Below are 461,373 nucleotides of genomic sequence, written 5' to 3' on the forward strand. Positions count from 1 at the left end.
AGGGGAAGGGCGGGCGGCCTCGGCTGCGGTCAACGCTCGGCGACGGCGGGGGCCGCCGGGTTGGGGAGGGTGACCCCTTCGAGCAGGGTCTTATCATACGGCAGGGCCAGCACGAAGTTGACGAGGTCCCAGACCTCATCGGCCTCGAGGGTCGGGTAGTGGGCGGGCATCTTCGCCCCCGTGATCCCCTTGGCGATCCGCCAGTAGAGGTCGATCGGCCGACGCCCCCCCTTGTACACGCCCACCCTCAGGTTGGCCGCCCGGATCGGGTCGCCCCAGTCATCGAGCGAGTTCTTCCAGAGCTCCCGGGTCTTCTCCGGATACTTCTCCAGGCGCTCGAGGCGGGTGCTGGGGTTCCCGGAGAAGTAGACGTCGTTGAACACGTCCTGCGAGACGAGGCTGGCGCCGTCGCCGTTGGCCTTGATCCCGTGGCAGCCGATGCAGTCGACCGAGTTCATGTTCTTCGACTTGTAGCCGAGGAAGAGGTTCCGACCCCGGAGGATGCTCTCCTTGGTCGCGGGCGTCCTGGGCACGGGCGGGTTGAAGACCTCGGCCTCGACGCTCGTCCACTTCTCGAAGACGGCGTTGGCCACGCCGTTGACGACCTCGTCGTTGAGCGCCTCGGGATCGTTCTCGTCGGAGACGGTGGCCTCCTCGATCAGGGCGAGCTCGGTCTCCCCCCGATAGCTGAGGAACATCACGTAGTCGACGACTTGGTCGACCTCGGCGGGGGTCATCAGGGCTTCGAACGCGGGCATCGACGTGCCGTGGAGGCCGTCGCTGATCGTCCGCCTGAGATCCTCTCGCGTCGGCTTGGCGCCGTTGGGCGTGGAGGTGAACTTGTACTTGCCGGGGCGATAGTCTCTCGGCCTCGGATAGAGGAAGTCGGCCGTCGGCCCGTTCCCGGCACCCGAGACCCCGTGGCAATGCAGGCAGTGCAGGCGATAGAGGGCATATCCCCCCTTCTGCGCCTCGGTGACGGCCGGCTCGCCGGGGGCCGGGGACGCTTGCACCATGATCCGCTCGCGCTTCGCGTCGGCACCTTCGCCGGTCCGCTTGAAGTTCGCCAGCCGGATGCCGCCGCCGGGCAAATTCGTGCCGGGCGGGACGTGGATCTCGCGGGGGTTTGGGCCGTAGAGGCGGGTCAGCCCTTTGCGGACGAGCTCTTGCAGCTTCGTCTTGCCGGCGAGGTTGGCCTTGGTCTTGTCGGCCGGTTCCTTGGTGAGCGCCTCGGCCTCTTCGTATCGCAAGGGTCCGGAGTTGTAGGAGTCGGTGCAGCCGGCCAGGACCATCGGGGCGACGGCGACGAGCAGAACGAGGCCAAACCGCGAAGTCACGCGCCTATCCTCCCATACGGGCAATATTCCAAGCCCGCCACGACCCCGGGACCGGCGGGCCCTCGGCACGGAGACGTCTCGATTCGGATGATTCGTAGGTGCCGGTTGTACATGGACAGCCGGCGGCATCCCATCGTACGGCGGGAAGCGAATACTTTAAGACAAACCGAGGGTTCTGTTCGTAAACCCGGCCCTCAGTTCATCTCAAGCAAAATGGCAGCTTAAGGCCACGGGCCTATGGTAGCCGCCAGGATGGAGGGGGACAAGATTCTATGCGATTTCGTTCTTTTCGGTTTTTACGAAAATTTCAGCAATTTCAAAAGTTTCAAAAACTTTGGAGAGACTTCAATCCGGGCCCATCTCCGGCCGATTTCTGATCCTGTGAAAACGAAGTCGAAACCGCGGACCCCACCCCCGGCCTCCAAGAAGTCCCGGCCTCGATTCGGCTACGACCACCGTTGGTGGGGCGAAGTCGTCGAGACCGAGAAGGAGCGCGTCTCTTACTGGGAAGCGACGCGCAGGCCCTTGCCGTGCCTGGCCTTCGTGGCCTTCCCGCTTTTCCTCTATGAGTTCGGCATCATCTACCTGGGCGGGGCGTCCTCCGAGGCCTATCGGACCGGGGCGGACGCCTGGATGCGGCAGGTCCTGGGGACGATCGGGCTCCGCGATCATTGGTTCCTGCCCCTCATACTGCTGGTCTCGCTCCTGATCTGGCACGCGGTCGACCAACGCGCATGGCGTTTCTCACCGGCAGCCCTCGTGGGAATGGTCGTCGAGAGCCTCGTGCTGGCCGTCGCCTTGATCGGACTGAGCCGCGTGGTCGACCTCGGGTTCACCCAGATGGACGCGATCTCGGCCGCGAGGCGGCCCCTGGCCGTCGAGTCCCCTCCCTCTGCGCATCCGTTGATACCCCTGATCGGGTTCCTCGGGGCGGGGGTCTACGAGGAGGCGCTCTTCCGCCTGGCCCTGGTCCCCTTGCTGTTCGGGTTCGCGAGGCTCTTGCAGGTCCCGGGGGTCCTGGCCAGCACGTTCGCGATGACCGTCTCGGCTTTATTGTTCTCGCTGGCGCACCACGCGGGGACGCCCGGTGAGGCGTTTACCTGGTTCGCGTTCATCTTCCGGTGGTTCGCCGGGGTCTACTTCGCCTGGGTCTTCGCGGCGAGGGGGTTCGCTATCGCGGTCGGCACGCATTGTGCTTACGATGTCATCGTGGGTTGGCTGGGATGGCACTTCTGATCCGACCGGATCACTCTCCGAACTCGCAACTCGTGGGACAACACGCTTGCGGATCATCCATCTGTCTGACATCCATGTCTGGCGCTACGAATTCAACCCGATCCACCTCCTGAACAAGCGGGCGGTCGGGGTCTTCTCGTTGTTAGCAGGCCGGGCCCGCAGGTTCCGGCTCGAGCGGATCGAGGAAGTCGTGGCGAAGGTCCAGAGCCGCGCGGCCGATCACATCCTGATCACCGGCGACCTGACGACCACCGCGCTCTCGGCCGAGTTCCGCGACGCCAGGGACGCCCTTTCCGAGCTTCTCGTCGACCCGACGAGGGTCACCGTGATCCCCGGGAACCACGACCGCTACACGACGGGCTCCGTCCGCTACCAGAACTTCGAGGCCTGGTTCGGCGCCTTCGCGCCCGACGTCACCTATCCGTGGCTCCGTCACCTCGACTCCGAGACGGCGATCCTCGGGCTCGATCCGACACGGTCGCACCTCTCTGCGCGTGGCCTCCTCCCCGCGATGCAGCTTGCCCAGGCGCGAGAAATGATGCGCGATCACCCCAAGCGGCTGATCGTCGCCTGCCATTATCCGGTCGAGGCCCCTCCGCTCTACGCCGAGGAACTGGCCCCGAAACGGATGAAGAACGCGCTCGAGGTCGGCGAGTGGCTCTCCGGGATCGGCCAGCATCTTTATTGCTGCGGCCACGTCCACGCGGCCTGGGGCTTTGTGCCGAGGGGCGTGCCGAACCAACTCTGCCTGAACTCGGGCGCCCCTCTCCTCCGCGATCCGACCGGAATGCGTCCCCCCGGCTTCCTCGAGATCGAACTGCAGGACGACGACGTGACGGTTACCCATCACGCCTGGACCGGGACCGAGTGGAGCGAACGGCCCTTTTACTCCGCGCCGAGCTTCTACGCCGCCGGCAGCCCCGCGACCTCGCACGCGACCTGAGTGCGGCGCCGCGGGGTGTGGACCTCATCGTCAGACGGTGGCCCAGGCGCAGTACTGAGGCGGACTCGTGAGCTGACTCTTGGCCTGCACGGCGGCATCCCTGAGGCGAGCCTCGAGGGTCCGGGTGTCGATCTCGCCCGGGGCGAGAGAGCCGAGATGCTCGAGTCGCGACATGACGCTCTCGAAGGTGTAGCTCACCCAGGCATAGAGATGAGAGTCGGGACCTCCGCCGACGAGCGACTCGCAGAAGATCGACGGCCGGGGAAGTCCCGCGTCCTGGAAGTGCTCGAGCAGTCGTCCGCCGGCATCACCGTTAGGAGCCGCGGATCGGAAGGCCTCCTGGATCAAGGCCCCGACCCGATCCCACTCGGCGACGACCGGCCTCGAGCGCGTGATCGGCTGACCGTCGAAGCAGAGCTCGTGCAGCGCGAGCACGCCGCCGTGCCGCAGATGACCCGAGGCCGAACGGATGAATGCGACGGGGTCGGGCTGGTGGATCAGGACGTATCGACCGATGACGAGGTCGAAAGGATCGGGATCGATGAACGACTCGACCGCGACGTCGTCGAAATCGACGTGGTGCAACCTCATGGACCGGCAGCGCTCTCGGGCGATCGCGATGGCCTGCGGGCTCCGGTCGATCCCGACCACCAGCCCGGACGGCCCGACGATTTCCGCCGCGAGCATCGACACGTCCCCCGCGCCGCATCCGAGGTCGAGGACCCGCATCCCCGGCTTCAGCCCCGCGCGGCGGAGCAGCCGCTCGGTGATCGGCCTCAGGATGCTCGCCTGGAGCATCAGGCGGCGGATCTCTCGATCCGAATGCCCGAGGATGTATTCCGTCACCGTCGCCTGTTGAGCCATCGTCGTCCCCCCTCCGGGATCGGTCGGGGCCACCGTTTGATTCGCCACCCCCCGCGGCGTATCGTGCGTAGGAGGCCGAGCCGCCCCACGAGGCCCCGAGGTTCCTGCGAGGAAGATTCGCAGAATCCTTCATGAGTTCCGCGATGGCACGCCGGTGATCATGCCCGGCCGACATCATCGCATGCGAGGACGCGAGTTCGTGAAGAGTCGAATCATGTCCCGTCGAAAACCTGAAGACATCGGCGATCGTTGCGCGGGAGACCTGGCATCTCGCGACGCGATCCGAGCCGAATCATCGAGAATGGGGAGGGTGCGGATGACCCGGACGCGAACGACCGCCCTCGCGGCGACCTTGCTGGCCCTCGGCCTGCTGCCCGGCCTCGCCAGGGCGGACTACGACATCAAGGACAACGACACCGTCGTCTTCTTCGGCGACAGCATCACGGCGGCGAGGACTTATGGCAAGATCATCGAGAACTACACCCTTCTGAGGTTCCCCGATCGCAAGGTCAGGTTCATCAACTCGGGCTGGGGGGGCGACACGGCCGAGCGCGGGCTCAAGCGGCTCGAGGCCGACGTCTTCGCCCACGGGGCCACCGTCCTGATCGTCGCGTTCGGCATCAACGACATCGGCTGGGGCACGAAGGCCGACGCGGAGCACGAGGCGCTCTTCCTGGACTCCACGCGGAGCATCATCGAGGCCTGCAAGGCCCGCGGCGTCCGCGTCTACATCTGCTCGGCCGCCGTCACCGCGACCGACCCCGATCAGTCGGAGAAGGGCTTCCTTCAGCTCATGTGCGACAAGGCGATGGCCATGTCGCGCGAGATGGGCGAGCGCTCCATCGACGTCCAACGCACCATGCGCAACATCCAGCGGCAGGTTCGCTCCGTCGCCGATCAGACCCGCGAGGTCAAGGACAAGCCCTCGCTTCATATGCATGACGGGGTCCACCTCAACGACCTCGGCCAGCTCGCGATGGCGTTCGCGATCCTCAAGGGGCTCGGAGCCCCCGCCGACGTCTCCTCGGTGACTGTCGACGCGACCAGGCAAGAAGTCGTCGCCTCGCAGGGCTGCCGCGTCTCGAACGTGAAGAGCGGGGCCCGCATCCTCGAATTCGACCGCCTGGATGAAGGCCTCCCGATCAACTTCGGCACCTTCGGCGCCCTGCAATTCCGGTTCATCCCCGTGCCCGAGCAGCTCAACCGCTATATGCTGACCGTGCATGGCCTTCCCGAAGGTCGCTACGAGATCAAGGTCGATGACCGCCCCCTCGGCACCTATCCGACCGATCAGCTCGAGGCGGGCGTCAACATCGCCTCGGCCACGGCCGACGGCTGGGAGCCCGGCGGTCCCTGGGACGCCCAGGCCTCGCTCCTGATCCGCCTCACCGACTCCCGCAGCGAGATCGCCCAGGCCCGCCTGATGACCGGCCGCTACTTGCCCTCGTATCCGGAACGCGAAGCCATCCGGAAGCAATACGACGACGCCGACGCCCGCATCGTGACCCTTCAGCGCACCCTGACCCGCCCCCGCCCCTTCCACTTCTCGATCCGCCCCGCAGACCCCAAGGCCAAGAATTGATTTCAGCTTACTTTCATATAATTTGATTCAAAACATGATGACTCTTATTTGAGGAGATCCCACGGAATGTCCGAGCGGCGAATCAAGATCGGCGGCTATTACCGTCACTTCAAGGGGGGCCTCTACCGCGTCCACATGCTCGCGATCGACTCGGAGGCCTCCAAGGAGGGCCGCGAAGAGAAGGTCGTCGTCTACGAGTGCCTCCCCGACCGGGGCTACTTCGTCCGCCCCTACAGCATGTTCATGGAGACCGTCGAGCGCGACGGCAAGACCATGCCTCGCTTCGCCGAGATCGAGGATCAGGATACGCTCGATCGAAGCGCGAAAGCCTGAGTCGATCGTGCGATGGCTCGGATGCCGGTCTCGAATCGCCAAGGGTATTCAACAGGGAGCGCCCTGTCTGTGAGCAGCAGACAGGGCGTTTGCGATACACTGGGCCATCTGCAAGTCGATGGCCATGACGCATCGTGAGCGTGAGGCCGAAGGCCGAGCACCGGCACGGCGATATGTGCCTGGCTTCACCTCTCATGACCGGCATCCTTCCGCCTTGCGTCGCTGACAACACCGACCAGCGTCATTGCCTCAGCCGCTTCTTCTTCATCGCTCGGTGTGCCGCCATCGCTTGGGATCGACGCCACAGGCCATGAAACGAATCGTTCTTCGACCTTCCCCGGCATCGCTTCTCATGATCGCCTCAACAAGGACTCCCACGCCTCAAGACCGCCGAGTTCGAGCGCCACGCCTTGGCCCGACTTAACGTCATCCTCATGCGAAATTCCTGAACCTCTTGTCTTATAAATTTCAACACATCCGAGAACGCTACAACTAACATTTGTCGACCCGTCTGCGGTCACTTGCCGCGAGGACCGCGGAATCGAACGCGCAAACTAATCTTTTGCAAAAGGTATTGACGAAACAGCAAAACTTGAAGGAAAATCCCACCCTCCTAACGGAGTCGTTGAGACATTTGACTCGTGCCTAAGGATGGGAGCGATCGATGCAAGTGATCCCACCACCTCGCCTACTCCTCTTATCGGTCGTTTTAGTTGCTGTACAAGGATTGAACGCAAGGGTTTACGCCGATCCACTTCCTGCCTATACGATCCAAGATCTCGGTGATGCCAATCTGGTGAACGGGCAATTCGTCGACCGGCTCATGATCGGGAACGACTACTTAGCTCGATTCGACGCATCAGGGAACGTGACACGTTATGTTGATAGGTTCAGTACGTTGCCGGACAGTTCAAATCCTGGAAACGCCATCAATTACACCGAGACGTATTTCTCGAGAAACAATAGTACGGGCGCGACGTGGCCGGACCAACAAACACAAATGAGTTCGGCTTATGTCACGATTGACGGGCAGCGGACCTTCATCGGCCACGACCTCAGCCCCTTCGGCGTCAATCAGCAGGGGACGGTCGTGGGGGCCACCGGCCAACCTACCGGATTCTCGACTCCGGGGTTCTCGCCGCAGGCCTTTGTTTATACGGCGTCTCAAGGGCTGCAAACGCTGGGGACGTTGGGAGGCGCATCGAGTTACGCCTATGCAATCAGCGACTCCAATCAGATCGTCGGATCGTCGGAGATCGCTTCCGTGTCTTCGAATGGTCTCCCGAACCGGGCCGCGTTCCTGATGGTCGATGGGGTGATGACGAACCTGAACACCCTCATCCCCTTGCCATCCGGCTGGAACCTGCTTTCCGCCAGCGACATCAACAGCAAGGGGCAGATCTTGGGGGAAGGAATCAACCCCTCGGGCCGGACCGATTACTTCCTCTTGACGCCCCTCAATACCCCCGAGCCGACGGCCCTCTTCGGCTTTGCGATCCCTTTCGCCTACGCGGCGATGCGCTGCCGACGTCGACTGGCACCGAAGAACTGAGACCGTTGAATCTGAAGAGCCACGCTCATCCCGGTGAGCGAACGCTTTGACTTCGAGGTCCCGGAAAGCTTCAGGAGGGGCGGACGTTTTAAAGGCGTCCGCCCCTTTCTTTTTCCCACGTTTCGATTAGCCTCAGTCGCCCAGGGCGCTTCGATTACGAACGACCTTTGGGGTGATTGGAAGGCCCCGAAAGCGTTTTTGGGACCGCTCCTTGGAGAAATTAGGGGCCACGACTTCTCCCTGAAAATAAGTTCGAGGGAGGTCGTAGGGGCCATCCCGGCCGACGGGATACCGCGAGACGTTCCCCAAACCTGGCATTGGTGGAATCACCGTAAAACATATGCCGTGCGTGCATGGCCGGAATATTTCTTGAACCCGCGAACCTGCGGCCAGAGGCGTCTGTCTGCCTTGACGTCCGGGTAGTGTAGCGGTAGCACGCTTGACACCGTGGACCAAATCCTTGCTCAGTCTGAGCCGACGGTTGATCGTTACCTCTCAAAAAGGAGAAGGCCAGGTTCGACTCCTGGTCCGGACGATCGTCGAGCCGAATCCGTACGGTTATCACTGAAAATGAACTTCCGTCCGGAGATTCCTTGCTCGGCGAAACACGGGTGGACCGCTTGGTGCGGAATGTCGATGTCGCCGATTTGCTCGGGAACGAGCCGATGGATGTCTATTCTCGTAGGTTCGATCCCTATTCCACCCACTGGGCCTCTGAATGTTCATTTTTTAAGAATGCTCACTCGAGGCATCACCCTCCTGATTCATGGGACGACTCCTATCAGAGGAGGGGGTCGGCCCGCATTGGGAGACTCTCGTGACCAGTAATTTGCTCAGTCCTGAGCCGAATGGGCACGATTATCTCGTCGCCGCGAAATCCTCGAGGATTCGCTCGCCTCCGGATGATTGAGGCGCAAGGCGCACGAGGTCCGTGCTCGCGGAGGGTACGCCCATGTCCGCTTACTCCAAGAACTACGGAACCCGACAGACCCCGCAGACCTCGCCGATCCCCGGCAAGGCGATGGTCGAGAACCACTCCGGCGGATACTCGTTCGCCGTCGATAAGTGGGCACGGCTACGGCGGTTCCTCGTGCTGGGGGCCGAGGGGGGCTCATACTACTGCGGGGAGAAGGAACTCGTCCTCGAGAACTGCGAGGCCGTCCGTGAGTGCATCGCCGAGGACGCCGCGCGCACCGTCCGCGAGATCGTCGAGATCAGCGACGGCGGCCGCGCCCCGAATTATGATCCGGCGATCTTTGCGCTGGCGATGGTGGCGGGGCTCGGGCATACCGACCTCGCGATGGAGGCCTTGCCCAGCGTCTGCCGGATCGGCACGCACCTCTTCGCGTTCGCCGAGGCCGTGCGCAAGTTCCGAGGGTGGGGCCGTCGGCTCGCCCGGGGCGTCGCGGCCTGGTACGAGGCGAAGTCGGCCGAGGACCTGGCGTTCCAGGTGGCGAAGTACCGGCAGCGCAACGGAATCTCGCAGCGCGACATGATCCGGTTCGCGCACCCGAAGTCGGACGACCTCGCCAAGCAGGCCGTCCTGCGTTGGGCCGCGACCGGGATGAGCGGCCTCGGCGAACGCGAGGTCAAGCGGCTCGATGCGGCTACACGCGAGTTGAAACGAGTGGATCGCTACCCGGACCTCCGCGAGCATCTGCCCCGGTTCCTCGCCGCCTTTGAGGAGGCGAAGGTCGCCGATCGCGGCCAGCTTATCCGGCTCATTCGCGAGGAGAACCTGCCGCGCGAGTGCGTCCCGACGGAGCACCTAAACTCGCCCGAGGTCTGGGAGGTCCTGCTCGAGACGATGCCGCTGACGGCGATGATCCGCAACCTCGGCAAGATGACCAGCGTGGGCCTCTTGCAGCCGCTCTCCGACGCGGCCAAAGTCGTGGCCGATCGTCTCGGCCAGGGCGAGTCCTTGCGGAAGTCGCGCGTCCATCCGTTGGCGATCCTGATCGCGGCGACGACGTACGCCTCGGGACGGGGGTTCAAGGGGCAACTCGCCTGGAGCCCGGTCTCCATCATCAACGACGCCCTCGACGCGGCGTTCTACGCGGCATTCGGTAACGTCGAGCCGGCGAACCGGCGGACGATGATCGCACTCGACGTCTCTGGTTCGATGTCGGCCGGCTCGATCGCCGGGACGATGCTGACTCCGCGCGAGGCCTCGGCGGCCTTCGCGCTGATCGCGGCGAAGACGGAGCCGGACTTCCAGATCGTCGCCTTCGCACACGAGTTGATCCCGCTCGATATCTCGAGGTGCTCGAGGCTCGCGGACGTGGTCAAGCTCACCGAGTCGTTGCCGTTCGGCGGGACCGACTGCGCCTTGCCCATGCTGATGGCGATCGAGAAGACGATGAACGTTGATACCTTCATCACCCTGACGGATAGCGAGTCGTGGGCGGGCAAGATACACGCGTCCCAGGCGCTCGTCCGGTACCGGCAGAAGTCGGGCCTTCCCGCCAGGGCGGTCTGCGTCGGCATGGTGGCGAATGATTACACCGTGCTCGACCCCAAAGATCCGGGCTCGCTCAACGTCGTCGGCTTCGACGCCGCCGCGCCGCAGCTCATCGCCGGCTATTCCGCCGGTCGGCTCTGATCCGGGATCGGCCCCTCGCCGGGCCCCTCAAGGCTCGGCGTTCGGGTCGATCCTCCGAACCCGCCCGTGCAAGGGGATGACGGTGCGCACGAAGGTCCCCTTGCCCTTGCTCGATTCGACGGTCAGGATCCCGCCGACGAGGCTGACCCGTTCGCGCATCCCGAGCAGGCCGAGTCCCCGACGGTCGTGGCTGGCTATGACCCGGTCGTTGGGGATGTCCCAGCTCCACGTCGCGATTGCCCCGGCCTCCAACGCCGTGTCGAGCCGGCCCAGGGCGTCGCTGAGCCTGTCTTCCGAATCCTCGAAGGACTTCGGTTCCTGAGCGTCTGGATGGCCGCCGAGGCAAACTTCGTCAGGTTTTTCAGCAGGGTGGCGTCGCGGCCGAGGAATCTGCCGCAAGGGCAGAGGTCTTCCGGCATGAGGCCTCCCAGGTAGGGGGCAAGCCTCCTGGCGACGCCTCGGCAACGGAACCCTTCCCGCCCCTCCTCGGATTCCTCGAGGCTGATGCCCGCCGAGCCGGCCCCGCAGAGTCCAATCGCCGCTTCTGCGAGCCTCTGAAGGATCGCGTCGCGCGAGCTGGCCATGACCTCGGCGAGCGAGATGAGCGCCCGGCTCTCGGCCTCGAAATCCGGGGGCCGGCTCGGCCGACGCTCCAACTCATCAGTGGTGATGATGGCGTCGATCGAAGACGATGGTTTATTTATGTCTTAAATGCCGATATCTTGGAGCATCAGGCGATCCTTGCACGCCGGGGAATACTGTCGGGAAAGGCTGATGATTCGCACGGGAGTCTCTCTAAACTAACGACATCCCGACTCGATTTCTAACGACGTCCCGACTCGATTGGAATTCCGATGGCTCGATCCGTGTCGAGGAGTTTCGCCGAGTCACCATGCACAAGGCGAATCGGCCAACGGCGACCCGACCAGGATGGCGCGGGCGATGGTCGAGTCCGTCGACCGGCACCCGGCGCCGAGGCGACTCGTCCTGGGCTCGGATATTTACGATCCATTAATTTCCACATATCATGAAAGAGCAAGGCCACTTGAGGCACAAAAAGACCTCGCCTTCTCGACGGATTCTTGAGGCCTGATCCGACGCAACTCACGATAGGCCAGGCCGCGCCATCCAGGTTGAGGGAGAATCGCCATGCCACGTCCCCGAATGACCGTCCGTCGTTGGATGTTCCTGGTCGCGGCTGCCGCCATCCTGCTGGAGGTGGCTCAACGTGCTTACCCAACGTGGGCGCTCTCGATCAAGGACGGCTCCATCGCCACGACCGTGGTCATGTGGTCGGATGGCTCGCGCTCGTCGTACTCCACCTCGACCACCAATCCGAGTCCCATCCCGGTCGCCCTGCGTCGCACCCGGTTGGCGAACGCCCTCGATTGGTCGGATGGCTCCGTCTCCTGGTATTTCAAGGCGTTCTGGGCCTGGGCCCAATCGAACGCCTGAGCCGGATTGAGGATCGGAGACCGTACGAAGTCGGATCAGGTTTCAAGGGTGCGGCGGGTTCGCGATGGGACTTCGAACCAGAGGGCTACGGCTCGCTCCTTCGCCCTGGCCTTGAGGGCGTCGATGAGCTTGCGGATGGTGGCGTCGGTCTCGCCTCGAATCTCGAGCGGGTCGCGTCCGTCTCGCAAGGATTGGAGCTGCGCGGCGAATTTGGCGGACCACGCCTGGCAACGTTCGACGAGCCAGGCGCGATCCTCGGGGGCGAGGGGCGTGTGCGGGGCGGAGATGAGGCGCGAGCAGCCCTGCTGGAGTTGCTCGATGCGGAGGATCAAACCGGCGCGGTCCTCGGGGCGGCGGCGGAACCAGTCCTCGGCCGAGTTGGCGAGCTGGTTGAGGTAGAGGTCGGGGCGATCGAGCTCGGCGAGGGCATCGGCCTTGTTCCAGCCCCAGGGAGGCGGCTCGGACTCGCGGCCGAACTGCTGGAAGACGAGCAGGGATACTGCGACCAGGGCCGCGGCCGCCGGCAGGAAATAGGCGGGGCGCCGCCACCAGGGGCGGTCGAGAATGATGAGGCCGGAGTCGGGGTCGTCTTCCTCGATCTCGAGCATGTCGCTCTGGCTGCGGAAGAGGGCGTCGACGCGGGACTTGCCCCGGCGCGTCAACGAGTCTCCCAGAGGGGTGGGCTCGGCGAGGCCGTCCCAGTACGAGCCGCCGGAGAGTAGGACCTCGTCCTGGAGCTCGAAGAGGAGACGGGGGCGTTGCAGGAACCGGCCGAGGGCCTGGTGAGGTAGGGCGGAGAGCCCCTGCTCGAGGACCTCGCCGCGTCGATGACCCAAAACATGATCGAGCGAGTCGGTGTCCGGGTCGAGATCGGGGTGGATGGCGGAAAGCTCGGCGACGAGTTCGGCCAGGTCGAGGCCGACGACGTAGCGGTCGAGCCAGGGGGCCAGCTCGGCGGGGTCGTCGGGGATCTCCGAGACGTGTGCGTTCATGCCAGGGCCGCTTCCACGCACGACTTGATCAGCTTCTTGGCCTGATGCTGGAGCTTCTGGGCCTTGTTCGGGGTCATCGAGCCGGCCCGGCAGATCTCGTCGTAGTCGAGGCCGCTCAGGCGGGCCCGGAAGACGCTGGCGACTTCCGGGGGCAGGCGATCGACGCAACGCGAGAGGATCTCCCGGCGCTCGCGTTCCAGCAGGTATTCCTCGGAGGAGACCGACTTGCGGTCGGCGATCGGCTCGTCGTCGACGAGGCGCTCGGGCTTCTTGCGGCGGTGCCGGTCGAGGATCAGGTTGCGGGCGATCTCGAAGATCCATGCCCGGAAATCCTTGCCGTCGAACCTGGTCGGCAACGCCTTCCAGGCCCTCAGCCAGACCTCCTGGTGGACGTCGTCGAGGTCGTGCTTCTCGACCCGGGAGGCGAGGAAGGCGAGGAGCCGGCTCGAATGACGATGGTAGAGCTGGTCATACGCGAACCTGGCCCTGGACATGGCGTCGCGAGACTCCTCGCGCAACGCGATCGTCGCCGCAAGCCGGGCGTCGTCGGGCTCGAATTCCTTCGTCGTCGTCACCATGCCTCGATTATCGAAGGGCGACTTCCCGGGATCAAGCCATCGTCCCCGGCGCGGGGGCTCCATCGGCAAGGAGGTGGCGGCCATCGGCGTCTCCGAAGGAACGACTGTGAGCCATACGCTCGACAGCCTGGAGAACGCCCAAGCCACCAGTTTCTTCCGGGGCGCCTGGCCTACGGAACAGGCCGGCGCATGAAAAGCCCCTCGGGAACGCCTGAGCGATCCCGAGGGGGCCTTGCTGAATCAGGCTCGCGTCAGGTCGCTCAGGCGTGGGCCTTGGCGACGTGGATCTGGGCGCGGGCGCGGTCGACGGCCTTGGCCTTCTCGGCCATCTCGAAGTCGCTGGTGGCCCGTCGGGCCTTGGCCTGGTCGAGCTCACGCTCGGCGGCCTCGACGTTCACCTTGTCGGACGGGATGGCCCGGTTGGTCAGGACCGTCACGACGTTGTCGCGGACCTGGACGAAGCCGCCGTCGACGAAGTAGCTCTTGGCGACGCCGGCTTCCTTGGTGCGGAGCTCGCCATAGCCGAGGCGGCCGATGAGCGGGCTGCGGCCGGGGAGGACGCCGAGTTCGCCGTCATACAGGGGGAGGGCGACGAAGTCGACGAGTTCGTCGAACAGGGTCCGCTCCGGCGTGACGACCACGCACTGGAGCCGGTCGCCCCCCTTCTTAGTCGAATGATCCGGCTCCACCGTATCGTGGCTTGCCATTGCGGGTGAGGCTCCTCGAAGAGTGTCGGCCAGGGTTCGTTACGCTCAGCGCGCCATCTTCTTGGCCTGTTCCTCGGCCTGCTCGATCGCACCGACATAGCGGAAGGCGCTGACGGGCAGGTGGTCCCACTTGCCATCGCAGAGTTCCTTGAAGCTCCGGATCGTGTCGGGCAGGGTCGTGTATTGACCTTCCTTGCCCGTGAAGACCTCGGCGACGAAGAACGGCTGCGAGAGGAAGACTTCGATGCGGCGAGCACGCTCGACGACGATCTTGTCCTCTTCGGAAAGCTCGTCGATGCCGAGAATCGCGATGATGTCGCGGAGCTCGCGGTAACGCTGGAGGATCGACTGGACGCGACGGGCGACCTCGTAGTGCTCTTCGCCGACGTACTGAGGGTCGAGAATACGGGAGGAGGAGCCGAGCGGGTCGACCGCCGGGTAAATCCCCTTCTCGGAGATCGAACGCGAGAGGACGATGAACGCGTCGAGGAAGCCGAAGGTCGTCGCCGGGGCCGGGTCGGTGAGGTCGTCGGCCGGGACGTACACGGCCTGCACCGAGGTGATGGCACCGTTGTTCGTCGACGTGATCCGCTCCTGGAGGGCACCCATCTCGGTGGCCAGGGTCGGCTGGTAGCCCACGTTCGAGGGCATACGGCCGAGCAACGCGGACACCTCGGAGCCGGCCTGGCTGAACCGGAAGATGTTGTCGATGAAGAGCAGGGTGTCGGCACCCGTCGAGTCGCGGAACCACTCGGCGTTGGTCAGGGCCGAGAGGGCGACGCGCAGGCGGGCACCCGGCGGCTCGTTCATCTGGCCGAAGAACATGACGGTGCTGTCGATGACCGACTTGCCGCTGGCGCCGACCTTGGTCTCCTGCATTTCGAGCCAGAGGTCGTTCCCCTCGCGGGTGCGCTCGCCGACGCCGGCGAACACGGCGTAGCCGCTGTGCACCTTGGCGATACGGGCGATGAGCTCCTGGAGGATGACCGTCTTGCCGAGGCCGGCACCGCCGAAGAGGCCGATCTTACCGCCGCGGACGAACGGCGTGAGGAGGTCGACGACCTTGATGCCCGTCTCGAAGACCTCGGTCTTCGGCGAGAGGCTGTCGAAGGCGGGGGGATCGCAGTGGATCGGGCGGGTTTCCTGGGCGGGGACGGCCCCTCGGCCGTCGATCGGCTGGCCGAGCAGGTTGAAGACGCGGCCCAGGGTCTCCTTGCCGACCGGGATCGTCACCGGGGCGCCGGTGTCGACCACGGACATCCCGCGGATGAGGCCGTCGGTCGATCCCAGGGCGACGCAACGGACCCGGTTGCCGCCGAGCTGCTGCTGCACTTCGCCCGTCAGGTTGATCGCGACGCCCTTCTCGTGGGCGTTGATCGTCAGGGCGTTGTAGATATTCGGGAGGTGACCTTCGTCGAACTCGACGTCGAAGGTCGAGCCGATCACCTGAGCAATGCGTCCGGTCGCGGTGGCCATGGGAAAAACCTTGTTGGGAGGAAAAAATGCGGGATCGACCACAACGTCATGAATGTCACGAGGGTCGGCCGAGCGACTTTCGCATCCGTCGCGACTTCGTGCCGACGTCGCGGAATCTCATTCCAGGGCCGCGGCACCGCCGATGATCTCGGCCAGTTCGCGGGTGATTTGGGCCTGGCGGGCGCGGTTGTAGAGCCGCGTCAGGTTCTTGACCATGTCGTCGGCGTTCTCGGTCGCGCCCCGCATGGCGACCATCCGCGCGATCTGCTCGCTGACCGCCGCGTCGAGGAAGCACTTGAAGAGCCGGACCTTGAAGGAGACCGGCACGATCTCCTCGAGGATGCTCTTGGGATCGGGGACGAACTCGTAGGGGACCCGCTCCTTCTTGACTGGCGTGGCGACGTCCTCGGGGCCCTTCGCCTTCTTCTTCGCGGGGGTCGCGGCCTCGCCCACCTGCGCCGTGGTCATGGGCAGGAGCGTCTGGACGACCGCCTCCTGGCGGGCGGCGTTGATGAACCGGGTGTAGACGACGTCCAGCCGGTCGATCTCGCCACTGATGAACATGCTGATGTACTTGTTCGCCAGGACCTCGACCTCGTCGAACTGGGGCCGGTCCTCGAACTGCGTGTACGTGGTCGCGGCGGGGATGCCGCGGAACTTCATGAAGTTGATCCCGCGCTTGCCGGCGACCTCGAGCACCGGCGCGATGCCGTTCAGCTCGTAGTCCTGGTGGGTGCGGGTCGCGATCCGGACGATGTTGCCGTTGTACCCGCCGGCGAGTCCGCGGTTGCTCGAGAGGACGAGCAGGAGCGACTTCTTCACCGGGTCGCGGACTTCCAGGAGCGGATGCGAAACCTCGAGCGCCGTCGATCCGAGGTCGGCGACCAGCTCGGCGATCTTGCGGGTGTACGCCTCGGCCTCGGTGGCGCGGTCGAGCGCCTTCTTGAACCGGGCGGTGGCGATCAACTCCATCGTCCGGGTGATCTTCCGGATATTTTGCACCGACTTGCGGCGCTTGACGATCGCACGAGCCTTGGCCATCGCTGTGTCTCGCGAACGCGGGGGATTGATCCGCGAATTGTTCGAGGTGCTAGCTGATCGGCAGGCCTCGGGGCTCGGGAAGGGGACCTCGCGACTCGCGCGTCCCTGGCCCAGGCCCCCGAAATCCGCCGATCACTTCCACTTCACTTGTGTCGGTCGATTGACGTCGCCCCGGAGGCGGGGCCTCCGGGGCGGCTCGTTCCCTGCCGGGCTCAGACCGCGGCCGTCGCGGGGGCGGCGGTCGCCGCCTGCGAACGGTAGCGGGCCTTGAACTCATTGAGGGCCGTCTTGAGGTCGTTGACGATCGGGTCGGTCAGCTTCTTCTCGGCGAGGAGGCGGTCCCGGACGCCGGACTTGTGGTCGCGGACGAACTCCAGGAACTGCTTCTCCCAGCGCTGAACTTCCTTGACCGGCACGTCGTCGAGGAATCCTTCGGAGCCGGCGTAGATGCTCATGACCTGGTCGGCGAAGACCATCGGCTGGTACTGCGGCTGCTTCAGCAGTTCGACCATCCGGTAGCCGCGGTCGAGCTGGAGCTGCGTGGCCTTGTCCAGCTCGGTGCCGAGCTGGGCGAATGCCTCGAGCTCGCGGAAGGCGGCGAGGTCGAGCCGGAGTCCGCCGGCCACCTTCTTCATCGCCGCCGTCTGGGCCTTGCCACCCACGCGAGAGACGCTGATGCCGACGTCGACGGCGGGGCGGACGCCCGCGAAGAAGAGGTCGGGCTGGAGGTAGATCTGCCCGTCGGTGATCGAGATCACGTTCGTCGGGATGTAGGCCGAGACCTCACCCTCGAGCGTCTCGATCAGGGGGAGGGCCGTGAGCGAGCCGCCCGAGGCGGTCGTCTTCACGATCTTGTGCCCCGTCGGGTAGTTCGCCTTGAGGTCGTGGCTGGCCTCCTCGTGGCCCGGCACGCCCAGGTAGACCTTCTTGTTCACGCCCCAGTCTTCGGTCACGGTCTCCGTGTCGGTGGGCGCACCTTCGGGGACGATGACGTACTTGTTGGCGAGCTTCGCCGACCGCTCGAGCAGCCGGGAGTGCGCGTAGAAGATGTCGCCCGGGTAGGCCTCGCGGCCCGGCGGTCGGCGGAGCAAGAGGGACAGCTCGCGATAAGAGACGGCCTGCTTCGAGAGGTCGTCGTAGATGACCAGCGTCGCGCCGCCCTTCTCGTACATGAAGTACTCGGCCATCGCCGTGCCGGCGTAGGGCGCGATGTACTGGAGCGGGGCCGGGTCGCTGGCACCGGCGGCGACGACGATCGTGTAGTCGAGGGCCCCGTGCTTGCGTAGGACCTCGACGATCGCGGCCGTGGTCGATTCCTTCTGCGCGACGGCGACGTACACGCAGGTGACGCCCTGACCCTTCTGGTTCAGGATGGCGTCGATGGCGATGGCCGTCTTGCCCGTCTTGCGGTCGCCGATGATCAGCTCGCGCTGGCCGCGACCGATCGGGATCATGGCGTCGATGGCCTTGATGCCGGTCTGGAGCGGCTCGTCGACCGGCTGGCGGTCGGCGATGCCGGGGGCCGGCGACTCGACCAGGCGGGTCTGCTGCGTGTGGATCGGGCCTTTGTTGTCGATCGGCTGGCCGAGCGGATTGACGACGCGGCCGACGAGGGCCTCGCCGACCGGCACGCGGAGCAGCTCGCCGGTGGCGGTGACGGTCTCACCCTCGTGGATCGACGTGAAGTCGCCGAGGATGATGACGCCGACCGACGACTCTTCGAGGTTGAACGCGAGGCCGGTCACGCCGTTCTGGAACGCGACCATCTCGCCGGTCATGACGCCCGAAAGCCCGTGGACACGAGCGATACCGTCGCCCACCTCGAGCACTCGCCCGACTTCGGTCCGGGTGACCGCGGCCTGGAACTGCGCGATCTCATCCGTTATGACTGAAACGATCTCGTCGGCTTTGAATTTCATGGGTCTTCCCTTCGATCAGTCGTTGGCGAAGCTGTTCGAGTCGGTTGCGGGCCGAGGCGTCGTAGACGTCGTCGCCGACCTGGACGACCAGGCCCGCGATCAGCGAGGGGTCGACCACGAGTTGGAGGTTCGGTGTCGCGCCGAGCATTTTCGAGAGGCGGTCGCGGAGCCGGGACACCTGGCCCTCGTCCAGCGGGACGGCCGAGCGGACGGTCACCGGCCGCCGGTTCTGCCGCCGGTCCCAGAGGGCCCGCGCCGTGCGCGTGATGGGGACGAAGGACTCGAGCCGCCCGTGGCGGTTCAGGACCCTGAGGAAGCGGACGACCGTCGGCAGGGCCTTGCCGTCGAACGCCTTCTCCAGGATCGCGTCCTTGTCCTTCGGGGCGACCAGCGGCGACGTCAGGACGGCCGCGAACTGGGGATGGGCGTCGAGCACGTCCGCCTTGATCGAGTCGAGCTCGTCGAGGACGGCCTCGACGTCGTCTCCACCCTCTCGGCCCGCGGCGTTCAGGAGGGCCTCGGCGTAGGAGCGGGCGACCTCGGGGTCGGCACCCTCTCCCACAATGCCGGCCGTGGCGGAGTCGGCGCTCATGCGGCGTGTCCCCCCTGTCCGGAGGCGTTGGCGGCCGCGGGAGAGCTGGGCAACTGGTTGATCGCCGCCTCGATCAGGTGGCGGTGGTCGTCCTCACTCAGGTTCTTGTCGAGGACCTTGCCGGCGACCGTGACGGCCAGGTCGGCGGTCTTCGACCAGAGCTCGGAGAGGGCGTTGTCGCGGGCCGACTCGATGTCGCGGAGGGCCCGCTTGTGCTCGGCCTCGGCCTCGGCGCGGGCCTTGTTGACGATCTCCTCGGCGGTGGCGCGGGCCTGATGCCGGGCGTCGTCGATGAGGGCGCGGGCGCGATCCTCGGCTTCATCCATCTGCCTGCGGTGTTCGGCGAGGAGCCGCTCGCTCTCGTTGCGGGCCTTCTCGGTGTCGAGCAGGACGTGCTCGAGGTGTTCTTCCCGCTTGTGGAGCGCCTCGATCAGCGGGCCCCAGGCGAACTTGCCCAGGACGAAAAGCAGGCCCAGGAACACGATAATCGTGTAGAGGGCCAGCGGCGGCTCGGACTTGAGGATGTTCGGTTTGCCCTCGGCGCCATGGGCCGGGGCGGTACCTTCGTGGCTGGCATCCTTTTCGGCGGCGACGGCCACGTGGTGGCCTTTCTCTTCCGCCTCACCCTTGGCCGGGGGGGCCTCGGCGAAAGCCGACCGGGCCGGTGCTCCCAGGGCCAACACCAGGGCGAGGAGTCCGAATGCCGGGATCAATTGCCGGGGCATGGGATGAGGACCTCGTCTAAGGATGAGTTCCGTCCGCGACGCGGAGCGGCCGAACCGCCCGTCCGGCGGACCGTCGGCCCCAGGATAGTGGGTCCGACGGCCGCCCGAGACGCGTTCCCGGCGCCCGCTCTTCGCGTACGCTTTAGCTTTGGAGCATGATGATGATCAGCGCGAAGAACGTCACACCTTCGATCAGCGCGGCCGCGATGATCATGGCGGTCTGGATGTTCGCGGCGATCTCCGGCTGACGGGCCATGCTCTCGACCGCCGACTTGGTCAGGCCGCCGATGCCCAGCGCGGCACCCAGGATCACGATGCCCGCACCGATGCCACGCAGGTCGAACAGGGTCGAGCTGACAACCTTGGTTTCCGGGGCCTGGGCGTGGGCAGAACCCTGGGCGATCAGCATCAGGGCGAAGGCGATGACGGCGGACTTGACGAGTTTCATCGGACCATTGTCTCCAAGAGTGGGCCTATCCGAGGGGGGAAATCTGCGGGACCTTGACGATGGCCCGCCGCTTTGGGAACGAGGACCCCCGGCCTCGCCCTGGGTGTAACAACCACCCGAAACCGAATTCCAGCGCGGGATCAGTGCGGATGGACCGCCGACCCGATGAAGAGCGCCGAGAGGAACGTGAAGATGTAAGCTTGCAGGAACGCCACGAAGAGTTCCAGCAGGCTCAGCAAGATCAAGCCCACGACGCTCGCCCCCATGACAGGGTAGAAGGTCATCCCCTTCGCCATCAAAATGAACGAGAAGATCACCGCCAGCACCACGTGCCCCGCGAACATGTTCGCGAAGAGTCGCACGGCGAGCACGATGTGACGGATGAAGAGCCCGATCACCTCGATCACGAACATCAGGCCCCAGAGCGGCGGCTTCAGCCAGAAGGGAACGTCGAGATGCGGCACGATCCCCAGCCAGAAGCCGGCCGCGCCCATCTCCGCCATGCCCGCGCGGATCACCGTCACCAGGGTCAATATCGCCAGCACGGCCGTCACGTTGATGTTCCCGGTGGCCGACGCCATCCCCGGGATCAAGCCGAGCAGGTTGTTGAAGAGGATGAAGAAGAAGAGGGTCCAGAGGAACGGCAGGAACTTGTCCGCCCCGTGGCCGCCGATGGCGGGCCGGGCGACGTTATCTCGAATGAAGAGGAGCAGGGCCTCGAACATGTTCATGAACCAGCCGCGCGAGACCTGGTTCTTGCGGACGTGCAGCGCCAGGAGCGGCAGGATGATCAGCATCAACAGCCCGGCGATCAGTTCGGTCACCATGAACCGGGTTAGCTGGAGATCACCCCAACTCCCGAAGTTACGACTGGGCAGGTGGATCTCCCAGCTATACGGGTGCTGCCAGAAGGGCAACTCCAGCGTGGGGTGGTCCACGACGTGGCTGAGGGGGCTGTGGCCGTGCTCCGGCATGATGACGAAAGTCCTCGTAGACTCGGCAATCGCGTCGCCGCTCGGGCACGCGACCAGGGGGACGAAGGGCATACCCGGATCCCTCCCCATTCCCGACAGGAATGAGGAACCGGACCATCGACCCGTCGCTTGAACACGGACTTACTTTGGTTTGTTGGCGGTGGTCTGGCGAGCGAGTCGGAGTACGTGGATCATTCCCACGGCAAACCCGGCCACGGCGCCCAGCACCGTCGCCAGGGGCCTGAGTGACCAGTATCGATCCAAATAGGCACCGAGCAACGCCGGCAACGCGAACTCCAACCCAATCGTCGAGACTCTTGAGGCCCAGTCCATGCCGACTGAGAGCGTCGAGCGCGACTCAGGCTCGGCCATAAATGCCTCCATCGGCCTTCCCCAAAATCCGGGGAAGGACGGCGTGAGTAACTCGATCAAACAGGGAGCCTCGCGGTAGGGCGAACCACTCGCGATCCATTTATACCCGCACAAAACCCGCTGTCAACTACCACGAACTCATCTTCGAGAAATTTTTCACAAAGTCGCCGATCCGCCCCGACGGAAGGGGGTTCAGGCATCCCCCGGGCCCTCGCGCCAAGCCTTTGCGCACAGGGTTTTAAGTGCGAATCCGGGATCGACCACAAAAATCAACATAGATGTAACAAGTGAGATGAAATGCGGCGACATGGGCCCGAGTCCGACGGCGGGATCTTGGCGAAATTGACGCGTTTTTCCGAACGTTACAAAATGGCAAAGTTGTCCGGAGACGGACACAACAAGAGGATTTTTCGTTGACAGGTGAAATGGGATTTGATATGACCTAAGCAGCGACCTGGTATGCATCAAGCCTGGTTAACAACGAATCCGGCACGAGCCAAAATGGGGCCAGACCATGCCGTCTCCCATCCGCTCCCAGTCCGACAAATCCTCCGAGTAGGGCGGCCCTTCCCGCGATCAAGCGGGTCGGAGGCCGCCCTTGTCGTTTTGGGGGTTTCGGACATGAGTGCTGCGGTGAGGAGGGTTTAGTCGACCACATTCACGCCTTGGCTCAGATCTGCAGTCCGGGAGGCATGGAGTTTTCCGGATCGGCCTACTCAGGGAAGATCTCCCCGCGTTCCTTGTCCGACTCCGCGAAAAGGCGAATGTGCCGCGGATGAAGAGACGGAGTGGCCCCGCATGACCGTCGAAACGCTCAAGGACTGCAACAAGAAGTATCTGGCCCAATTGGCGAAAGATCAAGGGATCGTCGGGTGGCACGCGATGCGCAAGGATCAGCTGATCCGCGCGTTGTCCGTCCCCCCGCCTGCCGCTAAGAAGTCCACCAAAAAGACCGCGAGTACCGTCAAGCCCGTCGAAAAGCCCGAAACCGTATCCGCCGGTTCGCGCAAGGCCGCGGCGCCGGCCTCCCCCTCTCGCCCCTTGACGGTGGTCCCCCCCCGTGCCCTCGATCATGGTTGCGTCAAGGACCGAATCATCGCGATGGTCCGCGACCCGTACTGGCTCCATGCCTACTGGGAGCTGAGCCGTTCGACCCTGGCCCGGGCCCAGGCGGCCCTCGGCCAGGAATGGCACACCGCGCGTCCGATCCTCCGGGTCGTGGACGTGACGAGCGAAGACACCACGTCGGCCTCGGAGCGTCACGTCCGTGACATCGAGATCCACGGCGGCGTCAATAACTGGTACATCGACGTCGCGACCCCCCCGCGATCTTTCCGGATCGACATCGGTTACGTCGCCCGTCGCGGCAAGTTCTTCGTGCTCGCCCGCTCCAACGTCGTGAGCACCCCGAAGGCCGGCTCCTCGGACGTCCTCGACGAGAACTGGGCGAGCGTCCAGGAGCAGTTCCAGAAGATCTACAGCCAGTCCGGCGGCAACAGCAACGGGCAGGGGACGAACGACCTTCGCGACCTGTTCGAGGAGCGCCTCCGCCGCCCGATGCAGAGTCTCTCCTTGCAGAGCCTCGGCACCGGGGCCCTGGCCGCCCTCGGCCGCGAGTTCCACTTCGAGCTCGACGCCGAACTGATCGTCTACGGCACCACCGAGCCGAACGCCCGCGTCACCCTCTCGGGGGAACCGGTCCAGCTCCGGCCCGACGGCACCTTCACCGTCCGGTTCAGCCTCCCCGACTCGCGCCAGATCATCCCGGCCGTCGCCGCCAGCCCCGATGGGGTCGAGGAGCGCACGATCGTCCTGGCCGTCGAGCGGAACACGAAGGAGCTCGAGCCGATGATTCACGACGGCAACGAGCTGTAAGAAAGAACGAGCCAAGATCGCCCCGGCTCTCCCCGGGGTGCGGCAGCAAGTTTGCCCAGGCACCGCTCCTTTCCCCGGCTCCAAGAAGCTTGGGGAAGCGAGCGGTGCTTCGTTTTACGTCCTTTTGGCGTTGGCGTCGCGGCCGATTCCCTTCGCGTCTTTTTCGCATGGGCCGCGTGATGAGCCGACGAGCGAGCAGGGCCATTCGAGTCATTTCCGATGGGCCGATTGCGGTCGACTCTGAACAGGCACTACCCTCGCGGCGTACAATTCCAGGATGTCGCAGACTCCGAGACATCCGGACCCACGAGAAAACAACGAGGTCGAACCCTTGAGCAAGGATATTACGCCGATCCTGGATGGCTGGGAGTATGACCCCGACGACATCCAGGTCCGCATCATCACGGGAAACGACGGCCAGGATAAGATCCAGATGCGAAGCGACCTGGGCCTGATCCAGCTCGAGGTCACCGGTCGCCCGGACGGTCAGCGCCCGGCCGGCTTCGAGTCCTTGCTGGACGCCTATGAGGCTCGCGCCAAGAACGGCGACGAATTCACCCTCGACTCCTCGGCCTGCGTCGCCCTGATGCGGGAGGGGCTCCAGTACTATCACCGCTACCTCGCGGCCTTCCACCTCCAGAAGTACGACTGGGTCGTCCGCGACACCGCGAGGAACCTCAGGCTCTTCGCATTCGTGATCAAGCATGCGACCCGGCAGCGCGACAAGCTCCAGTTCGACCAGTACCGCCCCTACGTCACGATGATGAACACGAGGGCTGCGGCGTCGATCGTCCTGGCTCGCCACGAGTACGACCAGGCGCTCTCGCTGGTCGACGGCGGGATCGCGGCCATCCGCCAGTTCCTCGAGGAATACGACCGGGGCGATCAGGAGGCCGAGTGCATGGAGCTGGGCTTCCTGCTCCGCTGGCGCCGGGAGATCGAGAACGACCGCCCGCGAGGCCCCGTCGAGCGGCTCCAGCAGCAGCTCCAGCTCGCCGTCGCGATGGAAGACTACGAGGAGGCCGCCCGCATCCGCGACCAGCTCCAGCGGCTCCAGGGGGCCGAAGTCGCCGCGGATCAGGGGCCGTCCCTGAGCCTCGATTGACGCCATATTTGCATGATTGTTTTTCGATATGAGAAATCGGCCGATTCTTGCGGGGCAGGGCCTCGATCGCGCGATTCCGGCTTGATTTCGAGGCCTCCGGTGGTTAGATTATCCAGTGTCCGGTCTAGGCCGGGCTCACCTCTGCCATGTACGACACGGGGTGTACTTTTGGCGAACCAATGAAAACCCGTTGGGAGCCGATTTACGACCACTGGGCATGTCCCTTCAGGTCCAAGGCACCCACTTGAACAGCGGGTTCTCAAAAGCACTCTGAACGGCATTGCGGTGGAGGTGTTTTAATCGACCCGTCCTCTTCTCGGGAAACCGAGGGGATGACGGGTCGATTGCTTTTCTTTTCCTCTCGCATCCTCCCCCTCGACTTCATCGACATGACAGACCTCCCCGCAGAGAAGAAGGACCTGCGACGCAGCGTGGTCGATCGGATCCTCGCCATGCCCCCCGAAGTACGTGCGGGGCAGGAGCGCAGGCTGGTCGGGGCCCTGCCGCAACTCCCCGGCTATCGCGAGGCGGGGACGGTGATGCTCTACGCCTCGGCCTTCCCCGAGGAGTTCGACACGAGGCCCTTGCTCGAATCGGCCCTGGCCGAGGGCAAGCGTCTCGTGTGCCCGAGGGTCGATCGCAAGGCGGGCGTCCTGCGGCTCGCGCTCGTCAAGAGCCTGCGGGATGACCTCGTGCCGGGGATGTTGAAGATCCCCGAGCCCGCGAAACATTGCGAGATCCTCGAGCCGGGCGAGATCGACTGGATCCTCGTCCCGGGGATTGCATTCGACTCGCAGGGCTATCGGCTCGGCCGCGGGGCAGGGCACTACGACAAGCTCTTGCCCCAGCTCCGCCCCGAGGCCCCGCGCTGGGCGCTGGCTCTTGAAAGCCAGTGGCTCGAAGCCCTCCCCGTCGAGCCTCACGACGTCCCGCTCGACGGCGTCGTCTTCCCCGATCGACGCGTGGTCCGTGAACGGACTTCGGCCTGAGAGACAATCAACTGTCGGCTCACTTCATGTCTCGCGGTCACAAAAACCTGGAAACGAACCACGTTTTCAGATCTTCGAGGCTTTGATGCGCCTCGAGAGCGACGACGTGGCGACGAGGAGCCCGACGCCGAGGGCGTGGAAGACGATCCCCGCCGGCAACCCCTTCGGCCTGATCTCGAGGACGAGCCGGCCCTTGTCGTCGGCCATCGCGTCGAACGGCCTGTTCCACTCGGCGCATCGCCAGTCGCGGTACGGCTCCTGGCCGTTGACCGTCCACCACGAGCCGGGGTTGATGTTGAGGTGGACCTCCGCGTTCGGCTCGGTCCGGAAGACGATCCGATTGGGGCTCCACGACTCCGGCACGAGCGTCTTCTCGCCCGCCCAGGCTTCTCCCTTGTACTGCGGGTGTCCCACCCAGAGCCGGGCCGTCGGCAGGTTGCGGTCGTAGCCGAGCAGGGCTTCATGCGCGCGGACGACCCCATAGCCCCTCATCACGGCCGGGTAAGCGAGTGTGTCCTGGACGTTGACCACCGACCCCGTCTCGGGCCCCGGGAAACGATCCTCGGTGGGCGGGATCCGGAGTGAGACGGGGAGGATCTGATGGCCGTACGAGACGAAGTCGGCCGCGATGAGTAGCACGAAGACGACCGACAGGATCCGATGCAGTAGATGCCCATCGCGTCGCCAGGTGGCGATCAGCCCCGCGACCGAGAGCCCCACGCCGAGCATCTCCATGATCCGCCAGCGCGAGACGACGTGCATCGTGCTGAAAACCGGCAATTGCGAGAGCCAGTAGCTCGCCTGATGCGGTTGCACCGCGCCGAAGGTGAGCCAGAAGCAGATGAGCGTCAGCGTATGCCACCAGCGCCAGCCCTGGAACATGCTGGCGACGGCCAGCAGCACCACCAAGGGCCCGATATAGCAGGCCGACTCCCAGAAATAAGGGCTCGTCATCGTCCCCACCACCGAGGCGTCGGGCCGGAGCAGAAACCATCGCACCGCGCTGATGGGGTCGAGTTGCAGCATCGACTGCCATTCTCGGGGATAGTCGAGCATGACGAGCCCCGTCGTGGCGATTCGCCAGCCGGCCAGGGCGAGGATCACGCCGAGCCCCCCCAGCGAGTTGACCGCGAACGTCACGAGACGATCCCGAGGCTGCACCCGCAAGGCCCGCACCCAGACGAACGAGGACACGATGATGCCGTAAAGGCTGGGGTACTGGATCCCGCTCACGAGGTCGAAGGCGACCCAGAACCCGAGCGCCAGGCCGTTGGAAAACTTCCCGCCGACTCGGCCGGCGAAATAGATCATCCAGGGGGTCGAGCAGTAGCTCATCGGGATGTAATAGCCGGCGACCGCGTAGACGAGGACGCAGCCATTCATCCCGTAGATCAGGGCCGCCGCCGCGGCCGCCCAGGGCTCCCGGAGCCAGTGCCAGGCCAGGCGCCTCGCCCCCTCGACGGCGATCATCAGGCTCAGGACGGCCGCGAGGCGAAGCCCGACCCCCGTGCCGAACGCGAGGACGAGCGGCGTCGCCAGCGAGACCACGCCGCACTCGGGCTCGGACGCGAGCGGGAACCCGCCGCGGACCCAGGGGTTCCACCAGGGGAACTGGTGCCATCGCAGGATGATCCGGCGCACGGCCTCGAACATCTTGAAGAAGTGGTCCCAGTCGCCGAATCCCAAAGAGTCGGGGTTACGCAGCAGGGTCCAGGCGAAAGACGCCGGCGCGAGCTGCAAGGCCCAGGGGAGCCACCACGATCGCTCATCCTTCGCCGACGGATCCGGGTCGGGCTCGGGCCAGTGGTCGTTCGGCCTGACCGTCAGGAGCCGGGCGAGGAAGGCCGCGATGATCGCGAAGAAGATCGTCTGCCCCATCTTCTTGCGATACCACCAGGGGATCGCCATGAAATAGTCGAGGGCCAGCGGCACGACAACCAGGGCGAGGGCCGCTGCGCCCGCGACGGCGAAGAGCCATCGGGTGCGCCTGAAGAATTGCAGGGCGTTCGCCGTCGACATGGTTTTTGGGATCTCGCACCGAGGGATCGGGGCCTTCAGGAGGGAGATATTGTCACGAGTCTCACCTCTCGCCGCCAGGGTGGCGCTCGCCGATCCCTTTGCGGGGGGTCGGTCGCCTGGGTATGGTGGTGGTTCCGTGGCATGAGGCCGGGGCAACGGCCCGTTGCGCTGTTTTCGGGTCGAGACTTCGAGAGATCCTGAAACCATATGAAGATCGTAAAACGGGTGGTCCTGGGCCTGCTGCTCGCGACGGCCGCGACCCGGATGTTGCTCTATTTTTGCTATGCCCTCGACATCACCATCCCTTATGAGGCTTTCCACCTCGAGTCGAAGATGATCTTGCTCGCCTACCGGGTGCAGGCCGGCGACACGCTCTATCCCGACTGGCAGCATTACCCGCACGTCGCCAACTTCTTCGGCCCGGTCTACTTCGTGGTGGTCGGCCTGATCGGCCGGCTCGTCCACGCCGACCTGACGGGGCTCGTCGTCATCGGCCGTGCGGTCACCTTCTCCGCGGCGCTCATCACAACGATGCTTATCGCCATCTACGTGAAGCGGACCTGCGGCTGGTGGGCGGCGGTCGCCGCCGGCATGGTGACCCTCGGGGTCAGCCCGCTCTACGGATTCTCGGTCATGGCCAGGGCCGACCTCCTCGCCGAAACTATCGGCACGGCCGGGTTCCTGCTCGCGATCCAGAAGGGGCCGAGGCTGAGGTACTTGGGTTGCGTCGTCCTCGCCCTGGCGGTGCTGACGAAGCAGACATCCGCCGTCTTCATGCTCGGCGCCGCACTGGCCCATTTCTTCGACGGCGCGAGGCGCGAGGCGTTGACCGTCTTCGTCACGACCTCGGCGCTCGTCGTCCTCGCGATCGTACTGATCACGGCCCTGCGCGAGCCGAGGTTCGCGACCGACTTCCTCGGCGAGGGGAAGACCCCCTGGCTCTTCCCCGCCTGGCTCCAGCAGTTCAAGCGGATCCTCGTCGCCGCGCCCGACCTGCTGGCGATCCCCTTCATGGCCCTCCTGCTGGTCAGGCTGCGCGGCGGGCGGGAGCCGGCCTTGCTCGGCCTGACCCTGGTGGTGGCGACGTCGTGCCTCGTCCTCTCGGCCAAGCGAGGCGCCGACCTCAACTACTACCTCAACCTGCGCGTGTGCGAGGGCTTGGCGATGGGCATCCTCTGCAAGTACGCGCTGACCGCCACGGCGACCAAGTGGGACCTCAGCCTGTCGAACCTGGGGGTCCTGGTCGCGGCGGGCTGCCTGGTCCCCGGTACCGCCTTCGCGGTGATCCCGGCCCACTCGGCCTGGCAGAAGTACGAGTTCCGCAGAACCAGCTCGTTCCGTTCGCTCGTCCGGACCCACGACCGCCTCTTCGAGATGGCCGAGAACCCCAAGATCCGTTTGCTCACCGACTCCGGCCTGATCGATCTCCACCAGAGGGAACGCGCGGCGTTCGGCGACCAGTGGCTCTTCCGGATGCTTGTCGAGACGGGGCGGATCGAGCCGACGAAGATGAAGGAATGGATCGAGGCCGAGGATTACGACATCATCGTGACCACCAGCGACCTCCTCCTCCCCGGCTACAAGACCTACGAGTTCGGCCTGCCGATGGTCCTGGTCGAGAGCATCAAGAAACACTATGTGTCGGCTGGCACGCTCAATAGCTTCTTCATCTACAACCGGAAAGGGGCCGCCCGAGCCTCGCTCCCGAATGGGATCGGCTCGACGGCCCCTCGCGTCCCCTGATCGCTTCGTGTTCAGGCTTTACTTCGATTCGAGCGTGACCTTGGGGGGATGGGCGAAGCCTTCGAAGGCCTCGGCGAGATGGGCCGAGGCCGTCTCCCCTTCGTGCAGGATCACCCGGTAGCGGAAGGTCACCGACTGCCCGCGCGGCAGGACATACTCTCCCGTCTGCTCCTTGCCGAAGTCGTGCCAGCCGAACGGGTTGGCGGCGAAGAGGCCGTAGGTCCGGACGTGCCAGGTGGTCGGGTATCGGAAGCTCGACGGGTGGTTCAGGATGGCGATCCCGACCGTCTTGCCCTCGACCGGCCCGACGTAGTCGACCCAGGGGGACGGCTTGCCCCAGGCCTTGTCATCGACAAGCCCCTCGGCGTTGGTGATCTTGCCCCCCTTCTTGCGGGTCACGTCCATACTCGAGGCGACCCGGACGCCGAACATCCCCTCCTTGGTGTCGCCGAACGTCACGTCACCTTGCGACGCATGAATCGTGATCGCGAAGTCGATGATCCGGTTCGCGCCGGTGTCGAAGAAGCTGATGACGCGCTCGTCATCGCAGACCTTCTTCCCGTCGGGCCCGAGCCAGTCGTCGGTCGTCCGGATCAAGGCGACCGCGGCGCCGGCCACCTCGGGCTTGCGGCTGGTCTCCTTGATCGTGCCGTGCCCCTTGTTCTCCGACCAGAAGTCGACGCCGTTGACCTTGCCGTGGGTGAACCAGAACGAGCGTTGATGGGGGTGGTCCTTGTCCTCGCCGTCAATCATCCTCATCGGGTACGACCGCGTGTACTCCGATCCGTTCGGCCCGAGGATCGGGAAGAGGAAGGGCTTGGCCCCCTCGTCGTTCCGGTACGTGGTGAAGGGCTTCCCCTTGAAATCGAACGAGACGTTCGTCCCCTCCCGACGGAGCCCGAACCCTTCGGGGCCGACGGCCTTCTTCGGGGCAGGGTAGAGGGTGAAGATCTCGCTCGCCTGCGCGGGGATATGATCAAAGACCAGGGCGAGGCGGAGCCCCTGGTTGTCCTCGAAGACTTGCGCCGGGCCGGCCAACTCTCCCGAGGCTGTACGCAACGTGTAGTCGCCGACCGGGATCGAGGCGGGGGCGGCGACGACGACGGGGGTCGCCTTCAACTCGGCGCCTTGCCCCTCGACCTTGAGTCTCCAGGTCTGCGCGAAGGCCGGGCTCGTTGCGAGGCCGATCAGGCCCCAGGCGAGGAGGCATGTCGCTCGTTTCGGCAGCGGGGCGGTCATGGCGTTCTCCAAGAAACAGCGGGCAAGGGCGGGGATGAGGCGGGGCGGGAGTGATCGAGACACGTCCCGATCGATCAGCTAACGTCGTAATTCACCCGCGCCGCGGTTTCAAGGGTGCAGCCGTCGCCCGGATCTCGACTTCGAAGCGCATCGGTTTTGCGTTGAAGAGTCAAATCATCGTGTTTATACTACCGAGTGACAGCGATCTGAAAGCGCGATGGTTGAGAATCGGCCTTGACGTTCTGCGGCTCGACGAATCTGCGGGGCGGAGATCTTCACCTTGGTCGTTGCCCTTCTAGGTCGGCTCGAATGATGCTCGAGGTCTGCCCCATCTCGTTGGGTCTGTCTGTTCGCGTTGATGCGGGGGAGAGCCTGATCCAGGCGGATTGCGATGGCGAAACGGCTTTATGTGGGTAATCTGAGCTACCAGGCCACGTCGGAAGATCTTCAAGAGCTCTTCGAACAGTTCGGCCAGGTGAGCTCGGCTCAGGTACTGATCGATCGCGAGACGGGGCGAAGCCGCGGCTTCGGCTTTGTCGAGATGGACAACGACTCGGAAGCCGAAGCGGCGATCGAGCAACTCGACGGCAACGACCACCAGGGGCGTCGCCTGACGGTCAACGAGGCTCGTCCCAGGACCCCGGGTGGCGGCGGCGGCGGCGGTGGCGGTGGCCGTGGGGGCTACGGCGGCGGCGGATATGGTGGCGGTGGCGGCGGTCGTGGAGGCTACGGCGGCGGCGGTGGATATGGTGGCGGTGGCGGCGGCTACGGCGACAGCAACTACTGATCCCGGCTCCCCCTGTCCGGCAACGCCAACCCATCCGAAAATGAAGAGTTGAGAGCGGCCCTGTTCGAGGAGACCGCGCAGGGTCGTCGTCTCGACCTCGGATCCTTGAATCCAAACAGTCCGAGAGTGGCCCGACGCCCCTCGTCCCTTCAAGGATCACCCCGATGAGCGACGCGAACGCGGCCTCGACCGACCTCCGCGAGAAGGTCGAGGCCGCCCTCGAAGAGCATGTCCGCCCCGAGCTTCGCGCCGACGGCGGCGACGTCGAGTTCCTCGGCATCGACGAGGGAGACATCGTCCAGGTCCGGCTCCTCGGCACCTGCCAGGGCTGTTCCCCGTCGATCGTTTACACGATCACCATGGCGATCGAAGCGGCCCTCAAGGCTCACGTCCCCGAGGTCCGCCTGGTCGAGGCCTTGCCCTGATCGGCCGACTTCCGCGAAAATAGAGAGGCTACAGCGGGCGTCGATCTCGCCTTGTCGCGATCCTCGTCCCTTCGTTCGTGGTTTCGTCCCTCGGCGCCAAACCAACGCGCCTCGAGCCTCCTTGAATTGAGCGGGTGACCTGGCCATGTCCAATCCCTGGGTCTGGCCTCGAGCCGCCTATGTTCATATCCCCTTCTGCGCGCACAAGTGCGGCTACTGCGACTTCGCGTCGCTGGCCGGGGTGGATCACCTCGCCGACCGCTACCTCGAGGCCCTCGGGCGCGAGATGGCGATGATGAAGGAGCCGGCCGAGGTCGACACGATCTTCGTCGGCGGCGGGACCCCCACCCGGCTCGACGCCGACCAATTGCACCGACTCCTGGAAATGATCAGGCGTTGGTATCCCCTCGCGCCGGGCGGCGAGTGGACGGTCGAGGCGAACCCGGGGACCCTCGACGAGCGGAAGGTCGACGTCCTTGCGGCCGGCGGGGTCAATCGCGTGAGCCTCGGCGCGCAGTCGTTCCAGCCCGACCTCCTGCGCGTCCTCGAGCGGAACCACGCCCCCGAGGAAGTGCCCAAGGCCCTCGACTGGATCCGGCCGATGTTCGAACACTGGTCGTTCGACCTGATCTTCGGCGTCCCCGGCTCCAACCTCGGTCTGTGGCGTGACGACCTCGAGACGGCCCTGGCCCTGAAACCGTCGCACCTCTCCTGCTACGGCCTCGTCTACGAGAAGGGGACCGCGCTCTGGAAGCAGTGGAATGCCGGGCAGGTCCGCGAGGTCGACGAGGAGAGCGAGCGGGCCATGTACGCCCACACGATCGAGCGGCTCGGCCGCGAAGGGCTGGCCATGTACGAGATCTCCAACTTCGCCAGGCCCGGCCACGAGTCGCGGCATAACCTCGTCTACTGGGCGAACGACGCCTACTTCGGCGTGGGAGTCGGGGCGGCTCGATATGTCTCGGGCGTGCGCGAGGTCAACACGCGGGACCTCCACGCTTACCTCCGCCGGATCGAAGCGGATGAGCCCGCCACCGGGCCCACCGAGACCCTTGAGCCCGAGCCCCGGGCACGGGAGACGGCCGTCCTGATGCTCAGGCGCACGATCGTCGGCCTCGACCGGGAAGACTTTACGCGTCGTACGGGCTTTGATTTGGACACGCTCGCCGGCCCCACGATCGCCAAGTATGTGGAGAGCGGACTGCTCGAGGACGACGGCCGTCGGGTCCGGTTCACCCCCGACGGCATCTTCCTCGCCGACTCGGTCCTCTGCGACCTCGTCTGATCCAAAATTAGTAACGGCACGCCCCCGGGGATGACGACGAAAGAGACATTCGGCTTAGCGCCACTCCGGGAAACCTAGACACTCCGGGCCGAAACCGTGGCTTCACGAGGGGATGCGATCAAGACGATCGTAAGAGATTCCCTGCCATGATGTTGCGGCGAGACCTCGGGCAGGACGCGCCGGGGTCGTTGGATGCGATCGGGAGAGATCTCGGCCGGGTGCGATCAAGGAGCGAGGGAAACCACGATGCGACGGATCGCCGTTTTGAATCAGAAGGGTGGCGTCGGCAAGACCACCAGTACGGTCAACCTCGCCGCGGCCCTTGCGGCCGAGGGGCACAAGACGCTGGTCCTCGACCTCGACCCGCAGGCTCACGCCACGCTGCACCTGGGCCTCTTGCCGGGGCGCTCCGGGCCTTCGCTGTATGAAGTGCTCACCGAGGGCATGCCCCTGGAGAAGGTGCGGCGGGAAGTCGCGCCCAACCTGTTTATCTGCGGCAGCCACATCGACCTCGCCGGGGCCGAGCTGGAGCTGATCGGCACCGTCGGTCGCGAGGTCATCCTCCGCGACCAGCTCGAGGCGGACCCGCAGAAATTCGAATACATCCTGATGGACTGCCCGCCGTCGCTGTCCATCCTCACGCTGAATGCCCTCTGCGCGGCGCGAGAGGTCCTGATCCCGCTCCAGGCGCACTTCCTCGCCCTGCACGGGCTCTCGAAGCTGCTCGAGACGATCCACCTCGTCTCGAAGCGGGTCAACCGGGACCTCAAGGTCCTGGGCGTCTTGCTCTGCCTCTACGATGCCGGCACGAGGCTCGGCGGCGAGGTCATCGAGGATCTCGACCGGTTCTTCGAGGGCAAGCGGGCCCCGGCCATGCCCTGGTCCGACGCCCAGCTCTTCAAGACCCGGATCCGGCGCAACATCCGCCTGGCGGAGTGCCCGAGCTTCGGCCAGTCGATCTTCCAGTACGCCCCGAGCAGCCGAGGCGCCGAGGACTACGCGTCGCTCGCCGCCGAGGTCCAGGGACGCTCGCCGTCGCCCGTCTGGAGCGTCGAGGATGAGTCCGCTCCGGAATCGAGCACCCCTTCTCATGATTCGACCCCCGCTTCGGTGGTACAATCCTGAGTATCTGGAGAAGGTGCGAAAGGCCGATTCGGGTTCGAGCCGGCCTTCTCCCCCGCTCGGTCGGGTTCTGAACGCCGGGCCGGCTCCCTCGCCATAGCCGGGGACGCCGGCCGACGCTCGCCCTCTGACCCACGGTTCCCCCGCCGAGAAGGCAACGACGACTGATGCGCTGGGTCGGCATCGACGAGGCGGGGTATGGGCCGAACCTCGGCCCCCTGGTCATGACCGCGGTCGTGGCCGAGGGGCCGGATGACTGCGTGCTCGACCTCTGGAACGACCTGGCCGCCACCGTCTCCCGCGCCGGGCGCGACGACGGCCGACTCTGGGTCGACGACTCCAAGGCGATCCTCAAGGCGGGCAAGGGTCGCGACCGGCTCAACGCGGGCTGTCTCGCGGCGTTATGCGCCTCGGGCAAGACGGTCCCGGGCTCCTTCCTCGAACTCCTCGAGGGCGTGCGGGCCGGCTCGTTCGCCGACGTCGAGGTTGAACGCTGGGTCGAGGAGCCTCCCGCCTGGCCGGGACCCGAGACGCACGTCATCGCCGAGCGCTGCCGGGCCGCCGCATCGCTCCTCGGGGCCCCCTGGCGGGTCGTGGACGTCCACACGGTCGTCGTCGGGCCCGAGCGTTTCAATGAGGGCCTCTGCGCAAGCGGCTCCAAGGCCAAGGTCCACTTCGAGGCCTTCTCCCAACTCCTCGAAGCCGTCTGGGAGCGGGCCTCCGACGGCATGACCACCCGGGTCCGATCCGACAAGCACGGCGGCCGGCACTTCTACCTCGAGCCGTTGAGCGGCCTCTTCACCGACGCCTGGATCGACCGCGGGCCCGAAGGCCCCTTGCTCAGTCAATACACGGTGCGAGGCGACGGGCGTCGGCTCGAACTGAGCCTGCTCCCCCGCGCCGACGCCGAGGATGGCCTCGTGGCCCTGGCCTCGATCGTCAGCAAGGCGATCCGAGAGTCGTGGATGGACGTCTTCAACGCCTACTGGCTCGCCCGGATCCCCGACCTCCGGCCCACGGCGGGCTACCCCACGGATGCCCTCCGGTTCCGCAAGGCGATCGAGCCCTCGTGCGAGGCCGCAGGCCTGACCCCACACCAATGGTGGCGCCTCAAATGATTCAGCACGCCTCCCCCTCCGCCTCGGATTCGCTCCTGCCGGCCGATTCCCTGGTGCTCGTCACGGGGGCGGGAGGTTTCGTCGGCGGGCACGTCGCCAGGACACTCGCTTCTTCCGGCTACCGAGTCAGGGGCCTCTGCCGCCGTCTCCCGAAGCAGGAGCCGGGCGACCCGCCGATCGATTGGCTCGTCGGCGACATCCGCGACCCCGAGACCCGCCGTCGCGCGGTCGAAGGGGCCAAAGGGGTGATCCACACGGCCGGCTGGGTGAGTCTCGGCCCCGACCCCCGCAATGAGAGCCGCTCGATCAACGTCGAGGCGACCCGGGACTTGCTCGACAACGCCGAGCGCTCGGGCGTCGAGCGCTTCGTCCACACGTCGACCCTCTGGACGGTCGCCTCGGGCACGACCGCGACCCCCGCCGACGAGGCCTCGGCCTGGAACCTGGATCTGCTACGCTCCCCCTACTGCGACAGCAAGCGCGAGGCCGAGACGATCGTCCTGGAGCGGGCCCGCCCCGGCTTCGGCACGATGGTGATCAACCCAGGCCTGGTCATCGGCATCCGCGACGTCCGCCCGACCTCCACGCGGGTCATGCTGGAGATGTCGAAGGTCCCCGTCGCATTCCTGCCGAACGGGGGCATCCCCTTCGTCGACGCCCGCGTCCTCGCCCGCGCCCACATCCGGGCCATGGAGATGGCCGAACCCGGCCAGCGATACATCGTACTCGGCCGCTATCTGAGCTATCTCGAGATGGCGAGCATCGTCTCTCGCATCGCCGGCTGGCCCCGCAAGGTCGTCAGGATCCCCGACGGCTTCCAGTCGCCTTTGCGTTGGTCGGCCGACCTGATCAGCCGCCTCCGCCTGCGCCGGACCGGCGAGATCTCCGCCGCCGCCGTCTCCGGCGGCTTCGTCCAGCTCCACGTCAGCGGCGCCCGCGCCGACGCCATCTTCGGCCTCACCCACCCCTCGCCCGCCGCCTCAATCTTCGAAGCCCTCGACGACTCCCGCCGCGCCGGCCGCGCCCCCTGGCTCAAGTCGCTGCAGCCGATCCAGGAGTGAGGAAATCTGAGATGGTTGGCGCTAGAGCGAGAACGAAAGCCGACTCGCAGCCCTTTCACGGGAGGCCTTTCACGATTGTTTCAAGACCTGAGGGATCGTAAAGGCCTCAGATCAAGGCCGCAAATTGGCGAAGTCTCGATGCCGTCTTGCCAAGTCCCTGGGCTTCCAGTGTTGCCAGATACTCATCCACATTCTTCGGTGGATTTTTGAGGCTCATTCGGTTGCGTTTGGCCGCGAGACAGACCTTGTCCGACGCCAGTTCGAATTGATTGTCGAGGAGGTCGTCCGGATGCTGCGCCTCGATACCGTAAGGTTCCAGGGCCTTATCCGGAAAGTCTTTTAAATTCAATGTCACGTTGATGTCCGCCCGGGCCCAGATCGCGGCGGCGAGTACGTGTCGATCATCGGGGTCTGGCAGCTTCAATGTGCGGATTAAGCCTTCGTAGCCGGTGACGAGGCAATCCCGCACGCTGGCGTTCATCAAATTCCGCGTTCGAGTGAGCTGCTCAATCGAGAGGTCAGACCTATTTTTTAAGAGGTTGCGTATCCATTCCTCGTGGATCTGATCAGTCCATTTGGCGCGATACAGATCCGTCAGAGCAGCATGCATCAAGAAATCGCGTAGCGGCGCCGGATAGAGGACGCAGCCATCATAGACGACCGTCAAATCCGTCACATCAATAGCCCATGTCCAGTTCCTGGGCTTGGGCCGCAAGCTCAACGAGCGCTTTGAGACGGTCTCGGTCCATCGATTCCTTGTAGGCCATCACGTCCTTGCAAAGGATACGTCGATGCGTCCCCACCTGGCGGAAGGGGATCACGCCTTCCTGGAGCTGTTTGACCAGAAATGGTCGCGACACATTGAGCAGATCGGCGGCCTCTTGAGTGGTGAGTTCCGCATGGATCGGCACCAGGGTGACGGCATTCCCCTTGGCCATCTCCGTCAGAATGTCCTTCAAGTGCTGGTATGCGGCGTAAGGGATCGTAATGGTCTCTTCGCGCGTGCCCTCCGCCGTGATGCGGAGACTGAGCGGCCTCGCCGACTCCGAGACCTCAAACATGGAGAGTCGACGGCTGCCTTCCTCGGCAAGCCGTGCATCGGCTATCGAAGGAGGTTGGGTCGGTCGACTGGAGTCCGATGCGATTGCCATGGATATTCTCCTCCAGCCGTAAGCATACTCTTCAAACGAAATAAACGCAACGAACGAAATATCCGAAACAGATCGCCTGAAAGGCTCTTATCTACTGCCACAGTGATATGCCGAGATGAATCCGGCCCCTGAGGCCGATCCCTTGATCAGGGTTTCGGCGCGGGCTCCGTCGCGATCGCCGGGCGGGTGCTCCGGTTGTCATTGAGGCATTCCAGCTCGATCAGGCGCTCGATCCGGGCGATGACGAGGATCTCGTCGCCGGCCTCGAGAGTCACCCAATGCGAGGGGTTGACGTCCACCCCGTTCGGCCCGCGATGCATGACGACGTTGACCTTGTTCCCGGCCTGCAGCGAGCCCACGGTCACGCCGACGAGCTTGCCCATGGGGGAGACCGTCAGGTCGGTCAGGTGGACCTGCTCGTCGGCGAGTTGGAATTCCTGGTAGACCCTCCGGCCCGTGGCCGCGGCGATGAACGCGTGCGCGGAGACCTTGGCCGTCGAGATCGCGGGCATCGCGAAGGCCCCTTTCACCTTGATGGCCAGGGACTCGTCGAAGAGGCGGAGCACGATCCGGGCACCGGGGTTGAGGTCGCGTGCCGTCAGGCCGGCGTCGAGGTTCGTCAGGTCGTCGCTGGTGGCCAGGATCACCGCCTTCGCGTGCCGGACCCCGGCCTGCTCGAGCGACTTGATCGTCCGGCCATCGCCGCGGATCAGCGGCACGCCCAGGTCGAGGAGTTCGTCGATCAGGTTCGAGTCCGCATTCGGCCGCTCGACGGCGACGACGGGCTCGCGCAGGGCGAGGATCCCCTTGAGGATCTGGTAGCCGACTTTACCTATGCCGACGATCACGACATGGTCTCGATGGAGCGAGGCCGCCATGCGTTGCCACTCCGGTAAGTTATTCTTCTTGGTGAAGGTCAGGAACGCGAGCCTGACGAGCGAGTCGGCCACCGCCCCGAGCCCGATGATGGGCAGCAGGAAGAAGAAGGGTTGCAGGTACCATTCGGGGGGGAACTCGAGGGCCGATTCCAGGAAGATCAGGAGGAAGATGCCGTAGCAGGCCTTCGCGTACCCCATGCCCTGGCCGGTCGAGGTGTTGACCAGCACGAGGCCGCCTCCGAGGACGAGCGTCCAGAAGACTCCCAGAGGCCAGCGGAATTCCCAGAGGAGATAGAAGGCGTAGCGGACGTGGATCTTCAGCCAGTCTGACAACTTCATGATCCGCCCGATTCCATGCGGTGAAGGGGCCGCCGGATCTCCCGGCGCGGGAAACCTCCGACCCTAGCATCTCGGGCGACGGATCCGAAGCAAAAACCGGATCGTTCTCCACCCCCTCGGACATGACTCGGGCCGCATGGTTCACGAGATGTCCCGACGACAACATGATCCGCTCGCCGCCGACAAATTGAGATGTGTTGACCTTTCCTTGATTGAAAAGTCGTCCCGCGACACGGCCGAATCCTGTCTCGCCGACAGCGAAGCATCGTCGAACTTCGTCGGCGACGATCGCTCCTATTTTCGCGACGAAATCAACATGGCAACGCCGCCGGCCGACCCTGGTGGGGAGTGGCGAATGAGCAGGGGGGAGCCATCCGGCTCCCCCCCTGAGTGCTGAATCGTCGCGAGGCTTAAACCCAAGCCGGCTCAGACGACGCTGCGGAAGTATTCGAGGGTGCGACGGAGGCCGTCTGCGCGGTCGATGGTCGGGTTCCAGCCGAGGATCTGCTGGGCTCGGGTGATGTCGGGGCGGCGGCGTTTGGGGTCGTCCTGGGGGAGGTCCTTGTAGATGATCGTGCTCTTGGTGCCCGGGACCATCGCGATGATCTCCTTGGCCAATTCGAGCACCGTGATCTCGGACGGGTTGCCGATGTTGACCGGCTCGTTGAAGTCGGAGAGCAGGAGGCGGTAGATGCCGTCGACGAGGTCGGTGACGTAGCAGAAGCTGCGGGTCTGCTCCCCCTGGCCGAAGACGGTCATCGGCTCGTCGCGAAGGACCTGGCCCATGAAGGCGGGGAGCACGCGGCCGTCGTTGAGGCGCATGCGGGGACCATACGTGTTGAAGATCCGCACGATCCGGGTCTTGACCCCGTGGTAGCGGTAGTAGGCCATCGTGATCGCCTCGGCGAAGCGCTTGGCCTCGTCGTAGCAGCCGCGGGGGCCGATCGAGTTGACGTGGCCCCAGTAATCCTCGCGCTGGGGGTGGACCTCGGGGTCGCCGTAGATCTCCGACGTGCTGGCGAGCAGGAACCGGGCATCCTTCGCCTTGGCCAGTCCGAGGGCGTTGTGCGTGCCGAGCGAGCCCACCTTGAGGGTCGGGATCGGGTGGGCGAGGTAGTCGGCCGGGCTCGCGGGGCTGGCGAAGTGGAGGACGTTGTCGACGGCGCCGTCGATCTCAAGCGGCTCGGAGATGTTGTGCTCGATGAAGCGGAACTTGGGGTCGGAGAGCAGGTGGACGATGTTGCGGCGATGACCCGTCAGGAGGTTATCGACGCAGATGACCTCATGCCCTTCGGACAGGAATCGCTCGCAGAGATGCGAGCCCACGAAACCCGCCCCACCCGTCACTACCGTTCTCATGGCGCCTGTCCTTTCGTGTTTCGTCATGCCTCGATCGGCGAGGATATCGAAATGTCTTGCCCAACGAGAGGAAGATCCTCGGTCGACTTAACAAAGTTAAGGAGGACTTGAGATGGGCTCAAAAGTGTAATCTAGGTCACGCCCGCGGACTACGAATAGCTTCGGCCTCGCATTCACGCCCCTGCGGCGGGCCCGAGGGCCTTTCAATCGCTCGTCGGGCCGCGCTTGGACCTCTCGGGATCGATCAACGAGAGTCCCCGCCACCCAGCTTATTAAGGAAGCTGGCGATCCCCTTCACGACCTTATCAACCACGGTCTCGCTGCGGGCCTCGAGCGGCTGCGAGCGATACCAGGGGACAGCCGAGCCGAAGGAGCGTCCCTCGACGTAGAAGCCGGCCCCTTCCATCTGGTCGACCATCATCCTCGCGGCGTTCGGGTTGTGGCTGTGGACGTAGAACTTGGTCGGCTTCAGGTGCGGCCTGGGGAAGAGGCTGAGCCAGCGGACGATCTGCATCCCGCAGTCCTCGCGCGCGAAGTCGACGTAGCGCTCGCCGCCGAGGTCGTGGTCGAGGTGGACCTCGTCCCACTTGTTCTCGAGCTGGACGAGGCAGTCCTCGACGGTCTCGACCCAGATGGCCTCCGGGTTCATGTTCAGGAACGCGTGGGCCCGTTCGTGGTCGTCGTCGAGGAAGAGGATCCGTCGGACCTGGGGGGCCAGTCCGGGCTGGCCCGCGGCGGTGGGTTCGCTGGGACTCGACATGGTGCTCATTCCGTCCTGTGATGATGGGGACCGGGGCGGTCTGTCGAACCCGAGCGTGCGGGGGAGGGGGAGGGGCCCTCGGCGTCGCCGGGGCCTTGCCAGCGGGCCCGAACCTCGGGGAGCGGATATTCGTGGATGGGGACGTCCTGGCCGGCCAATTCGATCAGGCGGTCGAACCCTCGGGTGATCCGCCGTTCCTCCTCGGCCACGAACTCGGGGTCGAGCTCGGCCTTGGCGAACGGGCCCTCGACGACGACCGCCGGGAACCGCTCGGAGACGATGAACTGCGCCACCGTGGGATTGCAGCGCAGGTGTCGCTCCGGCTGGACGTGGAGCGTCTCGGGATCGACCTCGCCCAGGACGTAGCGCAGGTAGAGGTCGGAGTCCGTGATGTCTCCGACGTCCTCGCCGCAGACTTCGCAGAGGTAACCTTGCTCGCAGACGGCCATGGCGGGTCGATCCTCGGTCGAAGGTCGTTGGCGACGAGGCTCAGCCGAGCAGGTCGCTCATGGTGTAGACCCTCGCGGGCTTGCCGGCGAGGAACTTGGCGGCGTCGAGGGCCCCTCGGGCGAAGCCGTCGCGGTTGAGGGCCCGGTGCGAGAGCTCGAGGCATTCGCCCATCAGGCCGAAGACGACCGTGTGCTCCCCGGGGTTGTCTCCGGTGCGGAGGGCGTGGAGCCCGATCTCACCCCGAGGGCGCTCGCCGACCAGGCCGTGGCGGCCGTGCACGAGCTTCTCCGACTCGATCGCCTTCGCCACGATGTCGGCCAGGCGCAGGGCCGTCCCGCTCGGGGCGTCCTTCTTGAAGTGGTGGTGCCGCTCGACGATCTCGATGTCGGCCGAATCGCCCAGGGCGCGGGCGGCCTCGCCGACGAGCTTCATCAGCAGATTCACCGCGCGGCTCAGGTTGGGGGAGAGCAGCACGGGGATCTTGTCGCCGACGGCCTCGATCCGCTTCTTCTGCTCGGGCTCGAAGCCGGTGGTGCCGATCACGAGCGGGATCTTGCGGGCGACGCAGGTATCCAGCAGGGCGAGCGTGCCGTCGGGCAGCGAGAAGTCGATGATCACGTCGACGTCGCGGTCGAGCGTCGTGCTCAAGGGGACCCCGAGTTCGCCCACCCCGGCGACCACCCCGGCGTCCTGGCCGATCTGCTTGTGGCCCACGCGATCGATCGCGGCGCCCAGCTTCAGGGCGGGGTCGTTCTGGATGAGCTGGATGAGGCGGGTGCCCATCCGACCGGTGGCTCCGTGGATGCCGATGCTGAGGACGGGTGCGGACACGACGAGGTAGGCCTCTCTATGGGAAGTTGTATGCTCAAGGGTCCGAAGGCCCTCTATGATAGCCCCGCCTTCGGGCTTCCGCCAACTCCAAGATGGGATCGCCCCCACGCCGCCTTGACGCGGATACGGAGGCGCATTCGTGGATGTTGCGGGGTTTAGCGAGGGGCAAGGGGCGAGGTCCCTCGATCAGGCGTCCTTGCCGCCCTTCGCCTGCGCCTCGGAGTAGAGGGCAATCGTCCGGATGATGTCGTCCAGGTCGTTGGGGACGATGATGGGGCGGTTGGCGAAGCCCGCGCGTCGGACCCCTCGGCTCCCCAGCACCTTCTCGAAGTTCTCCTGGTCGGTGCCGTGATAGGCCACGGTCGCCGTCGGGTCCTTGAGCTGGTGGCCGGTGAGGATGCAGACGACGCGGTCGCTGGGGGCGATGATCCCTTCCTCGCGGAGTCGCTTCGCCCCGGCGACGCTCGCCGCGCTCGCCGGCTCGCAGCCGAGGCCCCCCGAGCCGACCCTCGCTTTGGCGTCCATGATCTCCTGGTCGCCGACCTGGCGGACCACGCCGTCGCAGAAGTCCAGGGCTCGCAGGCACTTCTTGAGGTTGACCGGCCGGTTGATCTCGATGGCCGAGGCGATGGTCGACGCCTTCAGGTTGTCGGCGTCGAGCTTGTCGTAATAGGCCTGGGTCAGGGTTGCGTCGGGGAGCCCGTTGCTCCAGGAAAGCCCCTGACCGACGAGCTGCTCGAGGGTCTTGGCCCCCGCGGCGTTGATGACCGCGAGGCGGGGGACCCGGTCGATCAGGCCGAGGTGCTTCAGCTCGATGAAGGCCTTGCCGAAGGCGCTCGAGTTCCCGAGGTTCCCGCCCGGCACGACGATCCAGTCCGGCGGCTCCCAGGCGAGGGCCTCCAAAACGCGGAACATGATCGTCTTCTGGCCCTCGAGCCGGAAGGGATTCACCGAGTTCATCAGATAGATGTTCAGGCGGTCGGCCACCTGGCGGACGCGCTGCATGGCGTCGTCGAAGTCCCCCACGATCTGGATCGTGAGCGCCCCGTGGTCGAGTGCCTGGGCGAGCTTGCCGTAGGCGATCTTGCCCGAGCCGATGAAGATGATCGCCTTGAAGCCGAAGTCCGTCGCCGAGCAGTAGACCGCGAGCGCCGCCGACGTGTTCCCCGTGCTGGCGCAGGCGACCCGATGGGCCCCCACCATCCTCGCGTGGGTGAATGCGGCGGTCATGCCGTTGTCCTTGAAGCTGCCGGAGGGGTTCATCCCCTCGTACTGGAGCTTCAGGTTCCCCGCGTTGAGGCCGACGTACTGGGCGACCTTGTCGGCCGTCTGGAGCAGGGTCTGCCCTTCGCCGACGGTGACGATCGACTCGTCGGGGGCGAACGGGAGCAGGTCCCGGAACCGCCAGACGCCGGAGAAGTTCAGGGGGTTGAGGCGATCGGACCACCTGGCTTCGATCTCGCTCAGCCGTTTAGGCACGGGCAGGCGGTCCCACTCGTAGACGACGTCGAGCAGGTCACCGCATTCCGGGCAGGCGAAGCACGTCTGGCCGACGGCGAAGGTCGCCCGGCAGGACGGGTTGATGCACTGCTGAAAAGCCAGGTCGGTCATCGCGGGGGTGATCACGGACATCAGTCACAGATCTCGGCGCAAGAGAACGCCGCCTTCGGCCTATGATCCCGACGGCGGCGACGGTTCTTCGGGGAATCCCCAGGCCCGCTAGGCCATCTACTCTAACGGCAAACGCGGGGGATCCACAAGCGCAATTGTCCCGCGTGCGCCCCTCGCCCCGCGCGATCAAAACCCGTTCAATCCTCACGATATCGAGGATGTGTCCCGCCTCGAGATGGTTTTCAACGAATTCTCACGGAGTCTTGGTCACGCGGGGTTGACCTCATAAGACAATATCCTATTATAAGAGAAAGCGAACCATAATCCCCCCCGATCCTATCCCGCAATCGAACACTTGGTTCGTTCACACTCTCTTGATTTGATATCTACGCGATTTCACACGGTTTGAGGAATTCCATGGCCCCTTCTTCGACCAAATCCCCCTCTCCGAAGGCCTCCGGCGCGTCTTCGAAGGCCTCCAAGGCGGCGGCCGCGGCAGCCCGACCCACGGCGGAGATTCGCCGTGTAGCCGACCTCCTCAAGCAGGTCTCCGACCCGACACGTCTCCAAGTTCTCATGCTCCTGAATGAAAAAGAGCGAAATGTGTCGGAACTTTGCGCCGACCTCGGCACGCAGAGCCAGCCGGCCGTCAGCCACCACCTCGCCCTCCTGCGCCACGGCCGCCTGATCGAGCCCAGGCGCTCGGGCAAGCACAATTTCTATGGCCTGACCGAGGCCGGCAAGGAACTCGCCCGCGTCGTCGACTCGGTCGTGAGCTGAGCCGAGGCCGGGTCGGCGGGGAACGAGGGGCCGAAGCCTCGATGACGAGAGGGCTCCGAGTTCCAGGGATCGCGATATCCTGGATATCAAGATCCCAATCGATCTGGTCGAAGTGCAAAAAAAGATGGCCCGCCCCAAGATCGGGGCGGGCCATCTTTTTTTGCAGGATTTTCAAGACGACGAGACATCTTCACGCAAACTTCAAGGTGGCCGTTTCGTCCCTGACGATCACTTAGGGTCGACGGAGACGGGGGCCGGGGCGTCGTTGATGGTGGTGGTCGGCGAGATCACGACCTTATCGACCACGCTAGTCACGCCCACAGTGTCGCGGGTAAGGTCGGCGGCCTTGGCCTTCAGCTTGGCGTCGGCGACCGTGCCGGTCAGCGTGGCGACGCCGTTCTTGGTGACGTCGACGTCGATCTTGGCGTCGGCGAGGGCTTTGTCCCAGTGGATCCGGCCGTAGATCCGGCCCGCGACGCCCATGTCATGAATGGATGTCCGCATCTTGTTGTACTGGCCGCGCACGGCGTCGCCGGCGTCCTTGGCGCCCCGCTCGATGCTCTGGACGGCGTTCTTGACCTTCTCGCCCACGATCTCGCTGGTGCTCTTGGTCTCTTCCTGCGGGACGTCCTTGGGGTCTTGTGCGAAAGCGTTGGTTGCCAGGGCCAACCCCAGAACGGCGGCACTCAGGCTTGCAAATTTCGGCGTCATGTGTCGTTCCCTCTGGTCGAATGGTCCGGGCGGGCGAAGAACCCCTCCGCGCCGCTCGAGAGTCTTCGATGAGCAAATCGAGGGCCGAACTCGTCGCCAATGCGCCCGAGAATTCCCAAGGGCCGTCGATGGGACGGCCCTTGGGAGGAGGATGTCATCCGAGGGTCATCAACCGGCGAGGCACTCGCGCAGGTAGTTGAGCCCGTGCTTCACGTCCTTGAACCGCCCGGCCTGGTCGCCGACCTCGCGCTCGACGACGAGCGGGCCGGTATATCCGACCTTCTTGAGGGTCTGGACGAAGGCCTTGATGTTGACCTCGCCCTCGCCGAGCGGCACTTCCTGGCCCCAGTTGCCCGGGATCGTGGGCCGCTTGGCGTCCTTGACGTGGACGCTGCGGATGTCTGGGGCGAGGATCTCGACCGCGCGGATCGGGTCCCCCATGTCGTAGAGCAGCATGTTGGCCGGGTCGAAGTTCACCTTGAGGTTCGGAGCCTTGAGGTCGTCGAGGGTCCTGCGGAGCAGGTCCGCCGTCTCCTGGCCGGTCTCGAAGGCGAGGGTGATCCCCTTCTCCTGCGCATATTGCCCGGCCTGGGCCAGGGTGTCGAGGAGTGAGGAGCGGTCGGGGTCGTCGACCTCGGGCAGGAACCCGGCGTGGAGCATCATGTCGGTCAGGCCGAGGGCCACGGTCCGGTCGAGCGCCCAGCGCAGGCGAGAGATCCGCTCGGGCCGATCGGCCGGGTCGCCGAATCCGCCGGTGGCCTTGATCGTCTGCGGGGTCGTGTAGTCCTCGCCGGGGAAGCCGAGCATCGTCCCGGTGAACTGGATGCCCGAGGCCAGGGCGACCTCCGGCATCGAGTCCCCTTCTTCCCAGCTGGCGTGGTGCGGGTCGCCGCAGGCCACCTGGGCGAGGTTGATCCCCAACTCGTCGAGGAACCGCTTCAATTCGGCGATGCTGCCGACTTGCAGGCTCCAACTGCAGACACCCAGGGCCAGCGGCGGGAGCGGAGTCTTGGCGGGTGAAGACACGGATTCACCTTCAATGGGTAGGAGGGGGAACCAAGTTCGGAACCAAACTTCCTCTATCTGAGAGTTGGCACGATCATAGCTACCGTTCTCCCCGGTTGGCGACCTCCTTTTTTCAAGCCCCCAGTTTTCCAGGCCCGGGAGAGGTTCCCTGGCTTTCTAGGACGGGACCCTCGACCCGGTCGGACACATCGCGGACATTCGCCCATGAAGATCCGAGACGTCCCGGCGAATCTCAACGGGACTTGTGGGTCGACCTCGAACTTTTTGGAAGTTGCGAGGGTCGCGCAAGGGATCGGAACTGGAGACAGGCTGAGGATCTTGGAGGCGAGCCCGGCATGAAGACGGTCGACAAGCTGGCCCTGGCGGCGAAGACGGACCGGACCTTCACGCTCAAGGGGGATCTCTGGGTGGGCAAGTGCCTGATCTGCAACGGGCCGATCGCCTTCGATGCCGGCACTGGCGAAGGGGCGACACTTGAACACATCCGGGCTCGTGGCCGGGGGGGCTCCGAGGAACTCGAGAACCTGGCGGTCGTCCACTGGGAATGCAACAACGAGAAGGGAAGGCGCTGGGATCCGAAACACCGTCGCGACGTTTCCGAATACGAGACCTTCATCGAGCGTTTGCTGGAGCGTCGCCGCCAGCGTTGGCGCGAGGTTTGAATGAGGAAAGAGGGGCCATCTGGTGACTCTCGCGATCCTCGGATCGACGTTATGATGATGGCCGAAGACGTTTAGCTGGGTTTTCGTCGAAGCCTCGGAGCCTGCTCAATGCCCCCGCAACCGCCGAAAGGGTCGAAGCGTCCCGAGCCAACTCCCCCGCCCGCGGCCGCCAAGCCCGCGCCGGCCAAGCCCGCCACTCCGAAGGCGGCGAGCCGCCCCGCACCCAACCGCCTGGCATCCGTCCCCTTGCCGGGTGCGCCTTCCGTCACGGCGAACCAGAACACCTCCGGCGATGTCGGCCTGGGCGTGGCCGTCCAGGCTGACGGCGGCGGAACGGTCACGGCGAGGAAGGCCGGCAGCCTCCGCGACATGGGGCTCCAGGTCGATCCCGAGACCATCGGCGTCAAGGGTGCCCTCCAGCACCTGGCCAAGGCCGTGAACATCGCCTTCCAGACCGACTACGGCGAGAACTACCTCGAGGCCGTCTACCAGGCGGCGATCGTCCGCAACGGCGAGGTCCAGATCATCCACAAGGAGTATTTCGGCTTCCGCGACACCTGGTTCGGCCAGCTCGGCAAGCTGATCCGCTCGATGCAACTGACCCTCGAAGGCCCCGACCCCGCTTCGCCCGAGGGGCAGAGGAAGATTGCGGAGAAGGGCCCCGCCACGATCCGAGGCCTCTTCAACCTCCTGGGTCGCAAGCTCGACCTCGTCACCGAGTATGAGGACCGGGTCCCCGCCTACGTCGAGCAGATGTTCGACCGCCTCGAGGCCTCCGGCATCATCATCGGGTGGGACCGCGACGACTGGGACATCCGCACGACCAGCATCGGCCTCGACATCAGGATCTCGCCGAGGGCGCAGGAGGCCTGACGCGCTCGTCTAACGCGAAAGGGCGAGTCGCCGGTCATCAGCCCGGCCGACTCGCCCTTTCGTTTCGTATCGCAGGAGCCGAAATCGGCGATCACTTGCCCTGGAGTGCCTTGATCCGGGCCGAGGCCGTCTTCGCCTGCGGGGTATCGGGGAAATCCTTGACAACCTGCTGGTAATACTTCAGCGCCGAGGCCGTCTTGCCGGATTTCTCCAGATTCTGTCCAAGCTTGAGCTGCGAGGCGGCCTTCGCGTCGGACTTGCCGGCGGCGGCATCCGCCTTCGGCTTCGCGGGCTCGCTGTTGGCCTTGGGCTTGGCGGTCGGGCTCGGCATCGCGGACTTCGTGGCGGGTTCTTCATCGTCGAGGCCGTCGAACGAGCCGTCATCCTTGCCGACCTTCGCCGCGGGCTTGGCGTCGGGCTTGCCGCCGTCGGCCGCGGCCATCTCGGCCGCCTTCTTGGCGTATTTCTCGGGGTTGTCGTTGAACTCGTCGCGGCAGCCCGAGCAGCAGATCGGGTACGACTTGCCCTGGTAGCTGACGGTCATCGTCGCCGCGCCGCCGGTGAGGATGCACTTGGGGAGGTCGGACGACGAGCCGCCGGCCGCGAACGATTCCCCCTCCTTCGTCAGGCCGACCTCGATGACCCGCTTGAACTGCGGGGCACCCGGCTCCTGGTGGTCGAATTCCAGGGTGTACCGGATCAGGTTGCTGTTGAGCCGGATCGTGAGCCGGTCCTTGCCCCCCTCGGTTGGATTGGCTCGGGTGAGGACGAGGGCCTTGCCCATCTTGTCCATCGCCCCCGCGAAGACGGCGGGCTTGTCGGAGGCATCGCTCCCTTCGAGGCGATACTGCTTCGCCTTCGGGTCATACGACAGGAACCCTTTCGCAAGGCCCTTGTCCCCCTTCCATTCCAGGGTCATCCCGGTGGGGGTGCCGTTGACGAACTTCCAGGCCCAGAGGTGCGTCTCGGGCCACCCTTTGATCTTGTTCGCCGTCGCGGCCCCAGTCCCCTTCCAGCTCCCCGCCATGTGCTCGAATCGGACGAACGGCTCGGGGATATCCGTGACGCCAGTCGGCTCCGCGGCGAAGGCCGACGCCCCCAGCGCCCCGACGAGCAAGGCTCCCCACACTGCCAACCAAAACGATCCGCGGGTCATGGTCGCTCTCCCTCGGCTCGAGGCTCTGTGTCGTGTCGTATTTCGTTCGATCCGGTTCGTCGCGCGTTCGTTCTCAACCATGCATCATTGTAGCGTACCGGGCCGGGGCCGACATCAGGGTTAACCCTTCCGCCGGGAAAGGTTATCGCCGCGAAGGACCATGCGGTTCGCATCGGCATGTTCGACACTTTGCTCAAACTGGGACGATTGCCGGTCGCTCAAGATCGCGGCTATTCTGACGAATGAGTCCAGGATCACGATCGATCTCGGATATCTCGAAGCCACGAGGAGGTCTCGTCCGATGCTTGGACTCTCGTTCGAATCCTTCGCCAGGAAGATCACCCGCCTGGTCCCGGCGCCGATGCAGCGATCCGGGAAGCGTGAGCACGCCTTGCAGAGCGGCGTCGGCGAATGCAGCGGGATCTGCCCGAAATGCGGCGAATTCGTCTCCGTCGACCTCCCGCTCGACGGGGCAGGAGCCCCGTGCCCCCGTTGCGGAGATCCCATCCGATCGGTGGAACCGCTCGGCTCCTGAGGAAGCCAGCCTGGCGATGCATCTTTGATCGCTTTCATGACAGTATTTGCCCTGAATTCACGAATTGACACGTGGATCAGATCGACGGGATTCGTCGCGGCGGGATGTCCGGCGTCGTCGCCGAGTAACAGAGACGTGGAAGATCGGCGAGGCGCCGCGAACCCGGCGCGCCGATCGATACGGAAAAACGAGGGGAAGGGCGTCGATGGATCTGCAACTGAAGGGGCAAACCGCGCTGGTGACCGGCTCGACGGGCGGGATCGGCGAGGCGATCGCCACGGCGCTCGCCGCCGAAGGGGCGAGGGTCATCGTCAACGGCCGGACCGCCGCCGGCGTGGGCAAGGCCGTCGGGGCCATCAAGGCGAAGGTGCCCGGCGCCGACCTCGTGCCGCTCGCGGCCGACAACGGCAACGCGGAAGGGGCCGCCGCGACCATCGCCGCCGTCCCTGATGTCGACATCCTCGTGAATAACCTCGGGATCTACGAGGCCGTCGGGTTCTTCGACGAGACGGACGAGGCCTGGCGGCGCCTCTTCGAGGTCAACATCATGAGCGGCGTGCGCCTGAGCCGTCACTATCTCGCGGGCATGATCCGGCGAGGGCGGGGGCGGATCATCTTCATCTCGAGCGAGTCGGGCGTCAGCCCCGCGCCGGAGATGGCGCACTACAGCGCGACGAAGACGATGCAGCTCTCGATCTCGAGGAGCCTCGCTGAACTGACGAAGGGGACGGCCGTCACCGTGAACACGGTCCTGCCCGGCTCGACGCTGACCGAGGGCGTGCAGAAGTTCATCGGCGACGTCTTCCCCGGCGCCTCGCCCGAGGAGGCCGAGCGCCGATTCATGCAGGAGAACCGCCCGACCTCGCTCATCCAGCGGCTCATCCGGCCGGGCGAGATCGCCGACGCCGTCGCCTTCATCGCCAGCCCGAGGGCCTCGGCCATCAATGGGGCGACGCTCCGGGTCGATGGGGGGCTCGTCCGCAACATCGTCTGACCCGACGATTTGTCGGATGGCTTTCTGTTGCTCCCCGTTCGCGTTGGGGATAGCCTCGATTTGAGTCGAGCACACTGGCGCGATCGGGGAGAGGGGCGATGAATCGAGGCGGAACCGAGGGCCGATCGTCGACGCTGAGCCTCGGCCAGATCATGGCGATGATCGGCGCCGTGGGCGGGGCCTGCGGGTTGGTCGCCACGGTCAACTCGATCAAGGGGGGGAGCGGCGAGGTCCAGTTCGTGGTGGCCTGGATCCTCTGCTATGCCCTCTATCTCGGGTTCATCCTGCTCCTTGTCGCGCGGTATTTCAGCAGGACGCAGGTCCTCCTGCTGCTGGCCTCGGCGGGGATCCTCTCGGCCCTCCTGATCCAGGTCGTGACGACGTCGAAGGGGGAGTGGGCGCTCGGCGCGATGCTCGTCTTCCCCGTCCTGCCGATCGCCCTGGGGCTCGTCATGATCCGGATGCGGTCCTCGACGCAGGATGACGACGAGATCGCCGCGGAGGAGACCGAAACCCTCTCGACCCTCGTGAAGAACAAGCGAGGCCGGGGGCTCGTACCGCAGGCAGGCCCCGACCCCGCGTTGGTCGAAGACATCGAGCGGGAGCAGGAGCGGCGTTTCTGGATCTCGGGCGCGCTGGCGGTGCTCGCCCTGGTGCTGGTCGTGGGCTACGCCTGGCGACACTCGAACTTCATGCGGCTCTCCTCCGAGCATTCGAAGCTCGAGTCGCGCTACTCGGAAGAGGCGCTCGCCTTCCGCGAGGCGATCGACGAGGCCGAGGCCCAGCTCGAGAAGGAGCCGTCCGACGAGCTTCGCGCCAAGGTCGCCGACCTCAAGCACAGGCTCGAGGAGAGCAACAGGAAGGCGGACTGGCACGCCAAGAAGAGCACCGAGTACGGCGAGCGCTGGTGAGCGATCAGCCCTGGCGACGATGGGTGCGCAGGGCCTCCAGGGTCATGGACATGTCCTGGGGCAGGGGGGCCGTCAGGTCGATGTCCTCCTGCGTGAGCGGATGCGGGAACCGGAGGCGATGGGCGTGCAGCGCCTGGCGGGCGATAAGGACCTGCTCCCCGTCGGCAGCCTGGGCCCCTGCGAGGTCCGCCAGGGTGATCCGCTCTCGCCCCGAATAGGCCTTGTCGGCCAGGATCGGGTGGCCGACGTGCGTGAGGTGGACGCGGATCTGGTGGGTCCGCCCGGTCGCCGGCTTGCACCGGACGAAGGCGTAGCCCTGGAAGCGCTCGAGGACCTCATAGAAGGTCGTGGCTTCCTTGCCGCCGTCTTCCGGCAGGCGGATCGCCATCTTCTCGCGGACGGTCGGGTGGAACCCGATGTGTCGCTCGACGTAGTCGCTGTCGCGCGTGGGGACGCCGTAGACGAGCGCGAGGTATTCCTTGTGGATCGTCCGCTGCTCGAAATAGCCCGAGAGCTTGCGATGGGCCAGGTCGTCCTTGGCGACGATCAGGAGCCCGGTCGTGTCGCGGTCGAGCCGGTGGACGATCCCCGGCCGGTTCTCGCCGGCGACGTTCGAAAGCGTGTCGTAGTGGAACTGGAGGGCGTTGACGAGGGTCCCGCTCCAGTTCCCCTTGGCCGGATGGACGACCATGTTCGGCGGCTTGTTGACGACCGTGAGGGCCTCGTCCTCGTAGATCACCTCGAGCGGGATGTCTTCCGGCTTCGGGGCGTCGTCGCCGAGCTCGGGTAGCCAGATGCGGACCTCATCATTGAGCCTGACCCGGTAAGAGGCCTTGGTCGGCTGGCCGTTGATGAGGACCGCCTGGGCGTCGATCAGTTTCTGGATGACGCTGCGGGAATAGTCGGTGTAGCGGCTCGCGAGGTACGCGTCGAGGCGCTTGCCCTCCATCCGAGCCTTGACCTGGAATTCGGATGGAGTGGTGGACAGCTCTGGCGGGGACATATCATCACCGAGCCGGGCATTGAGCCCGGGCTCGCTCAAGGCTTCTCGGCCTTCTCCTTCGCGTCCGGCGCCGGGGCGGGAGCGGGGGAAGGTGCGTCTTTGGGGGCGAACACGTCCGACGGCAGCTCGGGCTTGGCCGCGGGACTCTCTTTGGGCGTCTCGGCGGGAGCCGGGGCCGGGCTCGGCGCGGGGGCCGGCGTCTCGGCCTTCGGAGCGGGCTCGGTCGGAGCCGGCGTGGGAGCGGGCGCCGGGGCTGGCGTCTCAGCCTTGGGCGCGGGCTCAGTCGGAGCCGGGGCCGATGTGGGGGCCGGGGCGGGCATCTCGGCCGCGGGCTTGGCGGCCGGCTCGGCCGGGGCCGGGGCAGGCGTCGAGGCCGGTGGCGGCGGGGGCACGAACGGGTTCACCGGCAGTTCCGCATTGGCCGGCGCCTCGGGCTTGCCGCCGGTGGGCGGGGTCGGCGGCGGCGGGGGGAACATCAACTGCGAGCCGAGCGGGTTCGGGCCGCCGAGCGGGTTTACCCCGTCGAGAGGGCTCGGGCCGCCGAGCGGCAGGTTCAGGTTCCCTTCACCGAGGGGCGGCAGGACGGTCTCGGTCGCCTTGTACGCATAGAGTTCCTTGTAGAAGCTCACGCTGCCGGGCTTGCGGAGCAGCTCGGCCTGGCGGGTCGCCTGCTTCGCCTCATTCGTGCCGGCATACTCCTTGGCGACGAGGTCATACTGGGCGATGGCCTTGTCGATCTCGTTGCGGGCCTCGAGCGTCTGGGCCTTCCCGTACATCGCGGCGCGGGCCTGGGCCGAATCCTTGGGGGCCTTCTCGATGACCTTCTCGAAGAGGCCGAGGGCCTTCTTCAGGTCAGGCAGGGCGACGTCGCGGTTGGCGGGCAGGTCGCTGAAGCCCTTGTTGTAGAAGTCGGTCGCGGCCTGGAGCAGGGCCCACTGGCCGGCCGGGGTGTTCGGGAATTTCTCGGCGACCTTCTCGCGTTCGGCCCCGGTCTTCGCCGTCTGCAGCTCGACCCAGGCCTCGTCGGTCGTCGTGCTGCGGACCGAGATCCCGCTCGACAGGAACGTCAGGCCGACCACGAACGCCACGACGACGCCGAGGAAGGCGAAGAAGCGGCCGCGATCCTCGGTGACGTAACGCAGCCAACGCGCGAGCAGGGGCAGGTCGTCCTCGGGGTGGTGGATCACCGTCGGGATCTGGTGGTCGTACTGATGCTTCAGGGTGGCGTGCGTCTCTTCTTTCATCCTCGTTCCAATCCCTTCGTTTCCACCGTCGAGGCGAGGCCGGACCGGGGATGACCTCTAAATAATCAGGCACGAAACCCCATCCCCCACGGCATCTTACATGCCACCGCGGCGAACGGTCAAGCGAAGCCGACGCATCGTGGATTCCAGGTGTCCTTCAAGCGTGATCACCTGCTCAATCCAGGGGGGATTGGGCGGGGCCTTCCTGGGCGTCCTTGCCGCCGGGATGGGTCGGTTCCTCAGAGGTCGCAAGGCTGGCCGAAGTGCTCGCGATAGCAGAGGTCGCGGAGAGCGAGCCGGGGGGGCGGCGGTTCCGCCTCGAGCTCGTAGCCGAGCGCCACGAGGGCGCAAGGCGTGTGGTCGTCGGGGATTCCGAACGCCTTCGAGACCTTGGCCGGGTCGAATTCCTCGACCGGGGCCGAGGCCACCCCCAGCGATTCGGCGGCGATCAGCAGCGCCGACCCGGCGCGATGGGCGGCGAGTCCCGACCAGGCCTTGAGGTCGTCGACCCGCTCCATCTTCCGCCGGGTCATGATCCGGATGCGGGCGGCCTCGTCGGGGGTGATCTGCCCGAGCCCGAGCCGCTCGGCGAGGAAACGTTCGAGGTAGGTCTCGTGGGGGTAGAGGTATCCCAGGACGATCACAACGACCGGGGCGTCGACGATCTCGCGGCGGTCGAAGACGCAGGTCCGCAGCCGCCTCCGGTTCCGCTCGTCCCCCACGATGAGGAAGCGGGCGGGCTGGAGGTCGTTCCAGGACGGGGCCAGGGCCGCCAGGGAGAGGATCCGGGCGAGCAGGGGGTCGGGCAGGGGGCGGGCCGGGTCGAACCGGCGGCGTGATCGGAGCCCCGGCATGGTTTGATCGAGCGGAGAGGTCTGCGCCGGCATCGATGCGACTCGCGTCGAGAGGGAGGTTGTTCGCGAAAACTTGGGGTGCATCTCACCACTAACCCCTAGCCACTCGCCACGTTTCGAGTTTACATTCGCGATGCCAGGGGAGCGCACTCACATACTTCGAGTTCGATCGGCCGAGGGGCCGCGTCCTGGAATGCGTTCCGTCCAAGGTTCCACCAGCTACGTTGAGGATTTCACTCCATGAAGCGACTGATTCCAATCGCCTGCGGATTGGCCCTGGGGGTCATCTCGGTCGGCCTCGTCCGCGCCGAGGAGAAGTCGGAAGGCAAGTGGGTCTCGCTGTTCGACGGCAAGACGCTCGGCGGCTGGACGACCGCCGACGGCACGACCGGCCAGTGGAAGGTCGTCGACGGCGCCCTGCACGGCTCGGGCCCGGCCTCGCACCTGTTCAGCCCCCGCGGCGACTACAAGAATTTCCGCTACCGCTGCGAAGTCAAGATCGCCGATAAGGCGAACTCGGGCATGTACTTCCGCACGAAGAAGGAGCCCGGCTTCCCCCACGGGTACGAGGCGCAGGTCAACAGCTCGCACACCGACCCGCTCCGCACCGGCACGCTCTACAGCTTCGTCGCCGTCAAGGAGCAGCTCGTCCCCCCCGATACCTGGTTCACCCAGGAGATCGAGGCGGTCGGCAACCACATCACGATCAAGGTCAACGGCAAGAAGGTCGTCGACTTCGTCGACGAGAAGAACACGTACACCAAGGGCCACTTCGCCTTCCAGCAGCACGACCCGGGCAGCCAGGTCGACATCCGCAAGGTCGAAGTGCAGGAACTGCCCTGATTCGAGATCGCGAAGCCCACTTCGCGATGATCATGCCGGCTGGCGCCTGGCCCCGATCGGGCCGGCGCCCGGCCGCTTTGCGATTTTCCGATCCGATGCCAAGGCCAGGGTTACGCGACGCGAATCTCACGAGAGGCAATGATGTCGAATCTGTTTGCGAGGAAGTCGATCGCGGCCCTCAAGGCCGAGGCGGAAGCGAGCGATGAGGGGGGGCCGAAGCGAGCCCTGACGTCGTTCGACCTGACCATGCTTGGCATCGGCGCAATCATCGGTGCGGGTATCTTCGTGCTGACGGGGCACGCCGCGGCGTCGAATGCGGGCCCGGCCATCGCCCTCTCGTTCGTCCTGGGCGGCATCGCCTGCGCCTTCGCGGGCCTCTGCTACGCCGAGATGGCCTCGACCGTCCCCATCGCCGGCTCCGCCTACACGTATGCCTATGCGACCATGGGCGAATTCGTGGCCTGGCTGATCGGCTGGGACCTCATCCTGGAATACTCGCTGGGCGCGACGACCGTGGCCATCGGCTGGTCCGGCTACGTCGTCAGCTTCCTGCACACCTTCGGCATCGAGATCCCGCCCCACTTCGCCAATGCGCCGGGGACCGAGATGATCAACGTGCCGCAGGCGATCGCCGACAAGCTCCACCTGGCCTCCGGCTGGACGGCCCTCTCGGGCGTCAAGGAGCTGTTCGAGAAGCATTCGGTGGAATGGCAGGGATTCGCCCACTCCCAGGCCTACGTCAACTTGCCCGCGATGCTCATCGTCGCCTTGGTCACGGCCCTGCTGGTCGTGGGGATCAAGGAGTCGGCCCGCGTCAACAACGCGATCGTCGTCATCAAGGTCGTGATCGTCCTCCTGTTCATCGCCGCGGGGATCGGCTACGTCTCCACCGCCAACTGGGGCGGCTCGTTCATCCCGCCGAACGCGGGCGAGTTCGGGAAGTATGGGTATAGCGGCATCCTCCGAGGTGCGGGAGTCGTCTTCTTCGCCTTCATCGGGTTCGACGCGGTCTCGACGACGGCCCAGGAAGCGAAGAACCCCCAGCGCGACATGCCCATCGGCATCCTCGGGTCGCTGGTCATCTGCACGATCCTCTACATCCTGGTCGCCTTCGTGCTGACCGGGGTCGTGAACTACAAGCAGCTCGACGTCCCCGACCCCATCGCCGTCGGCATCGACGCCATCGGCCTGAAGTGGCTGGCCCCCATCATCAAGCTCGGCGCGATCGCGGGCCTCAGCTCGGTCGTACTGGTCATGCTCCTGAGCCAGCCCCGCATCTTCTATACTATGTCTCGCGACGGCCTGCTGCCCCCCATCGTCTCGAAGATCCACCCCAAGTTCGGCACCCCTTACATCACGACGATCATCACCGGGTTTGTCGTCATGATCTCCGCAGCCCTCCTGCCGATCAGCATCGTCGGCGAGTTGGTCTCGATCGGGACGCTGTTCGCCTTCGCCGTCGTCTGCATCGGCGTGCTGGTCCTCCGGATCACGCAGCCGGACGTCGCTCGTCCGTTCAAGACGCCGGCCGTGTGGGTCACCGCCCCGCTCGGGGCCATCTTCTCCTTCTTCCTGATGTCGGGCCTGCCACTCGATACCTGGGTCCGGCTCGTCGTCTGGATGGCCATCGGGCTCGTGATCTACTTCGTTTATGGCGCCCGCCACAGCGTCATCGGGCACAAGAAGCCCGAGGCAAGCCTGGTGGCCGACGAGATCGCCTGACGCCTCGGCTCGAGAGCTTGATGGTTCGAATGCGAAAACGACTCGCCCGGATACACATCCGGGCGAGTCGTTTTTCGTTGGCGGCTCGATCGTCCAAGCTCAGGAGGCGACCGGCTCGGTGGTCGGTTTGCGGGTCGAGGCCTGGATCCATTTGACCACCGCGGCGGTCAGGATCACGGCGACGCAGGTCAGGAGCATGACGGTCAGGCCGATGTTGAGCCAGCCTTGCAGGGCGGTCTCGCTCGACTTGACCATCTTCATGAACTTGCCGGTGATCTCGTAATAGCCGGCCGTCGTCGTCGTCGTGGCGACGAAGAGCATCGGCAATAGCGTGAACGGGGCGTAGCGACCCCGGCCCGAGTTGATCAGGGCCGTGGTGACGACGCAGAGGGCGATCACCGCGAGCAACTGGTTGGCCATGCCGAACATCGGCCAGATCGTCGCGACCGTTCCCGACCAGATGAAGTAGCCCCACCCTAAGACGACGAGGGCCGTCGCAAACATCGAGGCCGGCAATGAGTCGAGATTGCCCAGGGGCTTCCAGATCTTGCCGAGGAACTCTTGCACCAGGAACCGGCCGATGCGCGTCCCCGTGTCGATCGTGGTGAGGATGAACAGGGCCTCGAACATGATCGCGAAGTGATACCAGTACTTGATCAACCAATCGACGTTGGGGATCGCCTTGGAGAAGATCCGGGCCATGCCGACGGCCAACGTCACCGCGCCTCCGCTCCGCCCGTGCAGCGATTCCTGCACGTTCCTCTCCATGACGACCAGCTCGCTCTCCTCGCCGGCATGCCCGTCGTGGTCGGCCGCCATCGCCTTGAGCGCCTGCGTATATTGCGGGCGTTTGGCGAGGTCGATGTTGATGTCGTAATACATCGAATTGGGGAGCGCTGCCGCGGCGATCAGGGCGACGACGCCGACGAGGCCTTCCATCAGCATCGCGCCGTAGCCGATCATCCGGATCTGCCCTTCCTTGTCGACCATCTTGGGCGTCGTGCCCGACGAGACCAGGGCGTGGAAGCCCGAGATCGCGCCGCACATGATGCAGATGAAGACGTAAGGGAAGATCGGCCCGTCGAAATAAGGCCCGCCGCCGCTCTGGAACTGGTGGTTGATCGCGGGGGCTTCGAGGGCCGGGTTCGCCACGATCACGCCGAGGACCAGCACCGCGATCGTGCCGATCTTGAGGAAGCTCGAGATGTAGTCGCGCGGGCAGAGCAGGAGCCAGACGGGCAGGACCGAGGCGATGAAGCCGTAGGCCGCGATCACGCCGATCGTCCAGTCCCGGCTCAGCGAGAAATACTTCTCCAGCGGCGAGTGGGGGATCGAGGCCCCCGCGACGGTCGCCGCCAGCACCGCGATCGCCCCGATGATCGACGCCTCGACCACCTTCCCCTTGCGGAACCGGTACATGTACCAGCCCACGAACAGCGCGATGGGCACCGTGCAGGCGATGGTGAACATCCCCCATGAGCTGCCCGGGACGATCCGCGTCGCCCCCTTGGGCAGGACGAAGCCGGGCTTGTCGCCGTTCCCCTTGATGGCCGTGCCCGAGGGGACGGAGAGGCGGAACGACTCGTTGAATTCGAGGGTCTCGTCCTTCCCCTCGCCGAACTGGTACTTCGAGCCTTCGGGCACCGGATAGACCGTGGGAGCCCCCGGTCGGATGATCTTCTCGAGCGGGGCCCCCTCAGGATAGATCAGAACCGAGTTCGGCTTCATTGCGACCTGCTCGCCGCCGAGGGCCTTCACCACGACGATCCCCAGGCCCGCCAGGGCGATGATGATGATGTAGAGGATCGCGATCGTCGTCGCGATCCCCGCGATCGAGCCGAGTTCCTGCCTGGCGATGCCGGCGAGGCTCTGGCCCCCCCGTCGCACCGAGGCCGCCAGCACCATCATGTCCTGCACCGCGCCGGCGAGGCAGACGCCGACCACCAGCCAGATCAGGCCGGGGAGATAGCCGAACTGGATCGCCAGCACCGGGCCGATCAGCGGGCCCGCGCCCGAGATCGCGGCGAAGTGGTGCCCGAAGAGGACCCAGCGATTCGTCGGGTGGAAGTTCTGGCCGTCGTAGTTCGTGTGGGCGGGGGTCGGCCTCGAGTCGTCGAGCGCCGCGACCTTCGCGGCCAGGAAGGCGCTATAGTAGCGATAGGCGATGGCCAGTATGGCCAAGACGCCTAGCATCACGGGCATGGCTGTGACGTGATTGACTGCGGCGAGCATTGCAAATCTCGTGGATGGTATCGGTGATGAGGCCCGGACGACGCACGCCTCGCGGTCCTTCGGATCCGGACCAGTCTCGCGGGGGCCGTCGAGGGCGTCAAGAACGCCGGCCGGCCCCCTGATTCCTCTATTTCGAACATCAGCCCCGGCGCGTCTTGTAGCCGATGGCCTGCAAGGCCGACTCCGCCGTCGCCAGGTGATCCCCCTGAAGCTCGATCTGGCCGTCCTTGAGCGTCCCGCCGGTGCCGCACTTCGTCTTGAGCTTCGCGGCGAGGGCGTCGAGGTCATTGCCCTCGGGGGCGAGGTTCGCGACGACGGTCACGACCTTGCCCTTCGGCCGCTTCTCGACCTTGAGCCTGGCCGTCTGCTTCTCGGGGGGGATGCGTACGGGCTCGACCACCGGGGGAGGGCACTTGCACTCGGATTCGAGCAGGCCGCAACAATCGCAGGTGGGGGGACGGTCCCAGGGGGTTCCCGCAAAGAGGCGTTGCACGTTCGGTCCTCGGGGATCAGTCGGTGGAGTATCGGGGAAGTTGGGCGATGCCCAGGTTGGCCCGCTTGGCATACAGGAACCGGAGGTGATGGTCGACGTGGCCGACCATCTTGGCCACGACCTCGGCCAGGGTCAGGCGACTCCCCTCGCTGTGCTGGCCGGAGCGGGCGAAGTCCTCCTCCTTGCACTTCCTCAGGAGCCGGCTCATCCAGCGGTGGTTGGCGACGAACAGGTTGACCGCCTCCTCGACGGGCATCGACTTCGAGTCGAGCCGGCGGATCCAGGCGTTCTCGTCGAAGGCCTGGAGAACCGGGTTCTCCTCGGCGATCAGGCGCTTGGCCCGGTCGGAGAGGACGAGCTCGGTGTCGAGCATATGGGCCACGAGCTCGGCGATCGACCAGGCGCCGGGGCCGGGGGTCGCCTGTGCCTGCTCGGGCGTGAGGCCGTGGGTGGCATAGACCAGGATCGGCCCGACCTCATCGAAGCGGTCGAGCACCTTGGAGATAGCGAGCATCAAACTTCGTCCTCGACGCTATTGGGTTCGTCGGTCCTATGCCAGATGGCCAGTTGAGGGTTCCCGTATTCGAGGAACCAGATCTCCTCCTCGACGCCGATCTCGGCGGCGAACCGATGCGCCACGAGGTGGTTCACGACCTCCAGCGAGGCGGTCCAGGAGTCGGTCTTGGGGTCGGAGTCGTTCCCAGGGTTGTGGAAGATGAACCGGATCACCAGCACCCGCTCGTCGATCGGCCCGTTCGGCGAGAGGTAGCGCCCATCCATCTCGTAGATGGAGTAGCCCCTGGAGGCCCGGCAGAGGTTCTTGACCCAAGAATCCTCGTCGAACGCCTCATTACGCCTGCGGTTTTTCGCGATCGAATCCTTCACGAACGGGACCGAGCGGATCGCGGACTCGTCGAAGAGGCCCTCGAGGACCTCCTGGATCTTGCCGAAGTAACCCAGCTTCTTGGGCAGGATCACCTCGTACATGCGAGCCGGCTTCGGCCCTTCCAGCGCGTATTTGGACATATTCTAAAGCCCTGTCCAGCCGCCCCGGGCGGATCCGCCTCGAGCCCTTCGGTCGTAACCCCAACCCTAGATTAACGGATTCGCCCGGAAATGTCCCCACACTCAGGCCTGGCGGCGACCCGCCTGGCCTGGCGGCTCCAAGTCCTTGGCATGCGGGGATGGTATCGTACGTTCACCGAAAGTTGATTCCAGGGCCAAGTGCGGTTAGTATGGCATTTTTGACGATCTTCATGAGGTTACCGACCATTCGCCAGACAACGTCGTCTGGCGGCGGCGACGGCCTGGAGGTGGGGCGCGATGGATTCGAGTGGGAGCAGCGGGCCTAAGCCGAGCAAGGTCGAGGCGATCAAGATTGCCAGCCAGTATCTCCACACGTTCATCGCCAACGAGGCGAGGAACGGCGAGACCCACTTCACCGAAGACGCGGCCACCGTGCTCAAATTTCACGGCTCGTACCAGCAGGACGACCGCGACGTCCGCACGCAGATGAAGCGAGAGAACAAGGAGAAGGCGTACCAGTTCATGGTCCGCGTGCGCATGCCGGGCGGCAAGCTCACCTCCGACCAGTACCTCGCCATCGACAAGCTCGCGTTCGAGCTGGGCAACAAGACCCTCCGGATCACGACCCGGCAGGAATTCCAGCTCTACGGCATCCTCAAGCTGGACCTGCCGACCACCATGCGGCGGATCAACGAGACGTTGCTCTCGACCCTGGCCGCCTGCGGCGACGTCGAGCGTAACGTCCTGAGCTGCCCCGCGCCGATCCGGGACACGATCCGCGACGCCCTCCAGGAAGACGCCGACCGCTGGGCCTCCCACGCCGCCCCCAGGGCCTCGAGCTACTGGGATATCTGGCTCGACGGCGAGAAGATCGAGAACACGCTGCTGCCCCCGGCCGGCCCCATCGAGGTCCCCACGCCCGGCGACGACCCCGTCGAGCCGATCTACGGCAAGGCCTACCTCCCGCGCAAGTTCAAGACGGCCTTCGCCATCCCCGAGGACAACTGCACCGACATCCACGCCAACGACCTCGGCTACCTCGCCGTCGTCGAGACAGGCAAGCTCGTCGGCTACAACGTCCTGGTCGGCGGCGGCCTCGGCACGACCCCGAGCGCCCAGAAGACCTTCCCGTTCCTCTCGGTGCCCCTCTGCTTCGTGGCCCGCGACGAGATCCTCAAGATCGGCGAGGCCGTGCTGAAGGTCTTCCGCGACTTCGGCAACCGCTCCGACCGCAAGCGGGCCCGGCTCAAGTACATCATCCACGACTGGGGGATGCCCGCCTTCCGGGCCAAGATCGAGGAATACCTCGGCCACCCGCTCCAGGATCCCAAGCCCGTCTTCGTCACCGACGTCGACGACCACCTCGGCTGGCACGCCCAGGGAGACGGCAAGCTCTTCCTCGGCATCCCCGTCGAGAATGGCCGGATCAAGGATTACGGCACCTTCCGCCTGGCGAGCTGCCTCCGCGACCTGTTCACCAAGTACGAGATGGCCGCCCGGCTGACCTGCCAGCAGTCGATCCTGCTGACCAATCTCGACCCGACCTGGCGCCCCGAGATCGAGGCGGCCTTGCAGGAATACGGCATCGCGACCGTCGAGCAGGTCTCGACCGTCCGCCGATGGTCGATGGCCTGCCCGGCCCTTCCGACCTGCGGCCTCGCCGTGACCGAGTCGGAACGGGCCCTGCCGACCATCCTCGACCAGCTCGAGGGCGAGCTCGAGAAGCTCGGCCTGGCCGAGGAACGGTTCACCGTCCGGATGACCGGCTGCCCCAACGGCTGTGCCCGGCCCTACAACTCGGACATCGGCCTGGTCGGCCGCTCGGCGTCGAAGAACCCCGACGGCAGCCCCGGCCCCGGAACGTACACCATCTTCCTCGGCGGGCGGACCACCGGCGACCGACTCAACGTCGAGTTCAAGGATTACGTCCCGTTCGAGAAGGTCGTCGAGGAACTCGTGCCCGTCTTCAGCCGTTTCAAGTCCGAGCGGCAGGAGGCCGAGACCTTCGGCGACTTCTGCCACCGCCTCGGCGTCGAGGAACTCGCCGGGGCCTCGACCACGAGCTGAGCCCGCCCTGTCCATCGATGCGATGGATCGGTCGTTCGGGCGATCGATCCATCGAAAAGCGGCGCGTACTCCGTTTTCGACGCTGGTCAAGTGCGTGCCGATCGATTATTCTGGAGCGGTTCCGGAACGGGGATGACGTTGCTTCCTCGCGCTCGTTCAACGAAGCCTACGTCCAGTGCGTGGGCCCCGTTGCCCGAGATGGTATCGCCGCTCCGGAGAATTCGATCCCCCAGTGGCACGACCCCGAGGAGTCTCGGTCGTCTCAGGAGAACCGCGTGGCCAAAGAGGAACCGATCCGCACCGAGGGCCGTATCGTCGAGGCCCTGCCGAATACCCAGTTCATGGTGGAGTTGGAAAGCGGTCACCGCATTCTCGCTCACATCGCCGGCAAGATGCGCAAGAATTTCATCCGAATCGTGCCGGGCGACCGCGTCACGATCGAGATCACGCCGTATGACCTGACCAAGGGGCGAATCATCTACCGCGAGCGTTGATCGATTCCGCCCGCCCCTCGATCGTCCCGACGCGGCGATCGAAGCCCTCCTCCCGACGGCATCCCCCATCATCGGATCGAACCCTCCGTCGATCGGATCCGTCGGCCGGCCCGACCGCAAATGCCGGCGACCGCAGGGATTCCGTCAACCATGAGTCAAGCCTCTCCGGGTGACTTGGACAAGCGAGGCCGCTTGTCCTTGCTTCCCGGTTCTTTCTTTTCGAAGGCTTGGGACGAAGAATGTCGGACCGGGCGGTTCTCCGGGAACGAACGGTCATCCCGGATTTCGCGGATGTCCGGAGGTTTCGAGTAGACTGTCCTTCGCCGCCGAACGATGAAATGGTATAAGGTCGCGCCGGTGCTCCTTCGATACCACATCTCCTCTTGATCGCACCGCGTGCCGTTCCTCGACCACATCCGGGAGGATATTCTCCCGGCGGTAACGAATGGCCAAAGTCCGGCAATATCGCCTCGGCTCGGCCTCGGGAATTGGATTCCCAATGAGGCAGTTCCAGGCGGATTCTCCCCCGTGCTGGCGGGCAGCCGTCGCCCAGGATGAAGACGGCGCAACAAAGACCTATCCAGGAAGGAGGGGGCTTTGGGACCGACCGAACTCCCCTTGCAGCGCAAGAGCTCAGGATCGCGGACCGGACGCCATGCCGGGACAGACGCCGTCGGCGTGAACAACAGCGTGGGCGCCGGTGCTCGAATCGAGCAGGCTCCAACCGGCCACGGAGCCTGGTTCGAAGGCCTCCTCCGCGGGCTCCTCCGCGTTTTCAATCTCGGACACGCATCCACGGTGACGTCGGATCGAGGTGCTGCGCGCAGGAAACGCCTGGCCTCGTCCCGCCTGATGCCCGAATCCCTGGAGTTGCGCCTGGCCCTCTCGGCGACGCCCGCCGTGGTGATGGGGTCGGCGACAACGAAGGATTCCCACGGCGTCACGATCGACTACAACGTAACGACGCCACCCGACGCCCAGCATCCGTTGATGTTCAGCGTATATCGCTCGGCCGACGCGACGCTGAGCGCCGACGATACGCCCGTGGGCTCTGAGACCCTGGTGCTCCCCGGGCAGGGGACGGCAACCCTCGACGACTCGGGCCAGGTGGCCTCGGCGGTCGGACACCATCAGCTCACGATCCCGCTGCCCGACGGCCTGCCGCTCAACCCCGAGCATCCTTATGTCCTGGTGACGGCGAATGCCCCCCAGGCGCTGGAGTCGGGCGACACAAGCGCCACGGCCTCGTTCCGGGTCTACACCATTGGCGTCGTGACGCACGGGGGGATCCAGAACACGTCCTGGAAGAACGGCCCGCCGTGGCAGTTGCAGACGGCCTACTTGATGCAGACCGAGGGCTACGACGAGGTGCTGCCGTTCAACTGGGTCCAGTACAGCAACACCGCCGGCGATGCCGTGAAGCAGGTCCCCCGGTTGTATAGCCAGCTCATGAAGCTGGTCGACCGGTTCCCGTCCGATGCCGTGGTCGACCTGCACCTGATCGGCCACAGCGAGGGGACCATGATCAACAGCCAGCTCCTGCTGAAGCTGGGCAAGGACATGCCTTCGCAGTTGCAGACGGGCTGGATCGAGAACACGCTGCTCGATCCCCACTCGGCGAACACCGGCGGCCCCGGCACGCAATACAGCGTGGCCGGCAACCCGCTCGGCTGGATCGCGAAGGGCCTGCTCGACTCGTACCAGTCGAAGGCCAAGGATCCGCTCGTCGTCGTGCCGGACTTCGTCGACCAGGCGCAGGTCTTCTACCAGCAGACGCCGGCCTCGAAGGACCATGGCACGAATGGTCACATCTATAACCTCTGGGGCCAGGTGCCGGTCAAGGGGAAGGCCGACTACTTCAACCTGACGGCGGCCGGCGCCACGCATAGCGGCAAGACCGGCGTCTCCGTCTGGTACATGAAGAACGTCGCCCCCTATCTCGGCGACGGAGCCCCCGAGGTCCTCAAGGATGCGCTCCGCGGCCAGATCGACGCCAGCAGCGGCACCCCGCTGGACGGCGGCGGGTCGTACACGAACACGAGCACGCCGACCTTCAGCGGGACCTCGAGCCCCGGCTCGACCGTCTACTTCTTCGTCGCTCCGGCGAACAAGCCGACCGACCTTGTCCCCGCCGGCAAGGCCCTGACCGACGCCGACGGCCACTGGTCGATCACGACCCGGAACCTCCGCGACGCCAACTATCGGACCCTCGCGCTGGCCGCCTTGCCGCGCGTAGCTCACCCGCACTTCGTCCACCCTCGCCTGGCCGTCGTCCCAACCACGCCGATGGGCAAGCTCATCGTCGACGCGAACGCCCCTCGCGTTCGTCGCCGTTGAGCGTCGATTCGACCGACCGCGACGAATCCGCATGAAACGAGGCCCTGGCGAGGAACGTCCTCCTCCCCGGGGCCTCTTGACGATCAGGGGTTCAAATCCTCGTCCTCGGCGAGTTCGCGGATGTAGGCGAGGGCCTCGGCCATCTCGCAGACGATCGCGCCGGGTTGCCTGCCCCCAACGTCGCACTGGCGGAGGAGCATCAGGTCCTCGAAGTGCTCCGACTCCTGGAGCCGCATCCGCTTGCGACCGCCGAGCGTCCCCTGGCGATAGGCGTGGGCGTCCATGTGGAAGGCGATGAGGGTCTCCGTCCGCTCGGTGATCGTCCCCTCGAGCGCCTGGAGCCCGGCGAGGACATGGTCGGAGGGATCGATCGCCTTGCCGACGTCGTGGAGCAGGGCGGCGAGGAGGAATTCCTCGTCGTAGGCCCGCTCCTCGCGCGCCAGCTCGAAGACCTGGAGGCTGTGGTAAAGCGCGTCCCCCTCGGGGTGATACTTGGGGCTCTGCTTCACCCCTTCGAGGGGGAGGAGCAGGAGCCGGTAGACCTCGAAACGGTCGATGTGGTCCTCGACGCGCTCGACCTCCCGGTCGAGGTCGATGTCCGGATCCTCGGCCTTGAGGAAGGCCTCGAGCTCGGCGATCGAGGCCCGCTCAATCGCCTGGCCGGTAATAGAGCTCTTGAAGACGTAGTGCGCCTTGTCTTCCGGGTAGAGGGTCAGCTCGTAAGGGTAGCGATCGTCGATATGAATGTGCGTGAAGAGTCGTTCTTCCGAATGCTTGACGATCCGTTTGCGCTCGACCTCGTAGGGCAGGGCCAGCTCGTCGAGCGTGTTGGTGACGAGCGAGAGGCTGTCGCAGAAGAGGTGGATGTCGATGTCGGACCCCTGGCGGACGTGCCCGGTCCAGACGCTGCCGATGAGCCTCGGGCGGAACCGCGTGAGCTTCCGCATGAGGCGCAGGGCCTCGAGCCGCATGTCGAGCAGGTGGTCGAGCCTCTTTTCCCCCTCCTGCATCCGGGCCATGGCCTGGATCTGGTCGCGGATCTCGCGGTTGGAGGGGAGGTCGGCGGGTCGGTAGCGGTACTCGACGCCAAGCTGTTTCGCAGCCTTCCGCTTGGCGGTGAAGTACTCGGTCTCGAGGCGTTGGTACATCAATTGCGCGGCGATGAAGGCGATCTGCCGCCGGATTCGGACGTCTGGCATGAGGAGATGGTGCGCCGATTTGTGCCCATCGAAGCGGCGCCGGGCATGAAGGAGCGGAGAAGTCCGCATCCTTATCGGAGCATAGCGACGTCGAGTTGAGCCGTCAAAGCGAATTCGCGAGGCTTCGCGCGAGGAGATGCCCCGACTCCTCGGCGTATCGTTCCCGGCTCCTCGTCACTATCATGGAGGCAGTAGTGGTACGCGCCCGCCGCCGAGGATGGTCGCGGTTCATCCGAAAGGGATTGGCCCATGGCAGTGACGACGACCGAGCCGTTGAAGAAGTCGCCCCCCGGCCCCAAAGGGCACTGGTTCTTCGGGAGCGGGCGCGAGTTCCAGCGCGATCGGCTCGGGTTCCTGGAGGAATGCTCCCGGACCTACGGCGACGTGGTCTCGTTCCGCCTCGCCCACCACCCGATCATCGTGGTGAACCACCCGGACCAGATCGAGGAGGTGCTCGTCACCAACAACAAGCACTACATCAAGCACTTCGCCCTGCGGATGACCAAGTCCACGCTGGGCAACGGCCTCCTGACGAGCGAGGGGGAATTCTGGCGGCGACAGCGACGGCTCTCGCAGCCGGCCTTCCACCGCGAGCGGATCGCCGCGTCGGCCGACATGATGGTCGCCTTCACCGAGCGGATGCTCGAGGGCTGGCGCGACGGCCAGACCCGCGACATCCAGAACGACATGATGCAGGTGACCTTGCAGATCGTCGCCAAGGCCCTCTTCGACGCCGACGTCTCGGGCGAGTCGGCCGACGCGAGCGAGGCCATGGAGTTCGTCCTGCGCTGCTTCACCGCGAGGGTCGGCAAGATCATCCGTCTGCCGGAATTCATCCCGACCCCCGTCAATATCCGGCTCCGACGCGCGATCAAGAGTCTCGACTCGATCATCTTCCGGGTCATCGAGGAGCGCCGCGCGAGCGGAGCCGACCGCGGCGACCTGCTCTCGATGCTCCTCCAGGCCCACGACGAGGACGACGGCGGCGGCATGACCGACCGCCAGCTCCGCGACGAGCTGATGACCCTCTTCATGGCCGGCCACGAGACGACGGCCAACACCCTCGGCTGGGCCCTCTACCTCATCTCCCTCCACCCCGAGGTCGAGTCCCGCCTCCACGCCGAGCTCGACTCCGTCCTCGGCGACCGGCTCCCGACGCTCTCGGATTTACCGAAGCTTCCCTACACCGAGAATGTCATCAGCGAAACGTTACGCCTCTACCCGACCGTCTGGCTCCTCGGCCGCGAGGCGATCGTCCCCACCGAGGTCGGCGGCTACCCCGTCCCCGTCGGCACGACGATCTACATGAGCCAGTGGGTCCTCCACCGCGACCCCCGCTTCTTCGACGACCCCTTGAGCTATCGCCCCGAGCGCTGGGAGAACCAGTTGTCGAAGCGCATCCCCCGCTACGCCTACTTCCCCTTCGGCGGCGGCCCGAGGATCTGCATCGGCAACACCTTCGCCCTGATGGAATCCGCCCTGATCCTCGCCACCATCGCCCGCCGCTTCCGCCTGAGTTTATCCCCCGGCGCCAAGATCACCCCCCTCCCCACCATGACCCTCCGCGCCGACGGGGGCATCCCGATGGTGGTCGAGGCCAGGTGATGAGAATCAACCTTTGCGAGAGCCTCATCGCTGTTCATGTGCTGTCAATCGCCGATTATCATACCAGGCTTATCGTCGTCATCAATATAACACATTTTCGTTTCAAACACTTCTTTGTGATACCTTTTTTCTTTTCGTTTGCGCATTTCTTCAATAAAAACAGCATAAGCGAGGTAGATTAGAGCTGACCGCGCCAACTTCATGACGCGCACTGAGCGAGCGATCAATACTTGGCGCCCAATTGCAAAGTAGGCTCCATCCGGTAGTGTTGTCGGTGGGTTTCGATAGAATTCCAGTTCAGGCCATTTGTCATCGTGAATGGCCAGGAATTTATGTTCGGCGTGGTTCCGTGTAACGTCGAGCTCACGGGCATCCGGCTCCGTTGCGTCCTGGAATTCCGCACCGCTGTTGTGTAGATCCTTTGCCATCCAATACAAACCACGGAGTGCCCAATTGTTAGAACCCTCGATTTGGAGCTTCAGTGGCTTTTGGGCGTTTTCTGATTGATACCAGAAACGACGGAAGCTGATGTTGCGTGCTGGAATACCGAGCGAAAGATAATAATTAAGAAAGAATACCATCTTATCGAAAAGTGAATAGGCAGAGCGCAAAGCAAGTTTGATCTTCTCTCCAGCCAACCCAAAAATCGGGTAATCTTCTGTGTCGGCGAGAGAGACTCTGGAATCGGAGAAGTGCGGGCAACGCTGCGTAACTCCCTCGAAAAGAAGGTAGCGAGCAGAGACAAACTCTTGTTTGATTTGATTGAAAAAGCTCTCGAAGTATGGCCCTATGCCTAAGGAAACGGTGATTTGGGGTAGGTACAGTACATCAGCAGCAGCTGTAGTCACCGAACCGAGATCATTTAGCGGATTCAAGAATAGCCGATGGACCAATGCCCATTGCCTATATTCTCGTTCGGCATCACTACTTCCAAGATCAATTGAATCGAGATCGGCTAATTTTTCCTTCGTGGCCGTGTTCCTCTGGATCAATGCCTGGACATAGGTCTGAAAATTCTCGAACGAATTTCCTTCTAACTGCAATTGAAGCGCAGTCTGCAAACTATCTTCAGCTGCCTTTGAAAATGCGATGGTAGCACAAAGTCCAGGTGGATGTGGAATATGTGGAAGAACCTGAGAGTAATGGGTTAGGGCTATACCTCGATTTCCCCATGCCATACCAAATTTTGGTTCGATAGCCAATGCAAGGTCGAAGCATTCTATCGCTTCGCTAAATCGCCCAACGTGGTCGAGTAGGTTTCCTAAGTTGGTTAGGATCTGACAACGCCTGATAGGGTTGAGTTTCTCAAACCCTTCGCTATTCTTCGCGCGCCGTAGGCTTATTAACTCCTTTTCTTGGCATAAGGTCACCGGGCCAGCCCAGTGGAATGAAACAGATACCTCCTTCGCCCGTACCCTGGCCATAGCGTCCCAAGCGTTTGCTTCAAAGTAATACAGAGTAGCTGTTTTAACTGGATCCGAAATCCTTGCGAGGGTTGCGGTACACCACTCCATAGCAATTAGAAGTCCTTTCTCATTCGACATCTTGGCCGCTAAATCGATCAGCTTGCCAGTAAGCTCAATCGCTTGAGTATCATCAAGAGCGGTCAAATCGGTGGAGAGAATGGCAATGAGTTCTTCTGACATAACTGTCACTCCTCACTATTCGCCAATTTCCTTTGGCAACCAAAACAATCGTTTTCACCCCACATACGCCTTATGAGCTTTTTCGGTTCGTATCCGATTTCCAGCGAACCGACGCTCACAGCCTTGATGGACGTTCGTCTAAACTAATCAAACAGCTTCATCTGGTTCTCTCCTGGGCGGCGGAAGGCGTCGGCGGTCATGGAGGGGCGGTCGCCTTTGAGGCCGGCTTTGCGGCAGCCGGCGAGGAAGATTTGCTGGATCATCGAGGCGAACTGGCCCTGGCCTCGCATCCGGGAGCCGAAGCGGGGGTCGTTGAGCTTGCCGCCGCGGATCTCGCGGATCCGGTGCAGGACCTTTTCCTTGCGGTCGGGGGCGTGGCGGTCGAGCCAGTCTTCGAAAAGCGGGGCGACGGCCAGGGGGAGGCGGATCAGGGTATAGCTGGCGAACCTCGCGCCGGCCTGGACGGCGGATTCCAGGATCGCGGGGATCTCGTGGTCGTTCAGGCCGGGGATGATGGGGGCGGTCAGGACGCCGACGGGGACCCTGGCCGCGGCGAGGGCCTCGATCGCCGCGAGGCGGAGGGCAGGGGGGGACGTCCTCGGCTCGAGCTTCCTCGCGAAGGCGGGGTCGAGCGTCGTCACCGAGATGTAAACCGTCGCGGCCCGATGCTCGGCCAGTTCGGCCAGGACGTCGGCGTCGCGAGCGACGAGCCTGTTCTTGGTGACGATCCCCACCGGGTTGCGGAATTCGGCGAGGACCTCCAGGCAGCGTCGCGTCAGCCGCAGCTTGCGCTCGATCGGCTGATAGGCGTCGGTCACGCCGCTGATCGCCAGGGTTTTGGGCACCCACTTCGGCGAGGACAGGGCCGCGCGGAGAAGTTCGGGGGCCTCCTCCTTGACGAGGATCTTGGTTTCGAAGTCGAGGCCTGCCGATAACCCCAGATACTCGTGGGTCGGGCGGGCGTAGCAATAGATGCAGCCGTGTTCACATCCGCGATAGGGGTTGATGCTGGCGTCGAAACCGATGTCGGGGCTGTCGTTGGTGGCGATGATCGAGCGGGTCGAGTCGCGGATGAACTGTGTCCGCGGCGAGGGGGTCTCGTCGTCGTACGGATCGATCGAGTCCGGGTCGATCTCGTGCCAGGTCGATTCGAACCGATTGGGCGGGTTGTCGGCCGCGCCCCGGCCCTTGATGCTCTCCGGCTTGTGGCTCATCGTTGATCCTTCGCCTGGCGCTTCGTGTCGACGGACGGCGGGCGGCCCTCCGGCTCGACTCAGATTTGCTGGTTGATCAGCATGGGCATGCGCGGCGAGCGCGTCATGACCTGGTAGTAGTGGGTCGACGGCATGCAGACCACATACACGACGGCCTTACCGTGCTCGTCGGGTACGAGCAGGCCGCGGATCCCCTGGTGGATCCGGAACCAGACCGCCCGGTCGAGAACCAGCGTGGCCGGGATCTCCACCTCGACCGCGTCCGTGTTGCGCCAGATGCCCTCGTCGATCGACGATCGCCAGGTCCAGCCCGTGCGGGGCAGGAACCGGCTCTGGCCCCGGCCGTTCCCCCAGCGCACGAGTTGGATCCGGCCGTCGCGCAAGACCGGCAGCCTCGGCCGACGATCCCGGTAGAGGAACCGGAACTCCCGCTCGCCCCCTCGCTCATGGACGATGCGATCCAGCCCGTAGTGCCCGATCAAATCCATGGGCAACTCGCTCCATGCCAGCGCTATTCCAACACACATGGGTCTCCGGACGTGGTCCCCCGCCGGTCTCGTTCCGAGAACGATGAATATTCGTATCTTCGATTTTTCACAATTTTATTTATTTAAAATTCGATTTAACAGATATTATAATCCATTCTGCACTTGCGTTTAGAAGCAGAACTTGCCGCGGATGTCGCCGATGTCGTAGTCGCTGGCCGTGTCGTGGTAGATGTCGTTGATCGGCAAGGTGGCCGCGCTGCGGAGGATGAACCGGCCGTGGCGGGCGTTGACCTCGCGCTTGAGCCGCGAGAGGACCTTGCCACGCTCGTCGGGCGGGTCGAACAAGCCGAGCGGCGCGTGATGGGCCGGGGTCAGGTCGGCGGCGACGAGGTGCATATGTGTGGCGGTCGAGTGGGGCCTCCAGGCCCGGTCCAGGCAGGGGCCGAGGGCCTCCAGCAGGGTGTCGAACCGGTCGCTGGGGACGGCCAGGTTCGCATAGGACGACCCCGGCTGGCCGTCCCTGTAGCTCAGGAAGACGGTCACCTTGCCGGCGAGGACGCCATAATACTCGAGCTCCTCGACGAGCCGCTCGAGGTTGCGGACGAGCCAGGCGTGGAGGGTCTCCGGGTCGGTCGCGCTCCCACCGAGGCTCCCGCCCCTGGAGAGCATCTTGTGGGCCGGGCGCCGGGGCTGGATCGGCTCGACGGGGTCGCCGTTGAGCTCCCACCAGAGTTTCTCGCCGGTGGCCGTCAGCAGCTCGCGGATCAACCTCCGGTCGGCGCGGGCGAAGTCGAGGCAGGTCTGGATCCCCCACGCGGTCAGCTTCGCCGCGCGTCGGCCGGCGATCCCCGAGACCTCGGTGACCGGCAGGCTCGCCAGGAGCGTCTCCTCCCCCTCAGTGTCCATGACCACCTTCACGCCCGAGCGCTCGGTCGAGTCCGAGATCAGCTTGGCCAGGGCCCTCGTGCGCGCGATCCCGACCCGGACGGGGATCTCGGCCTCCTCGCGGATCCGGTCGCGGATCGACTCGGCCAGGGCTTCGAACGTCTGCCCGGGCCGGGGCGCCGCCAGGAAGAAGAACTCGTCGATCGAGTAGTACTCGACCCGGGGGGACAGCTCCCGGGTGATGTCGAGCATCCTCCGGCTCACGGCCTCGTACCAGTGGAAGTCTCGCTTGACGTAGATCCCTTCCGGGCATTTGACGACCGCCTCCCAGATCGGCTCGCCGGTCTTCACCCCCGCCGCCTTCATCTCGTAGCTCTTGGCGATGACGCAGGCCCCTTGATTGCCCAGCACCCCCACCGGCTTGCCTCGCAGAAACGGATCACGCACGCGTTCCGCCGACACATAGAAACACTCGGCGTCGAGATGTCCAACCGCTGTTGGTCCGTTCCTCATGAACGGAAATATAGAATGAACGAAAAAACAGGTCAAGGAAAAACCGGACCGCGATGGAAATTCGCGGAGGGTGGGCCTGGAGGCGTGCTCCGATTTTGACGATTGCGACGGATTTGCCTTCAAAGCGTGAGAGATGAGCCCGGGAGGTTTCCGACGATTGGAATAAGGGAAAGTGCGGCGGAGTGTAATTAGCGAGGGGGGGGCGATTGTAATAGCGAGGTGCGTGATGGAGTCCGTCCGGATCCGAGCTTCGGATGTCACGAGAGGCGGATGGCTTCCGCCGAGGAGGCCGGCCCGGCCGGGGCCGTCAGCTCTTTCCCGAGCGGAAGGGGCCGGTGGGGTCGCTGATGCGGAGGTGGCCGGCGATCGGCAGGGTCTCGGGCGCGGAGGGTTCGCGGGCCGGGGAGCGGTCGTCGAGGCGCCAGGTCAGCTCCTCGTAGCGGAGCTGGAGCCGCATCAGGTCGCGCAGGACGCTGTTGAGCATCGGGTTCATCTCGCGGATCAGGTCGCAGTCGTGCTGAATGGCCCGGATCGCGCGGATGGCCTCGGCCTGGTCGGCGAAGTCCTTGAGGGCGCCGGGGCTGCTGCTGATCTCGAGGAAGCGGTCCATCTTCTCGTTGAGCTGGTGCAACTCGGCGCGGGTCGGCTCGAGCGCGAGCTGGAAGACGTGGTTGACCCGGGCGTCGAACCGTCGGATCAGGGCGCGACGGAGCGGGGCCGAGAGTCGGGCGAAGGGGCGCAGGGCGAGTTTCAGCAGGCCGGCGATCAAGGGTCACCTCCACTTCGGATTCTTCAAGAGGCCCGGAGTAACCTGGCGTAGACGGCCTCGGCGTCGATGGCCGTCGCGGCTTCGCCCGGCGCTCTCGGCGACGCGACGAGGTGGATCGGCGCGGCCCGGTCGCTGTGGTTGTAGGTGTTAAGGTTGCTATAGAGCCATTCGGAGTGGCAGGCGATCCCCCGCGCAAGATGCACGAGCTGGATCAGGTCGAACTCGAGCCGGGGCTCGAGGTCCTCGGCCGAGTCCTGGCCTTGCACGAAGTCTCGCCAGCTCGCGATGCCAGGGTTGGTGAACGCCACGACGCCGGGGAACCGGCGCAGGTCGTCGAGGAGCGTCGTCAGGTCGTGCAGCGAGTCGACCATGTAGAGCAGGCTGGGGTTCCCGACGATGGGGCCGATCCTCGCCATGACCTTCTTGTCGTGCCAGGAATGCTGCATCGGGCAAGGGGGGAGCTCGGCCGCACGCTCGGCGTCGAAGAAGACGACCGGATCCCACGACTCGCAGAGCTGCTGGAAGAGCGCGGACGAGCGGGGGTCGAACCCGTCGCGGGCGGGAGACGGGTACGGGACGATCCCCCTCGGCGTGCGACCGACGGGAGCGGACTCGACCTCGGAGGCGGCCTCGACGGCGTCCCTGAGCCGACGCGCGGACGATTCCCAGGTGAACCGCGAGGCCTGCTCGAGGGCCGCCTTGCGCAGCTCGGCGAGCCGATCCGGATCGCGGAGGAGGCTCGTCACCTTTTCGGCCCAGTCGGCCGGGTCGCCCGTCTTCGCGAGCAGGCCGGCGGAGCCGACGACCTCGGGCTGCGACGAGTTGTCGGCGGCGACGACCGCCGCGCCGCAGCGCATCGCCTCGAGGATCGGGAGGCCGAAGCCTTCGTAAAACGACGGGCAGAGGAAGAGCTCGGCCCTTCGATAGAAGGCAAGGACAGCCTCGTCGCTCGCGGGGCCGGTCAGCACCACGCTCCCTTCCAGGCCGTAGTGCTCGATGCGCCCGCGCAACTGTTCGAGGTACCAGGCGTTATTCTGGCAGGTGAGCACGAGCTGATGCTTGCGCCTGAGGTCCGCCGGCAGGAGCGCGAAGACGTCGATGAGGCCGATGGTGTTCTTGCGCCAGTCGACGTTGCCCAGGTAATACAGGAACGGCTTCGTGATCCGGTGTCGGGCGAGCACGAGGTCGTCGTCCTCGGCCTCGTGAGAACCGGGAGCGGGCGGGCGGAAAAGCTCCGGGTCGGTCGCGGCCTGGATGTTGGCGATCCTGCGCTCGGGGACCGAGAAGATCCGCCGCGTGTCGCGCGACGTGGCCTCGGAGATGGCCAGCAAGAGGTCGTAAGTCTGGAGCCGACGGAGGTCGCGGAAGTACTCGTGCGAGACCCGCGGGTCGGCGAGATAGTGCCGGGGGAAGAGCGAGGGGATGAAGTCGTAGACGACCGACGCAAGCCGAGGGCCGTGCGGGACCGGCTCGGGGATCGCGAACCCTCGACGCTCGACGACCGGGTTCAGCTCGAGCAACCAGTCGAGCCCGTGGGGGTTGCGCTGGACGAGTTGCTGGAGCGTGCCGTCGACGTGGTCGTCAGGGTCGGGCTCGACCGCGACCCACTCCACGAACCGGGTGTCCTGGCTCTCGTCCCAGTCCAGGAGCAAGTCGGCGCGATAGTAGAAGACGAAATCCCAGCCCCTGGTCTCGTGCAACAAGGCGAGGAGCAGCGACTTCGCGTAGCGTCCGATCCCGCGCCCACGGCAGCTCGGCGCCTGGATGGCGTGCAGGTCGACTCCCAGCCGCATGATCGAAGACCCCTTGTTGACGTCCTTGCCGAGGGGAGCCCCACTCTGACCCTTGGCTCGCGGATTCCAGAAGGGTTTATCAGAAATCGCGGATCCCGAGAAGGCCGGTGCCGGTGGGGCCTGGCGGGTTGGTGCTGCGAGTTCGAATGCCGACGTCGGCCCCGGGCACGAGCGGGCTCAACGGCCCCGCGTGTCAGACTCGGTCCGACGCGGATTTTCGGCTGGCGACCTCTCGGGCTTCAATCGCGTGCGCAAATCAAGCTCGATCGGGAAGGTCACTGCTCGCAGCCTTGGCCGCCCAGTTGACTCGAGACCCATTTCACGACCAATATGATTAGGCTTCATGGCCGTGTGCAATTCATGACGTCCATATGAATCTTCAATTCAGAATATGATACCGGCCGGTCGAGCCGGCTTCGGATCGATCCCGGGCGCGACGATGTTGTCGAGAGGCCATAACCGTCCGAAAAGCCCGCGGACATCCCCGCGCATCGGTCTCGCCTATGCTAAACTGTAATGGTTTCGCTGCCTTTGTTGGATTTGGTGGAAATTTCGGTTTGTTGGCCTCTCTTTTGCAATGATTTCCCCCACAAAGGACGCGTGCGAGACTTCGTCACGGTCGACTCTTCCGCGAGATGTTTCTGCCATCAAGAAGATACACCTTCATCCTTGATCGCCACCGGTGCGCGCCTAGCCGGCCGCGACCCCGGCCCGGGGTCGTCGGGAGGTACCACGCCCATGATTTTCCTGAAGAAATCCGCCTCGAATCGACATCGAAGGACGAGGCCGCTGGCCCCATCGCTGGGCGATGGACGACGCCTGACATTCGAGGGGCTGGAAGACCGAGCCCTGATGGCCGTCCTGTACGTGGCTCCTTCGGGATCGGACTCGGGTCCTGGCTCGATCGCGAGCCCGTTCAAGAACATTCAGGAGGCCGTCACGGCGGCGAACTCGGGGGACCAGATCCGGGTGGCGTCGGGGGTCTACACGTATAGCTCGACCGCGGACAAGTTCGGGCCTCGGGGTCAGCAGAGCTACTCGGGGGTCCTGGGCACGACCGCGGTGATCGCGATGTTCGGCAAGCAGATCAGCATCCTGGGCGGGTATTCCACGAATAACTGGGACGTGGCCGATCCCAAGGACAATCCGACGGTCATCGATGGGCAAGGGAGGTATCGCGGGATCTTCGCGCTGGGGACGAGTTCCCTGACGAGCATGAACCTCGACGGCTTCATCATCCAGAACTGCGTGGCGACCGGCATCCCCAAGCGCGGGGGGCTCGACGCGACGTACGGGTTCGGCGGGGGGATCTTCGTCGACATGGGAGACCCCTCGGCGCAGAACCAGGTGGCCCCCTGGGCGTTCAGCAACCTCGTCTTCATCAACAACATCGCCATCGGCAGCCCGTCGGGAGCCTCCGAGGGGGCGAGGGGTGCGGGCGGGGCCATCGCCCTGCGGCACGTCGCCGGCAGCTTCTTCAATAACGACGTCTTCGTCGGCAACCAGGCGATCGGGGCGAACGGGTCGGTGGTCGGCGGCAACGCGCTCGGCGGCGCGGTCTTCGTCGACAACTCGAACGTGCTCGCGTCCAAGCTGATTTTCGCCAACAACGTCGCGAACGCCGGCGACGGCGCGGGGTCGGGCTCGCTGAATGGCGTGACGGCCGACGCGCTCGGCGGGGCCCTGTCGGCGATCAGCGACAGCGCGGTGGCACTCTTCGACACGACCGCGTACAACAACCTCGCCCTGGCGGGCAACGCCGCCAACACGGCCAACAGCCAGGGGGGCAGCGGCTACGGCGGCGCCTTCTACGGCGAGGGGGCCGACGTGATCCTGAGCTTCACGGGCTCGTACATCAATAACAACCAGGCCTGGGGCGGCAACGGCGGCACCGGCGGGATGGGCGCGGGCGGGGCCATCGAGACCAACAGTGCGGCCTTCCTGATGCGGCAGTCGTACGTCGTCGGCAACGCCGCGGCCACGGGCAGCTCGACCACGAACGGCTCGGCCGGCGGCGGAGGCGGCGGCGGGATCTACCTGACCCGATACACGGGGAGTGCCATCAGCAACGTGACGAACTCGGTCATCGCGGGCAACACGGTGGTCGTGGGCGCCGGCGGCAACGCCAACCTCGGCGGCGGCGGCGGCGGGATCTGGGTCCAGGGAGTCCCGCTCGTCCTGAACCAGGACACGATCGGCAACAACAGCATCGACCCCAGGCTTGAGTTCGGCCAGGCGTTGATCGCGGTCGACTACGGCGTGCCGACCCCTTCGGTCGTCAACATCATCGATAGCATCATCTCCGATGAAAACGGCAGCCGGGGCGGGGCCATTGAGGTCTTGCAAGGCTCCAGCCAGGTGAACCTGAGCCGGGTCCTCTCCTGGAACAACAAGAGCCTCACCGGCGTCACGCGGAACGGCGTCAACGGGCTCAACACCGTGATCACGGCGAACCCGTCGAGCACCACGCCGAGCATCTTCCAGGCGCCTTACGCACCCAATTACAACTATCACCTCGTCACCACCACGCCCAATCCGGCCATCAACGGGGCGAGGGGATCGTCGAACACGGTCGACATCGACGACAACCCGCGCGACGGCGTGCCCGATCTCGGTGCCGCCGAGGCGACCATCCCCAACGTCGAGTTCTCCGGCTCGTTGGTCGTCAGGGCGGGGGCTCCCTCCGTGATCAACCTCGTCCGCCACGGCGACCTGACGAGCGCGGCGAGCGTGCTCGTCTCGCTCGCGGCCGGCGGGACGGCGCGATCGGGTGTGGACTTCGCCCCCTTCGGCAATGGCAACATCGCCACCGTGGATTTCGCCGCCAACGCCGCGACAGCCACCCTGGTGATCCCCACCATCCTCAACAGCTCGTTCGGCTCGTTCCGGACCCTGAACCTCATCCTGAGCGTGCTCCCCAATGGCGGGAGCAAGGCCAGGATCGGCGTGACGAGCGGGATCACCGTGACGATGGTCAACAACAGTTGACTGTTGTACTGACGTAATCCCCTTGGCTAATGCCATGCAACAAGGGCCTGCCGCTTCAGGCGAAGCGGCAGGCCCTTGTATCGTTCACGTTTTGATTGGAGCGAACCGAAGCTCAGGCCGCTCTCGAACTATCCTTCGCGGGTGCATCGGTGGCGGCGGGCTCGGCGAAACGCGTGCCTTGCCAGCGGGCGATGACTTCGCGGTAGAAGAGTTCCGAGCGCCTCGCGAACTCATCGACGGTGAAGTGGGCGAGGAAACGCTCGCGGCCGCTGACTCCCATCCGGGAGCGGAGGACCGGGCTGCCGCCGAGAGTCGTGATGGCTCTGCCGAGCTCGACGGAATCGCCGGGCGTGACGAGCAGGCCCGTGTCGCCGTCGAGGACGATCTCGGGGATGCCGCCGGTCTTCGTGCCGATGACCGGCTTGCCCAGCCGCATGGCCTCGAGGAAGACGATGCCGAAGGACTCGTAGAGCGAAGGGGCGACGAAGATGTCGCATTGCTCGATCAACGACGTCTTCATCCCGTCCGAGACGCGACCCAGGAACCGGACTCGCTTCGAGAGCTCGGGGCCCCAGAGTTCCTTGAGGGTCTCGACGTACGTCTTGCCGGCCCGGCCCTTGTGCCCGTCGGAGTCGCTGTTGTCGGAGCCGGCGAGCCAGAGGACGAGGCCGGCATCCCGCTGAGCCGCCTGGGCGAAGGCCCGGCCTAATTCCAGGATCCCCTTGCGCGCCTCGAGCCGGCCGACGTAGAGCATCCTCACGCAATGCGGGTCGAGGGGCTCGAGCGGCTCGCGGGGAAGCTCGTCGGCGTCGGGGAGGCCGATCGGGATGACGGTGGACTGCCTCGCGTGGTTGTCGAGCTTGGCGTCGTAGACATCCTCGATGGTCTTCGCGATCGCCCGGCTGATGGCGATGACGCCCGACGCGTAGCTCAACTCGAGCCGTTCGGCCGCGATCCCGCCGACCATGCCGGCGTCGAGCGGCAGGCCGGAGATCTGGCGGATGACCTCCGATGGGGTCTCGAGCCTTACAACCAACGGGGCGAACCCACTCACGCCGACCGCTGCCCCTTCGCCGTTCCAGAGGGGAGCCTCGACCACATCGAATTGCATCTGATCCTGCACGGAACGCAGCCAGCGCAGGACCGAGAGGGAGAAGGGCTTGTCGGAGTCGTGCGGGATGCCGACGACCTGATAGTCGCTCGGCTTCGTGTTCCCGGGGCCATAGCCGCCGCGAAGCACCACGACCTCGTGACCCTGCCGCGCCAGGCCTTCCGCGAGATACTCGGTGTAAACGGCGATCCCACCAGGAGAGGAGCCGCCGAACTCGCCGCAGATCAGGGCGATTTTGAGGCCTCGGCCTTCGGTGGAGGCGGGAGCCTGCCAGGTCGGCATAGACCGGAGGTTGAGGAATTCTCGCGTCGGTGCGGCCTGGAGCGGGGCCTGCTCGATCTTGCCGCTGCGATAACGCCAGCCGAGCCGGAGGCCCTTGGAGTAGCCATCGAGCCACTGCTTGAGGAACCGGGCGGCGTCCCAGGGCTTGATCTTGAAGGTCAGGGTCCAGATGACGAACCACTTCCAGTAGGCCACGAGCGAGCGGAAGACGCGTGCCGACGTGTAGAGGTACGACGTCTTTGTATGCTTGATGGCAAAATACGTGTAACTGCGGAGGATATTGAAATAACTGATGTCGTAGCCGTTCTTGCGGAAATGGCTCGACGCGGGGAAGTGGTCGACGTAGGCCCTGGGGTGATGCACGATCCGATAGCCGGCGCGGATCATCCGGACGCAGAGGTCGGTCTCTTCGTGCTGGTAGATGAAGTTGGCGTCGAACCCGCCTATCGCCTCGATGGCGGTGCGGCGGAAGGCCATGTTGCAGCCGTGGAGCCGGTTGAACCAGGGGCCTTCGGGCGAGTTCTGGTCGCCGGGCTCGAGGCGGACGTGGTTGTGCGCATCCCCCGTCTCGCTGACGATCGCGTTGCGGTTCTGCATCAGAGGCGCGGGCTGGGCGTTCGCGTGGATCGTCGAGCCGCCGACCCCGCCGCAGGAGGGCCCCTCGCGCTCGAAGGCCTCGACCAGCTCGTGGAGCCAGAGGTAGCTCGGTTCGGCGTCGTCGTCGATGAACGCGAGGATCTCGCCCGAGGCCATGCCGATGCCGACGTTGCGCGAATACGCAAGGTTCAGCTCGGGGATGTGCCGGACCTTGACGTCGGCCAGGCCGTCGGCGAACTCCTTCATGTCGGCCGGGCAGGGGCCCAGGACGAGGACGAGTTCGAGGGGCCGATACGACTGGTCACGGAGCCGCTGGAAGAGCCGCTGGACGTAGGGTGCCGGGCGATTGGCCGTGCTGACGATGACCGAGACCAGGGGGCGTTGTCCGTGCGGATCGGTCGGCATGGTCGGGGGCTTCCTCACGCGTCGTTCGTTGGGGCGATTCCTGTCCGGGCGGAACGGGGCGTCCGCCCGACGCACCTGCCCTTTTATTGAGGGTCGGTCCGCCTCTGGCATTGGGTCGAAGGAGGGGCTGGTCTGCCTCGGGCTCAGTCGGATTCCGAGCGACGGGCCTCGGCCTCACGCCTCAGCTCCGCGAGCGAGAACTCGACCCGGCCGAGGACCTCGGCGAGCAGGAGGTTGTAGCGGATCTGCGGGCGGAAGAAGGGCTGCCCCAGCCTGGCGATCAGGCGCTTGACCCGGCTCAATCGGCCGGTCTGCACCCGTTCCCAGTAGTCCCCTTGCTCCCGAAGGACGCGCACCAGATCACCCACGGAACCGGCCAGGGAATAGGCCGACTGCTCATGGTCCCATGCGCGGGTCTGTTGGTCGAGCTTGACGGCCGCATCGTGCGTGGTCGTCAAATGCCCTCTCTCGAGGGAAATCATCCGCCGGCCTCCCTGCCAGTAGGACGAAGGTACGAGTACTCGGGCCGACACTTTAACGGTCGGTCGGATGCTGTCAACCCGATCCGGACTTGTGAGCGGGTCGAGAGTTCGGGCATCGTCGCCCATTGCCCCCGGCTTTCGGGGAGTTTCTTCCCCTCGGTTTCAGGCTGTGTGCATTCGTTCTTGGCAAATCTCAAAGGGGGCCGCGTGGTCAGGGATAGGTCTTCGGGAGGCCGGTGAGCTTCAGCTTCGAGTCTTGAATCGGGCCGGGGATCGGCTGTCGCCAGGCCGTGAGGATCCGCTCCTCGCCGCGAGCCAGGCGGAAGGCCTCGGTGTAGAGGATCTCCTCGCCGCGATACATGGTGAGCCGGTGGTCCCCGGCGGGCAGGTCGAAGGCGATGGGAGTATCCGTGACGTCCGCGAGGTACGAGACCTTGCCGTCGAGGTTCAGCGCGACGCCCGGCTCGGTCACGTGGATCAGCACGTTGCCGGTCTGCGGCCCGACGTGGGCCACGACCCACCAGAGCCAGAGGATCGCGACCATGGAGCCGATGGCCCCGCCCGTGAGCTTGCTCAGGACGATCCTGACGCCGAACGAGCCGAAGGATGAGCGCAGCAACATAGCTTGACCTCAAGCAAAATGAGGGACGGACGTTCCCCGCTCCCGCCGAGCCGAGGGCATGGCGGAGTTCACTCGCGACGATTTCTTGGCAGGCTGGGTTGTCGCCCTAACACGGCGACGACCCTGCGGATCAGCCTGGTTTTGCCCTCGTTCCCGCCGGGCCCTTCATCGCGGCCCGGTGAAGATCAGGTCTCCCAGGAGTTCGGCGTTGGCCCCCTTGAATCCTCCCCCGCAAGGAGCCCAGCAGGTGTAGCTCGGGAGCAGGTCGTCGTCCGGGGGCGTTCGCCTCGGCTGGAGATCGGGGAGGTTCTGGTCGAGGACGGCGACGTCGAACCCGATCCTCGTTCCCGGTTCCAGCTTCGTGGGCTCGTCGGGGTACCGGTCGAACGCCTGGATGGCCCACTCATAGGTGATGACGCCGTCGGCACGGGTCCATGCCATGGCGGTCCTCGTCTTGTGGATATCCCCGTAGAAGAGGGCAGGGTTGTCGTTTTCCCCTTTGTAGCCATAGACCGAGCCGAGGTCGGGGATGCCGCCGTATTGCATGGCCGGCATCGTCGCCGCCTGGAGGTCGAAGAACCCGTCCTTCCCCAGCACGAGGGGAACATGCCTCATGGTGCGGGGACCGTCCAGGAAGACCTCGACGGCGTCGGTACACCAGGGGTCGGTGTGACCGACGACCGGGATCTCGTCGCGCACGACCACGGCGAGGTAGATCCGCTGATCGTCGGGGTTGTACCCAACGTTGAAATAGGCGGTCTGCTCGCTCCCGAGCTTGTCGAAGGCGATCGCCTGGTTCCTGCCCCCCTGGCCGTTGGATTGGGTGATGGGGTATCGGGTCATCCCCTTCGGCCAGTCGTCGAGCTTGCCGTCGAGGACGATACGGTTCATCGGTGCCGCGAAGGCCGTCGGCTCGCGGTCCTGATCCACCGGCGGAGGCGAGGGAATCGACGTGGGGGCCTGGACCGTCGCATTTGCGAATGTCGAGGCCTCAGGGATCGATTTCAGGAGCCTTGTCGGTCGCTCACCGTTGTCGCGTCGATCTCGCTCCTGGTTCGCGTGAGTGGGGAGATTCTGGGCGACCTTCGCGGCAGAGGTCCCGACGATCCCGATCCCGCAGGCAATCGCGGCCACTTTGAACCAGGTGGCGTACGTGAGGACTCGCACGGTCCCATCGACGAGGGCGGCGACCGTCGCCGAGGCCGCTCCAGTTCCGGCCTTGCCCGAGGCGGCGAGCAGTGCGGATCGCGTCGTCGCATTCAACAGGGCGGGGGGCACGACCGCCGCCGACGCCCCCCTGGCCGTCTCTCCCGCCGCGATCGCCCCGGCCGAGAACGCCACGCCTCGACGCATGAGGCGGGTCCGCAGTTGCTCGCGGGCCCGGGAGAGCCGGCCCCGGAGAGTCCCCGAGGGCCAGCCGAGCAGCACCGCGGCCTGGTCTTGCGAGAGCCCTTCAAGATAGCAGAGGACGATGGCCGCGCGATGCTTTTCAGGCAGTCCTCGGATCTCCTCGTCCAGCGCCAGGGGGTCGGCGAGGAGCCCGAGGTCGAGGCGGCCGAGGTCGTCTCCCTGCGACTCCTTCACCATCGCCGCGACCCGGCGCTCGTGGGACTTCCGCCTCGCCGCATCTTCCCTCGCCTTGAGGGCGACCCGGTGGGCCACGCCGTGCAGCCAGCTTGCGACCGAAGACCGGTTCCTCACTGTTTGAGCCTTCCGTACCAGGACCAGGAACGTCGCCTGGAAGGCATCCTGGGCGTCGTGTTCGTCGTTCAGGACGTTGCGACAGACGCGCAGGACCATAGGCCCGTGTCGCCCCACCAGCGCCGTGAAGGCTGCCTCGGCGGCCGCCCCTTCGCCGCAACGGAACTGGTCCAGTAAGTGCCCGTCGGTCTCGGGGGCCGTCCCCCCGAGGTCGAAGAGCGTCCGCAGGTCCTGAACCACGCTATTCGACGGTCTCAACCCCATGCCTTCACCCCTCTCGCCTCGTCATCCGAAAGGTAGTGCCCCGGCCCTGTCAATTTGCTACGAATTTTTTCGATTTCTCCCACAACCGTCAGATTTGAACTGTGATGAGAGGCATTACATGGGGTGATGGTTCAGATCGAAATCGTCGCAAGTTATTTGGAATTCAAGGGAAAAGAGGGTCCGTTGCGACATTGCAGGATGCCCGAGGTCGGATCCCGCGATGAAATCATCCTCCAAGCGATGGGCGGCTCGGTCAGATCTCAGTCGAACGCCGGAACATCGAGGTGGAGAGAGGGCCCGGAACGCCAGCATCGCTCGCGCGACTCGTGAATCAAGAGAGATGACAGATAGCCTTGCCACGGATCAATGTTTCGAATCGAAGTTCCGTCAGTATGAAACGGCCGCAGGGTGCTAGACGTGGTCTAACAGCTCTTGATATCCAGGATATTCATTCTTCCAATCGCCATAGGAGCCGGTAATACCGCATTCCGGACAGCGGCAACCGATGTAAATCCATCGCACATCTTCGATATCTTCATGCAATGCAACTCCTACCGTGATCTCGAAGACTCTCCCACCACAGAGGCAATCACACTCTCCAAGTGTGGCTTCCTCCAGGTATTCCTCGCTGTCGCCGACGGGGTGTTCGTGGCCGCAGGCGGGGCAAGTCCTGACCGCGGCGCCCTCGTCGTCATCCAGGCTCAGCTTGAATAGCTTCCCGCCGCAGACGCAAGTGGCATCTTTGAAGTGGGTAGCCGGGTAGCCATTCTTCGTGCTGTACCCGACGAGAACGTCGCGGATCTCGGGTTGAGAATCCGCGTACCAAAACCTCCCCTTCTTCCTGACAGTCATCGCGGGGCTCCAATGACTCGTTTCGCCAGTTTACAAGCGTAGGAAAAGAACAAGGGGTTTGAACCGGCGGAAACCGGGTCAAACCCCTTGAACGATTCAGGTTCTCACCGAAAGCCGTCGCCGGCCTCGGCGGGATGGCCGTTCATTACTTGATGAACAGCATTTCCTGGTAGGTCGGCAGCGGCCAGAGGTCGTCGGCGACGATGCCTTCGAGCTTGTCGCCGGCGGCGCGGACGGCCAGCATCGCGGGGATGAGGCCGTCGCGGGAGTGCTTGGCGTGGGCCAGGGTGTCGCCGTCGACGTGCCCTTCCTGGGTCTTGATCAGATCCAGGGTCTTCGTCCGCAGCTCGTCGATCGTCCCCGAGAGCTCGGTGAGCAGGTCGACCTGGGCCTTGGGCGCGGCGATGCCGGCGGCCTTCAGGTTGGCGATCGACTCGGCGATCTGCGACTGGTAACGCAGGGCGGCCGGCAGGATCTGCCGGTTCGAGATCTGCGCGGTGAGCTGGGCCTCGATCGAGATCGTCTTGATGTAGTTCTCGAGGAAGATCTCGTAGCGGGAGTGCAGCTCACGCTCTGAGAAGACGCCGTACTTGCCGAAGAGGGCGATCGACTTGGGGCCGATGAGGTCGGGGATGCTGTCGACCGTGTTCTTGCGGTTCGGCAATCCGCGCTTCTCGGCTTCCTTGTGCCAGGCCTCGCTGTAGCCGTCGCCGTTGAAGATGACGGCCTTGCTCTCGGCGATGAGCTTGGGCAGGAGGGCCTGGATCTCGGCATTCAGGTCCTTGCCGGCGGCCACCGCGGCCTCGAGGGTCGTGGCGATCTCATCGACGGCCTCGGCGACGACCGTGTTCAGCACGATGTTCGGGCCGGCGATCGACTGGCTCGAGCCGACGGCGCGGTACTCGAACTTGTTGCCGGTGAAGGCGAACGGGCTGGTGCGGTTGCGGTCGCCCGCGTCACGCGGGAGCGGCGGGAGGACGGTGACGCCGATGGTCATCGTGCCGCCCTGCTTGGTGCTCTTGGCGCCGCCCTTCTCGATCTGCTCGACGATGTCCTGGAGCTGGTCGCCGAGGAAGACCGAGATGATGGCCGGCGGGGCCTCGTTGGCACCCAGGCGGTGGTCGTTCGCGGCGGTCGCCACGGCGACGCGGAGCAGCTCGGCGTGCTTGTGGACGGCCTTGAGGACGGCGGCGAGGAAGATGAGGAACTGGGCGTTCTCGTGCGGCGTGTCGCCCGGCTTCAGCAGGTTGTTGCCGAGGTCGTCCGACATCGACCAGTTCACGTGCTTGCCCGAGCCGTTGACGCCGGCGAAAGGCTTCTCGTGCAGCAGGAGCTGGAGGCCGTAGCGCCCGGCGACACGCTTCATGGTCTCCATGATGAGCATGTTGTGGTCGGTCGCGATGTTCGCGTTCTCGAACATCGGCGCGATTTCATACTGAGCCGGGGCGACCTCGTTGTGGCGGGTCTTGACCGGGACGCCCAGCTTGTACAGCTCGGTCTCGGTCTCGAGCATGCAGGCCAGGACGCGCTCGGGGATGGTGCCGAAGTAGTGGTCTTCCATCTCCTGCCCCTTGGGGGGCTTGGCGCCGAAGAGCGTGCGGCCGGCGTTGAGGAGGTCGGGTCGGTTGAAGTAGAAGTTCTGGTCGATCAGGAAGTATTCCTGCTCGGGGCCGGCGGTCGTGTAGACGCTGGTGGCCTCGGAGCCGAAGAGCTTCAGGATGCGGAGGGCCTGCTTCGACAGCGCCTCGATCGAGCGGAGCAGCGGGGTCTTCTTGTCGAGCGCCTCGCCGGTCCACGAGCAGAAGGCCGTGGGGATGCAGAGGGTCGTCCCGTTGGGGTTCTCGAGGATGAAGGCGGGGCTGGTCGGATCCCAGGCCGTGTAGCCGCGAGCTTCGAAGGTGGCGCGGATGCCGCCCGAGGGGAAGCTCGAGGCGTCCGGCTCGCCGCGGACGAGTTCCTTGCCGCTGAACTCGGCGATGGCGCTGCCGGCTTCGGTGGGCGAGAGGAACGAGTCGTGCTTCTCGGCGGTCAGGCCGGTGAGGGGCTGGAACCAGTGGGTGTAGTGGGTGGCACCCTTCTCGATCGCCCACTCCTTCATCACCGTCGCGACGATGTCGGCCACGCCCGGGTCGAGGGCCAGGCCCTTCTTGATCGTCTTGCGGATGGCCTTGTAGACGTGCTCCGGCAGCCGAGCCCGCATCACGTCGTCGGAGAAGACATTCACGCCGAACAGGGAGCGAGCCGGCGTTTCCTTGAAGTTGAGGCGAGTGCCGTTCGACGACCAGCCGGTGACGGCGGATATGGCGCTTTGGCGGGCGGAAGACTCTTGCATCGAAATAAGGCTCCAACGAGAACGATGTCAGGCTGCGAAACGCGCCGAACCCCAACCCGGGCGGCCCGCGTGACGGGACGGCCGGGTCGAACCGGGACGAGCGAGCGCGTGCCCCGGACGTCGGGGGGCGGGGCACGTTCTGCGCACAGAGGGCGGATCCTGGGAGCACCTAGTCCAAGAGAAAAGCCGGGCCATCGACCATGGATCGCCGGCCCCCTGGCTCTACACGAACGACCGCCCCGTCGGGACGACGAGCCGGCTGGTCTGATCAGGGGGACTGAGGATTAGGGGATGGAAACGACTTGCGGATCAGGTTCCGTCTCGGCCTCGAGACCTCACGAACCTCGAATCAGGAAGGTTGTCAGGCCATCAATGACGCGCCACCGAACCGATCACCGCCTCAGCGGGAGAGACGCCGGTCCTGCATTTCGGTCGGAGACCGCCTTCTTGACAAGTCGGTCTCAACTTCCCATTCTCGCTTCGCAAGTGATTGTAATGGAACGCCGGTCGCTCCGCCAGACCCCGTCGGAAACCGATTTCTTCGGACTCGGGTTTTATCGGGAAGATCCGCAAACCCAAGGGCGATCGATGGCCGACGAGGCCGTATGCGTGCGTCGCTCTTGATGCCACCCCTCGAACTTTTCTCATCGAAAATGTTGAGAAGCCGCAATGTGATTACGGGTCACTTCTGATTCAACTTGGCGACGACCGCCTTCGGGTCGCTCTTCACTTCCTTCTCGCAAGATCCGCAGCAGATCATGAAGGACTTGCCCTCGGCGCTGACCTTGATCGGGGCGCCCATGGAGCCGAGGTGCTCGCCCGAGACCGGGCAGACGACCTGCTTCAGGGCGACCACCTTGTCCTCGGCCGGCAGCTTCTCGAGCTCGGCGACCTCGTCGGCGCTCAGGGCCTTCGACTCGGCCGCGTCGGCCTTCTTTTCCTCGGCGCCTTCCTTCTTCTCCTCACCGGCGGGAGCCGGGGACGGGGCGGCCGCCGGGCCTTCGACCTTCGGGGGTTCTTCCTTGGGGGTCTCGGCCTTGGGAGTCTCGGCCTTGTCGGCCGGCTTCTCGGCGGCGGGGCTGGTGGCAGGGGTCTCGGTCGTCGCCGGTTCGTCGCCGGCGCAGCCCACGAATGCGGCGAGCAGGGCGGTCGCCCACCAGGCTTTGCGGATCGTCAGCATGGGTGTCGTCTCTCGATGGATCGACTCGGGAGGATTTCACCCCCGGCCAGGTCTCCCTCGCGCCGGGGAACCCCGGCATTGTAAGGGGTCATGCGCGGGCCGCCAAGCAGATCGTTGCGGCCCCTGGGGATCTTCCGTCCGCAAAAGCCGCCTGGGAAAAGCGGGAGGCCGGCGGCCTTTGGTCGGGTGGGAGTCGTCAAGTGCAGGGGCGTTTGATGTGAGTCGTCGGACGAGGGTGAGGGCGTCGACGGGGCACGACGCCCTGCCTGGCCGCCTTCGAAGCGATCCGCCCCTCGCCGTCATCCCGGGCGCAGGGGCGGTCGAGGGCCCGTTCGAATTCAGATGGATTCATGCCGATCTTCGTCGATGGGAACTTCGCGGGGGATCCCCTTGTAGAGCCGACGATTCTCGAGCGCGTAGACCTTGTCGGTGAACTCGCCCTCGGTCGTCGACCGCAGTCGTTCGCGAGCGACGATGTTCATCTTGGCGTCGAGGTCGTCGATGAAGGAGACGAGGAGCGCCTCGATCGTCTGAGGCACGACCGGGGCGCCGAAGTCTCGCTTGCCGTGGTGCGAGAGGATCGCATGCTCGAGGAGGAGCAGGGTCTCCTCGGGGAAGCCGTCGATCTTGCGGGCGGTCTCGCGGACGAGGTCGCGCCCCATCAGGACGTGCCCGATCAGGCAGCCTTCCTTGGTGTACTTGGCCTCGACGGGGTGATAGTCCAGCTCGCGGAGCTTGCCGATGTCGTGCAGGATCGCCGAGGCGACGATCACCCCCTTGTTCAAGGGCGGGTTGAGCTGCTGGTAGTAATTCGCATAGTGATCGGCCAGGAACCCGGCGATCCTCGTCATGCTCCAGACGTGCTCGAGCAGCCCCGCGGTGTAGCTGTGGTGGAAGCTCGACGCCGCGGGCATCTTCTTGAAGAGGTCCGAGTTCTCGCTCAGGATCGTGCGGACGAGCTCCTTGAGGTACGGGTCGTCGATGCATTTATTGATCCGGTCGTGGATCGACTTGAGCAGGTCCTCGGGGTTGAAGTCGGAGCTATCGACGAGGTCGGCGAAGTCGTAGCCGTCGATCGCGTCGTCGTCGGTGGCGACGCGCAGCTCGATCACCTCGAGCTGGAAGCCGTAGCGGACCTTCCAGTCCCCCTTGACCCTGAGCCGGTAACCCAGCCCTTCCGTCAGGGTCTCCGCAAGCTCCCTGAGCGCATTACCCGACCAGAAGGGCGCGACCATGGTGACGCGGCGGTCGCGGAAGTGGCATTTGACGAACGGCTTGCCGTGCTTGTCGACGCCGATGTCCTTCTTCACGAGCGCAGCGAAGCAGGTCGCCTCCTGGCCGTGGGTCAGGTCCGAGAGCCTAATCACTGCCGTGTCTGTGCCGGCCATGGGCCATCGCCCCTTTTCTTCTACAAGGTCAAATGCGGGCTGAGGTGTGGTTCGCGTCGCGATCACGTCATCCGTCTCTTATCGGCACGGCGGGGGCCTTTTCTCCAGTAATCATCTGACTACTACGATTCAAGGAGATAGCATGTCCAACTGTACCCCTGCAATAGTGAACGTCAGTTCTCTTATGGTAGAGGGCCGGTCCTGCGGGAAATGATGAAGGGACGAAGACTCCGTCGTTCTTGGAATCAGGTGGCAGGATCAGACCATGTCGACATCACGAAGCGGGCAGGGTGCGGGCGAGACGCTGGGGATCCTCCCCCTCCCCGCCCCGATCGGCGATCTGGCGGCGAGCCGTTGGGATGTCATCGTGGTGGGCGCGGGGCACAACGGCCTGACCTGCGCGGCCTATCTCGCCAGGGCCGGCAAGCGAGTCCTCGTGCTGGAGTCGCGGAGGCGGATCGGCGGGGCCTGCACGATCGACGAGGTCTGGCCCGGCTATCGGATCTCGCCGTGCGCCTACCTCGTCGGCCTGCTGCACCCGCTCGTGACGGAGGAGCTCGACCTCGCCGGCCACGGCTTCGAGTGGTTCCCCGCCAGCGCGGGCATGTTCGTCCCCTTCGACGACGGCTCGAGCATCCAGCTCTGGGACGACGACGAGGCCTGCGACGCCGAGGTTTACAAGCTCGCCCCCGGCGACCTCGAAGGTTGGCGGGCGATGGGGGACGTGAAGCGGCGGCTCCGCGACGCGATCCGCCCCGCCGGCTCGCAAGACCTCTGGATCGGCCCGGCTCCCACCCGCGAGCAGCTCGAGGACCGGATCGGCAACGATGCCGAGGCGAAGAAACTCCTCTTCGAATGGTCGATGGTGGAGTTCGTCGAGCATTACTTGAAGGACGAGCGGCTCCAGACCGCCTTGCTGGGGCAGGGGGTGATCGGCACCAACGCCAGCCCCCACGACCCCGGCACGGCCTCGATCCACTTCCACCACGCCTCGGGCCGACTGGGCGGCTCGCCGGGCCTCTGGGGCTACGTCAAGGGGGGCATGGGGACCGTCTCCTTCATCCTCTGCGACATCGCGCGTGAGGCGGGAGCCGTCGTCGCCGCGGGCGTCCCCGTCGCACGGATCATCCCCGGACAGGGGGTCGAGCTGGAAGGGGGCGAGCGCATCGACGCCCCGATCGTCGTCTCGAACGCCGACCCGATCGTGACCCTGCGCCTTCTGGGCGACGCCGCCGACCCCGCCTGGCGATCGAAGGTCGAGTCGGTCCCGATCCGGGGCTGTACCGTCAAACTCAACGTGGCCCTCAAGGAGCTCCCGAACTTCCGCGCGCGTCCCGGCACGAAGCAGCCGCACCATCTCGGCCAGATCAACACCCCCCTGAGCAAGGAAGAGTGGCGTACGGCCCCGCAGATCGCCCGCGAGGGACGCTTGCCCGAGCGGCTCTGGACCGAGCTCTACTTCCACACCGCGCACGACAAGAGCGTCGCCCCGGACGGCGTCCACACGATGAGCGTCTTCTCGCAGTACGTCCCCTACGAATTCGCCGAGGGCACCTGGGACACGCGCCGGGACGAGGTCCGCGCCCTCGCCCTGAAGTCAATCGCCCGCTACTGCGACAACATGCCGGATGCCGTGATCGACGTCCAGGTCCTCGGCCCTCCCGACATCGAGCAGGCCGTCGGCCTGACCGGCGGCCACATCTTCCAGGGCGAATGCTTGCCGCCCTACATGTGGGACCGGCGCCTCACCCCGCGCACGCCGATGCCGGGCGTCTACCTCTGCGGCGCCTGCACCCACCCCGGCGGCAGCGTCATCGCCATCAACGGCCGCAACGCCGCGATGGAAGTCCTCCGGGACAATCCGGGCGTCTGATTCGGAAATCTCGGCCTGTGCAATGCGAAAAGGCCGGGGCGGCTTCCACCGCACCGGCCCGTCCTTAATTGAGTTTGATCCGTCGATCAGTCGGACGCGACGGCCTGAAGGTTGATGGTCGATTCGGCCAGGTCGGATAACGACGCGTCGGTGTCCTTCTCCTCGACGAGCGTCGCTTCGAGCAGCTTGACGACGGCCTTCTCCCCGAGCAGCCTCGCGTAAGCCCGGACCGATCCGTAGCCGGCCATCTCGTAATGCTCGACGCGCTGGGCGGCCGCGATGAGGGCGGCGTCCTTGACCTCGGGCTCGGCGTCCTCCTTGATCGTCTCTTCCCCCTCCTCGATCAGGCCCTGGATGGCCTTGCACGTCTTCTTCTTCGCCTTCACGCCGAGTTGTTCGAAGGCCTCCTCGAGTCGCGTGACGTGTCCCTCGGTCTCCTTCAAATGCTTCTGGAAAGCCTCCTTGAGGTCGGTCGAGGTCGCCGCCTTGGCCATCTTGGGGAGGGCCTTGGTGATGCGATGCTCGGCATCGTAGAGATCCTGAAGCTGCTCGATGAGCAGGTCGCGCAGAGTTTCGAGCTTCATGGGTTCGCCTCTCGGGTGACATTGCAATGCTGCTATGAGATCCCAACGGCCACCGATGGGATTCGGTATGGATTAGAGACTTACTTACTTTATCAATCTTAAGGCTGTAGCCGCCCCCGTCGAATTCGCGTGCGACCGTCTTAACGTCTCAGGAGACTTCATCCGTTCGCTCCTTCCCTTGCGTCACTCGGAACCCGGGATCTCCTATCCGCCCAGCGGTCTGCTCGGCAGTGCGAATCCTATGCCCTCGTGGGAGAGGTGGACCTGGAGGTGGAGCAGGGCGGCGACCGCTGCGGTCGCCGCCCTGCTAGCATCAACGGTTCTTGTGACTCTGACGGCCGGCCTTGGCGTGCTGCTCGGAGTTGCCGCCTCGGGTTTCCGAGCCGCCGTCTTCGTCGAGGTCGTCTTCGTCCTGGTCTTCGGCCAGCGATCCGCGCTCGTTAGCATTCTTCGCCGAAGATCGATTGGACGAGCGTCCGTTCCGCTTGTTAGTGCGCGATGAGCCGCTCACGTCGAAGTCGACATCGGCTTCATCGTTACCCTCGTCATCGTCCTCGTCCTGTTCGGCCTGACGTCCCCGGCCGCCGTGCGAGGCCAGGCCGCCCTTGCGGGCGATCTCGCGCTGTTCCTCGGGATCCATCGCCGCGAAGCCGCGTCGGCTGTGCTCGTGGGCCGCGGTGCTGTGGCTGTGGGCGACGCGAGTGTGGCGATCCGCCTCCTCGGTGTTGCCGGCCGCGTGATGGTGAGCGGCCTGGCGGTGGTGATGTGCGGCCGACTCATGATGGAAGGCGGCATTCCCGTGATGGGACGCCCGGCCCCCCTTACGGCCGGCCGCGGCGGCCTCTTCCGAGTCGAATTCGTGGGCCGTCCCGCGGCGATGCGCCGCCAGGCCTCCTTGCCTGGCGATCTCGCGCTGTTCTTCCGGATCCATGGCCGCAAAACCATGTCGGCTTCGTTCTACCATGATAGGTTCTCCCTAGATGTCCCGGCTGATCGACACCCCGCAACTTCGACCACTTTCGCCAAGACTGGACGAAAGAGAGGGGGGAATTGGGCGGTTACTCGATCGAACCATCCTCATGTGCCAACGCTGGCATCCAGAAGCAACCACGGTGCCGATCGGGACGACTCGCGATGTCGACGAAGTCGGGACGACCTGACTCGCGGGTCGTAGGGGGGAGGTGTCGACATGGTCCGCGGAATTAACCCCAAGGCAATCCCGCCTTTAACAAATCAAATTATCGAAATACATAGTGAAATAAAATCGTCCGGGCCAGCCTCATCCCTTGCTGCCGGTTCGCGACCCGGTCTTGAGGATTTCCATCAACCGAGAATCGTCTTGCTCTGTCATGTTGATGACTTAACAAGCTCGAGCGGGCGCCTGCAAATCCGGGCATTTCGTCATTCGTCGAGGCTGCTGAATGGCCTGATCCTGACAGCCATTTGTCCTTGTGTGCGGCAGCGGACAGACGGGCCGGACCGCTTCTTCTATCCTGAGAGTTTTACGCGGCTGTTCACGGATTCTTGGAAAATGCTGCACATGTTGGGATCGAGCGAGACTCTGGTGGACAAGGGTAGGCGAACTCAAGCGGGAGATTGAGCGATTCCGGGGTAAGTCATCAACTCCATCGCTCACGTTGGCGGTACAATTGCGTATTCGTGCCAAGTGGATGCGAGGGGTGAGGCGAGCGGATCAGTCCGCCCGGCGGGCATTCCGCCAAGCGTTGGTCGTAGAAACTCAAGGCTGGAGTTTACCGAGCGGTCGCGATGACGAAGAGCCAAAATCTGCACGGCAATGCGCCAGACAAGTCCAGCGTGGCGCTGGTCCTGATCGACACGATCAATGACCTGGAGTTCCCCGAAGGGGATCAGATCCTCCGGCCGGCCCTGGCGATGGCCAAACGCCTGGTCGAGCTGAAGAGGCGGGCGAAGGCGGCGGGGATCCCCGTGATCTACGTCAATGACAACTTCGGACGCTGGCGTTCGAACTTCCACGCGCAGATCGAGCACTGCCTCAAGGATGGCGTCCGGGGCAAGGAGCTCGTCGAGATTTTGAGGCCGGATGAGGACGACTACTTCGTCCTGAAGCCCAAGCACTCCGCCTTCTTCTCCACGACACTCGACATCCTGCTCGACTACCTGGGCACACAGACGCTGATCCTGACCGGGCTCGCCGGGAACATCTGCGTCCTCTTCACGGCGAACGACGCTTATATGAGGGACATCGGCCTCTACGTGCCCTCCGACTGCACGGCGTCGAACACCGAGGAGATCAACGCGATCGCGTTGGCCCAGATGGAAGAGGTCCTCAAGGCCGACATCCGCCCTTCGACGGAGATCGACCTCGACGCCCTCCTGGAGCATCCGCCCGCGCCGGCTTCGAAGCCGAAAAGGCGGAAGCAATGACGCCTCCGCGTCGCGAGAGATTTTCGGGGCCGACGACGCAAGAGTCGCGAAGCCGAGGCCTTTGAACGAGCCATCCATTCCCCCCCCAAGGTCGGTTAACAGCGATCCATCGGGAATCCATCGATACCGGCGGGCGGCCGCTCGCCGATAGGGGAACGGGACGTGTTAAAGTTGCGCACGGCTCATCACTTGGAGTCGCTCGCGGGGCGGGCGGCGGATTTCGCCAGCGGGCCCTGGGGCACTCACGCGGGATTCGGACTCCTGGCTTTCTGGCTCGGTGCCGCCGTCGTCGTCGGGTGGTCCGAGGCGTATCAGTACGTGGATGAGGTCGTGACGATGAGCTCGTTCATGCTCCTCTTCCTGCTCCAGCGAGCCCAGGCGAAGGACACGCTGGCGATGCAGGTGAAGCTGAACGAGCTACTCGCAGCCTTGAACAAGGCGAGTGACACGCTGATCAACCTCGAGGATCGGCCGGAGGAAGAAGTACAGGCGATCCACGACTTGTTCGACAAGGTCCACCAGCGCGACAACGCGTCGTCATCCATCGACGAGGTGCTCCGGGGGGAAGGTCGTCGAGAAAACCTCCTGAACGACGTTTCCGTCGCCAACGTCCTCCCCCTGGACAGGGGACCGTCACAACGCGCTCGGGGCGACTATTCCGCTTTCCACCAGGCCACGGCTCGTGCGGACCGCCCCGAGTGCCTCTCCGGCGGTGAAGAGGGACACTCCCAGCAGGACGAGGTCCTTGAGCAGAAATTGCCCAGGCATGGCCGACAGGCCGGGGAAGCCTCCCAGGCTCGGCTCCCAGCCCGGGGTGGTGACGAGGAAGCTCAGGGTCGTAAGGAACATGCCGACGGCGAGCCCGCTCCCAACGGCCGAGCCGAGAGGCCACGCCGGTCGGAGGGCGATCAGGAGCCCGATCACGATCTCGACAACGCCCAGGAATGACGAGAATCCCCGGACGCTCATCACCTGATAGACCCAGCTCATCGGCGGGCTATTCGTCACCAAGGGCTTGATACCCTCGGCCTCGTAGGCGGTGAATTTCATGCCGCCGATCCAGAGAAGGACGATCACCAATCCGTAACGACAGACGTGTAGCCCGATCGACTTCAAGCGTTCGCTCATGAGTCACTGACTCTCCTTCTACGCGGTTTGTACGAAGCAGCCCCCGGACGGGGATCCTAGCCACAACGCGGACACACGGATGTCATCTGCATGACAAATCCGCGATAACTTGAGCCTCAAGCCGTCGCGATCCGGTCGAGGCCCGCGAGGTCGTCCACACAGAAATAGCAACGGGTGTATTCGAGCAGGCCCTCGCGCTTCATCCTGGCAACCTCGGCGCTGATGACCGGCCTCGACGCGCCGACGAGCTCGGAGAGATCCTGGTGGCTCAGCCTGACGTCGATGGTGTGGCCGTGCTTGCATCGCTGGCCTTCGTAGCAGATCAGGTCCCGCAACGTGGCGGCGATGCGTGCCCGGATTGGGGTCGTGAACTGCCAGAGGAGCCGCCGCTCGAGGAACTGAGTTCGGCTCGTCATCGATTCGAGAAGCATGGACGCGAAGACGGCATCGCCGCGCGAGGCGACCTCCAACTCGCCCCGTTCCATCTCGATGATCTCGGCGTGGCCGTGAGCGATGGACTGTTCCTGCTGCGGTGAAATGAATCCGCGAAACGACGCCAGCCCGAAAGGGCGATCGCCGAACAGGCCTCCCCGCCCGAGGATCAGCCGGATCGAGCGACTTCCATCGAGGCGTGGGTCGAGGACCTTGACGTAACCGACCGCGACCGCCCAGCACCTTCCTTCCGGAGCCGAGGAATAGATCACCTCGCCGGACGCCACCGTTCGTCGACGCGCTGATTTGAGCCTCTCGCAGGCCTTGATGAAGCGTTCGGACCATTCGGGTGTCAGGAGCATCATTCTCCTCGCGGTTCGCCGGGCACCGGAGCCCTTCGTTTCGCCCGGGTTAATCGCAACGGCACGCCCCGATCCCGGCTCTGTTTCGCCTCCATCGGCACGGATCTCCGGCCGGCATCTCGTCGTGTCCCGCCGCGACTTCCACCGTGTGAGGATGCTACTCTAACCATCAAGGCGGCGGGAGGCGTCAACCTGCCATTAGCGACAAACGTTCCGACCGCGATCGTCCTCGCCGTATCGAATCTTCCACGGATCTCGAATCGATGAAGAATGGCATGCATGAGATGGCCACGCTACGGTTCAGGTTGCTGATGATGTGAAAAATCCGCGATTTGACGCCCTGGCCCGAATCGTTCCGATGCGGCATCGGGTTTGCGATTGAGTTCTCCCAACGTCGAGTCGAACCTGAATCGACGATCTTCAACGACACTTCACCAGGGAGAGCACCATGTCGGATATCAAGCGAGACCGAGCCCATTCGAACGATCCGAATCCCGACCCCATCACCGGCGAGCCGGGCTCTCACCCCATCGGCACGGGACTTGGCGCGGCGGCGGGCGGTGCCGTGACGGGGCTGGCCGCGGGTGCGGTCGCGGGGCCGATTGGTGCCGCGGTCGGTGCGGCCGTCGGGGCCGTCGCGGGCGGCCTGGCGGGCAAGGAAGTCACGGAATATTTCGATCCGACGGCGGAAGATGCCTACTGGCGCGATCAGTATGCGTCGAGGCCCTATTATGATCCGGCCCTGAGCTACGACGACTATCGCCCGGCCTACGAGCACGGCTGGGCAAGCCGCACTCGATATCCCGAATCGTCCTTCGAGAAGGCCGAGGACAGCCTCAAGCGGGATTGGGAATCGACCAAGCATCATGCCGACCTGACCTGGGAACGGGCCAAGCTCGCGAGCCGAGACGCCTGGGAACACGTCGATGACGCCGTCCATGGCCGGCATCACACCGTCAAATCCTGATCCCTCGAGGATCAGGAACCTGATCTCATCCTGAATTCACGACATATGCAAGCCAGGGTCCACATCCCTCACACCTGAGGGCGTGGACCCTGGCTTTTTATCGTCGATCGGGATGGCGCATCGATCTTTCGGAATCGACGGTTAGGAGACACTTAGGACTGCCCGCGGGCGGGAACCCATTTTCTTATTCATGCCGATATTTAATGATCCACGGATCCTTGGTTTCTTGCTGCCAACGCCTGAGCTGAGAGCGGAGGTCGGCCAGGACCTTGGCATTGCCGGGATCGGTGGCAACATTCTTGAACTCGCCGGGGTCGGCTTCCAGGTCGTAGAGTTCCTCGAGCGGGCGATGGACATACTGCTCGACCGAGCGCAGGCCGTATTGCGTATCGCCGCGGCGGACGGCCCCTTGCCAGGTCTTCGAGTCGTGGAGATCCGAGGCGAAGGGGAAATCGAGTGCGTGGGCGAGGTTGAGGATGTACTTGTATCGTCGCGTCCGGATCGATCGCATCGGATAGTAGTTCGTGATCTCGTGGAAGACGAACGAGCCGTAAACGGTATCCCAGCCCTGGGGATTGGACTGCTCGAGAATGGGCAAGAGGGAGCGGCCGGGCAGGGAATATGAGGTTTTGGATTTGGTCCATTCCAGGGCGGTGGGGACGATGTCAACCCAGCTCACCATGGCCTGGCTCGTGACCCCGCGACTCTTCTGATCGGGAGAGGCAACGATCAAAGGGAGGCGGACGCCGGCATCGTAGAGGGTCGTCTTGGCCCCGGGGAAGGGGATGCCGTTGTCGCTGACGAAGATGACGAGGGTGTCATCGTCACGCCCGGATTTCTTCAGGGCGTCGAGGACCTCGCCGGTCCCGCGATCGAGGCGGCTCACGGCCTGGTAATATTCGGCCAGTTCCTGGCGGACTTCCGGGCTGTCGGGGAGGAATGGGGGAACCTTGACATCCTCGGGTTTGTAGATGACTTCGGCAGGATCCTTTGTGGGTTTCCCTTCGTTGCCGAAGCCCGCGGCGGATCGATGCGGGTCGTGGAACCCGACGACGAGCAGGAACGGCTGATCCCGGCTCGCATCAAGGAACCGCTCTGCCGACTTGCCTAAGGCGACGACGTCGCGGGGGTGGCTGCCGCCGGGGTCGTCGCTCTCGGGCTGGGCGTCGAACGGGTAGACCTCGGGCGGCAGGACGTGGACCTTGCCGATGATCCCCGTCCTGTAGCCCCGGTCCTTGAGGACGCGCGGCAGGCTCTCGACCCAGGCGTGCGTGTGCAGGTTGGCCGGGGGATGGGCGTGGCCAAACTGCCCGTTCGTGTGCGTGTAGAGGCCCGAGTAGATCACCGCGCGGCTCGCGCTGCAGGACGCGACGGTGGCGAAGGCGTTGTCGAAACGGACGCCACGCCCGGCCAGTTGATCGAGCCGGGGGGTCTTGACCTGGGCATTGCCGTAGCAGCCGAGGTCGCGCCCCAGGTCGTCGGCGACGATCAGGAGGACGTTACGCCGGGGTCCAACCTGGGCCAAAGCCGGGACGGCCTGGACCAGGAGAATCGCGAGGAATCCAAAGGTGAGAAGCCCATAACGTGTCGATCGCATGTCGAAGGTGCTCAAGGCCCTTGGGGCGTGTCGTGGCATCGTGGGAGATTTGCCGATGTTTGTTATGGTTATCCCGTTCGCCCATGCAAGTCGAGGGGGTTTCTCGCCCCGGTTCGATTTGCCTGGCGCGTCGCTCCGCCTAGAATGGGGAGATCGTACATCAGGTACTCTCCCCCGCCGCATCGAATGTTATCTGGACCGGGGAGAGGATCGTCGCGGAGGCCGTCGATGGGAGTGCACCTAGATCAAGCCGATCCTGAGACCCAGCAGATACTCGACTGGCGCAAGCGGCTCGACGTGATCGTCGACACGATGAGGGAGATGAGCCGGCAGACCGACCCGCAGGCGATGGTCCGCGCCTACGGTTCCAAAATCCGCGAGATCTATCCGGCCAACAACTTCCTGGCGCTCAGCAGGCGCGACCTCTCGGAGCCGCAATTCCGCATCACGAGGTCAAGCCGCTGGACGGAAGAAATCAATCCCTGGAAGGAGAAGCATCGCCTGCCGCTCCTCGAAGGGGGAATCCTGACCGAGCTGCTCTATGGAGAGGTCCCGCGCCTGATCGACGACCTCGAGTTCTCGCCCGACGACCCGGCGGCCGAGTATCTCGCCGGCCAGCGGTCGCTCATGGCGATCCCGCACTATCACGATGGCAGCGCCAAGAACATGACGATCCTGATGCGGGAAGCGCCCTTCGCGTTCGATCGCGAGACGTTCCCCGAGCAGGTCTGGATGAGCAACCTCTTCGGCAGGGCCACGCACAACCTCGTCCTGGCCGAGGAATTGAAGAAGGCGTACAACATCGTCGACCGCGAGTTGCGGGTCGTCGCCGACATCCAGCGCTCCTTGCTCCCCAAGACCATCCCGCAGATCCCCGGGCTCGGCCTGGCCGCGCACTACCAGACCTCGCAATGGGCGGGGGGGGACTATTACGACTTCTTCCCGCTCCCCGACGGCCGCTGGGGCATCCTCATCGCCGACGTGAGCGGCCACGGGACGCCCGCCGCGGTCATGATGGCCATCACGCACAGCATCGCCCATGCCGTGCCGGGCCCGCCCGACCCGCCGGCCAACCTGCTCAACCATGTGAATCGCCAGCTCGCGACGCTCTACACGACGCGGAACGAGGCGTTCGTGACGGCCTTCTACGGGACGTATGACCCGAAGAAGCGCGAGCTGACCTACGCCAGCGCCGGGCACAACCCGCCCCGACTGAAACGATGCGAGGATGGGACCATCATCTCGCTCGACAACGTGGGCAACTTGCCGCTGGGAGTCTTCGCGGATCAGGAGTATGAGCAGGTGACCCAGGTCCTCCGCCCGGGGGACCAGATCATCTTCTATACCGACGGGATCACCGAGGCGACGAATCCGGCGGGGAAGATGTTCGGCGTGAACCGGCTCGACCAGGTCCTCGAGAACTGTCACCTCACCGCCGACGGCCTGATTGAGGAAGTGCTCTCCGCCCTTCAGGATTTCACCGCCGGCCAGCCCGCGGCCGACGACCAGACCATCCTCGTGGCCAAGGTTTCCTGAAACTCGCCCGCTCTGATTGAACAGGGAACGCCCTCGGCGGATCGCCTCGATCCGCCGAGGGCGTTGTTCATGGATTCGGCAAGCCTTCCGTCGCCCCCAGGCGAATTACTCGGCGGCGAATTGACGCGCCAGGGCGTTGAAGTTCTCGACCGTGGCCCTGGGGACGTCGGGGAAATTATCCCAGAGGAAGGCCTTGAAGGCCGCGTCCCCCGTCCTGTCGAAGAACTGGAACGAGTAGGTGGGGTGGTTCGTGTCGTGCCCCCACTTCTCGACGGAGAAGATCGAGCCGATCTCGTCGTGGAAAATGTGCATGTCGAGGGTGTCGGTCTGGACGTTGGTGAACGGCCCCGTGACCGAGAGCCCTCCGAAATGCCCGACCGACTCGATGACGGCCCCCTTGCTCCTGACAAAGACCCGCATCAGGCCGAGCGAGGGGAGGGCCTCGATCAATTCGGCGAAGGCGCCGTCGCGGAGCTTCACGATCGGCCATTCGCCGACGAGGGTTTCGACTACAGCCTGCTCGGAGACCTCGAACTTGCGCGAGGCCATCATGGTCATCCGAGACCGGTCCTCGCGGAAGTAATCCCGGATCGCCTCGCGCTTCTCGGCCGCGAGTGGAGGTGCAGCATCCATAAGCCGGACGACTCTCAGGGGTGGTTGCAAAGCTGGGCCGACCTTCGAATTGACGCCGACCGTCCGTTGCGGCCCGATGACGTCGGGCCTCGGATTAGGTTACTGCCGAGTGTTCACCGGAGTCCAGGTTGATGGACAACCGGCGCGGGTCGGCTTCTCGCTCAGTCGGCCGGGCCAGATGGCCGTTTCGGGCCACCCAGGGTCGGCAGACCGTCGCGAGCCGCCTGGTAGAACTCGGGCGGGAAGGGCTGGCGGAACTCGACCCGGACGGCATGCTCCTCGGGCGTCCGCTGCGACGACTCGACGACGATCGCCTGGACGTCGTCGATCGGCGCCGGGCCTTCGAGCCGGAGCCAGACCGTCGCGCCTTTCTCGGGCGGCATGTCGATGAGCAGCAGGGCGCCGGTCTCGCTGATGTTGACCAGCCCCGCACCCGTCACCTGGAACGACCCATCCTGCGGCCAGCCGACCCAGAGGCGGGTCTCGCTCGGCTCGTGTCGCGGAGCGCCCCGACGTTCCCATCGGATCGGCCCGGGAGGGTTGACCTGGCCAAAGTTCGGTGGAGTTGCGCCTTGGTTCATATTGGGCTGTCATCGGGTTGAAGGTTGAGGCCTCATGCGAAAGGCTCTCTACCCCTCTAGCTTACCGGCTCGACCAGCCCATGAGTAGGGAACCTGCAACCGAGCGCTTCGACTGAAGTGATCCGCGGGACAACAGAACGGGAGCCGACCGGCTCTCACGAAATTCCCTCAACCCGCCTTGGATTCGGCGGCGCGGCCTCGCCCCTTGATCCGCTCGATCCTCGCCATGTTCTCGAATCCCCACTCGCAGAGCGGAAGCAGGTTCTCGACGAGCGTGACCCCGAACGGGGTCAGCGAGTATTCCACCCGGGGCGGGATCGCATCGAAGTCCTTGCGCGCGATGACCTCGTCGGCCTCGAGCTCCCGCAAATGCTGGATGAGGACCTTGTCGCTGATGCCGGCCACCGTCCTCCGCACCACGCCGTAACGCACGGGGGACTCGCGCAACGCCCTGAGGATCAGCGGCTTCCACTTGCCGTTCACGACGTCCAACGCCGCCTCGAGTCCGCAGGTATAGCCATTGTGTTTCATCGGATGATATCTCGACGACTCGACGAACTCTCAGAATGGCTGGCCATGATTCTAAGCGGAAGCCAGGATCACCAGGCCGGCGGGCCCGCGGGAAAGGGTCGGCGTCGGCCCGAGATGGGGCTTCGGGACGGGGCATGCCACCTGGATATCGAGGCGGTCGGGCAGGACAGCCCGAGCCGACGCTTGCGACTCCTCGGCGAGCGACCCGAGGCCTTGCGCAGGCCTTGGTCTCAATTCTCCTCGTCGAGCGGGTCGAGGTCCTGGACGGCGATGAGCCGGGCGCGGAGTTCCTCGTCGTAGCGGGTGCTGCCGCGGACGCCGACGCGTCGGGTGACGAACGGGGCCGGATCAAGCCCGGCAGGGATGTTCAGGTAGGCGACGGTCGTCCCCTCCGACCCGATCAAGGCGTAGACGCGCTGGCCGTCGACCTGCCTCGACGAGGCCTGCACCATCCCCTCGGCGGCGTAAGGTTTGTGGCGAGGCCCGGCCGCCTTCGCCAGCTTGCGCATCTCGGAGGCGAGGATCGCATCGCGACGCCGGCTCCTGGCCAGGATCGCGTCGAGCTTGCGGACCGAGTCGGCCGTCTCCTGGTGCTTCGAGGCCACCTTGATCCGATCCTTGATCGCCGCGATGGCGTCGGGGTCGGTCGTGCGTTTCAGGAGCGCCTCGTAGCGGTCGACGATCGGCGAGAGCTGCCATTGCTCGACCGAGCCGAGCAGGATGGCGCGATGGCTCGACTCGATCCGGGCGACCTCGCCGGCGATCTCCGGGGGCAGGTTCTGCGTCGGGGTCGCTTCGCTGACGAACGCGGCGCGAGTCTCCGCGGGGGCCTCGGAGGCGTCGGCCGTCCTGGTCTTCCCCTTCGGGAGCCAGATGACCCCATCGAGCCGAATCCGCCGATTCTCGCCGGGCAGGGGGGCGATGGCCCTCCAGGTCTGCTTGCGCTGACCGCGACCCAGGACGAGCGGAGGTTGGTCGAGCAGCCGGACCTCAGTCCCCTTGGTAAGCGTGCCTCGTCGGGCTCCGGGGAAGGCCGTGCCGGGATGCCCCGCGCGCACGGAAGTCTTGTCGACGACGACCTTCGCCAGGCCGCTGTCCCCCTCCTTCCGGATCGCGCGTTGGTCGATCCAGCGGAAGGAACCGGGGGGCGGCTCGATCGTGAGCCAGCCGTCGTCGGCCACCTGCTGGACGAGGACGTGATCCCCCTTGCCGAGGGTCCCGGAAGAGACCGAGCGTTCGTCGGGCTCGTCGAAGACGTCGAGTGATTCGACCGTAACCTCGGCCGGTGCCGGCAATTCGGACGGCGAACCCGAAGGCCCGACGAGCCCCAGCACCAGCACCAGCGCAATGATTCGCGGGTCGAATCGCGACAACAGCCGAACCTCCCGACTCCGTTCGGGGACGATGGCGATCGTTTGAGATATGCCCGAGCGGGTAAATAGCCGAGAATGGGCAAGAGGTCAAGCCAAAGCTCCGCGGACTCGACGCCCGAACGGCGCCCGCGTTAAGCTGAAGTGACCCGGAAATGACCCCGCCGAGGCCTGCCTCCGCACCGCGGGAAGCCCGCTCGGAATCCATCGCCATGACCTTCCAGCCCGCCGTCGGCTATCCGATCCACCGTCCTCGTCGTCTCCGCACCCATCCTCGGCTCCGAGACATGGTGCGCGAGAATCACCTGACGCTCGACGACCTGGTCTACCCCCTGTTCGTCTATCACGGGACCGACCTCCGTCGGGAAATCTCGTCGATGCCCGGCCAGTACCAGCTCTCTCTCGACCGGCTCGGCGAGGCCGTGGCCGAGGTCGTGGATCTGGGCATTCCCTCCGTCCTCCTCTTCGGGATCCCCGAGCACAAGGACGCGAGGGGGACCTCCGCCCTCCAGGACGACGGGATCGTGCAGCAGGCCCTCCGGCTCATCAAGAAGCAGGCCCCGCAACTGCTCGTCATGGCCGACGTCTGCTTCTGCGAGTATACCGACCACGGCCATTGCGGCCCCTTGCGGGAGACCAACGGGGTCGTCGACGTCGACAACGACGCGACGCTCCCGCTCCTCGCCGAGCAATCGGCCAGCCTCGCCCGAGCGGGGGCCGACATCATCGCCCCCTCGGGGATGATGGACGGCATGGTCAGGGCGATCCGCCGGGGGCTGGATGAGGGAGGGTTCCACACGATCCCGATCCTCTCCTATGCGGCCAAGTTCGCCAGCGGCTACTACGGCCCCTTCCGAGAGGCGGCCGAGAGCATGCCGTCGTTCGGCGACCGCCGGACCTATCAGATGGATCCGGCCAACGGCGACGAATCCATGCGAGAGGTCGCCCTCGATCTGGCGGAAGGGGCCGACATGGTGATCGTCAAGCCGGCCCTCGCCTACATGGACATCGTCAGGCGCGTGAAGGAGAACTTCGGCGTGCCGGTCGCCGTCTACAACGTCTCGGGCGAGTACGCGATGGTCAAGGCCGCCGCCGCCAACGGCTGGATCGACGAGCGCCGGGTGGTCCTCGAGACCATGACCGGATTCAAGCGCGCGGGTGCCGACATGATCATCACCTACCACGCCCCCGACATCGCTCGCTGGATCCGCGACGGCTTGCATCGCTGACCCGAGCCGAACCGAGCCGCATCCCTCCCGATCCGCAACGAGAAACCCCGACCCATGGCCAATGGAGGCGCGGGCCCCGATCGATCGAGGCGCCCGCGTCCCGGCCTCTTCCCGACCAGAACCCGAAGCGAGCCCCCTTGCGATGGAAGCGACGACCCCCGCGAAGTCCCGGCCCAACTACCAGCTCCCCCGCAGCCACGAGGCCTTCGTCCGGGCCAATCGGGTGATCCCCGGCGGCGTGAACAGCCCCGCCAGGGCCTTCGGCGCGGTCGGGGGCGAACCGCCGTTCATGGCCAGGGCGGAGGGGCAGTACCTCTACGACATCGACGGCCACCAGTACATCGACTACATCGGCTCGTGGGGCCCGATGATCCTCGGCCACGGCCATCCCGAGGTCCGCTCGGCCGTCGCCGCCGCGCTCGAGACCGGCACGAGCTTCGGGGCTCCCACGCTCCGCGAGGTCGAGATCGCCGAGGCCGTCGCGGCGGCGGTCCCCTCGATCGACAAGGTCCGCTTCGTCTCCTCGGGGACCGAGGCGACGATGTCGGCCATCCGCGTGGCGCGCGGGGTCACGGGGCGGAACAAGATCATCAAGATGACCGGGCACTACCACGGCCACGTCGACGCCCTGCTCGTGCAGGCGGGGTCGGCCGCGACCACCCTGGGAACCCCCAACAGCCCCGGCGTGACCCCGGGGGCCACCGAGGACACCATCCTCTGCCCGTTCAACGACGCCGCGGCGATTGCCTCGGCCTTCCAGAAATACCCGGGGGAGATCGCCGCGGTCCTGCTCGAGCCGGTCGCCGGCAACATGGGGCTCGTCCCGCCCAAGGAGCATTACCTGGAGAGCCTCCGCGAGATGACCTCCAAGAATGGAGCCATGCTCGTCTTCGACGAGGTGATGACGGGATTCCGCCTCGCCCTCGGCGGGGCCCAGGAGCGGTATGGGATCAAGCCGGACATGACGGCGCTGGGGAAGATCATCGGCGGCGGGCTCCCGGCGGCGGCGTATGGAGCCTCGACCGGGATCATGGACTTCGTCTCGCCGGCGGGCCCCGTCTACCAGGCCGGGACACTCTCGGGCAACCCCTTGGCGATGGCCGCGGGGCTCACGACGGTGCGACTCCTCCGCGTCGAACCCCCTTACGAAAAGCTCGAGGCCCTCACCGCCAGGCTCGAAGAAGGATTGAACCGCGCGGCCAGCGACGCCAAGGTCCCGCACGTCGTCCAGCGCGTCGGCAGCATGATCACGCTCTTCTTCAATCAAGCACCCGTGCATGACTACGAGGACGCCAAGCGGAGCGACACGGCGCTCTTCGGCCGGTTCTTCTGGGAGATGCTGGCGAGGGGCGTCTATCTGCCTTGCAGCCAGTTCGAGGCCGCCTTCGTCTCGGCGGCCCACACCGAGGCCGACATCGATCACACCATCCAGGCGGCGGCCGAATCGCTCCGCGCCATCGTGGGCTGATGACCCTGCCGCGGCGACCCCAAGGGCCGTCATCGACGGCCCTGGACGTCACCACGAATACGCCCAAACGCCCTGATTTTGCCGGGCCCGAGAGACTCATGACGACCCTGAGAAATCGACTCAAGTCCGCTCACACGAATACCGACGGACCGAGTTGACAGCCTGGCGGGTTCCGGCTACATTTCCGCCGCACGTCGCGACCACCGCGACTTGACGCTGCAAAGACGGACCTCCGAGAGCCTTCATCCTTCGATTGTTGCTGCGGCGCCCGGTTCGTTGGTGGCCAGGGCACGTGCTCGGGCGATCCCAAGGACGGGGACGCATTCCGGCACGTGTCCACATTTTGACGGGCGAGGGTGGATCATGGACGATGTCCCCGCCGGTCCGGCGAGCCCGGGGCCGCGGAGGCCGCTGCTTTCGGTCGTGATCCCCGTTTATAACGGGGGTCGAGACTTCGAGCACTGCCTCCGGCGGCTTCGAGAGTCGGATCAAGATGGCGTTGAATTAATCGTGGTGGATGACGGCTCGACGGATGGTTCGGCGGCGCTTGCCGAATCGTTCGGGGCGAGCGTTGTCCGGCACCAGATACCGTTGGGGCCCGCGGCTGCCCGAAACCTCGGGGCCCGCGCCGCGACGGCGTCCCTGGTATTCTTCCTCGACGCCGACGTCGCGGTTCATCCCCAGACGCTCTCCAGGGCGGTCAAAAGGTTCTCGGACAACCCGTCGCTCGGGGCGCTCTTCGGTTCGTATGACGCGAACCCGTCGGCCCCGGGACTGACGAGCCGGTTCCGCAACCTCCTCCATCACTACGTACACCAGCAAGGCGACTTCGTGGCGGATGCCCGGCCGGCCAGGACCTTCTGGACCGGCTGCGGGGCGATCCGCCGCCAGGCATTCCTCGACCTCGGCGGCTTCGACCCCAGGCTCTATCGCCGGCCCGCCATCGAGGACATCGAGTTCGGCTACCGGCTGACACGCGCGGGGGTCCCCGTGATCCTCGCCAGGGACATCCAGGCGACCCACCTCAAGCGGTGGACCCTCCACGGCATGGTGAAGACCGACATCTTCCAGCGCGGCGTCCCCTGGATGCTGCTCATGAAGCGGTCGGGCATCGTCGAGACCGACCTGAACGTGCGGAACGACCAGAAGGTCTGCGTGGCGATGGCGGGGCTCATGTCCCTGGCCCTCCTCGCCGCCCCACTCTGGCCGGCGTCGCTCCTCATGGTCCCCGTAGCTCTCGCGATGATCGTGGCCCTGAACTTCGGCTTCTATCGGTTCCTCGCGAAGGAGAAGGGGCTCGCCTTCTCTGTCGCATCGATCCCGCTACATTACGTCTATTACTGCAGTTGCGGCGTCTCGGTGATCATCGCGCTGGGGCTCTGGAAGCTCTCGGGCAAGAGCCTCGCCAGCGCCGTGGCCGAGCCCTCGCTCAACTCGACCGGGGAAGTTCGCAAGGATCCGGCGAACGAGACGTCCGTCCCCCAACCCAAAACCTCTTGGGCGTGGAGGCCCTCGCGATGGATAAGGCGGTAAAGGTAGCCGTCGTCCGTTCCGACAACCGCCGGGGCGCGGTGGCCGAGGCCCTGGCCCTGGTCGCCGACGACATCCGCGCATGCGTGACGCCCGACGTCCTCATCAAGCCGAACCTCGTCAGCCACCGCGTCCAGCTCCCCTCGACGCACGCGGATACCCTCTCGGCCGCCCTCGACGCCGTCCTCTCCGCCGGCGCGAAGCAGGTGACGATCGCCGAAGGGGCCTCCGACGCCACCGCGGGGTTTGCTCAGTTCGGCTACCATCGCGAGACCTACGGCCGGCCCGTCCGGTTCGTCGACCTCAACCGCGACGAAACCGAGTGGCGATCCCTCGAACTCGTCGGCGTCGACGGCTCCACCCGGGTCGCCCGCCTCTCCGAGACCATCGCCGGCGCGACCTGCCGCGTCTCGCTCGCGCTGGCCAAGACCCACGTCAACGCGATCGTGACGCTCAGCCTCAAGAACATGCTCTCGAGCGTGCATAAGTCCGACCGGATCATGATGCACGGGTATGCCGGGGGCGGGAACGGCTATCAGGGTTGGAAGAAGCCCATCATCGAGTTCCTCAAGGGGGACAACCTCGCCGTCAACTGGCTCACCCGGCTCATGGGGCGGGTCAAGAACGTGCGGTCGAGCCTGAAGTCGATCCTCGGCAAGGATTCGTACGAGTCCCTCTCGCCGGCCGACCTCAACTTCCTGAAGTCCCTCGGCGCGATGAACCGCAACCTCGTGGCCCTCAACCGGCAGGTCAAGCCGCACATCAGCGTCGTGGACGGCTTCCAGGCCATGCACCGCGAAGGCCCGAGGCACGGGACCCCCTGCAAGCTCGGGACAGTGATCGCCGGAACCGACGCCGTGGCCGTCGACGCCGTCGCCGCCGCGATCATGGGGTATCACCCACAGGACATCGGCTACCTCCACTACGCCGGCCAGGCCGGCCTCGGGGTCGTCGACCTCGACGCCATCATGATCGTCGGCGACCCGATCGAGAAGGTCCGACGCAAGCTCGTGCCCCACTCGAATTACATCGTCCAGCGCCACTGGAAGAGCCTGACCGCCCCGATCTATCGCGGGCCGCACGCGGCGGCGGTCGTCGCCGAAGGGGTCGCCCACTCATGAGCCCGACCTCGGCCTCCTCAACAGCCCGGCTCGCGGCGGGTCGACCGACCCCGCAGGCGCCCGAGATCGACTTCGAGACCGCGCGCGTCAGCGTCATACTCGCGTCGATCGACGCCCGCGAGACGATCCGTCAGAGCGTCGCCGCGTTCCTCGAGGAAGTCGGGGACCGCGGCGAGGTGATCGTGGTCGACGCCTCGCGCGACGGATCGGCCGACGAGGTCGAGCGGCTCTTCCCTGAGGTCAAGGTCCTCCGGCGCGACCCGGGCCAGCTCGCCCCCGTACTCTGGCGAGACGGTCTGCTCGAGGCCAATTCGCCACTCGTCGCCTTCTCGACGGCGCAGATGGTCCCGTCGCCCGGCTGGCTTGACGGGCACCTCCGCTGCATGGCAGACACGGGCGCGGCGGGTGTTGGTGGGCCGATTGAGGCATCTTACCCACTTCCCCCCGTCGATCGGGCCATCTATCTCCTGCGATACGTCAATTATGGCTATCCGATGGCCAGGTCGGACAAGGCCGAGCCCCCCGGTGATAACGCATTCTATCGCCGAGAGGCCTTGTTAGGTGTCGCGGAAACTTGGTCAAATGGATTCTGGGAAGTTGAGGTGCATCGTGGCCTCCGTTCTCAGGGCTCGAGGCTTGAGCTGACCGACGACGCCACCGTCGAATTCCGAGGGGGTTCGCGGTTGTCCGGCCTGATCCGGCAACGCGGGCTCCATGCACGCTATTATGGCGCGTCTCGTGCCGGGCAGATGGGCCCGGCTCAACGCCTACTCCGCATCCTGACGGCACCGGCGGTCCCATTGGTCTTGCTCCGCAGGATCGCCTCTGCCTTGAACGTTCGCAAGCGATCGCTCGTCCCATGGCTCCCGGCCTTGCCGTCGCTCGGGATCCTCCTGACGGCCTGGACGTCGGGCGAGGTTATGGGGACGATGTTCGGTGCCCCAACCTCGACCCCCGCGTGCCGAGACGCGGTCGGTTTCTTGGAAGGTTGACGCTCACATCGAGGAGGAGGCGCACATGGTCGCCGACGGACTAGGAGTTGGTTTCCTGGTGGTGGGCGCGGGTTTCCTCGGGAAGCAGCGGGCCGCCGCCGTCATGGCGAGCCGCGGGTGCCGACTCGTCGCCGTCCACGACAGTAACATCGAGGCCGCGCGGGCCCTCGCCAGCAAGCATGGGGCGAAGGTCGTCGACGACTACAACGTCGCGCTCGAGAGCGATGATGTCGACGCCGTCATCGTCGCCACCCCCCACGCCGACCACTACGAGCAGGTCCGCCTCGCCCTCGAGGCCGGCAAGCACGTCCTCTGCGAGAAGCCGCTGACCGTGACGCCGAGCCAGGCCCGGCACCTCGCGATCCGTGCCGACGAATTGAAGCTCCGGCTCGCGACCGGCTTCAACCACCGCTTCTACCCCCCGATCCAGAAGGCCCTGGCCCTCGTCGGCGACTGGGCGATCGGCAAGATCGTCTCGGTCAAGGCGGTCATCGGCCACAAGGCCACCCCCGAGTTCCTCCAGAGCTGGCACACCCAGGTCGAGCGGTCGGGGGGCGGGACCCTGATGGACAACGGCCCGCACGCCTGCGACCTGATGCGTCGGTTCCTCGGCGAGGTCGTCTCGGCCCAGGGCACCGTGAAGAACACCCTCGACCTGCCCTCCGGCTGCGAGTCGGAGGCCACGGCCACCTTCAAAGGGAACGACCGGGGTCAGGGACAGATCCATTCTTCGTGGACCCTCGCCACTGGCTACCTGACCATCGACATCGAGGGGACCGAAGGGAAGCTGCACGTCGAGACGGCTCCCTGGAAGCTCAACGGCGTCCTGGCAAACGGCCGACGCCTGAGACGCTACTACCTCGGCGAGCGGTTCTCCGAGCGTCGGTTCCGCGGCCTCTACGGCTGCGAGCGTTCGTTCGTCCGCGAGCTCGAGTCGTTCGTCGCCAAGCCGAACACCCCGGCCGCCGTGCTCGGCGCCACGGGCTGGGACGGACACCGGACCACCGAGATGATCGACGCCGTCTATCGCTCGGCCGCTGAAGGTGGGGTCGAGGTTGCCCTCCAGCCGAACCTGCTCCAATTCCCCGCCGAGATGGACGTGCAGGCGTCCTCGGGAGACTGGGCATGACGAAGGCCGGCCTCCCGGTCCTCACCTACCACGCGATCGACCGCCGCGGCTCCGTCACCTCGACGGAGCCGACCCGGTTCGACGAAACCTTGCATGCCTTCGATGAGGCCGGGTTTCGCTGCGTGGACCTGGAGGGCTGGATCGCCGCCGGCCGGCCCGCGCTCGATCGGGCCTACGCGATCACTTTCGACGACGGTCTCAGCTCTATGGCCCATGCGGCGGAGTCGCTCGCTCGCTATCGGGCGACGGCCACCGTCTTCCTCGTCACCGGCCGGATCGGCGAGGACAATGACTGGCCGGGGCAACCGGGCTGGGTCCCTCGTGAGCGGTTGCTCGACTGGTCCGAGATCGAGTCGCTCCGGGCTTATGGCTTTCGCTTCGCGGCCCACGGCGAATCGCATGCGAAGCTCGACGACCTCGACGATGCCACATTAGTTGATGAAATCAGCCGCAGCCGCCTGGCCCTTGAGGACCACCTCGGCGCACCTTGCCGGCTCTTTGCTTATCCCTACGGTGCGGCCTCGGCTCGCGTACGACGCGCCGTCGCGGAACACTTCGAGGCCGCCTTCACGACGCGGCTCGACCTGGCCAGGGCCGCAGAGTCGCCGCATCGGATCTCGCGGATCGATGCCTTCTATCTCCGCGACGACGCCGTTGTAAACCGAATCATCGCGGGACGCTGCCAGGCCTGGCTCGATGGCCGCCGGGCGTTGCGCGAGTTCCGACACCTCGTGACTCACCCCTTCGCGAAGCTCGCCGATACCCTGGCGAACCACGCCCGGCAGGACGCCGGACTGGCCCTACGCCGATCGGCCTAGGCTTCGCTCCTGAGTTTGCACACATCTACAGCGATTTCACACCTCGACGCCTCGATCGGTCCCATCACCGCGACGTGTTGTCCATTTGTTTGATCGTTGGAACCATGAAAACAGAGACAATGGCCGTAAGGGATTGCGCCTGCGTCTGCCCGGCCTGCCACGCCGGGCTCGCGGCCGGGGACGATTGCCTCGTCTGCTTCTCCTGCGACCGGACCTATCGCGACGTCGCGGGCATGCCCGACCTCCGGCTCGGCTCGGACCGGTATTTGAGCCTCGAGGCCGAGCGGGCCAAGGCCGAGCGGCTCCACGCGATCGGGGCCGACACCGACCTCCGAGGCGCGGCCGAGGCCTACTACGCGATGACCGACGACGTCGTCGACGCCCGTCGCGACCGCTTCCTCCGCCACATCGGCATGGCCGAATTCCGGGGCGAGGCCTTGTACTCGCTCCTGCCTCAAAAGGGTCGGATCCTCGAGGTCGGCTGCGGCACCGGCGGCCTGCTCGTGCCCGCGCTCCGAGGCGGGCGCTCAATCGTCGGCGTCGACATCGCCTCGCGCTGGCTGGTCGTCGCCCGCAGGCGGTTGCGCGACCACGGCCTGGATACGGAACTCGTCGCCGCCTCGGCCGAGACCTTGCCCTGGCCCGATGCCTCGTTCGACGTGATCGTGGCCGACAGCCTGCTCGAGCACGTGGACAACCCGATCCTCGCGCTCAGGGAGTGGAGGCGCGTCCTGAAGCCTGGCGGATCCCTGATCGTCTGGTCGCCGAACCGACGTACCCTGACCGTCGACCCGCACGTCGGCCTCTGGGGAATCGGCTGGCTGCCGCGATCTCTGGTACCGGGCTATCTCCGCCTCCGGGGCAAGGACGTCTGGCCGCCGCACACCCTTTCCGCCCGAGAAGCGGGGGGACTGGCGAGGGCCGCCGGCCTAGATGCGGTCCGCGTCGGCCCGGCGACGATCCCCGACGACTGGTCGCGACGCCTGCCGAAGCGGCTTAGCCAGGCCTGCCGGGTCTATTCCACGATGCGGGCGAACGTGCTCACGCGGGGCCTCTTGCAGGAGATCGGCCCGCTCTGGGAGTTGCGTGCAGCGAAGTCCAGGCCCGGGCTCGAAGGGGATTCGGAATGAGCCTGGCCCCTCTCCGGGTGTCCGCGCCGGCAGTCCGGCGTGAGGCGGATCCGGCCCTGGCCTCGCCGCGCTCGATGGGCCTGCGGTGGGTCATGGCGGCCGAGATGTTCGCCAGCGCCCTGGGGTTCGGGGTGATGGTCCAGATGGCGCGCAGGCTTGGGCCCGAGAGCTTCGCCCGGGTCGAGTACGCCTCGGCGGTCGCCGCCTGGCTGCTGGTGATCGTCAGGGGGGGCGTCGACGTGATCGTCGCCCGCGAGGCCGCGCGCAGACCACGGCTGATCGCCCCGCTGACCGACGCCCTGATCGGGCTCCGCTGCCTGGCGGCGCTCCTCGGCTACCTCATCGTCCTGGTCTTCGCGGCGATTGCAGGGCAGGGGAGGGGCACGGCGCTGGCCATGGTGGGGCTCATGCTCTTCCCGTCGGCCTGGGTCGCCGACGTGGGCCTCCGCGCGCTCGGGCATCTCAGGCTGGTCGCCCTGGCGCAGGCAGTTCGCGTGACCGGCTATGCCGCGGCCGTCGCCTGCCTCGTCCGAGGTCCCGGCGACACACTGGCCGCCGCCTGCTGCATGGTCGCCGCCGAGGTCTTCGGCTCGCTCGTGCCGCTGGCCTGGCATGCCCGTCAGTACGGCTTCCCCCACCCCCGATTCCGCCGCCGGGCCTGGACGATCCTGGCACATCGAGGCGCGATCGCGGGCCTGATCCGCTTCGGCCGGGTCACGCTCTACGGCGCCGACTTGCTGGCCCTTGGCTGGTGGGCGGGGGCCGAGCTTGGTCCCTATGCCGCCGGGCGTCGGATCGTCTTCGGGCTCGTGGGGCTCGGCCTGGTCATTCCTGCTTCGCTCGCCCCGGCGATCGCGAGGCGCTGGGCGTGCGGGTCGGAACTTGCCAGGGAACTCGTCGAGGACGCGATCGCCAAGGTCTGGGCGTTCAGCATCCCCGCCGCGGCGGCGCTCATGCTCACGGCCGGATACTGGATGCCCCTGATCTTCGGCGACGGCTATCGCGAAGGGGGGCCTTACCTCGCCCTGATCGCGGCCAGGCTCCCGTTCCTGCTGACCGCGAGCCTGATCCAGTCGGCGATCGTCTCCTGCCGCCGCGAGACCTGGGTGCTCGATCAGATGATCGGCCTGCTCGTCCTGGCGATCGTCTTCGTGCCGCTGGCCGTCGCCTGGGGCGGCCCCTGGGGGGTCGGCTGGGTCTCCCTGATCCTCGAGGTCATCGCGGCGCTCGGGAGTTATCGGATGCTGGGATGCCTCGGGCTTTCCCCGCGCTGGAAAGAGTGGCAAGGACGTCGGGAGGTCGCACGATGACGTTGGGACTCGCCATCGAGGATCCTGCCTACTTCGACCGCCTCGCGCAGGTCGAGGTCGAGCACTGGTGGTCGCGCGGGATGTGGCGGCTCGGGGCCTACTGGCTCGATCAGACCCTGGCACACCGGAACGGCCTCGACGCCCTCGACGTCGGCTGCGGCACGGGCTTCACCATGCTCCGTCTCCGCGACCGGCCCGAGATCCGGGAGGTCTTCGGCCTCGACCCGAGTATCGACGCCCTCGAGCACGCTCGTCGTCTCCACGACATGCCCCTGCATCGGGGGTCCGCCCTGGATTTGCCTTTTGAAGACGACTCGTTCGACGTCGTCACCTCATTCGACGTGCTCCAGCACCTCCCCGATGGCGGGGATCGCCGGGCGGTCGACGAGATGCGCCGGGTGCTCAGGCCGGGGGGGATCGCCCTGATCCGCTCCAATGGCCGCGCCCCCTGGAATTCGAGGCCGACGAAGGATCCGAGCTACCGGCTCCGCGACCTGACCGACCTCTTCGCCGAAGCCGGATTCCGGGTCCGGCACGCGAGCTACGCCAATTGCCTGCCGGCCCTGGCGCAGGAGTTACGAGGGCACCTGCCGCGGCTCTCGCGAGGTCGTCCCGGCCATCCTTCGGGGGGAGGCCTGCAAATTCGTCTTCCCCATCCCGGCATAAACCGGATGATGGGCGCCGTCTCGGGCATGGAAGCCTGGGTCGCCGGGGCCTGCGGGGTCCCACTCCCCTACGGACACAGCACGATGCTGCTCGCCGAGCTTGATTCCAGGACGAATCTTCAGGAAACTCCCGAGCCTACCAGTGCTACTGGGAGGCTCGGCTGATGCGGATCGGCATCGACGGGAGCTGCCTGGCGAATCGCCGAGGCTTCGGCCGCTTCGCCCGCCAGACGCTCGAGGCCCTGGCCCGCACTCCGAGCGCGCACGAGTTCGTCGTCTTCATCGACGGGCCGTCCGCCCCGCACGTCTCGGTCCCGGATCGGTTCGAGACGGTGGTGGTCGACGTGGGCGAGGCCCCGACCGCGGCCGCCTCCGCCGCGGGGCGACGCCGACTCCGCGACATGCTGGCCATGGGCCGCGCCGTCGCCGGGGCGGGTCTCGACCTCGTCTACTTCCCGGCGACCTACAGCTTCTTCCCGGTCTGGAACGTCAAGCACGTCGTCGTCACGATGCACGACACCCTGGCTCTCGCCCACCCCGACCTCGTCTTCCCGAGCCGGGCCGGGCGCATCGCCTGGGCGCTCAAGGAGCACGCCGCGGGCCTCTGGGCGGACAGGATCGTCACCGTCTCCGAGTCGGCTCGCCGCGACCTGCGCGACTGGTTCCGCTGGGAGGCCGACCGCATCGATGTCGTCACCGAGGGGCCCGACGCCGTCTTCCGTCCCGCACCATCGGATGCGGAATCGGACAGGGTCCTCGCAAAGTACGGCATCGAGCCGGGCACGCCGTACCTGCTCTATGTCGGCGGCCTGAGCCCGCACAAGAACTTGCCGAGGCTGATCGAGGCCTTCGCCGCGGGGGCTCCCGAGTCGTTCCGCCTCGTGCTGGTCGGCGACATCAGCGACGTCTTCCACACGCACATCCCCGTGCTGAGGGCAACCGTGGCGCGCCTCGGTCTCGAGGGTCGGGTCCACTTCCCGGGGTTCGTCCCCGACGAGCCGCTGGTGCATCTCTACAGCCGGGCGTACGCGCTGGCGCAGCCGTCTCTGATGGAAGGCTTCGGCCTGCCCCCCGTCGAGGCGATGGCCTGCGGGACGCCGATCCTGAGCAGCACGGCCGGATCCTTGCCGGAGGTCGTCGGCGAGGCCGGCGTCTTCTTCGACCCGCTCGACCTCGACGCGATGACCCGCGTCCTCCGCGACTTCTGCGCGAACCCGGCGGCACGAGATCGTCTGGCTGCGGTTGCGCTCGAGAGGTCGAATCGCTTCACCTGGGACGCCGCCGCGGCGTCTCTCCTGAAGACATTCGGGTCATTCGAACCGAAACACCCGGCTCGTATCCATCGCGCACATCATGCAACGCCCATTCATGCGGGAACGCCCGCGAAGATTCCCGATCGGGCCGGGGCCTCCCCGGCCTGAGTGACAGGACCGCTATCCCTGCTTGTCGATGGCCATTGGTGGCACCTATTCCAGGAAGGTTGCGAGTGCGAGTCATGCGTGCTAACACTGCCCGCGAAGTACGCGCGATCGCAAACGCCTGCATTTTTCCGACGCGACTGGGGAAGTCGGCATGAAATTCTGCATGCTCACGACGTTTTTCGGCACGCACAGCTTCGGGGGCGACGCGGCGTTCGTCGATCGCCTCTCGCGTGCCCTGGCGCGTCAGGGCCATGAGGTGCACGTGATCCACTGTCGCGACGCATTCGAAGCGTCGCGCGGCGATCAGACCCCCAGGCCGTACGAGCCCCCCCCGGGCGTCGTGATCCACCCGCTGGAGAGCCGCGTCGGCACGCTCTCGCCGCTGGCTACGCACCAGACCGGCTACCCCTTCTTCAAGGCCCAGGCGATCAAGAAGATCCTGCGCCGGGTCCAGCCGGACGTGGTCCACTTCCACAACCTCTCGCTGATCGGCGGCCCAGGCCTGCTGAAGATGCCGATTCCCGGCGCGGTCAAATTCATGACGGCCCACGAACATTGGCTGGTCTGCCCGCAACACGTCCTCTGGAAGTTCGACGAGCGGATCTGCGAGCGCGAGGAGTGCATCAAGTGCTGCGCCCAGGCCAAGCGGCCTCCGCAGCTCTGGCGCAGGACATCCCTGATGCGACGCTCACTCGCGGCCCTCGACGCCCTGATCTGTCCGAGCCAATCGACGCTCGAGGAGCACGCCCGGCGCGGCATCGTGGCCCCGATGACGCACCTGCCGTACTTCCTGCCCCACGACTACACGGGGCTGCCCCAGGCCCCGACGCTCCGCCCGTCTCGCCCCTACATCGCGGCGGCGGGCCGGCTCGAGAAGATCAAGGGGTTCCAGGACGTCATCGACGTCATGAAGCAGCTCCCGGGCCTCGACCTCCGGATCGCCGGCTCCGGCCAGTACGAGGACGCCCTCCGCTACCGGGCCAGGGGCCTCGACAACGTCCGCTTCGAGGGCCGGCTCGACGCCGCCCGCGTCGCGGCCCTCTTCCGAGGGGCCCGCGCCGTGGTCGTGCCCTCGCTCGTCTTCGAGACTTTTGGCTACGTCGTCCTCGAGGCCTTCGCCGAGCGCTGCCCGGTGATCGTCCGCGACCTCGGGGCCTTGCCCGGCCTCGTGGAAGAGAGCGACGGCGGCCTCGTGTTCAACTCCCCCGAGAGCCTCGTCGCCTCCATCAAGCGCCTGGCCGATGACGACCGCCTCCGTCGGATCATGGGGGAGAACGGCCACAAATCCCGCCTGGGAATCTGGTCCGAGGAGGAGCACCTCGACCGCTACTTCGCCCTCATCGAAGAGCACCAAGGACGCAAACGGGTCCGCCTGGATCGGCCGCACTCGCCGTTCCGACGACGGTCCCGCCCCCTGTCGAAGGAGACGGCCTCGTCGCAGGATCATGAGATCCTGGCCGAGGCCTGAGCCACATCCCGGATCTCCGCCTTCACCTCGCTCGCGTAGCGGGCCCGGCTGAAGTTCGCGACATGGGCGAGGCCGCGCTCGACATGCCCGGCTCGCCGCGTCGGATCTTCGAAGAGGCCTTTCGTTGCCGAAGCGATCGCATCGGGGCTCGGCGCGTCGAGATACCAGGGAGCGTCGCCGCCCGCCTCGGTCAGGGCGCTCGTGCGCAGGGTGACGACCGGGCAGGCGCTGGCCATGGCCTCGACGACGGGGAGCCCGAAGCCCTCGTAGTCGGACGGATAGAGCAGGGCGACCGCACTCGCGAGCAACCCACGCAGGACGGGCTCTGAGACGTGCCCGGCGCGGATGACTCCCTCGGCGGGACCCGGCAAATCGCCCGGGTCATCCGGCCCGGCGAAGACGAGTCGGTGCGTCGGATTCACGGCTCGATGCCGAGCAAATCCCTCGAGGATCGCGGGGATGTTCCTCCTCTTCGAGCGCTTACCGACGAAGAGAAAAAACGGCGAGTCCCCCAATCCAACCAGCTTCCGGGCCTCCACGACCTCGGGCGAATCCCCATTCAGAGGCCGGAATTCGGGCTCGGGGCAGAGGTAAATCACCCGGATCCGATCCTCGGGAACCCCATGCACTCGCATGACGTCGGCGGCCGTCGATTGCGAGGGGACCAGGATTCGCGTCGCCTTACGAGCCGCCGAGCGATAGCGACCGCTGAACCGAATCCGGACGTGCCAGGGGAAGCTTTCCGGCACGACCCAGGGCAGGGTGTCATAGATCACGAGCACGGTCTTGCCGCGCCAGGGGATCGGGACGAGATTCGCCGGGGCGAATAAGACATCGTCGGACCGAAGCTCGCGCGCCAGCCCGAACGTCTCCCAGATCAGGCCCGGCCAGTTCGGGCCGATGACCTTGGCCGAGACGCCGGGAATCTTCGGGATGCGTTCCAGGGCACCAGGCTCGCGCAGCACGATCAGGGTCTCGGGGAGCGGGAAACCAGCGACCTGCCACTCGGCCAGGAGGCTCTCCAGGCAACGGCCCACCCCGGTCCGCCCGGCGGTGAGCCTCTGGCCATCGATCACCAACCGCATCGCGAAGCCTCCTTGAACTTCCCGGCCATTCTACACGCTCGAGCCGATCGACCGGACGGAACTTCCCAGGCGTCTCGACCGTCAATACAAAGAAGACCATCAGGTCCCGAGTCTCCGCGGGCTCGGGCCGCTTTGACTTGGGGCTTCGGGCGGGGGTATATTATTACCGGCCCTGGAGGTTTCTCCCGGGTCTACCCCGGATGCTGCGCCCCGTGGCGTCCACCAGCTCCGCCCCCCGTCTCTGGCGTGGAGATTGGCCCGACATGTCGCGATCCGCAACCTCGCTCGTCCTGCTCGCCACGCTCAATCTCGGCGTACTCCTCGGAGTCGTCCTGGACCGCGGCGGCCGATTCGTCTCGGCCCAGGCCACGCCAGGCAACCGCTCCGGGGCCGCCCGGATCGTCGCCATCCCCGCCGCCTCCCGCGAAGCCGTCCAGACCAAGGCCGGCGACGAGGGAGACCTGTACAAGAAGCTCGAACGCCAGTACGAACAGTTCGAACAGGTGAATCGGACGTTCGAACTGGTCTCCGAGGCCGTCTCGCCCGCCGTCGTCCACATCGTCGCCCAGAAGACCGGCCGCAACGAAGAAGTGCCCCATATGAGGCGCTACGAGGAGACCGGCTCCGGAGTCATCGTGCGTAGCGATCGCGGACGCCAGCTCTACGTGCTGACGAATAACCACGTGATCGAAGGGGCCAAGCCAGAGAAGATCAACATCTTCCTCAAGGACGGCCGCGCAATCCGCCCCGAACGGGCCTGGCTCGACGCCAAGGCCGACATCGCCGTGCTGAGCCTGGGTCGCGAAGACCTGCCCGCCGCGCGACTCGGCGACAGCGACGCCGTCAACGTCGGGAGCTGGGTCCTCGCCCTCGGCAGCCCCTTCGGGCTCATGCACTCGGTCAGCCAGGGGATCATCAGCGCCCGCGGCCGTCACATGGACGAGCTCCAGGACGTCGAGAACCAGGACTTCCTCCAGACCGACGCCGCCATCAACCCGGGCAACTCGGGCGGGCCGCTGGTGAACATGAAGGGGGAAGTGATCGGGATCAATAACTCGATCGCCTCCAACGGCGGCGGCAACGAAGGGGTCGGCTTCAGCATCCCGATCAACCTCGCACGCTGGATCATGAACCAGCTCTTGCACAACGGCCGGGTGACGCGAGGGGCGCTGGGCATCGACCTGCATCCCGAGTTCCGCCCTGAGGACGCCCTCGCCCGAGGCCTCGACCGCCCCCGAGGCGCCTGGGTCGACGTGGTCCGACCGTTCATGCCCGCCGCGCAGGCAGGGATGCACGACGGCGACGTCATCGTCCAGTTCCGAGGCGTCGAGGTCCAGGATCTCAACCACTTAATCAACCTCGTCTCGATGGCGACCGTCGGCGAGAGTGTCGACGTCATCGTCCTCCGCGACAAGAAGCGCTTGACCCTCCGCGTCACGGTCGGGGATCGCGACCGCACGGTCGTCCAGTCGGGCCCCGCCGAGGAGGCCGCACAACACGCCGACCGGGACGGCCGGCGGCGGGCTCCTGCGTCGACCGGATCGCCCCGCGAGCACCTCGTCGTATGCGATGGGCCTCGAGTTGACCACGCTCGATGAGGCCACCTCGCGAAAGATCGGGCTCCCAGCCAAGGAGCACGGGGCGGTCGTCGCCAAGGTCGTCCCCGACAGCCCGGTGGCCGCCTACCTCAAGCCGAACGACGTGATCTACAACATCGACGGCCGCTCGGTGGCCTCGGCCGAAGAGGCGGTCAAGGTCCTGAATGCTCCTCCCGCACACCCGCCGCTCGTCCTCGAATTCCTGAGGGTCGCCCGAGGCGCCCTCGAACGCCGATCGGTCCAACTTCCATGACGAGCCCCCTGACCGACGCGCTGGCCTCCCTGGGAGCCGGCCGCGACCTGACCGTCGAGCAGACCTCCGAAGCAGTCCGCACGATCATGGCCGGCGAGGCCTCGGAGGTCGAAATCTCGGCCTTCCTGACGGGCCTGAAGGTGAAGGGGGAGACCGCGGAGGAACTGACCGGCGCCGTCCGCACCGTCCGCGAGCATGCGACCCACTGGGATCCGACGGGACTGCCCTCGCCGCTCGTCGACACATGCGGGACGGGAGGCGACGGGGCGAACACCGTCAACGTCTCCACAGCCACAGCGATCGTGCTCGCCTCATGCGGCGTCGCCGTCGCCAAGCATGGGAATCGCTCGGCCTCGGGCAACTCCGGCAGCGCTGAGGTGCTCCAGGAACTCGGCGTGAACGTCGAGGGGCAGCCCGAAAGCGTCAGGCGCTGCCTGGCCGACCTCGGCCTCACGTTCCTCTTCGCCCCGAACTTCCACCCGGCTTTGCGGTTTGCCGGCCCCGTCCGCCGCAAGCTCCCCTTCCGGACTCTGTTCAACCTCGTCGGCCCGCTCGCCAACCCCGCGAAGCCCTCGCTGCAACTCGTCGGCGTCGCCGGCGAGCGCCAGGCGGACCTCGTCGCCGAGGCCCTCTCCCGGCTCGTCGAGACGGAACGAGCGGCGGTCGTGACCGGCTCCGACGGGCTCGATGAGATCACGCTCGACGGCCCCACGCAGGTCCGCTGGGTCGAGTCGAGCACGGTGACCCGTCAGACCTGGACCCGCGACGACTTCGGCCTGCCCGAGGTCAAGGCGAACGAGCTTCGGGTCTCGGGGGCCTTGGAGAGCGCAGGTTTGCTCCGCAAGCTCCTGGCCGGCAATCCCGGACCGACTCGCTCGATCGTGCTGGCCAACTGCGCCGCGGCCCTCTTCGTCGCCGGGCGCGTCCCTTCGCTCAAGGGCGGGGTCGACCTGGCCTCGCAGGCGATCGACTCGGGAGCGTCGGCCAGTCTGCTCGAGCGCTGGCGGGAACTTAGCCACGCCTGATCGCGGCACGTCGCGCCCGCCCGATTGCCGGCTCGCATTCACAAGAAAAAGCTCGATCATCGAGCCAAAGAGAAAGGCCCCTCGACCCGGCGAAAGCCGGGTCGAGGGGCCTTGGGTTTTGGCGAGGGGTAAACCCCTCCGGCTCAGCTCAGGCCTTCGGCCGGATCCTTGCCGTTGACCCAGTCACCTTCCAGCTTCATGTAGGCCGGGGGCTCGAGGAGCGAGCCTTCGGTGCCGGCCTTCCAGCCGATGACCTGGTTGGGCTTGCCGCGGAGCTTGCTGCGCTCTTCCCAGCGAGCGGCCCAGGACTTGTCGGCCTCGGTGATCGCGCCGGTGTCCTTGTCGAAGAAGAGGGCCTTGCCTTCGCGGTAAGACTGGACGCCCATGTTGACGGTCGCGATCGCGGCGTAGCCGAGGTCGGCCGGGCAGAGGGTCTCCGGGTTCCGCGAGCGGACGCACTCGATGTAGTGGTCCCACAGGGCGCGGGTGTCGTCGCGGGGGGCGTCGACCTTGACGTGCTCGACGCCTTCTTCGGTCTTGTTGGCACCCGGAGGAGCGGGACGGTTCGACAGCTTCTCCTGCTTCACGTCGAAGCCATCGGGGCGGAACATGATCGAGGCCGTGTGGCCGTGGATGACCTCGGGGATGGCGTACTGCTCGGAGCACATCGAGGCCGTGACGATGACCTGCAGGCCTTCCTCGTAGTCGGCCACGACCGTGGCGACGTCCGGCACGTCACGACCATCATACTCGAGGTACAGGCCGCCGCCGCCGACGACCCGGCGCGGGAAGCGGACGCCCACCGCCTGGATCAGGTGGGTGAGCTGGTGGACGAAGAGGTCGGTGTACATGCCGCCGCCGAACTCCCAGTAACAACGCCACTGGGCGAACTTGGCGCGGTTGAACGGCATGTCCGGGGCGAGGCCGAACTCGGTGCCGAGGAACATCTTCCAGTCGACCGTGTTCGGGGTCATGTCCTTGCTCAGCGGGTAGTAACGCCACTGGCCGACCGAACCGTTGCGGTAGTACTGGGTCTGGGCCTGCATCACGTGGCCGATCTTGCCCGACGTGATGAGCTCGTTGGCCTGCTTCCACTTCGGATCCGAGGTCGACTGCACGCCGACCGTCATGATCTGGCGGGTCTTCTTGACCGTCTCGGCCACGCGACGGGCCTCGTCGATCGTGTGCGTCATCGGCTTTTCGCAATAGACGTCCTTGCCCGCCTCCATGGCGTCGATGGACATCTTGGCGTGCCAGTGGTCGGGGGTGGCGATGACCACCGCGTCGACATCCTTGTTCTCGAGCACCTTGCGGTAGTCGACCTCGGCCTGCTTGGCCTTGGTCTTCTCCTGGGCTCGCTGGCGGTTCTTCTCGTACACGTCGCAGACCGCAACGATGTCGACCGGCTTGCCCTCTTCCTTCATCGAAAGGAGGACGTTGATGTGCGCCTGGGCGCGACCGCCCGGACCGAGGATCGCGAAGTTGAGCCGGTCGTTGGCCCCCTTCACCTTGCCAATGGCGGGATGCGCGAAGGTCCCGGCGGCCACGACAGCCCCCGTGGCCACGCCCGCGCTCTCCATGAAGCCTCGACGAGTCACCACTTTTTTGTCAGTCATTCCGGTTCGCTCCGGCCAAGGGGAAGGGAAACAGACGTCGCCCAACTGGCTTGTTTTTTGCTTGAGCCCGAGAAACAGAACGTCACCTTAACGACGTAACGAACGCGAGGTCAAGCGATTGGCCCCCCTCCGCCCGGATTCCGCGATCAATCTTTGTTGGAACCATTTCCGGAGCCGGGGTGTCTACATCCTGAAGGCCCCCTCTTCGTGAAAATTCCCGAAAATGCAAGCATGCGTGACAGATGATCGTTGACAATCGTCGGGGTTTAATCCAGACTCTCATTTAGAATAAGTGCCGTGCTCGTACGTTGTTCTCTACGGGACGTCCCACAGGGACGCCGGATCGAAGCCGTCCAGGCCCGTATTGATCGTGGCGAGGTGGTCATGTGTTTCGTGGCGGAGTCGCGAATCGACGCTCAAATTCGAGCGGCTGCATCTCAAGGATGTGAGCCTCACCATGTCGCAAGGCCCGGTACTCACGAAGTCTCGCCACCGCCCTGCCGGCTCTACGCTGGCACCGTCTCCGGGCGGATGTGCAGCAAGAGGGTGAGCCAGGGCGGCTCAATGCGGATCGAGCCGAGCAAGATCCACTGGAGACTCGGAAACAACCTCACGGAATCCGAATTCACGGTCCAATCGTCAGAGCCCTTCGCGGCGAGATCGCGTCATTCGAATCCGGGACGCGCACGCAGACTCGCGATCGGATAAATACCGTCGTGGAATCGTGCGCATCATCGTTGATCCGGCGGCGAATCGGCGATGGACTTCGAAAATAAGGCCCCGCGTCCCGTATTGGTTGGCCAGGGGCCTTGTCTGCGGGAGACGAGCGGCCGGGCAGAAGGTTGGCAGGAGTCGGTCGGGAATCGCGATGAATCTTTCGAGAAATCGCACTTTCCCGGAACGCGTCGCAGAGGTCGCGGGTTATACGTTTGATGAGAGCCCTGATTCGATTTCGTACTTTTTCCCAATGAACCCGCACCCGCGGCGAACGACTCTCCAGCCTGCTGAAGACGCTTGTCGGTATAACTTAATAAACCTCTAATGGTAATGATCACATGCCCAAGACCATCCAATGCCACGAGTGCGGGATCGTCCTGAATCTCCCACCGCAATCGTCGGGCAAGCGGCTGAAGTGTCCCAAGTGCGGGTGCCGGTTCCAGGTCGACTCGGATACCTCGACGTATCCGTCGACCATGGTCAGCGCCCATGACGCACGCCCGTCGTCGTCGCAGACGATCCCCCAGGGGCAAACGACAGCGTCCCGCGGGCAAGATGATCTTCTGCTCCCGACCGCCTCGACCGACCTTCGCGAGGCGTTCGACCTCCCCTTGCTGACCGACCTCGCGGCCCCCTCGTCGACGCCCTCGGCCGGCACCGCCACGAAGGCCCAGGCGGGAGATGCCCTGGCACTCTTCCAGGAAGAGAAGAAGCCCGCCCGTCGCCCCAACGCCGCGGAGGCACGCTCCCAGGCCAGGCGATGCCCGACCTGCAGCAACGTCGTCCCGGTCGGGATGTCGATCTGCTCGAGGTGCAACCTCGACCTCGAGTCCGGCGCGCGCATCGACCTCGATGACGACCTCATGCCCGAGGCGCCCGTACGTGCGTCCGGGCCCCCGCTGCCCGTGACCGTCATCGCGCTGATCGCGCTGCTCGGCTGCGTCCTCTCGGCCGCCTACTCGACCGTGCAGTGGAAGCGGGGCGTCGACGGCTGGCTCTACTTCATCCCCATCTGCCTCTTCGGGGCGTTCGCGGCCGTGCACCTGCTGCGAGGCCACACCGCCAAGCTCCTGATCGTGGCGCTCAGCCTGGCCGCCATGATCAACGTCGTCGCCTTCATCGCGATGCCGATCTACCTCGCCGCCGAGGAGACTCAGATCGAGCAGAATTCCCTGCCGATCGACGACGAGAACACGGAGAGCGTCGCGATCCAGCCCATGACCGACCGACTCGACATGAATCGGTTGAGCCTGGGAGTCGTCAACCTGATCCTCTACGCCGGCGTCGCCGTCTACCTGTCCTCGGCGAGCGTACGCAGGCATTACGCGCGGACCTGAGCAAGGTCCGACATGCTCCGATTCGTGCCTTCCCTCATTCGATCGATGGCTTGCGACGGCCCTGAGACTCTCAGGCCGTCGCACTATCCAGAGGGCTGCGCCAGACGGGACGGAGCGGGAAGAGGACTCGAGCCGCATCGATGGCCGTGCCGGTGGAGGTCTCGAAGCCTTCCTCGAGCGCGGCCTGATCGATGTCGATGTGGCCCAGCATGAGCCGGGCGAAGGTGGCCGTCGAGAGCGTCAGGTGGCGGCGGCTCAGCTTGTCGTGCTCGATCCTCGAGCCTTTCTCTTCGATGTGGATCAGCCAGCGTCGGTCTCCCACCGTGAGCCCCAGTTCGAGGGGCAGGGAGGTGCCGGCTTCCGTCGCGCGCCGGGTCAACTCGGGCAGGACGGCCTCGAGGAACTTGTCGACGTCCGGGATGTGATACATCGACGACGTGCCGTCGTACTCGTCCTGATCGACGACCTTGCCCGAGGCCGTTCGGAAGGCCTCGAGCACCGGGTGATCCGACGGGGCATGCACGATGACTTCGGGATAGGCCCGCTCGAGGGCCTCGGCCCTGACGCGTCCCAGAAGCGCCTTGAGGGCCTGCGGGTAGGCGGTGTTGTAGGCGATCTCGAGGATCTTGTGATCCTTGACGAACGCATATCCGCGCACGGCCTCGCCCTGACAGGCAACCCAGATTACGTGGGCATATTTCCGCCCGATCATCCATCGCCAGTAATCTTCGGACCGGACGATGGTGCCGTTCGTCCGGGCGTACTGCTCTTCATAGAGCGACATGAGGTCGTTGAGCTCGACCTGCCGCCAGGGGCGGACGTGCCAGAATCCGCCACGCCCTTCGACGACCCCGTCGCTGGCCTGGGGGAGGTTGCGGCTCAAGGTCTGGCCGAAGCTCTGCCGGCCGCAGACGCCCCAGCCGAGCGGGCGGTAGAACTGGGGCATGCCCGTGGTGAGGGCCTGCACGACGGAGCCGGTCTCGCGAGCCCGGTCGTCGGAGAGCCGCATGAGGTTCTGCGCGAATCCGAGGCCGCGGTATTCGGGCAGCGTGCCGACCCACATCACGCCGTTGAGCGCGATCTGCGAGGCGCCATACCTGACCTTGCGCTCGGTCAGGTGGACGTGACTGACCACCCGGCCGTCGACCTTGACCAGGAGCCGTTGCTCGGGCCTGTAGGCCGGGTCGTTGAGGGCGCCGAGGAATGAGTCGCGATCGGGGCCGTGGAAGACATGGAGCAGGGTTTGGTAGACCGCCTCGTGGTCTGCCTCGGTGCCGAGGCAGAACTCGACGGATCCTCGACGAAACGGGAGCCGGATGGCCGGCGCGGGAGCTTTCATCGGGACGAACACCTTGGCGACACGTCGCTTGCGGTTCAGTGACGGGCGAAAAAACCGCGCCTCCAAACCAAGGGCGGCGGCTTCACGAGTTCCTCTCTATCGTCGATCGTTCTGAAAACATTCTAAGGCGAAAGGTGATGGTTCGCCGCAAGCATCACGCGCGATTCGCCCGATTTTTTTCCGGAGGGGTCAGCCAGGCCACACATCCCCTTCGGCCAGAGCATCCCGCAGCCTGGACTCGGAGTGGAGCACGAGGGAGTATTCCCGGTTCCTGGCCAACGCGTTGCGACGCAGCCCCTGGCGGACCTCGGCCTGTTCCTCGGTCAACTGCTGACGTGTATCGACCATCAGGGGCTGGAGCGCCTCGTTGCAGCGCCTGATTTCGAGGAAACGGGCCTTCCTCTCCTGCGGCGTGACCTGCGGGGCGAGGATCGCCCGCCGCTTGGCCTCCACCCAGCCCAGGGCCTCGCTCGAAGGTGCCCCATTGAGATATCGGTCGGGGTTGTACGTGAGGTCTCGCAGCGTCCGGTCGACCCGATGGAGCTGATCCGGGGTCGACGGGTCGTTGCCCAGGCCGAGCCAGAGGGTCATCGAGAGGGTCAGGTACGAAGGGGGCTCGATCCGGAAGAACTGGCGGACAATCTCGTCGCCGAGTTCGTCATACTTCGCCCCGCCGATCCCGTGGATGAAGATGTTGCCCAGCAGGAGGCGGGAGAACATCGTCGTCGTCAGGGCCCGGCTCCGCAGTCGAATCCGGCGAGCCGGCAGCGTCAGGAGTTGATCGACGGCGCAGCAGGCTTCGCGATCGGGGCCGAGCGGGATCTCCATCAACGGCTCGTCCTCGCCGTCGATCCGGAGCTCCATGGACCTGGGTAGCTGCCGGGCAAGCAGCGGCCTGCGTCTCGGCTCGTCGGCCCTCCAGATCCAGAAGGGGGCCTCGAGCCAACCGTCTCGGCGTGTCAACGCCGGGACGGGGTGGTGCTTGCTGCGGATGCCATACATGGCCCGATAGCGGGCGAGGGCGCTGTTGTGGATGGCCTGGAACCGGGGCAAATTCGCAAGAATATGCGACGTGAACCAGTGGAAGGCCTCGGTCTCGCACATGGCGCTCAGCGGGACTTCCAGGTTGTGCATGCCCCAGGAGGCCTCGAGCGAGCGCCTGGCCGCGGCGAAGCGGAGCCCGATCCGGCGGGTGCTGCGTTTCTGCTCCATCGCCCGAGGCCAGAAGTCGTCGATGATCGGGTCGGCGACGCTCTTGCCGAGCACCTCGCGGACGTTCCCGGCGAACTGGGCGAACCTCTCCTCGTCGACGACGTTCAGGTCCTCGTAGGGGGTCTCTCCCCCCCACGAGTCGAAGTCGACGCGCTGAGTCCGGAGGTGTTCGCGATCGAGCACGGGGACGCGGACCGAGGTGGCCTTGGGCAGGTCGTTGTCGACGATCAGGTTCAACGCGGAGCCGCCCGCCTTCTTCGCGAGGGCGGCCGCGCCGAAGTTCTTGATCCAGACGCCCGGGTGGAACAGTTCCGGCTGGTGCCCGGTGACGATCAGGGGGACGGACGGGTCGGGCAGGGCGGGGACGTCGAGTCCGACCGACGTCAGGTAGTCGACCGACTTCTCGAGGATCTGACGCCAGGCCATGAGCCGCAGGCGGCCGACGACCCGACCCTGGAAGTCGTAGTCCCAGCGTTTGAGCCGCTCGGTGTTGTCCGCCAGCAGCGGCAGGGCATCCGGGATCGGGGGATCCGCCAGCACGGCGCCGTCGCGCGAGGGGGCCCGCAAGCGGTGGGGGTTCATCAACGACAGCCCCCCGCGACTTCGAGCCCGGCGGTCTTGAGCGCGGCCTGGAAGACGTTGCGATAGTGGTTCAACCGATACTCGGCGTTGTCGAGCGCCCCGCCGAAGGCCCGGTTCTCGTCGAGGTAGATCAGGGGGACCGCGACCTCGACCGTTGAGAGGCCGTGCTGGACCATCTGGACCCAGACCTGCAGGGGCATCGCATAGCCGAAGTCGGTGATGTCGAACTTCTCGACCGCCGAGGCGCGATAGGCCTTGAACCCGCAGAAGGCGTCGGTCACATTCAGGCCGAGGCAATCGACCAGCCAGCGCGTCACCTCGACGTTGATCCGCCTGCGTGCCTCGGGGGGCACCTGCGAGGGGTCGAAGATCTTGAGGTACCGGCTGCCCGAGACGACGTCCGCCTCGGCGAGATGCGAGCAGATCTCGGGGATCATCGAGGGCTCGTGCTGCCCGTCGCAATCGAGGGTGACGAGGCCGTCGTAGCCCCCTTCGAGGGTCCTGGCGAAGGCGCTCTGGAGGCCGGCGCCGTAGCCTCGGTTCTGGGGATGGCGGATCACCTGGACGTTCGGGAACCCCTTGAGGAGCTCGGGGGTCCGATCGGTCGAACCGTCATCGATCACCAGCACGTCGCCCGCGAAGCGGAGGACTTCGGTCAGGACGGGTTCGAGGTGCGCCTCCTCGTTGTGGACCGGGATGGCGGTGAGCACTCTCATCGTAAGGCCTGACCCTGATACCTGTTTTAACGAAAGTTTCGCCCTCTGATTGCGAGACCTTCGCATTCTAGTTGGGCCTATCCAGAAGTCAACGTGCCGACTTCTCGGGACCGCCACCGCCCCCTTGACCGCATCGTGGAGATGCACCTAGCATAGAGGCGTCCTTCCTAATAGGCCGTGGGCGCGAGCGCCAAATCTTATCTCGATCCATCATCCATCCGCGATCCCTGAGATGACCGAACCTGAATCGCACGATTTGCATCCGGAGTCGTCGTCTGCGGCGGTATCAACCCCCGTGGGTGAGGTCACCAACGAGGCCCCCGAGCCCGCGCCCCAGCCCTGGACGGCGGAGCGTGTGTCGGAGTGGAACTCATACTACGATATCTACGTCGTGCTGGGGGTGCTGCTCCTGGCCTTCGTCGCCTCGGCGAACAAGGTGTCCTACTCGGGGATCTGGCACCAGCTCAAGGTGGGCGAGCTGATCGCGGCCAAATCCCAGCCCATCACGACCGACGTCTTCTCCTACACCGAAGCCAACAAGCCCTGGGTGAACATCCCCTGGCTGCTCGAGTGGGGCCAGTCTCTGCTGTTCAAGGCGGCACGCGGCGTCGTCCCGGTCGACGTCAACGACCCGACGGCGTCGGCCCCCAAGGCCGACCAGTTCGCGGTCGGCGTGCTCGTCGCCATCAACGCCCTGATCCGGGTCCTGACCGTGGGCGTGATCCTCAGGATCCGCCGACAAGGCCCGGGCCTCTGGTGGACGGCCTTCTGCGCGATGATCGCCCTGGCTGCGGTCTACAGCCCGCTCGGCGTCCTGATCGGGGGCGTCGCCGGCCCGGCCAAGGTCGACCCGGAGACCTGGGGACAACTCTTCCTCGCGCTCGAACTTCTCCTACTGCACAGGACGCTCAACCTCGGCAAGACGGGCTCGATCTGGGGCCTCTTGCCCCTCTTCCTGCTCTGGGCGAACGTCGACGAGTCGTTCCTGATCGGGCTGCTCGTCCTGACCGCGACCATCGTCGGCCGGATCGTCAAGCCGAGCGAGATCGAGGCCGCGAGCCTCCCGGCAGGTCAGGCGATCGCCGCGCTCGTCGGCTCGTTCGCCGTCTGCCTGGCAAATCCGTCGCTCTATCGGATCTATCCGACCGCCCTCGAGCCGATCTTCCAGCTCTTCAAGCCGACCGCGGGCACGCTGACGATCCAGCAGCTCTCTTACTTCGGCAAGGAACTCTGGGAGAACGAGCAGACCACGTCGCGGACCATCCGAAGCTACCTGCTCGCCTACTATTTCCTGGCCGTCGGCCTGGGACTGGGCTCCTTCTTCCTCAATCGCCGGAACTTCTCGCTCGCCAGGTTCCTGAGCTTCGCCTTGCTGGCGGTCCTCTGGGGGGCCTTGCTCCGCTATAACGGCCTCTTCGCCGTGCTGATGGCCCCCGTCCTGGCGCTCAACGGCCAGGAATGGTATCAGGACACGTTCGGCACCAAGGGTAAGCTCGGCCGAAGCTGGGCGCTCTGGTCGACGGGAGGCCGCTTCGTCACGATCCTCATCGTCTTCGCCTTCGTGGCCCAGTGCCTCACCGGCTATGGGCGCTCGATGGGCGAGGCCCGGTTCGGCTTCGGCTTCGATCCCGACGAGTTCGAGTTCGAGGCGGCCGAATACCTCCGATCCGCCAAGATCGAGGGGAACATCCTCAACACGACCGTCCGGCAGGGCGACGCCCTCATCTGGAAGGCATACCCCAACCGCAAGACCTACATCGACGGCCGCAGCCACGTCTTCGAGCCCGAGGTCCAGCGCGACCTCCAGGCCGTCCGCGTGGCACTCCGCGAAGATCAGGTTGAGGTCTGGAAGCCGATCCTCGATCGGTATGAGATCAGCGCGGTGATGATCGAGGAGCCCACGGCCCCCATCACCTATCAGCGCCTGATGCAGAGCCTGAACTGGATCCCGTTCTATGACGACGGCAGCGTCATCCTGTTCGGGCGGGCCGACGCCAAGGCGAACGATCTCGCATACTTCAAGTCGAACCGGCTCGATGCCGAGACCCTGGCCTATCGCACGACCAGGACGGTGCCGAGCACCGATCGGCCGCCGACCGCGGTGACGAAGATCGACTCCATCTTCGTGAACCGGCTCCTCGAGAATGCGCAGCCTCACACCGAGTCGTCGCGGCGCTGGCTCATGGGACCGGCCTACGACCCGAACAACCCAATCCTGCCTAGCCCGGCACGCTGCATCCTCGGCATCCGCGAGGCGAGGACTGCACTCGCCAAGAAGCCGGACGACCCCAGGGCCTATCGCCTCCTCGCCGCGGCCTATCGCGACCTGATGGTCCAGGAGAGCGCCCTGCTCGCCGGCCTCACGCTCACTCCCAAGGATCAGGCGAGGGTTCGGCAGGTCGCCCCGCGCAACGACCTCCTGATGAATCGGTTCCGCCAGCGTGCGACCGCCCTCAACTTCGCGATCCAGACGACCCTGCCTCCCACCACCGTGGAGCAGCGGAGCGAGCTCTTTCAGCAGAACCTCGAGCTCTACCAGCTCTACCTCGGCGCCAACTTCATCGACCTCGCCCGCGATCGGCTGCAGGTGATGATGAACCTCGTCAAGCCCGGCGATATGCAGGAGGAATTGCGGACCCGCTTCGCCCAGGAGCTTGAGCGGCTTCAGGAGCAGGTCAAGAGGGTCGAGGAAGGCATGAGCGACATGGTCGCCGAGCAGCAGGTGGGCCCGATGCAGCGTGCCGACTTCGCCCTGCGACAGGGGGCCGCCGGCCTGGCGAGCCAGGAGCTCGACGAGGCCATCCAGATCAACGTCAGCCCCGCGCTCGTCACGCCCCGCCTGCTCGACCTCTACTGCGACACCGGCCAGCCCGAGAAGGCCGTCGACCTGCTGACCAAGAGCAGCAATGTCGACGACCCGACCTTCGGCACGGAGCCCGGCACGTCGGCCCTGCGTCAGGGGCGGGTCTGGTTCCTGCTCGGCAACTACGAGTACGCGGCCACCCTCTGGCAGCGGAATGCGATCTCGGCCCTGCGATTCGAGCGGAGCGTCAAGTCGCTCGGCGCCGCCCGTGCGTTGCTCCTCGGCGAGGCCAAGGAGGCGACCTCGAACTTCGAGTCGATCCCCTCGAAGATCACCACGCAGGCCATCTGGGAGTACGACCTGGCCTGCTGCCGCCTCGAAGCCGGCCAGCCGGAGCTCGCGGCCGAGGCCTTCACCGAGGCCTTGAAGCTCGCGCCGGAACTCCCCCAGCGCCCGATCGCCGTCTATTACCTCGAGAAGCTCGGCAAACCGGTCCCCCCCAAGCCCGAAGAAGCCTCCGCCGAGCCCGAGGCCGCCGAAAAGCCCGCGACCCCGGCCGCTCCCGCAACTCCGGCGGCTCCGCCCGCCGCCGAGACCCCCACGCCGGCTCCCGCTCCGACACCGGCACCGGCCGTTCCTGCCCCCAAGCCGGAAGAGAAGCCGGCTCCCAAGCCGGAGGCGCCCGCAGAGCCGAAGGACAAGGACAAGTCACCCGCCCCGGCTCCCACTCCCGAGCCCGCGGCATCGGCGCCGCCCTCCGCGCCTGCGACTCCGGCCGAGCCCAAGGAGAAAGCCCCCGAACCCGCGGCCCCGGCTCCGGCCCCCACGCCCGAACCGAAGCCGGAGGCGGGCGCCGAGAAGAAGTGAGCTTTCGAGAGCCCTGCGAACTTCTCCCGCTATCGGTGTGACCAATAAGATCGCCGCTCGATTCCTCGCGAATCGAGCGGCGATCTTTTCTTGCGCCCGGGGTGGAGGTGGGATTTCCATCGAACATGTTTGAACCTTCAACTTATTGCATCACACGCACTTTTTGGTATCTGTGATCGCTCGGACGGTCCGCCGCAAGCTCGGCCGCAGCCGCCGAAGGCTTGGCCGAAGATGTCATCGAGGCCAGGCTTCACTTCACAGATATTGCAATCGTCGGCCTGACTCCGAACTTCAACTCCAGGGTGCCTCAACACGATGTCCGCATCACATCGCCTGCTTGAGTTGATCGAAGAGTGCTTGATCGAGCATGGGGGCGACCTCGGCGGCTGGACTAACCTCGCCGATGACGCGCTGCAGGTCTTCGATGGGCGGGTGACGCTCCGGGCCGAGTCGAGGGATCCGGGGCCCTCGCCCCGAGAGGGCATCGTCCACGCCCACGTCTTCATGAAATTGCATGAACACGAGGACGAAATCCTGGATGCGTGCCTGTTCGGGATCGGCGACGATCGCGAGGCTGCGTTGAAGCAGGCCGCCGGCGTCTGGATGGTCAGGGTGGCCGGGCCGCTCAAGTCGTTCATCGACAACAAGCCGGTCTGCATGACATGCCAGGCGGGCGTGCAAGGGGGCGATCCTTCGAAGGGCTACGCCGAGAGCGATTATGGCCTGCCCGGCCTCCGCGCCTACGTCGGCCCCGCCGTCTCGCGAGGGTTTACCGACGACCGGATCAGCTCGGCCATCGACGACTCCAAACCCTGGTTCCGATACGCCTCCGAGTCCGCGGCGCCACGGAGAGTCCACCTGGCGAAGGCCTCGATCTCCGCGAAGGGGAAGGAAGGCTGGCGCAGGGACCTGGAAATCGACGGGCACGACGTCTCGCACGTCGACCCCGACTGGCCGGCCGGGATCAAGGCCCCCGAGTTCGGATACGTGACGCGGTTCGCGGTCTTCGAGTTCCCGCGCAACTCGAAGGTGATTTCCCGGCGATCCGAGCTGGAACGGACCATCCGCCACTTCGCCGAGAACTATGCGAAACATGAGTCGGTCGACCAGCTCATGGAGGAGATGGTCGGCCAGGGATTCGATCCCGACCTCGTCCACGAGACCGAATCCATCTCGACGATCGCATTCGGCCGCGCCCTCTTCGAACCGGCGGGAGTCCAATATTCCCCGACCATCATCCGTGCCCGCCGCGACGGCCGGGTCGAGGCCGAGGTCCCGTTGATGTCGATCCCGGCCTTCTCGCGTGCCAGGGCGATCGCCGCGCAGTTGCGCGAAACGATGTCGCAAGATGACTTCCAGTCACTCTGCTGCTACAACGCGGAATCGAATGCGATCCTCCAGGCCCTCAACGCCTCCGGCGACGAACTGGACCTGTCCTCCTTGCAGATGTTCCCTTCCGTCGTGCCCGATCGCGGGGTGAGCGATCAAACGATGCAGCAAGCCGTGGCGACGATGAACGCCCTCGTCGAGCGAAGACGCCAGGGGAGGAAGAAACCCTGGTGGAAGTTCTGGTGATCGGGACGTGGAGCCTCGACCGGCCGCGACGGAGGCGGATCCGGCCGATATCGGGCCGATCGAATCCACAAATAAAAGTCATGTGCGATCCTCAATTCAAAGACGCGGTATTTGAAGAGGATCGCCCATGACTTCCAGAGGGACTCAGGGCTTCGAGCCCGGATCCGTCCCCTTGACGACGGGGGTTTCCTCGGCGTTGCCCCAGTCGGACCAGCCCAGGTAGTAGTTGCGGGCGGGGATGCCGAGGCGCCGGAGGACGAATGCGTCGACCGAGGCGCGGCCGCCCCCCTGGCAGTGAGTGATCGCAGGGGCGGTCCCTTCGAGTCCGAGCCCGGCGAGCTTGGAACGGAGCGTCGATTCGTCCAGGAATCGACCGTCCTTGTCGACGAGGTCCGTCCACTCGACGCGGCAGGCCGTGGGGACGTGGCCCCCCTTCCTGGACTTGGCGTCCTCGCCGGTGTACTCGGCAGTCGTGCGGGCGTCGACCACGCGGGCGGAGCCGTCCTTGATCGCGGTCAGGACGTCGTCCTTGGTCGCAAGCCAGTCGGGACGAAAGCTCACGGGGAAGGCATGCGGCTTGACCTTGGGGACGTCGGTCGACACCGGTCGATGGCCGGCGACCCAGAGCGGGTAAGCACCGTTGACCAGGCCGACGTTCTCGACCCCCAGATGACGCAGGAGCCACCAGAGCCTCGCGGCGTCGAGTTGTCGCTTGCCGTCGACGACGATGACCTGCGTCTCCGGCTCGATCCCCAGCGGGGTGATCCAGGCCTGCCAGGCGGTCTTATCCGTCAGGCCGCCGGGGCGTGAGGCCAGCGTGGAAACCGGCTTGGTATCAACCCAGACGGCCCCGGGGATGTGGCCCTTGTCATACTCGGCCTTCGGGCGCGGATCGAGAATCCGGAGCTTCGGCTCCGACAGTTTCTTCTCGAGGTCGGCCTGCTCGAGGAGGAGGGGCGGCTTGACCTTGTCGTCGGCCCCTCGCGCCAGCCCGGCGGAAACTCCCAGTGCGAGGCAGATCGTCAGTCGCAGTCCCTGCCTGAGTCGACTCGTTCGCATCATGGTACCTCCTGGTCGTGTCGGGGCCTGATGGCAAGCCCTCGACTGGGATGCTCAGGTCCCCGATCGGCTTGATCCCGCGAGGATCGCAAATCGCCGCGACGCCGGTTCTAACACAATTCCCGCCGCCCCGCATCTTCCCAGGAGCCTGGCGAGAGCGACGGGCAATCGTGAGAGAATGTTAAGATCGACCCATCAAGACGCGATAAGGAAAGTAGAAGCTCCGCGATCACGTCGCATCGGGAGCCTAACCAAGATTCATCGGGAGGGGTTGTCGCATGAAAACTCTCCGAGACTCTTCGGTCGCCTCGGACCTCGGGGCGGAACTCAGCGAGAACGTGCAGCGGGCGGCCGAGAGCCGCTTGCGGGAGAGCTCCTACCTGGCGCTCTGCACGGTGGGATGCCGCCATCGCAAAGGCATCCTGTCCCTCTGGGGCGCGGTGCCCACGGAGTACCTCCGGCAACTCGCCCAGGCCCTCGTGGCGGACCTCGAGGGCGTGGCGGAGGTCGAGAACTCGATCCGGGTCTGGGCCGACCCGAGCCGCGACCAGCCGGAATCCCGCAGCCTCATGGCCGCGGGCCAGGCCAGGGATTGACGGGGCAGGGGGACGCCCCTCATCCTTCATCATGGAGCCTCAGGGACGAATCGCGGGCTTCCCCGCGTCGTCGACGAGGATCACGTTATCGACCCGGCAGACGACGTCCTGGAAGTCGTCGTTCGTCGAATATTCCCAGCCGATGATGAGGCTGTTGGGGATCGTCTTCCCCGTGGCCTTGTCGCGGTTGGGATAGATCATGACTTTATACGGTTGCGCGGCGAGTCGGCGATTGATCGCGGCGACGAGGGCGGGCTGCGTGAAGACGCCACCGTCGTTGAACTCGTCGTTGCCGATCGTCAGGCCGAACGGCTTGTCGCCCGGGTCGAAGCTCGTCTTCGAGCCCTCATTCAGCGACGGCGGCAGGTTTTTGCCGGTCTCGAGGTCCTCGGCCGTGTTCCGGATCTTGTATGACCAGAGGGGCTGTGACTTCGGGGCGCCGCCGTTTTCGCCGGGCAGATACCAGCCGCCCCGGGTCGTGTTCGCCAGGCCCAGGGCGATGACCGGGGTGTACGTGACGGGCCCCTCGCCCGCCTTCTTGAAGAGGCCGGGGACGGCCGTCGCGGCGGTCTCGACGGGGTTCAGCAGGTCGGCGAACATCGCGAGGCCGTAGCGATCCTTGAGGATGACGACCCAATCCGGCTCGCTCGGGCCGGGGGCGACCTTCGGTTGCTTCGGCGTCTGGGCCTGCGCGAGCGTCGCCAGCGCCAGGGCGCCGGCCACGAGCAGAGTCAGGTAGCGTCTCATCGTGTCGTCTCTCGAGGGTCATGAAAGAGCAAAACGCAGCAGGATGTCGGGACGAGGCGTCAGGTCGCGAGCGGCTTCGAGACCGGCCATCGGAGGCAGGCGACCATCAGCAACGCGAAGACCGCCAGCGAGGCGATGGAGATGATGCTCCCCCGGCGGAAGGTGTCGGGCTCGTATGTGTAGACGAGCGTATGCTTACCCGAAGGCACCGCCGCGCCTCGCATCATGCGGTTGGCGCGGTAGATCGTAGCGGGCTTGCCATCGATGGTGAGCCGCCAGCCCGGATAAAAGATGTCGGCCAGTACGACGACCCCGGGCTTCTGGAGGTCCGCCTCCATCTCCACGCGCTGGGGACCATAGTGCTTGATGATGACCTTCTCGTCATCGGTCGGGGCCGAGTTGGGCAAGTACGGCGATAGCTCGGTGGCCCTGTCCTCGTCGAGCCAGGCGAGGACCGAGGGGTCATAGGCTCGCAGGTTGGGATCGTTCCAGAAGGGGTCGTTCGCATAGAGGATCTCCTCCATCGGCTTTTCCCGATCCGAGCGATCCATCCGGGTGATCGGCTTGGTGTAGCGGGCCTGGTGGACGACCCAGGCGCGGGGCCGGGCGACCTTGTTGCGGTAGATCCGAAAGTCTTCTCGCTCGATCCATTCCCGCTCGCGCTTCTCGTCCCTCGGTTCCTTGAAGAACTCGGGCGGCGGATAGATCTGCTCGGAGTCGGGGAGGAAGGCGGCGAAGCCCCGGTCCTCGTCGGTAAAGCCATTGGGATAGCCGGGGACGACGAAGTAGCGCGTGTTCCAGAGGTCGAACGCGCGTCTTGGGTAGTAGATCACCTTATCGCGAGGCTTGGCACCCAGCCACTTGGCCGTCGCGGCGTCGATCTCGCGAGGGAAGCCGCCGAAGAACCAGTCGTAGTCCCAGAGCTCGGCCACGCCCAGCGTCCAGGTATAGTGGATGTCATACGCGAGTCCATACTTCGGCTGGATCGTGTCTCGCTCCCAGACGACGAAATCCTTGACCCGATCGTCCGCCTTCTCCGTGATCCAGCTCACCGGGTTCCAGATCGGCATGCGATGGACCCGGTACGGGCCATCCGAAGGCTTGGCCTTCTCGGCCGCCTCGAGCAGTTCGACCACCCTGGGTTTCTTCTCCATCACCGACTGGTCGACGGTGAAGACATATCGGGAGTTGGCGAGCGCCAGGTCTCCCGTCATCGCCAGCAACGCGATGGCGCCGGCCGCGATCGGGGCGCGGCTCCCTCGCAGGATCAACGCGAAGCCGAGCAGGGCGATCGCGCTCGCCTGGGCGAACGACCAGCGCAGCTCGGAGTAAGCTCCGAAGGTATCGAAAGGGCCGAAGGGGGAGGTCATCGTCTCCGTGGCCGACTTCATCCACGAGAGGATCCCCCCCTGGCCCCCGATCGTCACGAGGAGCGCGATCAGGCTCGATCCGAGCACGACCGACGTGACCGCCAGCGTCCGTTTCTTGCGAACCCCACGCATCAAGTCATCCCAGCCAAGCCCGGCGAGCCCGGCCAGAGCGAGCACCGTGAAGCTCAACAGCTTGCTCGGGAAGCGGAACTGGCGGAAGCCGGGGAGGACGGTGGCGAGGAGCCAGTAGAAGCTGCCGTCGCCATCGCGGAGGAGTCGGTCCTGCCGGAGCGCCGTCGACTGCATCGGGTCGTGCGGCCCGATCCTGGCCTCCAGCGCCGGGGACCATCGCGCCCACCAGATGGGGCTCGAGAACTCGCCGATGCTCGCGAGCAGGCTCAGCAACGCGATCGCCGAGAGCCAGGCCCGCCACGGAGATCCGTTCCGGAAGCCGAGAGCCCCGAACGCCAGGAGCGTCGTGAGCCCCCCGAGGTAAAGCGACGGGACCCAGATTTTCGGGTGGGCCGACCGGGGCGGGACCGCGCTCAGCCACGAACGATTCCCCTCGAAGTTGGTCCCGAACACGTTGGGCCAGAAGAACTCGACGACCCGCAAGGGCTCGAGGCTGAACGGGTAGATGTCGTGCGGGCTGCCGCCGACCGCCCGGCCGCTCTGCCCAGTGAACTCGACCACCGGCAGGAGTTGGACCGCCGACAAGGCCCCCGAGAGCGCGGCGGCCCCCGTCAGGCCGACGAACATCGGCACCAGCACGTTCTTGCGACCCGAGCGGAACCAGTACCAGAGCAGGCCGAGCCCTCCCAGGCCCCAAGCCGCGAGCACAGCCGTCGGGACGTACGCCATCCACGGCAAAGGGAGGGGAACCTTGTGCCGAGGTCGGAACTGCGGCATGACCTCGGCCAGCATGATGGTGACGACGAACCAGGCGACGAGCGCCCCGGCCGCCATCGCAATCCTCAACCCTGTGCGCGACGCGGAGGGCGCACGCCTCGGCTTCCGCATCCAGGCGAGGCCCACGGCGTAGCCCCCCGCACAGATCCCGATGATATACGACGACTCCGGGTCGCCGCCGAGGGTCTGCATCGTCAGCACGACGGCCAGTTCGAGCAGTGCCCAGTGCTTCCCCAGCCGCAGCCAGCGATCCACGGCGCGGAAGCCGAGCGGCGTCCAGGCGGCCCCGACGAGGTAGATGATGTTGCAGTATTGGAAGAGGATCGGCGCTGCGAAGGCGTACGAGAGGGCGGCGAGGGTCGAACCCGTCCAGCTCGTCTTCCACGACCGGCAAAGGGCCAGCATCCCCGCGAAGGCGAGGATCGTGTGCGCCACGACGTAGAGCCGGGCGCCGACGGCGTAGGGGAACATCCGATAGATCAGCTTGCCCGGGTAGAAGACGGCCGCGGTCGGGTTGCCCAGCAGGGGCATCCCGGCGTTCTCCTCGGTCTCCCAGAGGGGCCAGCGGTGCGCATCCCACTCGCGCTCGACGAGCTGATAAAGCGGATAATAGAAGTGGGCCGCGTCCCGGTATGCGAACTGCTTGCCGCGGATGAGGACGTTGCCGTAGCAGGCGGAGAGCAGGGCGAACAAACAGCCCGCGATCAACGCGGGTGTCACGAACCGTCGCATCGTTTCGAAACTCCAGGGGATACAACCACGCGACAAGGCGATGAGCACGCGCGATGAAGGATGAAGGACGCCCCTCGCGCAGGGTCAGCACCAATCCTAACACGTCGGGGCGTTCGCCTGGATGGGGCGAGTCGGGACGGGCCCTCGGGAGAGTCCGTCCGTCGTTGATACGTACATGCGAAACATCCGGCGCATCCGGAACGGCCGAAAAAATGCGGGCGCAGGACGCTTCGAGGTGATATGATGTCGTTGAGTGCACCCTTGATTCGCACCGATATTGTGGTAAGTGTAGGAAATGCCTAGGTTCCGGCCTCGGTCTGCAGGTCCGTACCCATCCGGCCCTGGCCCAGACACGCTCGCCTGGGGAACCGGCGTAGAGTCGCTTGTCCACATCTCCTCTGTGGTGTGCGGTTCCGATCCTGGACAGGAGTCTGTTCGATGTCGCAAGCCTCGCGTCGTCATCTTCGCTTGGAAACGATCGATGGGGTTACCGTCGTAAGCTTCGTGGATACGAAGATCGTCACCGAGGAGAATATTCAAGAGGTCGGCGATCAGCTCTACAGCCTGGTCGAAGACGAAGGGCATACCAAGCTCTTGCTGAACTTCGGCAATGTGCAGTACCTGTCGAGCGCCGCACTCGGCAAGCTGATCAACCTCAAGAAGAAGGTGGGCGCGGTCAAGGGCAAGCTGAAGCTCTGCTGCATCCACCCCGACCTGCTTGAAGTCTTCCGGATCACCCGCCTCGACCAGGTCTTCGAGATCTACGCCGAGGAACAGGCCGCCCTCGACAAGTTCTGAGCGAATCAGGACCTACTCGACGCGACCCGGCTTTGCTACGCTACGCCGCGATTCGTCCCGACCCGACCTGATCTCGGTACCGACTCACAAACCGTTTTCGGTTCGAATCGACCTCCTCTCGCGGATGGATCGAGCGCCTCACGCATTGACACCTTGGACTTATTCGATGCATCAAAGAGAGCGGCCGGGACGGCCGCCGACGTCTCCGCCGGGCGCGGGGCGACGGCCGTCCCGGCCGCTCGACCGTCGGTAGGAAACCGTCTGATTCGATTATCCAACACCTCGCGCAGCCCTCGGCGAAACCCATGAGCGAGCCTGCCCTGACCCCGATGATGCAGCAGTACCGCGAGCTCAAGGCTCGAGACCCGGACGCGCTGCTGCTCTTCCGCATGGGCGACTTCTACGAGATGTTCGGCGAGGACGCCGAACGCGCGGCCGCCCTGCTAGGCCTGGCGCTGACGACCCGCGACAAGGGGCCGAACGCCGTGCCGATGGCCGGCTTCCCCCATCCCGCGCTCGAGACGTACCTCGCCAAGCTCGTCCAGGCCGGTCAGCGCGCGGCGGTCTGCGAGCAGGTCGAGGACGCCAAGCTCGCCAAGGGGCTCGTGCGCCGGGATGTGGTCCGCGTCGTCACCCCCGGGACCCTGACCGACGACGGCATGCTCGACCCCAAGACCGCGAACTACCTCGCGGCCGTGGTCGACGTCGGCGGCAAGCTCGGCCTGGCCTGGGTCGAGATCTCCACGGGGCGGTTCTCGCTCACGGGCGTCTCGCGCACCGAACTCGCCGACGAGATGGCCCGGCTGAACCCGGCCGAGACCCTCGTCTCCGAGACCAGCATTGACGCCCCCTGGCTCCGCGCCTTGCGCGGGCAGTCCTTCACGACGATCACCTCGCGGCCGTCCTGGGATTTCGTCGGCGAGCAGGCCCGCAACGCCCTCTACCAGCACTTCGGCACGAAGACCCTCGCCGGCTTCGGCATCGACGACCAGGCCCCCGAGGTCCAGGCAGCGGGTGCGCTGATCGCCTACCTGCGCGACACGCAAAAAGGGTCGATCGGCCACATGACGCGGCTGACCCCCTATCGCCGGGGGGACGTCCTCGCGCTCGACGAGATGACGCGCCGGAGCCTGGAACTCACGCGGACCCTGCGCGACGGCAAGCGCGAAGGCTCCTTGCTCCAGGTCATCGACCGCACCTGCACGCCGATGGGGGCTCGGCTCCTGGCCGACTGGCTCACATCGCCGCTCACCCGCGCCGAGCCGATCATCGAGCGTCACGAGGCCGTCGCCGAGTTGCTCAAGGACTCGTCGCTACGGACCGACCTCCGCAGCTCATTGGGCGAGGCCTATGACCTCGAGCGGCTGGCGGCTCGTGTCGGCACGGGCCGTGCGACCCCGCGCGACCTCGTCGCGTTGGCCAGGACCCTCGCGCTACTGCCCAAGATCCGGGCGAGGCTGACCGCCCGGTCCTCCAAGCGGCTCAACGAGCTGGAGTCGGCGCTCGAGCTCTGCCCGGAAGTCCGCTCGGCCATCGAGTCGGCCATCGCCGACGACCCGCCGCTCGCCTTGAAGGAGGGGGGGCTCATCCGCCCCGGATACCACCCCGACCTCGACGAGCTCCGCGAGATCGCCCGCGGCGGCAAGACCTGGATTGCCAGGTTCCAGGCCGAGCAGATCCGGCAGACGGGGATCAACAACCTCAAGGTCGGCTTCAACAAGGTCTTCGGCTACTACATCGAGATCACCAACTCGCACGGCTCGAAGGTCCCCGCCGACTACATCCGCAAGCAGACGGTCAAGAACGCCGAGCGCTACATCACGCCCGAGCTCAAGGAGTATGAGGACAAGGTCCTCCGCGCCGAGGATCGGGCGTGTGAGCTGGAATATGAGCTGTTCACAACCTTGCGCGACCGCGTTGCGGCCGAGGCCCCGCGCCTGATCCAGGCGGGGGCCGTGCTGGCTCAGGTCGATGTGCTTTCCGCCCTGGCGGAACTCGCGGCGATGCAGGGATATTGCCGCCCGGAGATCCTCGCCGAGCCGGTCCTCGAGATCGACGGCGGTCGCCATCCGGTGCTGGACGTCCTGATGCCCCCCGGGCACTTCGTCCCGAACGACACGAAGCTCGGCCCCGACTCGGGCTCGATCGTCGTCATCACCGGGCCGAACATGGCGGGCAAGAGCACGTACATCCGGCAGGTCGCGCTCAACGCCATCCTCGCGCAGATCGGCAGCTATATCCCGGCGAAGTCGGCGAAGATCGGGCTGGTCGATCGCCTCTTCGCCCGCGTCGGTGCCACGGATGAGTTGGGGCGAGGGCAGAGCACATTCATGGTCGAGATGACCGAGACGGCGAACATCCTCAATAATGCGACCTCGCAGAGCCTCGTCATCCTCGACGAGATCGGCCGCGGCACGAGCACGTTCGACGGCATCTCGCTCGCCTGGGCGATCACCGAGCATATCCACGACAACCTCGGCAGCCGCACGCTCTTCGCGACGCACTACCACGAACTTGTGGAGTTGGAGAAGACCAAGCCCCGGCTCCGCAACGCGAACGTGGCGGTGCGCGAGAGCGAGGGAGAGGTCGTCTTCCTGCACCGGATCGTCCCCGGAGGCGCGGATCAGAGCTACGGCATCCACGTCGCGAGGCTGGCCGGCGTGCCGAGCCCCGTCCTGGCGCGGGCCCGCGAGATCCTCGCGTTCCTGGAGAAGCAGCACGGGCCAGACCCCGGGCCGTCGCAGTCGGCCGGGCCGATCCGCAAGGTGAAGTCGGGGCGGGCCTTGCAGAACAGCCTCTTCGCCGCCTTGCCCGACCCTCTGGTCGACGAGCTGCGGCAGGTCGACCCGGCGCAGCTCTCCCCCGAGCAGGCCCTGGAGCTGATTCGCAGGCTGCAGGAGCTCGCCGACGCCTGACGCCCGCTCCCGGCATTTCGCGAGAAAGTCGGAACAGTCCTGCCGACGCCCGCCTCATTCCCTACAGTAGAACCCTCCACATCACGCGGGAGTTGTTCGCATGGGGAAGATATCTGGGGCAGGGGAGCTCGTCCTGGAGGATCTCCGGACGCTCTATACGTTGGGCAACGCGGGAGGCCGGACGGATGGCCAACTCGTCTCCGCGTTCCTCGCGGGGGATACGCACGCCTCGGAGGAAGCCTTCGGGGTCCTCGTCGGGCGGCATGGGTCGATGGTCATGGGGGTCTGCCGCCGGATCCTGATGGATCGCCACGCGGCCGAGGATGCCTTCCAGGCCACGTTCCTGGTCCTGGCCAGGCGGGCCCGATCCATCAGGCGTTCCGAATCCATCGGCGGCTGGCTGCACCGGGTCGCCCGGCGCATCGCCGTCCGCGCCGGCAAACGTGCCGGCCGCAATCGCCCGACGCAGCAAGACCTCGTGATCCACGCCGAGTCCCTCGTCGCCGAGCAACCCTCGCCGGGCGAAGCCGTCGACCGCGCCGAGCTTCGCTCTCTCCTGGACGGCGAGATCGATCGCCTCGACCCCGCCCAGCGCCAGATCGTCGTCCTCTGCGACCTCGAAGAACTCACGTATGAACAAGCGGCCGAGCGACTCCACTGGCCCGTCGGGACGGTCAAGAGCCGCCTCTCTCGCGGCCGCATCCAGCTCCGCGAACGCCTGATCCGCCGGGGCCTGGCGCCCGCCCTCGTGGCCGGCACGGGCGCCGTCTGCGGTGGCGATGCCCTGGCATCCCTCTCCGCCCCCCTTGTTCAGCAGGTGATCCGCACCGCGATGATCACCCTCTCCGGCTCGCCGTCGGTCCCCGCCGCGGTGTCATCCCTGGCTGTCGAGGAGCTAAAATCATCTGCGGTTTCGAGGCTCCTGAAATGGACGGTTGCTGCGCTCTTGATGGGCGGCGGATCGGTCGCCGCGTGGATCGTGGCCACAGGATCGGATCGGCCCAGGGACATGACCAAGTCCCCCTCGCCAGTCCAGGTGGCCCTCGCGCAGGATCCCAAACCGGATGATGTGCCTACCCTGAAGTTGTCGGCGCGAGGCCAGGTCGTAGACGCTCAGGGCCGACCGGTGTCGAACGCTCGCGTCTACATACGCGAATGGGCCATCAACCGGACGGGTGGTGCAAACAAGGCCCAGCACGAGGAGATGATGCGGACGGGGATGCTGCCCGACATCCTCGCGCAGGCGAAGACCGACGCGGAGGGCCGATTTCAACTCGAGGACGTGAATGCCACCGGATTCCCCGGCCGGGAAGATAATCGCGTCCTAGGCAAGTCCTGGTTCCCCTGGGATCTCGTGGTGCTGGCGGAAGGGCACGGGGTCGCCTGGGCCCGGCTGACCCCGCAGAATCAACGCGAGCCCTTGAAAATCTCGCTTCCCGCGGAGGCCACGCTCCGCGGGAAAATCCAGGGAACGGACGGCAAGCCGATCCCGGGGGCAAAGCTCCGGGTTGTCGACGTGGCCGCCTTGAATGACGATGTGCGTGGTGACCTCCAGACCACCAACGACCGACTTTCCCTCCACTGGTCCTCCGTCCCGCTCGAGGCGGTCGCCGACCAGGATGGATGGTTCGTGCTGAGGAACCTGCTCGCGGATCGACGCATCAGCCTCTTTGCCCTGTCCGATGGGTTTCAACAGCAAAGCATCTATGCGGCGACAACCCCGGGGGCGCAGCCGGATCTCGAGGATCGGACGTTCCATTTCAGCCGTGAGGTGAAGACCAGGCATCCGGTCCAGACCGGCGAGTTGAGCGTGATCCTCACGAAGCTGGATCACCAACTATCGGGACGACTCGCCTTCGAGGGGACCGACGAGCCGGCCGCCGGAACCATGGTGTGGTTCCACCAGATGAAGCAGATCAAGACCGATCGCGACGGGCGTTTCCTCTTCAAGGACCTGCCGGCAGGGACTGTCGAGATCCATGCCTGGGCCAGCGATAAAGAATGGGCACCGCTGGATGTGATGGTCGAGATCCCCAAGGATCCCAAGATCCTCGAACGGACGTTCCGCTTGCCTCGGGGCATCGCCGCCTCGGGTCAGGTCGTTGATAGTCGTGGGGCGGGCATCGCGGCAGTCACGCTTCGCTACGAAACCACGCCGGAAGGTGAAGGCCTCCCTACTCAGTTCCTCATCGAGGCGACGACCGACGCCAAGGGAGTTTTCCAGCTCCACGTCCCTGCGGGACCAGGCAAGATCGTCATCAGCAAGGTCCCCGATGGATTCACCGGGCCGGGCGGCCGATTCGTCGGCGCAAAGCCCGATGACCAGTTCTCGCTATCCGTCGCAGGGCCGTCGGGGACGACGCTCGACAACCTGACGATCGCCCTCGAGCAAGCGGGGCGCGTCACGATCCAGGCTATCGACGCGAACGACCAGCCCCTGGGCGAAGTCGAAGCCCGCCGGTATGGGATCGGGTTGCCCGATAAAACTCCGCAAACCACCGACGCAAAGGGATTCGTCGAGATCGTCGGCCTCGAGCAAGAAGGGGCTTATACCATCGACCTGATCCATGCAGGCAAGTCGATCGGCGCCCGCGTCGAGGTCTCGGCGAAGGACGCCCTTGAGGCGAAGGGGCCGGTCAGGGTCAAGCTCTCCGCGCTCGGCGTTCTCGAAGGCCGCGTGCTGGATGAGGCGGGGAAACCGCTCCTCGGCCCGGTGCTCTGGCTCCGGACCAACGCCAAGAGCCCCCGGATGATCGGGGCTCCCGTCGAGGGCAAGAACGAGGTCAAGGAGGACGGCTCATTCCGGTTCGACGGCCTGATCCCGGGGGGCTCGTACTACGTCGACGTCCAGGTCGCCGGGCATGCTGGTCAGAACAGCAAATATGTCGTCGTGAAGTCGGGCGCGTCGGAAACCCTCGAGCCGTTCCGCCTGCCGATCACGAATCGGAACTTGCGTGGCATCGTCGTCGATCCCCGCGGCCAGCCCGTGGCGAATGCCACGGTGAGCTACGACCAGCGCCGGGGGAATTATTACACCAACGCAAGCGGCCGATGGTTCATGAATACGGACGCGTCGGGCCACTTCGAGCTGACTGGGCTCCCGCTCCGCGGGCTCGCGGTCATGGCCTATCGTTCGCCGACCGGTCCCGACCGCTCGATTCGGAACCTGATCCGCCAGGACGTCGCCGACGACCAGGCCGAGGTCCGCGTCGTCCTGCCCGATGCGCGTCGCAAACTCCAAGGGATCGAAGATTAAGGAGAGGACACCATGTTGAGCCTGTTTCTGAATCTCGCGATCCCGCTGGCGATGGTCGCCGGACCGGGAGGGTCGGACCTCAAGGGCGTGGTCGTCTCCGAGGCCGGCACACCGATCGCCGGGGTCGACGTCTTCATCGCAACTGCCGCGCCCAGGAGCGGCACCAGCCCGCTCTGCCCGTCCTGCTACGCCGATTGCGCCAAGCGTGCGAAGACGGACGCGGCCGGGGCCTTCGAGATCAAGGGGCTCGACCCCTCGCTGCTGTTCCAGGTCCTCTTCGTGGCGAAGGGGCACAAGGCCAGGTATGCCCAGAAGGTCGACCCGGCCGCAAAGGCCCTGAGTGTGACGCTCGCGAAGCTGGACCTGTCGACCGTGCCCACCGACAGGGTGATCCACGGGCGGATCCTCAACCCCGAAGGGTCGCCGGTGGTCGGGGCGACGGTCGAGCCCTCGATGTTCGAGACCGAAGCCTTCAGCGGCTACAGCCCGGATATCTTCGACCCGATCGCCGTGACGGATGCCTCGGGCGAGTTCTGGCTCACGGCCAGATCCCCCATCCGGACCCTGGCGGTGAAGGTCGAGGCCCGCGGCCTCGCTCGGCGGATCGTCCCCGAACTCAAGCCGGGTAGGGTGGCGTCCCTGTCATTGCTCCGGGGCGTCCAGGTCTCCGGCCGACTGGTCCGCGACGGTAAGGCCGTCGAAGGGGCCGTCGTCGGGCTCGTCCAGGTCCGGCGCGGGATGGGCGAGTTTGTCGGGACGCACGAGATCGCGACCGACTCGCAAGGACGCTTCGTCCTGTCGAACATCGCTCCTCAGGATGACTACTACCTCTATGGCAAGATGGCAAGCTTGAACAAGGATAGTGCCTTGACATGTCGAGAGATCAAGGTGGGTCGCGACGGCACGAGCCAGGATCTCGGCGAGATCAACATGCAGCCCGCCCACAGCGTCGCCGGCCGGGTCGTGCTCTCCGACGGCAAACCGATCCCCCCAGGGACGAGGCTCATGCTCTCGAGGGAAGAGGCCTGGGACTGGCAGTCGGCCACGCTCGACCCCGAAGGCAAGTTCTCGATCGAGGGAGTCCCGGCGGATGAGATCCACGTGAACGTGCGGCTGAAGGGCTATCACCTCTCGCCGAAGAACAAGACCCGGGATGGCAACAACCCGTCGACCCTGAGCGGCTTCGTCGAGGAGGATATCCGGGGGCTGACCATTTTGCTCGAGCCCGGCGAAGACTGATGGCCCGGCAAAAGCGTCCCGGAATCGACGACTCCCGTGGTGGCCCTCGGCGCCCTGGGGATAGAATGAGGGTCGGCGATTTCAGGTTCGGCTCGAAGGGCACGCCCGCCGATGGTCGAGAAGACGACGGACAACGATTGGACTCTCCGCGAGCAATACTGGCGGCGGAGGCTGGGAAGGATCCGGCTGGGCGCTGAGCCGGTGGAGGAGCAGGTGGCGAAGTATCGCAGGGCCACCTGGCTGGTGACCGGCGTTTCCCTGGGATTGGCGGCGATCTTTGTCGCCCTGTTCTCGGCGTTCAGGAGGCCGGACATTGGGCTGATCCTGGCGGGAATCCTCTTCCTGCCGGTCGTGGCCCTGGCCTGGCTCGATGATGCGATGACGAAGGTCCGCGTGGCGCGTTATCTCGCCGAGGAACGCGCGCACCGTGACCAGCAAGCGGCCTCGGGACGAACCTGACGTTCGCCCCGAGGGGCCGCTCACCAAGAGTTGAAGCCGGTGCTCCCGGCCCCCACCAGCTCGGCATCCTCGTCCTCCTCGAGTGGCCCTTCGGACCACTCGTCGGAGGCGCTGACGCTCGTCTCGAGCTCGACCTTGAGCCGCTTGCGGGCGGTGTGGAGCCGACGCTTCACGGTGCCGACCGGGGTCTCGAGCTCTTCGGCGATCTCGATCAGGGACTTCCCCTGGATGTAGAAGGCGACCAGGACCTCGCGGTCGATGGTCTTGAGCCGGTCGAGGGCCCCCCAGAGGTGATGGGCCCGCTCGCGGGAGATCATCTCCTCAAGCGGCCCGTCGTTTCGCTCGGTGCAGGCCCCTTCGAGCACGACCGCCTCCACGGTGGGAGGGGCGTTGCGTCGGGTGGCGCGATTGATCGCCATGCGGACGGCGACCTGCCGGAGCCAGCCGGCGAAGCGTTCGGGCTCGCGGAGCTGATCGAGCCGACGCAAGACGTGCAGGAACACCTCCTGGGTCATCTCGAGGGCTTCGCTCGGGTTGCCGAGGCGCCGGAGGCAGATGGCGTGGACGGTCCGCTGGAATTGCTCCACCAGCTCGCCGAACGCCTCGCGGTCGCCAGCCTGGGCCTGTCGGACCAGGATCGCCAGGTCAGTCCAAGTCTCTTCCCGAACCGCAGTCTCACGCTGAGTGGCCAACACGTGTGGTCGCTCCCCCCGATCCTCGGGGATTCAGCCCGGCCGTGACTGACTCGCGGGTATGGCGAGGCACGGCGGGGGCTGCTTTTGCAGTCCTCGAACAGGCGCCTGCGGTCTCGGTACGAGCGTCGAACGAGGGTACTTCCCGGGTCGAAGCGAGGGCGTACGTACGAGGACGACGCGCTTCGACGGAGAAGTGCTCGAGACGACGCGCCGAGGCGCGGCGGCCGACGGTGACGGCTGGGGCGCGGTGACCATTTGCGGGTAAGGGCAAAGGTCGTCCGCACGAAGCCGACCGCCAACTCAACTGGGTGTTGGGGTCAATCCGGGCGCGTCCAACCGACACAATCGGGCGCGTTCAGGGACTTGCCAACGAGTATGAGCCGGGGTTCGGCGCTCACCCTCCCGCGGCGGCCTTGACGGCGGCGGCGGGAGCTAAGGTCGCTGCGAGTGCGAGACGTTCTCCGAGGTCATTGCCGAGGAGCTGCAGCCAGCCACGCTTTATGGCCCGGCTACCGCGTTTCGAACCTTCATGGCCCTGCCACGAAAGTTCCGGCGAATGACCCCTGACATCTCGATACCGACAGGTCCTGCCGGAATCGGTGTCGGAGTCCGTAAACGGCACGTCGGCGTCGACCCTCGTCCGTACTACCGGGGAACTTGGTGTCACCGGCGGTAGAACGGGCGATGAGCTCGAAATCGGGATGATCACCTCATGTCCAATGGTGATTGGCATGGGTTGATACCCCTGCATTTCGTCGCGCTTGACGACACGATGGACGTGGCGGGTGCGCAGGGTCGAGGCGCCGTTGTTGAGGCCCGCCAAGGTGGCGAGCGACCGCGTGCCGAGGTTCAGCCCATTCAGATTGGCCGACAGCGTCCGGTTCGTGCGGTTCAACATAGCGAGACCCTCACATCCGCCAACTTGGGGCGGGCTTACGAAGTGAGGCGACTAAGAGCGCGGCGACCAAGGTCGCCGGTCGGACCATCCCTCATCTCGAAGGACGGCCGTCGCAGTGGGGACTTAGATGCGTCCCCGGGCATTAACGAGTCTGGGAGAACGGTTAAGGCTCTCTTTACCTCGTGACCCCCGGGACACACGCCCGGAGGTCGTTTATCACACGGGGCGATGACCGTATGAGAGTCATCCCCCGTGTTGCGAGCATAGACATCCTATCCTTGCTGGTGGTTCGCGCGAATTCAAAAATTATTTCGGTCGTTCCACCGGGCGACCTTGGGGACTTTGCAAAGGCCCCCAGGCATGAGGCGGATTTCGCGATGCAACTTCAAAGCGAGACGGGGTTTCGGGGAGCCTCGCCGAGCAGGATCCGGCGGATTTCCTGGGCCGCCTTGGTCCGCAGTTCGACGAATCCCTCGACGCTGTAGAAGGCGGAATGCGCCGTGAGCAGGACCTTGGGGTGGGTCCGGAGCCGGTCATTATCCAGCGGCTCGCGCTCGACCACGTCGAGCCCCGCGCCGGCGACCTGGCCCGAGTCTAGCGCCTCGAGCAACGCTTCCTGGTCGACGATCGGGCCCCTCGCCGTGTTGATCAGGTAGGCCCCCGGGCGCATGGCCGCGAGGGTCTTCGCGTTGATCAGGTGGCGGGTCGAGTCGTCGAGGTAGCAGTGGAGGCTCACGAAGTGGCTCTGCTCGAGGAGTTCCTCGAGCTGGTAAACGCGCCGGATGCCGAGGGCCTTATCGAGGCCCTGGCCTGCGTACGGATCGTAGAAGACGACGTCGAGACCGAACGCCTTGGCCCGGAGCGCCGTGGCCGTGCCGATGCGCCCGCAGCCGATCAGGCCGATGGTCTTGCCGCGGAGCCTGGGGGTGCCGGTGGCCGTCCGGTAGTCCCAGCCGCCCGCCCTGATGTCGAGGTGGCAGGGGACGAGACGCCTGGCCATGGCAAGCAGGAACGTGATGGCGTGGTCGGCCACCTCCTCGGTGCCGTAGTCCGGGACGTTGCAGACGACGATCCCGTGGCGGGCGGCCGAGACGCGGTCGACATTGTTGTAGCCGACACCCGCCCGCACGATCCCCTTGCAACGCGGGGCCTGCGAGAAGGTCGCCTCGCCGATGAGGGGCAGCTCGTGGAAGGTGAGGATGGCATCGGCCTCGCTCACGCGTCCGACCATATCTTCTTCCCGGGACGCGCCGAGCAACTCGATCCGCGCGATGTCGGCGAGGATCGGGCCCTCGACGGTGGTCTCATCGAGGAAGTCGGTCACGATCACCGTGAACGGAGAGGGCATGGCAAACTCCTACCTAGTCCTGGATCTTGGGTCAGGATCGGACGGCGTGCGCGACCTTGGCCTGCGAGGGCTTCAGCCATTGCGAGACGGAATGAGGCTCGGGGACCGCGAAAACGGCGGGCGAATCGTCGGCGACCCTGACGACGACCCGATCCGGCCAGTTCTTGATGTATCCCCAGGCGGCCTTGAGGCCGGGTTCAAGTTCAACATCCCGGGGCGAGACAAGCAAGCAGGACCAGGCCTCGACCTCGAATGCGCGAGGGAAAAACCAGACCTTCTGATTCGTCCGGACCAGCAGGCCCGGGATCCACAGCCACCCCTTCTTCCAACGCGCGGGGCTCGCCTCGATGACCCACTCGCTCGGCGCGAGGTGGAACGCCCCTTGCGCGTCGTCGACGACCGGCCGGAGCCAGCGATCCACCAGCGGGCGGATCAGGATCCGGACCAAGAGGGCCGCGGCCAGGGTCATCAGGCCGGCCGTCAGGAGGGCGGGGAACATGGCCATCGGGATCGTGAACAGGGCGAGCAGGATCCGCTGCCCGAGCTGCCCGTGATGGGGGAAATGGAGCCAGATGAGGAGTTGGGCCAGGAAAAAGTTAATGGCCAGCATCTGGAAGAAGAAGGTCCGGACGTCGAGATCCAGCTCATTTCGGGTCATGGCGCGATCTGCCTCGTTGCGCGCGGGCGACGGTTCCGAAGATGAATCTTCTTGGTGCCGACCGCCAGACCGTTTAGGTTCAACCGCTGGGGGTCGGGATTGGCGAAGGCCCAGGGACGCGGGTTATTTGTCCGGGGCCGGCCATCCTGAGTGCATTCACAGAATCATTGTGAGCCATTCGCCGTCCTGGGGGAAGGCATATGCCGAAGATCAAAGAACTTTTGTCCGAAGGGAAGCTCGTCCGCCTGTTCGGCCTCGGGCAACTGCTGAGCCCGAAGCTGATCGAGGTCCTCGGCGAGCATGGCGAGATCGACGGCCTCTGGCTCGACGCGGAACACGCCGGGATCGGCATGAAGGACATCGAGGTCGCCACGCTCGCGGCGAAAGCCGTGGGCCTGGACAACTTCGTCCGCCTGCCGGCGACCGACTACGCCTCGATCATGCGGCCGCTCGAGGCCGGGGCCGGCGGCGTCATGGTGAGCATGGTACGCGGCCCCGCCGACGCCGAGCAGGCCGTGCGCTGGGCCAAGTTCTATCCGAGGGGCGAGCGGGGGATGAACGGGGGCAACCGCGACGGCCGGTTCGGCCTGATGCCCATGACCGAGTACGTCGAGAAGGCGAATCGCGAGACCTTCGTCGGGGTCCAGATCGAGACCGCGAGCGCCATCGCCTCCATCTCCGAAATCGCCTCGATCCGCGACATCGACGTCATCTTCGTCGGACCGGCCGACATCAGCCAGGTGCTCGGCGTCCCCGGCGACTTCGACAACCCCCGCTGCCACGAGGCCATTGAGGGCATCGCCAGGGCGTGCAGGGATGCGGGCAGGCCCTGGGGCATCGTCCCCCGAGGCCCCGAATACGCGGCGAAGATGCGGGATTGGGGCTGCCAGATGTTCGTCGTCGGCTTCGACATCCACGCCTTCCACGCGGGCATCAGGGCGATGAAATCGCGTTATACTCAATTCTTCCCGCAATCTTGAGCAGAGGTTCGAAAAGGCAAGGGCCCCGATGGGCGAGCGGTTGGCTCGGCCATCGGGGCCCTGTTGCGTTCGTTGCGGGAGGGGGCGTTTCTTTACTCGCCGGTCCCGGCGCCTCGGTTGGTCGAGAGGTCGCGGTTGCGGTTCTGCTCGACGGCCTGGAGGACGCCGAAGCGGACGCGTCGGATCAGGGCCGGCTGATGATCCTGGGGCACTTCCTTCTGGATCCAGGCGAGGGCCGATTCGGCGGCGCCTCGGAATCCTTGCGATTCGGCGATCGAGCCGAGGGCCTTGTACTGGCGGTACTCGTCCTTGTAGAGGGAGACCGTACTGCGGGCGTCCTCGAAGCGGCCGACCGAGATCAGGTTGTCGATCAGCACGCCCGTGAGGACCGCGCGGGGGTCTTCGAGCGGGATCGATGCGACGGCCTCGGCCGCGAGTTGGTACGTGCGGGTCGCGCCGGCGTCCTTGGCCCGAGCCTGGGCCTCGGCGATTCGGACGAGGGCGTCGGTCCGCACCTCCGGCTGCGGGATCCGCATGGCGATCTCGACCCCACGGGGGAACTGCCGTGAGAGGGCGGCCGCGTGGGCGACGGCGACCAGGGCCCGGTCGCGCCAGACGGGTCGCTTGATCGTCGCGGCGATCTCCGCCGCCTTGACGAGCAGCTCGTCGGCCCGCTTCAGCACGGCCTGGCTGGAGGAGGGCTTGCCGTCCTTCGGGGCGCCTTCCGCGGCGTCGTCGCGGGGAAACTCGTTGACGACGCTCTGGCTCCCGAACGACTGGCTGTCGACGACCCGATACAGCATTTCATTGCTGTACGTGGGGTTGCTCATCCTCGAGGCCAGGTAAGCGGCCCGTCGCCATTCGACCTCGGCCCGGTTGATGAGGGTGACGCGATCGGTGGCGCCGGGGGTCGGCGTCGGGATCGGCACGGGGGGCTCGTCACCCTGGGGGGGGGGCGGCGTGGCCTGGTCGGCCTTGCCTTCGCGGAGGTGCGCCTCGCTGAGGTGGTCGAGGGTGTAGATGATGGACATGATCCGGAGGTCGCGGATCAGGGGGTCGGGGATCTGGAAGGCCGAGTCGGCGGCCAGGCCGAGCGCCTGGTGGGCGATCCCGAGCTGATTCGTGAAGATCGAGACCGCGCCGATGCGCTGATAGGTCAGCGTCTTTTCGGCCGGGTCGTTGATCTGGGCGACGCGCTCGAGGTCCTTGGCGGTGATCCTGGCGAGCTCGCTGGGATACTTGGCCGAGGCCCCTTCAGTCTCGGGGACGAACGGGAAGAGCGTCGTGTCGTCCGGGAACCGCGTGTCGACGCCGGGGCCGAACGGGACGCTGAAGCCCGGGGGTAGCGAGTTCATATCGCCGGGGCGGAGGCGAGGGATCCCCTCGATCGAGCCGGGCCTGGATGCTGGCCCGGGGCCGACACCGGAGACCGAGCCGGAGGTGTTATTCTGGACCCCGGAGGAATAGCCGGTGCCCGTGCCCGAGCCGCTGCCCGAGGAGAGGCCCGGCCCGACCTGGGCCGAGGCCGAAATTGGTATCGCGATGGCGAACCCCAGGCCCAGGGTTGCGCGAACAGCCGTCTTGAAACGCGTTCGAGTCATGGGTGCCAGCCCTAGGGGTGGGGACCTGTATTAGAGTTCCCCGAATCCCGAGAAAGAACCGGTCCGGCCGAATCGCGACGGCGCGCGGGCTCGGACACGCTCATGCTGAATCATGACCCGCGTTCCCCGGCCGGTCAAATCGGAGGACGCTTTTCCGTCCCCTCGCGACTGAATATCCGGCGCGGGTTGTCGAGCAGGACCAGGCGCGCCAGTTCCAGGGCCCGGTCGATCGACCATCCCTGGCCTCGGACGCCCTCCTGGGCCAGCGTGCCGGCCAGCACTCGCCGGTACATATTGAATTTCGGCAGGACGAATTCGAGCTTGTAGGCGTCGGAATAGTATCCCACCTGCTTCGTCTTCGGGACCGCCTGGAGCCGAGCTTTCAGGTCGTCGGCGATGAACGCGGGGATGTTCGAGTACCACCAGTGCCCGTTCGGCACGACGTTCGGGAAGATCCAGGCGTAGGCGACCAACTCCGCCCCGGCGTCGGGGGAGAGGGTCGAGACCGGGAACGTCACGTTCGAGAAATGGTTGAACAGCTCCCGATAGTCGGCCAGGCTCACCCTCCGGTCGAACAGGTCGCGCCCCCCGGCCACGCCGGCCGGGTAGATATTGCGGATCGGCCCGATCATCAGGTCGAATGGCAGCTTGTAGTCGGCGCAGAACTCGGCAATCGTCCAGAAGACGACCTTGCGGATCTCGTCATGTTCGTCGGGACGGATATCGAGGTGGTGCAGGGCACGCCGGATCGGCGTCACCGCTCGCTTGGGGGACGCCTTCTGCGGGATGAAGTCGGGGGGCAGGCTGATCGCGCAGGCCCGGACCCCGCGTTCCACGAACCGCTCGAACACCTGGCCGATCGCCAGTCGGAGCGACGTGTAGTCGACGACGTCGACGCCCGACGTCTTCCGCAGACGCTCGAGGGTGGTCGGCTCATGCAGCTTGAGCACGAGGTCGTCGGTCCGGAGGCAGGGGACGTAGGCCCTGGTGTCCCAGCCTTCGAGGGGGTCGTCGAACTCGTTGGTGAGGAAGACGGCCTCGAGGTTGGTCTTGCTCCAAACCTCTTTATCCCAGGAGGCGCCCTGGGCCGACCGCTCGGCCCGGTCGTAGAGTTCGCCGATATTCTGCGGGGTGATCCGCTCGTGCGGGAAGTCGTGGAAGGTCTTGGCGATCTCGAGCAGCCAGGAGTACTGGACGGTGTTGTCGATCCGGTCCAGGAACTCGGAAAGGTTGCGCGATCGCGTTTTCGGGTCCAGGTCGGCCGAGACCCGGTCGATCGGCATCCCCGCCGAGTGGGCGAGTTCGGTATAGTAGTGGTAGCCGAGCACCTCGTCCAAATTTCGAGCCGCCGGGCGATGGGGATCGATGTGCGAGTGCGGGTCGAAGATCGGCCAGCTCGCGATTTCCTCGAAGAGTTCGCGGGCGGTGGAGTCGTGCGGGATGGTGGTCGGCATCGGTTTGCGATTCGTCGGTGGCGTTTGACGGAAGAGAAAAAAGGCGGACCTGGCCAATCAATGGTTGGACCCAGGTCAACCTAGCCGCCGGGGTAGGATCACGCAAGAGAGGAGAATCGGCCGGGATGAACGTGGTGGTGACCGGCGGCGGGACGATCGCGCCGATTGACGACGTCCGCTCGATCACGAATGTGTCCTCGGGCCGTTTCTCCGCGATGATCAGCGAGGCCTGGCTGCGCCTGGGGGCCGACGTCTGGCACATCCACGCGCCCTCGGCCCTCCTGCCCTATCAACGCTCGGCCCGCTTCGACCTGGAGACTCCCGACCCTGAGGCCGAGATGGCCCGCCTCGAGAGGCTCCGCGACGAATACCAGGGGGTCAGGTCGCGGCTCCATCGGGTCCCGCTCCGGGTCGGGACGGTGGCCGAGTACGCGAACACCCTGCGCCATGTGCTGCAAACCCAGTCGATCGACGTGGCGATGCTCGCGATGGCCGTCTCCGACTTCGAGCCGGAGCCGTTCCTCGGCAAGATCGACTCCGACGCCGAGACCCTGCTCATCCAGGGGCGGCACGTCCCCAAGGTGATCCGCTCGGTGCGCGATTGGGCCCCGAACGTCTATCTCGTCGGGTTCAAGCTCCTCTCGGGGGTGAGCCAGGCGGAGCTCATGCGCGAGGCCGAGGACGCCTGCCTCGTCAATCGCGCCGACGCGACGGTCGCCAACGACCTCCAGACCCTCAGGGCCGGCCAGCACACCGTGCATGTCGTCAGGCCGGGGCAGGCCCCAGAGACCCTCGGCCCCGGGGACGACCTCGGCGACCGCCTCGTCGATCGCCTCGCCCGCTGGATCAAGGCCGAGGGGCGCGAGCCCGCCACTCCCGAGCCTTCTGGCCTCTGAACCGCCGCGACCATGCGTCGGTTCCGTCAATCGGGATGCGAAAAATGATGCGAATTCGCTCGCGCGTCCCGCCGGGCGAGTTCGGCCTTGATTCCGGTGCTCGTCTTGTCGGTGCAAGCCGGAGCGTGTTACGAAGGAGGGAATCCCATCATTTCCACGGCGTAATCGCTGCGCTCGATCGAACCCGCGGATCCAGCCCGATGAACGTACCTTTCGACACGGCTTCGTCGAATCCGTCAGGCCGGCTCACCCTGGAAGCACAGGGTTTCAGGGGCCTGAAGGAACAGCACTGGAACGGATTGCAGGCAACCCTGGTCGAGCAGGCAGCCCGGCTCGGCGAGGGGGAATTCTCGGACCAGGGGGCCCTGGTCTTCAGGACCGGGAAGTACACCGGCCGATCCCCCAAGGACAAGTTCATCGTCCGCGAGGGGTCGTGCTCGGCGGAGGTCGACTGGGGAGACGTCAACCAGCCGTTCGACCCCGAGTTGTTCGACCGGCTGCATGAGCGAGTCCTGGCCTATCTCCAGGGGAAGAACGTCTGGGTGCAGGACCTCTTCGCGGGCGCCGACCCCGCCTATCGACTCCCGATCCGGGTCGTCTGCGAGCGGGCCTATCACGCCCTCTTCTCCCGACAGCTCTTCATCAGGCCGACCCCCGAGGAACTCGCGTCCCATCACCCCGAGTTCACGATCGTGGCGGCACCGGGCTTCCTCGCGGTCCCCGAGCGTGACGGGACCCGCAGCGAGGTCTTCATCATCATCAACTTCGCGAGGAAGATCGTCCTCGTAGGGGGGACCGAGTACGCGGGGGAGATCAAGAAGTCGATCTTCTCGATCCTGAACTACCTCCTGCCGCTCCGAGGCGTGCTATCGATGCACTGCTCGGCGAATGTCGGGGACGACGGCGACGTGGCGCTCTTTTTCGGCCTCTCGGGTACGGGGAAGACCACGCTCTCGGCAGACCCTCTCCGCGCCCTGATCGGCGATGACGAGCACGGTTGGAGCGACGACGGCGTCTTCAACTTCGAAGGGGGTTGCTACGCCAAGTGCATCAGGCTCGATCGCCTGAACGAGCCCGAGATCTTCGACGCGATCCGGTTCGGCACCGTGCTCGAGAACGTCGTCCTCGACCCGGTTACCCGGATTCCCGACTTCGCCGACGCCTCGCTCACCGAGAATACGCGAGCGGCCTATCCGCTCGAGGCCATCCCGCACCACGTTCCCGGCGGTTGCGGGTCTCACCCGAAGCAGATCATCTTCCTGACCTGCGACGCCTTCGGCGTTCTGCCGCCCGTCTCTCGGCTCACCCCGGAGCAGGCGATGTACCACTTCCTCTCGGGTTATACGGCGAAGGTGGCGGGGACAGAACGCGACCTCGGCAGCGAACCGGCGGCCACGTTCAGCACCTGCTTCGGCGCCCCGTTCATGACCCTCCCACCCCGACGTTACGCCGACCTTCTCGGGGCCAAGATGCGGAAGCACAACGTCCCGGCCTGGCTCCTAAACACGGGCTGGACCGGCGGAGGAGGGGGGCGAGGCCGCCGGATCGCGCTGCCGTACACCCGGGCCCTCGTCGACGCGATCCTCGGCGGCGTCCTGCTAGAGGCCGATCACGCGGTCGACCCGATCTTCGGGCTCGACTTCCCCAGGACCTGCCCGGGCGTACCCCCGGAGATCCTCGACCCGAGGCGTGCCTGGTCGAACCCCGCCGACTACGACGTCCAGGCGGTCCGGCTCGCGCAGAGGTTCGTCTCCAACTTCGCCCGATTCCAGAACGTCGAGCCTGCGATCCGCGAGGCGGGCCCCAGGAAGATCGAGGCCTGAAACCCCCTGCCACGAGTGGCAAGGAACGCAAAAAGGGGATCGTCGCCAGTGCTGGCGACGATCCCCTCGAATGACTTCACGATGGCCTCAGCCCGAAATCAACCGCGGCCGACGCCCTGCGTCTCGCGATCCCGACGGCGACGGAGGCCCGGGTGCGACGGGCCGCCACGCTTGGGATAGCGACCGGGACGGCCGGGGCCACCGGGGCGGAACCCCTGGCGAGACTGAGGACGGAAGACCGGACGCGGCAGGGTCGGGACACCCTCGACCTCGTCACGCTCGAGCGCCCGGGAGATGTTCCGCTCGATCTGGTCGAGCAGCTTGCCCTGATCCGGGAGGATGAGCGAGAAGGCGACGCCGTCGACACCCATCCGGCCCGTTCGGCCGATGCGGTGGACGTAGTGCGTGGGGTCTTCGGGAAGGTCGAAGTTCACGACGTGCGAGACGCCGCGGACGTCGATGCCTCGGCCCACGACATCGGTGGCGACGAGGGTCGTCAGCCGGCCGCCGCGGAAGCCCTGGAGGACGCGGTTACGCTGAGCCTGGCTGAGGTTGCCGTGCATCGTATCGGCCGAGATACCCTCGGCGCGGAGCAGGGTGCCCACGCGATCCGCCCCGCGCTTGGTGCGGCAGAAGACGATCGCCCGAGGTGCCTGCTCGCGACGGAGCAGCTTGACCAGCAACTCAAACTTGCGCTCGGCCGACACCATGATGTACGACTGCTTGATGGCCGGGATGGTCGCGTCTTCATTGTCCCGGATCAGGCGGACATCGACCGGATCATTGAGATAGGTGCCGGCGAGATCGCGGACTTCGCGTGGCATCGTGGCCGAGAGGAGCAAGGTCTGCCGCGTCTCGGGCACCGCCTTGAGGATCGTCTCGACGGCCGGCCGGAAGCCGATGTCGAGCATCTGGTCGGCCTCGTCGAGGACGACCATGCGGACCTTGTCGAGCCGGATGGCATGACGGGCCATCAGGTCCATCAAGCGTCCCGGGGTGGCCACCACGAGCTGGCAGCCGGCACCCAGCAACTGCTGCTGGCGATAGATGGACTCGCCGCCGACGACCGCCACCGCTCGCAGCCGGCGCCCGAACGAGAGCTTCTCGAACTCGCGGCAGATCTGGATCACGAGCTCGCGGGTCGGAGCCAGGATCAGGGCCTGGGGCCGTCGCTCACGCTCGTCGGTACGCTCGAGGATCGGAACCAGGAACGAGGCCGTCTTGCCAGTCCCCGTCGGCGCATTGCCCAGGCAGTCGCGGCCGGCGATGGCCGGGGCAATCATCTGGCTCTGAATCGGACTCGGATCTTTGAACCCGCTGCGGGCCAATGCTTTCAGAGTCACCGCACTCACGCCCAGGCTTTCAAAGCTCACAGAACCTTCGGAAACCTGGCACTCGGAATCTTGGGAATCATTCGTCGTCGTCTGCAAACTCAGCTCCTTGGTTACCCCGACTTGCGGCGCGGACGGTACAACCCGAACGGTCGTCCGTTGATGCGGACGCGGCTTGCGTGAGTCGGCCTTGTCGCGCCAAGGGGTCCGCATCCGGGAACCGGACGCGGAAAAAGAAGCAAGCGCAAAGAGACCAACGGGCAGGTGGCTCGCGAGGTAGGATCTCGGCCTCAAGCCGGTAGGGTAGAACCCTCCTATATTTTCAACGGGTTCATTCTATCACAAGGACAGAAAAAAGCGAACCGGAATTCCTTCGACATGTGGTTTCCTCACTCGATGACCCAGGCTCGCCAGGCTTTCCGACCCATCCGCCTCTTGAGATCTCCTCATCTTCTCACAATGGAATGTTTGCGAAAAAAAATCGGGCTCGGATCCGTAACCATGCGAACGGCAGGCATTATCACAGATTCGGCATTCGCAACAGGAACCCATGAAATGGAAATACAAAGTCTCACCACAGATCCCATTCCACCTGCTTTTACACCAATTCTGAGGTCTATGGGTTAGCAAGGTTTCGTGCCGGTATTCGAGAGGAACCACAACGCGCCAGGGGGGAGTCCTCTTTCACGAACGAGAAGAAGCCGACAGAGATCCGCATCTCCTGGGAAGCGATTGGTCACGTCGGGCAATTAACGGCCAGAAACGCGTCTCAGTTTGATGACGTCGTTCTCAGTTTGAGAATCGAGAGTAAGTTCGGCCCCTTGCACATCAACGAGGACATGGGCGAAATGATCTGGCCTCGGAAAAAAGAGAAAGGCCGTCGGAATGTTTCCGACGGCCTTCGCGGTTCCAGGAGGATGGACCGAATGGACGGGCTGGATTAGCGGCCCGACTCGCTCAGGTCCATCTCGAAATCGCTGAGATTGATCTCGGAGTCGTGGTCATGATCGTCGCTGGGCTTGTCATAGATCTTGGCCCAGCGATGGTCGTCGACCCCGGAACCGAAGGCCTGGCCGTTCCGCTCGTTCTCGCGTTGGCAATCGATGCAGCTATTGGTGTAGGGCAGCGCATTCAGGCGAGCCTCTGCGATCTTACCGTTGCAATATTCGCATTTACCGTAATTCCCTTCGACGATACGCTGAAGGGCGTGCTCGATCTGGCCAAGTTCGCGGCTTTCAATCTCGACGAGCTGCGAAGAGATCTCATCGTTGGCGGTATCGACGGCAGCGTCGACGTTATCGCCGACGGTATTGAGTTTGGCGAACTCCCGGAAACTATCCATGTCCCCGTTGAGGGCTTTGCGGAGCGCATCGCGACGGGCGACCAGTCGCGAGTGAAGGCGGAGTAGGGAATCTTTGCGGGCCATGTTACACCTCCAGGTGTACGTCGAAGCGGATCAACGGTTCCCGAGATCGGACCGACGGACCCGCGGTTTTCGAAAGCGTTGTGACAAACCCAGTCTCGATTGGATAGTCACTCTTCAAATAGGATCCGGGATCAAACAATGATTGACCGGGTCGTCACCAACACCCCCAAAGGTCTTGGCGGAATCACAACCACCTCTTGGAGATCGTCAAACAGCGGTGGTTCGCGTCAAGTCTTCTAGCACATTATGCGCCACGAGCAAGAGGCTCACCGCTTTTCAGCGCTCTCCAGGGATAATACGTCGAACCGGGACAAAGGTTTGCCAGAAACAAAACGTTTTCGTCCCTCTTATCCCGATGACGCTTCCATCCGGACAATTCGACAAGAAAACCTGCCAAATTTGAACCCGATGGTTCCAGGAATGTCCCTTCTTTCCTGGAGTCATGCCCCCAACGATCCAAGCACTCTTGTATGGACTCCGGGTATTCTCGGGACGCATCGATCTGCAAATTGGACAAATTGACGATCGAAAAGTTCCCAAGGAATTCGTGGCGACTCAGGATTTTCCGTCCGCCCTTCACTCCGATCGCGATACCACCACTTGGACATGCTTCATGGACTTCAACAAGTTTATCCAGGCCACCTAGTCTTCCTTAATTCTCATCAGTTGCACTTTCATTTCTCAGGTTTCTCAAATCGTATCGTCGCCTGCCATCGGCTCGACGTGGCAGCCAGGGCCCTTGGCTATGAACCGACCATTCTGAGCGGTCACCTTATCCGCAATTCTCGGTGACCCCCAACCTCGCGGTATGGGTGGTAATGCCACGACTCTACACCACGAGGCGTGACGCTGCGTCACGCTCTGGTAAAGGACGCTCGTTCGCACACAAGACACGCCGAAGCCTCAGGGGCGGATGCTCGTACTCGACTTGGCCAGCGAGGTGTGGCTGATCACGGTGGGGAGGGTGTCCGAGCCCGAGCGTACGAAGTTGACGTACTGGCTCAGATTGCCGGAGGCATACACCCACTGCTCGATGAGCTGTCCCTGCGAGGCGGAGAAGATGATCCTGTTCGGCTTGCCGAGCAACGAGCGGACCTCCTGGGCGGTCTTCCCCTTGAGGGGCTGACGCCTGGGGGAGGCGACGACGGCGGGGGCCTCCTCGGTCGTCGCGGCGGACTTCGAGGCCGTCGCGTCCTTGGGGTTCGCGACCCACTCGTCGTTGACCTTGCGGAAGCCGCGACGGCGGAAGGCGTCGGCAGTCTCGCTCGATTGCGGGTCGATCTTCCAGGCGGCCTGGAGCAGTTCGATCGCGGTTGCCCGGTCTCCGACGAGGCTCTCGTACTGGCTCGCCAGCCCGACCCTCCCTTCGGCATCGGTAGGGCTCAGCTTGTGGTTGCGCTGGTCGTCGAGCCAGTCGCGCAGGAGGGCCTTGCCACGCTCGGGTTGGCGGAGCCGATCACTGTAGAGCTTGGCCAGAGTCTCGACCTCGCCGAGCCGGAGCGTGCCGAGCCCGGTGGAGGCCTCCTTGATGCCGACCTCGAGCAGTTGCTCGGCGATGGCCGGGCGGTCGGGGAGTTGCTTGGCCGCTTCCTCGGCGAGCGTAATGGCCTCCTTGGGGTCGGCCGCAGCCTGGCGGACAAGCAGCTCCTGCATGGTATCCGCCCAGAGACGGTGGTCGAACACGCCGCGAGCGGCGGAGGGGGCGGTGCGATAGCCTTCGGCGGGGTTCGTGCCGTACGTGGCCTCCCAGCGGCTCACGTCGACGTTATGGCCGGAGTTCGGCAGCGAAGCCTTGGGCAGCATTTCCTCGACGTCGGTGCGAAGCGACCTGAGGTCGTCCACCGACTTGGCGTCGCGCAGGCGGCGGCGGAAAGCCCTGTGGGCGAGGGCGGATGGCTCGGGCTCGGGAATTTCCCGGCTCCGGGCGCGTCGGGCCAGTTCGAGCCACTGCTTCGCGGGATCGGCCAGGGGTCGATCGGCCTCGATCCGGATTGCGTCCTGGAGCAGGGCGCGGCCTCGGGTCAGCAGTTCCTTGTCCTGGAAGTCGTGCCCACGCTTCTCCGCCCAGTTGGCCCAGGAGTTGCGCCTTTCGAAGTCGCCGGGGGAGAGGACGGCCACCCCCTGGTTCAGGCGGTCGATGTCCTTGGGCATCAGCTCGACGTTGGTCACGTCGCAGGCCCAGAGGTCCCCTTCTTTTTTGAGGACCCCCTGGAGCTTGACCGCCGGCGCGCCGGGCGATTGCTGGAAGCGAAGCTTGGGAGGCAGGCGGAAGGGCATCGCCGCGCGCTTCAGCCAGATCTCGTCGAATCCCTTGCCGGGATGGATCTGGAACCGCGCGACGCGGTCGTCGACGATGACCTCGCGGCCGATGAGCTCCGGGCGCTGGGTGAGCTCGCCAGGCTCGACGACGACGGGAGCCGCAGCCTGGACCCGGGACGAGGCGACCAATCCAAGCACGATGAGGGCGGTGGAGGCGAGCTTCCGGGTCATCGCGCATCCTCCTCGACGTCGACCTGCGTCTCGCCCGGCCAGCCGAACGACTCGAGCGCCTTGGAATGGGTCATGTAGACGCCGCTGTCGGGGTCGACGCCGAACAGCCAGTCGTTCCCGACGCTGTCCAGGCTCAACGAGCTGAGACGAGCCCCGAAGATGACGTGATCTCCCACCTTGCGTTTCGAATCCTCGAACAGGTGGAAGTGCGAGAGATCGAGACGACCCACTCGCTTCGACCCTTCCGATGTGGGGATGATCCGGTAATCGACCTCGTAGCGCCCCTCCTTGTCTTCTGGGGTGGCGACGATCACGGCGTCGATGATGATCGACCGCCCCTGATAGAGCGTGCCGAACTTGGAGTCGCGATCCTTCGGGTCGGCCGAGGCGTCGGCGAGGATTGATTCGAGCGAGTCGGGGACGAGGTTCGTGTATATAGCGGCCTCGCGAGCGCCCTGGCGGATGTCATCCGCACCCTCGACCTGGCCTCCCAGGGAATCGACGGCCCGGCTCGCTTCCGAGAGGTATTGCTGGGCCGAGTCGAACTGACCGGCGTCGAGAGCGGGGAGGCCTTGCAGCCGCCCTTCCTCGGCAATCCGGGGCAATTCCTGGAACCGCGAACGCCCCATCCGATAGGCGACGGTGCTCATGACGATGAGACAGACCGAGACCACGAGCAGCGGCAGTCGGTTGCGGAACGCCCAGGCCTTCAGGCGGACCGAGGCCGGTTCCACGACCTCGACCAGTTCCTCGGGCTCCGGTTGTCTTGGTCGACTCGGCCGGGCCTTGGCCGGAGCGGCGGCGGCAGCCGCGGGACGCTGCGCGGGGGCCCTGGGCTTCTCGACCGGCTGGGGAGCGGCGGGTTTCGGGGCCTTCGCAGCAGGCTTGGGTCGGGGATCGGCCGTCTCGGGGGCCAGGGCGTCGTCGAACTCGGGCTCGAAGGGAACCGGCAGGACGTCGGCGGTCTGGCTGGGCTGGCCGCCGCTCGAGGTTCCCGGCTCGTCGAGCCATTCGATCTCGCCGATGTCCTCGACGTCCACGCGGCTCGAGGCCGGCGGCGGGTCATTGAGGGTGATCGGGCCCTCGTCCACGCTCGGCCTGATGACGGTCGCGGCCTTCGGCATGCGCTGGTCGCCGGCGGCCAGGACCGGGGCGGGCAGGGGGCTCCGAGGCAGGACGAAGATCCCGGAGCCGCAAGTCGGGCACCGCAGGGCCTGATAGCCTTCCGTCCGCTCCCCGCGCAGGCGATGACCCTCGGGGCAGGCGACGTTGTAATACTGGACCTTCGCGACCGGTGCCGGCGCAAACCCTTGCAACAGACGCCGCGTGCGTTCGAGGAGGTTAGCCAAGCCTTGCCCTTCCCAAAACCTGGGTTTTGCTACGCCAGTGGCCGTTCCCGAGCGACTTGCGGCCATCGCGTTCCGACGAGATGACAACTGTCATGAATTATGGGGCAATCGCCCGAGATGGTCAACCGGCGCGGCTCGCAGCGCAACTTGACCCGCGCCGGAACCTCGCCCTATCATGACCGCAGCGGAAATTCTTCCCGTGGAACCGGATCGAATCCAACCAGGCAGCGGAAGGCAGCGATCATCGCCATGCAGCAGGTCTCAGTCTATTTCCAGGATGAGCGACTGGACCTGGACGTTCCCGAAGACAAGCTCGTGACGGACTGGAAGGGCCCCGGCGGGGTCGAGACGTCCGAATACCGGCGCAAGTTGCTCGAGGCCCTCGAATCGCCTCGCGACTACCCCGCGCTCCGGCTGGCCGTGGTCCCCGGCGACCGCGTCGCGATCGCCCTCGACCCGGAGATCCCCGAGGTCGAGGCCACGCTCGAAGTCGTCACCCGGATCCTGCGCGAGGCCGGGGTCGAGACCGGCGACATCAACGTCGTCGTCCCCCAGGATGCCAAAGGCAGAATCGCCCCGCTGGTCCCCGAGGGAGTCGTCTTGACCCCGCACGACCCCGACGACCGCGAAGGGCTCGCCTACCTCTCGGCCACGTCGAATGAGCGACGCGTGTACCTGAATAGGATCGTGACGGACGCCGATTTTGTGCTCCCGATCGGACGCCTGGGTTATGACCGAGTCTTCGGATACCGGGGCCCCTGGAGCGCGCTCTCGCCGGGCCTGAGCGACACCGACGCCATCAAGCGTTACCGCGCGATCGTCCACGACGAGCCGTCAACCCCGGAAAAGCCCAGGCCGCAACTCGCCGAGGCGGCCGAGGTTAGCTGGCTCCTCGGCAGCCAGTTCCACGTCGGGATCGTCCCGGCGGCCACCGGGGCGCTCGACGTCGTCGCCGGCCTCGAGTCGGCGGTCAGGGAGCAGGGCTCCCGCGCCGTGGATTCAGCCTGGCGATTGGAGGTCCCCGAGCAGGCGGACCTCGTCGTCGTCGGGATCGGAGCCCCCGGCCAGGCGGCCGACCTCGATCAACTCGCGGATGGGCTCGCCACCGCCGCCCGCCTCGTCCAGCGCGGCGGCAAGATCGCGGTACTCTCGAAGGCCCGTGGCGACATCGGCCCCGCCCTGAAACGCCTGATCGACGCCGACGACCCCAGGGTCGGCATCTCGGCACTCCGGGGCCGCGAGGCGGATCCCGACTATCCGGCGGCCGTCCGCCTGGCCAAGGCCCTCGCCTGGGCCGACGTCTTCCTCCACAGCGGCCTCGACCGTGACGTCGCCGAGGACCTGTCCATGATCCCGATCGACCGCCCCGAAGAGGTCAAGCGCCTCGTGGCCACGAGCGCCTCGTGCCTCTTCGTGAGCCAGGCCGACCAGGTCGAGGCCTCCGTCGACGACGAAAACGCTTGAGCTTGAACTTGAGCCCGACTCCGCCCACGCACTGAAACGCAAGGCTCCGAATATGACCGCGACCGCGACGTATCAGGCGCTCCTGAACGGCTATGGCATCGTCGATCGCTCCGACCGGGGACGGCTCGCCGTCTCAGGCCCCGACCGCGCGAAGTACCTCCACAACGTCACCACCAACGACGTGAAGAAACTCGCCGTCGGCCAGGGTCACGAGGCCTTCGTCACCAGCCTACAAGGCAAGACCCTCGGCTTCGTGACCCTGCTGGCCGAGGAGTCGCGAATCCTCCTCCGCACCGACCCGAACGCCCTCGCCGCGTTCTTGCCCCACCTCCGCAAGTATGGCGTCTTCGACGAGGTCGAGATCGACGACATCTCGGGAGAAACCTACGAACTCCACGTTTTGGGTTCGGGAGCCGAGTCCGCGTTGATCCATGCGGGCATCGAGGTTCCCCCGGCGGGCGAAGGTTCGCACGTCGCCGCGACGATCGGCGACGCCAGGATTCTGGTGGTCCGAGAGTCGCCCACGCGCCTGCCCGGCTTCACGCTGATCGGGCCCGCCGCCGAGGCGTCGGCTTTGATATCGAAGCTCCGCGATGCGGGGGAAGGGCTGGTGGAGGTCTTCGACGACGTCTTCGAGGGACTACGCATCGAGGCGGGGACGCCCCTCTTCGGCAAGGACCTGACGGCCGACAACCTGCCGCAGGAGCTCGGCCGCGACAGTCGCGCGATCAGCTTCGTGAAGGGGTGCTACCTGGGGCAGGAGACCGTGGCGCGCATCGACGCCCTCGGGCACGTCAACAAGAACCTGAAGGGCTTGAGGTTCGTCGATACCCAGGAGCCGGCGCCCGCGGGTTCGGAAATCCAGATCGACGGCAAGAAGGTCGGCACGATCACGTCGTCGACCGTCTCGCCGTCGACGGGTTGGCCCATCGCTCTGGGCTATGTCAGGGCGACCCACGCCCTGGAGGGGACCGAGGTCAACGTGGTGAGCCCTTCGGGGAATGTCGCGGCGGTCGTCCTCGACCTACCGATGCAGCTGGCGGAAAACGCCTGATCCCAGTCCTTGGCTTTCGCCTCGGTCCGGGATTATTCGAGCGGACGGAGGCCGTCCGGGGGGATGTTGGCGATCTGGAGGATCGTCTCGGGCGCGGTGGTCAGCCCCATGCCGGTCAGGACGAGGACCCCGTAAGGGGAGCCGCCGTCTCGACGGTTCTGCACGTCGCTGTCGGACCGCGTCAGTCGACCTCGGAAGGTCGTGCCGCCGTAGTCGACACGGACGAGGGGGCGGGGGGTGCCTTGCTCTTTGCGGATGGCAGTCAGGGTTGCGTGGCACTCTTCGAACGTCATCGGTATTCCTCCTGAAAACCGAAGATTGAGACCGCGGGCGAAGGCCGGCGTGGCCTTCCCTGTTCATCGCGGGTTGACCCAGGCGACCCCGTCGAGCGAGGGGTCGCATGCGACAAGCCCGATCATGGCCCGCCCGTGCCGATGGGTCAAGCCGGATTGGGCCAACGCACACTCGCCCCTATCGTATCTTGTTACGAAAGGGCCACTTGTGCATCTGATGATTTTTAGCCCCGCCACACGTATCGATCCGCAACGAAAAAACTCGTCGAATCCGGCCGCCGGGTTTGCGATTTCCGATACGCCGGGACGCGAAGAGGCCGACGCCCAAACGGGCGTCCGTTGACCTGGAACGAAGCCCGAACTCCCTGGTAAATCCAGGTTTAGACTCACTTCGCCTCGGCGAGGATCTCGTCCATGGTGACGACCCGACGCTCGTCGACGGCCTTCCGCACGAGGAGGGCGGTCAGGGTGGCGTCGCGGGCCTCCTTGAGGGAAATCGGCCCGGAGGTCACGCCCTTGGTCCGGATACCCTGAAAGAAGTCGGTGAGGGCGAGCCTCGTATCGGACTGATTGCCGGGGAAGAGGGACTGCCGGGGGCGGGCCTTGTCGCGGAAGGTGAGGGCCCCGCTGCCGAAGTCGAAGCCTCCGGCCGTCCCCATCACCTGGAGCGAGACGCCGGTGAAGTGGTCGTCGGCCGGGGCGACCCAGCTATGCAGGAACGAGACCTGGAACCCCTCGGGCCACTCGAGCTGGACGCTGTAGTGGTCGGTCACGTCGCGGCCCGGCTGCTGGCCGGCGAAGAGATCCCGGCGCCCCTGGCCATACGCCTTGAGCGGCAGGCCGCCGGCGATCCAGTTGAAGACGTCCCAGACGTGGACGGCCTGCTCGACCATCCAGTCGCCCGAGCGGTCGCGGCGGGCGAGCCAGTCGTCGTGCCCGTTCATCGGCCCGTTGCTGCTGACCCAGGCCGCACGCCCCTCGACGAGCGGTCCGAGGTCGCCGCGACGGATCAGGTCGACACCCGCGCGGAATCTCGGGTTCGACCGCCGCTGGAACCCGACCTGGACGAGGACCTCGGGGAAGCTCTCCGAAGCGGCGATCAACTGGTCGCAGCATTCGGCCGTGAGGGCGAGCGGCTTCTCGGCGTACAGGTGCTTGCCCGCGCGAATCGTCTCGCCATAGACCTCGGTGTGGAGATCGCAGGGTAGGGCGGCGAGGACGGCGTCGACGTCGGGTCGTTCGAGGACCTGCGACGGCCTCTCGAACGCCTCGGGACGCTGCCCCTTGGCCTTCTCAACGATTCCCTGGCCGCGATGGCGATGCCTGGATTCGGCGTCGCAGATCGCAAAGATCTGGGTGTTGGGGAGTTCGAGCGCGGTGCGGAGGAGGCTCGTCCCCCTCGTCCCGAGGCCGATGACGCCGAGGCGGATCGGGGACGAGTCGGCGAGGGCTTCCCCCGCCATCCCCTGGGTCAGGGCCAGACCTGCCGCGGCCGAACATCCGAGAAATCGACGGCGGTTCAAGGTAATGGGCGGCATTGCGGCCTTGGCTTCCTCGGTCCACGTTTCCGGAGAACGGATCGGGTCGAACCCCTCAGTATTGTAGACAGGTTCGGGGATTTTCGACAAGCGACCATGCTATACTGGGGCGGGCGTCGATCGCTGCGTCGCGATGACAGAGAGAGTGGGCAGGAAACACGATGGCGAAGCATATTTTCGTGACGGGCGGTGTGGTCAGCTCCCTGGGCAAAGGACTCACTTGCGCCTCGATTGGCATGTTGTTGGAACATCGCAATTTGCGGGTTCGGCTCCAGAAGTTCGACCCCTACATCAACGTCGACCCGGGGACGATGAGCCCCTACCAGCATGGCGAAGTCTACGTTTTGGATGACGGTTCCGAGACCGACCTCGACCTCGGGCACTACGAGCGGTTCACGAATGCTCCCCTGACCCGCGAATGCAACTACACGACCGGCAAGATCTACCTCTCCGTCATCCAGAAGGAACGCGAGGGGAAATACTACGAAGGCCGGACCGTCCAGGTCATCCCGCACGTCACCGATGAGATCAAGGCGGCCGTGCTCCGCCTGGCCGACGACGACGTCGACGTGGTCATCACCGAGATCGGCGGGACCGTCGGCGACATCGAGAGCCTCCCGTTCCTCGAAGCCATCCGCCAGTTCGCCCTCGAGGTCGGCCGCGAGAACTGCCTCTACATCCACCTGACGCTCGTCCCTTACCTCAAGGCGGCCGCCGAGCTCAAGACGAAGCCGACCCAGCACTCCGTCGGCGCCCTCCGGCAGATCGGCATCCAGCCCGACATCCTCATCTGCCGGACCGAGCACCCGATCAGCAGCGAAGACAAGGACAAGATGGCGCTCTTCTGCAACGTCGACCGCAAGGCGGTCATCGAGGAGCGCGACAAGGAATACAGCATTTATGAAGTCCCGCTGAGCCTCGTCAGCAACGGGCTCGACGAGATCCTCGTCAAGCGTCTCGGCCTCAAGAGCGCGGCGCTCGACATCACCGACTGGCGTGACCTCGTCGACCGCGTCCGCCACCCGGACCACGAGGTGACCATCGCCGTCGTCGGCAAGTACATGAAGCACCGCGACGCGTACAAGTCGGTGTACGAGTCGCTCGACCACGCCGGGATCGCCAACAAGTCCCGCGTGGTCGTGCGTCGGATCGAGGCCGAGGAGGTCACCGGCGGCGGTGCCGACGCGATCCTCGGCGGGGTCGACGGCATCCTCGTGCCGGGCGGCTTCGGCATGCGAGGCGTCGAGGGGAAGATCGAGGCCATCCGCTACGCCAGGAAGAAGAACATCCCGTTCTTCGGGATCTGCCTCGGGATGCAGTGCGCGACGGTCGAATTCGCCCGCAGCATGCTCAACCTCGACGACGCGAACAGTACCGAGTTCGACAAGTCGACCCAGAGCCCGGTCATCTCCTTGATGGAGGATCAGGCTTACGTCAACCAGCGCGGCGGCACGATGCGGCTGGGCTCGTGGCCCTGCAACCTGACCCCCGGCAGCCTCGCGCACAAGGCCTACGGCGCCGACCTCATCCACGAGAGGCATCGCCACCGCTACGAGTTCAACAACTCCTATCGGAAGGCCTTCGAGGAGAACGGCTTCCGCCTGACCGGCATGAGCCCCGATGGTTCGCTCGTCGAGATCATCGAGTGGCCCAACCACCCCTGGTTCCTCGCCGTCCAGTTCCACCCCGAGTTCAAGTCGAAGCCCACGAAGTCGCACCCTTTGTTCCGCGACTTCATCGCCGCCGCGCTCGAGCGTCGCGAGGGGAACCGCGCCGAAGCCGATTCCCGCTGATCCGAGTTCCTCGTCTTCATCCCCGCGGCATCTGATTGGAAATGATCGGGCCCACCGGGCGGCGTCGTCGACGCCCCCGTTGGGCCGGAGAGAACGTTGATGGACTTGGTCGCACGTCATTTTGCAACAGGGCGCTGGACGCGGTTCGAACTCGATGACGAGTGGATCGCGGCCGTCGAGGAACTCGAAGGCGCCGAGGATTTCGGACCGGACGACGATTGGGTGGCCCCCGCCTTCTGGGACATCCAGACGAACGGCCGCTGGGGCATCTCGTTCTCGTCGCCGGAACTCACCAGGGACCAGGTGGTCAAGATCGTCCGGGCCCAGGCCGAACTCGGGACCGCCCGGCTCTGCCCGACCCTCATCACCGCGCCGGTCGACGCCACCAAGCAGGCTCTGGAGACGATCGCCGTCGCGTGCGCCTCGGCCCCCGACGTCGCCGCCAAGGTGGTGGGCATCCACCTCGAAGGCCCCTTCCTCTCCGAGTTGGACGGCTATCGCGGGGCCCATCCCCGGGACGCGATCCTCGACCCGGACTGGGACCTCTTCCGCGAGTTCCAGGACGCCGCCGACGGCCGGATCGTCCTGACGACCATCGCCCCCGAACGTCCCGGATCGATCGAGTTCATCGAGCGTGCGGTCTCCGAGGGGATCGTCGTCGCGCTGGGCCACACCGCGGCCGACGGCCCGACCCTGCGCGCGGCCGTCGACGCCGGGGCCCGGCTAAGCACCCACCTCGGCAATGGCATCGTGGCGCAGTTGCCCCGCCACCCGAACCCGATCTGGGAACAGGCCGCGATCGACGGACTCTCCGCCTCGTTCATCGCCGATGGTCATCACCTCGACCCTTCGACGCTCCGCATCCTGACCCGGGCCAAGACCCCCGGTCGCACGATCCTCGTCAGCGACGCCAGCCCCCTGGCCGGCTTGCCGCCGGGACTCTACGGCGAGTGGGCCGTGGATGACTCGGGCAAGGTCGTCGTCTCGGGCACCCCCTATCTCGCCGGCGCATATCCGGGGCTCGAGGCGGGCCTCGAGATGCTGTTGAAGTCCACCGATTTCAGCCTGGCCGAGGCCATCGCCACCGTCACCGAGAACCCCGCCCGTTTGCTCGGCCGGACCGAACCGACCCTCGTCAACGGCGCGATGGCGAATCTCGTGGTCTTCAAGCACGACCCGAACGGAGGCTCCCCCTTCCGCCTCACCCGCTCCTACATCGATGGCCGCTGGGCCCTCCCCGGCAGTTCGAGTCAGCAAGGGAATCCGGCGCTGGATTGATGACCTTGGCAAATGATCAGTCCTTGCCGGTGACCTTCCGCACCTCCGCGGCGACGAGGGCACCCATCAAGGCATTCCCATAGCTGGAAGGATGGATCGCCGCCGGCCACGCGGTTCCGCTGAAGCCAGCTTCGCTCGCGATCGTTCCATCCAATTCAGTTCATGTGGATTCGATTTATCGAATGAAGATGCCTCATTCGAAGGTTCCGGAGTGATCGATCAAAGCCCGTCACTCAGTGGGGATGGGCTTCTTGCGATCGTTGCCCATGACGATCGTCGTCTTGGGCTCCTTCGCCTTCCAGTCGCTCCAGGGCAACGGCTTGGCCTTCAGGTAGGGAGCGGCCTGCTGCCCCTTGAGGGGCCCATTCACGCACTTGAGGCCATCGTCGCCGAGAAGCCAGAGGCTCTTGGTCTTCCGGTCATAGAGCAGGGGGCGATTTTCGCAGGAATACCCCGTGGTCCCGAAGGTGATCGCCGAGTGATCGATGGTGCGGTCGAACGCGATGGCCGACTGGGTCTTGCGGTCGTAAACGACGAGGATCGGCATCGAGCCATCCACATCATTGACCAGTTCGATCTTGGTGAGCAGGTCTTCGGGATAGGCCCTCGGCCCGTCCTTGAGGGAGAATCCGATCACCGCCTGACGACCCCGGAGCGTCCGCCCCTTCGAGGACTCTGGGGTGTCGATGATCGGGTAGTCGATGCCAGGGATCGAGTCGCGGCCGAAGCCTCCCTGGAGGCACTGGGTATCGAAGGCCGCGTCGGTGACGTCATAAGTGTCGACCTTCCCGTCCTCCCCCTTGGCGGCGAAGAGCGTCTTGCGGCCGTCCACGACGTCGTGGAAGTGGAGGGGCCGGTCGTTGTAGCTCCGGCGATAGTTCAGCCCCACGTAGCCGACCGGCACGGAGTCTTCCGACGCGATCGACTCGGATTGGAGCTTCTGGTACTCGGTCAGCAAATTCTTGCCGACCGCGAACCAGAGTGCGGCGCCCGCGCCGACGATCACGATCCCATAAACGGCGAAGCGTACGGGCGACCGGCGAGCCGGGGGCGCAGGGGCTGTGGACGGAGTGGGTTCGGTCATGGCTTGCGATCCAGATTGGTCAGGAGGCTTGTAGGCGCCGGACGAAAGGGGATGACGGAGGCGCCGCCGTCGTCTTGTCGGAGCGTGATGCGCGAGTCGGCCGGGAGGCCTTCGAAGCTGCTCGTCTTCCCGCCGGGCCAGTGGACGATCACCTTGTCGATGTGCGTGGCGTCCTTCAAACCGAAGTGCAGGGCCGCATCGGGCGCGGCGAGGAAGTTCCCTCCGCGTTTGACCTGGGCGTGCAGAGTCCGCCCCCCCGCCTGGAGTTCGACGCGGGCCCCGAGAGCCTCGACGTTAGGCCTTGGGCCGACGAGGCGGATCTCGGCCGAGTGTCGGGTGCGATTCCCCTCGTTGATGAGAACGCGGAGCGGCCCGTCCATCGTGGTCACGACGAGGTCGAGGTCGCCGTCGCCGTCGAGGTCGCCGGCCGCGGCCGATCGGCCTCCGCAGGCCGACGCCAGTTGCGGGCCCCAGGCACTCGTGGCGGGTTCGAAACGGCCGCCCCCCTTGTTCCTGAGGAAGACGGGGGGCTGGGCATAGTCGGAGTCGGGGACCTTGGGATAGACGTGGCCGTTGGCCTGGAAGATGTCAGGATGGCCGTCGTCGTCGAAGTCGGCGAGGATCACCGACCAGCCGACGAACCTGAGCGTGTTGACATTCACGTATGACCCGGACGAGACATCCTTGAACGAGCCATTGCCCAGGTTTTGATGGAGCCGCGACCCTTCGTGGCGGAAGTTGGCGTGGAGGAGGTCGAGCCGGCCATCGCCGTCGAAGTCGGCCGCGTCGATGCCCATGCTCCCCTCGGCGACTCCCATGCCGTTGACCGCGACCCCCGCCTCGAGCCCTTCCTCGCGGAATTTGCCACCGCCGAGGCCCCGGAAGAAGTGGTTCGGCTGGGTGTCGTTGGTCACATAAAGATCGGCGTTTCCGTCATTGTCGAAGTCGGCGAAGAGCGCGGCCATCCCCTTGCCGTCGGGCTTATCGAGGCCGGCGGAACTGGTGCCATCCTCGAAGGTGCCGTCCCCCTTGTTGCGCCAGAGGATATCGGGCTGGCCGGGCAGGGCTGTGGGGCCTCGGAAGACGTGGACGCCGGGGAGGTACTCGAGGGGCGGGGCAGGGTGGAGCGGGTCGGCTTGCAGGTAATTCGTGACGTAGAGGTCGGGCCAGCCATCGCCGTCGGCATCGCCCCAGGTGGTTCCGACACCCCAGTATGCGTCGCAGATCCCTGCATGTTTGGAGACGTCGATGAATCGGCCGTCCCCCTGGTTCTGCCAGAGGACGTCGGGGCCTTGCTGGGCGACGAAGACGTCGAGGTCGCCGTCGGCGTCGTAATCGGCCACGGCCACCGCCTGCGACCAGCCGGTGTACGTCAGGCCCGCGTCTCGGGTCTTATCCACCCAGCGCCCGGGCCCTTCATTGCGAAAGAGCCAGGGGCCCGCGGCCTGCCGCACAACACCATCGACGACCTTGCTGCAAGCGGTGACGAAGATGTCGAGGTCGTCGTCGTTGTCGAAGTCGAACAGGGCGACCCCTGAGCCGAGCGAGTCGTGGATCGACTCCTTCCCGGGGCTCCCGCAAGGGGTCACGATGTCGAGCCCGTAGTCGCGGGCCCGGTCGACGAACCAGGGGCCGCTCGCCGGCTTGGGGCGGCTCGAGGCCGGTTTGGTCCCCACGGCGTCGGCCTGACCCGAGCCGCAACCCAAGCCGCAAAGGCCCAGCATCACCACGCCCAGCCAGGCCAGTGCGGCGGGATGGTCGAGCCCAGGGAGCGGCCTCGCCTGGCCTTCGTGGCGCTCGGAGCGTGTCATGCCAAAGGCTCCGCGTGGACCCGACCCGGTGATTACTTCTTGCCCTTCTTCTTGGGAGCGTTCCCCTTCTCGAACGACTTGGCCCCGTATTCTCTCATGATGATTTTCTCGCGTTCCCCCTTCACGGCCTTGAATTCTTCCTGATTCAACTGGGGAGGAGCCGACTCGCCGCAGCCCTGGCTCGTGATCGCGATCAGGGAGGCCGCGATGAGCGAAGGCGCCGAGAGGTAGGCGGAGGCTTGGGAGAGGCGTGGGCGAATCAGTCTCATGCCGATATCCTTCCGGGACAGACGAGTCATGGCCTGGCAGACGGGCGCAAGGGCCCGACCGGCCGGGGCGACGGCTCGCCCATTGCGGCCGGACCGGGCTTTTCAGGAGGACCTCAGTACGAGTCGGCGGAAATGACCTCGCCTCCGGCCCTGGTGCCGAGGGCGAGCCAGACCGTCTGGTTGACCGACTCCTTGAAGAACTTGACGCTGCCGTCGCAGAGCACGGCGTTGGCGCCGCCGGGGTGGTAGCTCGACGCCGGCTTCATGATGTACCACCAGCTGATGCCGTCCATCGTGCAGCAGGTCTTGTTCGGGGTCCGGATGGTATTGAACCAGTTCCGCCACATGCTGCCTTCCATCCAGGGGTAGCCCTTGTAGCGCCAGCCGCCGTCCCAGGGGATCGGGCCGGTCGTCCAGCTGATCGCGTTGCACTGCTGGATGACCTGGTTCATCTGGTCGGCCGTCGCGCCCGAAGGCCCGGGGGTGATGCCGCTTATCGTGTAGCAGTCGGACACGCGGGTCCTCTGCGCGCCGGTGTTGCCCATCGGCCCGAGCGCGACCTCGGCGTTCAGCAGGGTGTTGCTGGATCCGTCGGTGATCGCCGCCATCGAGATGGTCGTGGCGCGGAAGGGGGAGACGGTCGAGTCATCATCATAGGTACGACCGACCACGCCGTCCCACGACGCGAACCGGGGCCACCACGAGCCGGCATTCCATGCGTAGCTCGCGCCCCAGAAGTTGTAGCCGTCGTTGTTGTTCTCGGTGTAGATCTCGGACGGGCAGACGTAGGGGCCCACGCGGGTGCGGCCCGCCGTCAGGGTCGACGAGTCGGTCCAGATCCAGCGATTGGGGTTGTTGAAGTTGATCGCGTTGTAGATCGGGTTCTGCTCCATGAAGGGCAGGATCGCCGTATTCGGGTTGAGGGCGCCCGAGTTCTCGCCCGGCGGGATCACGTTCCACGTGTCCATATAATTGTGCGTGGCCAGCCCGATCTGCTTGAGGTTGTTGACGCACTGGGTGCGCCTGGCCGCTTCGCGCGCCGACTGCACGGCGGGGAGCAGCAGCGCGATCAGGACCGCGATGATCGCGATCACGACGAGGAGCTCGATGAGCGTGAACCCTTTCGGCCGGAATCTTGCTCGCATGATGATACAACGCTCCAATCGGAGAAGGGCGATTTGGCCGTCCCGGGGGGACGACGCGGGGAGGGGGAGAGGTGGTGTGGCGACGAGGTCTGCCATGGAACCTTGCTTTCTGCAATGGGGCCGTGACCATCCCTCGATATGGCAACCGGGCCGGGGCTCCGCCCGGGCCGCTCGCATTCGAAATCGATCGTCCGGATCCGTCGGCCGACGTACCCGGCAGGCATGAACGTGCGTGCGAACCTCCAACGACAAGGTCAGCGACCTCGGGGCGTGGAGCAATTCAGACTCACGAATGAACTCGTCTTGGATGCGACTGCGAAAACGCGATCGTGATCGGATCTCCCGGTGAGGTACGCCCAAGATGGGCGGGGAGAGTAACCGATGGGTGGAAGAAATCATCCAATTCCAGGGCCGCCAAGCCCGAGGAGGGGCCCGGCCCAAGGTCGGCGTGGATGGGTCGCGAATGTGGCCAGCCGCGACTCACCCCCGTCGGCTTTGTTTATCCGAGGGATTATATCCAATGTCAAGAGAGCAGGCGGGCGCCTTCTCGAAATTTCGTCATCCCATCATGAAGTAAGGGGGATTGAATTCGAGTGCAACATCCATCGGTGACGAGAGATCCCCGGACGAAGGTATTAGAATCGGGGATCGATCTTCTAATGATTTAGGGTTCACAATTTCAGCATATGACTCGTGGATGCCTCGCGTCGAGATCGACGCAGGACCCGATGTCCGCTAATCGGCAGGCCCTCCCCATCGACCCTGTCGGGCCGGTCCTCCGGGCACAGGCATGCTCTCCGGCGTGACTCTCGCTTGCCGGCGAAGCCGGCCGGGGATTTCACTTTGACTGGGGGCTATTCTTGTTCTAAGAACTCGCTGGAGAACTACCCACATCACGAGGCCGCGACCTCCGGATGAGGATGGCGGCCCATTCGCATTCAATTGCTCGATTCCATCGATCGATGGGGATTTTCTGGTTGCAACGATTCGCCATTGTGTGCTTGTATGGGTATGAAGTTGTAGGTTTCGCGCGAGGTCCTGAATTATCGATCAGACTCGCCGGACCGTCCCAACGGACCGTCCCAATAGGATGAGATTCGTTATTTCGACGATCATCACGCCTGTTATGGCTAGTTCATTCGTGCGAAATCGAAGAATCGTCCCGGGGCGGCTCGGATAGGTCTTTGAAACTTGTCGCAGACGCCTACTGGATCGTAGCGGTTGCCAGGCGTTAAACTCTTCCTGTACCCTTTTCGGCCCCGACACGGCCAATCTCGAAAGTCGAGTTGTTTCGGCAAAGGCATCTCGCGACAACTCTCTCGAGGCGCATGCCGGTCCGAGATGCCTCGATGGGTGCAGTCGATCCTCCTGGATTCCAGCTACATCACCGATTTCGCCGCCCCAGCCTCCTCACGAGTTCGATCGAATTCACTAGCCGCGACCCCAATCGTCACTCCGGTAGAATCCGGTAGAAGTGGCCCGTCCTTGACCTCGAAAAGTGCAAACACAACCCGTTCGGATTCGGCAAGACTTCGGATCATCGTCGAAGAGAAGCATTGAACGTGGCTCATGGAACCGAGCAAAGGCATTGAACTGATACTGAGGCGTTTCGCCCTCCGCAGGGCCCGCCGAGGAGTTTCATCGCGATGCTGACGTCGGACGAGGCCTCGCAAGGTAAGGCCCTGGGTAAGACCGATACGGAAATCGATCGGGATTGTCAGAGCCTGCTCGAACGCTATCGACGCCAGATCCGCGGCATGGTCGTCGCGCGGCTCGATCGCCGCCTGGCCTCGCGCGTCGATGCCTCGGACGTGGTCCAGGATGTCTTCGCCGACGCCTATCGAGGGTTCTCCGACTACGCCCGGACCCGCCCGATCCGGTTCTATCCCTGGCTCCAGCAATTCGCGAAGCAACGCCTCAGCAAACTCCACCGCGATCACCTGCGTTCCGCCAAGCGGAGTCTCCTACGCGAGCAGGCCCCCCTCGACCCGGGTGCGGCGACCGGAGAACCGGCCGCCTTCGCCATGCCCGTCGATCCGGGGACGAGCCCCAGCCAACACGCCGAGAAGAATGAGGAACGCAGCCGGATCCTCTCCGTGCTCCAGGGCCTCCCCCCCTCGGATCGCGAAGTCCTCGAGCTGCGGTACGTCCACGGGCTCTCGTTCCCGGAGATCGCCCTCAAGCTGGGCCTGGGCGTGAGCGCGGTGAAGATGCGCCATTTCCGCGCCTTGAATCAGATCTCCACGCGACTCGACCCTTCTTCGGACGCGCCAATGTCATGAACGGGCTGGATGGCGGCGACCTGATCTCGCTCGACGCCCTCTCCAACGCGGAGTGGGTCGCCGACCTGGTCGACCGCTTGCAGCGGTCGGAGCAGGTCGATTTCGAACGATATATCGCCGAGAATCCGGACCGAGGGACGACCCTGCGTCGGATCCTCCCGGCCCTGCAAATGCTGACGCGCCTGGCCGACGACGAGGATGGATCGGCGAATCCCCGGGAAGTTGCGGAGTCGATCGTCCGAGTGGGAGACTACCAGACGATCCGGGTCCTGGGCCGCGGCGGCATGGGGATCGTCTACGAGGCGCTCCAGATCTCGCTGAACCGTCGCGTCGCCCTGAAGATCCTGCCGACCATCTCGGCGGCCGACCCTCGCCGCCTGAGGAGGTTCCACATCGAGGCCCAGGCCGCGGCCTGCCTCCAGCACCCCCACATCGTCCCCGTCTATAATGTCGGCTTCGACTCGGGGATCCACTACTTCGCCATGCAGTTGATCGACGGCCGGACGCTCGCCGAATTGATCCGCGGCCAGGGCGCGGACGGGGTCGACCCGGGCGCCAACTCGGCCTTCAAGTTCGCGCTCGACAAGACGCTGATCAACTTCTCGTCCGACCCGTCGATCCCGAGCCCAAGGGACGACTCGCCCGGGGCGGACCTCGACGACACCGGGCTCGGCCGGACCAGGACGACGCTCCTGAAACTGAAGCAGTCGAGCCGCACGAGGTCCTCGTTCCGCGCGATGGCGGAACTGGGGCGTCAGGCGGCCGAGGCGCTCCAGTTCGCCCACGAGCAGGGGATCCTGCACCGGGACGTGAAGCCATCCAACATCCTGATCGACGACTCGGGTTGGCTCTGGATCGCCGACTTCGGCCTGGCTCGGATCCCCGGGGATGCGGAGCTGACCGCCTCGGGAGACATGCTGGGCACCCTCCGCTACATGAGCCCCGAGCAAGTCCTGAACCCCAAAGGGGTGATCGACCATCGCACGGACGTCTATTCGCTGGGTGCGACCCTCTACGAGATGATCACGAGGCGACCGGCCTTCGCGGAGGATGACCGCCTCCAGTTGATCCGCCGGATCGTCGAGGACGAGCCGAAGCCCCCGCGCCACATCGACCCGGCGATCCCGCGCGACCTCGAGACGATCGTCCTGAAGGCGATGTCCAAGGATCGGGCCGAGCGGTATCCGACCGCCAACGCCCTGGCGGCCGACCTGCTGCGGTTCGTGGAACGTCGTGCCATCCTCGCACGCCCACCCCGCCTCCGAGACCGCCTGGTCAAGTGGGGCTGGCGGCACCAGACGGCCGCGATGATGATGATCACGGCCGTGCTGATCGGTGGCGCGTTGCTGGGCGCCGCGATCTCGTGGCGGTATCGCCTGCTCCGCCAGCACACCCGCGAGGTGGAATTCGCCCTGAGGTTGGCCGAGAAGCACGCCCAGGCCGCCAATGAGGAGCGCCTCAAGGCCCAGCATCACGAGTGGTCGACGCGACGATTCCTCTACGGCTCGCAGATGAGGCGCGCCCAGGAAGAGGCCTCGTCCGGCCGCCTCGAGTTCGCCCAGGAGATCCTCGAGGGACTCCGGTCACGCCCCGGCGAGGCCGATGCCCGCGGGTTCGAGTGGAACTACCTCCACCGGCTCTGCCACCGGAAACTCTCGACCCTCTTCGGCCACGCCTCGCCGGTCTACTGCATGGCGCTTTCTCCCAACGGCAAGATCCTCGCCTCGGGAGATTACGACGGCACCCTCATCCTCTGGGACCTCCCCAACTGGAGACAGCTCTCGAACGAACGCGCGCATCGGACATCCATCGCGGGCGTGGCCTTCTCGCATGATGGCTCCTCCGTCGTCTCCTGGACTTCGGGGGCGACCTCCGGTGATCAGGCTGCGTTCTGGGACGTGAAGACCGGGGATAAAAGGCTCGAGTTGCCTGAGATAGAGGGAGGAATCATCTCCATCGCCTTCGCACCCGGCGACTCCGAGCTCGCCATGGTGGTCGGCAAGGGGGGTGAGTCGAAGGGCGAGCTGCGCTTCTGGGACCTGAGCCACGGCCTCGACGCGATCCGGCTCAAACCGGGCGGCATCGCCGTCGATGCCATCGCCTACTCGCCGGATGGGCGTTGGCTCATCTCGGCCACGGAGAAGGGCATCATCGAGCAGCGGGACGCCCACACCCACGAGATCGTCCGCACCTTGGGTCCGTCCATTTCGAGCCGCGGCAAGGGCCTTCGCGCCATCACCTTCACCCCGGACAGCGAGTCCATCCTGACGGCCACGGCGCAAGGGATCACGCGCTGGGAGGCCGAGACGGGACGGGAGATGGCCTTACTGCCGATCGCGAACGCCGTCTCGATCGCCGCCTCGCGAGGGACGAACGTCGGTGAGAAGAAGCAGGCCGCGGGCGGCATGTCGAGCCCGGACCAGCCAGGCGAGCTCCGGCCCTGGCACCTCTCGAACCAGGGGAGTCCCGGGAACTTCGGGTTCGCCTCGCCCTCGGGTCGGGGAGGGTTGCTGGCCGTCCGTCGCCTCGATGTCCCGCTGACGCTCTGGGAACTGGCGACCGGTAGCAAGGCGGACCAATTCCCGGATCGGCTGCGCGATCGCGGGAACGTTCTCTTCGACCGCACCGAGAGGTCCGTCTTCTTCGGCGGCGACGACGGGCGGATCCGCAGCTGGCACATCATCGAACGGCCCGAGCCGTCATTGGCACTCCCGGGACACTCGGGGGAGGTCTGGGGCCTGGCTTACTCGGATGACGGCAATACCCTCCTCTCCTCGGGCGACGATGCATTGATCCGGCTCTGGAACCCTCGGACCGGCAAGGCCATGGGGGTCTTGCGCGGGCATGATTCCCTCGTCAGCTCGGTGGCCGTTGCGCGGGGGGGGCAGATCGTGGCGAGCGCGGGGTTCGACAATACGGTCAGGCTCTGGAGACTCCCCGAGGGGGACCAGATCGCCGAATTGAAGGGGCATGAGGATCGAATCCGGGCCGTGACCTTCTCGCCCGATGGCCGTTACGTGGCCTCAGCCGGCTCCGACAACAGCGTGCGAGTCTGGGAGGTTAACAGCCTGGAGCAGCACTGGATCCACAACAGACACACCCAGGCCGTCCGGGCCCTTGCTTTCGACCGTTCGGGCTCGCTGCTTGTCTCCTCGGGCGACGATCGCACGATCCGGGTGACGCGACTCATCGGGGGAAGCGAGGTGAAGTCGATCCCTTGCCCGAACCGGCATACCGCGCTCTCGTTCTCGCCCAACGGCAAGTTCCTCGCCTCGGGGGACGACCGCGGATATATCACCCTCTGGGACACGGAGAAGTGGGAGCAGGAGAAGTCGTTCAAGGGGGCCGACGCCGAGATCTTCGGCATCGCCTACTCGCCCGACGGCCAGACCCTCGCCACCGGCTGCGGCGACACCAAGGTCCGCCTCTGCGACCCGTCGACCGGGCTCGTCACCTTGCTCCTCTCCGGCCACTCCCAGCGCGTGAACGCCGTGGCCTTCTCCCCCTCGGGAGACAGCCTGGCGACCAGCGACCATGAAGGGATCATCCGCCTCTGGCTCGGACCGAAGGGCGAGGAATCGCCGTTCGAATGAGCCTTGAGGAAAGAGCACGATCCGATCAGGCCCGGCTCGAATCCTCGGATGACGCCTTCGAGCGCTCGAGCCAGAGCTCTTCGTAAACGTGATAGCCGCCGGGCCGCATCCCGAGCGCCGCGTAGGTCGACTGGGCTCGTTGGTTCTCAACCTCGACATAGAGGCGAAGGCCGATGACGTCGTCCGACGCCAGGGCGATCTCGCGGATGTGCCGGTAGAGGGCCCGGAAAACGCCTTGAGAGCGATAGTCGGCATGGACGTAGACGCTCTGGAACCACCAGAGCCAGCCGTTCCGCCAGTCGCTCCACTCGAGACTGATCGCGGCCTGGCCGACGACCGGGCCCCCCTCGCCGATCTCCGCCACCCAGTATCGGAGCCGGTTCGGCTCGTTCAGGGCAACGGTGACTCCACGCGTGAGAATATCGATGTCCAGCCGCTTCCCCTCGGTCTCCTCGGCGAGCCTGGAGTTGAACGAGACGATGGTCTCGCAGTCTCCGGGCCGCGCGTCTCGGATCAAAAGCGGGCCCGTGGGAGGAGGGCTCAAATCCGATCACTCCGACGGTTCTGGGCGCGTCGGCTGGCCTCTTGCAGGAAGCGGTTCTCTTCCTCGGTGAGCTTGCCCCGACCTTCGCGAGCGATCTTGGCCAGGACCTCATCAAGTCTGGCGTCGAGCTGTTCCTCGGTGACGACCGCCGTACCCGAAGGCTTCGACGCCGTCGCGGGGTCGGGCGACCAGGTCGGCCCGGATTGACGGACCGAGGGCTTTTCACGAGGCTCGGGCATAATCACCCGGAGCTTCGGGCGCCCAACGCGACCGCTGATTAGTCGCGTCCAGCGGAGGTCGAAATGTTTGTAGAGGTAGCCGTACGTAGCACCCGTGAGATGTGCAGCGACAGCAGTTCCAGGACCGCCCATCGAACCGCGGGTCAAGAATTCCCAGGCATCACGAGACAGGAAGAGAACAACAACTAGCCACGTCTGAACAGGTAAAACGAAAAAGAGGAGCATTTCCCGATGCGGATAATAAAGAGCATACAGGACGACGATTGACATCACCGCCCCTGATGCCCCAACCATTGGGAAATGTTGGACATAATGAGAGATGAGAAAATAATCAGCTATCGCCCATCCCAGGGTGCTGATTATTCCTGCGCTAAGATAAAGCGCGGTGAAATTGATGGTGCCGTAGAAGGATTCCATCTCGCGGCCCACGAACCAGAGGAACAGCATGTTCCAAAGGATGTGAGAGAAGTTGGCGTGCAAGAATGTTGCGGTGAGGAGTTGCCAAACATGACCCTGGCGAAAAATCTCAAAGCTTCTCGCTTCGAGCATTCTCTCAAGGGGAGAATGGGCATTTGAGTTGGTCAGAAGAAAAACGATGACGTTGATCAGGATGATGGTTTTGCATGCCGGCGCGACGCCGGAGAACCAGCCCGATCCACTCGTCTCGTCTCGATAGTATTCGCGGTCAGAGATACCCATGCTCGCTCCAGCGAACATTGCGCTCCGCGATGATAGGCAGAGAGGGCCCGCTCAATACGGCTCCTATCCTCATCATCGAACACGCACTCGGCACTGTCAACGGGTAGTGAATGCGTATTTGCGGGACGAGACGCGGAGAGACGGCCACGCGAGCTTGGGCGTTCCACTTCGTCGAGCAACGAGGTCGACCCGGGCCACCCGTCCGCGGGACCCGATCGACCGAGCTTCATTGATGAATCGGTCAATCCGCCAGCAGCGCTTCCATGGCTTCCCCGCGCGAGGAATAGATCGGCCAGACGATATCGAGCGATGTCACCCGCAAGAGTTCTCGGGCATGAGCCGAGACCCCGGCGAGGGCCATCATCCCGCCTCGTGCCTGGACGAGCTTCCAGCACCGCAAGAGCAGCGCCAGGAACATCGACCCGAAGTAATCGACCCGGCTGAGGTCGAAAACGACGAGGGGATTATCCTGGTGGCGAAGGGGTTCCATGATCAGGGCGGCCGCCTGCTCCTCGAGCCCGAATTCCAGCCGCTCGAGCGCGGGCGTTGCCGAGATCAGCGTCAACTCACCGTGGATTTCGATGGTGAACGCGTCTTGAGCGTGCGGGGTGTTCATCAGCGATGGTCCGAGAGCCCCTGGCCGCTCGAACGGCGGCAGGTTTCGACCCCGCCTAGGGTAGAACCTGAGCGGGTCGCCAACAAGGTCAATCTCCCGGAATCGCCATGGTCGGAGCCCTTCCCGGCAGCTTCGACCGGGACGGGCTTGCCAAATCAGGCCGAAGGACGGCAGTTCGAGAAGGCCCGAATGACTTCGTAAAGGTCTTTGGTGACCAGGAGTTGGTCTTCCTCGAAGTCGCGCAGCCAGACGTAATTGTCGCGATAGGCTTGCGCGAGCAGAGGATACAGATCCACGAGCCGGATCGGAATGGCGGGGACGTGCTCTTCCTCGTGGGCGTCTTCTTCCGGGCGAGGGAACACGCGCAGTCGTGCGGTGGCCATTCGGATTTCCTCCTCCGTGCGCTCTGGTCGCGGGCCGCTCGGAAACCCGACGAGAGGGGTTTGTCCGAGGCCGCGGCCTGATTTGAGGCGATCGAGAACGGGCGTGGGGGCTCGATGCGAGGGTTCCGCGCTTGCTCCGTCTTATCCCCCAACGTAGGGATCGGCCGGGAAGGGGGCGGGGCATTACTGATTTCTTCGAGACTTTCTCGCGCCGGGCGAGACCACACGTTTCGGCCTGCCTTCAGGCGAGAGCGAGGCCCGTGGGGGAGAAGGGAAAGAATCGATCCGACCAGGGCGTTGCGTTACGGGAATCCGACGGAAACAATTGGCGGCCGGCGCATATTCCGACATCCTGGAACACTCGGATTCCGTCTGTGCCCCGGCCCTAACTATTATCGTACACAAACGATGGAATTCATGAACGAGGCCTTCACGGTTCTCGAGAACTCGTCCTTCGCGGATCGACGGCGATCCGCGACTCATTCATTAATGAATGTCGAGGCTGTCGGGTCGAGGGAGACCCGGCGCCTCGATTGATCGACCCGCGTAAAATTCCACCGTTCGGGTTGTCAGCGGGCATCCCCCGGCTCGTTGCAAGGCGTCCGATCGCTTTTCGGAGTCCCTCTCGATGCCCCTTCCTCGCCTCCACGGAATCGTCCCTCCGCTGCCGACCCCCCTCCTGGCCGGGGAGGCGATCGACACGGAGTCTCTCGCCAGGCTCGTCGAGTTCCAGATCGAGGGCGGAGTCCACGGGCTCTGGGTCCTCGGCACCACCGCCCGGTTCGAGATGATCCCCGTCGACCGCCAGCGCCAGGTTGCGGAGATCGTGGCGACGAAGGCCGCCGGCCGGCTCCCGCTCGTCCTGAACGTCTCCGAGCAGGGGGTCGAGCGGACCCTCGAGCACGCCCGACGGTTCGACGACCTCCCTTATGACTACTACGCGGCGTTGCCCCCCTGGTACCAGCCGATGGCCGTCGCCGAGGTGGTCGACTACTTCCAGCAGATCGCGGATAGGCTCTCCAAGCCGCTCGTCATCTACAACGCCCCCTGGGTCTGCAACCAACTCGGGTTCCCGCAGCTGCGCCAGCTCGCCGACCACCCCAGGATCGTGGGCTGCAAGGACGTTTGGACCGGCATCAACCGCTCGATCGACTGGCCGGTCGAGGAACGCAGGCGCCAGAACTACAGCTACCTCCACGGCAACGACCTCGTCGGCCTCTCCACCGAGCTCGGTTCCGACGGCTTCGTCATCAGCCTCGCGAATGCCTTCCCCGAGATCGCGGTGGCGCTCTGGGATGCCGCCAGGGCAGGGGACGCCGAGCGGGCCTTCCGGCTCCAGTCTCAGTTCGCCCGCCTGGCGAGGGCGACCGGCCTCGGGCCGATGCTCGCCTGCCTCGAGGTCATGTGCCGACACCGAGGGCTCCTCGACCGGATGCTCCCCGCCCCCTTGCGCTCGCTCGACGCCGACGCCGCCAGCCGGGTGATCGAAGCCATCGAGGCCGTCGGCATGCTTCCCGAATCCTCGGCGAAGTCGAACGGGCGTCGCGCGGATCTCGAGACTTCGACGCGGGCCTGATCCGAGATTTCGGATCAAGTCCGAAGCCAGGCCTCGCGAAGATCATTAGGCATGTTCGGGTTCTCCTGCTTGAAACGGCCGATCTCGAAATCGTGACAATCGGGGAGGACACGATTTTAAGGATTTGCTAAAGTCCGCCGCCGCTCGAGCCGAGCCGACAGGTCCTTCGTGACCAGTTGAGGCGAGGGCGGCGCCGATGGATGCACCGGGGGGGTGCCGGGATGGCCCTTCCCCTTTCTCCGAAATCGCTGCGCACGGAGGAGCTGAGAGCATGGAGGCTCGTCGCGTTCGCCCCGCGCCCGCACGTTGGTGCCTGGCCGGGCTTACCCTGGCGCTGTTGCCAATCCTGACGGGTGCCTCGCACCGGACCGCGAACTTCGTGGTCGAGGCCCAGACCGCCGAGGTGGCCAAGCGTGTCGCCGATCACGCCGAGGCCTGCCGCTCGTCCATCGCCAGGGAGTGGCTGGGGAAGGAACTGCCGGCCTGGTCGACCCCGTGCCCGATCAAAGTCAAGCTGACGCGAGGCGAGGCCGGCGGCCTGACCTCGTTCGGATTCCACCGGGGACGTGTCTCGGACCAGGACATGACCGTCGAGGGGCGGCTGGACCGAATCCTCGCCTCCGCGCTCCCGCACGAGGTCACGCACACGATCTTCGCCGCCTACTTCGGCGGCCCGATGCCGCGCTGGGCCGACGAGGGGGCCTCGCTCCTGAGCGAAGACCTCCGCGAGCGGCAGCGGCATGACCAGATCGCCGAAAATCTCCTGGCCAAGCGCGGCGACATGCCCTTGTCCCGCCTCTTCCGGGTCGAGGAGTATCCGAGCGACCTCATGGGCTTCTACGGCCAGGGTTACTCGATCTCCCGATTCCTCATCGAGATGGGGGGCCGCCCCAGATTCCTCAAGTTCGTCAAGGACGGCCTGAAGAGTGGCTGGGACGTGGCGACCCGGGCGAATTACGGCCTCGCCGACGTCCGCGAGCTTGACCGGGCCTGGCATTCCTGGCACAAAGTGGTGGCCAGCGCGAGCCCGAAATCGGATCGCGTCGTGGTCCGGGCTCAGTCGTCTTCCGACTCGGAATGATTGACGGACGCCACTCGTTCGAGTATACGCGATGGCGATCCTTGCCATGCGGGGGTCGCTTCGATTAAAATGCTTCGATCTTGTGCAGGCCTCGGGTCCGTCCCGAGGTCGTTGCTTTTTCTCGGCTCGTCGAGTTTGGGGAAGGTCAGGGAGAGTTTCGATGGCGAAAGATGCGGCCACGGCCACCACGACTGAAGCGAATGCGGAGCCCGCGACCGAGGTCCGCAAGCCCGCCGATCCTCGCCTCAAGGTCCTCAAGAAATTCCACGGCAAGTTCCTGCCGAAGGGCGTCCTCCGCGAGCGCCACAAGGCGATCATGGACCGCTGGAATTCGGGCGACGACCACGGCAACGTCACCGTCGAAGAGCTCAAGAAGCTGCTCGACGACTGGCGCGGCACCCGCGAGAAGCCCCCTCGTCTCCCGAAGGCCTGATTTTCAGCCTTCGCCGCTGACTGCCGCCGGAACTCCGCGACCCGAGACGAGATGAGGGTCGGCTTCCTCCTCGAGGCCGACCCATCCTCGCTCGCCCCGCCGGAGAATCGGCCCTCTCCGCGTCAATTCTCGACCCCGGCTCCCGGCGAGCCCGGGGTCGTTTTGACTTGGACGGGCCGAATTTTTCGAAGGCGTCGGCTTCTCTTGCATCGCCCGACCGGCTCTGATCGAATGAAGGGCCGTCGATGGGTGGATCCGTCGAGAGTTGCCGATAGGTTGACCCCGGCCGAGAATGGATTCGGTTCCTTCGGCCCGAATTTCCCAGGGATCGAGGCTCATGGCCCGGTCCCCGTTGACGTTCGGGTCGTGTCGGATCGAATTCGAACGTCCGTACGGCTCCGGCCTTGTTGGAATTGGGAACCTTTCTGATCAGAGCACGAGCGGATCGCGCGAAGGGCAGGCGCCGGAGCCTCGAGGAGTGAAGCCGATGATCGTTGGGGTCCCCAAAGAGGTTAAGGGCGACGAGTACAGGGTCTCCCTGCTCCCCGTCGGCGCCGAGGAGCTAACCGCGGCGGGACACAAGGTTCTGGTCGAGGCGAATGCCGGGCATGGGAGCGGCATCCCGGATTCCGCCTACATCGCGGCAGGGGCCGAGATCGTGGCGGACGCCGCCGGGATCTGGTCCCAGGCCGACATGATCGTGAAGGTGAAGGAGCCGCAGAAGTCCGAATGGCCGCTGCTCAAGGACGGCCAGATCGTCTTCACCTACTTCCACTTCGCGGCCGACGAGGCGCTGACCCGCGCCATCGTCAACAGCGGGATCACCGCGATCGCCTATGAGACGATCCGCGACGCGAAGGGGACGCTCCCCCTCCTCACCCCCATGAGCGAGGTGGCGGGGCGGATGAGCATCCAGGAAGGGGCCAAGTATCTTGAACGCCCCCAGGAAGGGCGCGGGATCTTGCTGGCGGGGGTGCCGGGCGTCGCGCCGGCGGAGGTCGCCATCCTCGGCGGCGGCGTCGTGGGGGCGAACGCGGCGAAGGTCGCGGCGGGCCTCGGGGCGAACGTCCGGCTTCTCGACGTCAACCTCGACCGGCTCCGCTACCTCGACGACATCATGCCCCCCAACGTGACGACGCTCTATTCCGATCGTCACATGATCCTGGAGTCGGTCGAGCGGGCCGACCTCGTCGTCGGCGCGGTGCTCGTCACCGGGGCGAGGGCCCCTCGGCTGGTCCGTCGCGAGGACCTCGGCCGGATGAAGCCGGGCGCGGTGATCGTGGACGTGGCGATCGACCAGGGGGGCTGCATCGAGACGAGCCGCCCCACCACCCACCGCGAGCCGACCTACGTCGTCGACGGCGTGGTCCACTACTGCGTGACGAACATGCCGGGGGCCGTGGGACGCACCAGCACCTACGCCCTCTGCAACGTCACCCTGCCTTACGTGATGCAGATGGCCAAGCATGGCTGGCGCCAGGTGGCCGCCAGCTCGCCGGGCGTGGCCGAGGGGGTCAACGTCCATCAAGGGCGCGTGACGAATGAGGCGGTGGCCTCGACGTTCGGGCTCCCGTTTACCCCCTGGAATGCTTAGGCTGGATGAAACAGGCGGCCCCGGCGCGGGAAACGATCCCGACGCCGGGGCATCGCCGCCGAAGTCGTAACGAAACCGGGACCGACGGGTCCTTAGCCCTGGAGGAGACAGACGATGAGCGAGAGCGAGCTGGACAACGGCCACGATCACGACCACTCCCACGAAGTCGAGGAGGCGCTCGAAGAGGCCCTCGAGCTCGACACCCAGAGCCAGATCTTCCTGGAGATGCGACGCCAGAACGTCGAGCTCCTGAAGGTCGCGACCGAAGTCGCCGGCTTCTCGGGCCAGCATCCCCCGGTCAAGCCGGGTGACCTGAAGCACGCGATCCGCAGCATCTGGGAGATCTACTCGGAGTTCTACACCTGGGTCGATCCCGAAGAGTCGGATGCCGACGAAGAAGACGAAGAGGATGACGACCTGTGAGTCCAAGCAGCGACACGTCGTCGTTGGAAACCCTGAACTGGGTCGGCGGTGCGGAGGAAGGATTCCTCCGCCTGATCGATCAGACGCGCCTGCCGACCGAGTTCCTCCGCATCGATTGCCATGACGTCCCGACCGTCTGGGAGGCCATCCGCTCCCTGCGCGTCCGGGGCGCCCCGGCCATCGGCATCGCCGCCGGCTACGGCGCCGTACTCGGCGCCCAGAAGGCGAAGGGCCAGCCTGCGACCGAGATCCGGCAGGCCATCGGCGAAGCCACGGCCTACCTCCGCACCAGCCGCCCGACCGCGGTGAACCTCTTCTGGGCCTGCGACCGGATTGACCGGGTCGTCGAGGCCTCGAAGGATATTTCGTCAGCGGATCTGCTCGAACGAGTCCTCGCCGAGGCCCACGAGATCGCGGCCGAGGATAAGGCCATGTGCCGTTCGATCGGACGCTTCGGCGCCGAGCTCGTCACATCGGGCAACGGCATCCTCACGCATTGCAACGCCGGCGGCCTGGCCACGGCCGACTACGGCACCGCGCTCGCCGTGATCTTCGCGGCCGACGAGGCCGGCAAGCAGGTCCACGTTTTTGCCGACGAGACCCGGCCCTTGCTCCAGGGGGCTCGCCTGACCGCCTGGGAGCTGCAACGCCGAGGGGTCTCCGTGACCTTGATCTGCGACAACATGGCCGCCCAGGTCATGAAGGAAGGCAAGATCCAGATGGTGGTCGTCGGCGCTGACCGCATCGCCGCCAACGGCGACACGGCCAACAAGATCGGGACTTACGGCGTGGCCCTGCTCGCGAAGGCCCACGGAATTCCCTTCTACGTCGCCGCCCCGTCGAGCACGTTCGACCTGGCCCTCGCCGACGGCTCGGGGATCCCGATCGAGCAGCGCGACCCGAGCGAGGTGACGCACGGCATGGGCCGGCAGACCGCGCCCTCGGGGGTCTCGGTCTACAACCCGGCCTTCGACGTCACGCCGGCCGAGCTGATCGCCGGGATCATCACCGAGCGCGGCATCGTCCAGCCGGTGAATGCCCGGACGATCCGCGACACGGTGGGGGCCGCGTTCGAGAACTCTCCCAACGCAGGCTGAGAGGTCGAGGGTCGACGATGGATCCGAAGCACCTCGAGGAGTTGATCGCCGTCGAGCGCGGCTACTGGTGGCACGTCGCCAAGCGCGAGCTCGTCCTCGAGCTACTGCGTCGCTATTTCCCCCCGTCGGCCCGCCTCGTCGAAGGGGGCGTCGGCGGAGGGGCGAATCTGCTGGCCTATCGAGAGCTCGGCTACGACGTCTCCGGCTTCGACCTGATGCCCGAGGCCGTCGCGCACTGCAAGCACCTCGGCATCGACGACGTCCAGACCCACGACCTCGAGCAGCCCTGGCCCGTGAAGAACGGGCCCGCCCGCGTCGTCGTCCTGCTCGATGTGATTGAGCATGTCGCCGATCCGGTCAAGGTGCTCAAGAACGCGTCAGACATCCTCGACGAGAAGGGGGGGATCCTCGTGACCGTCCCCGCGATCCCGGCGCTCCTCGGCCCCTGGGATCGGATGCTCGGGCACTACCGCCGCTACTCGCGCAAACTCCTCCGCGAGCACGCCGGGGCCGCGGGACTTCGGGTCACCTGGCTCTCGTCCTGGAATGCGTTCACACTGCCGCCGGCGATCGTCGTGCGAACCCTCGAGCGAATGGGGCGGGCGAGGGGGTCGGCCGAGTTCCCCAAGGTCTCCCCGGCGGTGAACCACACGCTGATCAACCTGGCGAGGATCGAGCGGGGCCTCATCCGGACCACCGGCCTGCCGGTCGGGCTCTCGCTGGTCGGAGTGCTCAAGCGATGAGCCACGGGTCGAGCCCAGGGCGAGGACGCATCCCTTCGCTGATCTCGATCGTGCTGCCGGTCTACAATGAGAAGGATGTCCTCGACACCCTCACGCGTGAGATCGAGTCGGCCGTCTCCGACAGCGGCTCCCCCGCCGAGTTGATCTTCGTCGACGACGGCTCCCGCGACGGCAGCGGCGCCATCCTCGACCGGCTCGCCTCGGCGAATCCTCGAATCCGTGTCCTGCACCTCTCGCGCAACTTCGGCCACCAGGCGGCACTCCAGGCGGGGCTCTCGCATGCGGCCGGGAATGTCGTCATCGTCATGGACTCCGACCTCCAGGACGACCCGAGGGCGATCCTCCGGTTCCTCGAGAAGTGGGAAGAGGGCTTCGACGTCGTCTACGCGATCCGGACCGCCCGCAAGGAGAGCCCGCCCAAACGCCTGCTCTTCCACCTCTTCTACCGACTCCTGAACCTGATCGCCCGGATCCCGATGCCATCCGACGCCGGCAACTTCGGCTTGATGGATCGCCGGGTCGCCGACGAGATCGTCCGCCTGCTCGACCGCGACCGCTACTTCGCCGGCCTGCGGAGCTGGGTCGGCTTCCGTCAGACCGGCGTGGAGGTCGCACGAGGCCAGCGCTACGACGACCGGCCTCGGGTGTCGTTGTTCGGGCTCGTCCGCCTGGCGAAGAGTGCGATCTTCTCGTTCTCGACCTTCCCGCTGATGGTCTTCTACGCGATCGGCTCGCTGTCGATGGCCGTCTTCCTCGGGCTCGCGACCTTCACGCTCTACCACAAGCTGTTTACGGGGCTGGCGATCCCGGGTTGGACCTCGATCACGATGGTCTCGAGCTTCTTCGGGGCGATGAATGCCCTGGGGATCGCGGTGCTCGGCGAATACGTGATCCGCATTTATGAACAGGTCCGATCCCGGCCGCTCTACCTCGTCGAGCGCAAGGTGAATTTCGAGCCCAACCCGGAGAATCCGGGCGATTTCTGATCGCGGGCCGAGACTTCCGGCACCGTCTGGGCTGTGTTAGCATTTTGGGCCGAGGCCCGATCGCAGGCTGTTCGCCAGTAACCGAGAGATTTGAGCATGCTCGCGCATAACGTGTACTTCACCTTGAAAGATGCCTCCGAAGCCAGCATCGAGAAGATGGTCACCGCGTGCAAGACCTACCTCGCCGACCATCCCGGCGTGGTCTTCTTCGCGTGCGGCACGCTCGAGCCGGAGCTGAACCGGCCGGTGAACGTGGTCGATTACCACGTCGCCCTGCACGTCGTCTTCGACTCCCGGGCGTCGCACGACCTCTACCAGGAGGCCCCGCTGCACAAGAAGTTCATCGAAGAAAACCGCGACAACTGGGGCACCGTCCGCGTGTTCGACTCGATCGTCGCGTCGGCCTGAGATCTGGATTTCCATCGCAGAAATGAACCGAGGCCGGGGGACCCAACAGTCCCCCGGCCTCGGCTGTTTTCGTCAGTAGCCTTCGTCTTGCCTCAGCCCGAGATGTGGCCGTGGGGCAGGATGTATCCCAGGGACAGCAGGGCATCGATGATCTTATCGACGCACTCCTGCACCCCTTGCCGGCTCGTGTCGAGGGTGACCTCGGGGTTGAGCGGAGGCTCGTAGGGATCATCGACGCCCGTGAATCCCTTGATCTCGCCGGCTCGGGCCTTGGCGTAGAGGCCCTTCACGTCGCGCTGCTCGCAGACGGCGATCGGCGTGTCGCAGAAGACCTCGACGAAGTTCCCCTTCGACATCCTGCGGGCGTTGTCGCGGGTCTCGCGATAGGGGCTTATGACCGAGCAGAGCGTCGTCCCGCCGTGCTGCGCGACCAACCCCGCAACATACCCGACGCGGTTGATGTTGGCGTCGCGGTCTTCCTTGCTGAAGCTCAACCCCTTGGAGAGATGCGTGCGGATCTCGTCGCCATCGAGCAGCGAGACATTCCGCCCGAACTCGGCCAGGCGCTCGACCAGGGCATGGGCCACGGTGCTCTTGCCCGAGCCCGAGAGCCCCGTGAACCAGAGGGTCATGCCCTGGCGGAACTTCGGCGGGTGGGTCTCGTTGAGGATCTCGGCCACCGCAGGACGGGTGAACCACTCGGGGAGTTGGAGCCCCTTCGAGAGATAATCGTCCACAGCCTGGGCACCGTGGATCTCGGCCGTCGCGGCACCGGGCGGAACCTCTTCGATCGGTGTGTAGCGGCCCTCGTCGGGCAGGTAGACCAGCCTCTGGGCCTCGACCATCATCACGCCGATCTCATCGGCATTCGCGGCCAAGACTTCCTGTGCGGCGTCGTGGGCATAGAACGGTTTGCCGCCGCTATCGACGCCGGCTCCCGCATGGTCGTGCCCGACGATCAGGTGCGAGCAGCCGTAGTTGCGACGGATGATCGCGTGCAGGAGCACCTCGCGCGGCCCCGCCAGGCGCGTGGCCATCGGCAGGAGGCTCAGGACGGCCGAGTTCTTCTCGTAGTAGTTATCCACAAGGGCCCGATAGCAGCGAACCCGGGTGAAGTGGTCGACGTCGCCGGGCCTCGTCATGCCGACGACCGGGTGGATCAGGAGCCCGCCGCCGACCTGCTCGGCCGCGCGCTTGGTGAGTTCTTCCTGGGCGCGGTGCAGGGGGTTGCGGATGTGGAAGGCGACGACCTTCGACCAGCCGAGCCCTTTGAATCGCTCGCGAAGTTCCCGGGGCGTCTTGCGGAGGTCGACGAAATCAAAGTGGGGAGGCGTGCGGAGGACTTCCAGCCGCCCGGCGGCATAATGACTCGCCTGCCGCTCCAACTGGGCGACGGAGGGATGCCTGGCGTCGGTCGAGCCATAGGCTCCCCTCGCCTCGGCCTGCTTGTCGTAGGCGAAGATCTCCTCGACGTGGAGAAACGCGAGGAGGTTGCCGTAGACGTCCCGCAGGGCGATCGGCCGGCCTTCCTCGACGCCGTCACCGGGCGTGACGTGCAAGGTGATGGGCAGGGGCCAGAGGGTGCCGTCGACGAGCCGACCTTCGGCCACGACGCGGTCATAGTCCGCCTTGCCCAGGAACCCCTTGAGCGGCGAGAAGCTGCCAACCGCCAGCAATTCGAGGTCGCAGAGTCCACGCTCGTCCAGGGTCAGGCTCGCGAAGTCCTTCGACGTGGCCTTCATCTCGGCGGCACGCGTCTCGTCGACGATCAGATCGACCAGCGAACCGCCATAAGGGCTGTTGAGTCCGGCGGCGTCGGGAGAGTTCGAAGCGGCGATCGTCGGACTCCTTTCGAGGTGGAAGAACCCTGACCGGGCGAAGGGCTGCCCGCCTTTATCTCTAGGTGGGATAGCCCGCCGGTTCTTGTTCGCGAGCCGATCAGCAAGAAGGCAACCACCGACGGCGCGTCAGATCACCCATTCATCGGGCGAGGTGCGATCGGCGAGTTGGGCGATGGTCGTGCGGTCGAGCACGGAGCGTTCGGCGGCTCGGACGTCTTCCCAGACGTTGGCCAGGACCCGGGCCGCCGGCTCGAGGGCGGTCCTCGGCGGTCCTTCCGGCCCGTCGATCGCGGTCAGGACCTCGCCCAGGGAGATTCCCGACGCCTCGCGGGCCAGCCGATAGCCTCCCGCCGCGCCCCGGGTGCTCGTCACCAGGCCGGCCCCCTTGAGCTGGAGGAGGATCTGCACGAGATAGCGTTCGGGGATGCCGTGCGACTCGGAGATCTCGCGGATCCGGATCGGGGGGTCGCTGGGCCGTTGCCTCGCCAGGGCCAGGACCGCCAGACAGGCATACTCGGCCTTCGCGGAGACTTTCATGGCATATGGTCCCGGCCAGCTTGCGCCGGCCTCGGGAATCATCCCCCGGGGTTAAGTCGACAGTTCCTCGCCCGGGCCGCTCTCGGCCTCATCTCCGAGGCTAGCGACCAGGAGGGCGAGGTGGACTTCGGTCGACCCAAATCGATCGACCGACCCCAAGAGGATATCAGAGTTGGCTGCTGTCGAGCGAGTGCAGACCGCACTCGGTCTTGGCCTGGCCCGCCCAGCGGCCCGCGCGTTCGTCCGACTCGCCGGGGCGGACGGCCCGGGTGCAGGGCCAGCAACCGATGGAGGGATAGCCCTGGTCGTGCAGCGGGTTGTAGGGGATGTTGTTCGAGACCACATACGCCCAGACGTCGCGGTGGGTCCACGAGAGGAGCGGGTTGACCTTCACCAGGCCAAACTTGCCGTCCCAACCCACCACGTCGGCCTTGGCCCGATGCGCCGACTGATCGGCACGGATCGAGGAGATCCAGGCGTCATACCCGGCAACCGCACGCCGCAGGGGGATGATCTTGCGGTCGAAGCAGCACTGATCCGGCTGATTGACGTAGAGCGGCCCCTGGTTCTTGGCCTCGTACTCGGCGACCGTCATGTCGGGCTGGACCAGCTCGACCTCGATCCCGTAGGCCTCGGCGATGCGGTCGCGAAGCCGGAGGGTCTCGGGGAACTGGTACCCGGTGTCGAGGTTGAAGACCCGGACGCGGGGCTCGATCTCCGAGAGCATGTGCAGGATCGCACAGCCTTCGGGGCCGAAGGCCGTCGCCATCGTCAGCTTGGGGAAGAACGTCTCGACCGCCCACTCCAGGATCTGATGAGGAGTAGCTTTCTTGAGACGCAGGTTCGTTTCAGTCCAGTCAGGGCGGGTCAACGTCTCGGCAGAGGACATGGCGACTGTATTTCCCCTTTCCAGTTGAATCCGACCTATCTTACAGAGAATGGTGAACTAAGTCAACTTCGCAGGGATTCCTCGACACGCAAGCTGCGAATATAGGTCGGTTTAAGTTCATGGAAGGAAGTTTGGTGCGAACGAGTCGAGGCGTGCCGCTCGCCGGGATGAGTCAATGGCAATCGAGGAGAGCCACCTGAACTTCGGCGGCTGGGATGTAGTCGGGAGTGTGTTCAGGGTTCCAGAAACGTTCGACGCCCCAATGATAGCGAAGCGTGAAGGCGAGGTGAAAGGGGACGCTCCGCAACCTTCGAAAAGCGGAACCCCGAGGCATCTTCACTGGCCTCGGGGCGTTTCATATCAGCTCGAACCTATCTCGTCCACGCCCAAGGAGAAGGGACTCTCCGGGGAGGGATCACCTGGCCGATCCTGGCCAAGTAGGAATGCCGACGAAGTCACGACTCAACGTTAATTCCAGCCTCAAGGCTTCGGGCGGGGCTTCAGGAACATGGTGACGATCGTGCCTCGGGGCGGGATCTTTTCGGTGTTCGCCACGAACGAGCGGTCGGCGTCGTTGGCCGAGCTGGGGAAGGGGAGGTCGAGAATGGCGTTGGCGAAGTTCGCCACCGTGATGAGGTCGCCGTCGTCGGCGGTGTAGATGACCTTCTTCGACACCGGGTCGTTCACGAGTTCGCTGCCGGCGAAGACCCAGTCGATCGCCAGGGGTTTCTTGGTCTTCTCGTTGCGGACCCAGGTCCGCGCGTCGGCCGTGAGGACCTTGTCATCCTCCTTCCACTGCACCTCGATGGCGATGGGAGAGCCGGACGGCGGGGTGAATTTGGGCACGAAGCGGACGGGCTGGCCCGACTCGGCTCCGGTCAGGAGCAGGCCGGCGTGGATCTGCCGGGGGACGGCGTCGGTGGCGAGGACCGCCTCGTGTTCCTTGGTACCCTTGAGGCAGAGGAGGTGCTCCAGCGGCCCTTCTCGCAGGGCGATGCGGGCCCTGATCACGAGTTGCTTGGTCTTGGGGTCGAACCAGAGATGGGGTCCGAGGGGCTTCCAGGTCGGGTCGGCTTGGAAGGCTTCGGCCGGCTGCGCCGCGGACTTCTCATCGGGCGGTGCCGAGAGGACGAAGGAGGCGAGGAGCGTCAGGGGGACGAACATGGTGTGATTGGCTCCCTTCGATGTCGATCGCGGCTGTCGTAACCCTACCGAGGACCGTCTCACGTCGATCGATCCGACTGTGAGAGACTGGCGTGGCCCGGTTCTCCCGGTGCGAGGCCTCAAGTAGAAACCAAAACGTCCGCCGAGGAAACGGTGTTCCTCGGCGGACGGTCGCGTGAGAGGCAGGGAAGTTACTGCGACTTCGGATTACTGGGCCACCGTCGGGATGCCCAGCCGCTCCTCCTCCTCTTCGAGGATGATGATCCGCGGGGTGACCATCAACATGAGGCTGGAGGTCGTGCGGCCGATGCCGATGTTGCGGAAGAGGCGGTTCAACATCGGGGCCTTCGACAGGACCGGCACGCCGAACTCGCGGCGTTCCTCATTGAGCCGCTTCACGCCGCCCAGGAGGACCGTACCACCGTCCGGCACCGTCACGGTCGTCTGCACCGTGGTGAAGTTGAACTGCGGGAGCTGGATGGTGCCGTTGATCGACGACGACTGGCCACCCAGACCGCTACCACCGACGGCCGCAGGCACGCTGATCGTGTTGAAGCCTTCGATGACGGTGAAGAATGGGCTGAGGGTCATTCGGACGTAGCGGCGGTCTGCCGAGACGACCGGGGTGACCGACAGATTGACGCCGTTCGGGAACGACTGGACGCTCGGGAAGAAGGCGACCGATCCCGGCCCGACGATCGGGAGCAGCGACTCGACGAAGTTGATCTGCTCGGTGTTCTGGATGAACGCCGGGGCACCGTTGAAGGTCGTGACCTTCGGGGCCTGCAGGATGTTCGTACGAGTGTCGCCCTGGGCGGCGGTGAGGAACAGGTAGACTTCGAGGTCGCTGAGGAACGCCAGGCCGAACGTGGCACCCGCACCCGGGGTCGCATTCGACGGTGCGATCAGGTCAGCTGAGCCCTGCGTGAACGGGATGGCCAGGTTGTTCGAGAAGCTGCCGATACCGCCAGCACTCGTACCGACCACCAGCGGGAGGACGTTGCCGAGCGAGAAGTCTCGAGCACCACTGACCGTGTAGACCGGGTTGGTGTTGCCCGTGGTACCGCCGCCCGTCGTTCCGCCGCTGCCGCCACCCACGCTGCCGCCGCCGCCGCCGAGGCCGCCGAGGCCGCCCGCGTTCTGGCCGCCGAGGCCGCCCGAGGAGCCGCCGAGGCCGCCCGAAGAACCGCCGCCGGTCGTTCCACCCGAGGAGCCGCCGGTCGTGCCGCCGGTCGTGCCGCCGGTCGTGCCGCCCGTGGTGCCGCCGGTGTTACCCGTCGTGCCGGTGTTGCCCGTGGTCGGGAAGAGCGAGGAGCTCTGCACCGCGAAGGTGCTCTTCTTGCCCACGGTCTTCGAGAGGATGTCGAAGTCGAAGTCGACGCCGATCTGCTCGAAGAAGCTGTCGCTCAAGGTGATGAACCTCACCTCGATCGACACCTGCAAGTCCTGGAGCCGACGCAGCTGGCGGAGCAGGTCCGCGATCTGGTCGTGGATCTCCGCCGTGTGGCGGATGATCAGGCTGATGCTGAGGAAGAACGGGGTGATCGACCCGATCGGCCGGGCCGTGTCGAGGCCGTCGCCGCCGCCGCCGAGGCCGCCGCCGAGGCCATAGGCCGCGGAGTTGTCGGAGCCGGAGGGGTCGACGACCTGCCAGGTGCCGGGGGCGATGGTCGCCGTGATCAACTGGACCAGGGGGGTCATGTCAACCCGCGGGCGGTTGCCCTTCTGCCACTGACCGTTGCCGGAGACCGTCGGGCTGCCGCCGGCCGTGGGCAGAGACTGCAACTGCTGCTGGTACTGCTGCTGCGGATCCAGCGAGGCCGACTCCTCGGAGGGGTCGCCGTTCTTGAGCTTCAACGGGTCGAGCGGAGTCTTGTGCGTCGGCGGCAGGATCAGGTCGCCGACATAGTAAGGCTTGGCATACGTCGAGCTCAGCGAGGCCTGGGGGCTCGTGATCATGAGCACCTCGTCCTCGACCTTGTAGTTCAAGCCCAGCGGCTGGAGCAGGAGCTTCAGCGCGGTCTTGAGCTTCACGTTCGAGACGTTGAGGGTCACCGGCGAGGCGGTGCTCAGGTCGACGTCGCTGAGGGCCTTCGGGTCGAGGACGATGTTCAGGCCCGTGTAGTTGGCCAGGAACGCGATCGCTTCGCCCAGGGGCTGGTTCTCCATGTTGAGGGAGACCGGGTCCTTGAGCTTGGCCTCGATCAGGAGGGTGCTCGGGTCCTTCTTGATCTCGAGCCGGGCGTTCATCTTCAAGCGTTCACGCGTGAGGTCCCCAAAGTTCTTGGGCATCACGATGCTCTTGCTGATGAGCTCGGGATCCATGATGGACGCCGTGTCGACATCCTGGAGGGCCGCGAGGGCGCCCTCTTCCTTCGCACTCTTGTTCTCGAGGTCCTTCTTGTAGTGCCGCTCGGTGCGGGCCTTGAAGGCGATGATGGTGGCGGCGACCTCGTTAGGATCGACCTCCTGGGCCATCTTGGCGAACTTCTCGGCCTCCTCGTACTTGTTCTCGGCCATCGCCGTGGTGGCGCGGTCCATGAGGTACTTCATGCGGTCCTTCTTGGCCTTGTCGGCCTCGAAGATCCGGAGGCGCTTGTTCTCGATCTCCGCCTTGATGGTGGTGTCCTTCATCTTGAGGTCGAAGGCCACCTTGTCCTTCTTGGCGAGCTCGATGGCGACCTCGAGGCGTCGGATCATGGTCCGGGAGATCCCTTCGGGGAGCTCGGCGGCCTTGATCTTCACGGCCTTGAGGGTCGTCTCATAGATGGCGATCGCCTTGTCGGGGTCGACTTCCTGGACCCTGCGAGCCTCGGCGATCTTGGTGCCGACCTCGTTATTGAGCTTCTGGGCGGCGAGGGTCTCGGCGTCCTGGGCGATCGGGGCCCCGGTGCTGGCCTTGCCCGTCGGGTCCTGCGGAAGCTTGGCGAGCAGATCCTGCACCTTCTGCATCGTCGAATCGTCGAGCTGGGCGTTCGAGGCCTCGGTCAAGAGGGCTCGAGCACGGCCCGCGTCGTTCTTGCGGAGGGCGTCGAGTGCCGACTCATACAGGCTGAGGGCACCGCCCTGTTCGGCCAGGGCGATCTGGGCCAGGACGTCCTCGGCTTTCGCCTCGACGCCAGTGCCACTCCCCTTGGCGTCGGTGGCCATCTGACGGGCCGCACCGTAGTTGCCGTCGTTGAGGAGCTTCTGGGCCTCGGCGAGGAGCTGCTCGCCGCGGTTTGCGGGGGCAGCGGCCGGGGCCGGTTCGGCAGCGGCAACCTGGGCCGGGGCGGCTTCAGGGGCCTGGGCCGGCATCAGTTCGAGAGCGGCGCCGTTCGCCGGGGCGGCGGCGGCCGGGGCGGGCTCAGCGGCGGGCAGCCCCTGAATCTCCCCGGCGGTGGCCTGGGCCTGGAGGACGCGACCATCGACCTTGCCGGTCGGGGCAGCCATGGCCGCCATGCTCGCGGCAACCTGGGTCTGCTCCTGCGACTTGAGCCGTTCGGCCTCGGAGAACTTCGCGGCGGCCGCGACGTTCTCGCCGCGGGCGAGGAGCTCGTTCGCCTGACGCTCGACGATCGTGCTCGCCGGCTCGCCAGGAGTCGCGGTCACGACGTCCTTGCGGTTCGGGTCGAACGGAGGCGGCACCTGGCCGGCCTTGACCATGGAGATGTCGTGCATCACGGCCTCGGCACGGTCGGCCGTGAGCGACGGCACGACGTTCATGCGGAGGGCACGCTTCGCCTTCGCCTCGGCCTGATCGATCTGGCCGTTGGCGAGCAGTTCGCGAGATTCCTGCACGAGCGAGTCGTACACGCCCTGGCTCGGGGCTTCCTTCGTCCCGCCCTTGCGGAGCGAGTCGCGACGTCGGAGGGCCCGCGCGGCGGCGGCGACCTTGTCCGGCGTGTCGTCGAACATCGTGTAGTAGAGGTTCCACGACTTCACGGTCAGGGCGAGGGCTTCGGCCTGCTCGAACTGATCTTTCTCGATCATCGCCCGAGCTTCCTTCAGCTTCGCCTTGGCCGTGCGACGGTCGTGCTGCTCGCCGACGGCCACGCTCGCGGCGACGGTCTTCGGGCGATTCTTCTCGATCGCCTCCGAGACCTTGTCCGGCGTGTCGTCGAAGAGGCCCCACTTCACGTCGAGCGCCCGGGCCTCTGCGACGAGCTTCGCAGCCCCGTCGTAGTTGCCGACCCGGAGTTGCTCGCGTGCCGACTGGAGCTTCCAGCGGGCCGTCTGCTTGCCGTCGGCGCTCGCCCCTCGCGGAGCGGCCGACTGCGGGGCCGACGGGTCGGAAGCCACCACCCGGCCGGAGGCGGGCACGGCCTCGGCGGTCGTCGCGGCGGGTGCCACGGCCGCGTCGGTCGCGGGCTGGGCCTTGGCCAGCGCGGCGAGGTAGGCGTCGAGGACGGTCTGCTCGCTGGCGGAGAGCTGGTCACGATACGCCTGAGCGGCGTTCAGATACTTCGTAGCCATCGGGAGCTGGCCGCTGTTGAACAGCTTGGCTCCGGCTTCGAGATAACGGCTGGGGGGCACCGGCGTGGCGGGTTTCGCTGCGGTCGCCGTGCCTGCGCTCTCACTCGGGGGGGCACCGATCGAAGTCGTTCCCCAAGCCCCGAGGATCAATAGGGTGGTGACGGTTCCAAGCCTTCCCAACGCGACCTCCTTTCGCCACTCGCGGAGACGACCGCCGACTTCCCTGGCGACGGTCTCTGACATGCCTCCGCGGCGGGAGACGTAAATCCGGTGCATTCGCTTCAGCACGACATGAATCGTGGTCCGCGACTGCTTCACCCGCACTCGGGTAACGCGAGATTCAAGATGTGGTCACAATTGATGGCGCGGCCGAGAACGGTGAGAAGACGAGGCGGTGTAGTATCCGGAACGATGATTCCGGTCAAGCCGGTTTCGCAAGATTTTTCGACGATGACCACTGAAGCCCACTCTCGCGATTGAAACGATTAAACCGCAAGCCGGACATGCGTGAGATCCCCGTCACTCTTGCAGCCTTTCGCCGCGATAACGCATCGCAACAAACCGGCACACACACTGGATCCATCATAATCGGAATAAATTAACGGAAGGTTGAACGGATGACCGGAATATCCGTCAAAATCCGATCATCCCGACCCTATTTTTCATCAATCCCCTCGGATCGCCTCATCTTTCCCGAAGCATCCTCGTGGACATCCAGCCTCTCGATCCAGATGCGGGGGTCGTCGCCAAGATCCCGACCTGTCTTCGCCTTCAGGGAGGCGATGATCTCCCGGACTGCGCTCTGCCGCGCCCGCTCGACGATCCGATCGAGCCGCGATCCCTTGGCCTGTTTGGAGCCCGATGGGTAATAGTCCAGGACGCCTCGGAGGTACGACACGTCCGCGGGCCCCGGCGCGGCCGCCTTCAGCCTCATCTCCTCGAAGATCTCCGTCTGGCCCTCGGCGAATGCGACGAGGATGACGTTCCAAGAATAATCCACAAGAATGCACAAAAATATAAACAAAGCACTAATTCTTGTAATCCATAAACAACAGCGTTTGGGATCGAAAGATGCCATGATCGTGCCCCCCCGATTCTTCCGTGCCCTGCCACACACCCGGGGCCCCGATCGCGAGCGAGGGCCCTTGAAGCGGGGCATTCGACCGACGTTGATGCGTATGTCGGCGGATGTTGTCCGGACGTCGCGAGGTCCCTGCGTCGAGCGGCCGAGTACCCCAGATTGGCATTCCAGGCGCTCGGCCTTCGAAAGCGGACCGCCCCTCGAAGTGGAACCTCGAGGGGCGGTCCAATCAATCGGCCTGGGTGCAAGGGCGCGGCTGCCGGAGGATCGCTCTCAGCGACCGCGACGACCACCACCGCCGCCGCCGCCCATCATCATCATCATGCTGCGGGAACCGCCGCCGCTCCCCAGCGAATTCTCTCGCTTCTTGCCGCTCTCATCGAGCTCCCGCTTGTAATTATCCGAGATGGTCTTGCGGACGTCATCCTGGAGGTCGTTCGACTGCTTCCGGAGGACGACAGTGCCGTCGGGTTGGAACAGGAGGGAGAGGGCCGGCTCGTCGATGCGGCCGGCCACGTTCAGGTCCTTCGGGATGGGGAGGCTGCCCCCCGTGGTGTCGAGGACGAGGGAGCGGCTGTCGAAGTCGAGCGACTTGGCCTTCTCCTTGGTCCCGTCGGTAGACGGGATGCGGGCCGAGGTGGTCTCGCCGATGAAGTCGCCGGGGCCGGCGTCGAATGCCTTGACCACGGTGAACCCGTCCGTCGGATCCCAGCGCGTGACCTGGAACTGGACCGCCTCGCCGCGACGCCCAGGGCCCTGGGTCTTGTGCATCGCATAGGTGGCGATGTCGGCCGGCATCCGGACGTCATTGGTGGGCTCGCTCCAGGGTCCCGTGAGCGTGGGGCTCGTCGTGTCGACGCCCGGGCTGACATCCTGGCGATTCCGGTTCGGATTGTAGACCACGAGCCGGAGACGGAAGCGGTAGGTATGGTCGGGGTCGATCGTGAAGTCGAGGGAGCGGACCATCAAGGTATCCGCCTGCTTGGTCTCGAAGTCGATCGTCTCGGTGGCACCACCTCCCATACCCATGCCCCCCATGGCCATGCCCATGCCCCCCATCGGGCCCATCGCACCCATCTCACCCATCGGGCCCATGCCGGCCATCGCCCCGCCCATGCGGTTGCCCATGGCTCCCATGGGGCCCATCATGTTTTCCATGTCGCCGGCCATGTTCGGCCGCTCGATTTTCTTCTTCTCTTCGGGGACCAGGCTGGCGACGTGGACTCGCTCCCAGAAACCGGCCTTGAGGAAGGGCAGGGGATCGACCAGTGCGCCGATGCGCACGTCAGCGGGGGTCAGCTCTTCTTCTTCCTCGGGGAGGTTGTTGACGATCTCGGCGTTCTTGTTGCTGTCGACCGACTCCCAGGCGGACCAGTTGCCGTCCGCTTCGAGGACCTGGCGCTCGACCTCCAGCCCCTTGAAGTGGGGGTAAGCGATCTCGTTTCGCTTGAGAGCCTTGACATAGTTGTCGCGCAAGGTCTTGTAGTCGAGTACGCCCGTGATGGCGACCCAGCGGAGGCCCTTGCTGACTTCCTTCCAGGGGCCTTCTTTACCCAGGGCTTCCTCTTCCTTCTCGGCGGGCTTCTCCTCCGTGGCGCCCTTCTTGCCCGCGTCGACGAGTTGACGTTCCTTGCGCTTCTTCTCGAGCTGGTAAGCCTTCTCCTCCTCGGCCTCGATCTGCGCGGCACTCTTCTTGGAGCGGCGCCGGCCTCCACCGCCCACGCCCCCCATCGGGCCCATGCCCATGCCCATGCCGGGCATCATCCCCGCCATCGTACGCTGGCGGCTGCGCTGACGCTGCGGGGTGTTCTCTTCCTTGGTGGCGTCCGTCTCCTCGTCGAGGATGCGCTCGCCATTCTCGTCGAGCTCGTACACCAGGGCACGGCCGCGGCCGGGGAAGGCGTAGAGGTCGGACAGGGCGATGAGTTCCGGCGTGTCGCGGATGAGGCCCGCGCCCGGCTCATTGGTCACCCATGGGTTGGCAACCTTGTAGTTGTCGGCGACGAGGACGTTCTTGGTCTGCTCGTCGACCATCTTCTCGAAGTTGGGGTTCTTGATCTGCGCCTCTTCCAACTTCTGGAGGATGTCATCGGGATTCTGAGTGGTATTCAGGTTCCGATTCGCATCCTCGGCGGCCTTCGAGATCGCTTCCGGAGTCGTCTCGATCGTGGGGCGAGATATCGCGAGGAAGAGGAGCAGGACGCAGGTGACCGAGGCGAGCGCCATGACCACCTTCTCGCCATGGCGTAACGCCATGAGCTTGAGTTTTTCCGCAGACGCGTTGGCCATCGAGACAACTCCTCATCAAGAACGATGACTAGACGACTCGGGTCGTATCTTGGTGCGCCAGGGCGCTCTTGACCGAGAATTCAACGAAAAGGTCGAAGGGTTTGAATCATCAGCGCGACTCACAAATCGATGACTTGATGAGTCGCGAATAGCCGGGGCGGATCGCCGAGGGATCGTGCCTCGGCTGGTCCTTGCGACCCCGGAGGCCGTTGGCCGCCGGAGTCGCCCGCACCGATATGGTGCCTCGACCGTCCTCAACGAGGGTCGTCGTGTCGCTCTCGCGACGGGCGACCCCAGGCCGACCCGGGAGGGCCTGGCCCGATTTCAAGGCTTGGCCGCAGGGGCGGCCGGAGTTGCAGGAGTTGCCGGGGCTGGTGCGGCTTCAGCCTTCGGGACCTCGTCCTTCTTCGCCGACTCGGCGGGAGCGGCCTCGGCCTTCGGGGCCTCATCCTTCTTCGCCGGGGTTTCGCCCTCGGCCTTGGGCGCTTCGGCCTTGGCTTCGTCAGGCTTGGCTTCCTCGGCTTTAGGTTCGTCCTTCTTGGCTTCGTCAGGCTTGGCCTCTTCAGCCTTGGGTTCGTCCTTCTTGGCTTCCTCGGGTTTGGGCTCTTCAGCCTTGGCCTCTTCGGTCATCGCCCCGTCCGCCTGGCTCTCTTCCACGGTGGGCGGCGGGGGCGGCGGGTTGTAGAAGCGGGCCTGGCCGTAAACCGTCAACTGCACGAGGTAGTAGTAGGGGTCGTGGATCGACTGGGCGAGGGCCCTGGCGGCTTCCTCTTTCTTCCTTTCTTCTTCCTTCTTATCCTTGCCACGGTCGGTCGCACGTTTGTCGACGCCCTTGCGCTCGGCGACGGTGCCACCGCCCATCCCGTAGGCTCCCATGGGGCCGCCCATCATGCCTTCCATCATGCGGTTGCCCATCATCGACATCGGGCCGCCGTAGCCGGCCATGGGGCCCATCCGACCCCCCATCATACCTTCCATCCGACCACGGCCACCCATCATACCCATCATGCCTCGCATACCCATCATGCCCATGCCGCCACCGAACGTCATATTGGTGCCCTTCTCGGGCTTGACGACTCGGGCAGTGGGGCGGGCCATCTCGAACTCGACGACCTGAATGGTCATCGGGGAATTCTCGAGGGCGACGAGCAGGTCCTGGATGTGATCCTGGTGGATGAGCACCGAGAGATTGACGGGGATAGTCTTGTACTGATCATTTCCCCCTTCGCCGGCACCCTTGATGAAGTAGACGTCCTCGACGTCTTCGGGCTTGCCCGCACCGCCGCCCATGCGGCCCATCATCCCTTCCATCATCCCGGCCATCGGGCCGCTGGCCGACGATTCTTCGGCCTCGGGCTCGGGGGCACCCGGCGCCCGGATTTCCTCGGCCTTCTCGAGCTCTTCACCCTTGCCGATCGAGACCTGGTCCTGGGCGGTGGGGTTGCCCACCTCGAGCGTGTCGATCTGGCGGATGATCGCCGAGTCCCAGTCCTTGGCGGCCTTATTGACCTCGCTGACGACGTCGAGCATGGTGCGCTGGACCCAGAGTTTTTCCTGGGCGGCCCAGACCTTGCCGAGTTCGGGCGGGGCGTCTTCCTTGAACGCGGCCGGCTTCAGCAGCATCATCTCCGGGGGCGATGCGACGACGCCGGTCCCTTCGATGGGGTCGAACGGCCTGAACGACAGGTAGACGCTCGTCACATACTTCGGATACTCGGTGACGTAGTCGATGACCGCCAGCCGGACGGCGCTCGGGTCGACGTTCTCCGGCCACTTGCGGCCCCAGGCCTGGAACCGATCGGCCACGTTCTCGGGCCAGGTCAGCAGGCCCTTCTGGCGGTCGTAGAGCTTGCGCCAGGAGGCGTTGACGTCCAGGGTCAGGACGTTCGTCTGCTTGTCGACGAGCGGCTTGTATTGCTTGTTAGGGAGGACCCCGTTGGTGTACGCCTTGACGCCGGTCTCGGCTTGCTTGATCTCGTCGGTCTTCTTCTTGCTCGCCTCCTGGACGGGCCCCGAGCCCAGGGCATACGCGACCACGGGCAGGAGCGCCGAGATTCCGACGGCGATCCAGAAGCGATATTTGATCAGTTGCTTGAGGATTTCCTTCACTTGGTCCATGGTCGCGGCTGCCTTTGTAGGATGTTGAGCGAGTCCGGGGGAGGACCGGCCGGCGAGCGACACGATCGCCGGCGTGAACCGATTGAGGTCGGGTGAGTATCGCCTGGAGTCGACTCGTCCCGGGAAAGCACAGGCGCCTCCCCGAGCCGGAACCGCAACGACTGCCTTATTTGGGCGTTCCGGGTGCGGCCGGTGCGGCGGTCCCAGGAGCAGCAGCTGGAGCGGGAGTGGCCCCGGGTGCCCCGGGTGCGGCCTTGCCCGGAGTCGCCGCCGCGCCGCCGGCCCCAGGCATGGCGGAGACCGCACCCTGGAAGGCCTTCGTCAGGTCGTCCGACTGCTTGGTCGAGGCCTTCTCCAGGGCCTTCTCGACATCCGCCTCCTTGGTGGCGGCGGGCGAGTCGCCGTCCGCCTTGGCGGACTCTTTCAACTTCGCGGCCATATCATCGAGCCACTTCTTCTTCTCCTCCTCATCCTTCGGAGCTTCCTCGGCGCTGAGGGGCTGCCAGATGAACTGGATGAGGAAGTCGGTCCGGGAATGGGTCACCATGTTCTTGGTGAGGTCATTCTTGCCCATGCCGGGCATCATCCCCATGCCCATCATGCCCTCGCCCATCATCCCGGCCATGCCCATGGGTCCGCCCATCATGCCGGCGCGGCCCATCGGACCACCCATCCCGCCCATCTCTCCGGCGCGGCCGCCCCCTTGCTTCCGCATCATGTCCATCATCCCGGCCATCGGGCCCATGCCTTCGCCGCCCCCTTCCGCACCCGCGGGGGCCGTGGCGCGATCGAGCAGCGGGACGGTCTTGCTGGCGAGGCCGTTGGTGACGCTCCCCTTCTGGTTGCTCCAGGAGGTGTCGATCGAGATCCAGCCGAGGGTGACGTTCCTGATGCCGTAGAGGCGCATCTCGGGGGTCTGCAGCTTGGGCAGGACCTTGTTTGTCAGATAGCCATATGGCCCGTAAGCAATCTTGGGAGCCCTGGGATCTTGGATCGCCTTCTTCAGCTCCTCGGCGTTAGGCCGGGGATTGTAGTGGTGGCCGACGACCTGGATGATCCAGCCCTCGCCCTTGGGCTTTTCATCGCGGTCATACTTGAGCATCAGGTCCTTCGCGATCGCGCTCGGGCCCGTCGAATCCTCGGTGCTGAACCACTCGGCATCCACGTCGGCCCGCCAGACCGGCTTGATCGCGTCGATGTGGACGCGGAGCTTGTCGAGGATCGGCTGATTCTCGGGCTTGCTGGGGTCGAGGTTGTATTCCTTGACCGGGTCGGGCAGGTTGGCGTTGAGCGTCTTGAGGAAGGTCGGCCACTTGGCGCGGTCGGTCGCCCCGGCGACCAGCGACTTGCCCTGGTCATAGGTCTTGGTCCACTCCCCCTTGGCGGCATCGAACTCGTTCTTGTACTGGGTGCCGAGCTTGGTCGCCGAGGTGGCCGAGGAGACCGCGTTGGCAAACTGCGTGGTGTTGACCTTGGCCAGCACCCGGTAGTCGCCCAGGAAGAGGGCCGAGAACCCGAGCATCAGGAGCGCCGAGGCCGCGAGGGCCCAGGGCTTCTTGGCGCGGATCAGGCGGACCTGCTCGATCTCGGGGGGCAGCAGGTTCGTGTAGACCCCGCTCTTGCCCAGCCCCTGCACGGCGAGGCCGTAGGCGACGCCGAACGACGGCAGGTTCTCCTGGAACTGCGGCGCCAACTTGACGTCGTCGCCGACCATCCGGTGGAAGTTCTCGAGCTTCTCGATCTCGTGGCTGAGATTCTGCTGGAGGAACTTCTGGAGGCCGGGCAGCTTGAACCCGTTGCCGAGGCCGACGACCTTGATGATCTTCGCGTTGCGGTTCACGCTCGAGTAGAAGCCGATCGAGCGGTTGACCTCGCTGGCGAAGTCGTTGAAGACCCCGCGCATCGCGGTGAAGATCGACCTGGGGTCCGGCGCCTTGGTGGCGTTGCGCTTGAGGTGCTCGGCCTTGGCGAAGGTGAGCTTCAGCTCCTTCGTCAGGGCGCGGGTGAAGTGGTTGCCGCCGATCGGCACGTTGCGCTGCCAGATCCGGATGCCATCGGTGATGATCAGGTCGGTGTTATCGGCACCGATGTCGATCAGGACGACCGAGCCCTTTTCGCCCTTGGCCGGGGCCTTCGCCTGGCCTGCGTCGGTGTCGGCATCGGCGACACCTTCACCGACGGGCGCGGGCGGGCCTTCCTTGAGCTGATCGAAAGTGATGTAGTTATAAAGGGCGATCGGGCCCATCTGCACGATGTCGACCTCGATCCCCGCCACGCGGAAGGGATGGATGGCGCGGTTGATCTGATCGCGCTTCATCGCGAACAGGCCGACCTCCGCCATCGCGAAGTCGTCGTCGCCCTCCTCCTCATCCTCCTCGCCGATCTGCTGGTAGGCCCAGACGACCTCTTCGAGGGCGAACGGGATCTGCTGCCGCGCCTCGAACTTGACGATGTCCGGGATCCGCTTCTTCTCGACCGGCGGGAGCTTGATGAACTTCACCAGGCCGGCCTGGCCCGGCACCGCGATCGCCACCTTGCAACCCTTGAGCTCGTTGCGCTCGAGGAAGGTTTCGAGGGCCTCGCGGACCAGTTGCTCGGGATCGGCATCCGGCTGGCTGAGGATCTTGGGATATTCGATGTAGTCGAAGGCTTCGGCCACGACCTGGTCGGGCGTGTCGCCCGGCAGGAGCTTCAGAGCCTTGACGGCGGCTTGGCCAACGTCGAGTGCCCACACGGGCTGGATCTTCGCCATGCGGTCAGTCTCCCGAGGCGCCCAAGAGGTAGCAGCGCCCTGTCGCCGTGAATCTCATCTCATCGAACGTAGCGGTATGCGGAGCGATTTCTGCCAACTATCGGAGCATTTGCGGTCGAAAGCCCGGCCCGAGCAGAACGCCGGGCCTCTCAGATCGGAAGTCGAATCACGCTAGCACAGCGACCGATTCTGAGTCAACGCGACGGGACGTCCCTCCCGCCGACGTCGCCGAACGGCGTAAGGGTCGGGGCGGGAGGAGGATCCACGATTGTGTTGAGATTCCGAATCTTCTCAAACTATTCGACGTTGCAGGTCCCGGAAAAGTTCCGCCGGCCGGATGAATTCCCGACTCGACGCCTCTCATCCGGGATTTCTTGCCCGTCCCGAGTTCTTGGCCAGATCGTTGAAGTTTAACACACGGCCCTGGGCGAGGCGCGGATTACCTCGAGACGGGGGCTCGCCCGCCTGGTGCCGGTCGAAACGCGCTTGACGATTGCGGCCCCTCGACGGCATCTTTAGTACTCGCCCGTCCCCGGCCGCTGCTCGCCCTCCCCGTTCATTAGACATGGGCAATACGGCGAAACCTGCGGAATCGGACGGTCGCGAAGTCGACGAGGCATGGAGGATTATCCCCATTCTTGACTGCTGAGCGGCCTGTGACGACTCCGGCCCCAGCCACGACGGGCGCCAGGGATGCAAAACCGGTTGACGTTCGTTATCATGTCAACTGGGAATTACTCATGAAGGAGGTGATTATCGATGGCCTTTGACACGGAACGAGCCGCCTACAACGCGAACCTGGACGAACTCCTGGCCCACGAGGGGAAGTTCGTCGTCATCCGCGGCGAGACGATCGCCGGCACCCGCGACACTTACGAACAGGTGATTGAGCTGGGCTATGAGCGTTTCGGCGCCGTCCCTTTCCTGGTGAAGAAGATCCGCCCCACCGAAGAACGGGCCTTCGCGACCGGCATGGCTTGATCGAAACCGGCCATCCCACGATCAGCGTCCGCGAACGGCTAGAGTGTTTGCCACAGAACGCTTGGCTTGACACGTTGGCATGATTGCTTGTCACTACGCCGAAGGAGTGACGGCCTGGCAACATGCGCATGAGCTTCGAAGCGGAGGCTCTTTGCGGTTGAATCTCGAACGATTGTAAACCACAAAGAAATGTCGAAATGCTAACAGGCCGATCCGACGGCGCCCTCGCCGTCGGGGCGGGCCACCCGGGCCCGGCGACGCGGCGCAGGCCGCACGCCGGGCGCCCCATCCGGGTCCCGAGGCGTGGGTTCCTATTCCTCCTGCGCGACGGCCAGTCCCCCTTGTCAATAATTGGGCATGGGGCTAAGTTGAGCGAGTCGGTTGGCGTCAACCCACCCTGTCGGATTCTCGTATCCAACGGTCCCTGCGCCTTATGCTTACGAGTTCCGGTCGGTCTTCGGGCCTCGCGACGAGCGTCCGGGGGGCGATCCTCAGAACGGCCAAGCTCCGTTCCGATAAGCGAATCATCCTCTTTGCCAAGCTGGCCATCGGCCTGCTCGTGCTCCTGACCGTGAGCCGGCACGCCGCCAAGACCTGGCAGGATATGCGCGCGAGTGGCGGCACGATCCGGGTCGATCCGAAATGGATTGCCCTGGGCATCCTCCTGTATATCGCCGGCCTGTTTGTCTACGGGATCTACTTCTGGCGGGTCCTGCGCGACAGCCCGACGCCGGTCGGCGTCCTGCCGGCCATGCGGGCCTATGCGATCAGCCACCTCGGCAAGTACATGCCGGGGAAGGCCCTGGTGGTCGTGATGCGAGTGGGGCTCGTCGTCCCGTATCGAGCCGGGACCGTGACCGCCGCCTTCGCCACGCTTTATGAAACCTTGGTGATGATGGCATCGGGCGGCCTGATCGCCGCCGTCGGATTCATCGTCGCGCCCACCGAACCCTGGCGGAACCTCTACGGGGCGGACTTCGAGGCCGCCTTACGCGGGGCCTGGCCGATGCTGCTGTCGGCCGGACTCGGGGTCGCGTTGCTGGGGGTGGTCTTGCCCCCCATCTTCCCGAGGATCTCGAGGATGATCAGCGCCCCGCTTCGAGGGGTCGACGCCTCCGCCTTCCCACGGATGTCGAATCGGCTCCTGCTCTCCGGGATCGGCTGGTCGTCGCTCGGGTGGTGCCTGCTCGGTCTGAGCCAGGTCGCCGTCGTCTGGGCGGTCTCCCCGGCGGGGATCGCGGCCGAGCGGTGGCCGATGGTAATCGGCAGCGTCGCCCTGGCGACCGTCGCCGGGTTCGTCGTCGCCGTGCTCCCGGGAGGGCTCGGCGTGCGCGAGGGTGTCCTGATGGCGACCCTCGCGCCGGCCGTCGGGAAAGACACTGCGGTCCTCGCCGCTCTCATGCTGAGGCTGACCTGGGTCGCCGGCGAATGCCTCGCGGCGTTGGTCCTCTATTTCGTCCGCCCCCCCGTCCCGTCCTTGCCCATGTCCTTGCCCTTGCCCGAGGCCCCCGCGTCATGATCAGCGTCGTCGTGCCGGTTCGTAACGAGCAAGAGAGCCTGGCCACGCTCCATTCCGAGCTCGCCGCCGTCGCGTCGGATCGCGGGTTCGCCGAGGCCGAATGGATCTTCATCGACGATGGGAGCACCGACGGCTCCTGGCGAGAGATCCGGAGGCTCGCCGAACACGACAGCCGCGTCCGCGCCATCAAGTTCCGGCGCAACTTCGGCAAGGCCGCCGCCCTGACCGCGGGGTTTCAGGCCGCCCGGGGCGAGATCGTCTTCACCCTCGACGGCGACCTTCAGGACGACCCCAAGGAGATGCCTCGCTTCCTCGAACGCCTCGACGAAGGCTACGACCTCGTCAGCGGCTGGAAGCGGACCCGCCACGACCCCTGGCACAAGGTCTTCCCCAGCCGGGTCTTCAACGCGATGGTCAGCGCAGTGACCGGCTGCAAGCTCCACGACCACAACTGCGGCTACAAGGCCTACCGCCGCGACGTGACCCACGAGGTCCGGATCTACGGCGAGTTGCACCGGTTCGTGCCGGCCCTGGCCCATGCCCGAGGGTTCCGCGTCGCCGAGATCGAGGTCCACCACCGGGCTCGCCGCTTCGGATACTCGAAGTATGGCGTGGCGAGATTCCTAAAAGGATTCCTCGACCTCCTCAGCACCCGGTTCCTCACCGTCTATTCGCAACGCCCTGCCCACATCCTGGGGGGCCTGGGGCTTGGGCTTTCGGTCCTGGGCAAGCTCGGTCTGCTCGCCGTGGTCTTGAAATGGCTCATCGGCGGGATGACGATGGGGACGCTCGCGTTCCTGGTCTTCTCCTCGATGCTGGTCGTCGTGGGGGTCCAGATCTTCTGCGCGGGCCTCCTTGCCGAGTTGACCACCTCCTACCTGCTCCGGCCCCGCGAGACGTTCAGCGTCTCCGAACGGATCGAAGTTGACGGCCTGCTCCCCGTCGAGAACCTGGAGACGAGTGAATGACGACCGATCCGATCGCGAACGAACCGAGGCCGGGACGTTCGCAGGCCCGCCAGTTCTTCGCCCTGATCGTCATCGGTGCGGCAACCGCGCAAACGCTCGGCCTCACCCTGAAGCTCCAGACCCAGATCGGCGCCAACGACATCTCGCGCTGGGCGACCGTCTGGAGCCTCCTCGAACGCGGCACCTACGCGATCGACGACTGCCCCTGGCAGGAGAAGACCCAGGACAAGGTCAAGAAACCGAACAAGCTCAGCGCCCCGCCGGCCGGCGCCGATCCCGTCCGCAAGTTCGAGTACGCGATCGCCCCCAAGTCCTGGCGGGAAGGGGAGGTGGTCGAGCACTTCTACTCGAGCAAGCCGCCGCTCCTCCCCACGATGATCGCCGGGGTCCTCTATCCCTTCCGCAAGCTCACGGGCGTGCCGCTGGAACGGAACATCCCGCAGGAGCGACTGCCTCGCTACGTGCAGAAGCCCGGGGTCGAGAAACCCGTCCTCGAGACGCCCAAGGAGCCGGTCAACTGGCCGGTCTACGTCCTCTATTTCAAGCCGATCGTGGTACTGCTGAACGTGGTGCCGCTCTGGCTGGTCCTGCTCGGCTACGCCAGGTTCCTCGACCGCCACGCACCCAATGACTGGGCCTGGTTCCTGAGCCTGGCGGGTGCAGCCTGGGGCACGCTCCTCATCGTCTTCGACCCGACACTGAATAATCACACGATCGCCGCCTCGTGCGCCTTCTTCACCCTGGCCGGGTTCATCCGGATCTGGGACGAGGGAGAGAGTTCGTCGCGGGGCTTGTTCGCCCTCACCGGGTTCTTCGCCGCCTTCACGGCCTGCAACGAACTGCCGGCGGCGCTCTTCGGGATCATCCTCTTCCTGATGCTGCTGGTGCGCTTCCCGAAGCCGACGCTCCAGGCCTTCGTGCCGGCGGCGATCGTCCCCTGTGCGGCGTTCCTGGTCACGCAGTTCCTGGCGTTCGGCCAGTTCAAGCCCGTCTACGAGGAGTTCGGCACCAAGAGCTACCAGTACGAGGGTAGCTACTGGAACACGCCGCTCGAGATGGACTGGTTCAACGTCCATCCCGAGTCGCACGCCACGTATCTCTTCCACATGACGTTCGGCCACCACGGCGTCTTCTCGCTGACGCCGATCTTCCTCTTCTCGATCTATGGTGCCTTCAGGCTGCTCTGGCGTCCCCAGAAGCTGCGTGGGCTCGCCTGGATCACGATCATCCTCACCGTCGCGATGCTCGCCTTCTACACCTGGAACCCGAAGGCCCGCAACTACGGCGGCTCGACCCAGGGCCTGCGCTGGCTCTTCTGGCTGATCCCGTTCTGGCTCTTCTTCCTGCCCAAGGGGGTCGAGGCCGGCCAGACCCGGAAATGGGTCCGCTCCGCATCACTCGTCGCCCTGATGGTCTCCGTGATGACCGTCGGCTACGGCCTGCGGATGCCCTGGAGCCACCCCTGGCTGCTCGACGCCATGGAACACCTCAACCTCTACCTGCTCAAGCGCTGAGCCCCGAGGTTCGATCCTATCCTCGCCTGAGACCGTCCCCCACCCCCACGCGGGGACGGTCGCGGCGCGTCCCATGCCTTCGCATCGGGTCGCGAGCGAGAAGGGTGATTCGAAAAGCAAAAGGCAGCGAAGGCGTGGGTCATCGCCTTCGCTGCCTTGTGTCGACTGACTCGAGGTCGAGTGGAAGAGGGAAGTGATCGGAGAACATCTGCCCGGCGTGTGGGTCAGCACCCGGACAGATATTCTCCGACGTGTGGCGAGAGTATGGAAGGTAATCGGAGGTGATGAGGGCGGGGCGAGTCAGCGGTGAGAATCGAGTGAATTTTCCTAAGTTTGATCGCCTGATCTCATTATCGTGCGAGACTTTGAATCACGCGTGTCGAAACGAAGAAATTCGGATATAGGGAGCAAATTTCGAGAAATTTCAAAAAGTCTTCACCGAGGCCTTGCAGAGGCATCATCGGAGCGATAGTATCAAGATCTCTCTTACGGAAAGGAACTCCCGGCCGGTCTCGTCTGACCGGGAGCTCCCATAACCTAGGGCTTCTTCAAGCCCGGTTTCCGCATTTGTAGGAAGGGAGAGTGGGAGGGGTCGTGCGAGGCTACCCACTCTCCCCTTGGCGGTTAGAAAGTTCAACGCGAGGCTGAACTTACCGTCGCCAGTAGGGTGGTTCGTTAGTGTTCACATAAGGCACTGGAAAGTTTCTTGTCCCAAGGAAGCTTTTCGGTGTTTCCCATCATCGTTGGTTCTTGTCGTCGTTCGTCTCGACGCCAAGAGTAAAAGGCAAGTGCAGTGCCAGAACGCACCACAATTTGCCAGCTTTCCCGATCGATCCAATTTAAGTCCTATCCAAGCCTCGAGTTCCGGAAGAATATTTTTTCCCCGGCCTCACCAACTCCCCTGTCACATTCGTATGCATACCTTCGCGGCTATCGACATCTCGACCAAAATCTAAGCACCCTCGGCCCAGCGATCGTGCAACGGGTTCGGGCACGTCACCTCAGGGTCCAATTGGCTCGCGATTGAGCCATGCCCTCATCGCATCAAGGACGGTTCGACCTCGGCCACTCAGCCTGGTGGCATGCTGACAACATCACTGCATGATGGATTTAGGTTCGCGGTATTAGTGCCTGCGCGGGGATTCCGGGATGAGTTGAGATTGTCGAGATGAGAGGACAAATCCCGCGGCAAACTCCGGGGCCTGATCTCGAGTCCTTCGATCGAGAACGATATATCAACGACACGGCAGCACATTTTTATCAAATATCGAATGTCTGCCTGCGACTTCGAAATGAAGGAGGCCGTCCGCCCCATGCGAAACAGCGTGGGGAGGACGGCCGCTCAGATGTCACGACCTCGATAGTCGTTGAGGCTCAGACGTCGCAAAGGGTCACGGCCTGCTCGAGGCCTGCGAGGGGGTCGCGGGTGGGGATGAATTCCTGGCCCACGTAGCCCTGGTAGCCGATCTCGAGGAGCGCCTCCATGATGGCGGGGAAGGCGATCTCCTGGTGGGCGTCGAGCTCGCCGCGGCCTGGGTTGCCCGCGGTGTGGACGTGACCGATGTAATCCTTGTGCTCGCGGAGGCGGCGGATTACGTCGCCGTCCATGATCTGCACGTGGTAGATGTCGAACAGGAGCTTCAGGTTGGGAGACCCGACGCGCTTGATGATGTCGATGCAATACTCGGTGTGATCCCCCTGATAGCCGGGGTGCCCCTTCATCGGGTGCGAGCGGTCGCGGGTGTTGAGCATCTCCAGGCAGAGGGTGACTTTCTTCTTCTCGGCGTGGCCGATGATCTGCTTGAAGCCCTCGACGCAGTTAGCCGCGCCGACGTCATCGGCGATGTCTTCCTTCATGCCCGTGAAGCAGATCACATTCTTGAAGCCATACTCGGCGCAGGCGTCGATCGCGTCGCGCGTGGCCTTGAAGACCTTGTCGCGATATTTGGGATTATTGAACCCCTTCACGAACGGCGGTTCCGGGCTCATGTCGATCGTGGCGATCGCGCACTCGAGCCCGGCTTCCTTCAGTAACGGGAAGTACTTGGGGTCGATGAGCTCGATGCTGGTGCAGCCGAGCTGCTTGGTGATCTTGATAAACGTGGGAACATCCCAGTATTTCTCGAAGCACCAGTGGACGATCGACTGCTTGATGCGTCCCTTGGTGATCCGCTTGGCCGAGCCCGCCGGCTCGGCGGCCGAGGCGACGGAGCCGCCGACGGCCGACAGCCCAAGGGCCATCGCGCCCGCCGCGGTCTCCAGCACTCGCCGGCGATTGGGCTGATTGTTCTCTTCGCGCTCGATCTCCGGTTTCATCGCGTCGTCCCCAATGGGTTGAATCGTTCGGGATCGGGTAGGACCAGGAGTGACAGGTCCCTCACCATACGCCGAAGCCACGCCGATTTCGAGGAGCGAACGCCCTTTTTTGGCCCCAGGAGGGACGGCCCCATTTCAGCCGATCCCGTAGTTCCTCAGCTTCTGCCGGAGCGTCGCCCGGTGGATGCCGAGCCGCTGAGCCGCCGCCGCGCGATTGCCGCCGCATTGCTCCAAAACCGTCTTGATGAGCGGGGCTTCCGTCAACTCAAGGAAACGCTCGTGGAGCGAGTGTTCTTCGGGCAGGGCGGGGGCCTCGCGCAGTTCCTGGCTCGTCCACTGCACGATCCGATCCTGGACTTCCTGGTCGGGGCGAGTCGCCTGGCCCGTGGAGCCGGGGGTCGAGGGCGGCGGTAGGTGGGTGACGCGGATCTCTCGCCCTCGCGAGACGATGGCCGCGTGCTCGATCGTGTTTCGCAGCTCGCGGACGTTCCCGACCCAGGGGCGAGACTGCAACTCGCGGAGGGTCTCGTCGCTCAGGACGATGCTGCCATCCTCGACGCCTCGGGCCTGCCGCAGGAAGTGCCCGGCGATTACCGGGATGTCCTCCCGGCGCTCGCGGAGCGGCGGGACCTGGATCTGGAAGACGCTGAGCCGGAAGAAGAGGTCCTCGCGGAACTCGCCCGACGCCATGAGGTCGGAGAGAGGCCGATTCGTGGCCGCGACGATGCGTATGTCGGTGATCCTAGGCCGGGCGTCGCCGACGGGGGTGACCTCGCGGTGCTCGATCGCCCGCAACAGCTTCACCTGGAGGGAAGGGGGGACGTCGCCGATCTCGTCGAGCAGGACCGTACCCCCCGTCGCCAGCTCGAGGAGCCCCTTGCGGTCCTCCCCCGCGCCCGTGAAAGAACCCCGGAGGTGGCCGAAGAGCTCTCGTTCGACCAGGCTCGGGCTCAGGGCGGCCAGGCAGACGGGGAGGAACGGCCCGCGATGCCTCCGACTGTGGCGATGGATCGCGCGGGCGACGAGTTCCTTACCGGTCCCGCTCTCGCCGGTGATCAGCACGGGGACATCTGCAGGCGCGACGAGGGCGATCTTCTTGAAGAGATCCTGCATGACGGGCGACGAGCCGAGGAGCGACCCCGCGTCATCGAGCGCGAGAGCCTGCGTCGGGCGGTCCGCCGGCTTACTCTTCTCCAGTGCCCGCGTCAGGATCGAGGAGGCCTGGTCGAGGTCGAACGGCTTGACGAGGTAGTCGAAGGCCCCGCCTTCCATCGCGCGGACGGCCGTCTCGAGGTTCCCGAAGGCCGTGACGACGACGATCGGGGCCCCGCCGATCAGGTCGCGGAACGAACGCATGGCGGTGAGGCCGTCGATGCCGGGGAGCCGGACGTCGAGCACGAGGGCGTCGGGCTTCTTCGCCGCCGCGACCTTGAGCCCTTCCTCGGCCGACGCCGCCACGTCCACGACGTGCCCCTCGTCGGTGAGGAACTCGCTGAACGCCCAGCAAATGCTCGCCTCGTCGTCGACGATCAGGATCCGGCTCATGGCTTGGACACCTCTAGATTGGCGACGCTTCTCGGGATCGCCAGGCGGAACCGCGTCGTTTCGCCGACCCTGGCCCAGGACAGTCGGCCGCCGTGCTCGACGGCCACCTGATGCGCAATCGCGAGGCCCAGCCCGACCCCTTCGGGCTTGCTCGTCACGAACGGCTCGGTGAGTCGATCCATCAGGTCCTCGGGCGGGCCGGGGCCGGTGTCGCTCACCTCGAGCACCACGGAATCTCCCTCGGGCTCCGACGAGAGCTGCACCTCGCCGCCGGCCCCCGCTGCTTCCACCGCATTCAGCGTCAGGTTCAGGACCGCCGCGCGGAGGCTCGCCACATCCGCCTCGACCATCAACTTGCCCGTCACCTCAGGGACCACGAGCGCGACCTTGGAATGCTCGCAGGAAGGCCCCACGAGCAGGGCGACGTCCGTCATCAGCGAGGGGACGTCGCATGGGGTCGGAGCCCGCTGCTCGAGCCTCCCCAGCGAGAGGAGGCCTCGGACCTGCTCCTCGGTGATCGCGAGCTGACGCAGGGCGACTTCGAGGCTGCGGTCGTTCGTCGGAGGCGGATAGCGCTTGGCGTGCAGCTGCACGCTCATCCTCGCGCCGGTCAGGGAATTGCGGAGCTGATGCGCCAGGCCGGCCGCGAGCTGGGCGAGGATCTGGGTCCGTTCCGACCTCCGGATCGTCCGGCTCATCTCGCGGAGTTGCGTACACATCCGGTTCACCGATCGCGAAAGATCCTGGATCTCGTCGCGATCTCCTTCTTCGTCGAGCGTGGTGAAGTCGCCCGCGGCGATCCGGGCGACCTGCGTCTGCACGACCCGAAGACGCTGACTGATCCGGTGGGCGAGCCAGCTCGTCACGGCGACCATCGTCACCAGTGTCCCCACGCCCAGGGCGAGCGGGGGCAGGGCGGCCTCCCAGCGCGCCTGTCGCCAGTTGGCCTCGGGGTAGAGGACCAGTAACGTCGTCCCGCGTGGGTTGGAGACGGGTCGCAGCCGGACGGCGAAGTAGCGAGCCGGCCCGATCGGCACCACGGCGGCATGGCTGAGGCCCTCGAGGCGGGGCGTCGAGGGGATCGTCGGCAGCGGACGGGGTAGGTCCTCACGATCCTTGAGGGTCGACTCCTCGATCCGGCCCGCGCGGTCGTAGGCGACGAAGTGGGCGCCGGAGAGCCCTCTCATCTGGGCGAGGACCCCTTCGGTATAAGGGAATGTGGCGTGACCGAGCACCTCGACCACGCCGTCGAGCCGGTCGATGATCTGCCGCTCGGCCCGACGCGCGGCGAGGGCGGCGGCCGTCAGGGTGATCGTACCCGCGGCGATGACCTGGATCGTGATCAGCGGGAGCAAGATTTGATTCCGGATCGACCAGCGCATGCTGGGCGACCCGTTCGGCGACGACGATGCTGGCTCGGCGGGGTTCGAGATCATGATCCCATCAGACGTTGCCGTGGACATCCCCGGCAAGAGAAGTTCGGGAGGAATGGCCGGCGGCCTATCATCCCCGCGCGCCAGGTTCTTCAGCAGGGAACCTCGCATGCATCTTTCGCCCGGATCGCCTGGTAAAACGGGGTGAGGCCGATGCGTCGATCGGCACGGACGTCATGCCTGGCGAAAACTTCGCCGTCGGCGGCTAAACTCTGTCCACGCCCAGCGTCGCCCGGCATGCGGGAATCACTGCAAATCCAGGCGTGGGCGAGGGCTCGACCGCCTGCCGGGGGAGGCACCCGCTTTGCTAACGTGGGAATTCGGTGCCAGCCATCGTGACGTCCAGAGTCTTGTCCGCACCGTGTCGCATTTGGGAGACGAACCGTGCAATTCAAGTCCAGCTCTCGTCGGGTATTCCTCGGCCGAAGTATCCAGGCCGCCAGCCTCCTTGGCCTGGGTTTGAGGCCGGGTCGGAGTTCGGCCGCCGCGGCGGCCACCCCGGCGGAGATGACGGCCAAGGCCGTGGCCTTCCTGCGCCCGCGCCAGGCCGAGGATGGTAGCTGGTCGGGTGAGCGCAAGGAGCCGGGGATCACGGCACTCGTCGTGACCGGCCTGTTGCGCTCCAAGGTCGTCACGGCCAATGAGCCGGTCGTCGCCAAGGGGCTCGCCTACCTCGAGAAGTTCATCGGCCCCAAGGGCGGGTTCTCCGAGGCCGCCCACGCCAACTACACGACGGCCATCTCGCTCCTGGCGTTCAAGGAGGCGAATGCGAGCTTCAAGTACGACACCCTGCTCCGCCAGGGGCAGGAGTTCCTCAAGACGATGCAGTGGGACGAGGGTGAAGGTAAGGATCCGAACAACGCCTTCTACGGCGGTGCCGGCTACGGCGGCGCGAACAGCCGACCCGACCTCTCGAACACGACCTTCATGATCGACGCCCTGCGAGAGACGGGCGTGCCGGCGAGCGACCCCGCACTCAAGCGGGCCCTGGTCTTCGTCTCGCGCTGCCAGAACCTCAAGAGCGAGTTCAACGACCAGCCCTGGGCCGACAAGGTCAACGACGGCGGCTTCGTCTACACGGCGGCCAACGGCGGGTCGAGCGTCGCCGGCAACAACGCAGACGGCGGCCTCCGCTCCTATGCCTCCATGACCTACGCCGGCCTCAAGAGCATGATCTACGCCGGCCTCACCAAGGACGACCCACGCGTGAAGGCGGCCCACGCCTACATCGCCAAGCACTACACCCTGGAAGAGAACCCGGGCCTCGACCAGCGCGGGCTCTATTACTACTACCAGACATTCGCCAAGACCCTCGCCTTGCTCGGCGAGTCGACCTTCCTCGACTCCGACGGCAAGGGGCACGACTGGCGGGCCGACCTCACCGCCGCCCTCGCCAAGCGGCAGGCCGCGAATGGGAGCTGGGTCAACGGCGCCGACCGCTTCATGGAAGGCGACGCCAATCTCGTGACGGCGTACGGCCTCCTCGCCCTGGCCTACGCTCGACCGACGTCGGCCTAAGCGTCGGGGTTCCAGATTAAGGCTGGCTGAAACTCCGGCGTCGGCTCGACCGGCGCCTGCGGTTGATCCGAAGGCACGTCCTCCGCCGAAGGGGCGTGCCTTTCGTCATTTTGTGGATCCGCGGGGACTTCCAGGAGGAGAGGCAGGCACACCTCAAAGGTTGTCCCCGAACCTTCCTGGCTCGTGAACGCGATCGTCCCGCCGTGCGACTCGGCAATCCACTTGGTGATGGCGAGCCCGAGGCCCGAACCGCCGATCTCCCGGGAGCGAACCGGATCGGCGCGGTAGAACCGCTCGAAGATGTTGAGCTGGTCCCTCGGCGCGATGCCGATGCCCGTGTCGATCACCGAGAGTCGCCCGATGTTCCCCTCGCGGGCCAGGCGGATCGTCACCGATCCGCCGAAGCGGTTGTACCGGATCGCGTTGGTCACGAGGTTCAACACGAGCTCCCGGAGCCGTTCCCGGTCGCCGAGGATCGCGAGGGGCTCGGCCTCGACCTTGATCGAGACTTCCTCGGGACCCGCCAAGGGCTCGAGCATGGCGACGGATTCCTCGACGATCTCCCCGAGTTGCACGGGCTCGCGCACGAGGTTCTGCACAGAGGCGTCGGCCCTGGCCAGGGTCAGCAACCCTTCCACGATGCTCCGCATCCGCCGGGCGGCCTTGAGCGAGGTCTCGAAGAAGCCGCGGTACTCGGCCGCCGTGCGTTCCTTGCGCAGGGCGAGCTCGCAGTGCGACATCACGACGGCTAGCGGCGTGCGCAGCTCGTGCGAGGCGTCGGCGGTGAACTGCTTCTGGCGGACGAATGAGGCCTCGAGCCGAGTGAACGTGTGGTTGAGGATCTGCGCGAGCCTGCCGAGTTCGCTCTCGGTCCGGGTCACGTCGATCCGCTTCGAGAGGTTCGTGGCCGAGATGCTCGAGGCGGCCTCGCTGATCCGGCTGATCGGCGCGAGGGTCCACTCGGCGAGGAACCAGCCGCCGAGTATCGCCAGGGAGAACGCCGCGGCGCTGGCCGCGAGCATCGTCATGAGGAACTCGCGCAGATGCCGGCGATCCTCCTCGTCGTTCTGCCCGACCAGCACCGTGGAGCCGACAGAACCCCGGACGATCACCTCGCGCCAGGGCCCGCTCGTGCGCGAGACGGGGGTCTTGAGCAAGTCCCCGACGGGCGGGATGAACTCCCTCGGCGGGCGCCTGAGGAATGGCCTCATTCGACGGTTCGCGTGGTCGGGATGCTCCTTCGCCAGCGACATTTCCTCCTTCGAGGGTGGGCCGACCTCCTCCAGGGGCGTGGGCCGGGGCGGTGCCGGTGGGCGTCGCGGCGGCTCCGGAAGCCGGAACTCCTCGGGAAAGGTGACATTCAACCCGGGCCTCGAGGACGCGACGACCTTGCCGAAGATGTTCCAGACGACGTAATAGGGCGCGTCGTCGGCGGGCGACTCCAAGGCGCGGGCGTAAGGGTCCGGCAGGATCACGCGATGGCGCTCGCCGTGTCGTTCGTTGTAGCCGCGCGCGACCGCCTGGGCCCACTCGCGGAGCCTCGTGTCGCGCACCTTGCGCATGGAGGTGCCGAGGTGGAGATAGAGCGTGGCCCCGAACCCGGCGATCACCAGGAGCAGGATCAGGCCATACCAGAAGAGCAATGTCCAGCGGATCGACCTAAACATCGACGATGTATCCCTGGCCCCGGCGCGTCGTGATGAATTCTTTGCCTAGCTTCCTGCGCAGGTTCGAGACGTAGACGTCGAGGACGTTGGAAAGCGTCTCGTCATCGTCCGCATAAATATGCTCATAGATCGTGGAACGGCTCATGAGCTTGCCACGGTTCCTCGCGAGGAACTCGACCAGGGCATACTCCTTGGCCGTGAGGTCGACGGCCTGGCCGTTCTTCCTCACGATCCCGGCGACCGTATCCACCACCACGTCCCCGAGCCGGAGCCTTGGTGTAGGCTGGCCCGCCGCGCGTCGGATCAGGGCGCGGAGCCTGGCAAGCAACTCCTCAATCTCGAAGGGCTTGGTGAGGTAGTCGTCGGCCCCTTCGTCCAGGCCTCGCACCCGGTCGGCCACCGAGTCCCGCGCGGTGAGCATGAGCACGGGAGTCTTGGCCTCGTCCTCTCGGAGGTTCCTGAGCACGCTCCAGCCGTCGAGCCTGGGCAGCATCAGGTCGAGCACCATCGCGTCGTAGCTGCCGTTCCGGGCCTGGTGGAGCGCCGTCTCCCCATCGCGGACGAGGTCGACCGAGTACCCGTCCTCCTCGAGCGCCAGCCACAAGCCCCGCCCGAGATCGACTTCATCCTCGACGATCAGCACCTTCATCGCACGCCCCCGACCTAAAGCCCGGGTCGACCATCCATCCCGATCCTAGTTAAGAGCGACAAGCCGCGCGGGGAAGCCTGGGGAATTTGGCAAAACGGATCGAAACCGCACGCTCCCGGAGATCCATGCCGACTGGATCGGCCCCCCTGGGTTTCCCTCGACGTCCGCATGGGATGTAACGGGAAATGGCCTCTGGCCGGGACTCTTCAACTCGTCGAGGCCGTTCGATGAGGTGGCGAACCCGGTCGGGATGGTTGGTGTGGGACGTCCCTGAACCGAAAAAGCATGAAATGGGTTCTGCCTCTTATCCACGCGAAAAGAGCCGGCCGCTCGAATGACTCCGAGGGCCGGCTCCTGAGTGATCGTCCGAGGGTTCAACCAGTTTGGTCGAGCCTGGGATCAATCTCGGTCGTGGCCCCGGTGATGGCGCTCGCCGTGGCCTTCGTGGTGGTGCGACTTGTGGTGGCCTTCACCGTGGCCCTTGTGACGGTGCGAGCCGTGATGGCCTTCACCGTAACCATGGCCGTGGTGGTGCCCCTCGCCCTTGCAGTGCTCGCGGTGGCTCGCCTTGTGGTGCTTGTGAGACCCCTTGTGATGAGCCTTGCCATGTCCACCGCGATGGCCTTCGTGCTTCGCACTGTGCGAGGTCTTCTCGAATCGCGGGTGGTGCGGCCGGGCATGGTGCTCCTTCTTCGCGTGCTCGCCGCGGAAGGCGTGGCGGTGCTCGCCGGGCTTGCCTTCCTTCGAGGCGAAGCGGGCATGGGAGCCCTTGCGGGAACCCTCATGGCTCCATCTGCCGGGCTTGCCTTCGTGACGGTGCGACGCCTCGCGGGCCTCGTGCTTCGGGCCCTCGCCGCGACGATGACCGGCGAAGTGCTTCGCGCCCTCGCCTTCGTGACGCTTCGGCCCAGGACCGGCGTGATGCCGCGGTCCTTCGCCCGGGTGATGGGGGCGGGCGTGTTCCTTCTCGCCCTCGCCCTTCCCGTCATGCATCGGGGGCTCGGGGCGGGCGTGCTCGCCACGAGAGTGCTCGCGTTCGGCCCGCGGGCCTCGACCTTCGCCGCGATGCCCGCGGGGGCCTTCGCCCCAGGGACGACGACCCTTTCGCGGGGCATCCTTGGTCCCTTCCTCCTTCTTCGTGGGCTCGTCCTTCTTGGCTTCGCCCTTCTTGGGCTCGTCCTTCCGGGCGTCGGCTTCAGCGTGGTGCTTCGGGGCGTCGTCGTAGAACGAAGCCAGGGCCAGTTCCATCGCCTTATCGGCCTGGGCGCCGACCAGGGCGACGGAGGCGTTGTCGACGGGAGTCATGCCGTCGAGGGAGGACAGGGTTTCATTGCCTCGCGAAAGGGTCGCGGGCAACAACAGGAGCGGCACAGCCAGGATCGACCTGATCATCGCGTAGTCTCCCTGATCGTTCACTTGAGTCGAGAGTATCGACGCCGACTTCCGTCGGCCCAGGGACCAACCTACGATAGCGCACCTTAAGCCAAGATGAAGCGCGAATAAATTCGGATAAATTTCCCGAGATCGCCAGAAAGATCTAACCCAACTCCCGAATGGGCCTGAACTTCAGTCATTCCGAAGTTTCGAAGCCTCGGAGAGCGAACGGGAACTGGCATAGACGCGGCGTATGACCAGGTCGAGCTCCGAGGGCTTCACCGGCTTGCTCAGATAGTCCTGCATCCCCTGGGCGAGGAACCGCTCTCGATCCCCCTTCATGGCGTGCGCGGTGAGGGCGATGATCGGGATCTGTTTCGACGTACCTTCTTCGCGCTCGCGGATCGCCCTGGTTGTGTCGATCCCGTCCATCTCGGGCATCTGGACGTCCATAAAGATCATGTCGAAGTCCTCGGTCTCGAGGATCTCGAGCGCCTGCATCCCCGAACGCGCCGAGACCACGGCATGGCCGAGTTTCTCGATCATGTACGTCAGGACCCGGATGTTCATCGGGTGGTCGTCGACGAGCAGGACCCGCAGGGCGAGTTTCTCGCTTCCAGTCGCGGGGGCCTGCGGCTTGGCCGCGGCGTGGTCGGGTCGCAAGGGGAGGGCCTGCCGGATCGCCCGATGCAGCTCCGCCGGGATCACCGGCTTGGTCAGGCACGCCCCGAATCCGAGCTTGCGCAGTTCGTCGAGATGGGCGGGGCGGTCGGCCGACGACAGCAAGATGCAGCGAGGGGCCCTCCCTTCGCACTCCCTGGTGAGCCTTGAGGCGAGCTCCAGGCCGTCGATCTCGGGCATCTGGAGGTCGATCAGCGCCAGGGGGATCGGGGCCCCGGCTTCGATGCGACTCGCGACGATCGCCATCGCCTGCATGGCCCCACCCGCGACGATCGGGACGAGCCCCCATCGCATCAGCATCTCCTTGAGGATCCGGCTATTCGTGGAGTTGTCGTCCACGATCAGGGCCGAGAGCCCCTTCAAGTTCGCGAGGTCGGGGTCGGCCTCGAAGGACTCGGAGGAGCCCACGCCGACCCTCGCCGTGAATGCGAAGGTGCTGCCCGCCCCCACGTCGCTCTCGACCGAGATTTTCCCCTCCATCATCTCGACGAGCCGGGCGCAAATGGCGAGGCCGAGCCCCGTCCCCCCGTAGCGACGGGTCGTCGACCCGTCGGCCTGGACGAAAGGGTCGAAAATCGCGCCGAGGCGATCGGGGGCAATCCCGATCCCGGTGTCCCGCACGGCCACTTTCAGGAGGATCTCGCCGTCGTCGACCGGCATCGAGGTGATCCGGATGTGGACCTCCCCGGCCTCGGTGAACTTGATCGCGTTGGCGATGAAGTTCATGAGGATCTGCCGGAGCCGGAGCCAGTCACCCAGGAGCACGTCGGGCACGCTCGGGGAGACTTCCTGCACGAGTTCGAGCTTCTTGGTATGCGCCCGCACGGCGAGCGATCGCAGGAGGTCGCCGAACCGCTCGCGGAGTCGGAATTCCCCTCGCTCGAGCCGGAGCTGGCCCGCCTCGACCTTGGAGAAGTCGAGGATATCCTCGAGCACGGCGAGCAGGTCCTCGCCCGACGAGTGGAGGATCTCCACGAACTCGCGCTGGGTCTCGCTCAAAGGGGTCCCGAGCAGGATCGAGGCCATCCCGAGCACGCCGTTCATGGGCGTCCGGATCTCGTGGCTCATGTTGGCCAGGAACTGGCTCTTGGCCTGATTCGCCGACTCGGCGGCGTCGCGGGCCTGGCGCAACTCCTTCTCGATCCGCTTCTGGTCGCTGATGTCCTCGACGACGACGTTCACGCCGATCACGTTCGACCCCGCCCCCTGCAGCGGGTGGAGCGCGACGACCCAGGTGGGCCCGATCCCCTCGTCCGTCGCCCGCCTCGACCGGCTCGTGAACTCGAGCCCCGTCACCGGCTCGCCCGTCTCGATCACCCTGCGGGCGATGGGGACGAACCACTGCGACATCTCGGGGACGAGCTCGGCGAACGAACGGCCGAGGTGCTCGGCCACCGGCTTCCGGTTCATGGCCGCGAGCCGCTCGTTGACGCGGAGGAAGCGGAGGTCCCTATCGATGCAGCAGAGCCCCACCGGCGCGGTCTGATAGATGGCCTCGATCTCGGCGAATCGCTCCTGGAGCTGCTGCCCGCGGATCCTTAGATCTTCCTCCGCCTGCTTGCGCCTGGTGATGTCGGCGCTGAAGAGCAAGAGGCCCCCGACCTCACCTTCGTCATTGAACCAGGGACGCACCTCCCAGGTCAGCCACATGACGCTGCCGTCGTCCCTGACGAACTGGTCCTCGTCGCGACGAACGACCGCACCGGCCAGGCAGCTCTTGTGGATGGCCCTCCAATCCTCGCTGATCTCGGGGAAGATGTCGTAGTGGTGCCTCCCGGTCAGGTCACGTTCCATGATCCCGTAGTCGATCAGCCAGCGACGGCTCGCCGCGATGTAGCGCAGGTCGTGGTCGACCATCGCGATCGACGTCGGGGCCTGCTCGATGAAGAGGCGGAGCCGGGCGCGGCTGGTCCGGATGGTGTCCTCGGCGAGCTTCTGCCGGGAAACGTCCCGCGCGATGATGAGGGCAAGCGGTTCGGGGGCAAGATGGAGCCGGCTCACGCTCAACTGAACGATCCTTCGCGTCTCGCCGACCTGGAGGGTCAGGTAATGCGCCCCCCGGGTCCAGACGGTCGTCTGGCAGGAATGGGTGAGCTCGGCCTCGATCGACCGATCCTTGGGGTCGAGGAGCTCGATGAACGAGAGTTGCTGCAAACGCTTCTGGGGCAGGCCGCTCAGTCGTTGCGCGGCGGGATTGGCCTCGATGATATGGAGGGTCGTCGGATTGACCAGGAAGAACGCGTCGTTCGCCTCCCGAAACAAGTAAGGACCGATCGAGTTTTCCAGCTCGGCCTTCATTCCTTCGTCTCCGCGGCCGCTTTTTGCTCGAGATCCTGGATGAGCCTTTGAAGCTGGGCCCTCTGCGACGCCGGCGCGATCTCGTACGCGCGGCGATACTCCTGCAAACCGAGATCCCATGACCGATTCGCGGCATGGGCCCTGCCCAAAGTCGCCAGGGCCAACCAGGATCGGCCCTGAGTCAGCTCCTTGGCCCGGGTCGCGAGCTTGAGCGCCAGGGCATCGTTGCGGGGCTGCCCCTCGGGCAGGTCGAGCAAGAATGCCGACGCCTGCATGTGCAAATCGGGGTCGTTGGGCTTCAGGTTGAATGCCTGCACATAGTCATCATACGCGTCCTGATATCGCCCGACCTTATTTCGGAACGTCGCGCGAAAGACATAGGCCTGAGAATCCTCGGGAGCGAGCTGGATTGCGCGGTCGACATCCGCCAGGGCCTGTCCATGGTGCCCAACTTGGGAATGGAGCCAGGCCCGTTGTAGATAGTACCGAGGCTGATTGGGATCGAGCTCGATCGCCCTCGAGTAGTCGGCGATCCCCTTCTCGGGCTCGTTAAGGCTCGCGTGGGCAACAGCCCTCAGTAGGACGAACTCGGCCACGCTCGGCGCGAGGCGAACCGCGGTGTCCAGGTCGTCTCGCATCTTTTCGAACGCGCCGAGCGCCTGCTGGCATTGCGCACGTCGGTAATAGAGGTGGGCCTCCGCCGGTTCTCGCCCGATCGCCCGCGAGAGGTCCGCGAGCATCGACTCGACGGTGGTCTTGTCGAATGCCTCGAACGCCTTCTCGACCGGGACGCCGGGCGTCGGTCCCTTTGAAGGCTCGCTCGTGGACGGCCCCTGCCGCTTCGACGCGATCCCTCCACCGCGTTCGAGGCGGCCCCTCCCGGACAGGAGGCCGAGCACGAGCCACGCGACGGCGAAGATCAGGGTTACCATGCCCGAGGCCACGACGAGGCGACGATGACGCCTCGGCTTCACCTCCGACAGCACCCGAACGAGCGCCTCGCCGAATGCGGAGATTGTCGGGAAACGATCCTCGGGGTCGGACTCGAGGGCGCGGGCGAGGGGCCGGTCGATCGCGGGATCGAGGCGAGGGTTCAGCTTGGCAACCGACCGGTACGACCCGACTGGCACGAGTCCCGTGAGCATTTCATACACGATGACGGCGAGCGAATACTGGTCGGCCCGCGCATCGACCTCGAAGCCGATGCGCTGCTCGGGCGCCATGTAGTCCGGCGTGCCGAGGATTTGAGTCGTCTGCGTCAGTGTCCCGATCCGGTCGATCGCCACGGCGATGCCGAAGTCGGTCAGGTGGGCTCGGCCGTCGCCATCGAGCAGCACGTTCTCGGGCTTGAGATCGCGATGCACGATCCCCGCCCTGTGCAGGTGCTCGAGGGCCGCGACGAGCTCGGCGATCACCCGACGCACCAGTTCCACGCCGACGGGCCTCCGATGGGGGAGGATGGAGCGCAGGTTCGTCCCCTCGATGAACTCCATGATCGTGTACGACTGGCCGGAGATGAAGCCCCGGTCGAAGATCGTCACGATGTTGGCGTGCCGGACCTCGGCCATCAGCCTGGCCTCGCGGGCGAGGCGGTCGGTGTCGAGCGCGGAGGGGGTCGGGGCCTCGCTCCTGCCGATGGGCTCGAGCTCATCGAGCGGGCTCGGGGGCAACGGACGCTGGATCTTGATGGCGACGACGCGGTGGAGCGAGAGCTGACGGGCCTTGTATACGTCGCCCATGCCGCCGCTGCCGATCCAGGCGATCAATTCATAACCGGGAATCAGCCCCACCGGGGGCGTCTCCCTCGGCTGGCCTGGCCTGGCTTCGAGTGGCACGGATGCGTGTTCCGTCATCACCGCATTTCCTCGCCGTCGCCAGGACACAACGCCCGGAGGGACCACGAGCTACACCAACGATCCGCCTCGCCGCCCTCGCTGCCTCCTTCAATCCCGTTCATATTAGCGTCGGTGCAGGGCGGTCATTCCGGCGCAGTCCCGCTACTATAGCTTGAGGCTACTTCTCTTTAAGCAGCAAGTACTTTTGTCGACTTCTTGCATCCATTCTGCGGATTCTACCGGGTGAAATTCGCCTGATTTGACGCCTATCAAAAGCCGCCCCGCTTTATCAACGTCAGGATAACCCGCCCCACCCTCCAATTCACCCCGAAGATCCCACGCAATCAAGGATTTGAATTCGGGTAAGCATGCTCAACCGGATCTTAAATCTCTCAAAGGGGCATGAGCTATGGCCACCGACATCCCAGGCTTGAAGTGCGAATGCTTTGGCCGTATATTCGTCGACGGATATTATGAGACGGAGTATTCGAGATGCCGAAGTCGAGCGAGTCGTCGAACCCCCTGGCGCTGGCGGTCCTGGTGCTCCTCTTCGAGCGCCCGATGCATCCGTACGAGATCGCGGCGACGCTACGAGCCCGGCACAAGGAGAAGAGCATCAAGCTCAAGTACGGCTCGCTCTACACCGTCGTGGAGCAACTCCAGCGCGACGGTCTCATCGTGCCGAGGGAGACGGTGAAGGAGGGTCGTCGACCCGAGCGGACGATCTACGCCCTGACCGAGCCGGGCCTCGCGAGGATGCGGGCCTGGCTGGGCGAACTGCTCGCCGTCCCGTCGAAGGAGTTCCCCCGGTTCGAGGCGGGGCTCTCGCTCATCGCCGCGTTACCGCCGGCCGAGGCACTGACCCTCTTGAAGCAGCGAGGCGAGACGCTCGGCCAGCTCTCGGAGGAGATGCAGGCCGGCTACGAGATCGCCCTCAAGATGGGCGTGGAACCGCTCTACCTCGTGGAGGCCGAGTTCCGCCGCGAGATGCTGCTGGCCGAGCGCGACTTCGTCGCAATGCTTATCGAGCGCATCGAGACCGACCGCGGCTACACGCGCGTCTGGTCCGAATTCCACGAGCAGAAACGCCCCGGAGGAGGGGAGTCCTCGTCCGAAACAACGACGTGAAGACGTCAGCAAATCAGGAAGTATCCCTGTTGAGGTGGTGACGCACCCCAACAGGGACGTTGACCTGAAGCCCGGCCCCGAAGGACGAAACCTGGCCCCAAGCGTGCCCTTGAAAGGTACCAGGTGAAGCTCCCTCGGGCAAGCCGCGCCGCGGGCCGGGCGCGTCCGGATGCCCCGTAACTCGAAGAGCAGGAGCTTCGCCCATGTCCATTTCGAGGAAGTCGCCACACGTCTTGATCGTGGGAGGGGGGATCGGTGGGCTCTGCCTGGCGCAGGCACTCAGGAAGTCGGGAGTGAGCACCGCAGTATTCGAACGCGATCGCAGCCGGACCGACAGGCTCCAGGGCTATCGGATCCATATCGACCCGCAAGGCAGCCAGGCCCTCCACGAGTGCTTGCCCGACACCCTGTTCAAAACCTTCGACGCCACCTGCGGCGGTGCGAGTCACGCATTCAACTATGTGACCGAGAACCTCGAACCGCTCCTACGGCTCGACCTCTCGGCCGCGAACGAGGCAACGGATCCGATCGCCAGGCATCGGTCGCTGAGCCGGATCACGCTGCGTCGCATTCTGCTCGAAGGGCTCGACGACGCCGTCCATTTCGACAAGCGGTTCTCCCGCTATGAGACCTCGCCCGACGGTCGCGTGGTCGCCTACTTCGACGACGGGACCGCCGCCGCGGGGGACCTGCTCATCGGCGCAGATGGCGGAAATTCTCAGGTCCGCAAGCAACTCTTGCCGCGCGCCGAGCGACGGGACACGGGGATCGTTGGGGTCGCCGGAAAGGTACCCCTGACCCCCGAAACGCGAGAGTGGATCCCCCGGCCGCTCCTGGAAGGCCCAATGTTCGTGAAGGCCCCGCACGGCCGTGCCATGTTCTCGGCTCCCCTCATCTATCCGGGCGCCGAGCGGGCAGCGATCCGTGAGTTCTTCGGCGACGAAGCCTTGCCCGCAGGGCCCGAGGGCTCGCTCTGGGACAACCTCAGCGACTACGTATTCTGGTCCTTCTCCACCCGCAATGAGTCGTTTCCACCGGGCCGCAGGCCGGGGGAGGTCCAGGGGGAAGACCTCCGTGCCGAAGTCCTGGAGATGGTCGCCGCCTGGCACCCCAACCTCCGTCGCCTGATTCGCGAAGCGGTCCCCGATACCATTCTATCACTGCCCATCCGGACCTCGGTGCGGGTCGAGCCCTGGGAGTCGAGCCGCGTCACGCTCCTCGGCGACGCGATCCACAGCATGACTCCCTATCGCGGGATCGGCGCCAATATCGCGCTCCGCGACGCCGCCTTGCTCGGCCGCAATCTGGCCGCCGCGCATCGAGGTGAGATCCCGATGGAACGGGCCGTCCACGAGTACGAAGCGCAAATGCTCGACTACGGCTTCGAAGCCGTGGAGAGTTCACTCAGGGCGATGGAGCAGGTCCATGCCGAGGGCGTCTTCGCCGAGGCCGTCGGCAAGACCGTACTCAGGGCCATCAACGCGGTGCCTATGCTCAAGCGTCGGATGCTCCGCAGCCCGACATAAGTAACGAGGCCGGGGCCCATCTGTCATAGGCCCCGGCCTCGTCATAATCCGGCGAGAGTTCTGGGACGGGGAGGATCAGTCGTCTTCCTTCTTGGTGGTCTCGGCGACCTCGGCGGGCGTCAGTTTCCGCACGGTGATCTTGCGGATCGCCGAGGATGCCTCCCAGGTGGCGAAGCCGAGTGGCTGATTCGAGCGCGTCTCGAGCCGGGTGCTGACCGGGCGATGCTTGTAATTGACCGCGACCACCTGGCGGTCGTCGATCCAGCAACGGATCGTGTCGGCCGTCACGCGGACGCGGAAGCGATACCACGTCTTATTTTGATACTTGATATAGAGACTCGTATCATTCTCCGAGGCGTCCGCGCCGTTGAGGCACGACAGCCCGGTGACGCTGCCCCCCCAGCCTCCGTTGACGAAGGTGATGAACGCGTCCTGGACGGGGAAGGTGGCCGCGGCGAAGAAGTCGCTGCCGGTGAGGCGCTGGGCCTCGTACGTCAACTCGAAATCGACCTTCGGCAGGTCCGTCCGGGTGATCGTGACGCCGGACATGGGCTTGCCAGGGGCGATGAGGATCGCCCCATCATCGACCTGCACGGCCCCGGCCTTGAAGAAGTCGGTCTTCTTCCAGCCGTCGAGCGACTTGCCGTCGAAAAGGGCGATCGCCTCCGGCGGCTTCTCCGCCTTGCCCTCTCCCTCTGAGCCTGCTCCGGCGAGCAGGCCGACGAAGGAGGCGGCCAATAGGGGGGCGAAGACCTTGCGATCCCGGCGAATATTCGGCGCAGAGACGATTCGCGACACAAACATCGTGAACGGGTCCTGGATGAGTCGAGGTAGGGGTCGGCTCGATTCCCTCGGGGAATCCGCGGCCGACCTCACGTTCCGTTATCGAGTCGAGAGGCCCAAAAGGCAAGGACTTCCCGCCGGGGAACGCAAGGACCGGAAAGCCATTTGCGCGGATCCTCGCGTTCCCGAACTCGATCGATGCAGACCCAAAACGACTTGGACATACCACACCCGATCGAAGGCTCAGATCGAAATCTTCACGAGCTTTTCCGGCCAGGCGGCCTCATTGTTGCTGGTCAAGAGTATGATTCCGGCGCCGATCCCATCCATAAGATCTGGATCACACAACACCGAGGTCGAATTCGCATTATCTTGATTCGATCGGCTACGGCCCTGGAATTCTCGACGGAATACTCGGGCACGTTCGCGGTTCGTCCGGAGTGACCTCGGGATCGATCCTCCTGCCGTCCTGCTAGAATTAGCGGGGCGATCGTCCTCATACGCCTTCGCAAGAAGTAGCCCACCGGAAGCACAATGTTGCTTCTCCGAATCAAGGAAGTCGGGATGATGCGCCTCGACGCTGGCCAACAGGCACCAACTTGACCTAGAGATACTGAAGTGTTCGTCGTCCCCTGCGCGAATGATCTGACCACGCCATCGGCCCCCGGCCGAGGCTTGACGACGCGATCGCGGAGGGCGAAACGATCGGGCCTCACGGTTCCACCTCGAGGACTTCCCCCATGCGACGCATCAGGAGCTTTCGCCTCGCCAGGACCATTCTCGCCGTCGACGTGCTGGAAACGCGCGAGCTGTTGGCGGTCAACCTCGTGATCGACTATTCGCTCGACAAGGGAAATTACTTCAACACGGCCACCAAGCGCGACCTCCTCCAGAACACGCTCAACGCGATCGTCTCGCGATTCGGCGACACGCTCGCCGCAACGCCCTCGATCACCACGTCAATCCCTTACGGCGACTCGAATACGTCGCAGACGGTCACCACTTCGACCCCGGCGAATACGCTCAAAATCTATGCCTTCGGCGCCCCCCTGAGCGGCGGGGCGGTCGGAACCGGTGGCCCGGTCTTCAGCTCGACGGCTCCGTATCGAGGGCAGGGGGCGAACGACTTCGCGCCCGACTTCTCGTACATCATGTTCGACAACGACGGGAGCACGAACTGGTTCTACGGCGCGACCACGTCGGGGCTGACGAGCAACCAGACCGACTTTGTCTCGGTTGCCCGGCATGAGTTCCTGCATTCGATCGGCCTGGTCGAGCAGCCCACTTTCACCCGCCTCGTGGCCAACGACCAGTTCACCGGCCCCGCCGCGAAGGCGGCGAACGGCGGGCAGAACGTCCAGCTCAACGCCGACGGTGTCCATATCGCGGGGAACAACGACGTCTTCAGCGCGGTGACGCTCCAGGGTACCCGTCACGACCTCACCGCGGTCGAATACGGCATGCTCGATGACATCGGCTGGGACGTGCGGCCGAGCGCGGTGGCTAACACAAGCGGCCCTCAAGTCGGGGTGTACCTCCCCACGTCCGACGTCTTCGCGATTGCCCAGTTGAACACGAACCCGGCCCCGGGTGTTCCGCTGGTCGGCCAGTCGGTCTTCAATTACGGCTTCCACGTCGGCGGGGTCTCGTCCATCCCGCTGACGGGGGACTTCAACGGCGACGGAATCCTCGACGCGGGGATCTACGTCCCGTCGCGCGACCTCTTCGCCCTCAACTTCCTGAGCGCGAGCGGAACCTCGATCGGCCAGAACGTCTTCAGCTACGGCTTCCACACCGGGGGCGTCTTCTCGATCCCCGTCGTCGGGGACTTCAACGGCGACGGCACTTCGGACGTGGGGATCTATCTCCCGAGCCGAGACATGTTCGCACTTGCGTTCGTTAATCCGAATCCGACGGCGAGTACCCCGATCACGGGCCAGAACGTCTTCAATTATGGCGCCCATCCCGCCGGGACCTTCAACGTACCGATCACCGGGGATTTCAACGGCGACGGCACCACGGACGTCGGCATTTATTTGCCGGTCTCCGACCTCTTCGCGCTCGCCTTCCTCAACCCGTCGCCGACGCCCACCACCCAGCTCAAGGGGCAGAGCGTCTTCGCCTACGGCGGCCACGTGCCGGGGGTCTTCTCCGTCCCCGTGACGGGCGACTTCAACGGCGACGGCCAGGACGACGTGGGGATCTATGCCCCGGCGTCCGACCTCTTCGCGCTCGCCTTCCTCAACGCCAAGACGTCGCCGGGTTCGCCACTCATCGGCCAGAACGTCTATCCTTACGGCGGCCACGCGCCCGGCGTCTTCTCGATCCCCGTCACGGGCGACTTCAATGACGACGGGGTCGACGACGTCGGCATCTACGCCCCCGTCTCCGACCTCTTCGCCCTGGCCTACCTGAACCCGAAGCCGACCGCGACTTCCAAGTTCACCGGCCAGAACGTCTTCACTTACGGATTCCACACCGGCGGCGTCTTCTCGACCCCGATCTCATCGGGATCGGGCACATCCGCCGCGTCCGGCGGAACGATCCAGGGTGCATCCCTGGCCGGCGACGTTGCCTCGGCAACGAGTTCGGTCGTTGCCCAGGCAATTCCAGCCCCCTCCACCTCGTCGACTATCAGCTCCCAGGCCGCGTCGTTCGTCGGGATGTCTCTCTCCGACGTACACGACCTCGTCCTCGACTGGTTCGGCCGAGAACCTCGCACCCGCCGCCGGGCGATCTGACTACGAAAGGGCGAGGCGGTTTCGTCTGCGAGACCGCCTCGCCCCTCAGATTACGACATGCCTCCGTGGCGAGTCATCGCGGGCCATGAACACGACGCCGATGCCGCCATCCCAGGAAGCTGAGCCCCGCCGCAAAGACACCATGGCCGAGGGCTCGGGGATTTTCACCGAGAGGGCCTCGGCTTGAATGTCCTTCTCGCGAGTCGTGATGTTCCCCCAACCATCGGTCGGGATCACGAGCAAGAGGCTGGTGCCCAAGAATTTCAAGTCGGCCAGGGGGATCGGAAAATCGTAGTTCTTGATGGTGTTCCCCGGGAGGGAAGGTCCGCCGCCCAACGAGACCGAGTCGATGCTCGCAGACAGGCCGTTGGGATTCGTGAGAGAGAGGCTGCCGTTCAGTTTCCCTTGAATGAGGATGCTATGAATCGTCGCCGTCGCCGGGTCGCCCGGCGATCCGCCAGGAGTGATCTGGTCAAGGTCGGGAGTCCGCATCTCGATGATGAAAGGCAGTTCATTGAACGTCGAAGGCGGTCCCGCCGGCGGAGCATCGACACTGAAGGTCCCAAGCGAGAACGGGGTGTCCGCAACGAACGTGCCCGAAGTTCCCTCGAATTGGATCAGCGACGGATTTTCAGAAGGGTCATAAGGGCCGATCTGCCCCGAAGCCTCATATCGGATGGGCTCCGACTTCGCCTCGTTGACTAGCCCAACTTCAGTGCCTATAGCGAGAATTAATCCAAGGGCATGACAACGAGGCATCTGCGATAGTGAGAATCGCATCGGTGGCCATCCATGTCAGAAACGTTGTATTTAGGGACCTCCTAAAATCCTCGATGTGACAGGATAGCGGCACTGATCACTGATCAATTCAGTAAATAGTTGTCCGTCGTTCAACGAAAAAATTCGGACTCAACAACCGACTGGCTTTGCACTAGATGTTTGATTTGTCTAGACTTGCTAAACTTTAAAATACTCGATTCCAGGTAGGAACAAGCACCCTCAGAAGTTGATCCGCCAGTCGGAATCAATCCTACAAATTCACCATAATACCAATCATGACAAAACAATTCGTCTCCATGCGGTCGTAGATCTGGCATCCTGGCGAATCGTCGGCCGTCAGAAACGTGTTCAAGAAATGCCCGGCTCTGATGCTTCGGGCCCATCAACGGTGGTCCCTGGTGTGACGGCTTCGCGGCCATCGAGCCGATCCAGCTCGGCGAGGTACCTGGCGCCGACGACTGGGTCGGCCATGTGGATGTAGGCGGCCCAGCCGATGAGGTTCGAGAGGGATTCGCCCTCGGGAGAGGGCTTGCCCTGGAGCCGGTTGTGGATCGCGGCGCGGAGGCGTCGCTTGAAGTCGCGAGGAACGCGAGGAGGAGCATTGCCGTTGACGACGAGGCCGGTGATGCGCTGACAGCCTCCGCTCCGAGAGACGGCGGTCTTGTCCGGATGAACCTTGAAGCCTTCGCCCTCGACGATGCGACGGATCGAGCCGAGGAGCTTGCCGACATTGGGCGGCCCGGAGTGGCCGACGGGGAGGCTAAAGGTGAGGTCGTCAGCATATCGCGTGTAGCGCCAGCCCAACTTTCGCGCCAGACCCGCGAGGCGTCGGTCCATCCTCAGGCCAAGGGTGTTTGTCAATGCGGGGCTCGTCGGTGCTCCTTGCGGCAGGCAGCGCGGGCCGAGGGCGACGAAGAAGGTCTTGCCGTCGTGCTGGACAACCTCGCGCGGAGATTCGGTGCAGAGCAGGGCGAGGAGCGTGGCGACCTCCTCGCGATAGCCGGCCTTGCGGAAGACCCCCTTGACCCTCGGCAGGGTGACGGTTGGGAAGAAGTCCTTGATGTCAACCTTCACGACGAGGTCCGGGTTCTTGTGCGCCGCGGCATTGGTGTACGTCGAGCGACCGGCGAGGAACCCGTGGACGGAGCCGTGGACGAGCAGCTTCTCGACGATGTTCCGCAAGATCCAGCGTTGGGCCTCTTTCAGCTTCGGCATCGGGGCCCAGATCGCCCGCTCCGAGCCGTCACGCTTGGGGATCGTGAACCGGGCGTAGTGGATCATCGAGGCCACGTCGCGGTGATACGTCAGCCAGCGCAGCTCGGCCACGGTCATGCCGAGGGCCTCGGCGAGTTGCCCGACGGAGCCGAGCGGCGGCAGCTCATTCTCGGCGGCGCGGGCCTCGGCCTCGGGCAGGTCCCACTTGTCGGGGCCTCGCCCATCGGCCCAGAAGACCCCTTCTCCGAGGTGGACAATATGCGTGGCCTTGTGGGCCTCCCAGGCCTTGCGGCTCAGCTTGCGGCGCTCGTCGGCCTCGGCCTTCAATGACTTCTTGTACGCGTCCTTCTCGCGATCGGACATCTTGTCCACGTCGCGGCGCTGGACAACGAACCCACGCTCGACGAGCTGGGCCTGGACATAGGGTTGAACGCCGCCCGCTTGCTCCACGGCGCGCCAGAGGTCGATCAGGTCGGATTGCCGAATTCGAGCCATGCAAGACACCCCGTAAATCAACCCGTCCGTCCATCCATCTCAGCCGGCCGTCGCGTCGAGGAACCCTCGCGACTTCAACTCGTCGATCCTCGCGAAATAGGCGGCGCTCGCCGCCTCATTGCTGTCGAAGGCGAAGGTTTGCAGGCGAGACGACTGGTCGTCGAGCCCCCAACGGATCTTGAGCCGGCGACGCTCGAGCGAAAGCAGGTAAACTTCCTCGCCGCCATCCCCACGCCTCGAGAACGACCGCGTCTCGACCGTGATGACCCGCTGCGTGTCGAGTCCCTGGAGCCGCCTGGCCTCCTGCGCCGCGTAGGCGAGCCGCAGGGCGATCAGGTGGACGCAAGGTCCGGCCTTGAGCCCCTGCTTGCGGAAGAAGGCACAGGTGCATTCGGCCCTCGCCGCCATACCCTCGTCGGTCAGAAGCATTAACGGCCGATACTCGCGCTTGTCCTCGGCCACGACCACCTGGCCGGTCAGTTCGAGGCCCGACCCCGGGATCCGGTTCTCGGAGACGATCTTCACGGCGTCGCGGCGGACAAGCAGGTCGAACGCCGTGCGCTCGCGGCGGTCGCGGAACTCCATGCGAGTCGGGTCGATCGGCTCATCGGTGAGGGGTCTGAGCCGGTAGACGTCATTGGCGAGGTCGTACATCAGCCGACCTTGCTGGCAACCGAGTTGTAGTGCCTCGAGGAGGGCAGGCCAGGCAAGCCCTGTTTCCTTGGCGAGTTCGCCGGGGCCGGCCGCCCAGCGCTTCTTGAGGTGGGCGATCACCGCGTCGAGTGGCTTGGTCGTCGCCTCGGCCTTGCGGGGCAGAAGCATGTCGAAGTTCAACGCCTGCGACCAGTTGGCGGCCGTGAAGCCCGTGAGGCCGAGCGTCAGCGACATCCCCTGGCTCCGCAGGATCCAGAAGCTCGGCAGGCCGCTCCCGAGCAGATGGACCTCGACCTCCTCCGTGAACGGCAGGAACCGTTGCAGGAGCGAGAGCCGACGACGCCCCCAGAGCCGGACGACGCGGCCGCCTTTGCCCTGATAATTCCCGCCCGTCGCGGGGATGACCTCGTTCCAGGGCTCGAGCACGAGCCTCGGCGGTTCGCCCGGGATGAGTTCCACCCTGAGGCCACGCCGTTGGCCCTTGCGATCGGCGTGCATCCGGAGATGCCGCAAGGCGTTGTAGAGATCGATGGGGGCGAGGGTGCATCGCTCACGCGGGAGCGCGGCCGAGGACTGAACCTGGAGGAAGCCGCGGAGCCACGAGTCGGGGACGCGGATCTGTTTCTCGAGGACCTCGCCCGCCACGTTCGTGGCAAACTTGACCCCCTCCTGGTTGATCGTCAGCCGGGTCTCGCGGTAGCTCCGCATCTGCTGGAGCCCCTGGAAGAGGGCCTGGCTGAAGTCGATATTGGTCGTGCCGAAGGTGGGATCCCCGGCATGCTCGAAGGCGTCGAGGTCGATTCCGAGCTTGGCGTACGCCCCCTCATCCTTGCTGAAGACCTCGAACAGGACCTGATCGGGATGGACGGTGATGACCGGGTCGAGGACGACAAATGAGGTCGGGTCATTCCGCAGGAGCCACGAGAAATACTCGCGCTGGGCCTGCCAGGTATTGAGGGTGGACGACTCGCGCTTCATCCGCTGATAAGCGAGGTACGCGGTCCGGTCCTTGGGGATGTAGCGGAAGTCGCTGGCGACGATCGCATAAAGGGTCGCCATCGCCTCGCGGAACCGGAGCGGGTCCTTGATCGTGGCGTCGAATCGCACGGGGTCGCGTCGGAGGTTGGCCGCGAGGGCCAGCCGCGACGTCCCCTCGGAGGTGACGAGCGAGCTGACGCCCGCGTAGGACAGGTGAATCTCAGTCGCCTCGGGGGGCGAGGGCTCCGAGGACTCGTCGCGAGGCTCATCACCGGTGCTCATAATTTCACCTCAGCCTTTGCGTTCGCGTCGGCCTTCGCCTTGATCGGCTTCGCCCTCGCCCGCTTCGAGCGGCGGAGCGATCGCCAGGCGGCCTTGCGAATGTCCTCGTCTTCTTTCTCGTCGGACCCTACCTTCCGCAGGACCGCCTCGGCCGCCTCGAGCGCCATCGCCCCGAGCCCTTCGAGCGCCCCCTGTCGGGCGGCCTCGGAGAGCGTCTTGTCTTCGAGGACCGAGGTCAGCGTCGCGACCTCCCCGCGATCGATCAACGAGGGCAGCACGACCCCCTGGTAATGGGCCTGCTTCGCGGCCGCACGCAAGACGGGCTCGACGACCACCTTGGCGTCGAGGGTGAGCCGGCGGAACCCGACCGCGTCTGTCAGCAGTTTTTCCGCCAGCGATTCGGCCTTCGCCGGGGCGAGTCGTCCCACCGCCTGCGCGGCGATTGCGCGAGTCTCGGCATCGCCCACGAGGCTGGCCGCTTCGAGGGCCTTGATTGCGGGTGCTCCCGCCCCCTTCTTCGCCAAGGCGAGCACGGCCTCGCGGCGGATCGGTCGATACTCGGCCACTTCCGGTCGGGTCAAGGAGACGGTTTCTAGGACCTTCTCCGAGCCTCCGACCCGGCCCGCAGCCCAGACGAGGCCGCGGAGGCAAGGGGTGAGCAAGTTGGTCAGTTGATGGCTGGCGGGGGCATTCCGCTGGTGGTCGCCGGAGAGCGAGGCCCATTTCTCGTCCCAGGCCTCCTGCCAGCGGCCGATGGCCGCGGCGATCGTCGATGCGGCGCCGGAGGCCCTGTCGCCGGCGCGGCCGAGCACGAGGGCCGCGAGGGTCGCGGTGGATGCGTCGGGGCTCTCGAGCGCATCCTTCGCCTCGGCGATCGGCAGGTCGGCCCGGTTCAGGAGGCAGCCGCGCAGGTCGTCTCGAATCTGGTCCGTGCATCTGGGCAGGATCTTGAAAATCCTCGATGGCTGGCCATCCCTGCGGACCCTCTCCAAAATCTGGTCCAGGCCCTGGACGAATTGGATGTATTGGATGTTCGGGTTCTGGAGGATCGCATAATCTGGCTCGAGCGAGTCCGGGCCGAAGACCTGTCGCGCCCCCTCGAGCACGCTCACGGCGGTCGCCTTCGAATCCCAGCCCCAGGCCGGCGCCACGGCGAGGCGTTTGAGGAAAAGGTCGCGTGTGGCCGGGTCGTCGTTGAAGCGAAGAAGCCAGAGGGCCTCGCCCTGGAATGAGCAGTCGTCATCATCCGCCTTGGCTCGGATGAGTTGCCAGCCGGCCCGGTTGTTGAGCCAGCGGAGCCCCCTGATCGCCGCCAGGGCGACACCGTCATCGCCGCGGGCCTGACGCTCCAGCAGCTCGAAGATCCTCTCGGCGTGGGCCGATTTCCCGAGGTGCCCGATCGCCTCGGCGGCCGGCTCCTGGAGCGCATGGCCGGCTTCGCCCGCGAGTTTGAGGAGCGTCTCGAGCGCCCGTTCGTCGGCCAGTTCGCCGATCGCGAGGACCGCCCGCCGACGATCGTCCAGATCTGTCGCGAAGTCGATGCTCGCCAATAGGACGTTGAGACCGTCGGGCAGTCGGGCGAGGGCCAGCCCCTCGGCCGCGATGAATTGCGACGCCGGGTCCCGATGTCCGAGCGCCTTGCGGAGAGGTTCGGCATCACCGCCACGCTTGCGAAGCCGCCAGGAGAGGGCCTCAAGCACGTCGCGTCGGACATCGTCATTGGGGTGGATCGCCAGGGCCGCCAGCGGGGCATCGACGACCGTCCCTTTGGCCCAGCGTGCCCCGCCAATTAACTGCAGAACAAGCTTGGCGTCGCCCGGTGCCGAGAGGCGGTCGAGCATCCGGGCAAGGACGGCATCCTTGCGAGGATGCTGATGGCGCAGCCATTGGTCGTCGACGGATTCGTCCTCGGGGTCACCGATATGTTGATCATAACCGCTGACCATCACCAGCGCCGTGAAGGCGACATCGCGACGCTTGGGATCCTTCTCCACGAGCGTCAGCAACCGCTCGGCGATCCCCTCGGCGCGGAACCGGCCGGCGGCCCGGATCAGGTCATCGGCGAGGGCCGTCCCGGCGGGGTCGTTGGCGACGCGGTCGAGCAGGGCGTCGGCCCCTCGAGGATCCCCCAGGGACTCGATCGCCTGGATCACCCGGCGTTGGGCCTTCGGTTCGTTCGCCGAGGTGAGCAGAGTGACGAGAGCATCATAGGCGACGGGATCCTTCTTCGTCGCCAGCTCATACGCTGCCGCCTCCCGGATCGCCCCGTAACGCGACTCGAGGGCCTGCCGGAGTGCCTTCTGCGCGGCCGGATCGTTGTCATATCCGGCGGCGAGCCAGTTGACCCCCTCGAGGCGAAGCTGGTTGTTGACCGCCTCGAGCGCCTTGATTCCGACGGCCACCGGCCCGAGCCTCGCGGCGAGGAGCCTGGCCGCCTCCAACGCCAGGTCGTCCTTGCGGGTGAGCATCGCCTGCTCGAGGACGGCCTGGCCCTCGGCCTCCGAAGCCCCGCCTGTGAGCAACTCGAGGCCCTTGATGCCGAGGTCGACGTGCCCGGAGGCCAGAGCCTCGGCCGCGAGCGCCGAGGGGGACATTCCCAGCGCCTTCGCCTGCTCGAAGGCCTGGAACCGCACGGCCTGATTGGGGTCGCCGAGGGCCTGGACGAAGACGGGGAGGGCACTCCTGGCATGTCGAGCATCGACCCAGGCCAGAGTCAGGAGGTGAGCCAGGGCCGATTGCCGGACCTTGATCGCCTGCTGGTCCGGCGTGCCGGCCTGCCCCTTTCCCTTCGGCGACGCCTGCTCCCGAACCAGCCCCACATAGGCTCCGAATGAGAGGTCCTGGAATTGCCCGCTGTCGTACTGCAGCGGGACTTTTTTTCGCGTCTTCGATTGGTCGCGCAGGCCGGTAAGTTCCTTGGCGAACCGACCTTCGTGGACCTTCCAGGCCTGGTTGAATTCGTCCTGCTCGTCGGCGTCGAGGTGGCGTAAGAGCCTGGCCGTCCGGACCTGGAGCCGATGATCGCCGTGAATGAGCATCTCGGCCAGGGCATCGACGGTCCCCTCCGTGACCTTCCACGCCGGCCTGTCGCCCCTGTCGTTCACGAGGCCCGCCACGAAGCTCGCGAAGGTGTTCGTATCGGCAAGAGCCTCGATCGCCCTGGCGGCGACCAGTCGAAGGCGGGGCGGGCGGCTGGAGAGGCAGGCCAGCGCCCTGGTCGCCGCGCCATTGGGGTCCTTCCACTCCCGCATCAGCATCAATAGCAGGGCACGATTGCGGACCTTTTCATTGGTGTCGTCGAGGAAGACGATGAGCCGATCCTCGCCGGCCTTGCCGAGCGACAATGCCGCGGCGATCTGCCCGCCGACCGAGATGATCTTGCCCCCGGCGTCGGAGAAGACGAGGGACGCCACGGACGCATCGCCCAGGCAGGCCATCCCGTACGCCGCCCTATAGCGGACCTCCGGATCCGAGTGCTGCAAGGCCTGACGCAGGCTATCCGTCCGATCCGGCGTTGAGACCCTCGCCAGCGCCAGGGCCGACTCCTTGCGCAAGCCGGCGTGGGGACTGTCGAGCGCCGGGATCAAATGGGGCAAGGCGGCCGGATCACCAAGCTCTCCGAGCCCATCGAAGGCCGACTCGGCCAGTTTGAGCCAGTCGGCCTGGCGTTCCTTCTCCTCGGGCTCGGGGGCCGTCACCAGGGCGAGGAGTGGCCCGAAGGCTCGGGAGTCGCCGTGCCTCGCGAAAGCTTTTGCCGCGCGCAGTCGGACGTCGGGGTGGGCGTTGGCGAGGGCCTCCGTCAGAGCCGGCAAGGCATCGGCGTCGACCAATGAGTCCAACGCGGCACGCCGGACGGCCTTGTCCTCATCGTCGAGCGCCCGGACGAGCAGCGCCTGGGCGGCGGCCGTCCGCTTCTTGATGAGGCCCTCGACCGCCTTCATCCGGAGATCGGGGTAGCGGGAGCCGAGGGCGGCGTCGAGGAATTCCAGCCCCTTGGTCTTCTTGAGCGAGAAGGCGAACGCCTCGCCTCGGAGACCGGGATCGGCGTCGTTGAAGAACTCCAGAAGCAGATCCAGGCCCCAGGGCTCGGCGACCTGGGCGATGACTTCGTTGAGGACCTCGCGCCTGACGTCCGAGTGGATGCTCTGCTTCACGAACCGCAAGGTGCCCGCCGCGCCGCCGGCGAGTTGCAGCCCGAGGATCGACTTGAAGGCCTCGGTTCGGATGGCCGGGAAGCTATCGTTGAGGACGCGGGCGAGGAGTTGCGTCGCGACGTCTCCCCCCGGAGTCTTGCGGACCTCCGCGACGAGCGCCTGCAAGCCTCGACGGCGGATGTCTTCATGCGTGGCATTCAGCCCCGACTCGGCGGCGAGGAGCGGCGTATCGCGATGGAGCCGGGCGAGCGCCGTGAAGGCCGCGTCGCGGACCTCGGCGTCCTTGTCATGGAGCAGGGACTTGAGCCGCTCGACGGCCCGAGGGTCGTCGAGGGCGGCCATGGCCCGGCAAACCTCCGCCCTCGCCGATTTGTCGTCCTCACGGCTGAGTTGGAGCAGGAGCCCGAATGCCCGAGGATCTCCCACGGTCGCGAGGCCGCGTGCACCCCGCAAGCATGTATCCAACGATTGCGCCGCGGAGGCCTGGAGCAGTGGCTCGACATCGGCTCCCTCGAGCGCGATATCGGCAGCCTTTCCTTTCGACTTCTTCGCGTCCTTCTCGGCCGGAGCCGAGGCCGGGGTCGCGGTCGTCCCTTCCAATTCCGCCAGCTGGCGTTGCAACTCGGGATCGCGAGTGCGGAGGGCCTGGAGCAGTCGCGGCCTCGTGTGCAGTGCGAGGAGGAACGCCGCCTGCCGGAGGCCGGGGTCGGCATCGTCGGAGGCCCGCCGGAGGGCCGATTGGACGGACGAGTCCTCGATCAGGCCACGTCGGAAGAGACGCACGAGGGCACCCCGGCGGACGTCGGCATACTTCGAACCGAGTGCAATCAGGTTCGCCTCGGGAGACTTCGAATCGTAGGCCGATTCGAGGGCATTCAGCGCAGCGATCCGAACCTCGGAGGTCTTCGAGTCAAGCGCCTTGATCAGCCGGGAGAGAGCCTGATCGTCCTTCTTCGCCAGCGGCTCGAGGGCGGCGATGGCGAGCTTGCCGACGTCGGCCTTCTCGACTTTCAGTGCGAGGTCGATCGGCCTGAGGTTGGTCTCTCCCAGGTGGCGGCGGAGCCCCTTGAAGCTCGCGACCCGCACGGCCTCGTCGTAGTAGCCGAGCGTGCCTTCGAGGAGCGCCGGCACCCTGGGATGGTCCGAGGCCGCGAGCAACTCGGCCGCCATGAGGCGGAGCGCGTGATCGGAGTCGGCCGTCTGTGCGGCGATCAACTCGATGGCCTGAGCATCGCCGAAGCCGGCGAGGGCTTTTAGCTCGGCCTCACGCCGAGGCGCCTCCGGCTGCGAGAGCTCGTGCTTGGCGCGGGCGTAGGCGTCATAGATCCGTTGGGTACATTCGCCGATCTTGCCCGAGGCATCGAGCGGGAAGACGCGCAGGGTGTTGTCGTCGCAGGCGGCGACAAGCCTCGGGCGCTCGTGGACGGTGGCGATCGCCAGGGCCACGACCCGGCCGACGCCGTCCTTGATCGTGGCCGGCTTGACGCCACCGACCCTCGGCCAGGACTTGATCGTGCCGTCGCGGCTGCCGGAATAAAGCCGCTCGCCCGGCCCCCAGATCAGGGCCGAGATCATGTCCGTGTGGTTGTTGCCGCGGCCCTTGTCCTCGGGCTCGAGCTTACCCCGGGCGTGAGTCGAGAGCAGCTTCTGGTCGGCCCCGCACGAGAAGAATCGGAGGTCGTCCGGCTCGAAGAGGATGGCGGTCACCGCCCCCTCGTGCAGCTTCCCCTGGGCGCTGAGGAGGAACTCGTCCTTGCCCTCGGCGTCGAAGACGGCCACGTTCCCCTTGCTCGTGCCGGCGGCGAGCCAGCGACCCGCCGGGGCGACGGCCAGGCAGGTCCCCGGCTCTCCCAGATCAAGGCTCTGGAGCGTCTTGCCGTCCTTCTTCGACAGGATGAGCACCTGCGAACCGACGAGTGCGGCCAGCCGGCCGTCGGCCAGTGGCGCGAGGGCCTGGACCGTTTCCTGAAGCTGAGGGCCTCTCGGTTTCGGCGTCCCGGAAACGACCTCGTAGACCTGATGTTCGCCCCCGGACAGCCAGAGGCCTTCGCCGTCGGCGACGAGCGCGGTGCCACCTTTGGGGAGCGTCTCGACGGAGAGGGCCAGCGTATCCGCATCGAGGCGGTAGAAGCCGCCGGCCTGGCCCTCGGGGTGCGTGGTGACGAAGGCGAGCGAGCCGCCGACGCCGACCAGGGCCCGGATCTCACCTCGGTAGGTGAGGTACTTCTCGGTGGCGCTCAAGACTCACCCCCTCGCTCGATCCGTTTCAGTTCGGGGTGGAGATGCCGGAGCCGGGTTACGGCCACGAGGCAGGCGTCGCGCTCGCTCCGACCTCGGGACACCATGAACTCCTCGACCAGCGGCAGCACCCCCCGGGCGAAGTCGACATCCTCGATCGCCAGGTCGCGCATCGTGTCGATCAACGCGAGCTTGGCCTTGCGGGCGGCGAGCGGCTTGATGCGTTCGCTCGCGCCTTCGCCGCTATCCTGACGCTTCTCGGGCCTCGGCGGCGGGAGCTCGAAGAGGGTCCTACGGAGGAAGTACCAGAGGTCCTGCGAAGCCGCCGGCCGACTTTCGGGCCTGGCCGGAGGACCGGTGCCCAGCACCTCGGCCCGAGCCGCCGCCTTCTTGGCCGCGGCCGCGATGGAAGGCGCCGGGGGAATGTACGGCTTCCAATCGTCGGTGATCCCTCGATCGCGGTAGAGGGACCAGAGGGTCCGGATCACGAACGCTCGCACGCGACGGTCGGGGCTCTCCGTCAGGCGGAAGAGTTCCTCGGGGAGCCGGAACCGCGGCGATCGCTCGATGAGTCGGATCCCCAGGGCGCGAGTCGACTCGTCGGCCGACTCGCAGAAGCGGAAGACGGCAGCCGGACCGAGCTTCTCGGGATCGATGCGGAACCTTCGATTCTCGGGGAGGTTCTCGGCGAGCAGGGCCTCGGCCACGAAGCCGCGGACGTCCGCGAAAGGGCTCTCGGCCAGGCGGACCAGATCCTCCGAGGAGGGAGCCCACCGCGCCAATTCCCATCGACCCAGTTCGAGCGCCAGGTCCCGGAGGGGTTTGCGGGTCTCCCGGAAGAGGGGCTCGACCCGTTCGAAGGTCAGGAATTCGGCGGGAATCTCCGAGCCAGGATCGACCGGGCGATCGGTCTCGGCCAGGGCGATGTCGGGGTGGTGGCGGCGGATGTACTTGATCGCGAACTGGGAGAGAGGAGCGTCCGACGGGCCTCCGGCTCCGGCCATCTCCCAGAGCCGCAGGGCACCGTCGAGCGACGAGCCCTCGGTCGCCTGGGTTGTCTGCCCGGCGAGCATCTTCAGGAACGCGGTCTCTGAAATGATCTTGATGTTCGCACCGGCCGCGTTCAGTTCCTCCCCTTTGACCTGCTTCGACCCCTTCTTGCCGTGGCCGTAGAGGGAGGAACCCTCATCGCCGATGACGAGATAGTGCAGCTTGTTGGTCACGCCCGAGGCCACCGCACCGCCGAGCTTGCGGACGTTGTCCTCCGCCTCCTTGCGCTGCATGGTGGCCATCTTACCCGTGAACAGGAACGAGGCCCCGCCGAGGTTCACCGCGGCGGCAGGCGCCACGGAGGTCGAAGAGGCCGCGGCCGGCTCGGGGGACTTCGGCGCGAAGTCGGCGGGGCTGAACCCCTTGATCATCGTGTCGACGGCGAAATTGTGGTATCGAGACTCGGATCGGCTGGCCAGCTTGAGGAGCCATTCGAACCCGAGTTCGGCCGGCGAGAATCGGCGGACGTCGCGCAACCAGCCCAGGACCTTCTCCGAGAAATCCTCGTCGAATGACAGGGTCCGAGCCCAGTTGGGCCCCTCGTGCCGAAGTGACGCGAGCCAGGGGTCCGCATCCCAGTCGGGGTGATAGGCGAGGGCCCTGAGGAACTCGAGTCCGAGGCCCTGTGCCTTGAGCCGCCCCTCCTCGATCCAGCCGACGACGTAGGGGCGCGTCAGGGGTCGAAGGACCATCGTCCTGAGCGCATTCTGGCCGATCGACCCGAGGTCGAACTTCACGAGTTGGGTCGAAGCAAAGTCGATGACCTGCGGGGTGAAGTGCCCCTGGCGTCGGTCGGCTTCGTCGATCAAGTCGATGAAGTATTGGGAGCCGAGGGTGGCGACGGGGTGGGTCTGGAGCAGGAGCGTCTGGATGAACTGGAACGCCCCAGGATTCACCGCGTAGAGCCGATCCGCGAACCAGGCCGGCGTGAGTTCCTTCGTGCCGAAGTGCTTCCGGAGGATTGTTCCGGCGAGGTCATAGCCGTGGTTCGACTCGAGCAGGCGCCCCCAGGCCTCGAGTCCCACCTCTTTTCGGGCGTCGCGCGACTGGAGGAGGTCCGACGCGAGTTTGCGGACGTCCGCCTCACGGTTGTCAGCCAGGCGGATCAATTCCTCGATGGAGAGGTCGCGGGCGTGAGTGCGGGCGTAGTCGGCGGCATAAGTTCGGGCGGCGGTTGAGGGCGAATCGAACAACCTCAGCACGGCGTCATGGAGCCCGAGCGAGCGGAAGGCCGCCTGCTCGAAGCGTGGGACGTTGTTCAGGACCCAGATGACGAATTCGTCGACGGGGCCGCTGCCGACGCCGATCAGGCGGGCCACCCAGCCCGGCTCGACCTCGCGAAGCGAGGCGCGGAAATCCGACTTCAACGCATCGGCCGCGAACCGCCGAACCTGATCCGACTTCGCGCGTTCGAGCAGGTCGAAGAGGGGGCGCGGGGTCCGCTTCCAGAGGTCGGCGTAGGCCCGATACTTCAGGAGGTCCGACGTGGATTTGGTGAGGTGGAAGTTGGAGCGGTCGTATTCGCCCGTCTCGTGGAAGAAAATATGATTGGCGACGAGAGTCTGCTTCCAGGACGTCGAATCGTCATAGCGAGCAAGCACATCGGCACAAGCGTCGGCGTAGCAGGCGGGGCGAAGCCTCGCGATCCGCCGGAGGTTACGCCAGGCCCGCCTTCTTAGATAAGAGAGGGTGAGGTCGCCGACCTCGCAGCCGGCATACCGGCTCGCCATGGCCGAGTCGATTCGAGAGGCCAGCGCCCCGAAGACCTCGGTATCGTCGCGAGCCTCGGCGTCCTTGAAGACCCGCTTCAAGGCCCGCCAGGGGCCGTAGTTGAGCGGGACGGTGGCGATGATCTCGAGCAGGCAAGTCCGGGCGAAAGGCCCGTTATCCTCCCAGAGGATGCCGACGATCTCGTGGAGACGGAGCCGCTCGGGCAGAGGAACCTCGGCGTCCGGGGATTCGAGCGACTTCAACTGCTCGACGCGAAAGTGTCGTTGTTCGTCGGGGGTCTTCGTCCTGAAGAACGTCTTGCTGCGGATCTCCGCGAGGAATTTCTGGAAGGTAGGAGCCCCTTCGCGAGGAGGCGTCTTGGGCTCCTCGAGGCTCTGCCCGGCGAGTTGTTGGACGAGGGTGGGCAGGCCCGGGTCGTTCGATTCCCAGGCGCGACGGACGTCATCCAGGCGAAGGCGAGTCGACACGACGCATTGCCTCGTTACGGGAGATTCTTTGCCGCCGAGGGAGAACGATCCGCGACCGAAGATTCAAGAGCAGGCTGGCCCAAGACCTTGAGCCAGCCTGCTCTCATAGACCTGGGAGGGTCATCTACCACGAGACCTGGGACATCGAAGGCTCTCCGGCCCGCCGCCCGGGAGGCCCCCGGTAAATTACCGGAACCCCGATCGGCGGGGTTGTTCCAGGCCCGGCAATTTACCGGGGGCCTCCCGGACGATAGCGGGCCTGAAACAGCCTTCGTTGTGATGCATGAACAGCCGAACGCTCAGGCGGCGCAACGCCGCCCCGGTGCAGAGCACCAAGCTAGACCTGTCCTCCCAGGAATACCGCTGACAATCGCAACCAACGAGAGTTTTGTACACCACGCGGGCGAGCGATGCAAGGCCTCAGCTCGAGGCTTTCCAGTCGACCCTCAGCACGTGATTGGATGACCCTCGTGTTGAACCCAATCGTCGTTGCGAGTCTCTGGGGAAAGAGTGGGGAGGCCGAGACGAAGCGAACCCGCTCGGCCTCCCCTTTGATCGCATCTCCGTGGGATCATCTACCACGAGACCTGGGACATCGAAGGCTCTCCGGCCCGCCGCCCGGGAGTGCCCTGGCGCATTCGAGGAACCCCGATCGGCGGGGTTGTTCCAGGCCCTCGAATGCGCCAGGGCACTCCCGGGCGATAGCGGGCCTGAAACAGCCTTCGTTGTGACGCATGAACAGCCGAACGCTCAGGCGGCGCAACGCCGCCCCGGTGCAGAGCACCAAGCTAGACCTGTCCCCTCGGAATTACGATCAAACTCGCAATAACCGCATTCCTTGTACAGCAACGCAAGGCCCGATGCAACGCCCCAATAACATCTTGCCTTCAGCTCAGCGCTCAGCCTGGCCAGCGTCATCGCCCCCACAACATTCATCGTCGGCGGGAGATCAATTTGATCGACGGGTCGAGGCTATCAAATCCAATGCGCAGATCCATTAAATCCATATTTCAACACAATTATATTAATAAATTATCAAATAATATAATATCATGATATTGCATTAATTGTCTTTTTCATTGCTGAAACGAACGACAGCTTTTGGTGTCGCTCCCAATCGCCTCCTTTGCAGATGCATCTTGGCCCCGGGGATATATGGGACGATCGGGAGCCGTTAGCTGTCGGCGATATTGACAAAGGAGGGCTCGCGTTTCAGCCAACAGGCTACGGCAAGCCCATCCTTTTGGAAGGACTAACGAAATTCGACCTTCCCTTAAGTGTGATGCCCAACTCGTGCAGCCAACCGCAAAAGGGGCGTAAGTTCGCAGCACGGATCCTCCGACCTGCGCCAGACTCAATTCTGCTTATTGAGGCTAATCAGGGCATGGATGATCCAAATCGGCAGCCACAATCCGCACGTAAAAAGAGTCAGTACCAGGTGGAGCACGTGCGGGAATTGATACTTCGACCCCTGGACTACGACAGTCTGCGTCACGTTTGACGGTGACGAGACCGCCTTGGCTGCAACCGCAGCTTGGGCCCTGAGGGATGGGTCGAGGAATTCATTGCAGTGGCGGCATTTTACCGCAGCGATGGCGATGGGTTCGGCGCAGAACGGACAGTCCCGAGTTGCCGACTGGATAGGGGCAACCGGAAGAGGAGGCATCGCAACGACCGGTGTCGGGCGTACCGCTTCGATGGTCGGTTGGAGGGCTGGAGCCGAGATGGCGTCTTGGGGTTTCGGGGTGGGGAACTTGGTGGAGCACTGAGGGCACTTAATTACTGGCGCAGCGTAGTTGTCGGGAAGCCTTCCGGCCTTCCCGCAGGACGGGCATTCAACCCTGATCGTCGCGTCACCCTCTATCCTACCTGGCAATTGGCCAGAATTCTTCTTATGCCTTCACTTCATCGTGTCGGCGGTTGCCTGCTGAACCCTGGCATCAAACGGTATTTGGCCGGAGCCTTATCCATGACAATGGTGCTCGACATTCGCCAGTGGTCCGTCAGCTTGGAGAGTCATAAGAATCTCTCTTCGAAGCCGGGAGCGGAAATCACCTTGCGATCGTTCGGACGCATAGGCTTGTCCTAGTTCCGCTTGGTGGTTGCCATTCTTTCGAATACCGGTGTCACTTTGGGGCTTTTGCGATAGAGAGTATACGGACGTTACGGGGATTCATAAAGTCTAGTCCGATAGATGCTTGAAAGAGCCTCTCAATCATCTAACTCCTTTGATAGCCATGTTTGTCCGAGGGAAATAAATTCATAGAACAAATGAGCACAAACCAAGAAAGCCTCCCGAATATTCGGGAGGCTTTCTTGGTTGGCTAATACCGTCACAATTCGGTAGCGGAGGAGGTGGGATTCGAACCCACGATAGGCTTGCACCTATTCCGGTTTTCGAGACCGGCCCTTTCAACCACTCAGGCACCCCTCCGGGTGTTTCTGTTTTCAGCTCACTATCGAATCAGGAGTCGTGCGGCCGACGCTCTCGAAAGAAATCGGAAAGCAAGGCCCCGCATTCATCCGCCAGAATTCCGGACACCAAAGAGGCCCGATGGTTCAGTCGAGGATCGTCGAGAAGGCGATAGAGGCTTGAACAGGCCCCGGCCTTCAAGTCGGACGCCCCATAAACCACGCGAGGGATTCGGCTTTGAAGGATGGCTCCGGCACACATCGGGCAGGGCTCGAGCGTGACGTACAATGTACACCCATCGAGCCGCCAGGTTCCCAATAAACGGCCGGCCTCAGTCAGAGCCAATCGTTCGGCGTGGGCTGTCGGATCACTCAGGACTTCGCGTCGATTGTAGGCTTGAGAGAGGATCCGCCCATCCCGCACAACGAGGGCCCCGACGGGAACTTCCCCGACACCCATCGCTTCCCGGGCGAGCCCGAGGGCAATTCGCATCATCGCAAGATCGTCGAATTCCGATCCCACGATTGACTCGAATGATTGAACGGCGGCTCTTACTAAACCTCAATCTTGCGAAGCGATGTGCCGCCCCAAACCAGTACACCAAAGAGGATTCAAACCTCCAACCTCGGGACCGTGGACCGAAGCAGATGCACTGATCTTTCCAAAGCGGTCTCCACAACTCCTTCCCTGAAAACAACTAACGTTAATCAGAAGTTTCAGGTACAGGTAGATAATACCACGGAAATTATTCGAAAACAAGTCATGGAACTCCGGTTTGAACGCAAAAATCTCCTTCGATTGATTGTCATAGAAATCCGGTCTCGGTCGCTGGTCCGGTGCTCGTTATACCTGCTGGCTCCCATGGAGTAGTCTCGACCTTTTTCCGTGAGAAGATGGACGCTATAACAAACGCTGTAAATACTTACGACGTATGACTGCCCAAGAATTTCACCTCCTCTCACATGGTAGCTAGTAGCGATGTCCGCTCGGGCTGCTGCCGCTCGCCGTGAGGGCGACCTGAATGACCTCGACGATGACACGACCGACTTCGGGTCTTATACGGAATCTTCTGGATCAGAAACGTTACAATGGAGGGGTGATCCACGACTGGAGGGTATCACCATGGCCCGGACACGTCTGCCGATCGCCCCTCACCTGACTCACGACGAGATCTCACTTCGCTACCGCTCCTGCCGCTCGGGATTGGAGAAGACCCACTGGCAGGTCCTCTGGCTCCTAACCGGGCCCGACTCCCCCACGCCGGAGCGCGTCGCAGGCGTCGTCGGCCTCTCGCCCGGCTGGGTCCGGAAGGTCCTCAAGCGCTGGAATGCCGACGGGCCGGATGGCCTGGCGGATCGCCGCGCCCGGACCAACGGAGGCCGGCCCAAGCTCACCGACGACCAGCAGATCGACCTCTGGGATGCCCTTCAGCATGCGCCGCCCGACGGCGGCCTCTGGAGCGGGCCCAAGGTCGCCGCCTACGTGCAGCAGCGTTGGGGGGTCGTCGTCTGCAAGCAGACCGGCTGGGCCTGGCTGCGAGGCCTGGGGATGTCGCTTCAGGTCCCTCGACCCGTCCACACGGAGGCCGCCACGCCCGCCCGTCGGCGGGCGTGGAAAAGACGCGCTGGGGGACCGGCTCGAGGGCCTGCGGCGGGACCACCCCGATAAGGTGGTCGAGCTCCGGGCCGAGGACGAGGCGAGGCTGGGCCTGAAGCCGATCACACGCCGGGTCTGGTCGACGATCGGCCGTCGGCCGGACGCCCCGGGCCGGACGAGGTACGAGTGGCTCTACGCCTACGGCTTCGTGCACCCGGCCAGCGGCCGCAACCTCGAGCTGCTGCTGCCGTCGGCGAACGCGGACTGGATGGGTTTGGCCCTGGAGGAGTTCGCCCGCTGGGCGGACCCCTCGGGCGAGAAGCTGCCGGCCGTGCTGGTGGACAACGCGGGGTGGCACGTGGCGAAGCGTCTGGTGGTCCCGGCGAACGTGGTGATGCACCGGTTGCCGGCCTACACGCCGGAGCTGCAGCCGGCGGAGCCGCTATGGCCCCTGTTGCGCGAGGCGGTGGCGAACCAGGCGTTCGGCGACCTGGACACCCTGCAGGGGACCCTGGTGGAACGCTGCCGCTGGCTGATCGACCACCCCGAGGTCGTACGCGGGGCGGTCGGCTTCCGGTGGGCCGCCGCCCTCAATGGTAAGTTATGTACAAGATTCTGTATTATGCACAATTTCATCAATAACGAGAGTGCCCAAGGAGAGATTCTCATGGTGATCAAGCATACCCGGCCGGGAGAGGTGGCCGACGTCCGCCCGCTCGGACAGGCGCTGGCCTCCGCGAGGACGACCTCCCTGGTCAAGACCGAGGGCCTGGAGGTCATCAGGCTCGTCATTCCCCGTGCAAAGGCGATCCCCACCCATTCGACCCGTGGGGCGATTACAGTCCAAGGCCTCGAAGACCGCGTCGCCTTTACGGCCGCCGGCGTCACCCGCGAGCTGGAGCCCGGTCACTTGTTGTATCTGGACGGAGGTCAGCCCCACTCCGTCCTGGGGATCGACGACGCCTCGCTCGTGGTGACGATCACCCTTCCCAACGCCCCAACGGCAGTGGAAATGCCGTCCACCCCTTGACCGGCAGCCGCTAGAGGAGTGTCGTAGCAGGACGGTTGCGAGCGCTCGGGTTGCGAGATCGGGTCGGTCCCGCGTCAATTCCGGCCGGCCCCGCGGGTACACTCCCACTCGAAGAGGATCACTTGCATGTCTAATCGTCGCCCGATGACGGTGTCACCGCTCTGGTTGCAAGGGTCGATCCTGACATTCATCATAGGCTTCGCCTTACTGTCATTCTCGGCGCTGCGGATTTATCAAGACTCGGCGCCGGTCCCGGACCGTATCGTGGACGAGGCGGGCAGCGTGCTTTTCACGAGGCAGCAGATCCTCGAGGGCCAGGAGCAGTTCCTTACCTACGGCCTCATGCAGTTCGGCACCGTGTACGGCCACGGGGCCTACCTCGGCCCCGACTTCACCGCCGACTACCTGCATCGCATGGCCTTGCACATGAACAAACTTTACGGTGGCGACGAGGCGGCGGGGGCACGGACGCGGCGCGAGTTGCAGACCAACCGCTACGACCCTGCCACAGGTACTCTCACCTGGACCGCCGGGCAGGTCTCGGCCTTCGAGGAGATTCACAACCATTTCGGCGACATGGTGTATGGCCGGAAGGTGAGCGGCGAGGGTCTCAAGCCGGAAATGATCAAGAACCCCGAAGACACCCGCACCATCACGTCGTTCATCGCCTGGACGGCGTGGACGAGCGTCGCGCGCCGGTCCGGGAAGACCTATTCGTACACGAACAACTGGCCCCCCGAAGAGTTGGTGGGCAACACGGTCACCGGCGACGCGATCATGTGGAGCGCGCTGTCGCTGGTCACGCTACTGGGAGGGAGCGGGCTGGCCCTTGGCGTCTACGGCCGTTATTCGCGGGTTGTCGGCTGGCACGAGACCGAGGAGAGGCAGGTCCGCTTCGTGCCCCCGTCCGATGTCGCCCTGACCCCCGCCCAGCGCGTGACCGCGTGGTTCTTCCTGGTCGTCGCGTTGCTCTTCTTGCTCCAGAATCTGGTCGGAGGCGCGACCGTGCACTACATGGTCGAGGCCGGTGGCTTCTTCGGCATCGACCTGCCGCGATGGCTCCCTTACAACCTGACCCGAACCTGGCACCTTCAGTTGGCGATCTTCTTCGTGGCCACGGCGTATCTTGCCGCCGGAATCTTCCTGGCGCCTCTGATCGCCGGGCGCGAGCCGCGCGGGCAGGGCCTGCTGTCTGCCATGCTACTCGGCGCCCTGGCGGTGGTCGTCTTCGGCAGTCTCGGCGGCGAGTACCTGAGCTACCACGATCTCCTGCCCCGCGGGCAGCGGGCGTTCTTCGGCGCGCAGGGGTGGGAGTACCTCGACCTGGGCCGGTTCTGGATGTACCTGCTCATCGCAGGGATGACGCTCTGGGTGGCGATCATCTATCGGGGTCTGAGCCCCCGCCTGGCCGTCGAGAGCCGTGGCAACCTGCCCTGGCTCTTCCTTTACAGCTCACTGTCGATCCCAGCCTTTTACGCGGTCGGCCTCCTGACCCACACCCAGTCCACGTTTGCGATCGGCGACTTCTGGCGGTTCTGGGTAGTGCACCTGTGGGTCGAGGATTTTCTCGAGCTGTTCACGACGATGCTGGTAGCCTTGATCTTCGTGCTGATGGGGATCGTCTCGGAGCGGTTCGCCACCCGCCTGATCTACTTCGATGTGATGCTTTACTCGGTCGGCGGCGTGGTCGGAACGCTCCATCACTGCTATTTTAGCGGCGGCCCGGCCGTGGAGATGGCGCTCGGGGCGTTCTTCTCGGCCGCCGAGGTCATTCCATTGACCCTCCTGACGGTCGAGGCGTGGTCGTTCCTCCAACTCGGGAACCGTCAACAGGCCGGTGGTGCGGCGGCCTTCCCGCACCGATGGGCCGTACTGTTTCTGGCCTCCGTGGGCTTCTGGAACTTCCTCGGCGCAGGGGTGTTCGGGTTCCTGATCAACTTACCGGTCGTGAGCTACTACGAGATCGGCACGATCCTGACCTCGAACCACGGCCACGCGGCCTTCATGGGGGTGTACGGCATGCTGGCCCTGGCCTTGCTGGTCTTCTGCACGCGTTACCTGGCCCGCCCCGAGGACTGGAGCGAGGGGATCGTGAGGTTCTCGTTCTGGGCGACGAACGTTGGCCTGATGCTGATGATCCTCGGGCACCTGTTCCCGCTCGGTGTGCTCCAACTCGGCGACGTGGTGACCAACGGCTACTGGCATGCCCGGACCGAGTGGTTCAAGAACTACCCGTGGCTCTCGTGGGCGCGAATGCCGGGCGACCTTGTATTCATGGCCGGCTCGGCCCCGCTCGTCTGGCTGACCCTCAAAGTCGCCTTACGGACGCGAAAGACCATGACCCCGGTAGAGCAGACGGGGAAACTCCTCGAAGCCGCTCTTTATACTGAGGTTACTCCGGCCGGGGCCGTCGCCAAGCACTGAGCCCGGATCGCCCGACCCTGGGGGTCACTCTGATGTTGCCAACGCTGACCGTGTTTGGCCTCACACTCGACCTCGGGCTAGTCCTCCTGCTGGCGTACATGCTTGTGCTCTGGGTCGGGGGCTGGGCACTGGAGTCTCTGGCCAGGGCCCACTTCCATCGCGCCCAGCGGTACGCCCATGACGGCTTCGCCTACGACGTGGAGCTCGACCGCTACGAGTGTCCGCAGGGGCAGTTGCTCACCCTGGACACGTTCGACGGCCGCAATAGACTGGCCATTTACAAGGCACCGGCCTCAACTTGCAGCGAGTGCGTGCTCAAGGAATTCTGCACTCCGCACGACCATGGCCGTCGCGTCTACCGTTCGCTCGCCGCGTTCCACGAGAGCGACGTCGGCCGGTTCCACCGCTTGCTTTCCCTGATGATCCTCGGAGTGGCCCTGGCGTTCTCGGTGGGAGGCATGATCGCGTGGTGGAACAAGCCGGGCGAGTGGCTCCTCGTGATCGCGGCCGGACTTAGTCTCATCTTCCTCTGGCTCGACGTCCGCGATATCCCGGAGGAGGTTGACGCCGAGGCCGAGGTTTCCCTCAAGACGAGATGATGGCACGGTGACCGGAGCGGCCCCGCGATCCCGATCCGATCGCTCAGACGCCGGGAAGTAGCGGGTACGGCCCGGCCTTGGTTCGTGTCGACGTCCGGCGGGCGGGGCCTGGCGACGGATGCCGCGGCACAATCCGATAATTCCCACTATGTTCAATCAATCATTTTATGATGTCTATACCGATTATCAACGATGTCCTTCGCGACCTCAGATCAACCCTATGGAGGGGTGCGATTCACAATGGAAATGGAGGCGAGGCTTAGCGTACGTTTCTGTTCCAAGGGTTGTGGGCCCCCTATGCCAGAGAGTCAACCCGCACTGGCCCAGGCCGATTTGCCGGAATGCTCACCATCGAGGATGCGATCCTCGTAACTCGTATCTCGGTTCTCGAGCAGCCTGACGCGAGTGCCCGCAGGGACTTTGAAGACTTCTTTGGCCACGAGCAGTTCGGCCGCTCCCGGATCGTCACATGTCTATGGAGCTGGCGATCTTCGAGGATCGTCTCAAATCAGAATTGCGCGGGCTGCTCCTCCATAGACTTGGTTGAACATGGAGACTCCTGACGGAGCCTTCGGAAAGGTACACCTCGGCTCGTCGAAGTTGATATCGAGATTCGCCACGGTGTCCGTCCTGTGCTGGATATCGCTTCAGGCAGACATCGGAACAAGTCGGGCCGGTGCTGAAAAGGCGTTCGAACGACCAAGATCCCGACACCAAATAAATCCACATGTGAGCAAATTTGAAATTTCAATGACAAAGGGGGTAGATGAGTAGCGGAGAGGGTCCGATCGATCATCGGATCGCGTGGACGAGCTTGTCCCGGCCCAGCGACTTGGCGAGGTACAAAGCCTTGTCCGCTTGCTCGAGCACCTGGGCGGCCGTGACGTCCTCGTCCGGGACGGTCGTCGCGAGCCCGGCGCTCACGGTGAGGATGCCCCCGCCGACGGGCGAGGCCGGGTGCGGGAGTTGCAACTCACGAACCTTCATCTGGATGTCTCGAACGACCCTCGCCGCCGGGTCCACCCCCCTGTGCGGCAGGATGAGCGCGAACTCTTCGCCCCCATAGCGACAGGCGAAGTGCTCCTCGCCGTTCAAACTGGACGCGATGACCTGGGCGATCAGGCGGAGGCAGTCGTCGCCGGCCAGATGCCCCTCGCGGTCGTTGAATTGCTTGAAGAAGTCGATGTCGAGGATGGCGACCGAGAGGAAGCTGCGGGCCCGGAGGTGGGCCGACCATTCCCTCCCGAAGGTATTGTCGAACGCACGTCGATTGGGGATCCCCGTCAGGCCGTCGTGATTCGCCTGGAACTCCAGGGAGCGATTCATGTCCATGACCATGAGCTCGCTCAGCTTCCTCCGCGTGATGTTGTCGTGGCAGACGACCACATATACCTCGCCGTCCATCGCGAATCGCGAGGCCCTGACGGTGAACCACCTGCGCTCGCTCGGGGAATGGCAGGGATACTCGAGCTCGAAATCGGGAACCCTCCCCGCCAACACGTCCCGGATGCCCTCCGCCGCCTGTGCACCCTCCTCGGCGTCGTTGCCCGAGGCCTCGTCGCATGTCCTGAGGTAATCGACGCCCGGACCACACCGGTCCGCGTCCAGCCCGTTGGCGAATGCGAATTGGTCCCATGCCCGGTTCACGGAGACGATGACGCCCTCGCGGTCGAGGATCGCGATGTGCCCCAAGAGGGAATCGATCGTCTTCTGGAAGAACTCTCGCGAGTCCGAGGGCGGGAGCACAGTGCGGTCTGCCATTGGCATGATCGTCGGCTTCGTGCAGAGCGATCCTCGATGGCCGAGACCACCCCCCACCGCAAACATAGACGCCTCGCGAGGGTCGTAACTCCCATGGCGAGGCGAAATACCTTGATCTTCACCAAGGTATCTTGGTTCGGTGCGGTCACGAAAGCGCCGTGGGTCAACGAGTTACGTTAGAGTAGCTCGTTTGTGACATTTCAGCAAGTTGCACCGACCATGAGGTGACAGAAGCAAGGGCCGGTGCCCATGGGCACCACCCTTGAGGCGACGGTCTTCGTCAGCCCGGTTGCTACCAGGGCGACGCATCCGCCAGAAGCTCCAGCTACCAGTCCCTGCCGGGGTAGGCTGGCCCGGCGTCGCAGCTCGTGCACGACGGCCTTCAACTCCTGATCGTAGAGAGAGACCCGGACAGCCGCCCATCCTGCTCCATGACCTCTCTCAGGAGACCATGGACGAACTCCCAGGCTATCCCGCGGGTCTCCCTCTTCGGGACGTTCAGGGCCTTGCGGAGCTCCTCGGCCCGCCCTGGATCAGGCCGCGGCCCTTCCCGCCTGGAGCAGCTTCAGGGGCTCCGCCCTGCCGGTCCGGTAGGCCGGCCACAGCGAGGCGAGGAAGCAGAGGCCGAGCGTGATCGCGAAGCCGACCGCGAGCTTCGACCAGGGGATGATCAGGGGCGTGTGCTGGCCGCCACGTATGTTGATGTAACGGGTGACTCCCGTCCCGCAGTAGCCGGCCATCGCCCCGAAGCCCAGGCTCAGGACGCAGACGACCACTCCGATCAGGAAGGTCTCCGCCACGATCAGCTTGAAGAGCCCCAGGCGAGTCACGCCGAGCGCCCGCAGCACTCCCATGTCCCAGCGTCGGGCCCGGATCGAGGACAGGACGGTGTTCACCAGGCCGAGCGAGGTGACCAGGAGCGTAATCAGAGGGAGTTCGCTCAGAGCCCAGATAATGTTGTCGGCACGCTGGCGGATCTGGGTCCTGACGCCCTCCGCGGACCGGAGCGTGACCGATGCCGCGGGCATCCTCCGGGGCCCCGGGGGTTGCCGCATGCCCTCCGGTGTCGGCTCCGCCGCCGCCCTATGATCGGAGCCGCTCTTCGCGATGACTTCGAGGTTTGCCTTGATCTGGTCCTCCGAGCGGGCCCCGGACGTGTCCCCCCAGAACATGGAGATCCGGTCGACCTTGAAGTCGGACTTGATCCTCTCGTACGGTGCGAACATCAGCCCCGCCGCCCGGCCCCGGCGAAAGCCGACCTTCGTCATCCAGTGCCATCCGGGCATCGAGACCACGCCGGCGATCTCGTACTCGAGGGGGTGGGCGGGGCCGCCCGGGGGGATCACCCCGAACTTATCCCCGAGGTGCAGGCCCGACTCCCTCGCGAAGTGATCCGGCACGAGGCAGGCCCGGCCGCCCCGCTTGAGGCGGGCGATGGCATCGGCACGAGTCCCTTCGGCGTATCCGAAGTCGAACACGGGATCGTCGCCCCCGAAGGCCGCCTCGGGATCCACCCCGATCATCACGCAGTTGTCCTGGCGGGTGGACGAGGCTCGAACCTTGTAGCCCGTCGGATCCCCCTCGAACTTCGCCTGCTTGACGGCCAGGGGGAGGAACCGCTCGGGGACCAGCCCCGGGACGTGCCGGACCGCGTCGACTTCCGACTCGGGGACGCCGGCCGGGCCCATCGAGACCACGAGATCGGGCGACCAGTCTCCCGGGGTGAAGGGGGCGAGCATGGAATAGCCCCAGGTCTGCATGGCGACGAAGAGGCCCAGGCCGATCGTCATGGCGACGGCGGTGCCGACTGTCCTGCCCATGTTCGACGAGAGCTGCGTGGCGAGGAGCCGACCGTTCAGGCCGAGGCACCTCGCCAGGATCGGGCCCAGGAGCCGCTCGGTGGCCGCGACGACAGATGGGGCCAGCATCACGAAGCCGATCGCCATGGCCGTGCAGCCGACCGCGGCCGAGATCCCGTACCGCGCCGTGTCCGGCATCGGCACGAAGAAGACGACGAGCGGATTGACCGCGATCAGCAGGAGGCCCGCGGCGGCGAGCAGGGCCGAGAGCCGCCGGGAGGCGAGGGCCGGACGGGGGACCATCGCCTCGAGCGGCGCCACGCGGGTCGCCCGCCATGCGGGCAGGATGGAGGCCGCTAGCGATCCCCCCAGTGCGCACGCCCCGGAGAGCAGGACGCTCCAGGTCCCCAGGGTCGCCCCCTCGGAGACGGACTCCGGCCGAATCCTGGCCATCGCGACGATCAGCCCCCGGCCGGCGAGTAGGCCGCCCCCCCAGCCGACCAGGCCCAGCATGACCCCTTCGAGGACGACCATCAGCGCGACCTGGCCCCTCGAAAGGGCCACGGCCCGGAGCATGGCGAATTGCCTGATCCGCTCGTCGACCCCCATGCTCAGGGTCGTGAAGATGATGAACAGCGCGGCCAGCAGCGAGATCCCCATGGCCGAGTAGGCCTGGATGCGTAGAGTCTCGAACGTCGTGCTGTCGTCGACCTCGCTGTCGACGCTCTGCGGCGTCCGGATCTGCATCGAGGGCTCCCGCTTCGCGAGGGGGATGCCCCAACGGGCGAGGAAATCATCGGCCTTGGCCCCGGACCTGAGCACAATACCCGCATAGCTCGGCCGGAGCGGCGCGACCGAGGCCGCCCTGGCGACCTCCTTGGGCACGTAGAGGGCATGACTCGCCGGTCCACCCTGGAGCGCACCCTCACGCGACGGGGGCAGACCGACCATGAACTTGGGCCCGGGCAGCCGCTTGGGCTGCTCGACGATCCCGACGACCTTGATCTTGAGCGGGCCCGCCCCCCTCGCAGCGCCGAACCCGCCCGCACCGGCCGAGACCTCCTCCCCGACCTTGATCCCCAGCTGATCGGCCGAGTCCCTGGTGATCGCGCCCTCCTTGAGCCCCGGGGAGGCGGGGTCGAACCAGCGCCCTTCGAGCACGCGGTGGAGCGGCTCCTTGGAGTCGGTGCCGACGAGGATCGGCGACCGGGCGAGCGTCCTGAGCTGGGACTTGCCCCCCATGATGATCGGGCCGGACGCGGGCGGGGCCCCGGCGTCAGCTGTGGCGGGAGGTCCGGCAAGCCGTCTGCCAGCCCCGATCGGGTCGGCGGCGAGCCCGGCTTCGAAACCCTCGACGGGGTCTCGAAGACGGGGTCGACCAGCGCGACTGCGGGGTCGCGGCGGATCTCCTCGAGCAGTTCGTCCTGGATGCGGGGCACAGGCCGCCCTTCCGCGAAGCTTTGGGCGTCGCGTGCTGGGACCAGGAGCATCTCGTAGCGGCCGACGTATTCCTCGCCGAGGTTGCCGAATTCCCCGACCATGGCGTCATAGCCGCTGACGACCCAGACCACGATGCAGGCCGCCGCGATCGTGGAGAGGCTCGTGAGCAGGACGCGGCCGGGATGCCTGGTCGCCTGTGCCAGGGCCAGCTTGGCGACGATCCGGAGTTCGTCTCGGGTCATGGTCGGTCAGGCCTCCGCCTTGGTCGGTGCATTGACGACATCCTGGTAATGGGCGGCCAGGGATTGGGCATCCTTGAAGTCGGCCGTGCGGAACTCGGAGAGGACATGGCCATCCTTCATGACCACCACGCGCTCGGCCCAGACGGCCACGCTCGGCTCGTGGGTCACGACTGCGATCGTGCGGTTCTGCTCCTCGGAGAGCTCGCGCAGCAGCCTGCAGATATTCTGTCCGGACATGGAGTCGAGGCTGCCGGTCGGCTCGTCGGCGAGGACCAGGGCCGGGTCGGCGATCAGCGCCCGGGCGATGGCCGTACGCTGCTGCTCGCCGCCGCTGAGGGCGTCGGGCCGGTGGCGACGCCTGTGCATGAGACCGAGGCGTTCGAGGAGCGGTCCCAGTTGCTGGGCGGCGAGGTCGCGCCGGCCCTCGGTCAGGAGCGTCAGTGTGATGTTCTCCTCGGCGGTCAAGGTCGGGATCAGGTTGAAGGCCTGGAAGACCAGGCCGATCCTGCGCCGTCGGAAATGCGTGAGCCTGGAATCGGACAGCGTGGCGAGGTCGACCCCGTCGATCTCGACGCGGCCGGCCTCCGGCCGGGTCAGCCCGGCCATCACGTGGAGGAGCGTGCTCTTGCCCGAGCCGCTCGCGCCCATGATGGCGACGAACTCGCCTTGCCCGATCGTCAGGCTGACGTCCTTGATGGCCTCGACCTGGGAATCCCCCTGGCGGAATCGCTTCGTCACCCCCTCGACGCGTACCGGGGTGATGGTCGCCGCTTCGCGTGCGGGCGCCGGGGATAGGGGCGATGTCGACATGGTGCTCGTCATTCTGGTCGTCCCGTTGGTGTCCGTCGGATCTCAACGCCTGGTCTTGAGCTGGAGCGTGGGGATCTCGTTCTCCCCCTCCTTGATCGTTGCCCTGAGGCCCGAGTTCTGCGGATTGCTGTAGCCGCCGCGCAGGCGATCGGGGCCGTCGACTTCCTCGCCGTGGTCCACCGTGATGGCCGGCCAGATGACCGACAGCGAATACTCGCCCGCGGGCGCTCCGTCCTCGGCGAAGAGCGTCGTCGGCCGGAACGTCCCGTCGTCGCCCGAGACCGCGTAAGGGGCGGATGAGCCGCCCGCGGATCTCGACGGATGGAAGGAGATGCGGGCCTTGGCGGCGGGCTTGCCGTCGACGAGGACCTTGCCAGAGACCGGGTAGACCGCCGGCCCGGCCTCATCCGGCCCTCCGCACCCGGGGGCGAGGGCCAGGATCGCGGCGACCATGGCCGTGCGCGAGACATCGGGAATCATCGAGTTCGACCCTCCTCGGGTTGATCGGGTGAGGCCGTTCGGCTCAATAATCGGAAGCAGAGAGGGGCTCGCCGCCGTCCCTGGTGGCCAGGGCGAAGACGATCCGCACCGCCGCCGTCTCCTTGAGGAACCGGACGCTCCCGTCGCAAAAGCCGACGTTGGCACCCCCCGGATGGAACCCATAGATCCCCTGGCCGTTGTTGCAGTTGACGGCGCAGGCCCAGCCGGCGGACTTGCCGTCGGCCGCGTAACCCTGATAGGTGAAGTGGGAATAGGACGCCCAGCAGTCCCACCAGTAGACGTTGGTCAGCCCGGTGACGTTGGGCTGCTTCTTCCACCCTTTCAGATACCAGTCGGGGCGGCCCGCCTGCTCGTGGACGATGGTCGTCTGCGAGGTCCCGTCGGTGATCGCGGCGATCGGTTGATACTGACCCGCCCGCAGCAGGACGGGATTGCCCGCCGCGCCATTGACCTGATACTGCGTGTTGAGCAGGTGGTTCGCCTTGTAGTCGCCTACGGTCCCCCTCGTGCCATACGAGGTCGAACCCAGGGCCAGGGCGACGTCGTGGATGCCCAGCGGCCCGGACGGGCAGGAGAAGACCTGGAGCCCGCAGTGCGAGACCGTCTGGTTGTCGAAGTCGTAGAAGTTCCTGTTGAGGTTGAAGGCGTTGAAGAGGACCTGCTGCTCGAGGAACGGTATCAGGTTGACGCACCAGCCATAGTTCGGCGTCTCGGTGCGGACGGGCGGGAACCCGTTGTAGTTGTTGTGGTGGTTGTGGAATGACAGGAGAATCTGCTTGATGTTGTTTGTGCACTGGGTGCGGCGGGCGGCCTCTCTGGCGGCCTGCACGGCGGGCAGGAGCAGACCGATCAGCACGGCGATGATCGCGATGACGACGAGCAGCTCGATCAGCGTGAAGGCTTTGCGGCGGCCGGCTCCAAATCCGGTAAGTTGGAGAATCATGGAGGGAGGCATCCTTGGTTGGCGGAGTGAACTCGCGGAGCTGGCCGTGCTCCCAAGCAATTCGCGAACCAAGTCGCGTAGCTGACTCAAGTGCCGACTATGGAATCCTTTACAGCCTCCTGGGGCGTTAATAATGTGAAGGATATGGACAGTTCTTAGCCAGATCTGGACACAAGCTGTCCGGCGACGCGATCCTGATGTCTTCGAAGGTCAGCAAGCCTAAAGCCACAAACCAGGCGATCCTCGACGGCGCCGATTATCGGCGAGTCGAGCATCGAAAAGGCGTGGGGCGAGCCAGGACTTCCGGACCTTGCTCATGCATTAATTCAAAGTTAATCGATCTTATACAAGTGGGCGAGTTTGGACGAACAAGACATGAGTCTTCCTCTCGCCTCGCATGGAAAGGCCCCCGAATTAATGGAGAGGGCCGAGGCAGGTTGCAGCAGGATAAATGGTACTCAGGCCTCGCGGTTCAGTCTCTTCCGCGCGAGCAGGAGGTCCACGCCGGCCGCGCAGTCGAAGGCGAACGGCGGCGGTTCGGGAACCGGGGTGAGTTTGGCGAGGAATTTCGCGTCGTTATTCGGGGCTCACAACTGGAAGTAGCCACGATAGCTCGTGGCGAATTGGCAATTGCCGTAACAGCGAGAGGTGGGAGTGAGGGCGAAATCGCTCTCCAAGTCTTGGCCGCTGAAGCAGGGCGCAAAATCTCGAAAAGAACGAATCTGAGGACGCGGGTATGTCTCGGCTGAAACCGATGTGGCTAAGCCTAATCGTCCCGGGGTAGCGAGGTCTTGCCGACTCCCGCGACGCTGACGCTCATCGATGCGATATTCGCGAGCTTGGAATTGACCGTGGTGACGTTGTCGGTGTCGCCCGTGCCCGCGAGCGTGATCAGGGAGTTGCTAAACGGCGTACCGAAGAGGACGCCCGAACTCGACCCTGTACAGACGCACATGACGAGAGCCCTCCTTGAATGCCCGACTCGACTTCGGAGGCGAATCATGGGGACACGTGCTCGCGGACGTAAAGCCAGTGGAATACTGACGTGAAAAAGAAAAAAACCACTCAACACCAGTGCGGAGATCGCTCGAAACTCCACAATCGATCGGGATCCCTGGGCCTCATTGCATTAACCAGGTTTGATAGAATGTTGCCCATGGCCAACCACGCATCAGCGATCACTTGTTGAATTCGGCATGCCGCTTGCGAATGAAGGCGGGGACATCCTACAACTCGGAAAACCCAACCTATCAGCGAGCTCATCACCCATGCCTTCGTCCCGGAAGCTATCGTCTTCCGCCGATCCCTTTCGGCTGACATTCTTGATCTTCGCGATCATCGCCTTCATGTACTTCACCGGCGAGGTACTGAAGCCGCTGGCCCTCTCGGTGCTCCTCTGCTTCGCCCTGACTCCGGCCGTCCGATTGCTGCAACGCATCGGGCTGCCCCGCGCCCTCTCGGTCGTGCTCACGGTCGTCCTCACACTGGGCCTGCTCGGCGGGATCGGCTACGTCGTGGGCAACCAGCTGACCTCGCTCGCGAACCGCCTGCCCAACTACCAGGATAATATCGAGGCCAAGGTCAGGCGGCTCATCAAGCCGGGCCAGCAGACTGCGGCCGACAAGCTCGCCAACCTGGCCGACAAGGTGACCGCCAAGATCGAGAAGCCGCCCGCCGAAGGGTCCGACGAGGCGGTCCCCATCCAGAAGGTCCAGGTGGTCTCCCAACCTTCCTTCCAGGAACGCCTCCGGGCGGCCACCGGCCCGTACCTCGAGGCCCTCGGCGTGGGGAGCTTCGTGCTGATCCTGGTCCTGTTCATGCTCATGGGGCACAAGGACATCAGCGACCGGATTGTCGGCCTCTTCGGCCGGCGTCAGGTGAACCTGACCACGAAGACGATGGAGGAGATCGGCCAGCGGATCAGCCGCTACCTGGCGACCTTCGCGCTGGTCAACTCCGGCTTCGGTTTGGTGATCGGCCTAGGGCTGGCCGCGATCGGGGTACCCTATGCCTTGCTCTGGGGCTGCCTGGCCGCGATGCTCCGGTTCGTGCCCTACGTCGGGCCGGCCATCGCCTTTATCCTGCCGGTGGTCTTCTCGTTCGCCCACTTCCCCGGATGGACCCAGGTGCTCGAGGTGCTGGCCCTCTTCGGCGTCGTCGAGGTCGCGCTCAACAGCTTCCTGGAGCCGATCATCTACGGCAAGACCACGGGAGTCTCGGCGCTTGGCCTTCTCGTCGCGGCGATGTTCTGGACCTGGCTCTGGGGCACGACGGGGCTGCTCCTGTCGACGCCCTTGACCGTCTTCCTGGCCGTCCTCGGCAAATACGTACCGAGTCTCCGCTTCTTCGCGACCTTGCTGGGCGAGGAGGTCGAGCTCGAGCCCCACCTCCGGCTCTACCAGAGGCTCGTGGCTTCGGACCAGCCGGGGGCCGTCGAGGTGGTCGATGCGGCACTCAAGGAGATGTCGCGTGAGGAGCTCTACGACCGGATCCTCATCCCGACCCTGATCCGCGCCGAGTTGGACGCTGCCCGCGACGAGCTTGACGACGAGGGGCAGGAGTTCGTGTGGGACGTGATCGGCGAGATCCTTGACGGATTCGACGAGGCACCCGAGGACGCGACGGCCGCGGCAGACGGGAAGGCCAGGCCGGCCCCGAAGCCCAAGGTCCCCAAGTCGATCGCGGTCGTCGGCCTCGCTGCCCAGGACACCTCAGATTCCCTGGCCCTGAAGATGCTCGGCCAGGTGCTGGAGCCCCTGGGCTGCTCGATGCAGATCATCGAGCCCGCCGACTCTCCCCAGCAGGCCGTCGAGAGCGTCGCCGGGCTAGCCCCGGGGCTGATCGTCGTCTCGCACATCCCCCCGGAAGGCTTGTCGACGGCCCGCGTCCTGGTGAGGCAATTGCGGACCCGGTTCCCGGACACCCCGCTCGTCGTGGGACGCTGGGGCGAGACGGGCGGGGCCGCGTCGGCCGCCGAGCGTCTCGTGAGCCTCGGCGCCACCCGGGTCGATTTTAGCATGGCCGACGCCCGCGAGGGCATCGCCCGGCTGACGAAACCCTCGCGCCGGAAGGCCTCGCGGCGAGGCCGGTGACGCGATCTTCGTGGAGGACTTCCGCCCGCCAAAGGCCTGAACCAATCCCTGGCGAGGTCCGCTCGTCGGACTTCGCCAGGTGTCCAAGGGCACCGGCCTCATCGCCTCGTAGCGGATTCATCGAGGAGCCTCCGGACGGCGGCCGACCAGGCGTCGTCCTCCGTCTGCCCCGAGCCCAACGACGCTGCTGCCGCGTCGCCCGACGGATGGATGGTCCACCGGGCCATCCCGGCCCCGCTCGAGCTATCGCTCCTGGCCTGGGCCGCCGGATACACCATCAGGACGTCCGCCTTATCACTCTGCATGGGATTTGTCCCGTGTCGCGGTCGTGCCTGCGTGGGACGGCCCGCACCCTTGGGCCGACATCTCGGCCCGTCGAGGGAAGACGACGCAGTCTCTGAATACTTAGGTGCGCTCACTTCGGACTCTTAAACCAGGCGAGTGGTAATTTCTCGAGGCTCAATACGATTCCCGGGGTGTTGGGGCGTTCGGCATACGGATCCGCTAGGATCGAGGGCCTCGGGCATCTTTGATCGCTGCTGCCGCGAATGGACCTGCGAGGCCCCATCATGGTGAATATCCAGGACCTCTTCAACGACGCCAAGTGCTTCCAAACCGTCCGCGATATGCGGTGACCCGATGGCGTCGCCTGCCCCTCCTGCGAATCGGCCTCGGTCGTCAGGAATGGCCGCGACGAAACCAAGCCCGAGCGTCGGCTCGATGAGTGCCGCGGCTCCCGCAAGCGGTTCGACGACCTCACCGGCACCGTCTTCGCGGGCCATCACCGGCCGTTGCGGGCCTGGATCGCCTGCTTACAACTCAGGGGCTGAACCTCCCGGGATTGCAGGTCGCCCGCGAGCTCGGCATCGGCAATTCCGACGCCCGGGATGATGATCACGACCCTCCGCCAGGGAATCCGCCGCCCGTGCTTCGGGCCACTGAGAACATAGGGAGATCGGGGGCGCTAACAATATGTCCGCCAACTCGTTCGGGCGCAAGGACATCGACGACCGCCTGTGGAAGGCCAAGCAGTTCTGGTGGGATCGCTCGCAGGCACAGCAGCCCCTCGACACGAATGTTCTACCGGGCAAGGCCCCGCTGCAAGGCGCTGTCCGCTGCCCGGTAGCCAGTCGGCCGCGACCGTCGACTCATGCTGGTAGACGGCGGGAAGTGCTGAAAATCTAGCGGGCCGACACCAAGGGGTCATCGACCCCGAGGTCCGGGCTGGCGATCAACGGGGCAGGCTGACGTCGCAGCAAGCCCGCCCACCGGCACACCAAGCATTTGTATCGCCTGGAGTCGACGAATCGCCCGATGAATCGATCGAACCTGTTGCGGGGCTCGCGCTTGAGCGACAGCGAATTGTGGCAGCGCGGACAGCAGTGGTCCCGAGAGAGGAGGGATCTGGTCAAGGAGAGAACGCTAGATACCGAGACCAGGAGGGCAGCCATCAAGGCCGCGTAGACGAGGTAGATAATCATAGGTTGAGGCCTCCATAGCCGAATACTCGGGACGTCCTGTAACCCGGAGGTGGGGAGACCCCCGACGGGTAGGAAAGGCAGAGGCAGCGCCGTCCTTAACTCCTGGACTTTAGTAACCGTGACACGTCTTTGAAAGCCAAATCTTCTAACGCCAGGGGGATTCCTCTGGAAATGCCGTGGGCCGAAGGCACTCCATGCGTGGCAAGGGCCTCGCCACACTCCGACTCCCGGCCGCGGGAGGCCGCCCCGGAGGGGATGACGCGTCCCTATCCCTTCACAAGGCGGCCTATTCTTTAGCGACCGTCCCCGAACACAGCAGTACCGACGGCGGGTCAGGGCTTCAGCCCAGGGATCTTCTCCATCACCTTCGTCATGGTCCCCAGCTTCTCGTTCATCTCGGTCATCAGGGCGTTGCTGCGAGCGACGTTCTTGTTCATCTCGGTCATCAGCTCGATCGTCGCCTTCATGTTCTTGTTCGTGTCGTCCATCTTCTCATTGGATGAAACCACTTTCTCGATCATGCTCGTCATGTTCCGGTTTGACTCGTCGATCTTGGCGTTGGACTCGACGACCTTGGAGATGCTGATCGCCACCTGACGGCTCGATTCGACGATCAGCCGATTCGACTCGACCATCAAGGCCCGCGTGTCCGTCATCTGCTGATTCATGACGGACATCTGGCCGTTCGTGCCGGAAAGCAGCGAATTCGCCTTATCGAGTTCGGCGATGGTCGTGTCGACGCGTTTCAAGATGCTGCACCCCGTCAGGTGGAGGCAGGCGAGCGCAAGGATGATGAGGCGGCCCATCCCACATTCCTTTTCATGGAGCAATGATTCCGGTGGCTCTCCCGAAGATCGTCGCCCGGAGCCGATTGCCATCGGCCAATCCGCGGAATTGCGCCCAAGGAACGCGGAGATGTATCGATTGGGTCGGAGGAGCCTGGAGATCAGTTGCGCCGGACATTAGGCCAGGGCGTGGATCGCCCGAACCTGATGCTCTTGTCGAGGTCGAGCCAGGACTCCAACTCCGAGTCCGACGATACGACGAAGAGGCCGACGTCCAGGCACGGGAACCGATCTCAGATCGAGGCCTTGAGCCGATCGACAGTCGCGGTGAACATTCCGGCGGGTCGCCCGAGTCGGGTCGCTTGACGACGAACTGCCAGCCACCGAACGAAGGCCCGATCGAGGCGATGTTGACCGCATCGCCCTAATCCACGACCCAGGCGGCGAGGAAGCCGATGAGCCGGGGATATCGTGATCGTCAAATCTGGTCATCGAGCCATCTCGGCGAATACGTTTCACGCTCGCCACTCGGCTTATAGGACTGCCCTGAGCCTACCACCCCATCTCCCTGACGCGAGCTAAGCAGCCTTAAGGCGCGGGCTAAGGGGCTGTGCTGAGGATGTCTTCCAGCTCGTGCCAACTGACCTCGATGAACCACGGACTGCCCGAACCGATTTCCAATTGGATGGTCGACGGGATAGCCCATATTTGACACGGCTTATTTTGGTCAGTGCGCCCCAGATTTCCTGGGGCGGGCCCGTAAAGCTGGCCTCGATTTGGATCTATCCTGGCTCTGAGATCTCGCAGCGGCAACACGATCGCTTCTTGCGGCCTGCTCGCTCTTGGATCATCCCTAATGCTAAGGTGAACATTTTCTCCTATAATGTCGACATCCAGATAGCGATCTACCCATTTCTTGCCGTTCCTGCCCCCGGATTTGCCTGTAAGCCTCGGCATTGGAATCTTGCTCAAGGATTCGGTGGTCGTGTCAGAACAAAATGATTCTGGCAATGATCACCTGTCCATAGCGTCGTTGTAAATGCCAAGTTTCTCATGGCACCCCGGCAGCAAAGCACTTCCATCCTTCAAGCAGTCAGTAGGCGTGAGCGTGACCGCTTTGCGGATTGCGCGTCTTCTCCTCGGCCGCATCGGCAGTCCAAAGATTTCGGGATGTTTCCTCGTTGACCTTGCCGAGGAAGCACATGCACGTTGCCACTGCAGTGTCCAGGAATACCCTATCGCTCGAATTTCTTGCGGAAAGGGCCCCTCCATTGGTCGTGCGAATCTACTCGGCTCCCGTCGGCAGCCTGCACCTGACACTGCCGAAGTGCCATCGGTTGATCGCGATAGTGGAGGCTCCAGAGGGCTCCCGCGCCGAGCACACAAAGACGATCGGCAGCATGCACTATGTGCCATTGCCGGAAGACAAAAGTCAGCTCCTGGCCTTGAGGCCCAAGCAGATCCAGTAAGCTGCCCGCAGCAAGTCGCAGGGATTCAAGCTCGCCTGACCCACACCTCACCGTTCCTCCCCCTCAACTGACCGATTCATGGGGGCGAGGATGGCCTTTTTCACACCCAGGTTCGAGCGCAAGAGCACGACGGTGCCGGGACCGAAGGACGTGCCGCTGACCTGCGAGATCATCCGCGGTACGACGCGGCGATGGAGGCGGTCCTACGAGGCGAGGGAGGAGCCGGGGAGGTGGTCGGTGCATCGCATCGGGCCGCGAGTGATCGCGACCATGTGATCGACGGGCTGAGTGGGCTCCGGCTGCCGATCAGGGCCGCGTCCGTCGAGGAGCTTTGCGAAAGCCCGACGGATGATGAGTGGTTCAGCTAAAATCACTGGACAGGCTTGCCAGCAGGGTCGAACGGCCGTAGGTTGAGCTTAGGACTCTTGCAACATCCAATTGAATGACGATGGGACGGAATGGCATGCCATTGCTGGAATGGGCGAGGTCGCGATTGAGGAGGGACGGGCTGCTCATCTGCACGGCGGCTGCGGTCCTGGCGATCGGCCTGGGCGTGTGGATGCGGAAGCCTAGAGCACCGGAGTCCAACCGCATCGCCGACGCCCTGGGCCTCCCCAGCGAGGCGAAGGACATCAAGCTACTGGGCAACGACTGGTACTCGTTCTCGCTCGAGGTCGGCGGGAAGAGACGCCAGTTCCTGCGTCACAACGTCGTCGGGCTCGCCTCGTCGGCCGAGTCCATCGTGGAGTTGGCGCCCTAAGCACCTGAACTCGGTTTCCCCATGATTCCGTTATGATCCGCATATACCTCGAAGACCGCATCCGCGAGGGGCTCAACACGCTGCGACGCAAGTCGTTGCCACCCAAGGTCCGCGGCCGCATCGAGATGCTCACGCTCGCCGACGCCGGGTGGTCGGCACCCAGGATCGCCGCCCACCTCGGCCGCTAGGGCCAGGCCGTCCGCGACCTGCTCAAGGACTTCCTCGATCGGGGGACCGCCGCGCTCTACCCGCGCCGCACCGGCCCCGCGCCCGACGCCGCCAGTCGCGAGCGCGTGGCCGCGGAGTTGAAGGGATTCATGGCCGAGGACCGGACCTGGTCCAGCCGCCAGCTCGCCGAGGCCCTCGCCGAGCGATGAAGGCCCGGTATCGCCGCACCGCCTCCACGCTCGGGAACAATGCAGAACCCGACCTCGTCACGCTCCCCGATGGGCGGCATGGTGTAGACCTCCGTGGCCCTGCCTTTGGCACCAGGCTCGCTGATGTTGGCGTACCAGCGACGATGGGTCGATTTTCAGCGAGTTTTCGCTACGCTCGAAATTTATGGACGCTTGTACAGAAATAACCCAAACCTCACAACTGTACCTGTAGCATCTATATCGATGCCAGTCGGCCGGTTTTGAACGCCGGATAGAACGTAATAGAAGAGCGTCTACGGCGACGCCTAGGGAAGGAGCCGGATTCGGCCGGCGCAACAAAAAACCCTTGGCATCCCAAGGGTTTCCGTCTTCAGTACACCCGAGAGGATTCGAACCTCTAACCTTCGGTTCCGTAGACCGATGCTCTATCCAATTGAGCTACGGGTGCAAGTGGCTTGGGTCAACCCCACGGACGATATCCTAACGAGGGCAGGGGGGCTGAGAAAACCCCAAAGTCTCCAATTTTTAAGAACTCGTGCCACAGCCCTGTTTTACACTGGTCCAAGTTGCGAGATGCAGGCCGGGCCTTTGTATCTATACCCACCACCTCAGCCATGGCTCGAACCGGGGAAGATGGGGACCACGATGGTGCGCCGTTCATCGGCAGACTCGTAGGCGGCCCAGACGATGTCCATGGTCTTGAGCGTGTCGAGGGCCGAGGTCTCGTGCGGGGTGCCCGCGATCAGGCCCGAGATGAAGTGATGTTGGGTCGCCGCGTATGCGGAGAGGTAAACCTGATCCGCCGGGGGAAGGTCGACCGGGGCAGAGGATCGCTCTCCCTGAAGACCATGCCATTCCAGGGAGCCGTCGGCCAGGACTCGCAGAGAGCCGAGCGTCCCCTCGACGACCGTCTCGTTCAGAGCCCACTCGGGGCGAGCGGTCTCGGCAGGGGCGCACCAGTTCATGTCAAGGAGCCCGACGGCGCCGCTGGCGAAGTCGAGGTCGAGGGTGGCCATGTCCTCTCCGATGTGGTCGGAGCCGAAACGACGGGTCGTCGCCGTGACCGCGACGACCTCGCCTAGGAGGAAACGGGCCGTGTCGATGAGGTGACAACCCATCTCGAAGAGGATCAGGCGGGGCATCTGGGCAAAATAGGGCTGATCCGAAAAACCGTCGGCACGAAGGGCCAGGGTGTCGCGATGGGCGAGGCGGAGCCGCAAGGGACGCCCGATCAAGCCCGTGGCGATCTGAGCGAGCATGGCACGATACCAGGGGCGGAAACGCCAGTTCTCGTGAATCATCAGCCGGATGCCGGCTACATCACTGGCCGCGATCATCGCGAGCAGCGATTCCCGATCGATCGCGGCGGGTTTCTGGCAGAGGACGTGGGCCTTGTGCGCGGCTGCGAGGTCCACGAGGGCGGGGTGGGAGTCGGGACGCGTGCAGATCTCGACGAAGTCGAGCATTTCGGCGCGGAACATCGCCCCGGCGTCGGCGTAGAGGCGGGCCTCGGGGGCCTGCTCGGCGGCCTTCTGGAGCCGGATCGGGTCGAGGTCGCAGAGGGCGACCAGGGTGGCGTCGGGGACCGATTTCCAGGCCGCGATGTGGTGCTGGGAGACGAATCCGCAGCCAATCAGGCCACCGCGTAGCTTCGATGAGTGCATCGGTCGATCCTATGCTCCCATGTGCTCGACAAGCAGGGTCGTTGCCATGAAGACGAGGTTGCGCGTAATCTCGGAGAATGGGACGAACGGAACCGCCTCGACGGCCTCGACGTCGCCACGATGTGGACCGTCTCGAGGGTACGCGAGAGGGCGTGCGCGAACCACCCCGGGGTTCCCTGCGTAGCACGAATCGGAGCCTCAGCCCGAAGTTGTGGCGGCTGAGGTTTCGCCCGGCGTTCTGAAGAAGGTGCGGAGAGCCCGGCGGGTTCGCTGGGAAGGGTCGCGCTGCATGATCGGTGGGCGAATCGTCTTGCACGGAAGGGTAGATCGCGATCCGAATGGCTTCAGGGAGGCAGGCCGTGCCGGTTGCGTCGCGCCTGGGGGGTCGGCATAATGTGCCCAATTGACGCTCCGCGGTCGACGCAGTTGAGGCGGCGGAGCGGTGATCTTCGGCTCGGTCCTGGTCGGGCGGCGGGTCCAAGCGGCTCGAACGCGTTCGAACACCCATGGCACTCGCCCGAGTGGTCTTTTGAGGATAAAGGTGGGTATGTCCACTCCGCTGATGATCGAAGCTCAAGGGCTTTCCAAACAATACGGGACGTTCCTCGCAGTCCGGGATGTCTCCTTCTCCATTCCTAAAGGACAGGTGGTCGCCTTCCTCGGCCCCAACGGCGCGGGGAAGACCACGACGATGCGGCTGCTGACCGGGTTCGTGGCGCCTACACGAGGCACCTCTCGAATCGCCGGCATCAACGTGCAGGATGATCGCATCGAGGCGGCCAGGCACCTCGGATACCTCCCCGAGAACGGCCCGCTCTACCCGGACATGACCCCGCACAGCCTGCTCGTCTTCTTCGGCGAGGCACGGGGGCTCTCCGGCAGTTACCTCCGGCAGCGGATCGAGGCGGTCCTGAGCCAGTGCTCGCTCGAGTCGGTCGCTTACAAGCCGGTCGGCAAGCTCTCGAAGGGGTATCGGCAGCGCGTGTCGATGTCGCAGGCGCTCCTGCATGATCCCGAAGTCCTGATCATGGACGAGCCGACGAGCGGCCTCGACCCGAACCAGATCCGGGGGGTCCGCAAGCTGATCCGAGAGCTGGGTCAGTCGAAGACCGTGCTGGTCTCGACGCACATCCTCCAGGAAGTCGAGCCGGTCGCCGACCGCGTGCTCTTCATCCACGACGGCAAGATCGTGTTCGATGGCGAGCCGGGCGGCCTCCGCAAGGAAGGTCAGACCCTCGAAGAGCAGTTCCACCGTCTCACGGCGCAGCCGGTCTGAGTCTGGCCCCGTGCCCCGGCCGATGTCGACGCCGATAGGACCTCCCCTCGAAACATTCCGGATTCAGGACTGATACGGTGACCACCGCTAAAGAGAAACCCACCAGCCCCGCCCCCGCCAGCCGGAGCACCAAGGCCGGCGGAGGCTTGCCGTTCCGCCCCGAGGTGGTCAAGGCCATCGCCAAGCGGAACCTCTCGAGCTATTTCAGCAACCCGGCCGGATACGTCTTCATCACCCTGTTCGTCTTCGTCAGCGCGTGGGTCGCGTTCTGGCAGCCCATCTTCTTCGCCAACAACCTGGCCAACCTTGCGCCGCTGAACGACTGGATGCCGTACCTGCTGCTCTTCTTCATCCCGGCCATCACGATGAGCACCTGGGCCGAGGAACGCAGGCTTGGGACCGATGAGCTGCTCTTCACCCTGCCGGCGCATGACGTCGACGTCGTGCTGGGCAAGTTCCTCGCGGCCGTCGGTATTTACACGGTTGCGCTGCTCTTCTCGCTGACCCAGGTCTTCATCCTGCGGTGGCTCGGCCAACCGGATTTCGGGATCATCGCCTCGACCTATCTCGGCTACTGGCTGATGGGCGTCATGCTCATCGCGCTGGGGATGGTCGCCTCGCTGCTGTCGTCGAACGTGACGGTGGCCTTCATCCTCGGTGCGGTCTTCGGAGCCATCCCCGTGTTCCTGGGGATCGTCGGCTCGCCGTTCGGGGGCTCGTTCAAGCGGTCTCTCGAGGATCTCGCGGTCCCGGCCCAGTTCCAGGACTTCGGCACGGGGGTCGTCCCGATCGCCGGGGTCTTCTACTTCCTCTCGCTGGCCGCCTGCTTCCTCTACGTGAACATGGTCCTGCTGGGCCGGCGCAACTGGAAGGGGGGCGAGCAGAGCCAGAGCCGCTGGGTCCACTCGATCGTGCGGATCGCAGCGGTCATCGTCGCCTTGGCGAGCCTCAACGCCCTCGTCGGACGCGTCGGCCTGCGGGCGGACACCAGCGTCGAACGCCTGCACACGCTCTCGGCCGAGACGATCGCGACAATCAACCAGATCCCCAAGGATCGACCCGTCTTCATTCAGGCTTATGTCAGCCCCGAGGTCCCTCGCGAGTTCGTGGCGACCAAGGCGGATCTCGTCGGCCTGCTCAAGGAGTATGCCGCGAAGGGCGGGGACCGCATCCGGCTCAACCTCGTCGAGGCCGAGCTCTACTCCGACGAGGCCCGCAAGGCCGAGAAGCAGTTCGGCATCGAGCCGCGTCGGGTCATGACGGCCGACGACGCCCGCCAGACCTCGGCCGAGTTCTACCTCGGCGTGGCCTTCAACTCGGGGCTTGAAGAGGTCGTGATCCCGTTCTTCGACCGCGGCTTGCCGGTCGAGTACGAGCTGACCCGGTCGATCCGCGTCGTCTCCCGGACCGCGCGCAAGAAGGTCGGGATCCTGAACACCGACGCCAAGCTGATGGGGAATTTCGACTTCCGCTCGATGGGGCAGAGCCCCGAGTGGTCGATCGTCTCGGAGCTGAAGAAGCAGTACGAGGTCAGTTCGGTCTCGCCCGACACGCCGATCCCGTCGGACCTCGACGCCCTGCTCGTGGCGCAGCCGTCCTCGCTGACGCAGAAACAAATCGATACCCTCACCGACTACGCCCGCAAGGGTGGGCCCGTGCTGCTCTTCCTGGATCCGTTCCCGTTCGAGAACCCGCAGATCGCCCCCGAGGTCCCTCGGATGCCGCCCGGCGGCCCGTTTGGCGGCGGTCAGCCTCCCGAGCCGAAGGGGGACCTCCGGCCCTTGCTGGAGCTCCTTGGGATCGACTGGCCGGCGAGCGACATCGTCTGGAACCCGTATAACCCGCACCCGAATCTCGCCGACCTGCCGCCGGAAGTCGTGTTCGTGGGCAAGGGGAGCGGCGCCGAGAATCCGTTCAACCCGGATCAGAACATCAGCGCCGGGCTTCAGGAAGTCGTGCTGATCTTCCCTGGCCTGCTGCGACAGCGGGGGGGGGCGGGGCTCGACTTCACACCGTTGCTCCGCACGAATGACTCGGGCGGCACGCTCGCGTTCAGTGAGGTGTCCCAGCAAAGCTTCATGGGCCCGTCGGGCCTGAACCCGAACCGACGCCATTTCCCCTCGGGTACGGCGTACACCCTGGCCGCCCGCATCCAGGGGCGTCCCGCGGCCGAGAAGGCCAAGGACGATGCTGCCAAGAAGGATGAAGCCGCCAAGAAGGACGAGGCGAAGCCGGCCGAGATCAACGCGATCGCCATCGCCGACCTCGACATCATCTCCGAGCAGTTCTTCATGCTGCGTCGGCAGAAGGCCGAGAACCTCGAGCTCGATAACGTCACGTTCGTCCTGAACTGCGTCGACATCCTGGCGGGCGACGACGCCTTCGTCGCGCTCCGCAAGCGAAGGCCGGAACACCGCACTCTGACCAAGCTCGAGAGCACCAACAAGGAGTTCATCGAGAAGCGTCAGGATGAGACGAAGAAGGCGGAAGAGGACGCCCGCAAGCAGCTCGACGAGCTCCAGAAGCGGCTCGACAAGGAGGTCGAGGAAGTCCGGGCCAGCAAGGACCTGGACGAGCGGACGAAGGAGATCCGGATGCTCCAGCTCCAGGAGCGGGCGACCCGGAGGCTCGAGGTCGACAAGGCGAACATCGAGGACCAGAAGCGCAAGAAGATCCTCGACATCAAGGCCGACGCCGAGCAGGAGATCCGGCGCACGCAGAACAGCGTCCGCGCGGTGGCCATCATCTTGCCCCCGCTGCCCCCGTTGATCCTCGGCCTCTTCGTGTTCGGCACCCGGCTCCGTCGCGAGAACCAGGGGGCGAACCCGAATCGCCTCGCCTGATGGAGCGATCCCCTGTCGGCACGAGATCCGAGGGAGCGGGAGGCAGGGGAGAGGATCGCCGGCCTCCCGATTCCTGCTCGATCCGCGGTCGAGCAGGGGATCCAACTCGTCCGCGAGATGTCGTCAACGTCGATGCGTCGGGCTTTCTCCATGAAGCGAAGATAGAGCAAGCGATTCGCCCGGGTTCCTCCTCGATCAGGAGGAATCTTGCATCCGAAGCGGGCGGTCGCTTTTCGAGGAATCATCCATGAAAGAAACTACGAAGACATTTGTATTCGTCACGGTGGCCATATTGCTGACGGGGGCGGCCTTCTTCCGGATCCCGGACCGGTCGAGGCAGGACATCGCCTTCAACGACCAGGGGCAGCCGTTCTTCCCCGACTTCAAGGATCCGTTCGCCTGCACCGACCTCCAGGTCGTCGATTACGACGAGTCGACCGCGAAGATCTCGGAGTTCCAGGTCAAGTTCAAGGATGGCAAGTGGGTCATCCCGTCGCACTATGACTACCCGGCCGACGCCAAGGACCGCCTGGCGAAGACGGCCTCGGGCGTCATGGACCTGCTCAAGGACACGGTTCGCTCGGACAATGTCGAAGACCAGGAAAAGATGGGAGTGGGCGACCCCCTGGATACCAAGTCGACCGGCCTGAAAGGCCGGGGCAAGCGGATCACCCTGCGAGACGCGTCCGAGAAGATCCTCGCCGATTTCATCATCGGCAAGGAGATCCGCGATGACAAAACCGGCCAGCGCTACGTGCGAGTCCCCGGGCAGAAGCGGGTGTACGGCGTGAACCTGAAGGTCGACCTCTCGACCAAGTTCGCCGACTGGATCGAGACGAATCTGCTCAAGGTCGAAGCGGGCAAGATCCGCAAGGTGACCTTCGACGGGCACAAGGTGAACCCCGAGGAAGGGACGATCACCCCCGGCGAGTTGCTCACGATCGAGCGAAAAGACTCGGCCGGCCCTTGGAGCATGGAAGGGCTCCCCGAGGACAAGGAGCTGAACACCGAGAAGCTCAACGCCCTCACGTCGGCCCTGGGCGACCTGAAGATTGCGGGCGTCCGCCCCAAGCCCGAAGGCCTCACCAAAGAATTGAAGGTCCTCGAAGGGGGAGACGTCAAGCCGACGACTCGCGCGGCGCTCAACTCGCTCGTGAGCCGCGGGTTCTATCCGACGAAGAAGGGGCTGATGTCGAACCAGGGTGATGTGCTCGTCACCACCGAGGAAGGGGTCGTCTACACGCTCCGATTCGGCGAGATCGTGGTCGCCAGCGGCCTGGAATTGTCGGCAGGTGAAGACCCCGAGGAGGCCGGCAAGAAGGCCGCCGATCCGGAGAAGTCGAAGAAGACCGCCGCGGGCGCTCCCGAGAGCCGCTACCTGTTCGTCACCGCCTCGTTCGACCCGAGCGTCATCCCGCCTCCGAAGGGGCCCGAGTCTTCGGATCCCCCCAAGTTCCCCTCGGATCCGTTCCAGAAGGCGCCGGATGATCCCAAGCGGATCGCCGAGGAGAAGGAGATCAAGGACAAGTCCGACAAGGCGAAGGCCGAGTACGACAAGAAGATCGCCGATGGCGAGAAGCGCGTGAAGGATCTGAACGACCGCTTCGCCGCCTGGTACTACGTCACGCCGGGCGAGAGCTTCAAGTCGATCTCCCTCGACCGTAAGGGGCTCGTCCAGGCGAAGGGTGAGAAGCCGGCCGGCAACCCGGGGATGCCCGCGGGATTGCCCCCGGGCTTCCCTCAGTCGGGCCTGCCCGGCTTCCCGGGGCAGTGATCAAGAGTCAGTCTGAGGCCAACGCCCCAGGCTTGATGTCTCCAATTCGCCGGGGTCGATCACCGATCGACCCCGGTTCGTTTTCGAATCTTGGTTCTGGAGGATTCGGGGTACGCTGAGGTCTCCGAGCGAACTCAAGAGGCTTCTTCGCTGTCTGAACCGCGACGCGTCGGGGATGGGTCGCGACTATCCAACCCCCGAGGCCGAGACTGACGCCCGGAAATTCCTCCGTCGCACGGCGAGGTTCGATCGACCGACGGGGTCGCGAAATCGCGGGGGATGGGCCGGCTCGGCGACGTCGCGAGCCCCTCGAATCTTCGAGAGGAGCCTGGCGCCCTCTTGCCGAGGCGAGGGCTCAAACTTACGATGTTGAATTCCTCCGTTCGCCGGCCCCGTTGTGCGAGGGAGGGGCGAACGCTTTTGGGAGGGTGGGATCGGCGATGGCGACAGCTTCGGCGAATGCTGGTGGATCTGCGGCGACGGCGAAACAGACGGGTCGGATGAGGCATGTCCTCTCGGCCCTGGTACAAAATCAGCCCGGCGTGCTCGCGCATGTCTCGGGGATGTTCGCCTCGCGCGGATTTAACATCGACAGCCTCGCCGTCGGGGAGACGGACGATCCCCAACTGTCGCGGATCACGGTCGTCGTCGTCGGCGATGACCGCCTCCTCGAGCAGGTCCGAAAGCAGCTCGAGAAGATCGTCACGGTCGTCAAGGTGCACGACATCTCTCGCGAAGACTATGTCGAACGCGACCTGATGCTGATCAAGATCAACTCGTCCCCCGAACAGCTCGCCGCGATCAAGGCGCTGGTGGAGATCTACCGAGGGCGGATCGTGGACGTCGCTCCCGACCAGCTCATGATCGAGATCTCCGGCCAGGAGCGGAAGATCGAGGCCTTCATCGACTCCGTCCGCCCCTACGGCATCCGGGAGCTGGCGCGGACGGGGCGGATCGCCCTGGTCCGAGGCGTCGGACCGGAGGCCTCCGAGGACCTGCCGCAGTCCGACGCGGATGCGACCGACGCAACTCCTGCAGTCGTGGGACACTCCAACCTGTAAGTTCTCCGTTCGATTCAACGATAGAGTCGCATAGCGAGGGGCCGGGCTGCCTATCGCTCGGCTTTGCGAGGCGGCCGAACTTACGTGCGAGCGATGAGGCGGGTGGCCCGCCGATTCACGGCGGTTTTGCCGAGAGGCCCGCTCATCGCTTTCGGCTTCGAGCCTCAAGAGCCCGAGACGGCGCCTTCCCAAACGGCCCTGAGCCTGTTTCCGAGAGGATTTGACGATGCCGGCCACGATGTTTTACGACCAGGACGCCGACCTGAGTCTGCTCAAGGGTAAGAAGATCGCCATCATCGGCTACGGCAGCCAAGGCCACGCCCAGGCTCAGAACCTGCGCGACTCGGGCTGCGACGTCGTGGTAGGTCAGCGCCCCGGTTCGGCCAACTATGATCTCGCCGTCGAGCACGGCTTCAAGCCCGTCTCCGCGGCCGAAGCCGCCGAGGCCGGCGACCTCGTCAACATCCTGCTCCCGGACGAAGTCCAGGGCGGCATCTTCGCCCGCGACATCAAGCCCAACCTCCGCCCGGGCAACCTGCTCCTCTGCTCGCACGGCTTCAACGTCCACTTCGGCCAGGTCGTCCCGCCCGAAGGCGTCGACAGCGCACTGGTCGCCCCCAAGGGCCCCGGCCACCTCGTCCGCAGCGAGTTCGTCAAGGGGGGCGGCGTCCCCTGCTTGATCGCGACCGCCGATAACTGCACCGCGGCCGGCAAGGCCCTGGCCCTCGCCTACGCCAAGGGCGTCGGCGGCACCCGCGGCGGCGTGCTCCAGACCACCTTCGCGGAAGAGACCGAGACGGATCTCTTCGGCGAGCAGGTCGTCCTCTGCGGCGGCGTCAGCGCCCTCGTGAAGATGGGCTTCGAGACCCTCATCGAGGCCGGGTACCAGCCCGAGAGCGCCTACTTCGAGTGCCTCCACGAGCTCAAGCTCATCGTCGACCTGATCTATCAGGGCGGCCTGAACTACATGCGGTACAGCATCTCGAACACCGCCGAGTTCGGCGACTACACCCGCGGCCCCCGCATCATCAATGAGCAGACCCGCGAAGAGATGCGGAAGATCCTCAAGGAGATCCAGAGCGGCCAGTTCGCCCGCGAGTGGATCCTCGAGAACCAGGCCGGCCGCCCCGGCTTCAGCGCCACCAAGCGTCGCGAGCGCGAGCATCCGATCGAGCAGGTCGGCAAGCGCCTCCGCGGCCTGATGTCCTGGATCGACGCCAAGACCGTCTGATCCAACCCGAGATCGTCTTCCATCAGCATCGATGGATTCGAACCAACGGCCTGCCTCGACCCGTTCGAGCGCGGGCCGTTTCTCTTTCTCCCGCGGCCAACAACAGGCCGCGTCACCTACCATGGCCGACAAGTCGCAGAAAGTCGCCGAGAATCTCCCCGGTCGCTATTACGTCGACGTGACCTGCATCGACTGCGACCTCTGCCGCGAGACCGCCCCCGCGAACTTCCTGCGCGAGGATTCCGAGGGGCACAGCTACGTCACCCGCCAGCCCAGCACCGAGGCCGAGGAAGACGCCTGCCGCGCCGCGATGGAGGAATGCCCCGTCGAGGCGATCGGCGACGACGGCGAGGATTGAGGCCGTGGACGAATCGGAGAGTGTGGCCTCGCAGCAGCCTTCGAAATAATTGGAGGGCGCGGACGGCCCAGGTTCCGAACCGGGTTGGTGTCCACGCCCTCAGCATTTCGCACGATGATTCGGGCAAGTCTGGATGGACGGTCGGAGAAACGTCTGCTTGACCGTCGACACCAGGCAAGGCCGGCGAGACGGCGAAAAAGGCCCTTCTCTGACTGTCCACTCATGCCGAAGGCCATCATCGCAGGAGGGAGAGAGCTCCCACGAGACGGCCTTTGATTCGTTGGGGGTGTTTCACACGCCCACACTTCAATCTTAGTTCACGGAAGCCTGGCCGACTAGGGCCAACTCGACGTCGTGAGGCTGAACCGGCTCGAGGGCCGGGGCCGAGTCGACGAATCGCAACACTTCCGCCACGACGTCGTCGATCTCCTTGGGCTGGATCACGAGCAGGTCGCCCGGCTCCAGCGAGCGGAGAGCCAGTTCGATGGCCGTCGGCTCGTCGGGAGTCTCGAACGTCTCGACGATCCGAGAGCCAGAGGCGAGCCCTTCCTTCATCAGGCTCATGATCTCGCCGGTCTTGCGACCACGGAGGTCGGGATACTCGTACAGCACGACGGTGTCGAAAGACTCGCCGAGGATCCCGGTCTGACGGGTGATGTCCCCGTCACGTCGATCCCCTTCGCACGAGAAGACGATCGACCGGCGCTTCTGCGGGAACATCTCGATCGCATCGACGAGGGCCGAGACCGCCGAGGGGTTGTGGCCATAATCGAGGATGATCGTCGCACCCTTGGCCTCGAGGACATTGAACCGGCCGGGGGTCTGCTGGGCGCTACTCGAGAAGGTCGCGAGCCCCTGGCGGATCTGGTCGAACGGGATGTTGAGCGACCAAGCTGCGCCGATCGCGGCCAACACGTTCTCGACCTGGAAGCCGACCCGACCGTGATAGGTCAGCGGCACCCTCGAAAGCGAGATGAAGACCGTCTCCTGCTGACCTTCGGCGATGATGACGTGATCGTCGCGCACGAAGACCACTCGGCCGCCGTTCTCTCGGGCCGTCTTCATCACTTCATGGTCGCCGTCGCGGCTGAAGAAGATGACCGAGCCGGGGCACTTGGGAGCCATCTGGGCGACCCAGGGATCGTCGGCCTTGAGGACGGCGTTGCCCGTAGGTAGCACCACGTCGACGATCGTCCGCTTGACGATGGCGAGCTTCTCGAGGGTCTCGATGCCGGAGAGCCCGAGGTGATCCCCCTCGCCGATGTTCGTGACGACCGCCACGTCGCAGCGGTCGAAGCCGAGGCCTTCCCGGAGGATGCCGCCGCGGGCGGTCTCGAAGACGGCCATCTCTACCTTGGGATTCACCAGGATCGACCGGGCGCTCTGGGGGCCGCTGCAGTCGCCGGCCTCGATGCGGCGGGTGCCGACATAGACGCCGTCGCTGTTGGTCATCCCGATCGTCTTGCCGGTGCCGCGGAGGATGTGGGCGATGAGTCGGGTCGTGGTCGTCTTGCCGTTGACCCCGGTGACGGCGGCGATGGGGATGCGGCCGTTCTCGCCTTCGGGGAACATCATATCAATGATCGCCTCGCCGACCTGGCGGGGCTGGCCGACGGAGGGCTCCAGGTGCATCCTGAGGCCGGGGCCGGCATTGACCTCGACGACCACGCCCCCTTGTTCCTCCATTGGGCGGCGGATATCGAGGGCCACGATGTCGATGCCGGCGATGTCGAGCCCGATGACGCGGGCGGCGTCGATCGAGCGTGCGGCGACGTCGGGGTGGACTTCGTCGGTGACGTCGGTCGCGGTCCCGCCGGTGCTGAGATTCGCATTACGCCTGATCAGCACGAGCGTCCCGGCGGCCGGGATCGAGTCGGGTCTGTAGCCTTGTTCTTCCAGGACGCCTAGCGAGATCGGGCAGAGGACGATCTTGCTGAGGGCCGTGGCGTGGTGATCGTTACGCCTCGGATCCTTGTTGATCTCGGCAACGAGCTGCTCGATCGTGCTCTTGCCGTCGCCCACCACTTGCGCGGGGTCACGCCTGGAGGCGGCGACGACCTTGCCGCCGACGACGAGGACGCGGTAGTCGAAGCCCGGGGCATAACGCTCGACGACGACCTCGTCCCCCTGCTCGAGGGCGTTGGCAAAGGCCTTCTCGACCTGCTCGCGGGTCGTCAAGTTGGTGGCGACGCCACGCCCCTGGTTGCCGAAGCGGGGCTTCACCACGACCGCCGCGCCGATCTCCTGGGCGGCTTCCCAGGCGTCTTCGGCGTCGCGGACGGGGCGTCCGTCGGGGACGGGAACGCCGACCGCCCTCAGCAGCGACCTGGTCAGGTCCTTGTCCTGGGCGATCGATTCGGCGATGGCACCCGTGCGGTCGGTCTCGGCCGTGAGGATCCTTCGCTGCTTGTTCCCGTAGCCGAGTTGCACGAGGCTGCCGGTGTTCATCCGCCTGGAGGGGATATTGCGGGCCTTGGCCGCGTTGACGATCGAGGCCGTGCTCGGCCCGAGGGCAACCTGGTGGGCGAGGTCGCGGAGCTTCTGGACCTCGGCATCGACGTCGAACGGACGGTCGTCCATAGCGGCCAGGACGAGCTCTCGGGCCGTCACGAGGCACGCGCGGCCCACTTCCTCGACGCGGTACTGGACCACGACCTTATAAACGCTCGAGTCTTCTTTCATCTCGCGGGCTCGGCCGTACTTGACGGGCATCCCGAGCAGTTCCTGGAGCTCCAGCGTGACGTGCTCGAGGATGTGGGCGGGGTACGTCCCCTCGCGGAGCCGCTGGAAGAAGCCGCCGCGGACCCCTTCGCTGCATTGATGCTCGATCATCGTGGGCAGCCAGCTCATCAACCGGTCGTTGAAACCGGGGATCGAGGTCGAGGGGGAATCCTTGAGGACCCCGAGATCGACCCAAGCCTCCAGCACCGGGAAGTTTGCCCACATGTTCGGCCCGCGAAGGGCCAAGACCTTCAGGAACTGCATAACCGTCGAACCTCCCAGACTGGAATGGCTTCTCGACTTCGGATGTTGGGGTACCGCAGTGTGCGCACTCTCGCCGATCTGCTCCGTGCTCATGTGGGCGCAGACATGCACACCACACGAGGAAGGATCGTTCCCGCGGGGACACTACCCAGCCTCATCGACGGGAGACGAGCGACAGGAACGAACGCCGTCCGACCCCTCGGCCGCTATCGCACTCGCCGGGGATTCCCAGCTGCGGCCTCGAACACGTTCGACTATCGCACTAGTACGGAGATTTCGTTCGTATCGTTGGAACCCTCTTCGAAGTCTCCGCCCCTTCGCGAAAAAATCATCGGTGGGCGGGGACCTCAAGCAAAACCGAGGCCAAGGCTAGGCGAGTGGCACGTCGGACGCACCCCCGCCGGCCCTTCGGACCGAGGGAAAACAACGCGGACGACCCTGACGTGACGATTGACGCGGACGACCCGCACGATCGAGAGAAGTGAGCTGGAGAGCGGAGCATACGGAGCGATAGACGCTCGTAGACTTCGGAGCCACTGTACCCCCAATTGTCCCGGGTGGGACAACGCCAAAAAACCGACTCCGTCCTACCGAACATGCACGACTACAGGTGCCGACCCTAGAATATGAGGTGCTTTAATTTATGGCGCTGCCACTCGAAAATCAACCGGTTCATTCCAAAGTTCTCATAATCCACTTGATTAACAATTTGATAACAAGCCTTGGAAGATGGCGTTAAACCGGGCTCGTAGAGACTTCGAAAAAAGAGTCTTACGCCCCGCCAGGACCTCATCGGAATTTCTCCCGATCTTGCGCAAGATTTCGCGCTCAAATCCGGATAACCCGAGACTTTCCACCTTTTTCGCATTTCGTGCTTGTCATATTTGCAATCGGGAAGCGGACGCCGCATGCTCTCTTGCTGGTCTCGCCACGAATGGCCGAGCCCGGCCGCGGCGATTGGTCCGCGATTTCCATGCGATCGGCGGGCGGCGCGCAAAAGACGGTTCGACATCGGCGGAGGAACTCGCGTACTAATAATAGACCCGGGTCGGCGAGGTCGGGTACGGCTGCATCCTATGCACCCAGGCGTTGAACAGCGAGAAGCATCTGTTCACGCTTCGAGCTTGCAGTAAGGCTCACGAAAGTTAACTTGTCTTGAGGGAAGGTCTCGTCACGTGTCGACCGAGAATGATGGAAGATCCGAGACTCGTGACATCCTCCCTTCGCCCTGGCGAGAGCAGGCCGAGTCTCGGCTGGCCCCGGAAGAGCGTATCCTCGCCTGGTTCCTGCCGAACCTCGATGAGTCGATGCATTTCTCCGAGAGCCTGATCGTCCTGACCAATACCCGCCTCCTCCATCTCGACGCCGATCGACCGGCCTCGGCCTCCGGCGCTGGACCAGGACAAGACGAAGTCTGGCGCCTGCACCGAGGGCTCGAGCTGAAAATCAAGGATCGCGCTGGAGTAGGGACCCTCGAACTTTTCGACGAAGACGGCCGCCTCGGCGTCTGGCGCTACACGATCGCGCGCAACGCCGCGGCCCATCGGCTCCTCGACCACTTCGACCTCATCCTCAACAACCAGCACGAGGAACCCGAGGCCGCCGGCGAGGTCGTCTGCCCCTCCTGCGGCGCAATCCTGGCCGCGAGCGACGCGGCGTGCCCGACCTGCGCACCGTCGAAGGCCTCCAAAGTGACCTCGTCCCTCGTGCGGCTCACGAGGTTCGCCAGGCCCCGCGCCCCCATGATCCTGCTGGGGTTCATCCTCACGCTGGTCAGTACGGCGGCGAGTCTTATCCCGGCTGCCCTGACCGCACCACTGGTCGATAACGTCCTCATCCCGTTCGAAAAAGGGCAGGGGGGACACTTCGGCCTGGTGTCCTGGTACCTCGGGATGATGACGCTGGCCTCGATCGTGGCGTGGCTTCTCGGCTGGGCCAAGACTTACGTCCTGGCCTGGGTCAGCGAGCGGGTGAGCGCCGACCTCCGGAACCAGACCTATTCGCACCTCCAGCGGCTCTCGCTCGAGTTCTTCGGCGGCAAGCGGACGGGCGACCTGATGTCGCGCCTGACCAGCGATACCGACCGGATCTGCAACTTCCTCTCGATCAACCTGCTCGACTTCGCCACCGACGTGATCATGATCGCGATGACGGTCGCGATCCTCGCCCACACGGACGTCTGGCTTGCGGCCGCGGCCCTGGTACCGTTCCCGCTCATCATGTGGCTCGTGCAATTCGTCCGCTATCGGATGCTCCGGGTTCTCCAGCAAGGGAGCCGGGCCTGGGCGGCGATGTCGAGCGTCCTGGCCGACACGATCCCGGGCATCCGCGTCGTCAAGGCGTTCGCCCAGGAGCGCCGCGAGGTCGAGCGGTTCCGAACGAGCAATGACCACGTCCTGGCGGTGAACGACCGGGTCAACACGATCTGGTCGTTCTTCGGCCCGATGACGACGTTCCTGACCCAGCTCGGCATGCTAATCGTCTGGGGCGTCGGGGCCTGGCTCGTCTTCCATCGCGGGCTGACGGTGGGTGTCCTGACCATGTTCCTGACCTACATCGCCCGCTTCTACATGAGGCTTGAGTCGATGCTGCGGATGGTCCAGGCCACCCAGAGGGCCGGCGTGAGCGCCCAGCGCATCTTCGAGATCCTCGACCGCGTGCCCAGCGTCGCCGAGCCGGTGCGGCCGATCCACCCCGACCACCTCGAAGGGGAGATCTCGCTGCATCAGGTCTCGTTCCGCCACGGCAGCCGCCAGATTCTCAGCGGGCTCGACCTCTCGATCCGGCCCGGCGAGATGATCGGCCTGGTCGGGGCCAGTGGTGCGGGCAAGAGCACGCTCGTCAACCTCGTCTGCCGGTTCTACGACGTCAGCGAGGGGTCGATCCTGGTCGACGGCACCGATATCCGCTCGTTCGCGGTCCCCGAGTACCGCCGGCACATCGGCATCGTCCTGCAAGAGCCCTTCCTCTTCTACGGCACGGTCGCCGAGAACATCGCCTATGGCCGTCCGGATGCCTCGCGCGAAGACATCATCGAGGCCGCCCGCGCCGCTCGAGCCCACGACTTCATCCTGAGACTCCAGGACGGCTACGACTCGGTCGTCGGCGAGCGAGGCCAGGGCCTCTCCGGCGGCGAACGCCAGCGGATCTCGATCGCCCGGGCGATCCTCATCGACCCGAAGATCCTGATCCTCGACGAGGCGACTTCCTCCGTCGACACCGAGACCGAGCGCGAGATCCAGGAGGCCCTGGATAACCTGATCCGGGGGCGGACGACCATCGCGATCGCCCACCGACTCAGCACGCTTCGCAAGGCCGACCGGCTCGTGGTGCTCGAGCATGGCAAGATCGTCGAGGTCGGGCCTCCCGGCGACCTCCTGAAGCGCTCCGGTGCCTATTCCCGGCTCCACCAGGCGCAGATGGAGCTGGCGGCCGGGCTCAGCGTCCCCTGACCTCGGCCCGCCGCCTTGCAGACCCTCGAATACTCGTCTATCGACATCGAAACGCGAAGGAATTCCCGTGTCCTCGTCTCAACGGAATCACCTCGGCTCCAGAACAGCGACGGCATCGGCGTCGATCCAACTCCTCCGCGATGACTGGGACCGGCTCGTCCTGACGGATGAACTTGGCCGCGATCACGTCGGGGTCGAGCCGGTCCGCGCCTTCCCCCTGTCCGACCCGGAGCGCTGGATCTCCCTCTGCGATGGGCACGGCCGCGAGCTGGTCCGCTTCGAGACGCTCGAAGGGCTCGAGCCGGACCTCCGACGGCTGGTCGAGGAAGAGCTCTCGGTCCGGGAATTCGTCCCCACGATCACACGGATCGTCCGCGTCTCGGGCGAAACGTCCCCCTCCGACTGGGACGTCGAGACTGACAGGGGCCGCACCCGATTCACCCTCGACAGCGAGGACGACGTCCGACGCCTCGGCCCGCATCGGATCCTCATCACCGACGCCCTGCGACTGCGATATCACATCCCCGATATGCGTAACCTCGACCACGCGAGCCGACGCACCCTCGATCGCTATCTTTGAGCCGAGTTCGAACCGAGACCCCATCGACGGTGTTTGGCTATAATGCCTCCCACGGCCGCAGGTGCCAGGGCTCGGATGGTTCAGCCTGGTATATCAACCAAGGCCTGATCCTTGCGCGTCTCGCCCATCCCTGCGACCGGGGCATTCACGAGACCTTGACCGGGGAATCGCTGTGGCGATTGAACATCCCGACCCACGTCCCTGGGACGTGCTGTCGTCGAGCTTCCTCTACCGCAAGCCCTGGATGACGTTGCGGTCCGACCGGGTCCGACTCTCCAACGGGACGATCATCGACGATTTCAACATCCTCGAGTATCCCGATTGGGTGAACGTCGTGGCCGTCACCGGGGAGTGCGAGGTCGTCCTGGTCCGTCAGTATCGCCACGGCATCCGCGACGTCTTCTATGAGTTGCCCGCCGGGGTCTGCGACGCCGAAGACCCCGGCCACGAGGAGTCGGCGCGGCGAGAATTGCTGGAAGAAACGGGTTACGGCGGCGGGGTCTGGTCCCCCTTGATGACCCTCTCCGCGAACCCGAGCACCCATTCCAACCGCAACTACAGCTTCCTGGCGGTCGGCGTCGAACGGCTCCAGGAGCCGCAGCTCGAGGACACGGAGGAGATCCACGTCCACCCCGTCAGCCTCGACGAGTTGCGACGGATCCTCGACGCTGGCGAGATCATGCAGGCCCTCCACGTCGCCCCTCTGCTGCGATTCCTGTCCTCCCCCAATTCATGACGTAATTGGGTCGGCCAACAACATGCTCCAGCTTCACGTCGAGCCGCAGATGGGCGGCAGCGTCTCATTACGCGCGCCCCCGGGGAGTCCCTCGTTCAAGCCTATCTCGATGGCATGAAGTAGTCTCAACTTGAGAAAGACATCTGAATCGCTTTAGGGGAACCGAAGTTGACTCTGATGAGCAGACAAAATCGAAGACTTGACCTGTGGAACAGCCCAGATTTCAAAACGATTTGGAAAGCGTCCCGTATCTGGTCTTGAAATAAAGACTTGGGTCGAACGCTGGGATCGTGCCTGTTACGCCCGAAGCGATTGCGTGTGACATGGCCCTGGATTTGCGTAAGGCTCTATCTTGCTCCTTATATTCCCTCTCATGCATGCGGCGGAGAGCTGCATGGCCTTCGATTTGGAGCATGATCAGACTTTACGGCGGTTCCTTCCATGCGTCTGCTGCTTGTTGAAGACCATGAAGATTCGCGACGCCTCCTGGCACGATTCCTGCGCGGCCTGGGCTTTACCGTGCTCGAGGCGGCGGATGGCTTCGAGGCCCTAGAATTGGTCAGCGGGTTCGACCCTGAACTCGTCGTGACCGACATACGGATGCCGGATATGGACGGCCTGGAGATGATCCGCAGGATGCGCCAGATACCTTCGATGATGGAGGTGCCGGTCATCGTCTGCACGTCGGAGCCGTCGGACGCGACCGAGCGCCGCGTCCACGAGGCCCACGCGACGGACTTCATCTCCAAGCCCGTGGACATCAACTGCCTGGCCGAGCGCCTGGGCCGTTGGCTCATCCAGGGAGAATCGCAGGACGAGACGGAGGCGCCGAGGGACTCGGCCGCCTCGGCCGGCAATTCTCCAACCGCGGCTTACGGGTGAAGGGCTCGAGATCGCCCGCAATAGTGATCGAGGTAGGCGGTCCGCGAAGTCAGACTTTGCAACCCCCGCATGACCTCACAACAAAACCTCAAGCCATCATAACAACGATGTGCGCCCAGTACCTTCGACCAGTTCGTCTTCGAAACAAATCTTTTACTGATGTCCTCAAGTAAAATTTCGACTTCGAAAGCCCATCGCTTCGAGCTCTACCATTCGCCGGAAATGAAGCCCGCCTCGCCGACAGGACAGGCCTCAAATTGAACCAGTTCCTGTTCAAATCATGTTCACAAAGACCATTTTTTAGAGCACGACATTTTCAAGCGGAAGGCAGACATTGATAATATTCGACGTGATGGGCTAGGCCTTGCGGGACGGCGACGAACTTGGCATGCTGTCGATTAATGTAGGCGTGTCCCTTGGTCAGGGGGGGATTGGCACCGACGCCTTCGGTTCGCACGCCGGCCGACGCGGCCGAGGAAGAATCGCGTAGTCCCCTGACCCATTGAATCACGTGTCGGAAACAGCCCCAGCTTCAACCGGGATTGATTTCAACAAACTTCGACCGATTAAACCCCGGGCGACCGCGATCACTTGGCGGGACTGACCTGGATGTCGAGGTAAACGAGCCGGTGGTCGGAGCTGGCGACCGGCCTCATGCGAACGAGCCTCGAGAGTGCGTCGGATTCCGCCGGCCAGAAGACGCCGCCGTCGAGGACCTTGAGGTCCATCGAGGGCAGGACGTAATCGACCCGGAGATTGCCGACCGACTCGTCGGCGAAGTCGGCCGTGTCGTTCTCGGCGGCACCTTGGTGCTTCGCGTTCATCTTGCCCTGCAGCCGGGCAGCCTCGGCCGCGCCGGGAGAGCGGGGGATGATGCTTGCATTGATCTTAGGATGTTTGAGGAGCTGATCGATGGCGCCCGGGACGCTGCCGCCGTCGAGCGGGTCGGCGTTCAGGTCGCCCATCAGTACGAACGTCTCGGGCGGATTCAGGCCCCCCACACCCGGCGATTCGCCTAGATATTTGGACGAGCCGTCGTTTCGGAGGTAGTCTGCCCAGAGGCGGATCTCGTCATGGTTGCGCTTGCCGTTGCGGTCTTCGGGGCCGTCGAAGGCGGGCGGGGTGGGATGGCTCACGAGCAGGTGGACGGGACGCCCCTCGACCTGGATCGGGAGATCCCAATGCGACTTGGACGAGAGCCGGAAGACGGCCAGCGCCTCGGGCGAATACCACGACTTGCCGCCCGGCCTGGTCGGCAGCAGGGCTGCGGGCATGTCTTTCCACAAGAAGTTCGTGAAACGACGGACGGTATCCTTGTCGATGGGGTACTTCGAGTAGACAACCATGCCGTACTGGCCGGGGAACTGGCCGAAGCCGAAGGCGTCGTTGCCGTAGCCGCGGCTCCCCGGCTCCTTGACGACCTTCCCGTCGCCATCGAGGTCGTGGCCGCTGGGGACGCCCGTGTTGACTTCCGAGGTGTAGCGATAGGCGTACGTCAGCGCCGGGGCCCCGTTCTGGGAACGCGCGAGGTAGTTCTCCTGGAAGAGCGAGGCGGCTCGACCTTCGGCATCATAGTCGAATTCGTTGATGAGCAGGACATCCGGGGCAACGCGCTGGATGATCTCGGCGACGTTGCGGGCCTGGGTATTGTCGGTCGTCGAGAGGTCGCGGGCGAGCGCGCCTTGCGTGTCGCGATTGAGGGAGGCGTTGAAGGTCGCGAACCGCACGGCCCCGGGCGGCCTGGATTCCTGACCGAGTGCGAGGCTTCCGACGAAGAGTAGCGCGGAAACGACCGTCATCCGCCACATGGTGGGTCTCTCGTGCGTGGACCGAGGTTCATGCCAGTATCCGTGGCCTCCAACATTACGGAGGCGCCTTGCCCGGATCCAGGCCCCCAGGGCGGTTTATCGGGCCAATCATCGAATTCTCATCGAAAGTTCATTCGATTCCCTCTCCGCTCGATTGCGATGTGCGGACGAGGTTGACGCCGGGCTCTCGGCGCCCCTCGCCCCGGTCCTCAGTGAGCGAAAGAGGGGGAACAAGGATGCGTCGCAGCGTCTTCGCGGGACTCGCGCAGTCCCTCGGCGTCATCGTCGTCGGTTTGTCGCTGGTCGGCGGCGGGCGGGCCCAGCAACCGCCCCCCGACGGGGAATGGACGGCGGACGCGGTCGTCGCCGAGGCCCGCGCCGTGACCGACAACACCCTCGGGGCCGCGCAAGGCGTGGCGGTCCGCGAGGGCAAGATCTATGCCTACGGGGATGTGCATACCGTCACGCCTCGGGTCGGTGTGATCCGGGAGTTCGGCATGGATCTCGCGCCGACCGGACGCGTCGTCTGGCTGCGTCGAGGCGGGTCCCCCTTCATCATCCACCCCACGGGCCTGACCTGGGACCCGCACTTCGGCACGTTCCTGGGCGATACGATCAAGTCGCCGGAAGACCCGCGCAGGACGAAGGCGAAGATCTACCGGCTCGACTGGGAGCGGGCCTGGGCGGACGGGCACCTCGACAACTCGGTCATCGACGCGCTCGACGACGACGCGGCCGTCAACGGCTGCCGGCCCACGTTCGTGAAGGTCGCGGGCAGGACCCTGCTCGCCACCGCCGATTATGGCTCGATCCGCCCGGAGATCCGCCTCTACGACCCCGAGTTGTTCCTCGACGCGAAGCGCAGCAGCGCCCCGGGCGTGGTGGTGCATCGGATCCTGAGCGGCCCCTATAACCAGAACCTGCACTGGGATGCCGAGCTTGGACGCCTGACGTGCGTCCAGAACGTGATCGAGGGCCGGGGATGGAGGCTCGAGGTACTCGACCTCGCCAGAGGCGTCGCCGACGGTCGGGTCAGCGGCCCCGGCGTCCGCGTCCAGAGCTTCACCTTCGTCCCGCACGACGAGCTCGAAGGCTACTGGCCGATCGATCGCCAGAAGTCGATCCTCATCACCTCGAGCCGCCGCGACAACATGGTCGTCGGGACGATCCGACCCACGGACCCGCGGATCTCACCGCCCGTCCCCCCCTCTGCCGAAACCAACTGATGCATTGATTCCAGCATTCCTCGCGACCGAGCCGGGTGAGAAACGGGGACGCCAGGGCGTCCCCGTTTTCGTTGGACCTTCGTTGCCCCATCCGACGCGTTGAGATCGTCCCGCCGGCACAATTCCTGTCCGACCCGTCTCTTTCCCCTGATAAAACCCTCGGGGAGGAGGGTCGCCACGGAGGCAGTCAGGGCGATCGCCAACGATGCCATCACCGGGTCATTCCTGCTCGCCGCGGAAATTTGAAATGATGAAGGTGATGAGAAATGTCAACGATAGGCCTCCTCATTGCCGGGAGACCTATCCGCTCGAAAGTACCACGACAATGATGCTCCAACATTCGAGTTGAACGGAGCGAAGAACTTCGTCAAAGACAGGGCTGGCAACACATCGACAAAAGCCTTTCCGAGCCAACCATGAACGATTAGGCATTCTCAATTGGATGCCTCGTTCGGGTTCCCGGAGCAGGCTCAGGCAGATAACTGCCTCAAAATGAGAGGCCTCAAGGCCGAGGATTGGGCCGAAAAACGAGATTCGGAAGCCGGGAACGGACCATGGAAGCGACGGCTTGCAGGCACATTCAATTCGAGCCAGGATCGAGTGGCCGATGATGGCCGAAGCCAATCCGTCCGCGGGATCTATGGCTGACGCATCGATGGCAACAAACGCGACAACGAGAGTGACGGAAGCGACGTTTTTGCCGTTTGGAAGGTTGAAGACCGACAAGCTCGGCCGAAACCGCGGAGGTGAGTTGGGCTTAAGGTATTCAAATTGCTCATAGAGTCACCAACAGGTTGATTCTGAGTCCGCCGAATCCGACCTCGACATTTGGTCGTTCTGTTATAATTCGATGAACGGCCTCGGTTTCCGGAGAAATCCGGCGCCCGGGTCATTATCGAAGCCAAGACGGCTCTTCACGTTGCGAGCCCTCTCGATCGATCCATCGCACCGGAATTTGGGTGAGAGCTTGAATGACCCGTTCTTCTCGCGCGACCCCAAGATCTCCAGAGGAATTTCGAGTTCCTCTCGAAAAGAGACAGTAGTTCTCCAAGTCTGTGTGATCGAACCCCATCGAGGCGTTCGATATTCCATGAAGGGTTCGTGCGTGCAATAAGTCGGTAACGTGAACATCCGGACTCGACTGGACGTAATAAAACCAGTCTCGGGGTGGTAGTTCATCAGATTCGCCCCGCCCCGGGGGAGGGGTCCGGACGGAGCCGTCCGACAGTCCTGGCGTTCTTCCAACGACCCGTTCGCGGGCCGGGGGATCGTCGTCCCACATGATGCGGGGAGCCAACTCCCATGAGTATGAGGACAATCGTCGCCATGGCGGCACTGATCCTGGTCGGTGCGACTGCCGCGACCGCGAGCCCGAACGCACTCGGGCCCAGCGACCGTGACCTCCTCTCCACCTACGCCCGCGACACCTGGCATTCCATCGATGCCATGTTCGCGCAAGGCGAGCTCCCCACCGACGAGATGCGCCGACAGGGAGATGGCTGGACCCAATCCGAATTGACCTCGCCCACGAACATCGCCGCCTACCTCTGGAGCGTGATCGCGGCCGAGGATCTGCACATCATCTCCCGGGAGGATGCGGGCAAGCGGCTCGAGCGCGTCCTGCAAACGCTCGACAAGATCGAGCGATCGCACGGCTTCTACTTCAACTGGTACGACGCCTCGAGCGGCAGGCGTGCCCGGGTTTGGCCCGGAGGAGTCGCCCTCCGCCCTTTCCTCTCATCCGTGGACAACGGCTGGCTGGCCGTTGCCCTCATCGTCGTGGGTAATGCCAGGCCCGACCTGCGCGACACAACCGATGCGCTCTTGAAGGACATGAACTTCGGATTCTTCTACGACCCTTATGATCCGAACGACCCCATCGCGCATCCGGGGCTGCTCCGCGGCGGATACTTCACCGACAGCAACACGTACACGGATTTCCATTACGGCACGCTCAACACGGAGCCTCGCATCGCCAGCTACGTGGCGATTGCGCGAGGACAGATCCCTGTCGAGCATTATTACCGGATGATCCGCGCCCACAACCTCGGCCGCGACGGGCGCCCCGCGCCGACGAGGACGTACGCCGGCGTCCCGGTCGTCGAGGGCAACCGCCACTACCGGAACATGAACTTCGTCCCGAGCTGGGACGGGACCATGTTTGAGGCCCTGATGGTCCCCCTGTTCGTCCCCGAGGCCGAGTGGGCCCCGGGTAGTTGGGGGGCCAATCACCCGCTCTACGTCCGGGCGCAGATCGAATACGGACTCCGCGACGCCAGGCTCGGCTACTGGGGGATCTCCGCATCCACCGACCCCGGCGGCGGCTATCGTGCCTACGGAGTTGCCGAGTTGGGGAGCCGCGACGTCGATTCCTCTCGCAAGCACGAGAGCATCATCACGCCGCACGCGACCTTCCTCGCGATGCAGTATAGCCCGGTGGAAGCGGTCGCGAACCTCCGGACCCTGACGCAGAACTTCCCGCTCTACGGGCCTTACGGGTTCTACGACTCGGTCGACGTCCACACCGGTCAGGTTGCCGAACGCGTGCTCATCCTCGACCAAGGGATGATCATGGCCTCGCTCTCCAACGTGATTGGCGGCGACGTCCTCCGTCGCGGGTTCTGCAGCGGCCCGATGGAGGCTGTGATCCGGCCGCTGATCGCCCCCGAGCGTTTCGAAGTGGGCGAGGTCAAGCCGCGGGAACCGGAGCAGGTGGTCTCTCGCGAGGAGCCGAAGCCGACCCTGGACTCCAACTGGCGCATCGACGAGCCGGACCTCTCGCTCCCGTCGCCGGCGCTCGGCGAGATTCCCGAGACCATCGCGATCATCTCGCCGGTCCGCGACATGGAGGCGAGCCCGCGACTCGGCCTCTCGGCCACAATCACCGACATCCTCCAGAACGTCGGACCGAATCGACCGCTCGCCGCGCCCAATGGCGGCAACGAACGCAAGGGGCGTCGGAAGCGGTCGAACTCCACGAATGCGGCTCCCCCTTGATCCTGGGACCGCACGCTCCGACGCGATGGCCAACTCCCTCTAAACACACGACCCGTCGACGCCAAGTCGACGGGTCGCTTTCGTTTGATGGGACGCGGATTTCAGCGAGGCTGACTCCGCAGTAACCTTGATCAAATCGAGGAGAACGGGCTCTGACCCTGCGCTCCGCTTAGTGAACTGACCGGAGTCTTACAGCCCAGGTCGAGACGCTCGGCGACGCATCGGAGTGGACATTCATGGCGGAGACGCATTCCTACCTGACGTCGGAAGGGCACGGCCTTCCGCACGATCCTTTCAAGGCCATCGTGGCTCCCCGGCCGATCGGCTGGATCTCCACTCGAGACGCGCAAGGGCGCGTGAACCTCGCGCCTTACAGTTTCTTCAACGCCTTCAGCGACGCCCCTCCCATCGTCGGGTTCAGCAGCAACGGGCGCAAGGACAGTTTGAGGAATGCGGAGGAGACCGGCGAATTCGTCGCCAATCTCGCCACGCGGACGCTCGCGGAGGCCATGAATCGCACCTCGGCGACGCTCCCCCACGGCGTCGACGAGATGACGCTGGCGGGCCTCACCCCGGCACCTTGCCGGGTCGTCGCACCGCCTCGAGTGGCCGAGGCCCCGGCCGCGCTCGAATGCAAGTTGCTCGGCATCAATCGGCTTGTCGACCTCGATGGCAACCCGACGGATTATTACCTCGTCCTCGGCCAGGTCGTCGCGGTCCACATCAGCACCGCCTGCCTCAAGGACGGACTCTTCGACATGACCGCGGCCGGGACGATCGCCCGCTGCGGCTATCGGGGCGACTATGCCGAGGTCGATCACCTCTTCGAGATGATCAGGCCGAGTGACGCCTGACTCACCGAAGACCCGTTTGGATCACCGCCTCGTCATCCGATCAAATCTCGGCTCCACCTTTATGATAGGGGAAATCGATGTACCCGCGATGATCGCCGCCGTGGGAGGTGGAACGGTCGTAGGCGTTCAGGGGTAGGCCGAGCTTGATCCGTCGGGGCAGGTCTGGGTTGGCGCTGAAATGACGGCCGAAGGCGACGAGGTCGGCGTCGCCGCGGGCGAGGATGTCGGCGGCCGTCTCGGGCTCGAACCCCCCGGCCGCGATGATCGTGCCCGCGAAGTGCTTGCGCAGCAGTTCCGAGGCGACGGGCGGGAGCCCCTCTGTGATGGACTTATTCCCGGAGCTCCTTGGCTCGATGATATGCAGGTAGGCGATCCCGAACTCGTCCAGGCGATCGGCGACGTGGCAGAAGAGGACGCCAGAATTGCTGTCCGACATCCCGTTGAAGATGGTGCTCGGCGAGATCCGGACCCCGACCCTCGCCCGGCCCCAGACGCAAGCGACCGCGCGGACGACCTCGAACAGAAGGCGGGCGCGATTCTCGACCGAGCCGCCATAGGCGTCGGTCCGTTTGTTGGAGCCATCCTGGAGGAACTGGTCGAGGAGGTAGCCGTTGCCCGCGTGGATCTCGACGCCGTCGAACCTCGCCGCCCTGGCTCGCTTCGCGGCCGAGCGGTACTCGTCGACGATCCCCGGGATGTCCTGCAGCGCGATCGCCCGATGCGGCGAGGCCGGTACCCAGCCTTCCGCGGTGTAGGCGATGCCCTGGAACGGCACCACCGAGGGGGCCAGAGGCGCAACACCCCCGGTCATGTCGACGTGGCCGACTCGTCCCACATGCAAGAGTTGGAGGACGATCCGGCCTCCCTTCGCATGCACGGCATCGACGACCTTGGGCCAGCCGACGACCTGGGCGTCGGAATAGATCCCCGGTGCCCCGAGGTATCCGCGTCCCCTCATCGAGACCGTCGTCGCCTCACTGATAATGAGGCCCCCTTCGGAGGCTCGCTGCCGGTAGTATTCGGCCATCAAGGGCCCCGGTATATCACCCGGGACTTCGGCCCGTAGGAGAGTCAGCGGGGACATCACGACGCGGTGCGAGAGTGGGATGGGGCCGACCTGGGTCGGTTCGAAAAGCTTTCGGGACGTGGCCACGGCCATGATGAACTCCTGCCCGGGCGACGCTGCATCATCGCGTCGCGGAAGAGATGAGGTGGAGGCTCGCAGCGTCAATTCGGGTCGCGGAGCAGGGGGGACAACGATTTGAGAGGCTGGAGGAGTGTCTCGAAGGCCTCGAGACGCCGGGGATCGGCCGTTCGATCCGCCTGCCGCACCCTCGTTGGGCGCAACGGGTGGACAGCGAGTCCTAACTTTCGCAGTGAAAGAATTCGAACTCCGGATTTTGAAGAGTGGAGATCCACACAACTTGCCGTAGAATCAACCCGTTATGGAAGAGAACCGAACGACAATCGTGGTCCAGCAGTATCTGAACGAACTAGCCGAGGCCCAGGGCAAATCCGACGCCGAGCCCGTGATCTCGGCATTGTTGGCCCGTTCGGCACAGCGGCTCCAGATCCTCTGCGCCTCGCTCCTGTACCGGAGTTATCCCAGGCTGGCACGCCCGCCGCTGGGGCTCGAGGCCGAGGAGATGCTGGGTGCCGTCGTCGAGCGGTTGCTCCGCGCCCTGAGGGAAACGAGGCCCGTCACGGTCCGAGGGTTCTTCGCCCTCGCCGGCCAGCACATGCGCTGGGAGCTGAATGACCTGGCACGCCGCCTAGATGAGCAGGGCATGGCGTTCGACGTCCATCAGATGGATGTCGCCGAGCCGGCCAGCAGCGAATCGGGCCTGAGGCCGTCGGCGCGTCGGATGCTCGACGCCATCGAGAGCCTCCCGGAGAACGAACGCGAGGCCCTCAACCTCGTCCGCATCCACGGCATGACGCAACTCGAAGCGGCGGACATCCTTGGCATCTCGGTGAAGACCGTCCAGCGCCGCCTGAACCGCGCCGTGATCCTGCTCACGGCCGAGCTCGACGACCTCCGGCCCGGCCCGGACTCGTCCGACGGCGACGACTGAGCGACGACGTCACTTCGACCCCTCGACGACCCGGCCAGTCAACCAACCCCCAGGTGGATACTCGGCCATGTCCGACCAAATCCGCGTCCTCGAGCTCCTGGAGGAGGCCATCACCTCCGGCAAGCCCGCCGAGGTCGTCTGCGCCGACACCCCCGAGTTGCTCCTCGAAGTCCAAAGCCGGCTGGCGAGGATGGCCCACGTCCGACAGAAGCTCGACTACCTCTTCCCCGAGCCCGGGGAATCCTCGGCGGCAAGGCCTGCGCCCCGGGCTTCCGGCCCCTTGCCGCACATCCCGGGGCACGAGGTGGAAGCCATCATAGGGCGGGGCGGCATGGGGGTCGTCTACAAGGCGAGGAACCTGCGGCTGAACCGGCCGGTCGCCGTGAAGATGCTCCTCGTCGGGGCCCACGCCGGGACGATGCAGCTCGCCCGCTTTCGGCGCGAAGCCAAGGCCATCGCCGCCCTGCGTCACCAGCATATCGTGCAGGTCTACGAGGTCGGGGATCTCGACGGGAACCCGTACTTCACGATGGAGCTGGTCGAGGGGGGTAACCTCGCGGATTACCTGACGAGGATCCCCATCTCAGGCCGCCAGGCCGCCGCATTCCTGCTGCCGGTCGCGAGGGCCGTTCAGTTCGCCCACGAGACCGGCGTGATCCACCGCGACCTCAAGCCGGCCAATATCCTGCTCCAGGCCGGGGGGCCTTCGCGCGTGGCCAGGCGAGAGTCGCCCGAGCTCGACGCCTTGCTCGTCCCCAAGATCACCGACTTCGGCCTCGCGAAACTCGAGACGCGAGCGGACGCGACCCTGGACTCGGTCACGTGGTCCGGCGCGATCCTGGGCACCCCCGCCTACGTGGCTCCCGAACTGGCGAGGGGGCAGGGGGGCGAGGTCGGGCCACCGGTCGACATCTACGCCCTCGGCGTGATCCTCTATGAGATGCTCACGGGCCGGCCTCCGTTCCAGGGGGAAGGGGCGGTCGAGACCCTGATGCAGGCGACCGAGCTCGATGCGGTCCCTCCCGCCCGGCTCGTGCCTCGCGTGCCGATCGACGTGCAGACGATCTGCCTCAAGTGCCTGGAGAAGGATCCTCGCAAGCGCTACCCGTCCGCCGAGGCCCTCGCCGACGACCTCGAGCGTTTCCTCAACAACGAGCCGATCTGGGCGAGGCCCGGCGGACGCCTCGGCTTCGCCCTGCGCTGGGTGCGCCGCCACAAGGCCGTCTCGTCGGCCATGGCCGTGGCGGCCGCGATGTTCGCGATCCTCGTGATCGGCTCCATCGTCGCCGCGGTCCACTTCCGCAACCTCGGCGAGGAGCAGCGCAAGCTCGCCCTTGAGAAGGGGAAGCTCTTTTCCGAGAAGGAGGCCGAGCGCGTCAAGGCCGTGGCGGCCAGGCTGAGCGAGACCTTGCAGAGGGGCGTGGTCGAGAAGCAGAAGGAGATGCTTCGGCGGAACCTCTACATCGCCGAGATGAACCTGGCGAGCCAGGCCATGACCTTCCCGAGCGGCCTCGGTCGCGTCGCCGAGCGACTGGCGGACTGGGAGCAGAACACGCCCGACCTCCGGGACAGGGAGTGGTACTACCTCAAGCGGCTCTGTCACCGCGACATCGCCACCTACCAGGGACATCACGATGGCGTCTTCCACGTGGCCTGGAGCCCCGACGGCAAGCGATTCGCCACGGGGGGCGCCGATGGCCTGGTCGGGATCTGGGATGAGTCCGACACCGACAGCCCGAAATGGCTCCGGGGCCACGCGGGTGTCGTCGCCTCGGTCGCCTGGAGCCCCGACGGCACACGCCTGGCCACCGCCGGCTGGGATAGCAAGCTCAAGGTCTGGGACACGGTCGAGGGGCGGGATCTCTTCACGCTCAAAGGCCACGAAGGGGGCCTCCACGCCGTGGCCTGGAACGGGAACGGCACCCGGCTCGCGACCGGCAGCGAGGATCGGACGGTCCGGATCTGGGATGCCTCCCCCGGCGCCTCGCCGAGAACCCTCCGGGGACATCTCCAGAGCGTGGCGGGGGTCGCCTGGAGCCCCGACGGTAAGACCGTGGCCTCGGCCGGGCGAGACTCGATCATCCGACTCTGGGACGCCGACTCGGGGGACGAGTCCCGGGTCCTGGTCGGTCACAAAAACTGGGTCACGCGCGTTGCCTGGAACGCCTCGGGCGATCGACTCGTGTCGGCCGGCAACGACAGCACCCTCAGGATCTGGGATCCGGGATCGGGCAAGCCGATCCTGGCCCTCCGCGCGCATCACCTGCCGATCCTGACCGTGGCCTGGAGCCCCGACGGCACCCGGCTGGTGACAGGGAGCGACGACCAGACCGTCAAGGTCTGGCGGGCCTCCGATGGCACCGAGGTGGCGAACCTCCGCGGGCATACGGCGAGCGTCACCTCCGCCGCATGGTCGCCCGACGGCACGCGCCTGATCACGTCGAGCCACGACAGGACCGTCAAGGTCTGGGACGGCAACACCTCGCCAGAAGTCATCGGCCTCCACGACCACGACGCCGACGTCCTCACCCTCTCATGGAGCCGGAGCGAGCGGCGTCGGCTCGCCTCCGCGAGCGCGGACGGCATGCTCAAGATCTGGGATCCCGCCCGAGGCGGCGAGCGGCCCACGCTCCGTGTCAACGATCAGCCCGTCGACGCCATCGACTGGCACCCGGACGGGAATCGGCTCGCCTCCGCGAGTCGCGACGGAATTGTCAGGATCTGGGACGTCGACAAGGGGGTCGTCTCTGCCTCGCTCGCCAGGCACGACGGCGATATCTACGCGGTGCGCTGGAGCCCCGATGGAACCAAACTGGCATCGGCCGGTGTGGATCAAGCGATACGCATCTGGGACGTGGAGAGCGGCACGCTCCTCCACTCACTGACCGGGCACAACCACGTCGTCCACGGGCTCTGCTGGAGCCCCGACGGGAAACGCCTCGCGACCTGTTCCGGGGACCGGAGCGTGAGGGTCTGGGACGTCGACTCGGGGCGCGAGGCCTGGGCCATGCGCGAGCACGAGGCCGAGGTCATGTGTATCTCGTGGAGCCCCGATGGCCGCTGGCTGGTCTCCGGAGGCTGCGACCAGAGCATCAAGCTCACCGACGCCACCAAGGGCACCGCCGAGCGGACCTTCCGAGGTCACACGATGACCATCTATGCCCTGGGCTGGAACCCGTCGGGGACCCGCATCGCCTCAACCGGGAACGACCGCACCGTCAAGGTCTGGGACGTGGCCACGGGCAAGGAGACGATGACCCTCGCCAGCCACGCCGAGCGCGTCAACGCGCTCCAATGGAGCCCGGACGGCCACTCCATCGCCTCCGCCAGCAACGACAAGTCGATCCTGATCTACGACGCCTCGGCCGGCTACGCCCACAAGCGCCAACCTTTGGCCGGCCGGTAGATATATCAGACTCCGCCAGTTTGCCTGGCGGCGGTAAGTCTCATCAGGTCATTCTCCTTTTTGGAGCCTCGGCGGGGCGACCGATGCCACATGTCGGACAGACTCACCACGGCCATTTCAGCAAGTGAATCTTCAAGCCCTATTACACGGCTCAGAAAGTAAGCCTCGGTTTACCGAGAGCTTACGTTTTGACGCAACGTTCAACTCAACCACCAGTTAAGTCCTCGCTTTGTCATTTCGATTGTGCGCAATCCCTTTCCCGAAAGCCCACAACCCGGAATCCCTGGACAAAGTGCATCAAAATGATCGATATTGTGACTATGACCTTGATTGCCACTTAGGAAATCGGAATAATCGACTTTCGATCGTAGCCCATACCTCCCGTGACGGAGAAGGCCCGCGTGTATCGCTGAGGCCAATCCCACACCCTGGCTCTTTCGAGGTGGGCTCCTCGAGGAAAAGGGCGTCGAAAAGACGGACCCTCGATCGGATTCAAGTCGCCGACCCGGAAACGGGAGGCATGCACTTTTCGCAAACCTGAAGCGGCTGACCGAGACGCGCGGAGGCCCTCAGAGCTGTGGGATCCACCCATGTCCACCCGACGATGTTCGATCCGCACCGATCGAGCCTCCATCGGCTCTCGCCCCGCATCCTCACGGCCCTCGGCGTCGAACTCGATGCACGGATGTATAAGCATCGCACTGACTTCGGTCGACACGCCCCGCTCGTGTCCGATGCCGATGTCGTGTAAGGGCCTTGCCCCCCGCTGAGCCGGTCTTACCCAGCCAACTTCGTCTACGGCTCCGGCCGCTTGGTCCCGGCGCTCCCCTCGATCCTGGGGCGTCCAGGCCGAACGACCCGGTCGAGCCGACTCAATCCATCTCGTCGGACAGTTTTGGCCCAGGGGTGGCGCAGGATCGAGCCCGACCCGGCTCGACCCGCCAGCCTTCAGATAAGGAAAGAGCGTCCATGTCGGCGAGTCCAAGACTACTGGTCACGAGTTTGATGTCCTTCGCCGTGCTCGGCGGGGTGGCCTTCAGCGAGACGGCGCCCCGAGACGATGCGGCCGTCGAGTTCTTCGAAAGCAAGGTCCGACCGATCCTGGTCGGCAACTGCTACGCCTGCCACTCGGCCGACACGAAGCCCGCGGGCGGCCTGCGCGTCGACGACCGCAAGGGATTGCTCGAGGGGGGCGACACCGGCCCGGGCGTCGTGCCCCACGACCCGGAGAAGAGCCTGATCCTCCGGCGGATCAAGCAGGCCGACGCCAAGCGCCGGATGCCCCGAGAAGCCGAGGCCCTGAGCCCCGAGCAGGTGGCCATCCTGACCCAGTGGATCAAGGATGGAGCCGCCTGGCCCGCCGTGAAGGTGCCGGCCTCGCTCGGCAAGCCGAACCCCACGTACGATGCGCTCAAGAAGGAGCACTGGGCCTGGCAGCCGCTCCGCGACCCGAAGGCCCCGGCCGTCAAGGACGAGACCTGGGCTCGCGACGACATCGACCGGTTCCTCCTCGCCAGGCTCGAGTCGGAGAAGCTCGCACCGGTCGCCGACGCCGACAAGGTGACCCTGCTGCGCCGGGTGACCTTCGACCTGATCGGCCTGCCGCCGACCCCGGCCGAGATCGAAGCCTTCGTGGCGGATTCGAGCCCCGACGCCTTCACCAAGGTCGTCGACCGCCTGCTCGCCTCGTCACAGTTCGGCGAGCGTTGGGGTCGCCACTGGCTCGACGTCGCCCGCTACGGCGAGTCGACCGGCCCATCGCGGAATATCCCGTATCCGTTCGCCTGGAAGTATCGCGATTACGTGATCAACTCGGTGAATGCCGACATCCCGTTCGATCGGTTCATCCTCGAGCAGGTCGCGGGCGACTTGCTCCCCTCGACGAGCAATGACGAACGCAACCGGCTCGTGACCGCGACCGGCTTCCTTGGGCTCGGCGTGAAGGACGTGAACCAGCGGTTCAAGGTCCGCTTCGTGATGGACAACGTCGACGAGCAGATCGACGTCGTGAGCCGATCCTTCCTCGGCCTCACCGTCAGTTGCGCCCGCTGCCACGACCACAAGTTCGACCCGATCCCGACGACGGATTACTACGCCCTCGCCGGCATCTTCACCAGCACCGACAACCGCGCCGGGGTCAAGAACCGGATGGGCGGCGCGGGGCTCGACTACTATGTCCCCTCGATGCTCGTCACGCTCGCTGGCGAACTGGCCCCGCCCCCCGCGGATAAGGTCAAGGACCTCGAGGCGAAGGTCGCCGAGGCCAAGAAGGCCTGGGATGGAATCCGGGGTACCCCGGAGGGACTCGCCAAGGGGGCGAACGGCCAGCCCAAGCAGCGTCCATACCGGCTCAAATATGAGCGGTTGCAGGCCGAATTTCTCGAGCTGACGGACCCCGCCGCTCGCGGCCACGCCGTCCACGGCGTCAGCGACTCCAAGGTCGTCGCCGACACCGAGGTCCGCCTCCGCGGCGAGGCCGAACGGCTCGGCCCGGTCGTCCCTCGCGGCTTCCTGACCGCCTTCGAGGTCAAGGACGCCCCGGCGGTCAACCCGCAGCAGAGCGGCCGACTCGAGCTGGCCCGCTGGCTCTCGAGCCCGAACAACCCGCTCGTCCCCAGGGTCGTCGCGAACCGGGTCTGGAAGCACCTCTTCGGCCAGGGGATCGTCTCAACCGTCGACAACTTCGGCGTGAACGGCGACCTGCCCTCGCATCCGGAACTGCTCGACCACCTCGCGAGCCGTCTCGTCCGCGAGAACTGGTCGCTCAAGCGGCTGGTCCGTGCGGTCGTCCTGACCCGGGCCTATCAGCTCTCGTCCTCGTCGACCCCGGCGCACGTCGCGGCCGACCCGGCCAATCACCTGGTCTGGCGGCACGCCCCGCGTCGGCTCGACGCCGAAGAACTGCGTGACGCGATCCTGGCATCGTCGGGCAAGCTCGACCCGAACAAGCCGGCCAAGGCGGTCGTCCAGGACTTCAAGATGATCGAGATCCGGGACAACGGCCCGGAGGCCAAGCATGTCCGCGACCAGGCCGAGGCCAGCACGGCCCGCAGCGTGTACCTGCCGCTCTTGCGAGGCATCACGCCGCAGTCGCTCGAGGCGTTCGACCCGGTCGACCAGACGCTCGTCTCCGGCCAGCGCGACGCCACGACGGTCCCCAGCCAGGCCCTCTTCCTGCTGAACTCGTCCTTCGTCCGCAAGTACTCCCTGGCGCTCGCCGAGAAGCTGCTGGCCGACGATTCGAGCGAGACGAATCGGGTCGCCGCGGCGTATCGCCTCGTGCTCGGCCGCGAGCCGGCCTCGGCTGAAGTCGCCCGCGCCGAGTCATTCCTCAGCACCATCGAGTCGGAGAACCGCGACCTGATCGTGAAGCCGACGCCCGCATCGACCCCGGCGGTGACCGTCGCCGCGAACAAGTCCAAGGGCGTGCCCACCTCGGAGCAGCTCGCGAACCCCGACGAGGCCGACCAGACCGGCGAGGCCGTCGTCGAGGAGGTCGTGCAGCCGAAGGACGCCCGATCGGCCGCCTGGCTGGCGTTCGTCCAGGCCCTCTACGGTTCCGCCGAATTCCGGTTCCTCCGCTGATCCATCCATACAAGATCATTCATTCCGAGGAGTCTACGATGTCGGATCAATACTTGCCCGGCAACCCCCTCTCGCGGCGGCAGATCTTGCGATCGGCGGGGGCTGGATTCGGATACGTCGCCTTGCAGGGCATCCTGGGGCAGAACCTGGCCAAGGCTGCGAAGGTCTCGGACGCGCCCCCGCTAGCCCCCAGGGCGCCTCACTTCCCGACGAAGGTCTCGCGGGTCATCTTCCTGTTCATGCAGGGGGCGATCTCGCAGGTGGACACGTTCGACTACAAGCCGAAGCTCCAGGCCAACGGCGGCAAGGTCGGGCCGGGGGGCGGCACGCTGACCTCCTCCCTGTTCAAGTTCAAGCAGTACGGCGAGACCGGCTCGTGGTTCTCCGAACTGCTGCCGAACATGGCCACGCACGCCGACAAGCTCTGCTGGCTCCGCGGCCTGCACACCGACACCCCGGCCCACCCGCAGGCGGTCGTCCAGCTCCACACCGGCAGCGCCAACGCCGCTCTGACGCGGCCGAGCATGGGGGCCTGGCTGCTCTATGGCCTGGGGACTGAGAACCAGGACCTGCCCGGCTACATCACGATCAACCCGCCGCCCAACTTCGGCGGCGCCGTGAATTACGGCAGCGCGTTCCTGCCCGCCCACTACCAGGGGACTCGCATCAACGACCAGGGATATTTCCCCAACCTGAAGGCGCAGGTCAGGTCGTCCCAGCAGCAGAAGCAGCTCGACCTGATCCAGTCGATGAACCGCGAGCTCGCCGGCACGCCCGGGGCGCCCGACCAGGTCGACGGCGTCATCGAGTCCTATGAGCTGGCCTTCCGCATGCAGGGGAAGGTCCCCGAACTCCTCGACATCTCCAAGGAGCCCCAGCGCGTCCAGGAGGCCTACGGCGTGAAGGCCGGGCCTCGCGGCTCGTTCGCCCGCCAATGCCTCATGGCCCGCCGCCTGAGCGAGGCGGGCGTCCGCTTCGTCGAGGTCTGCCAGCCCGGCTGGGACCACCACAACAACCTGCACCAGGGCCTGATCGACCGCTGTGCCGACATCGATCAGCCGGTCGCGGCCCTGCTCACCGACCTCGAGCAGCGCGGCCTGCTGGACGAGACGCTCGTCCTCTTCGGCAGCGAGTTCGGCCGCCAGCCGACCTCGCAAGGCGCCGACGGCCGCGACCACAACATCACCGGCTACTCGATGTGGCTGACCGGCGCGGGGGTCAAGCAAGGCTACACGTACGGCGGCACCGACGAGTACGGCATCAAGGCCGAGGAAGGCCGGATGCACACCAACGACCTGCACGCGACCCTTCTCGCGTTGATGGGCCTGGATCACACCCAGCTCACCTACCCCTACGCCGGACGAGACTTCCGCCTCACCGACGTCGCCGGCAACCCGGTCCGCGAGATCTTCGCCTGATTTCTGGTTAGGTGGATGAAGTTTGATGCGACTCGGCCGCCGGTCGATCGGAGGCATCCCCTCCGATCGACCAGCGGCCTTGCTGTTTCAGGCCGAGGGTGGACGACGCGTGAGCCCTTTCCAGGGGATGAACGCGGCGATCAGACCTCCGAGGATCGCCGCGACCAATTCCGGCAGGAAATACACGACCACCAGGAACAGATTCCAGTTGGCCTCGAGCGAGTCTTCCCACGAGGCCGCGACGTGCGCATACGCCAGGTTCGACACGAAATCCGTGTACAAGATCACGACTCGATTCCCCATCGAAGACGGCTGATATTCGCACCAAATCAGGTAGATGATGGACGCGACTCCCGCCGCTTCGAAGCCTGCCCAGAAACGTCGCCATCGCCCTCGGCTCTTGAGAAAGAGCCAGACGCCGACTTGGAGGAGGGCCATCAGGATGATCGCGCCGATGAACATCTCGTGGAGGAAGAACGACCTCAACAAGCTGGCGTTCAGCCCGATGATGGCGATCATCACGAGGCCCTGTTTCAGCGGGAAGCGAAGCCCTCTCATCCGCGTCACCCTCTCTCATAAAAACAACTCCTGCCGAGGGACCTTTTCCGTCCCTCGGCAGGAGTTGTATTCAACATCGAGACCTTTCGCGAGGCGGATCTCACCGCGGCGTTACTTGGCCTCCGCCAACTTACGGAACTCGTCCTGAGCCTTGCGGAAGAGGGCCTCGACCTTGGCTCGGTCCTCGGGCTTCTCGTAGCGATTGCGCGTGGCGACGATCTCGAGCATCCCGTCGATCCATTCGACGAAGTATTTGGCGTCCTCCTGGCTCCCGATCTCCGCGCCGGCGACCTTGACGTAGACGGGGCTCGTGTGGGCCCACACCGGGCCGTCGAAGATCAAGGGGTTGTCGGCGCCTCGGACCCGGAGCGCAATCCAACTGCTCCGCTCGATGGGCAACTCGATATTGAAGCGAGTGACCCTGGCCCCCGGCTTGGGATCCCCCTCGACCTTCTCGGTCGTCGCGACCTTGCCGTTGACGAGGATTTCCAGCGTGTCGAACGGGACGTAGCTCTCCACCGTCGCGGAGACGCGCACGCTCCCCGGCGCCGCCAGTTCATGAGACTCGCCGGGCCCCTTTCGGCCGACCTCGAGCGTGGTGATCGGCCCATTCGTGACGAACGTCCGGCCGTTCTTCAATCCCTCGAGCCAGCTCGCCATGGTTAAGGGCCCATTGACCTTCACATAAACACGATCGCCGCCGAGCGGCTCGGTCGAGCGGTCGAGCAGGGCGTCGGTGCCGACGCACGCCGAGAGCTTGAACCCGCAGTTGAGCAGCTTGTACCAGAGTTCGGCCGAGAGAGGCTCGTCGCAGTTGTACGACATCAGGTCGACGGCCTGAACCTTGCCGAGGATGGCGTCAATCGGCAGTTCGCGAGCGGCCCCGTGGCTCTTGGCCGAGTCCTTGCCGAACGGGTATGGCTGGCCGGCGAACATGGGATGGCCATAGGTCACGACGCCCCCTTGACGGACGGCCTCGACCGCCATGTCGAAGTTTGCGGGGAAGTCGTTCCGGTTCGGCGTGTCGTCGAAGCCCGTGTACTGCGGCTCGACGAGTTTGTTGATCCCGAAGAACTGCATGTGGCCGTAAATCGTGCTCCGCATCTCCTCGCCGAAGACGAGCAGATGCTTATCCGTCGAGACCTCATCCGGCTTGCCGCTGATCAGACCTGCGTCGCGGATATCGTCGCCGAAGTTATTCGAGACGCAGAGATTGACGTAGTTAACCCCTTCCGCCTTGGCCGCGACGAGGGCCTCGGCCGGCCCCACGCTGATCGGCCCGCCGGTATGTAGGTGGACGTGCGAGTCGCCCGAATACCAGCCCCGCGAGGCCATGTCGATCCACGATTTCAGCTCGACCCGCATCTCGGTGGACTTCCCGCCGTCGATGGTCAGCGTCTGCGGGATCGTCTCGATGCCTCCCCGGAGTTCGATCTTCGCCTGGCCCTCGGGAAGCTTCACCTCGAAGGACCCATCCGCATAAAAATACGACTCGTTTCGTTTCGTCTGACGAACCGCCGCGCCTTCGGGGGCATGGGACTTGCCATCCCCCCCGACGATGCTGACTCGCGCCGCGGCCGGGGCATTCGACCGGACCAGGCTCACATTGACGTTCGACTGCGGCTCGGCCTCGAAGCTGGAGTCGGCGAGGGCCAGCCGGAAGATGTTCCCCTCATATCCGACCATGAGCAACTCGCCATCATGATCGACGCCGAACGACGAGATCCGCTCGGGCGACTCTCCGATCTGCCGAACCTTGACGAGTTGCCGGTCTTTCTGCGTCAGAGCGAAGATTCGCTTCGATTCGAAGTCTCCGAAAATGCAAGCCCCTTCATACGACTTGTTTTGCTTGCCCCGATAGACAAAGCCCCCCGTCACCGAGGACCCATACTTGCGTCGATAAGCCAGGACCGGGGGCGTGTACGTCTCACCGTCGCGGCGGTAGCGATCCGAGAACTTGAGGAACCCTTCATGCACGTTCCAGCCGTGGTTCTCGCCGGCCCTGGCGATGGTGACTTCCTCGAAGAGATCCTGACCCACGTCCCCGACCCAGAGGTCACCCCCGACCGGGTCGAAGCTGAACCGCCAGGGCATCCGGAACCCGGAGGCCCAGATCTCCGGACGCGAGGCCGCGCTCGCGTTGCGGAACGGGTTCGACTCGGGGATTGCGTAAGGCTTGTCCCCTTCCTGACGATCGACGTCGATCCGCAGGATGGCCCCGGTCAGGACGCCTAAATCCTGGCCATGCCCCTCGGGATCTTCCTGCGGCCCGGCATCGCCGGCCCCGATATACAAGTAGCCGTCGGGTCCGAACGCGAGCATGCCGCCCCAGTGCAGGTCGGTGTCCTGCGGGATCTGGAGTAGCCGGCGAGAAGGCTTGCCCGAGTCGCGGCGATAGTCGGGGGCGGCCTGCCGCTCGACGATCACCGGCGAGAACACGCACCCCTGATTCCGGACGTGATAGTTCACGTAATATTTGCGGTTCTCGAGAAACTTCGGGTGGAAGGCCAGGCAGACGACCCCTTCGAAGTCGCCCGTCGACGCCTCCTCGCTGAAGTCGGCGAAAAGCTCGCGCTTGCCCTCGGAGTCAGCCTCGTCGACGCGCCAGATTTTGCGCGTCATCTGCTCAACGACGAGGTACTCGCTCTTCGTCCCCGGCAGCGGGATCACCCAGACCGGATGGTCGTATTTGAGCCCCTTCTTGAAGAGGGGGACGAGCCCAATCGGTCTGGCGATGGCCGGGATCTCGCCGGGCATCCCATTGAACTGCGATCCGTCTTCTTGGCTTTTCTGCGTCTCGAGGTACGCGATCAGGTCTGCGAATGGCTCGGGCTTGATCGTCTTGTGCACCCCCGTCGGCATCAAGGATGTGCCGGGGCGTTGCTCCTGCTCGATCTCGGCGAGCGGCAGGCGCACCGGCTTGCCCTCGGCGTCGAGCAGTTGCAGTTCGTCCTTGGTCCGACGCAGCAGGACGCCGGAGTGCGACTTGCCGTCCGTCGTCACGGCGACGATCGTTCCGTAATCCGGATGGATCCGGAAGTTCGGATCCAGCACCGAGACGATCAGTTGCTCGCGTGCGAACTTGTCGCCGACGTTCCCGAGGTTCGGACCGGCGCGACGCTCCTCCCCCTTCAAGGCGTGGCATTTCTTGCAGCCGAGGGTATCCGACTCGAATAGGGACTGGCCGCGTTTCGCGTCGCCCCCCGCGAGGGCTGCCTGTCGAAACGGGGCGATCTCATCCTGATCCACTTGCTGGCCGACGGTTCGATCCGTCAGGCCGGCCAGCATCAATCCGCAGAAGCCAAGCGAGAGAGTGCTTCGGTGCATGGGTCGTTTCCTGGGCGATGCAAGTCACGCACAAGAGAAGGGGCGAAGCCGTCTACTTTACAGATCCACGGCCCGGGGCATAGGGCCTAACGCCCTCGCGCTCCGACGACTGCCGTTAGGACAAACCTCATTGCGTACGGGCTCATTGCCCTCAGAGACTTCACGCAGGATGCTCATGTCGGAATGACTCTTTGGTCGATACAACCGGCAAGAGCCTCCAATGTACGCGTATCGGAATTGCCATGCGCCTTGCCTGGGTGATCCTCGTGGCCAGTCTCGCCTTCGCGACCGGCTGCACGTCGGTCCGTCTCAGGCAACGTACGATCAACCAGGCCGCGACGCTGCCCGAGTTGCAATTCCAGCAGGTCCTCGACAACCTCGCCCAGTTCGCCGTCAATCCGTCGACGCTCCCCTATCATGTCAATCTGAAGGATGGGACGTCGCAGGTCACCGACTCGGTCTCGGGCGGGGCGCTCGTCGACATCGGCCCGCCGGCCTCGACCCAGCCGCAGATCTTCGGCTCGCGGACGGTCGTCGCCCAGTGGGGCATGGAGCCGGTGATCGACGCGACGGAACTCAGGTTACTTCGGATCGCCTACCGACGTGCCCACGGCTCGCCCGAGATGCCCGACCCCGAGTTCCTCAACGACCTGGCCCACGACATCAAGGATCAGCTCGCCTCGAACTCGGACATGCGCGACGAGACGAACGTCTTCTATCAATACCATGCCCAATCAAGCGGGAACTCGCGGGACTTCGACTCGAAGATCGTCACCACCAACGACGATCAGTTCTTCGCCGCCCCGTATCCGGACCGGTCGCCGCTGGCGAAGAACGTCTCCCGGAAGATCGAATCCATCCAGCGCGACCTGGCGAAGATCCAGCCCGGCTGGTTCCATGTCGGCCGCAAGAAAGACGTCCCCAAGGACGCCTGCTACGTCGGCCAGTCGGGCGCCTGCTATGTCTGGGTGAACGCCGACGGCCGCGAAGCCCTGAGCGAATTCACACTCACCGTCCTCGGCTTCTCGGCCCTCATCAAAGAACCGCAAACCCCGAGCAGCCCCGGCACAGTGAAGTTCTCGCCCGGCGATCGCGGCGGATAAGTGATGTGGCCGATCGCCATCTCGTGAGAGCTGAAGTCTCACTTCATTTCGAGTCGGGCTGAATCCTCCTGAGCCTGGCAAAGCACCTCCCTGGCCCTCGCCCACGGATCGGCAGGCCCGTGCCTGTGGACATCCTGCAGGGTTTGCTTCTCGCGCGAGTCGATCGTCGCGAATGCCAGGTCGTGTCCCACCACCGACGACACGTTGTCGATCAGATCCGCGGGCTTGATCGTGGCCCCTTCAGATGACGACGAGGAGAGGGATTCGCGATCAAGCCGCATCCGTTCCTCGCGATCTCCATTCTCAGGCCGGCAACGTTGCCGACTCCCGTCACGAGCCGGGTTACTCGCTCTCCGACGATGCTCGCCATTTCGTCCGGGATGACATCTGTATCCTCCAAGACATCGTGGACCACGGCCGCCGTCACGATCTCCTCGTCATGCGTATACTCCGCAACGTGGTTCGCCGCTCTTGCGCAACAATTTGCGTAAGGCTCGCGCGAATACTTGCGGATCTGCCGGAGATGAGCACACCGAGCGAATCCATACGCCAACGAAGGATCAGGCTCGTGCCTCATCCAAAAATCGTCCCTTACCGCTCGTCACTCCGTCCTGCAGAGTTTGTGAGGCTCCAACCCTAAATCCGTCGGACGAGAGGAAGACCGCTTCCTTAGCGCAAGACTCTTCTCGAAGACTTTGGGATTACCTCGATTTTTCGATGAACGACAATCGAAAACGACTGCACCACAACGAATCGGGTTGGAGCCGCCTGGATTCGATCGGGTTAAGGATGATGAATCGGGCTTCCGAAGTCGGGCAACGCCTGCTATCGAGGTCCTGTGGCCAGGAAAGGCCAATCGCAAGCACATCGAGTGAGATGGAGGAGAGGATAACGCGGCGAGTGATCCAGACAAGTGACGGCCAATCACAAATTACATGCATACGATAAAGCCAATAATGTTATCAAAGCCGCGATATTCTCCTATCAATAAATACGACCGCCCCTCGGCCAAAGGCCGAGGGGCGGTCGTTGTGTTCTGACTCGGAGAAGTGTTCCGCGTATCACTTTCCGAAAAGCTTGGCGACAAAGAAGACTCCGACGGCCCCGAGGACTCCGCCACCGCAGAGCAGGTAGGCCAGCGAGTAACGATAGGCGGCGACGGCGAGCGGCATCATTTCGACGTATTGCATGGTCGTTTCCTTGTCATTGGGTTGAGTGGAGCCAACGCCCCTTCTGAGCGTTCGGCTCATGACAAGAGTGATATCGCAAACAGGATGCCAAGACGTGTCGCGGCCACGGCAAGTCGAGGATTCCGCCAACGACGGAGGGGGGGATTCGAAGCGGTTCGGTAAGATGAGCCCGCCAGCAAAGGTGACGGAATGGCTCAGAAGAACCCGGCCCCGATATTCACCGTGAGGGCCAGGATCGTGGTATTGAAGAAGAACGCGACGATGCAGTGGGGCATCGTGATCCGGCGCATCCGCTTGTTCGTGATGTTCACGTCCGCCGTGGCGCAGGCGGTGCCGATGATGAACGAGTAATACATGAAGTCCCAGTAATCGGGCGAGTCGTCCTGAGGGAAGTCGAGCCCCGGCTTGTCCCCGGCGTAGTACTCGTGGGCGTAATGCACGGCGAACATGGTGTGCAGGAAGCTCCACGAGAGCACCACCGTGAGGCCGGCCAGGGCGATGTGCCGCCATCCACCCTGGGTCTGCAAGGACTTCGCCGCAGCGAGCTCGGCCATGATCCCGGCCAGGCTGACGACCGCCGTGATCGTCGTCAGCGCGAGGATCACCATCGAGCCCTCGTCGTGCAGCGTGGCCCGGACCTTGATGTTCTCGATGTTCGACCGGACCATCATGGTGAAGGCCAGGATCAGATAAAGCAGCGTCGAACCGTCCCAGGCGGCCAGGAGCCGCGTCCCGGTACGCCCCGGCAGGACGAAGCTCAAGATCAGGCCAAGGATGATCGCCGCGATCAACCGAGGCTGGGCCTGCATGACCCTGACGATTCCAATTCTCATCCCGAAGCACCCCCGAATCCGCCTTCCAAGATCCAGCCCCCCCGGGCTTTCCGGAACGCGAATCTACGCTCCACCTCCGAGAGACTCAATCCCCGGCCGTATTCCCAGTCCGACTCGAGACTTCAAAGATCGGGGCCGACCTCCTCGTTCCTAGGATCGACGAGACCTCTCTCTTGGTCCTCCGAAGGCGGATTTTCCGATCCCGACGCGTCGGACGACTCGCGATCGGCCTCCTGGTTGGAGCCTGGGAAGAGCCCCTCGGGCGCGGGGTGGATGGCCCTGGGGTCTTCCAATCCCCTGGCCGGATCTGAGGAAGAATCCTGGGACTCGTCCGGGTCATTGGGTCCTGAGTGTCGGCTCATGATGGTCCCTTTCGATGCGGGTGAAGAGACAACGTTGATTTCGAGATGGTGGCCCTCGCTCAATCGTCGCTGATCTCGACGCCGTGCGCCTTGGCGGCCTGCTTGATGCGTCTCTTCATCGTCTGGACCTCGGCCTTGGAGTACTTGGCCGCGTTGTCCTCGTGGTTGATGTAACTCCACGCCGCCCGGACGTGCTTCGCGCTGTCGATCGGATACTTCTTGTTGACCGGGTCGGCGAACGTCACGTCGCCGTATTCGTGCTCGCCGCGTTCGGGATTTACGTCGTCGCGTCGCTTGATGCGATCGGTCATGGCTGGCTCCTTCTTCGCGTCGCAGTTCTGGACTCGATGATTCTTCGATGTCTTAAACCTTTGAGTGCAGATGGCTCTCGTTTCCTCAGTGTGTCGGCAGCCCCTGGGGCAGGTCGAGGATGAGGAACGGGGGGCTCTCGGGACGCGTCTTGCGCATCAGGGGGAGCGACACGTTGTAGACCGGGATGTTGGCCGTGGTCCGCCCTTCGAATCGCCCGTTGTGGGCGTGGCCATGCACGACGGCCGTCACCGGGTAGCGGTTGATGGGCTCTTCGAGCCGACCGCAGCCGAGGAAGGGGAAGATCTCCACGGGCTCGTTCTCGACGGTCGCCTGGATCGGGGCATAGTGGAGGACGGCGACGCGGCTCTCGGTCCTCAGCTTGGCCAGGGCAGCCTCGAGCTTGAGGGCCTCGTCGATGGCCTCCTGGACGAAGGCCTTGATGATCTTCTCCCCCCAGGTGCCGAGGGTGCCTCGGCCAAATCCCCCCGCGAAGCCTTTCACCCCCGCGAAGCCGATCCCATTGACCTCGATGGCGTCGCCGTCGAGCATCTGGATGCCGGCATCGACGAGGATCTTGCGCACCTCGTCCTCGTGGCCCGACTCGTAGTCGTGGTTCCCGAGCACGGCGACCTTCGGCAGATTTGACACGGACAACTCTGCGGCGAGGATGTGCGCTTCTTCGGGGAGGCCGTAATCGGTCAGGTCGCCGCAGAGGACCAGGATGTCGGCGAATTCCTCGCAGTTCTCGAAGATCGGCCGGATCAGCCCCTGCGAATTCTTGCTGCAATGCAGGTCGCCCACCGCCGCGACCCGGACTACCGACCTGGACTCGGGCATCATCCCCTCCCCACGCCCCTCATCAGAGTGGCGAACTCGATCCTCGTTGCGTTGAAGCGTCAATCCCATCCAAGTCGGCAAAGTGCATGCCCAGACGGCATCGACTTTGCGAACGATTATGAACGATGAAAGTCCTGACGGAGTCGATCCTTAGGAGGCCCGTGTCCATGGAATTTGCGCCCGTCGAGATGGATCCGGAGGTCCGCGACTTCTATCGGAAGACGCTGGCCGTGCTCAACGAGGCGAGGGCTCCGTTCCTCGTGGGGGGCGCCTACGCGCTGGCCGTGCACGCCGGGATCGAGCGACACACGAAAGACCTGGATATTTTCATCTATCGAAAGGATTGCGACTCGGTCCTGGCGAAGCTCCGCGAGGCCGGTTATCGCACCGAGGTCCCGTTCCCTCACTGGCTGGCCAAGGCGCACGGCGACGCGGGATTCATCGACGTGATCTATGGATCGGGCAACGGCGTGTCCGAGGTCGATGAAGGCTGGTTCGACCACGCGGCAGAAGCGGAGTTGCTAGGGATCCAGGTGAAGCTCTGCCCGGCCGAGGAGATGATCTGGACCAAGGCCTTCGTCCAGGAACGCGAGCGTTTCGACGGCGCCGACGTCGCCCACCTGATCCGTTCCCGCGCCCACGACCTGGACTGGGAACGGCTCCTACAGCGATTCGGCGATCATTGGCGCATCCTCTACAGCCACCTGATCACCTTCGGCTTCATCTACCCCGCCGAGCGTGCCAAGATCCCGGCCCGGATTCTTGAGGAACTCGCGGACCGCCTCCGACATGATTCGGAAGTCCCCAATGCCACCGGGCAACTCTGCCAGGGGACCCTCCTGTCGAGGGAGCAGTACCTCCCGGACATCGGAACCCGAGGCTATCACGATGCCCGCCTGAAGCCCGTTGGCCGGCTTTCGGCCGAGGAAATTGCGCACTGGACTGCCGCAATCGCCTGCTCCAAGCCTTGACCGCGGGCAACCCTTTTCTCGCCGGCAACAAGAGAATTCAAGACGGGTGAGAGGGTCCTTTTTCGAAATCTCGTTCCGTCTCGTTCTCCCCTGGGCACCCTGTCTAATATTGCCCGCCCTGTGGCTAGTCGCCTGGTTGTTCCAATTCCCAAAAGGGCAAGACTCCTCCACATCCATGACTTGGTTTTCCTATCTGTCGGATGAATCGGGCCGATTCATATCGATTGGGTGGCTCCTTCCGTCGGCGGCTTAAGGGTGAAGTCTGAAGTTAACTTACGCAATCTCGATCCGCACTTAAACCTTATCCATAAAACATCTTATGGCATTGATCGAATCAACGGGGGGGGCCTCAAAAGCCTTTTGAACCGCTCATCCGGCGAGCGTGAACCGAACCCAGGAATTTTGATGGAGTTGCCACCCACACGTCATTTTTCCGTCCTATGCTTGGTCGTCCAAACTTCTGCCGACTGCATTGAGCTTAACCCGTAATCAATGGCCAAAGCCGTTTGCAGACGAAGATCAAGTTTGTTGAATAACCGCTTCGCCGTGATAGACTAGGGCGATTAAAAAATTTGGGATAATTACAGGAAAAACGCAAGATACAACAACTTCCCCCTTCGCAGGTTATCGCCTAGTTAACATCGAATGACTCCGCCGCCGTCTGCCGGAGGATTGCCCCATGCGAGTGCGCCCAAAGTTCACGATTAGAAATGTCCTTGGCCTCGCCTACCTCGAGTCCATCTCGATGAGGAGGGGCAGGGTAGAGTGGTTCGCTTCTGAGCATGCTCCTGCTGGATCACCCGCGTGATCCAGTGGGCTGAATCCATCGAGATGAAGTCGAAATCGGTGACGAGGACGTCGCCTATCCATAATCCTTGACGATGCGGTCCGACTGCCGATGACCGATGCCTGCGCGCCTCCATACGGGCCAGACTTCCGACTGTAAACCACACATGCGTGCGCGATTGCGCATCCGGTCGCGATTTCGAAGCAGTTCGGGATCGATGCGAGATCTTCCGTATTCCACCCTGAGATATCACCGGGAGTCGTGCGATGTTCCCGTTTTCCAATTCCGGCTCGTGGTTCGGCTCGAAGGGCCGGAAGAAGCAGCGCCGAGAGGCTGGTAAGGCCCTGACCCGAAGGCGCCGGGACGAGCAGCTCCGCTACCAGTTGGAATCACTCGAGGTCCTCGAGGAGCGGACCGTCCTCAGCGTGAGCTTCACGACGGGGTCGAACTCGATCGCATTCACCACCGACACCGGTGCCGACGACCTCTACCTCAAGGTGGCCAACGGGATCCTGGAGTACAGCACGCCCGGGCCGAGCACGTACGAGAGCACGGGCCTCGCCATCGGCGCGGGCACGTCCGTCACCTACCAAGGAGCCACCGGGGTCGAGGTCGTCGGCACGTTGTTCATGGCCGGGATGGATCAAGGGGGCGGCATCTATTCAACCTCGGGGCCCCTCGAGATCAACGCGAGCCTGAGCACCCAGGGGAACCCTCTCAACCTCAGCGGGGGCAATATCACGGTCGATGACGCCCCGCTCGTCACCGGGTTCGCGGGGACACTCCAGACGAGCCAGGGCAGCTCCTTCAACATCACGGGGGGCGCTCCGAACACCGGTCGCTTGACCGTCGCTGGCCTGAGCGGCGCGGGGCTCCACGAAGGCGAGTTGGTCACCTTCGCGGGCTCGGTTTCCGGCAGCCTCCTGCCGGGTACGCAATACGCAGTCCACCTGCCCGACCCGAGCGATCAGGGGACGATCCAGCTCTTCCTCCCCATCGCGATCTCGACGTCCTCTCCTTCGGGGACGGCCGGCGCCCTCGCCCTGAACGCGCCCACGATCTCGGTCGGTTCGTTCGACCAACTCGCCGCCCAGGGGAGCAACGCCTCGGGTAACGGTCCCATAACGCTCTCGGCGACGGATTCAAATGCCCAGGTCAAATCACTCCTTAATTCATCCGGCAACCTCCTGGGTGCGAGCTTCGCCGCGTCGATCTCGATCGGGACGGGTGCCTTCCTCTCGGGCTCCGACGTCTCGCTGACTTCGATCGCCGGAAACACGAAGCCCGCGACACTCGCGGTGGGTTCGACGAGCGGCGCTGGCCTTCTCGCCGGGATTTCGGGCGTCGAGCAGCGGGTCGCGGATTACCTGGGACAATTCGGCTCGGTTCCTGTCACCGTCCTCGTCACGTCGGCCTCGGCGACGACGAAGGTGGGGGCCTACGCCAGCATCACGAGCTCGGGCTCGGTGACGGTCTCCGGATCGGCAACGGCCAATTCGACCAGCGACGCGATCTCGTGGAGCGGGACATCGCCTGGCGCGGTGTCTGGGAGCTTCTCCCTCAACGAGGCCTTCACCGACGCCGAGGCGACGATCGACGCCCACGCCACGATCACGGCGATCGCCGGCGTGTCGATCACCTCGACGACGAAGACGACCGCGTCGGGCTCGTCGCTGGTGGCCCAGAACGCGGGGAGTGCCCCGATCCTGCCGAACGACCTCGGGATCTCGGGGGCGTACAACAACCTCGCGACGACCTCGCTCGCCACCGTCGCGCAAGGAGCCCTGATCAGTTCGCCGAGCGGCAACGTCAACGTCGCGGCGACGGCCACGAATAACAACGTCGTCAACGTGCAGACGGCCTCATATCAGGACGGCCGTGTGGGCCTGGCCGGTGCCGGGACCAACGTCAACGCCAACGTCAAGGCCTATGTCGATGGGACCATCGTCGCGGGAGGCAGGCTCACCGGCAGCCAGGAGACGATCAACCCTTTCCTGAGCACCTCGTTCGCGGCCGGAAATGGCTCCTTCGGCGCCAGCAATCAGGTCGACTACGAGAACAGCCGATTCGTCTTCATGGCGAACCCCGGCTACACGACGGGCGAGGCGCTCTCATACAGCAGTGGGCTCGGTGGCCCGATCCTCGGGCTGACGAGCGGCCAGGTCTATTACGCGATCGTCGGCAGCGATGGCACCCACACTTACATCCAACTCGCCCAAACCGCGGAAGACGCCCGCGCCGGCAGAGCGATCGGGTTCGGCCAGTACCCCACGATCGCTGGCCTGCCCATCTCCGACGTGGACGCGTCGAACGATCAAATCCTGTTCAACTTCAATCCCGGCTTCACCGAAGGCCAGGCGGTGAATTTCGCCCCCGCGGCAGGGCAATTCCTCGGCTACGACAACGATCAGGGGGAGATCGTCGGCCCCCTGTCGGGGACGTATCGAGTCCACCTCGTCAACAGCTCCGTCGCGGGGCAGTACGCCATTCAACTCCTGGGCGCGGATGGCAAGGCCGTCGCTCTTGATGCCAGCCCGACGCTCACGACGAATTCAGGCCAGGTCGTCCGGGTCGTCGGGTTCAACACCAACGCCAATCTGCTCGTCCTCAACCCGTCCGACCTCGCGAAGGTCAGCCTGGCGAACGGAGACGCCCTCACCTACACCTCGGGCCTGGGGACGAACGTCACGGGCTTGACCGATGGGGCAACCTATTACGCCGTCGTCGACCCGGCCGCCATTGCGAGTTCTCCTTCGGGAAGTCCTCGCACCCTGCAACTCGCCGCCACCCGCAACGACGCCGAGGCGGCCGATCCCACCCGACAACTCCCGAGGCTGACCTGGACCGACGCCCAGGGCAACGCCCAGACTACTGCGATCCCCCGGGCAATGACCTCCGATGGCACCGGCGAGGGCAATGCGCTGGTCTTCCCGGGAATGACCTCGCCGATCCCCGACGGTACGACCGTCATCTATCACAGCAGCAGCCCCGGCACAACCATAGGCGGGCTCGTCGACGGAGCCGCCTACCGCGTCTCCGTCGTTCCTGGCTCGGCGGACGGTGTCACGCTCGTCCACTTGATTCCGGTCGGCCAGGGTGCGAATGGCAAACCCGTTTCCCTCAGCCTCGATGAGACCCTGCGAACGAGCGATGGGCGGACGTTCCTGATCGTGGGCATTGACGCGATTCAGCACACTCTCACGGTCGTTCCGCAGGGGAATGGCACCGCTCTGGTTCATGGTGAAGCCCTGACTTATACCGGGGCGTTAGGTGCTTCAACCGGAAGCCTCGTCGATGGGCGGGTCTATGACGTCCGGCTCCCGAATCCCTCGAACCCGAACCTCATCCAACTCGCGGACACCAATGGGAACCTCCTCGATTTTCAGAAGGCCGTGCCGCTCGAAACCCTCGACCACTCTTATATGTCCGGAGTGGCCCAGTCCCTGACACCAGTGGTCTCCCAGGGCATCAGCATCACCTCGACCCTCACGAGCCGCGAGACCCTGGGCGTGGCTGCCGGGATTGGTGGCGAACCGCCCATCAAGTATCGCCTCCTCGATGATCTGCCAACCGGGAGCATGCCCGTCTCGACGTCCACTTCCGGCGACCCGGTGAAGGAAACCTTCGCCTCACTCGCCGCGCAGGGGATGGCCGATGCCTCGCTCCGCGCCTTCCTCGCCGGGCTTGTCGACCTCCTCTCGGTCACCGGCTCGTTCCTGGTCGAGAGCGTGACGAATTCGTCCGTCGCCGAGGTCGGCTCCAACGCCATCCTGAAATCGAGCGGCAACGTCACGGTGTCGGCGAAGATCGTGGAAGCCAATAAGGCCGGCGTCGATGCGACGTTGACGCAGGAGCAGGCCCAACCCGCCTCGACGGCCCCACGGCTCTCAGTAGCGACCGCCATCCTCGTCAGTAGCCTGAACAACTCCGCGAAAGCGCTCATCGACGGCGGAAGCCAAATTGACGCGGCCGACGCCCTCAACGTGACCTCGGACGTCTCCTATCCCTGGGCCGGCCAGATCAACAATCCGAACGGCTTTGATGCAAAATCCGCGCTCGGCTCTAACCTGCTGACGGACACCTTCAAGTTCCTGAAATCGACCCTGGGGCTCGAGGGTGCTCTCGTCAATAACTGGGCCGACGCCGCGGCCACGTCGTCGCAGCAACCCGCGGACCTCTCGGGTTCGATCAACTGGACGAATTATGTCAACGACTCCGAGGCCACCATCGGCGCCGGGGCCCTGATCAACCAGGATCCGGCGTACCGCTTCGGCCCGCAAGCTATTGATGTCGCTGCGAACACCACGTTTCAGGTCGTCAACTACGCGGGGAACACTGGCTTCGACTTCCTGCCCGTGAACCTCGTCCAGGGCTATGACGACGCCGGCTGGGGCGGCGTCGCAAACACGATCCTGCCCGACGGCGCCGGCGAGGTCGTGGGGGTCGGGGCATCGTTGAATATCATCGTCCTGAGCGACACGACACTCGCCACGTTGGGAGGAGCGGGGACAAGGATCAACTTCGGGCAGGGCGGTTTCAACGTCGAGGCCAACCAGGAGGTCGTGGACGTCACCATCGGCACGGCCGGGGGCCTGAACAGTGGCGGCTTCGGCTCGGGGGGTGTTTACGGCACCAACGGCACCTTCGCCTATTTCAACGCCAACACCACGACGAACGCCCAGGTCGCCGGAGGGACGACGCTGAGCAGCAACGCGTCTACAAATGGTGCGGTGAATATCGATGCGAATGATACTCTCGACCTGATCACCGTCTCCGGCTCCGCATTCAAGGGTTCCAACTTCGGCATCGGCACGAGCGGCGTCCTGAATGAGCTGTCGAGGACGACCCAGGCTATCGTCGGCGACGAAACGAGCTCCTCGAACACCTCCGGCTCTTCGACCTGGAATATCGCGGGCCCGGTCTCGATCGCCGCCAGCACGAATGGGACCCAGGTCAATTTCGCGCTCGCCGGCTCTCACCTGACGGCCTCCGCACCGAGTTCCCCCGGCACTCAGCCGACGGGCCTGAACATCGCGCCGTCTTCGTGGGGTATCGGGATTTCCGGCGATGCGGCTTACAGCCGGGAGATCAGCAATACACTCGCCTCCATCAACGATAAGGGAAATTTTGCAACCGGCCCGTTGACGATTGTCGCGGAAGATGACTCCATACTCGTCGCCTTAGTCGGCGGGTATGCCGCGGCGGGTTCTGGGGTCAACGGGAGTGCAGGAATCGCCGGATCCTACGGTGAAGTCGAATTCGGCGGCATGACGTCGGCCTCGGCTCAGGAAGCACAACTGACCGTGACCGGCCCACTCGTCATGAAGGCGACGCGAAACAATAACCTGGGGGCGATGACCCTCGGCGGTTCGGGGGCTTCGGTCGGCACGAGCTCGGCGGTGGCCGCTTCGGCATCGCTGATCTTTTATACGGGGGAAACCGAGGCTTACCTTTCCGACCTCGCCCTCAGCAGCGTATCCGGCGACGTGACTGTGACGGCCCAGGACAACACGATCTTCGTGGCGATTGGCGGCGCGACTGGCGTGGCGAGCATGGGAGGCATCGGCGTCTCCTTCGGATACATCTCGATCAGCCCAACAATCTCAGCCTACGTCAGCGCTTCAAGCCTGAACGTTCAGGGGGATCTGTCGATCCAGGCCACGTCGAGCGCCAACGTCGGCTCGCTCGGCCTGGCCCCGGGTTATGCAAGCGGCGCGACGAGTGTCTCGGGGGCCGCCAGCGCGACGGTGAACCGGGTGACGATGACCATCGAGGCGTCGATCGACGAAAGTTCCAACCTCGTCGTCGGCGGTTCCGCGGACGTCGAGGCGACCGACGACTCATATCTCGTCTCGGCCTCGGGCAACCTCGCCTCGACCGGCTCCACGACTGCTGCCGCCGGTGTCGCAAATAGTGAGAACTTGATTCGCAACACGATCACCGCGAATGTGGATGATACCACGATGCAAGTGATCGGCGACCTCAGGATCGCGGCGACATCGAAGCCGACGTTGATTTCACTCGCCGCCGGAGGAAGCCTCGGAAGCGACCTGGGGGTTGACGGTTCGGTCGCTGCGAACTCAGTGATCAACACTGTCTCAGCCTTCATCGCGGGGGGCTCCGACGTCTCGGTCGGCGGCGATCTCGTCATAACCGCCTTCGAGTCGGCGCTTGAGGTCGCGGTGGCCGGAGCCTTCGGTGCGGCCGGGGCACTCGGCGTCGGAGCGGCTGTCGCCTACAACGAGATAGGCAAGCGAGACAAGTCGGACGATCCAGATGGCGACGATTCGGAACCCGCACCCGGCTCGACTTCGGCTTATATCGACGCCTCGCGGGTCAATGTCGTCGGCGACATCCTCGTCTCCGCCGGGTTGCAGTTCCAGGGGGCTTTGCCGCAGATCTCGACCGCCAACATCAGCGACTTCGCGGGCATCGGTGCCAGCCTGTCCATGCCGACGACGGTCGATAGCATGCTCGTCGCCGTTGCCATCGGCAGCGGTTCGGTGACGTCGAGTTCGGTCAACCAGCAGATTTCGGCGGTCATCGCGAATGGCTCCCAGGTGACGGCCGGCGGCAGCATCGTCGTGACCGCCGTTGATGCGCCGACGATCGGGAATGGGGCGGGGGGAGTTGGCCTCGGCACGGCAACTCCTCTGGGCGGGGCCGTCGCCCGCAACGCGGTCAGCAACACGATCACGGCCGAGGTTTCGAACTCGACGGTCACGTCCTCGGCTGGTGTGATCTCAGTCATCAGCCAGGAAGCAGCGACGATCACGAGCCTGGCGGTCTCGGGATCGAACGGGAGCGCCGCCCAACCGGGGGGCTCGCGGGTCGACAACGCCATCCAGAACAACATCGCGGCGACAATCACCGGTTCGACGATCCAAGCCGCGACTGGGGTTCTCGTCACCAGCATCGACGGGTCTCAGGTCAACGCGGGGGCGGGGCAAGTCGGCATCGCCACGAGTGCCAGTGCGGCGGGTTCGGCGACGGCGAACAACTCGATCAATGGTAGCAACGCGAGCCTCATCGACGCGTCGAACGTCGTGACGACTCGAGGAGCTATTGCCGTCGTCGCCGATTCTCATTCGCGGATCACGGCCGTTGCAACGGGGGGCAGCGGTGCTGGCTCGGCGAGCCAGGCGGGCTCAGTGGTCAGCAACGCCGTCAGCAGAGCGACGACAGCGACGATCTTGAACAGCCCGGCGATCACGGCCCCGATCGTGAAGGTCGCAAGCAGCAATACCTCAACGATCGAGGTGGGCTCCGGCCAGGTCGCGATCGCGTCCAGCGGGAACGCCGTCGGCGCGGCGACGGCGTCCAGCACGATCCAGAGCACCGTCGTCGCCAGCATCAGTAATTCGACGGTGAATGCATCGGGAACCGTGTCTGTCACCGCGCTCTCAGATTCGCCCGTAACGGTCGTCGCGGCGGGGGGCAGCGGCGGATCGACCTCGGCCCAGGCGGGTTCGACCGTCAACAACTCGATCACGGGAACGGTTCGGGCTGGCATTGTTAGTCGCTCGAGAGTCTCGGCATCGGGTGTGAACGTCACGAGCACTGATGCTTCGTCGATCGGCGTCGGCGCGGGGCAGGTCTCGATCGCGACGAGCGGTTCGGCCGTCGGGAACGCCTCGGCGACCAATTCGATCGCCAACACGGTGCTGGCCGCCATCGCCGATTCCTCGGTCACGACTACGGCGGGCGACCTATCGCTTCAGGCCAATTCGACGGCGCAAATCATCGCGGTGGCGGCGGGAGGTAGCGGTGCGGATACCTCGGCCCAGGGGGGATCGATCGTCGCCAATACGATCGATAACGACGTCGCCGCGAGCATTGATGGGAGCCGCGTCAACTCGACCGGTGGGGTGAGTGTGTTGGCTGGCGATGCTTCGACCATCGGGGCGGGAGCAGGGCAAGTCAGCATCGCCACGAGCGGCTCGGCAGTCGGCTCGGCGAGCGTCACGAACTCCATCAATAATTCTGTCAGTGCAGGAATCGACACGTCCTCGATTGATTCTGCCGACGCATTGAGCCTCTCGGCGACATCCAACGAGACGATCACCGCCGTGGCCGCCGGAGGTGCCGTTGGCGCGACCTCGGCGCAGAGCGGTTCGACGGTCGTCAACACGATCGAGGATCCCACCACGGCGAGCATTTCGGGCTCCCCGAAAATCGCGGTGGCAAGCCTGAATGTCTCGAGCATCAACTCATCGACCATCAATGTCGGCTCGGGAGAGTTCTCGATCGGGACCGGCGGTTCGACTCAGGGGACGGGCGTCGGAGCGGCCTCGACGACGAGTTCGATCACCGATAACACCAAGGCGTTTATTGAAACGTCCCACGTCGCGACCGATGGCAATGTCAAAGTCGAGGCGACCACCTCGGCGTCGATCACGGCAGTTGCCGTTGGAGCGGCAGGGGGCTCGGCGTCGTCGCAGGTTAGTTCGACGATCGCCAACACCATCGCGGGCAGCACCACCGCGGGGATTACCGGGCACTCGCTTGTCGAGGCCGGTTCCTTGTCGCTGACGAGTGGTAACAGCTCGGCTATCAACGTGGGCTCGGGACAGGTCGCGATCGCGACGAGCGGAAGTGCGGCAGGTTCCGCGACGTTGACGAACACGATCACGTCCACCGTCGAAAGTGGTATCGACGATTCCAGAGTATCGGTCGGCCCGGGGGCGATTCAGGTCGAGGCGACCTCGAATGCCTCCATCCTGGCCGTGGCGGCGGGGGGCAGCGGAGGGTCGACGTCGCAGGCCGGTTCGACGGTGACGAACTCGATCGCCGATACGACGACGGCCGAGATCTCGCAGGGATCGGTGGTTAGTGCGGGGAGCATTGGGCTAGCGGCCGCGGATAACTCTGCGATCAATGTGGGGGCGGGGCAGGTCTCGATCGCGACGAGCGGATCGGCGGCGGGGAGTGCCTCGACGACTAATACCATCACGAACGCGGTGCTGGCGTCGGCCTCGGGCGCATCGCTGACGACGACGTCAGGGGGGCTCACGCTCGCGGCCACATCGGGGGCCGACATCATCGCGGTGGCGGCGGGAGGGAGCGGAGGTTCAACTTCCTCGCAGGACGGTTCGACGGTCAAGAATACAATTACGAATCAGACGACGGCCTCGGTCGCGAACGGCAGCCAGGTGGTTTCGGCGGCAGGGATGGGGATTGCGGCGAAGGATGAGTCCAGGATCGAGACGGGATCGGGGCAGGTCAGCATCGCGACCGGGGCGGGGGCGGTGGGCTCGGCCTCGGCGACGAATACGATCAATAACACGGTCGTTGCGACCATTGATGGCTCGACATTGACCGTCGCTGGGGCCCTGGGCGTGGGGGCCAGTTCCGACGAGACCATCACGGCCGTGACGGCGGGAGGGAGCGGGGCCTCGTCCTCGGCCGAGGGAGGGGCGACGGCCACGAACTCAATCAAGGATCCGACGACCGCGTCGATCTCCGGGAGTCAAGTGACGACGACCGGCGGCGTGGTCGTGGCGAGCGCAAATTCGTCGACCGTCAACGTCGGTGCTGGGAACGTGTCGATCGCGATGGGAGGGTCGGCACCGACGGGCGGGACGACCTCCAATGCGTCGGCATCGACGCCGGGCGGCACGACCTTGCCCGGCGCGGAGGGCTCGGCCAAGGCCATCAGCACGATCGCAAATGACACGGAGGCGTTCATCGAAGATTCGTCGGTGTCGACGGGAACCGGCGCCACGGCAGGCATCGTCGTCGACGCCAGCTCGACCGCGAAGATGACCGCGGTGGCGGCGGGAGGGACCGGCGCGGCGACCTCGGCCAAGGGGGGCTCGACGGTCGTCAACACGATCGAAGATACGACGAAAGCTTATATCAGCGGTAGCCAGGAGATCGCATCGCCGACGATCGACGTCGGCGCCGAGGACGCCTCGACCATCAACGTCGGCTCCGGCCAGGTCTCGGTCGCCACAAGCGGCACCGCCGAGGGGGCCGCAGAGATCTCCAACACGATCAAGGATACGGTTCAGGCGGGGGTCGACGGCTCCAACCTGAATGCGACGGGCGCGGTGAAGGTGCAGGCCAAGACGTCGGCCGAGAACATCGCGGTGGCGGCCGGCGGGGTTGGAGCCGAGACGTCGGCCAAGGCCGGGGCGATCGTCACCAACACCGTCACCGACACGACCGAGGCGGCGATCCTCAACGGCTCGGACGTGCAGGCCGGGAACCTGACGATCTCCAGCGATGATGCGACGCAAATCGACGCCGGCGCGGGTCAGGTCGCGATCGCCACGGGTGGGTCGTCCAGCGGCAATTCGTCGGGCGACGGTTCGGGCAGTGGCTCCACCAAGAGCAGCGCCAAGGGGGCGGCGAAGCTCACGAATACGATTACAAATATGAACGCGGCATACATCGACGCCTCGACCATCGGCGTCCAGGGAGACCTGCACATCCTCGCGGACACGTCGGCCGAGATCATCGCGGTGGCGGCCGGAGGAGAGGGGGCGGAGAAGTCGGCGGAGGGAGGTTCGATCGTCACCAGCACGATCACCGACGCAACGAGTGCTTACATCGCGGCCAGTCCGAATATCTCGGCCGGCGCAGCGAAGATTTCGAGCAGCAATACTGCCACGATCAAGGTGGGGGCGGGGCAGGTCTCCGTCGCGACGAGCGGGACGTCGGTCGGGGCGGCGCTCGTCACCAGCACGGTCAAGGACTCGGCGTCGGCTTACATCGACGGCTCCAGTGTCACGACCGCGGCGAGCCTGGAGGTGTCCGCACACACCGACTCCCCGATCACGACCGCGGCGGCGGGAGGCGCGGGGGCCTCGACCTTCGCAGCCGGGGGATCGATCGTCAACAATGCTATTGCCGATACGTCCAGTGCGTCCATTTCCGGGGTCTCGAACATCGTCGCGGCCGGGGTAAGCGTCGCGGCCGACGATACCTCAACGATCAATACCGGGGCGGGGCAGGTCTCCATCGCGACGGGGGTCGGCGCGGTGGGGGCGGCGATCGCGTCGAGCAAGATCGACAACGCTGTGAGCGCCCTCATCAACGGCTCGACTCTGAATTCAAGCCGAGGAGTTAGCGTCGCGGCGACCTCGGACGAGACGATCCTGAGCGTCGTGGCGGGGGTCGGCGGCAGCGTGTCGAGCCAAGTGCTCGGGGGTGCGCTCGTCGGATCGGGCGTCGTGAATAAGATCACGGATACGACGGAGGCCTTGATCGAGGCGGGGAGTTCGGTCAGCACCTCGTCGGGCGACGTCGATGTCGAGGCCAAGGACACGTCGACGATCACCGCGGGGGCAGGGGCCCTGTCGTTCCAGTACACGTCGGGGTTGCCGACGGTCTCGGTCGCGATCGGGGCCTCCATCGCCGTCAACACGATCGGGACGCCGAAGGCGGCGGACACCGTGCAGGCGGCCGTCATCGGCTCAACCATTGCGTCGGCGGGCAGCGTGAATGTGAAGGCCCACGCCGCCCCGAGCATCGAGGCGATCACGGCGGCGGGCTCGGGGTCGTTCACGAGCGGCACGGGGGTCGCGACGGTTGGGCTCGATGGCGCGGGCTCGGGATCGATTAATACGACGAGCATCACGGTCGAGGCCCTCATCTCGGGCGATAGCCAGGTCAGCACGACCAACGGCGGGGGCGTGACACTCTCGGCGACAGGTGCGTCCAGCATCGAGGCGATCGCGGGGGGCATCTCGCTCGCCGGGTCCAACGCAACGAACCTCGCTGGGGTCCAGGTCACCGTGGGCGCGGCGGCGGCGATTAATACGATCGTCGACACGACCGTGGCGAGCATTCAGGGGTCGACGGTCCATTCCACGGGCGAAGTGAACCTGGATGCGACCAATAATGAGAATATCCAGTCATTTGCCGTGGGAGTCGCCGGTGCGATCTCGACGGGCTCGTCGCTGGCGGGCTTGCAATTCGCCGGGGCAGGCTCGGGGTCGCACAACACCGTCAACGACCGCACGAAGGCCATCATCACGGCCTCGACGGCCAATGGCGTCACGACGCCGAGCGTGGTCACGAGCGGACGAGCCACGTCGAGCAACCCGCAGGGGAGCGACATCAACCTGAATGCCGTCGAAAACGTGACGATCCTCGCGGCGGCGGGCTCGGCGGTCTTCGGGATCTCGACCGGCTCGCAGGTCAGCGCGACGGCCGCGGTTGGGGTCTCGGCGGCGACGAACAAGATCACCGACACGATCGAATCGAATATCAATGGCTCGATCGTCAACGCGGGAGGGAGCCTCAATCTGGACGCGAGCACCCAGCACGCGCCGGATAAGTTCTCGATCCAGAGCATCACCGTGGCGGGGGGCGTAGGCGTCGGCAACAGCGGGATCGTCGACCTCGACCTGATCGGCGCCGGGGCGTATTCGAAGAATACGATCGACAACACGGTGACCTCCTCGATCACCGGATCCACGGGGACCGATGCGGCGGGGAATGCGATCGGAGTCAACGCGACCGACGGAGTGAGCCTGTCCGCCACGGACGACTCTACGATCCAGTCCGATGGCGGCGGCGCGAGCCTGACGGTCAGCAGCTCGGCCTTGCCCGCCTCGATCGCGATCGCCGGCGGGGCCTCGCTCAATACGATCACGAATCATATCAGCGCGTTCATTTCTTCATCCGATGTCACGTCCGGGGGCAACTTCGCCCTTGACGCGAAGTCGACCGCCACGATCCAGTCGCTGGCCCTGGGGGTTTCCGTCACGGCGGCAGTCGGGAGCGTAGCCGCGGGCGCGGCATCGGGGTCGGGGGCGGCTTCGTATAACACCATCAAGGACACGATCGCCGCCTATATCGACTCGAACAGTAACGTCTCGTCTCAGAGCACCTCAAGCGACGCCATCCGCCTGACGGCCAAGGACGCTTCCCAGACGCTCTCCAACGCGGGAGCCGGGAGTGTGGCGATCTCGGCGGGCACGGCGGCCCTGAGCCTGGCGGCGGGGGCGACCCTCGCGGACAACACGATCAGCAACACGGTCACCGCATACGTGGGGAGCCCAACGTCCGGCGGCGCGGACGCAACGCAGGTGAACTCGGCGGGGGGCGTGAGCCTCCTGGCGGACTCGAGCGCCGTGGTGAATGCGACGAGCGTCGCCGTGGCCGCGGCGGCAGCGGCTTCCGAGGCCGGCGCGGCGCTCGCGGCCTCCGGTGCGGCCTCGAAGAACACGATTGCCAACACGATCACCGCGGCGGTGCAGGGGGGTGCTACGGTCACCGCCAACGGTACGGCGTCCGGCCCCATCGTGAACATCATCGCCAGCGACCGGACGACGATCCGGTTTGACATCGGCAGCGGCGACCTCTCCGTGGGCGTGGTCGGGGCCTCCGCGGGGGCTTCGAGGGCGGTCAACACGGTGACGGATAGCGTCAACGCCTTCATCGTCGGCGGGACCGTCAACACGAGCGGGCAGGGGTTCAATGTCTCGGCGCTCTCGACGAACGTGATCACGGGCAAGGCCGTCGCGACGGCCGTGGCCATCGCCATCGGGGGAGCCGCCGCGGGGGCGGAGGCCCTCTCGACGGACAATACGGCGACCTCGGCTTACGTCGGTTCCGGGGCGGTCGTGAACACCGGGCTGAATATCAGCAACCCATCGAGTTATGGGGCGCTGAATATCAACGCAACGTCCAATGACGTGGTGACCGCCGAGACGTATGGCGGCTCCGTCGGCCTGGCGTCGATCGGGGCCTTCTACTCTTCGGTCGATGTCGGCGGGTCGACGAGCGCCTACCTGGCCGGAGGCGCGATCCTCAACATCGGCGATCTCTCGGTGACGGCAACGGCCAGTCACGACGTCGAGGCGGACGCGGTTGGCGTGGTCGTCGGGGTGGCCGCGGGATCGGGCACGAATGCGGTGACGTTGATCCATAACAGTGTCTCGGCGTATATCGGCACGGCGTCGAATGCCCCCGCGGCGACTTCGCCGACAAGCTATGTGACGAATGGGGCCGTCAACGTCTCGGCCACCGCGAACGAGACGGGGATGTCGAAGGCGACGAACGGGGCGATCGGCCTGGCGGGGGGGATCAGCGGGAACTTCGCCCATACCGTGATCGGGCCGACGGTCGAGGCCTATGTCAGCGACGCCATCAACCTCTCGGCCCCGATCCTGAACATCACGGCTAATGCGACGAACTCGGCGAACATCAAGATCATCGGTGTTGCACTCGAGACGGTCGGCGTAGGTGTTGCGGACGGTCGCTCGGCGATCTCCGCCACGGTGAACGCCTACCTCGGCAGCGGGACGTTCAAAATCGGCGGGAATCTGACCGTCTCGGCGACGAGCCTCGATTACGCGACGACTTATACCGAGGCCTCGGCGGGTTCGATCGTGGCCTCGGGCGGGGCGGCGCTGGCGGTGGCTTCGATCCTCTCCGACGTCCAGGCCTACACGGGCGGTTCCAACATTGTTGCAACGGGCACCGCGCTGATCTCGGCCCAGGAGACGCCGGTCGCCAGCGCGACGGCGCTGGGCATTCAGGCGAGCCTCGGCTTGGCCGTTGGCTCGGTGCGGAGCTCGGCCACGGTCAACACGAATACCGCGAGCTACCTCGGCGACGGGACCTCCGTCTCGGCCTCGAACCTGATTGTCAGGGCGACACGGCTCCTCGATGCGAGCAAGGACGCCACGGCCTCGGCGGCCTCGCAGGCGGGCTCGGGGGGCGTCCTGGCCGGGTTGGTGGCGACCGGGAGCGAGGTGGTGACGGGGGGGAGCATCGAGGCTTATACAGGCACGTCGGTGACGCTCCCGAACGGCGACGTCTCGATCCTCGCGGGCAACACGACGAGGCAACTGGCGTCCTCGACGGGCGTGGCCGTGGGCGGATTCTTCGCCGCGGGGAGCAACAACGCAACGGCCACCTCGCAGGCGACTACCCTCGCGTCGCTGGGCGCGGACCCGGTGATGAGCCGCAAGCGTGCGGGCTCCTTGTCGGTGGTCGCGGCCGGGTTCGATGGGAACGAGGCGAAGGTCACGGCGGGCAGCGGCGGGCTCGTCGCCGGCAACGCGGCCGAGGGCAAGACGAACGACTCTTCAACGGTCACGGCCGAACTCGTCGGGGGAACGATTTATGGGAAGGGCGTGACCGTCGCCTCGGTCAATCAGAGCGAGTATGCCCCGAATGTCAGCTCGGTGAATGCGTCGGCGGTCGGGGCGAGCGGCGCGATGGCATCCAACCAGATCAATACATCGGCAACCATAAATATCGGCGACGGCACGACCATCAACGCAGCGGGACTTGTGAGCCTCTCCGCGCAGGACCGCTTCACCGAGGTCTTGCCGAGTGGCGGTAGCGCCGCGAGTGCGGCGGCCGGGGGCGGGGCGACGGCCACGGCGGTCCAGTCGGAGACGATGCTGACGGGCAACGCGAATGTCACTCTCGGCGATTCAGTCACGATCCGGTCGGTGAATGATCCCGTGCCGCAGTCGGGTTCCTCCGCGTCTCCGCAGGTCGGGATCGTCCTGCTTGCCTCGTCAATTTTGAATGCGAATGACGTGGTGACGCTCTCCACCGGGGGCCTGATCCAGGCGGCGGGGGTGAATTCACTGCTCTTCGCGACGCTGAACAACAACGTCACGGTCGGGCAGGGGAATACGCTCGAGAGCGACGGGAACATCGGCGCCGGGACGTATAGCTCCGTCAACGCCGATACCAGCGCGAGTGTCAGCACCGGCGGCCTGGCCGCGGCCGGGGATGCCCAGGCAACGATGTCGGTGACGAGCAACCAGTCGGTGACCGTCGAGACCGGCTCCAGGCTGACCGCCTTCGGCAACGTCAACCTGACGCCGGGGAACGACCCCACCGGCTCGGCCAGCACGCTGATGACGGGCAATTCCGTCGCCCAGGGATTTGTCTATGGGTTGATCGCGATCCCCACGGCGACCGCGACCACCACCTTCGCCAGCAACACCCAGCTCGACATCGAAGGGGCCACGGCTAGCGACGCCAACCCGTCACAGACGCTCGCGGCCGTGGCGATCGGCAGCGGAGAGAACGTGACCATCGGGGCCTATCCGGGCACGCCAGTCGTCGCGGCGACCGGGACCGCCAAGGGCTATGAGATCGGGTTCATCCCGATCACCGTCAACGACAGCACACCTACCAGCAGCACCTCATCAAGTGTGACCCAGGACGGGGTCATCGCGGCGGGGATCTACCACGAGCTCACGATCGTCATCCCCAATGACCAGGACGGAGGGTACACATCGACCGTCCAGATCAACACCGATGGCTCGCCGCACGCCCCCGTCCATTCGAGCTATAACCCCTCGTTCGATCCATTGACGTATGTCTCGGACAATTTTCCGGACAATACGCCGGGTCAGGGACTGCTGCAGATCAGTGTGGCCGATACGAACGTCGGCGCGATCACGCTCGGGCCTCTCTTCGCGGCCGGGGGAACGGTCACGCTGAATGCCGACACGATCGCCGGGAGCGGCTCGATCACCGCGTATGGTGCGCCCAGCATCTCGGTCACGAACAACAGCCCCGACTATCTCTTAATTGGCCCGATCGTCATCCCGAACTTGCCCGGCGGACAGGCCCTCTTCACCGGTTCGGTCAATCTCTCGGACGTCCAGGGGGCCGGAATCGGCGTCACTCAGGTGAACCCGACGAACACGCCGAGCGGCTCGAACCTTCCCAGCGTGACGATCAGCCAGACGTATAACGGTTCCGAGCCATCCGGGTCCGGCGACGGCCCGGCTCTGTTCCTCACCGGTAGCATCGAGAACCTCGGGGGACCGATCACCATCACCAACGCGGCGGGATCGATCGGGCAGGAGCAGACGATCGTCGGGGCGTCGCTGAGCATGTCCGCGCCGAACGGCTCGGTCGTCATCGACGTGCCGCCGCCGGGCGTCGCGTATGTGAATGGCAATCCGTACTCGCAGTGGAATAGTGCGATGATCTGGCCCGGCGGGAACCCCAGCACCCAGGGGGCTCCGTCCGCCAACGAGGCCGTCGTTTACGTCGCAAATGCTGTTTATAACTCCGACGGTTTCTACTCGGCGTCCAACTTCGGTGGGGATCAGAACGCCGCCAACGCCTTTACGAACCTCCTCGACAATCACTGGCAAATCAACACCGACGACCAGTACTCCGGCGGCACGAGCTTCGTCTTCCTCGGGGACAGCGTGCCTTATGCGTCGGCCGCGTTCGTCGACGGGAACAAGAAGGGTGGGAACATCTACGGCGGCGACGACTCGTACGGCACGAACAGCAGCCTGACCACGTCGGGCTCGGGCGGCACGGTGTCGGGCGCCTACCAGATGGAGTACGAAGGGTCGTCCGACGGACCTTACGGGATGCTCCCCTACATCGCGACGGTCTCGCTCTTGACGACCCAATCCTACTCGAGCGCCAACCTGCCCCCGGCGACGGCGGCCGTGCAGGCTCGCAACGTCTCGATCCAGGCGCAGACCATCGACATCAACGGGCAGATCCAGACGACCGGCCAGCCGAAGAACCAGTCGGTGTCGCTGCCGGCCTCGCTCGTCCCGACGCTCCAGGCGTTCCAGCAGAGTTTCCAGGACGGGACCTCGGCGAGCGCCATCTTCAGCATCCCCGTCACGACGGTGAACTCGGGGGATCAGCCGATCAATGCCTCATATAATGCCCAGACCAATCAAATCACGATCGAGGACATCCAGGACGCGACCACCGGGGGATTCGTCTCGCTGAATGGGGCGATCATCAGTTCCACGACGATGGGCGCCATCGACATGAGCGGCGGCGTGGGGCAGGTCACCGTGCAGAACGACACGGGGATCCCGGTGGTCGTGCAGAATATCCAGGCGGGGGGGAACGTCGGCCTGAGTGCGGTCTCGATCACCGATACGATCCGGCCGGCGGCCTCGCAGCAGACCTTGTACGTGTACCAGCCGGGACAATCGATCGCTGTCTACACCGGGGCAGCCGGCGCGAACCTGCTGAATAGCTTGCCCAGCTCCACGACCTCGGGCACGAGCGTGAGCTACAGCCCAGAGGCCGGCCTGCGCTGGCAATGGACCGAGGTGGCGAGCCTGAGTCGCACCGCCAGCGATGTCAACGGCCCGAATTTCTCGATGAGCGATTGGGCGTTCAATGGCTCGCAGAACAACCCATGGCTCTACAACGATCCGTCGAACGGCTCGACGACCTCGACGCCCGTCGGCCAGATCGTCTCGGTCCCGCAACTCGAGGGGATCGACTTCGCGCAGAGCATCACCGGCTCGGTGACGAACTCGGTCACGGTCAACGCGAGCTATATCAAGCACCAAGCGAGTAATAATAATTTCACCTGGAACTTCGTCTATCCGACCGACGTCTCGCTGAGCATGACGAGCTCGGTCAAGGCGGATAACCCGATCGCCATCAATTTCGGGAGCGTGACCGACGCACCGTTCCAGATCAATTCGAATGCCCCGGTGATCCTCACGGGGACCATCACGCACGTCTCCGACGACACGACCATCATCGCCAGCGGAGGGATCACGGCCGCGCCCGGGGCGTCGATTACCGCCGAGAACCTCACGTTGAGCACGATCGGCGGGAGCCTCGGCGCCGTGGGTCGGCCACTCGCGATCACCATGACCTCCGGCGGCATCCTCGATGCCAGCACGACCGGCGGCGGGATCTATCTCGACGTCGATTCCGGCGTGATCCTCGGGCAGATCGCGGCGGGGAGCCAGGCCGACGGCTACGGCGACGTCGTGCTCCACGCCTCCGGAAACGTCGAACCGCAGGCGGGTCAGGCGTCGGGGACGGTGAACATCGCCGGCAACAACCTCGCCCTCGCCAGCTCCAGTGGTGCGCTCGGCTCGTCGGGCACGCCGCTGGTGATCCAGGCCGTGAGCACGGCCGCGGCCGATGGCGGCGTCAGGGGCGGGACGCTCAAGGCGAACGCCCAGGGAGATATCGGCCTCGAGCAGGCCTCGGGGAACCTCGTCGTCCGGAGCATTCAGTCGACGAGCGGCGACGTCTACCTCGCCGTCCGCGATGGCAGCATCCTCGACGGCCGGACCTGGGAATCCAACGGCCTGACCCTCGCCGAGGCCCAGCAGGTCTGGCAGGACCTGCACCTCGACGACGAGTCGTATGCCCAGACTCAGCTCGCCAACCTGATCAGCGCGATCGATACCGACTATCAGCAGTACTGGCAACTCGTCCAGAACGGCACGGTGAGCGATGGCGTCCTCACCCTGAGCGCCACGGGCCTGGCCATGTATCAAGGTCAGGCGGGCGCGTCGCTCGGGTTAACCGACCCCACGAATGATCAAATCTCGAACTACGCGAATGGGCTCTATCAGCAGCTCGTCAATCTGTTCAACATCTACTTGCCCGCCGACTGGAGCACACTTCCGGATTTCCAGGCGTATGACGCGGACTTCCAGTTTACTCCGACGGTCGCGATGGCGAAGAACCTGGCGGCGAATACACTCTGGACCCAGGATCAACTCACGTACTCGCTCGACAAGAGCGCCCTGAGCACGAGGCCCACCACAGGGTCTTCGGGCACGTCCGACGAGCCCAACGTCGTCGGCTCGACCATCACGCTCGTCGCCAGCGGTGCGGTCGGGAACTTCGTCGTCTCGGCGGATGTCAGCTCCGCCGACCTCACCAACGCGACGCTCGTCGCGACCCAGCAGGCGGCCATCGTCCAGGCCAAGACGCCCGGAGCCGCCACGACAACGTCCCAAGGAGTGCAGATTGGCGTCACGCAGCCTCTGCGGATCCAGCTCAATGGTTCCTCAGGGGGCGGCCTGAATGTGATCGCGGGGACGGGTGTGACGATCGCCGAGACGACGGGGAACCTCGTCGTGAACCAGATCACGACGGCCTCTGGCTCGGTCAACCTGGATGCCCCCGGCAGCGTCCTCGCGGGGACGAGCGAGACCGTCGGCGACCCCGTTGTCTCGAGCCCGAACCTCGACGAGAACCAGGGCGAAATCTACATCAATCAGCAACCCTTCAGCGGCGAGGACACGCCGACCTCGTTCTCCTTCTACGCCCCCGCGACGGGCAATTACGTCACGCCGATGCTCTTCTCGGTCAAGGACGGCGTCTACACATTGGCCGCCGTCTATCAGTCGATCCTGGCCGCGAGTGTCGGCGTGAATACGGCGCCACTGGTGCTCGCTGAGGGCTCGCTCGATCCCGCGGCGACTTATGTTTTCGGCTACTCCGACCGCAACATGAGCGCCGACCAGAATGGCGAGCTGAACACGATCTCGGCCACGGCGGGCACGATCAATTATGCGAATTCAGCCTCGGGCGACTGGCTCTACACGACCGAAGGGACGGGGATCTCGTCGAGCACGAACCTCTCCCTGGGCATGACGTTCGGCCTGACCGGCGCGAGCAACGCGCTCGACTCCGGACGCGTCTATTCCGCATCGATCGGCCTCGCGGTTCCGAGTTCGATCATCGCCCAGCAGATCAACCTGATCGCCCAGGCCGGCAGCATCGGCTCCCCATCGACCGCCTTGAAGACGAATATGACCGGCGCCAAGCAGGGCTCCTTCAACGCGACGGCCCCTCAAGGCGTCTTCGTCGAGGATACGTCCAGCAACCTGAATGTCGGGGCAGTGCAATCCTCGAGCGGGCCCGTCAGCCTCTCGGCGCAGGGGAACATCTTCAAGGGGGCGACGCAGTCGGTCGGGGATCCCACCGTCTCGAGGCCGAACACCGACACGTTCACCGGCCAGGTTTACATCAACAATCAAACGTTCAGCGGCGCGAACGCCCCCGATTCGTTCTCTTTTTATGCGTCGGAGCTGACCTATGTGACGCCGCTCCTCTTCACGATCGGCGGCGGGTCGTACAACCTGGCGGCGGTCTACCAGTCGATCCTGCCCACCAGCCTCGGACTGAACTCGGCACCGATGGTCCTCCTGCAAGGCAGCCTCGACCCGAGTCAGACATACGTCTTCGGCTTCAGCGAACGCCAGGTGACGAAGGCGTCGGACGGGCAGATCACCACCAAGTCGATCAATGGCGGGCCGGTGACTTATGACAACAACAGCTCGGGCGATTGGCTCGCCACGACGACCATCGCCGCGGGCGAGACCCCGACGCTCAACCAGGCCTTCTCGCAGAACCCGGGCCCGGGAGTCGTCCCGCTGCAGAGCGGCCGGGTCTACTCCGCCTTCGTCTCGATCCCGATCTCACGCGACACCCAGGCCGGCCTGATCTCCAGCCCGCTGATCGATCTGAGGGCGGGAGGGAGCGTCGGCACGCCCAACGACCCGATCCTCACGGCGGGCATCGGCTCGACCGCGGACATCGTCAACGCCTCGGCCCAAACAGGCGTCTCGATCCGCCAGACCAGCGGCGACCTGCACATCGGCGAGATCTCGAGCCCCGACGGCGCGATCAACCTGACGGCCCCGGGCAACATCGTGACCCTCAACCAGGCGGGGACCGCCGGATTCGGCGGGGACGGCTCGGGCTGGACGCTCAATACCAACGGGACCGAACCGACCATCGCCGGCAACGTCCTCACGCTGACCGACGGCAACGGCGGCGAGGCCCGGAGCGCCTGGTGCAACACCCCTGTCTCGGCCGGCAGCTTCACGACGAGCTTCGTGTACACCGGCAACGGCTCGGCCGACGGCGTGGCGTTCGTCCTGCAAACGAGCCCATCGGGCCTCAACGCCCTCGGCGGCAGCGGCGGTTCGCTCGGCTATGCCGGAGGGATCAGCCCCGGTGTTGCTTATGAGATCAACATCTATAATCAGCACGTCCAGGGGACCAACTTCGTCACGAACGGGTCGTCGGGGATCTACAACCCGATGGGCTCCGTCAATGTAGCGAGCGGCGACCCGATCCGCGTGACCCTCGAATACGACGCGATCGCCGGCACGCTCACCGAGACGCTGGTCGACACGACGAACCCTAGCCAGACCTTCACGCAGACGTACACGGGGATCGACCTGAAGGCCGTCCTCGGGCTGTCGACCGCCTACCTCGGCTTCACCGGGGGCGACGGCGGGGGGACCTCGATCCAGACGATCAGCGACTTCGTCTTCACCCCCGTCTCGAGGATCGTCTCCGGGCAGACCATCAACCTGACGGCCGGCGGGAGCGTCGGCATGCCGAGTTCGCCACTCCGACTCGAGATGAACGGCTCGACCGACAACGACCTCAACGCGACGGCCCCCGCGGGCGTCTACATCGTCGCCCCGAAGGGGGACCTCTACGCGGGCCAGATCGAGAGCACGAGCGGTCCTGTGAGCCTGACCGCGACCGGGAGCATCCTGAGGCCGATCGCCGCGTCGGTCGGCGACCCCGTGGTCTCGCAGCCTAACGTCGACACCAACGAGGGACAGGTCTATATCAACACCCAAACCTTCAGCGGCAGGGATCGCCCGGCCTCGTTCTCCTTCTATACGACCTCGCCCGGGCACTACGTCACGCCGATGGTGTTCCAGGTTCAGAACGGGGTCTACACGCTGGCCGCGGTCTATCAGTCGATCCTCGCGAGCCAGGCTGGGCCGAACACCGGCGCCCTCTCGTTACTGCAAGGGCACCTCGATCCCAATGAAACCTATGCCTTCGGATACAGCGATCGCGACGTCGCCCTGAGCGGCGGGGCGATCAACGCCACGTCGATCTCCACGGGCACCGTCGTCTTCTCCAGCGTCTCCTCCGGCGACTGGCTCTACACGACCGAGGGGACGGGATTCTCGATCGGCACGAACCCGCAAATCGACCAGACGTTCGCGGTGACCGGCGGCGATTATTCGCTCAATAGCGGGCGGATCTACTCGGCCTCGATGACGCTATCCGTGTCCGGACTCATCGGCGCGGGGCAGACCAACCTGAGGGCAGGGGGGAGCATCGGGCTTGCGTCCTCGGGCATCCAGATCGGCACGATCGACGGCCTGCCCAACGTGGTCACGGCGATCGGGCAGGAAGGGGTCTCGATCGTCCAGACCGACGGCGACCTCACCATCGGCAAGATCCGAGGCGCCTACGGGCCGGCGAATCTCACGGCGGTCGGCTCGATCGTGCAGGCGAACAACGGCGAGGCAATCAGCGTCGCGGCTCCCACGATCAACCTCGTCGCCGGGACCATCATCGGGACGGAGGCCACCCCGATCACGGTCGGCACGCCCAACGGGGCCCAGGATCTCGTCGACGCGAGGGCCGTCGGGTCGATCAACATCGTCCAGCCGGTGGGCAGCATGCAGGTCGGCCAGGTTTCGAGTGCGTTGGGGACCGTCAACCTGACGGCGGCCGGGGACATCAGCCAGCCAACCGAGGCCTCGGTGGGCAACCCCGCGGTCTCGCAACCGGAGATCGACAGCGACCAGGGGCAGGTCTACCTGAGCGATCAGATCTTCAGCGGGCAGAATTTCCCGACCTCGTTCTCCTTCTACGCTCCGGGTACCGGCCATTACGTCACACCATTGCTCTTTTCCGTCGAAAATGAAACGTACACGCTCGCCGCAGTTTATCAGTCGATCTACGTCGCCGTGGCCGGAGCGAATACGGCTCCCTTGACGCTCTTGATCGGCAGCCTTGCCCCGGGCTCCTCCTACGTCTTCGGTTACAGCGACCAGCAGGTGAGCCCGAGCGGCAGCGTGGCGGCAACGGCCTCGATCACGAGCGGCACGATCCCTTATGAAAACACAAATTCAAGCAACTGGCTGAACACGGAGCTGCAAACGAGCGTCACCCTCCGGCTCGGGACGACTTTCTCCACCTCGCAAGGATCGGCGAATGTCCAGCTCTATACGGGTCGCAGCTATGCCGCCTCGATATCGCTCTCCGTCCTGAGCCCGATCAGCGGCCGCGAGATCAACCTCAGGGCGAATGGCAGCGTCGGGATCGCCTCCGCCCCGATCCTGACCGAGCTTCGCGGCCCCAACCCCGGCGTGCTGAGTGGCTTCGGCGTCGGCGGCTTCTACATCACCGACGTCGCGGGGGACCTCAACATCGGGCAGGTCTCGAGCAATCAGGGCAACATCGTCCAGGCGACGCTCAACCCGTCGCAAGACCTGATCGTCGGGAGCACCTCCGTCATCAGCGCACCGGCGGGGACCATCCTCCTGCAAGGCGGAAACACGACGACCCTCGCCGCCGGGAGCGTCGTCAGCGGACAAGCCGTCACGGTCCAGAACCTGAGCGGCACGACCGAACTCACTCCCACGAGCCTTTCCGCCTCGAACACTTCAGCCATCAGCGCGGCCGCGATGGGTGGGCGGGCCTCGATCACACTGGCAGGGACCATCAACGCGAACAGCGTTCTGGTCCTCGGGAATCGGGGCGATGATGACCTCTACGTCTTCCTGGCCGGCCTGAAGGCGGACCTCCAGTTCCTCGGCGGTGCCGGCCAGAACCAGATGCTGGTGCAGGGGGCGGCGGGCGACAATCAGTTCCTGCTCGACGGCGGCAAGATCCTGGTCAACGGCTCCCGTGAGATCACGAGCCAGGACGTCGCCCAGGCCCAGATCCACAGCACGGCGAGCAACACAAACTTCGCCGTGAACAGCACGTTGAGCGGCACCGAGACGTACCTCTTCGGCGGCGGCGGTTCCAATCAGTACTGGATCGGCTCGGATGGTGTCTCGGTTGGGGGGGACCTCGACAGGCTCCTCGGCGTGGTCCACGTGACCGGCTCTCCGCTCGGCACGAACCAGATCAACGTCGACGACCGAGCTTCCCGCGACGCCTCGGGGCGGCTTCGCACCGCCGGCTACATCGTGACGCCCGACGCGATCGCGAATAACCCGGCCCCCGCGTTGCCCCCGCGCCCGACTTTCGCCGGGGTGACGTACGACCCGACGATCCAGACGCTTCACGTCCTCGGAGCCCAGGGACCCCGGGGGATCTTCCTCGTCACGCCGAGCCCCTACACGAGCTTCATCCTCGATGGCGACCGGCAGAGGGCCGTCCCCGGCGGCGCCGGCGATTCCCTCGTCCTGAACGTCCCCGCGGGCCTGCGGAGCCGACTCAATCGCAATGGCTCGGGCGCGGGGACATACTCGTTCTTCGATGCGTATCGCGACGTCCATTTCAGCGGGATGGACCTCGGGGGCCGTGCGAGCCAGAAGGCCACGATCCGGGGGAGGAACGTGACGAGGGCCTCGGCGAATGCCGCAACTTTCACGGTCGCCTATCAGGGCTTCACGGCCCTCGATCGCGAAGGCCTCGTCGACGACTCCAATGCCGTGACCGTCGTCGGTCCTCGCGGATATCGCCAGGCGGCCGTGATGCTCGGAGTCACCTCCTCGGCCAACGGCAACACGCAGTTCGTCACCTACGGCGTGACGGGGGCCGGCGGGTTCTGGGATCGAACCGACAACGGGCTCTACTCGATCCTGCTCTCCGCCAACGCGATCCAGTCCAGCACCGGCGCCACGATCCCCGCAGGCGTTCCGGGGAACTTCCGGGTCAGCATCAATCGGGCGAACGCTTTCCTCGAAGGGGATCGTTTGATCGTCGCCGGCACTTCGGGAGCCGACGTCATCCAGGTTGCCGAGACCCAAGGCCAGATCAGGGCGAGGGTCAACGACCGGGCCTGGAGCTTCGCGAGCGATGAGGTCGCACAGATCCAGGCATTCGGATACGAAGGGAACGACGTCGTCTTAACGAGCACGCTGAACGACAGCCTTCGATCCGTGCTCATCGGCGACGCCGGCAACGACCTGCTCTGGGCGGGAGCCGGGGCGGACGTCCTGCTCGGCGGCCCCGGCAATGACTTCCTGATCGGCGGGCGATCGGCCGATGATCTGTATGGCGATGCAGGCAACGACGTCCTCGTCGCCGGGCAGATCTTGCAGGACTCGACGCTGAACAATCCGGTCGTGCTCGCGGGACTCGCCCGGGCCTGGGCCGCACCCGTCCCGGCCCCGAGGTTCCGCGCCGCCCTCGATCAGATCCTCTACGGGGTCATGCAGGACGACGGCGCCCGCGATCAGTTGTGGGGAGGCCTCGGCCGCAACCTCTTCATCAAGGGGCGCAACAGCGTCGTCGGCGATATATCGACGGAATCCTCGACCCCGCGGGTTGCCCTTCCCAGCGGCTCGCAGCCAACGAGCCGACGAAGCGAAGGGCAGGCATTCGCCGATCTCCGCGTCCAGATGCAGCCGTCGAGGACTGCTGACGATGCGCCCAAGGCGCACAGGCCGACGCCTCGGGGCGTGGACCTCTTTCTGAGCTCCCGCGAGTCCAGCACGATCGACGGGATGAGCCTCCCGCCCGATCGTACCAGTCGAATTGCCCGAGAGATTCGTGGCGGCGAATCTCCGAACGCATCCAGCAACGCGAGGACATCGTAGGTTTCCCCTTCGCCTCGATCGCACTCGTTCGTCGGCCACGACTTGCGGCTTTCCGGGTTTTTTCGGCGAAGGGTGATTGGGTGTCAATTCTTCGCGAAAAGCCATGCCCCGAAGGTGCATCGCCGCTGCCGATGTGCGGGAGGCTTGCCTCCGAGGGCGAGGTCATGCGCCATCTTGCCGCTCCACTTGTTACAATGCCGCTCTTGCCCGGCCGGGGCAGATGACAACGAGATGATGGAGGCGAGATTGGAACCGAAAACCGACCGCAAGAACTTGGTCACCCAGCAGAAGGCCTTGGCCATCAATCTGAATTCGCGCAAGTATGGAACCTTCGCCGAGATCGGAGCCGGACAGGAAGTCGTCCGATGGTTCTTCCAGGTCGGAGGCGCCGCGGGGACGATCGCCAAGAGCATCTCCGCGTACGACATGACCGTCAGCGACGCCATCTACGGCCCCTCGCCGCGCTACGTCTCGCGCGAGCGGCTCGAGACGATGCTCGACTACGAGTACGAACTGCTCCAGGATCGGCTCCGCCCCAAGCGCGGGGACGACACCGACTTCTTCGTCTTCGCCAACACCGTCTCCGCCCGCAACTTCCACGGGACCAACGAATGCCACGGCTGGATGGGCATCAAGTACCAGGCCACGCCGGGTGCCGAGCCCAGCCAGATCGTGCTGCATGTCCGCATGCTCGACAAGGATAACGTCTCGCAGCAGCAGGCGTTGGGCATCATCGGCGTCAACCTGATTCACGGCGCATTCTTCAGCTACGCGAATCCCGACGAGCTGATGAACTCCCTGATCGACGACCTCTCCGCCGAGCGGATCGAGGTCGACATGATCAAGTTCTCGGGCCCCGAGTTCCAGGGGATCGACCATCGCCTGATGAGCCTGAAGCTCGTCCAGCTCGAGCTCAGCGACGCCGCGATGTTCTCGGCCTCCGGCGAGGTCTTGCAGCCGTCGGAGGTCCTCTACAAGAAGCCGATCCTCGTCGAGCGCGGGTCGTTCCGGCCGGTGACGCATGTCAACATCGACATGCAACAATCCGCACGCCTGCAGTTCGCCCAGCACGTCTCGTCGCGGACGGAAGGCAAGGCCGAGCCGGAGATCGTCTCCCTGATGGAGCTGACGATGCGCAACCTGCGCTCGACGGCCGGGGAGCACGGCGACATCGACTACAATGACTTCCTCGCCCGAGCCGACGTCCTGGCCGCAACCGGGTCCACGGTCCTCATCTCGGACTACTTCGAGTACTACCGCCTCGCCGCCTACCTCCGGCGCTACACCAAGATGCCGATCGGCATCACGATGGGGATCCCGAGCCTGATCGACCTCTTCGACGAGAAGTATTACGACCACCTCGAGGGTGGCATCCTCGAGTCGTTCGGCCGGCTCTTCCGCAACGACCTCCGCCTCTACGTCTACCCGCTCCTCGACTCGGCCACGCGACACCTGATCACCGTGCAGAAGCTCAAGGTCTCCCCCAGCCTCCAGGGCCTCTACGAGCACCTCGCCGAGAATGGCTACATCGAGAGCATCGACTTCTACAACAAGGATTACTTGCGCATCTTCTCCCGGGACGTCCTCGTGAAGATCCGCGACAACGACCCCACCTGGGAGACGATGGTCCCGCCCGGCGTCGCCAAGCTCATCAAGGAACGCCACTTCTTCGGCTACCGGCCTCCTGAAGGCCGCGAGACCGAGGTGAATGCTCTCAACTGATCCCCGGCCACCCTCGAAGTCGCGGGCGCCGCGTCCCGACTTGAACCTCGAGAGCGTCCGGGGATCGCATCACCTCGCAATCCGAACAAACGATACAAAACAAACCTAAAAATCATTTTTTACAAGTCAATTTATTGCATCCCGCCGGACCTCGTACCGGCCGCCAGGCCTATGACTGACCGGCGCGTGAATCGCGTTAAGTAGGCGGCAGTAAAATGATGGGATGGATACGACTCCCCCCATCCCGCATGAATGTCGCGAATGGTGGAGGTTCCGCACGCTGTGCCTCAAGGGCCGGCATCAGCGTGGCATCGCCAAGGCCTTCGACGTCGCCGAGGTCTCCGTCGGCCACTGGTCGGCCGAGGCCCGAGGCGCCCCGGGCTCGCCTCGCACCTGATGCCTTGCCGAAGCTCTCTGCCGGGCAGAAGCAGCCGATCCCCGAACTTCTTTGGCATGGGCCTGAGCCCTATGGCTTCCGAGGTCGGGTCTGGTCCTGAGCCCGCGTCGCCAAGGTCATCGAGTGGGAGTTTGGCGTCCACTCCCACAAGAGCCACATCGGCCGCCTCCTCAAGGAACTGGATTGGACCCCGCAGCAACCGATCCGGCGGGACGAGGACGCCATTCGGCGGCGGCTCGAGGACGTCTGGCCGGAATTAAGGCGACGTGCCCCTCGGGAGCGTCGGGCCCTTGTTTGCGAGGTTGAGCATTCCTCCGTGGCCTGTGGGGGCAGCCGGGTGGGCTGCACGCGTTCGCCACCGAGGTCTGGGCGGCCCCCCAGCGGGACGAGTTTCGGGAGGAGCCGGCCGATGTCCGCCGGCTCGGGGTGATCGGCTGGATCCCCGTCCACGACGTACCGCAGTGGGAGGGCTCGGCTGACGACTCCTGTCCCAGCCGAAGCCCTGAAGGAGCAGGGCATCGGAGGTCCCTCGTTGCCACGAATGGCGGCCAGGCGACGTCGAGCACTACTGGCTCTGCGCGGGGTGAACCGAACACGGCCGGCGTCAGGACCTGCATGCGGCCCCTGGGCAAATCATAGCCCGAAGGCGGTAGCGGCCGGGGCGATTCAGGACCGCGCTGTCCTGCCCCTGACAGCCGCCTCGAGCGCCTCGGGTTTATATGCCCACATGCCTGGTCAAATAAGCCTCCGCCTCTGGCGTTGGGCCTCCATCGTAGGCAGCTTGACATTCCATGCGAGGCCAAGGCGGGCGAGCATCCAGATGACCCAGTAGCTCATGTCGATTTGCCACCATCTGAGCCCGTGTCGGGCGGATGTCGGGAAGGCGTGATGCGTATTGTGCCATCCCTCGCCCATCGCCAGGACGCCGAACACGACGTTATTCCGGCTCTCGTCATTGCTCCGATAGGGCCGCATGCCCCACAGATGGCACGCCGAATTGACGCTCCACGTCACGTGATGGACGAGGAAAATGCGGACCAACCCGCCCCAGATCAGCCCGGTCCAGAAGCCCGACCACGTGCCCGTCAATAGGCCGCCAAGGCTGGCCGGGATCGCCAATCCGAGTATGATCCAGGCAGGGAATAGGACGCTCGCCGCGCGAAGGGTGGGGCTTCGGCTCAGGTCCTGCACATAGCGATCGAGTCCCGGCGGCTCGGGATCGAACATCCAGCCGATGTGGGCGTGCCAGAGGCCACGGAAGACTCCAAGGATTCCCTTATCGGGGCCGTGGGGGGAATGAGGGTCTTCCGCGGTATCGGCGTGCTGGTGATGGCGGCGATGCATGGCCGCCCATTTCAGTAGGGGCCCTTGCACGGCCATCGAACCGAGGACGGCCAAGACGAATTTCACCACCATATTCGTCTCGAATGAACGATGGACGAACAATCGATGATAACCGACCGTGATGCCAAGGACGGTCAAGGCATACAAACTCAGCAAGAGCCCGAGATCCGTCCAGCGAAATCCCCAGCCCCAGACCATGGCCGGGGCGGCCATCACGCCAAGCAAGGGGACGAGGATGACCATGAGCACCGTCAAACGCACCGCCAGCGAAATCTGCTCGGGCGGTGCGCTCGCGGTTGGAAGTTCAGCGTCGGGATTGGCGACCGGGAATTCTGTCGTCTCGATCGGCTCGCTCATGCCGATGCTCCTCAAACTGATGGCGTGCCGATGCCGGAAGGACTAGGCGACCTTCGCCTTGGCACGACTCCATAAATTCATGATTATCAAAATACACGCAAAATCCAAGCCGGATGCACAGCCCGACCGCCGATTTAGCCGAAAGCATAAATAGAGGCCGCCGACGTAAGGCTCGTGGTCATAAGACGTGTGGGGGATCAGATTCATTTCCTCGTGAACGCGTTTGCCGAAGGACGAGTTAGATCCAACAGGCCCCGATGACTTCAACTGGCCGTTGAGCCCTGGTCCCCGGCTGTGCGAACTGATAGCGAGGTTTCGCGTGGGTCGGACCGCCGACCTGGGCCTTGATCTAGTTCTTATCGGTCGAACCTCCCTCGAACCGCGAGAGGGCCGGGCCTATCTCGTCGAGCGGCAGCGCGTAATCGAAGCAACCCGTCTCGTTGGCGACCTTGGGCATGCTCGAGGCCTGGGTGGTCTCCGGTTCCTGCACGATCACCTTAACGCTCATGCGGTGGACGACCCTGTCCGATCCCCGTCGTGCTGGCCCGCGAACATCCCGGGCCCATCAACGGCTGGCCCGTGGTCCGGCCGTCGCCCGCGACGGCCGGACCACGGGCCTGATCCAACTCGCGGACAAATACGAGGGTGATTTCACCGTCACGAACGACGACATTCTCACGCAGCCCGCCCGGCTCGCCTCTATCGCCAATAGAGAACGTGTCGCACCATCAGGAGCTCAAGAGCAACGACGCGAGGAAGTACCAATTCCTCGCGTTGCTCGCCCACGAGATGGTCCGGCATTTAACCCTCCTCATCGACGAGCTGCTCAACGTCTCCAGGCTCGCTCAGGATAAGATCGAGTTGAGGGGATCGGAGGTCATCCTCGACGACATGTGCGCCCGGGCCATCACACCGGCTCGATCGCAGGTTGAAGAGAAACAACATGAGTTGACCGTCTCGTTGCCCAAACGCCCCGTCAACTTCTCCGCCGACGCCACCTGCGTCGAGCAGATTCTGAGCAACCTCCTCACGAACGTCGCCAACTATTCGGAGACTGGGAAGTCCATACGGCTCTCTACCGAAATCGTCGGCGAGGAGATCGTCTTCCGGGTACGCGACCAGGGCTTTGGGATCACGGAGGAGATGCTGCCGAAGAGCATCGGCTTGTTACGCAGGTCGACGCGACAGTCCATCGTGCCCGCGACGGCCTGGGCATCGGGCTCTCGCTGGTGCGTATCCTCGCCGAGATGCGAGGGACGGCATCGCGGCGATCAGCGGCGGGAGGGACGCGGGCTCGGAGTTCACCCGCCGCCTGCCGATCCTGCGGGCCGAAGGGCGTTCCCCTGCACGAAGAGGCCCGGGAGCCGGAAGAAGGCATGTATGGGGACGAGTGCTCGTCGTTGGCGACAATGCGGAAACGGCGAGGCTGATCGCCAGGCTCTTCGAATGCTCAGGTGTTTCGAGGTGGCGATCGCCCACGACGGGCGGGAAAGCATCGAGCTCGCCCGTGAATTCAATCCGCAAGTGATCCTGCTGGACCTCGGACTGCCCGGGATGAACGGCTATGAGGTAGCCGCGTCGCTGCGCCAGGATGACCGGTGCAAGTCGGCCATCCTCGCCATCTGGGGCTATGGCGACGAGGGAGCCCGGGAAAGAGCGAGGGGCGCGGGCTTCGGCCACCACCAAGCCCTTCGACTTCCGAAAGTTGCCATCAATCATCTTCGGAGGTAGAGATTAATTGAATCTCGGGCGCGGAGTGGATTGTGAGCCAGGACCTCGAGTTCTTCCGCATGCGACGTCAGCGGCCTAAGATGTGCAATACAAAATAATGGCAATGTACCACGCATTCCAACCCGACGGACCTCAGGCATTACGTTGCCTGCACGCCGGACTTTGGCCTGCCTGGCCGGCGTAATCCTGAAGCCCTCGGGAGTCTCCATGCAAGATTTCATAGACCTCATCGCAAAGACGGCCACTCGGCTCGGCCGCGGCAGCCTCAGGATCTTGATCGCGGAGGACTACTCCGACCTGGCCCGGATCATGGTCATGTACCTGAAGCACATGGGGTTCGATGTGCAGTCGGTTGCGACGGGCCCCCAGGTCCTGCCCAAGGTCCGGAGATTCCTCCCCCACCTCGTGCTGCTGGACATCGGGCTCCCCGGGATGAGCGGCTACGAGGTGGCGGCCGCGATCCGGGCCGATCCCACGCTCGCCAGGACCGCGATCATCGCGATCTCGGCCTATGACCTCGAGACCGGCACGGAGCCATACCTTGCAGCCCGCTTCAACCACTACTGCACCAAGCCCGTCAACCTCGACAACCTCGTCCCGATGATGCTGTCCTGCTGGAACTGAGAAGGACACCGAGTCAGGCTTGCCACCACGATCTACCCGCCCACCAAGGCACGAATACTTCGCCACCTTAAGAATAAGCATTTAACTACCTGCCGAACTCTTCCCGAGGCGGCCTATGCCTCATGTGCGAGTCGACCGAGAGGCTGTGGCCGGGCGATTCATCCGTTCGTTTTCAAATGTGCTGCGGTTGCACGCCGTTGCGAATCGCCCTGGCTCGCCCCGATTCCATAGCGGGGGACGTTTATCCCAATTCTTATCCTCCGGACCGATCCTCGAGGTTGATGCGTGCCGCTTGCCTCGTTGACGGAGGCCAGCGACTCTTTCACCTTCATCTGCAATGTCAGGTACCTTTCGCCTGACCTCGCCGGAATAGGAGAAGTAGAGGAGACGAACTCGTCTTCATCAGTTCGGCGATGCCCTGGTACGCCAAGGGCAATCCGCCGATCGATGCTTACCGCCCTTGGTCGCATCGTCGAGGAGGTCGAGCTGCGGGAGATCGCCCGCACTCAGGTAGATCGGCTGGCCGTCTCATCCGACAATGTGCAGACTTGTCGAGTAATACAACTCGAGCCTACCGGCACAAACCTCGAAAGAGAGAGCTACCCCAAATGCGTAGCACACTCCCGGCCGGTAATCGGCCCGCGAAAATCTTCAAGATGTGGGGAGCCGGTGTGGTCCACTCCGGATAGGGGATTCGCTAGTTGGCCCCTTCGGCGATGGGGTCAAGCCTGGGCGATGGACTCGAGGGCCGGAGTCCACGGACACTTCGAATACATTCGCGCGGCCCCGCACGGCGATATGGCGAACGGCATCACGAGCGGGGACGCAAAAGCTACCGAGGAGGCATCGAGATGTAGACATTTAGCACTCTTCGCGGTAGTCGACCAGCCTCCGCCTCTCTTCTTCGACGTAGTGTCGGACCAGGCCGAGCAACTCCTCGGCGGAGGCCGCATCGACGATCGCGACCTGCCGCTCGGCGCATGGGGTTCCGCTTGGATTGTAAGTGACCCGGAACGCCTCATCACGTTCCGCCGCACCGATGACGATGGCGAAGAAAGGCCGCTTCTCGTCGCCCGCATGCCTCTCGCTTCGAATCCTCAGGGTGACGTCCTGGCCTTCTGCCTTCAGAGCGAGTCCGATGCCGGCCTCCTCCTTCAAGCTATCCCTCAGCGTGGAGAACAGGTCGAGGAAAACCGCTTCGGTCCGATCCATGATTTTACATCCCTTCGGCCTCGCCCCGCAGGATGGGCGGCGACGAACGGCCAGCGTCCCCATCGCTTCGACGGCGATTCGTCCGCCGAGTGCAGGCTGGGCCACACTGACTGGCGCAGCCCCCATCCCTGTGTCCGACGCGGCTTGACGTCATTCTATCCGCTATCCGGCCCGCGGAGGAGAGGAAGCATTCGCGATGGCCGAAACGAAATATTAGAGAAGAATAACGAGATTTCCCTGTTAATTTTTTCAAATGTTTGTTATCTTCCAATCGGTTGGTCTGACGAACGAGCAGCATCGCCGGTTCTCCCGAACCTGTCGCCGCTACCCTCCCTCGCCTCTCCCGCCCGATGGGCTCACTACGAGCCCTCCTTTCTCCTCGACCCGGGAAGAATCATGCGGGACGCCGCCATTTCGCTGCGGAGCTGAATTTGTCCAAGAAGCTGTACGTCGGGAATCTCACTTACAACGTCAACGAGTCCGACCTCGAGGCGATGTTCACCCCATTCGGGATGGTCCAGAGTGCCCAGGTCATCGTGGATCGGGACACCAACCGCTCGAAGGGCTTCGCCTTCGTGGAGATGTGCTCGGATGCCGAGGCCCAGGCAGCCATCCAGGCCCTCAATGGCCGTGATCATGATGGCCGGAACCTGACGGTCAACGAGGCCAAGCCCCGTGAAAGCCGCCCAGGCGGTGGGTCCGGCGGCGACAGGCGTAGCGGCGGCTATGGCGGCGACCGTCGTAGCGGTGGATACGGTGGCGGTGGCGGTGGCGGACGTTATTGATCGCGGCGGCATCCGGTGGTGCTAACCGACCCCGCGGGGAGCCTCGACTTGGCCCTCTGCGGGACACCACCACGGGGGGCCTACGCCGTCGATCTCGTCGACCTGGGATCATACCTTGTCCCGGTGATGGTCGCGGCGCCCCCTATCATCCCATCCCATCCCATCCCAAGCCGAGGCGGTCGCCGCTCGACTGCCGTCGGGCCATCCCACGGCCGCCGACTCATGCTCGGCGTCGGATCATACCCGGCGGGATTCCACCATTGGGAATATAATAATGCATATCTACCCGGTTGACGAGCGGCGGATCTCGGAAATCGAGCGAGGGCGCAGTTGCGAGGCGGTCGTCCCTTTACCCTCCGGCGGGTCGCTCCTGATCGGGGATACCGTCCTGTTCGCCCTCTCGTCGTCTCGATCCGGGCTGGATCCGACCTACGTCAAGGGGGGGGACTCTATTGTCGTCTCGATCACCGGGGTCACTGACCTCGGGGCCATCGACCCCGCCACCGGCCGGGCATTGATACAACTCACCTGGAAACCGCTCGGCCAGGAGGAGTCGTCGGCTTCCACGCTCGGTCGAGCCCGGAAGCCGAATCGCACTCATGATGGTACCTGACCGGGCCAACTTGCAGCTCGGCTTTTCCAGAGAATCACGGCTTACGCGAGGGTCGCGGCGCTCACCGGCCATAATCGATGGAAGCGGCGCGTCTTACCGAGGCGCGACGCCGATTGCGGGATGTCCTGCGAATCGGATTATCCGAGAGTGCCACTTGAGTCGCGATGCAATGGCCGGACCCCGATTCCGATCCACCGGCGAATGGCCTGCCTGCTGATTCTGCCGGCACTACCGCAGCATCGCGGGACATCTGCTGGGGCGGGTGATTCCGGCCCATGTAGGCGCACTTCAACTTCATCCACGGCAAGTCGTCGGATCCACCAGCAAGCGTATTACGCATTTCATTGCCACCCGATCCGATGATGGTGGTCGAGCCGGTAGAGGCCCGCGACCTGACCCATCAATGACCCCGCGTACGCCGCGGGATTCCCTCGCACCCGCATTGCTCCCCGCAAGACGGCCGCCAGGCCGTTGGGTAGCGAGACCACTCGCAAGGCCCTGACGATATCGTCCTCGGCCTCAATCAGGGCCGCCCGGATGGCGGCTGAGTCGCCGGCCCACGGCGAGATAACAGGCGGCGGGTTTACCTCCGATGGCTACAGGCGTCGCCAGTGGAAGGGAGCCGCGTGGGTCCAGGGTATCGTCTCCCCGAAACGCGAGCAGACGGTGATCCGGTCCTCGTCGATGACCAGTGCCAGATCCAACAGGCCGGAAGTCAGATCCGCCACCTGCGAGGCCGATACACCGCTGACGAAGAGATCCAGGCAGTGCTCCCCCTCGTCGAAGGAGTAGATGGTGCCGGGAGACCACCGGGCCTGGCCCGCAGTATGAGGATATCCTACCCTGAGTTGCGTCACGCACCATGACCTCCCGTCGAGACCATCACAAATCACATCCAGTATCATACTATAATCATTTTTATAGTATCAACATTATAAAAACGTCCTACAAAAGCTTTCCTTCAAAAATTCCAAAATTTTTGTTCTCCCTATATCTTTGTCTCACGAATGTGTATCCTGGCCCGAGGCCCTATGGAATCGCGGCCCGGATCCGCCACGCGTGCTGACCGGCGTCGAGTGGCCCGATTAAACTCGCCCTTCTCGAGGTTCTCCTGTCAAGCAAGGCGAAAGGATCCACATGCGAGACATCCGGTCGGCCGGAGATCGTCCCCTCTCGACGAACCCGACACCGCCGCAGATTCGACCCCCCACTGAGGGGGTCGTCATCGACGACTCGGGGGCACAACCCACTTACAGCAACTTCTGCCGGGTCATCGCCACCGCGGAAGAGGCACTCTTCGACTTCGCCCTGAATCCCCAGCTTGTCACGACGAGTGCTCGGACCATCACGTCGGACCTCCGCATCGTCACGACCTTCTATACGGCCAAGCGTCTCATGGTGGCCCTGGCCGCGACGATCCAGCATTACGAGCAATCCTTCGGCACCATCGAGGTCGACATCGGGAGACGCGTCGAGCCCAAGCATCCCTTCGAGCAATGAATTCCCAATTGTTGAGCGGCCGGCTTCCGGCCCGAGGGTCAGGCCGGGGTGGCGGCCCTCGCCATCTCGTCCTACGTCCGAGCGCGGTTCAAGGCTCGTGGTGCAAGAGGCGGCATCCACCACGAGCCTGGGCGTGAGAGCAATGCCCAGGGCCTTGATCCCGGACAGTGATCGGGATCTCCTCCCCCACGGGCTGTCGCGGGGGAGGACCGACCTGCGCCAGTTGTTCAGGCATGCGACGGGCGCGTTTCGCGGCGGCGGACGCCGAGTATCGGGACGGGCTGGAGCACCTCGCCCGAACCGACGAGGGATCCGAAGATCACCGCCGCCATGGAGGTGAAGACCCCGAGCAAGGTCCACCAGGTGGCCCGCCGGGTCCCTTCCACCATATTGGTGCCGGCCTGCTGGACGTCGGGGCGGCTGGCGATATCACGCGCCACATCGGGCGCAGCGGCCGGGTCATCGATGACTCTCCCGATGGATCTCTTGAATTCGGCCTGGGCCGTCCGAGCCTGCTCGTCGCTCAGGCCGGCCTTCTTCAAATCGGCGACGAATCGCTCGCCGCCGAGCTCCGTGTCATATCGACGGCGGAGTTGCTCGACGATGCCGCGGGCGGCCGGAGCGTCCGCACCGTCGGCCTCCGCGAATGCGGAGTAAGCCCCCGAAGAAAGGCCGAGCATGGCGCCGAAGCCCGTACGGATTCCCGTGTTGAACAGCCAGATGAGACCGAGGAAGAGCGTCCCCCAGAGGATGACGCCGTAGAGGATGGATTCCAGCTTGCTCTCGCCGACCGCGAGGCGACTGGTGGACCACCCGCCCAGGAACATCGCCAGCAGCAGCGTGACGATCGAGTAGACCGCGGCCCCGGCGCCGAGATGGGCGGTCGCGCCCCGAACGGCGATCTCGAGCCCGAGAGCGACCCCGAGGAGGGTCAGGAGGAAATAGACAGCCGTGGCGATCATGGCTCCGGCGGCGATCGCGGGCCAACTCACACGGCTGCGGACGGCCAGCAAGTCGCTGGCCTTGGGATAGGATGTTTCCATGGCGTTTCTCCCCATCAGTAGAGGCGACGTCCTCGGCGACGCGTCTCCATGGACGCTCGCTTCGATTCCGCCCGGCCTCAATGGTCTTGGATCAGGATGCGTGACGCGTCGCCCGGACGGACGACGGGCTCGAACAACGAGGGCGAGTCAGCGGGAGACCTGCCCCGCGACCCTTGCCTTCGAGAGAGTGGCCGAGGCCGGAGTATTCTCAAGCAAAGATCACGCCGGGAATCCACTGGGCCCACGATTCCGGCGAATACACAGAATTATTCTAGTGGAAAGATCACGATTTTATTTAAAAACAATTATTTGATTTACCCTATTTTCATAATGAGGCTTCTTTGATTGGCTCATGCCGGCTAATAGCCCCCACCACTTACCCCGCATGAGCCGATCCCCGACATGTGCTTCTCGCTCCTGGCGGGTCGCTCGGGGGCAAGCGAGAGCGTGGCGGCGGCGTCTTCGCCGGACCGGCGGTGCTCGCCGGCGGCATTATCGCCGCGACGTACCTCGTCTCGACGCGGCCGCCATCGCCGCCGCCGGTCGCGGCTGCACCTCCCCCGCCGGTGACGTTCAACGTACCGGAGTTCAAATTGCCCGAATTCAAGGTCCCGGAATTCAGGATGCCGGAGATCAAGCTGCCCGAGGTCAATCTCCCCGAGGTCGACCCGGCAGAGCTGGCCAGGAGGGAGGCCGAGCGGCTCGCGGCGCTCCAGAAGCTCGCGGAGGACGCCAAGGCCGCCCTCGTCCACGAGGAGACGCCCGAGGATGCGGAGGGGAAGAGGAGGGCGGCCATCCGGGCCCATAACGCCCGCGCCTCGCAGATGATGGATGCCTACATGTCGGGTGTCATGAACGAGGAGGTGAATCGCTGGGAAATGGAGGAGCAACAGATCCAGGACTACGGCAACTCACTCATGCGGCCGCGCCATTACACCCTCCCCCCCGGGGTCGCACATGGTCCGCTGACCGGCGTCGGGCGCGGGGACGGATTCCCTCGCCTGTCGTGGCCGCGAACATCGGAGCAAAATAACATAAACAAATTCATTTTCCACAATTCCAGGCGAGGTCACGAGGCCGAGTTCGCCGCGGAGATACTCAACCTCCACGTCGACCCGGGGCCAAACCAAGGCGATCCAGTTCGGGGGCGTCATGTTCGCGATCCACCTCGCGATGTGCCGCGCGGACCACGAATTGAACGCCCTCCGCCTAGCCCCGTCGAGGAACTGAATCGGGAACATACATGCAACTGCGAGAATACATCGGGAGTATCGACCCGCGAGGATACCTCGCGCATCTATCGCGCATCGCGACCCGCGAGGATCTGCATTACCCCTGATCGTCGCCGTCGCGGGGGCGGCGATCTTGTCGGGGAGGCGGCTGCTGGCCGGCGGGCCGGGCGGCAGGAAGGCCGACGCCCTGGCGTCCCTCTCGCTCGCCGTCATGGTCCCCTCGTTCGGCGAGCTTACCTGACGCGGCCCGAGCGGGTGGTCGAGAAGGAGGTCGTCCGAACGGTCGTGGAGGAGAGGCCCATGATCGTCGCCACTTTCGACGCCGCCGCGGAGGCGATGCAGGCCCGCCAGCTCGAACGGATGTCGGGCCAGCCACATGACTTGAAGGGGCGACTCGGCCGCGATGAGTCCCCGCGGAAGCGCAAGGAGGCCGAGACCGCGAGCTTGGCCGACCGGCTGCAGCGGATGACGCCGGACACGTCGGCCTCGTTCGTCGCGGCGCTAGAGAAACAGGAGACGCGGTGGGATTCCCTCCAAGACGACCGGGCGGGCCACGACGCCACGAGGTATGCGTACACCTTCGAGGCCTTCTACCGGTTCTTCCGCGAGTACATCCACGTGCGTCCGAACATCGGGACGCAATTCGAGGGCAAGCGGGGCACCGTCTGGTATCAGCCTCGCTGCGCACAATGCGAGGCGAACCTGGCGATCAGGCGCCGGATGGACGAGGTCTTCGGCAATTATGAGGAGGCGAAGGCGAATGGCCGTTGATGATATCCCGGTCGGTGAAGAGTTGAGGCGATCGGAAGGCCGCCCGCCGGGGCCCGTCGCGGTGATCTCATGCCCCGGGTGCCTGAGGCAGTCTCGGACCGACCCTTCGCTGGACGGGAGGTTGGGGAGATGCTCGGAGTGCGACGCGCATTTCGCGATCAGCGTGCCGACCCTGCTGCCCGGCGGCGCGGTCCACACCTACGACGCGCCGCTCGAGGTCCGCTACGAGTTCTTCGAGGGCGCGTGCCGCGAGCAGTCTTCGAGATCTCGGGAGGTATTGAGGCTCGCCGGCCGGCCCGTCACCGCAGGCGACCTCATCGGCATCATCCGCTCGCTGCCGCAGGACCGATCGGCGATAAGGGACGCATCCTGGCGGGCGGGCCTCCTCTACGAGGCGATGGGGCCGCATACGACAGGCTGCGCGAGACCTGGGGATGATCGCAGGTTGTGGGCCGTCTCGGCCTATTTCTGCGAGCGAGTCCCGTCCATGTCCCGATCCGCCCTCGGGACGCTCGAGGCGGCGGCCTCAGGCCTGCTCGAAGGGCTGGGAGAGGAGGGGGATTGAGCGACGCCCGATCGACGGACGGGCCCGCTGGAACGATTCGCCGCCCGGATGGGCTGGTGAGATTGACGCCCATGGATGGGGATTTTATTTCGGGCGACAGGCACGGCGCCGTCTTGAAATGGCCGAGGGAATGGCGATGCGGGGAGTCGAGGAGGATGCGATCCCGATCCCTATCGCGGGGTGGCACGTGGCGAAGCGTCTGGTGATCCCGGCGAACGTGGTGATGCACCGGCTGCCGGCCTACACGCCGGAGCTGCAGCCGGCGGAGCCGCTATGGCCCCTGTTGCGCGAGGCGGTGGCGAACCAGGCGTTCGACGACCTGGATTCTCTGCAAGGGACCATGGTGGAGCGATGCCGCTGGCTGATCGACCACCCCGAGGTCGTACGCGGGGCTGTCGGGTTCCGGTGGGCCGCTGCCCTCAATAGTCTGTGATCCACAAGATTCGGTATGAGCAGGGGGGGCTGGACGAGTCGAGCTCCCAGATTGAGGACGCCACCTCGATATTTCACCTCGGCGAGCGAATGCCCTGCGGACCACCACGTGGCATGGGGTTATGACGATGAGCGTCGGGACCAACTCAGCCGCCATTGCCGCGGCCGCCATGGCGGAATTGATGAGGCAAGAGGAAGAAGAGATGACCCCCTATAGCGATAAAGACTTGGCCGAGGGCTGGGAATTCAAGATCGTGCGAGGGGCCATGGGGGCGTTCAGCAGGCCCGAACGGCTCCGCGCCGTGCTCGATGAGGAGAAGAAAGGCGGATGGGTCCTGGTCGAGAAATTCGATGATTGCCGCATCCGCCTGAAGAGACGCGCCGGTACTAAGATCTTGGATGGGGATTTCGCTGAAGGTTACGACCCTTATCGGACTTCCTTACCTGTCTCGGAGAAAACTCGGGCGATCCTTATCGGCGTCATTGGTGCTCTACTCCTTGGTTTCATCCTCATCGGAATCATTGCTGCAATTATGTCGTCGTTTTAGATTCGTATGCCCGAGCAGGAGGCGCTGCCCCTGGACTAACTCCTACGAGTCTGGTTCCAACCGCGACAAAATTTGATATCCTAGCGGATTTCGCGAGGTGGGCTCCCTGCATATCATTTATTGTCGGCCTTTTTGGCTTTCTTCCTCGCGGCCTTGCGGGCGACCTTGGCCGGATTGCGGGCCTTGGACGCTTGCTCGGCGTCCCAGGCGTCCCATCGGGCTTTAAGCTCCTTCACCTGGTCGGGCTTTGCGGCCGCCAAGTCGTGCTGCTCGCGGAGGTCGGCGGCCAGGTCGAACAGCTCTGGGGCGTCGTCTCCGGGCCCGCCGTGCACCAGCTTCCAGTCGCCGTGGCGGATCGCCCACTTGCCGTCGATCTTCCAGAATAGCGTCTGATGCGGCCGATCGAGGTTTGCGCCCGACAGATACGGCAGCAGGTCCACGCCGTCGAGCTTCCAGGACGGCTCGACCTTCGCTCCGGCCGCCGCGAGGAACGTCGGCATCATGTCGAGCTGCACGACGGGCTTGTCGTAGACGACGCCGGCCGGCAGGTGGCCAGGCCACCGGATCATGAACGGGATGCGGATGCCACCCTCCCAGGCGGTGTTCTTGCGGCCGCGGAGCGGGTCGTTGCCGTCGGGGTGGTTGGGCGCCCCGTTGTCGCTGATGAAGACGACGATCGTGCGGTCATCTTGCCCTAGCTCGCGGACCTTGGCAAGCACCGCGCCCACGGCGTCGTCCATCGCCGCCGTCATGGCGAACAGGGTCCGGTCGGCCTTATTGGGGACGTCCGCGAAACGCCGGAGATACTTGTCGGGCGCGTCGCGCGGCGCGTGGACCGCGTTGAACGGCAGGTAGAGGAACCACGGGCCATCCTTGTGCCGCTCGATCCAGTCGACGCTGCGGGCCGCGAATGCGTCGGTGGTGTAGAACTCGGGGTCGCCAACAGGACGGACGGACGTCGCGAGCCGCGAGTCGATGAAGCCGTTCGGCTTGAAGTATGAGCCGGGATTGCCGATCACCCCATAGTATTCTCCGAAGCCCCTGGCGGTGGGCAGGCGGTCGGGGGCGTGCCCCAGATGCCACTTGCCGACCATCCCGGTGGCGTAGCCCAGCGCCTTCATGCGGTCGGCCATCGTGACTTCCGTCAGTGGCAGGCCACCCGGGGCCATCTCGTTGTTCTCGTGGCCGTAACGCGTGGGGTAGCGTCCGGTCATCAGGCCCGCTCGCGAGGGCGAGCAGAGTGGGGCCGACACGTAGCCCTGCGTGCACCGCACGCCGCGGGCCGCGATCGAGTCGATGTTGGGCGTCGGCACGTGCTTGCCGCCATAGCAGCTCAGCTCGTTGTAACCGAGGTCGTCGGCGTAGATCAGCAGGACGTTGGGCCGGTCGGCGGCCGCGGTGAGTTTTGCAGGACCGAGCACCACGCTCAAGGCAAGGACCGTCGGAACGAGCGTCTTCATCGCGTCTCCCGATCTCACTAGGGCATCGAATCCTCACCCGGTCCCTGCAGACCGGGAGGGCATCGCACATTTCCTAGCAAATACCGCCAGGGAAGGCAACGATATCGGGAGGCGTGCGCGGTTCTCCGGACTTCGTCCGATCCACCGATCGGAAGGCGAGTGACCGGTTGTTAAAATCATCACATCCTGTCCATAGCAATGGCCTCTGGCAAGTTCGGGATTCCGAAGCCAGGTAGTCATTCCCTATCCGGCTTTCGTCCTTTCCGGCGTTCAATGGCCCGCATCCGTCTCTCGCAGGTCACGATAAACCGCGGCGACATTCACGGTCTTGTGCGCCCACTCGAAGAGGCTGTATTCGCCGTACTCGGTCATGGAGGCGGCACCGAGCGTGTCCTCGACCGATCGACCCTCGTCGATCGCTGCATGAACGGCGTCGTCCAGCTCCAGGAGGTAACGGAGGGGGAACTCGATATCGGCGCGGCGCATCGGCCGGCCATGTCCGGGGATTATAGTCGCATCCTCCGGCAGGAAGTCCCGCACCCGGCCCAGGGTCGCGATCGTCTCTCTGTGCCGCCCCTCGAGGAGCCAGGGCAGGGCGGGCGATGGTGCCTGGATCATGTTGCCCACCCAGAGCACCCTCGCAACGGGCTCCCACACGACGAGGTCGCCCGGCGTCTGCGCGAACCCGAAGTGCCGCACCTCGACGGTCCTGCCTCCGAGATCGACGCTGAGCATCTCGGGCACGGCGATGTCGGCGGTGCGCGGTTGCACTCGCTCGATGCCTTTACCCTGGCCCATGAGGCCGATCATGAATCGGCGATCTTCCTCGAAATTCTCATCCATGTATCTCTTGGTCGCCGGATGCTGGATCACGACGGCGGCCTCCGGGAAGAGGAAGTTCCCGTAGGCATGGTCGCCGTGGTAGCTCGTGTTGACAAGATAACGGATCGGCTTCGATGTCGCCTGGCGCACGAGCCCGATGAGCTGCGAGGCGAGGTCCCCGTTCAGCATCGATTCGACGACGAGGACGCCCCGCTCGCCAATCACGAAACCCGCCGTGGTCCCGACATGGTCCTTGGCGAGCACGTCGTCCGGCAGGACCGCGAACACGCCGGGTGCGAGCTCTTTCGAGGTGAGGTTGACCCTCGCGGCATCCCAGGGTGGCGGCGCTTCACCATTCGGCATCATGATCGCCTCCTTCAGCCGTTCGGCACGGACGAGAAAAGCTCGGCGAGTCCCTCGGCCATCGTCGGGTGGGTCAGGACGGCATCGCTCAGGGCCGTGTACGGCAGGCCCGCCAGCATCGCGACCTGGACGACGGCCATGACTTCCCCCGCCTCCGGGCCGAACGCGGTGAAACCCAGGATGCGGTTGCCTTCCGCCTCGACGAGCGCCTTGTAGAAGCCCCGAGTCTCGGAGAGCGTGTGTGCTCTCAGGACGCCCGGCATCGGAAGCTTGGCCAGGCGGTATTTCACGCCGCCATCCTTGGCCTCCCTCTCGCTCAGGCCAACCCGGGCCAGCTCTGGGTCGGTGAACAGGCAGTAGGGCACCTGCCGCCCGGTCGTCACGCGGTCCCCGCCGGTGAGGTTGGCCAGGAGCACCCGGAAATCGTCCTCGCCGATATGCGTGAAGTGGGGACTCCCCGCGCAGTCTCCCGCCGCCCACACGCCCTCGGCCGTCGTCCGCAGCCGCTCATCGACCTTGACGTGACCCCGCCCGTCAGTCTCCACCCCTACCGATTCCAGCCCGATGCCGTCGGTGTTCGGCGTCCTGCCCCCTGCGACGAGCAGGTGCGTCCCTTCAATTACGCCCCCCGCCGTATGCAGGCGCACGGACTCGCCGGACTTCCCCTCGACGCGATCGGCGGCCGTGCCGGTCCGGATTGCGATCCCCTCGTCGCGCAGGAGCTGCTCGACGGCCTCGGTTACGTCCGGGTCTTCGCGGTGGATAAGGGCATTGTTGCGTTCGACGACGGTGACGCGACTGCCAAAGCGGCGGAAGGCTTGCGCCAGCTCAAGCCCCACATAGCCGCCGCCCAAGACGATCAGGTGTTCTGGCAACCGATCCAGCTCCAGGGCCTCGATATGCGTGAGGGGGCCGGATTCCGAGAGGCCGGGCGTGTCGTCGAGCCGGGCCCGCGAGCCGGTGTTGATGACGACATTTCGTCCGCGAAGGGTCCGCGTGCCCCCTTCGTTGAGCGCGACCTCGATGCTTTTGGGCGCGATGAAACGCCCGCTCCCCATGATGAGCTCCGCGCCGCTGCCTCGGTATTTTTCGAGGTGCATCTCGACCAGCCCATCCACCATATTCCGCTTGCGGTCACGGACGGCGGCCATGTCGACCTTCCAGCCGTCGTGGGACACCCCGTACTCGGCACTGGTCTGGACGAAGTGGGCCACCTTGGCGCCGTGGATCACGTTCTTGCTGGGAAGGCAGGCGATGTTCGGGCAGGAGCCGCCCACGTAGCGCCGCTCGACGACAACTACCTTCTGTCCGCGCGAGGCCAGCGTCCAGGCGATTAGTTTGCCGGGGGCACCGCTTCCGAGGACGATCAGATCGTAATCTTCGGGCTGAGACATGGATGGTTCCTCCGAACGGTGATAATTACTCGGCGATCCCCAGTGCCTTCCTTTTCTCGACGACGAACGCCAGGTGGTGTTCCACATGCCCGGTAATCCCGGTCAGGAGTTGCCCCACCGTCTTCGTCACCTCCTCCCCCGTGACCTTGACCAGGATCAGTTTCCTATCGAGGGCGGATTCGGGGAAGGACCCGACGATCCGGGCCGTCTGGTTGCGGATGGCCTCGAAAATGGTCAGCTCCTCCTCCACGTCCCGGGCTTCCACGGCGAGCTTCGCAGTCAATTCCTCGGCGGTCGCTGCCGGCAGCCTGAGCGTGTCTCGCTGAAGAGATGCACGGATGCGCGTCGCCGTCATCAGATCGGTGTCCGCGAGGTGGCAGAGCACTTCCATTGCGCTCCACTTCCCCTCGACGGGGTGTGCGTTGAGCTGGTCCCTGGTCATGCCGTCATAAGCATCACGCAGCGCGGTCGTCCCCGCCAGATAATCTTCGAGAATGCCCATTACCCCTCCGGATCAAGCTGGCCGCCCCTGCTCGAGGCGGCGCGACCTCTTCTTTGTCCCCGGGCCTCAACGGGCCTTCTTCAAGCCCTTGAGGGCGGACACCACGTTCGAGGGCTCCGCCCTCTTGCGATAGTCGCCATCGACGAACGCGTAGCGGATGACCCCGCCCTTGTCGATCACGTAGGTCGCGCCCAAGGGCAGCTCGTCGGGGGAGTCACCGTTGAACTTGCTCAGGTCCAGGCGGCCCTTCATCTGCTCGGCGACCACGGCGGGCACTTTGTAGGCCACCCCGAAGGCGTGGGCGGCCTTGTTGCCCTTGTCGCTGAGCACTTCGAAGCCGAGGCCTCCCTTCTCGACCGTCGTCAGCGAATTGTCGGGCGTCTGGGGGGAGATGGCGACGAGGCTCGCCCCCTCGGCCTTGATCTCGGGCAGGACCTTCTGGAATCCCCTGAGGGCGATGTTGCAGTACGGGCACCAGCCCCCGCGATACCAGGTGACGACGACCGGACCGTTCTCGAGCAGGGAGGAGAGCTTGACTACCTTCCCCGACGCGTTCGGGAGTTCGAAGTCCGGCGCCTTGTCGCCGACCTTCAAGGCTTTCTCGAGCACCCCCGACTTCTTGACCTGCTCGATCCCCTCCTCATAGGCCTTGAGCCGTTCCGCCGGGGCCTTCGAGGCGATATCCTTCTGGAAGGCCTCGAGCTCGCGCTTGACGGGCCCGTCTTTCGCGAGCTCTTGCGCCGGGAGCGGGGCCGCGTGAAGCGCCAAGATGGCGACCGCCAGCGAGAGGATGCGTTCCGGGAAGCGGGCCATGATCGATCCCCCGAGATTGTGGCGCCCGGAATCCGGGCGCGGAGAGTTTGGCTTTCTGTACCCGACGGTACAATGAACTATAGCGGCCCATCAAGGGCCGCCCCCCCCCCCATTTCCCGGAGCCTGGAACCGCCATGCCCTCAGGGCGCGCCCGTCAATTCGACACCGACGAGGCCCTCGACCGGGCCCTGGAAGTCTTCTGGAATCGCGGCTACGAGGGGGCGACGCTCCCGGAACTGACCCGGGCCATGGGCATCAACAAGCCGAGCCTGTACGCCGCCTTTGGTAACAAGGAGCAGTTATTCCACAAGACCCTGGACCGCTACAGGGACGGTCCTCAAGCGTTCCTCTTCGAAGCCTTCGGGAAACCGACCGCACGAGAGGTCGTCGAGGCGATCTTCTCCGGCTTCATCCGCATGCAGCGGGGCGGATCCCGCGGGTGCCTGGTCATCTCGGGGGCGTTGGCCTGCGGCGAGGGATCGGAACCGGTCCGGCAGGAATTGGTCCGACTGCGGAAGGAGACGGTCGCCGCGTTTCAATCGAGGTTCGAGCGGGCCAAGAGGGATGGCGACCTGCCGGCGGATACCGATTGCCCCACTCTCGCGCGGTTCATCACCACGGTCCTGAACGGGCTCGCCGTCCAGGCCGCGAGCGAGGCGACCGAGGAGGAGATGAAACTCGTCGCGGAGTTGGCGATGCGGGCATGGCCGTATGCGGATACCGGCGATGCCCGTCCCCCGAAGCGAAGCAGAGGTTCAAAAAAAGCGAGTCAGCATGGCGATGATCAATGACATAGGAGTTACACAGTAGTTACCGGGAGTTCACGTCTCCCCAAGCTCCCCGTCGTAGTACGATGAGCCCATGTGCCTCGCCAAATGCCGCGACACCGACTACATCGACTTCCTGATCGCTACCCCACGCGCCGTCACCTGCACGGAGGCCGCCAAGGTGCAGCCCGACGCCCCACAGCCACCCGCACACGATGCCTTCACGCGCCTGCTCCGCCGGCTCGAGCCCGACCCGGAAACCCTCTGGCAGGAGGCCCGGCCCATGGTCCACACCAAGGGGGGCGTCCTGGTCGTCGACGACTCCACCCTGGACAAGCCCTACGCCGAGAAGATCGAGCTGGTCAACCGGCACTGGTCGGGCAAGCACAAGGCCGTCGTCTGGGGCATCAACCTCATCACCATGGTCTGGACCGACGGCGATCGGATCACCCCGGTCGACTATCGCATCTACGATAAGGTGCACGACGGCCTCACCAAGAACGACCACTTCCTGGCCATGCTACACGCGGCCAAGGGGCGGGGCTTCGAGCCGAGCTGCGTGGCCTTCGACAGCTGGTACTCGAGCCTGGAGAACCTCAAGGCGGTGCGCGAGCTGGGCTGGACGTTCCTGACCCAGCTGAAGGTCAATCGCAAGGTCGACGTGGCGAGGGCCGGCACCCGCGCCGTGGGCGAGGCGGCGATCGAAGTGTCGGGTACGTTGGCGCATCTGCCGGGGTTCGGCGCGATCCGGGTGTTCAGGGTGGTCTCCCGAGACGGGGACGTTGAATACTGGGCGACGAACGACCTGGCGATGGACGAGCTGGCACGCTTGACGGTCGCCGAGCGGAGCTGGTCGATCGAGACGTATCATCGGGTGCTGAAGCAATGCTGCGGGGTGGAGCGTGCCCAGGTGCGCTCGGCGAGGGGTCAGCGGAACCACATCGGGATGTCGATCCGCGCGTTCCTGCGCCTGGAGCGGAACTTCTTCAGGACGGGGGTCAGCTGGTACGAGGCCAAGGCCCGGATCATCCGCGAAGCCGTGCGCGCCTACATCGCGCAGCCCCTGTACAAGCTGACATGACCGCGTAACTCCTATGACATATGAATCGAGCACATCAGTACCCGACCAGCAGTAGATGGCTCCCCAGCGGGGAGTCTTCGAGCATCCCTTCCCGAGTCGAATCCAACGGGCGACGATCCTCGACCGGGCACAGCCACACCGCGTCCTCCAGGGCTCTCTCTTATTTTTCAATAGCTCCATAAGGCCATTTATATCGCCCCCACGTCACAAACACACAGAGAGCCAGCAGGAAGAAGTTGAAAGGCGTCGATGCCAACTCGCCTCGCGAGGCATGGAAGCCGATCGCCAATATTTGGACCACGGTGCAGCCGAAGGCCGCGAGGACGCCTAAGCCTCGTAGTATGCGAGTCGCCGCCGGTAGCAGGATGCCGATCCCTCCGGCGAAGTCCACCAAAGCTATGAACCGCAGGAAGCCTTCCGATACCTGCCTAGTACTACAGTTGTATTTGAAAGCCTGGCCCCGTAGGATGTTGCGCACGGAGGCCGAGCTATGCAAGCACAACCTGCGGCCGTGGACATCCGCGGCTGGGCCCGCGAGATGGACTCCATCGGCGGGCGCCTGGCCCGCTTCTTCCCCGTTCCGAGCCCCGTCGCCGCGCCATCGCGTATCTCCGGGGGCTCCTCTCCGACGCCCGGCGCAAGAACGGCTGGCAGCTCGCCGAGGAGGCCGGCGACGAGTCCCCCTATGGCGTCCAGCACCTCCTCGGCCGCGCCGACTGGGACGCCGACCGCGTCCGCGACGACCTGGTCGCCTACGCCCGGGAACATCTGGCCGACCCCCGGGGCGTGCTGATCGTCGACGAGACCGGCTTCCTCAAGAAGGGCACGAAATCCGCGGGCGTGCAGCGGCAGTATTCCGGCACCGCCGGCCGGATCGAGAACTGCCAGATCGGGGTCTTCCTGGCCTTCGCCGGCCGCCGAGGGCAGGCGCTCATCGACCGCGAGTTGTACCTGCCGAAGGAGTGGGCCGACGACCCCGACCGCCGCAAGGCGGCCCACATCCCGCCCGAGGAGGGATTCGCCACCAAGCCGCGGCTGGCCGAGCGGATGCTCGAGCGGGCGCGGCGGGCCGGGGTGGTGGCGGCCTGGGTGACCGGCGACGCGGTCTACGGCGGCGACGTACGCCTCCGTCGGGCGTTGGAGGCGGCCGGCCAGCCGTACGTGCTGGCGGTCAGGAGCGACCTGAGGCTCTACGACGGCCGGACTCGAGATCGGGTCGACGCGATCGCCGACCGGCTGCCGGCCCGCGCGTGGCGCCGGGCGAGCGCCGGGGTCGGGTCGAAGGGGCCGCGGTGGTACGACTGGGCGGCCGAGCCGTTCGGCGAGGTCGACGGCCGGGGTTGGCAGCTCCGGCTGCTGGTCCGCAGGAGCCGCGACCGGCCGGAGGAGCGGGCCTACTACCTGTGCCGCGGGCCGGCGGGCACGCCGAGGGCGGAGCTGGCCCGGGTCGCGGGCTCGAGGTGGGCGGTGGAGGAGTGCTTCGAGCGGGCCAAGGGGGATTGCGGGCTGGCCGACTACGAGGTGCGGTCGTGGCCCGGCTGGCATCGGCATGTGACGCTGTCGATGTTCGCGCTGGCGATGCTGGCGGTGATCCGGTCGCGGTCGTCGGCCCGGCCGTCGCCGCGCGAAAAGGGGGCCCGCGGCTGATCCCGCTGACGGTGCCCGAGGTCAGGATCCTCCTGCTCCGGGTGGTGTGGGGCCGGCTGGAACCGGCCGAGCGTGCGCTGGCGTGGTCGGACTGGCGGAGGGCACACCAGCAGCACGCCAAGGAGTGTCACTACAGGAAACGCGGGGCGCGACCTCCGTGATTAAATACAACTGTAGTACTAGTCCACGGCCACATCCTCGAGATGTCGACCACCGGCATGGTCAGCTTCATGTAGCCGGCGATGCAAAAGAGCACACAGATCGCAACTTGAGCGATCCAAAGGGAAATGCTGAGGCCCCTGCTGGGGGCGACGCGCGAAAGACCGGTTGAATCTGTCATCGGGGTTTTCTCGCCTGGGTTCTAAATCTCCGCCTGGTTGTAAAAAGGAACTTGGTATATTTCAAGAACGCACAAACTCCTTACCTAGTTACCAAAAGGTAGCCGTTCACAGGGTGGGATAGGTGAAATCAGGGGACGTTCGATTCAGGCGTGTGGATCGGCAAGAGGGAGGGGGGCGCTTGGCCGCGACGGTCCGCTTCAAAGCAGGTCGTCAGGTAATCCAGCACGTTGCGACCCTGCTGACGACAGGTCGCCACGACCGTCAGCATCCGCTCCACGAACCGACTCCCGTCTACGCTGTCGGTCCCGCCACTGATCCGTCGCCAGATCACCGCGTGTCGCAACGCCCGCTCGACCACGTTGTTCGTCGGCTCGACTCCCTGACTCGCGCGAACGTCCACAGGCCTTCTTCCACCTTCAGGATCTCGAAGCAGGTCGCCGCGGTCTTCGCGCACGAGCACCGCGATCCCTTCTCAAGGGCCTCCTTGACCTCGCTCGCAACCGTCGCATTCGCTCATGGAATTGCCCCCAAGGCACGGTCCCATCGCGCACTCGGTGCCAATGGTGAAACAACCGGTCCGACAACGAGAGCAACGGCCTCCCGATCCGCTCATCATCGCCGCCTCGGTCGATCATGGCCTGGAAGTCGCGCCGCAGATGGGCCCAGCAGGCCTGTCGCCCGAATGCCTTGATCCATTCATACGCGCTGTAGCGGTCGCTCCCGACCGCCTTGTCGCCCTGGCTCCCCAAGAGGGCACGGGCGACCTCGCCGCTGCGGTTCTTGGCGATGGTGAAGGCGGTGCAGGACGAGGTCACCGTCGCCCACAACCAGACCTTGACACGACCCTGACGCCACGACGTCTCGTCGATGTTCACCACGTCGGCATCGTGGACCGAAGTCGCCAGTTCGTTGTATGGGGCCTCCAGGGCCACGGTCGACTGCCGTTCCAGCTTGGAGATCATGCCGGTGGAGATCGACAGGGTGAACAGATCCCTGACCATCTGCTGGATCTGTCGCTTGCTGAGGCGATAGGCCCCGGCGAGTACGGCCAGCACGGCTTGGAGGTAGGGGCCGAAGCAACCGGCAGGGACCCCCGCGGGCAAGGTGCCACACGTCGTCTCGCCGCAACCGAGGCAGATCAAGCGATGGAGCCGATACTCGTCGACGAGCGGCTCGATCTTGGGTAATTCCGCGACTTGATGAATCAGGGGCTCGGGGTCATCGCCCGAGAGCCCTTCACCGCATCGGCGGCAGACGGTCGGCTTGCACTCAGTCGTCGCGCGAATCAGCTCGGGCGGGGCCAACGCGCGGTGAGCCTTGCGATGTCCCGATTGGCCGCCCCGTTTCTTCCCCGTGGAGGGAGTGGGAGGCTTGCGCTTCATCCCGATCGGATCAGAGGAGGGAGGTTTGGACGAATTGGTCGAGTTGAGCTTCAGCCGATTTTCAAGATCCTTGACGCGCGCTTCCAGTTGGGCGAGGCGTTCGTCATAGAACGCGGCGAGCGCGAGGACCGCCGCTTGGACCTCTGGCGAAGCCGTTTCCCACAACGATTCTGGAAGCGGAGGCGTTGGGGCCATGCTGGAAAGATAGTCACGCCATTCGGAAACAACAATCCCAGGCTGTGAACGGCTACACCAAAAGGTAAGTCATAGGAGTTACGCAGTCATGTCAGCTTGTATAGGGGCTGCGCGATGTAGGCCCGCACGGCTCCGCGGATGATCTGGGCCTTAGCCTCGTACCAGCTGACTCCCGTCCTGAAGAAGTTCCGCTCCAGGCGCAGGAACGCGCGGATCGACAGCCCGATGTGATTCCGCTGGCCCCTCGCCGACCGCACCTGGGCTCGCTCCACACCGCAGCATTGCTTCAACACTCGGTGATAGGTCTCCATGCTCCAACTCCGCTCCGACACCGTCAATCGCGCCAGCTCATCCATCCCCAGGTCGTTCGTCGCCCAGTATTCAACGTCCCCGTCTCGGGAGACCACCCTGAACACCCGGATCGCGCCGAACCCCGGCAGATGCGCCAACGTACCCGACACTTCGATCGCCGCCTCGCCCACGGCGCGGGTGCCGGCCCTCGCCACGTCGACCTTGCGATTGACCTTCAGCTGGGTCAGGAACGTCCAGCCCAGCTCGCGCACCGCCTTGAGGTTCTCCAGGCTCGAGTACCAGCTGTCGAAGGCCACGCAGCTCGGCTCGAAGCCCCGCCCCTTGGCCGCGTGTAGCATGGCCAGGAAGTGGTCGTTCTTGGTGAGGCCGTCGTGCACCTTATCGTAGATGCGATAGTCGACCGGGGTGATCCGATCGCCGTCGGTCCAGACCATGGTGATGAGGTTGATGCCCCAGACGACGGCCTTGTGCTTGCCCGACCAGTGCCGGTTGACCAGCTCGATCTTCTCGGCGTAGGGCTTGTCCAGGGTGGAGTCGTCGACGACCAGGACGCCCCCCTTGGTGTGGACCATGGGCCGGGCCTCCTGCCAGAGGGTTTCCGGGTCGGGCTCGAGCCGGCGGAGCAGGCGCGTGAAGGCATCGTGTGCGGGTGGCTGTGGGGCGTCGGGCTGCACCTTGGCGGCCTCCGTGCAGGTGACGGCGCGTGGGGTAGCGATCAGGAAGTCGATGTAGTCGGTGTCGCGGCATTTGGCGAGGCACATGGGCTCATCGTACTACGACGGGGAGCTTGGGGAGACGTGGACGCCCGACAACTACTGCGTAACTCCTAAGTCATGAAAAAATCCAAAGAGAATCTGCCGGAGCCGCTCGACTCCGTCCCTTGGGAATCGGCGGCACGCCACTGCCCCGTCCGCGATCTGCTGGCACACCTGGGCGACAAGTGGAGCATGCTGGTCCTGGTCGCGTTGGCGCGACATCCGGAAAGCAAACTCCGCTTTTCAGAACTCAAGAAGAGTGTGGACGGCATCTCGCAGCGGATGCTGTCGACCACTCTTCGCTACCTGGAGCGTGATGGCATCTTGACGCGGCGACCATACCCAGAGGTCCCGCCGCGTGTGGAATATACGCTGAGCGAGCGGGGCCGTCGCCTTTTGGTGCCGGTCGAGGCGATCGTCACTTGGGTGCAGGATGAATGGCCGGCAATTGAGAAGTCTCGCAACGAATATGACAACAGATGTGAAACACATAAGGACAATCAACCGGCGACTGACTGAGGGCGGAGAGACATGAGCACGCTCGGCGGCAGCTTCTCAGGGCTGTCTCAAACCGGTGAGGCCAGAAAACGAAGAGCGCCCGAGATCCATCTCGGAAGGCTCATCGTGGGATGAGGTCGCCTGTGATGAAGGACGACGTGGGAAGGGTAGCAAGTTGTTAGCCACGACGATAGCCGCCCAGGCGTTGATCGTCGGCCGTGGCGACGCGTAAATTTTCTTCGATAGATTGCTTTCCCGAATCGGTGAAATAACGTCTCGGGGCATTTCCGGGATTCAGAGTATCTCCTCAAGGTTGTCGTCGGCCGGTCCTCCACACATCTGGGAATTTTGCATCGAGCTTGGCGATGGTCTCTTCGTCTGCCCCCCAGATCGCCAAGGCCGACGGGATCGAGGAGGTGGACGGCAAGTGGGAATTCAAGCCTGCGGATGCACTATCCGTCACGTTCCCCGACGCCAAGCCGCGGGAAATCCTGCCGGGGGAATTCATCGCGGCGCCGGGGGCGAGGACGTATCGGATCGAGGGATGCGACGAAGGCATCCTGAGGATCCGGAAGAAGGCCGCCGATAAATCGCCACGCCGATCGCCATGACCCGGTCCGCGTTGCGTGGGATATTCCGGGTGCTAGACTGGCTGTAATTCGCGATGATCGACCGCCGAACAATCCATGCGCACCCGAGATATATCACCATGGCCGCCGCCAAGAAGCCGAAACCCCGCAAGCCCCCCGAGCAGGTCGCCATCGAGGCCACGACGACCGAGAAGACCTTCCCGCCCGTCTCCAAGGCCGAAGCCGTCCGTCGGGCGGTCGCCGCGGGCAACGAGCGCCCCGCCGAGGGCGTGGACTACGTCCTCGACGAGTTCGGCATCGAGATGGACAACAAGACGTTCAGCCTGAACAAGGCCCAGCAGAAGTCGCGCGACGCCAGGAAGGCCGAGTCGGCCCCGAGGGTCGAGGGCGGCCGCCCCATCGATGGCATCCTGGCACCTCCGCCGAGGAAGGCCCCGTCGGGCGGGGGCGACCTGATCGACGTGATGGAGCGGATGAAGCCGTTGGTCGCGCAGCACGGCGCGGAGCAGGTGAAGCGGCTGGCCGACTTGCTGGGGTGATGCCCGATCGCAAGCCCGGACTCGACGAGTCCGGGTCATATTTACTCGCGGCCCTCCCGGGCTCGCGAACGCTTGCGCGAGGCCCCCGGATCCATTATCCTCGCCCGCGATGACAGACGATCCCGATACCCCCGGCATGATCGGCCCTTCGCCCTCCGAGCGCGGCCTGCCCGCCGTGCCCGCCGACGCGGCGTGGCACGCGGTGCAAACCACCAGGGAGTGGCGGGAAGTGGCCGCGTCCTACGTCGAGCGGCGGATGGGGGAACTCGGCATCCCCTGCGGCAAGATCGGCGCGGATGACCCCCGGGCCGGCAAGCCTTGGGGTGTCTTCGATCCCGAGGAGAAGACGGGGGGCAGCATCTCCACCGGCATCGTCATCGATTCCGGCGTGCTGAACCCCGACCTCCTCGGAGGGAAGAAGGGCGGCAGGCTTTGGTGGGCGGCGAATCTCCGCGACGGGATCGACGCGATCATCGCCCACGAATGGGCGGAAGACCGGACCTTGGGCCATGACGCGGCACTGGAAGAAGCGGCCCGGACCGCGCTGCCGGTCACCGAGGGGGCGCGGCGGATCCTGAAGGTGATGGCGCGATAGCCCGCCCCAGGCCCCGCGCGTAATCCCATCCCTCCCGCGTGAACCGATAGAACTGCTCGCGGCCGCCGCTGAACGTATGGACGGCGACCATGAGGCCGGCGCGGGCCAGCGCGCGATGCGGCTCGCGGTTGGCATCATCCACCGGGAGCTCGCCCTGCTCGACGTGGCGCAGGAGCAGGGCGGCGGCCTGGGACAGCGTGATCTGTTCGAGCATGGGATCCTCCTCGCCCGATTCTACGCCGTCGCGTCGGGGCCGTAAATGCGGACGGATTGGCGCGGGCGGGGGATGATCGGCCGGGAGGAGGCGGGTCGGTTCGCCGTACCAAACCGGATGCCGCGCCTTCATCCGCGGGACGCCCGTCCTGATTGGTGCAGGGATTGGTACAGGGCCGATTGGTGCAAGAAAAAGGCCAGGATCGCGTGGCCGATGGCGCGACGCAAATCCTGGCCTTGTAAGCACTTGCAAGCGGAGAGGGAGGGATTCGAACCCTCGGTACGTGTTACCGTACACGGCATTTCCAGTGCCGCACCTTCGGCCTCTCGGTCACCTCTCCAGGCCTAACTAACTCTAGTCCATCGGACGGGTTGCGTCAATCTCGTTTCGGCAGGATTTTGGCAACACCGGCCTTGGCAACGGTTTTGGCAACGATCGGGGCGTTGCCACCGTGCTATCAGGTTAACCTGGGATGCGGCACTTTGGCAATCCCCTCCCGGTCGGGGCCGATCGCACACGCGAGCGACCTCTCCCGGACGCTGGGTTGGCAACGGATTTGGAAACGGCGGGTCCGGTCTTCAGTGTCCGGCGATCGGCAGAGGGGCAGGGCCGAGGGGGGCGGTTTTCGGCACGTCCCCGTCCCCCGCGACCCGGGCCTCGCGAAATCCCTCGAGCCGGCCCCGCAAGGCCTCCTCGAGCAGGAGGCAGAGGATGATCCTGGCGATTTCCGCCGACCGCAGGTCGAGATACGGGGCCAGCTCGCAGGCATCGTCGTCCTCCTCCTCGAATCCGATCATGGGCCTCCCCCGTCGGCGGACGCCACTCCTTGGTCCATGATCGCGCCGGCCTCATGCCGTCGCATCGGGATGATCCGCGTCCACGGCCCCGGCGCAAGCACCCCGGGGCCCTCGGAACCTCTAGTGGGGCTTACACCCGGGCTGCGGGCAGGGGGGGGATGAAGGCGCAGCCCTTGAGCACGCCGTCGAGCGAGGGGTCGGCCGCGTACCGCTGCAGTCTTCTCGGGCCTGAGATCACGCCCGTCATCGCCTCGTTTCCTGATTCAGCATGGTTCATCGCTCGGTCCCCTCGTCATGTCCTTGCGCCGGGGGCTCGCGGACGCGTCGTGCATCCGGTCGTACCTGACGCCGTCGTCGTGCAGGATCTGCTGCGCGGCGTCATCCCGCCATACGCGGAAGATCCTCTCCTGCACATCCTCCGCATGACCTTGCCGCTCCGTTCCGGCGACCTGGCCGACGGGCTCCCGCCCCGCCGCGACGGAAGCCATCCAGGTATTGCGATCCTCGCCATCGAGGACGCGCTCCTCGACAACCCGCCTCTCGGCTTGCGTGAAGCCTTCCCAGTCGACCTGCCGGTCGAGGAGGGTTCTCCGCCGGGCCCGATCCAGTTCGGGCCACGCGTCCCACCCTACGGTGATGCCGTCAATATGGGGCGGCGGGGCCGCGTCGCCCGGCCGGGGCATGGCGGGGTAGGGCTCCCCATGCCGGTCGTAACGCGCCCCGGTCAGATGCCCGACCTGGGCGACGACGGAGGCCACTTGTTCTTTCGTGGGCATGATTAATTCCTCGAAGGCGTCTGCCTCGACTCGGCGAGCTCCTCCTCGGCGAGGTTCATCGCGTCCAGCACGATGAAGAGGATCCTCCCGAAGAGGATGTGCTTGGGCATGTCGCCGCCCGCCAGCGTGTTGCAAATCTGGGCGGCGGCGGCCGCCGCCCAGTCGTATCGGGGCCCGTTTTCCATCCGATGCTCGCTTTCCGCCACGGGGGCATCCGGCCTCGCGCGGATCAGCGCACCATCCGCGACCCCGGCGGCAGGACCACCGGCGGCGCCGGCGTGTTCACGCCATCGAGGAATCGCCCCAAATCACGCTGCCGCATCTCCTCCTGCAGCTCGATCCGCTGCCATTCGCTCGCCATGTACATATCCATCTCCCGCTGGGCATTGATATTCCTCATCCTGATCTCTCGCTTGCGGGCCAGCGCCCTGGCCTTGGCCTCGGCGGCCTTGCGCGCCTCCTCGGCCTCCAGCCTCGCCTCCTCGGCCCGCCGCGCCTCGTCGGGGTCGATCTCCTTGGGCGCGGGCAGGTCGATCTTGGGCAGGAGCTTGGACAGGTCGGGCAGCTTGAGCCCCGAGAGGTCGGGCAGCTTGAACCTGGGCAGCTTCATAGGCTCGCTCGCGACCGCGACCGGCGGCGGCGGCGCGGGGGGCGCCTCGAAGAAGGCCATCCTGGAGGCGACGTAAATCAACAGCCCCGCGGGCAGCAGTGCCAGGGCGGCGACATATCCCATCCGGGCCTGCTGGCTCTTGAGCTTCAGGGGCATCGACAGGACGTCGAGCAGGATGGTGGGCAAATTCACGATCAGCGACAGCGAGAAGATGCCCGCGATGATGACGACCGCCCACTGCGACCAGCTCATCATGCCGGCGATGTTCCAGAACAGGCTCTTCAAGGCGCCCATCACGATGCTTTCCACGTCGGTTCCTCCTAGGGATTAAAGGGTCAGGGGTGGGGGTTGAGATCACGCCGCGAGTGCCGATCGTCCCGGTGCGGCCCCGGTGCGAGGGCGGTGTGGCCGAGCAACGCCTGCCCGATCGCGTCGCGGGCCGATCCCGGCGCCTCGCAGGCGGAGGCCCAGATCAGCCTGATCCCCGCGCCCATCAAATAGGCCGAGACGAGGAATTGGATGGGGATGTACATCGCCGCGATGCCGCAGACGACGAAGAGCGTCCCGCGGATCGGCCGCAGCCAGATCCAACGCGGGATGCTGGGCTGCAGCGACGAGAAGCCGTAGGCGAGCGCCAGGGCGGAGAAGAGCGCGACCTGCCCGCGGATCAGCCAACCCGGCGGGCCGACCCCCCACAGCCACAGGCACAAGCTGCCCGCGGCCAGCGACAGGACGCTCACGAGGCATGACAGCGTAAACACTTTCATGGAAGCTCCTCCGTAATAATTACGCAAACTACCGCAGAAAATTCTGATTTTACGCCCGATTACCGCTCTACCCCCTGATCCTGCTCCCGGCCATAGACGCTGCCCCGCGCGGCCTGGGCATCGAGCAGCTGGTCGTAGCCCTGAGCCTGGTTCTGGGCCTGTCCTTGGCCCGTCCCCCGCAGCTCATCCGTGGTGATCTGCGGCGTGGGATTCATGGGCGAGCCCATCTCGGCCGCGTGCTCGCCCTGGCCGAAATAGGACTCATTCATGGTCTGGCGGATGTCCTTGACCGCCTCGCGGAACATCGCGTCGAACTGGGCCCCGAATGACGGGCCCTGCCGCGCCGGCTCGGGGGCCTCCCGGCCGGGCGGCTCCGCTGCGGGCTGCTGGAGATTGGCCATGTCGGCGCGTGCGTGCCGGACGACCGCATCCTGGATCTCGGGATCTGCCATCGCATCATCCTCCTCGAGTTATCACCATTCGTTGTGCCTGAAACGTTCCGCCATCGCCTCCTGCTCGATCGCGGCGTCGTGCATCCTGCGGACCCTGCGGCTCATGGCCGCCAGGTCGCTCAAGTGGACGAAGACCAGGGAGATGAAGCCGCAGGCCACGAAGAGCCCCAGCGGCTCCGAGGCGTGCCGCAGGGTGAGGCCGACCCACAGGACCAGGAATGGCTCGACGAGGAAGGCCATGCGCCGGTCCCTCACCCTCAGGAAACGCATCACCAGGGCCGGGTCGCCCTGATACAGGGAATGCACCGACCGGTCCGAGCGGGTCCGCTGGAAGATGACCGCGAAGAGCCAGGCGGCCATGTAGGCCAGCATGTCGGTGCATTTCGCGAAGCCCGCGAAGCAGAACATCGCGACCAGCCCGATCGGACCGCCGAAGGCGTAGGCGCGGACGCCGACGCCGCGGCGCATGAATGGCAGGATGCAGATGGCATGGACGGCCATCAGCGTGTACAACGCATCGAATCCCTCCGTGAACTTCACTTTGTCCGATGGCTTCGGCTCATTGCTCTCTCGCATGTTCACTCCTGCTTGAAGGCGACCCTCAGGTAGTTGTCCCCCGTCGAGAACGGCTCGCCCGTCCTGATGACGATGCCGTCGACCGCCTTCCCGGCCCCGCCCGAGCGCAGGCCCGAGAGGAAGACGCCGGGCTGGAGCACGGGCTGGTAGTTCTGGCTGAAGCTGCCCCGGAAGCCGCCGTCCCCGAAGAGCTCGTCGCCCATGCCCTTGTAGCCGCCGTCCGAACCGCCGGGCATCGCCTCGAGCCGCTTGCCCAGCAGGGACGAGAAATATTCGGCCGACTCGGAGTCTCCCAGAGTATGGATGATCTTATGTCCGAAATTGGTCATCAAAGCGTTGGCCTGGTGCTGGCCGGCGCGTCCGCCCACGGACTCGTACATGCTGTGGATGCTCTGGGTGAGCACGACCATGCAGCCGAGATGGCTGCGGCATTCGGCCAGGAACGCCGCGTCGTAGCTGTTGGCGACCTTCTGAAACTCGTCGCACCAGATGACGAGCGTCGCGCCGTCGGGCGAGGCCTTGCGGCGCAGGATCTGCCGCTGCACGACGTACTTGATCCCGCAATTCACGACGGTCGCCGAGGCGTCGCCCGCGACAATCGGCATGTTGACCAGGATCCATTTGCGGTCCGCCATGACCGACGGGCTCAGGTTTGTCGTCGAGGCGATGAGGTCGCGCACCACCCCGGTGTTGAAGACGTGCAGCAGGCCCATGACGCCCGCGTTGATGCTGCTCCTGGTGCGGTCGTTGAGCCGCGGGATCTCGCCCGTCCAGTACTGGGTGGCGAGCTCGCAGTCGTGCTGCTCGATAGCCGACTTGCTGCGGCCGTAGGCCGCCCGGCTGAGCCGGGCGTGGAACCCGCCGCGCCAGGCCGCGTCCGCCATCTCCTCCACCGTGCTGGCGGCGCCCCCGATAAACCTCTGGACGTCCCAGGGGTCGCACCTGCCGGTCGCAGCCTTGACGATCTCGATGGCGTTGAAGATCTGCCGCCGGTTCTGCTCCTTCCAGAACGGGTCCTGGCCATCGCCCGAGGCGCGGCCCAGCGTCTCCTGGATCGTGACCATGCATTGGGTGAGCTGGCGCGTGTCGGCGCCGTTCTTCAGCTCCTCATCGAGGATATTGCAGCGATATTCCCCCGCCGGCTCGATGACGTAGAGGTCGCCGGACCTGCCGGCGCCCGAGAAGATCCTCTCGATGTCATCCTTGTCCTCGGGCTTGGAGGCGATGAAGAGGCCCCCCGTATTGGGATGGCCCACGATGGCACGCATCAGGGCCTTGCCGCTGCCCGACGACTTGCCGCTGCCGGTCTGGCCGCCGATGAAGACCGAACGCACGAGGTCGCGCACGACGAATGCGTCTTTCTTGCTCCAATGCAGCAGCGCCGACTCGAGCGGATCGGCCTGCCTCCTCCGGCGGAACATGGCGAGATGTCTCCCCATAGGACGTTTCCTTTCATGATGGCACGTTCACGGGACCTGCCGAGGCGATCGGCGGGCGCGCCGGGGCCCGGGCCCGCGGCACGAGGCGGCGGGCGTACATGCCGGGCACGTATGCGACGGGACGGGGGGGAAAGGGAGTAAGCGGATGCGGGCGGGCGTTTCCGCGTCGATAGATCGCAGGGGCTCAGCTGGCCCGGGCGATATCCTTCATCGCCGACTGGAAGCTCTTGGCCGTGATCCCCTTCTTCACCGCCTCGCGCATGGCCTTCATGGCCTCGTTCAGCAGCTCGATGGCCTCCTCGAGGCTGACCTCGGCCCCCGAGACGGTGATCACCTGCCCGGAGGGCAGGGGGCAGCGGATCTTGGCGGCCTTGACGGCCTGCCCGCCGCCTCGCCCCCGGCCGGCACGCTTCAGCTCCTTGAGCGTGCCGCCGTTCAAGCGCGTCTGGAGGGCCACGAGCTGGTCATCCTCGGCCAGCTTGGCCAATTCGTTGCAGTCCGAGAGCGTGATCCGCCCAGCCTTGAGGGCCTCCTGGGCGGCCCTGCAGCATCTCGAGGGCGACAGGATGTGGGTCACGCCCGAGGGGTCGATCTGCAGCCTGCCTGCGATGTCCTTGAGCAGCAGCGAGGAGTCGGACGTATGGAGGCCAAGGACCGCCTGCCATTGCTCGTAGCCCGAGAGCCCCCTGCGGTGGAAGGCCGTCACCAGACCGGCCTCCAGCAGCTCGCCGTCGGTGAGGTCGTCCTCGGTGACGAAGACGTCGACCTCGGTCTCGCCGAGCAGCCCCAGGCCCTCCGTGCGGCGATGCCCGTCGACCAAGGTCATGTCGGGCCGGCAGACGATGGGGTGGATGGCACGCGCCAGCCACGACCTGGCGAGCGCCTTGAGCTCCTCTTCGCCGCCCGGGTGGCGACGCAGCGAGTAACGGCGCAGGGAGGACAGCGGGACGCGGACGTGCTTGCCCTTCATCGATGTCTCCTCGGAGGTGTTCTGAACCAATGTGGATACGGACGGGGGACGGGCCGGCGTGGGGGGACGCCGGTGATGCGACTGTCGGCTCGTCTTCAGGGGGGGTCAGATGAGGCCGATCGAGCGGTCTTCGCGACGCCAATGCGCCCGGTTGCAGATGAGATACGCCCGGACCGTGAGCCGGCTTATGTCGTAGGACACGCGGTCCTTCCAGATCCGACTGCCGCCGTCCTTGTGATGGCCCAGCATCATCATCGGGTTGGGGGTGTCCTTCATGCAGGCGCCGGTGGGTTTGTAGCCGTGCTTACGCAGCAACTCGCCATAATAAGCACAGCAGCAGGGCGAGAGCGACATCGGCCGCAGCGGCCGCGCGTTGCGCACATAATAGGCGACCTGGTAGAAGACCGACCTCGCCTGGGCCAAAGTCTTATCGTGATTGGCGATGTCGACGCGCTCGGCGTCGCTCATGCCATGCATGTAGATGAAGCGGGAGGAGGGCAGCAGGTCGTCCTGCGTGAGATCGCTGTCGAACAGCTCGCCGGCAGCCATGGCCCGCCACGCCCGCTCCTTGAGCGGCAGGGCCACCGAGATGCCGATCCGCTCCTCGCCCCTCAAGTAGAACATCACGGTGCGGAACATCCCGTCGAGGCGAGTGACCTCGCGCATCCAGCGGGCGTATTCCTGCCGGGTCCTGCGCATGAACCGCTCGCCGCGGGCGATGCAGGAATCGACATCCATCGGCTCGCCCGGGCCCGCCAGCTTCCAGCCGACGGTGTCGAGCTCCATCCCGGCCGCCAGCAGCGAATCCTTGACGGGGTTGTGCAGGTACATCAGGTCGTTGTCCTGCAGCCGCTCGGCCAGCGCGTCGAGCGTCTTGTTGGGGGTGTCCCAGACCCCAAGCGAGGGCGAATTGGTCGCATCAACCAGGGCCTCAGCCGCCTCGATCTCGAGCAGGCCGAGCACCTCGCGCAGATACTCCACGAACGCCTCGCCGATGACGCGATCGACGGGCCTGCCGGCCCGCAGCGCGGGGAATTTGCGCTCGACCTCGCCGCGATGTCCCTTGACGTCGCGGAAGAATCGCTTGAACTGGCGCACCTTGGGCCACAGGCGAGGGTTGGCGTCGAACCGCCGCCTCGTCTCGTCGGAGAGCCGCACATATTTACTCGTCATAGTTTTGTATCTCTCATCGCGTCTTCGCGGATCGCAATGTGATTATTCTGGCCTTACCAAGATCGGTCAAGATAAGGCGTGCCTGAAATTTAAGGCCAGTTGCTGCGCAGCGCCGGGGCGTTGCGCGCAACGCTCCCGGACTTCCACTTGACAGGCGAGGAGATCAGTGCGAACGGTTATGGGTAACCATGTCGCGGTTTCAATATGGCAAAGCCAGCACCAGCGGGATCTCGCCCAGGGGCGAGGCCACTAGGGGTTTCGCGTGGCGAGCAAAACGGCGCCGCTCGGATTGCGCGTCGTCTGAACGCTGAGAGTCACGCTTGGGCCTAATGTGTTGAGTCACGCTCTCCGCAAGCGTCCAGTTAGGAGAGCTTATACAGCTTTGCTTCGATTTCTCGAGCGAACCACCCGCGGAATGGAAGCGGCCTCTCGCCGACCAGGGGTTCGATCGCATGGAAGTGAGTGCCCGCTGGGTCTCGCACCTCTCGCAGGTGCAGGTCGACGCCGCGTTTCGCCTCACCGGTGAATTTTCGGGCAAGTCGAGGTAATAGGATTTAGAGGCCCTAACAGAATTGGTTTTGAGGCACGGCATATGCGGAGCATTGGGGTGGTCGTAACGATCCACCTGGAACCCTTTATCATGGCCAAGCCCCTGTTGCCAGATGCGTTGAGGGACCGGATCAAACCACTGCTGCCTCCTCCCCCGAAGCCCAAGCGGCCCGACCGTCCCGGACGCCATCGCCTCGGCGACCGCAGGGCCATGATCGGCATCCTCTTCGTGCTCAAGACCGGCATCAACTGGGAAGACCTGCCGATGGAGATGGGCTGCGGCAGCGGCATGACCTGCTGGCGACGCCTGGACGAGTGGACCCGGGCCGGCGTCTGGTCGAAGTTGCACGAGCTCCTCCTGGCCGAGCTGGAGTATGCCCACAAGATCGACTGGTCGAGGGCGGCGGTGGACAGCTCGCACGCCCGGGCCCGGGGCGGCGGCGAGAGGACCGGCCCCAGCCCGGTGGATCGGCGCAAGAGGGGGAGCAAGCACCACATTGTCGTCGACGGCAAGGGGACGCCGCTGGCGGCGACCGTAACGGCGGGCAACTACCCCGACGTGAAGGAGTTGGAGGCGGTGGTCGATGCGGTGCCGCCGGTGCGTGGCAAGGCGGGCCGACCCAGGCGTCGGCCTCTGGTGCTCTACGCCGACCGGGCCTATGACTCGAAGCGGCACCGCCAGCAGATGAGGCGGCGTGGGATCAAGCCGAAGTTTGCCAGGCGGAAGACCGAGCACGGCAGCGGGCTGGGGGTGTATCGCTGTGTCAGCGAGCGGACATTGTCCTGGCTGCACGGTATGGGGCGGCTGCGGGTGAGGAAAGACCGGAAGGCGGCGATCCATCAGGAATTCCTCGCCATCGGTTGCTCTATCATCTGTTTCAGTCAGCTAGCCCAGAACCAACTTTGTTAGGGCCTCTTATAACTGCGACACAACCATCTCGCGCAAACCCAGAGGGCGCTTCGGGTAACTCTGATTGAGATTGCGTCTCCGGAGCGACGTAGGCCTGGCCGAACATAAACTTAGCGGAGATCGAGCCTTCGGCGGCGGCGAGGCAACGGGCCCGAGCCCGGTGGATCGCGATCGGCGTGGCACCAAGCACGCGGTGATGGTCAACAAGTCGGGGGGAGCAGTTCCCGCCGGTGATCCTCGACTTCCCGAAGGTCGGTGGGACGCTGGGCCCGCCCAAGGAACTGCCCGACGAGGCCTACGCCGGCCAGGGCTAGACAGCGGGCCGTTGAGACCGTTGCTCCACCTGCTGGGGATCGAGCCGCGCATCGTCTAGCGGAGGAGGGAGAATGGCAGCGGCCTGGGCACGGTCCGATGGGTGGTGGAGGCGGACGATTAGTTGGTTCAAGGGACTGCATCGGCTGCGGGTGAGGTATGACAGGCTTGGCGTGATCATGGACGCCTGGGCGACGCTGGCCGCCAGCATGATCTGCTTCCGCATATAGTCGGATCCGGAGCAACCGGGGCTCGTAAGTCGCTGCCCAACTCAAGTCATGAGGGCGACGACCCATAATACGACTCGACCGGAACGAAAGACGACGAAACCTTCAATCCCGGCCATGGGTGCCCAGTTCCATCTCGGGGTACGCAGTCGCCGAAATTCGTCGTCAGGTTAAATGATCACGCTCGAATTCCTGCTAGTGCCCTTGCTCAGGGCAAGCTGAACCTCGTCGTCAGGGACACGTTCACCAAGGAGATCCAATGGACTCACCCCGGCGATCGGGATCTCCTCGGATAGGATCGGTTCCGGAAGTAACCGCAATCGCATCGGAAGACTCGGGGCAGACTAACTAGCTATGAAATCTCGCCGACGGCTCCCCATATCATTAAATTTTCAAGGCGGTTTTGTCGGAGAAGATTAGAAGAGGATTAGACACCACGTTGATTTGGAAAATATCCGATCAGCTCTCCGATGTGCTTCTCGTAATTCTTCCAACGCTTGACCGATCTCGTATAGACAGGGGATTTGACCTGGAACGTGCTCGCGGTATGAACCACTCGCTCAGTGCGATGGAACTCGAGACAATTGGTATCCCAGGAAAGTCCACAGAACCTAAGAAGTTCCCGAATATGACGTTCGGGCGACGCCACCAAATCCTCGTAATCAATCTGATGAATACTCTCTGCCATAACCTCTTTCCAATGTGCCATGATCCGGGAGTGCTGAATATAGACAGAAGCGAGCTTCGAGAAATCGCTTGCAAAAGCAATATCGGCGAAGTTCTGAAAATAACACGACAGACATGTATCTATTGGGTCACGCTTGCAATAGATAAACCGCGCATTCGGAAAAATAATACTGATGAAACCGGCCTCCAAGAAATTCATTGGCAATTTGTCAGTGAAGGCAATTTTTCCCGTGCCTTTGATCCTAATAAAATCCAAATAATCATTCGCGAGCTTGTCGATCTCATCGGAATCGAGGTGAGCAACACAATTTGGATATCCGGCTCCCGATCGATGCGTTTCATCAAGGTAGTTGGTCATGTTTGGAATCGCAATGCATTCCCCGATCGCGAGTACGCCCGGATGGCTGGCCAGAATCTGCTCGACGAGAGTGGTGCCGGACCGCGGCATACCGATGATAAAGACCGGAGTCGGATCCATTCGATCGCCGGTGCTCCTGCGCTTCAGTTCGAGCATTTTTCTATCGTAAAACCGCATCCGAACATCAGTTTCTCTCTCACGCTCGGCCGTATCGAACTTCATCCCATTAAGTCGATTGCCCTCCGCAAAATGAAGAAATGCACGATCATAATCCTTAACGGAATCATAAGCCTGTCCTAGAAACATGTGGAAGTTACGACGCAAAAAAATAGAATGGGGCTTCTTCGAGAGTATCGCCTCGACATGCTGAAAATGGGGATGGTTTCTCTCACGGTAAAATCGCAAGCCAGCAAGCTGAACATAGGCGAACGGACTCGAGGGGGCGACACGCGTCGCCTCTAGAAGAATGGAAATAGCTTCATCTTTTCGGCCCTGATCGGAAAGGTTATGAGCAAGGCACATCAATGCACCGTAGAGCTTCGCGTCCTTTGCAACCGCGCTTCTAAGTAATTCATTTGATTCCTCGAGTTTGTTCTCGTAGCGAAGAAGAACTCCTTTGAAAAACTCTATGTGTTCTTGTGACTTACAGATGCGTTCATAACGCTCGATGTAGATCAACGCGGCATTCACTTCCTTTCGTCGGAGGAGCATGTCTATCAGCTCAAGGTATCCCAACACCTCGTCCTGGTGCTCCTCCACCCACTTCGCGACGAGGTCCATCGCGCGATCGAAGTAGCCAATATGCCAGCAAAGCCCTTTGAGGCCGCTCATCGCATCGCGATCCGTCGGATCCAGTTCCAAGATGAGCATAAAGATAATCACAGCGTTCTCGTGGCGACCCGACAGGCCATGGGACAAGGCGATCTTGTGGAGCTTGGCGACTACGCGGCCTTTAATGGCGGCATTCGAGCAAGTTGCTTTAGCCAATCGTGTCAGGAACGAAACCAACCTCAACCTCGCCACCCCAACACTTTCTCGCAATCGTATGCTCATACAGACTCCGTTTACCTTCTGGCAATCTCATAGCCGGCGTAAAAGTGAAGAAAATCTTCCCGGGAAAATGCCTTAGGCTCGTGGAAAATCGAGAAAGTTGGACGACAAGAAACCCAACGAGGCCAACATTTCATGCTGGGAATGACGATATATCATTGGAAAATAATCATTTTCGAAGACGTGACGTCCTTAGGAGTTACGCAGTAGTGGCCTTGCGTCCATGGAGGGTCGGGCGGCCTCGGCTGGTATGATGGGATTTATGAAAAACGATGTTAAATGTCAGGATACGAACTACATCGACTTCCTCATCGCCAGCCCCAAGTCCTTCTCCTGCACGGAGGCCGCCAAGGTGCAACCCGAGTCGCAGGACGCCCCCGCACACGATGCCTTCACCCGGCTCCTCCGCCGCCTCGAGCCCGATCCCGAGACCTTGTGGGCCGAGGCTCGCCCCCTGGTCTCCCTCGAGGGAGGCCTCCTCGTCCTCGACGATTCCACCCTCGATAAGCCCTACGCCCATAAGATCGACCTGGTCAGCCGACACTGGTCCGGGAAGCACCACGCCGTCGTCCGCGGCATCAACCTCACCACCCTGCTGTGGACCGACGGCGACCGCCATATCCCCTGCGACTACCGGATTTACGACCACGAGCACGACGGGCTGACCAAGAACGACCATTTCCGCAACATGCTCCGGGCGGCTAAGTCGCGGGGTCTCGCCCCCGACTGTGTCGCCTTCGACGGCTGGTACAGTGCCCTGGAGAATCTGAAGCTGATCCGCGGCTTGAACTGGCATTGGCTGACGCGGCTGAAGATCAATCGCCGGGTTAATCTCGACCGGCAGGGCAACAAGGCCGTCGGCGAGACGGCGATCGAGGCCGCCGGCACGATCGTCCATCTGGAAGGTTACGGCCTGATTCGTGTCTTCAGGATCGTCTCCCGAGACGGAGACACTGAGCACTGGGCGACCGACGACCTGGCGATGGACGAGCTGACGCGGTTGGTGCTGGCCGAGCGGACGTGGGCGATTGAGAACTATCACCGGGGCCTGAAGCAGTGCTGCGGGGTCGAGCGATGCCAGGCCCGGGTAGGTCGGGCGCAGCGCAACCACATCGGGATGGCGATCCGGGCCTTCCTGCGGCTGGAGCGTCATTTCTATGCCACCGGGGTGAGTTGGTACGAGGCCAAGGCACGAATCATCCGGGGAGCCGTCAGGGCTTATATCGCTCAACCCTTGTACAAACTTCCATGACCGCGTAACTCCTAGTCCTTTTCAAATCCGTCGGACAATCCACGAGTCTACAAGGCAAATACCTCACAGAAAAATCAGACTATCTAGGCCTATGGCTTCTTGACAAGATCAATCGGGCAACTTAGACTTTCCCCGCCTAGACATTTCGCTCTTCGCGTCAGACCTCAGCAAAGAGAGGTAAGTATGCGTCGCATTTTGCTGGTCGATTGTTTAGCCGGCGCGTTGGCTGTCTTGTGGGCAGGGGCGGTGACTAACGCTGCGCTTCCTGTCTTCGAGAGAGTCGTCCACGCCGGGCCCTTACCCGGGAACCTGTGCGCGCCTGGTAATCCCATTGTAAAGGCATGCCCAGCGACAGTGTCTAACTGTTCAAGCTGCACCGGCCGAAATTGGAGTTGTCAAGCTGCAAGACCCTCTGACAGCTGCACGACAGGTCGCAAATGCATAGGCTCAACATCTTCTTCCGGACTGCCTTGTACGTGCAACGTGTTCGCATGCTGATCCACGGGGCTTCTCACGAACACGATTTTACGAAACGATGCCGTAACCTGTATGTGATATCCAACGGCGCGTTTCGTCGATTCCACGGGAAATGAATGACGTATTTCGTCCGATTTTCGTCATCCGGCGAACTCGGATGGAAATGTTGTCATAAGATTAGTGATTTCTTCTCGCACCAGCCACCAATAAGCTTCAACTGATTCCCCCATCTAGGGGAAGTCAGCCTAGGCTTTGATCTCGTTAACATCCCCCCTCACCGTTTTTCGATCTGTCACTCACATTCCATGCGCGGACACAGGCTGCATTCTTCCAGCTTCTGCTTGGGATTGCAGGACCGACTTCGAAGTCGCCTTTGAGCGTCGCCTCGAATTCCAAACCATCCCGAAGGGTTGCGCCTTGGGTGGCCGCTGACATGCGGCGTCGATTTTGATGGCTTCCCGTAGAGCCCCTGTGCCCGCGCTCTTGATATTATAGGACAGTCGCATGTTCAATTTTATTTTGCTTACAGGCGTCATCGGATTTCAGGCCAGTGACCCCGACGCAATCATCCGTCGGCACGAACAATCTTTGCAGCAAATCCATTCATTGAAATTAAACATTCGGTTTAAGGTTTCGCAGGATAAGGGAAAGACGTGGTCACCCGTCTATGAATCATCTATAGTGAAGAGCGGCTCAAGTGAACGCATTCACACACGTACTGATGGCCACGTGACGGATGGGGAGTGGGCAGAGGACCATGATTCTCGACATGTCGACTTTGGATATTATTCCGGCTACTCGCACGCCCTTTATAACTACGATCCGGAAAATCCACCCAAAATCCCGATAAAGGATACTCGCATCAGCGGTAATATCAGGCCATCGATGGCGGTAGGACCTTATGGCAGGAAGTTGCTGTGGAGCCGCAGCCTTTTGTTCATTCCAGACAAGAAATATTCGCTGAAGGAACTCTACAAATCGGCTCAGAAGAAAACTGTTACGGCAAGGAGGGAGGAGGATGGGATGCTCGCCTGGGACTTCGACCTAGCAATGCCTAACGGCAAAACGTCTTATATTTTAACAGTATCTCAAAAACATAACTACTTGATCACTAAAAAGAACGTTGTGGCTCCTCGCCTTAAAGGGGCTGGTCTACGAAGGTCAACATCTGAGGTTGTAGACTTCTATGACAATATTACTCCAGGCATATCGATCCCAAAGCTGATCCGTGGAAGCTCCGATGTTCAGCCAGATAGGTCTGTAGAGTTGACAATCAGTGACGTTGAAGTCAATAAGCCGATCTCCGAGGCCGAACTTTCGCTCAATTTCCCTACCGGTGCAATCGTGACGGACGAGACTAAGAAGGTATTTTACGTCTGGGGCAAAGAAGAATCAGGCAAAGCTTATTCACATAAACAAATTCTTGGATATCTGAATGATCTACGAAGAGGACACTCCAGCACAACACAAAGCCGTGGGAATCTCGTAAGCCTCCTCGTCATCCTGGGTTTGACCGCCGCCCTCCTGGGTGTGATCGCTGCGAGGAGACGAATGTCGCCAGCTTGAAAGCGTCGAAAGTTCTAATTTAGCATCCGTCTCCAGTACATCGGTCTTCGACAACGTGATCCAAACATTTCTTGCCTCGTGGTCCGTCTCGGAGTGACAATCCAATGGAAATCGTGAGCCCCAAACTAGACAAAGTGCGCCGTCCTATCCTCAAATCATGCATGATAGCAATTTCATACCTGGTGATCGCCTGCTCGACGATTCTTGTTGTGAACTCTTTATGGAAGCATCCCAAGGCGACTCTGAATATCGAACGAATAGAGCCTCGGTCGTTGGATCAAATCTTTGAAGTGAACCACATGATTAATGTGAAATATCGGATGCATAATCCCACCGACACACCGTTATCTGTCAAATCTATACGTACCTCCTGCTCTTGCGCCGTCGTTCAGACCGACAAAAGGGTTTTCCCGCTAACGATCGCGCCAGGCCAATCTGCGCTCTTCACGCTTCAGGCCAGCACCAGGCCCGATGGCCCTGCACAGACTTTCTCAATGCTCATCGATGTGGCAAGGCCCGGCCAAGCACCCACATCGCTCCGTGAGGATTTGACCTTGCGCGTTCATGACAGGCTTAAGGCAAATCCAAGTGAGATCGTCGTCTTAGAGGCCACTCCCGGGCAAAAAGTTAATCACAAGGTAGCTCTATTCACGCACTCCTCGCCAAATCCCATCACGCACCCTACCCTGCGAGTCTCCGATCCCGATCGGATCTCCGCAAAATTTCTCCCGACGGTCTCTGATGATTCCAAGCGGATACTCGAAGATTTTAAGGCTCATTTCGAGATCGCGGTGACCATAACCCCTCCTCCTCATAGTCAGAACTATCAAGGTCGCGTAGATGTTCTAAACGGTAATGAAATTGAGGTCTCAATCCCCCTGAAAGTGAGCCAAGCTCAAAATTTTCGACTCTCCCAGGATCAACTCGAAATTGACACACTGCCCGGTGAGCTTTTATCGAGACGCCTCTTTTACGAGGGAATCAATCCGGGATGGCAGGATCTCAAACTCACCGAAACACCGGATTGGGCCTCTGTAACCATTGGCCAATTTGATGCCCGTTCTAAAACCCTCGACATCACCATCCGTACGCCTGACGCTTCCAAGCGAATTGACACGTCGCTCATCCTTTCTGCCGGTGAATCATCACACATCGTGAAAATCCCTCTCATTTTTAGGGATTAACCAGTAATGACGAGACTTTCTTGTTTGAAACCCATGGCCAATTCGCACCGTGGCATCGGTCGTGGGTTCACGCTGGTCGAGTTGTTGGTCGTGCTGAGCATTATTGGGATCCTGGCGGGATTATTGATTCCCGCCGTGCAGTCTGCCCGCGAGTCTTCCCGGCGACTGCAATGTACTAATAATCTGAAGCAGATCGGCCTGGGGCTCTCCTCTTATCACGACAGCAACAACTGCCTACCGATTGGCCGAATGCCGACTTACGATCGTCGGTTTGCTGGTAACAATCCTCCGTGCACTTCGGGTATGCTCGATAAGAGCTATCAAATTCAGATCCTGCCGTTCATCGAGCAAGCGTCGTTGTACTCTGCCATCAACCAGACGCTTACTATATTTGGGCGTGAGAATAGATCTGCCTTTTCCGTCTCTGTCAGTAGTTTTGCATGTCCTTCCGATGTCGATTCCGGCCATCCGCGAGCCATGAACATGGAACAGCTTCGTCAACATAGTTTAGCTGCTTCCGAGGAGCAGCTTGAAGCAGTATTCACGAGCTACCCTGCTTGTTTTGGATCACTTCCCCTGTTGGCGATACCCTCTTCACTTAACAACTGCCACGTGGATCGTCATGCGTACGCTCAAGTAAACGGGTCTATTAACGATCTCTCCCCTATTACGCTGGCAATGATTTCCGATGGTTTATCGCATACGGTATTCGCCGCTGAGCGTGCGACGACCTATCTTCGCAATCGAAATGATTCTTCCCACGACCTCTGGGGTTGGTATTTCAGCGGCAATATCGGTGATACTTTATTCACCGCTTTCCAGCCGCCAAACACAAACAAATCGAACGGCCTCCCGTCAAGTGGTTGCGCATCGAGTTTTCATCCCAATGGCGTGAATATTTTGCTAGGGGATGGATCAGTTCATTTTCTCAAAGACACAGTCCAAAGTTGGGGTTACGACGCAGAGAAGGGGGGTCCTCCAAGCGCCAATCTAAACATTAATGGTTGGTGGGAAAATCTGCCTCCCGCTGGAGTCTGGCAATCGCTCTGTACTCGCTCTCAAGGCGAGGCTATCCAGGCAACCGAGTATTAGCCCCCTGCGCTTGAGCTTGGTATGGCGTCCTGGCCCGCGGCCGCAGGACCACCATCACATGGATCCGAGCCGCTGGGCTCAGAGACCACTTCGAGATTTGTGACATGGCCGTCGCGGCCGCCTGGAAGCAGTCGGAGACCATCGCCGCATACCTCATGCTGACCGCGGCCACCCCGCTGCCGAGCGGCCGAACCACGTCTGGAGCTATGACTTCGTGCACGCCCAGACGGCCGACGGCAGGGTGCTGAAGATCCTGCCGGTGGTCGACGAATTCACGCGGGAATGCCTGGCGGTCGAGGTGGAGCGGAACCTGAAGGCGGGGGATGTGATATCGACCCTGGAGTACCTCTTCGAGGTGCGGGGAGAGCCGGAGTTCATCCGGAGTGACAACGGTCCTGAGTTCATGGCCGAGTCGGTGAGGTCCTGGCTGGCCCGGCGCGGGTCGAGTGCGTTGTACATCGCCCCTGGCAGCCTCTGGGAGAACGCCTACAGCGAGACATTCAACGGTCGGCTGAGGGACGAGTTGCTGGACAGTGAGGAGTTCGAGACGCTGAAGGAGGCGAAGGTGCTGCTGGAGGACCATCGCCAGGACTACAACCACCGTAGGCCGCACAGCTCGCTGGGGTATCGGACCCCGGCGGAGTTCGCGGCATCGCAGAAGGGTCCGGGGGTCGCTTCCCTCCCCACGGCCGAGTCCGAGACGACCCCGGAACCGATACTCTCATAACGCCTGGAACAGGAATGCCATTCAGTTAAGCCGCATCCGCCTGGTCGAGGAGCCGCTTACGCAGGACCGATCTGGGCAAGATCATAAAAGGATAATTCTTACCCCGACGTTTCTGGCATCGCGGCTCGACGCGGTCGGGCCGGAGCGGATTGACGATCAGCCTGGAGAGCGGCGTCCCCGGCGGCGACGTTGCCAGCCACCGCAACGCATCCACGAAGCTGACCCGCCCGGGCGCCACCCCCTGCCGTCGCCCCGCCTCGAGCATCACCAGACGCACCAGGTTATACGCCACCGCGTAGAGCGTCAGCTCCTTGAGCACGCCCTCGGGCGTCTTGCATCGCAGGATATCCATCCCCAGCGTCGTCTTCAAATGGCGGAGGTTGACCTCCTTCTTCCAGCCATAATGCCTCCATTGTCACAATCGATATTAGCCCTCGGCCATCGGCTCCGCAGCCTGGGCAAAGGGCCGAACGGTTATCTCATGACTCGCGAGGGGGAGGTGGGTCTTCCGTGAGGATACGGTTCGTCCGATCACGTTTGACGAATCCCCGGAACCACGGTTTTCCGGCGGTTGAGATCACCTCTCGGGGTAGGGCCGGGGCGTGGTGAGTTCCGCCGGGTACGGCTCATCCGACCAGCCACGCGGGCATGCCCGAAGGTGACGAAGACGATCCAGTTCCGGCTCGTCGGCCCAGACGATCCAACGTCCCATCTTTCCCCCCGGTAGCTTGCGGCCGTTCACCCAGCCGCGGCTCAGCAAACTATGCAAGGTGATCTGAGGCATACCGAGTTCCATGGCCAGTTGGTTCAACCACCATTCATCGGCACCGAGCACACCGCCATCGGCACGCGACCGACTCCAACTCGAATGGCCGCTTCGCGCCAGCAGTTGTCGGACCATCGCCTTATTGTACGTCGCGCGACGCTTGGGCGGGACGAATCCCTCTTGGTTCAGTGTCGCGGCGATCTGAGGCGCCGACCGGCCCTGCTCGCGCAACGATACCACCCGCTCCATCAACTGGGCATGATTGCTTAATTGATCATGGCGTGCGACCGGACGACGCACACGATGGACGCTCGCGAAGCCTCCTGACCAATGGATTGTTACATCCACATGTTCGCTTGATCCTTGCGCCTGCACAATGATTTGCCGAACCAGGAGTCGGATGATCACCTGGCGATCCGCCGCCGTCGTCGTCTCCGCTCCCCAGAGCCGAGGCAGGTCACTCGCCAGGGACCGGATCAGGTCTCGATCACTTTCACTCAACTCGCGGGGCCGATCGCGCACGAAGCGGTCGTGCTCCTCCTGGAGCGCACATTCGCTACGCAACGCCTGCTCCCAGCGACGCTCCAGCTCCACGGCCACGAGGCGATTCCCCGGGTCGACCACGTGATACTGCCGTGCGGCTCGCTCCACCTCGTCGCGGGCCTGCTTCCGCCGCCGCTGCCAGTCCCTTTCCAGACGCTCACGCTCCTGTTGCAGCCCGGCGATGGCCTGGAGGCTGAGTTCCAACGCCGCCGGCTCCATCGCGTGCAGCACCTGCCGGCTCACCAGTTCGTCCAGGACCCGGCCCGCCATCGTCTGACACGTCGGCCCGGAGTATTCGATACGCTGGCGCTGACAGCTGTAGGTCAGCCGGGATTGGGCGCCGTTATAGGCCACCATCATCCGGCAGCCGCACCGGCCGCAGACCAGCAAGCCCCCGAGCAGTGACGACCCCTCGCGTGGTGCCCCCATGGCAAACGCCCGGCTCCGATTGGCAGCCAATCGCTCGACGTTGGCCAGATAGCGCTCCCAGAAGTAGCAGACGGACTCCCACCGAAGTCACACCTCGCGGACCATCCTCGGACCTGCCCATAATCGGGCTCGCGGCGCTGCTCAGTCTCGTCGAATGGATCGAAGGGCGCCGGATCAAGTCCCGACAGGGAGGCCCCTCATGCGACGATCATCGGGCGAAAGTGTCCCCCCGCGCCGGACAGGGCCGAGGGCGTTCCCGCCGCCGGGCCGGCTCTGGCTGGCCCTGACCGACGACCGGCGGCAGCGGACGCTCCGGGCGCTCAGCCGCGTCATGGCCCATCAACTCGCGGCACCGCCGGCCGGAAGAGAGGTGGCACATGATGAGCCATGACCCGTCCGCCGGTGCCCCGGGCGGCCTGCCTGCGGCCGCCCGGGGTCGGCGATCGCCCAAGATCCGAGACCGGCATCTGGACCTCCTGGCGGTCATCTACATCCGCCAGTCCAGCCCGCAGCAGGTGCTCGACCATAAGGAGTCGCGAGAGAGACAATATGAGCTGGTCGGCCAGGCACTGGCCCTGGGGTGGCCCGCCGATCGGGTCCTGGTCATCGATGACGACCAGGGTCGGAGCCGCCAGGGAGCCCGACCGACGGCGCGGATTCCAACGGCTGCTCGCCGAGGTCACGATGGATCACGTCGGCCTGGTCCTGGGCCTGGAGATGAGCCGCCTCTCCCGGACGTCCAGGGAGTGGCACCACCTGCTCGAGGTCTGCGCCCTCTTCGGGACGCTCCTGGCCGATCAGGACGGCGTCTATGACGCCAACGACACCAACGACAGGCTCCTGCTCGGCCTGAAGGGGACCATCAGCGAATTCGAGCTCATTACCATGAGGAATCGATTGGATCGAGGCCGGCTCCATAAGGCCGAGCGCGGAGAGCTGTTCTCCAAGGTCCCTTGCGGGTACGTCAAGCTGCCATCCGGCGAGCTGGCCTTCGACCCCGACGAGCAGGCCCGCGACGTCGTGCGCCTGATCTTCGACAAGTTCGATGAAATCGGTTCGATCTATGGCGTGTTCCATTATCTGGTCCGGAACGGCATCCGCCTGGGGATGCGAGCTCAGGGAGGGGCACTCCGCGGCCAATTGACCTGGCGTCGTCCCGTGCTGCCGACGCTGAACCAGATGTTGCACAACCCGACCTACGCCGGGGCCTATGCCTACGGGCGTCGCCGGGACGAGCCGAGGGCGAAGGCGGCGGGCGGCCACGGACGAGGGCAACGGTGGCTGCCGATCTCGGAGTGGAAGGTGTTACTGAAGGACCGCCTCCCGGCGTACATCGGCTGGGATCGATACCTGGCGAACCTCCGACGCCTCGAGCAGAACCGCTCGGTCGCCGGCTCGCCGGGCGCGCGCGCGGGGGCGTTGCTCTGCTGGCGGGGCTGGTGGCCTGCGGCACCTGCGGCCACCGGATGCACTCCGCCTATCCGAGCAAGTCCGCCGCATATTATTCGTGCGAACAACACCTGAAGGTGGGCACGGGGCCGAGGTGCCACGGCCTGAGGACGACGCCGGTCGATGACCTCGTGGCGCGCCAGGTCCTTCGCGCCCTGGAGCCCGCGGCGCTGGAGCTGAGCCTCCAGGCGGCCCGGGACGTCCGTCAGGAACGCGACCGCCTCCACCGCCACTGGGTGCAACAACTGGAGCGGGCGCGTTATGAATCGGGGCGTGCCGAGCGGCAGTACCACGCGGTCGAGCCGGAGAACCGCCTCGTCGCCCGGACGTTGGAGCGTCGCTGGGAGGAGGCATTGAGCGATCAACGTCGGCTCGAAGAAGAATATGACCGATACCGACGGGACCGGCCTGCCGAGCTGAGCGGCGACGAGCTCGCCCGGATCGCCGCGTTGTCCCGCGACATCCCGTCGCTGTGGGAGGCCCCGTCGACGACGCCCGCCGAGCGGAAGGAGATCGTCCGCCTGCTGGTCGAGCGGGTCGTCGTCCATGTCCGCAAAGACAGCGAATATGTAAACGTGGAAATAGAATGGAATGGCGGCTCCAAGAGTCGCCACGAGGTCATCCGCCCGGTCCAGCTCCACGAGCACCTTCGCGACCACGCCCGATTATTCGAGCGGCTCGCCCGGTTGCGCCGCGAGGGATTCACGGCGGGCCAGATCGCGGCCCGGCTCAATGAGGAAGGCCTCCGGCCGCCGAAGGCGGCCGGGGGCTACACGGCGATGTCCGTGAGGAAGCTGATGTCGCGCCGCGGGTTGAGCGACGGCGGGAAGGACGAGGGGCGACTGGGGAAGGACGAATGGTGGGTGTCCGGCCTGGCGCGAGAGCTCGGCGTGTCGGGCGGGAAGCTTCGCGACTGGGCGGGCCGGGGTTGGTTACATGCCCGGCGAGTCTCGGCCCACGGGCCGTGGATCATCCGGGCCGATCGGAGGGAGAGGGAGCGACTGCGGAAGCTCATGGCCCACTCGAGACGCGGGGCGGTCGCCTACCCCGCTGCGATGACCGGGCCGATCTCGAAGGGAAAGCGGCGATGATTCGCCGGATTGGACACCACGGCCCTCCGCCGAGGAGGGTCGACGACGCGTGAAGATGGAGGCATTATGGCTGCAACATCCAGGTGATGTACGCGGGCAAATGATCTTTGATCAGGACCTCCCATTGGAGAAGCTTGACCGTCGTCCGCCCGGTGGCCGGTCGTCCCGGGATCTTGCGCCGAGGATCGACGGGACGCCTCCCGTGGACGTACGCCCCGGCATAGATCGGGTTGTGATAGAGGTTTTGCAGGGTGGGCCGACACGGTCGATGCCATTCGAGCTGGCCCCGGTTGGGGCCGAAGTGAGGCCGTACCCCCAACGCGACTCCGTTGCGGACCAGATACCGGAGCACGGCGGTGACGGTCCCCAATTCCTCGAACTTGTCGAAAAGCAGGCGGAGCGTTTCCCGGACCCGAGGGTCGGGATCGAGGGCGAACTCGCCTGCGGGCGTACGGACGTAGCCAATGGGGGGATGGTAGTAGACCTCGCCCCGGCGGGCCTTGTTGAGCCGTCCCTGATACATCCGCGCGCGGAGGATGTGCAGTTCCGCCTCGCTCATCGTGGCCTTCAATCCCAGCAGAAGTCGGTCGTTGTAATTTGATGGATCGTAGACCCCATCCGGGTCGGCGAGGAGCGTGTCAAATAGAGCACACTTCTCCATGAGGTGATACCAGTCTCGACACGACCGGGCCAGCCGGCTCATCTCGATTCCCAGGATGATCCCGACATGGTCGAGATCCACCTCCTCAAGAAGGCGATGGTACCCGGAACGATGCACCGCCGTCCGACCCGACGTTGCCTGATCGTCGTCGATGACGAGGACGCGCTCGAGCGGCCAACCCAGGTCGACCGCGAGGAGGCGTAGGTCGTACTGGAGGGCCGTCGATTCGCGGTGGTGGAGGACCTGCTGCGGGCTGGATTGTCGCACGTAGACGACGGCCAGCCGTCGGAGGTGTTGCGCCTGGACTTTGGCCGAGCGCGACAGCCGAGGGCGATCGGCCGACAGATCAATCGCCTGAGCATGGTCGGTCTCGATGATCGATATCGGCCGGGCACTCGGACCTTTCGCTTCAACGGGACTCATCCGCGGCCTCCTGCCGTGCCGGCGGCTGGAGTGCCTGAGCCAGGATTCGAGCCATGGCATGGATCACTTGCCGTTGCAGGCCGAGCGGCACGTGGACCCAATCGAGTTTTTCTATGAGCACTTTCCCGCCCGTCGTCAGGGACGGGGGGGACCGCGGCGGATTCGGTCATCGAACATGAAGGTCCTCCGTGGGTCAGATCACGCGGCTTGCGACACCAAAGTGCCAGCTCCAACAGCGCAGACACACCCACAATAGGCCGATCGCTCGACTTGATAAAGGGTGTTGTTTCGATCGCACTGAGAACGGGAGATCTCCACCTGCCACCGACTCAGGTACATCCCCGCCAGTTCCTCGGCGGGATAGGCCTCGGCGTCCAGGAGGGTCGTCGCCAGCGTGACCACCTCGACGCGGAACCCCGGACGGTCGACCCTGTATCTCAACTCGCGGACCGGCAGCGAGAGCGGCAGGGCGGCATGGTCCTCCTTCGACATCCACTCGGCCCGCGGGTAGGGGCGATACCACTCCACGACCTGGTCCTCCGGGCCGAGGGACCGGACCCAGGTCGACCGGGGCTTGCCGGAGAGCTTCTTCCGCCGCCAGCGGGGAGGGGAGTCCCGGCCGGGGGTGAAGTCGACCACGCGCTTCTGGTGCATGCGGAAGAGGCCGTGAAGGCCGCGGCCTGCCAGCACGGCCAGATGGGCGAACGACCCGTAGGCTCGGTCGCCGATGAGGATGTCGCCGGGGCGCATCTCGGGGTGGATCAGCGGGACCTGGGACAGGTCGTGCGCCCCCAGCGGGGCGGTGTGCAGGGCGCGGAGCATGCCCGACGCCGAGTCGAAGAGGGCCAGGACCTTGGCCACGGGGAAGCCGCACCCGGGCCGCTGGGCCGCGGGCTGCCCGTAGGCCCGCTGCAGGGCGGGCGTGTCGGGCATGCTCACGCCGGTGCCGTCGACCAGCCAGGTGCGATGGCCCGCCCGCTCGGGCCATGCGGTGTCGGCGAGGCGACGCAGCAGGGCCTGACAAACTCGGAGCGGCAGGCGTGCGCGAGCCTGGCAGTAGGCGGAGGCGGTGAACAAGCGGCCGGCGATCCGCGGGATGTGGGCGCAGGCGGTGTTGCGGTGGAGGATCTGGGCGAGGAACAGGTGGATGGTGGTGACCGGGTCGAGGAGGCGTTCGCGCCAGGTCATGCCCTCGCCCCGGCAGAGCTCGCGCAAGGACGCCTCATCCAGCAAGCCGGCGAGATCCTCGCGGACCCGCCCCAGGGCGACCGTCAGACGTACGTAGACCATGTTCTCCCCCGATCCGAAGAAGGATGTCCCGAATCATTGTTCGGGCTTGGCGTGTCTCAGGCCAGGGAGAGGGAACGGTTTACGGCAAAGGATCGCGGCTTAACTGAATGGCATTCGCCTGGAACAGATTCCGGGGGCAGGTCACGTCCGGTGGAGCAACGAGGAGGAAATAGACGCCGCGGCACAACGACTTCTGAGCCCGGCCACATAGCATCCACTAAGTCTATGAAAGTACAGGACTTACCTATTCATCGATCAAACTTAGAGGGGAGGGGCGATGATAATGGCGACGGTCGGCGTCGGTCGTCTGGCATCGTCGCCAAGACCTTTGTCGGCTCGGTCAGAACACGAGCAGACGGGGGATCGGGCCTGTTAAGTCGCTGTGGCGTTTGTCGGCGAGAGGTCACAGGATCCCACGCCACGACTCTTTGATGCACGTTTGCCCAGTTCGACTTTCCGAAGTCGCGAATGTAGCCGTGGCCTATTGATCCCACGATAAACGGCGCGCAAGCTCTAAACGGGGCCTGCGTCGAGCCTCTGCAAGCCAAGCATGTCCAATGGCTGACGCCTCGGCGGCTCCGAGTGCATTGACGCCAAAAAACCTCGGAAAAAAGGTTGTAAATATCTTTGCGATTACGATGCCATGCGGCAAGATGAGGAGCCGTTCCATGATTTTAATCAGCACCGCTTGTCGAGTCTCAGGCAATGGCGCTTCCTTATAAACCGCCAGAAGCATCGAAGCAGCGAGAACAAGGATCAGGTCCGGCGACATCGTCGCGTTAACGAAACGTTCAAGCACCTTGTTCAGTGGCCATTTTACGGGATCCCATTTCGACAGTGAGCCCGCTTTGGCCAGCACAAAGGGATTGAATGTGGTGGCCTGATAGTCCAAAGCCATAAGCTTTGCGCTCACAACCAAATATTCCTCAGGATCGACGAAGCCTTGCTTGACCGCATGCTCGACGACGACCTGTGTCCAAACCCGGCGTACCGAAAACTCATTGCTTCCAATGAACGCAACCGCAAGATCATCGGACCAGAGCACATGCCCTGGCTGCCTGGCGAGCAGCATGCTTTCGACACCATGCTGGCCGAACCCGGAGATGAGTTGATCGCGCATTACTGGGTCTAGGGATGCTAGATCCGGACAACCTCGTACCTCGCACACAGAAAGAACGGACCGAACAAGCGTGGCGAGCGCGTCGGCCTCGGCTTTCATCGTTTCTTCGGAGTACCGTTCGAAGTAATAACCTTGTCCTGTCCTACCAAAGTGGCCGCTTCCCTGCCGTTTCGTGGTGACGTTCTCTAGTGCGGACCGTAGTTCATGAGCCGTGCTCTGCGAGATGACGAGTTTCCCCCGCCACCTGGCCAGCAAGCCCGCCGACTCCAACAGGGAAATGGAGCCAATCGCCGTGAGATCCAGCACGAGCGTGTTGCACGACGCCAGAGCCTCCAGCGCGAGATCGTGCTCATCCTCCCTTCCCTGAGTGCAGCGAACCGGAAGATCGGGCTGCAATACCACGTGGTAGAGTACCTGAAACGGATCGGCTCCCACGATCTCAGCGAGCAGGTGTAAAGGGATGAGCTGAGTTCTGTAGATCTTCTCCGCGTCGTGAATTCGCTCGTAGCGAAGGTCAGCCACCATCTTCATATCGGTCAAATCGGGGATTTCTTGACCCGTCCTTTCGTCCTTAGAAAGCACGCGAAACAGTTGGATGAACGGCTGATCCGGAAACCGGACTTGCCAGCTCTCCATGATCTCATGAAGCCTATAGAGGTATTTGCTCTTGATTTCTTTAATCGTCGCAGTGCGGTCCCTGGCGCTCGTCTTGCTGAGCACAACGCTCTCGCCGACACACTTTCCTTCGAAGCTTTTGGCGAGAGGGTGAATTGGGGAGTATTCGTTTAATTCAGGCCGTGGATTTGGCGAATCCTCTATGACCACCCAGCGGTCTCTGCCGCCATCTTCCGTGTAACAGACGGCCACGCCGGGGCCGGCTTGGGACGGCTCCTTAATCTCCAGAACCTGCGAGGCTGGCGAGAAAAAGACCATGATCAGCGCGGCGTTCGCATCGGGATGGTCGAAATGGCGACGGACCAGCTCATAAGCGTAGTTCAAGGCTGCGTTAGGATCCCCTCGCAGACGCAAAATTTCAACCGCAATGGCGCCGCCTGTTGCCGTTACTTCATCCAAGGTAGGAAGAGCATCCGGTCTCGCGTCGATCAAATCCGGCCGATGCCACTTCAGCCCGAGGTGCGAGAGCCTGAGTCGCGCATCCCTGTCGTCGGGGTTGTTTTTAAGATGTGACCGCAGTAACGCCACGGCCCCATCAAGATCGAACATGCCCAGCACCTCGGCTTCTTTGAAGAGCAACCAAGTGTCCTGGATTCCTCCTTCTCGCGCGTCCCTGGCCACGTTCAGGATGATGTCGTACTGTTGGACTCGTTCGGCACATCGCACGAGGTGACGCACATCGTTGCCGTATGCGGTGTTTCGCGTGATCCTCTGCCAGAGGGGTAGGGCGTCCTTGTGCTTCTCCAACCTACCTAGCTGGAGTGCGAGGGCTCGAATTGACAGTTCGTGGGTGCTACTATCAACTTTCTTCAATGCGTCGTCGGCGGCCGTCACCGAGCCCTGGAAGTCATCCCGTGCCAGATGCAACTGCGACCAAGCGGCAAGCAAGCTTACATCGCTGAAATGGCCGGAAGAGGCGCGATTAAAGAATGTCTCGGCCTCGTCTAACCGCGATGCATCAATAGAGTCAGTAATTGCTGAATGAAAGGCCGCAATCCGTAACGCTTTGAGATCATCGGGGCTAGATTCGGATTCATCCTCCGCGAATACTCGATCGTCGGCGAGAGACAGGCGCACATTGATTTCAATTGCCTCGGCGCGGTCTCCGGGCTTGTCTCTCTCCGCGAGCAAGTCTGCCAGGAGAGATTCGGCAACCGGGGCGGAGCCCACACGGACGGCTTTACGCAATTCTCCGATAGCTTCATCAATCCTATTTCGATTGAACAGATAGACGGCATATCTTCGATGCACATGCCTGTCCTCCGGCGATGTCCGCGTTGCTTCGCTGAAGTCCTGATCTGCCGCATCATCCTGGCCGCGCAGGGCATTCGCTAAGGCACGGATGAGGAAGCACCGGGAGAGCAAGTGGTTGGCCTGATTTTTCTTCGCAAGAGCAGCGGCCTCATCGATGGCAGCTATGGCCTCGACCAACCTTGCCTGAACAAGCGGATCGGATCCCGCACGAAAATTTCGGCCCAGCTTGATGGATTCCGCGTTGTACAACGCCTGACCGAGGATGAATTTTGATCCGAACCAATCTGGGCCTGCCGCTACTGCCATCCTGGCGTAATAAACAGCCTCCGAAAAACGCTGGTGGCCCATCGCCCTTATGGCCAGGGCCATGGACACATCGGCATCTTTTTCGAGGATTGGCGATACCATCGCCTGCATATCTTCGAGGCTTTTCGAAGCCGGTGAGGTCCGGATTTGGATGGCGAGTAACTTGCCAGAGGTATGATATTGTTCGCGAAGCCGAGTAGAGAGCGCGTGTGCTTCTTCTTTGCGGCCAACCAATTCCAGACCGAGCGCCTCGTTGATTTGGGCCCGCTCGCTCTCTGGGCAGAGTCCCTTTGCCTCTAGCAATAGCCTACCCGCTTCCCGTTCATCTCCTCGGACGTGCGCGACGTTGGAGAAAGCCGCCTTGACCCGATATTGCTGCAGCGGGGTGAGTTCCTCCCAATGGCGTTGCTTTAGCCTTTCGAGCAGGATATGGGCTCGTTGCGGATCCGAATTTTTAAGGCAACTCTCGGCCTCATCAATCTCACCGTCGCGTGCCGTCCGGCCTTGCACCGAGATAACTTCTTCTACCTGTGTCCTCACCGCCGAGAAACCTTGCCTAAGTCTCTCATCCAACGCGGCGATTTGCGCGCTCGTAATTTTGGTCAGCAGGTCGGCGACTTCCGGGTATTCATCGAGAAGGTCTTCGATTTTCTCCCACCAGAGCAGCTCAACGAGGAAAAGACCTTTGGAGCGGTGGTCGCGGTTGATCTCGATAATCTTCTTGGCTCATGTCGTTTAACTGGTGGAGCCCTTAACACCGAGTAGAGCCCGGATGAACTCCCCGGACACCCGCTTGATGTTGTAACTCCACTGGTAGATCGCCACGTACTGTCGAAGATACTCCTTGTTGACCCCGCGGAACGGCCGCAGGAAGTTCCTCAGCCCCGTCCAGTTCCCCTCCAGCGTGTTGCAGTGCACCTCGCGCACCCCGTCACCGTCGTCGTCGCGCGCCCACTCCCCGCGGCCGTGGCAGACCGACGAGCGGGAGCGGCCCATCTCCGGCAGACGATCGTAGCCCTTCCACTCGTCCGTGTAGAATCGCGTCATCGGCCAGCTCGCACGCAACGCCACGCGCCGCAAGGTCTCCCCGTCGGAATGCCGGGCCACCGTCAGGCGGATCTCACCGCTTCGGCGCCCCACCACCCCGCAGATCGGCAGCCGGTCCGTGTCCCAGCTCCCGTGCCCCGGCCGCTTGTTGCCGCGACGCCGCGGCGGGTCATCGGGGTCGCGGTGCGGTCGCCCTTTTTTCCCCCGCGTTCTGGTACATCTCGTCGGCCTCGAGCTCGGAGTCTTCCAGGGGATCCCGGTGCCGCCCCGAGTGGGCGGCGCCCTGGAGGCGGTGCCTGAGCTCGAGCAGCTGGGAGCGATCGCAGTCCAGCTCGCGTGCCAGCCTGGCAGTAGGCGTGCCCTGGGCGATGCCGCGGACGATCAGGAGCAGCTCGGCGGCCCGGCGGCGGTTGCCGTGGAGCGCGGTGCCGGTGAAGGCGTTGAAGACCCTCCTGCAGCGGCCGCAGCGGTAGTCGAGGATCGGTGCGCGATGGCGCCTGTGGACGTGGAGGTCGTCGCCGTCCCCGCATCGCGGGCATGCGAGGCCCGCTGGGTGGAGCCAGGCGAGGAGCTCGGCATAGCTGGCCTCGTCATCCATCAGGTCGAGGATGGGGAAATCCATGGCAACCTCCGCGCGGCCGAGGTAAGAGTCCCCTCCATTTCAACCATACCCCGCGTCACTACGATAGGCCCCACCAGTTACCCGGCATGAGCCATCTTCTTCTGCGCATGGGTCGTAGCACGACCTGATGTGATTATGGCGTAACGGTCGAGCGGCGGGTCGAATGCTAACGCCTTGGCCACTTCAGCTTCGATTTCGGAAGGGGGAATGGTGAGCATCGGCTCATGGTGCTTGCACTGTGCCGCCCTGAAGGGCGCGGAAAACATAGGATCGATGATATCAACACCACACTGTTCCTCTCCCCGCCTCCCGTATAGCTCGAGGTGGGGATTATTCCAGTGACGCTGGAGGAGCTTCACGCTGAACTTCTCGAAGCTTCTTTCGTTATCGGGATGCGGATAGCGAAAATTCATAAAGTCAACCACGCATGCTTGACGCCATGTTCGGCCAGTGTCCCAGCTTTCTATAACTGTACACCGGGATAGAGATGCACGCCAGTAGAGCCCAGACAATCCATATGGAACGTGGAAAAAGCTCGATCGCGTGGCCAAATGAATTCTATGACATCAAAGTGTCTCGTAATGCCCCCGCAATAAACCGCTGACGATGCCCTCAAGCGTCCATTCTTCGGGCTCAAATCCACTCGAGATGACCTTCAAATCCCGATGCGCTCGACCTCGTCGAGCGTGACCTGGTCGTCGGTGCGGTCATAGAGCTTGGTGGTCTTGATGTCGGCATGGGCGGCCATCTGCTGGGCCTTGACGATGTCGCCGCCGTTCTCCAGGTAGGCGGTGATGCCGGTGCCTCGGAAGGAATGGTTGCATAGCCTGTTCGTCAATCCTGCCGCCTTGGCGCGCCGCTTGACCATGTCCCAGGCATTCCGCCTGTCGAGCGGCAGGGCGGTCATGTTGCCTGTGCGGGCCGGGATGGAGCGGAACAGGGGGGATTTTCGCTCCTCGGAGATGCCCGCTGCCTGAATGTAGGCGTCGAGGTAGGCCTCGGCATTGTGATGGGCGGGCATCTCGTGGAACTTGCCACCCTTCTCGTGGAGGCGGAGCCACCATCGTTTGCCGTTGGGATAGTAATCCTCGACCTTCATGCCGACGACGGCGGAGATGCGGGCGAAGCTGTAGACCATGACGGCGATCAGGGCCCGGTCGCGGAGGTCGATGAGACGGGCGTTGCCTTCGTCGGGGACGATGCTGTCGAGAAGGGCCCGGGCGTCGTCGGCGGTGAGGACGGGCGTCTTGCCTTTCTTGACGACATGCTTAGGCCCGCGCACCGAGCTGGCGGGATTGAAGGCGACGACCTGGCCGGTGACGAGGTGGTCGAAGAGCATCTTGATCGCCGCGAGATGCTGCTTGACGGTGGGGGCCGAGCGTCGGGCGGTCAGAGCCTCGATATAGGTAGCCACATGCAACGGCTCGATGTCGGCCAGGGCAAGGTGGTGTTGCTGGCACCAGGCGAAGAAGTCGCGGCAGGCGCGGGAATAGGCCCCGCGCGTGTTGGGGTTGCGGATGGTGGCGGTGAAGAATTCGAGGAAGCGGCGCGCCGCCCGGTCCCCCGCGTCTGCGATAAGGGCCGGGACGCGTAACTCGACAATTGGAAGTGGTACCGCAAGAGCTCCATTTGGCCTATGGGGACCGGGTAGCATCAATTGGCCTCGCAGCCCGGCAGGAGCGTCATCCGCGAGAAATGCGGCATTGCCCGCTCATGAAAGACCCGATCCGCCGTCACGAGCGACGCGTCGAGCCGCTTTGCCAGGGCCAGATACAGGCAATCTTGGAGGTTATGCGGGATGCCGAGTGAGAGCCCGAGTGCTTCCTCGATGATTTCGCGATCGGATACGAGAGAAATCGCGCCCGCGTCCAGATGGCGCCGCCAGATGCTGCAACGCCTCCGGGTTTCCTCCGTTTTGGCCTCGCCGGTGCGGACGCGGCGGGCTAAGGCGGCCAGGACCTCGATGCGCACCAGCTCCGGCGCGTAGAGCAGATGGGGGCCGGCGAGGAGCCCGAGGGCGGCGTCGCTGCCCACCTCGGGTAAATACCACTTGGCGGCGACGCTGGCATCGACGACGATCACCCGCGGGTATCCCTGTCCTCGCGGATCAGCCTGGCGCTGTCCGCAAAGACCCGGCCTTGCGACCGGAACTCATCGAGTCCGTCGCGCAGCTCGGCGGCGAGCGCGCGCTTACCGGCCAGTGCGCTATCGGTCAGGATCTGCCGCAATTCACCCTCGAGAGTCTTGCCTTCGCGCTTGGCTTGCGTGCGGAGCCATTCAACGACCCAATCATCGACGTTACGTATACGGACTTCTTTCATGATAATGTTCTCAATTGTGGAATTCTCCTAATCTTGCCAGAGCTCTCTCCTTGTGTCAATCATTTCGTCTGTGCGTTGTTAGAAATTCATGCGACACTCACGTCGTCTCCAATCAGCACGACTTTGCAATGTTAGTATGACATAACGCCCTTTATGTCATGGAAGCTGCCGCTGGTGGCAAGGGGCCGATTAAGGGCAATGGAATGGCTCCTGCCACGCCAGCTCATCCCGTCAGTCTTTCGTTGATTGACATCATAATTCAAATGTGACAAAATCAATATTATATAATAATTAATAACTGATACTTAAGACATGGATTCCGCCATTCATACCAAGCTGAGCGACGCCCGCAGGATTGCCATCCCGGCCGAGCTATGCCAGCGATACGGGCTGACCCCGGGCGACCCGGTGGTGCTCGAACCCGTCGAGGGCGGCATCGTCATGCGACCGCTCGAGGCGGTCATCCGCGAGGTCCAGGCGTTCTTCGCCGGCATCCGGCCCCATGACGGGCTAATGTCGGAGGAATTGATCCGGGAGCGCCGCGAGGAAGCGGCGCGTGAAGACCTTGAGTGAGGCCGTCCTCGACGCCTCGGCCATGATCGCGTTCGTGAGGAACGAGCCCGGTGCCGACAAGGTTGCGGCCGTGCTCCCGCAGGCATGCATCTCCGCGGTCAACCTCTCCGAGACCCTCGCGAAGCTGGTCGAGTACGGCATGCCGCTCGACGCAGTGGCGTTCCAGATCGACCGACTCCGGATCCCCGTCGTCACCTTCGACGCCGAGCAGGCCAGGATCGTTGCCTCGCTCTGCACGCCAACGCGACGCGCGGGACTTTCGCTGGGCGATCGAGCATGTCTTGCCCTGGGGCTGAAACGGCAGATCTCCGTCCTGACGGCCGACCGGAGCTGGGCTAAGGTCGATGTTGGCCTTGAAATCCGGTTCATTCGTTAGTCGAGCGGCACACCGACAAACGCCGCCAGGCTACGGCCGAGGGCGAGTCGCACGACATGCCAATCTAAGAGGCCAAAACAGAATTGACGATGAACAGCCAAAATTAAGGCACGTTGCTCAATTCTGTTTTGGCCTCTAAGCACCTGGCCTGGGTTCGCCTACAATAAGGTTATGATCCGCATCCAACTCGATACGACCACACGCGACGAGCTCCAGGCGATGAGGCGGCAACACCTCCCGGCCAAGGTCCGCGATCGCCTGGAGATGATCCTCCTGGCCGATACAGGCTGGGACGCCACCCGCATCGCGGGCCACCTCGGCTGCAACTACCGCACCGCGCTCAACCTCCTCAACGACTTCCTCGGGTGCGGCCGCGATGCCCTCTTCCCGCGACGCCCAGGCCCGGCTCCCGATGCCGCCCGACGAGGCCGTGTCGCCGATCGCCTCCGCGACCTGCTCGCCGAGGACAGGACCTGGACCTCTGCCCAGCTCGCCGAGGCCCTCCGGGCCAAGGGCATCGCCCTCTCGGCACGCCACGTCCGCCGCCACCTGCACGGCATCGAGGCCGGCTACCGCCGCACCGCCAGCACCCTCGAGCACAAGCAGGACCCCGCCAAGGCCGGGCGTGCCCGCACGGTCCTGGGCCACCTCATCGACCGGGCCGAGTCCGGCATGGCGGAGCTCTTCTACCTCGACGAATGCGGCTTCGCCCCCTCGCTGCCGACCGGCTACAGCTGGTCCCTGCCGGGCCGGCGCAAGCGAGTCCGATACGAGTACCCGCAAGGCCGGCGGATCAACGTGCTGGCGAGCTACAACCCGTTCGGCCCGGCGCCGAGGCTGGCCTCCGCGGTTTTCGAGCGGACGTTGACCTCGGACGACCTGTTGGAATACCTGCGGTCCCTGCCGCCGGCGAGGGTGCCGCGGGTGGTGGTCCTGGACAACGCCGGGATGCACACCGGCAAGGCGTTCAAGGCGAGGCGGCCGGAGCTGGCCCGGCAGGGGATCTACCTGTACTACCTGCCGGCGTATAGCCCGGAGTTGAACCGAATCGAGCCCCTGTTCAAGCAGATCAAGCACCACGAGATCCCCCGGCGGAGCCATCAGTCGAGGGCCGAGCTGCGGGCCTCGGTCGAGAGCGGATTCGAGTCCTAAGGCCGGAAGCTCGGCCCGAAAACTGTAACGGGACTCAGGCCGGCTGCTTAGTACTAGGCTATGTCGGAAAACTCTGACCAGCCCCATAGCGATTGACCTGCCTGCCAGAATTGTGTGTACGGACACACACACCGAGAAGGGCATCGCAGGATGGTAAGGCATCGACTCACCGACCCTCAATGGGAACTCGTCGAAGACCTCTTCCCACCGCCCGCCCGCACGGGCCGCCCCGTTCCGCAAGGGCCCGCCCAAGCCCGACCCGAAGACGCACGGCCGCAAGTCGGGCGACGCCCACGGCACCCACGGCCACCGTCCGCCACCCCCACCCGAACAGGTCGCCGAGTGCCACGATGCGCACCTGCCCGACGCCTGCCCGCACTGCCGGGGCAACATCGTCGAGACCGGCACGGCCGACCAGTTCCAGACCGATATCCCCCGAAAGCCATTGATCCGCAAGTTCCGCATCCACTTCGGGCGCTGCGAGGCGTGCGGCAAAAGGACCCAGGGGCGTCACCCGCTCCAGACGTCCGACGCCTTGGGCGCGGCCGCCAGCCAGATCGGCCCCGACGCCCAGGCCGCGGCCGCGGTCCTGCACACCCAGATGGGCCTGTCGTACGGCAAGGTCGCGTCCGTCTTCCGGGCCCTGTTCGGCATCACCCCGACCCGCGGGGCCAGCGCCCAAATCGGCCTGCGGGCCGCAACCCGCCTGGAAGCGGACTACCAACTGATCCTCGGCGAGGTGCGGTCGTCCGAGCGGATCGGGCCGGACATTATGGCGATGGGCGAGCCATACGACCCACTAGTGGCCTAGGAGAATCGACATGTCGGAGTAGCGTGCCAACCTCAAAGCAAATGCCGCGGACCGTATCTGTGCCCGAGCTATCCGAAACAACCGAATCAGCGAATAGATCTTGCTGGCCTTGGTCTGGGCGATGGAACTTCGTTGATGCATCTCGATCATTCGTCTTGGCAATCAGAGTCATCGAAATTCAGCCAGAATCTATGCAGCCTTGCGAGAATCTGTCAGAATGTGGAGGTAAACGCATCGCCGGGCGATACCGCTCCTGTCGACGGCGTCCTCGAAGTAGGTCATCAGGAGAATGCGGAAGACGATACCAGGCAAGATTCTGGAGTTAACTCGCATCTCATGCTGATAATAATTCCATTCGAATACGTGCCTCGACCGGACCATCGAAGTCGGCCTCAAGAAGGAATGGGTTGAGGGCGAGGCAGAAGAGTTGGTCGGCGGACGGGAGAAAGGCCTGGTAGGATATAAAGAGAGCCACCTGTCGCTTTTGCAACAGACTGCTCAACATCATCTGATCGCCCGACACACTGGACGTTCAATCACCTAATCAATCTGTTTTGCCAGTAGAGAGGGGTTATTTTAACAGGCTGATAGGGTTTAGTCTGGCGAAGACGTGGCCTAGAATTGTAATCACGCAATTCAATTCAGCAACATCACAGATGATAAAATAAAGGTTGTTCTTCCAAGCCTTTGCCAGCCTTCATTGAAACTTCATAGCCGAATCCCCTTGCGAAGGCCTTGTACGGCAGTTCTACTTTTATTATTGCACCAGTGAACGAGACTCAATCAAAAACCAGGACTACAATGGATATCGCTTTTCTAAACAGCTTGATTGGAAGCAACACGACAGCGGAAATCTTGTCGCATCTGTTCGATATGGCAAAGAAAAAATCGATACCTATTAAATCGATACGTTACTATAGGCATCGAGTTCGTCATGGCGAAGATCAGCTTGTGAGTGTAGACTGTTATGGCCATGACGATTACACTTCCACTCAAATACGCCTGGGACGCATAAAGAAAAAACGATCACCATTTGAGCATTATCAAGTAAATGGATATTTTGACGTAGTTGACGAGCCAACAGCGCATTTCATCGTTTTCCAAATCGATCAATTAGCCGATGTTTCTGCTCAACATTCAAAACATGATGACCAGGTTTGGTTTCGCATACTTACAGATGATGGGTGCGATGCATATCTAGGGCGCGGCGTCGAACGTTCGCCTTGGGTGGATGTTCCTCTTCGCATGGCGAGCCGCGCACTTGGCAAATTATCTTGCTCTCTCAGTATAAATCGGCTGAAAGCAAACGAGGCATTGCCCTCGGTCCTGCACGAAAAGTTGATGGAATTCCAGCTGTTGGCTAATGTGGCGACCCCTTATCTAGAGAGTCTTAGATCTCTGGATGTAAACAGCCCGCTCGAAGAGGCCGGAAGAGCCATTTTTTCGTGCTCATCATACGAGCATTTGTATGATTATTGCACAAATCATCTAAGGACACTTTTGCCATTTGATTATGAAGCGTCTGACATTTTTATTGTTTCGAGAGACACTCTGAAGTTCTATTCCTCTACGGAGATCCGCGAAGATGGGGAATTCCTCATTCTTCGGGGCTCTTCTCACAACAGCAAGGACGTCAATAAAGAGTTTTATCGAAAGAGAATTCAGCCGAGACCGTGGTCCGCAGAGCCTTCGGAAGACGGCAGGGGGCTTACTCCTTGGGTTTGGCGGACGAGAAATCCGCTAAGACTTAGCTTTGACACCCATGATCCAACCTTTGCACGGCAACTGCGAGCTTACGAGGAAGACCCGAACAAACTCTCATGGGCAAAAAAAATAACTCCACTTGATCAGATTCGGTCGCTTCTAATTGTCCCTATTCACAAGCCAATTGTACACGCGGCAAATGAAAGCCACGGAGATCCTCGTGTTATTGGCGTGATTAGATTTATTAACAAGCAAGGCGACGAGATAATTGGCCCTCGCGAGGAAGTGCTGTTGTCGAGAATCGCTGACCGTTGCATCGGGCCAAAAATCATTTCTCTTAAACATGAAATTATATCAAAAAAGTTGGTCAAAGATCTCGAGAAAGTTACGATCTTTCGTCTTGATTCGCCACCACCCTTGGCCGATGAACGTACGGCACCCGACTTTAAGAAAATCTTGAATGAGACCATAGAGGCATTTTTTCCGAACGAGGGCAAAGTATTTGTCCTTAACCTATTCAGTGTCACGACGCAGGGCGCATATAGCCCTCTTCCTGTTCGGTTTCGTAGCGAAGTGATTCGGAACAACATACGCCCCTCTTTGGAGTTACCCGGCGAGCTTGAGATTGGCGGTTCGTTAACAAATTTCATACTCCATTGCGAGCGAGATTATGTGTTTATTAATGATCTAGATTATGCCGAACGTAGTGACGCGTATCACCGGCTCGGTTCAGAGATAAAATGCGCTTTGGGGAGCCGCATACAGTATGCCGGCAACACTTACGGAGCTTTCGTAATTCTTTCGGACCGCTACGATATAATTCCGGCTGTCTATGGAAAACTCGTTCACGTGCTTGCTACTCAAATAGGCATGTTGTTTGCGCGACGTGAGATGCTAGATTTTTCGACCTGTATTAACGGCCTCAAGCACGATGGGATCAGTGCGCTCAACAGGATCCGAGCAGGACTCGTAGATGTTGAAAAGTTCGTAAGTAATGATATGTATTTGCATTATAATAATATAATTGATTTTTGGGGGCACACAATCAGTGTTCATTGCCGAACAGGTCCCCCTACTCTAGATGAGGTATTCCATCAGAGCAAGCAACTCATCGGAATACATCGGTGTGCCAGATTGTCGATAGATCAAGCGTGGGCTGAAGTACGCGGTGATGGCTCAGCAGACGATGAGATAGTTGTCAATATCTCCGAAGAACTCGAAGCAGCTGTCTGGGAATCGTGCCTGACCGTCTGTTTATTCAATCTTTTAAAAAATGCTTGGGAAAATTCCTCGGCTGGAACTAAAGTTATTGTTAGCTCTTTGATAGATAAGCGAAACTTGGTTGTTAGCGTTACGAATTGGATTCTAGCAAGCGACGCAGATAGGCTTATCAAGGTTGAACGTTCTCTTGGAAGCGGTCTCCCAATGAATCATCCTGTGCCGTGGCGACAAACCGAATCTACAGGAATAGGGCTCCGACTTGTCAGACGTTTAGCCGATTGGCACCGAGTTCCGTGCGAAGTATCGCCAAATGGATACCGAAAGGGTAATTTGGTAGGGTCCTCGCATGCTGTCGAAAGCGATGAGCGATACTTGGCAATCGAGTTCACTCTTTACTTACCCTGCTGCCAGCAGTGAAAGGTTACGAGCCATGGCCTCGAATGAGCGGCGAATTTTAATCGTTGAGGATGACCCGTCGACGCCAAAGTTCCTTCGCAACTGGTTGGAGGAAGCAGTCGCCGCTTCTAATCCACCCGTCTCACTTCGGATCACAAATGTGGTGAAGTGTCATCTCGACGAATTTCAGGACTGGTTCGACCATGTCTATTTAAAAGGCAGAACCCCGGAAAAGTTCTTCCATATTCTAATTCTTGATGTTATGTTCAAAGCTAAAGATGGCGTCAAGCAGACTGAGGGAGGCTTCGACTTGTATCAATGGCTTAGGGAAAGGGGTATCAATGATGATTTTGACCAAGTCGTCGTCATCTCGAACGGGCATGAAGCTGCGTCGCTGTTCGCGCCTTTCCAAAGTGAGGTCCGTGTTATCTCGAAAAGCCACGGTAGGTTTGTCGAATTGTTCAAGCGTCTGCTGTAAATTTAATCGATTCTACAAGTAGGTTTATGACAGTAGAGAAGAAATACGAACTTACGAATGACCACATTACATTGCCGGACGAAAGCCGAGTCTATCGCATACGTGCCTTAATAACCTTTGGCTGTGGCGATAATCTTGTGCGAGCGGGTGATTACGGTGGTTATATTCTCAAAGAGTCCAATTTGTCTCATTTTGGTGCCTGCTGGGTCAGCGGAAACGCTATTGTTTGTGGAAATGCTAAAGTAGTCGAGGATGCTGTGGTCGATGGTGACGTTATGATTGGCGGCCATACAGTTGTTGGGGCGAGAGTTGGAACAATGTGTGATGGTGGTGAATTCGCCCCAGTGGCGCCCGAAGCAAAAACTCCTTCTAAAGGTTATGCACCGAGGATGTTCCGGCGAGATAGTTCAAAGCCAGAGACCGGATTTAGAAAGTGATCTTGCTGGCCATCTTTCCTTTAACAGTACATTGAACTGAATAACCATAAGCTGAAACTTTGTAGGTTCGACAGTTGGCCGGAAGCCCAACCGCTCGGCTAATCAGACTCCTCGACTCAAAAGTGGTCTCCGGTTTTCGATATCGCCTGCATCTTGTCGTACTTTATGAGCAAATGGCCGCTTGAGTTGCTCAAATTGCGATCACGTCGACCCGGATCTCTGTGATGACCGGCTGGTCGTTCGGCCCTCCATCAGCAGCGAAGAAATCTCGATCGGCTAGGCGAATCCAGGGGATTTTGTGCAGCTGGATCTGGTCGCAGATGCGCAGCAAGTTCCTCCCGCGCACGGTGATCAGCACCGGCGCCAGGCCGGCGAAGCGTAGCGTGAAGTACTGGCCGTCCTTGGAGAAGCCGAATTCGGAGTCCGAATCCAGATGGACATACTGGAAGAAACGGTACGCCTTGCCCCCCGTCTGGAATCCCTCCTTGCCCATGACGCAGGCCAGCCGCGTGAGCGAGCCTTTGAAGGGCGATCCGGCCGCCTTATACGGGTCAGATTGGGATGGCAGGAGCGCGTCCTGCTCGGCCCCTTGATGCCTCCCCTCGCCTTCCGTGGCAGGCACCGCCGGTCGACGCGTACGATCCAGAACGTCTTCCCAGGACTCAGCGGGCATGGGCCGTCTCCTTCCAGCGGATGGGCTCGCTTATAGCCTCGGCCGCCTTGTTGCGCAAGTAGCGATATGTGCCAGTAACGCGTTTGATAAACGTAGCCAGTTTCGTTTGGCGTATTTTGGGGGGCTCGACAGGCACTTCCCGGGAGGAGAACAGGGCATAGGCCGATTTGCGCTCGTTCATGCGGATGGCCGCGGCGATGAAATCGGCGAGCGGCATGTCGGTGAAGATCCTCCCCTCCTCGCGGCCGCGCGACGCCGAAACCAGCGCCTGCTCGGCGCCGATGGCCCCGGCCGAGCGGCGATTCATAGCGACGAGCACGACGTCCTCGGACTTGCTCTGCGTCGAGGGGCTGGTGTGGACCCAGGCATGCCTGAAATGCCCGAACTGCCGGTCGATGATGCGCCCGCCCGTCAGCCGCAAATCACCGCCCTCGGTGAATCCGTCGATCTTGAATATGAAACCGTTGTCGAATCGCCGCTTGCTCCCCTTGAAGACGCCGCCCGCCGTCGCCCGCACGGCGTCGCCTACGGCGAATAGTCGATCCTGGCGTATATAGACCCCGAAATGTTCGGGCTTGCAGCGGAAATTCGCCGCCCGCAGCTCCTCGATCGACACACGGCTGCCCTTGCGAAACGCCCCGGAATTCTGGTGAAACTGGATGACCTCGCTGCCGTCGTAGCGCCCCCAGTCGCCGCGCTCGGCCGGGGTCCAGTCGGCCGACTTCAGCGTCCCCAAGGCCACATCCTCGCCCGAGATGAGGCCGCGTTCCTTGAGGCGCCGCCGCAGGCCCGCGGTGAGTTCGTCGCCCTCGGCATGGGTGGGGCAGATGACGAGCACGGATTTGGGCTTGCCGTCGGCCCGCTTCTCGTCGATCGCCTCGAGATAGCGGTCGATCAGCGGGGCATGGCCGTCCGCCTGGGTGAGCCAGCCCAGGCCGTCGAACGTCTCGCAGGCCGCGCCGAAATCACCCCGCTCGATCTGCGACACTCCCCGATTGTAACCCTCATGCGTCTGACGATAGATCCTGGTGAGTTGGGGCACGGGAAGGCCCGCGAACGTCTCCAGGTCGTGGAGCACCGTCCCCCGCTCGACGCTGCCGTGCTGCTTGCGGTCGCCCACGAGGATGACGCGGGCATTGAGCCTGGCCGCCTTGCGGAAGATGCCGTCGGCCTGCGGGCTGGAGACCATGCCCGCCTCGTCGACCACGACGTATCCGTCGCGGGCCTTCTCGGCGAAGCCGTCGTCGATCAGGAAGCGGGCGACGGTATCCGCCTCTTCGAAGCCTTCCTTGCGCAGCGTGGAGCGAGACGCGTCGGCCGAAGGGGCGATCAGTATGCCCGGCTTGCCGATGCCGGCCAGCGCGGGGCGTAGGGTCCGGGTCTTGCCCGTCCCGGGCGCGCCGCGTACCAGGATGACCTGGTCGCGCGATTCCCAGATGTGACGGACCACGGCCGCCTGCTCGTCCGAGAGGCCCGCCAGCAAGGCCGAGCGATCGGCGTCAGGGTCGCCCAGGGGCTTCCAGCAGCCGCGCGATTGGCGGGCGAACCCCACGATCCGCTCGGACTCGGCCAACACCTCTCTCGTGGTGGTATCATCCCCCTTGACGAGCAGCCCTTGCCGCACGGCCGCGGGCATGATGTCATCGGCCCGCCCCGCCCCCATGCAGCGTTCCATCGCGGCGACGGCGAAGTCGTGACGGTCGACCACGCTCCTGCGATTGAACACATGGTCGATGGCGTATTGCACCGATGTCCCTACCCTCGCCAGCGGCCTGGGGTTCAGGCCCCGCGACGCCTGTATGATCGTGTTGCCGATGGCGTCCTTCTCCTGCGGCGTGAGGCGTGAAAGCCAGTAGCTGCGGTAATCTCCCAGCGACAGGTCCTTGCGCTTGTGGAGCCTGGAGGTACCGCCGAGCTTGTCCTTCGCCACGGCGCTGAGCGTCGCGGGGGCGTCCGGATCGCGCCGCCTGATCTCGCCCACGATCTCCGACTCCAGCGCGTCGATCTCCTGAGTACGCCGCGAGAAACGCTCGATCACCTCGCCCGGTATCCCCTTGATGTCCCAGCCCTGGTAGCTCCTGCCGCCCTTGCCGTCGGACTTCCAGCAGGTTTCGATCTCATAGCCCAGGTCGGCCACGCCTTGCGAGAAATGCAGGTTGAACCGACGGTCGAAATACTTGCGCAGGTCCATGATCGGCCGGAATTTGACCGCCTTCCACTCGCCCTCCACCTCGTCCCTGCACAGGTTGAATATGACGAGATGCAGATGCCGATGCCAATCGGGCATGCGGTCATCCTTGGTCGGCCGCGTCTCGTAATGCGCCAGTCCGAAGCCCACCAGGTTGCCGACGCGCCGGTCTTCCTGGCGGTTATCCTTGCGCACGCGCGTCGTGGCGTAGGCCTCCATGTCGGCGATCGTGGCCTCCGCCGCCGCCCACAGGGCGGTCGCGATGCGCGTGTCGCCGCACTCCGCCGCGGTCGTCACCCCCTTGGGGCAGTGCACATTGACGTCCCAGCCGGCGAGCCGATCCTCGTTCAGGCGGGCGGTGAGCTGCTCGCCGGTATGCGGGTCGAGGCCATGCAGCAGCCGCTTGAATTGCTCGAAGTCCGGGCCATCGGCCAGGCCCAATTCCTTGGCGCCCTTGCCTAACCAGCGGCGGTCGACATCCTCGGGCTTGAGGTAATAGCCGCCGTCCGAGTGTGCGTAATAGGATTCGGCATCTTTGGCGCTGGCGATGGGCTGGATGCGAAGCATGCGTGATTATTCGGGCAATGATCCTTGTCGTCAATCATTACGTGTTATTTTTTGCAAATCTGCTACCGGTCTATTCGATTGACCGGCTTCCGGATGCAGCCGCGGAGCATTCGGCGCACCGGTTCGCGCAAGCCCCTCGTCATAACTGGCATGCCACCTCCCTGCGAAGTCCGCCGCCCACCGATACCGCGGGTGAGGACCGGGCTGTCTGATCCCTGCCGGGCGATTCTGGGCCTTCCTTGTCCCGCCGAATCCGCCCCGCCCACGGCCTAACTCACGCGAACCTACGGCCGCATCCGCCCGCCGCAACGGGAAAAACGGCTTTCACGAAAATTTGTTCTCAGGGGTGTGAACCTTCCGTTTTTCCCATTGCATCGGGCACCGGCCCCGCGATGGGGCCGGTGGGCTAGGGCCCGTCTTGAGCGGCCGATGGATCGCTCCCGTAAGGCCCGATGGTCGGGCCCAAATTCAAGGAAAGGAATATCACTATGTCATCACCGGCACATAAGATCCGCTTCGGCAACCTCTCGGTCACCATCTGGCGCAACAGCAGCGAGAAGGGCGTCTGGTACTCCGTGAACCCCAGCCGCTCGTACAAGAAGGGCGACGAGACCTGGAAGGAGACCGACAGCCTGGGCTTCGATGACCTCCTGCCGATGGCCAAATTGCTCGACCAGGCCCATAGCTGGATCGGCAAGCAGATGCAGGCCGATGCCAAGTCCCGCAAGGCCCGGCAGGAAGCCAACAGCGACGACGCCTAAGGCCCGCGGGCGGGCCTCGGCCCGCCCGCAATTCGTATCAACGTCTCATCGAAAGAATGTTTATGGAAGCTCTTATCATCGCATTAAGCCTCGCGAAATTCTCCCCCGGCGAGATCGTCATTACCGCCAATGCCCACGCCCAGCTCGACCCGGTGGACGTGCAGCAGGGCCTGAGCCGTCACGTCCAAGGCGACTGGGGCGACATCTGCCGGGAAGACAGCGAGGAGAACGAATTGTCCCTGAGGGAAGGATTCCGGCTGCTGTCGGTCTATCGCTCGGGCGACAAGCGGTTTTGGATCATCACCGAAGCCGACCGCTCGGTCACCACGGTGCTCATGCCCATGGACTACTGAGCAAACCGGGGCGGGTGCCGCCCGCCCCGAACTCAAATCAAACCAAAAGGAGATTGTTTATGAAAAATACAATGCTTGAAGTCAACCGGCTCGACCCCTCCCCGCGAAATGCGAGGCGGACCGTGGCCAGGGCCGCCACGGAGGACTTGAAAGCCTCCATCGAATCGCACGGCCTGATGCACAACCTGGTCGTCACCGAGGCGGGGAAGGGCCGGTATCGCGTCATCGCCGGGGGCCGACGTCTGGCCGCGCTGCGGGCCTTGCAGCGGGAGGGCAAGCTCCCGGCGGATCACGCCGTCCCTTGCCGGATCGCCGGAGACGAGCACGCACTGGAGCTGAGCCTGGCCGAGAACACGGTCCGGCTGGCCATGCACCCGGCCGACGAGTTCGAGGCGTTCGCCAGGCTGATCGACGGCGGTGCGAGCGTCGAGCTGGTCGCCGAGCGTTTCGGCGTCACCTCCCGGCATGTCGAGCAGCGGCTCAGGCTCGGCAAGCTGTCGCCCAAGCTGCTCAAGGTCTACCGCGACGGCGGCCTGACGCTCGACTGCCTGATGGCGTTCGCCATCACCGATGACCGCAAGAAGCAATGGGAGGTCTACCGGTCGCTGGAGCCGTGGCAGCGGCCCGATGCCGCGCAGATTCGGGCGGCGCTCACCGGCGAGATGGCCGAGGCCAATAGCAAGCTCGCCGTCTTCGTCGGGCCGGATGCCTACCATGACGCCGGCGGCACCTCGCGGGGCGACCTGTTCGGCGAGCGTGTCTATCTCGAGGACGCACAACTTCTGCACCGCCTGGCTATAGCGAAGCTCGAAGCCGCCCGCCTGCAGCTGGAAACCGAAGGCTGGAAATGGGCCGAGGCCAGCATCGACTGCGATTGGAGCGTCATTCACCGTTGCGGACGCATCTATCCGCAGCCGGTGGGCGTGCCGGCGGAGCTGCTGGCCCTGAAATCGCAGGCGGAGGCCGAGCTGTCGGAGATCGAGCAGGCCCTCGAGGAGACGGGATCGGACACGCCGACCGATGCCCTGGATGCCGCCGGGTCGAAGCTCTTCGGCATCGAAGAGCGGATAGCGTCGCACGTGGCCTACGACCCGCAGGAGATGCGGGCCGCCGGCTGCTATGTCTCGATCCGCTTCGATGGCACGCTGGCCGTCGAGAGGGGGCTGGTCAGGCGGGAGGACCGCAGGCTGCTGGCCGCCGGCGATGAGCGTCCAACGAAAGCCGCGGGTACCCCGGGGGCACTCACGCGTCATCTCGAAGCCTGCCGCCTCGAAGCGTCCCAGCTGGCGGTCGCCAGGCACCGTCTGATTGCCCTCGATCTGCTGGCCTTCACCGTCACCCGTTCGGTGTTTGACCGGGGGTGCTCCCACCCGCTGGACTTGCAACTGCGAATGCATCGCCCCGGCGTCGAGGAGCCGACGCGAGCCGCAGAGGAATTGGAAACCGTCAAGGCGGGCTTGCCGCTGGGGTGGCTGAAGCCAAGGACGGAAGCCGAACAGTTCCAGGCGTTCATCGGACTCGCGGAAGGCGACAAGCTCGACCTGCTGGCTTATGGCGTGGCCCTGGGCCTGAAGCCGCAGCTGGCCACCGGCAACGAGGCCTCCGCGTGCGAGCTGGCATTGTCGCTGACCGATGCGCGCATGGAAACCTACTGGCGGCCGACCACGGCGAACTATCTCGGCCGCATCACCCGCGAGCAGCTTCTGGCGCTCGGTCGTGAGATCTTCGGCGACCCGTGGGCGCATTCCAGGGCGAAGGATAAGAAGGCCGAGCTTGCCGAGCAGCTCGAGCGGGCCTTCGCCGACCCCACGTCATACGGGCGGACGCCGGAGCAGGCCGAGAAGCTCAAGAAATGGTTGCCCGCCGGGATGCAACTCGGCGGATCCGAGCAGGAGCCGAAGCCGGCCGGGGCCAGGAAGTCCCGGAAGGCCGCATGATCAACCGGGGGAGGGCCACAGCGCCCTCCCCTCACCTGAAAGGATCTCCTGATCCTTTGCCGCGTTCACCGCCATCTCGGAGACCGATTACCTCATGTCGGAGCGTCCGGGGTCGACGCCGGATTCGGCGTCCCCCAGCATCGAAAGCAGCAGGATCGCCGCGACATAGAGTCGGTCAGGGACGCATCCCGTGGACTCCAGCGCGGCGCCAACCCCGCGGGCCCAATCCGAGATATCGGGGACCGCCCCCCGCAGCCGCTCGGCCGAGAAGTCGATGGACACGGCTCGCTCGAACGCATCATCCCCGGCCTCGCCAATTAATGCGGCTAGATTCTCGCCGCCGCACTCCTCGATGGCCACGGCCTCGCCGGCGGACATGCGCCGGGCGATCGCTGCGGCGGACTGGGGCGTCTCGGCCTCGATGCCCTCGAAGGTGATCCGCATTTCGCGGTAGAGATGGACGTGGTATAGCGTCATGGTCTGATTCCTTTCAGTGGTTCGGAGCGCTCGGCGAGGACCTTCCGGTTGTCGTTTCCAGCAGCGCCAGCGGTACCCATCACCGCGATTTGTTCGCCGGGACCTCCCCTCGGCACTCGATTCCCTGGTAGTCCATGGGCTGATCTTGCCGACGCGAGGCGTAACTGGTTAAGCTCTAATGCAGGATAAAGGACATTATCCGTAGCAGATTGCCCATGTCTGCATCTCAAATCGAAATCCTCCTCACCTCCTTCATCATGCTCTTTTCACGGCGGCGATCGTAGAGCTTCGTCGTCTTGATGTCCTCGTGGGCGGCGAGTTCCTGCGCCCGTTCGAGCCTGCCGCCGTTGTTCAGGTACATCGTGATCCCCGTGGCGCGAAAGGTGTGATTGCAGGTCGTCCTCGGGAGCGCCGCGGCCCTGGCGCGGCGCTTGATCATCTTGAGAGAGTCGTTCGACGCCATCGCCCTCGGCGTCAGCACATGGTCTCGGCCGACCGTGCGGAACAGGGGGCCCTTCCAGTCGTCCCCCATCCCGGCGGCGGCGAGGTAGGCGTCCATGTAAACCGCGGCCATGGGATGCGCCGGCACGCAATGGAGCTTGCCTCCCTTCTCATGCAGCCGGAACCAGACTTCCCCCGCCTCGACGAAGTAATCCTCCATCCGCATGCCCAGCACGGCGCCGATGCGGGCGAAGCTGAAGGCCATCACCGCGATCAGGGCACGGTCGCGCAATCCGATGATCGTGGTCGTCTCGATGCTGTCGAGCAGTCGCCGCGCCTCGCCGGCCGTCAGGACCGGCGTCAGGCCTCTCCTGATCGCGTACCGGGGCCCTCGCACGGAGGCCGCCGGGTTGAACGGCATGATCTGGCCCGTCACCAGCCAGTCGAACAGCATGCGGATCGCCGACAGGCACTGCTTCACGCTGGGTTTCGAGCCCGGATGCTGCTCGACATAGGCCGCCACCGTGACGGGCTCGACTTCGCGAAGCTCGAGGCCGCGATCCTCGCACCAAGTGAAGAACTTCCCCACCGCTCGCGCGTAGGCCCGACGCGTGTTCGCGTTCCGGATATTGGCGGTGAAGAATTCCACGAATCGCCTGCCCGCCTTCTCCCCGGCCCTCGTGACGATGGTCGGGAGCCAGCAGCTATTCCCCTGCTGTTTGGCCGGGTCGACTTCCCCTCCCTTCGTCTCAAGCATCTCGCACATCCGCAGGCCCCCCCTCCGATACAGGATAATGTCCTTTATCCTGCATAAGATCATGTCACGATATCGCGGTGTTGTGCAAGCGAAAAGACGTCATCGAACGCCCATTCGATGCCCCGCCCCTCGACAACCGTCACCCGAGGCGTCGTTGCCCGGGATCAGTCCATGGACTCTCGCTTACCGAAGAAGGTGGGACGATGAAATCGCAGGACCAATGCCCGGAGAGAGCGGCCGGTAGCCGGATCCCGGCGGCCGGAGGGAGCCGAAGGCGGCTGAAACGCAATAGGGCTCTAGCCCTCGAATCGCTGGAAGGGCGGATCGCCTGCGCGGCGGGCGATCTCGACCTCATCTTCAACGGGACGGGCAAGGAAGCCATCCAGGTCGGCTCGGTCGGGACCGGCGGCGCGCCCACGAACGATGTCGCGCACGCGGTTGCCGTGCAATCCGACGGCAAGATCGTCCTCGCCGGGACGGCCACCGTTGGCTCCGAAACCGTTTTCGCCGTGGCTCGCCTGGATTCGGATGGGACGCTCGATCCGGGGTTCGGCCAGGGCGGCATCGCGACCGTCCCGGTCGCCTACGGCGGCCAGTCCCAGTCCGCTGCCGACGCCGAGAGCGTCCTGGTCCAGGCCGACGGGCGGATCGTCGTGGCGGGGTCGGCCGCCGGAGATTTCGGGCAGTCGGCGTTCGCCGCGGTGCGCCTGCTGGCAAATGGGCAACTCGATGCGAGCTTCGGCAATGGCGGCCGGCAGACCATCGCCTTTCCGGGCAATGCCAGGGCTTATGCGGCCGCCCTTCAGCCCGACGGCAAGATCGTCCTGGCAGGCGAGGCGCAGACTGGTTCAGGGTCGGGAGGCACCCTGTTCGCGGTGGCCAGGCTCACATCGGCCGGCGTGCCCGATCCCGGATTCGGCCAGGACGGCGAGCAAACCGTGGGCCTTGCCTCCGGCCCCGCGCAGGACGTGGCGCATGCCGTGGCCATTCAAGCCGACGGCGCCATCGTGCTGGCCGGGGCGCACGCGACGGGGCTCGGCAGCAGCGTCTTCGCCCTGGCGAGGATTAACGCACAAGGCATGCTGGATGCGAGCTTCGGCAATGCAGGCGTCCAGACCGTCGCGCTCAGTGCCGGTTCTCAGCCGGCCGATGCCGCCAATGCCATGACCCTGCAACCGAACGGGGCGATCGTCGTGGCCGGCTCGGCGGGCAACGGTTACGGGGTGGCACGGCTGACTCCCTCGGGCGATCTCGATATGTCCTTCAATCAGACCGGCAAGTACGTGCTGCAATTCCCGGCCTCGTTAGGGTTCCTGAGGGCGGGGGCCAATGGCGTGGTCATCGCGTCGGACGGCAAGATCCTCGTGGCGGGGCAGGTGGGTGCGCCGCATGCCGATTTCGGCGTGATCCGCCTCGATGCGGACGGGTCGCTCGACGCGGGCTTCGCGGATCGGGGCGAGAGGATGATCCCCTTCGATTTGGGGACGTCGAGCTTGTCCGACGATGACGATGAGGCGAATGCCGTCGCCCTGTCCCCCGACGGCAAGCTCGTCGTGGCAGGATATGCGTCGCTCTCGGGGGGAGGCATCCAGGCCTCGGCGAGATTCGCGGTGGCGCGCCTGCTAACGGCGGATCCCGGTAATTCCACGCCGCCATCCTCCCCGCCTTCCACGCCCGCTCCGCCCACCGCACCGACCTCGCCGACGGCCCAGCCATCCACGCCCGTGGCGCCGTCGAAGCCGGTCAGGCCGGTGACGCCGGCCCCGGCGGCACCTCCTTGCCGCCCGGCTTTGCGCGGACGCCGCCGCAGATCGTCGGAGTACGCGTGCTGCGGGCTCGCAACGGCGCGATTCGCATCGTGCTGATGCTCGACCAGCGCATCGTGGCCAGGCCGGCGCGGCTTCGATCGGCCATCTCCGTGGCGGGGCAGGGGGTTGACGGCTCCTACAACCAACCCGGCCGGATCCTCGGGGAAGCCTACAACCCGCGGACGCGTAGCATCACTCTGGTCCTGGCCCGCCGCCCACGACTGTCGGGCAGCGTGCGCCTCTCCGTCCACGCGATTGGCATCGTCAACCTCCTCGGCCAGGCGCTCGACGGTGCGGGCGCGGGCGCCGGGGGTAGTGATTTCCTCTCTACCCTCAACTTGCCCTGATCGTGACACGCCGGAGGCCCGGGAGGAGGGAGACGCCTCGCCTCCTCCGGGTCGGCAGGTCGCGGCGCTCGCCGCAACGGATCACCAACTTGTCGAATGTCCTCTCGGTGGGGCGGCGTAGCCCCGCTGCGTTAGCCTCCACGCGACCGGCAGGGCGGCAGCGAGGAGGATCGAGCCTCGGCCACGACGTCGTGCTGTCCGGTAAGGATTTCGGTGCCCCATGGCCATCCGCCCGCAGAAGGTGATTCATGGCGTCATGCTCGGCGTCTACGTTGTGTTCATCGCTGGCAAGCTCGCGGATCGGGAGGAGATGGCTCGGCTCGCGCTGGCCGTGGGAACGATGTTCTGCATGTGCTGGCTCCTGGCGTTCGCCGTGATTTACGCCCGTGCGATCTCCTCCCGGAGGGCGAGGCTGAAACGCACTCCGCGCGAGTCAAGCTCGGCGGCTCCATTGCATCGCTGCAATAATTCCTTTCCTGGCGGAGGTGGAGGAACGCCTCCCGAACCGCAGTTGACCCGGGCCGAACTCGACTGATTCGGCATTGGGAGGGGCCACTCGGCGGTAGTAAGAGGCATTGCACTCGCACTCCCGGCTACCAGGCGAGGGCCCTTCGGTGATTCGACCCAGCAAAGCCCGGCCGCCTCTCGAGGCCCTCACCCGTTCTTCAGCCCACCAACCCTCGCCCGATCCGTCGCGTTCTTCGAAACAGCCACACCCTGCCCCGGACATCGTACCCTCGGCAATTATTAGCTTCGCACCGCATCTTTACGAGCAAATGATGTGGCTTGCGGTCGACTCACCGCCATTTGGAGGGGGCGTCGCCCCCTTCCCGCTGCAAGCCCCTCGCTTCGCTCGCCTCCGGCTAAACACGGGGTGTCCCCGGCCTTCCTGCGTTTCACTGCGTGCAGGCCGGGTGATCCCCCTCCCCATGCTCCGAGGCTTTCCGCTCCCACTCCCATGCTTCGCCAGCCGGGCAGCAGGCCAGGATGAGGTCCTGATCTTCATGACTCACTGACGGAGAACACGATGCAGAATCATTACCGATATTCAAAAGGCTCCGATGGATGCGACGAGACCTTCGACATCTACGCCATCGGCTCGCCGGCCCCGAGCCTCGTCATCCCCTTCTGGGATGACGAGGCAGTAGCAGAAGCCACCGCTCGCCTCGTGGTCGCCGCCCTTAACGCCTATCGGAGAGACAAGAAGCGTCGGGGTTGCCTTCGTCCGGAGGGGGGCCTTTCGTGACGCTCTTTCGCATGCATCTATACCGCGAGATGCGACCGACGTTCGAGGGTATCGAGGCGGACACGCCCCAGCAAGCCATTCTGGGCGACGAGCCTGCGTGGGTGCTTCCCCTAACACGGGCGGATGACTCGACGCTCGTGAGCCGATTCGGAAGAGGTTCGGGACATCCGGATTGACTGGATTGCTGGCTCATGTTCCACAGGAGATAGGCCGAGGTGCTTGATGCAGGAGGATAATTTCCTGTGGAACATGTCTGCAAACCCCAGGAGCATCCATCATGCGTGACAGAGTTCGTATCTATGCGGTGATCGAGCAGATCGCCTCGCTCACCGCGTCGAGCTATGTGCGAGGAGCCGGGGCCGCTCCCGAGATTGCCGCCACGTCGTCCGACGTCAAATGGCCGGACCTGTCGCGGGAGGAGAAGCGATCGCTCCTCGGCACGAAAGTGGATTGGAGTGGATTCGACGATCGGCACAGGACGATTACTGAGGATAATGTCCTCGCCGGCGCAGACCAAGTATGCTGGATGAAGCCGTTTTATACGCCCTATGAGGACTTCGCCTTCCCCCTGACCGAAGGAGAGAACGCCCAGTACTTGGAGGACATTGCAGATAGCTATGGAATCAGCGTCGACCAACTCGACGATTACTACGAGAAGCAGGCGGGAGAGCTGGCGGATCCGGTCGAATCCGACGACTACGACAGCGTGCTCGACAAGTCCGCAGGGCGGGGCAAATATCGTTCATCGGATCGCGATTCGGATCTTGAACGATAGAGCATATCCCGTCGAACCGGCCGTCATCGGTGATCACGCAATAGTCCAGACATCAGGGGCCGTGGCGTGAGACATCGAGCCTCCACGATCCACCCGCCGGCGTGAGGCAATCTCGCTCAGTTCGAGACCGAAGACGGCGAGCCCGCGCCGGCGCGGGCTCATCTCCCCACTCGCCTCATCCAGTCGCCTGACTCAACCGCTGGGATATGGTGCGGATGCCGCCCGGGGAGTACGCATCGGCCTTGGTTTGCCTGTCTCAAGCAATGCCGCAGGATTACGCCTCGGTAGGGCGGCTCCATGGGTCGACCACCATCATCCCGGCCGCCTCGAAATGCGCCGTGTTGCGCGTGGCCACGTGCAGCTCGTGCCGCAGTGCCGACGCGGCGATCAGCCCGTCCGCGGCGGGCAGTACGACCCCGCGTCGCCGTGCGGCCGCCGTTCCCTCGCCCCAGATTTCCGCCGCCTCCCGGTCGATCGGCAGGATGCGATCCGCGAATGCCGCGCAGAGACCGAGGTGCCAATTCCCGATCTGCCGTTTTCGGCGACCTTCCGCCAGCAGTGCGATCCCCTTGACGATCTCCCCCAGCGTGATGACGCTCACGAACAGCCGATCCTCGGGCAACAACGAAAGTAGCGAGACCACCGCGGGCGAGGCCTCGGGCCTCTGCAGCTCGGAGAGCACGCAGGTGTCGAGCAGGAGCTTCACAACTCGATGTTGCGCATCGGGCTCTGGTCCCGGACCAGGCCCAGTTCGTCCAGGCCCGGCCCCTGCATCAGGAATTCCATGAACCCATGCCGCTTGCCGACGGCCCGCTCGTAGCCCACTTCCTTCATCAGGACGTAGACTTCGTCGCGACGCCGCACGCGTTGCGGCCCCTGGCTCGATGCCCGGTTCAGCATCTCACTAAACCGATTCTTCGCGTCCGACATTTGCCATTCCATGGCCGACCTCCCGGCTAGATCATCTGGATTATTGTACTCTGGTGCATGCGTCTGCGCAACGCATTAATGGACGCCGGGGGCAACTGCCCATGCTGCGAGCGGATCCTTGGCGATGGCCCCTCCCCCCCCCCCGGATCGAGGCCGAATCCCGCGGCTTTTCCGGCTGCTGCTGCGGTTGGCGGATCTACAGACTGATGCCCTTCGGCGTGCCGAAGGCGACTTGAGCCGCTCAATCACCCGGATTGAAGGCCAGCCTGAAAGCAGGAAAACATGCTGACTTTCAGGCTTGAAAGCCATATTGCTGTCCGGATGGCTTGCCGGATTTCCGGCTTGCCTGTCATCTGGTTTGCCGCCAGGGTCGGGCTGCCGCAACGAGAACGGCTCGCCGATACCATTGCGCTTGGGTTCCTGGCCTGCCGGCTTTCAAGCCTGAAAGCCGGCTTGCTGTCCGGATGGCTTGCTGGCTTTCTGGCAGGCCTGACATCTTGCAAGCCGAATGGAAGGGTACTCACCGCCGGGCGGACGAATCTTGGGAATGACCATGCTGCCTTGACAGCTTTCTTTCATGCTTGCGCAACAGCAGGCTTTCTTTCTAGACGGCTTTCATGCCTGAAAGCCGTCTGGCCGGATGGCCGGAAGTCTTTCCAGCCATCCTTCCGTCAGTCACGCCGGATGGCCTTCCGTCAATCTGCCTGTCTGCAAATATGTCTTGCATGATGGCAAGATTTCCTCTAACGGTCTTCTCATGATCATTGCAATCGCCAATTCGAAGGGCGGGGTCGGGAAATCCACGCTCGCCGTACACCTGGCCGCCTGGCTGCACAAGCAGGGCCATCGCGTCACCCTCGCCGATTGCGACACCCAGCATTCGAGCTCGGAATGGGTCTCCGAATCCGCCCCCGGCGTCAAGGCGGTGCGGCTCGGCAACCCGGATCACATCCTCAACGAACTCCCCTCGCTCAAGCAGGAGGCCGATTACGTGGTCGCCGACGGCCCGGGCAGCAACACCGAGACCAGCCGGGCCCTGCTGCTCAGGGCCGACCTGGCGATCGTGCCGTGCAAGGCGAGCATGCTTGAGGTCCGAGCCCTGGCCAAGGCCACCGAGGTGCTCCGCCAGGCCCAGGACATCCGGCAAGGCCGCCCGGAAGCCGTGATCGTGCTTAGCATGGTCGGCAAGAACTACCGCCTGACCAAGGACATGAAGGAGGCGGCCGCCATGCTCAGCCTGCCGCTGGCCGAGACGCCGCTCATCTTGCGGCAGGTCTACGCCGATGCCCCGGGGCAGGGGGCGGTCGTCTGGGCATTGGGCACCCGCGCCAAGGAGGCGTCGGACGAGATACAACAGCTCTTCCGCGAGCTATTGCCGGACGCCGCCCGCGGCCGGCAACGCAAGCAGGCTCGCGTCCTGGAAGCGCTCGAGACGGGGGGGAAGGATGGCTGAACGACGTGCGCTCGCCGACGGCCTCAAGGCCGCCGATCCGATCAAGGCGAAGGAGGAGGAATTCGTCTACGGTGCCCGCGGGGCTGCCGCGCAGGAGACTGCGCCGGCCACGCCCCCGCTGCCCGCGGCCCCGCCCGTGCAGGGGAGGGTGCCGATCAGTACGCGCATGCGTGCCGACTTGGCCACCGCCCTCAAGCGCGCATCGCTCGAACGCCAGCTCGCGGGCGTCGAGCCGAATACCTTGCAGGACATCCTGGAGGAAGCCATCGAACCCTGGCTGCGCGCGAACGGATACCTGGCCTGAGCGGGCCTTCGCATCGAAGGCGGCCCCCTGCTGGACACCTCCTGCCATCGATTCACGTTTCCCTTGAATGATGAGGGCGGGAGGTCTAAGGTCGGCGGGAGCCCGAGCATCCCGCCCGCGTCGGCATCCTGCGAGGGGCGGGGGCATGGCTCCTGAGCCAATCAACGAAGAAGCATACCATGTCGAGACGTCTTCCGCCCCGGGGCGATCACCAGCCCGACCTATTCGCCGCGAGCTTCGCGGACATACCGATCCGAGACCAGCGCGACACGATGGAGCGTCCCTTCTTCAGCCTGGCCAAGAAGACGCGTTATGCCCCGATCGAATACCATGTCGGGGATGTGTGGGTCGAGGTGAGCGCCAATCCGAAATTCGGCCTGGCGACCATCTGGGACGCCGACATCCTCATCTGGGCCTCCACCCAGATCACCGAGGCGCTCGATCGCGGGCTCTCGCCCAGCCGGACGCTGCACTTCCACCCGCACAACCTCCTGAAATCGATCCGCAGGCCGACCGGCGGTGAGCATTATAAGCGGCTGCGCGCGGCGCTCGAACGCCTCACGCACACGGCGGTGCGGACCAATATCCGCGCCGAGGGCCGCAAGAACAAGACCGCCTCCTTCCACTGGCTGGAGAGCTGGACCGAGGTCAACGACGACCAGACCGGGGACACGATGGGGATGACCCTGACCCTGCCCGACTGGCTCTTCAACGGCATCGTCATGAAGGGCGGGGTGCTCACCATCCACGAGGACTATTTCCTGATCACCGGGGGCATCGAGCGCTGGCTCTACCGCGTGGCCCGCAAGCATGCCGGTCACCAGGAGATGGGCTGGCAGTTCACCATGCGCCAGCTCTACGAGAAGTCCGGATCCGCCTCGCGTTTTTCCGACTTCGCCATCGACGTGCGCAAGGTCGTCGAGTCGAACGCCCTGCCCGAATATGCCTGCCTGACCCACAAGAACGAGGAGGGGGAGGAAGTCCTGCATTTCGTCCGCCGCGACACGCTGCTGACGACCGATCCGCATTACGAGAGCCCCCGGCCTCGTCGGCGCCGTACCGGGGAAGGGATCGTAGCGAAATCCTTGAAATTCAGCGCCTTGACCGATTAGCGATTCGGCCTATTGGGCGCAAATCGGGCCTTTTTCGCCGCGCCCGCGTGACCAGGCGTGGGCCCACGCTGCGCCTGCCGCCCGGCAAGGTCCTGAATTTGATCATAAATCGCGCAAGGATCGGCCGAGAGCGCCCCCCCAGGGCGCCTGCCGGCCCGGCACGGCCTATTAGGCGCAGGTTTCCGGCGGCGATGAGGGCAGGGGGCTCGTCCTCCCGCCTGTGAATTAGCACGGCCTATTGGGCGCAACCGACTCGGCCTATTGGGCGCAATCCGGCACGGCCCATTGGGCGCAAGAGCACGGCCTATTAGGCGCACGGATCGGCGATTTGCCGAATGTTATCAACGAGATATCGGACGCCTAACTGTTTAACTTAAATATATTTATAACCTACTTAACGCGTCCTGCCTGTGGATATCCCTCGCCGCGGTCATCGCATCTTGCGTGCGTGGGCCTCAAGCGTCGGGCCATTTAACGGGCGAGCCGGGGAGGGCAGGGAGATAGGCCTCGCATTTAGCGATTGCGCAACACCTCCAATCGTCGTATGCAGCTAGAAACAGCGCCCCGGCCCGCATGTCCTACCCCTTCGACCGTTCGTCCGATCACCTTCGACGCAGGCGCCAATCCCGGCCCGCCCGCGGTCAAGGATTCTTCGACTTCACGCCCCGGCCTGCCGAAACATCTCCGATCGATCCGAAAGTGGTGGACTCCCTCGGACCGCCCGCCGCGACTGTGCCGCGTAACCCTCCCGGCATCGTCTCCGGCGAGAAGGCCAAAGCATGCGACATCCTCGCCGCCATCCGCACCTTGAGGGACATCGAGCGCGAGGGCCGGGGGGTCACGGCCGAGCAGGGGGCCGTCCTCGCTCGCTTCCGCGGTTTCGGCGGGGTCGCGCTCTGCCTCTTCCCCGATCCGATCACCGGCGAATACAAGGAGGGCTTCCGCGGGCTCGCCGAGGAGCTGCGCGCTCTCCTGAGACAGGAGGAGTATGACGGCGCGAGGCGGGCAACATTTTCCCAGTTCTTCACCAGCCAGGAGGTCATGTCGGCCATGCATGGGGCACTCACTCGCCTGGGCATACGCGAGGGAGCGCTCGTCCTCGAACCCGGATGCGGGGCCGGTCATTTCATGGCGGCAGGGCCGGCAGGCAGGCGTTACATCGGGGTCGAACTCGACTCCGTCTCGGGTCGCATCGCCCGCGCCCTCCATCCCGATCACGACATCCGCATCGAGAATTTTCGCGACACCAGGCTGCCGCCGCTCGACGCCGTCATCGGCAACGTCCCCTTCGCCGACATCAAGCTCGATTTCCGAGGGCGACGCCTTTCCCTGCATGATTTCTTCATCGCCAAGTCGGCGGAGGCGCTGAAGCCGGGCGGCGTGCTGGCCGTGGTGACCAGCCATTTCACGCTCGACAAGCAGAATGCCGGGGCCCGCGAGCTCCTGGCAGGCCAGGCCGATTTCCTGGGCGCCGTCCGCCTGCCATCGGACGCCTTCCAACGGGAAGGAACGAGCGTCGTTGCCGATATCCTCTTCCTGAGGAAGCGCGGGCCTGGCCAGGAACCGGCGCATGCCGGCGATTGGATCGGGACCGGCTCGCTCGCGCTCGATGGCCTAGCCGTGCCCGTCAACTCCTACTTCCTGGCCCACCCCGAAATGGTCCTGGGCCGATGGAGCCGCAAGGATACGCTCTATGGCGGCGAGGGCTTCAGCGTGAAGGGCGAAGGAGACCTCTCCGCCCGGCTCGAAGAGGCGATCGGGCGGCTCCCGCGGGCAAGCCTCGGCGTGCCCGAGAGGGCGCATCTGCAGCCGGGTGTGCCAGGCGCTCCACCCAGGTCCTTGCCTCCCGATCGGCCATTCGTCGCCCCGCCGCCGCTCCTGCACGTCACCGAGGGCAGTTTCTTCGTGGGCGATGACCGCGTCATCCGCCAGCTCGAAGACGGCAACGCCCGGCAGGTTGTCTATTGCGGCACCACCCTGCGGACGGACGGCACCCCGCAGGCCCGCAAGGTCGGCTCGCTCATCAGGCTGCGCGACCTCGCCAGGCGCGTCCTCCAATCCCAGAACGAGGGCTGGCCCGAGGAGCACAGGCACGCGGCTCGACGCGACCTCAACACCGCCTATGACCGCTTCGTGGCCGGGCACGGCCCGATCAACAAGACCAGCTTCACCACCACCAAGGCCGGCGGGACGGTCCGCCGCATGCCCAACCTCGTGAAATTCCGGGAGGATCCGGATGCCATGCTGGTCATGGCGCTCGAAGAATACGACGAATCCACCGGGGAGGCCCGCAAGGCCCCGATCCTGCTGCGCGACGTGGTGGGCCCGCGGCCGCCCATAACCCGCGTGCGAACCGCCGAGGAGGGGCTGCTGGCCTCCCTCGACCGCACCGGCGGCATCGATCTTCGCTATATCTCCGGCCTGTACGGCAAGCCGGAGGGCAGGATTGCCGCCGAGCTCGAAGACCTGATCTATCTCGATCCCAAGACAAAGGTCTGGCAGACGGCCGATGCGTATCTGTCCGGCGACGTCCGCGAGAAGCTCCGCATCGCCGAGGCCGCCGGGCCCAACTATGCGAGGAACGCCGAGGCGCTGAAGTCGGTGCAGCCCGAGGACGTGCTCCCGGGCGACATCGACGCCAATCTCGGAGCGCCGTGGGTGCCCGAGGCGGACATCCAGGCCTTCGCCGCGGAGCTCTTCAACGTGCCCGCCGAGGCCGTCAGGATCAGCCATCTCGCCAAGGATGCCGTCTGGTCGGTCGAGCCCGACTACCGCGCGGTCGGTTCCGTGGCCGCGACCTCCGATTACGGCACCGGCCGGATCAACGGCACGTCGCTCTTGGACCTCGCGCTCAACGCCAAGACTCCCGCCATCTATGACACGGTGCGAGGCCCCGACGGCGACGAACGCGTCCTCAATCCCGATGAGACGCAGGCGGCGAGAGAGAAGCAACGGCTGATCAAGCAGCGTTTCAAGTCGTGGATCTTCTCCGATCACGGCCGCACGGAACGGCTGGTGCGGGCCTATAACGACACGTACAACAACCTCCGCCCCCGGATATTCGACGGCTCGCACCTCGCATTCCCCGGCATGAGCCGGGCGATCGCGCTCAAAGCCCACCAGGTCGATGCCGTCTGGCGCTGCATGACCGGCGGCAACACGCTCCTGGCCCACGCGGTCGGCGCCGGCAAGACCTACGAGATGGCCGCCGCCGGCATGAAGATGAAGCAGGCCGGGCTGGTGCAGAAGCCGCTCTACGCGGTCCCCAATCACATGCTGGAGCAGTTCTCCCGCGAGTTCATGCAGCTCTACCCCGACGCCAAGCTGCTGCTTGCGTCCAAGGACGATTTCACGAGGGGGCGGCGCAAGGCGCTGACCGCGAAGATCGCCGCAAACGATTGGGACGGCATCGTCACCACTCACGGCGGCTTCGAGCGGATCGCGATGAGCCGCGAGTATCAGGAGCGGTTCCTGCGCGATCAGATCAGGGAATACGAGCGCCTGCTGATCGACAAATCGTCGGCGGGCCGCAACATCATCAAGGCCATCGAGAAGCAGAAGGCCGCCAGGCAGGAGCGGTTGAAGGAGTTGCAGGCGGCACACAAGAAGGATGACGGGCTCGTCTTCGACGAGCTCGGGGTCGATCAGCTCTTCATCGACGAGGCGCATTATTTCAAGAACCTCGAGACCCCCACCAAAATGGACCGCGTCGCGGGCATCCAGACGGGCGGATCGGAGCGTGCCTTCGACCTCTACATGAAGGCACGCTACCTGGGCGAGCGGCATCGCGGCCGCGGCGTCACCTTCGCCACCGGCACCCCCATGTCCAACACCATGGTCGAGCTCTATACCCTGCAGCGATTCCTCGACCCCGAGGGGCTCACGTCCCGCGGCATCGAGCATTTCGACGCGTGGGCCGCGACCTTCGGCGAGGTCATAGACACCATGGAAATCTCGCCCGACGGGGCGACGCTCAAGCCGCGTTCCCGCTTCGCCAGCTTCGTGAACCTTCCCGAACTCATCCAGATGTTCCGGGCCTTCGCCGACGTGCAGACCGCCGATAAGCTCGACCTGCCCAGGCCGAAGCTCGAGGGGGGCAAGCCGCTGACGATCGCCTGCGCGATGTCGCCCGAGCAGGCCGAGCTGCAGGCGGGCCTCGTGAGGCGTTACGAGCGGATCAGGAATGCGAAGGTCGATCCCCGCGAGGACAACGCCCTGGCGATCACGACGGACGGCCGCAAGCTGGCCCTCGACAGCCGGATGCTCGCGGGGACGGACGATTTCCCGGGCTCGAAGATCAATGCCCTCGCGGCGAATGCCTTCAAGGTCTGGCGGAGGACGGAGGCGATCCGCGGGACGCAGCTGGTTTTCTGCGACCTGGGCGTCAACCCGAGCCCATTCTCGGCCTACGACGCCCTTGCCGAGAAGCTCATGGCGCTCGGCATCCCGCGCCATCAGATCGCGGCGATCGGCGACGCCGACACCGACGCCAAGAAGGCCGCCCTGTTCGAGAAGGTCCGGGCGGGGGCGGTGCGTATCCTCATCGGCTCGACGCAGAAGATGGGGACAGGCACCAACGTCCAGAAGCGGCTCGTGGCGCTGCACCACCTGGACGCCCCCTGGAAGCCCGCCGAGGTCGAGCAGCGCGAGGGCAGGATCCTCCGGCAGGGCAATCAGAATGAGGAGGTGGCCATCTACCGCTACGTGACCGAGGGGTCGTTCGACGCCTTCATGTGGCAGGCCCTAGAGACCAAGGCCCGCTTCATCGCCCAGGTCATGTCCGGGGAGTCCGCCGTGCGGAAGGCCGCGGACGTCTGCGATCAGGAGCTCTCCTACGCCGAGGTGAAGGCCATCGCCTCGGGCAACCCGGCCGTGCTCACGCTCGCCGAGGCGGATGCCCAGCTAATGCGGCTGGCGATCCTGGCGAAGAACCACCGCGACGAGCAGTATCTCGCCCGAAAGAATCTGCGCGAATTGCCGGATGCAATCCGCCGATACCAGCAGCGAATCGAGGCCCTGGTCGCCGACATGGCCGCACTCGATGACGGCCCCTTGCCTTCGGAGGAAGTACTTGGCCGCAGGCTCGGCCTACTGCCGGAGGGCGTGCTGGGAATACGGCGCAATCCGCTGGGTAAATATCGGGGCCTCGACTTCGGCATCGTCACGCACCCAACCGGCGTGCCGGAGGCCTACCTCGAGGGTGCCACGACACGGCAAATAGCGATGGCCAAGGGCCATCCCGGCCCGCGTGCCGTCCTCAACACGTTGGAGCGTCTCGCCCGCGGCTATGAGTCCGAAGCGAAGGATGTACGGAGAGACTTGGTCGTCGCGGAAGGGCAGCTCAAAGACTATGAGGAGCGACTCGGCAGGCCCTTCGCCCATGAGCCCTTCCTACGCGAGTTGGGCGGGCTGCGAGATCAGCTCAAGGCCGCATTGTCGGAGCATCCGCCGGAAGATGGCGCGCCGGCGGCGGAACTCGCCGCGAAGATTCGGTCATTGAGGGAGGCCAATAAGGTGGAAGGGATGCCAGGGAGGGCGGTGGACCGTGAGACGATCATGGCGACGAAGCCGGTCACGGCGCGGGTTCGAGAGAGGCTCGTCCGGCAGCGGCTTAACAGATTGGAAGGAGAACAGGTCTCGGCTGGAGCCGAGCAGGAGCACAAAACGGAAATCGAATCCGCAACGATGACCAGGACCGAGCCCGGTGTGGCCGATCGCTGGCGGGGTGTGGCCTCTGATAGGCCGAAAGGAGCCGTACAACGGCGTTGGTTCTGATATGATCCATCGGAAAATAAGGGCATATCTCCTGCCCGCGGGCAGTTAAGTCAGGGCCGCCGACCCGGGAATTGTCCCGCCCTCCCGGAGAGCTCGCCGGCTTGGCGGCGAGCTTCCGGTGCGAGGGATCAGTAGGAATCGGCGGAAATAACCTCACCGCCGTTGCGGGTCGAGAGGGCACGCCAGGCGGTCACGCTGACCGAGTCCTTGGCGAAGCCGACATGCCCGTCGCAGAAGAGGGTGTTGACCCCGCCGGGATGATTGCTGCGGGCGGCCTTCCACGCCGGGTTGTGGGGCGGGCTGGACTGCCAGCAGTCAAACAGCCTGGAATTCGGAGTGAGGTAGTGATTGTAGAGGGTCGTACGATAGTCGCCGTCCCACCAGCCGAATCCCTTGTCGAGACGCCAGCCCGTCGGCGACGCACATCCAGCATCGGAGAGCGGAGTCGACCCGATCGCCGCGGCACGTCGGACCTCGCGAGGAAGTGCCGCGCCCGATTGGGTCGAGGCTCCGCCCCCTGCTGTGCCGAGCAACTGCTCGGAGCCCGCGATGGTGTTGCTCGAGCCGTCGGTGATCGTCGCGATGGACTGCGGTTTCCCGAGCACGAACGCGCCATTGGCCGGGACGGTCAGGCCGGCATCCCCCGGATTTGCCGAGCCGGGCGAGCCGTCGCCGGTCGAGAACTGGTAGTTGCTCGGCCCTGACGTGATCCCGCCGGGCATCGTCGTCGGCGGCGGGGTGGCGTCGCTGGGGCAGAGGAAGAAATTCACCTTGGCCCCGGTGACGGTCGTGTTTTCCATGAACGCCGTCCACGGGCCGACACCGTAGACGCCGGCCGGGCCGGCGGCCAGCGGGAAGTTCATGTTCAACGCGTTGTAGACGTTGGTCTGTTCCAGGTACGGGGTCATCTGGGCCAGGACCGACCATCGGTAGTGCAACGCCGGCACGGGCAAGCCCGTCGTGTTCTGCGGATAGAGGAATCCGACGGGAAAACAGTTATTCGACGAATGATAGTTGTGCATAGCAATGCCCAACTGTTTCAGGTTGTTGGTGCATTGGGCTCGGCGCGCGGCCTCGCGTGCCGCCTGGACGGCGGGCAAGAGCAGTGCGATGAGCACTGCGATGATCGCGATCACCACCAGCAATTCGATCAGCGTGAAAGCTCGGCGACGCATCTGAAGAATCCCCATGTATGGACGCGGTGCGTGATGCCACCCAGGCTGACAGCCGACCGGCTGCCGCTGGAGTGGAGAGGAGGGAGCACACGACGTAGCTAGACCTTCGCTGGCGACGCTCGGGCGCCGAGCGAACGGGTCACGGCCGCGCGATGATGCAAGCCTGAGATCAGGCGAGGGATGGGGAATCGGGGGGATCGTCGAGCCGGGAGGCGAGCGGCTCCGGCGCGAGGTCGGCCGGGTCGACCGCAGGGAGTCGGCATGAGGCGTCGGAGCCGAGGGCAATGCCCACGACCAACTCGGCAGCCTTGCTCATCGGGTTGGAGGAGGGGACGTTCGGGAGGCCCGGATCGCCGCAAGGTGCGGCACCCATGCAGGGCCCGTCCGGAGTCTCGGACGGTACCGCCGGACGATCCGCGGACTGCTTTCGAGCCTCGGAGTTACGAGGGCCGCAGCAGCATGTCTTACCGCGACACGTGCCGCACTTGCAGTAGTGGGCATGGGACTCGGGATCAAGGCCCGTTCCCAGGGTCGCGGGAGAGGCGTCCGCCGTCCCCGACCACCACAGGAAAATGCCGAACGCGACCGCCGGGATCATCCGGCAGAGCCTTCGGATCAACCAGGGAGTCTGCGGGCAGTCACGCACGAAGCGACTTTCAAACGAGGAGGCGGGGCAGGATATCGGCCATCGACGCCGATAGGGCCATGTTCTTGATCAAAGAGCTTGCGGTCAAGGGGGAACCGGTGAAATGTGTCTTCAAACCGATCGGTTCGAAGACAGCCCTCAGCAGGTCCAAGGGCCCGCGATTTTTCTGCCAGGTATTCCATTTGCCAAGAGATCTTGAAACAATGACCACCCCTTACATTTGTAAGCCGATTTAGCACCACGAGGCCCTATCATGTCCACTCGTCGACAGCGTGGCTTCACACTGATCGAACTCCTGGTGGTGATCGCGATCATCGCCGTCCTGATCGGCCTCCTCCTCCCCGCCGTCCAGGCGGCCCGCGAGGCTGCGAGGCGCATCCAGTGCACGAACAACCTGAAGCAGCTTGGCCTCGGCATGATGAATTACGAGACCGTCAACGGGGCCTTCCCGCCGAAGTCGATCCAGACCGGCATCGGCACGAACATCCCGGCGACGGCGTTCGACTGGGGCACGAGCGCCCGCCTGCTGCCGTTCATGGAGCAGGGGGCGATGTTCAACACGATCAACTTCAGCTTCAAGTATCTCGCCCCGGCCGAGGCGACGGTCGGCTCCATGACGCTCAACGTGCTCCTCTGCCCGAGCGAGCCCCGGCGACAGCCGATCCTCTTCCGCGGCTATTATTACGGCGTGAACAGCTATGCCTGGTGCGTCGGCGACTGGTACGTCTACGGCGGGATGAACGGGCCGCCCACCCGGAGTGCCTTCGCCACGAACGTGAGCCGGAGGATCGCCGATATCACCGACGGCGGGAGTCAGACCGTGTTCGCCGCGGAGGTGAAGACCTATCAGCCGCAGCTCCGGCATTGCTTCGGCGACGGCAGCGGCGGGACCTTCCCGAGCCTCAACAGCCCCTCCAGCACGCTCGACCCTGCGGCATCGCTCGCCCTCATCACGTCCCCCACGACGTTCGGCCAGTGCCAGATGATCGCCGAAGGGCACACACGATGGGTCAAGGGTGACAGCTACCACGGCGGCTTCACCACCGCCCTGCCGCCGAACACCAAGGTCATCGGCCCCCAGGGGCTCGACCTGGACCTCGCCTCGATCGACGAGGACGATGGCGGCCCGACGTATGCTGCGATCACCTCGCGCAGCTATCACCCCGGCGGCGTCAACGCCCTCTTCGGCGACGGCCACATCCAGTTCATCAAGGCCACCGTCAACTTCCATACCTGGCGGGCCCTCGGCACTATCGGCGGCGGCGAGGTCGTCAGCGGCGATAGCTTCTAACGGGATCGATCTTGAGGGAGAACAGCCACAACGACAAGAGTGCGGAGTCGCAACGAGGAAGTCGAGGTAGACGAACTTGGTGTAACGAGGCGCGCCCAGGGCTCATGAATTCTGCGAATCACGCCTTGGGCGCTACCTCTCGAGTCCCTCACCCACGGCCTAACCCAATACTGGCCAGGGGGTCAGAACTCGCCAAGGACCTCTCCACCCGCACGGGTCGACAGGGCACGCCAAATCTTGAGGTCGATGCTGTCCTTCACGAATTGGACCCTGCCGTCGCAAAGCGCGATATTCACACCGCCGACGTGTGCACTCCTGGCGCTCGTGAGGAACCAGCCTCGAGAACTGGAGTGGCAGTCGGGAGATTTTGAGTTCGGCCCGTAATAGTGGTTATAGAGCGTGTTCGCGTGCCAGACCCACTTTTCGCCCCGCCCGCCCGTCCAATCCGAACCGGCGGCGCAATTCGTGGGGGTCGTCTGTGCCCCTCCGCCCAGCTGGATCACCCGACGGCGATAGTCGTTGCTCGTCGGAGCGGTATCGACACCATCGCCGAGCAGTTGCTCGCCGAAGACGACGGTATTGCTGAGGCCATCGGTGATCTCCGCGAATCGGGTGCATCGTCGGGAAACGATGACCCCGTCCGCTCCATCTCTGGGTCGCCCGAAATTCGGGTCATTTTCACTCGCGGTCCCGTTGATTGCAGAGCCGAAGCATGCGGGATAGCTGATGCCACCATATTGGGAACCCGGGACTCGATTGCTGCTGTCACTCGGGCAGAGCATCACGCTGAGGCTTATCCTGGCGGCGCTGTCATTGCGTGCGATCGCTGCCGGATCGTATCCCGGTCCGGCTGTAACCGACGTCAACGGAGGGACGGAGAAGTCCAGTAGGTTCTGAAGGCTGGCTTGCTCCAGGTACGGCAGCAGTCTCGCCTGCGCGGAAAACACGAGCGGATTTGCAAGACTGCCCGGCGGCAGCGCTGAAAAAGTCGACTCATAGTTATGGAGTGCCAGCCCCAGTTGCTTCAAATTGTTCGTGCATTGAGCTCGCCTGGCCGCCTCGCGGGCGGCCTGGACGGCCGGGAGTAGTAGGGCGATGAGCACCGCGATGATCGCGATGACGACCAACAATTCAATCAGCGTGAAAGCTCGGCGACGCATCGGAATAATCCCACATATGAACGCGGTGCGTGGTGCCACCCGGGCTGACGACCGATTGGCCGCCGCCGGCGTATAGAGGCTGGAGGAAACTACGTAGCTGGACCTTTCCCGTAGGCGCTCGGGCGCCGAGCGAACGGGTCACGGCCGCGATGATGAAAGCCCGAGATCAGGCGAGGGATGGGGATTCCGGGGGATCGTCGAGGCGAGAAGCACGCGGTTCCGGCGCCAGATCGGCCGGGTCGACCGAGGGGAGTCGGTGTGAAAGGCTAGGAGCGAGAGCCTTACCCTCCACGAGCTGAGCCGCTTTGCTCATCGGGTCGGAGGAAGGGACGTTCGGTAGGCCAGGGTCGCCGCAGGGTGCGGCCCCCATGCAGGGCCCATCCGGCGTCGCGGGCGGATCTGGCGTATCCGCCGGCTGCGGGCGGGCCTCGCGTTCCCGAGGTCCGCAGCAGCAGGATGCGCCGCGGCATGTACCACATTTGCAGTAGTGGGCATGCGATCCCGAGTCCGTCCCTTTCCGCGACGTCACCGTCGATGCCGAGCCCCCGGACGTCCACGCCAGGCAAAAGGCGAACACCAACGCCGGCAATAGCCGTCGAAGAGATCGAATTGCCCGAGGAGTTCGGAGGGCTTCAGGCACGAGGCGACTTTCCCTTGGGGCGATCAGGCGGGTTCAGTCTGGCATGACTCGCGGCATCATGTTCGAGTTCAATCGACTTGCGGTCAAGGGGGAATCGTCATGAGCTTTCGAGCCAGGGAGCGGACCTGGCGCCTTTTGCCAAGAATTCAAACGACAGTCGTATCACTCCGGGATCGTGCTCAGGCAGGACTTGCACGGTCGATCGTGTCGAGCGGGGAGATTCGCGGGCTGATCACGTCATCCGCCGATCTTTTCGATCGCCTTCGTCGCAACCTCACGCGTGGCCGGCTGTCCTTTCAGCGATTCCAGGGCGGTCAGGGCGCTTTTCGCCTCCGGCCCGATCTGGCCCAGCGAATAGGCGGAGGCGGCTCGCACGCCCGCGTCCCGGTCCTTGAGAGCCGCAGTGAGGGCCCGCACGGCCTCCTTGGCGGCCGGCCCCATCCTGCCGATCGTGATGGCGCAGCGGGAGCGGGCCGCGGCATCTCGCAGCTTGAGGCCCCGGATCAGGTCGGCCAGGGCGGTATTGTCCACCCCGGCCTCCGTCGGCACCGTGGCAGGCCGGTCGCACCCGGCAGCCAGGGCGATGGCAAGCAGCGTCGTCGCGACCATCGGCCATGTTCTCGAGCGGATCATGCTTCACTCTTCCCCGCTCAGAACGAGTCGGCCGAGACGACTTCGCCACCGGCGCGGGTCCCGAGAGCCCGCCAGGTCGGCGCGTTGACGGAATCCTTGATGAAGGCGATATGCCCGTCGACGAACGCGGCGTTGACGCCCCCGGGGTGGTTGCTCCGGGCCGATTTCCAGGGGGCAGCCGAGCTGTGGAAGGTGCAGTCCATGGTCCTCGTATTCGGGGGCAGGGCGGTATTCCCCATGTTGCCGTCCTCGTAGTTCCCGGCGAACCAGGCCCCCATCTTGATCGCGCTCTGGGCGATCGGGGCGTTGCAGTCGCCGCCGCTGCCCGAGCCCATGCCCGCGTTGTTGAGGAAACGCTTCACGTCGATCGACGTGCCGGCCGCGACCTCGTAGTTCCCGGGGCTGCCCGGCCCTCGGAGGCTCTCGGAGAAGACGACCGTATTCGAGGATCCGTCGGTGATGGCCGACAGCCTGATGAACGAGTTGGTGAAGAGCACTCCGGTGGCTTTCGTCCCATTGCCGGGGATGCCGTCAACCGTCTCCCCCGCGCCGCTGATCATCATGTAACTGCCCGCCTTGAAGGGCGTGGTCGAGGACGATAGAACCCCCTCGGGGTATCCGTCGCTGGGGCAGAGCAGGAAGCTCAGGCTCGTCGAGTACGAGGTCATGTTCTGGGGCCAGTACGCGTACCCCTGGCCCGGCCCGCCCAGCAGGCCGATGGTGAAGTTGATGCTGTTATAGACCGGCGAGCCTTCCAGGAATGGTTGGATGATCGCGAAGGCCCCCCAGCCCATGTGCTCCTCGGGGATGGTGGGGTCGAGCGGGTTCGGCCACACGCATTTCCCGTTCGGCAATGAGCCCTGGGAGCTCTCGTAGTTCATCGTCGCGAGCATGACTTGCTTGAGGTTGTTCGTGCATTGCATCCGCCTCGCCGCCTCCCTCGCCGATTGCACGGCCGGCAAGAGCAGGGCTATCAGGACGGCAATGATCGCGATGACGACCAACAGCTCGATCAATGTGAATCCGCGGCGATTTCGCATTCTTCTACCCTAATAGGATCAGGGGGGTGTGGGCACGAAGTGTGTCGATCCGACAGATTGGTATTATGAATTACTAATTCGTAACACCAGCGTCTCGACGCGATCCTACCGGGCGCGTTGGCCATAAGCAATGGGATGGACCCCGCCGCTCGCACTCCTTCGCCGGGCACGCAGACCAATGAGTCTGGCACCATTCACCGTCCAATGTTACGATTTCACGATTCGTAACACTGACCGGCTTGCCCCTTGCAAGCTACCCCGTGCCTGCCGCGGGCGGGTGCAGGCGCGGCGGACCTTGGTGGATTTCCAATCATGAACACTCTTAAATTCATCCTCGAGAATTTCAAGAACTTCAACGCGCGGGCCACCAGGGACGCGACCCTCGCGTACTGGCGGCACGTCGAGTCGGGGGGGAGGATGTTCTGGGCGGTCGCGGGCGCCATGTCCTCGGCGCAGCTCGGGATCACGATTGCTCCGGCGATCCGGGCGGGGCTGATCCACGGGATGTCGGTCACAGGAGCCAACCTCGAGGAATCCCTTTTCCGCCTGGTCGCCCACCGGAGCTACAAGGACTTCCCCGACTATCGCTACTTCACCAAGGCCGACGACTCCCGGATCCTCGGGCAGCGGATGCGACGGGTGACCGACACGAGCATCCCCGAGGACGAGGCCTTCCGGGCGGTCGAGAAGATCCTCGTGCCGATGTGGAAGCAGGCCACGTCCAGCGGCACCCGCAGGTTCTGGCACGAATACTTCTATGACCTCGTGCTTGCCATCGGCGAGGACCACCTGTACGAGGGCGACCCCGAGCAGTGCTGGCTCCTGGCCGCGGCACGCGCGAAGTTGCCGCTGGTCGTACCCGGCTACGAGGACTCGACCTTCGGCAACATCTTCGCCTCGCACGTCAAGTTCGGCGAGTGCGACGCGAGCATCGCGAAGTCGGGCATCGAGTACATGGCCGACTTCTATGACCGATACCAAGAACTCTCGGCGGGCGAAGGGGTCGGGTTCTTCCAGGTGGGAGGCGGCATCGCCGGCGACTTCCCGATCTGCGTCGTCCCGTCGATCAAGTACGACCTCGAGCAGGCGGCGAAGCCGTGGGCCTACTTCTGCCAGATCTCCGACTCGACGACCTCCTACGGCTCCTACTCGGGCGCGACCCCGAACGAGAAGATCACCTGGGACAAATTGACCGAGGACACGCCGATGTTCGTCATCGAATCCGACGCGACCATCGTCGTGCCTCTGGTGCTCACGGCGCTCCTGGAGTGTTCCGCCCGCCCTGAGGAAGCAAGGGGGCTGATCGATGCCTCGATCGGCAAGGATGAGGAAGGCTGAGGCCTGAGGGGTTGACCCTGATCGGACGCGCCGACGGGAAGCCTCACGTTTCGCCGGGAGCATCCCGCTCGACGAAACGATAGTCGTCGGCCTTCATCAGCAAGAGTGTCATCTTCCCCTGCGTCGCGGGCATGTCGATCGTCTCGGCCAGGTCCGGGTGGCCGCTTTCCTCGAATCGGAGGGATAAGACCTCGCGAGGAAAGACGGTCACCGTGATCGGCTCGATGCTGTCGCTGGCGATGCGACGGCGAATCACCGCACCTTCCAGCAAGCTCCTATAGGCCTCCTCGCCGTCGAAGGCGGCCGATTTCTCCGCCGCTGTTCGGCCGTCGGAGGTCGCGACGAGGATGACGGGATCGGAAACCCCGATTCGCTTGGCCTGAAGATAGAGGAACTCGGAGTTTTCGAAACTAATTGACATGAGTTTATGCAATTCGTCCAGCTCGCCTTGACCGGCCTTCTCGATGGACACGAAGCTTTCCTCGTTGTGAGTACGAAACTTCGTTGTCAATCAGCCTCGGCACGGATCACCGAACGGTCTACCTGGAAGGCCTGGCCCTCTCTCCTGGAGATGTCGCCGGTCGTCCGAAGAGTCGGAGACGACGACCGGCCCATCCCATCGATCAACCCTTTAATTCAATTGGCCTTCGACACGGATTCCTTCACGACGAACATCGACGCGTCGGGCATTTCGGCAACCCGTCGAGCCTCCGCCTCGAATCGATCGGGCGGGATATCGCGGATCGATTCGGCGAATTCGGGCAGCAGGACGAACGTCAGGGATCGTTGGCTCTTCCGATCCTCGACGACCGTCTTCAAGTCCTGGATCGTGGCTTCCTCGACCTTCAGGTTGAGCTTGCCGGGACTGGCCCCCGTCGAGGCCTGGAGTCCGTCGGCGATGCACGAATACTGCACCTTGGGCGGGCAATGGTGGACGACCCGCAACGAGAGGCTGTGGCGGGACAGCCCGAGCTCCTTGAGGGCACGCTCACCGATCCGATAACCGACGACGGCCCAGGGGCCCGCACCGCCGTGGATTTCCTTCACGCGAGCGAGGCGCTCGGCCGTGGATGGGCCGACCTGGGCGATACCGGCGTCGGCCTCGACCGTCAGCGTCGCCTTGTACCGGACATGACTGTAGCCCTTGCCGTCACGCTTACCGGGCGTTTCATCCCTGAGCGCCGCGAGGAGCGATACCGGGTGCTTGGTCACGTCCGGGCAATCGATCTGGCCGCGGTCGTCGGTCCGGACTTCCCGCGGCGGCCCGCCCTCGAAGATTTGGAGGGTCGCACCGACGGCGGGCTTCCCCCTCCAGGTGGCACGGATCGCGGCCCGCCCGGAATCGTCGGTTACGAGCAAGAGCCTGACTTGATCGTCATCCAGGCCGAGTCCAGGTACGGCGCCTGCCTTGATCGGGCGCGACTGGGAATAGGCGGCCAGCCTGATGACGAAGGAGTCGCCCATGTAGTCGACGATCCCGCGATCCGCATAGGCGCTCAACACGCTTGCTCGCGGCGAAGTGAGGCGAGCCTCCAGGCCGTCGGGCAGACGCTTGACCTCCAGCGGCTGACCGTCGCCCCAAACCCTGGTATGGGCGATCTCGGCGGCCCGCTCCGCTTCGCCGGGTGCGGGGGTGTCGGCGAATGTGAGCCGTACGACGCCCGCATGGACTCCCGCCGGCTGGAACCACAACTCGTGGGCATGTACGCCCTCGGCCGAAAGGCCGACGATCAACGCTGCGAGATGCAAGGTTGTCAGGCGCATCTTCATTGATCCCGTTAATAAGAATCCGAGCTCACGACCTCGCCGCCCGCGACCGTGGCGATGGCCTGCCATGCGGCGAGGTTCACCGAGTTCTTGAGGAAGTGGACGCTCCCGTCGGCGAAGAGGGAGTTCACGCCGCCGGGGTGCCGGCTCCTGGCCGTCCGCCAGCCGTGTTGCGGGCCGCGAAGGCAGTCGTAGAGCGGGCTGTTGGGCGCCATGTAGTGGTCGTACATGGTGTGGCGGTAGTCGCCGTCGATCCAGTTGGTGTGGCGGTCGTAACGATAGTTGGTCGAGGCCTGGCAGTCGGCCGGGACGAGCGGGGCGTAGTTGAAGATGTCGGCGGGCGACGAGAGTGTCAGCGTGAGCTGGACCATCACTTCTTGCGGGTTCGGCGAGGTCGCGGAGTTGGGCCCGACGAGGCTCTCGCTCATCATGGCCGTCTGGCTCGTCCCATCGGTGACGTTCGCCATACTGGTCGTCGAGTTGAGGTAGAGGATCCCGTTGGGCTTGCCGAAGGAGCCCGGCAACCCGTCGCCCCCAGGCAGGCCGTTACCCGAGCACGCCGCATAGTTACACGGTGCCTCGTTGCCGTTGCGCTGGCTCCGGACGTCGCTCGGGCAGAGGAACGAGGTCACCTGCATCTGATACACGGTCGTGTTCTGCGGCATGTCGACGCCGTCGATGTCGTACAGCGGGAGCTGAAAGTTCATCGAATTCGAAGCCGCGCCCTGCTCGAGATAGGGCAGGAGCTGGAGCAGCGAAGAGTACCGGAAATGCCCGGGCGCCGTCAGATTGTTCGCCACCCACCAGTTGTTCATCGGCGCCACCCACCCGGCCGACGGGAAGGCGCCGATCGTCGAGTGATAATTGTGCAACGCCAGCCCGAGTTGCTTCAGGTTGTTGGTGCATTGCATCCGCCGCGCGGCCTCGCGTGCCGCCTGGACGGCGGGAAGCAGCAGGGCGATGAGCACGGCGATGATCGCGATCACCACCAAGAGTTCGATCAATGTGAATCCACGGCGCTCTTTCATAGCCATCCCAACATCAAGTGCGACCTAAAGTCCTCGACTACATCCCTGTCCGGTGGGGGGACCAGCTCGGTATTACGAAACCGAAATCCGTAACACCGGCCGCTACGGGATCCTACCGATGGCATTCGCAGCAGGCAAGGGTTCGGCGTCCATGTGAGGAATCATGGCGTGTCGGCGCTCATCAGGCCGAGGATACGGGTAAGCCCACCTTCCGATGAGATGTGCTCGGCAGCCTGAATGAGATCGCGATCGCATAAGCGATCCCGGACTAAACGGGTTTACCCTGAGGTTGAACTCCCCCGGGCCGAATCACGACGAGATCGCCATGATTTGATTTGATGTTTCTATGTAAGCCCGTGTTCTTGTGATTTTTCTCTTCATCCGGCCCCTTGACCCGGGCCGCGACAGATTGAAAGATGGGAACCTGAGCTAGAATCGAGATAGTTGGCCCACTCCGCCTCGAAACGCCGCATGAACCACCCCTACCTACATCGTGGGTTGCAGACTTGCCTCCGCAGGCTATTGCCGGCGGTCGTGCTCGTCCTCGCCTGCGGATGGGGCTCGGAGTCCATCGCGGCCTCGATCTCGAAGGCTTCGCGCGGCGACGAGGGGCACAGCCGCTATTGCCGATGCGGCAATCGATGTCGCGAAGCTTCATGCTGCTGCGCGCGGCGGGCGGAAGCATCGAGCCGCCCCGGCTCGAAGCCCGCCGCCCCGAACCCCTTCGATCCGAATCCCTGCATCAAGGACGCCCCCTGCGGCGATCCGGCCGTGCCCGGGGTCGCCACATCGGGGCCGCTCGGCAAGGCCGTGACTTTCACCCTCTGCGGGCTTCTGGCCGCCCCCGTCGCGGGCCGGTTCCTGCCGTCCGACTCCCGCTGCCTCCTCCCTCCCCGCATCCTCTCCCGGATCGATGACCCTCCGGAACGCGGGACCGTCGGCTAAATCCATGCCGTCTTATGCTTGATGCCGGACCGGGCCCGCCCCTGCGCGGTGCTCCTGGATCGCGCCACCTTGACGCATGACGATGCTTGGCTTTCGTACACCCGCGTCCCTCGGGCCGCTGGCTTCACGCCAGTCCACGTCCCGAACTTGGCATATACGTCTATCAGAGGTCATCAGATGTTCCGTCGTCGAGGATTCACGCTCATCGAGCTCCTGGTGGTGATCGCGATCATCGCGGTCCTGATCGCCCTGCTCCTACCCGCCGTCCAGGCGGCACGCGAGGCGGCCAGGCGTATGCAATGCACCAACAACCTGAAGCAGATCGCCTTGGCCACCCACAACTATCACGACACCCACAACCGCATCCCGCCCGGCTACATGATCTTCGCCAGTCCCGCCGCCTTCAGCGGCATCGCCATCGAGGGGCCGCTCACGATGATGCTCCCGGCGATGGAGCAGCGGGCACTCTACAGCGGCTATAATTTCGGCGGCGGTTACTTCGCCCAGGCCAACCAGACGGTCGTCCTCACCCAGATAAACACCTTCGTATGCCCCTCCGCGCCCGGGGCATACCGGACCGCCCCGGGGATGAACATCGTCGCCGGCTGGGTCGGCCTCAACACCATCCCGCCCTGGAACCCGACTGCGGCCGTGTCGGACTACAACGGCGTCACCTACGCGGCGGGGCCGCTGCCGGCCGGTTCGACGGATATGCCCTACGTCACCGGCCTCTTCAACGCCTTCGCCGACTCGGCTACTTACGGCATGGGTGTCAATTCTACGCTCGGCTTCGCCTCGATCACCGACGGCCTCTCCAACACGATGCTGTACACGGAGCAGGCCGGGCGGCCGACCCGATACTCGCACGGTGGCCGCGCCGGCACGACGATGACCGCGGCCGACCCCGACAACGCCCAACTCCAGCAGGCGATCTGGGCCGGGCTCGTCGGCTCGGGATTCAACCCGTGCTCGGGCGACGGGCTGACCCCCTATTACGCTGACCCGCGTCCGCAGAACGCCACTTGCCGGATCAATTGCAGCAACATCCAGTCTCCCTTCAGCTTTCACCCCGGCGGGGTGAACATCGCCCTCACCGACGGTTCGGTCCGCTTCCTCAAGGAGTCCGTCAATCAGTCCACCTTCGCCGCCCTGTGTAGCTACAACGGCGGCGAGATCGTGGGGGACTATTGAGAATCCAATCGACGCGATGCGTCACCACACTCGCGCTGCTCCTTCTGTCCGCGGGCTGCGATCGGGGGCCGGTTGGCCCCATTCTGCATCCCGCTACGGGGCGAGTCCGGATGGGCGACAAGCCGGCCGCCGGCGTGCGGGTGCGCTTCCACGCCCTGGGATTGCCGACGATCACACCGAACCCGCACGCCACGACCGGAACGGATGGCGGCTTCGTCCTCGAGACCTCCGGCCGGCCTGGAGCCCCCGAGGGGCGTTACGCCGTGATACTGACCTGGCCGCCGCCGACGGGATTCGGCCCCCCCGGGAAGCTTAAAGCCGACCGCTTCGCCGGCCGCTACGCCAGCGTGGACCGGCCGTTTTGCGAAGCGGTCATTCGATCCGGTGCCAACGACCTCGGCACGTTCGACGTGCCCAGGTCCGCCCAACCATTTGCACCCGAATACAACAAGAAAAGGCCTCAACCATGAAGACCCGACGCGAGATGATTCTGGGCACACTGGCCGCCGCCGTCGTGTCCGCCCGCAATGCCGATGGGGACGACAGCGCGAGCCGGGCCAAGGCCCATGCCGAGAAATCAGCCCACGATCGTGCCGATTGGATGGGCGACGAGACGATCGCCATGCTCCTCTACCCCGGATTCACGGCCCTGGACCTGTTCGGGCCCCAGCATATGTTCGGAAGCCTGATGGGGGCCAAGGTCCTGCTGGTCGCCGAGGAGGCCGACCCGGTCCCCTCCCACTCGGGGGTGAAGGTCGTCCCCACCACGACCTTCGCCGATTGCCCCGAGAAGCTCTCGATCCTGTTCGTTCCGGGCGGCTCCGAAGCGACCCTGGACGCGGCGGAGAACCCGGCCGTCCGGCGCTTCGTCAAGTCTCGCGGCGAGAAGGCCGAGTGGGTGACCAGCGTCTGCACCGGTTCGATCATCCTCGGGGCCGCCGGCCTGCTCGACGGCTACCGGGCCACCTCGCACTGGGCCACCCGGTCGCAGCTCGCACTCTTCGGCGCCAGGCCGGTGGACGAGCGCGTGGTGATCGACCGCAACCGCGTCACCGGCGCGGGGGTGACCTCGGGCATCGACTTCGGCCTGACGCTCGTCCAGAAACTCCGGGGGACCGAATACGCCCAGGTCACCCAATTCCTCTCCGAGTACGACCCCCGGCCGCCGCTGGATGCGGGCTGCGAGGCGAAAGCGCCCGAGGAGGTCGTCTCGATGACGCGCGACATGTTCCGCGACTACAACGCCCGGGTCGAGCAGATCGCGAAGAGAGTGAACCCGCGCGGAAGGGAAGGAGTGAGATGAGGCCGAGAGCGGAAAACGCATGGATCGAGGCCCATACGGGCAACCGCCCCGTCGGGAATTCATCCGATCAGGCCTGAGACAAAGCATTATGAAGAAATATAGGCAGATTTATCATGTAGGCGATATTTTCAACAAAATCCAATCTGCACTTCCTCGCCCCGTCGGGAGGGGGTGGATTGCCGTGCTGTCTATCGCCACGCTCACGGCGGCAGTCGCTCGGGCGCAGGAAAACACGCCCGGGCCCTCGGCCGAGGTTGCCCGCGCCGCCGAGGAATTCTTCCAGGCGCTGGATCGACTGGACGCCGACGCCCTCGGACGACTCATGACGGAGGGCTGTGTCTCGGTGATCCCGGCGCCCGGGGGCGTCGCCTCGATTTCCAGGTCGGACTATCTGGCCCGCGTCCGGGCCCGGAAAGCCAGCCGGCCGGCGGCTGCAACGCCACGAGCCTGGCGCGATCAGGATGTTCGAGTCGACGGCGATTCCGCGGTGATGACCGGGTTCACCGGGCCGGCGGGCCCGGACGGGAAACTCATCGAAGAGGCGTTCGTCAGCACGTTCTGGATTCGTCAGGGCGGACACTGGCGGATCGCCCATTCCCAGAGGGCGCCAGCGGGCGTCGCGGGCGAGGCCGCGCGATGGAACGACGTCTTCCGCCGCAACGCCGGGTTCAACCCGGCGCCCAATGCTTTGCTCGCGGACGCAGTCCGGGGACGGATGCCAGGCAAGGCCCTGGATGTGGGGATGGGCCAGGGGCGAAATGCCGTCTACCTGGCCGAACTCGGCTGGGACGTGACGGGGATGGATACCTCCGAGGTGGGGCTGGCCATCGCGAGGCGATCGGCCTTGCAGTCCAAGGTCCGCATCACGCCCGTCCTCCAGACCGCCCAAGAGTTCGACTGGGGCGCGGGCCGCTGGGACTTAGTCGCGGTCATCTATATGGACCCCCGGGGCCTGGAAGGGCGAATTGGCGCGGCGCTGAAGCCCGGGGGCCTGCTCGTGATCGAGGGTTTCCATCGGGACGCCACGAAGACCGGCCCGATCGGCGACGGGGTTGTGTTCGACACCGACGAGTTGAAGAAGCTGTTCGCCGATCTCGAGATCATCCGGTACGAGGAACCCGTCGCGATTGCCGACTACGGGCAGCAGGCACTCCGCCTCGTCCGACTGATCGCGCGGAAGAAGCACCGACCGAACGCGACGCCCATCAGGGCCGCGTTGAACCTCGGGCGCCCCCGCGCGGGGAGCCCTCTCGCGTTGTTTCCCTTTGCCAACACCGAGGAGTCATCACGATGAACGCTCGCATCACACGGCGGTCCGCCCTCGCCGGGGCAACGGGCCTGCTCGGCACGACCGGCTTCATGCCGGCCACCGCCTCCGCCCAGGGGCAGGCAGTGGGGCACGGGGTCGTCCCCGACGGGGGGCCGATCCAGAAGACGCTGGCCGCCTCCGCAGGTCATGGCGGCGAGTACGTGCTGCCGCCGTTGCCCTATGGATACGACGCGTTGGAGCCTTCGATCGACGCCGAGACGATGAAGCTCCACCACGACAAGCACCACGCCGCCTACGTCAAGGGGGCGAACGATGCGCTGGCGAAGCTGGCCGAGATCCGCGAGGGCAAGATCGATCCGGCCGCCGTCTCCGAATGGTCGGAGAAGCTCGCATTCAACGTCAGCGGTCACACCCTTCACTCGATCTTCTGGGGAGGTCTGGGCCCGAAGGGAGGGAAGCCCGAAGGCTCGCTCGCCGCGGACATCGACGCGCATTTCGGCTCCCTCGACAAGCTCAAGTCCCACTTCTCCGCCGCCGCCACCCAGGTCCAGGGCAACGGCTGGGGCGTCCTGGCGTTCGAGCCGGTCGCCCGCCGGCTGGTCGTCCTCCAGGTGCGCAACCACCAGTTGAATGTCGCCTGGGGGGCGATCCCGCTGCTCGTGCTCGACGTCTGGGAGCATGCTTACTATTTGAAGTACAAGAACGTCAGGGCCGACTACGTGAAGGCCTTCTGGAGCATCGTCAACTGGTCCGCAGTGGACCAGTGGTATGCCCTGGTACAGGCCAAGCATCACGGCCCGCAACATCATGGGCACTGAGGCGGAGGATCCTTCCCTGTCGAGTGGGCGGGCCTCGTGCCAGCAGTCCGGCGATGCTCGCGGCCTTCCGGCCCCGGCGCAAGGAGTTCGAGGTGATCACCCGGGAGCCGTAGCCCCGGGCGAAGTCCGCAAGAGTTCCCTTTCCTAGTACCTCTGGAAGTTGGAGTGCAGAGATGAAACGATTGATGAGCGTGCCAGGTACCATCGCGATCCTGATGGCGTCCGGGATGGTCGTGGCCGAAGACGAGAAGACGGCAACGATCAAGGAAGTGATGCAGAAGTTGCACAAAGGTTCCAACTCTCCCTTGGCCAAGCTCAAGACCGCATTCAAGTCGGACGCGCCCGACTGGAAGTCGGTGCAGGACGTGACCAAGGATTTCGTGATCCTGGGCGCCGCGATGGCCAAGAACGACCCGCCCAAGGGCGAAAAGGCCGAGTTCAAGAAGCTAGCCGACGCCTACTACGATGCGTCGAAGGCGATGGACGACGCCGCCAAGAAGGAGGACAAGGAGGAGGCAAGCAAGGCGTTCACGAAGGTCTCGACATCCTGCATGGCCTGCCACAAGGCCCACAAGGGTTGATCGAACGGCCCTGATCGGGCAGGCTCCGGGCCGGGTCCTGACCCGATGCCCCGGGGCCTGCCGAGATCGGAGCATGGCTCATTCCTGCAAGAGCGATCAAGCGGCGATCGCCGATCATTACTCGCGAAAACCATTTAAATGGTTGCCTTTAGCTATGTTTTTAAAAAAATTTAAGTTCAAGTTTGACATGTGCGTTATTTTCGAAAACTTCGTCGCCGATGAAACGAGACATGGGATTGACGCAGGGCGTCCGCAAATAGGAAAATAGCTTGCCGTGCATGCCCGCTTAGACCCTGATTTTCCCGCAAGATGAGCCCTCTGCAAATGCTCCCTCGCCCGCGCATATTCGAGGTCAACGATCTCGCCCGCCGGCTTTTGCCGGCGGTCGTCCTCGTCCTCGGTATGTTCTCGCAGGGAGAGGCGACAGCTTCGTCGGTCACGTCGGCCACCACCTCGGCGGAGGAGCTCGATGACCATGCGCGGTTCTGCCATTGCAGGGGTTGCAACGGGGCCTCCTGTTGCTGCGGGCCGCGGACGGCGAAAACCCCATCAACCTCGACTCATGAGCGCAAGGCGTCATCGAAGCCCTCATTCGGCCCCTGCTTGAACTCGGCACCCTGCGACGATCCTGGCCTGCCCAATTCGATATCGAGCGACCCATTAGGGAAGTTCATCGCCCTGATGGCTTGTCGCGGCCTCTTGCCGGCCATGACCGATCTCCTCCCGCCACCGGATCCCGCGTGCGTCATGCCGGCACGACGGGCTTCTCGCCTCGATGAGCCACCGGAAGTCGCGGACATCGCCTGAGCCCAGGCCCTCGCCCTAGACGTCACACCGACTGCGCGCGGCATTGCGCAAGGCGTCCGGGCATCGTCCGTCCTTTGATCATCGACATTCCCCATGTTCCGCGGCCTGATGGGTCGTTGGCTTCACGCCAATCCCCGCCCTGAGCATCAGCACATTCCAGGAGTCGTCCGAATGCTTCGCCGTCGAGGCTTTACATTGATTGAATTGCTGGTAGTGATCGCGATCATCGCCGTCCTCATCGCGCTGCTACTTCCGGCCGTCCAGGCCGCCCGCGAGGCGGCCAGGCGTATGCAATGCACGAACAACCTCAAGCAACTCGGGTTGGCGCTGCACAACTATGAAGGGGCGCAGGCGGTCCTACCGGCCGGCCGCTTCGGCTATCCCTATTTGTGGTCTTCGCTCGCGTCGATGCTCAACTACATCGAGGCGGCAAACATGTACAATGCGATCAACTTCTCCTTCCCATCGCTCGTGAGCCAGGCGCCACACCCTGCCAACATCACCGCTCAGTCGGTCGTCGTCCAAACGTTCCTCTGCCCTAGCGACGGGCAGCTTCGAGTAGATCCGTCGATCTTCGGCGCGACGAACTACGTGTCGAACTCGGGTAGCGGGACGGTCAATAATGGCAGCTTCAACGTGCAGTCCGGCAAGTCCCTGCCCGACGGGCCGTTCTATAACACGAGTGCCGTGCGGTTGTCCGCGATCACCGACGGGCTGAGCGGCACGGCCGCGTTCAGCGAGACGATCCTGGGGAACAACATCGCCACCTCGCCGGGCAGTTCGCGGCCCGCGGATCCGCGGAGGCAATTCGCGGTATTCAACACCTCCGGAGCCCTCGCGGCCCTGCCCGCTGCGCTATTCCTGCCCCCGAGCATCTCGATACCGCCCTGCAACACGCCCGACCAATGGGCCGGAGATAGGGGACGCGAGTGGTCGCGAGGCAGTTTCATCATGACCTCGTATAACCACTTTTACACGCCGAACAATCGGGCGCCCGACTGCACGGACACCGGCCGCGCCGCGGCGGTCACCGCGCCCCGGAGCTTCCACCCGGGAGGGGTGAATTTGCTGTTCCTCGACGGCCATGTCCAGTTCGTCAAGGACAGCGTGAATCAGGCGACCTTCCGTTCGATCTCCACACGGGCCGGCGGGGAAGTGGTCTCCTCGGATGCCCTCTAAACGATATCCGGCCTGGGAGCCCTCACCATGAATGAAACGGAACATCCCGCCCGCGCCAGGCGATGGCCCGACTATCGGGCCGTCTGGCGTTGGCACTTTTACGCCGGTGTCTTCTGCATCCCGTTCGTCGTCGTCCTCTCGATCAGCGGCTCGATCTACCTCTTCAAGCAGGAGATCGAAGCCTGGATCGACCGGCCGTACGACGGCCTGGCGATCCGGGGGCCGGTCTCGCCAGCGTCGAGGCAGGTCGCCGCGGCCCTCGCCGCAGTGCCGGGCTCGTCACTCCACGCGTACGAACTGCCCCGTTCCGACGACCAATCGGCGAGGGTCATCGTCCGCAAGGATGGGATGGCGATGCGGGTCTACGTCCACCCCGAGAGCCTCGCGATCCTCCATACGGTCGCCGAGGAAGACCGCCTGATGAAGTGGCTGTTCCGACTCCACGGCGAGCTACTCCTGGGCAATCGAGGATCGGCGCTCGTGGAGTTGGCGTCCTCCTGGGCGATCATCATGATCGCCACCGGACTCTATCTCTGGTGGCCGAAGGGGGCATCGCGGCTGGGCGGTGTCCTCTATCCTCGCCTCAAACGGGGGTCCCGGATCTTCTGGCGAGATATCCACGGCGTGACGGGGCTCTGGGTCTCGGGATTCGCGCTCGTCCTGCTGCTCACCGGCTTGCCCTGGGCCAAGTTCTGGGGGGACTACCTCCGCAACGTCCGTCGGCTGACCGGGACCGCCGTCGCCCGCCAGGACTGGACGAACGGTGCCATGCAGAGGGTCGTCGCCGAGCCGAGCGGCGGCCACTCCGAACACGGGGCTTCTCGCCGAGGTCGGAATTCGGCGGTCACGTCTCCGGCCGACCTGGCCGCAGTCGACCGGATCGTGGCCGCGGTCAGGCCGCTCCATCTGCCGCCCCCGGTGGTGATCGCCCCGCCCGGTCCTCGGCCCCCATCGGGGAGCGGGCCCGAAAAGTCGCCCGACTGGACGGCGAAGTCCATGACGGCCAATCGGCCGTATCGCGTCGACCTGGTCGTGGACGGGGCGACGGGCGAGATCAAGAGCCGCAAGGATTTCCGGGACCGCCACCCGATCGACCGACTCGTCGGCACCGGGATCGCGCTGCACGAAGGCCGCCTATTCGGCTGGCCCAACCAGCTCATCGGCCTCGTCACCGCGGCCGGCCTGGTCCTGCTCTCCGTCAGCTCGGTGGTGCTCTGGTGGCGACGTCGCGAGCCAGGGGTCCTGGGGGCGCCGAAGCCGCTGACCAGCCCATCGTTCTCGCCGGCCTTCGTGCTTCTCGTGCTCGCTTTTTGCATTTACCTGCCGCTGTTCGGCCTGTCGCTGATCGCCGTCCTTGTGGCCGAGAAGGCGATCCTCGGCCGCGTGCCCGCGGTGAGCGACTGGCTCGGCCTGCGGGCCTCACGCGCATGACGGGGCGTGATTCACCTCTCCTGCAAGCGAAAGGGTTGCCATGAAGACATCATCGGTTCTCTTGTTCGCGATACCGGTCTCGGCGTGCGGGATCGCCTATGCCCTCGCCAGGCTCGTCTCCGCGGACACGGCGTCAACTCCCTCGGAGGATCAGACGGTCATCATCACGTCAGGGACGAAGCACGCGGCGACCCCAGAGATGATAGCCGGGACTCGCGCATTGGAAAGTCGGCCCGCGCCAACGTTCCAGGCCGGGTCGGCCGACGGCAAGAGCTACTCGCTCCAGGATCTCTCGAGGCAAGGCCCATTAGCCCTGATCTTCATCAAGGATGGCTGCCCTTGCAGCGTCGCGGCCGAGCCTTACTACAATCGCCTCCACGACGCCTACGGATCGGACGTCAAATTCTTCGGGATCATCGACGGCGATCGCGAGGTCGCGCAGAAATGGGCCAGGGAGAATCAGGTCGAATTCCCCGTGCTCTGCGACCCCGACCTGAAGATCGTCCGCGAGTACAAGGCCGAGAATTCGGCCTACTTCGCACTCGTGGCGCCGGGCGGGAAGATCGAAAAGTATTGGCCCGGCTACTCGGTCAATATGCTCAAGGAGGCCAATGAACGGCTCGCCCGGATCTCCGGCCGCGAGATGAAGCCCGTTTACGTGACGGACGCCCCGGACGAGCTCTATTCCGGTTGCCCGTACTGATCGCGACCCGACAAACATCCCCGCGCCGTCGGGCTCGCGATCGCCGGGAACCGGCCGTGCGACCGACGGCGTGTTTAACACAGGTAAGGAGGATCTGAATGCGGATCTGTCGGATGGGTGTCATGACCATCTTGGCCTGGGGCTTGGTAGTCCCCATCGCCGCATCTTCGGAGCCGGCAGACCGGGTCACCATCCTCTTCGACGCATTCGGCGAACGGTCCGAATTGAAGAAGGACTGGGGTTTCTCGGCCCTGATCGAGTCCGGGGGCAAGCGAGTCCTATTCGACGCCGGCAACGATTCCGCCGCGTTCGAGCACAACCTGAAAGCGCTCGGCGTGAGCCTCAAATCCCTCGACGGCGTGGTCATCTCGCATCGTCACGGGGATCACACCAACGGCATGCATCACCTCCTCAAGGTCAATCCGGGCGTCGCGATCTACGTCCCGGCCGACGAGCATTTCGGCGGGCCGACCCCGGATCGGTTCTACAAGAGGGGCGTCGAGGCCCTCCCGAAACGCCTGCGCTATTTCGACGGCTCTCCGCCAAATTCGGTCCCGCACGGCACGGCCTGGCAAAACTCGAACCTCATCCGGGTCACCGAGTCCCGCGAGATCCTGCCGGGCGTGCGGGCGATCGCCACGGTCTCGCGCACGACCGGGACATTGGAGATGCCCGAGCTCTCCCTATCCCTGAAAGTGAAGGACGGCCAGATCCTCGTCGTGGGCTGCTCGCACACCGGCATCGAGCCGATCCTCGAGGCCGCGGGCGCGGCGAAGGTCCCGGTCCGCCTGCTCATCGGCGGCCTCCACCTCGTGACGGCACCCGAGGCCGACATCGTGCGGGTCGCCAGGTCTCTCCGCGACACCTGGAAGGTCGCCGAGGTCGCCCCGGGCCACTGCACCGGCGAGCCGGGCTTCGCCGCGCTCATGGAGGCATTCGGGGATCGATTCGTCTACGCTGGGCTCGGCACGCGCATCCCACTTCCTTGAACCCTACCGGAGTTGGCATCAATGACCAGCATCAACCGTTTGGCTGCTTCGCTCGCCATCGTATTGGCCTTTGGACAGCCCGGGCAGGCCGCCGATGAGAAGGCGGCCAAGCCCAATTCCCCCGTCGCGTTGAAGGGGCTCGACCCGATCTCGCTCGCCGAGGGCCGGCAGGAGAAGGGTAACGCGGACCTCGCGACGGCGCACGGCCGATTCCGCTACCTCTTCACCACAGCCGAGCACAAGAACCTGTTCGAGAAGGCACCCGACCTGCACGCCCTCCAGCGGGACGGCATGTGCACCGCGATGCCGAATGTCCCGGCCTCGCCCGACATCTTCCTCGTCCACGACGGGAAGATCTATGGGTTCGGCTCTCCGAGCTGCCGGGCCCGCTTCAAGGCCGATCCCCAGGCCTTCCTCAAGCCCCGGAAGAATGTCGCGATCCTCATCTACGAAGGCGTGGAGTTGCTCGACTTCGCGGGCCCCGGCGAGGTCCTCTCGCGGGCCGGGCAGGGCCAGGCCTTCAACCTCTACACCGTCGCCGCATCCTCCTCGCCGATCACGAGCCAGGGATTCGTCGCCATCACGCCGCGATACACGCTTGCCGACTGCCCCAAGCCTGACATCATCGTCGTCCCCGGCGGGGCGACCCGTATCCCCGAATCCGATCCGGCCGTGACGGACTGGCTCGTCGCGAAGTCGCGAGACGCCGAGATCACGCTCTCGGTGTGCACCGGCG

Annotated in this window: 357 protein-coding genes, 3 tRNA genes, 1 other RNA gene and 5 pseudogenes (1 of these 366 only partly in view); 181 read left to right on the plus strand and 185 right to left on the minus strand. The window is 64.6% G+C overall.

Annotated elements, in window-relative coordinates:
- Positions 1-29 precede the first annotated feature (29 nt).
- Entirely contained in the window at positions 30-1,337 is a 1,308-nt protein-coding gene (locus ACOYYX_RS07920) for a c-type cytochrome (protein ID WP_422929389.1), read from the minus strand.
- A 381-nt stretch (positions 1,338-1,718) separates the two neighbouring features.
- Between ACOYYX_RS07920 and ACOYYX_RS07925 the strand changes: the two genes are divergently transcribed.
- Both ACOYYX_RS07925 and ACOYYX_RS07930 read left to right on the plus strand, forming a co-directional pair.
- The gene (locus ACOYYX_RS07925) at positions 1,719-2,573 is read left to right on the plus strand and encodes a CPBP family intramembrane glutamic endopeptidase (protein ID WP_422929390.1); all 855 of its coding nucleotides are present in this window, start codon (positions 1,719-1,721) and stop codon (positions 2,571-2,573) included.
- A gap of 46 nt (positions 2,574-2,619) precedes the next feature.
- Complete coding sequence (locus ACOYYX_RS07930; protein ID WP_422929391.1) at positions 2,620-3,516, plus strand: metallophosphoesterase family protein; 897 nt, start codon at positions 2,620-2,622, stop codon at positions 3,514-3,516.
- Between the two features lie 30 nt (positions 3,517-3,546).
- Here ACOYYX_RS07930 and ACOYYX_RS07935 read toward each other — a convergent pair whose 3' ends face one another.
- Complete coding sequence (locus tag ACOYYX_RS07935) at positions 3,547-4,380, minus strand: class I SAM-dependent methyltransferase (RefSeq protein WP_422929392.1); 834 nt, start codon at positions 4,378-4,380, stop codon at positions 3,547-3,549.
- A 316-nt stretch (positions 4,381-4,696) separates the two neighbouring features.
- On the opposite strand from ACOYYX_RS07935, the gene ACOYYX_RS07940 reads away from it, so the two are divergent.
- The 5 genes and pseudogenes from ACOYYX_RS07940 (at position 4,697) to ACOYYX_RS07960 (ending at position 10,449) form a co-directional block, all read left to right on the plus strand.
- Positions 4,697-5,962: a GDSL-type esterase/lipase family protein gene (locus ACOYYX_RS07940; RefSeq protein WP_422929393.1), complete on the plus strand. Its 1,266-nt coding sequence runs from the start codon at positions 4,697-4,699 to the stop codon at positions 5,960-5,962.
- A gap of 66 nt (positions 5,963-6,028) precedes the next feature.
- Positions 6,029-6,295, plus strand: a complete 267-nt coding sequence (locus tag ACOYYX_RS07945; RefSeq protein WP_422929394.1) for a DUF1653 domain-containing protein — start codon at positions 6,029-6,031, stop codon at positions 6,293-6,295.
- A 664-nt stretch (positions 6,296-6,959) separates the two neighbouring features.
- Positions 6,960-7,847: a hypothetical protein gene (locus tag ACOYYX_RS07950; protein ID WP_422929395.1), complete on the plus strand. Its 888-nt coding sequence runs from the start codon at positions 6,960-6,962 to the stop codon at positions 7,845-7,847.
- Between the two features lie 413 nt (positions 7,848-8,260).
- Positions 8,261-8,382 (plus strand): annotated as a pseudogene (locus ACOYYX_RS07955).
- Positions 8,383-8,799: 417 nt separating this feature from the next.
- A complete protein-coding gene (locus ACOYYX_RS07960; RefSeq protein ID WP_422929396.1) occupies positions 8,800-10,449 on the plus strand; it encodes a TROVE domain-containing protein in 1,650 nt (549 codons plus the stop codon).
- Between the two features lie 27 nt (positions 10,450-10,476).
- On the opposite strand, the gene ACOYYX_RS07965 is transcribed toward ACOYYX_RS07960, so the two are convergent.
- Positions 10,477-10,848 carry a hypothetical protein gene (locus tag ACOYYX_RS07965; RefSeq protein ID WP_422929397.1) on the minus strand — a complete coding sequence of 124 codons (372 nt, stop codon included), beginning with the start codon at positions 10,846-10,848 and terminating at the stop codon, positions 10,477-10,479.
- Between the two features lie 750 nt (positions 10,849-11,598).
- Here ACOYYX_RS07965 and ACOYYX_RS07970 point away from each other — a divergent pair.
- A complete protein-coding gene (locus tag ACOYYX_RS07970; RefSeq protein WP_422929398.1) occupies positions 11,599-11,904 on the plus strand; it encodes a hypothetical protein in 306 nt (101 codons plus the stop codon).
- Between the two features lie 35 nt (positions 11,905-11,939).
- Here ACOYYX_RS07970 and ACOYYX_RS07975 read toward each other — a convergent pair whose 3' ends face one another.
- From ACOYYX_RS07975 to ACOYYX_RS08025, 11 genes are all read right to left on the minus strand, one after another.
- Positions 11,940-12,896, minus strand: a complete 957-nt coding sequence (locus ACOYYX_RS07975; protein WP_422929399.1) for a hypothetical protein — start codon at positions 12,894-12,896, stop codon at positions 11,940-11,942.
- Complete coding sequence (locus ACOYYX_RS07980; RefSeq protein WP_422929400.1) at positions 12,893-13,474, minus strand: RNA polymerase sigma factor; 582 nt, start codon at positions 13,472-13,474, stop codon at positions 12,893-12,895. Before ACOYYX_RS07980 ends, ACOYYX_RS07975 begins: the two co-directional genes overlap by 4 nt.
- Positions 13,475-13,734: 260 nt before the next feature.
- Positions 13,735-14,181 (minus strand): ATP synthase F1 subunit epsilon, encoded by a 447-nt coding sequence (gene atpC / locus ACOYYX_RS07985; RefSeq protein ID WP_422929401.1) that lies wholly within the window; start codon positions 14,179-14,181, stop codon positions 13,735-13,737.
- Positions 14,182-14,226: 45 nt separating this feature from the next.
- Positions 14,227-15,657 (minus strand): F0F1 ATP synthase subunit beta, encoded by a 1,431-nt coding sequence (gene atpD, locus ACOYYX_RS07990; RefSeq protein WP_422929402.1) that lies wholly within the window; start codon positions 15,655-15,657, stop codon positions 14,227-14,229.
- A 117-nt stretch (positions 15,658-15,774) separates the two neighbouring features.
- On the minus strand, positions 15,775-16,698 hold the full coding sequence (gene atpG, locus ACOYYX_RS07995; protein ID WP_422929403.1) for an ATP synthase F1 subunit gamma: 924 nt from the start codon (positions 16,696-16,698) through the stop codon (positions 15,775-15,777).
- Between the two features lie 212 nt (positions 16,699-16,910).
- Positions 16,911-18,617 carry a F0F1 ATP synthase subunit alpha gene (atpA, locus tag ACOYYX_RS08000; protein ID WP_422929404.1) on the minus strand — a complete coding sequence of 569 codons (1,707 nt, stop codon included), beginning with the start codon at positions 18,615-18,617 and terminating at the stop codon, positions 16,911-16,913.
- Positions 18,574-19,209 (minus strand): ATP synthase F1 subunit delta, encoded by a 636-nt coding sequence (gene atpH, locus ACOYYX_RS08005; RefSeq protein ID WP_422929405.1) that lies wholly within the window; start codon positions 19,207-19,209, stop codon positions 18,574-18,576. Before atpH ends, atpA begins: the two co-directional genes overlap by 44 nt.
- Positions 19,206-19,934 (minus strand): F0F1 ATP synthase subunit B, encoded by a 729-nt coding sequence (gene atpF, locus ACOYYX_RS08010; protein ID WP_422929406.1) that lies wholly within the window; start codon positions 19,932-19,934, stop codon positions 19,206-19,208. Before atpF ends, atpH begins: the two co-directional genes overlap by 4 nt.
- A gap of 142 nt (positions 19,935-20,076) precedes the next feature.
- Positions 20,077-20,382, minus strand: a complete 306-nt coding sequence (atpE, locus tag ACOYYX_RS08015; protein ID WP_422929407.1) for an ATP synthase F0 subunit C — start codon at positions 20,380-20,382, stop codon at positions 20,077-20,079.
- A gap of 140 nt (positions 20,383-20,522) precedes the next feature.
- Positions 20,523-21,428, minus strand: coding sequence for a F0F1 ATP synthase subunit A (atpB, locus tag ACOYYX_RS08020; protein WP_422929408.1), 906 nt, complete (start codon positions 21,426-21,428; stop codon positions 20,523-20,525).
- A 69-nt stretch (positions 21,429-21,497) separates the two neighbouring features.
- Positions 21,498-21,728 carry an AtpZ/AtpI family protein gene (locus ACOYYX_RS08025; RefSeq protein WP_422929409.1) on the minus strand — a complete coding sequence of 77 codons (231 nt, stop codon included), beginning with the start codon at positions 21,726-21,728 and terminating at the stop codon, positions 21,498-21,500.
- Between the two features lie 798 nt (positions 21,729-22,526).
- Between ACOYYX_RS08025 and ACOYYX_RS08030 the strand changes: the two genes are divergently transcribed.
- From ACOYYX_RS08030 to ACOYYX_RS08045, 4 genes are all read left to right on the plus strand, one after another.
- Positions 22,527-23,603: a DUF4912 domain-containing protein gene (locus ACOYYX_RS08030; RefSeq protein ID WP_422929410.1), complete on the plus strand. Its 1,077-nt coding sequence runs from the start codon at positions 22,527-22,529 to the stop codon at positions 23,601-23,603.
- Positions 23,604-23,934: 331 nt separating this feature from the next.
- Complete coding sequence (locus ACOYYX_RS08035; RefSeq protein WP_422929411.1) at positions 23,935-24,708, plus strand: UvrB/UvrC motif-containing protein; 774 nt, start codon at positions 23,935-23,937, stop codon at positions 24,706-24,708.
- 135 nt (positions 24,709-24,843) lie between these two features.
- Positions 24,844-25,004, plus strand: a non-coding RNA gene (gene ssrS / locus ACOYYX_RS08040) — 6S RNA.
- Positions 25,005-25,052: 48 nt separating this feature from the next.
- Positions 25,053-25,697, plus strand: coding sequence for a 5-formyltetrahydrofolate cyclo-ligase (locus ACOYYX_RS08045; RefSeq protein ID WP_422929412.1), 645 nt, complete (start codon positions 25,053-25,055; stop codon positions 25,695-25,697).
- Between the two features lie 66 nt (positions 25,698-25,763).
- On the opposite strand, the gene ACOYYX_RS08050 is transcribed toward ACOYYX_RS08045, so the two are convergent.
- Positions 25,764-27,716: a hypothetical protein gene (locus tag ACOYYX_RS08050; RefSeq protein WP_422929413.1), complete on the minus strand. Its 1,953-nt coding sequence runs from the start codon at positions 27,714-27,716 to the stop codon at positions 25,764-25,766.
- A gap of 207 nt (positions 27,717-27,923) precedes the next feature.
- On the opposite strand from ACOYYX_RS08050, the gene ACOYYX_RS08055 reads away from it, so the two are divergent.
- On the plus strand, positions 27,924-29,459 hold the full coding sequence (locus tag ACOYYX_RS08055; protein ID WP_422929414.1) for an ArnT family glycosyltransferase: 1,536 nt from the start codon (positions 27,924-27,926) through the stop codon (positions 29,457-29,459).
- 18 nt (positions 29,460-29,477) lie between these two features.
- Here the strand turns inward: ACOYYX_RS08055 and ACOYYX_RS08060 are convergent, their stop codons facing one another.
- A complete protein-coding gene (locus ACOYYX_RS08060) occupies positions 29,478-30,698 on the minus strand; it encodes a PmoA family protein (protein WP_422929415.1) in 1,221 nt (406 codons plus the stop codon).
- 391 nt (positions 30,699-31,089) lie between these two features.
- Here ACOYYX_RS08060 and ACOYYX_RS08065 point away from each other — a divergent pair, with 391 nt between their 5' ends.
- From ACOYYX_RS08065 to ACOYYX_RS08090, 6 genes are all read left to right on the plus strand, one after another.
- Positions 31,090-31,485 (plus strand): RNA recognition motif domain-containing protein, encoded by a 396-nt coding sequence (locus tag ACOYYX_RS08065; RefSeq protein WP_422929416.1) that lies wholly within the window; start codon positions 31,090-31,092, stop codon positions 31,483-31,485.
- A 164-nt stretch (positions 31,486-31,649) separates the two neighbouring features.
- A complete protein-coding gene (locus ACOYYX_RS08070; protein ID WP_422929417.1) occupies positions 31,650-31,910 on the plus strand; it encodes a NifU family protein in 261 nt (86 codons plus the stop codon).
- 145 nt (positions 31,911-32,055) lie between these two features.
- The gene (gene hemW / locus ACOYYX_RS08075; protein WP_422929418.1) at positions 32,056-33,195 is read left to right on the plus strand and encodes a radical SAM family heme chaperone HemW; all 1,140 of its coding nucleotides are present in this window, start codon (positions 32,056-32,058) and stop codon (positions 33,193-33,195) included.
- A 246-nt stretch (positions 33,196-33,441) separates the two neighbouring features.
- Positions 33,442-34,320: a ParA family protein gene (locus tag ACOYYX_RS08080; RefSeq protein ID WP_422929419.1), complete on the plus strand. Its 879-nt coding sequence runs from the start codon at positions 33,442-33,444 to the stop codon at positions 34,318-34,320.
- A 164-nt stretch (positions 34,321-34,484) separates the two neighbouring features.
- Entirely contained in the window at positions 34,485-35,435 is a 951-nt protein-coding gene (locus ACOYYX_RS08085) for a hypothetical protein (protein ID WP_422929420.1), read from the plus strand.
- Positions 35,432-36,496 carry an NAD-dependent epimerase/dehydratase family protein gene (locus tag ACOYYX_RS08090; protein WP_422929421.1) on the plus strand — a complete coding sequence of 355 codons (1,065 nt, stop codon included), beginning with the start codon at positions 35,432-35,434 and terminating at the stop codon, positions 36,494-36,496. Before ACOYYX_RS08085 ends, ACOYYX_RS08090 begins: the two co-directional genes overlap by 4 nt.
- A gap of 106 nt (positions 36,497-36,602) precedes the next feature.
- Here ACOYYX_RS08090 and ACOYYX_RS08095 read toward each other — a convergent pair whose 3' ends face one another.
- From ACOYYX_RS08095 to ACOYYX_RS08105, 3 genes are all read right to left on the minus strand, one after another.
- Entirely contained in the window at positions 36,603-37,172 is a 570-nt protein-coding gene (locus tag ACOYYX_RS08095; protein WP_422929422.1) for a PIN domain-containing protein, read from the minus strand.
- Position 37,173: 1 nt separating this feature from the next.
- The gene (locus ACOYYX_RS08100) at positions 37,174-37,647 is read right to left on the minus strand and encodes an excisionase family DNA-binding protein (RefSeq protein ID WP_422929423.1); all 474 of its coding nucleotides are present in this window, start codon (positions 37,645-37,647) and stop codon (positions 37,174-37,176) included.
- Between the two features lie 146 nt (positions 37,648-37,793).
- A complete protein-coding gene (locus ACOYYX_RS08105; RefSeq protein ID WP_422929424.1) occupies positions 37,794-38,864 on the minus strand; it encodes a potassium channel family protein in 1,071 nt (356 codons plus the stop codon).
- Positions 38,865-39,012: 148 nt separating this feature from the next.
- Here ACOYYX_RS08105 and ACOYYX_RS08110 point away from each other — a divergent pair, with 148 nt between their 5' ends.
- Positions 39,013-39,261 (plus strand): hypothetical protein, encoded by a 249-nt coding sequence (locus ACOYYX_RS08110; RefSeq protein WP_422929425.1) that lies wholly within the window; start codon positions 39,013-39,015, stop codon positions 39,259-39,261.
- 29 nt (positions 39,262-39,290) lie between these two features.
- On the opposite strand, the gene ACOYYX_RS08115 is transcribed toward ACOYYX_RS08110, so the two are convergent.
- The 5 genes from ACOYYX_RS08115 to thrC all read right to left on the minus strand — a co-directional run bounded on the left by ACOYYX_RS08115 (position 39,291) and on the right by thrC (position 43,896).
- Entirely contained in the window at positions 39,291-40,223 is a 933-nt protein-coding gene (locus ACOYYX_RS08115) for a UDP-glucuronic acid decarboxylase family protein (protein ID WP_422929426.1), read from the minus strand.
- 244 nt (positions 40,224-40,467) lie between these two features.
- Positions 40,468-40,983, minus strand: a complete 516-nt coding sequence (locus tag ACOYYX_RS08120) for a cyclic-phosphate processing receiver domain-containing protein (protein WP_422929427.1) — start codon at positions 40,981-40,983, stop codon at positions 40,468-40,470.
- Between the two features lie 5 nt (positions 40,984-40,988).
- A complete protein-coding gene (locus ACOYYX_RS08125) occupies positions 40,989-41,432 on the minus strand; it encodes a hypothetical protein (protein ID WP_422929428.1) in 444 nt (147 codons plus the stop codon).
- 40 nt (positions 41,433-41,472) lie between these two features.
- A complete protein-coding gene (dapB, locus tag ACOYYX_RS08130) occupies positions 41,473-42,264 on the minus strand; it encodes a 4-hydroxy-tetrahydrodipicolinate reductase (protein ID WP_422929429.1) in 792 nt (263 codons plus the stop codon).
- A gap of 186 nt (positions 42,265-42,450) precedes the next feature.
- Positions 42,451-43,896 carry a threonine synthase gene (gene thrC, locus ACOYYX_RS08135; RefSeq protein ID WP_422929430.1) on the minus strand — a complete coding sequence of 482 codons (1,446 nt, stop codon included), beginning with the start codon at positions 43,894-43,896 and terminating at the stop codon, positions 42,451-42,453.
- A 396-nt stretch (positions 43,897-44,292) separates the two neighbouring features.
- On the opposite strand from thrC, the gene ACOYYX_RS08140 reads away from it, so the two are divergent.
- Positions 44,293-44,655: an ArsR/SmtB family transcription factor gene (locus tag ACOYYX_RS08140; protein ID WP_422929431.1), complete on the plus strand. Its 363-nt coding sequence runs from the start codon at positions 44,293-44,295 to the stop codon at positions 44,653-44,655.
- Positions 44,656-44,883: 228 nt separating this feature from the next.
- Here ACOYYX_RS08140 and ACOYYX_RS08145 read toward each other — a convergent pair whose 3' ends face one another.
- Positions 44,884-45,366, minus strand: a complete 483-nt coding sequence (locus ACOYYX_RS08145; RefSeq protein ID WP_422929432.1) for a BON domain-containing protein — start codon at positions 45,364-45,366, stop codon at positions 44,884-44,886.
- Between the two features lie 168 nt (positions 45,367-45,534).
- Entirely contained in the window at positions 45,535-46,392 is an 858-nt protein-coding gene (locus ACOYYX_RS08150; protein ID WP_422929433.1) for a sugar phosphate isomerase/epimerase family protein, read from the minus strand.
- Positions 46,393-46,727: 335 nt separating this feature from the next.
- Between ACOYYX_RS08150 and ACOYYX_RS08155 the strand changes: the two genes are divergently transcribed.
- Both ACOYYX_RS08155 and ACOYYX_RS08160 read left to right on the plus strand, forming a co-directional pair.
- A complete protein-coding gene (locus tag ACOYYX_RS08155; protein WP_422929434.1) occupies positions 46,728-47,054 on the plus strand; it encodes an HNH endonuclease in 327 nt (108 codons plus the stop codon).
- 108 nt (positions 47,055-47,162) lie between these two features.
- Positions 47,163-47,927, plus strand: a complete 765-nt coding sequence (locus ACOYYX_RS08160; RefSeq protein ID WP_422929435.1) for a hypothetical protein — start codon at positions 47,163-47,165, stop codon at positions 47,925-47,927.
- Positions 47,928-48,018: 91 nt separating this feature from the next.
- On the opposite strand, the gene ACOYYX_RS08165 is transcribed toward ACOYYX_RS08160, so the two are convergent.
- Positions 48,019-49,056 carry a YHS domain-containing protein gene (locus ACOYYX_RS08165; RefSeq protein WP_422931603.1) on the minus strand — a complete coding sequence of 346 codons (1,038 nt, stop codon included), beginning with the start codon at positions 49,054-49,056 and terminating at the stop codon, positions 48,019-48,021.
- 328 nt (positions 49,057-49,384) lie between these two features.
- On the opposite strand from ACOYYX_RS08165, the gene ACOYYX_RS08170 reads away from it, so the two are divergent.
- The 3 genes from ACOYYX_RS08170 (at position 49,385) to ACOYYX_RS08180 (ending at position 51,523) form a co-directional block, all read left to right on the plus strand.
- Positions 49,385-49,618: a hypothetical protein gene (locus ACOYYX_RS08170; protein ID WP_422929436.1), complete on the plus strand. Its 234-nt coding sequence runs from the start codon at positions 49,385-49,387 to the stop codon at positions 49,616-49,618.
- A gap of 205 nt (positions 49,619-49,823) precedes the next feature.
- Complete coding sequence (locus ACOYYX_RS08175; RefSeq protein ID WP_422929437.1) at positions 49,824-50,612, plus strand: SDR family NAD(P)-dependent oxidoreductase; 789 nt, start codon at positions 49,824-49,826, stop codon at positions 50,610-50,612.
- Between the two features lie 98 nt (positions 50,613-50,710).
- Positions 50,711-51,523, plus strand: a complete 813-nt coding sequence (locus tag ACOYYX_RS08180; RefSeq protein WP_422929438.1) for a hypothetical protein — start codon at positions 50,711-50,713, stop codon at positions 51,521-51,523.
- 4 nt (positions 51,524-51,527) lie between these two features.
- On the opposite strand, the gene ACOYYX_RS08185 is transcribed toward ACOYYX_RS08180, so the two are convergent.
- The 3 genes from ACOYYX_RS08185 to ACOYYX_RS08195 all read right to left on the minus strand — a co-directional run bounded on the left by ACOYYX_RS08185 (position 51,528) and on the right by ACOYYX_RS08195 (position 54,657).
- Positions 51,528-52,565 (minus strand): RluA family pseudouridine synthase, encoded by a 1,038-nt coding sequence (locus tag ACOYYX_RS08185; protein WP_422929439.1) that lies wholly within the window; start codon positions 52,563-52,565, stop codon positions 51,528-51,530.
- Positions 52,562-53,770, minus strand: a complete 1,209-nt coding sequence (locus tag ACOYYX_RS08190; RefSeq protein ID WP_422929440.1) for a tetratricopeptide repeat protein — start codon at positions 53,768-53,770, stop codon at positions 52,562-52,564. Before ACOYYX_RS08190 ends, ACOYYX_RS08185 begins: the two co-directional genes overlap by 4 nt.
- A gap of 239 nt (positions 53,771-54,009) precedes the next feature.
- Positions 54,010-54,657, minus strand: coding sequence for a nitroreductase family protein (locus tag ACOYYX_RS08195; RefSeq protein WP_422929441.1), 648 nt, complete (start codon positions 54,655-54,657; stop codon positions 54,010-54,012).
- A gap of 207 nt (positions 54,658-54,864) precedes the next feature.
- Here ACOYYX_RS08195 and ACOYYX_RS08200 point away from each other — a divergent pair, with 207 nt between their 5' ends.
- Positions 54,865-55,467, plus strand: a complete 603-nt coding sequence (locus tag ACOYYX_RS08200; protein WP_422929442.1) for a 3-keto-disaccharide hydrolase — start codon at positions 54,865-54,867, stop codon at positions 55,465-55,467.
- Between the two features lie 141 nt (positions 55,468-55,608).
- The gene (locus tag ACOYYX_RS08205) at positions 55,609-57,189 is read left to right on the plus strand and encodes an amino acid permease (protein WP_422929443.1); all 1,581 of its coding nucleotides are present in this window, start codon (positions 55,609-55,611) and stop codon (positions 57,187-57,189) included.
- Between the two features lie 99 nt (positions 57,190-57,288).
- Here ACOYYX_RS08205 and ACOYYX_RS08210 read toward each other — a convergent pair whose 3' ends face one another.
- The 4 genes from ACOYYX_RS08210 to ACOYYX_RS08225 all read right to left on the minus strand — a co-directional run bounded on the left by ACOYYX_RS08210 (position 57,289) and on the right by ACOYYX_RS08225 (position 60,940).
- The gene (locus ACOYYX_RS08210) at positions 57,289-59,421 is read right to left on the minus strand and encodes a carbon starvation protein A (protein ID WP_422929444.1); all 2,133 of its coding nucleotides are present in this window, start codon (positions 59,419-59,421) and stop codon (positions 57,289-57,291) included.
- Positions 59,422-59,560: 139 nt separating this feature from the next.
- Positions 59,561-59,914: a translation initiation factor gene (locus ACOYYX_RS08215; RefSeq protein ID WP_422929445.1), complete on the minus strand. Its 354-nt coding sequence runs from the start codon at positions 59,912-59,914 to the stop codon at positions 59,561-59,563.
- A 16-nt stretch (positions 59,915-59,930) separates the two neighbouring features.
- On the minus strand, positions 59,931-60,428 hold the full coding sequence (locus tag ACOYYX_RS08220; RefSeq protein WP_422929446.1) for a DinB family protein: 498 nt from the start codon (positions 60,426-60,428) through the stop codon (positions 59,931-59,933).
- On the minus strand, positions 60,428-60,940 hold the full coding sequence (locus ACOYYX_RS08225) for a hypothetical protein (protein ID WP_422929447.1): 513 nt from the start codon (positions 60,938-60,940) through the stop codon (positions 60,428-60,430). Before ACOYYX_RS08225 ends, ACOYYX_RS08220 begins: the two co-directional genes overlap by 1 nt.
- A gap of 297 nt (positions 60,941-61,237) precedes the next feature.
- Between ACOYYX_RS08225 and ACOYYX_RS08230 the strand changes: the two genes are divergently transcribed.
- The 3 genes from ACOYYX_RS08230 (at position 61,238) to ACOYYX_RS08240 (ending at position 65,838) form a co-directional block, all read left to right on the plus strand.
- Positions 61,238-63,007 carry an NADPH-dependent assimilatory sulfite reductase hemoprotein subunit gene (locus ACOYYX_RS08230; protein ID WP_422929448.1) on the plus strand — a complete coding sequence of 590 codons (1,770 nt, stop codon included), beginning with the start codon at positions 61,238-61,240 and terminating at the stop codon, positions 63,005-63,007.
- A 275-nt stretch (positions 63,008-63,282) separates the two neighbouring features.
- On the plus strand, positions 63,283-63,501 hold the full coding sequence (infA, locus tag ACOYYX_RS08235) for a translation initiation factor IF-1 (RefSeq protein ID WP_015248164.1): 219 nt from the start codon (positions 63,283-63,285) through the stop codon (positions 63,499-63,501).
- Positions 63,502-64,098: 597 nt separating this feature from the next.
- On the plus strand, positions 64,099-65,838 hold the full coding sequence (locus ACOYYX_RS08240; protein WP_422929449.1) for an Ig-like domain-containing protein: 1,740 nt from the start codon (positions 64,099-64,101) through the stop codon (positions 65,836-65,838).
- Positions 65,839-65,921: 83 nt separating this feature from the next.
- On the opposite strand, the gene ACOYYX_RS08245 is transcribed toward ACOYYX_RS08240, so the two are convergent.
- The gene (locus tag ACOYYX_RS08245; RefSeq protein WP_422929450.1) at positions 65,922-67,037 is read right to left on the minus strand and encodes an HD domain-containing protein; all 1,116 of its coding nucleotides are present in this window, start codon (positions 67,035-67,037) and stop codon (positions 65,922-65,924) included.
- Between the two features lie 249 nt (positions 67,038-67,286).
- Here ACOYYX_RS08245 and ACOYYX_RS08250 point away from each other — a divergent pair, with 249 nt between their 5' ends.
- Positions 67,287-68,642, plus strand: coding sequence for a cytochrome P450 (locus ACOYYX_RS08250; RefSeq protein ID WP_422929451.1), 1,356 nt, complete (start codon positions 67,287-67,289; stop codon positions 68,640-68,642).
- A gap of 44 nt (positions 68,643-68,686) precedes the next feature.
- Here ACOYYX_RS08250 and ACOYYX_RS08255 read toward each other — a convergent pair whose 3' ends face one another.
- The 6 genes from ACOYYX_RS08255 to ACOYYX_RS08280 form a co-directional block, all read right to left on the minus strand.
- The gene (locus ACOYYX_RS08255; protein WP_422929452.1) at positions 68,687-70,288 is read right to left on the minus strand and encodes an LA2681 family HEPN domain-containing protein; all 1,602 of its coding nucleotides are present in this window, start codon (positions 70,286-70,288) and stop codon (positions 68,687-68,689) included.
- Positions 70,289-70,431: 143 nt separating this feature from the next.
- The gene (locus tag ACOYYX_RS08260) at positions 70,432-71,502 is read right to left on the minus strand and encodes a PA0069 family radical SAM protein (protein WP_422929453.1); all 1,071 of its coding nucleotides are present in this window, start codon (positions 71,500-71,502) and stop codon (positions 70,432-70,434) included.
- A 59-nt stretch (positions 71,503-71,561) separates the two neighbouring features.
- Positions 71,562-71,990, minus strand: a complete 429-nt coding sequence (locus tag ACOYYX_RS08265) for a hypothetical protein (RefSeq protein WP_422929454.1) — start codon at positions 71,988-71,990, stop codon at positions 71,562-71,564.
- Between the two features lie 168 nt (positions 71,991-72,158).
- Positions 72,159-73,322 carry a DNA polymerase Y family protein gene (locus ACOYYX_RS08270; protein ID WP_422929455.1) on the minus strand — a complete coding sequence of 388 codons (1,164 nt, stop codon included), beginning with the start codon at positions 73,320-73,322 and terminating at the stop codon, positions 72,159-72,161.
- Between the two features lie 373 nt (positions 73,323-73,695).
- On the minus strand, positions 73,696-74,157 hold the full coding sequence (locus ACOYYX_RS08275; RefSeq protein WP_422929456.1) for a hypothetical protein: 462 nt from the start codon (positions 74,155-74,157) through the stop codon (positions 73,696-73,698).
- 23 nt (positions 74,158-74,180) lie between these two features.
- Positions 74,181-75,950 (minus strand): glycosyltransferase family 4 protein, encoded by a 1,770-nt coding sequence (locus ACOYYX_RS08280; protein WP_422929457.1) that lies wholly within the window; start codon positions 75,948-75,950, stop codon positions 74,181-74,183.
- A gap of 738 nt (positions 75,951-76,688) precedes the next feature.
- On the opposite strand from ACOYYX_RS08280, the gene ACOYYX_RS08285 reads away from it, so the two are divergent.
- Complete coding sequence (locus ACOYYX_RS08285) at positions 76,689-78,938, plus strand: hypothetical protein (protein ID WP_422929458.1); 2,250 nt, start codon at positions 76,689-76,691, stop codon at positions 78,936-78,938.
- Positions 78,939-79,050: 112 nt separating this feature from the next.
- Here ACOYYX_RS08285 and ACOYYX_RS08290 read toward each other — a convergent pair whose 3' ends face one another.
- The 8 genes from ACOYYX_RS08290 to ACOYYX_RS08325 all read right to left on the minus strand — a co-directional run bounded on the left by ACOYYX_RS08290 (position 79,051) and on the right by ACOYYX_RS08325 (position 90,154).
- Entirely contained in the window at positions 79,051-81,333 is a 2,283-nt protein-coding gene (locus ACOYYX_RS08290; protein WP_422929459.1) for a glycosyltransferase, read from the minus strand.
- Between the two features lie 143 nt (positions 81,334-81,476).
- Entirely contained in the window at positions 81,477-81,815 is a 339-nt protein-coding gene (locus ACOYYX_RS08295) for a hypothetical protein (RefSeq protein ID WP_422929460.1), read from the minus strand.
- 211 nt (positions 81,816-82,026) lie between these two features.
- Complete coding sequence (locus ACOYYX_RS08300; protein ID WP_422929461.1) at positions 82,027-82,437, minus strand: hypothetical protein; 411 nt, start codon at positions 82,435-82,437, stop codon at positions 82,027-82,029.
- 165 nt (positions 82,438-82,602) lie between these two features.
- Positions 82,603-84,402, minus strand: coding sequence for a sigma-70 family RNA polymerase sigma factor (locus tag ACOYYX_RS08305; RefSeq protein ID WP_422929462.1), 1,800 nt, complete (start codon positions 84,400-84,402; stop codon positions 82,603-82,605).
- Between the two features lie 411 nt (positions 84,403-84,813).
- Positions 84,814-85,254 carry a hypothetical protein gene (locus ACOYYX_RS08310; protein ID WP_422929463.1) on the minus strand — a complete coding sequence of 147 codons (441 nt, stop codon included), beginning with the start codon at positions 85,252-85,254 and terminating at the stop codon, positions 84,814-84,816.
- A 145-nt stretch (positions 85,255-85,399) separates the two neighbouring features.
- Positions 85,400-87,586: a glutamine synthetase III gene (locus ACOYYX_RS08315; protein ID WP_422929464.1), complete on the minus strand. Its 2,187-nt coding sequence runs from the start codon at positions 87,584-87,586 to the stop codon at positions 85,400-85,402.
- Positions 87,587-88,268: 682 nt separating this feature from the next.
- On the minus strand, positions 88,269-88,766 hold the full coding sequence (locus tag ACOYYX_RS08320; RefSeq protein ID WP_422929465.1) for a hypothetical protein: 498 nt from the start codon (positions 88,764-88,766) through the stop codon (positions 88,269-88,271).
- Positions 88,767-89,104: 338 nt separating this feature from the next.
- On the minus strand, positions 89,105-90,154 hold the full coding sequence (locus tag ACOYYX_RS08325) for a 3'-5' exoribonuclease YhaM family protein (RefSeq protein ID WP_422929466.1): 1,050 nt from the start codon (positions 90,152-90,154) through the stop codon (positions 89,105-89,107).
- A gap of 265 nt (positions 90,155-90,419) precedes the next feature.
- Between ACOYYX_RS08325 and ACOYYX_RS08330 the strand changes: the two genes are divergently transcribed.
- Complete coding sequence (locus tag ACOYYX_RS08330; RefSeq protein ID WP_422929467.1) at positions 90,420-92,027, plus strand: phytoene desaturase family protein; 1,608 nt, start codon at positions 90,420-90,422, stop codon at positions 92,025-92,027.
- Positions 92,028-92,113: 86 nt separating this feature from the next.
- On the opposite strand, the gene ACOYYX_RS08335 is transcribed toward ACOYYX_RS08330, so the two are convergent.
- Positions 92,114-92,611, minus strand: coding sequence for a ferritin-like domain-containing protein (locus tag ACOYYX_RS08335; protein ID WP_422929468.1), 498 nt, complete (start codon positions 92,609-92,611; stop codon positions 92,114-92,116).
- Between the two features lie 313 nt (positions 92,612-92,924).
- Entirely contained in the window at positions 92,925-93,575 is a 651-nt protein-coding gene (locus ACOYYX_RS08340; protein WP_422929469.1) for a KGG domain-containing protein, read from the minus strand.
- An 803-nt stretch (positions 93,576-94,378) separates the two neighbouring features.
- On the opposite strand from ACOYYX_RS08340, the gene ACOYYX_RS08345 reads away from it, so the two are divergent.
- Both ACOYYX_RS08345 and ACOYYX_RS08350 read left to right on the plus strand, forming a co-directional pair.
- The gene (locus ACOYYX_RS08345; RefSeq protein ID WP_422929470.1) at positions 94,379-95,017 is read left to right on the plus strand and encodes a cysteine hydrolase family protein; all 639 of its coding nucleotides are present in this window, start codon (positions 94,379-94,381) and stop codon (positions 95,015-95,017) included.
- Positions 95,018-95,179: 162 nt separating this feature from the next.
- A pseudogene (locus tag ACOYYX_RS08350) lies at positions 95,180-95,509 on the plus strand (low affinity iron permease family protein); the annotation flags it as partial.
- Positions 95,510-95,650: 141 nt separating this feature from the next.
- Here the strand turns inward: ACOYYX_RS08350 and ACOYYX_RS08355 are convergent.
- Positions 95,651-96,145, minus strand: a complete 495-nt coding sequence (locus ACOYYX_RS08355) for a YkgB family protein (RefSeq protein ID WP_422929471.1) — start codon at positions 96,143-96,145, stop codon at positions 95,651-95,653.
- Positions 96,146-96,261: 116 nt separating this feature from the next.
- Positions 96,262-96,939: a Crp/Fnr family transcriptional regulator gene (locus ACOYYX_RS08360; RefSeq protein ID WP_422929472.1), complete on the minus strand. Its 678-nt coding sequence runs from the start codon at positions 96,937-96,939 to the stop codon at positions 96,262-96,264.
- 448 nt (positions 96,940-97,387) lie between these two features.
- Between ACOYYX_RS08360 and ACOYYX_RS08365 the strand changes: the two genes are divergently transcribed.
- Positions 97,388-97,906 (plus strand): hypothetical protein, encoded by a 519-nt coding sequence (locus ACOYYX_RS08365; protein WP_422929473.1) that lies wholly within the window; start codon positions 97,388-97,390, stop codon positions 97,904-97,906.
- Positions 97,907-98,090: 184 nt separating this feature from the next.
- On the opposite strand, the gene ACOYYX_RS08370 is transcribed toward ACOYYX_RS08365, so the two are convergent.
- Complete coding sequence (locus ACOYYX_RS08370; protein ID WP_422929474.1) at positions 98,091-99,503, minus strand: sulfatase family protein; 1,413 nt, start codon at positions 99,501-99,503, stop codon at positions 98,091-98,093.
- Positions 99,504-99,731: 228 nt separating this feature from the next.
- Here ACOYYX_RS08370 and ACOYYX_RS08375 point away from each other — a divergent pair, with 228 nt between their 5' ends.
- Positions 99,732-101,039, plus strand: a complete 1,308-nt coding sequence (locus tag ACOYYX_RS08375) for a PP2C family protein-serine/threonine phosphatase (RefSeq protein ID WP_422929475.1) — start codon at positions 99,732-99,734, stop codon at positions 101,037-101,039.
- A 105-nt stretch (positions 101,040-101,144) separates the two neighbouring features.
- Here ACOYYX_RS08375 and ACOYYX_RS08380 read toward each other — a convergent pair whose 3' ends face one another.
- The 4 genes from ACOYYX_RS08380 to ACOYYX_RS08395 all read right to left on the minus strand — a co-directional run bounded on the left by ACOYYX_RS08380 (position 101,145) and on the right by ACOYYX_RS08395 (position 104,157).
- Positions 101,145-101,672, minus strand: a complete 528-nt coding sequence (locus ACOYYX_RS08380; protein ID WP_422929476.1) for a ChuX/HutX family heme-like substrate-binding protein — start codon at positions 101,670-101,672, stop codon at positions 101,145-101,147.
- 161 nt (positions 101,673-101,833) lie between these two features.
- The gene (locus tag ACOYYX_RS08385) at positions 101,834-102,253 is read right to left on the minus strand and encodes a PilZ domain-containing protein (RefSeq protein WP_422929477.1); all 420 of its coding nucleotides are present in this window, start codon (positions 102,251-102,253) and stop codon (positions 101,834-101,836) included.
- 168 nt (positions 102,254-102,421) lie between these two features.
- The gene (locus ACOYYX_RS08390) at positions 102,422-102,784 is read right to left on the minus strand and encodes a winged helix-turn-helix transcriptional regulator (RefSeq protein ID WP_422929478.1); all 363 of its coding nucleotides are present in this window, start codon (positions 102,782-102,784) and stop codon (positions 102,422-102,424) included.
- Positions 102,785-103,014: 230 nt separating this feature from the next.
- Positions 103,015-104,157: a hypothetical protein gene (locus ACOYYX_RS08395; RefSeq protein ID WP_422929479.1), complete on the minus strand. Its 1,143-nt coding sequence runs from the start codon at positions 104,155-104,157 to the stop codon at positions 103,015-103,017.
- 209 nt (positions 104,158-104,366) lie between these two features.
- Here ACOYYX_RS08395 and hemB point away from each other — a divergent pair, with 209 nt between their 5' ends.
- The 12 genes from hemB to ACOYYX_RS08455 all read left to right on the plus strand — a co-directional run bounded on the left by hemB (position 104,367) and on the right by ACOYYX_RS08455 (position 118,435).
- The gene (gene hemB, locus ACOYYX_RS08400) at positions 104,367-105,383 is read left to right on the plus strand and encodes a porphobilinogen synthase (RefSeq protein WP_422929480.1); all 1,017 of its coding nucleotides are present in this window, start codon (positions 104,367-104,369) and stop codon (positions 105,381-105,383) included.
- 142 nt (positions 105,384-105,525) lie between these two features.
- Positions 105,526-106,851, plus strand: coding sequence for a glutamate-1-semialdehyde 2,1-aminomutase (gene hemL, locus ACOYYX_RS08405; protein ID WP_422929481.1), 1,326 nt, complete (start codon positions 105,526-105,528; stop codon positions 106,849-106,851).
- A 363-nt stretch (positions 106,852-107,214) separates the two neighbouring features.
- Entirely contained in the window at positions 107,215-108,384 is a 1,170-nt protein-coding gene (locus ACOYYX_RS08410; protein ID WP_422929482.1) for a glycosyltransferase family 2 protein, read from the plus strand.
- Positions 108,369-109,502, plus strand: a complete 1,134-nt coding sequence (locus tag ACOYYX_RS08415; protein WP_422929483.1) for a DUF362 domain-containing protein — start codon at positions 108,369-108,371, stop codon at positions 109,500-109,502. Before ACOYYX_RS08410 ends, ACOYYX_RS08415 begins: the two co-directional genes overlap by 16 nt.
- Positions 109,499-110,494 carry a glycosyltransferase gene (locus tag ACOYYX_RS08420; RefSeq protein ID WP_422929484.1) on the plus strand — a complete coding sequence of 332 codons (996 nt, stop codon included), beginning with the start codon at positions 109,499-109,501 and terminating at the stop codon, positions 110,492-110,494. Before ACOYYX_RS08415 ends, ACOYYX_RS08420 begins: the two co-directional genes overlap by 4 nt.
- Positions 110,495-110,519: 25 nt before the next feature.
- Entirely contained in the window at positions 110,520-111,623 is a 1,104-nt protein-coding gene (locus tag ACOYYX_RS08425; protein WP_422929485.1) for a Gfo/Idh/MocA family protein, read from the plus strand.
- Positions 111,620-112,441 (plus strand): polysaccharide deacetylase family protein, encoded by an 822-nt coding sequence (locus ACOYYX_RS08430; protein WP_422929486.1) that lies wholly within the window; start codon positions 111,620-111,622, stop codon positions 112,439-112,441. The genes ACOYYX_RS08425 and ACOYYX_RS08430 overlap by 4 nt, the downstream gene beginning before the upstream one ends.
- Positions 112,442-112,545: 104 nt before the next feature.
- Positions 112,546-113,571, plus strand: a complete 1,026-nt coding sequence (locus tag ACOYYX_RS08435; RefSeq protein WP_422929487.1) for a class I SAM-dependent methyltransferase — start codon at positions 112,546-112,548, stop codon at positions 113,569-113,571.
- The gene (locus ACOYYX_RS08440) at positions 113,568-114,881 is read left to right on the plus strand and encodes an oligosaccharide flippase family protein (RefSeq protein ID WP_422929488.1); all 1,314 of its coding nucleotides are present in this window, start codon (positions 113,568-113,570) and stop codon (positions 114,879-114,881) included. Before ACOYYX_RS08435 ends, ACOYYX_RS08440 begins: the two co-directional genes overlap by 4 nt.
- On the plus strand, positions 114,878-115,711 hold the full coding sequence (locus ACOYYX_RS08445) for a class I SAM-dependent methyltransferase (RefSeq protein ID WP_422929489.1): 834 nt from the start codon (positions 114,878-114,880) through the stop codon (positions 115,709-115,711). The genes ACOYYX_RS08440 and ACOYYX_RS08445 overlap by 4 nt, the downstream gene beginning before the upstream one ends.
- Positions 115,711-116,967, plus strand: coding sequence for a glycosyltransferase family 4 protein (locus ACOYYX_RS08450; protein ID WP_422929490.1), 1,257 nt, complete (start codon positions 115,711-115,713; stop codon positions 116,965-116,967). The genes ACOYYX_RS08445 and ACOYYX_RS08450 overlap by 1 nt, the downstream gene beginning before the upstream one ends.
- A 163-nt stretch (positions 116,968-117,130) precedes the next feature.
- The gene (locus tag ACOYYX_RS08455; RefSeq protein ID WP_422929491.1) at positions 117,131-118,435 is read left to right on the plus strand and encodes a glycosyltransferase family 4 protein; all 1,305 of its coding nucleotides are present in this window, start codon (positions 117,131-117,133) and stop codon (positions 118,433-118,435) included.
- Here the strand turns inward: ACOYYX_RS08455 and ACOYYX_RS08460 are convergent.
- Positions 118,411-119,520: a glycosyltransferase family 4 protein gene (locus tag ACOYYX_RS08460; RefSeq protein WP_422929492.1), complete on the minus strand. Its 1,110-nt coding sequence runs from the start codon at positions 119,518-119,520 to the stop codon at positions 118,411-118,413. The genes ACOYYX_RS08455 and ACOYYX_RS08460 overlap by 25 nt on opposite strands.
- Positions 119,521-119,783: 263 nt before the next feature.
- On the opposite strand from ACOYYX_RS08460, the gene ACOYYX_RS08465 reads away from it, so the two are divergent.
- The 3 genes from ACOYYX_RS08465 to trpD are packed head-to-tail and all read left to right on the plus strand — an operon-like array spanning position 119,784 to position 122,396.
- Entirely contained in the window at positions 119,784-121,118 is a 1,335-nt protein-coding gene (locus ACOYYX_RS08465) for a S1C family serine protease (protein WP_422929493.1), read from the plus strand.
- Positions 121,102-121,371 carry a PDZ domain-containing protein gene (locus ACOYYX_RS08470; RefSeq protein WP_422929494.1) on the plus strand — a complete coding sequence of 90 codons (270 nt, stop codon included), beginning with the start codon at positions 121,102-121,104 and terminating at the stop codon, positions 121,369-121,371. The genes ACOYYX_RS08465 and ACOYYX_RS08470 overlap by 17 nt, the downstream gene beginning before the upstream one ends.
- The gene (trpD, locus tag ACOYYX_RS08475) at positions 121,368-122,396 is read left to right on the plus strand and encodes an anthranilate phosphoribosyltransferase (protein WP_422929495.1); all 1,029 of its coding nucleotides are present in this window, start codon (positions 121,368-121,370) and stop codon (positions 122,394-122,396) included. Before ACOYYX_RS08470 ends, trpD begins: the two co-directional genes overlap by 4 nt.
- A 143-nt stretch (positions 122,397-122,539) precedes the next feature.
- On the opposite strand, the gene ACOYYX_RS08480 is transcribed toward trpD, so the two are convergent.
- Positions 122,540-124,012: a Gfo/Idh/MocA family protein gene (locus ACOYYX_RS08480; RefSeq protein ID WP_422929496.1), complete on the minus strand. Its 1,473-nt coding sequence runs from the start codon at positions 124,010-124,012 to the stop codon at positions 122,540-122,542.
- 1,055 nt (positions 124,013-125,067) lie between these two features.
- Between ACOYYX_RS08480 and ACOYYX_RS08485 the strand changes: the two genes are divergently transcribed.
- On the plus strand, positions 125,068-126,066 hold the full coding sequence (locus ACOYYX_RS08485) for a hypothetical protein (RefSeq protein ID WP_422929497.1): 999 nt from the start codon (positions 125,068-125,070) through the stop codon (positions 126,064-126,066).
- Between the two features lie 70 nt (positions 126,067-126,136).
- Here the strand turns inward: ACOYYX_RS08485 and ACOYYX_RS08490 are convergent, their stop codons facing one another.
- The 3 genes from ACOYYX_RS08490 to ACOYYX_RS08500 form a co-directional block, all read right to left on the minus strand.
- A complete protein-coding gene (locus tag ACOYYX_RS08490) occupies positions 126,137-127,405 on the minus strand; it encodes a GNAT family N-acetyltransferase (RefSeq protein ID WP_422929498.1) in 1,269 nt (422 codons plus the stop codon).
- 189 nt (positions 127,406-127,594) lie between these two features.
- Positions 127,595-129,199, minus strand: coding sequence for a hypothetical protein (locus ACOYYX_RS08495; RefSeq protein WP_422929499.1), 1,605 nt, complete (start codon positions 129,197-129,199; stop codon positions 127,595-127,597).
- Complete coding sequence (locus ACOYYX_RS08500) at positions 129,199-129,915, minus strand: glycosyltransferase family 2 protein (protein WP_422929500.1); 717 nt, start codon at positions 129,913-129,915, stop codon at positions 129,199-129,201. The genes ACOYYX_RS08495 and ACOYYX_RS08500 overlap by 1 nt, the downstream gene beginning before the upstream one ends.
- Before the next feature lie 232 nt (positions 129,916-130,147).
- Between ACOYYX_RS08500 and ACOYYX_RS08505 the strand changes: the two genes are divergently transcribed.
- Together ACOYYX_RS08505 and ACOYYX_RS08510 are read left to right on the plus strand one after the other, a co-directional pair.
- Positions 130,148-133,585 (plus strand): tetratricopeptide repeat protein, encoded by a 3,438-nt coding sequence (locus ACOYYX_RS08505; protein WP_422929501.1) that lies wholly within the window; start codon positions 130,148-130,150, stop codon positions 133,583-133,585.
- Between the two features lie 315 nt (positions 133,586-133,900).
- The gene (locus ACOYYX_RS08510; RefSeq protein ID WP_422929502.1) at positions 133,901-135,160 is read left to right on the plus strand and encodes a hypothetical protein; all 1,260 of its coding nucleotides are present in this window, start codon (positions 133,901-133,903) and stop codon (positions 135,158-135,160) included.
- Between the two features lie 144 nt (positions 135,161-135,304).
- On the opposite strand, the gene ACOYYX_RS08515 is transcribed toward ACOYYX_RS08510, so the two are convergent.
- On the minus strand, positions 135,305-136,219 hold the full coding sequence (locus ACOYYX_RS08515) for a sulfurtransferase (protein ID WP_422929503.1): 915 nt from the start codon (positions 136,217-136,219) through the stop codon (positions 135,305-135,307).
- 278 nt (positions 136,220-136,497) lie between these two features.
- On the opposite strand from ACOYYX_RS08515, the gene ACOYYX_RS08520 reads away from it, so the two are divergent.
- The gene (locus ACOYYX_RS08520) at positions 136,498-136,815 is read left to right on the plus strand and encodes a BON domain-containing protein (RefSeq protein WP_422929504.1); all 318 of its coding nucleotides are present in this window, start codon (positions 136,498-136,500) and stop codon (positions 136,813-136,815) included.
- A 39-nt stretch (positions 136,816-136,854) separates the two neighbouring features.
- On the opposite strand, the gene ACOYYX_RS08525 is transcribed toward ACOYYX_RS08520, so the two are convergent.
- On the minus strand, positions 136,855-137,562 hold the full coding sequence (locus tag ACOYYX_RS08525) for a hypothetical protein (protein ID WP_422929505.1): 708 nt from the start codon (positions 137,560-137,562) through the stop codon (positions 136,855-136,857).
- Positions 137,563-137,621: 59 nt separating this feature from the next.
- Positions 137,622-140,573: a YfhO family protein gene (locus ACOYYX_RS08530; RefSeq protein WP_422929506.1), complete on the minus strand. Its 2,952-nt coding sequence runs from the start codon at positions 140,571-140,573 to the stop codon at positions 137,622-137,624.
- Between the two features lie 438 nt (positions 140,574-141,011).
- Here ACOYYX_RS08530 and ACOYYX_RS08535 point away from each other — a divergent pair, with 438 nt between their 5' ends.
- From ACOYYX_RS08535 to ACOYYX_RS08555, 5 genes are all read left to right on the plus strand, one after another.
- The gene (locus tag ACOYYX_RS08535; protein WP_422929507.1) at positions 141,012-141,371 is read left to right on the plus strand and encodes an STAS domain-containing protein; all 360 of its coding nucleotides are present in this window, start codon (positions 141,012-141,014) and stop codon (positions 141,369-141,371) included.
- 305 nt (positions 141,372-141,676) lie between these two features.
- The gene (gene mutS, locus ACOYYX_RS08540; protein ID WP_422929508.1) at positions 141,677-144,286 is read left to right on the plus strand and encodes a DNA mismatch repair protein MutS; all 2,610 of its coding nucleotides are present in this window, start codon (positions 141,677-141,679) and stop codon (positions 144,284-144,286) included.
- Between the two features lie 100 nt (positions 144,287-144,386).
- Positions 144,387-147,542, plus strand: coding sequence for a sigma-70 family RNA polymerase sigma factor (locus ACOYYX_RS08545; protein WP_422929509.1), 3,156 nt, complete (start codon positions 144,387-144,389; stop codon positions 147,540-147,542).
- A gap of 12 nt (positions 147,543-147,554) precedes the next feature.
- Positions 147,555-148,781 carry a carboxypeptidase-like regulatory domain-containing protein gene (locus tag ACOYYX_RS08550; RefSeq protein WP_422929510.1) on the plus strand — a complete coding sequence of 409 codons (1,227 nt, stop codon included), beginning with the start codon at positions 147,555-147,557 and terminating at the stop codon, positions 148,779-148,781.
- 111 nt (positions 148,782-148,892) lie between these two features.
- Positions 148,893-149,240 carry a hypothetical protein gene (locus ACOYYX_RS08555; protein WP_422929511.1) on the plus strand — a complete coding sequence of 116 codons (348 nt, stop codon included), beginning with the start codon at positions 148,893-148,895 and terminating at the stop codon, positions 149,238-149,240.
- Positions 149,241-149,260: 20 nt separating this feature from the next.
- On the opposite strand, the gene ACOYYX_RS08560 is transcribed toward ACOYYX_RS08555, so the two are convergent.
- From ACOYYX_RS08560 to ACOYYX_RS08575, 4 genes are all read right to left on the minus strand, one after another.
- On the minus strand, positions 149,261-149,935 hold the full coding sequence (locus tag ACOYYX_RS08560) for an RNA polymerase sigma factor (protein ID WP_422929512.1): 675 nt from the start codon (positions 149,933-149,935) through the stop codon (positions 149,261-149,263).
- A 394-nt stretch (positions 149,936-150,329) separates the two neighbouring features.
- A complete protein-coding gene (locus ACOYYX_RS08565; RefSeq protein ID WP_422929513.1) occupies positions 150,330-150,833 on the minus strand; it encodes a hypothetical protein in 504 nt (167 codons plus the stop codon).
- Between the two features lie 385 nt (positions 150,834-151,218).
- Positions 151,219-152,181 (minus strand): C-terminal binding protein, encoded by a 963-nt coding sequence (locus ACOYYX_RS08570; protein ID WP_422929514.1) that lies wholly within the window; start codon positions 152,179-152,181, stop codon positions 151,219-151,221.
- 31 nt (positions 152,182-152,212) lie between these two features.
- Positions 152,213-152,839, minus strand: coding sequence for a hypothetical protein (locus ACOYYX_RS08575; protein WP_422929515.1), 627 nt, complete (start codon positions 152,837-152,839; stop codon positions 152,213-152,215).
- A 200-nt stretch (positions 152,840-153,039) separates the two neighbouring features.
- Between ACOYYX_RS08575 and ACOYYX_RS08580 the strand changes: the two genes are divergently transcribed.
- Complete coding sequence (locus ACOYYX_RS08580) at positions 153,040-153,819, plus strand: HpcH/HpaI aldolase family protein (protein WP_422929516.1); 780 nt, start codon at positions 153,040-153,042, stop codon at positions 153,817-153,819.
- A 92-nt stretch (positions 153,820-153,911) separates the two neighbouring features.
- On the opposite strand, the gene ACOYYX_RS08585 is transcribed toward ACOYYX_RS08580, so the two are convergent.
- Both ACOYYX_RS08585 and ACOYYX_RS08590 read right to left on the minus strand, forming a co-directional pair.
- Positions 153,912-155,420, minus strand: a complete 1,509-nt coding sequence (locus tag ACOYYX_RS08585) for a hypothetical protein (RefSeq protein ID WP_422929517.1) — start codon at positions 155,418-155,420, stop codon at positions 153,912-153,914.
- Between the two features lie 134 nt (positions 155,421-155,554).
- The gene (locus ACOYYX_RS08590) at positions 155,555-156,874 is read right to left on the minus strand and encodes a glucuronate isomerase (protein WP_422929518.1); all 1,320 of its coding nucleotides are present in this window, start codon (positions 156,872-156,874) and stop codon (positions 155,555-155,557) included.
- A gap of 125 nt (positions 156,875-156,999) precedes the next feature.
- Between ACOYYX_RS08590 and ACOYYX_RS08595 the strand changes: the two genes are divergently transcribed.
- Complete coding sequence (locus ACOYYX_RS08595) at positions 157,000-157,770, plus strand: phosphopantothenoylcysteine decarboxylase (RefSeq protein WP_422929519.1); 771 nt, start codon at positions 157,000-157,002, stop codon at positions 157,768-157,770.
- A gap of 200 nt (positions 157,771-157,970) precedes the next feature.
- Positions 157,971-159,593: a phosphoenolpyruvate carboxykinase (ATP) gene (gene pckA / locus ACOYYX_RS08600; protein ID WP_422929520.1), complete on the plus strand. Its 1,623-nt coding sequence runs from the start codon at positions 157,971-157,973 to the stop codon at positions 159,591-159,593.
- A gap of 98 nt (positions 159,594-159,691) precedes the next feature.
- Here pckA and ACOYYX_RS08605 read toward each other — a convergent pair whose 3' ends face one another.
- The 4 genes from ACOYYX_RS08605 to ACOYYX_RS08620 all read right to left on the minus strand — a co-directional run bounded on the left by ACOYYX_RS08605 (position 159,692) and on the right by ACOYYX_RS08620 (position 166,189).
- The gene (locus tag ACOYYX_RS08605) at positions 159,692-160,876 is read right to left on the minus strand and encodes a DEAD/DEAH box helicase (RefSeq protein ID WP_422929521.1); all 1,185 of its coding nucleotides are present in this window, start codon (positions 160,874-160,876) and stop codon (positions 159,692-159,694) included.
- A gap of 988 nt (positions 160,877-161,864) precedes the next feature.
- On the minus strand, positions 161,865-162,350 hold the full coding sequence (locus ACOYYX_RS08610) for a TraR/DksA family transcriptional regulator (protein WP_422929522.1): 486 nt from the start codon (positions 162,348-162,350) through the stop codon (positions 161,865-161,867).
- A 903-nt stretch (positions 162,351-163,253) separates the two neighbouring features.
- On the minus strand, positions 163,254-164,840 hold the full coding sequence (locus ACOYYX_RS08615; protein WP_422929523.1) for a hypothetical protein: 1,587 nt from the start codon (positions 164,838-164,840) through the stop codon (positions 163,254-163,256).
- Complete coding sequence (locus ACOYYX_RS08620; protein ID WP_422929524.1) at positions 164,837-166,189, minus strand: hypothetical protein; 1,353 nt, start codon at positions 166,187-166,189, stop codon at positions 164,837-164,839. Before ACOYYX_RS08620 ends, ACOYYX_RS08615 begins: the two co-directional genes overlap by 4 nt.
- A gap of 249 nt (positions 166,190-166,438) precedes the next feature.
- On the opposite strand from ACOYYX_RS08620, the gene ACOYYX_RS08625 reads away from it, so the two are divergent.
- The gene (locus tag ACOYYX_RS08625) at positions 166,439-167,653 is read left to right on the plus strand and encodes a lactate racemase domain-containing protein (protein ID WP_422929525.1); all 1,215 of its coding nucleotides are present in this window, start codon (positions 166,439-166,441) and stop codon (positions 167,651-167,653) included.
- Between the two features lie 52 nt (positions 167,654-167,705).
- Positions 167,706-168,707: a YgfZ/GcvT domain-containing protein gene (locus ACOYYX_RS08630; RefSeq protein WP_422929526.1), complete on the plus strand. Its 1,002-nt coding sequence runs from the start codon at positions 167,706-167,708 to the stop codon at positions 168,705-168,707.
- A gap of 32 nt (positions 168,708-168,739) precedes the next feature.
- Here ACOYYX_RS08630 and ACOYYX_RS08635 read toward each other — a convergent pair whose 3' ends face one another.
- Positions 168,740-169,000 carry a hypothetical protein gene (locus ACOYYX_RS08635; RefSeq protein WP_422929527.1) on the minus strand — a complete coding sequence of 87 codons (261 nt, stop codon included), beginning with the start codon at positions 168,998-169,000 and terminating at the stop codon, positions 168,740-168,742.
- Positions 169,001-169,386: 386 nt separating this feature from the next.
- Positions 169,387-170,538: a Gfo/Idh/MocA family protein gene (locus ACOYYX_RS08640; RefSeq protein ID WP_422929528.1), complete on the minus strand. Its 1,152-nt coding sequence runs from the start codon at positions 170,536-170,538 to the stop codon at positions 169,387-169,389.
- Between the two features lie 161 nt (positions 170,539-170,699).
- Between ACOYYX_RS08640 and ACOYYX_RS08645 the strand changes: the two genes are divergently transcribed.
- Together ACOYYX_RS08645 and ACOYYX_RS08650 are read left to right on the plus strand one after the other, a co-directional pair.
- Positions 170,700-172,331, plus strand: a complete 1,632-nt coding sequence (locus ACOYYX_RS08645) for a CTP synthase (RefSeq protein ID WP_422929529.1) — start codon at positions 170,700-170,702, stop codon at positions 172,329-172,331.
- A 99-nt stretch (positions 172,332-172,430) separates the two neighbouring features.
- Positions 172,431-173,609, plus strand: coding sequence for an N-acetylglucosamine-6-phosphate deacetylase (locus ACOYYX_RS08650; RefSeq protein WP_422929530.1), 1,179 nt, complete (start codon positions 172,431-172,433; stop codon positions 173,607-173,609).
- Between the two features lie 16 nt (positions 173,610-173,625).
- Here the strand turns inward: ACOYYX_RS08650 and ACOYYX_RS08655 are convergent, their stop codons facing one another.
- The 5 genes from ACOYYX_RS08655 to ACOYYX_RS08675 form a co-directional block, all read right to left on the minus strand.
- A complete protein-coding gene (locus ACOYYX_RS08655; RefSeq protein ID WP_422929531.1) occupies positions 173,626-173,763 on the minus strand; it encodes a hypothetical protein in 138 nt (45 codons plus the stop codon).
- 75 nt (positions 173,764-173,838) lie between these two features.
- Complete coding sequence (locus ACOYYX_RS08660; protein WP_422929532.1) at positions 173,839-174,693, minus strand: DUF3179 domain-containing (seleno)protein; 855 nt, start codon at positions 174,691-174,693, stop codon at positions 173,839-173,841.
- A complete protein-coding gene (locus ACOYYX_RS08665) occupies positions 174,690-176,504 on the minus strand; it encodes a CRTAC1 family protein (RefSeq protein WP_422929533.1) in 1,815 nt (604 codons plus the stop codon). The genes ACOYYX_RS08660 and ACOYYX_RS08665 overlap by 4 nt, the downstream gene beginning before the upstream one ends.
- A 32-nt stretch (positions 176,505-176,536) precedes the next feature.
- Positions 176,537-176,773 carry a hypothetical protein gene (locus tag ACOYYX_RS08670; RefSeq protein ID WP_422929534.1) on the minus strand — a complete coding sequence of 79 codons (237 nt, stop codon included), beginning with the start codon at positions 176,771-176,773 and terminating at the stop codon, positions 176,537-176,539.
- A gap of 113 nt (positions 176,774-176,886) precedes the next feature.
- Positions 176,887-177,918, minus strand: a complete 1,032-nt coding sequence (locus ACOYYX_RS08675; RefSeq protein WP_422929535.1) for a DUF1559 domain-containing protein — start codon at positions 177,916-177,918, stop codon at positions 176,887-176,889.
- 1,646 nt (positions 177,919-179,564) lie between these two features.
- On the opposite strand from ACOYYX_RS08675, the gene ACOYYX_RS08680 reads away from it, so the two are divergent.
- Positions 179,565-180,200, plus strand: a complete 636-nt coding sequence (locus ACOYYX_RS08680; RefSeq protein WP_422929536.1) for a sigma-70 family RNA polymerase sigma factor — start codon at positions 179,565-179,567, stop codon at positions 180,198-180,200.
- Positions 180,197-183,793: a protein kinase domain-containing protein gene (locus tag ACOYYX_RS08685; protein ID WP_422929537.1), complete on the plus strand. Its 3,597-nt coding sequence runs from the start codon at positions 180,197-180,199 to the stop codon at positions 183,791-183,793. Before ACOYYX_RS08680 ends, ACOYYX_RS08685 begins: the two co-directional genes overlap by 4 nt.
- Positions 183,794-183,818: 25 nt before the next feature.
- Here ACOYYX_RS08685 and ACOYYX_RS08690 read toward each other — a convergent pair whose 3' ends face one another.
- The 4 genes from ACOYYX_RS08690 to ACOYYX_RS08705 all read right to left on the minus strand — a co-directional run bounded on the left by ACOYYX_RS08690 (position 183,819) and on the right by ACOYYX_RS08705 (position 186,274).
- Positions 183,819-184,337 carry a GNAT family N-acetyltransferase gene (locus tag ACOYYX_RS08690; RefSeq protein ID WP_422929538.1) on the minus strand — a complete coding sequence of 173 codons (519 nt, stop codon included), beginning with the start codon at positions 184,335-184,337 and terminating at the stop codon, positions 183,819-183,821.
- A complete protein-coding gene (locus ACOYYX_RS08695; protein ID WP_422929539.1) occupies positions 184,334-185,275 on the minus strand; it encodes a rhomboid family intramembrane serine protease in 942 nt (313 codons plus the stop codon). The genes ACOYYX_RS08690 and ACOYYX_RS08695 overlap by 4 nt, the downstream gene beginning before the upstream one ends.
- Before the next feature lie 241 nt (positions 185,276-185,516).
- On the minus strand, positions 185,517-185,891 hold the full coding sequence (locus ACOYYX_RS08700) for an STAS domain-containing protein (RefSeq protein WP_422929540.1): 375 nt from the start codon (positions 185,889-185,891) through the stop codon (positions 185,517-185,519).
- 155 nt (positions 185,892-186,046) lie between these two features.
- Complete coding sequence (locus tag ACOYYX_RS08705) at positions 186,047-186,274, minus strand: hypothetical protein (protein ID WP_422929541.1); 228 nt, start codon at positions 186,272-186,274, stop codon at positions 186,047-186,049.
- Between the two features lie 628 nt (positions 186,275-186,902).
- Between ACOYYX_RS08705 and ACOYYX_RS08710 the strand changes: the two genes are divergently transcribed.
- The 9 genes from ACOYYX_RS08710 to ACOYYX_RS08750 all read left to right on the plus strand — a co-directional run bounded on the left by ACOYYX_RS08710 (position 186,903) and on the right by ACOYYX_RS08750 (position 194,615).
- On the plus strand, positions 186,903-187,850 hold the full coding sequence (locus ACOYYX_RS08710; RefSeq protein ID WP_422929542.1) for a dihydrodipicolinate synthase family protein: 948 nt from the start codon (positions 186,903-186,905) through the stop codon (positions 187,848-187,850).
- 271 nt (positions 187,851-188,121) lie between these two features.
- Entirely contained in the window at positions 188,122-188,931 is an 810-nt protein-coding gene (locus ACOYYX_RS08715; RefSeq protein WP_422929543.1) for a hypothetical protein, read from the plus strand.
- A 160-nt stretch (positions 188,932-189,091) separates the two neighbouring features.
- Positions 189,092-189,364 carry a hypothetical protein gene (locus ACOYYX_RS08720; protein WP_422929544.1) on the plus strand — a complete coding sequence of 91 codons (273 nt, stop codon included), beginning with the start codon at positions 189,092-189,094 and terminating at the stop codon, positions 189,362-189,364.
- A 487-nt stretch (positions 189,365-189,851) separates the two neighbouring features.
- Positions 189,852-190,958, plus strand: a complete 1,107-nt coding sequence (gene ald / locus ACOYYX_RS08725; protein WP_422929545.1) for an alanine dehydrogenase — start codon at positions 189,852-189,854, stop codon at positions 190,956-190,958.
- A gap of 114 nt (positions 190,959-191,072) precedes the next feature.
- Entirely contained in the window at positions 191,073-191,381 is a 309-nt protein-coding gene (locus ACOYYX_RS08730; protein WP_422929546.1) for a hypothetical protein, read from the plus strand.
- The gene (gene mtnA / locus ACOYYX_RS08735) at positions 191,378-192,478 is read left to right on the plus strand and encodes an S-methyl-5-thioribose-1-phosphate isomerase (RefSeq protein ID WP_422929547.1); all 1,101 of its coding nucleotides are present in this window, start codon (positions 191,378-191,380) and stop codon (positions 192,476-192,478) included. The genes ACOYYX_RS08730 and mtnA overlap by 4 nt, the downstream gene beginning before the upstream one ends.
- 17 nt (positions 192,479-192,495) lie before the next feature.
- Positions 192,496-193,221, plus strand: coding sequence for a class I SAM-dependent methyltransferase (locus ACOYYX_RS08740; protein WP_422929548.1), 726 nt, complete (start codon positions 192,496-192,498; stop codon positions 193,219-193,221).
- On the plus strand, positions 193,218-194,207 hold the full coding sequence (locus tag ACOYYX_RS08745; RefSeq protein ID WP_422929549.1) for a glycosyltransferase family 2 protein: 990 nt from the start codon (positions 193,218-193,220) through the stop codon (positions 194,205-194,207). Before ACOYYX_RS08740 ends, ACOYYX_RS08745 begins: the two co-directional genes overlap by 4 nt.
- A gap of 96 nt (positions 194,208-194,303) precedes the next feature.
- On the plus strand, positions 194,304-194,615 hold the full coding sequence (locus tag ACOYYX_RS08750) for a Dabb family protein (protein ID WP_422929550.1): 312 nt from the start codon (positions 194,304-194,306) through the stop codon (positions 194,613-194,615).
- A gap of 92 nt (positions 194,616-194,707) precedes the next feature.
- On the opposite strand, the gene ACOYYX_RS08755 is transcribed toward ACOYYX_RS08750, so the two are convergent.
- From ACOYYX_RS08755 to pilM, 9 genes are all read right to left on the minus strand, one after another.
- A complete protein-coding gene (locus ACOYYX_RS08755) occupies positions 194,708-196,357 on the minus strand; it encodes a bifunctional sulfate adenylyltransferase/adenylylsulfate kinase (RefSeq protein ID WP_422929551.1) in 1,650 nt (549 codons plus the stop codon).
- 225 nt (positions 196,358-196,582) lie between these two features.
- Positions 196,583-196,993: an RrF2 family transcriptional regulator gene (locus ACOYYX_RS08760; protein ID WP_422929552.1), complete on the minus strand. Its 411-nt coding sequence runs from the start codon at positions 196,991-196,993 to the stop codon at positions 196,583-196,585.
- Positions 196,994-197,159: 166 nt separating this feature from the next.
- Positions 197,160-197,882: a phosphoadenylyl-sulfate reductase gene (locus ACOYYX_RS08765; protein WP_422929553.1), complete on the minus strand. Its 723-nt coding sequence runs from the start codon at positions 197,880-197,882 to the stop codon at positions 197,160-197,162.
- A 480-nt stretch (positions 197,883-198,362) separates the two neighbouring features.
- Positions 198,363-199,046 carry a YdjY domain-containing protein gene (locus ACOYYX_RS08770; RefSeq protein WP_422929554.1) on the minus strand — a complete coding sequence of 228 codons (684 nt, stop codon included), beginning with the start codon at positions 199,044-199,046 and terminating at the stop codon, positions 198,363-198,365.
- 207 nt (positions 199,047-199,253) lie between these two features.
- The gene (locus ACOYYX_RS08775; RefSeq protein WP_422929555.1) at positions 199,254-203,789 is read right to left on the minus strand and encodes a type II secretory pathway, component PulD; all 4,536 of its coding nucleotides are present in this window, start codon (positions 203,787-203,789) and stop codon (positions 199,254-199,256) included.
- Positions 203,790-204,156: 367 nt separating this feature from the next.
- The gene (locus ACOYYX_RS08780; protein ID WP_422929556.1) at positions 204,157-204,579 is read right to left on the minus strand and encodes a hypothetical protein; all 423 of its coding nucleotides are present in this window, start codon (positions 204,577-204,579) and stop codon (positions 204,157-204,159) included.
- Positions 204,580-204,855: 276 nt separating this feature from the next.
- Positions 204,856-206,871, minus strand: coding sequence for a hypothetical protein (locus ACOYYX_RS08785; protein ID WP_422929557.1), 2,016 nt, complete (start codon positions 206,869-206,871; stop codon positions 204,856-204,858).
- Positions 206,872-207,195: 324 nt separating this feature from the next.
- Complete coding sequence (locus tag ACOYYX_RS08790; protein ID WP_422929558.1) at positions 207,196-208,989, minus strand: hypothetical protein; 1,794 nt, start codon at positions 208,987-208,989, stop codon at positions 207,196-207,198.
- Between the two features lie 166 nt (positions 208,990-209,155).
- The gene (gene pilM / locus ACOYYX_RS08795) at positions 209,156-211,741 is read right to left on the minus strand and encodes a type IV pilus assembly protein PilM (protein ID WP_422929559.1); all 2,586 of its coding nucleotides are present in this window, start codon (positions 211,739-211,741) and stop codon (positions 209,156-209,158) included.
- 759 nt (positions 211,742-212,500) lie between these two features.
- On the opposite strand from pilM, the gene ACOYYX_RS08800 reads away from it, so the two are divergent.
- The 4 genes from ACOYYX_RS08800 to ACOYYX_RS08815 all read left to right on the plus strand — a co-directional run bounded on the left by ACOYYX_RS08800 (position 212,501) and on the right by ACOYYX_RS08815 (position 216,723).
- The gene (locus ACOYYX_RS08800; RefSeq protein WP_422929560.1) at positions 212,501-212,722 is read left to right on the plus strand and encodes a hypothetical protein; all 222 of its coding nucleotides are present in this window, start codon (positions 212,501-212,503) and stop codon (positions 212,720-212,722) included.
- 433 nt (positions 212,723-213,155) lie between these two features.
- The gene (locus tag ACOYYX_RS08805; protein ID WP_422929561.1) at positions 213,156-214,241 is read left to right on the plus strand and encodes a lysylphosphatidylglycerol synthase transmembrane domain-containing protein; all 1,086 of its coding nucleotides are present in this window, start codon (positions 213,156-213,158) and stop codon (positions 214,239-214,241) included.
- Entirely contained in the window at positions 214,238-215,209 is a 972-nt protein-coding gene (locus ACOYYX_RS08810; RefSeq protein ID WP_422929562.1) for a glycosyltransferase family 2 protein, read from the plus strand. Before ACOYYX_RS08805 ends, ACOYYX_RS08810 begins: the two co-directional genes overlap by 4 nt.
- On the plus strand, positions 215,206-216,723 hold the full coding sequence (locus ACOYYX_RS08815) for a hypothetical protein (protein WP_422929563.1): 1,518 nt from the start codon (positions 215,206-215,208) through the stop codon (positions 216,721-216,723). Before ACOYYX_RS08810 ends, ACOYYX_RS08815 begins: the two co-directional genes overlap by 4 nt.
- 1,374 nt (positions 216,724-218,097) lie before the next feature.
- On the opposite strand, the gene ACOYYX_RS08820 is transcribed toward ACOYYX_RS08815, so the two are convergent.
- The 3 genes from ACOYYX_RS08820 to ACOYYX_RS08830 all read right to left on the minus strand — a co-directional run bounded on the left by ACOYYX_RS08820 (position 218,098) and on the right by ACOYYX_RS08830 (position 222,128).
- A complete protein-coding gene (locus tag ACOYYX_RS08820; protein WP_422929564.1) occupies positions 218,098-219,039 on the minus strand; it encodes a hydroxypyruvate isomerase family protein in 942 nt (313 codons plus the stop codon).
- Between the two features lie 135 nt (positions 219,040-219,174).
- Entirely contained in the window at positions 219,175-220,584 is a 1,410-nt protein-coding gene (locus ACOYYX_RS08825; RefSeq protein WP_422929565.1) for a sigma-54-dependent transcriptional regulator, read from the minus strand.
- A complete protein-coding gene (locus tag ACOYYX_RS08830; protein WP_422929566.1) occupies positions 220,581-222,128 on the minus strand; it encodes an ATP-binding protein in 1,548 nt (515 codons plus the stop codon). Before ACOYYX_RS08830 ends, ACOYYX_RS08825 begins: the two co-directional genes overlap by 4 nt.
- Before the next feature lie 273 nt (positions 222,129-222,401).
- Here ACOYYX_RS08830 and ACOYYX_RS08835 point away from each other — a divergent pair, with 273 nt between their 5' ends.
- A complete protein-coding gene (locus tag ACOYYX_RS08835) occupies positions 222,402-223,535 on the plus strand; it encodes a prenyltransferase/squalene oxidase repeat-containing protein (protein ID WP_422929567.1) in 1,134 nt (377 codons plus the stop codon).
- Here the strand turns inward: ACOYYX_RS08835 and ACOYYX_RS08840 are convergent.
- The 5 genes from ACOYYX_RS08840 to ACOYYX_RS08860 all read right to left on the minus strand — a co-directional run bounded on the left by ACOYYX_RS08840 (position 223,532) and on the right by ACOYYX_RS08860 (position 232,057).
- Positions 223,532-225,202: a sensor histidine kinase gene (locus ACOYYX_RS08840; RefSeq protein WP_422929568.1), complete on the minus strand. Its 1,671-nt coding sequence runs from the start codon at positions 225,200-225,202 to the stop codon at positions 223,532-223,534. The two genes, ACOYYX_RS08835 and ACOYYX_RS08840, sit on opposite strands and share 4 nt — an antisense overlap.
- Positions 225,195-225,851, minus strand: a complete 657-nt coding sequence (locus tag ACOYYX_RS08845) for a response regulator transcription factor (RefSeq protein WP_422929569.1) — start codon at positions 225,849-225,851, stop codon at positions 225,195-225,197. The genes ACOYYX_RS08840 and ACOYYX_RS08845 overlap by 8 nt, the downstream gene beginning before the upstream one ends.
- Before the next feature lie 399 nt (positions 225,852-226,250).
- Positions 226,251-227,243 carry a hypothetical protein gene (locus ACOYYX_RS08850; RefSeq protein ID WP_422929570.1) on the minus strand — a complete coding sequence of 331 codons (993 nt, stop codon included), beginning with the start codon at positions 227,241-227,243 and terminating at the stop codon, positions 226,251-226,253.
- Between the two features lie 174 nt (positions 227,244-227,417).
- Entirely contained in the window at positions 227,418-230,204 is a 2,787-nt protein-coding gene (locus tag ACOYYX_RS08855) for a response regulator (protein ID WP_422929571.1), read from the minus strand.
- A complete protein-coding gene (locus ACOYYX_RS08860; protein WP_422929572.1) occupies positions 230,201-232,057 on the minus strand; it encodes a protein kinase domain-containing protein in 1,857 nt (618 codons plus the stop codon). Before ACOYYX_RS08860 ends, ACOYYX_RS08855 begins: the two co-directional genes overlap by 4 nt.
- 474 nt (positions 232,058-232,531) lie before the next feature.
- Between ACOYYX_RS08860 and ACOYYX_RS08865 the strand changes: the two genes are divergently transcribed.
- Positions 232,532-233,167 carry a PadR family transcriptional regulator gene (locus ACOYYX_RS08865; RefSeq protein WP_422929573.1) on the plus strand — a complete coding sequence of 212 codons (636 nt, stop codon included), beginning with the start codon at positions 232,532-232,534 and terminating at the stop codon, positions 233,165-233,167.
- 203 nt (positions 233,168-233,370) lie between these two features.
- Positions 233,371-234,693, plus strand: a complete 1,323-nt coding sequence (locus tag ACOYYX_RS08870) for an FAD-dependent oxidoreductase (RefSeq protein ID WP_422929574.1) — start codon at positions 233,371-233,373, stop codon at positions 234,691-234,693.
- A gap of 75 nt (positions 234,694-234,768) precedes the next feature.
- Here ACOYYX_RS08870 and ACOYYX_RS08875 read toward each other — a convergent pair whose 3' ends face one another.
- Positions 234,769-235,497: a 3-keto-disaccharide hydrolase gene (locus ACOYYX_RS08875; RefSeq protein ID WP_422929575.1), complete on the minus strand. Its 729-nt coding sequence runs from the start codon at positions 235,495-235,497 to the stop codon at positions 234,769-234,771.
- 719 nt (positions 235,498-236,216) lie between these two features.
- On the opposite strand from ACOYYX_RS08875, the gene ACOYYX_RS08880 reads away from it, so the two are divergent.
- Positions 236,217-238,217, plus strand: coding sequence for a hypothetical protein (locus tag ACOYYX_RS08880; RefSeq protein ID WP_422929576.1), 2,001 nt, complete (start codon positions 236,217-236,219; stop codon positions 238,215-238,217).
- Positions 238,218-238,262: 45 nt separating this feature from the next.
- Here ACOYYX_RS08880 and ACOYYX_RS08885 read toward each other — a convergent pair whose 3' ends face one another.
- The 7 genes from ACOYYX_RS08885 to tadA all read right to left on the minus strand — a co-directional run bounded on the left by ACOYYX_RS08885 (position 238,263) and on the right by tadA (position 255,169).
- The gene (locus ACOYYX_RS08885; protein ID WP_422929577.1) at positions 238,263-238,709 is read right to left on the minus strand and encodes a hypothetical protein; all 447 of its coding nucleotides are present in this window, start codon (positions 238,707-238,709) and stop codon (positions 238,263-238,265) included.
- 636 nt (positions 238,710-239,345) lie between these two features.
- Entirely contained in the window at positions 239,346-240,707 is a 1,362-nt protein-coding gene (locus ACOYYX_RS08890; RefSeq protein WP_422929578.1) for a reverse transcriptase family protein, read from the minus strand.
- Positions 240,708-240,746: 39 nt separating this feature from the next.
- Positions 240,747-242,621 carry an SWIM zinc finger family protein gene (locus ACOYYX_RS08895; protein WP_422929579.1) on the minus strand — a complete coding sequence of 625 codons (1,875 nt, stop codon included), beginning with the start codon at positions 242,619-242,621 and terminating at the stop codon, positions 240,747-240,749.
- Positions 242,618-249,016 (minus strand): HEAT repeat domain-containing protein, encoded by a 6,399-nt coding sequence (locus ACOYYX_RS08900; protein WP_422929580.1) that lies wholly within the window; start codon positions 249,014-249,016, stop codon positions 242,618-242,620. Before ACOYYX_RS08900 ends, ACOYYX_RS08895 begins: the two co-directional genes overlap by 4 nt.
- Positions 249,013-252,261, minus strand: coding sequence for a BRCT domain-containing protein (locus tag ACOYYX_RS08905; RefSeq protein ID WP_422929581.1), 3,249 nt, complete (start codon positions 252,259-252,261; stop codon positions 249,013-249,015). The genes ACOYYX_RS08900 and ACOYYX_RS08905 overlap by 4 nt, the downstream gene beginning before the upstream one ends.
- A gap of 2,347 nt (positions 252,262-254,608) precedes the next feature.
- Positions 254,609-254,695: transfer RNA gene (locus ACOYYX_RS08910), tRNA-Ser, on the minus strand.
- Between the two features lie 30 nt (positions 254,696-254,725).
- Positions 254,726-255,169 carry a tRNA adenosine(34) deaminase TadA gene (gene tadA, locus ACOYYX_RS08915; RefSeq protein ID WP_422929582.1) on the minus strand — a complete coding sequence of 148 codons (444 nt, stop codon included), beginning with the start codon at positions 255,167-255,169 and terminating at the stop codon, positions 254,726-254,728.
- Positions 255,170-255,796: 627 nt separating this feature from the next.
- Here tadA and ACOYYX_RS08920 point away from each other — a divergent pair.
- From ACOYYX_RS08920 to ACOYYX_RS08935, 4 genes are all read left to right on the plus strand, one after another.
- Complete coding sequence (locus ACOYYX_RS08920) at positions 255,797-256,342, plus strand: winged helix-turn-helix domain-containing protein (RefSeq protein WP_422929583.1); 546 nt, start codon at positions 255,797-255,799, stop codon at positions 256,340-256,342.
- Between the two features lies 1 nt (position 256,343).
- A complete protein-coding gene (locus ACOYYX_RS08925; RefSeq protein ID WP_422929584.1) occupies positions 256,344-257,300 on the plus strand; it encodes a transposase in 957 nt (318 codons plus the stop codon).
- A gap of 126 nt (positions 257,301-257,426) precedes the next feature.
- Complete coding sequence (locus ACOYYX_RS08930) at positions 257,427-259,724, plus strand: nitric-oxide reductase large subunit (protein WP_422929585.1); 2,298 nt, start codon at positions 257,427-257,429, stop codon at positions 259,722-259,724.
- Between the two features lie 32 nt (positions 259,725-259,756).
- A complete protein-coding gene (locus ACOYYX_RS08935) occupies positions 259,757-260,323 on the plus strand; it encodes a hypothetical protein (RefSeq protein ID WP_422929586.1) in 567 nt (188 codons plus the stop codon).
- A 792-nt stretch (positions 260,324-261,115) separates the two neighbouring features.
- Here ACOYYX_RS08935 and ACOYYX_RS08940 read toward each other — a convergent pair.
- The 6 genes from ACOYYX_RS08940 to ACOYYX_RS08965 form a co-directional block, all read right to left on the minus strand.
- Positions 261,116-262,084: a diguanylate cyclase domain-containing protein gene (locus ACOYYX_RS08940; RefSeq protein WP_422929587.1), complete on the minus strand. Its 969-nt coding sequence runs from the start codon at positions 262,082-262,084 to the stop codon at positions 261,116-261,118.
- 533 nt (positions 262,085-262,617) lie between these two features.
- Entirely contained in the window at positions 262,618-265,125 is a 2,508-nt protein-coding gene (locus tag ACOYYX_RS08945; protein ID WP_422929588.1) for an ABC transporter permease, read from the minus strand.
- Positions 265,126-265,571: 446 nt separating this feature from the next.
- Positions 265,572-266,387: an ABC transporter ATP-binding protein gene (locus tag ACOYYX_RS08950; RefSeq protein WP_422929589.1), complete on the minus strand. Its 816-nt coding sequence runs from the start codon at positions 266,385-266,387 to the stop codon at positions 265,572-265,574.
- Positions 266,388-266,417: 30 nt separating this feature from the next.
- Positions 266,418-266,855 (minus strand): hypothetical protein, encoded by a 438-nt coding sequence (locus tag ACOYYX_RS08955; protein WP_422929590.1) that lies wholly within the window; start codon positions 266,853-266,855, stop codon positions 266,418-266,420.
- A 43-nt stretch (positions 266,856-266,898) separates the two neighbouring features.
- Positions 266,899-267,819, minus strand: coding sequence for a DUF1559 domain-containing protein (locus ACOYYX_RS08960; protein WP_422929591.1), 921 nt, complete (start codon positions 267,817-267,819; stop codon positions 266,899-266,901).
- A 766-nt stretch (positions 267,820-268,585) separates the two neighbouring features.
- On the minus strand, positions 268,586-268,774 hold the full coding sequence (locus ACOYYX_RS08965) for a hypothetical protein (protein WP_422929592.1): 189 nt from the start codon (positions 268,772-268,774) through the stop codon (positions 268,586-268,588).
- Positions 268,775-269,087: 313 nt separating this feature from the next.
- Here ACOYYX_RS08965 and ACOYYX_RS08970 point away from each other — a divergent pair, with 313 nt between their 5' ends.
- Positions 269,088-270,911 (plus strand): AI-2E family transporter, encoded by a 1,824-nt coding sequence (locus ACOYYX_RS08970; RefSeq protein WP_422929593.1) that lies wholly within the window; start codon positions 269,088-269,090, stop codon positions 270,909-270,911.
- A gap of 98 nt (positions 270,912-271,009) precedes the next feature.
- Here ACOYYX_RS08970 and ACOYYX_RS08975 read toward each other — a convergent pair whose 3' ends face one another.
- A complete protein-coding gene (locus ACOYYX_RS08975; protein WP_422929594.1) occupies positions 271,010-271,216 on the minus strand; it encodes a hypothetical protein in 207 nt (68 codons plus the stop codon).
- 369 nt (positions 271,217-271,585) lie between these two features.
- On the opposite strand from ACOYYX_RS08975, the pseudogene ACOYYX_RS08980 reads away from it, so the two are divergent.
- Positions 271,586-271,741, plus strand: a pseudogene (locus tag ACOYYX_RS08980) (IS1595 family transposase); the annotation flags it as partial.
- Between the two features lie 983 nt (positions 271,742-272,724).
- On the opposite strand, the gene ACOYYX_RS08985 reads toward ACOYYX_RS08980, so the two are convergent.
- Complete coding sequence (locus ACOYYX_RS08985) at positions 272,725-273,198, minus strand: hypothetical protein (protein WP_422929595.1); 474 nt, start codon at positions 273,196-273,198, stop codon at positions 272,725-272,727.
- A gap of 1,538 nt (positions 273,199-274,736) precedes the next feature.
- On the opposite strand from ACOYYX_RS08985, the gene ACOYYX_RS08990 reads away from it, so the two are divergent.
- From ACOYYX_RS08990 to ACOYYX_RS09000, 3 genes are all read left to right on the plus strand, one after another.
- On the plus strand, positions 274,737-274,922 hold the full coding sequence (locus tag ACOYYX_RS08990) for a hypothetical protein (RefSeq protein WP_422929596.1): 186 nt from the start codon (positions 274,737-274,739) through the stop codon (positions 274,920-274,922).
- A gap of 187 nt (positions 274,923-275,109) precedes the next feature.
- Positions 275,110-275,406 carry a hypothetical protein gene (locus tag ACOYYX_RS08995; RefSeq protein ID WP_422929597.1) on the plus strand — a complete coding sequence of 99 codons (297 nt, stop codon included), beginning with the start codon at positions 275,110-275,112 and terminating at the stop codon, positions 275,404-275,406.
- Positions 275,407-275,438: 32 nt separating this feature from the next.
- Positions 275,439-275,594, plus strand: a complete 156-nt coding sequence (locus ACOYYX_RS09000) for a hypothetical protein (RefSeq protein WP_422929598.1) — start codon at positions 275,439-275,441, stop codon at positions 275,592-275,594.
- Positions 275,595-275,650: 56 nt separating this feature from the next.
- Here the strand turns inward: ACOYYX_RS09000 and ACOYYX_RS09005 are convergent, their stop codons facing one another.
- The 3 genes from ACOYYX_RS09005 to ACOYYX_RS09015 all read right to left on the minus strand — a co-directional run bounded on the left by ACOYYX_RS09005 (position 275,651) and on the right by ACOYYX_RS09015 (position 277,447).
- Complete coding sequence (locus ACOYYX_RS09005) at positions 275,651-275,863, minus strand: hypothetical protein (protein ID WP_422929599.1); 213 nt, start codon at positions 275,861-275,863, stop codon at positions 275,651-275,653.
- Between the two features lie 294 nt (positions 275,864-276,157).
- Positions 276,158-276,231: transfer RNA gene (locus ACOYYX_RS09010), tRNA-Arg, on the minus strand.
- Positions 276,232-276,391: 160 nt separating this feature from the next.
- Positions 276,392-277,447: a Gfo/Idh/MocA family protein gene (locus ACOYYX_RS09015; RefSeq protein ID WP_422929600.1), complete on the minus strand. Its 1,056-nt coding sequence runs from the start codon at positions 277,445-277,447 to the stop codon at positions 276,392-276,394.
- Positions 277,448-277,994: 547 nt separating this feature from the next.
- On the opposite strand from ACOYYX_RS09015, the gene ACOYYX_RS09020 reads away from it, so the two are divergent.
- The 6 genes from ACOYYX_RS09020 (at position 277,995) to ACOYYX_RS09045 (ending at position 285,990) form a co-directional block, all read left to right on the plus strand.
- Positions 277,995-278,723 carry an ABC transporter ATP-binding protein gene (locus ACOYYX_RS09020; protein ID WP_422929601.1) on the plus strand — a complete coding sequence of 243 codons (729 nt, stop codon included), beginning with the start codon at positions 277,995-277,997 and terminating at the stop codon, positions 278,721-278,723.
- 77 nt (positions 278,724-278,800) lie between these two features.
- A complete protein-coding gene (locus ACOYYX_RS09025) occupies positions 278,801-281,566 on the plus strand; it encodes a Gldg family protein (protein ID WP_422929602.1) in 2,766 nt (921 codons plus the stop codon).
- A 247-nt stretch (positions 281,567-281,813) separates the two neighbouring features.
- Entirely contained in the window at positions 281,814-283,340 is a 1,527-nt protein-coding gene (locus tag ACOYYX_RS09030) for a DUF4340 domain-containing protein (protein ID WP_422929603.1), read from the plus strand.
- Positions 283,341-283,840: 500 nt separating this feature from the next.
- A complete protein-coding gene (ilvN, locus tag ACOYYX_RS09035) occupies positions 283,841-284,401 on the plus strand; it encodes an acetolactate synthase small subunit (RefSeq protein WP_422931604.1) in 561 nt (186 codons plus the stop codon).
- Positions 284,402-284,627: 226 nt separating this feature from the next.
- Positions 284,628-285,632 (plus strand): ketol-acid reductoisomerase, encoded by a 1,005-nt coding sequence (ilvC, locus tag ACOYYX_RS09040; RefSeq protein ID WP_422929604.1) that lies wholly within the window; start codon positions 284,628-284,630, stop codon positions 285,630-285,632.
- A gap of 121 nt (positions 285,633-285,753) precedes the next feature.
- Positions 285,754-285,990 (plus strand): ferredoxin, encoded by a 237-nt coding sequence (locus tag ACOYYX_RS09045; protein WP_422929605.1) that lies wholly within the window; start codon positions 285,754-285,756, stop codon positions 285,988-285,990.
- A gap of 312 nt (positions 285,991-286,302) precedes the next feature.
- Here the strand turns inward: ACOYYX_RS09045 and cphA are convergent, their stop codons facing one another.
- The gene (gene cphA / locus ACOYYX_RS09050) at positions 286,303-288,975 is read right to left on the minus strand and encodes a cyanophycin synthetase (RefSeq protein ID WP_422929606.1); all 2,673 of its coding nucleotides are present in this window, start codon (positions 288,973-288,975) and stop codon (positions 286,303-286,305) included.
- 1,175 nt (positions 288,976-290,150) lie between these two features.
- Here cphA and ACOYYX_RS09055 point away from each other — a divergent pair.
- The 4 genes from ACOYYX_RS09055 to ACOYYX_RS09070 all read left to right on the plus strand — a co-directional run bounded on the left by ACOYYX_RS09055 (position 290,151) and on the right by ACOYYX_RS09070 (position 294,625).
- Complete coding sequence (locus ACOYYX_RS09055; RefSeq protein WP_422929607.1) at positions 290,151-292,427, plus strand: ABC transporter transmembrane domain-containing protein; 2,277 nt, start codon at positions 290,151-290,153, stop codon at positions 292,425-292,427.
- A 67-nt stretch (positions 292,428-292,494) separates the two neighbouring features.
- Entirely contained in the window at positions 292,495-293,007 is a 513-nt protein-coding gene (locus tag ACOYYX_RS09060; RefSeq protein ID WP_422929608.1) for a DUF1854 domain-containing protein, read from the plus strand.
- A gap of 172 nt (positions 293,008-293,179) precedes the next feature.
- The gene (locus ACOYYX_RS09065) at positions 293,180-293,743 is read left to right on the plus strand and encodes an NUDIX hydrolase (protein ID WP_422929609.1); all 564 of its coding nucleotides are present in this window, start codon (positions 293,180-293,182) and stop codon (positions 293,741-293,743) included.
- Between the two features lie 441 nt (positions 293,744-294,184).
- Positions 294,185-294,625: a response regulator gene (locus ACOYYX_RS09070; RefSeq protein WP_422929610.1), complete on the plus strand. Its 441-nt coding sequence runs from the start codon at positions 294,185-294,187 to the stop codon at positions 294,623-294,625.
- Between the two features lie 587 nt (positions 294,626-295,212).
- Here ACOYYX_RS09070 and ACOYYX_RS09075 read toward each other — a convergent pair.
- Complete coding sequence (locus ACOYYX_RS09075; protein WP_422929611.1) at positions 295,213-296,433, minus strand: endonuclease/exonuclease/phosphatase family protein; 1,221 nt, start codon at positions 296,431-296,433, stop codon at positions 295,213-295,215.
- A gap of 236 nt (positions 296,434-296,669) precedes the next feature.
- Here ACOYYX_RS09075 and ACOYYX_RS09080 point away from each other — a divergent pair, with 236 nt between their 5' ends.
- The 3 genes from ACOYYX_RS09080 (at position 296,670) to ACOYYX_RS09090 (ending at position 301,510) form a co-directional block, all read left to right on the plus strand.
- Complete coding sequence (locus ACOYYX_RS09080; protein ID WP_422929612.1) at positions 296,670-297,659, plus strand: hypothetical protein; 990 nt, start codon at positions 296,670-296,672, stop codon at positions 297,657-297,659.
- Positions 297,660-298,961: 1,302 nt separating this feature from the next.
- Entirely contained in the window at positions 298,962-300,656 is a 1,695-nt protein-coding gene (locus tag ACOYYX_RS09085; RefSeq protein ID WP_422929613.1) for a glucoamylase family protein, read from the plus strand.
- Between the two features lie 236 nt (positions 300,657-300,892).
- Positions 300,893-301,510: a flavin reductase family protein gene (locus ACOYYX_RS09090; protein WP_422929614.1), complete on the plus strand. Its 618-nt coding sequence runs from the start codon at positions 300,893-300,895 to the stop codon at positions 301,508-301,510.
- Positions 301,511-301,550: 40 nt separating this feature from the next.
- Here the strand turns inward: ACOYYX_RS09090 and ACOYYX_RS09095 are convergent, their stop codons facing one another.
- On the minus strand, positions 301,551-302,669 hold the full coding sequence (locus tag ACOYYX_RS09095) for an alkene reductase (protein WP_422929615.1): 1,119 nt from the start codon (positions 302,667-302,669) through the stop codon (positions 301,551-301,553).
- 286 nt (positions 302,670-302,955) lie between these two features.
- Between ACOYYX_RS09095 and ACOYYX_RS09100 the strand changes: the two genes are divergently transcribed.
- The 4 genes from ACOYYX_RS09100 to ACOYYX_RS09115 all read left to right on the plus strand — a co-directional run bounded on the left by ACOYYX_RS09100 (position 302,956) and on the right by ACOYYX_RS09115 (position 311,994).
- The gene (locus ACOYYX_RS09100; protein ID WP_422929616.1) at positions 302,956-303,585 is read left to right on the plus strand and encodes a sigma-70 family RNA polymerase sigma factor; all 630 of its coding nucleotides are present in this window, start codon (positions 302,956-302,958) and stop codon (positions 303,583-303,585) included.
- A 67-nt stretch (positions 303,586-303,652) separates the two neighbouring features.
- The gene (locus ACOYYX_RS09105; protein WP_422929617.1) at positions 303,653-306,991 is read left to right on the plus strand and encodes a protein kinase domain-containing protein; all 3,339 of its coding nucleotides are present in this window, start codon (positions 303,653-303,655) and stop codon (positions 306,989-306,991) included.
- A gap of 969 nt (positions 306,992-307,960) precedes the next feature.
- On the plus strand, positions 307,961-310,576 hold the full coding sequence (locus ACOYYX_RS09110) for a DUF1553 domain-containing protein (RefSeq protein ID WP_422929618.1): 2,616 nt from the start codon (positions 307,961-307,963) through the stop codon (positions 310,574-310,576).
- 38 nt (positions 310,577-310,614) lie between these two features.
- On the plus strand, positions 310,615-311,994 hold the full coding sequence (locus ACOYYX_RS09115) for a DUF1501 domain-containing protein (RefSeq protein WP_422929619.1): 1,380 nt from the start codon (positions 310,615-310,617) through the stop codon (positions 311,992-311,994).
- 87 nt (positions 311,995-312,081) lie between these two features.
- Here the strand turns inward: ACOYYX_RS09115 and ACOYYX_RS09120 are convergent, their stop codons facing one another.
- Positions 312,082-312,552, minus strand: a complete 471-nt coding sequence (locus ACOYYX_RS09120) for a hypothetical protein (protein WP_422929620.1) — start codon at positions 312,550-312,552, stop codon at positions 312,082-312,084.
- A gap of 111 nt (positions 312,553-312,663) precedes the next feature.
- The gene (locus tag ACOYYX_RS09125) at positions 312,664-315,879 is read right to left on the minus strand and encodes a CehA/McbA family metallohydrolase (protein ID WP_422929621.1); all 3,216 of its coding nucleotides are present in this window, start codon (positions 315,877-315,879) and stop codon (positions 312,664-312,666) included.
- 242 nt (positions 315,880-316,121) lie between these two features.
- Here ACOYYX_RS09125 and ACOYYX_RS09130 point away from each other — a divergent pair, with 242 nt between their 5' ends.
- Complete coding sequence (locus tag ACOYYX_RS09130) at positions 316,122-316,982, plus strand: hypothetical protein (RefSeq protein ID WP_422929622.1); 861 nt, start codon at positions 316,122-316,124, stop codon at positions 316,980-316,982.
- Between the two features lie 38 nt (positions 316,983-317,020).
- Here ACOYYX_RS09130 and ACOYYX_RS09135 read toward each other — a convergent pair whose 3' ends face one another.
- The 6 genes from ACOYYX_RS09135 to ACOYYX_RS09160 all read right to left on the minus strand — a co-directional run bounded on the left by ACOYYX_RS09135 (position 317,021) and on the right by ACOYYX_RS09160 (position 320,516).
- The gene (locus ACOYYX_RS09135; protein WP_422931727.1) at positions 317,021-317,263 is read right to left on the minus strand and encodes a hypothetical protein; all 243 of its coding nucleotides are present in this window, start codon (positions 317,261-317,263) and stop codon (positions 317,021-317,023) included.
- Positions 317,194-317,559 carry an HD domain-containing protein gene (locus tag ACOYYX_RS09140; RefSeq protein ID WP_422929623.1) on the minus strand — a complete coding sequence of 122 codons (366 nt, stop codon included), beginning with the start codon at positions 317,557-317,559 and terminating at the stop codon, positions 317,194-317,196. The genes ACOYYX_RS09135 and ACOYYX_RS09140 overlap by 70 nt, the downstream gene beginning before the upstream one ends.
- 484 nt (positions 317,560-318,043) lie before the next feature.
- Positions 318,044-318,172 carry a hypothetical protein gene (locus ACOYYX_RS09145; protein ID WP_422929624.1) on the minus strand — a complete coding sequence of 43 codons (129 nt, stop codon included), beginning with the start codon at positions 318,170-318,172 and terminating at the stop codon, positions 318,044-318,046.
- A 194-nt stretch (positions 318,173-318,366) separates the two neighbouring features.
- On the minus strand, positions 318,367-319,005 hold the full coding sequence (locus tag ACOYYX_RS09150) for a DUF1345 domain-containing protein (RefSeq protein WP_422929625.1): 639 nt from the start codon (positions 319,003-319,005) through the stop codon (positions 318,367-318,369).
- A gap of 421 nt (positions 319,006-319,426) precedes the next feature.
- The gene (locus ACOYYX_RS09155; protein ID WP_422929626.1) at positions 319,427-319,678 is read right to left on the minus strand and encodes a DUF6582 domain-containing protein; all 252 of its coding nucleotides are present in this window, start codon (positions 319,676-319,678) and stop codon (positions 319,427-319,429) included.
- 85 nt (positions 319,679-319,763) lie between these two features.
- The gene (locus ACOYYX_RS09160) at positions 319,764-320,516 is read right to left on the minus strand and encodes a metallophosphoesterase family protein (protein WP_422929627.1); all 753 of its coding nucleotides are present in this window, start codon (positions 320,514-320,516) and stop codon (positions 319,764-319,766) included.
- A 167-nt stretch (positions 320,517-320,683) separates the two neighbouring features.
- Between ACOYYX_RS09160 and ACOYYX_RS09165 the strand changes: the two genes are divergently transcribed.
- From ACOYYX_RS09165 to ACOYYX_RS09185, 5 genes are all read left to right on the plus strand, one after another.
- On the plus strand, positions 320,684-321,487 hold the full coding sequence (locus tag ACOYYX_RS09165; RefSeq protein WP_422929628.1) for a nucleotidyltransferase: 804 nt from the start codon (positions 320,684-320,686) through the stop codon (positions 321,485-321,487).
- 1,053 nt (positions 321,488-322,540) lie between these two features.
- The gene (locus ACOYYX_RS09170) at positions 322,541-348,556 is read left to right on the plus strand and encodes a hypothetical protein (protein ID WP_422931728.1); all 26,016 of its coding nucleotides are present in this window, start codon (positions 322,541-322,543) and stop codon (positions 348,554-348,556) included.
- Positions 348,557-348,790: 234 nt separating this feature from the next.
- A complete protein-coding gene (locus tag ACOYYX_RS09175) occupies positions 348,791-350,278 on the plus strand; it encodes a TonB-dependent receptor (RefSeq protein WP_422931605.1) in 1,488 nt (495 codons plus the stop codon).
- Between the two features lie 223 nt (positions 350,279-350,501).
- Positions 350,502-350,675, plus strand: coding sequence for a hypothetical protein (locus ACOYYX_RS09180; RefSeq protein WP_422929629.1), 174 nt, complete (start codon positions 350,502-350,504; stop codon positions 350,673-350,675).
- Between the two features lie 118 nt (positions 350,676-350,793).
- On the plus strand, positions 350,794-351,105 hold the full coding sequence (locus ACOYYX_RS09185; protein ID WP_422931606.1) for a winged helix-turn-helix domain-containing protein: 312 nt from the start codon (positions 350,794-350,796) through the stop codon (positions 351,103-351,105).
- A 305-nt stretch (positions 351,106-351,410) separates the two neighbouring features.
- Here the strand turns inward: ACOYYX_RS09185 and ACOYYX_RS09190 are convergent, their stop codons facing one another.
- Positions 351,411-352,376, minus strand: a complete 966-nt coding sequence (locus tag ACOYYX_RS09190; protein WP_422929630.1) for an acyl-CoA desaturase — start codon at positions 352,374-352,376, stop codon at positions 351,411-351,413.
- A 349-nt stretch (positions 352,377-352,725) separates the two neighbouring features.
- The gene (locus tag ACOYYX_RS09195) at positions 352,726-352,884 is read right to left on the minus strand and encodes a chemotaxis protein CheB (protein WP_422929631.1); all 159 of its coding nucleotides are present in this window, start codon (positions 352,882-352,884) and stop codon (positions 352,726-352,728) included.
- Positions 352,885-353,093: 209 nt separating this feature from the next.
- Here ACOYYX_RS09195 and ACOYYX_RS09200 point away from each other — a divergent pair, with 209 nt between their 5' ends.
- Together ACOYYX_RS09200 and ACOYYX_RS09205 are read left to right on the plus strand one after the other, a co-directional pair.
- Positions 353,094-354,107 carry a hybrid sensor histidine kinase/response regulator gene (locus ACOYYX_RS09200; RefSeq protein WP_422929632.1) on the plus strand — a complete coding sequence of 338 codons (1,014 nt, stop codon included), beginning with the start codon at positions 353,094-353,096 and terminating at the stop codon, positions 354,105-354,107.
- 207 nt (positions 354,108-354,314) lie between these two features.
- Positions 354,315-354,731 (plus strand): response regulator, encoded by a 417-nt coding sequence (locus ACOYYX_RS09205; protein ID WP_422929633.1) that lies wholly within the window; start codon positions 354,315-354,317, stop codon positions 354,729-354,731.
- Positions 354,732-355,592: 861 nt separating this feature from the next.
- Here the strand turns inward: ACOYYX_RS09205 and ACOYYX_RS09210 are convergent.
- Positions 355,593-355,943 (minus strand): hypothetical protein, encoded by a 351-nt coding sequence (locus ACOYYX_RS09210; RefSeq protein WP_422929634.1) that lies wholly within the window; start codon positions 355,941-355,943, stop codon positions 355,593-355,595.
- A gap of 431 nt (positions 355,944-356,374) precedes the next feature.
- On the opposite strand from ACOYYX_RS09210, the gene ACOYYX_RS09215 reads away from it, so the two are divergent.
- The gene (locus tag ACOYYX_RS09215) at positions 356,375-356,728 is read left to right on the plus strand and encodes an RNA recognition motif domain-containing protein (RefSeq protein WP_422929635.1); all 354 of its coding nucleotides are present in this window, start codon (positions 356,375-356,377) and stop codon (positions 356,726-356,728) included.
- 274 nt (positions 356,729-357,002) lie between these two features.
- Positions 357,003-357,341: a hypothetical protein gene (locus ACOYYX_RS09220; protein WP_422929636.1), complete on the plus strand. Its 339-nt coding sequence runs from the start codon at positions 357,003-357,005 to the stop codon at positions 357,339-357,341.
- Between the two features lie 596 nt (positions 357,342-357,937).
- On the opposite strand, the gene ACOYYX_RS09225 is transcribed toward ACOYYX_RS09220, so the two are convergent.
- Positions 357,938-358,198 carry a hypothetical protein gene (locus tag ACOYYX_RS09225; RefSeq protein ID WP_422929637.1) on the minus strand — a complete coding sequence of 87 codons (261 nt, stop codon included), beginning with the start codon at positions 358,196-358,198 and terminating at the stop codon, positions 357,938-357,940.
- 280 nt (positions 358,199-358,478) lie between these two features.
- Here ACOYYX_RS09225 and ACOYYX_RS09230 point away from each other — a divergent pair, with 280 nt between their 5' ends.
- Positions 358,479-358,841 carry a DUF3467 domain-containing protein gene (locus tag ACOYYX_RS09230; RefSeq protein WP_422929638.1) on the plus strand — a complete coding sequence of 121 codons (363 nt, stop codon included), beginning with the start codon at positions 358,479-358,481 and terminating at the stop codon, positions 358,839-358,841.
- Between the two features lie 227 nt (positions 358,842-359,068).
- On the opposite strand, the gene ACOYYX_RS09235 is transcribed toward ACOYYX_RS09230, so the two are convergent.
- Positions 359,069-359,884, minus strand: coding sequence for a hypothetical protein (locus ACOYYX_RS09235; protein WP_422929639.1), 816 nt, complete (start codon positions 359,882-359,884; stop codon positions 359,069-359,071).
- A gap of 404 nt (positions 359,885-360,288) precedes the next feature.
- On the opposite strand from ACOYYX_RS09235, the gene ACOYYX_RS09240 reads away from it, so the two are divergent.
- The 4 genes from ACOYYX_RS09240 (at position 360,289) to ACOYYX_RS09255 (ending at position 363,432) form a co-directional block, all read left to right on the plus strand.
- Positions 360,289-361,887, plus strand: coding sequence for a hypothetical protein (locus tag ACOYYX_RS09240; protein WP_422929640.1), 1,599 nt, complete (start codon positions 360,289-360,291; stop codon positions 361,885-361,887).
- Complete coding sequence (locus ACOYYX_RS09245) at positions 361,877-362,452, plus strand: hypothetical protein (protein ID WP_422929641.1); 576 nt, start codon at positions 361,877-361,879, stop codon at positions 362,450-362,452. Before ACOYYX_RS09240 ends, ACOYYX_RS09245 begins: the two co-directional genes overlap by 11 nt.
- 130 nt (positions 362,453-362,582) lie before the next feature.
- Positions 362,583-362,885 (plus strand): hypothetical protein, encoded by a 303-nt coding sequence (locus ACOYYX_RS09250; protein ID WP_422929642.1) that lies wholly within the window; start codon positions 362,583-362,585, stop codon positions 362,883-362,885.
- A 127-nt stretch (positions 362,886-363,012) separates the two neighbouring features.
- Positions 363,013-363,432: a hypothetical protein gene (locus tag ACOYYX_RS09255; RefSeq protein ID WP_422929643.1), complete on the plus strand. Its 420-nt coding sequence runs from the start codon at positions 363,013-363,015 to the stop codon at positions 363,430-363,432.
- 113 nt (positions 363,433-363,545) lie between these two features.
- Here the strand turns inward: ACOYYX_RS09255 and ACOYYX_RS09260 are convergent, their stop codons facing one another.
- The 5 genes from ACOYYX_RS09260 to ACOYYX_RS09280 form a co-directional block, all read right to left on the minus strand.
- Positions 363,546-364,892 carry a sulfatase family protein gene (locus tag ACOYYX_RS09260; RefSeq protein ID WP_422929644.1) on the minus strand — a complete coding sequence of 449 codons (1,347 nt, stop codon included), beginning with the start codon at positions 364,890-364,892 and terminating at the stop codon, positions 363,546-363,548.
- A 270-nt stretch (positions 364,893-365,162) separates the two neighbouring features.
- On the minus strand, positions 365,163-366,080 hold the full coding sequence (locus tag ACOYYX_RS09265; protein ID WP_422929645.1) for an MBL fold metallo-hydrolase: 918 nt from the start codon (positions 366,078-366,080) through the stop codon (positions 365,163-365,165).
- 11 nt (positions 366,081-366,091) lie between these two features.
- A complete protein-coding gene (locus tag ACOYYX_RS09270) occupies positions 366,092-367,471 on the minus strand; it encodes a dihydrolipoyl dehydrogenase family protein (protein ID WP_422929646.1) in 1,380 nt (459 codons plus the stop codon).
- A 25-nt stretch (positions 367,472-367,496) separates the two neighbouring features.
- Positions 367,497-367,973 (minus strand): DinB family protein, encoded by a 477-nt coding sequence (locus ACOYYX_RS09275; RefSeq protein WP_422929647.1) that lies wholly within the window; start codon positions 367,971-367,973, stop codon positions 367,497-367,499.
- 66 nt (positions 367,974-368,039) lie between these two features.
- Complete coding sequence (locus tag ACOYYX_RS09280) at positions 368,040-368,786, minus strand: peroxiredoxin-like family protein (RefSeq protein WP_422929648.1); 747 nt, start codon at positions 368,784-368,786, stop codon at positions 368,040-368,042.
- Positions 368,787-368,920: 134 nt separating this feature from the next.
- Between ACOYYX_RS09280 and ACOYYX_RS09285 the strand changes: the two genes are divergently transcribed.
- Both ACOYYX_RS09285 and ACOYYX_RS09290 read left to right on the plus strand, forming a co-directional pair.
- A complete protein-coding gene (locus ACOYYX_RS09285; RefSeq protein ID WP_422929649.1) occupies positions 368,921-369,577 on the plus strand; it encodes a TetR/AcrR family transcriptional regulator in 657 nt (218 codons plus the stop codon).
- Between the two features lie 70 nt (positions 369,578-369,647).
- The gene (locus ACOYYX_RS09290) at positions 369,648-370,634 is read left to right on the plus strand and encodes an IS701 family transposase (protein WP_422929650.1); all 987 of its coding nucleotides are present in this window, start codon (positions 369,648-369,650) and stop codon (positions 370,632-370,634) included.
- Between the two features lie 160 nt (positions 370,635-370,794).
- On the opposite strand, the gene ACOYYX_RS09295 is transcribed toward ACOYYX_RS09290, so the two are convergent.
- Positions 370,795-371,112 (minus strand): DoxX family protein, encoded by a 318-nt coding sequence (locus tag ACOYYX_RS09295; RefSeq protein ID WP_422929651.1) that lies wholly within the window; start codon positions 371,110-371,112, stop codon positions 370,795-370,797.
- 47 nt (positions 371,113-371,159) lie between these two features.
- On the opposite strand from ACOYYX_RS09295, the gene ACOYYX_RS09300 reads away from it, so the two are divergent.
- Together ACOYYX_RS09300 and ACOYYX_RS09305 are read left to right on the plus strand one after the other, a co-directional pair.
- Positions 371,160-372,281 (plus strand): IS701 family transposase, encoded by a 1,122-nt coding sequence (locus ACOYYX_RS09300; RefSeq protein ID WP_422931607.1) that lies wholly within the window; start codon positions 371,160-371,162, stop codon positions 372,279-372,281.
- Positions 372,282-372,292: 11 nt separating this feature from the next.
- The gene (locus tag ACOYYX_RS09305) at positions 372,293-372,442 is read left to right on the plus strand and encodes a hypothetical protein (protein ID WP_422923208.1); all 150 of its coding nucleotides are present in this window, start codon (positions 372,293-372,295) and stop codon (positions 372,440-372,442) included.
- 307 nt (positions 372,443-372,749) lie between these two features.
- On the opposite strand, the pseudogene tnpC reads toward ACOYYX_RS09305, so the two are convergent.
- Together tnpC and ACOYYX_RS09315 are read right to left on the minus strand one after the other, a co-directional pair.
- A pseudogene (gene tnpC / locus ACOYYX_RS09310) lies at positions 372,750-374,199 on the minus strand (IS66 family transposase).
- A gap of 86 nt (positions 374,200-374,285) precedes the next feature.
- Positions 374,286-375,272: an IS701 family transposase gene (locus tag ACOYYX_RS09315; RefSeq protein ID WP_422929652.1), complete on the minus strand. Its 987-nt coding sequence runs from the start codon at positions 375,270-375,272 to the stop codon at positions 374,286-374,288.
- Between the two features lie 72 nt (positions 375,273-375,344).
- Between ACOYYX_RS09315 and ACOYYX_RS09320 the strand changes: the two genes are divergently transcribed.
- From ACOYYX_RS09320 to ACOYYX_RS09340, 5 genes are all read left to right on the plus strand, one after another.
- On the plus strand, positions 375,345-375,785 hold the full coding sequence (locus tag ACOYYX_RS09320) for a winged helix-turn-helix transcriptional regulator (RefSeq protein WP_422929653.1): 441 nt from the start codon (positions 375,345-375,347) through the stop codon (positions 375,783-375,785).
- A 344-nt stretch (positions 375,786-376,129) separates the two neighbouring features.
- A complete protein-coding gene (locus ACOYYX_RS09325) occupies positions 376,130-376,375 on the plus strand; it encodes a hypothetical protein (RefSeq protein WP_422929654.1) in 246 nt (81 codons plus the stop codon).
- Between the two features lie 98 nt (positions 376,376-376,473).
- Positions 376,474-376,893: a hypothetical protein gene (locus ACOYYX_RS09330; RefSeq protein WP_422929655.1), complete on the plus strand. Its 420-nt coding sequence runs from the start codon at positions 376,474-376,476 to the stop codon at positions 376,891-376,893.
- Between the two features lie 136 nt (positions 376,894-377,029).
- On the plus strand, positions 377,030-377,488 hold the full coding sequence (locus ACOYYX_RS09335; protein ID WP_422929656.1) for a hypothetical protein: 459 nt from the start codon (positions 377,030-377,032) through the stop codon (positions 377,486-377,488).
- A 115-nt stretch (positions 377,489-377,603) separates the two neighbouring features.
- The gene (locus ACOYYX_RS09340) at positions 377,604-377,747 is read left to right on the plus strand and encodes a hypothetical protein (protein WP_422929657.1); all 144 of its coding nucleotides are present in this window, start codon (positions 377,604-377,606) and stop codon (positions 377,745-377,747) included.
- Between the two features lie 208 nt (positions 377,748-377,955).
- Here ACOYYX_RS09340 and ACOYYX_RS09345 read toward each other — a convergent pair.
- The 12 genes from ACOYYX_RS09345 to ACOYYX_RS09400 form a co-directional block, all read right to left on the minus strand.
- A tRNA-Ser gene (locus ACOYYX_RS09345) sits at positions 377,956-378,042 on the minus strand.
- A 238-nt stretch (positions 378,043-378,280) separates the two neighbouring features.
- Positions 378,281-378,499 (minus strand): hypothetical protein, encoded by a 219-nt coding sequence (locus ACOYYX_RS09350; RefSeq protein ID WP_422929658.1) that lies wholly within the window; start codon positions 378,497-378,499, stop codon positions 378,281-378,283.
- Positions 378,500-378,629: 130 nt separating this feature from the next.
- Positions 378,630-378,776 carry a hypothetical protein gene (locus ACOYYX_RS09355; protein WP_422929659.1) on the minus strand — a complete coding sequence of 49 codons (147 nt, stop codon included), beginning with the start codon at positions 378,774-378,776 and terminating at the stop codon, positions 378,630-378,632.
- Entirely contained in the window at positions 378,763-379,275 is a 513-nt protein-coding gene (locus ACOYYX_RS09360) for a hypothetical protein (protein ID WP_422929660.1), read from the minus strand. The genes ACOYYX_RS09355 and ACOYYX_RS09360 overlap by 14 nt, the downstream gene beginning before the upstream one ends.
- A 2-nt stretch (positions 379,276-379,277) precedes the next feature.
- On the minus strand, positions 379,278-379,460 hold the full coding sequence (locus tag ACOYYX_RS09365) for a hypothetical protein (protein WP_422929661.1): 183 nt from the start codon (positions 379,458-379,460) through the stop codon (positions 379,278-379,280).
- Between the two features lie 44 nt (positions 379,461-379,504).
- The gene (locus ACOYYX_RS09370; protein ID WP_422929662.1) at positions 379,505-380,194 is read right to left on the minus strand and encodes a hypothetical protein; all 690 of its coding nucleotides are present in this window, start codon (positions 380,192-380,194) and stop codon (positions 379,505-379,507) included.
- A gap of 26 nt (positions 380,195-380,220) precedes the next feature.
- Positions 380,221-380,652 (minus strand): hypothetical protein, encoded by a 432-nt coding sequence (locus tag ACOYYX_RS09375; RefSeq protein ID WP_422929663.1) that lies wholly within the window; start codon positions 380,650-380,652, stop codon positions 380,221-380,223.
- Positions 380,653-380,711: 59 nt separating this feature from the next.
- Positions 380,712-381,104, minus strand: a complete 393-nt coding sequence (locus ACOYYX_RS09380; RefSeq protein WP_422929664.1) for a hypothetical protein — start codon at positions 381,102-381,104, stop codon at positions 380,712-380,714.
- Positions 381,105-381,125: 21 nt separating this feature from the next.
- Entirely contained in the window at positions 381,126-381,680 is a 555-nt protein-coding gene (locus ACOYYX_RS09385) for a hypothetical protein (protein ID WP_422929665.1), read from the minus strand.
- A 2-nt stretch (positions 381,681-381,682) separates the two neighbouring features.
- Complete coding sequence (locus tag ACOYYX_RS09390) at positions 381,683-383,119, minus strand: type IV secretory system conjugative DNA transfer family protein (RefSeq protein WP_422929666.1); 1,437 nt, start codon at positions 383,117-383,119, stop codon at positions 381,683-381,685.
- Between the two features lie 184 nt (positions 383,120-383,303).
- A complete protein-coding gene (locus ACOYYX_RS09395; protein ID WP_422929667.1) occupies positions 383,304-384,089 on the minus strand; it encodes a ParB/RepB/Spo0J family partition protein in 786 nt (261 codons plus the stop codon).
- Positions 384,090-384,194: 105 nt separating this feature from the next.
- On the minus strand, positions 384,195-385,262 hold the full coding sequence (locus ACOYYX_RS09400) for a hypothetical protein (RefSeq protein ID WP_422929668.1): 1,068 nt from the start codon (positions 385,260-385,262) through the stop codon (positions 384,195-384,197).
- A 640-nt stretch (positions 385,263-385,902) separates the two neighbouring features.
- Here ACOYYX_RS09400 and ACOYYX_RS09405 point away from each other — a divergent pair.
- Positions 385,903-386,721 carry an IS5 family transposase gene (locus ACOYYX_RS09405; RefSeq protein ID WP_422929669.1) on the plus strand — a complete coding sequence of 273 codons (819 nt, stop codon included), beginning with the start codon at positions 385,903-385,905 and terminating at the stop codon, positions 386,719-386,721.
- A 966-nt stretch (positions 386,722-387,687) separates the two neighbouring features.
- On the opposite strand, the gene ACOYYX_RS09410 is transcribed toward ACOYYX_RS09405, so the two are convergent.
- The gene (locus ACOYYX_RS09410; protein ID WP_422929670.1) at positions 387,688-389,358 is read right to left on the minus strand and encodes a tetratricopeptide repeat-containing sulfotransferase family protein; all 1,671 of its coding nucleotides are present in this window, start codon (positions 389,356-389,358) and stop codon (positions 387,688-387,690) included.
- Positions 389,359-389,578: 220 nt separating this feature from the next.
- Between ACOYYX_RS09410 and ACOYYX_RS09415 the strand changes: the two genes are divergently transcribed.
- From ACOYYX_RS09415 to ACOYYX_RS09435, 5 genes and pseudogenes are all read left to right on the plus strand, one after another.
- The gene (locus ACOYYX_RS09415; RefSeq protein WP_422929671.1) at positions 389,579-390,607 is read left to right on the plus strand and encodes an IS701 family transposase; all 1,029 of its coding nucleotides are present in this window, start codon (positions 389,579-389,581) and stop codon (positions 390,605-390,607) included.
- Positions 390,608-391,588: 981 nt separating this feature from the next.
- Positions 391,589-392,650, plus strand: coding sequence for a hypothetical protein (locus tag ACOYYX_RS09420; RefSeq protein WP_422929672.1), 1,062 nt, complete (start codon positions 391,589-391,591; stop codon positions 392,648-392,650).
- A gap of 104 nt (positions 392,651-392,754) precedes the next feature.
- Positions 392,755-393,834, plus strand: a complete 1,080-nt coding sequence (locus ACOYYX_RS09425; protein WP_422929673.1) for a DUF1573 domain-containing protein — start codon at positions 392,755-392,757, stop codon at positions 393,832-393,834.
- 33 nt (positions 393,835-393,867) lie between these two features.
- On the plus strand, positions 393,868-394,926 hold the full coding sequence (locus tag ACOYYX_RS09430; RefSeq protein WP_422931608.1) for a DUF1559 domain-containing protein: 1,059 nt from the start codon (positions 393,868-393,870) through the stop codon (positions 394,924-394,926).
- Positions 394,927-395,107: 181 nt separating this feature from the next.
- Positions 395,108-395,653: pseudogene (locus tag ACOYYX_RS09435) on the plus strand (IS3 family transposase); the annotation flags it as partial.
- Between the two features lie 25 nt (positions 395,654-395,678).
- Here ACOYYX_RS09435 and ACOYYX_RS09440 read toward each other — a convergent pair.
- Entirely contained in the window at positions 395,679-396,005 is a 327-nt protein-coding gene (locus ACOYYX_RS09440) for a hypothetical protein (protein ID WP_422929674.1), read from the minus strand.
- Positions 396,006-396,230: 225 nt separating this feature from the next.
- The gene (locus ACOYYX_RS09445) at positions 396,231-397,391 is read right to left on the minus strand and encodes a recombinase zinc beta ribbon domain-containing protein (RefSeq protein WP_422929675.1); all 1,161 of its coding nucleotides are present in this window, start codon (positions 397,389-397,391) and stop codon (positions 396,231-396,233) included.
- 199 nt (positions 397,392-397,590) lie between these two features.
- Between ACOYYX_RS09445 and ACOYYX_RS09450 the strand changes: the two genes are divergently transcribed.
- From ACOYYX_RS09450 to ACOYYX_RS09460, 3 genes are all read left to right on the plus strand, one after another.
- On the plus strand, positions 397,591-397,782 hold the full coding sequence (locus tag ACOYYX_RS09450; RefSeq protein WP_422923313.1) for a hypothetical protein: 192 nt from the start codon (positions 397,591-397,593) through the stop codon (positions 397,780-397,782).
- Between the two features lie 158 nt (positions 397,783-397,940).
- Positions 397,941-398,915, plus strand: a complete 975-nt coding sequence (locus ACOYYX_RS09455; RefSeq protein WP_422929676.1) for a recombinase family protein — start codon at positions 397,941-397,943, stop codon at positions 398,913-398,915.
- Positions 398,858-399,931 carry a hypothetical protein gene (locus ACOYYX_RS09460; RefSeq protein ID WP_422929677.1) on the plus strand — a complete coding sequence of 358 codons (1,074 nt, stop codon included), beginning with the start codon at positions 398,858-398,860 and terminating at the stop codon, positions 399,929-399,931. The genes ACOYYX_RS09455 and ACOYYX_RS09460 overlap by 58 nt, the downstream gene beginning before the upstream one ends.
- Before the next feature lie 64 nt (positions 399,932-399,995).
- Here ACOYYX_RS09460 and ACOYYX_RS09465 read toward each other — a convergent pair whose 3' ends face one another.
- The 9 genes from ACOYYX_RS09465 to ACOYYX_RS09505 all read right to left on the minus strand — a co-directional run bounded on the left by ACOYYX_RS09465 (position 399,996) and on the right by ACOYYX_RS09505 (position 409,650).
- Entirely contained in the window at positions 399,996-401,015 is a 1,020-nt protein-coding gene (locus ACOYYX_RS09465) for a recombinase family protein (protein ID WP_422929678.1), read from the minus strand.
- Positions 401,016-401,213: 198 nt separating this feature from the next.
- A complete protein-coding gene (locus ACOYYX_RS09470; RefSeq protein ID WP_422929679.1) occupies positions 401,214-402,305 on the minus strand; it encodes an IS4 family transposase in 1,092 nt (363 codons plus the stop codon).
- 481 nt (positions 402,306-402,786) lie between these two features.
- Complete coding sequence (locus ACOYYX_RS09475) at positions 402,787-406,200, minus strand: tetratricopeptide repeat protein (RefSeq protein ID WP_422929680.1); 3,414 nt, start codon at positions 406,198-406,200, stop codon at positions 402,787-402,789.
- A gap of 195 nt (positions 406,201-406,395) precedes the next feature.
- Positions 406,396-406,800 carry a transposase gene (locus tag ACOYYX_RS09480; protein WP_422929681.1) on the minus strand — a complete coding sequence of 135 codons (405 nt, stop codon included), beginning with the start codon at positions 406,798-406,800 and terminating at the stop codon, positions 406,396-406,398.
- Positions 406,801-406,876: 76 nt separating this feature from the next.
- Positions 406,877-407,329: a transposase gene (locus ACOYYX_RS09485; RefSeq protein ID WP_422927046.1), complete on the minus strand. Its 453-nt coding sequence runs from the start codon at positions 407,327-407,329 to the stop codon at positions 406,877-406,879.
- A gap of 77 nt (positions 407,330-407,406) precedes the next feature.
- Positions 407,407-407,742, minus strand: a complete 336-nt coding sequence (locus tag ACOYYX_RS09490) for a hypothetical protein (RefSeq protein ID WP_422929682.1) — start codon at positions 407,740-407,742, stop codon at positions 407,407-407,409.
- A 242-nt stretch (positions 407,743-407,984) separates the two neighbouring features.
- The gene (locus ACOYYX_RS09495) at positions 407,985-408,983 is read right to left on the minus strand and encodes a tyrosine-type recombinase/integrase (RefSeq protein ID WP_422929683.1); all 999 of its coding nucleotides are present in this window, start codon (positions 408,981-408,983) and stop codon (positions 407,985-407,987) included.
- On the minus strand, positions 408,983-409,411 hold the full coding sequence (locus ACOYYX_RS09500; RefSeq protein ID WP_422929684.1) for a type II toxin-antitoxin system VapC family toxin: 429 nt from the start codon (positions 409,409-409,411) through the stop codon (positions 408,983-408,985). Before ACOYYX_RS09500 ends, ACOYYX_RS09495 begins: the two co-directional genes overlap by 1 nt.
- On the minus strand, positions 409,408-409,650 hold the full coding sequence (locus ACOYYX_RS09505) for a FitA-like ribbon-helix-helix domain-containing protein (RefSeq protein ID WP_422929685.1): 243 nt from the start codon (positions 409,648-409,650) through the stop codon (positions 409,408-409,410). The genes ACOYYX_RS09500 and ACOYYX_RS09505 overlap by 4 nt, the downstream gene beginning before the upstream one ends.
- A gap of 312 nt (positions 409,651-409,962) precedes the next feature.
- Here ACOYYX_RS09505 and ACOYYX_RS09510 point away from each other — a divergent pair, with 312 nt between their 5' ends.
- The 7 genes from ACOYYX_RS09510 (at position 409,963) to ACOYYX_RS09540 (ending at position 416,798) form a co-directional block, all read left to right on the plus strand.
- The gene (locus ACOYYX_RS09510; RefSeq protein ID WP_422929686.1) at positions 409,963-410,223 is read left to right on the plus strand and encodes an AbrB/MazE/SpoVT family DNA-binding domain-containing protein; all 261 of its coding nucleotides are present in this window, start codon (positions 409,963-409,965) and stop codon (positions 410,221-410,223) included.
- Complete coding sequence (locus ACOYYX_RS09515; RefSeq protein ID WP_422929687.1) at positions 410,207-410,599, plus strand: type II toxin-antitoxin system VapC family toxin; 393 nt, start codon at positions 410,207-410,209, stop codon at positions 410,597-410,599. The genes ACOYYX_RS09510 and ACOYYX_RS09515 overlap by 17 nt, the downstream gene beginning before the upstream one ends.
- Before the next feature lie 171 nt (positions 410,600-410,770).
- On the plus strand, positions 410,771-411,751 hold the full coding sequence (locus tag ACOYYX_RS09520) for an IS630 family transposase (protein WP_422929688.1): 981 nt from the start codon (positions 410,771-410,773) through the stop codon (positions 411,749-411,751).
- 445 nt (positions 411,752-412,196) lie between these two features.
- Positions 412,197-412,562, plus strand: coding sequence for a hypothetical protein (locus ACOYYX_RS09525; RefSeq protein WP_422929689.1), 366 nt, complete (start codon positions 412,197-412,199; stop codon positions 412,560-412,562).
- An 801-nt stretch (positions 412,563-413,363) separates the two neighbouring features.
- Positions 413,364-415,904: a hypothetical protein gene (locus tag ACOYYX_RS09530; protein ID WP_422929690.1), complete on the plus strand. Its 2,541-nt coding sequence runs from the start codon at positions 413,364-413,366 to the stop codon at positions 415,902-415,904.
- A 13-nt stretch (positions 415,905-415,917) separates the two neighbouring features.
- The gene (locus ACOYYX_RS09535) at positions 415,918-416,361 is read left to right on the plus strand and encodes a hypothetical protein (protein WP_422929691.1); all 444 of its coding nucleotides are present in this window, start codon (positions 415,918-415,920) and stop codon (positions 416,359-416,361) included.
- 26 nt (positions 416,362-416,387) lie between these two features.
- Positions 416,388-416,798, plus strand: coding sequence for a hypothetical protein (locus ACOYYX_RS09540; protein ID WP_422929692.1), 411 nt, complete (start codon positions 416,388-416,390; stop codon positions 416,796-416,798).
- A gap of 190 nt (positions 416,799-416,988) precedes the next feature.
- Here the strand turns inward: ACOYYX_RS09540 and ACOYYX_RS09545 are convergent, their stop codons facing one another.
- Positions 416,989-417,471, minus strand: coding sequence for a hypothetical protein (locus ACOYYX_RS09545; protein WP_422929693.1), 483 nt, complete (start codon positions 417,469-417,471; stop codon positions 416,989-416,991).
- The gene (gene mobF, locus ACOYYX_RS09550; RefSeq protein WP_422929694.1) at positions 417,461-420,226 is read right to left on the minus strand and encodes a MobF family relaxase; all 2,766 of its coding nucleotides are present in this window, start codon (positions 420,224-420,226) and stop codon (positions 417,461-417,463) included. The genes ACOYYX_RS09545 and mobF overlap by 11 nt, the downstream gene beginning before the upstream one ends.
- Positions 420,227-420,714: 488 nt before the next feature.
- On the opposite strand from mobF, the gene ACOYYX_RS09555 reads away from it, so the two are divergent.
- From ACOYYX_RS09555 to ACOYYX_RS09565, 3 genes are all read left to right on the plus strand, one after another.
- Entirely contained in the window at positions 420,715-420,987 is a 273-nt protein-coding gene (locus tag ACOYYX_RS09555; protein WP_422929695.1) for a hypothetical protein, read from the plus strand.
- 62 nt (positions 420,988-421,049) lie between these two features.
- On the plus strand, positions 421,050-421,340 hold the full coding sequence (locus ACOYYX_RS09560; protein WP_422929696.1) for a hypothetical protein: 291 nt from the start codon (positions 421,050-421,052) through the stop codon (positions 421,338-421,340).
- Positions 421,341-421,411: 71 nt separating this feature from the next.
- Positions 421,412-423,277: a ParB N-terminal domain-containing protein gene (locus ACOYYX_RS09565; protein ID WP_422929697.1), complete on the plus strand. Its 1,866-nt coding sequence runs from the start codon at positions 421,412-421,414 to the stop codon at positions 423,275-423,277.
- A gap of 87 nt (positions 423,278-423,364) precedes the next feature.
- Here the strand turns inward: ACOYYX_RS09565 and ACOYYX_RS09570 are convergent, their stop codons facing one another.
- Together ACOYYX_RS09570 and ACOYYX_RS09575 are read right to left on the minus strand one after the other, a co-directional pair.
- Positions 423,365-423,754: a hypothetical protein gene (locus ACOYYX_RS09570; protein WP_422929698.1), complete on the minus strand. Its 390-nt coding sequence runs from the start codon at positions 423,752-423,754 to the stop codon at positions 423,365-423,367.
- A gap of 226 nt (positions 423,755-423,980) precedes the next feature.
- Positions 423,981-424,952, minus strand: a complete 972-nt coding sequence (locus ACOYYX_RS09575; protein WP_422929699.1) for a tyrosine-type recombinase/integrase — start codon at positions 424,950-424,952, stop codon at positions 423,981-423,983.
- A 203-nt stretch (positions 424,953-425,155) separates the two neighbouring features.
- Here ACOYYX_RS09575 and ACOYYX_RS09580 point away from each other — a divergent pair, with 203 nt between their 5' ends.
- From ACOYYX_RS09580 to ACOYYX_RS09600, 5 genes are all read left to right on the plus strand, one after another.
- Positions 425,156-426,817, plus strand: coding sequence for a hypothetical protein (locus ACOYYX_RS09580; protein WP_422929700.1), 1,662 nt, complete (start codon positions 425,156-425,158; stop codon positions 426,815-426,817).
- Positions 426,778-427,107 carry a hypothetical protein gene (locus ACOYYX_RS09585; RefSeq protein ID WP_422929701.1) on the plus strand — a complete coding sequence of 110 codons (330 nt, stop codon included), beginning with the start codon at positions 426,778-426,780 and terminating at the stop codon, positions 427,105-427,107. Before ACOYYX_RS09580 ends, ACOYYX_RS09585 begins: the two co-directional genes overlap by 40 nt.
- A 220-nt stretch (positions 427,108-427,327) precedes the next feature.
- Entirely contained in the window at positions 427,328-427,642 is a 315-nt protein-coding gene (locus ACOYYX_RS09590; RefSeq protein ID WP_422929702.1) for a hypothetical protein, read from the plus strand.
- A gap of 492 nt (positions 427,643-428,134) precedes the next feature.
- Positions 428,135-428,353 (plus strand): hypothetical protein, encoded by a 219-nt coding sequence (locus tag ACOYYX_RS09595; protein ID WP_422929703.1) that lies wholly within the window; start codon positions 428,135-428,137, stop codon positions 428,351-428,353.
- 304 nt (positions 428,354-428,657) lie between these two features.
- Positions 428,658-429,128, plus strand: a complete 471-nt coding sequence (locus tag ACOYYX_RS09600) for a hypothetical protein (protein ID WP_422929704.1) — start codon at positions 428,658-428,660, stop codon at positions 429,126-429,128.
- Between the two features lie 274 nt (positions 429,129-429,402).
- Here the strand turns inward: ACOYYX_RS09600 and ACOYYX_RS09605 are convergent, their stop codons facing one another.
- Together ACOYYX_RS09605 and ACOYYX_RS09610 are read right to left on the minus strand one after the other, a co-directional pair.
- Positions 429,403-429,834, minus strand: a complete 432-nt coding sequence (locus ACOYYX_RS09605) for a type II toxin-antitoxin system VapC family toxin (RefSeq protein WP_422929705.1) — start codon at positions 429,832-429,834, stop codon at positions 429,403-429,405.
- Positions 429,831-430,070, minus strand: a complete 240-nt coding sequence (locus tag ACOYYX_RS09610) for a type II toxin-antitoxin system prevent-host-death family antitoxin (protein ID WP_422929706.1) — start codon at positions 430,068-430,070, stop codon at positions 429,831-429,833. Before ACOYYX_RS09610 ends, ACOYYX_RS09605 begins: the two co-directional genes overlap by 4 nt.
- Before the next feature lie 270 nt (positions 430,071-430,340).
- Here ACOYYX_RS09610 and ACOYYX_RS09615 point away from each other — a divergent pair, with 270 nt between their 5' ends.
- The 5 genes from ACOYYX_RS09615 (at position 430,341) to ACOYYX_RS09635 (ending at position 438,702) form a co-directional block, all read left to right on the plus strand.
- The gene (locus tag ACOYYX_RS09615) at positions 430,341-430,787 is read left to right on the plus strand and encodes a hypothetical protein (RefSeq protein ID WP_422929707.1); all 447 of its coding nucleotides are present in this window, start codon (positions 430,341-430,343) and stop codon (positions 430,785-430,787) included.
- Positions 430,788-430,815: 28 nt separating this feature from the next.
- Positions 430,816-431,511 carry an AAA family ATPase gene (locus tag ACOYYX_RS09620; RefSeq protein WP_422929708.1) on the plus strand — a complete coding sequence of 232 codons (696 nt, stop codon included), beginning with the start codon at positions 430,816-430,818 and terminating at the stop codon, positions 431,509-431,511.
- Positions 431,504-431,815 carry a hypothetical protein gene (locus ACOYYX_RS09625; protein WP_422929709.1) on the plus strand — a complete coding sequence of 104 codons (312 nt, stop codon included), beginning with the start codon at positions 431,504-431,506 and terminating at the stop codon, positions 431,813-431,815. The genes ACOYYX_RS09620 and ACOYYX_RS09625 overlap by 8 nt, the downstream gene beginning before the upstream one ends.
- Positions 431,816-431,994: 179 nt before the next feature.
- A complete protein-coding gene (locus ACOYYX_RS09630) occupies positions 431,995-432,927 on the plus strand; it encodes a replication initiator protein A (protein WP_422929710.1) in 933 nt (310 codons plus the stop codon).
- 702 nt (positions 432,928-433,629) lie between these two features.
- Positions 433,630-438,702, plus strand: coding sequence for a DEAD/DEAH box helicase family protein (locus ACOYYX_RS09635; protein ID WP_422929711.1), 5,073 nt, complete (start codon positions 433,630-433,632; stop codon positions 438,700-438,702).
- A gap of 128 nt (positions 438,703-438,830) precedes the next feature.
- On the opposite strand, the gene ACOYYX_RS09640 is transcribed toward ACOYYX_RS09635, so the two are convergent.
- Both ACOYYX_RS09640 and ACOYYX_RS09645 read right to left on the minus strand, forming a co-directional pair.
- The gene (locus tag ACOYYX_RS09640) at positions 438,831-439,877 is read right to left on the minus strand and encodes a DUF1559 domain-containing protein (RefSeq protein WP_422929712.1); all 1,047 of its coding nucleotides are present in this window, start codon (positions 439,875-439,877) and stop codon (positions 438,831-438,833) included.
- 169 nt (positions 439,878-440,046) lie between these two features.
- On the minus strand, positions 440,047-440,250 hold the full coding sequence (locus tag ACOYYX_RS09645) for a hypothetical protein (RefSeq protein ID WP_422929713.1): 204 nt from the start codon (positions 440,248-440,250) through the stop codon (positions 440,047-440,049).
- A 526-nt stretch (positions 440,251-440,776) separates the two neighbouring features.
- Here ACOYYX_RS09645 and ACOYYX_RS09650 point away from each other — a divergent pair.
- Positions 440,777-441,814, plus strand: a complete 1,038-nt coding sequence (locus tag ACOYYX_RS09650) for a DUF1559 domain-containing protein (protein ID WP_422929714.1) — start codon at positions 440,777-440,779, stop codon at positions 441,812-441,814.
- A gap of 182 nt (positions 441,815-441,996) precedes the next feature.
- On the opposite strand, the gene ACOYYX_RS09655 is transcribed toward ACOYYX_RS09650, so the two are convergent.
- The 3 genes from ACOYYX_RS09655 to ACOYYX_RS09665 all read right to left on the minus strand — a co-directional run bounded on the left by ACOYYX_RS09655 (position 441,997) and on the right by ACOYYX_RS09665 (position 445,287).
- Positions 441,997-442,941 carry a DUF1559 domain-containing protein gene (locus ACOYYX_RS09655; protein WP_422929715.1) on the minus strand — a complete coding sequence of 315 codons (945 nt, stop codon included), beginning with the start codon at positions 442,939-442,941 and terminating at the stop codon, positions 441,997-441,999.
- Between the two features lie 910 nt (positions 442,942-443,851).
- Positions 443,852-444,247 carry a HEAT repeat domain-containing protein gene (locus tag ACOYYX_RS09660; protein WP_422929716.1) on the minus strand — a complete coding sequence of 132 codons (396 nt, stop codon included), beginning with the start codon at positions 444,245-444,247 and terminating at the stop codon, positions 443,852-443,854.
- A gap of 17 nt (positions 444,248-444,264) precedes the next feature.
- On the minus strand, positions 444,265-445,287 hold the full coding sequence (locus ACOYYX_RS09665) for a DUF1559 domain-containing protein (RefSeq protein WP_422929717.1): 1,023 nt from the start codon (positions 445,285-445,287) through the stop codon (positions 444,265-444,267).
- A gap of 312 nt (positions 445,288-445,599) precedes the next feature.
- On the opposite strand from ACOYYX_RS09665, the gene ACOYYX_RS09670 reads away from it, so the two are divergent.
- Positions 445,600-446,625, plus strand: a complete 1,026-nt coding sequence (locus ACOYYX_RS09670; protein ID WP_422929718.1) for a deoxyhypusine synthase family protein — start codon at positions 445,600-445,602, stop codon at positions 446,623-446,625.
- A 43-nt stretch (positions 446,626-446,668) separates the two neighbouring features.
- Here the strand turns inward: ACOYYX_RS09670 and ACOYYX_RS09675 are convergent, their stop codons facing one another.
- The 3 genes from ACOYYX_RS09675 to ACOYYX_RS09685 form a co-directional block, all read right to left on the minus strand.
- A complete protein-coding gene (locus ACOYYX_RS09675; protein ID WP_422929719.1) occupies positions 446,669-447,097 on the minus strand; it encodes a hypothetical protein in 429 nt (142 codons plus the stop codon).
- A 164-nt stretch (positions 447,098-447,261) separates the two neighbouring features.
- Positions 447,262-448,389 carry a formylmethanofuran dehydrogenase subunit E family protein gene (locus tag ACOYYX_RS09680; RefSeq protein WP_422929720.1) on the minus strand — a complete coding sequence of 376 codons (1,128 nt, stop codon included), beginning with the start codon at positions 448,387-448,389 and terminating at the stop codon, positions 447,262-447,264.
- A gap of 14 nt (positions 448,390-448,403) precedes the next feature.
- Positions 448,404-449,396, minus strand: coding sequence for a DUF1559 domain-containing protein (locus tag ACOYYX_RS09685; protein ID WP_422929721.1), 993 nt, complete (start codon positions 449,394-449,396; stop codon positions 448,404-448,406).
- 495 nt (positions 449,397-449,891) lie between these two features.
- Here ACOYYX_RS09685 and ACOYYX_RS09690 point away from each other — a divergent pair, with 495 nt between their 5' ends.
- The 12 genes from ACOYYX_RS09690 to ACOYYX_RS09745 form a co-directional block, all read left to right on the plus strand.
- A complete protein-coding gene (locus ACOYYX_RS09690) occupies positions 449,892-450,365 on the plus strand; it encodes a hypothetical protein (RefSeq protein ID WP_422929722.1) in 474 nt (157 codons plus the stop codon).
- A 177-nt stretch (positions 450,366-450,542) separates the two neighbouring features.
- Positions 450,543-451,556: a DUF1559 domain-containing protein gene (locus ACOYYX_RS09695; protein ID WP_422929723.1), complete on the plus strand. Its 1,014-nt coding sequence runs from the start codon at positions 450,543-450,545 to the stop codon at positions 451,554-451,556.
- Positions 451,557-451,666: 110 nt separating this feature from the next.
- Positions 451,667-452,026, plus strand: coding sequence for a hypothetical protein (locus ACOYYX_RS09700; RefSeq protein WP_422929724.1), 360 nt, complete (start codon positions 451,667-451,669; stop codon positions 452,024-452,026).
- Positions 452,023-452,859: a DJ-1/PfpI family protein gene (locus tag ACOYYX_RS09705; protein WP_422929725.1), complete on the plus strand. Its 837-nt coding sequence runs from the start codon at positions 452,023-452,025 to the stop codon at positions 452,857-452,859. Before ACOYYX_RS09700 ends, ACOYYX_RS09705 begins: the two co-directional genes overlap by 4 nt.
- Before the next feature lie 181 nt (positions 452,860-453,040).
- Positions 453,041-454,153, plus strand: coding sequence for a methyltransferase domain-containing protein (locus ACOYYX_RS09710; RefSeq protein ID WP_422929726.1), 1,113 nt, complete (start codon positions 453,041-453,043; stop codon positions 454,151-454,153).
- A gap of 143 nt (positions 454,154-454,296) precedes the next feature.
- Entirely contained in the window at positions 454,297-454,947 is a 651-nt protein-coding gene (locus ACOYYX_RS09715) for a superoxide dismutase (protein ID WP_422931609.1), read from the plus strand.
- 173 nt (positions 454,948-455,120) lie between these two features.
- Positions 455,121-455,528 carry a cytochrome c gene (locus ACOYYX_RS09720; RefSeq protein ID WP_422929727.1) on the plus strand — a complete coding sequence of 136 codons (408 nt, stop codon included), beginning with the start codon at positions 455,121-455,123 and terminating at the stop codon, positions 455,526-455,528.
- Between the two features lie 978 nt (positions 455,529-456,506).
- Complete coding sequence (locus ACOYYX_RS09725; RefSeq protein ID WP_422929728.1) at positions 456,507-457,514, plus strand: DUF1559 domain-containing protein; 1,008 nt, start codon at positions 456,507-456,509, stop codon at positions 457,512-457,514.
- 27 nt (positions 457,515-457,541) lie between these two features.
- Positions 457,542-458,945 carry a PepSY-associated TM helix domain-containing protein gene (locus ACOYYX_RS09730; protein WP_422929729.1) on the plus strand — a complete coding sequence of 468 codons (1,404 nt, stop codon included), beginning with the start codon at positions 457,542-457,544 and terminating at the stop codon, positions 458,943-458,945.
- A gap of 40 nt (positions 458,946-458,985) precedes the next feature.
- Positions 458,986-459,648, plus strand: a complete 663-nt coding sequence (locus ACOYYX_RS09735; RefSeq protein WP_422929730.1) for a redoxin domain-containing protein — start codon at positions 458,986-458,988, stop codon at positions 459,646-459,648.
- A gap of 98 nt (positions 459,649-459,746) precedes the next feature.
- A complete protein-coding gene (locus tag ACOYYX_RS09740; RefSeq protein WP_422929731.1) occupies positions 459,747-460,637 on the plus strand; it encodes an MBL fold metallo-hydrolase in 891 nt (296 codons plus the stop codon).
- 21 nt (positions 460,638-460,658) lie between these two features.
- Positions 460,659-461,373, plus strand: the 5' portion of a protein-coding gene (locus tag ACOYYX_RS09745; protein ID WP_422929732.1) for a DJ-1/PfpI family protein. The gene runs 278 nt beyond the window's last position; only the first 715 of its 993 coding nucleotides appear in the window; its start codon is at positions 460,659-460,661; the stop codon falls past the right edge of the window.

It is taken from the genome of Singulisphaera chitinilytica (assembly GCF_049331405.1).
Classification (GTDB): domain Bacteria; phylum Planctomycetota; class Planctomycetia; order Isosphaerales; family Isosphaeraceae; genus PoT.

Excerpts from the sequence above, each read along its gene's own strand:
- ACOYYX_RS07935 (WP_422929392.1), bottom strand. The coding sequence starts at position 4,380 with ATGGCTCAACAGGCGACGGTGACGGAATACATCCTCGGGCATTCGGAT.
- ACOYYX_RS07940 (WP_422929393.1), top strand. The coding sequence starts at position 4,697 with ATGACCCGGACGCGAACGACCGCCCTCGCGGCGACCTTGCTGGCCCTC.
- ACOYYX_RS07945 (WP_422929394.1), top strand. The coding sequence starts at position 6,029 with ATGTCCGAGCGGCGAATCAAGATCGGCGGCTATTACCGTCACTTCAAG.
- ACOYYX_RS07950 (WP_422929395.1), top strand. The coding sequence starts at position 6,960 with ATGCAAGTGATCCCACCACCTCGCCTACTCCTCTTATCGGTCGTTTTA.
- ACOYYX_RS07960 (WP_422929396.1), top strand. The coding sequence starts at position 8,800 with ATGTCCGCTTACTCCAAGAACTACGGAACCCGACAGACCCCGCAGACC.
- ACOYYX_RS07970 (WP_422929398.1), top strand. The coding sequence starts at position 11,599 with ATGCCACGTCCCCGAATGACCGTCCGTCGTTGGATGTTCCTGGTCGCG.
- ACOYYX_RS07975 (WP_422929399.1), bottom strand. The coding sequence starts at position 12,896 with ATGAACGCACACGTCTCGGAGATCCCCGACGACCCCGCCGAGCTGGCC.
- ACOYYX_RS07980 (WP_422929400.1), bottom strand. The coding sequence starts at position 13,474 with ATGGTGACGACGACGAAGGAATTCGAGCCCGACGACGCCCGGCTTGCG.
- atpC (WP_422929401.1), bottom strand. The coding sequence starts at position 14,181 with ATGGCAAGCCACGATACGGTGGAGCCGGATCATTCGACTAAGAAGGGG.
- atpD (WP_422929402.1), bottom strand. The coding sequence starts at position 15,657 with ATGGCCACCGCGACCGGACGCATTGCTCAGGTGATCGGCTCGACCTTC.
- atpG (WP_422929403.1), bottom strand. The coding sequence starts at position 16,698 with ATGGCCAAGGCTCGTGCGATCGTCAAGCGCCGCAAGTCGGTGCAAAAT.
- atpA (WP_422929404.1), bottom strand. The coding sequence starts at position 18,617 with ATGAAATTCAAAGCCGACGAGATCGTTTCAGTCATAACGGATGAGATC.
- atpH (WP_422929405.1), bottom strand. The coding sequence starts at position 19,209 with ATGAGCGCCGACTCCGCCACGGCCGGCATTGTGGGAGAGGGTGCCGAC.
- atpF (WP_422929406.1), bottom strand. The coding sequence starts at position 19,934 with ATGCCCCGGCAATTGATCCCGGCATTCGGACTCCTCGCCCTGGTGTTG.
- atpE (WP_422929407.1), bottom strand. The coding sequence starts at position 20,382 with ATGAAACTCGTCAAGTCCGCCGTCATCGCCTTCGCCCTGATGCTGATC.
- atpB (WP_422929408.1), bottom strand. The coding sequence starts at position 21,428 with ATGCCCTTCGTCCCCCTGGTCGCGTGCCCGAGCGGCGACGCGATTGCC.
- ACOYYX_RS08025 (WP_422929409.1), bottom strand. The coding sequence starts at position 21,728 with ATGGCCGAGCCTGAGTCGCGCTCGACGCTCTCAGTCGGCATGGACTGG.
- ACOYYX_RS08030 (WP_422929410.1), top strand. The coding sequence starts at position 22,527 with ATGACCGTCGAAACGCTCAAGGACTGCAACAAGAAGTATCTGGCCCAA.
- ACOYYX_RS08050 (WP_422929413.1), bottom strand. The coding sequence starts at position 27,716 with ATGTCGACGGCGAACGCCCTGCAATTCTTCAGGCGCACCCGATGGCTC.
- ACOYYX_RS08055 (WP_422929414.1), top strand. The coding sequence starts at position 27,924 with ATGAAGATCGTAAAACGGGTGGTCCTGGGCCTGCTGCTCGCGACGGCC.
- ACOYYX_RS08060 (WP_422929415.1), bottom strand. The coding sequence starts at position 30,698 with ATGACCGCCCCGCTGCCGAAACGAGCGACATGCCTCCTCGCCTGGGGC.
- ACOYYX_RS08065 (WP_422929416.1), top strand. The coding sequence starts at position 31,090 with ATGGCGAAACGGCTTTATGTGGGTAATCTGAGCTACCAGGCCACGTCG.
- ACOYYX_RS08070 (WP_422929417.1), top strand. The coding sequence starts at position 31,650 with ATGAGCGACGCGAACGCGGCCTCGACCGACCTCCGCGAGAAGGTCGAG.
- hemW (WP_422929418.1), top strand. The coding sequence starts at position 32,056 with ATGTCCAATCCCTGGGTCTGGCCTCGAGCCGCCTATGTTCATATCCCC.
- ACOYYX_RS08080 (WP_422929419.1), top strand. The coding sequence starts at position 33,442 with ATGCGACGGATCGCCGTTTTGAATCAGAAGGGTGGCGTCGGCAAGACC.
- ACOYYX_RS08085 (WP_422929420.1), top strand. The coding sequence starts at position 34,485 with ATGCGCTGGGTCGGCATCGACGAGGCGGGGTATGGGCCGAACCTCGGC.
- ACOYYX_RS08090 (WP_422929421.1), top strand. The coding sequence starts at position 35,432 with ATGATTCAGCACGCCTCCCCCTCCGCCTCGGATTCGCTCCTGCCGGCC.
- ACOYYX_RS08100 (WP_422929423.1), bottom strand. The coding sequence starts at position 37,647 with ATGGCAATCGCATCGGACTCCAGTCGACCGACCCAACCTCCTTCGATA.
- ACOYYX_RS08105 (WP_422929424.1), bottom strand. The coding sequence starts at position 38,864 with ATGAAGTTGTCAGACTGGCTGAAGATCCACGTCCGCTACGCCTTCTAT.
- ACOYYX_RS08110 (WP_422929425.1), top strand. The coding sequence starts at position 39,013 with ATGTCCCGACGACAACATGATCCGCTCGCCGCCGACAAATTGAGATGT.
- ACOYYX_RS08115 (WP_422929426.1), bottom strand. The coding sequence starts at position 40,223 with ATGAGAACGGTAGTGACGGGTGGGGCGGGTTTCGTGGGCTCGCATCTC.
- ACOYYX_RS08120 (WP_422929427.1), bottom strand. The coding sequence starts at position 40,983 with ATGTCGAGTCCCAGCGAACCCACCGCCGCGGGCCAGCCCGGACTGGCC.
- ACOYYX_RS08125 (WP_422929428.1), bottom strand. The coding sequence starts at position 41,432 with ATGGCCGTCTGCGAGCAAGGTTACCTCTGCGAAGTCTGCGGCGAGGAC.
- thrC (WP_422929430.1), bottom strand. The coding sequence starts at position 43,896 with ATGTCCGTGATCACCCCCGCGATGACCGACCTGGCTTTTCAGCAGTGC.
- ACOYYX_RS08140 (WP_422929431.1), top strand. The coding sequence starts at position 44,293 with ATGGCCCCTTCTTCGACCAAATCCCCCTCTCCGAAGGCCTCCGGCGCG.
- ACOYYX_RS08145 (WP_422929432.1), bottom strand. The coding sequence starts at position 45,366 with ATGACGCCGAAATTTGCAAGCCTGAGTGCCGCCGTTCTGGGGTTGGCC.
- ACOYYX_RS08155 (WP_422929434.1), top strand. The coding sequence starts at position 46,728 with ATGAAGACGGTCGACAAGCTGGCCCTGGCGGCGAAGACGGACCGGACC.
- ACOYYX_RS08160 (WP_422929435.1), top strand. The coding sequence starts at position 47,163 with ATGCCCCCGCAACCGCCGAAAGGGTCGAAGCGTCCCGAGCCAACTCCC.
- ACOYYX_RS08170 (WP_422929436.1), top strand. The coding sequence starts at position 49,385 with ATGCTTGGACTCTCGTTCGAATCCTTCGCCAGGAAGATCACCCGCCTG.
- ACOYYX_RS08175 (WP_422929437.1), top strand. The coding sequence starts at position 49,824 with ATGGATCTGCAACTGAAGGGGCAAACCGCGCTGGTGACCGGCTCGACG.
- ACOYYX_RS08180 (WP_422929438.1), top strand. The coding sequence starts at position 50,711 with ATGAATCGAGGCGGAACCGAGGGCCGATCGTCGACGCTGAGCCTCGGC.
- ACOYYX_RS08190 (WP_422929440.1), bottom strand. The coding sequence starts at position 53,770 with ATGAAAGAAGAGACGCACGCCACCCTGAAGCATCAGTACGACCACCAG.
- ACOYYX_RS08195 (WP_422929441.1), bottom strand. The coding sequence starts at position 54,657 with ATGCCGGCGCAGACCTCTCCGCTCGATCAAACCATGCCGGGGCTCCGA.
- ACOYYX_RS08200 (WP_422929442.1), top strand. The coding sequence starts at position 54,865 with ATGAAGCGACTGATTCCAATCGCCTGCGGATTGGCCCTGGGGGTCATC.
- ACOYYX_RS08205 (WP_422929443.1), top strand. The coding sequence starts at position 55,609 with ATGTCGAATCTGTTTGCGAGGAAGTCGATCGCGGCCCTCAAGGCCGAG.
- ACOYYX_RS08210 (WP_422929444.1), bottom strand. The coding sequence starts at position 59,421 with ATGCTCGCCGCAGTCAATCACGTCACAGCCATGCCCGTGATGCTAGGC.
- ACOYYX_RS08220 (WP_422929446.1), bottom strand. The coding sequence starts at position 60,428 with ATGCTCGCTATCTCCAAGGTGCTCGACCGCTTCGATGAGGTCGGGCCG.
- ACOYYX_RS08225 (WP_422929447.1), bottom strand. The coding sequence starts at position 60,940 with ATGTCCAAATACGCGCTGGAAGGGCCGAAGCCGGCTCGCATGTACGAG.
- ACOYYX_RS08230 (WP_422929448.1), top strand. The coding sequence starts at position 61,238 with ATGGATTCGAGTGGGAGCAGCGGGCCTAAGCCGAGCAAGGTCGAGGCG.
- ACOYYX_RS08245 (WP_422929450.1), bottom strand. The coding sequence starts at position 67,037 with ATGCCAGACGTCCGAATCCGGCGGCAGATCGCCTTCATCGCCGCGCAA.
- ACOYYX_RS08250 (WP_422929451.1), top strand. The coding sequence starts at position 67,287 with ATGGCAGTGACGACGACCGAGCCGTTGAAGAAGTCGCCCCCCGGCCCC.
- ACOYYX_RS08255 (WP_422929452.1), bottom strand. The coding sequence starts at position 70,288 with ATGTCAGAAGAACTCATTGCCATTCTCTCCACCGATTTGACCGCTCTT.
- ACOYYX_RS08260 (WP_422929453.1), bottom strand. The coding sequence starts at position 71,502 with ATGAGCCACAAGCCGGAGAGCATCAAGGGCCGGGGCGCGGCCGACAAC.
- ACOYYX_RS08265 (WP_422929454.1), bottom strand. The coding sequence starts at position 71,990 with ATGGATTTGATCGGGCACTACGGGCTGGATCGCATCGTCCATGAGCGA.
- ACOYYX_RS08280 (WP_422929457.1), bottom strand. The coding sequence starts at position 75,950 with ATGCGGCTGGGAGTCGACCTGCACGCCATCCAGGCGCCGAGCTGCCGT.
- ACOYYX_RS08285 (WP_422929458.1), top strand. The coding sequence starts at position 76,689 with ATGATTTTCCTGAAGAAATCCGCCTCGAATCGACATCGAAGGACGAGG.
- ACOYYX_RS08290 (WP_422929459.1), bottom strand. The coding sequence starts at position 81,333 with ATGCCGACCGATCCGCACGGACAACGCCCCCTGGTCTCGGTCATCGTC.
- ACOYYX_RS08295 (WP_422929460.1), bottom strand. The coding sequence starts at position 81,815 with ATGATTTCCCTCGAGAGAGGGCATTTGACGACCACGCACGATGCGGCC.
- ACOYYX_RS08300 (WP_422929461.1), bottom strand. The coding sequence starts at position 82,437 with ATGTTGCTGCGCTCATCCTTCGGCTCGTTCGGCGTCAGGATCGTCCTG.
- ACOYYX_RS08305 (WP_422929462.1), bottom strand. The coding sequence starts at position 84,402 with ATGGGGTTGAGACCGTCGAATAGCGTGGTTCAGGACCTGCGGACGCTC.
- ACOYYX_RS08310 (WP_422929463.1), bottom strand. The coding sequence starts at position 85,254 with ATGACTGTCAGGAAGAAGGGGAGGTTTTGGTACGCGGATTCTCAACCC.
- ACOYYX_RS08315 (WP_422929464.1), bottom strand. The coding sequence starts at position 87,586 with ATGCAAGAGTCTTCCGCCCGCCAAAGCGCCATATCCGCCGTCACCGGC.
- ACOYYX_RS08320 (WP_422929465.1), bottom strand. The coding sequence starts at position 88,766 with ATGCTGACGATCCGCAAAGCCTGGTGGGCGACCGCCCTGCTCGCCGCA.
- ACOYYX_RS08325 (WP_422929466.1), bottom strand. The coding sequence starts at position 90,154 with ATGGCCGGCACAGACACGGCAGTGATTAGGCTCTCGGACCTGACCCAC.
- ACOYYX_RS08330 (WP_422929467.1), top strand. The coding sequence starts at position 90,420 with ATGTCGACATCACGAAGCGGGCAGGGTGCGGGCGAGACGCTGGGGATC.
- ACOYYX_RS08335 (WP_422929468.1), bottom strand. The coding sequence starts at position 92,611 with ATGAAGCTCGAAACTCTGCGCGACCTGCTCATCGAGCAGCTTCAGGAT.
- ACOYYX_RS08340 (WP_422929469.1), bottom strand. The coding sequence starts at position 93,575 with ATGGTAGAACGAAGCCGACATGGTTTTGCGGCCATGGATCCGGAAGAA.
- ACOYYX_RS08345 (WP_422929470.1), top strand. The coding sequence starts at position 94,379 with ATGACGAAGAGCCAAAATCTGCACGGCAATGCGCCAGACAAGTCCAGC.
- ACOYYX_RS08355 (WP_422929471.1), bottom strand. The coding sequence starts at position 96,145 with ATGAGCGAACGCTTGAAGTCGATCGGGCTACACGTCTGTCGTTACGGA.
- ACOYYX_RS08360 (WP_422929472.1), bottom strand. The coding sequence starts at position 96,939 with ATGCTCCTGACACCCGAATGGTCCGAACGCTTCATCAAGGCCTGCGAG.
- ACOYYX_RS08365 (WP_422929473.1), top strand. The coding sequence starts at position 97,388 with ATGTCGGATATCAAGCGAGACCGAGCCCATTCGAACGATCCGAATCCC.
- ACOYYX_RS08370 (WP_422929474.1), bottom strand. The coding sequence starts at position 99,503 with ATGCGATCGACACGTTATGGGCTTCTCACCTTTGGATTCCTCGCGATT.
- ACOYYX_RS08375 (WP_422929475.1), top strand. The coding sequence starts at position 99,732 with ATGGGAGTGCACCTAGATCAAGCCGATCCTGAGACCCAGCAGATACTC.
- ACOYYX_RS08380 (WP_422929476.1), bottom strand. The coding sequence starts at position 101,672 with ATGGATGCTGCACCTCCACTCGCGGCCGAGAAGCGCGAGGCGATCCGG.
- ACOYYX_RS08385 (WP_422929477.1), bottom strand. The coding sequence starts at position 102,253 with ATGAACCAAGGCGCAACTCCACCGAACTTTGGCCAGGTCAACCCTCCC.
- ACOYYX_RS08390 (WP_422929478.1), bottom strand. The coding sequence starts at position 102,784 with ATGAAACACAATGGCTATACCTGCGGACTCGAGGCGGCGTTGGACGTC.
- hemB (WP_422929480.1), top strand. The coding sequence starts at position 104,367 with ATGACCTTCCAGCCCGCCGTCGGCTATCCGATCCACCGTCCTCGTCGT.
- hemL (WP_422929481.1), top strand. The coding sequence starts at position 105,526 with ATGGAAGCGACGACCCCCGCGAAGTCCCGGCCCAACTACCAGCTCCCC.
- ACOYYX_RS08410 (WP_422929482.1), top strand. The coding sequence starts at position 107,215 with ATGGACGATGTCCCCGCCGGTCCGGCGAGCCCGGGGCCGCGGAGGCCG.
- ACOYYX_RS08415 (WP_422929483.1), top strand. The coding sequence starts at position 108,369 with ATGGATAAGGCGGTAAAGGTAGCCGTCGTCCGTTCCGACAACCGCCGG.
- ACOYYX_RS08420 (WP_422929484.1), top strand. The coding sequence starts at position 109,499 with ATGAGCCCGACCTCGGCCTCCTCAACAGCCCGGCTCGCGGCGGGTCGA.
- ACOYYX_RS08425 (WP_422929485.1), top strand. The coding sequence starts at position 110,520 with ATGGTCGCCGACGGACTAGGAGTTGGTTTCCTGGTGGTGGGCGCGGGT.
- ACOYYX_RS08430 (WP_422929486.1), top strand. The coding sequence starts at position 111,620 with ATGACGAAGGCCGGCCTCCCGGTCCTCACCTACCACGCGATCGACCGC.
- ACOYYX_RS08435 (WP_422929487.1), top strand. The coding sequence starts at position 112,546 with ATGAAAACAGAGACAATGGCCGTAAGGGATTGCGCCTGCGTCTGCCCG.
- ACOYYX_RS08440 (WP_422929488.1), top strand. The coding sequence starts at position 113,568 with ATGAGCCTGGCCCCTCTCCGGGTGTCCGCGCCGGCAGTCCGGCGTGAG.
- ACOYYX_RS08445 (WP_422929489.1), top strand. The coding sequence starts at position 114,878 with ATGACGTTGGGACTCGCCATCGAGGATCCTGCCTACTTCGACCGCCTC.
- ACOYYX_RS08450 (WP_422929490.1), top strand. The coding sequence starts at position 115,711 with ATGCGGATCGGCATCGACGGGAGCTGCCTGGCGAATCGCCGAGGCTTC.
- ACOYYX_RS08455 (WP_422929491.1), top strand. The coding sequence starts at position 117,131 with ATGCTCACGACGTTTTTCGGCACGCACAGCTTCGGGGGCGACGCGGCG.
- ACOYYX_RS08460 (WP_422929492.1), bottom strand. The coding sequence starts at position 119,520 with ATGCGGTTGGTGATCGATGGCCAGAGGCTCACCGCCGGGCGGACCGGG.
- ACOYYX_RS08465 (WP_422929493.1), top strand. The coding sequence starts at position 119,784 with ATGTCGCGATCCGCAACCTCGCTCGTCCTGCTCGCCACGCTCAATCTC.
- trpD (WP_422929495.1), top strand. The coding sequence starts at position 121,368 with ATGACGAGCCCCCTGACCGACGCGCTGGCCTCCCTGGGAGCCGGCCGC.
- ACOYYX_RS08480 (WP_422929496.1), bottom strand. The coding sequence starts at position 124,012 with ATGACTGACAAAAAAGTGGTGACTCGTCGAGGCTTCATGGAGAGCGCG.
- ACOYYX_RS08485 (WP_422929497.1), top strand. The coding sequence starts at position 125,068 with ATGCCCAAGACCATCCAATGCCACGAGTGCGGGATCGTCCTGAATCTC.
- ACOYYX_RS08490 (WP_422929498.1), bottom strand. The coding sequence starts at position 127,405 with ATGAAAGCTCCCGCGCCGGCCATCCGGCTCCCGTTTCGTCGAGGATCC.
- ACOYYX_RS08495 (WP_422929499.1), bottom strand. The coding sequence starts at position 129,199 with ATGAACCCCCACCGCTTGCGGGCCCCCTCGCGCGACGGCGCCGTGCTG.
- ACOYYX_RS08500 (WP_422929500.1), bottom strand. The coding sequence starts at position 129,915 with ATGAGAGTGCTCACCGCCATCCCGGTCCACAACGAGGAGGCGCACCTC.
- ACOYYX_RS08505 (WP_422929501.1), top strand. The coding sequence starts at position 130,148 with ATGACCGAACCTGAATCGCACGATTTGCATCCGGAGTCGTCGTCTGCG.
- ACOYYX_RS08510 (WP_422929502.1), top strand. The coding sequence starts at position 133,901 with ATGTCCGCATCACATCGCCTGCTTGAGTTGATCGAAGAGTGCTTGATC.
- ACOYYX_RS08515 (WP_422929503.1), bottom strand. The coding sequence starts at position 136,219 with ATGCGAACGAGTCGACTCAGGCAGGGACTGCGACTGACGATCTGCCTC.
- ACOYYX_RS08520 (WP_422929504.1), top strand. The coding sequence starts at position 136,498 with ATGAAAACTCTCCGAGACTCTTCGGTCGCCTCGGACCTCGGGGCGGAA.
- ACOYYX_RS08525 (WP_422929505.1), bottom strand. The coding sequence starts at position 137,562 with ATGAGACGCTACCTGACTCTGCTCGTGGCCGGCGCCCTGGCGCTGGCG.
- ACOYYX_RS08530 (WP_422929506.1), bottom strand. The coding sequence starts at position 140,573 with ATGCGACGGTTCGTGACACCCGCGTTGATCGCGGGCTGTTTGTTCGCC.
- ACOYYX_RS08535 (WP_422929507.1), top strand. The coding sequence starts at position 141,012 with ATGTCGCAAGCCTCGCGTCGTCATCTTCGCTTGGAAACGATCGATGGG.
- mutS (WP_422929508.1), top strand. The coding sequence starts at position 141,677 with ATGAGCGAGCCTGCCCTGACCCCGATGATGCAGCAGTACCGCGAGCTC.
- ACOYYX_RS08545 (WP_422929509.1), top strand. The coding sequence starts at position 144,387 with ATGGGGAAGATATCTGGGGCAGGGGAGCTCGTCCTGGAGGATCTCCGG.
- ACOYYX_RS08550 (WP_422929510.1), top strand. The coding sequence starts at position 147,555 with ATGTTGAGCCTGTTTCTGAATCTCGCGATCCCGCTGGCGATGGTCGCC.
- ACOYYX_RS08555 (WP_422929511.1), top strand. The coding sequence starts at position 148,893 with ATGGTCGAGAAGACGACGGACAACGATTGGACTCTCCGCGAGCAATAC.
- ACOYYX_RS08565 (WP_422929513.1), bottom strand. The coding sequence starts at position 150,833 with ATGTTGAACCGCACGAACCGGACGCTGTCGGCCAATCTGAATGGGCTG.
- ACOYYX_RS08570 (WP_422929514.1), bottom strand. The coding sequence starts at position 152,181 with ATGCCCTCTCCGTTCACGGTGATCGTGACCGACTTCCTCGATGAGACC.
- ACOYYX_RS08575 (WP_422929515.1), bottom strand. The coding sequence starts at position 152,839 with ATGACCCGAAATGAGCTGGATCTCGACGTCCGGACCTTCTTCTTCCAG.
- ACOYYX_RS08580 (WP_422929516.1), top strand. The coding sequence starts at position 153,040 with ATGCCGAAGATCAAAGAACTTTTGTCCGAAGGGAAGCTCGTCCGCCTG.
- ACOYYX_RS08585 (WP_422929517.1), bottom strand. The coding sequence starts at position 155,420 with ATGACTCGAACGCGTTTCAAGACGGCTGTTCGCGCAACCCTGGGCCTG.
- ACOYYX_RS08590 (WP_422929518.1), bottom strand. The coding sequence starts at position 156,874 with ATGCCGACCACCATCCCGCACGACTCCACCGCCCGCGAACTCTTCGAG.
- ACOYYX_RS08595 (WP_422929519.1), top strand. The coding sequence starts at position 157,000 with ATGAACGTGGTGGTGACCGGCGGCGGGACGATCGCGCCGATTGACGAC.
- pckA (WP_422929520.1), top strand. The coding sequence starts at position 157,971 with ATGAACGTACCTTTCGACACGGCTTCGTCGAATCCGTCAGGCCGGCTC.
- ACOYYX_RS08605 (WP_422929521.1), bottom strand. The coding sequence starts at position 160,876 with ATGATTGCCCCGGCCATCGCCGGCCGCGACTGCCTGGGCAATGCGCCG.
- ACOYYX_RS08610 (WP_422929522.1), bottom strand. The coding sequence starts at position 162,350 with ATGGCCCGCAAAGATTCCCTACTCCGCCTTCACTCGCGACTGGTCGCC.
- ACOYYX_RS08615 (WP_422929523.1), bottom strand. The coding sequence starts at position 164,840 with ATGACCCGGAAGCTCGCCTCCACCGCCCTCATCGTGCTTGGATTGGTC.
- ACOYYX_RS08625 (WP_422929525.1), top strand. The coding sequence starts at position 166,439 with ATGCAGCAGGTCTCAGTCTATTTCCAGGATGAGCGACTGGACCTGGAC.
- ACOYYX_RS08630 (WP_422929526.1), top strand. The coding sequence starts at position 167,706 with ATGACCGCGACCGCGACGTATCAGGCGCTCCTGAACGGCTATGGCATC.
- ACOYYX_RS08635 (WP_422929527.1), bottom strand. The coding sequence starts at position 169,000 with ATGACGTTCGAAGAGTGCCACGCAACCCTGACTGCCATCCGCAAAGAG.
- ACOYYX_RS08640 (WP_422929528.1), bottom strand. The coding sequence starts at position 170,538 with ATGCCGCCCATTACCTTGAACCGCCGTCGATTTCTCGGATGTTCGGCC.
- ACOYYX_RS08645 (WP_422929529.1), top strand. The coding sequence starts at position 170,700 with ATGGCGAAGCATATTTTCGTGACGGGCGGTGTGGTCAGCTCCCTGGGC.
- ACOYYX_RS08650 (WP_422929530.1), top strand. The coding sequence starts at position 172,431 with ATGGACTTGGTCGCACGTCATTTTGCAACAGGGCGCTGGACGCGGTTC.
- ACOYYX_RS08660 (WP_422929532.1), bottom strand. The coding sequence starts at position 174,693 with ATGACCGAACCCACTCCGTCCACAGCCCCTGCGCCCCCGGCTCGCCGG.
- ACOYYX_RS08665 (WP_422929533.1), bottom strand. The coding sequence starts at position 176,504 with ATGACACGCTCCGAGCGCCACGAAGGCCAGGCGAGGCCGCTCCCTGGG.
- ACOYYX_RS08670 (WP_422929534.1), bottom strand. The coding sequence starts at position 176,773 with ATGAGACTGATTCGCCCACGCCTCTCCCAAGCCTCCGCCTACCTCTCG.
- ACOYYX_RS08675 (WP_422929535.1), bottom strand. The coding sequence starts at position 177,918 with ATGCGAGCAAGATTCCGGCCGAAAGGGTTCACGCTCATCGAGCTCCTC.
- ACOYYX_RS08680 (WP_422929536.1), top strand. The coding sequence starts at position 179,565 with ATGCTGACGTCGGACGAGGCCTCGCAAGGTAAGGCCCTGGGTAAGACC.
- ACOYYX_RS08685 (WP_422929537.1), top strand. The coding sequence starts at position 180,197 with ATGAACGGGCTGGATGGCGGCGACCTGATCTCGCTCGACGCCCTCTCC.
- ACOYYX_RS08695 (WP_422929539.1), bottom strand. The coding sequence starts at position 185,275 with ATGGGTATCTCTGACCGCGAATACTATCGAGACGAGACGAGTGGATCG.
- ACOYYX_RS08700 (WP_422929540.1), bottom strand. The coding sequence starts at position 185,891 with ATGAACACCCCGCACGCTCAAGACGCGTTCACCATCGAAATCCACGGT.
- ACOYYX_RS08705 (WP_422929541.1), bottom strand. The coding sequence starts at position 186,274 with ATGGCCACCGCACGACTGCGCGTGTTCCCTCGCCCGGAAGAAGACGCC.
- ACOYYX_RS08710 (WP_422929542.1), top strand. The coding sequence starts at position 186,903 with ATGCCCCTTCCTCGCCTCCACGGAATCGTCCCTCCGCTGCCGACCCCC.
- ACOYYX_RS08715 (WP_422929543.1), top strand. The coding sequence starts at position 188,122 with ATGGAGGCTCGTCGCGTTCGCCCCGCGCCCGCACGTTGGTGCCTGGCC.
- ACOYYX_RS08720 (WP_422929544.1), top strand. The coding sequence starts at position 189,092 with ATGGCGAAAGATGCGGCCACGGCCACCACGACTGAAGCGAATGCGGAG.
- ald (WP_422929545.1), top strand. The coding sequence starts at position 189,852 with ATGATCGTTGGGGTCCCCAAAGAGGTTAAGGGCGACGAGTACAGGGTC.
- ACOYYX_RS08730 (WP_422929546.1), top strand. The coding sequence starts at position 191,073 with ATGAGCGAGAGCGAGCTGGACAACGGCCACGATCACGACCACTCCCAC.
- ACOYYX_RS08740 (WP_422929548.1), top strand. The coding sequence starts at position 192,496 with ATGGATCCGAAGCACCTCGAGGAGTTGATCGCCGTCGAGCGCGGCTAC.
- ACOYYX_RS08745 (WP_422929549.1), top strand. The coding sequence starts at position 193,218 with ATGAGCCACGGGTCGAGCCCAGGGCGAGGACGCATCCCTTCGCTGATC.
- ACOYYX_RS08750 (WP_422929550.1), top strand. The coding sequence starts at position 194,304 with ATGCTCGCGCATAACGTGTACTTCACCTTGAAAGATGCCTCCGAAGCC.
- ACOYYX_RS08755 (WP_422929551.1), bottom strand. The coding sequence starts at position 196,357 with ATGAAGGCCACGTCGAAGGACTTCGCGAGCCTGACCCTGGACGAGCGT.
- ACOYYX_RS08760 (WP_422929552.1), bottom strand. The coding sequence starts at position 196,993 with ATGAAAGTCTCCGCGAAGGCCGAGTATGCCTGTCTGGCGGTCCTGGCC.
- ACOYYX_RS08765 (WP_422929553.1), bottom strand. The coding sequence starts at position 197,882 with ATGTCCTCTGCCGAGACGTTGACCCGCCCTGACTGGACTGAAACGAAC.
- ACOYYX_RS08770 (WP_422929554.1), bottom strand. The coding sequence starts at position 199,046 with ATGTTCGTCCCCCTGACGCTCCTCGCCTCCTTCGTCCTCTCGGCACCG.
- ACOYYX_RS08780 (WP_422929556.1), bottom strand. The coding sequence starts at position 204,579 with ATGGCATCTTTCGATCCCAAACGCTGTTGTTTATGGATTACAAGAATT.
- ACOYYX_RS08785 (WP_422929557.1), bottom strand. The coding sequence starts at position 206,871 with ATGGCCAACGCGTCTGCGGAAAAACTCAAGCTCATGGCGTTACGCCAT.
- ACOYYX_RS08790 (WP_422929558.1), bottom strand. The coding sequence starts at position 208,989 with ATGGACCAAGTGAAGGAAATCCTCAAGCAACTGATCAAATATCGCTTC.
- pilM (WP_422929559.1), bottom strand. The coding sequence starts at position 211,741 with ATGGCGAAGATCCAGCCCGTGTGGGCACTCGACGTTGGCCAAGCCGCC.
- ACOYYX_RS08800 (WP_422929560.1), top strand. The coding sequence starts at position 212,501 with ATGGCCTTTGACACGGAACGAGCCGCCTACAACGCGAACCTGGACGAA.
- ACOYYX_RS08805 (WP_422929561.1), top strand. The coding sequence starts at position 213,156 with ATGCTTACGAGTTCCGGTCGGTCTTCGGGCCTCGCGACGAGCGTCCGG.
- ACOYYX_RS08810 (WP_422929562.1), top strand. The coding sequence starts at position 214,238 with ATGATCAGCGTCGTCGTGCCGGTTCGTAACGAGCAAGAGAGCCTGGCC.
- ACOYYX_RS08815 (WP_422929563.1), top strand. The coding sequence starts at position 215,206 with ATGACGACCGATCCGATCGCGAACGAACCGAGGCCGGGACGTTCGCAG.
- ACOYYX_RS08820 (WP_422929564.1), bottom strand. The coding sequence starts at position 219,039 with ATGAAACCGGAGATCGAGCGCGAAGAGAACAATCAGCCCAATCGCCGG.
- ACOYYX_RS08825 (WP_422929565.1), bottom strand. The coding sequence starts at position 220,584 with ATGAGCCGGATCCTGATCGTCGACGACGAGGCGAGCATTTGCTGGGCG.
- ACOYYX_RS08830 (WP_422929566.1), bottom strand. The coding sequence starts at position 222,128 with ATGCGAGGTTCCCTGCTGAAGAACCTGGCGCGCGGGGATGATAGGCCG.
- ACOYYX_RS08840 (WP_422929568.1), bottom strand. The coding sequence starts at position 225,202 with ATGTTTAGGTCGATCCGCTGGACATTGCTCTTCTGGTATGGCCTGATC.
- ACOYYX_RS08845 (WP_422929569.1), bottom strand. The coding sequence starts at position 225,851 with ATGAAGGTGCTGATCGTCGAGGATGAAGTCGATCTCGGGCGGGGCTTG.
- ACOYYX_RS08850 (WP_422929570.1), bottom strand. The coding sequence starts at position 227,243 with ATGATCAGGTCGATCCTGGCTGTGCCGCTCCTGTTGTTGCCCGCGACC.
- ACOYYX_RS08855 (WP_422929571.1), bottom strand. The coding sequence starts at position 230,204 with ATGAAGGCCGAGCTGGAAAACTCGATCGGTCCTTACTTGTTTCGGGAG.
- ACOYYX_RS08860 (WP_422929572.1), bottom strand. The coding sequence starts at position 232,057 with ATGACGGAACACGCATCCGTGCCACTCGAAGCCAGGCCAGGCCAGCCG.
- ACOYYX_RS08865 (WP_422929573.1), top strand. The coding sequence starts at position 232,532 with ATGCCGAAGTCGAGCGAGTCGTCGAACCCCCTGGCGCTGGCGGTCCTG.
- ACOYYX_RS08870 (WP_422929574.1), top strand. The coding sequence starts at position 233,371 with ATGTCCATTTCGAGGAAGTCGCCACACGTCTTGATCGTGGGAGGGGGG.
- ACOYYX_RS08875 (WP_422929575.1), bottom strand. The coding sequence starts at position 235,497 with ATGTTTGTGTCGCGAATCGTCTCTGCGCCGAATATTCGCCGGGATCGC.
- ACOYYX_RS08880 (WP_422929576.1), top strand. The coding sequence starts at position 236,217 with ATGCGACGCATCAGGAGCTTTCGCCTCGCCAGGACCATTCTCGCCGTC.
- ACOYYX_RS08885 (WP_422929577.1), bottom strand. The coding sequence starts at position 238,709 with ATGCGGACTCCCGACCTTGACCAGATCACTCCTGGCGGATCGCCGGGC.
- ACOYYX_RS08890 (WP_422929578.1), bottom strand. The coding sequence starts at position 240,707 with ATGGCTCGAATTCGGCAATCCGACCTGATCGACCTCTGGCGCGCCGTG.
- ACOYYX_RS08895 (WP_422929579.1), bottom strand. The coding sequence starts at position 242,621 with ATGAGCACCGGTGATGAGCCTCGCGACGAGTCCTCGGAGCCCTCGCCC.
- tadA (WP_422929582.1), bottom strand. The coding sequence starts at position 255,169 with ATGATGCGAATTGCCCTCGGGCTCGCCCGGGAAGCGATGGGTGTCGGG.
- ACOYYX_RS08920 (WP_422929583.1), top strand. The coding sequence starts at position 255,797 with ATGGCCCGGACACGTCTGCCGATCGCCCCTCACCTGACTCACGACGAG.
- ACOYYX_RS08930 (WP_422929585.1), top strand. The coding sequence starts at position 257,427 with ATGTCTAATCGTCGCCCGATGACGGTGTCACCGCTCTGGTTGCAAGGG.
- ACOYYX_RS08935 (WP_422929586.1), top strand. The coding sequence starts at position 259,757 with ATGTTGCCAACGCTGACCGTGTTTGGCCTCACACTCGACCTCGGGCTA.
- ACOYYX_RS08940 (WP_422929587.1), bottom strand. The coding sequence starts at position 262,084 with ATGGCAGACCGCACTGTGCTCCCGCCCTCGGACTCGCGAGAGTTCTTC.
- ACOYYX_RS08945 (WP_422929588.1), bottom strand. The coding sequence starts at position 265,125 with ATGGGGGGCAAGTCCCAGCTCAGGACGCTCGCCCGGTCGCCGATCCTC.
- ACOYYX_RS08950 (WP_422929589.1), bottom strand. The coding sequence starts at position 266,387 with ATGACGAGCACCATGTCGACATCGCCCCTATCCCCGGCGCCCGCACGC.
- ACOYYX_RS08955 (WP_422929590.1), bottom strand. The coding sequence starts at position 266,855 with ATGATTCCCGATGTCTCGCGCACGGCCATGGTCGCCGCGATCCTGGCC.
- ACOYYX_RS08960 (WP_422929591.1), bottom strand. The coding sequence starts at position 267,819 with ATGATTCTCCAACTTACCGGATTTGGAGCCGGCCGCCGCAAAGCCTTC.
- ACOYYX_RS08965 (WP_422929592.1), bottom strand. The coding sequence starts at position 268,774 with ATGTGCGTCTGTACAGGGTCGAGTTCGGGCGTCCTCTTCGGTACGCCG.
- ACOYYX_RS08970 (WP_422929593.1), top strand. The coding sequence starts at position 269,088 with ATGCCTTCGTCCCGGAAGCTATCGTCTTCCGCCGATCCCTTTCGGCTG.
- ACOYYX_RS08975 (WP_422929594.1), bottom strand. The coding sequence starts at position 271,216 with ATGCAGAGTGATAAGGCGGACGTCCTGATGGTGTATCCGGCGGCCCAG.
- ACOYYX_RS08985 (WP_422929595.1), bottom strand. The coding sequence starts at position 273,198 with ATGGGCCGCCTCATCATCCTTGCGCTCGCCTGCCTCCACCTGACGGGG.
- ACOYYX_RS08990 (WP_422929596.1), top strand. The coding sequence starts at position 274,737 with ATGGCCTTTTTCACACCCAGGTTCGAGCGCAAGAGCACGACGGTGCCG.
- ACOYYX_RS08995 (WP_422929597.1), top strand. The coding sequence starts at position 275,110 with ATGCCATTGCTGGAATGGGCGAGGTCGCGATTGAGGAGGGACGGGCTG.
- ACOYYX_RS09000 (WP_422929598.1), top strand. The coding sequence starts at position 275,439 with ATGATCCGCATATACCTCGAAGACCGCATCCGCGAGGGGCTCAACACG.
- ACOYYX_RS09005 (WP_422929599.1), bottom strand. The coding sequence starts at position 275,863 with ATGCCGCCCATCGGGGAGCGTGACGAGGTCGGGTTCTGCATTGTTCCC.
- ACOYYX_RS09015 (WP_422929600.1), bottom strand. The coding sequence starts at position 277,447 with ATGCACTCATCGAAGCTACGCGGTGGCCTGATTGGCTGCGGATTCGTC.
- ACOYYX_RS09020 (WP_422929601.1), top strand. The coding sequence starts at position 277,995 with ATGTCCACTCCGCTGATGATCGAAGCTCAAGGGCTTTCCAAACAATAC.
- ACOYYX_RS09030 (WP_422929603.1), top strand. The coding sequence starts at position 281,814 with ATGAAAGAAACTACGAAGACATTTGTATTCGTCACGGTGGCCATATTG.
- ilvN (WP_422931604.1), top strand. The coding sequence starts at position 283,841 with ATGAGGCATGTCCTCTCGGCCCTGGTACAAAATCAGCCCGGCGTGCTC.
- ilvC (WP_422929604.1), top strand. The coding sequence starts at position 284,628 with ATGCCGGCCACGATGTTTTACGACCAGGACGCCGACCTGAGTCTGCTC.
- ACOYYX_RS09045 (WP_422929605.1), top strand. The coding sequence starts at position 285,754 with ATGGCCGACAAGTCGCAGAAAGTCGCCGAGAATCTCCCCGGTCGCTAT.
- cphA (WP_422929606.1), bottom strand. The coding sequence starts at position 288,975 with ATGCAGTTCCTGAAGGTCTTGGCCCTTCGCGGGCCGAACATGTGGGCA.
- ACOYYX_RS09070 (WP_422929610.1), top strand. The coding sequence starts at position 294,185 with ATGCGTCTGCTGCTTGTTGAAGACCATGAAGATTCGCGACGCCTCCTG.
- ACOYYX_RS09075 (WP_422929611.1), bottom strand. The coding sequence starts at position 296,433 with ATGTGGCGGATGACGGTCGTTTCCGCGCTACTCTTCGTCGGAAGCCTC.
- ACOYYX_RS09080 (WP_422929612.1), top strand. The coding sequence starts at position 296,670 with ATGCGTCGCAGCGTCTTCGCGGGACTCGCGCAGTCCCTCGGCGTCATC.
- ACOYYX_RS09085 (WP_422929613.1), top strand. The coding sequence starts at position 298,962 with ATGAGTATGAGGACAATCGTCGCCATGGCGGCACTGATCCTGGTCGGT.
- ACOYYX_RS09090 (WP_422929614.1), top strand. The coding sequence starts at position 300,893 with ATGGCGGAGACGCATTCCTACCTGACGTCGGAAGGGCACGGCCTTCCG.
- ACOYYX_RS09095 (WP_422929615.1), bottom strand. The coding sequence starts at position 302,669 with ATGGCCGTGGCCACGTCCCGAAAGCTTTTCGAACCGACCCAGGTCGGC.
- ACOYYX_RS09100 (WP_422929616.1), top strand. The coding sequence starts at position 302,956 with ATGGAAGAGAACCGAACGACAATCGTGGTCCAGCAGTATCTGAACGAA.
- ACOYYX_RS09105 (WP_422929617.1), top strand. The coding sequence starts at position 303,653 with ATGTCCGACCAAATCCGCGTCCTCGAGCTCCTGGAGGAGGCCATCACC.
- ACOYYX_RS09110 (WP_422929618.1), top strand. The coding sequence starts at position 307,961 with ATGTCGGCGAGTCCAAGACTACTGGTCACGAGTTTGATGTCCTTCGCC.
- ACOYYX_RS09115 (WP_422929619.1), top strand. The coding sequence starts at position 310,615 with ATGTCGGATCAATACTTGCCCGGCAACCCCCTCTCGCGGCGGCAGATC.
- ACOYYX_RS09120 (WP_422929620.1), bottom strand. The coding sequence starts at position 312,552 with ATGAGAGGGCTTCGCTTCCCGCTGAAACAGGGCCTCGTGATGATCGCC.
- ACOYYX_RS09125 (WP_422929621.1), bottom strand. The coding sequence starts at position 315,879 with ATGCACCGAAGCACTCTCTCGCTTGGCTTCTGCGGATTGATGCTGGCC.
- ACOYYX_RS09130 (WP_422929622.1), top strand. The coding sequence starts at position 316,122 with ATGCGCCTTGCCTGGGTGATCCTCGTGGCCAGTCTCGCCTTCGCGACC.
- ACOYYX_RS09135 (WP_422931727.1), bottom strand. The coding sequence starts at position 317,263 with ATGCGGCTTGATCGCGAATCCCTCTCCTCGTCGTCATCTGAAGGGGCC.
- ACOYYX_RS09140 (WP_422929623.1), bottom strand. The coding sequence starts at position 317,559 with ATGAGGCACGAGCCTGATCCTTCGTTGGCGTATGGATTCGCTCGGTGT.
- ACOYYX_RS09145 (WP_422929624.1), bottom strand. The coding sequence starts at position 318,172 with ATGCAATACGTCGAAATGATGCCGCTCGCCGTCGCCGCCTATCGTTAC.
- ACOYYX_RS09150 (WP_422929625.1), bottom strand. The coding sequence starts at position 319,005 with ATGAGAATTGGAATCGTCAGGGTCATGCAGGCCCAGCCTCGGTTGATC.
- ACOYYX_RS09155 (WP_422929626.1), bottom strand. The coding sequence starts at position 319,678 with ATGACCGATCGCATCAAGCGACGCGACGACGTAAATCCCGAACGCGGC.
- ACOYYX_RS09160 (WP_422929627.1), bottom strand. The coding sequence starts at position 320,516 with ATGCCCGAGTCCAGGTCGGTAGTCCGGGTCGCGGCGGTGGGCGACCTG.
- ACOYYX_RS09165 (WP_422929628.1), top strand. The coding sequence starts at position 320,684 with ATGGAATTTGCGCCCGTCGAGATGGATCCGGAGGTCCGCGACTTCTAT.
- ACOYYX_RS09170 (WP_422931728.1), top strand. The coding sequence starts at position 322,541 with ATGTTCCCGTTTTCCAATTCCGGCTCGTGGTTCGGCTCGAAGGGCCGG.
- ACOYYX_RS09175 (WP_422931605.1), top strand. The coding sequence starts at position 348,791 with ATGGAGGCGAGATTGGAACCGAAAACCGACCGCAAGAACTTGGTCACC.
- ACOYYX_RS09180 (WP_422929629.1), top strand. The coding sequence starts at position 350,502 with ATGGATACGACTCCCCCCATCCCGCATGAATGTCGCGAATGGTGGAGG.
- ACOYYX_RS09190 (WP_422929630.1), bottom strand. The coding sequence starts at position 352,376 with ATGAGCGAGCCGATCGAGACGACAGAATTCCCGGTCGCCAATCCCGAC.
- ACOYYX_RS09195 (WP_422929631.1), bottom strand. The coding sequence starts at position 352,884 with ATGAGCGTTAAGGTGATCGTGCAGGAACCGGAGACCACCCAGGCCTCG.
- ACOYYX_RS09205 (WP_422929633.1), top strand. The coding sequence starts at position 354,315 with ATGCAAGATTTCATAGACCTCATCGCAAAGACGGCCACTCGGCTCGGC.
- ACOYYX_RS09210 (WP_422929634.1), bottom strand. The coding sequence starts at position 355,943 with ATGGATCGGACCGAAGCGGTTTTCCTCGACCTGTTCTCCACGCTGAGG.
- ACOYYX_RS09220 (WP_422929636.1), top strand. The coding sequence starts at position 357,003 with ATGCATATCTACCCGGTTGACGAGCGGCGGATCTCGGAAATCGAGCGA.
- ACOYYX_RS09230 (WP_422929638.1), top strand. The coding sequence starts at position 358,479 with ATGCGAGACATCCGGTCGGCCGGAGATCGTCCCCTCTCGACGAACCCG.
- ACOYYX_RS09235 (WP_422929639.1), bottom strand. The coding sequence starts at position 359,884 with ATGGAAACATCCTATCCCAAGGCCAGCGACTTGCTGGCCGTCCGCAGC.
- ACOYYX_RS09245 (WP_422929641.1), top strand. The coding sequence starts at position 361,877 with ATGGCCGTTGATGATATCCCGGTCGGTGAAGAGTTGAGGCGATCGGAA.
- ACOYYX_RS09250 (WP_422929642.1), top strand. The coding sequence starts at position 362,583 with ATGGCGATGCGGGGAGTCGAGGAGGATGCGATCCCGATCCCTATCGCG.
- ACOYYX_RS09255 (WP_422929643.1), top strand. The coding sequence starts at position 363,013 with ATGAGCGTCGGGACCAACTCAGCCGCCATTGCCGCGGCCGCCATGGCG.
- ACOYYX_RS09260 (WP_422929644.1), bottom strand. The coding sequence starts at position 364,892 with ATGAAGACGCTCGTTCCGACGGTCCTTGCCTTGAGCGTGGTGCTCGGT.
- ACOYYX_RS09265 (WP_422929645.1), bottom strand. The coding sequence starts at position 366,080 with ATGATGCCGAATGGTGAAGCGCCGCCACCCTGGGATGCCGCGAGGGTC.
- ACOYYX_RS09270 (WP_422929646.1), bottom strand. The coding sequence starts at position 367,471 with ATGTCTCAGCCCGAAGATTACGATCTGATCGTCCTCGGAAGCGGTGCC.
- ACOYYX_RS09275 (WP_422929647.1), bottom strand. The coding sequence starts at position 367,973 with ATGGGCATTCTCGAAGATTATCTGGCGGGGACGACCGCGCTGCGTGAT.
- ACOYYX_RS09280 (WP_422929648.1), bottom strand. The coding sequence starts at position 368,786 with ATGGCCCGCTTCCCGGAACGCATCCTCTCGCTGGCGGTCGCCATCTTG.
- ACOYYX_RS09285 (WP_422929649.1), top strand. The coding sequence starts at position 368,921 with ATGCCCTCAGGGCGCGCCCGTCAATTCGACACCGACGAGGCCCTCGAC.
- ACOYYX_RS09290 (WP_422929650.1), top strand. The coding sequence starts at position 369,648 with ATGTGCCTCGCCAAATGCCGCGACACCGACTACATCGACTTCCTGATC.
- ACOYYX_RS09315 (WP_422929652.1), bottom strand. The coding sequence starts at position 375,272 with ATGTGCCTCGCCAAATGCCGCGACACCGACTACATCGACTTCCTGATC.
- ACOYYX_RS09320 (WP_422929653.1), top strand. The coding sequence starts at position 375,345 with ATGAAAAAATCCAAAGAGAATCTGCCGGAGCCGCTCGACTCCGTCCCT.
- ACOYYX_RS09325 (WP_422929654.1), top strand. The coding sequence starts at position 376,130 with ATGGTCTCTTCGTCTGCCCCCCAGATCGCCAAGGCCGACGGGATCGAG.
- ACOYYX_RS09330 (WP_422929655.1), top strand. The coding sequence starts at position 376,474 with ATGGCCGCCGCCAAGAAGCCGAAACCCCGCAAGCCCCCCGAGCAGGTC.
- ACOYYX_RS09335 (WP_422929656.1), top strand. The coding sequence starts at position 377,030 with ATGATCGGCCCTTCGCCCTCCGAGCGCGGCCTGCCCGCCGTGCCCGCC.
- ACOYYX_RS09340 (WP_422929657.1), top strand. The coding sequence starts at position 377,604 with ATGCGGCTCGCGGTTGGCATCATCCACCGGGAGCTCGCCCTGCTCGAC.
- ACOYYX_RS09350 (WP_422929658.1), bottom strand. The coding sequence starts at position 378,499 with ATGATCGGATTCGAGGAGGAGGACGACGATGCCTGCGAGCTGGCCCCG.
- ACOYYX_RS09355 (WP_422929659.1), bottom strand. The coding sequence starts at position 378,776 with ATGAACCATGCTGAATCAGGAAACGAGGCGATGACGGGCGTGATCTCA.
- ACOYYX_RS09360 (WP_422929660.1), bottom strand. The coding sequence starts at position 379,275 with ATGCCCACGAAAGAACAAGTGGCCTCCGTCGTCGCCCAGGTCGGGCAT.
- ACOYYX_RS09365 (WP_422929661.1), bottom strand. The coding sequence starts at position 379,460 with ATGGAAAACGGGCCCCGATACGACTGGGCGGCGGCCGCCGCCGCCCAG.
- ACOYYX_RS09375 (WP_422929663.1), bottom strand. The coding sequence starts at position 380,652 with ATGAAAGTGTTTACGCTGTCATGCCTCGTGAGCGTCCTGTCGCTGGCC.
- ACOYYX_RS09380 (WP_422929664.1), bottom strand. The coding sequence starts at position 381,104 with ATGGCAGATCCCGAGATCCAGGATGCGGTCGTCCGGCACGCACGCGCC.
- ACOYYX_RS09385 (WP_422929665.1), bottom strand. The coding sequence starts at position 381,680 with ATGCGAGAGAGCAATGAGCCGAAGCCATCGGACAAAGTGAAGTTCACG.
- ACOYYX_RS09390 (WP_422929666.1), bottom strand. The coding sequence starts at position 383,119 with ATGGGGAGACATCTCGCCATGTTCCGCCGGAGGAGGCAGGCCGATCCG.
- ACOYYX_RS09395 (WP_422929667.1), bottom strand. The coding sequence starts at position 384,089 with ATGAAGGGCAAGCACGTCCGCGTCCCGCTGTCCTCCCTGCGCCGTTAC.
- ACOYYX_RS09400 (WP_422929668.1), bottom strand. The coding sequence starts at position 385,262 with ATGACGAGTAAATATGTGCGGCTCTCCGACGAGACGAGGCGGCGGTTC.
- ACOYYX_RS09405 (WP_422929669.1), top strand. The coding sequence starts at position 385,903 with ATGGCCAAGCCCCTGTTGCCAGATGCGTTGAGGGACCGGATCAAACCA.
- ACOYYX_RS09410 (WP_422929670.1), bottom strand. The coding sequence starts at position 389,358 with ATGAGCATACGATTGCGAGAAAGTGTTGGGGTGGCGAGGTTGAGGTTG.
- ACOYYX_RS09415 (WP_422929671.1), top strand. The coding sequence starts at position 389,579 with ATGGAGGGTCGGGCGGCCTCGGCTGGTATGATGGGATTTATGAAAAAC.
- ACOYYX_RS09420 (WP_422929672.1), top strand. The coding sequence starts at position 391,589 with ATGTTCAATTTTATTTTGCTTACAGGCGTCATCGGATTTCAGGCCAGT.
- ACOYYX_RS09425 (WP_422929673.1), top strand. The coding sequence starts at position 392,755 with ATGGAAATCGTGAGCCCCAAACTAGACAAAGTGCGCCGTCCTATCCTC.
- ACOYYX_RS09430 (WP_422931608.1), top strand. The coding sequence starts at position 393,868 with ATGGCCAATTCGCACCGTGGCATCGGTCGTGGGTTCACGCTGGTCGAG.
- ACOYYX_RS09440 (WP_422929674.1), bottom strand. The coding sequence starts at position 396,005 with ATGGATATCCTGCGATGCAAGACGCCCGAGGGCGTGCTCAAGGAGCTG.
- ACOYYX_RS09445 (WP_422929675.1), bottom strand. The coding sequence starts at position 397,391 with ATGGGGGCACCACGCGAGGGGTCGTCACTGCTCGGGGGCTTGCTGGTC.
- ACOYYX_RS09450 (WP_422923313.1), top strand. The coding sequence starts at position 397,591 with ATGCGACGATCATCGGGCGAAAGTGTCCCCCCGCGCCGGACAGGGCCG.
- ACOYYX_RS09455 (WP_422929676.1), top strand. The coding sequence starts at position 397,941 with ATGAGCTGGTCGGCCAGGCACTGGCCCTGGGGTGGCCCGCCGATCGGG.
- ACOYYX_RS09460 (WP_422929677.1), top strand. The coding sequence starts at position 398,858 with ATGCACTCCGCCTATCCGAGCAAGTCCGCCGCATATTATTCGTGCGAA.
- ACOYYX_RS09465 (WP_422929678.1), bottom strand. The coding sequence starts at position 401,015 with ATGAGTCCCGTTGAAGCGAAAGGTCCGAGTGCCCGGCCGATATCGATC.
- ACOYYX_RS09470 (WP_422929679.1), bottom strand. The coding sequence starts at position 402,305 with ATGGTCTACGTACGTCTGACGGTCGCCCTGGGGCGGGTCCGCGAGGAT.
- ACOYYX_RS09485 (WP_422927046.1), bottom strand. The coding sequence starts at position 407,329 with ATGGATTTCCCCATCCTCGACCTGATGGATGACGAGGCCAGCTATGCC.
- ACOYYX_RS09490 (WP_422929682.1), bottom strand. The coding sequence starts at position 407,742 with ATGAATTTTCGCTATCCGCATCCCGATAACGAAAGAAGCTTCGAGAAG.
- ACOYYX_RS09495 (WP_422929683.1), bottom strand. The coding sequence starts at position 408,983 with ATGCTACCCGGTCCCCATAGGCCAAATGGAGCTCTTGCGGTACCACTT.
- ACOYYX_RS09505 (WP_422929685.1), bottom strand. The coding sequence starts at position 409,650 with ATGAAAGAAGTCCGTATACGTAACGTCGATGATTGGGTCGTTGAATGG.
- ACOYYX_RS09510 (WP_422929686.1), top strand. The coding sequence starts at position 409,963 with ATGGATTCCGCCATTCATACCAAGCTGAGCGACGCCCGCAGGATTGCC.
- ACOYYX_RS09520 (WP_422929688.1), top strand. The coding sequence starts at position 410,771 with ATGATCCGCATCCAACTCGATACGACCACACGCGACGAGCTCCAGGCG.
- ACOYYX_RS09530 (WP_422929690.1), top strand. The coding sequence starts at position 413,364 with ATGGATATCGCTTTTCTAAACAGCTTGATTGGAAGCAACACGACAGCG.
- ACOYYX_RS09535 (WP_422929691.1), top strand. The coding sequence starts at position 415,918 with ATGGCCTCGAATGAGCGGCGAATTTTAATCGTTGAGGATGACCCGTCG.
- ACOYYX_RS09540 (WP_422929692.1), top strand. The coding sequence starts at position 416,388 with ATGACAGTAGAGAAGAAATACGAACTTACGAATGACCACATTACATTG.
- ACOYYX_RS09545 (WP_422929693.1), bottom strand. The coding sequence starts at position 417,471 with ATGCCCGCTGAGTCCTGGGAAGACGTTCTGGATCGTACGCGTCGACCG.
- mobF (WP_422929694.1), bottom strand. The coding sequence starts at position 420,226 with ATGCTTCGCATCCAGCCCATCGCCAGCGCCAAAGATGCCGAATCCTAT.
- ACOYYX_RS09555 (WP_422929695.1), top strand. The coding sequence starts at position 420,715 with ATGTCATCACCGGCACATAAGATCCGCTTCGGCAACCTCTCGGTCACC.
- ACOYYX_RS09560 (WP_422929696.1), top strand. The coding sequence starts at position 421,050 with ATGGAAGCTCTTATCATCGCATTAAGCCTCGCGAAATTCTCCCCCGGC.
- ACOYYX_RS09565 (WP_422929697.1), top strand. The coding sequence starts at position 421,412 with ATGCTTGAAGTCAACCGGCTCGACCCCTCCCCGCGAAATGCGAGGCGG.
- ACOYYX_RS09570 (WP_422929698.1), bottom strand. The coding sequence starts at position 423,754 with ATGACGCTATACCACGTCCATCTCTACCGCGAAATGCGGATCACCTTC.
- ACOYYX_RS09575 (WP_422929699.1), bottom strand. The coding sequence starts at position 424,952 with ATGCTTGAGACGAAGGGAGGGGAAGTCGACCCGGCCAAACAGCAGGGG.
- ACOYYX_RS09580 (WP_422929700.1), top strand. The coding sequence starts at position 425,156 with ATGAAATCGCAGGACCAATGCCCGGAGAGAGCGGCCGGTAGCCGGATC.
- ACOYYX_RS09590 (WP_422929702.1), top strand. The coding sequence starts at position 427,328 with ATGGCCATCCGCCCGCAGAAGGTGATTCATGGCGTCATGCTCGGCGTC.
- ACOYYX_RS09595 (WP_422929703.1), top strand. The coding sequence starts at position 428,135 with ATGCAGAATCATTACCGATATTCAAAAGGCTCCGATGGATGCGACGAG.
- ACOYYX_RS09610 (WP_422929706.1), bottom strand. The coding sequence starts at position 430,070 with ATGGAATGGCAAATGTCGGACGCGAAGAATCGGTTTAGTGAGATGCTG.
- ACOYYX_RS09615 (WP_422929707.1), top strand. The coding sequence starts at position 430,341 with ATGCTGACTTTCAGGCTTGAAAGCCATATTGCTGTCCGGATGGCTTGC.
- ACOYYX_RS09620 (WP_422929708.1), top strand. The coding sequence starts at position 430,816 with ATGATCATTGCAATCGCCAATTCGAAGGGCGGGGTCGGGAAATCCACG.
- ACOYYX_RS09625 (WP_422929709.1), top strand. The coding sequence starts at position 431,504 with ATGGCTGAACGACGTGCGCTCGCCGACGGCCTCAAGGCCGCCGATCCG.
- ACOYYX_RS09630 (WP_422929710.1), top strand. The coding sequence starts at position 431,995 with ATGTCGAGACGTCTTCCGCCCCGGGGCGATCACCAGCCCGACCTATTC.
- ACOYYX_RS09640 (WP_422929712.1), bottom strand. The coding sequence starts at position 439,877 with ATGCGTCGCCGAGCTTTCACGCTGATCGAATTGCTGGTGGTGATCGCG.
- ACOYYX_RS09645 (WP_422929713.1), bottom strand. The coding sequence starts at position 440,250 with ATGGGTGCCGCACCTTGCGGCGATCCGGGCCTCCCGAACGTCCCCTCC.
- ACOYYX_RS09650 (WP_422929714.1), top strand. The coding sequence starts at position 440,777 with ATGTCCACTCGTCGACAGCGTGGCTTCACACTGATCGAACTCCTGGTG.
- ACOYYX_RS09660 (WP_422929716.1), bottom strand. The coding sequence starts at position 444,247 with ATGATCCGCTCGAGAACATGGCCGATGGTCGCGACGACGCTGCTTGCC.
- ACOYYX_RS09665 (WP_422929717.1), bottom strand. The coding sequence starts at position 445,287 with ATGCGAAATCGCCGCGGATTCACATTGATCGAGCTGTTGGTCGTCATC.
- ACOYYX_RS09670 (WP_422929718.1), top strand. The coding sequence starts at position 445,600 with ATGAACACTCTTAAATTCATCCTCGAGAATTTCAAGAACTTCAACGCG.
- ACOYYX_RS09680 (WP_422929720.1), bottom strand. The coding sequence starts at position 448,389 with ATGCGCCTGACAACCTTGCATCTCGCAGCGTTGATCGTCGGCCTTTCG.
- ACOYYX_RS09690 (WP_422929722.1), top strand. The coding sequence starts at position 449,892 with ATGAACCACCCCTACCTACATCGTGGGTTGCAGACTTGCCTCCGCAGG.
- ACOYYX_RS09695 (WP_422929723.1), top strand. The coding sequence starts at position 450,543 with ATGTTCCGTCGTCGAGGATTCACGCTCATCGAGCTCCTGGTGGTGATC.
- ACOYYX_RS09700 (WP_422929724.1), top strand. The coding sequence starts at position 451,667 with ATGGGCGACAAGCCGGCCGCCGGCGTGCGGGTGCGCTTCCACGCCCTG.
- ACOYYX_RS09705 (WP_422929725.1), top strand. The coding sequence starts at position 452,023 with ATGAAGACCCGACGCGAGATGATTCTGGGCACACTGGCCGCCGCCGTC.
- ACOYYX_RS09720 (WP_422929727.1), top strand. The coding sequence starts at position 455,121 with ATGAAACGATTGATGAGCGTGCCAGGTACCATCGCGATCCTGATGGCG.
- ACOYYX_RS09725 (WP_422929728.1), top strand. The coding sequence starts at position 456,507 with ATGCTTCGCCGTCGAGGCTTTACATTGATTGAATTGCTGGTAGTGATC.
- ACOYYX_RS09730 (WP_422929729.1), top strand. The coding sequence starts at position 457,542 with ATGAATGAAACGGAACATCCCGCCCGCGCCAGGCGATGGCCCGACTAT.
- ACOYYX_RS09735 (WP_422929730.1), top strand. The coding sequence starts at position 458,986 with ATGAAGACATCATCGGTTCTCTTGTTCGCGATACCGGTCTCGGCGTGC.
- ACOYYX_RS09740 (WP_422929731.1), top strand. The coding sequence starts at position 459,747 with ATGCGGATCTGTCGGATGGGTGTCATGACCATCTTGGCCTGGGGCTTG.